The sequence below is a fragment of the Paractinoplanes abujensis genome (assembly GCF_014204895.1).
GTDB classification, from domain to species: Bacteria; Actinomycetota; Actinomycetes; order Mycobacteriales; family Micromonosporaceae; genus Actinoplanes; species Actinoplanes abujensis.
The window spans coordinates 1093191-1551879 of sequence record NZ_JACHMF010000001.1 but is presented as its reverse complement, the minus strand read 5'-3'; the positions used below and the strand labels follow the sequence as shown (position 1 = coordinate 1551879).

Genomic DNA, 458689 nt, shown 5'->3' with positions numbered 1-458689 from the left:
CTCGTCGCCCGTACGGGCCTGGGCAAGAACCCGGTCTGGCTGCTGCTCATGATCAATGTCGTGTGCTGGACCGTCACGCTGCTTTTCCCGCTGCGCGAATCGATCATCTGGCTCGCCGTCGGCCTGTACGCATACATGCTCGTGGTCCCCTACGCCGAGGCCGCCGAGCAGACGATCCTGCAGCGAGTGGTCCCGTACGAGCGTCAGGGCCGGGTCTTCGGTTTCGCCCAGAGCGTCGAGCAGGCCGCGTCACCGCTCACCGCGTTCCTGATCTCGCCGGTGGCCCAGTTCGTGTTCATCCCGTTCATGACCGACGGGGCCGGCGCACGGCTCATCGGCTCCTGGTTCGGCACCGGCGCCGCCCGCGGCCTGGCCCTGGTCTTCATGATCACCGGGGTGCTGGGGCTCATCGCCACCGCCGTCGCCCTGCGCAGCCGCCCCTACCGCCGGCTGAGCCACCGCTACACCACCGCCGAAGCGGCCCCCACACCCTCGTGAACACCGGTGCAGCCGCGCCGCGGATCGTCGTGGTGACGACTCGGTTGCCCGGGCCCGGCCACGCTGGTCCGTGAGCACGGGGATGCCGTGTTCGCGGCACACCGCACGGTCCCGCTCGGCGGAGGACCGGGCGGCGTCCGCGTCGCCCGGGTCGTAGGTGGCGTGGCCCAGGCCGGTCAGGGTCCGGGCCTGCCGACCACGTTGCCGGGCGCACCCCTGACGATCAGAACGCGGGGAGCACCGAACCCTGGTACTTGTCCTCGATGAACTTTTTGACCTCGGGCGAGTGCAGCAGCTTCTCCAGCTTGACGACCCGCTCGTCGCCCTCCTCGCCCGTGCGGACCACCACCAGGTTCGCGTACGGGTTGTTCTCGCCCTTCTCCAGGGCCAGCGAGTCGGTGGCGGGCTTGAGCCCGGTCTCGATCGCGTAGTTGCCGTTGATCACCGAGACCGCCGTGTCCTCCAGGCTGCGGGGCAGCTGGGCCGCCTCCAGCGCCTTGAACGTCAGGTTCTTCGGGTTGCCGGTGATGTCCTTCTCGGTGGCCTTGACGCCGACGCCGTCCTTCAGCGTGAGCAGCCCGTTGGCGGCGAGCAGGTTGAGCGCGCGGCCCGAGTTGGACGGGTCGTTCGGGATGCCGACGACACCCCCGGCCGGTACGTCGTTCAGGCTCTTGACCGTCTTGGAGTACACGCCGAGCGGCTCGATGTGCACCGGCTTGAGCGCGGTGAACTTGTAGCCCTTGGACGCGACCTCCTCCTCCAGGTAGGGGATGTGCTGGAAGTAGTTGGCGTCGAGCTGCTTCTCCTGCAGGGCCACGTTGGGCTGGATGTAGTCGTTGAACTCGACGATCTCCAGCTTCAGGCCCTCCTTGGCGGCCAGGTTGTCGGCGACGTACTTGAGGATTTCACCGTGCGGCACGGGGCTGACCCCGACCTTCAGCGTGTCGCTGGAGGATGCGGCCTCGCTGTCATTGCCTCCGCACGCCGCGAGTCCCAGCAGGAGAGCGGCGGACGTGACGACTGCGGCGAGTGAGCGGCGCATGGTCGACCTTTCTTATTTGTGGGAGAGCCGGCGGACGAGGACGTCGCCCGCCATCTGGATCAGTTGCACGAAGACCACGAGGACCACGACGGTGGCCACCATGACCTCGGTCTCGAACCGCTGGTAGCCGTACCGGATGGCCAGATCGCCGAGGCCCCCGCCGCCGACCACCCCGGCCATGGCCGAATAGCCGACCAGCGCGATCACGGTGATGGTCAGGCCCGCCACCAGGCCGGGCCGGGCCTCGCGGAGCAGCACCTTGCCGACGATCTGGGTGCGGGTGGCGCCCATGGCGGTGGCCGCGGCGACCACGTCGGGCGGCACCTCGCGCAGGGCCGCCTCGACGATGCGGGCGAAGAACGGGATGGCCCCGATGGTCAGCGGGACGATCGCGGCGTCGGTGCCGATCGTCGTGCCGACCACGGCCCGGGTGAACGGGATGACCGCGACCAGCAGGATGATGAACGGCAGCGAGCGGGCCACGTTGACGACGAAGCCGAGCACCGACGAGACGACCGGGGCGGCCAGCAGGCCGCCGGGCGCGGTCAGCACCAGCAGCACGCCGAGCAGCAGTCCGCCGATCGCGGTGAGCACGGTGGAGACGCCGACCATCCAGGCCGTCTCCTGCAGGCCGACGATCAGCAGGTCGGACAGTTCGGACCAGGTCACGACGACGCCTCCGCGACTGCGACGACCGCGCCCCGCGAGCGCAGGTGGTGGATGACCGCGGCCCCGTCGCCGGGCACCGCGAGGCGCCACCGGCCGGCCCGGCCCGCGGCCAGGGTCTCGACGGAGCCGCTGAGCACGTGCACGTCGACATCGAGGGTGCGGGCGACCTCGGTGAGCAACGGGATGTCGGCGTCCGCACCGCTGACCGACACGTCGACCACGGTCCGGCCGGGAAGCTCGGTGAACGGATCGAGCGGGAACAGGTCGCGGGCGAGCTCGGAGTCGGGCCGGTGCAGCAGGTCGGTGACCGCGCCGGACTCGACGAACACCCCGTCGCGCATCACGGCGGCCGACTGGCAGATCCGCTTGACCACTGTCATCTCGTGGGTGATGAGCAGAATCGTGAGGCCCAGGCGGCGGTTGAGGTCGAGCAGCAGGCGCAGGATCGACTCGGTCGTCTCGGGGTCGAGCGCCGAGGTGGCCTCGTCGGAGAGCAGCACTTTGGGCCGGGCGGCGAGCGCGCGGGCGATGCCGACGCGCTGCTTCTGACCGCCGGAGAGCTGGCTCGGGTACGCGTCGGCGCGCTCGCTGAGCCCGACGAGGTCGAGCAACTCGGCGACCCGGGTGCGGCGCTCGGCGCGGGGCACGCCCGTGACCTCCAGGGCAAAGGCCACGTTCCCGGCCACCGTACGGGAGGACAGCAGCGCGAAATGCTGGTGGATCATGCCGATGCCGTGCCGGGCCTGGCGCAGCCCCCGCCGGTTGAGCGCGGTCAGCTCGACCCCGCCCACCGAGACCGTGCCGGCGTCGGGGCGCTCCAGCATGTTGACGCAGCGCAGCAGCGTGCTCTTGCCCGCGCCGCTGCGGCCCAGCACGCCGTAGACGTCGCCCTCGCCGACGGTGAGATCGACACCGTCGACCGCGACGACCTCCCGGTCGCGCCGCCCCTTGGCCCGGTACGTCTTCCGGAGCCCCTTGATCTCAATCACACCGCACCTTGACAGTCGACGATCTCGAAAACCCACAAAGCCCATAGGTTTAAAGACATCGACACGCTAGCCTGTGGCGGCGCTCAGCTCCAACCGCTGTAACGACCGTCACCGCGAACGGCCCTGACCGGCGGCGCTCCGGCAAGGTTAGCCAGTACGGCCCGGATCCGGTCGTGATCCGCCTCACCGCGTTGTGGCCTGGGAAAACTCGGATTGTTGAGCGGTTCAGCAAAGCGCCCGGACGGCCGACAGGGCTATCGGAGGCATCGAACGGATGCCGGCCCGTACGGGAGCCCAGATGACCGATCTCCTCGCCGAACCCCGCTTCGCGAGCGCGTTCCACACCCTGGTGACGGCCGACACCACCGGCCTGGTCATCGAGGCCGCCGACGGCACGCTGATCACCGCCACGTCCGGCCCGCCGGCCGAGTGGGCCGCCGGGTTCGCCCGCGATGCCCCGGTGCTGGCCGAACTGCGCCGGGCCGCCGACGAGCACGTCGTCGTGGAGTTCACTTCCCCCGACGCCGAGGGCAACACCGCCCAGTGGCGGGCCACCGCCCGTACGCAGGGAAGAGGTCTTCTGGTCGTCGCCCTGCGGGACGTCACCGCCGAGCGCCGGGCCTCGGCCGAGGCGGTCGGCTGGATCGACGCCATCGACCGCGCGCAGGCCGTCATCGAGTTCGACCTGCAGGGCACGATCCTGGCCGCCAACGAGAACTTCCTGCGCGCCCTGGGTTATCAGGAGCACGAAGTCGTCGGGCACCACCACCGGATGTTCGTCGACGCCGAGTTCGCCGGCTCGGCCGAGTACCGCGCGTTCTGGGCCAAGCTGGCCCGCGGCGAGTACGAGGGCGGCGAGTACCGCCGGCTCGGCAAGGGCGGCCGCGAGGTGTGGATCCAGGCTACCTACAACCCGATCCTCGACCTCGACGGCAGGCCGGTGAAGGTGGTCAAGTTCGCCACCGACATCACCGCGGCCAAGCTGCGCAACGCCGAGTTCGAGAGCAAGGTGGCCGCGGTGGACCGCTCGCAGGCCGTGATCGAGTTCGACCTGCGCGGCAACGTGCTCACCGCCAACGACAACTTCCTGGCCGCGATGGGTTACGAGCGCGACGAGGTGATCGGCAAACACCACCGGATGTTCTGCGCCCCCGCGTACACGGCCACCGAGGACTACCGGGAGTTCTGGCGCGACCTGAGCCGCGGCGAGTTCCAGTCGGGCGAGTACAAGCGACTCAGCAAGACCGGCGCCGAGGTGTGGATCCAGGCCACCTACAACCCCGTGCTCGACATGGACGGCAAGCCCGTCAAGGTGGTCAAGTTCGCCCACGACATCACCCCGCAGAAGCAGCGCAACCTCGACTTCGAGGGCAAGCTCGCCGCCATCGACCGCTCCCAGGCCGTCGTGGAGTTCACCGTCAAGGGCGAGCTGCTGTCGGCCAACCGTACGTTCCTGGAGCTCATGGGTTACCGGCTCGACCAGGTGCTGGGCAGGCACCACCGGATGTTCGTCGAACCCGAGCACGCCCAGTCGGCGGAGTACGTGAGCTTCTGGGAACGGCTCGGTGCCGGCGAGTTCCAGAGCGGCGAGTACAAACGGGTCGGCGCGCTCGGACGTGAGCTCTGGATCCAGGCCACGTACAACCCGATCCTCGACGCCGACGGCCGGGTCGTGAAGGTCGTCAAGTTCGCCACCGACATCACCGCACCCAAGCTGCACAGCGCCGAGTTCGAGTCGAAGGTCAACGCGGTCGACCGCTCGCAGGCCGTCATCGAGTTCGACCTCGACGGCATCGTGCTGCACGCCAACGAGAACTTCCTGCGTATCTCGGGCTACTCCCTGCGCGAGGTGGTGGGCCAGCACCACAGCATGTTCTGCCCGCCGGAGTACGTCGTCAGCCCCGAGTACCGCGACTTCTGGCTCAACCTCAACAAAGGCGAGTTCTCCTCCGGCCGCTACCAGCGCCTCGGCAAGTATCAGCGGGAGATGTGGATCCAGGCCACGTACAACCCGCTCTTCGACCTCAACGGCAAGCCGTTCAAGGTGATCAAGTACGCCAACGAGATCACCGCCCAGGTCCGGATGGAACAGCTCGTCCAGGCCAAGACGACGGAGATGACCGGCACCGTGAGCGCCCTGGCCGGGGCCACCACCGAGATCGCCCGCACCAGCGGGCAGGCCCTCGAACTGGCCCGCCGCACCGCCGGCGACGCCGAGCAGGGCGCGGCCGAACTGCACCGCTCGATCGAGGCCATCAAGCTCATCCAAGCCTCCACCCGCGAGATCGGCGACATCGTGTCGGTGATGGGCGAGATCGCCGGCCAGACCAACCTGCTCGCCTTCAACGCCTCCATCGAGGCGGCGCGGGCCGGCGAGCACGGCGTCGGCTTCGCGGTCGTCGCGGGTGAGGTGCGCAAGCTGGCCGAACGCTCGGGCGACGCGGCCCGCCAGATCGCCAAGCTGATCAGCGAGTCGGCCCTGCGCGTCGACGAGGGCGCCGACGTGTCCGACCGGGCCGGCGGCGCGCTCGCCCGGATCCAGGACAGCGCCCGGCAGACCGACGCCGCGATCAGCCGCATCGCCGCCTCCACCACCGCCCAGCAGGACGCCTCGCACGAGGTCACCGCGCTGCTGGGCCAGCTCGCGGGCGCCTGCCCGCCGTGATCGCACGCACCACGTACGGGCTCCTGCGCCTGGGCGGCGCGGCCGTGGCGCTGCCGCTGACCGTACTGCGTGAGGTGATCCCGTGCCCGCGCGAACTGGCGCCCATCCCGGCCCACGCCCGGGGGCTGCGCGGCGCCGTCAACCTGCGCGACGTGGTCATCCCGGTGCTCGACCTGGCCGAGCACCTCGAAGGGGAGGAACGCGAGCGGGCGGCCCCGGTCATCGTGATCATCAGTTCCGGCGGGCGGATGCTGGGGGTGGTGGCCGACCGGATCGACGGCATCGCCACCGTGCCGGACGACCAGCGGCACGACACCCGCGACGCCGGGAACGACCTGGTCCTCTCGCACACCTTCGGGCATCCGGAGACGCAGGCGGTGATCAGCATCCTGGACGCCGACGCGATCCTGAGCCTGCCCGGGGTGCCCTCGGTGCTCGACCCGGCCGAGGTGAGCAGCCACGACACCGGCCCGCCGCCCGGCGCGGGCATCCCGATGATGCTCGTGCGCTGCGGCGACTTCCGGCTCGCGGTCAGCCTGACCGACGTTCACACGGTGCTGCCCCGGCTGGAGGTCACCGACTCGCCGCTCACGGGCGGGCTGTGCCGCGGCGTGACGGCGTACATGAACGACTGGGTGCCCGTCGTCGACCTCGCCCAGAGCCTGGGGCTGGGCCCGGCCGACGGGGCCCAGGGACTGCTCTGGAGCTATCCCGGCGGGCTCGTCGCGCTGCAGGTCTCCGAGGTCGTCGAGATCGTGACGCTGGATCCGGGGCAGATCCACCCGCTGCCCGCGCTCGGCGTGCCCAACGCGCACCGGTTCGGCGGGGCCACCCTGATCCCCGGCCACGGGCAGCACCTCGTGGTGGACCCGGCCGCCCTGTCCGGCGACGAGACGCTGAGCGCGCTCGGCCGGCTCAACACCGCGCGGGCCGAGACCGTCGCCGACCGGCCCGAGGGCGGGCACACCGCCGTCGAGCGGTTTCTGACCTACCGGGCCGGCGGGGAGGTGGCCACCCCGCTGACCCAGATCGCCGAGATCCTGGCCTACCCGCCCGACGTGTCGCCGCTGACCGGCGGGGGCGACGGCCTGCTCGGGCTCTTCACCCACCGGAGCAGCGTGGTCTCGCTGTTCTGCCTCAACCGGCTGGTCGGCCGCGCGCCCGCGATCGACCCGGCCACGAGCCGGGTGCTGCTCGTGGAGCACGAGGGCAACCACGTCGGCTACGTCGTGGACGGGCTGGGCGCGATCGAGGACTCGGTGTGGCAGCAGGACGACCCCGGCCCCACCGCGCCCGGGCGGCTCGACGAGAGCCCGCTGGTGCAGATCGGCGCCGACCCCGACGGCCGGCTGCTCCCCCGCGTCGACCTGGCGGCCTGGGCGACGGCCCTGGCCTCAGGGCCCGATGACCGGTGACTGGCCGACGCCCTCGGAGCCGCCCTCCAGCAGCGCCGTCAGGAAACGCATCTTCCCCGTGCCGAAGGCGGCGGCCAGCGCGAACCCCACCGAGGCGTCCCGCACGTCGGCTGCGGCCCCGTCCTCCCACCACACCTTGACCTCGGCGTCGTCCTTGCGGCGGAACTCGCCGATCCGGCGCCCGCCGCGGAACAGCCGGCTGTCGTCCTCACTGGACGGCTTGAGCTCGTAGACCACGCCCGCGACGGTCGCGGTGACCCGGTACGAGCCGCGGGTGAGCCCGCCCGGCCCGGGAGTCAGCGCCGCCGTCGCGCCGTCGACGGTCATGATCAGGTCGGCGGCCGACCGGGTGCCGATCGGCACCCAGCCCGCCGCCTCCGCCCCGGCCCGGCGCTCGACAATGGTCACGCTGGAACTCTCGCCGTCGCGCGCCACGACAGTGACCCGCCCGTCCGCCGCTTCGACAGTCGTCTCGAACACGACTCGACTGTGGCACAGCGGATCACCCCGCGGCTCAGCCCAGGCCCACGGCCCGCCGAACGCGATGGCGAGCACGTCATCAGGGACGGGCGGGCAGCTCCCCCAAGAGGGCCTTTCCGAGCGGCGTCAAGGTGTGCACGACCGCCTTGCCGGCCCGGCTGGTCTGGATCAGCTGGGCTTCCCGCAGCACAGCGGTGTGCTGGCTGACCGACGCCGCGCTCACCCCGACCCGGCGGGCCAGCTCCGAGGTGGTGCGCCCGTCGCCCAGCGACTCCAGCAAGGCCGTACGGGTGCGGCCGATCAGGGCGGCCAGCGACGCGCCGTCGGCCGGACGCAGCCCCGGCCGCAGCGTCAGGTCGTGCTCGATCGGATAGACCAGCACCGGCGGCAGCGTCGTGTCGCGCAGCGTGTCCGGTGTGCCCCAGGACAGGTACGACGGCACCAGCAGCAGGCCCCGGCCGTCGAGCTGCAACGTCTGGTCGAACGGCGTGTCCACCTCGAGCACCGGCGGCTCCCAGCGCATCATCGGGCGGAAACTGTCGAGCAGGCCCTCGGCGCCCTGGTCGAGCAGCACCCGCGCCCGCCGTGACCGCTCGGCCTCGACGTGGGCCCGCGCCTCGCCCCAGAACGGGGAGATCGCGCTCTCGTACTGCGACCGCAGCGCGCCGGCCAGCCGTTCCAGGATCTCGGTGTCGCCCGCGGCCAGCTGACCCATCCACGACGGCTTGGGGCCGGCGTGCCGGACCAGTTCCTCCAGCTCGTCGCGGAGGCGGGTGGCGGGCGTCGACTTGATCGCCTCGATGGCCGCCTGCAGACCGGCCGAGCCCTCGGCCGGCGTGAGGAAATCGGGGTAGTACGCGCCGCGCACCAGCGGCAGGAGCAGCTCGAGGTCGTCGCGGCGGCTCGCCTTGATCGCGTGCCCGCGCCAGCGGCCGTAGATCAGCTCGGGACCGGGGCGGCGCAGGCGCCACACGCTGAAGATGGTCTCCCACATCGGATCGGGTTCGCCCGCGATCCGCACCCGGCCGACGTCCTCCGGCGTGAAGTGGATGCGCAACACGTCGGCCCCCAAGTTGCCATCTAGCAAGCATTCACGGCGGGGAGTCTATCCGGCGGGCGCGAGGCCGGAACCATCAGATTACGACAAAGAGCCGTACGGCCTGATTTGCCGTACGGATGGGCGGGCGTCGCCACGAGCAGCGTCCACGATTCGAGCGGTCCGGATATGCACCCCCGATAACGGCATATCCGACAAGGACCGGCTCCCGTCGACCCGGCTCGTGGCCGACCCGGCGCAAAGACAATCCCCGTCGGGCGGGGGCCGCGACAAGACGTTTAATCTGACGCTGAAATGATGGTCGCGGGTTCACCCGAACGGCGGAGGCGCGGATCGCCGATCGGCCCGAGAAGGACAAAAAATCCAATTCCGGAAATGTACGACGCCACGGGGCCGGACCCATTCCCGAGGGGCCCACGCCGTAGCCGCCCAAGAAGCGCCGGGAAGTGCAACTCACCATCCCCGCGGCGTCAGGCCATCAGGTCCCGTAAGCAGTCGACGGCTCCGCCCCGGCCGGCCGCCCCAGCTGGCAGCCGGCGGCTCGGCTTCAATTGGCCGCCGACAGCTGAGCTTCAATTGGCCGCCGACGGCTCAGCGGCCCGCTCGGCCGGTCGCCGGCGCGCCACCCAGCGCTCGAAGATCAGCGACGTGAACGGCGGGATCGAGGCGGCCAGCCCGACCAGCGTGCGCAGCAGCGACCACCGCTCGGTCCGCGCCACCCACAGCGCGGCCACGATGTAGGCCACGAACAGCGCCCCGTGCAGCCGGCCGAACAGCCACACCCCCATGTCGGTGACCTCGGCGACGCGCTTGAGATACATGCCGACGAGCAGGCCCGCCCAGGAGAACGCCTCGGCCACGGCCGTGATGCGGAAGATGCGATACGGCTGCACGACGGTGACGCCCCCTGAGTGATCCGTTTCAGACGAGGCATCCGATCGTACAAAAGGCCTGAACTGCGCGGACGTGCACGGGCCGCCGGGGTGACCAGTGGCTCACCCCGGCGGCGCGCGTCGTCCCTAGCGGAACGCCGACTGACGCACCTCGACCAGCCGCCCGCCGTGCTTGACGCCGAAGATCCCGGCGATGCTGCCCGACGTGGAGTAGAGCCTGCCCCCGGCGAACTCGATCCCGGTCGGTGTCGCGACCGCGGCGTGCGTGACCCGATGACCGTCGATGCGGGTCAGCCGGCCCACCTGGGACGGGTCGAAACCGGCGGGCGGCGGGCCGGCGGGCGCCCCGAACAGCACCTCGGAGGCGAAGAGCGTGCCCCGCGGGCCGACCGCGACACCGGTGAGCGAGGTGAACCCGCCGTACTTGCGAAGAACCTTGCCCGTACGCCCGTCGAGCTTGTAGATCACCGACGCGCCCGGCTTCTCGGCGCCGAGCGTCGACACGTACACGTGCCGCCCGTGCACCGCGACCCCCGTCGGCACCGAGTCGCACCCCTTCGTGCCCGGATTGGCCTGCGCGCCCGGGGCCAGGCACTCCTTGGTCCGCGGGTTCGGCGGCACGAAGAACGTCGACACCCTGCCGGTCCACGGATCGACCCGCAGCACGTCGTTGCCCCCGCCGTCGGCCACCAGCAGACCCCACCGGGTGGCGGTCAGGCTGAACGGATTGGACAGCGCGTCGTACGGCTTTCCGTTCTTGTCGAACTGCCGCTGACCGTCCGGATTGCGCTTCAACTCGTATTTCAGCAGATTGGCCAGAACGCGAACGTTCTTACCATTCCGATCCGCCACCAGCACCGAGGCCGGCGGGTATTTCGAGGGCGGCGCCGGCGGCCCGTCCGGGTTGGGCCCGCCGAGCACGGCAAAAATCTTTCCGCCGTACGCGGCGACGCCCGCCACACCCGGCACTTTCGCGATCAGTGCGGTGCGGGCACCCGTACGGAGATTGACCGCCGTGACTTCGCCGCTCTCCGACTCCGCGACCAGCGCGACGTGCGGCGAGAGCACGTCGAGGCCCAGCGGCCCGTCGAGCTGCGTCGTGATCGTCCTGATCGGCACCTGGCCGGAGTGGCCGCCACCGGCGTACGCCGGAGCACTCGCGACCACCATGAACGCGCCCGTCCCCACGGCCGCGGCCGTTCTCAGCGCATGCATGAATGTCATCCTGTCCCCCTCGACAGATGCGCTAGATCGAAATCGCCGATGCGTTATCAGCAAACTCAACCTAGGAACGCGACAGACGCCGGGCAACCATCCGTTCGGCCGAGCCCGGAAGAAATCGGCTTCACCGATTCGGGGACTATTGATCTGACTTTATTGCTGATCTCTTCCACTATTCATTGCCGACCGCTCCCGGTCGCCGCCGGGACTCATTCTGATCGCTTCGGAGTTCTTTTGCTGATCGCTTCCGGCTTCTTTGCTGATCACTTCCGGTCGGATGTGCCAGATTTCGGCATCCGCACCTGCGGGCTGTCCCGCGGTTCTACAGTCGACCCATGGAGTTGCGCTGGTGGTCGATCGAGGTGCTGGACGGGCCCCACGGCACTGCGCGCGCTTGGCGCGAGTCGCTCGGCAACAACCTGGTCGAGGCGGCCGTCACCAACGGTGCGTATCGCTGGGAGTGGACGGTCCATCAGTGGGGCGTGCTCTTCGAGATCGCCTTCCACACCGACGAGGCCTGGTCGGCCTACCGGGCCCTGCCCGTGGTCACGGCGGCGCTCGACGCGGTGCCCGACACGGCGCACGGCCTCTACGTCTATCCCGGCCGCGGCGGCAGTGGAGGCCGCAGCGAGCCGCGCCACACCCGCCCGATCTCCACCGGCGGCGCCGCCGAGATGCCCCGGCCCGAGATCCGCGAACTGCTGACCCTGCGCGACGGCCGCCGCCCCGCGTTCACCCTGGGCATCCAGCACCTCGTCTAGGCCGGCGCGAGCTCCCCTGGTTGAATGCCCGGCATGCCGGTCGACGCGCGCGAACTCGAGGTGTTCGAGGCCGCCCGGGGCCGTCTCGAAGCCATCGCCTACCGCCTGCTGGGCTCGGCCAACGACGCCGAAGACATGGTGCAGGAGACGTTCCTGCGCTGGCAGGCGGCCGACCGGGAAATGATCGAGACGCCCGCGGCCTGGCTGACCAAGGTGCCGACCAACCTCTGCCTCAACCGGCTCGGCTCGGCCCGGGCCCGCCGCGAGACCTACGTGGGTCAATGGCTGCCCGAGCCGGTGCTGGCCGGGGACGACATGCTCGGCCCGTCCGAAACCGCCGAGCAGCGGGAATCGGTCACGATCGCGATGCTCACGCTGATGGAACGGCTCGCGGCCAACGAACGGGTCGTGTTCGTGCTGCGCGAGGCGTTCGGCTACTCGCACGCCGAGATCGCCGGCCTGCTCGACCTCTCCGAGACCAACTGCCAGCAGATCTATCGGCGGGCCAAGCAGCACCTGGCGGCCCCCGACCGGCGCCGGGCCCCGGTCGACGCGCCCGCGGCCCGCAAGGTCGTCGAGGAGTTCCTGGCCGCGACACTCAGCGGCCGCACCGACGATCTGGTGCGCTTGCTGAGCGACGACGCGATCAGCTTCGGCGACGGTGGCGGCGTCGTGTTCTCGCTGCCGGAGCCGGTCACCGGGAAGGTGCGGGTGGCCCGTTTCCTGCGCGGGCTGTTCACATCCGGCGAGGCCCGGTGGGAACAGATCGGCGGCCGGCCGCAACTGTTCGCCGCGGTCGCCAACGGCGCGCCCGCGCTGGTCGTGACGGTGGGCGAGCGGCTGGCCGGCGTCATCACGCTCGACGTGACCACCGACGGCATCGCGGCCGTGCACGCCATGGTCAATCCGGCCAAGCTGAACCGCGCACGCCAGGAATGGGCGGCCACCGAACACGGGGAGCCGCTCACCGTCCCTTGGTGATCCAGGTCACGCACCAGGCTGTCAGGTTTTCCTTCGCTGTCCGGTTCAGGAAGCACACGAGCCGGACAGGAAGTGAGCGAAACCATGAAGCACCAGATCGTCGTCCTCGGCGCCGGATACGCCGGCGCCAACGCGGCCGGCCGCCTGGCCCGGCGGCTGCACCCCGCCGACACCGAGATCACCCTGGTCAACGCCGACGCCGAATTCGTCGAGCGGATCCGCCTGCACCAGGTCGCGGCAGGCCAGGACCTGAAACCCCGCCCCTTGACCGCAGTCTTCGCCGGCACCGGCGTACGGGTGCGGATCGGCCGGGTCACCGCCATCGACATCGAAGCCCGCACCGTCGACCTCGACAGCGGCGTACTCCCCTACGACACGCTGGTCTACGCACTCGGCAGCACAACGTCCACGAGCGGCGCCCTCAGCGCCCCCGCTCTGCCCGGCGTCGCGGGCGCGAGCGTCGCGGGCGCGGGCGTCGCGGGCGTCGCGGGCGTCGCGGGCGTCGCGGGCGTCGCCGAGCATGCTTACGACGTGGGCGGTGCCGGGTCGGCGCGGCGGCTGCGCAGCCGGCTGCGCAGCCTTGCCGCGGGCGGCACCGTGCTGCTGGTCGGTGGCGGCTTGACCAGCATCGAGGCCGCCGCCGAGATCGCCGAGGCGCGGCCCGATCTCGGGGTCACGCTGGCCGTACGCGGCACCCTGGGCGGCTGGCTGAGCGAGAAGGCCCAGCGGCACCTCCGCGCGACCTTCAACCGGCTCGGCGTCGCCTTGGAGGAGCAGACCGAGATCGCGGCCGTCGAGGCGGACCGCGCAGTCACCTCCGGCGGCCGCACGATCCCGGCCGACGTGACGGTCTGGGCCGCGGGCTTCACCGTGCACCCGCTCGCCGCCGCAACCGGGCTGGAGGTCACGCCGACCGGGCAGATCGTCGTCGACGACACCATGCGGTCGGTCTCGCACCCCGACGTCTACGCGATCGGCGACGCCGCCTACGCCCACGGCGCGAGCGGTTCCCCGTTGCGCATGTCGTGCGCCTCGGGCATCCCGTCGGCCTACCACGCGGCCGATGTCATCGCCGCCCGCCTGACCGGCCGGGACGTCCCGTCCAACCGGATCCGCTACAACGCGCAATGCATCAGCCTGGGCCGCCACGACGGCATCGTGCAGTGGGTGACCCCGGACGACCGGCCCAAGCCGTCAGCGATCGTCGGCGCCCCGGCCGCGCGCGTGAAGGAGTTGATCTGCCGGGGCGCGGCCTGGAGCATGACCCACCCGACAACCCTGCTCCCGTCCCGCCGGCGCCACGTGCTGACGCCCGACCCGCCCGTCCCGGCCCAGGCCTGACAGCCGCCCGCGCTTCAGGGAACGGCCCACAAAGACGGCGACGCTAGGAAACGGCCGACAAGGACGGCGACACTCGGAAACGGCCGACAAGGACGGCGACACTCGGAAACGGCTGACAAGGACGGCGACGCTCGGGAACGGCCCACGAAGACGGGGGAAACTTGGCTTTCAGGCCTGGCGACCGGCGTACTCCCGGAAACGTTCCACGGCGCCGCCCGTGACGGCCTTGCCGTGGCCGAAGACGGCGTGGTCGAACTCGTACGTGGCCAGTTTGGCCAGGCTGCGGCCCTGTTCGGCGGGGTCGGCGGAGACCTGGGTCGGGCCCAGCGTGACCTGGCCGTCGCGGGTGCCGGAGGCCGTGTCGCCCGCGAAGAGGATGCCGCCGGAGCGGTCGAGCACGTAGGACACGTGGCCTCGGGTGTGGCCGGGTGTGTGCAGGGCCGTGAAACCGGGGAGCGGCTCCGACTCCTCGCCCGTGAGGAGCTGGTCGAGTTTGGTCGGCTCGGCCCGCCCGATCAGCCGGGTGGCCAGTTTGGCCAGGCCTTGGGGTTCGGGGCCGGTGATCCCGCCGGTGATGACGGGGGCGTCGGCGGCGTGCGCGAACACCCGTGCGCCGGAGCGGCGGCGCACGTCGGCGACGTTGCCGACGTGGTCGAAGTGGTGGTGGGTGAGCAGGACGGCGGTCACGTCCCCGATCTGTTTGCGCAGGCCGTGCAGCGCGCGGTCGATCCGTTTGGCATTGCGCGGCAGGCCGGTGTCGACCAGCACCACCCCGTCGTCGGTCACGACCAGGTGCATGTTGACAAAACCGAGGCTCAACTCGAAGACGCCGTCCACCACTTCTCGCACGGGAGCCATTCTGCTGCATGGAGCGGGCGAAGTTTTCACCAGAAGGCCACGGTGGCCGGTTTTGTCCGGTTAACGTGGCATCCCATGGACCGTAGGGCGTTTCTGGCCACCGGCGGGGCGGCCGCCGTCGCCGCAGTAACCGGCTCGGCCGCCGCCGCAGCAGTTACCGGCTCGGCCGCCGCCGCACGGGCCGGCTCCGCCGCAGGGGCCGACCTCTCCGGCGCGGCCGCAGGTGCTGCAGGCTCCGAGGCCACCGCACAGGCCGCCGCCCGGTGGCCGATCTTCGAGTGGGCCCGGCCGACCGGCTTCTTCTTCCCCGGCGGGCTCGTCCTGCCCCCGCCGCCCCTGGCCGTCTACGAGGACGGCACCGCTTACGCCGACGCCACCGCGAGCCTGCCGCTGCACCACCGTGCGGCCGAGTCCTTGCGCGCTCACGCCGTGGCCGTCCTGCGTAGCCGCCGCTTCCCGGCCCTGCCGCCGCCCGGCCCGGGCTTTGTCACGCGGCCGGATCGCTTGCGTGTGCGCGACGACGACGGCACAGTCCTGGCCGCCGAACTGACCGGCCGCGACCCGGCTGTCCGCGAGCTGGCCGCCCACGTGCAGGAGCTGCGCCGCACGGTGCTCGGTGGTGAACCGTGGCGACCCAACGCCGTCCTGCTGGCCGCGGCCCGCCTCGATGTCGAGCCGGTCGGCGCGCGTCCGTGGCCGTCCGGGATCCCCGTGCCGGCCGATCGTGAGCTCCGGCTGCGGGGCGCGCGGGCTCAGGCCGTACGGGAAAAACTGGAAATCGGGTCGCGTGCCTATCGAGTGTCACCGATGCATCATGTAGCCGCGACCTGGCGCCACCTGCTCCCACACGAATAGGCGCAGCTCACCAGCGGCCGTTGAGCCGGAAGAATCAGCCGGAGAGTAGGCGCGAAGCGACGCCGGGTGCGGTACTGTCCGTCTCCGGCGCTCGCTATGATCGCGTTCGTCGAACGTAGAGGATCCACACTGGACGCTGGGGTCCACCGAGGTGAGGATGTTCGCGTGACAGAGGACGATCTTGCCGGGCATCGTGGGGGCCGGGCACGTCGAAGCGGAGTCGTGCCCGTCGGCCCTGGCCGTCGCGGCGGCTCCGGTAATGCCCCGTGCTGCGCCGCCGGCCGCAAGTCGTAGCGGACTGGCCAGCTCTTTGATAAGCAGATCATCGTGACCGGGCGTGGGGACATCGGCGGGTCGACCGTGCGTCGGCTCCAGCTGGGCGCCCGCCTGCGCGAATTGCGCCTCGCCGCCGGGGTGAGCCGTGAGGCCGCCGGCTATCGCATCCGTGCCTCCGAATCCAAGATCAGCCGGATGGAGCTGGGCCGCGTCGGCTTCAAGGCGCGCGACGTGACCGACCTGCTGCTGCTCTACGGCGTCGAGAGCCCCGAGGAGCACGAGCGCCTGCTCGAGCTGACCAAGGCGGCCAACTCGCCCAGCTGGTGGCACACGTACGGCGACGTGCTGGAGAACTGGTTCCACAGCTACCTCGACCTCGAGCAGGCCGCCGAGTTGATCCGCACGTACGAGATCCAGTTCGTGCCGGGCCTGCTGCAGACCGAGGCGTACGCCAGCGCCGTCATCCGGCTGGCCCACACCAACCCGGGCGAGACCGAGGTCGAGCGGCTGGCCAAGCTGCGCATGACCCGCAAGGAGACCCTGGAGCGGCCCGACGCGCCGACGTTCTGGGCGGTGCTCGACGAGGCAGTGCTGCGGCGGCTCATCGGCGGCACCGAGGTGCTGCGCGAACAGATCGTGGCGCTGCTGGAGGCCTGCGAGAATCCGAACATCCGGCTCCAGGTGATCCCGTTCGACTCCGGCGGGCACGCGGCGGCCGGGGGCGCGTTCAGCATTCTGCGCTTCCCGCACGAGGAGCTGGACGACGTCGTCTACATCGAGCATCTCACCAGCGCGCTCTACCTCGACAAACGCGAGGATGTGGACGACTACGCGGCGGCCTTCGGGCGGCTCATCATCGAGGCCGCGCCACCCGCCCGCACCCCCGACATATTGAAGAGCGTCATCGCCGACCTGGACGCTTCCTGAAGATCCACAATGGGCGCTTGCGCAACGGATGGCGGGCCGATAGAAACTTCCCCATGACGGACCACGAGGCCCCCGCCGAGTTGCAGCCCGACGTGCCCCACGCGGCGCGCATGTGGAACTACTGGATGGGTGGCAAGGACAACTTCGCCGCCGACCGTGCCGCCGGCGACGCCGTGGCCCAGGTCTATCCCGAGATCGTGGTGATGGCGCGCCAGTCGCGCAAGTTCCTGATCCGGGTCGTCCGCGCGCTGACCGCCGAGCTGGGCGTGCGTCAGTTCCTCGACATCGGCACGGGCCTGCCGACGATGCAGAACACGCACGAGGTGGCTCAGAGCATCGCCCCGGACGCCAAGATCGTCTACGTCGACAACGACCCGATGGTGCTGGCTTACGCGCGGGCGCTGCTGGTCGGCACGACGGCCGAGGGCACGACGACCTACGTCCACGCCGACTACCACGACCCCGAGAAGATCCTGGTCGGGGCGGAGGAGGCGCTCGACTTCAGCCAGCCGATCGCGGTCATGTTCATGGGCGTGATGGGCTACGAGCCCGACCTGGCCGTGATCCGCTCGATCGTCGACACCGTCATGGCTCGCGTCCCCTCCGGCAGCTATCTGGTCTTCTGGGACGGCACCGACACGTCCCCGGCGGTCGTCGAGGGCGCGGAGCGACTGGCCCAGGCCGGCGGCGTGCCGTACATCCTGCGCAGCCCCGACGAGCTGGCCACCGTCTTCGAGGGCCTCGACCTGGTCGAGCCCGGCCTCACCCAGATCAGCGAGTGGCGTCCCGACGGCGACGGCATCGAGCCCATCGAGGCCTACGGCGCGGTCGGCCGCAAGCCCTGACCTGCGGTTCGTCGCCGGGTGAGGCCCGCTGCCGCGCCCGGCGACGATCTCCCCCGTTGATGCCACGAACCCGCCGGCCCCGGCTCGCGAGCCGCTGGGTCGGGAAAGCTTCTCCTCAGCAAGGCACCCCCCACCTGAGGAGATTCTCGTGCGTAACGTTTCCCGGCTCGTGCCCGCCGCCGCCGTCCTGTCCGGGCTGCTGCTGACCTCGGCCTGCGCCAACGGCGACGACACGAACGCGGCCGCGCCCGGCGCCTCCTCCCCCGCCACCGCCGCACCCAGCGCGTCGGCCGATTCCGGTTCCTCGCCCGCCCCGTCCGCCTCGCCCGAGGGTGAGCCGGCCGCCACCCGCACCGCGACCAAGCCGCCCACCAAGGGCAGCGGCGGCTCCGGTTCCGGCTCCGGCTCGGGCGGCGTCTTCAGCGGCACCCGTCAGGTCCTGCTGCTCCCCAAGAACAGCGAGTCGACCCTGGGCGTGGTGCAGCAGGGCAAGATCGGGCTCTCCGAGAAGTTCGGCCCCAACGACCTGTTCGTCATCAAGCCCCTCACGCCGGGCGGCGACAGGTACTGGATCCAGACGGCCAAGCTGCGCAACGGCTCGGAGCCCTTCTGCCTGTCGGCCAAGCTCGGCTCCGGCGGCAAGCCCGCCGCGGTCACCACCACGTCGTGCGACGCCGCCCGGACCGATCAGGCGTTCCGCTTCCGCAAGGTCGGCGAGTCCAACGGCAAGCCCACGTACACCATCTACACCGGCCGCGACACGTTCATCATCCGCGACGAGACCGGCGAGATCGCGGGCACCGGCACGGGCGTGGCCGCGGTCCAGATCGGCGAGGGCACCCCGGACATCGACACCCCGTTCGTGATCGCCGACAAGGGCAAGGCCACGATGCCCGCGCTCGACTGACCTTCCCCGTACGCGGAGCCGCCGCCCCGAGAGAAGTGGGTCAGGCGGCTTCGTGGCGGAGCACCAGGGTCGCGAAGCCGAGGAGGCCGCGATACCCGCGGAGCCAGTGAGCGCGCCGCGTGCGCGCGAGGTGCTGAAGCTCGGCGGCGTCGGGATGCCCGGGGTTGTCTAGGGCCCACTCCGAGACGGAGCCGGTCCATGACCACTCGTAGTCGTCCCACTCGGCCGGGTCGCTGACGTGGGCGTAGACCGGATGCCAGCCCGCCGCGCCCGCCGCGTCGATCAGGCCCGGCAGGTCGGTCAGGTCCGTGGGCTTGACGTCGAGGGCGGCCAGCGCCTCCGTGGTCGGCGGGGCTTCCCAGAACCGTTCGCCGACGATCAGGATGCCGTGCGCGTTCGCGTGCCGGCCCGCGACGTCGAGGGTCTGCGCGAAGCCGCCGAGGACGGTTGTGGAGCCCACGCACAGCACGAGGTCGTAGTCGCCGTCGGGGACGTACGTGCGGGCGTCGCGTTCGTGCAGGGTCAGGCGGTCGGCCAGTTCCCGCATCCCCGCGGCCGCTTCGGCCCGTTCCAGCGCGTACGGGTTGGTGTCGACGGCGTCGGCGTGGCCGTCGGGGCAGTGGGCCAGCGCCTGCATCGCCCACGCGGCCTGTCCGCAGCCCAGGTCGAGAATGCGGGCGGCCGGTCCGCGGCCGGCCCGGCGCAGGAGCTTGTTGACGTTGACCCCGGCGACCGGCGCGGCGACGGGGTGATGCGTGTGGGCGATCGAGTCGACACGATGAGGATCCACGTGGTCCAGTCAACACGACAACTATATTTACGAACGGTCGGTCGTTTTGTAGTGTCGGGGCATGAACCAGGACGGCAGGCTGATGCGGGGCGAGCGGACGCGGGTCGCCGTGCTCGATCGGGCCCTGCGGCTGGCGACCGAGGCCGGGCTGGACGGGTTGTCGCTCAGCCAGGTCGCCGAGGCGCTCGGCGTGAGCAAGTCCGGCCTGTTCGCGCACTGGCGGTCCAAGGAGGCGTTGCAGCTCGCGGTGATCGAGCACGCCCGCGCCCAGTGGACCGACGAGGTGATCCGCCCCGCCCTTCAGGAGCCGCGCGGTGTGCGCCGCCTGTGGGCCCTGCACGATCGGCGCCTCGATTTCTACCGGGCGGCGATCCTGCCCGGCCGCTGCTTCTTCGCCAACGCGCACTTCGAGTTCAACGCCCGGCCCGGAGCGGTGCACGACCGGCTGGCCGCGGAGCTCCGGGAGTGGATGGGGTTCCTGACCGGTCTGGCCGCCGATGCCGTGGCCACGGGCGAGCTGCGGGCGGACACCGACCCGGGCGACCTCGCGTACGAGACCGAGGCGCTGGGGGTCTGCGCCGTGATGCAGGCGCCCGTCCTGGGGCCCGAGGCCACCTTTCGCCACGCCCGCCGCGCGCTGCTCGACCGGCTGCGCGCCGCCGCCACCGACCCTGCGATCCTCAAGGAGCCGACATGACCACCACCGCAGTCCACAGCCACGGCGCCGTCGTCCGGCAGCCGGTGCACTTCGACGACCTGGACGCCATGGGCATCCTGCACAACTCGCGCTACGCCGTGCTCGTGGAGCGGGCGATCGTCATCTGGTGGACGGAACGCGGTGTGTCGTTCTCGGGCGGCCGCCCCACCACGCCCGACGCGTTCAACGTGGTCCGCGACTATCAGATCACGTTCCACCGCCCGGTCCGCGGCACCGGCGAGGTCGAGATCCGCTTCTGGCTCGACCGGATGGGCACGACCAGCGCCGACTACGCCTTCCAGGTCACCTCGGCCGACGGCGCGACGGTGCACGCCGAGGGCCGCCGGGTCAACATCCGCCTCGACCCGGCCACGATGCGCCCGGCCCCCTGGACCGACCACGGCCGCGCTGTCGCGGCCGCGCTGCTGCGGGCCTGACCCGTCACAGTCCGGCGCGGGCGGCGGCCAGACCCTTCCAGTTCTCCGCATCGCTGTCGATGCCGGTCAGATCGTTGGTGGCGAGGCGGCGCGCGAAGTAGTCGGCCTGCACCGCCATGCGGAAGCGGAACATCACCGGCAACGCCCGCTCCACCTCGGCCCGGGGCACGACTCCTTGGTCCAGGTACGACTCGACCAGGGCGGCGGCGTGACCCGGCCCTCCGACGTACATGACGGCCGAGGCCAGGTCGTAGAGCAGCGGGCCGGCCAGGGCCACGCTCCAGTCGATCACCCCGCACACCCCGCGCTCCACGCGGAACGCCTCCGGAGCCGGGTCGGTGTGCAGCAGGCCCCACGTCAGCGTGGTGGGATCGAGCCGGTCCCACGCGGTGACGGCGGCACTCACGGCCGGTCGCACCCACGGCTCGACGTCCAGGTGCCCGGCCCGCGGGTCGACCCAGTGGAAACGCTCCGCGCCGGGAACCGACACGTCACGCAGCGCCCGGTGCACCCGGCCCAAGGTCGCGCCGATGACCCGCTGGTCGTCCGGTTCGGCGCCGGGAACCCAGGTCAGCAGCCCCACCGGGACACCGTCGACGTCAGCGACCAGGTCACCGAGGCGGGTCGGCCGCGGCGCCCCGGCCGGGATTCCCGCCGTTTCGAGCGCGGTCGCGACGGCGAGGCCACCGCGGAACGACTCGCGGGCGGCCGGGACTACGGCCTTGGCCACCCACCGCTGCTCACCGTCGGTCACGAACCAGGTCGCGGAGTTCATCCCGCCGTCGTGCACCTCGACCGCCGGATCCGTCAGGTCCCACCGCTCCCTCAGGGCCGCCCGGAGCCGCTCAACGCCGATCACGACCGCAGTCAAGCAGGCGGGCGCCGCTCCCGGCTACCGACTTACCGCGGTGCGGCCGCTCAGCCAGGCCGAGGCGATCTCGCCCGCCGGCAGCGGCCGGGCGAACAGGTAGCCCTGGCCGAAGCGGTAGCCGAGGCTCTCCAGCAGGGCCCGCTGCTCGACGGTCTCGATGCCCTCGGCCACCGACGCCAGTTCGAGCGAGGCGGCCATCTGGCTGACCGCGTTGGCCACCGCGGCCTGGCGCCCGACGGTCGTGATCGACTCGACGAACGAGCGGTCCAGCTTGAGCGAGGTGACCGGGGTCGTCAGCAGCAGGCCCAGCGACGAGGCGGCGGTCCCGAAGTCGTCGAGCGACAGGCGCACGCCGTGCCCACGCAGGTCGAACAGCACCTCGGTCGACTCCTCGTCGTCGAACACGGCCGTCTCGGTCACCTCGATGTTCAGGCGCGACGGGGGCAGGCCGGTCTCGGACAGCACCTGGTCCACCTCGGCCACGAAGCCGGGCTCGCGCAGCTGCCGGCCGGCCACGTTGACGCCGACGACCAGCTGCTGGGCGGCGGGCAGGGTGCGCCGCCACTCCGCGGCCTGGCGGCAGGCCTCGCGCAGCGCCCAGCGGCCGATGGCGACGATCTGGCCGGTCCGCTCGGCGACCGGGATGAACTCGCCCGGCGTGATCAGCCCGCGCGTCGGGTGGTTCCAGCGGATGAGCGACTCGACCCCGGTCAGCATGCCGTCGTCGAGGCGCACGATGGGCTGGTAGAGCAGCGTGAACTCGCCACGCTCGACGGCCTGGGCCATCTCCCGGCTGAGCAATGCCTCGGCGCTGATCCGCGCGCCCATCGCGTCGGTGTACTCGACCCACATGCTCTTGCCGCGCCGCTTCGCCTCGTACATGGCGATGTCGGCGTTGCTGAGCAGCACCGACGGGTCGTCCTCGGGGCCCGAGCGGGCCACGCCGACGCTGGCCCGGGTGACCAGCACGTGCTGACCGACGTCCATGGGTTCGGAGAGCCGGCGCTGGATGTCGTCGGCGACCCGGCCCGCCACCACGGCGTCGGCTTGGGGCAGCAGGATCGCGAACTCGTCGCCGCCGAGCCGGGCCACCACGTCGCCCGTACGGACGGCTTCGCGCAGTCGCTCGGAGACGCTCACCAGCAGCGCGTCGCCCGCGGCGTGACCCAGCGTGTCGTTGACCGTCTTGAAGTCGTCCAGGTCGATCAGCAGCACCGCCACCCCGTCCGGCTCGGACAGCCGGTCAGCCAGCAGGGAGGCGAAGCGGGTGCGGTTGGCCAGCCCGGTCAGCCCGTCGGTGGCGGCCTGCACGCGCAGCTGCGCCTCGTGACCGCGCACCTCGTCCAGCGCCACGTCGAGCCGGTCGATGAGGTGCATGTTGTCGTGGAAGGCGACGAGCTGGCGCCCGGCGACCAGGCAGCTGATCACCACCACGCCGATGGCCGCGCCCCACAGCTGGGAGGAGGCGTGCTCGGGCAGCATCGCGAAGAAGATCACGAACGTCAGCCCGATCATCCCGTACGGGAGAAGGCTGTAGGGACGGCGCTTGACGGTGCCGGCCCGGTGGCCGCTGCGCACCACGATCGCCTGGATCCACGGCCCGGCCGCGATCAGCAGCGACGGCGCGAGCCGGATCGTGAAGACGTACGGGTGGCCGGTCTCCTGGAAGTCACCGGGCAGGAACGTGCTGATGCCCTGGATGCTGGCCGCGGCCACCATGGGCCAGGCGGCGATCCGGGCCATCGGCGGCACCTTGATCAGCGCGACCTTGGTGGCGGCGAACGCGGCCACGATGACCAGCGCCGCGGTCAGACCGGCGGTGACGCGGTCGTTGTGCGCGCTGCCGAGCGGGTTGACCGCGAAACACCAGGCGGTGACGCCGCCACCGACGATGACGGTGGTCGCGTCGAGCCAGAAGATTGACTTCTCGCGCCGGGTCGACAGGCCCTGCGGGAAGATCAGGCAGGCGATGACGTTGCTGCTCATGCCGAGCGTGAAGAACGCTGTCTGCACGAGGCCGCCGTTCATCGACGGAATGCCGGGCGTGACCATACTGAGGATCGTCTGGAAGGAGTCACCGACGGTGAAGCACACGCCGGCGAACGTCAGCATCGACCAGAACCGGCGGAACCGCTCGGGTGCGATCGCCCGCAACCGCCAGGAGCCGAGGGCCAGCGCCGCGTCCAGGGGCACCTGGAACGCCCAGTACGCCTGAACCTGGCGCACGGGGTCGCCGTCCAGGACGAAGAAGAGCGCACAACCGAGCACGGTGAGGCCCGTGAGAACCCGCAGCGCGGTGTCACGCCACAACAGGAGCGCCGCAGTCTCCACCCTGACCTCCCGTCTTCACCGGGGTGAAGATCGGACGATCGGCGGCGGACTGGAGGATTACCGGGGCGCGGCCTTCGGCATGAACCGTTTCTCGCCGGCGTCGGCCATCGAGTGCAGCATGCCCGCGGTCACCGGGATCAGCCGGGCCAGGCCGGGCTGCCCGTTGCGGCGGGCCAACTCGGGGCCGAGGCGCGCCATGAGCCGGGTGAGCGCGGGCAGCGGCCGCACGAACAGGGTGATCTCGCGGATCAGGCCGTCGTCGCCGAGGCGCAGCCGCTGGGCCTCGAACAGGCGCGTGTCACCGAGGCGGCCCTCGTAGAAGAGCGCCACCGTCCGGCCCTCGGCGACCTGATCGGTGTAGACGACCTCGTCGATGACCTCCAGCGCCACCTCGAGCAGCGTGCGCACCCGGGCCCGCCCGTCGAACGTGAACTGCTCGGTGATCGGCGAGATGAGCCGGACGTCCTCGCTCAACGCGGCGACGGCGGCCGCGGCGTCCCGGGCCTCACCCGCGGCCCGCCAGGCGGCTACTGCTGAGTGATCCATGGGTCCAGGGTGGCATCGCGACGCCACTCCGAACGGTCGCAAGTTGCGGTACAGTCCAGAAACTTACGGGCCGGTGTCGGGGGGAACAATCATGACCATCGCCAGAACGGCGCTGCGGCAGATCAGCAACCCGGTGCTGCCCGGGTTCCACCCCGACCCGTCGATCCTGCGGGTGGGCACCGACTACTACATCGCCACCTCGACGTTCGAGTGGTATCCGGGCGTACGGGTGCATCACTCGGCCAACCTGGTCGACTGGACGCCGCTGGGTGGCGCGCTCGGCGAGAAGCGGCTGCTCGACCTGACCGGCACCGGCGACTCCAACGGCGTGTGGGCGCCCAACCTGTCGTACGCGCACGGCGAATACCACCTGCTCTACTCCGACGTGGCGACGTTCACCGGCGGGTTCTGGGATCCGCAGAACTACCTCGTGACCGGGCCGACACCGACCGGGCCGTGGTCCGATCCGGTGGTGCTGCACGGCCGCGGCTTCGACGCCTCGCTGTTCCACGACGACGACGGCACGACGTGGATGCTGTCGATGGTGGCCGACTGGCGACCCGGCCGGAACCGTTTCGCGGGCATCTCGATCCAGCAGTACGACCGGCAGGCCCGCAAGCTGGTCGGCCCCGAGCACATGATCTTCAACGGCACCGCGGCGGCCGTGACCGAGGCGCCCAACCTGTATCGCAAGGACGGCTGGTACTACCTGGTCACCGCCGAGGGCGGCACCAGCTGGGCGCATCAGGTGACCGTCGCCCGCTCGAGCCACCTGCTCGGCCCCTACCGGGCCGACCCGGCCGGCCCGCTGCTCACCTCGGCCGGTGACCCGACGCTGGAGCTGCAGAAGGCCGGGCACGGCAGCCTCGTCGAGACGCCCGGCGGTCAGTGGTATCTCGCGCACCTGGTCGGCCGGCCGTACTCCGAGCTGGGCCGGTGCGTGCTCGGCCGCGAGTCGGCCCTGCAGGAGGTGACCTGGACCGACGACGGCTGGCCGCGGATCGCCGGCGGTGTGCCCGCCACGTCGGTGGCCGCGCCGCGCGAGGCCGACGTGCCCGAGGTGCGGCCGGTGTCGTCGGAGCAGAGCGAGGACGACCCCTTCGACGGCCCCACGCTGGGCGTCAACTGGTCGACGCTGCGCCGCCCGGCCACGCCCGACTGGGTGTCGCTGACCGAACGCCCGTCACACCTGCGCCTCTACGGCGGCTTCTCCCCGATGGGCCGCCACAAGCCCAGCCTGGTCGCGCGCCGGGTGGTCGCGGCCGACTGCGCGTTCGAGGCGACGATGGAGTTCGAGCCGCGCAACTACCGCCAGCTCGCCGGCATCACGGCCTACTACAACACCCGCAACTGGTACTACCTGCACGTCACGGCCGACGACGACGGCACCCCGGTGATCGACCTGCTTGCCTGCGACAGCGGCCAGGTGACGATCGTGCCCGGCGTGCGCGCGCCGATCGGCTCCCCCGGCCCGATCCGGCTGCGGGTGCACTTCGAGGGCCCGACCCTGACCTTCGCGTACGCCCTGCCCGGCGGCCACTGGCAGTCAGCCGGCCCGGCCCTCGACGCCACCACGCTCTCCGACGAATACGCCGCCCGGGCCGTCAACGGCGAACCCGCCGCGTGGGGCTTCACCGGCGCGTTCGTCGGCCTGTGGGCGCAGGACCTGGGCCGCGAGGGGGCTTACGCCGACTTCGACCGGGCCTCGTACCAGGTGGCCCTCAGAGACTCCTGAAGCCCACGCGCGCATACAACCCCGCACGGACCGACCGGACGAAGACCACCTCAGCGCCGCGCGCGCCCGCCACCTCGACGAGCGCCGCGGTCACCACCTGGGCACAACCCCTTCCCCGGTACGCCGCCAGGGTCGCGATGCCGGTCAGCTCGGTCACACCGTCGTGCACGGGCAGCATCATGCCGGCCGAGACCGCGCGCCCCTCGACCCGCAAGGTGACCGCCGCCGCGCCGCGCAGCTGGGCCCGAAAACCCTCCGCCTGCCCCTCGGTGACGGCCGGCGCCGCGGGGTCGAAGCCACGCTCGTTGACGTCGAGGTTCTCGCGAATGACCGCGACGCCGGACGTCTCACCGACCAGAATCAGCTCCCCGCCCGGGGGCAACCCCACGGGCCGCGCCGCCGCGACTTCGAGCACCCGCACCTCGCCCTCGGCAACCCCCGCATGCTGAAGCAGATAGCCCTGAACTCGCCGCCGCAGATCCTCCACATCGCCCATCTTCCGACCGGGGTCAACCTCTTATTGCACACCTTCCAGCCTCGAACTCACCCTCTCCCGGCTCGCCACCGATGAAGGTGTGGTTGCCGAGCTCTTGCGGATCAGTGGCAGGAAGGCCTCAATCACAGTGACCGGGCCCATGACGTTCGTCGCCGCAGCGCGGACCGAGGCGGGGTCGGTCACATCCTGGCGAGGTTGCTGACGGAGGAGCCCGGCGTCGACGCAGGCCGCCCTGTCGCCATTCGGCACCTATTCGGTCAACGGTTGCAAATAGCCGGTCAGGGCGCGTTTCAGTTCGGTGATCAAAGCTGCGCGTTCGTCGCCTTCGGCGATCACGATAGGGCCCATCAGGGCGGCCACGATCTGGACGGCGACCATTGCCGCGCGGTCGGCGTCCGCATCGGGCAGGTGCGGGGAGCGGGCCCGGATGATCGCGGCGACGCGGCCCGTCACGGCGGACTGCAGCGGGCGGCTCCCGGCGGCCAGCGCGGCCGGCATCGCGGTGTTGCCGAGGAGGGCTTTCGCGCCCGGGTGGGTGACGTTGAAGGCGACCAGCGGGTCGACCACGCGCGAGATCAGATCGGGCAGGGGCATTCCCATGACGTCGGCCTCGCCGAACGCGGCCGCGTGGGCCGCGCGCAGCTCGTCGACCAGCCGCTGCGACAGGGCCTCGGCGATGGCCTCCTTGTTCGGGAAGTACTGGTACAGCGAACCGGGTGACATGCCGGCCCGGGCGGCGATCGCGTTCGTCGAGGTTTTCTCGTAGCCGAGTTCGGCGAACAGGGCCAGCGTCGCGTCCAGGATGTCGGTGATGCGGCGCTCGCCGCGGGCCTGCCGGCGCACAGACGGCACTGCCCCACCCCCTTGACGAATACGAGCGATGACTCGTAATCTCCGGAACACGAACAGTCGCTCGTATTTCCGTGACTCGGAGAGGCTAACATGCCGATCTTCCGGCACCGTCGCTTGATTCTCGTTCTCGGACTGCTGATCACCCTCGCCTGCGCCGCCGTGGCCGCGGGCGCTCTGAACTCCTTCGTGCTGAGCCGCTGGGAGGCTCCGGGCACCGAGTCCGTACGGGCTCAGGAGGTGCTGGCTCGCGACTTCGCCACCGGTAACGCCAACCTGGTCCTGCTGGTCGAGTCTTCGTCCACTGTGGACGGTCCGGAAGTGCGGGCGGCGGCCGGGCGGGTGGAGGCCCGGCTGGCCGGCGAGGAGCGCGTGGCCGACGTCTGGTCGTACTGGTCGCGCGGCGGCGACCCGACGATGCGCAGCCCGGACGGGCACTTCGCGGTCATCCTCGCGCACGTCGAGGGTGACGCCACCACCGCGCGGGCCTGGATCCGCGGGCACGTCCTGCCCTCGTACACGGCGGACCGGGGCCCGATCGCCGTGCGTGTCGGGGGCGGCGAGGCCGTGTCGAGTCAGGTGAGCGAACGCGCAGCTTCGGACTTCTTGCGGGCGGAGGCGTTGATCGTGCCGCTCATGCTCGCACTCCTGATCTTTCTGTACCGGCGGGTGCGGCTGGCGTTGCTGACGCTCGGGGTCGGCTTGTTCTCGGTGTTCACCACGCTCGCCCTGTTGCGCGTGGTTGCGCGCTTCACCGAGGTGTCGACGTTCGCCGCCAACATCACGCTCGTCATGGGCGTAGGCCTGGGCATCGACTACGGGTTGTTCATGATTGCGCGCTTCCGCGAGGAGCTGACCCGCGGTGCCACCGCCGGCGAGGCCACCGCGATCACCGTACGCACGGCGGGCCGCACGGTCGTGTTCAGCGGGCTCACGGTCGCGGCCTCGCTGTCCGCGCTGTTCGTCTTCCCGTTCCCGTTCCTGCGCTCGTTCGCCTACGCGGGCGTGCTCGTCGTCGTCATGGCCGTGCTCGGCGCACTGACCGTGTTGCCGGCCGCGCTGGGAGTGCTCGGTCCGCGCACCTTGCGCCGCAATCCGCCACCGGTGAACCACCACGGCTTCTGGTATCGGCTCGGTACGCGCGTGATGCGCCGTCCCGTTCTGTTCGCCGCGGCCGGGCTGGTGCTCGTCGGGGTGCTCGGCGCGCCCGCCCTGGGCCTGCGGATCGGCCTGCCCGACGACCGGGTGCTGCCGCCCACGGCGTCCACCCGGCAGACGTCCGACCTGTTACGAGCCACCATCCCGTACGAGCCCAGCGATGCTCTGCAAGTCATCGTGCCGGCCGGGGACTCGGCGCCGCTCGCCACCGCGCTCTCCCGGGTTCCGGGCATCGCCCAAGTCAACGCGCCGACCGGGGTTTACGCCGCGGGGGCCCGGCAGCAGCCGTTCGCCGATCCGGCCGCCCTGATCAGCCCTTCCACCGTACGGCTGGAAGCAGTCCCCACCCGGGCTGCGCTCGCCGGCACCGACGTTCCCGAACTGGTCGAGCACGTGCGGGCGCTGGCCCCGGAGGCGATCGTGGGCGGCTTCCCGGCCGAACTGAGCGATTTCCGCGCCGCGCTGACGAGCCGGATCCCGATCGTGGCGGCCATGATCCTGGCCATTTCGTTCGCCGTCCTGTTCGCGATGGCGCGCAGTCTGCTCATCCCGCTCAAGGCGACGGTGCTCAACCTGCTCAGCCTGACCGTGATGTTCGGGGTGCTGGTGACGGTCTTCCAGAACGGCGCGTTCGCGAACGTGCTCGGCTTCACCCCGATCGGCACGCTCGATCCAGCGTTCCCGATCCTGATGTTCTGCGTCGCCTACGGGTTGTCCATGGACTACGAGGTGTTCCTGCTCTCGCGGATCAAGGAGCGCTACGACCGTACGGGCGACAACACCCGCTCGGTGCTCGAAGGACTGCAGCGCAGTGCCCCACTGGTCACCGCGGCCGCCGCGATCCTGGCCGTCTCGTTCTCCCTCTACGCGACCGGCGAGGTCATGTATCTGCAGATGATCGGGGTGGGCACCGCGGTGGCGATCGTCGTGGACGCCAAGATCATCCGCGGGGTGCTCGTTCCGTCGCTCATGCGCCTGGCCGGACGCGCGAACTGGTGGGCGCCGTCGTTCAGGTGGCAATCGTGATCGGCTTCAGCAGGTGCGCCCCTGGAGCGCTCGGTACGGCCACCGCACGGACGTTCCGCTCGTCCAGCCACGCCATGTCGACGATCACCTGGCCCGCTGCGCCGTCGGCCGTGGCCGCCGGTCGATCGGCCAGGATCGTGCCGTCCTCGGTGCTGAGCACGGCCACCCGTACGGCGCCCTTCTTCTGGTAGGCCACCGCGACACGCCCGGTCGACGGCGACAGCCGCAGACCGATCACCTTCCGGCAGCCCAGGCCGGTCACCGGCAGCTCCCGCAGCGCCGACAAGGACCGCAGGTCGAGCAGCAGCGGACGGCACGAGCGCGGCGACTCGGCCGTGACCAGCCTGTCCCCCACCACGTCGGAACCGTCGAGGGCGGGCAGCGTGCGGCTCGGGGGATCGCTCATCGACTGGATGACCAGCCGTTCGAGCCCGCCGGCCAGATCGTGCTCGACGAGGCCGGGTGGGCGCCACAGATACGCTGTGGTGCCGGTCGCCGCGACCAGGGCGACCGGCTCATGGTCCTGCTGGATGTCGCGCTGCACCAGGTCGCCGCCGGGCTGTTCGACCGAGAGCAGCATCTCGCGGCCGGCGACCGGTCCGAGCGAGACCATGCGCCCGTCGGGCAGCAGGATCGCCTTCGACGTGTCGTCAGTCCCGCTGACGGGATGCGGGACGATTTTTCCCTCCGGGGTCAGCTCGCCGACGGCCAGGTCGCCGCGGAGCTGGATCGGGTCGGTCTGCTGGGCCGTGGTGAACGCGCCGGAGGCCATGGTGAGGATGAGGCGCTGAGCCGGTCCGGTCGGGGTGACCGCGACGGCAGGCTGGATGTCGGGCCGCTGCTGCCGCACGGCCAGCCCGCCGCCGACGAGCCCGGCCGCCACGGCGACAGCGGTGAAGGCAACGGCGGCCCGTCGCCGGGTGCGACGGCGGCGGGCCCGGCGGTAGATGTCCGGCAGCTCCCCCGCGTACGGGAGCCTGTTTTTCCCCGCGGAGCGCACCGCGACCTCGACGCTTGACGGAATTCGGTCCATGCTCACTCCTCGGTGCTCAGCTCGGTGCGCAGGGCGGCCAGCCCGCGGGAGAGGCGGCTCTTGACCGTTCCCTCGCTCAGCCCGAGGGCTTCGGCCGTCTCGGCGGTGGACAGATCGAGCAGAATGCGGCACGTGATGACCGCTCGTTGCGGCAACGGCAGCGCGGCCAGGGCCAGCAACGTGCCGTCGGGGGTCGCGTCGGCCACCGGATGGTCCAGCCCGTCGATCGGTGGCGTCTCCCGGCGCAGCTTGCGCCAGAACGAGGTGGCCCAGTTCAGGCCGACCCGGAAGACCCAACCGGCCGGGTTGTCGAGCGTCGCCACCGTCGACCACTTCGCGTAGGCGCGGGCCATGGCCTCGTCGACGGCCTCCTGCGCCAGCTCGTCGCGGCGCAGAGTGACCGCGAGCGCGCGATATATCCGGTCGACGTGCGCCCGGTAGAACGCCTCGAACTCGCGGGTCTGGTCGGCCGCGCGGGGCTCTGCCGGGGACATAGTCGGAACCACCATGCCCGATACACGCACTCGCACCGTGCGAGGTTCCCAGAGATTCCGGCTTTCTCCCAGGCCGGGGTGGGCCCCGGCAATGCAGGACGGCCTTCACGACGCCAATCCGCCCGTGCCGGCGGATCCTCCTCCGGGAGATCTCCGGGCGCGCCTCTTGCTAATGGGAATCGTTTCCAACAAGATGAGGACATGACCGATTCACGTCCTCGGGTGACCGTTCTGGCCGGGTTCTCGTCGGCGGCCACGGCCGCAGCCGCGCGGGTGCTCCTGCTGGCCGATCCGGCGCTGGTGCTTCTGAGCCACGACCTTTCCGGCGTACGGGACGGGGTCGTCCGGCGCAGTGTGCGCGATGCTGCGCGAGTGCTCGAGAACGCGCAGACCCGGCTCGTGCACGGCTGCGTTTCCTGCACACTTCGCGAGGATGTGCTGCCCGCCCTCGTACGGCTGGCTCGGGACCGCCCGGGTCGCGACATCGTGCTGGCCCTGCCCGCCGTGGTGGAGCCGGAGGCACTGGCCGCGGCGTGTGCGGCGTCGCCCGCGGTGAGCGAAGCTGTCCGTTTCGATTCGTTCGTGACCGTCGTCGAGGCGGCGTCGGTGCTCGACGACCTGTCCAGTGCTGAGCGGTTGCGCGACCGTGGACTGCACTCGTCCGGCAATGATCGCCGCCGGGTGGCCGACGTGGTCAGCCGGCAGATCGAGTTCGCCGACACATTGCTGGTCTGGGACCGCCCCGGCAACGACCCGTTCACGACCGGGCGGGTCGACTCGCTGTTGCACCGGCTCGCGCCGTGGGCCGTGCACGTCCGGGTCGGCTCGACCCCGTCGATCAACGTCACGGCGCTGTCGGCCTCGCTGCGGCAGCGCGACCGGCACGATCCGGGCGTGCCGGGCATCCTGACCCGCGCGATGTGCGGCTTCCCGATCGGCATCCACGACCCCGACGGCGAGTACGGCGTGAACGCGATGCTGTTCCGCAGCCACCGCCCGTTCCACCCCGCCCGCCTGCACGAGGCCTTGGCCTCGATCGCCGGCGAGGCCCTGCGCGGTCGCGGCCAGACCTGGATCGCCAGCCAGCCCGACACCGTGATCGGCTGGGAGTCCGCCGGCGGCGGCATCGTGCTCGGCGGCCTGGGACGCTGGCTGGCCGCCCTGCCGGAGGACCGCTGGCCCGAGGCGAACGGCCTGCGCCGCCTGGCCGCCGACGTCGGCTGGGACCCGTACTACGGCGACCGCCAGACGGTCCTCTCGCTGGTGGGCCTGAACATGGACGTCGACCGAACGAGCCGCCGCCTGACCGCCTGTTTGCTGGACGACACCGAACTCTCCGCGGGCGAAGATGCCTGGCGCACCCTTCCGGACCCGTTCGCCGGCCTGCTCACCCCGGCCACAGCCGAGACCGACTGAGCACGACCCGCACTCGCGGGCTGCGCGGACCGTTTCGCCGTACGGGATCAGGAATCGGACCAGCGATCGTCGGCGGCACGGGGCGTGCCGGCCCCGGCTGCCCGCAAAGCTCGGTAGGCGTCGGTGACCGCGGTAGGGACGTCCACGTGCGCGATGAAGTGGCGGCCGCGAGGTCCGTAGCCGTTCTCGTCGTCGGCGAGGCGGGGGATCTCGCCCATGAGCAGGGACACGTAGCGGTCCGGCGACCACATGCCGATCGGCGGGTTCGCGAAGGCCGGCTCGCCGTCGACGAGATCGATGTGGGTGCGGTGGGCGGCGTAGTTGACGATCCGCACGTCGGGGGCGTGCAGCCGGAAACCGGCGTCCATGCGTCGCTGCATCGAGGCGTCCTGCACGATCAGGATGCGCCGGTGCGGGAGGCGGGCCGCCGCGAGCTGGGTCAAGGTGTTGCGGACGTTGCTGCCGCAGTTGGTCGATTCGTGTTCCAGCAGGTCGACGGCGATGCCGTGGCGGTCGCGCAGGTATTGGTCGAACAGGGACGCTTCCGATCGGGCGTCGACGTCCGGCCCGGCAAGTGCGCGGCGCAGGACGTCGGTGGAGTGGCCCTGGCCACCCACGATCATGTAGTGGCGGGCCAGACCGGCGGTGGCGATGCGGGCGAAGACGTCGGCGCCGGCGAGGATGCTTCCGCCGTACAGGACGGCGACGTCCACGGGGCCGCCCGCCGCGGACTCGACGGCTTCGCGCGTCAGATCGTCCACGTCGCGCATCGCGCAGAAGTCGACCAGCGTGTTGACGTGGGCCGCGGCCACGGAGTCGATCATGCGGTCAAGGGTATAGGCATCGATCGATTGCGATGGCGTGCGGCGGGGATTACGGTGTGGTGACCGCAGCTGCGCGCCGGCCGTACCGGGCCGGGCGTGACAGCGGTGAACGGCGCGATGCGCTGCACCGGCGGGGGCAAAACTCCTGGTAGAACCGGTGAGACCGCATAGTGGGCGCGCTGACGTTACGTCACGTCCCCCACTTTGAGGTAGGTCATGAAGAGGAAACTCACCGTCCTCGCCAGCGCTCTGCTCGCCGCCGCCGCATCTGTTCTGTTCTTCACCGGGCCCGCGTACGCGGCTACGGGGCTGCACATCGTCGGCCGTAACATCGTCGAAGCGAACGGGTCGACGTTCGTCATGCGCGGCGTCAACCACGCGCACACCTGGTACACGAACCGGACGGGCTCGTTCGCCGACATCAAGGCGGCCGGGGCCAACACCGTACGGGTGGTGCTCAGCGGTGGGCGCTGGACGGCGAACACGGCGGCCGACGTCACGAACGTCATCGCGCTGTGCAAACAGAACAAGCTGATCTGCGTCCTGGAGAACCACGACACGACCGGGTACGGCGAGGACGGCGCCGCGTACACGCTCGACCAGGCGGCCAACTACTGGATCGGCCTGAAAAGTGTGCTGGTCGGCCAGGAGGACTACGTCGTCGTCAACATCGGCAACGAGCCGATCGGCAACACCGACCCGGGCCAGTGGACGGCGGCGACGGTGGCCGCGATTAAGAAGATGCGCACGAACGGTTTCGAGCACCTGCTGATGGTCGACGCGCCCAACTGGGGCCAGGACTGGACGTACGTGATGCGCGACAACGGCCAGACCATCCTCGATGCGGACTCGAGGAAGAACACGGTGCTGTCGATTCACATGTACGCGGTGTTCAACACGGCCAGTTCGATCGTGAACTACCTGAACACGTTCGAGAGCAAGGGCTGGCCGCTGGTCATCGGCGAATTCGGGTGGCAGTTCGCGTCGGGAGAGGTGGACGACGCGACGATCCTGTCCGAGGCGGTCAAGCGCAACCTGGGCTATCTGGGCTGGTCGTGGTCGGGCAACACCGACCCGGTCCTCGACATGACGACCAACTTCGACGCCACTCAGCTCACCACGTGGGGTCAGCGGATCGTGAACGGCCCGAACGGCCTCAAAGCCACGGCCAAGCAGGCCACGATCTTCGGTGGTACGCCGACGTCACCGCCCCCGGGCCCGACGGACTCGCCGACACCCACGCCGACACCGTCACCGACCACACCGCCCCCGCCGACCGGCGCCTGCTCGGCGACGTACGCGGTGACCGGACAGTGGGGTGGCGGTTTCCAAGCGGACGTCAAGGTGACCGCGGGCACCAGCGCGATCAAGGGCTGGACGGTCAGTTGGACGTACGGGAACGGGCAAACCGTGTCGCAGGCGTGGAACGCCACCGTGACCAGCAGCGGGACGGCCGTGACGGCGCGCCACGTCAGCTACAACGGCAACCTGGCCGCCGGTGGGTCGACCCAGTTCGGCTTCCTCGGCTCGTGGAACGGAACGAACAGCGTGCCCACGCTGACCTGCACGGCAAGCTGAGCAACGGGTGAAAGGGCGGGTCCCGTACGGGGCCCGCCCCTTCGTCGCCCTTTCGCCGTCAGGTGATGCCGGGCGGCTACTGTCACGCCATGCCGTTCACTCCCGGACAGATCGTGCTGCGCAGGTATTGGCGGGACGGGCGGAACACGTTCGTCAAGCCGATGATCGTGGTCGCCGACGACGACGCGGGGCTGCTGCTGTGGATGGCGGCCGGCAGCGAGATCGCCTTGATGCGCGACGCCGACGGGCGGACCCTGCACGACGTCGCGCTCGACGAGATGCGCGCACCGGCCCTCGAGCGCGACCGGTTCCGCGACAACGACATCCTGGTGCTGATGCCGCCCGGCGCGGCGTACTCGGTGTGGTGGTTCTTCCGCGCCGGCACGTTCCACGGCTGGTACGTCAACCTCGAATCGCCCATCACCAGGCGCGCCGACGGCGTCGACACCACCGATCACGTGCTCGACGTGGTGATCGACCCCGACCGCGGCTGGACGTGGAAGGACGACGACGAGTTCGCCGCCCGCATCGGCCACCCCCAGTACTTCGACAGCGCGGCCGCAGCCGAGATCCGAGCCACCGGCGAGCACCTGATCGAGCTGGCCGAGGCGGGCGCGTTCCCGTTCGACGGCACCCACACCCGCTTCCACCCCGACCCGGCGTGGGGGCCACTCACTCTTCCCGCACCACCGTCCGCCAGTCCATCTCGGTGAGCCGCCGGTCCTCGTCGATCACCACGTGTCCCCAAGCCGCCGACCGGTTTCACGCCTCCGTCGCCCCCGGGCACACCCGCTCACCGTCGTAGCGCCGCGCCCGGCCCACCGTGAGGCCCCGCAACCGGGACGGGGCCGCCCGGCGCACCAGGCCGGCTCCGGCCGACAACCACGCATCCGCATCCACACGATCCCCCGCAGGCGGCAAGGCACCTTGCGCAGACGGCGGCGCCGAGCGCACAAGCGGCGGCATTGAGCGCGCGGTCGACGCAACTACGCAGACCGCGCAACGAGTGCCGCGACCGCCAGCGCTGACGCTGAATGCCCGAGAGACGGCACAGACCGCCCAGATCACCGGGACAAGCGGCGCAGACCGAGAGAGCGACGGCGTTAAGTGCGCAAGAAGCGGCGTTGGGCGCGCAGTCGCCACCGAACACTGCGCCGACAATGACGCGGACCGCGCGGGCGATGGCGCGGACTGAGCGAAGGCGGCGCAGCATGCGCGGGGGCGGCGTTGAGCGCGCAGACGATGGCCAGCACTGCGCGGGCTGAGCGAACAAAGACGCAGACCGCGTGGGCGATGGCGCGGACTGAGCAAAGGGGGCGCAGCGTGCGCGAAGGGTGGCGCGGACTGGGCGGGTGGCGGGGATGGTGTGCAGGCCGTTTGGTGCAGGGTGACGACGGCAGCGTCAGGCCACCGGGTGAGCGTTCGTGGGCGTGGGGAATGGACGGGCCACCTCGGCGCGCCGGTCGGTGAACCGTGGTGCCGCACGCCGCGGCGGCCGACGTGTGGGGACGTGCCGTCGTAGGACTGCGACACAAGGCGGGGCGCTGTGCGGGGATTCCTGGTGGGCTGGTTGGTCTTCGGCCGGCATGGGGCAGCGATCGGGCTCGGCCGCCCCTAGTAGCCGATGCGGAACGTGGCGTCCTGCTTGTCGGTTGTGGCGGAGCTGCTCGTGATCGGGTCGATGCGCAGGGCGTAGCCGGAGTGGCGCAGGTAGCGGTCGGGGAAGTTGTGCGAGCGGAAGGACGTCCACGAGGTGTCGGCGAGACCGGCGGTCTGGTGGAACGTGGCGTCGGCGCGGAAGGTGGCCGTGCCGTCGTTCGCGGCGAGCACCATCGCGTAGTTGGAGTGGCGCAGGTAGCGGTCGGGATAGTTGACCGAGCGGAACGACACGCCCGCCGAGTCGGCCAGGCCGGGCACCAGGGTCCAGAGCTGATCCTGGTACGGGTCGAAGGGGTACACGTCGATGCGGGCGGCGCCGTTGGCGTGGCGCACATAACGGTCCGGGAAGTTGTACGACTTGATCCGGCGCCACGACGGGGTTCCGTACGCCGAAAGCAGACCGGAAAGCTCGGACGCGGTGATCGGCGTGATGCCCAGATGCTTGGAGTTGAGCGGCTGGGTGTAGGAGCGGTCGTTCAGCAGCGACCAGGAACCGCCGGCCACGTCGGTGGTCTGCCAGCAGAAGAAGCGGCCGTTCGGGCTCCACGTGTCGCCCCACATGTGCCACAGGTTGGCGGTGTTGGATTTGACGATCTGCGGGGCCTCGACGCCGCGGCCGGGGCCGATCGCGCCGGTGTAGACGCTGAAGCTGCCGGGGTTGAACGATGATGAGCGGGTGCCCAGCAGCGTGCTGTTCGTGTTGTTCTTGTAGTACATGTAGTTCACTCCGCTGACGGTGACGAAGTTGCCGTCGATCGCGTCGTAGCCGGGGTCGAAGAACACCTGACCGGTGGTCGCGGTGACGAAGTCGCTCGTGTAGCTGACCATCAGGACGTTGTGGCCGCCGACGACCGCCGAGTAGACGACGGCGTACTGCCCGCGCGCGGGGTCCCAGACGGCCTCGGGCGCCCACGCGTGGGTGGCCAGCGAGTGCACCTTGAGCAGCCGGTAGTTGCGGAACGAGCGCAGGTCGGCCGAGTCCCAGACGTGCAGGTACTGACTTTGGTACGCCCAGTCGGTGCCGTTCAGGTCGGTCGCGATCACGACGAACGTGCCGTCCTGTCTGCGCAGGATGAACGGGTCGCGCAGGCCGCCGCTGCCTTGGGTGGGGTCGGCGACGGGGTTGTTCTGGTTGAGCGGCGTCCAGTTGAGGCCGTCCGAGCTGACCGCCAGGTGCACGTTGTAGCTTGCGGCGGCCATGGTGGGCGACTCGGTGAAGTAGGCCATCGCGTAGCCGGTGTAGGTGGCGGCCTGCGCGGCGCCGGGCCGCAGGAGCGCTCCGACGCCGGCGGCTCCGGCCGCGGTGAACAGGGTGCGACGCTTCATCGACATCTCCGTGGGGGCGACGGGGGTTACTTGGGGATGGCCGTGCCGTGGCGGCAGCCGGAGCAGCTCACGGGGCTCAGGCCGGTCCACGTGGTGAGGTCGGTGCTGGTGGCCGTGTAGATGCCGCCACCGGTGCTGTAGCGGTCCACGTAGATGCGCCAGCTGCCGTCGTCGAGCCGGACCAGCGAGGGTCCCTCGTAGCCGGACGACCACAGGCGGCCGCGGTTGATCCAGCCCGTGGTCAGGCCGGCCGTGGTCGTCCAGTGCTCGATGTATTTGCTGGTCTCGTCCTTGGTGAACGCGTGCCAGGTGCTGCCGGACTTCACGACGTACGTGTCGATGTGGTTGGTTCCGAGACCCCACATCTGCGCCGGCCCGCTCCAGGATGTGAGGGCGGTGTTCTGGGCGGTGTAGACGTACGGGCGGAAGCAGTTGGCACACGTGGTGGCGGCGACGCTGGTAATGATGCGGACCGTGCCACCTTCGACGGAGAACTCGGGCGCCCACGTGAAGCGGGTGTTCGCGATGCCCGACGGGATGCTGGCGACGTTCGTCCAGGTGGTCAGGTTCGTGCTGCTGGCGACGTTGAAGTAGGTGGAGTTGGTCGTCCAGGACTGCACGGTGTAGGCGATGTAGTAACGCCCGTTGTGTTTCAGGATGCTCGGATCGCGCAGGACTCCGGTCGGGCCGTGGAAGTTGGTGTCGGCCAGCACGCTGTAGCTGGTGCCCCCGTTGGTCGACTGGTAGAGCCAGAGCTCCTCGTCGGCCTGGGCGTCGCCCTTGAAGGTGGCGTAGACGAGGGTCGTGGCCGCGCTGGCCGGGGTGGGCACGACCAGGACGGCAGCCGCGCCGAGGAGGGCGGCCAGCCAGCGGGTGAGCCGTTGCCGAGTCTTCATCGCTCTCCTCGCGTTTGTTATCGTTAACACACCAAGCCGAAGATCACTGCCTGCAATTTAGGTCCGAAAATCTCGCAAGACAGCGAAGTTGCTGAATGATTTCGTTAACGTTGCCAAGCTGTCAAGGCGTGACGAGAAAGGGGCACGCCGTGACGACGTGCCCCTTGCGGAGAAGACTGGTCAGACCATCGAAGGCTGTTCACCGTCGGGGGCCGGGTCCGTAGGATGATCGGGTCCGGGCTCCGGCTCGGGCGGCGGCGGCTCGTCGCTGAGTTGCTCGCGGATGTAGCGGTAGACCACCGAGATCAGGGCGGCCACCGGCACGGCCAGCAGGCTGCCGATGATGCCGGCCAGCCCGCCGCCCAGGGTCACGGCCAGCAGGACCACCGCGGCGTGCAGGCCCAGGCCCCGGCTCTGCACCATGGGCTGGAAGACGTTGCCCTCCAGCTGCTGCACGGCCACGATGATGGCCAGCACGATCAGCGCGTCCACCCAGCCCTGGGTGACCAGCGCGATCAGCACGGCCACGAAGCCCGCGAAGAGCGCGCCCACGATCGGGATGAACGCGGTGATGAAGGTCAGCACGGCCAGCGGCAGCACGAGCGGCACGCCGACGATCCACAGGCCGAGGCCGATGAAGACCGCGTCGAGCAGGCCGACGAACGCCTGCGAGCGGACGAACGCGCCGAGCGTGTCCCAGCTGCGGCTCATCACCGTGGGGACGTCGGTCGCGAGCCGGCCGGGGAGCTGGCGGCCCAGCCACGGCAGGAAGCGCGGGCCGTCCTTGAGGAAGAAGAACATCAGGAACAGCGCCAGGACCGTGGTCACCACGCCGCTGACCACGGTGTTGAGCCCGGTCAGGGTGTAGTTGACGATGCTGCTGGCGCGGCTCTGCAGCTCCGCCACAACCGTGTCGAACGTCTGGCTGATGTCGTCGTCGCCGAAGTTGAGCGGCGGGCCGGACGCCCATTCGCGCACCTGCTGGATGCCGTTGACCACGCCGTCGGCGAGCTCGCCGGACTGGTTGGCCACCGGCACGATGATGACGACCAGCACGCCCGCCATGATCACCAGGAACAGCACGGTGACGACGCCGGCGGCCAGGGCGGGCTTCCAGTTCCAGCGGTTGCGCAGGAAGCGAGCGATGGGCCAGGTCAACGTGGTGATCAGCAGCGCGATCACCAGCGGCCAGATCACCGACCAGGCCCGGCCCATCACCCACAGCAGCACGTACGCCATGAGCAGCACGACCAACGTCTGCGCCGACAACACGGCCGTGGTGCGTAACGCGGACTTGGTCTTGTCCGCATTCAGAGAGGCAGGCATGCCGATCACCTTAGAGAGGACAGCCCCGGCGCGCTTGACGCCGCGCCCGCATCGACGCCCGGGAAGCTCACGCGGGCGAGCACCGAGAACAATAGGTCCATGCCGTACGGGGTCCTGGGTCCGACGCTGGCCGGCCGGTCCGCGGCGACCGGCGGTGCGCGGCAGCGTGCGCTTCTTGCGCGTTTACTGCTCGATGCCGGCCGGACCGTGCCGCTGCCCCGGCTCATCGACGACGTCTACGGCGACGAACCCCCGGCCGGCGCGGTCAACGCGGTGCAGTCGGGCGTCTCCCGGCTCCGGCGTGACATTCCCATCTCGTACGACGGTTCGGGTTACCGGCTCGACGTCGAGCGGGACGAGGTCGACGTGCACCGCTTCGCCCGGCTGGCCGCGGCGGGGCGCGACGCGCTGCGCCGCTCCGACTTCGCCGCGGCGAGCCCGCTGCTGACCGAGGCGCTCGCGTTGTGGCGGGGTGAGGCCCTGGCCGACGTACGCTCGGCGCCCTTCGCGGCCGGGGCGGCCGACCGGCTCGAGGAGTGCCGGCGGCAGGCCGTGGAGGACAGGGCCGACGCCGGCCTGGGCCTGCGACCGTCCGACGACGCCGTCGACGAGTTGCGCACTTTGCTGGCCGCGGCGCCGTTGCGTGAACGGGCCTGGGCGTTGCTCATGCGCGCCCTGGTCGCCGGTGGACGGCCGGCCGAGGCGCTCGCCGTCTTCGAGGAGGCGCGCCGCACCCTGGCCGACGAACTCGGGGCCGACCCGTCGCCCGAGCTGGCCGCCGTGCACACCGCGGTGCTGCGCGGCGCTCCCCTGGCCGGCAATCGCCTGCCCGCCCCGCTGACCAGCTTCGTGGGCCGCGACGAGGACATGTCCGAAGTTGCGCAGTTGTTGCGCACCGCCCGTCTGGTGACGCTGCTCGGGCCCGGCGGCGCGGGCAAGACCCGGTTGTCGCTCGAGGTGGCCGCCCGGCGGACCGGCGCCGTTCTCGTCGAGCTGGCGGGCACCGGCCCGGCCGACGTGCCGCGGGCCGTGGCCGACGCGCTCGGCCTGCGCGAGACCGCCCTGCTCGACCGGCGCAGCGACGGGCCCGACGCCGTCGAGCGTCTGCTGGCCGCGCTGGCCACCCGCGACGTGCTGCTCGTGCTGGACAACTGCGAGCATGTCGTCGCGGCGGCGGCCGCCCTGGCCGGCCGGTTGCTCGTGGGGTGTCCGGACCTGCGTGTTCTGGCCACCAGCCGCGAGCCCCTCGGCGTCACCGGCGAGGTGCGCCGGCTCGTCCCGGGGTTGCCGGCCGATTCCGCCGTACGGCTGTTCGCCGACCGTGCGGCCGAGGTGACGCCCGGGTTCACGCTGGACGCGAGCACCGAGCCGGCCGTGCGCGACATCGTGCGTACGTTGGACGGTTTGCCTCTGGCCGTGGAGCTGGCCGCCGCCCGGTTGCCCGTCCTGGGCGTCGAGGAGCTGGCCCGGCGGGTCGGCGACCGCTTCCGGGTGCTCTCGCGGGGCAGCAGCACGGCCGCGGAACGGCATCGCACACTGCGCGCCGTCGTCGCCTGGAGCTGGGACCTGCTGACCGAGCAGGAACGAACACTGGCCGCGCGGTTCACGGTGTTCCGCGGCGGCGCCGGGCTCGACGCGATCGAGCAGGTGTGCGGGCCGGCAGACGGCACCCTCGACGTGCTCGACGGCCTGGTCAGCAAGTCGCTGATCGAACGCGACGGTTCGCGCTACCGCATGCTGTCCACCATCCGCGCGTTCTGTGCGGAACAGTTGCGCGAACCCGGCACCGTCGTGCAGACCCACGCCGCGTACTTCCGTTCGTTCGCGCAACAAGCCGATGCCCGTTTGCGCACTCCCGACCAGTTGGCGTGGCTCGACCGGCTCGACGCCGACCGCGACAACCTGCACGCCGCGGTCCGCCACGGGCCCGCAAGCGACGGCCTGCGGCTGGTGGCGGCGCTGTCGTTCTACTGGTGGCTGCGCGGCGCCCGCGGCGAGGCGTCGGTCCTGGCCCGCGAGCTGCTCGGCCGGGTCGGGCCGGTCGCGCCGGACGGGCTGGCCGAGGAGTACGTGCTGTGCACGCTCAACGCGGGGCTGACCGGTCCGCCCGTCCCCGGCCTGCATCCCGCCCTGTTCCTTTCGGGCCTGGACCGTCCGCCGGCCCAGCCTTTCCTGCTCTATCTGTCGGCAGTCGCCGCCGGCCCGCCCGCGAACCTGCAGGGCAACCTGCTCGACGTGCAGGACGCGCTGACGGCCCGGCTCCGCGGATCGCCGTGGAGCGAGGCCCTGGCCGCGATCGGCGGCGGCTGGCTGGCCCTGTTCGACGGGCACCCCGAACGGTCCACGCCCGAGTTCGAGAAGGCCCTGGCCGGTTTCCGGGCGCTCGGCGAACGGTGGGGCATGATGCTCGCCCAGTCCGGGATCGCCGAGATGGCCGTGATCCGCGGTGACCACGCCGCCGCCCGCGCGCCCATGGACGAGGCGCTGCGCCTGGCGGCCGAGCTGCGCTCCTCGGTCGACCTGGCCGACCTGCTGCGCTCCCGCGGCGACGCGCGCATGCTGACCGGCGACGACGAAGGCGCGGCGGCCGACTTCGCCCGCGCGATGAGCCTGGCCGCCGAGTGCGGCGCGACCGAGCTGGTGGCGGCGGCCCGGGTGGCCGAGGGGCGGCTGGCCCTGCGCCGCGGCGACGCGTCCCGGGCCCGCGACCTCTGCCTGACCGCGCTGGCCGAATGCCCGTCGGGCTGGTACTCGGCCGACGGCACCCGCTTGACCATCTTGCTCGCGCTGGGCCGTGCCGCCGAGGCGCTGGGCGACCCCGCGGAGGCGGCCGGCTGGTATCGCAAGGTGGCCGCGGACGCCGGCGGCCCCGACGGGGCGAACGCTGTGGCCGAGGCCACGAAAGCCCTGGCGGCGCTCGACATGGGCTAGAACTGAATCATGAAACTGCCGGACACCCTGCCCCGCTTCATCGAGGCCCGCGGCGTGCGGCACAACACGCTGCGCGACCTCGATGTCGACATTCCCCTGTGGCACACGGTGGTGATCGCGGGCGTGTCCGGCTCGGGCAAGACGTCGCTGGCCATGGGCACCCTGTACGCCGAGGGCCTGCACCGGTTCCTGGAGGGCCTGAGCACGTACAGCAGAAGGCGGCTGACCCAGGCCCAGCGGCCCGACGCCGACCGCATCGACCACCTCCCGCCGGCCCTCGCGCTGCGGCAGCGTCCGCCCGTGCCGGGGCCGCGCAGCACCGTGGGCACGATGAGCGAGGTGCTCAACGTGCTGCGGCTGACCATGTCGCGGCTGGGCACGCACCGCTGCCCCAACGGCCACGACGTGCCGCCGTCGATCGAGACGCAGGCGATGGAGATCTCGTGCCCGACGTGCGGGGTGCGCTTCGAGGCGCCGGGGGCCGAATCGTTCGCCTTCAACTCGTACGGGGCGTGCCCGCGCTGCGACGGCATCGGCACGGTGCACGAAGTCGATCAGGCGACGCTCGTACCGGACCCGGGCAAGACGATCGCCGAGGGGGCGGTGCTGCCCTGGAACGTGGGTGGGCGGCGGCTGAGCATGTACGCGGCGGGTGAGCTCGGGGTGCGGCTCGACGTGCCGTACGGGGAACTCTCCCGGCGGGAACGCGAACTCGTCATGAGTGGCGAGCCGGTGAAACAGCTGGTTGTCGTGTCGGGCAAGAACGGACGGCCGGTGCAGCTCAACGTCACGTACGACAATGCTGTCACCGCCGCCCTCAAATCCGATAAGTCACGGTTCTTGAGCACACAAGTGTGCCCTCTCTGTGAGGGCTCCCGGTTGAATGCCGCCGCATTGGCGTCGCGGCTCGACGGGCGGAATCTGGCGTCGATCAGCTCCCTCGGTTTGGCGGACTTGGCGGACTTCGCCGGCGGGCTGGCCGCGCTCATGCCGTCATCCCTGAGCCGGCTCACGGCCGGGCTGGTCGGCGAACTGACCGGCGCCGTCCAGCCGCTGCTCGACCTCGGCCTCGGCTACCTGGCGCTGGACCGGGCGGGCGGCACCCTGTCGACCGGCGAACGGCAGCGGATCGAACTGACATCGACCGTACGCTCCAACACCACAGGCATGCTGTACGTGCTCGACGAGCCCTCCGTCGGGCTGCACCCGAGCAACGTCGAAGGACTGCGCAAGACGATCGGCGCGCTCGCCGCCAACGGGAACTCCGTGGTCATCGTCGAACACGACCTGGACGTGATCCGCACCGCCGACTGGATCATCGAGATGGGCCCCGGCGCGGGCCGGCTGGGCGGGACGGTCGTCGCCACCGGCACACCGGCCGCCATCATGAGCTCGCGGGCATCGATCATCGGGCCGTACCTGGCCGGACGAGCGTCGGTCGGGCGCGAATTGCGCGCTCTGCCGGACTCGCGCGTCACGCTCACCGTCAAGAACCTCTACAACCTGCGCGACGTCACCGCCCGCTTCCCGATCGGCCGGCTCACCGGCGTGGCCGGCCCGTCCGGAGCGGGCAAGACCGCGCTCGTGCTCGACAGCCTGGTCCCCGCGGCCCGGGCCCGGCTGGCCGGCGCGGTGCTGCCCGCCCACGTGCAGTCGCTCGACCTGGGCCCGCTGCGTCAAGTGGTGGAGATCGACGCCACCCCGATCGGCCTCAACGCGCGCTCCACACCGTCGACGTACTCCGGCGCCTTCGACGCCATCCGTGCGCACTTCGCCGCCCACTCCCGCCTCGGCGCCGGCCACTTCTCGTTCAACACCAAAGACGGGCAATGCCCCACCTGCACAGGGCTCGGCTCGATCGACCTCGACGTGCAATACCTGCCCGACATCAACGTCGAATGCCCCACCTGCCACGGGGCGCGATACAACGAGCAGACCCTGGCCGTACGGGTCGACGACCTGACCATCGCCGACGTGCTCGGCCTGACCGTCCGCGAGGCCCTCGACCGCTACGCCACCGTGCCCGCGATCGCCCGGCCGCTGCGCCCCATCGTCGACGTCGGGCTCGACTACCTGCGCCTCGGCGAACCCACACCCGCGCTGTCCGGCGGCGAATCGCAGCGGCTACGCATCGCGGCCCGGTTGCGCAGCAGCCAGCGGGACGTGCTCTACGTGCTGGACGAGCCGTCGACGGGGTTGCACCCGGTCGACATCGGCACCCTGGTGCGCGTCTTCGACCGTTTGCTGGACGACGGCGCCACCATCGTGGTGATCGACCACGACCTGGACGTGCTGGCCGCATCAGACCACGTCATCGACATGGGCCCGACGGGCGGGCCCGAAGGCGGACGCATCGTGGCCGAAGGGAGACCGGCCGCCGTCGCCACCGATCCGAACAGCGTCACCGGCCCGTATCTGGCTGCCCACCTACCCCCAGTGGATCGAGCCTGACTACACGGCCCACCCTCCCTTGGGGGTCCCCCGCCACTGCCGATTCTACCGATCGCGAGCGATCTTCACGGGACCCCCTGTGGACAACCCGGAATTGTGGACAACTCTTCGGGGCGCCGCAAACTCGGTACCGTGGCGGCCATCCAGCGGAAGGAGCGACCGGTGATCACAGAGCACGAGGCGGCGGTGGATGCGTTGCTGCGCAAGCCTTTCCCCGAGACCGCGTACGGGCGGCGGGCCGCATTCGGAGGCGCCGACCACCACGTCGTCCGATTGTCGGCGAGCCCCGAGTTCTGGGAGGACCGCAGCGAAGACGTCGTCGGGCCGGCCCGCGAGGCCATCGAAGGCGAACACGACCTGCTCGCCCAGGCACTGAGCGCGCGGTGGGGTCCGGCGGAGTCTGTTTCCCTGCTGCCGCCGGCCCATGACGACGCGGTGACCGAGTTCTTCGGCAACTGGACGGGCGAGATGCTCGCCTGGTCGTGTCCCGAGTTCGGGCGGTGGGTGGGGTTGGCGGTCGTGCAAGCGGATCCGGAGCTGCCGTTCGAGCTGTTCGTGGCGGTGAGCAACGGGCCGCACCCGCCCGGCGACGCAGCTCCGCGGGCCGAAGGCCAGCCGACAGGTGCGGCCGGTCCCTGACGGCAGCGACGCACCGCGGCGGTCGGATGGGTGCTGACGGCGGTTAACCACAGCGGTCAGCGGCTCGTGCGCAGGTCGTCAGTGGGCGGCGGCAGGCTCGGCCCTATGACAGACACCGCCATCGTGGCCGAGGGGCTGCGCAAGACGTACAAGGGCGTGGCCGCGCTCGACGGGTTCCGGCTGGAGGTGCCGGCCGGGACGGTGTGCGGGCTGCTCGGGCCCAACGGCGCGGGCAAGACCACCGCTGTGCGGATCCTGGCCACGCTGCTGCGCTTCGACGAGGGGAGGGTCATGGTGGCCGGGGCCGACGTGGCCCGGCAACCGGAACTGGTACGTGATCGGATCGCCCTGACGGGACAGTACTCGGCACTGGACGGGTCGCTCACCGGGCGGCAGAACCTGGTGCTCTTCGGCCGGCTGCAGCACCTGGGCCGCCGGGCCGCGAAGGCGCGGGCCGAGGAGTTGCTCGAGCAGTTCGACCTGACCGGGGCGGCCAACCGGTCGGCGACCGAATACTCCGGCGGCATGCAGCGACGGCTTGACCTCGCGGCCAGCCTGATCCGGGCGCCGCAGGTGCTGTTCCTCGACGAGCCGACCACCGGGCTCGACCCGCGCAGCCGAAACCAGGTCTGGGACACCGTTCGCAAGCTGGTCGCGGAGGGCACGACCGTGCTGCTGACCACGCAATACCTGGACGAGGCGGACCGGCTGGCCGACCGCATCTCGGTGGTCGACACCGGGCGGGTCGTGGCCGAGGGAACGCCTGACGAGCTCAAGGCCGAGATCGGCGCGGACCGGCTGGAGGTCGTGATCCGCGACCCGGGGCGGATGGCCGACACGGCCGCGCTGCTGAGCCGGGTCGCGGGGGCGCAGGCCGACGCCGACCCGGACACGCGGCGGCTGCGGGTGGCGGTCACCGACCGGGTGGACGCGCTGGTGGAGTCGGCCCGGGCGTTGCGCGACGCCGGGATCGTGGTCGACGACCTGGGCCTCCGGCGCCCGACGCTCGACGAAGCCTTCCTACGCCTGACCGGACACCCGACCGCCGGCAACACCCACCCCGGCGCCGACATTAGCCGCCCGCCCAGCCGGCCCATCGCCGACGAGCACGAGGAGAGCCGATGACCACCGCACTTGCCGACGGGTGGGTGATGACCGGTCGCTACCTGCGGCACGTCGTCCGGGAACCCGAGCAGATCATCATCTACTTCTCGCTGCCCATCATGTTCACGCTCGTCTTCGGCTACGTGTTCGGCAGCGGCATGGCTGTGGGCGGCGACGACTACCGCGAGTTCCTGCTCCCGGGGGTGTTCGTGATGACCCAGCTGTACGGGCTGGGGGCCACCGCGACGGCCATCTCGCTCGACATCAACCGCGGCGTGGTCGACCGGTTCCGGTCGATGCCCACGGCCCGGTCCGCGCTCATGGTCGGCCGGAGCACCGCTGATCTCGTACGGGCCCTCATCGAGATGGCCGTGCTGCTCGTCTGCGGGGTGCTGGTCGGGTGGCAGGCGAACCGGGGCGTCTGGCCCGCGCTCGCCGCGATCGGGCTGATCCTGCTGTTGCGGCTGGCCCTGACCTGGGTCGGCATGTTTCTCGGCAGCGTCGTGCCCAACCCGGACACGGTCAGCCTGATCGTCTTCCCGCTGGCGTTCCCGCTGACCGCGCTGTCCAACGTCTTCGTGGCGCCGGAGCAGATGCCGGCCTGGCTGGGCGGGGTCTCGCAGTGGAACCCGATCTCGGCCACCGTGGCCGCGGCCCGCGAGCTGTTCGGCAACCCGGGGCTGGGCAGTGACGCCTGGCCCGCCGAGAACGCGGTCCTGCTCGCCGTGGTGTGGCCGCTCGCGCTCATCACGGTCTTCGCCCCGCTCGCGATCCGCCGCTACCGGCTGCTCGGCCGGTAACTACCAAGCGGAGCGCCGCCGGTCTACGGGGGCCGGCGGCGCTCCGGTGGGAGTGGTCAGCGGTTGCGAATTATTCGGGTGGGCGTCTCATGTCCCAGGCGTCTGTGATCAGTTCCTCCAGGCGCGACACGGTTACTTCCGGGAGCCGGCACATCACCAGCGGTAGGCCGTCGTAGGACGGGACCGTGAAGAACAGGTCGGGTTCGCCCAGGATGAGGGCCTGCTTCTCGGCCTCGTCGCCGACGTAGAGAACTGCCACGTCACTCCGGACGACGCGGGGCTTACCCGGCTCACGCTGCGGATATGACCAGACGAAGCCCTTGTTGCCGACCCGGAAGTCGAAGCCCTCGCTGTCGATCTCGACCGTGCCGGGCAGGGCGAGGGCCACTCGGCGTACGTCGTCGGCGTCGGCCACCGCAAGATCCCTTCTGTGCCAGTCTCGTCGGCGGGTGAGGCGACTGATGCTATGACACAGGGGGCGCGACTCCAGGAACTGTGCGTACTATGCGGCGGCACAGTGATAACAGCAGGGAAGCCGAGGAGCACGATGCCGCTAACGCCAGCCGACGTTCACAACGTGGCTTTCAAGAAGCCGGCGATCGGCAAGCGCGGGTACGACGAGGAGGACGTCGACGCCTTCCTCGACGAGGTCGAGCAGGAGCTGATCCGCCTCCTCGAGGAGAACCGCGCCCTTCAGGACCAGGCGCAGCGCCCCGGTCCGGCCGGGCCGTCCGCGTCGGGGCCCAACAACCGCGCGCTCGAGGCCGAGCTCAACGACCTCACCGCCCAGCTGGGCCGGCTGCAGGAGGCCCGGGCCCGGGCCGAGCAGAACGCGCGCAGCATCCAGACGCAGCTCGAACGGGCCCGCCGCGAGACGCCGTCGACCCCGCCGCCGTCGGCCGGTGACGCCGCCGACTCGCCGGTGCTGATGATGGCCCGCCGTACGGCCGACGACCACATGCGCGACGCCCGTGCCGAGGCCGAGACGTTGATAGAGAACGCCCGGTCCGAGTCGGACAAGGTCACCAGCGACGCGCAGCTGACCGCCAGCACGATCGAGAGCGACGCCCGGCGCAAGCACACCGAGGCCATGAACGGCCTGGTCGACAAGCGCAACGCGGCCCTCGACGAGATCGACAAGCTGGGCCGTCTGGCGCAGACCTACCAGCAGGCCCTGGGCGACCACGTTCAGCGCCAGCTGCAGGAACTGGACAGCGCTTCGGGGCGTGACCTGGACTGACGCGCCACGCCGACGACGGCGGCCACCACCTCCGGCCAGGTATGTTCTACGGCCATGAGGACGGTGAGCCGCCGCCTTGCGCTCTGGCGGTCTGATCTCGAGGGCGGCGTGTGCGCGGCCCCGGAAGAGGCCGCGCCCGCAAAGCCGGAAGTGGCCGCGCCCCGGGAGCAAGACCCCGGGACCGTACGGGTGGCGATCGAGCACCGCGGCCACCGCGAGGAGTTCGACAGCACCCTGCGGCAGGACGTCGAGTGGCAGTTCGCCGGCCTGACCTGGCCCGCGGACATTGCGCCGGGCACGTTCGTCACCGTCGAGTGGCATGAGAAGAAGCGTGAGGCGACCGTCCGCACCGCGCCGCTCGAGGAGCCGCTACGCGTCGACGGGGTCGAGTACTGGCACGAGTACGACCCCAAGGTCGTCACCCGCGACTCCCGCCCCGACAAGTCGAACCGGGGCGCCGTGCTGCACACCGTGCGGAAGCTGGGCCGGGTCTTCGACGACGGCAGCGCTGTCCTCACCGAGGAGCTGCTGGCCAAACGCTGCGGCCTGGGCCGCGGTCAGAAGGGCGCGTTCCTGCTCAAGAACGCGATCGACCAGCTGATCCGCGAGGGTTTCCTGACCCGGGTCGTCGGCAGCGTCGACTCGGCCGGCCACCCGTCCTATCCCCCGGCCGACGGCCAGGCCACGGCCGACATGGTGTTCTACGCCCCGATGGTCGAGCCGATCCCCACCGAGTCGCACCGCGGTGAGCACTGGGTGACCGGTTTCATCCGCAAGTTGCCGCGCGGCGCTCAGCCCACCCAGAAGCAGCTCGACCTCTACCACCAGGCCCGCCAGTTCCAGGACATCGGCCCGCTCAAGCCCGGCTACACCTTCGTGCAGCGCCACCACCGCAACAGCTGAGGGGGCGGTGGGCGGCAGCTCCGCCGAAGGCCTCGGTGTGCGGCGGCTTGCCCTGGTCGAGCGTGAGGGTGCGGGCCAGTTCGTCCCGCCGACGTACATCAGGTGGGTCCCCGCGTCCACGCTATCGGCGGTCATCACACGGTGATAGGTACGAAGTGAGGTTGCGCCGGGCGCGCCGGGGCGTCGTACCGTACTTCGACAGCCTTCGATCCGGCTCCGCACCCCGGGGCGCCGGTCCGAACGACCCCCCGAAAGGAGTCGGCGTGCGCATCCGCATCGTCGTCGCTTCTCTTGCCACCGCCCTGACCGGAGCCCTCGCGATCCCCTCGGCCGCTCTGGCCGCCGTCGAGGACCCGAGCACCACCATCATCGGCGGCGGGACGGTCTCGTCCGCGCCGTGGGCCGCGGCCGTCCTCAGCAACGGCAGCTTCACGTGCTCCGGCACGATCATCTCGGCCAACTACGTGCTGACCGCGCGGCACTGCATCTCGGGCACGATGTCGGTGCGGGTGGGCAGCGTGAACCGCACGTCGGGCGGCACCACGCGCGCGGTGAGCAGCACGTCGACCCGTTACGACCTGGCCCTGATGCGGCTCGCGTCGCCGATCACCACGTCGTACATGCCGCTGTCGGGCGCGTACCCGCCGGTCGGTTCGACCAACAACATCTACGGCTGGGGCATGACCTGCTACAGCGGCTGCAGCGCGTCGACGACGCTGAAGACGGCCACCGTACAGGTCACCTCGACCAACCAGACCGACGCGTACGGCGGCCGCGCGATCGGCAGCACCCGGATCAACGGCAACGCGTGGCGCGGCGACTCCGGCGGCCCGCAGGTCTACAACGGCGCGCAGGTCGGCGTGGCGTCCACGGCGGACGGCACCGCCCGCCAGTACTACGGCAGTGTCGCCTACAACCGTGCCTGGATCACCTCAGTGGCGGGCGTCTGACGATCAGGTAGCCCTGCGGCACCAGTTCCGTCCCCTCGGGCGGCCGGCCACCTTGGAACACCAGGGTGAAGCCGGCCGCCTCGAGCCGTGTCAGCATCTCGGCGGCCGAGAGCCAGTACGCGTCGAACTCGACCCCCACGGACCGCCCGGCCCGGCGCCGCGTGCCGTCACCGTCCTTGAAGGCGCACGCCAGGTAGCCACCGGGTTTGACCACGCGGCCCAGTTCGCCGAACGCGCTGTCGCGGGCTTCGGGCGGCAGGAAGATCAGCGAATACCAGCAGACGACACCGGCCAGGGAGGCGTCCGCGAACGGCAGGGCGCGCACGTCGCCCACCTCGTACGGGAAACCGGGGTTGTCGCGGCGGGCCACCTCGATCATGCCGGGCGCGAGGTCGACCCCGCGCGGCGCGACACCGCGACCGGCCAGGTAGGGCAGCAGCCGGCCGGTCCCGCAGCCGACGTCGGCCACCTCCCGGCCCAGGCCCGCGGCCAGGGTCAGTTCGCAGAACAGGTCGAGAAGGGCCCGCTCGATCGGCATGCCGTCGAGCAGACCGGCCAGCCGCTCGGCGTAGAACTCGGCCAGTTCGTCGTGCGCGTCCCGCAACTCGTCCATCGCGGAACCCTATTACCGCCGAGACCTCCAGCCAATTCTCAGGAATGGCCGCGAAGCCATTCCGCATAGCCGCCCGCGAATGGCGTCCAGGATGAGCGCGGAAACCAAAAGCCGCCGAAATCGGGCACCGACCAGGCGGTTGTTCGATCTCTGTCGAAGAATGGACGGGACCGCTCGACGCGATCGGATCGCTACCCAGCGTACGGAAATCCGGGCCTCTGTATCCGAAACGTTGTCGTGGGGTCACCCCTTGTCCAGCGGGGTTGACTAATAGATCTCGAACATATATCTGTTTCCACGGTGTTGAGCCCGGCGCGGGCGGTCTCCGTACTCGGAGGTACCGAACGCCCGTGTCACGAGGGAGCTTTCACGTATGCCGCCACAGACCGCCATGCAGGGCGATCGGGTAGCCCGTCCGGGCCGCAGCAACACCTACGGCGGGGGCGGCACCTACGGCGGCGGGGGCGGCCCCTCCGGTTCCCCGGCAGCCAAGGGCAAAAAGAAGTCCAAGCGCCACAAATCGCCGCTGTGGGCGAAACTGCTGACCACGTTCGGCGTGATCCTGGCCCTGGTCGGGGTGGGCGGCATCGTGGTCGTGAAGTACTTCCTCAATCAGCTGACGTCGAACATTCAGACGACGTCGAGCGTGCTCGACTCCAACGGCCTGGGCAACAAGACCGTGCCGGTCGGCAAGCTGCCCGACGGCGCGATGAACCTGCTGATGCTCGGCCTCGACACGCGCACCGGGTGGGGCGAGGGTGAGTCCCGCTCGGACACGATCCTGATCCTGCACATCACCGCCTCGCACGACCAGGCGTACATGATCTCGATCCCGCGCGACACGGTGGCCAAGATCCCGGCCGACGAGTCGATGGGTGTCCGCGAGCAGACCACCAAGATCAACGCGGCCTACCTCTTCGGCTCGCAGAACGGGCGCGGCTGGCAGGGCGGCGCCAAGCTGGCCACCAAGGCCATCCACGAGCTGACCGGCATCGAGTTCGACGGTGTCATGGTCATCGACTTCAACGGCTTCAAGGGCATCCTCGAGGCGATGGGCGGCGTGCACCTCTGCGTCGACAAGCGGATGTGGTCGAGCCACTACGTGGTCAACAACGGCAAGGTCGAGTACGCGCACGGCAAGGACCCGACATCGCCGCCGCGCAACGCCCTCTGGTTCGAGAAGGGCTGCCGCAACATGCAGCCGTGGGAGGCGCTGGAGTTCTCGCGCCTGCGGCACTCGACGAACGGCGACTACGACCGTCAACGCCACCAGCAGCAGCTGCTGCGCGCGATGGCCAAGAAGGCCAGCAGCTCGGGCGTGATGGGCAACCCGACCAAGGTCTCCAAGATCCTGGCCGCGGCCGGCAAGTCGCTCAAGATGGACACGCACGGCGTGCCCGTCGACAGCTTCATCTTCGGCCTCAAGGGCCTGGCCGCCGGTGACCTGATCCCGATCAAGACCAACGGCGGCACGTTCGCGCCCGGCCAGGGCGGCGGCGAGGGCATCTCCGACGACACGCGCAAGCTGTTCGAGGCGACCTCGGCCGACCGGCTGCCCGAGTTCCTGGGCCGGCACCCCGAGATGCTGATCAACGACGCGACCGCCGCCTCCTGATCACCGCACTCCACGCGGGGACCCGCTGGACCGGGCCGCCCGGCTCCAGCGGCACCCCGTAGACCTCGCTGCGGCCCTGGTCGACGATCTCCCACTCGCCGGCCGGGAAGACGGCTTCGGTCTCCGCGGCCCCGAACCGCCGCGGCGCCCGCACCCCGGCCCGGATCAGTCTGTCCACCAGCGGCGGCAGCCGGGTCGGCCGGGCCCCCTGGTCGAGCAGGTAGTCGAGCGGGTCGCCCGCGTGGTCGGTCTCGCTGAGGAAGAGCGTGCCCCGCTCCCCCAGCAGCGCCGCGACGTTTCCGGCCAGCGCGTGGCGGGCGTCGTCGTCGAGCACGTGCAGCACGCCCCGGATGTGCACGTTGGCGTCACCGAGCTCGCCGTGCAGCCGCTCGCCGAGCCCCGGGGCGCCGACGTCGGCCACCCGGAACGTGACCCGGTCATCGCCGGCCGGGGTGGCGCGGGCGATCGCGGCGGCCGACCCGTCGACACCGATGACGCGCGGGGCGAAGTCGCTCAACTCGTACGTGCGGCGCCCCGATCCGCAGCCGAGGTCGACCATGGGCAGGCCGGGCGCGGCGTGCTGCTTCAGCGCGGCGGCCAGGCGCTCGTGCTCGGCCGGCTCGTCGGCTTCCCACAACACGTCGCCGCCGGGACCCGTACGGGAGACGGATGTCCAATAGCGATCCCACGCGCGGGCCTGGTCGCGGGGTGCGCCGAGTGCGGTGAGGGTCAGGCGGGGGATCAGCAGATACTTGCGCCACGTCACCGCGTCATCGTGCCGGTCGCGGCGCCGGGAGGCGAGCGATCAGCGAAAACCGTACTTGGTCAACTTGTGGGCAAGTGATTCCGTCGTCGCGCAGGGCGATCACTGACGATTACGCAAAGAGATGACACCGTAACATATCGAGAGTACGGTCCCGTCCCATGATTCGGCGGAGTGGCCTGGCCACGGTCGGTACAGCGCTAACCCTCACAGCGCTCAGCCTTACGGCGTGCAGTTCGGACAGTGACAACGAGATGGTGTTCGGCGGCGACCCGGTGACGCAGTGTGTGCGCCTGCCCGAGGGCGCGTCCATGGTGGTCGGTGAGGTGGTGCAGGCGCCGGCCGGCGCCGATCTCGTCGTCCAGAAGATCGGCCTGGCCGACGCCAAGAACGTCGACATCGAGAAGGCCTTCATCGTCCCCCTCAGCAGCGGCCGGCGCCCGATCTCGACCGCCAACTACCCCCCGGCGGCCAACTCGACATGGGCCGCCCGGATGCCCGCCGAGAACGCGACCATCCGGGCCGGCGAGCAGGCCAACCTGCTGCTCGTGGTGAGCCGCAAGACCGCCCTCGACGGGTCAGCCACCGGCATGCGGATCGACTGGCTCGGCGGTTCCAAGACCAACACGACCACGTACGAGTTCCGGGCCGCCTGCGGCGGCGCGTAGGCGGCAGCCTCAGCGCAGCGCGGGCAGGACCTTGGCCCCGAACGTCTCGATGAACGGGGTCAGGTCCTGTCCGACGTGGTGCAGGTAGATGCGGTCGAAACCGAGCGCCGCGTAGCCCCGCAGCTTCTCGATGTGCTCCTCGAGGTCGGCCGAGATGTTCACGACCTTGCCCACCTGCTCGACTGTCACGTCCTCGGACACGACGTCGAAGTGCTCGACGGTCTCGAGGTCCCAGCAGACCGGCGGGGCGAAGATGTTGCTGCGCCACTGGTCGTGCGCGATCGCCTCGGCCTCGTGCTGCGTCGGCGCCCAGCTCAGGTGCACCTGCAGGCAGACCGGGCCGCGCCCGCCGGCGCCGCGGTACTGCTCGATCATCGCGCGCAGGTGGTCCTCGGGTGCGTTGACCGTGACCAGCCCGTCGGCCCAGCGCGCGCACCACGCGGCGGTCTTCGTGCTCACCGCGGCGCCGATCAGCGGGGGCGCCGTCTCGGGCCGGGTCCACAACCGGGCCCGGTCGACCTTCACCAGCCCGTCCCGGGTGACCTCCTCCCCCGCCAGCAGACCGCGAATCACCTCGACGCTCTCCAGCAGACGAGCTTCCCGTACGTCCTTGCGCGGCCACGGCTCACCGGTGATGTGCTCGTTGCTGTATTCGCCGCTGCCCAGGGCGGCCCAGAACCGGCCCGGATACATCGCCCCGAGGGTCCCGATGGCCTGCGCGATGATCGCCGGGTGATAGCGCTGCCCGGGCGCGTTGACGACCCCGAAGGACAGGTTGGTCGCCTGCAGCGCGGCCCCCAGCCAGGACCAGGCGAACGCCGATTCCCCCTGGCGGCTGCTCCACGGCGAGAAGTGATCGGAGCACATCGCCGCGTCGAAGCCGGCGCGTTCCGCGGCCACCATGGCGGCCAGCAACTCGGCGGGCGGGATCTGCTCGTGCGAGGCGTGAATGCCGTACTCCGTCATGCCGGGACCTTTACCCCGGATCCCCGCGGGAAAAGCCTGGAAAGTTCCTGAGAGCCCTCGGGACGGACTCGAATCGGATACGAAGCGCGCAACCGGTGGCGATCATCGGCGGGACCGGACCAGCATCGGGTATGCGGTTCACCCGAAGGCTCCTTTTCACGGCCGGCTCCGGAGTTCTCGGCGTGGCGATCCTCAACGCCTGTTCCTCGGCGGAGGACACACCGCCGGAAAACGCGGCCTCTGCCCCCGCTCCGTCGAGCGCCGGCACCGGCGGCTGGCAGCGGGTCAACCTCAACTTCGTCTCGGCCTACCTGCTGGTGCGCGGCACCGAAGCGGCTGTCGTCGACCTCGGCACGGGCGGCTCGGCCGACGCCATCGGGCAGGGGCTGACCGCGGCCGGCAGCAGCTTCGCGGCCGTCCGGCACGTGATCCTGACCCACAAGCACGAGGACCACGCGGGCGGCCTGGCCGGCGTGTCCGCCGAGACGCCCAACGCCAAGATCTACGTCGGTCAGGCCGATCTGGCCGAGGTCGTCGCGGAGAAGCAACTGACCGCCATCAAGGACGGCGACGAGGTGTTCGGCCTGCGGATCATCGGCACGCCGGGCCACACCGCCGGGCACATCTCCGTCTTCGACCCGTCGACCGGCACGCTGGTCGCGGGCGACGCCCTCAACACCAACAGCGGGCTGGCCGGCTCCGACCCGCAGTACACCGAGAACGAGACCGAGGCCGCCGCGTCGGTGAAGAAACTGGCCGGTCTCGACATCAAGGCGATCCTGCCCGGCCACGGCGACCCGATCACCTCGGGCGCCGCCGACGCCCTGCGCAAGCTGGCCGGCTCCCTCTGAGTTCACCTGCCGGTTGCCGGACCGCCGCCGAATGAACCTAGAGTCGGCCCGGTGACGACCTTGACCGAAGAGCGGGTTTCCGACGTCCGCCGCCGCGTGACCAACGCGGAGCAGAACGCGGCCACCCGCCACGGCGGCTTCGCCGACGCCATCCACTTCTCGTTCGACCGCCTGCGGGCCGGGCTGGAGCAGGCCCACACCACCTGCGGCCGGGTCGACAACACAGACTGGGCCTCCTATGTGACCAGTCTCGACCGCGGGCTCGACGAGCTCGACCGCGAGCTGGCCCACGCCGCCGACGCGCCCACGGCCCAGGGCCGGTTGCTGGTGCACGCGTCCAAGCTCGAGCTGGCCGGCTGGCGGCTGCGGTTCAGCCTGCCGGGCGCGGGCGACGCGGAGGGCGTACGGGACAGGCTCTCCGCGGCCGAGTCCGAGGTCGACGCGTACGCCTCCGGCTCGTCCTCACCCGAGGCCGTCCGGAGCCACCTCGATGCGCTGCGCGCGCCCTGAATCCGGCGGGACCTCCGGGCAGACATTCAAATTTCCCTTTACGCCCGACCCCGGAGCGCGATTGATCGTGTACTTTTCGCGGGCGGCCATCGCGCCGCGTAGCCCGAGGAGCACACCATGCGCCGGATCCTGGCCGCCACCGCCGTCGTCCTGCTGATCAGCACGGCGGCCTGCACCGACAAGGACGACGAGGCGGCCGGGGCCGGCGCGACCACGAAGGTCACCGTCGGGGTGATCCCGATCATCGACGTGGCGCCCATATATCTGGGCAAGCACAAGGGTTTCTTCGCCCGGCGCGGCATCGACCTGAAGCTCTCGCCCGAGCAGGGCGGCGCCCCCATCGTCGAGGGCGTGCTCGGCGGCAAATACCAGTTCGGCTTCAGCAACGTGACCTCGTTGCTGGCCGCCCAGTCGGGTGGGGCGCCGCTCAAGGCCGTGGCGGCGGGCGTCTCCTCCAACGGCCGGCCCGGCCGCGACTTCTCGGCCATCGTGGTCGGCGACAACAGCCCGATTCGCTCGGCCCGTGAGCTCGGCGGCAAGAGCATCGCGGTCAACACACTGAAGAACCTGGGCGACACGACCGTCCGGCAGTCGGTGCGCCGGGCGGGCGGCAAGGCCGACAACCTGCGGTTCACGGCGATGCCGTTCCCCGACATGCCGGGGGCGCTGCAGAGCGGCAAGGTGGACGCGGCCTGGGTCGTCGAGCCCACGCTGAGCGCCGTGCTCACCCAGGGCGGGCGGGTGCTGGCGTCGAACTTCGTGGACACCGCGCCCGACCTGACCGTGGCCCTCTACTTCACCAGCCAGGGCACCGTCACGGCGAAGTCCAAGCTGGTCGCCGACTTCACCGAGGCGATCCGGGAGTCGCTGCGCTACGCCGCGGCGCACCCCGGGGAGGTGCGCGACATCGTGGGCACCTACACCCAGATCAACGACACCGTGCGGATCGCGATGATCCTGCCCACGTGGCCCGAGGACATCAACCGCAATTCGATCGCGCGGGTGGCGGCCCTGGGCGAGCGGGACGGCATCTTCAAGAAGGCCCCGGCGATCGAGCAGTTGCTGCCCTGACGGGTGCGCTCAGTTCCCCAGCCGGGGTGACTCGCCGAACGCGTCGCGGTAGGCCGCCGCGAACCGGCCGGGGTGGTGAAAGCCCCAGCGCTCGGCGACCGTGGTCACCGTGGCACCGTCGCCGGGGCGGGCCGCCCGCAGGTCGGCGCGGGCCCGTTCGAGCCGGACCCGGCGCAGGTAGCCCAGCGGCGTGAGCGTGGAGTGGCGGCGGAAGGCGGCCTGTAGCGCCCGCGGGCCGACCTGAGCCGCCTCGGCGATCTCCATGAGGGTCAGCGGGCGTTCCGCGTTGCCGTCCATGAACTCGGCGGCCCGGCGCACGACCACCGGATCGGCGCGGCCGGCCGACGGCACCCGGGCCACGGTCATGGTGGTGTTCGGGAACACCCGCAGCATCGCGGTCGCGGCCAGCCGCATCAGCTGCGCCGCCAGCAGCGGCGGGATCGTCCGGGCGGGGTCGTGCAGGTGGTCGGCCAGGAAGTCGACGGTGGCCGACCAGTTGGCCCGTTTGCTCGCGGTCAGCGGGCGGGCGGACAGGAAGTGCAGTTCGCCGCCGGGCAGCCCGGTCAGCTCCTCGGCGATGCCGGCCACGTAGGCGGGCGGGAGACGGACGAGGGTCTTGTCCGGGTCGACGTTGTCGAGGTGCAGGATCCGGCCGATCGGATAGACGAAGCCGTCACCGGAGCCCATCGCGATCGCCTCGGCGCCCATCCGGAGCACACCGTGCCCGCCGCTCCAGACACCCGCGATCAGCGACGAGGACGGCTCCACAGCCGAGCCGTAGCGCACGCCGGAGAAGGTGACCCGATCGGTGCCCCAGTCCGGCAGGGCGGCCGAGAGCACCTCGAAGGCCACGGCTCCGGGGTCGGGGACGCGGATGCGGGCCCGGTGCGCGGCGATCCGCATCATCGCCGCCACGGCCGCGTCCTGGTCGGTCGTCCTTACCTCGCTGCGCACCGGACAGTCCGGCATCGCTATCCCCTCCCGGGTTCGATCCCCGGTAATAACGTTTCACCGGTCGTCCGATCTTCAAACGATTGCCCTGGTCGACGAGATGCACGATCATCGAGAGTTTCGGCTGAGCGGGCGGCGTCGGTGCGGCATGATGACCTCGTGCGGTGGTGGCTGCTCGGCGGGGCCGGGATGGTGGCCGTGGGGCTGCTCGTGCTGATCGGCGTGCGGGTGTTCGACGACGCCGGGGACGACGGGCCTCGACCCGATCAGGCCCGGCCCGGCCCGATCTTGCTCGTTCCCGGGTACGGGGGCAACCGCACGGCCCTGACCGAACTGGCCGGGCGGCTGACCGCCGAGGGGCGTACGGCCAAGGTCCTGACCCTGCCCGGTGACGGCACCGGAGCGCTGGAGGACCAGGCCGATCTGCTCGACGCCGAGGTCACCGACGCGCTCACGGCGGGAGCGTCCAGCGTCGACGTGGTCGGCTACTCGGCGGGCGGGGTCGTCACCCGGCTCTGGGTCTCCGAGCACCGCGGCGCCGAGAAGGCCCGTCGGGTGGTGTCGCTGGGCTCGCCCCTGCACGGCACGAAGCTGGCCGGGCTGGGCGCGTCCTTCGCCCGCGCCCAGTGCCCGCAGGCCTGTCAGGAGCTGGTGCCGGGCAGCGACCTGCTCGACAGCATCGACGAACGGCTGCCCGCGGGGCTGCCCTGGCTGTCGATCTGGACCACGAACGACGAGACCGTGCAGCCACCCGACTCGGCCGAGCTGGACGGCGCGATCAACCTGCCGCTGCAGTCGCTCTGCCCGGCCGCCCGCACGACCCACAGCGGGCTGCCGACCGACCCGTACGTGACCGCGCTGGTCATCGACGCCCTCGGCGCGGAGCCGCTGACCGAGCCGGCGAGCTGCCCGGCGGGGCGGTAGAGCCCCGCACGACCAGACGGGTCGGCACCACGGCACCCGGCGCGGCCGCGCCCGCGAGCAGCGAGAGCACCATTTTCCCGGCCGCCACCCCCTGCTCCCGTACGGGCTGGGCCACCGTCGTCAGGTCGGCCAGCTCGGCCATCGGGTGGTCGTCGATGCCCACCACCGAGATGTCCTCCGGGATCCGCAGCCCGGTGCGCCGCAGCGTGCGCATCGCACCCAGCGCCACCTCGTCGGAGTGGGCGTAGACGGCCGTCGGCGGCTCGCGCAGGCTGAGCAGCTGGGCCATGGCGTCGGCGCCGCTGAGACCGCCCCACGGCACGGTGACCACCAGGCCCGGCTCGACGGGCAGGCCGGCCTCGATCAGCGCCTCGTGGTAGGCCCGGGCCCGGCCGGGGCCGGCCGGCCAGCCGGGCTCGATCGGGTCGATCGCGGCGATCATGCCGATCCGCCGGTGGCCCAGGAAGAGCAGATGGTCGACGGCCTGGCGACCGGCGGCCGCGTCGTCGATCGAAACCGACGGGTAGTGCTCGACCTGGCCGCCGGCCGCGACGATGTGCACGCCCATCGACTCCAGCCGGTCGCGCTCGCCGCCGGCGATCGGCATGCCCAGCACCACCACGGCGTCGACCTTGCGCCGGGCGGGCAGCCGCTGGAAGAAGTCGCGCCGGTCGGCCGCGTCGCCGACGTGGTAGAGCAGCACGTCCAGGTCGGCGTCGCGCAGCACCGACTCGAGACCCTCCAGCAGCGTCGCGAAGAACCAGCGGGAGATGTGCGGCACGACCACCGCGACGCGGTCGGTGGCCCCGCCGGCCAGCCGCGAGGCCTCGGGAGAGATCACGTAGGACAGCTGCTCGGCGGCGGCCAGCACCCGGGCCCGGGTCTCCTCGGCGACGTGCGGGTGGTTGCTCAGCGCGCGGGAGGCGGTCGCCATCGACACGCCGGCGCGGCGCGCGACATCGGCCATGTTGACCCTCGTGTGGGGCGGCACAGAGATGAGCGTAGCAACGTCTGGAAGCGTTTCCGAACACGCAGAGCGTGCACATTGTGACTGTTGACATGAGACGCAGATCACAAACAGGGTTAAGTCTGCAAGCGGTTCCAAAGGAGGCGCCGTGTTCCGAAAGACATGTGTAGCCAGCTCCGCCCTCGTGCTGCTCGCCGCCGGCCTGTCCGGGTGCGGTGGCGGCGACGGCGGATCGACGACCCTGACCTACTACATCGCCGATGCCGCCCAGGAGGACGTGGCCACCCGCTGCGCGTCCGAGTCCGGCGGCGCCTACTCGTTCAACATCCAGCGGCTGCCCAACACCGCCGCCGGCGGCCGGGAGCAACTGCTGCGCCGGCTGGCCGCCGAGGACCGCTCGATGGACATCGTGAGCGTCGACCCGCCGTTCATGGCCGAGTTCGCCAACGCCGAGTTCCTGCGCCCGTTCACCGGCAGCGAGCGGCAAGAGTTCTCCGAGGGCGTGCTCGAGGGTCCGCTGCTGCAGTCCACGTTCCGCGACACGCTCTACTCGGCGCCGCTCTACGGCAACACCCAGCTGCTCTGGTATCGCAAGTCGGTGCTGGCCAAGGCGGGTGTCGACCCGTCCCGGGGCCCGGTCACCTGGGACCAGCTGATCAAGGGTGCGACCCGGGCCGGGGTCACCCTGGCCGCGCAGGGCCGGCGCAACGAGAGCCTGATGGTCTGGGTCAACGCGCTGGTGTCGTCCAGCGGCGGCTCGATCCTGCAGTCCGGCTCCGAGAACCTGCCGGCCAACGAGGTCAAGGGCGGGCTCGACACCCCGGCCGGGGCCGCGGCCGCCCGGATCATGCACGACCTCGCGGTCTCCCCCGCCGCGCCGGCCGGGTTCAGCACCGCCGGTGAGGAGGACTCGCGGGCCGCGTTCCAGGCCGGCAACGGCGGCTACATGGTCAACTGGCCGTACGTGTGGGCCGCCTTCGACTCGGCGATCGAGGAGGGCACGCTCCCGGCGAACTTCAAGGACGACGTCGGCTGGGCCGCCTACCCGCGGGTCGAGGCGGGCACCGAGAGCGCGGCGCCGTCGGGCGGGCTGGGCCTGTCGGTCAGCTCGTTCAGCCGCAAGCAGGACCTGGCGGTGGAGGCCATCCGCTGCCTCGTCTCGGCGCAGAGCCAGAAAGAGTTCATGATCAAGGCGGGTAACCCGGCCGCCCTGGGCGCGATCTTCGACGACCCCGAGATCCGCCAGAAGTTCCCGATGGCCGACGAGATCCGCACCGGCCTCGACGCGGCCACGCCCCGCCCGGTCAGCCCCTATTACGGCGACGTCACCGGCTCGATCCAGACCGCGTTCCACCCGCCGGACGCGCTGTCGCCCGGCTCCACCCCGCGGGAGGCCAACCAGCTTCTCCAGGACGTCCTGTCCAACAAGAGACTGATCTAGGGAGCGGCCATGAGCACAACCACCTCCGCCGCGCCTCCTCGGCCCCCGAAGGAGACCCGCGCGGCCCGCCGAGTCCGGCTGACCGACCGTACGCGCAAGGAACGCAACCTCGGGTGGATGCTGGCCGGCCCGGCGTTCATCGCGATGGTCGCGGTCACCGGCTACCCGATCCTCAACGCGATCTGGCTGTCGCTGTTCGACTTCCGCCTCACCGACCCGTCCGGCCGCGAGTTCGTCTTCCTGGGCAACTACCTGACGATCCTGAGCGACGGGCTGTTCTGGCAGCAGTTCGGCATCACGTCGCTGATCACGATCGTCACCGTGTCGGTCGAGCTGGTGCTGGGGTTCGGCCTGGCCATGGTGATGCACCGGGCGCTGTATCTGCGCACCGCGTTGCGTACGGCGATCCTCATCCCGTACGGGATCATCACCGTCGTCTCCGCGTACGCCTGGGCCTACGCGTTCAGCAACACGTACGGCTTCGTCAACGGGCTCTTCGGGCTCGGTGAGTACGACTGGTTCGGCGGCACCTGGTCGGCCCTGTTCACGGTGTGCGTGGCCGAGATCTGGAAGACCACGCCGTTCATGTCGCTGCTGCTGCTGGCCGGCCTGGCCCAGATCCCCGACGACTACCTGGAGGCGGCCAAGGTCGACGGGGCCACCGCCTGGCAGCGCGTCAAACGGGTCATCCTGCCCAACATGAAGGCCGCGATCATGGTGGCGCTGCTGTTCCGCACGCTCGACGCGTTCCGGATCTTCGACAGCATCTTCATCATGACGGCCGGCGCCCAGGGCACCGAGACGCTGTCGTTCCTGGCCTACCGCCAGACGATCAGCCGCGTCATGGTCGGGCTGGGCTCGGCCGTCAGCGTCATCCTGGCCGTCCTCGTGGTGCTGATCGCGGTGATGTTCGTCAAGGTCTTCAAGACCGACCTGTCCCAGCAGAGAGGGGACAAGAAGTGAAGGTCAGCCGCAGGACCCAGGCGTTCTGGATCGCCGGCGCGATCCTGATCATCGCGTACGCGATCATCCCGGTGCTCTGGATCATCTCGCTCTCGTTCAAGGAGGGCGACGACATCACCAACAAGTCGTTCCTGCCGAGCACGTGGAGCTGGGAGAACTACCGGACGGTCTTCGCCTCCGACCTGTTCACCACGGCGCTGCGCAACTCGGTCGGCATGTCGCTGATCGCCACCACGATCTCGGTCGTCCTGGCCACTCTGGCCGCGTACGCGATCTCACGGCTGGACTTCCCGGGCAAGCGGCTGGTGCTCGGGGTGGCCCTGGCCATCACGGTCTTCCCGGTCATCGCGATCGCCACCCCGCTGTTCGACCTGTGGCGCACCATCGGGCTCTACGACACCTGGCTGGGCCTGATCATTCCGTACCTGTCGTACTCGCTGCCGCTGTCGGTCTACGTGCTGGCCGCGTTCTTCCGCGAGATCCCGTGGGAGATGGAACAGGCCGCGCAGGTCGACGGGGCCACGGCTTGGCAGGCGTTCCGCCGGGTGATCGTCCCGCTGGCCGCCCCGGGCGTCTTCACCGCGGCCATCCTGACGTTCTTCGCGGTGTGGAACGACTTCGTCTTCGGCATCACGCTGACCTCCAGCGAGGCGGCCCGCCCGGTGCCCGCCGCGCTCGCCTTCTTCCAGGGCGCCTCGCAGTTCTCGCAGCCGACCGCCCCGATCGCGGCCGCCGCCGTGGTCGTCACGATCCCGGTGGTCGTCCTCGTGCTGCTCTTCCAACGCAAGATCGTCGCCGGGCTCACCAACGGCGCCGTCAAAGGCTGAAGGGGATATCGAGATGGCCGCCATTGAGATGCGCAACATCGTCAAGGAGTACGGCGACGGTTTCAAGGCCGTCAACGACATCAGCCTGAGCATCGCCGACGGCGAGTTCATGATCCTCGTGGGGCCTTCCGGCTGCGGCAAGTCCACGCTGCTCCGCATGATCGTCGGGCTGGAGGACATCACCTCGGGCGACATGGTGATCGGCGACGACCGGGTCAACGAGAAAGCTCCGCGCGACCGCAACCTGTCCATGGTGTTCCAGAACTACGCGCTCTACCCGCACCTGACCGTGTTCGAGAACATCGCCTTCCCGCTGCGGCTCAACAAGAAGATCGGTGAGGACGAGATCCGGCGGCGGGTCAACGAGGCGGCCGACATGCTCGAGCTGCACGAGCACCTCGACCGCAAACCGGCCAACCTGTCGGGCGGGCAGCGGCAGCGGGTCGCGATGGGCCGCGCGATCGTCCGCCAGGTCAACGCGTTCCTGTTCGACGAGCCGCTGTCCAACCTGGACGCCAAGCTGCGCGGGCAGATGCGGACGGAGATATCCCGGATGCAACGGCGGCTGGGCACCACAACCGTCTACGTCACCCACGACCAGACCGAGGCGATGACGCTGGGCGACCGGGTGGCCGTGCTGCGCCGCGGCTTCCTGCAGCAGGTCGCCTCGCCCCGCGAGCTCTACGAGCAGCCGGTCAACATGTTCGTGGCCGGCTTCATCGGGTCGCCGCCCATGAACTTCCTGCCCGCCGTGGTCAGCGGCCGGCGGCTCGAACTGCCGTTCCTCGAGACCGACCTGCCCGCCATCGCGGCCGGCAAGGTCACCGACGGGCAGCTGCTGATCGCCGGCATCCGGCCCGAGCACTTCGAGGACGCCCGCCTGCTCGACCCGGCCAAGCGCGACCGCGGGGTGACGTTCCGGGCCAGGGTCGACGTCACCGAGTGGCTGGGCGACTCGCAGTACGCGTACATCCCGTTCGAGGCCAACGAGGAGGTCACCAAGCAACTGGCCGACCTGGCGGCCGAACTCGACAGTGAGGCCTTGCGGACCCAGCTGATCATCTCGATCGACGCGATGAGCCGGCTGCGCGAGAACCACGACGGCGAGTTCTGGGCCGACACCAGCCGGATGCACCTGTTCGACCCGCGGACGGGCGAGAACCTGACCCGTGACGAGGCGGCCGCGGCCGACCTGGCGAGCTACGAGGAGGAGGAGCTCCGCGGACGGACCACCCCATGAGCTGGTGGCGCCACGCGGTGTTCTACCAGGTCTACGTGTGGAGCTTCGCCGACTCCGACGGCGACGGGATCGGCGACCTCCCCGGTGTCCGGTCCCGCCTGCCCTACCTGCGCGACCTCGGGGTCGACGCGGTCTGGCTCAACCCGTTCTACCCGTCCCCGCAGGCCGACAACGGCTACGACGTGGCCGACTACCGCGACGTCGACCCCCGGTTCGGCACGCTGGCCGACGCGGACGCGCTGATCCGCGACGCCCACGACCTCGGCCTGCGGATCATCATCGACCTGGTGCCCAACCACACCTCGTCCGAGCATCCGTGGTTCCGGGCCGCGCTGGCCGACGGGCCGGGCAGCGCGGCCCGCAGGCGCTACCTGTTCCGCGACGGCCGCGGCCCCGGCGGCGCGCAGCCGCCCAACAACTGGACCAGCAACTTCGGCGGGCGAGCCTGGACCCGGGTGCCGGACGGCCAGTGGTATCTGCACCTGTTCGCGCCGGCCCAGCCCGACCTGGACTGGACGTCGGCCGAGGTGCGCGACGAGTTCCACTCGATCCTGCGGTTCTGGCTCGACCGCGGGGTCGACGGCTTCCGCATCGACGTGGCGCACGGGCTGGCCAAGGACCCGCAGATGCCCGACCTGGGTGCGGACCCGACCCGTACGGGCGCCTGCCACCCGCACTGGGACGTCGACGAGGTGCACGACGTCTACCGGGGCTGGCGGCAGGTGCTCGACACCTACCCCGGCGACCGCATGTTCGTCGGCGAAGTGGTGGTGCAGAGCGTCGAACGGCTCGCCCTCTACCTGCGCCCCGACGAGCTGCACACGGCGTTCAACTTCGCCCTGCTGATGGCCCCGTGGCAGGCGGCCGCCCTGCGCCGGGCGATCGGCGACAGCATCGCCGCGCTGGCCGCGGTGGGCGCCCCGCCCACGTGGGTGCTGTCCAATCACGACGAGACCCGGCACGTCACCCGCTACGGCGGCGGCACCCTGGGCGTCCGCCGAGCCCGCGCGGCCGCCCTGCTCATGCTCGCCCTGCCCGGTGGGGCCTACCTCTACCAGGGCGAGGAGCTGGGCCTGCCCGAGGTGGAGCTGCCCGACCGTGTGCGCCGCGACCCCGTCTTCTACCGTACGGGCGGCGCCCAGCGCGGCCGCGACGGCTGCCGCGTGCCCCTGCCCTGGTCGGGCAACGTCCCGTCGTTCGGCTTCGGCCCCGGCCGCGAGGCGTGGCTGCCCCAGCCGGCCACGTGGCGCGCCCTCACGGCCGAGCGCCAGGCCGCCGACCCGTCCTCGATGCTGCAGCTCTACCGGGCCGCGCTGACCCTGCGCCGCCCCATCGACCCCGCCGCCCCGCTGACCTGGCTCCCCACCGGCCCCGACGTGCTGGCCTTCCGCCGTGGCCCCGGTTTCGTCTGCGTGGCCAACCTGGGCGACGCCCCGGCCCCCCTGCCCGCGGGCGCCTCGGTGATGCTCGCCAGCGGCCCGATCGACGCCGGCACCCTTCCCGCGGACACCACCGCGTGGCTGGGCTGACTGCTACGCGCTGTGACCAGTGGGCGACTTCGTTCCTCCGGCCTAGCAGACCCCGGCGTGGGGCGCGACCCCGAAACGCCGCCCGGACGGACCATCCGCATCGACGATCAGGCGGAAGATCCTAGCCGCGGCGGGGCATCTCACGAGACGGGAGAGGCAGGAGTTGAAAGTGATTCTTCATTGAGTAGTCTGCGTGCCGTCGTCTTGTGATGAGGAGCGCGCACAACCATGGTTTCCAACCTTCTTGACCTTTCCGCGAACCCGGCCACGAAGGAGGCCATCGTCAAGGACGCCCAGGCGCTGGTCGAGTCGGAACTCGCCAACAAGTCGGGCATCTCGGCCGGTGCCGTGAAGCTGGCCTACAAGGCCGTCACCTCGTTCGCCCCCGGCTACTACGTCGAGACCCTCAACATCCTGGTCCCGTCGATGCTCGAGGCGCTGCAGCCGTTCTGGGCCGACTTCCAGGTCGCCGGTGGCGGCACGTTCGGTGACTACCTGGTCAAGCGCCAGGACGAGGTCACCCCGGCCCTGCTGAAGGTCACCGACGACATGGCCCACGCCTCGGAGAAGGCCGTCGTCGTCAAGGCCTACAACACCGTTCGCGGTGGCGCGTCGAAGCACATCGAGGCCGCCCTGCCGGCTCTCGGTGGCCTGGTGGAGAAGTACGCCGCCTGATCGCTCGTGCGAAAGGGCCGCCCGGATCGGGCGGCCCTTTTTCACAGCCGCAGGGTGACCGTCGTGCCCTCCCCCACCGCCGACCGCACGTCGACCCGGCCACCGTGGGCGCGGACGATGGCCTGCACGATGGCCAGGCCCAGCCCCGACCCGCCGTAGTCGCGGCTGCGGCTGGACTCGGCCCGCCAGAACCGGTCGAACAGCCGCGGCAGGTCGTCCGGCGCGATGCCCGTGCCGTTGTCGCTGACGTCGATGCGGGCGCCCCGGTCGTCGCGGGCCAGGGTCAGGCCGACCCGGGTGCCCGGCGGGTTGTGCCGCACGGCGTTGCCGACCAGGTTGCGCAGCACCTGCTGCAGGCGGGCGGCGTCGCCCAGCGCGGGCAGACCGTCCGGCGGCGCGGTCAGCGTGATGCCGAGACCGGTGTGGACGACCCGGGCGTCCTCGACCACGCCGGCGGCCAGCGCGGCCAGGTCGAGCGGCCGGCGGTCGAGGGGCCGTCCCGCGTCCAGCCGGGCCAGCAGGCCCAGCTCGTCGACCAGCAGCCGGATCCGGCCCACCTCGTCCTCGATCCGGGTCACCACTTGTTCGACGTCGTCACCGAGCCCGCCCTGGCGGTAGAGCTCGAGCCAGCCCGAGATCGTGGCCACCGGGGTCCGCAGCTCGTGCGAGGCGTCGGCGGCGAACGTGCGGGCCCGGTCCTCGGCGCGGTCCTGGGCGTCGAAGGCCCGGTTGACCGCCGCCGCCAGCACGGCCGTCTCGGCGCGGTGGTCGGCCACGGGCAGCCGCTCACCGCGGGAACCCCGGGCGAGGGCGTCCGCGGACGCGGCCATCTCGGTCAGCGGGCGCAGGCCGACCCGCAGCACCAGCACGGCCAGCGCGGTGAAGACGAGCGCCGCGACCAGGCCGACGAGGGCCAGGCCGCGGACGAACCCGGCGGTGGCCGTCCCGTCGATGTTCGGGTCGTTGACCAGGATGAGCTGGGCCACGTCGTCGGTGGGCCGGTCCGCGTAGACCATCCGCATGCCCGGGGTGGCGACCCGGACGGCCGCCACGTCGTCGCCGGTCTCCAGGATCTGCCCCGGCCCGGCCCGCCCGGCCAGCCGGGCCAGTTCGTACTCCCGGCCCACGCTGGACCCGATCGCGAACAGGATGGTCCCGCCCGCGTCCTGGCCCATGATGCCCAGCGGCGGGCCGAGCATCGTCGCGAACTGCTCGGCGTTGATGGTCTGCGGGCCCGAGCCGACCAGCGCGGTGATGCGCCGCTCGTCGTCGCGCAGCTTGTCCACGGACCGCTCGACGACGTAGTCGTGGACCAGCCAGGCGGTGATGACGCCGCTGGCGGAGAGGGCCACGGCGAACAACGCGAGGAAGCCGGCCAGCAGCCGGGCCCGGATGCTCACCGGCCCGGGGCCCGCAGGGTGTAACCGACCCCGCGGACCGTCTGGATCAGCGGCTCGTGCCCGTCGTCGACCTTGCGGCGCAGGTTGGCGATGAACCGTTCGACGACCACCGAGTCGCCGCCGAAGTCGTACTGCCAGACCGCCTCGAGGATCTGCGCCTTCGACAGCACCTGCCCCGGGCGGGTGATGAGCAGGTGCAGCAGCTTGAACTCGGTGGGGGACAACGCCACCGGCCGGTCCGCGCGCCGGACCTCGTGGCGTTGCGGGTCCAGCGACAGATCGCGGAACGTGAGGGCCGCGCCGGCCGGCACCGCCGCGCCCCGGGCCCGGCGCAGCAGGGCCTCGATCCGGGCCCCCACCTCCACGACGCTGAACGGCTTGACCATGTAGTCGTCCCCGCCCAGCTGCAGGCCGCGGACCCGGTCCTCGACGGCGTCGCGGGCGGTCAGGAACAGCACCGGCACCGCGACGGACCGCGCCCTCAGCATCGTCACGACGTCGAACCCGGTGCCCCCGGGCAGCATCACGTCGAGCACGATGACGTCGGGCGGCGACGCCAGCACCCGGTCGAGCGCCTGCGGGATGTCGGCGGCCACGTCGACCTCGTAGCCGGCGAACCGCAGGGCCGAGGTGAGCAGGCCCCGCAGGCCGGGGTCGTCGTCGACTACGAGGACGCGGTCCATCATTTCTCTCCTGCCTAGCCGACCAGCTCGGGGACGCGCACGGGGGTCTCGGGCTCTCGCATGTCGTGGCCCTCGACATCGACCTCGGGGACCACCCGGTCCAGCCAGCGCGGCAGCCGCCAGGCCCGGTCACCGAGCAGCTGGAGCACGGCGGGCACCAGGGTCAGACGTACGAGGAAGGCATCGACCAGCACCCCGAAGGCCAGCGCGAAAGCGATCGGCATGACGTTGGGGTCGTGCGAGAACAGGAAGCTCACGAAGACGGTGATCATGATGACCGCGGCGGCCACCACCACCCGCCCGGCGTTGCGGCTGCCGGCCCGGATCGCCTCGCGGGCGTCGCCGTGCCGGCTGTAGTGCTCCCGCATGGCCGACACCAGGAAGACCTCGTAGTCCATGGCCAGGCCGAACAGGACGGCCATCACGATGATCGGGGCGAAGCTGGGCACCGGGCCGACCAGCGGCACGCCCAGCAGGTCGGCCAGCCAGCCCCACTGGAAGACGGCCACCATCGCGCCGAACGCCGCACCCACCGAGAGCAGGAAGCCCGCGGTGGCCTTGAGCGGCACCGTCCAGGAGCGGAAGGCGACCAGCAGGAGCAGCAGCGAGAGCCCGACCACGACGACGCCGAAGGGGAGCAGGGCGCCGTTGAGCTTGTCCACGGCGTCCAGGCCGACCACCGTCAGGCCGGTCACCGCGACGGACTCCCCCAGCGGTTCCAGCGCCGTACGCAGCTCGCCCACCAGCTCCATGGTGGCGCTGTCGCGGGGACCCGTGGCAGGGATGACGGCGACCAGCGCGGCCTGCTTGTCGGCGGCGAGGATCGGACCGTTGACGGCGGCGACACCGGGCATCCCCTCGACGGTGCCGATGACCCGCTCGGCCGTGGCGTTCGGGTTCGCCCCGTCGACCAGCACCACCAGCGTGCCGTTGGCGCCGGGGCCGAAGGCGTCGGCGATCAGGTCGTACGCCTGCCGGGGCTCGGAGCCCGGGGCCGCGGACCCGTTGTCGTTGAGGGCCAGCTGCAGTTGCGTGGCCGGGACGGCCAGCACGGCCAGGCCCAGCACCATCGCCACGACCACCTTGCGGGGGTGCCGGATGACGAGGTCGACCCAGCGGGTGGCCAGGCCGGTCGAACGGGTCACGCGAGTCCTCGCCCGGGGCCGCAGCCTCTCCCCGGCCAGGGACAGCACCGCGGGCAGCGCGGTCAGGGCGAGCACGACGGCCACGGTGACCGCACCCGCCGCGGACAGGCCCATCGAGGTCAGCATGGGCACACCGGCCAGCGTCAGCCCGGCCAGCGCGATGATCACGGTCAGGCCGGCGAACAGCACCGAACTGCCCGCCGTGGCGGTGGCCAGCGCGACCGACTCCCGCACCCCCAGGCCCCGGGCCAGCTGGGCCCGGTGCCGCGAGACGACCAGCAGGGCGTAATCGATGCCGACGGCCAGGCCCAGCATCAGGGCCAGGGTCAGCGCGTTCTGCGACACGTCGAACAGCCTCGTCGCCAGCAGGATCCCGCCGGCCGTGCCACCCACGCCGAGCGCCGCCGTGAGCATCGGGATGCCGGCCGCCAGGATCGAGCCGAACGTGACCAGCATGACGAGCAGGGCCACGCCGATGCCGATGGTCTCGGGCACACCGAACGGCTCGAGCTCCTCCTCGAAGGCGTCCCCGCCGAACAGCACCCGGCCGCCGTAGCCGGCACCGGTGGCCCGGACGGCCTCCTGCAGCTCGGGGTCGACCTCGGTGCCCGGAGGCAGGTCGAAGCCGACGGTGGCGACCGCTATGCGGCCGTCTTCGGAGACCTGGTCGAGCGGGTCACCGACCTCGGCGACGTGCTCGACCGTCCGCATCCGCTCGAGTACGGCGGTCATCTGCTTGACGACGGCGTCGTCGTCGATCCGGGCGCCGTTCGGGGCGACGAACACGACGTCGCCCTCGACGCCGCTCGCGCCGGGGAAGTGCCGGTCGACCTTCTCCAGCGCGACCTGCCCCGGGGAGCCGGGGATGGCGTGGCCCGGGGAGAACGAGCCGGCGTAGCCGAAGGCCAGGACGAGGGTGCCGGCCAGGACGGCCAGGGCGGTGGCTAGGAAGAGGAGCCGGCGACGGGCCGCGAGGGCGCCGAGCCGATACAGGAGCTTGGCCACGGGACTGCCTTTCATGACGGGTGGTGAGTCCCGTACAGCCTCGAATCGTGGGTTGACGGCCGGCCCGCTCCGAACTTGACGACTCCTTGACGATCTGGACAGTGTGAGTATTGGGCGGCGCGGACTAGGCTGTCAACGCCATGGCCACCAAGCGCGACACCTATCACCACGGCGACCTGCGGGCGGCGCTCATCGACGCCGGGATCACGCTGGCCCGCACCGGTGGACCGCAGGCGGTAGTGCTGCGTGAGGTGACCCGGATCGTCGGCGTCGCGCCCAACTCGGCCTACGGGCACTTCGCGACGTTGACCGCGTTGAAGTCGGCGGTGGCCGAGCGGGCCCGCGTCGACATGGCCGTCGCGATGGGTGCTGAGCTCGAGGCGGCCGAACCCCTGGCCTACTTGCGCGCGGTCGGGCGGGCCTACGTGCGCTACGCCCTGACCGAGCCCGGCCTGTTCCGCACCGCGATGGGCGGCGACCCCACCGGCCTGCGCAGCCCCGCGGAGTTCACCGCCGCGGAGGAACAACTCAAGCCGCGCCACCATCTGGTCGCCGCGTTGGCGGGCCTGGTCGAGGCGGGCCATCTGCCGCCGGACAAGACCGGGAAAGCCGCGCTGGCCTGCTGGGCCACCGTCCACGGCCTGTCGATCATGCTGCTCGACCTGCTGCCGCAGATGGGCCCGGCCGAGCAGGACGCCGCCGTCGACGACGCGCTCGACGTCCTGCTGGCCGGACTGGCGTCACTTTAGAGGGTGATCGTCCGGTCGATCCCGATCTCGTCGAGGAACCGCTGGTCGTGGCTGACCACCACAAAGGCGCCCCGGTACGCGATGAGGGCCGACTCCAGCTGGGCCACGCTGTCCAGATCGAGGTTGTTGGTCGGCTCGTCCAGCAGCAGCAGCTGCGGCGCCGGCTCGGCGAACAACACGCAGGCCAGCGTGGCCCGCAGACGCTCGCCGCCGGACAGGACCCGTACGGGCAGATGGGCCCTCGACCCCCGGAACAGGAATCGGGCCAGCAGGTTCATCCGCTCGGCGTCGGGCAGTGAGGGCGCGAAACGGGCCAGGCTTTCGGCCACGGTCGCGTCGTCGTCGAGCAGATCGAGCCGCTGCGACAGCAGGGCCACCCGCTGCGCACCCTGGACGATCAGCCGCATCAGGCTCGACTTGCCGGCGCCGTTCGGGCCCAGCAGCGCGATCCGCTCCGGCCCCCGGATGATCAGCTCGTCCAGCAACGGCCGATCCAGGTAGGGCACCCGCAGATCGCGCCCCGAGAACACGGTGCGTCCGGCCGGCACGACGGTCTGCGGCAGCTCGATGACGATCCGGTCGTCCTGCTTGGCGGCCCAGCTGGCCTCGTCGTAGCGGGCCTGCGCGCCGGCCACCCGCGACGCGTGCACCTCGCCGCCACGGGCCGCCGACACCTGCGCGTTGTTCTTGAGGTTGCCGGCGTGGATCCGGGACAGCCCGGCGCTGCCCAGGTTGCGCGAGGCGGTCGACAGCCGCCGGGCCGACCGTTCGCGGGCCTGCTGCGCCTCCCGCTTCTGCCGCTTGAGGTCCTGCTCGGCGTGGCGCACCTGCCGGTCGGCCACCTCCCGCTCGGCTGTCACCGCCTCCGCGTACGCGGTGAAGTTGCCCCCGAACCAGCGGATCTCACCGTCGTCGAGGGCCGCGATCCGGTCCATCTCGTCCAGCAGCGCACGGTCGTGGCTGACCACGATCAGACAACCTCCGTACGCCTTCAGCACCGCGGTCAGCCTGTCCCGGGCGCCGGCGTCGAGGTTGTTCGTGGGCTCGTCGAGCAGCAGCACGTCGGGCCGTTTGAGCAGCTCAGCGGCGAGCCCGAGGGAGACGACCTGGCCGCCGCTGAGCGTGCCGAGCCGGCGGCCGAGCCCCACGTCGCCCAGCCCGAGCCGGTCGAGCTCGGCCCGGCTGCGTTCCTCGACGTCCCAGTCGGAGCCGACCACAGCGAAATGCTCCTCGGCCGGGTCGCCGGACTCGATGGCGTGCAGCGCGGCCACGATGCGGTCGACGCCGAGCACCTCGGCCACGGTCTGGTCGCTCGCGAACGGCAGATGCTGCGGCAGATAACCGAGCGGGCCGCCCAGCGTGATCGTCCCGCCGGTCGGGGTGAGATCGCCCCCGATCAGGCGCAACAGGGTGGTCTTGCCCGTGCCGTTGGCGGCCACCAGGCCGTTGCGCCCGGGCGGGAACGAGGCGGTCAGGTGGTCGAAGACCGGGGTGTCGTCCGGCCAGGAAAAGGACACGTCGGTGCACACGACAGAAGACATGATTCAACTTCCGCAGGAGGGGTGTCGGCAGACGGATCTCGGGGCTCTCACCCGGAGATGTCGTCGTCTCCCAACACGGCACTCTCCTCGTTCGCGGACGCTGCGGTTCCGGCGAGCTTAACGCGCGGCCACCCGGTACGCATGGAAATTTATGTCGCGGCGGTGCCGGAACCCCATCGCCACATAGAGCCGGATCGCGTTGTCATTGGTGCCCGCCGCGTGCAGGAAAGGCCGCTCGCCCCGCTCCCGGATGCCCGCCGCGACGGCCCGCACGAGCCGGTTGGCCAGCCCCTGTCCGCGGTAGGCGGGGTCGGTGCAGACGGCGCTGATCTCGGCCCAGCCCGGCGGGCGCACCCGCTCCCCGGCCATCGCCACCAGCTTGCCGTCGCGGCGCAGCCCCCGATAGCCGCCCAGCTCGCAGGTGCGCGGACCGAACGGGCCGGGCTGGGTGCGGGCCACCAGGTCCAGCATCTCGGGCACGTCGGCCGCGCTCAGGACGACCGCCTCGGGGTCGGGGGCGGCCACCAGATCCTCGCCCGTGAGCTGCACACCGCGGCCGCCGCCGACCCGTTCCCACCCGGCGCCCGGACCGTCGTCGGGCGCGGCGGGCATCAGAACGGTGACGCCCGGGCCGACCAGCTCGGCGAGGTCGGCCCAGGCGGCGGGATCGGCCGCATCAGCGAGAGCCACGAACGGGGACACCTCGGGCTGATAACGCGCGGCCTGCCCCCGGACGAGGGAAACGGTCTTCTGCACGCCGGTCAGCGCGGTCCACACGGGATTGTCCAGCACCGCACGATCCACGGTCGTCATGGGGCCCCTTCCGCCGCCGACTCTCTTTCCTACCGCCCCCACCGGCCGGACGGGCACCCGAAGCAGCGGAGTGTGAGCGGAGGCATACGACCCGCGCCGCAGCGCCTTCACTCGGACTGGTCACGACGATGCGCTCTCGTGGCCCGGCACGTAATGCCTTCGGGACAGCGCAGGGCGGCCGCGCGTACTCAGTGACCAGAGCACGCTCGACGTGGCCGGTGCCGGCCGGCGGGCGAAGTGGGCGGCCGCGCCGGTGAACTGCTGGAGGACGAGGTTGCCGCGGGGGGCACGGGGCCGAACAGGGCCTCCCCCGCGGCGTCGGCGGCCGTGGAGCTGGTGACCCTGAACCCGTACGGGCCGCTTCACCGACGGGCTGTCACCGCCTCAGTGGTGATCGCCCAGCAGACCGGTGAGCACCCGTGACACCGTCTCCTCGAAGTCGGGCGCGGGCACCGCCGACTCGCCGGCCAATGCGGCCGTCAGGTGGGGGTGCCGGCCGTCCGCGATCGCGTGGGCCAGGTAGGCGCCCTGTCTCTGCCGCGCCCCGGAGCCACCGTTGTGCTCGCTCAGGGCCAGGGCGGCGGTGAGCGTGTTCATCACAGCGAACGTCTCCAGTTTGCGGCCCACGCCGGCCGGGTGACCGGCCAGCACGGCCAGCACGTGTTCGAGCAGGTCGGTGCCGTGCGGGCCGAGCGCCGAGCGGGTCAGCACCAAGCCGGGCAGCCAGGTGTGCCGCCGCATCAGCTCGCGGGCCTGCCGGCACACCTCCAGCAGGCCGGGCAGCCAGGGGCCACCCGGTGGGGGCAGGTCGTAGCCCGCGGCCACCTCGTCGATCATCAGGTCGAGCAGGTCGTCGCGGCTGTCGACATAGCGGTAGAGCGAGGCCGGCCCGGTGCCGAGCTCGGCGGCCACCCGGCGCATCGACACCGCGGTCAGACCTTCCCGGTCGGCCAGCGCGATCGCGGCCGTGGTCACGTCGGCCCGGGTCCGCTCGGCGGGCCGGCCCACCCCCGCGCGCCGCTCCCTCAGCCAAACCGGTACCGCCTCCATGGCCGACATCCTATCTTTTCGTGTACGGTGTTCGCGAACATTGTTCTCGAAGGGTGGGGCGACCATGACCAGGACTCCGTACACGGCCCGCAACGGCGACGTGCGACTGGCGGCCGACGACCTCGGCGGCGCCGGTGGTGACCCGCTCCTGCTGCTGATGGGGTTGGGCGTGTCCCGCTTCTACTGGCCCGACGGCCTGGTCACGGCGCTCATCGAGGCCGGGTTCAGCGTGGCCTCGTTCGACGGCCGCGACTCCGGTGGCTCCACCCACTTCGACGACGCCCCGGTCACCGACCCGGTGCGCGGGCTGCTGCGCGGGCGGCCGCTGGCCTACACCGCCGAGGACATGGCCGACGACACCGTGGCCGTGCTCGACGCGCTCGGCTGGCAGCGCGCCCACCTCTTCGGCATCTCCCAAGGCGGCCTGGTCGCGCAGCGCACCGCCCTGCGCCATCCGGGCCGCGTGCACAGCTTGACCTCGTTCGCAGCCGTGCCCAGCGATGCCCGGGGCGCCGCCGTGCTGCTGCGCTACGTGCGCCTGCCGTTCCTGGTCCGGCTGGCCCGCATGCGTCACCCCGCCGGGCGCGACGGTGACGTGGCAGCCGGTCTCGACCTGTTGCGGGCGGTCGCGTCGCCGGGCTATCCGTTCGACGAGGCCGACGCCCGCCTGCGGGTGGAGCGCGAACTCGACGCCGGGCTGCCCAGCGGCGTGCGCGACAGCCGGGCCCAAGCACGGCAGACCAGCGCCACCTGGCACGGACCGCGCCTGCGCGACCTTCGCGTGCCCACCCTGGTGCTGCACGGCGAGCGGGACCCGCTGGCCCGTCCGGCCGCGGGCCGCCGCATCGCCGCGTCGGTGCCGGGAGCCCGGTACGTCGAACTGCCCGGTGTGGGCCACGATCTGCCCCGCGCGATCTGGCCGGCCGTGGCCACGGAGATCCGGGCCGTCGCTCAGGGGTGATCGCCGGGGACCAGCCCGGTGCGTACGGCGTGCAGAGCAGCCTGGGTGCGGTCGGCCAGGCCGAGCTTCATCAAGATGCTGGACACGTGGGTCTTGACCGTCTTCTCGGCCACGACCAGGGCCCGCGCGATCTCGCGGTTGGAGCGGCCCTCGGCGATCAGGGCCAGCACGTCGCGTTCGCGGGCGGTCAGGACCGGTGTGCCGGGCGGGGCGCCCAGCAGCGTGGCGGCCACGTCGGCTTCGAGCAGCAGGTGACCGGCGTGGACCGAGCGGACGGCGGCGACCAGTGCGTTGGGGTCGACGTCCTTGGAGAGGTAGCCGCGGGCGCCGGCCTTCATCGCGGGCACCAAACGGTCGCTGAAACTGGTGACGACCAGGACCTTGACCGGCGAACCGCGGTGGCGCAGCTCCTGCAGCACCGCCACCCCGTCCATGCCGGGCAGCACCATGTCGAGCAGCACCACATCGGGTTCGGTCGCGTCGGCCAGCGCGAGCGCGGCCGGGCCGTCCGCCGCCTCCCCGGCCACGGTGATGTCCCCGGCCAGTTCGAGGAAAGTGCGCAGCCCCCGCCGTACGGCGGGATGGTCGTCGACGATCAGCACGCGGATGTCAGGCACCGGGCACCTCCAGCCGGACGACGGTGCCGCCGCCCGGCGACGACGTGATCGTGGCCTTGCCGCGCACCTGGCAGGCCCGGTCCCGCATCGAGCGCAGCCCGAGGCTGCGGCCCGCCTTGAGGGTGGCGTCGACGTCGAAGCCCGTCCCGTCGTCGGCCACCTCCAGCACCGTGCCGGCCAGGCGCACCTCGATCCGGTGGGCGCCGGAGTGGCGTACGGCGTTGTGCAGCGCCTCCTGAGCCACACGCAGCATCACCGCCTGCTGAGCCGGGGGCAGCACCGCGGGCTCGCCGGAGTGGAACACCAGCGTGGGACCGGACGCGCGGTCCAGGATCTGTACCTGTTTGCGCAGCACGTCGGGCAGGCCGTCCTCCGCCAGCCGGGCCGGCCGCAGTTCCAGCACCGCCGCGTGCAGCTCCTCGGCGGCCTCGCGGGCCAGCGCCGACACCTCGGCCAGCCGGGCCCGGGCCGCCGCCGGGTCCCGGTCGATCAGCAGGTCGGCCGCCTGCGCGGTCAGCCGCAGCCCGAACAGCCGCTGGGCCACCGCGTCGTGCAGGTCGTGGGCGATGCGGGCCCGTTCCTCGGCGATCGTGAGCTCGCGGTTGCGCGCGTACAGGCGGGCGTGGGTCAGGGCGATCGCGGCGTGCGCGGCCAGGACCCGAACGAGCTCGGTGTCCTCGTCGGTGAAACCGCCGGGCTTGTTGGCCAGGTAGAGCGCGCCCAGGATCTCGTCGCCGCTCATGATCGGCACGCCGAGGAACGCCCGCAGCACCGGATGGGCCGCCGGCCACCAGTCGAAGCGCGGATCGGCCCGGATGTCGTCGAGCCGCTGGACCTCGGGTTCGCGCAGCATCACCGCCAGGAAACCGTGCTGCCGGGGCAGCGGGCCGATCGCCTCCTGCTGCTCCTCGGGAACGCCGGACACGACGAACTGGGCGAACGACCCGTCCTCGTCGGGCACGCCCAGCGCCGAGTATTCGGCCGCGGCCAGCTCGCGGGCGGTGTCGACGATCGTCTGCAGCACCTCGGGGACGGTGAGCTGGTTGCTCACCGCCAGCACGGCCGCCGACAGCCGGCGCGCGGTGTGCAGCGGTTCCACGCGCCCACCCTAGCCATCGGGCGCCGAACCGGCCTGGGGCAATGGTCCTAGGACCAAGGTCGCGCCGGGAAGGCGACCCTGGCCCGAGGCCGGGAACGGGTGCCGGCGAGCAGGGTCGAGGCATGACACAGACAGCAGTGATCACCGGAGCCTCCCAGGGGCTGGGCGCCGCGCTGGCCCACGCGTTGTCCGGCGCCGGGTGGAATCTCGTTCTCGACGCCCGTACGGGCAAAGATCTTGACCTGGTGGCGGCTTCGTTGCCCGGCGTCGTGGCGATCACGGGCGACGTCGTCGACGACGACCATCGGGCCGAGCTGGCCGCGGCCGCGGACAAGCTGGGCGGGGCCGACCTGCTGATCAACAACGCGTCCACGCTGGGCGGCAGTCCCCCGCCGGCGCTGGGCGACTTCCCGCTGCCCGCGCTGCTCGACACGTTCGAGGTCAACGTGCTGGCCCCGATCGCGCTGACCCAGCTCGTGCTCCCGCAGCTGCGGCAGTCGGGCCGCGGCGCCGTGCTCAACCTCAGCTCCGACGCGGCCGTGGAGGCGTACGAGGGCTGGGGCGGTTACGGCGCCGCGAAGGCCGCGCTGGACCACGCGAGCCGGGTGCTGGCCAAGGAGGAACCGGATGTGCGGGTCTGGTCGGTGGACCCGGGCGACCTGCGCACGCGGCTGCAGCAGCTGGCCTTTCCGGGCGAGGACATCTCCGACCGGCCGCTGCCCTCCTCGGTGGTGCCCTTCTTCCTGAAGCTGATCGACGAGCGTCCCGCCTCGGGAAGGTACGTGGCCCGGTGACCGTGACTTTCTCCTTGCCGCCGGCCCTCGAGGCGCGCGCGCCGGCGGAACCCCGGGACGGTGTGCGCCTGATGGTGAGCCGGGGCACGTCGGTGAGCCACCACCGGTTCCCGGAGCTGCCGAGCCTGCTCGAACCGGGTGACCTGTTGGTGGTCAACAACTCGGGCACGCTGCCGGCCGCCCTGCAAACCTCTGACGGCGTACGGGTTCACGTCTCGACCTCGCTGCCCGACGGCACCTGGCTGATCGAACCGCGCGACACCGGCATCGCCCGGCCCGGCCTGCGCCTGCCGGTGCCCGAGGGCTCGCTGACGCTGCTGCGCCCGTTCACGTCGCGGCTGTGGGTGACCGCGGCCGACGTGCCCGGCGATCGGGTGTCCTACCTGACACGGCACGGTCGAGCGATCCGTTACAGCTACACCGATCGCGACTGGCCGATCGAGACCTACCAGAACGCGTACGCCACCGTGCCCGGCAGCGCCGAGATGCCCAGCGCGGGGAGGCCGTTCACTCCGGCGGTCCTCTCCGCGCTGGCCGGGCGGGGCGTGCTGGTCGCGCCGATCACCCTGCACACCGGCGTGGCGTCGGCCGAGGCGGACGAGCCGCCCTATCCCGAGTGGTTCCGCGTGCCCGCGCCCACGGCCCGGCTGATCCCCCACGTACGGGCCTCGGGCGGGCGGGTCATCGCGGTGGGCACAACGGTGGTGCGCGCCCTGGAGACCGGGACCGCCGAAGGGTGGACCGACCTCGTCATCACCCCCGAGCACCCGATCCGGACGGTGGACGGGCTGATCACCGGCCTGCACGAGCCGCGGGCCTCCCACCTGATGATGCTCACCGCCGTCGCCGGCGAGGAGGCCCTGCGCGCGAGCTACACCGCGGCCCTGCGCGAACGCTACCTCTGGCACGAATTCGGCGACGTCCATTTGCTGCTGCGCTGAGGCCGTATTCGCGAATCTCTTTCGAGGGAATGGTTTTTGCGGGGCCGCTACATTAGCGGCTCCACAAATACCTTTTCGCCGCCGAGGTGGCCCCTTGTCGAATACAAATAGTCCTCATTCCGCTTGGCGCCGGGCGCTGACCGCCTCGAGTGTGGCGGTGGCAGTTCTGCTGGCCGGGGCGGCCGCCTGCGCCGCGGAGGAGGACCCGAAAGAGACAGTCGATTCGCTGCGGGAGAAGTCGCCCACCCTGCAGGCGGTCGCGCGGCGGGCCCGGATCCGGATCGGGGTGCGCGAGGACATCCCGTACGTGTCCTATCTCGAATCCGGGCGCCGCACCGGATTCGAGATCGAGATCGCCCGGGCGCTGGCCGATGAGCTCGGGTACACCGAAGACAAGATCGAATGGGTGAAGGTGGAGACGCTGCCCGCCCGCCTGTCCGTGCTTCAGCAGGACAACGCGGACATGGTCGTGGCCAGTCTGTCGATGACGGCGAAACGCGAGGAACTGGTCGACTTCGCCGGCCCGTACCAGCTGGTTCCGCAGCAGGTCCTGGTACGCCGCGACCGGACGAAGACCCTGGCCACCATCGCCGACCTGCGCCGCAAGGACGTCCGCGTGTGCACCACCACCGGTTCCACGTCGGAGAAGGTGCTGGGCGACAAGAAGATCGAGGCGCAGCCGGTCGACACGAACAAGGCGTGCATGGACGGGCTGCGGGACGGCACCTACGACGCGTTCAGCACCGACCTGCCGATCCTGGCCGGAATGGCGCAGGCGGATCGGGTGGAAAGTGGCGAGGACCTGTTCGAGTTGCTGGACCTGGCCATCGCCGACGAGGACGAGAAGATCGGCGTGGCCGTGCCCGACGGGGACAGTGCCATGCGCAAAGTGATCGCCTGGTATCTGCACCGGTGGGAGGCCGACGAGACGAACAGCCGCTGGCAACGGGCCTACGACAAGACCATCGGCCCCTACCTCGGCGCCCGGTACGGTTCCCAGCCACACCTGGACAACCCGCCGGACCTGGCCGACTACGACTCCAAAGCCCCCCGGTGAACACGCGCGCGGGGCATCTGGCCCGCCGCGAACACCGTGAGGCGTTCTGGACCGTGGTGCTGGGTGTGCCGGCCACCCTGTCCGTCCTACGGCTGTGGGTCGAGTCCGGCGGCGACTTGCAGACCTTGCTGCTGCTGGTGGCCAACGTGGGCGCCCTCAACCTCGGGGCCGCCCTGTTCGCGACCGTCGCTCCGCTGATCACCGGGGTGCTGATCGCCGTCTTCGCCGTGGGCGGCGCGCTCCGGGTGACCGCCGACTCGGCCCCGGACGACAGCCGGGTGCGCCGGTTCCCACCCGTGATCGCCCGGGCCACCGAGGCCACCCCACCCTGGTTCATCGGCGCCATGTTCGCGCTGGCCCTGCTGACCTGGCCCATCTACGCGCTGCCGCTGCTGCTGCCGGCGGCCGTGGCCACCGCCCAGCGGCCACCGTGGCGGCTGCACGACCGGTGGATCGTCGGCGCCGGGCTGTGCCTGGCCGCGCCGGCCGGCTACGCCTGGCTCGTCGGCCCAGCCGTGCGGCAGGCCTGGGCCGGCGGCGAACCGCTCATCGCCGCCCTCCTCACGCTGCCCCCGCTGGTGGCGTTCGGCGTCTGCGGGCCACTGCCCGCCCGCGTCGCCCGCCTCTTCGCCGTGCTGGCGTCCGCGGCCGTCGCGGCGCTCGCCGCCCTGGCCGTCCAGTCGGCCGTTCGGACACCCGTCCTGCCGTTGGTGGTGACGCAGGTCCAGACCGGCCGGGAAACGGAATACCTGCGCGGTCACATCGTCAGCGTCGACGATGTCCACCTGGTGCTGCTGCGGGAACGCGGCGGCGTCCGCTACATCCCGATCAAGAACGTCACGTCCACGGTGCTCTGCGGCACCCCGCAGGAGATCCCCGCCTTCGCCACCCGGGTACGTGACTACCACGTCGAGGATTCCCTGCTCAGGGCCGTGGGCCGGCACACCCGGCCCCGCGCGGTGATCGACCCGCTGTGCCGGATGGCGCCATTGGACCGCATCTCCTGACGGGCCTTGAGCTACGGTGCTCCGGTGCACGAGTCTGCGGCCCGGCGGGCCACCCGCGCAGCCTTGTCGGTCGCCTCCGCGGCCGGCCTGACCGTCCACGACGCCACCACGCTGCACAACTCCAACAAACTCACCCTGCGCCTGCAGCCCTGCGACGTCCTGGCCCGTGTGGCCCCCGCCGCGGACCAGTCCGCCCAGCTCGAAGTGGACATCGCCCGGCGGTTGTCGGAGGCCGGGAGCCCGGTCGCCGCGCTGATCACACCCGAGGTCCTCGTACGGGACGACTTCGTGATCACCCTGTGGACCTACTACGAGCAGGCGTCCGCCCCCGCGATCCCACCCGCCGGCTACGCCGGGGCGCTCGACCGTCTGCACGCCGGAATGCGCCAGGTCGACCTGCCCACCCCGCACTTCACCGACCGGGTCGCGGCAGCCCGGACCCTCGTGGCCGACCCCACCCGCACCCCGAGGCTGCCCGACGCCGACCGGGCTTTCCTCGCCGCGACGTTGGACCGCCTGAGCCGAGCGGTCAGCGGCCGGCCCGAACAGCTCCTGCACGGCGAACCCCACCCCGGCAACGTCCTGGCCACCCCGGCCGGCCCAGTGTTCATCGACTTCGAGACGTGCTGCCGCGGTCCGATCGAGTTCGACCTGGCCCACGCCCCCGGCGAGGTCGCCCGGCACTACCCCGGCGTCGACCACGACCTGCTCCGGACCTGCCGGTCCCTGATGCTGGCATTGATCACCACGTGGCGCTGGGACCGCAACGACCAGTTCCCCGACGGCCACCGGCTCGGCGTCGCCTGGCTGGACGACCTCCGCCGGACGGTCTGACCACGACGCCCGGCCAGGTCGGGCTGCGTGAGCGGCGAACACCACTTCGTCGGCTGATCAGCAGGAACGCCCGCCCCGTGGTGCGGGGCGGGCGTTGCTGTCAGTGCCTTACCACCAGCGCAGGAAGTTGTCCTGGGTCTGGGCGTTGAACGTGTCCGCCCGGAAGAGCTTGGCGATCGCCGTGCGGGGGTCCTTCAACTCCAGCACGTCGACGCCCTTGGTGATGTCGTTCGAGTAGATGTAGCCGTTGTACCAGTACGCCGACCAGGAGCCGCCGCCGGTGAGGGTCTCCAGGGAGAGCGGGCCGCGCTCCCAGTAGGCGATCTCCTTGGGGCGGCGCGAGTCGGTGAAGTCCCACACCGAGACGCCGCCCAGATACCAGGCCTGGACCATGATGTCGCGGCCCGGCACCGGGATGAGCGAGCCGTTGTGGGCGACGCACACCTCGGTGTCCGCGTTGTAGCGCGGAATCTTGTAGTAGCTGCGGAACTCGAGCTTCTTCTTGCCCTTCTTGGTGACGATGTCGTAGATGGCGTCGGCGCCGCGGTTGGGGCCGATCTCCTCGTTGCAGGTGGCCGCGCCGCCGCCGCCGAGCTCGTCGGTGAAGACGATCTTGGTGCCGCTGTTGTTGAACGTGGCCGAGTGCCAGAAGGCGAAGTTGACCTCGTCGCGCACCGTCGTGATGACGGTGGGCTTCGCGCGGTTCTTGATGTCGAACAGCACGCCGTCACCCATGCAGGCGCCCGCGGCCAGGTCCTTCTCGGCGTACACGGTGATGTCGTGGCAGCCCGTGGTGGCGGAGCCGGACTCGCTGCCCGGGAAGCCGCCGTCGGGGAACACGACCGGGGTCGCGACCACTGCCGCGGCGGCCGGGTTGTGCAGCGGCACCTTGACGACCGAGATCTTGTCGTGCGGCAGCGCGCAGTTGGGCTGGTCGGAGCCGGCCAGGTTGTACGACGACACGTACAGGTAGACGTTCTTGTCGCCGCGTTTGCCGGGCACCAGCGTCTGCGTGTGCGAGCCGCAGTCCGTCTTGACCGACTTGACGTACTTCGGCGTCAGCGGGTTGCTGATGTCGAAGACCTTGATGCCTTCCCACCGCTCACCCGGCACCGCGGTCGTCGACGCCTCGTTGACGCACGTGTCGTTGGTGCGCTGCGAGTCGGTGCCGAGGAACAGCAGGTTGCCGGTGACGGAGATGTCGTTCTGCGAGCCCGGGCACAGCACCTGCGCCGCGACCTTGGGCTCCTTGGGCTTGCTGACGTCGTACACGTAGAAGCCGTTGTAGTTGCCGCCGTACGCGTACTTGCCCTGGAACGCCCAGTCCGTGTTGGTGCCCGTGAGCGGGCCGGACTTGTCCAGGTGGGCCACCTGCTTGAGGTTCGGGCTGCTGACGATCTCGTCGACGCCCGGAATGGTGCCCGGATCGGCGGGTGCCTGCGCGGCGCTGCTGGCCGGGGCCGTCATCAGTCCGACGGCCAGGGCGGCCGCGCTGACGGCGGCCAGGCGCTTCAGCATCCGCCCTCGTGGGGCAGTGTGCTTCATGGGGCTCCCTTCCCTTGGCGCATCCCCCGTGGTCTGAAGGTGAGCGCGCAACGATGCGTATTCATCTTGGTCGTTACAGTAGTGGCCGGAGCGCGTTCCGGGAACATACCGAATGATCTATATAGGAGGTGCCGGTGAGCCGGGTGAGGATATCGACGCTCGTGGCGGCCCTGGTGATCGTGGCGGGAGCGGTGACCGTGGCGGTCGCGGCCCGCATGGGGTCCGGCGACTCCGCGGCGGCGCCCCGGCCCAGCGTGAGCGCGCCCCCGGCGCAGCGTGTGGTGCTTCCGGGCGGCCCCGGCGACGAGGCCGTCGTCAGCGACACCGACAAGGTCAAGGCGCCCGACGGGTCCACCTTCAACGGCATCGACACCGCCTTCGTGCAGATGATGATCGTGCACCACGAGCAGGCCGTCACGATGGCGAAGCTGGCCCCCGGACGCGCCGGTAACGACAAACTGACCGCGCTGGCCGACCGGATCGCCGCCGCCCAGCCCTTCGAGATCACCTTTCTGCGGTCGTGGCTCAAGGAGCGCGGGCTGCCCGAGAACGACCCGAGCCACAACCACGCCACGATGCCGGGCATGCAGACCGACGCCGACATGGCCGCGCTGACCGCCGCCACCGGGGCCGCGTTCGACACCCGGTTCGCCGCGATGATGACCGCCCACCACGAGGGCGCCCTGCAGATGGCGGGCGACGTGATCAAGGGCGGCAGCGACGAGAAGCTGCGCGAGGTGGCCAACGAGATGGCCGTCGAACAGGGCAGCGAGATCCGGCGCCTGCGGCAAGTGACTGCCGGGTAACGTGTCGGCATGCGTACGGCTCTGACCGAACTGCTCGGCGTCGAGCACCCCATCGTCGGCTTCAACCGATCGCCGGCGGTCGTCGCCGCGGTGACCAACGCGGGCGGGTTCGGCGTGCTGGCCGCCTCCGTCTACGGCGCCGAGGAGCTCGACGCCCAGCTGACCTGGATCGAGGAGCAGGTCGGCGGCAAGCCGTACGGCGTGGATCTGCTCGTTCCCGAGAAGTTCGTGCCCGGCGACCCGGCCGACCTGGTGTCCAGCATGCGGGCCCAGATTCCCGAGGAGCACCTGGCGTTCGTGCGCGGGCTGCTCGAGAAGTACGACATCCCGCCTGCCCCGACCGTCGACCACCAGCACGTCGCCGCGTCGCTGACCACGCCGGGCGCGGTCGCGCTGCTCGACGTCGCGTTCAAGCACCGCATCTCGCTGATCGCCAGCGCGCTCGGCGCCCCGCCGCCCGAGCTGGTGGCGCGGGCCAAGGCCCAGGGCATCGTCACGGCCGCGCTGGTCGGGCAGGGCCGGCACGCGGAACGGCAGATCGCGGCCGGCGTCGACGTGCTGGTCGCGCAGGGCACCGAGGCCGGCGGGCACACCGGCACGATCGCCACGATGGTGCTCACGCCCGAGATCGTCGACATCGCCGGGGACCGTCCGGTGCTGGCGGCCGGGGGCATCGCGGACGGCCGGCAGATGGCGGCCGCCCTCGCGCTGGGTGCGGCCGGGGTGTGGTGCGGTTCGGTCTGGCTGTCCAGCTCCGAGGACGTCGCGGTCGCCGCCATCAAGAACAAGTTCCTCACCGCGAGCAGTGCCGACACGGTGCGCTCCCCGACCCGTACGGGGAAACCGGCCCGGCAGTTGCGGACCGCCTGGCACGACGAGTGGGACGCGGCGGGCAGCCCGGAACCGTTGCCGTTGCCCCTGCAGCCGATGCTCGTCGACGACGCCTGGCAGCGGATCGACGCCGCCGCCGAGGCCGGGCACGAGGGCGCGCTCGAGCTGGAGTCGTTCTTCGTCGGGCAGGTCGTCGGGTCGTTCCGCGACATCCGGCCCGCGGGCGAGATCACCCGGCGGATGGCGGCCGAGTGCGAGCAGCGCATCCGTTCGCTGGCCGGACGTCTTTCATGACCCCCTCCCCCCGCACGCCGGTGCTGGTCGGGGTGGGTGAGGTCAGCGAGCGCCTCGGCGAGCCGGGGTATCGCCGGCGCTCACCGGTCGACCTGGCCGCCGACGCCGCCCGCGAGGCGCTGCACGACGCCGGCGTCGACGCGTCCGCCGTGGACACCGTGGCCGGGGTGCCGCAGTTCGAGATCTCCCTGCCCTGGGCCACTCCCGTGCTCGGCGCGTCGGACAACTTCCCGCGCTCGGTGGCCGCCCGGATCGGAGCCGGACCGCGGCGCGCCGTGCTCGAGATCGGCGGCGGTCAGGCCCCGCAACGACTTGTCAACGAGTTCGCGGCCACGATCGCCGCCGGCCACGCCGACGTGGTGCTGCTGTTCGGGGCCGAAGCCATTTCGACAGTCGGCTTCTACGCGTCGCGCGACGACCGGCCCGACTTCACCGAAAGCCCCGGCGGGTCGTTGGAGGCGCGCGGCTCGGGGCTGGACGGCATCGTGTCGATGCATCACGTCGCGCACGGCCTTTCCGACACGCCGTCGCAGTATTCGCTCATCGACAACGCGCGGCGGGCCCGGCTGGCAATGTCGCGGGCCGAATACGCGGCGGCCATCGGCGGGCTGTTCGAGCCGTTCACGGCGGTGGCGGCGGCCCATCCCCACGCGGCCGCGCCGGTCTTCCGCGACGCGGCCGAACTGATGACGCCGACCGGCACCAACCGGCCGATCGCCGACCCCTACACGCGTTATGTGGTGGCGCGGGAAAAGGTGAACCAGGGTGCCGCGGTCGTGCTGATGTCGGCCGAGGCCGCGCGGCGCCACGGCGTACGGGAAGAGCAGTGGATTCATCTCGCCGGGCACGCCGACCTGGACGAGCGCACGATGGTCGAGCGGCCCGACTACGGCAATTCGCCCGCCGCGGTCCGGGCCGCGCAGCACGCGCTGGAAACGGCCGGGATCACCGGGCCGGAACTGTCCACGCTCGACCTTTACAGCTGTTATGCCGCGCCGGTGTTCATCGTGGCCGAGGCGCTGGGCGTGGGCCCCGACGATCCGCGCGGGCTGACCGCCACCGGTGGGCTGCCGTTCTTCGGCGGACCGGGCAACAACTACTCGATGCACGCGATCGCCGCCGTGGTGCGCCAATTGCGCGCGGCGCCCGGCACGTACGGTTTCGTCGGGGCCAACGGCGGCATCATGAGCAAACACTCGACGGGCGTCTACACAACGATCCCGTCCCCGTTCAAGCCGTCGGAAAGCGCGCGGATCCAGGCCGAGCTGGACGCCGTTCCCGCGCCGGAGGAAGCGCTCACCGCCGACGGCGCGGGCGTGGTGGAGACGTACGCGGTCAAACATCGGCGCGGCGGCGAACGGGAGGGAATCGTGCTCGGCCGCCTCGACGACGGCCGCCGTTTCGTGGCTCGCGCCGACACCATCCTCGACCTGCTCACCACGGGAGAACCGATCGGCGAACGGGTCACCGTGCGCTCCACGCCGACCGGAAACGTCATAGCCTGAACTCAGCACATTCCCGAGGCGTCCTTCGGACGCCGTGCGCCACGGGACGCCGGCCCCACATGACGCAAAGGCCTTGACCTCTGCTTCGGGCTTCAGGGGTGGCCGGCGTAGCGGGCCTGGTCGCCCAGGTGTTCTTCGATGCGGAGGAGCTGGTTGTACTTGGCGGTGCGGTCGGAGCGGGACAGTGAGCCCGTCTTGATCTGGCCGCAGCCGAGCCCGACGGCCAGGTCGGCGATCGTGGTGTCCTCGGTTTCGCCGGAACGGTGCGACATGACGACGCGGTAGCCCGCCTTGTGGGCGGTGTCGACGGTGCGCAGCGTCTCGGTCAGGGTGCCGATCTGGTTGACCTTGACAAGGATCGCGTTGGCGTAGCCGCCCTCGATGCCGTCGAGCAGGCGGTCGGCGTCGGTGCAGAAGACGTCGTCGCCGACCAGCTGCAGGCCGGCGCCGGCGGTGGCGGTGAGCTTCTTCCAGCCGGTGATGTCGTTCTCGGCCATCGGGTCCTCGATCGACGAGATGGGGTAGCGCCGGGTCAGGTCGAGCAGGTAGGCGATGTGCTCGTCGACGGTTCGGTCAACCCCTTCCCCACCGTACGAGTAAAGGTCGTCCCGGAAGAACTCGGAGCTGGCCGGGTCGAGGCAGATCGTGATGTCCGGGCCGGGACGGTAGCCGGTGTCCTCGATGGCCCGCACGACGAATTCCAAGGCCTGGTCGGCAGTGGCGAAGCCCGGGGCGAACCCGCCCTCGTCGCCGACGTTGACGCTGTGCCCGGCGGCGGCCAGCGAGCGCCGCAGCGTGTGGAAGACCTCCGAGCCCATCCGTACGGCCTCGGAGAAGCTCGCCGCCCCGACCGGCGCGATCATGAACTCCTGGAAGTCGAGCGGGTTGTCGGCGTGGGCGCCCCCGTTGACGATGTTCATCATGGGCAGCGGCAGCAGCCGCGCGCCGACCCCACCGACGTACCGGAACAGGGGTTGATCGTGCGCCGCGGCGGCGGCCTTGACCGTGGCCAGCGAGACCCCCAGCAGCGCGTTGGCGCCGAGGCGGCCCTTCTCCTTGGTGCCGTCGAGCGCGATCATCGTCTCGTCCACCCGGGCCTGGTCCTCGGCGTCGAGCCCGATCACCGCCCGTGCGATCTCGCCGTTGACCGCGGCCACGGCCTTGCTCACGCCTTTGCCGTGGAAGCGGGCCGGGTCACCGTCGCGCAGCTCGACCGCCTCGGCGGCGCCGGTGGACGCCCCCGACGGCACGGCGGCCCGGCCGAGCGAACCGTCGGCCAGTGTCACGTCGACCTCGACGCTCGGGTTGCCCCGGCTGTCGAGGATCTGCCGCCCGGTCACTCGGCTGATGGCCGTCATGTCGCACTCCCTGTTGTCGGCGTTGCTGACCGGGCCAGACTGGCACAGCACAGGCGCCACGAGGGGCTGCTGCGGCGGCGACAAGGAACACCTTGACCCGTTCCCCGCGGTGCGGGTTTAGGGTGATGAGTTTTCGCGGCCGCGCCCGTCATACCTACGACTGGACACGACGAGGATCGAGGTTGGCGTAATGACGGCGGATACTCAGCTGGACTTCGAGCGACACCGGCGGGAGCTGCATGTGCACTGCTACCGCATGCTGGGCTCGTTCGAGGACGCCGAGGACACCGTGCAGGAGACGTTCCTGCGGGCCTGGCGCGGACGAGAGACGTTCGCCGGCAGGTCGACAGTCCGGGCCTGGCTGTACCGGATCGCCACCAACGCCTGCCTGGATCGGCTGGCCCGCACCCGGCCCGGACCGGCGACCGGCGGTGAGGTGCGGTGGTTGCAGCCCTACCCGGACCGGCTGCTCGACGAGCTGCCCGCGGGCGACGCGGACGGGCCGGAGGCGCTGGCGGTCGCGCGGGAGACGATCGAACTGGCGTATCTCGTGGCGGTTCAGCATCTCGCGCCGCGCCCGCGGGCTGTGCTGATCCTGCGGGACGTGCTCGGCTGGACCGCGAAGGACGTCGCCGAGCTGCTCGGCGACTCCGTCAACTCGGTGAACAGCGCGTTGCAGCGGGCCCGGGCCGGCATGCGGGAGCACTTGCCGGCCCAGCGGCAGGACTGGAGGGGCGGCGAGGAGGACGCGGTGACGCGGGAGCTGGTGCGGCGCTTCACCGAGGCCAGCGTGGCCACGGACGTTCCCGCGCTCGCGGCGATGCTGCGCGACGACGTCCGGTTCTCGATGCCGCCGACGCCGGGGGTGTTCGTCGGCCGGGAAGCCGTGGTCCGGGACTGGACGGAGAGCGGTTTCGCGGAGATGGCGGGGCTGCGGGGGCTTCCGGCCGCGGTGAACCGGCAGCCGGCCGTCGCCTTCTACCAGTGGGGCAAGCCGCTGACCCTGGACGTGCTGCGGATCAGCGGCGGGGCGATCGGTGAGATCGTCACCTTCCCGGCCGACCGGTTCGCGGGACTCGGGCTGCCGGAGCGGCTGGTGACGGCATGAGGCGGGTCATCGTGGCCGTGGTCGGCGCCGTGACGGCCACCGCTGCGGGTGCCGCGCTGGCCGGCGCGGCCGGGATCGACTTCGAGGTGGTCGACGGCGAGGCCATCCCGGTGGCGGGGTTCGCCGTGGTGACCGCGGTCTGCTGTCTCGCCGGCGTGGTGATGGCGGTGGCTTTCCGGCGCTGGAGCACCCGGCCGAGGGAGCGGTTCGTGTGGACGGCGGCCGGGCTGACCGCGGTCTCGCTGGTTCTGCCGCTCATCTCCGGGGCGGAAGCGCGGACCGTTGCTGCGTTGATCGGTTTGCACCTGATCCCGGCGGCCGTGATGATTCCGGCGCTCGCGCGGAGCCTGCCACCCCGGGACCGGTCCGAGGTGGCCTGACACGTGCTCGTTGCACAACCCGGGCCGCCCGGCACCCGGGCTGTTCGTCCGCAGCGCCGGGCGACGTCAGCGGTTACCGTCACGGACATGACCGATCATGAGTTGTTGCAGGACAAGCCGCATCGCCACGTGGTCCGCGTCGGCGACACCGTACGGCGGCCGCTGCAGCCGTGGTCGTCCAGTGTCCACGAGCTGCTGCTGCATCTGGAGCAGATCGGTTTTCCGTACGCGCCGCGGTTCAAAGGCATCGACGACGAGGGGCGTGAGGTCGTCACGTTCCTCGACGGCGAGTCCGGGCCCGCCGGGTGGGCCAAGGTGGTCGACGAGCGCGGCCTGGTCAACATGGCGCGCCTGCTGCGGGAGTATCACGACGCCGTACGCGGGTTCCACCCGACGGCTGAGGCGGGGTGGGCCGGATTCGAGGGTGACGGTGAGATCGTGCTGCACGGCGATTTCGGGCCGTGGAATCTCGTCTGGCACGGGGTGCAGCCGGTGGGAATCCTCGACTGGGACTACGCGTGGCCGGGCCGGCCGGTGCACGACGTGGCGTACGCCTTGGAATACGTGGCGCCGTTCCGCGACGACGCCATGTGCCGGCAGTGGCTGGCCTATCCGGAGCCGCCGGACCGGCGCCGCCGCCTGGAGGTGTTCGCCACCGCGTACGGGATCGGGGCCGAGGGTCTGGTCGACGAGGTGATCGCCCAGCAGGTCGCGGTGCAGGAGCGGACCCGGCGGCTGGCCGAGCAGGGCCTGCAGCCACAGGCCGAGTGGCTGGCGACCGGCTTCCTCGACACGACGGCCGACCGGATCCGCTGGAGCCGCGAGAACCGCCACCGGCTGGAGTGATCCTCCGAGGCGGAAGCCGGCGCGCCGGTCGCCCACCTCCACCCGGTACGCGCCGGAGGCCGTCTTCCACCCACCGACCAGTACTGCACGGCAACGAGCACAGAACACACCAGCTCAGCGAAAGGCGGATCGGGATGCGTGCGGTCGTGGCCAACCTGTCCGTGCCGCGGTACCTGCTGACCGCGGCTCACCCTCGGCTCGGGCGGATGCTCTCGCTGCAAGACGACTGGCCCGAGCCCGAGCTGCCCGCCGCGCCCGGCTGGGTGCGTCTGCGACCCGAGCTGGCCGGCGTCTGCGGCAGCGACGTCGGGGTCGCGCAGGCCAAGTCGTCGCTGGTGCTGAGCGCCTTCTACACCGCCCGGCACCAGATCCTCGGGCACGAGATCGTCGCGGTCACCGAGACCGGCGAGCGGGTGGTGGTCGACCCCATCGTGTCCTGCCGGCACCGCGGGTTCCCGCCGTGCCGATCGTGCCAAGACGGTTTCCCGTACGTCTGTGAGCGCTTCGACCAGCCCGGAGTCGCCGGCTGCCGCGCCCCTTCACTCGGTTTCGACGCCACGCTGGGCGGCGGCTGGGGCGAGGTCCTGGTCGCCCACGAGTCCCAGTTGCACCCCGTCGGCGACCTGCCCTCACGCCGGGCGGTGCTGGCCGAGCCGGCCTCGATCGCGCTGCACGCCGCCCTGCACTGGCCGCGCCGCGGCGACCGCGCGGTGGTCATCGGCCCGGGCACCATCGGCCGCCTCGTCATCGCCGCGCTGCGCCGCCTGCATGCGGGGCTCGACATCACCGCCGTCGGACCGGGCCGCACGGGCGCCGACCGCACACTCGCACCCGGCCCGGGGGTGGTCGAGACCCTGGCCGGGCTGCACGGCGGCCGCGTGATCCGGCCCCGCCTGTCCCAGCCCCTGCTCGAACAGGGGGTGGACGTCGTCTTCGACTGCGTCGGCCTGTCCTCCACCATCGACCTCGGCCTGCACCTGCTGCGCCCGAGCGGGATGCTCGTGCTCGTCGGCGGGGCCGGAAAACAGCCGGTCGACTGGTCACTGGTCTGGAACCGCCAGCTCACCGTGCAGGGCAGCGTCAACTTCGGTCCCGAACCCGCCCTCGGCGGCCGTCACACCATGGCGCAGGTCGTGGAGTGGCTGCACGACCCCGCCTACCCGGTCGACGACCTGGTCACGCACACGTTCGGCCTGCCCGAGTGGCGTACGGCCCTCGACACGGCCGCGGCCGGCCCGCGGGCGTCCGCCGTCAAAGTCACCCTGCGTCCCGACCCCGACTTGCCGCTGATCGACTAGGAAGCAAGACAGAAGGTGACTGCTGCACTAGCGTGTGTCCCGAGGTGAGCGTGTGAGTCTGGAAAAAGTGGTCTTCGGCTTCTTCGTGCTGCTGGCCGCGACTCTCAACCTGGGGTTCTTCATCGGGGACATCTCCGACCCGGCCCTGCACAACGAGTACGAGTTGTTCGCCGCCGTGGTGGTCAACCTGATCGCCACCGTCCTCAAGTTCGGCGACCGCACCCAGATCGGCGCGGTGCACCTGGCCACCAGCCTCGTCGCCGACCTGCAGCTGATCGCGGCCACCATCACCTGGGTCTACGCCACCCAGATCTCCGACGCGGGCATGACCCCGGAGAACACGGCCAGCGTGGTGTCGCTCTCGGGCGGCGCGCTGCTGGCCAACCTCGTCTCGGTCGCCCTGCTGGTGATCGAGACGACCACGTTCCGCCGCCGTTAGGCCGCACCATGAAAAACCACGGACCCTACCGCCGGACGAGCATCGCCCGCCCCACCGAGAGCTCGTCCACCGTCTTCCTGGTCCTGCGCCGGATGCGCGCGCCGCTGATCGTGCTCATCCTGATCTTCGCGATCAGCGTCTTCGGCCTGACCCTGATCCCCGGGCAGGACGCCGACGGCAACCCGGTGCGGATGGGCTTCTTCGACGCGTTCTACTTCATGAGCTACACGGCCACGACCATCGGGTACGGCGAGATCCCGCACCCGTTCACCGGTGCCCAGCGCCTCTGGGTCACGCTGACCATCTACCTGACGGTGATCGGCTGGGCCTACGCGATCGGGTCGCTGCTGGCCACGCTGCGCGACCGGGCCTTCCGCCAGGCGCTGGCCCTGCGCCGCTTCACCGGCACGATCCGGCGCATGCGCGAGCCGTTCCTGCTGATCGTCGGGTACGGCCAGACGGGACAGATGCTCGGGCACGCCCTCGACGCGCTGGGCCGGCGGATCGTCGTGGTCGACAACGTGGCCGAGCACGTCGACACCCTCGACATCGACCCGTACGTGGCCGACGTGCCGGGCCTGGTCGCCGACGCCGCGAACCCGCACACGCTGGGCGTGGCCGGGCTCGAGCACCCGTTCTGCGAGGGTGTCGTCGCGCTGACCGACAACGACGAGGTCAACCTGGTCGTGGCGATGACGGCCGCGCTCATCCGCCCGGGGCTGCCGGTCATCGCCCGTACGGTGTCGCCCGCGATCGAGCACCGGATGCACGCGTTCGGCTCGCCCACAGTGGTCAACCCCTTCGACCGGTACGGCGATCACCTGCGCCTGGCCCTGCACGCCCCCTCGTCGTACACGCTGCTGTCGTGGCTCGTGCGCGGCGAAGGCGCCGAGATGCCCGCCCCGGGCCGCCCGCCCGCGACGGGACGCTGGGTGGTGTGCGGTTTCGGGCGGTTCGGGCACAAGCTGACCGAGGACCTGCGCGCCGATGACCTCGAGGTGACCGTCATCGACCTCAACCCGGAAGCCGAGCCGGGGCTGACCGTGATCGAAGGCGACGCGTCGGAGCCGTCGGTGCTGGCCCAGGCCGGCCTGGCGACCGCGGCCGGTTTCGTGGCCGGCACCGACAACGACGCCACGAACCTGTCGCTCGTCGCGGCGGCCCGCAAGGAGAACCCCGCGCTGTTCATCGGCGCCCGGCAGAACCGCCCGCCCAGCGCGCCGCTGTTCGCCGCGATGGAGATCGACTGGCTGCTGGTGCCGAGCGAGATGGCCGCCCGTGAGATCTACGCGCGGCTCAGCACGCCGCTGCTCTGGCGTTTCCTGCGGGAGATGCCCGAACTGGGTGAGGAGTGGGCGGGCGACACGCTCGAACGGATGCAGGCGTACTGCGGCATGAAGCTGGGCCCGGTGTGGAAGGTCAACCTGACCGCGGCGGAGGCGCCCGGGCTGCGGCCGTGGCTGGGCGCCGGCATCGCGCTGGGCGACCTGCTGCGCTCGCCGGGCGACCGGGAGCGCCGGCTGGACGCCGTGCCGCTGATGCTGCTGCGCGAGGGCGAGACGACCCTGCGCCCCGACGACGACGTGACGGTGACGACCGGTGACCAGCTCCTCCTGGTCGGTCGTGGACACACACCACGGGCCCTGCTGGACACGCTGACGAACCGGGTCGTGGCCGAATACGTCCTGACCGGACGGCATGTCCCGGCGGGCTGGGTCGCCCAGCGGGTGACCGGGCGGATCCCCGCCTCCTCGGACTGACCAGCGTCTTCCCTCGCCTTCCCTTCCGGTCCCCCTTTCCCTTCCTTCTCTTCCGGTCTCCTTCCCCTCCGTTGCCGGACTGACTGGCTCCTTCGTCCGGCCTTCCCTGGATGATCGGACGAACTTGCACGTGCAAGGCCGCTTGCACGTGCAGATGCTCTTGTGCAGCTGCAATGGACAGCGCAGGATGGACGCCAGCGTTCCCGATTCCCCCCGCCCTGGAGAAGGGCTCGAACCGGCGAGGTGAGATGACCATCGACGACAGACCCGCGGGCACCGTCTGGACCTTCGCCGAGGAGGACTACCGCTACGGCGTCGGCCCGCTGCGCATCCGCCTCAACCGGGTGCTGGCCGGCTCCCCGCTGCAGCACGACGGCGACCTGTGGTTCGAAGTGGAGGGGATCGAGGTGACCGACCAGGGCCACGTGATCGGGCCGCGCCGCGCCACCATCCGCGCCTCCCGCCTGCCCACGATCCGCCGCGCCTGAATCGGCCCGCCGCGCCGCCGTCCGCGACGCGTCTGCGCCGGGTCAGTTGTCGAGGACGATGTCCGGGAAGTGTTTGCGGATCACGTCAGCCGCCCCGCGGATCTCCTCGGCGGCATCCCGCTGGTGGCGCACGCCGAGCCCGGTGCCGCCACGAGCGGCCAGGTCGTCGTACACGCGGGCCTGCTCCTCAAGGATGCTCAGCGCGGTCCACAACCCCTGCTCGATCTTGTCCTGCTGGGCCGCCACCAGGCTCTGCGGTGACCAGATGTGCCCGATGTGGCAGGTGTAGTGCACCGCCGCTCCGGACTCGACGATGTTCATCCCGCCGGTACAGTCGGGGCAGCTCAGCGCGGCCGGCCGGCCCGGCTGGCGGCGCTCGGTGATCTCCAGTTTGTGCTCGGCCATGTCGGTCTCCGCGATCAGGTCCGCATTCGGGGTCGGCCCCGCCGCTGCGACGGGTTCGCCGATCAGGGTCTGAATGCCGTGGCTGATCTCGGCGGCGGTCAACGCCACGGCGTGGGGAACGGCGGCCAGCGCCGCCTGCGGCATGCCCGGGCAGATCGCGCTGCCGGGGTCCTGCACGATGCAGGCGCCACCCGCGGCGTCGATCGTGGCCAGCCCGACCGCGCCGTCGTCCAGGTTGCCGGAGAGAACGGCCGCCACCGTACGGGTTCCGCGCCACCGCGCCGCACTGCGGAACAACGCGTCGATCGAGGGCCGCGCCCGGTTCTGCTTCGGGGCGCTACTGAGGATCATGTGCCCGTCCCGCACGAGCAGATGCCGGCCCGGCACGGCGACCCACACGTGTCTCTGCCGCAGCGCCGCGCCGTCCTCGGCCACCGACACCGGCAGGGGCCCGCAGCGGTCGAGGATCGCTGCCAGGTTGCTCGAACCTTGCGCAGGCATGTGCAGCACGACCAACACAGCGGCGGGCAGATCGGCCGGCAGCCCGGCGATCACCGTGGTCAGCGCCTCGACCCCACCAGCCGAGCCGCCGAGCACCACAAGATCACGTCGCGGGCCCGCCTTGCCACTCATCGCAGTGATATCCCCGATCGGCGCCGCCTTAAACGTCGTCCGGATTCGTCCGGCTTTCGCCCGCACACGGCCGCCCGGACCGACGCTGTTTCCACAACGCCGACAGATCGGGACGCACACACAGCCTCGCCCCAACGCTCACCTTCGGGCGCTCGACTGACCCCGGGCGTTGGCTCGCCTGCGTTCAGATGCTCGACTACGGCGTTCTACCTGCCGGCCCGAGGCCGTGATCAGGCGGCGACCGCGGCCGGGCGGCGCAGGCGGCGGGCCAGGATCGGGACCACGCCGAGGCAGGTCGCGCCGACCGCGGTGAGGATCAGGCCGAGCCCGCCGGTGGCGTCGGCGCCCGCGGTGAGCAGGCCGACGCCGGCGAAGGCGCCCACCCACAGGGCCGTGCCCAGCCCCGACCACAGCACGAACCGCCCGAACGGCATGCGCACCACCCCGGCCACGATCGGGACGACCGCGTGCACGACGGCGACGAAACGGACGGCCACGAGCGCCGGCGCGCCCCGGTCACGCAGGTAGGTCTCGGCCCGGTCGAAGCGCTCGGCCCCGATCCGCCGGCCCAGGCGGGTGCCGCGCAGCCGCGGGCCGAACGCGCGGCCCACCGCATACCCGGCCATCTGCCCGGCCAGCGCCCCGGCCGTGCCCACGGCGAGCACGGCGACGAAGCCCGCCGGGCCGTCGGGCAGCGAGCCGGCCAGCATGACCACGGACTCGCCGGGCACGAGCAGACCGGCCAGGAACGTCATCTCGACGGCGGCGGACAGGAACGTGAAAACCAGCACCGTCCAGCGGTCGAGCGTGGACAGCCAGTCGACGAAGACGGTGGCGGCGTTCATCAATTCGGCGAGCACGGGTTCAGCCTGCCGGTCCCCGGCCGGGCGGGCCATCCGGGCCCGACCCCGAGAACACCCCTAGATTGCTCAGGGGGCTTGCCCCGGGAAAACCCCTGCGGCCGGGAAGTGACCGCCGTCGCCGTCACGAGCTCACGACCGAGCCCGGGCCTGGTCACCGTCAGCCGGTGACCGTCACCGGTGCGGGCTGGTGCGGCGCCTCCTCGGTGACCGCGGCCGCGGGCTGTTCGGACGGGATCGCGGCGATGCCGGCCAGGATCAGGGCGCCGCCGAGCATCTGCAGCACGGTCAGTGCCTCGTCCACGACCAGCCAGGCGAAGATCGACGCGAAGACCACCTCGAGCAGGCCCAGGAACGACGCCAGGCGTGAGCCCAGGCGCGACGATCCGGCGATCCCGGTGGCGTACGCGATGGCGGTGCCCGCGATCGCGACGACGCCGAGCGGAACCCACCACGGGACGGTGGCACCGAGCAGCGGAACCGTGCCACCGGTGGTCTCGAACGGGATCGCGCCGGTCAGCCCGACCAGAGCCAGCAGAACACCGCCGAGCAGCAGGCCCGAACCGGCCAGCGCCACGGGCGGGAGGCCGTCCGCGGGGCGGGCCGCGACGACGAAGTAGACCGCGCACCCGATCGCGGCGGCGAACGCGAGCATCAGCCCCAGCGGATCGACGGCCTGCAACGCGCCCGGGCCGATGACCAGCACGAGGCCGCCGATGGCGAGCACCGAGCCGAGCAGGACGGTCGGGCGGGGCATGCGGCGGGTGGTGGCCCAGGCCCACAGCACGAGCAGCAGCGGCGCCAGGTATTCGATCAGCAGGGCCGTCGAGACCGGGATGCGGGAGATCGCGGCGAAGTAGGTGAGCTGGGTGAACGCGACCGCGATGGCGCCCATGCCGAGGACCCGCCAGCGGGCCCGCCACAGGGCCGACCAGCGACCGCGCAGCGCGAACAGCACGAACGGGAGCAGGACGAGGCTGCCGGCCAGGGCGCGTACGGTGACGGCGGCGGCCGGGGACCAGCCGGCCTCGAGCAGCGGTTTGATGAACGCGCCGGACGTGGCGAACGAGACCGCCGACACGATCATCGCGATCAGGCCGATGTGCTTCTGCGTGAGCTGCACGGTTGCCGCCTCTCGGGGTGGTGTCGCCGCTTGCTGTTGTCATGGGCTAAATTGCTTATGACCCTGACGCTAGGCCGCTCCCGGTGAGGAGTCAAATTGCTTTTTGCCCCTGACACCGAAGAATCACTGAACTTCGTGGTGGCGTTGGGCAACACGTCGCCCGGAAGTTCCCGCAGCGGTGATGACGAGTTGTCGACGACCGAACAGCTGGCCACCCTGCTGACCAAGTGGATCTACACGGGCCGCATCGACCACGACGAGGCCGAGCTGCGTGAGGTCCGTGACACCCGTACGCTGCTCCGGTCGATCTGGGTGTTGGAACGCGACGAGGCCGTCGAGGTCGTCAACGGCATGCTGCGCGACGCCAACGCCCTGCCGTTCCTGACCCGCCACGACCAGCTCGACTGGCACATGCACGCCACCTCGCCCGACGCGCCGCTGGCGGAACGGATCCGGGCCGAGACCGGGCTGGCCTTCACCGACGTCATCCGCATGAACGAGATGAGCCGCCTGCGCATCTGCGAGGCCGACCACTGCGACGGACTGGTGCTCGACCTGTCCCGCAACGGCTCCAAGCGCTTCTGCACCGTCCGCTGCGGCAACCGGATGAACATGATCGCCTTCCGGGAACGCAAGGCGGGGACGTAACGGCTAGGGTCGCCTCATGATGCTGCGGGAGCTGATCGGCCAAGTTCTGCGTCGCACGCGCAAGGCGCAGAACCGCACGCTGCGCGAGGTGGCCGACGCGGTCGGCATGTCGATAGGCCACCTCTCCGAAGTCGAGCGCGGCCGCAAGGAGCCCTCGTCCGAGTTGCTGGCCGCCATCTGCCGCGCGCTGGGCCTCACCATGGCCGATCTGCTGATCGCCGTCCTGCGCGACCTGGCGCCGCGGTCGCCCCGCCTGGCCCGCCTCGACCTGGCCCACCTCGACCCGATCCACCTCGACCTGGCCCGGCTCGACCTGGCCCGGCTCGACCTGGCCCGGCTCGACCTGGCCCGGCTCGACCTGGCCCGGCTCGACCTGGCCCGGCTCGACCTGGCCCGGCCGGCGCCCGGCACGCCGCGGGCTGCCCGCCGCACGGATTTCCGGCTGGCCGCCTGACCCGCAGCGCGCCGGCCGCGCTACAGCTTCTGCGCGACGCCCGCGTAACCGTCGACGACGATTTTCGTGTCGTCGGCCGGGCGCCATTCGGGGATGGGGACGACGCCGGGCTCGACCAGCTCGAGGCCGTCGAAGAACGTGGTGAAATCGGCGACCGAGCGCAGGTGGTAGGGAACGGCGCCGCTCTCGTTGTATTGGCGGTGCGACTCGATGACGCGCTCGCTCGTGGCCGTGCCGTCGGACATGGTGAGGTAACTGCCGGGCGGAAGCTCGGCGACCAGGGCGCGCACAATGGCGCGGGCCTCGGCCGGATTCTCGACGTGGCCCATGACGCCCAGCATCATCAGCGCGACGGGCCGGTCGAAATCGAGGGTGCGCCTGGCGTCGGCGATGACGGCGCCGGCATCCTTCAAATCTTTGTCGACATAGGTCGTGACGCCCTCGGCACTGCTGGTCAGCAAGGCGCGGGCGTGGCTGAGCACGAGCGGGTCATTGTCGACGTAGACGATTTTGGCGTCGGGGGCGATGCGCTGGGCTACCTGGTGGGTGTTGTCGGCCGTGGGCAGTCCGGTGCCGACGTCGAGGAACTGGCGAATGCCACGCTCGGCGGCGAGGAAGGTGACCGCGCGGCCGAGGAAAGCGCGGGTCTGGCGGGCCGCGTCGACGATTTCCGGGAAGACCGCCTTGACCTGATCGCCGACCGCGCGATCGGGACCGAAATTGTCCTTCCCGCCGAGCCAGTAGTTCCACACCCGGGCGCTGTGGGGCACGTCGGCGTTCAGCTTGGCCGCCAGATCATCGGTCACCGCGTCAGTGTCCCGGTTGGATGGTCGGTGGTGCAACCCGCGGCCGGACCAGCCCGGAGTCGTATGCGGCGATCACCAGCTGGGCCCGGTCGCGCGCCCGCAGCTTGGCCAGCAGATGGGTGAGGTGGGTCTTCACCGTCTTGACCGAGATGACCAGGGCTCCCGCGATCTCGTCGTTGGACAACCCGGCGCCGACGAGCGTAAGCACATCGATCTCACGCACAGTCAGGGCGCGCAGCGAGAGCCGCTCGCGGGTGATGTCGGCCGCGGACAGGAAGTGGTCGATCAGCCGGGTCAGGATGGAGGGCGCGAACAGCGACTCGCCCCGGTGGGTGCGGCGGACGGCGTCGAGCAGCTCCTCGGGGTGCGCGTCCTTGAGCAGAAAACCGGAGGCGCCCGCACGCAACGCCTCGTGCACGTACTCGTCCAGCTCGAACATGCTCAGGACCAGCACCCTCGTACGGTCGAGGGCGGGGTCGCGGCAGATCCGGCGGGTGGCCTCGAGGCCGTCGACGCGGGGCATCCGGACGTCCATGAGGATCACGTCGGGCCGGGTCTCGTGCGCGCGCTGCTCGGCCTGCGCGCCGTCGGCGGCCTGCCCCACCACCTCGAGGTCGGGCTCCTTGTCGATGATCATGGCCAGGCTGTGGCGCAGCAGCGGCTGGTCGTCGGCGAGCAGCACCCGTACCGGGGTCACGCCGCGACCTCGTCCGGGATGCGCGCGGTGAGCTCGAAGCCGTCGTTCTCGGGGCGGGCGGCCAGCGTGCCGCCGAGCGCCGTGATGCGTTCGCGCAGGCCGGCCAGTCCGAGCCCGGCGCCCGGGGTGTGGCGCCAGCCCGGGACCGGCCCGGCGTCCACAACCGAGATCACCACGGTCTCCTCGTCACGACCAACCACTACCCGTACGTCGGTGGGGCCCGCGTGACGGACCGTGTTGTTCAAGGCTTCCCGTACGGTCTGGCAGATCGTCAGCTGCACTCCCGGTGACACAGCGCCGAGATCGCTCACGGTGAGTTCCGTACGGAGGCCGGCTTTTCCGGCGGCTCGGACGATCTCCGGCAAGGCGCTCAGGTCGGCGACCGGACTCTTCGGTGCATCGTCCGCGTTGTCACGCAGGACGTTGAGCATGCGGCGCAGCTCGGCCGTGGCGCTCCGGCTCACCTGTTCGATATCGGTCAGCGCGCTCTGCACCTCGGCCGGCTTCTCCAGATGGCGGGTGGAGGCAGCCCGTACGGTGATCAGACCGAGCCCGTGCGAGACGACGTCGTGCAGATCGCGGGCGATCTTGAGGCGTTCCTCGACCACGGCCCACTCGGTCAGCCGCCGCTCGTAGGCGCGGCGGTCGGCCCGCCACCGGCGCACCGCCCAGACCGCGGCGGCCACCGCTCCCCCGGCGAACACCAACGGCACGACCGTCGCCGCCGTGCCCTCGGCACCACCGGTGATCATCGCCATGAAGGCCACCGCGACCACCGCGACCAGCACCGGAACGGCCTTGGAACGCCACTCGGGACGACCGCTCGCACTCATGCCGCGACTGTAGTTCTCCAACCAGGGTCCTAGACGAGGCGGAGCAAAGATGGACCCGTGGTTCGACGATTCGGCGCACCGGATCCGGTTGACTCCTCGCATGATTTCGATCGACGCCGTCAGCCGCCCCGGCATCCTGCACGACGTGTCCTTCGAGGCCAGACCGGGTCGGGTGACCGGTTTCCTCGGCCCCAACGGGGCGGGCAAGACCTCCACGGTGCGCATCCTGCTCGGCCTCGATCGCCCGTCCCGCGGCACCGCGCTGATCCGCAACCAGCCGTACGCGTCGTGGCCGCGCCCTCTCACCGTGGTCGGCGCCCTGCTCGACGGCAGCGGCGCCCACCGGGCCCGCTCGGCCCGGGCCCACCTGCGCTGGTTGGCCACGAGCAACGGCCTGTCCCGCAAACGGGTCGACGAGGTGCTGGCGATCGTCGGGCTGGCCGACGAGGCGGGCAAGCGGGCCGGCCGGTTCTCGCTGGGCATGAGCCGGCGGCTGGGGCTGGCGGCCGCGCTGCTGGGCGACCCGCCGGTGCTGGTGCTGGACGAGCCGATCAACGGTCTCGACCCGGCCGGCATCCGCTGGATGCGCACGTTCCTGCGGCAGTGCGCCACCGAGGGCCGCACGGTGCTGCTCTCCAGCCACCTGATGAACGAGCTCGCCTCCACAGCCGACGACGTGGTGGTGATCGACCGGGGCCGGGTGGTCGCCCGGGGCACGGTGGCCCAGGTCAGTGCCGGCCACGACACTCTGGAGGACGCGTTCCTGGCCCTGACCGCGGCGCCCACCGAGGCGGCGTGGTGAGCCGTCACCTGATCACCGCCGAGCTGCGCAAGCTGCTGGGGCTGCCGACCGCGTGGGCCGGGCTGGTGTTCGGTCTGATCGCCGCGCCCGCGCTGGTGTTCGTCAACGCTCCCGCCCTGCGCCGTGAGGCCGAGGCCGGGCGGCTGCTCAACGCGGCCGACGTGGGCTACCAAAATCTGGGGATCGGCCTGCTCGGCGCGCTTATCCTGGGCGTGGTCGTGGTGAGCAGCGAATACACCCCCACCGGGGACGACTCCCCGGGCGTCCGCCAGCTGACGTCGACCCTGCTGGCCATGCCCGTCCGCCATCACCTGCTGGCCGCCAAGGGCGCGGCGCTGACGCTGGTGGTCGCCGTCCAGGGCGCGGTGACCGCGCTGCTGACGGTGTGGCTGACCGGTGTGGTCATGGCCGGATACGCGCCGCCGTTCTCGGCCGTCCGGGTCGGGGCCGCGGTCCTGTACTGGGTGCTGCTGGGACTGCTGGCGTACGCGATCACTCTGATCTTCCGCAACGGCATCATCACGTTGACGGTCTTCATCGTGAACAGCTCGGTCGTCTCCGTTTCCTACCTGCTGACCAAGCTGACCCCCGCCGCCGCCTACCTGCCCGACATCGTGGGCGCCCACATGTTCCTGCGCTCGCACGCCGCCGACGTCACCATCGCACCGCTCACAGCAGGCCTGACGATGACGGCGTGGGTCGCCGCGCTGCTGGCCCTGGCCACCTGTCTGTTCCACAGGCGGCCCGCATGACCCCTGCCTCCGCTGGGCGTGGATCCTTCCGGCGCGGCTCAGCTGGGCGTGCATCTTTCCGGCGCGCCTCCGCTGGACGTGCATCTCTCCTGCGCGCCTCCCATATGCGCGCTTCCGACGCCCGCGCCTCCGACGCCCGCGCCTCCGTTGTGCATGCCTCCGTAGTACGCGCCCCCGTTGTGCGCGCCTCCGTTGTGCGCGCCGAGCTCGACAAGCTGATCACGCTGCCGGCGCTGCGGTGGGTGGCGCTGCTGACGTGGGCCGCGACTGCTGTGCTGGCCCTCGCTGCCCACCGGGCCGCGCCGGCCGACGACCCGGTGCTCACGGCATTGCGGTGGACGCAAGCCGGTTTCCTCATCCTGGGGGTGCTGGCCGCGACACAGGAATACGAGCCGGGCGGCCAGATCCGGGCCACGCTGCTGGCGTCACCACGACGCTACCGCCTGGCCGCGGCGAAGGCCGGAGCCGTGGTGGCCGGCGCGGTGGCCCTGGCCTTCCCGATCGTGCTGGCCTCCCCGATCGCGTCGGCCTCGACCGCGTCGACCCTGGTCGCCGCGTCTCTGAGCGTGGTGGCTTACCTTGCCGGCCTGACTCTCATCGGCGCCGCGGCCGGCATGCTCCTTCGCAATGCGCCGGCCGCGACCACCACGGTGCTGACCACGTATCTGATCGTGTGCCCGTTGGCGCGGGCCGCCGTGCCCGGCTCAGCGTCATGGTTGCCCGATACCGCCTTGCTGGAGCCGTCGCTCGGAGCCGCCGCGGCCACGCTCTGGCCTGCGATCACCGCAGCCGCCGCGGCCGCAATCTTCCGGCGGCGCGATGCCTAGCCACCGCGGTCCCGGTCGCCTTGACCCAGCCGTTGGGCTCGATCACCTTGACCCAGACGCTGGGTTTGGTTGCCTTGACCCAGCGTTGGGCTCGGTTGCCTTGACTCGGCCCCTGAGGCCGGTCCGCCTTGGTCCGTCCGGGGCCCGGCCGCCTTGACTCAGCCGCTGGGTTTGCTTGCCTTGACGACGTAGTAGGCGGGCAGCGCTCCGGCGGCCGGGCCGAGGCCGGCGTAGAGGGCGGGCTCGGGCGCTTCGCGGAATTCGTCCAGGTGGAGTCCGGCGCGGATCAGGGCCATCACGACGTCACTTACCGGCCATACGAACGTCGAGAACCCGGGCGCGTCGGGTTCGCCGCGGGCGCCTTGCGGGAGCTTGGCGTCGTCATGGTCGGTGCTGGGCCGGTCGCGACCGAAGTAGTCGCCCACCACGGCCAGGCGGCCCTGTTCCCGTACGGACAGCACTTCCCAGGCGGGATGATGGTCGCACAGCAGCACCGAGCCGCCCGGGCGCAGCCGCGCGGCCACTGTGGTTGCGAAAGCGGCCAGATCGGGCACCCAGCAGATCGCGCCCCAGCTCAGATAGATCAGGTCCAGATCGGTCAGGTCCCCGGGCGGGTCAAGCATGTCGGCCCGGCGGAAGTCGGCGTCGATGCCGGCCGCGGCGGCCCGTTCCCGCGCGTCGGCGATCGCAACGTCGGAGATGTCGACGCCGGTGGCCCGGGCCCCGAGGTTGGCCCAGGAGAGCACCTCGTCGCCGTACGAGCAGGCCAAGTGCACGACGCGCCGGCCCGAGACGTCTCCGGCCAGTCGCTGCTCGAAGTCTTCCAGCACGACCCCGCCCGCGCGGAGCCGCTCGATGGGGACGCCTTCACGACGGGGCGCGATGAGATTCCAGCTCGCCCGGTTCGCTTCGGCGACGAATCCTTCCACGGCGATCACCGTAGACCTTCGCCGGGACCAGACCCACCTGTGCCGAGCCGCCGTGCGAGAGTCTTCGGGTGAGTGTCGACGACGAGATCGCCCGGTTCGACTGGACGCAGGTCCGGACGTATCTCGGGTACGCCGAAATGGTGCCGCGGGCTCTCCGCGGGCTCATCGCTGCGGAGGACGACCACGAGGCCACCCACTTCGGTGCCTGGATCGAACGCATCCTCCTGTCGGAGGCCGGCCCCTGCGAGGGCTGCGCCCCGGTCGCGACCGTTCTCGTCGCCACTCTGCCCGAGATGACACCGCCCGGCCACACCGCCGCCCTCGACGTCCTGTCACTCATCGCCGCCGCCGAGATCACCGGCCCCGCCCACGAACAGATCGGCACGGTCGACATCATCGAGATCCGCCACGCCGTGGCGGCCGGCTTCCAGCACTACCTGGAGGTGCTGCAGGCCGGCTCCTCGCCCACGGCCGACCTCCACTCGTGCGTCGACCTGCTGGACGTCCTGGCGTTCTACGACCGCAGCCTGGCCCCGGCCGCCATCGCCACGCTCCAGGCAGTCCGGACAAGCGGCCACGCCACCGACCTGACCGTAGCGATCGACAACACCCTGGCCGACCTGACCGGCTCCTGACGGCCCTCGCCCGCACCCACCACGACCCACCACCCCACCCGCAAGTCACCCACGACCCACCAACCGCGGTCCGCCTACCGCCCCACCGCCAACCCGGCCCCGCACGCGAGCCACCACCCGCCGCACGCCGCTCCGCCGCCGGCGAGCCCCCACCTCCCGCCCACTGTCCGACCGCCGCCAGCGAGCCCTCACCTCCCGCCCGCTGTCCGACCGCCGCCAGCGAGCCCTCACCTCCCGCCCGCTGTCCGACCGCCGCCAGCGACCCGCCTTGCCGCCCGTCGTGTGCCGCCCGCACCACGACTGCCCCCGCCACCAGCCGTTGGCCGCCGCCCGTCGCGGGCCGCCCCACCACCTGCCGAAGGCCACCCGCGAGCCACGACCGCCGCTCGCTGAGCGCCGCAGGCCGCCGCGACTGCTGCTCGCCGCCTCCCGCTGGCCGCCCGCGACTGCCGTCCGTCACCCACCGCCCGCGATCGCCGACGCCGTGGGCCAGGAGCAGGAAGAGTTTGCGGATAGAGGATCCGGGTTCGTCAGCCACTGCCGCTCGCGACCTACCACCCGCTGAATGCGACCGGCGCGGTTCCGAACCGCCGCGTGGGAGCCGCGCTGCCGGAGGGGGTTGGGCTCAGGGGTCCGGAAAGCGGAAGGAGCTGGGTTCGCGAGCGCATCGCCGCACGCGACCGCAACTCGCCGTCGGCGACCAGCCGCGCGGTCCGCGAACCGCCGGCCACCCAACACCGCGCGCCACCCCGGCCGCCTTGCGGAACGTGGCCGGCATCGGGCCCCGCAGCGTGCCGTCGATCCGGCAAATGCCGCTTCCTAACCGCCGCCAGCGAATGCCGCTCGCTAACCGCCGTCCGCGAATGCCGCCCGCCGCCCGCGAGCCGCCGCTGCGGGGTCAGGAGCGGGGGCGGTGGTGGTAGCGGATCGTGGATCGGGACTTGTTGACGACTGCCGTCGCGACCTGCCACCCGCCGCACGCGGACCGAGAACCGCCGCGCACGGACCGAGAACCGCCGCGCGGGAGCCACGCTGCCGGGAACGGGGAGCAGAACGCAAGAGTCGTGAAGAGCTGGGTTCGTGGGTAGCCCGCCGCAGGCGACCGCAATTCGCTCTCCGTGAGCCGCCGCGCGCCGATCGTGAACGGCCGCCGCTGCTGGGAGACGGGGGCAGGGAACGACTCGAAGTGCTGAGCGCATGCCGCACGCGGTCGGCGAAGGGCCGTCTGAGCAGCGGGGGTAGGCAGTGGTGGCAGTCGAGAGCGGGGGCCGTGAGCCGTCGCCGGCCGGACTTGGGAGCAGAAGCGGGCCACAGACTTCGGGCTGTGGGCGAACGCCGCACGCGGATCGCCGCGCGGAGTCGGCGAACGCCGCGTGCGGCTGGCGCTGCTGGCGGCCGGGAGGGGGAAGCGGGGACCGCCGCAGGTGGGGGGTGCCGCCGGCTGACTCAGGCGATCCACTCCTTGGCCAGCAGCTCGAACGAGCGGACACGATCGGCATGGTCGTGGGTGATGGTGGTGACGAGCAGTTCGTCGGCCCCGGTGACCCTGCGCAACGTCTCGAGCTGCTCGGCCACGGTCCGCGGCGAGCCCACGAAATGCGTGTCGAGGCGGTCGGCGACCAGGTCGCGATCCTCGTCGCTCCATGCGTGGGCCAGCGCCTCGTCGACGCTCGGGTACGGGATGGCGCCGGTGCCGTTGCGGATGCTGCGCACCCACAGCCCGTACGGGATGGCCAGGTGCTTCGCCGTGTCGTCGTCCTCGGCCACGACGACGTCGGCGCTGACCAGCACGTGCGGGGCGGACAGCGTCTTCGACGGGCGGAACGCGGCGCGGTAGGCCTCGACCGCCTCCAGCACCTTGGCCGGCGCGACGTGGTAGTTCGCGGCGAACGGCAGGCCGCGCGCACCGGCGACCCGGGCACTCTCGCCACCGCTGCTGCCCAGGATCCACAGCTCCAGGTCAGCCCCTTCACCCGGTACGGCGTGGGCCTCGTTGCCGAGGTCGTCGGTGTAGGGCCCCGCGATCAGCGTCTGCAGGTCCTCGACGACCTGGTCCAGGCCGGGCGGCTCGGCGCCGGGCTGTTTGAGCAGTTTGCCGAAGAGCGCCGCGCGCGCCGACGTGGCCAGCGGCGTGAAGTCGAAGTGCTTGGGGATGAGCAGCCCGTCGACGACCCGGGCCGCAGCCGGCTCGGTGGGGGTGGCCGGAGCGGCCGGGGTGGCGAAGCGGCGCTGGGCGGAGCGGCCCAGCCCCAGGTCGAAGCGCCCCGGATACAGCGCGTCGAGCAGCCCGAACTGTTCCAGCACGGCCAGCGGCGTGAGGTAGCCGGTCTGCACCGCCCCCGACCCCAGCCGGATGCGTTCGGTGACGGCGGCGATCTGGCCGAGCAGCAGGGCCGGCTGCGAGCTGGCCACCCCCGCGGTCAGGTGGTGCTCGGCCACCCAGTAGCGGTGGTAGCCGAACTGTTCGGCCCGGCGGGCCAGGTCGAGCGTACGGCGCAGGGCGTCCCCGACGGTGCCGCCGGAGACCAGGGGCGCGAGGTCGAGGATCGAAAGCGGCACGGTCATGAGGGTCCTCCAGCTGCGAACGGGCGGCTCGGGATGTCGCGGCGCAGCACCGGGGCCACTTCGGACTGGAACAGTTCCAGCGAGGCGCGATGCTGCTTGTCGGTGAGCCCGTCGCCGTCGGCGTGCAGGTGCATCACCTCGTGGCCGAATTCGGCGTGGTAGCGGTGCACCTTGTCGATGATCTGCTGCGGGCTGCCGACCAGGATGGAGCTGCGTTCGATCGCGTCCTCCAGGGTGGGGAAGACGGGTTCGACGCCGACCGACCGGAACAGGGCCAGCCGGGCGTCGTACAGGGGCCGGTAGGTCTCTGTCGCCTCCTGCGAGGTCGGGGCGGCGTAGAACCCGGCGCTGCCCGCACCGACCAGCGCCTCGGCCGGGTCGTGGCCGTAGTGCGCCCACCGTTCCCGGTAGTAGCGGATGAGTTCGGCGTACGGCTCGATCGGGTTGCTGACGTTGGCCGAGAACAGCGGGTCGCCGTAGCGGGCGGCCAGGTCGACCGATTCGCGGCTGGTGGCGCTGCCGTGCCAGACCCGGATGGGCTGTTGCAGCGGGCGGGGCCAGGTCTCGGCGTCGGTCAGCGAGGGGCGGAAGCGGCCCTCCCAGGTCACCTTGGGCTCACGCCACAGGCGACGGAAGAGCTCGTAGCTCTCCCGGTTGCGGTCCCACTGATCGTCCGCGGTGACGTGGAAGAGCTTGGCCTGGGCGGCGCCGTTGCCCTTGCCGATGATCAGTTCGAGGCGGCCGCCGGAGAGGTTGTCGAGGGTGGAGTAGTCCTCGAACGCGCGCACCGGGTCGAGCAGGCTGAGCGTGGTGACCGCCGTGAACAGCCGGATCTTGTGGGTGACGGCGGCGATGTGGCTGAGCACGACCGGCGGCGACGACGAGAAGAAGGGGCGTTCGTGCCGCTCGCCCACGCCGAAGCCGTCGTACCCGAGTTCCTCGGCCAGGACGGCGTTGGCCACCACTTCGCGCAGCCGTTCGTGCGCGGGGCGCTGCGCGTTCTTCTCGGCGATCAACGTGATGAGCAGGAACTTCATCGCGACACCTCCAGGGCCGGCACCGCGTCGATGAGCGCGCGGGTGTATTCGTGCTGCGGGTTGTGGAAGACGTCGCCCACCGGTCCCTGCTCGACCACCACGCCGTCGCGCATGACGAGCACCCGGTCGGCCAGGTGGTGCACCACGGCGAGGTCGTGCGAGATGAACAGCAGCGCGGTGCCGTCGGTTTCCCGGATCTCGGCCAGCAGGTCAAGAACTTGCGCCTGTACGGACACGTCGAGCGCGGACACCGGTTCGTCACAGATGATCAGACTGGGCCGGGGAGCCAGCGCCCGCGCGATGGCCACGCGCTGGCGCTGGCCGCCGGAGAGCTGGCGCGGATACCGATCGAGGACGTCGGCTCCGAGCCCGACCCGTTCCAGCAGATGAGCGACAGCGGCGTCGGCGATCGGCGCCGGCAGCGCTTCGGCGACGATGCGGCCCACGGTCCAGCGGGGGTCGAAGGCGGAGAGCGGATCCTGCGAGATGAGCTGGAGGCGGCGGCGCCGCGGACGACGCCGCCGCTCGGTGAGCCCGGTCCATGGCGCGCCCTCGAACACCACGGAACCGGACGTGGGTGGGGTCAGCCCGAACAGCAACTGGGCGACGGTGGTTTTGCCGGAGCCGGACTCCCCGACCAGGCCGACGATCTCCCCGCGGTGGACGGTGAGGTTCACGTCTTCGACGACCGTGTGCGACCCGTAGCCCTTGCGCAGTCCCACCGCTTCGATGACAGCCGCGGACCGGGGCGCGGCCGGAGCAACGGGCGGCGGCGTGGGAGCGGCGGCGTGGGCGGAGAGGCGGCGGCCGCGGGAGGCCGCGGAGGGGACCGCGGCCAGGAGTTGCTGGGTGTAGGGGTGGGTGGGGGCGGAGAGCAGGGTCGCGGTGTCGCCCGACTCGACGATGCGGCCGTCGCGCATCACCAGCACCCGGTCGGCCAGGCGGGACACCACTGCCAGGTCGTGGCTGATCAGCAGGAGGGTCTCACCGGCGGCGTGACGTTCGGCCAGCAGGCCGAGGATCTGCGACTGGACTGTCACGTCGAGGGCCGTGGTGGGTTCGTCGGCGATCAGCAGGGGTGGCCCGGCGGCCAGGGCCGAGGCGATCAGGGCGCGCTGGCGCAGGCCGCCGGAGAGCTGGTGCGGGTGCTGGCGGGCGCGGCGGCCGGGCTCGGGCACGTGGACGGACTCGAGCAGCGTCCGGACGCGTTGTTCCCGGTCGCGCCGGTCGCCGACGTCGTGCACGCGCAGCACTTCGCCGATCTCGGCGCCCACGGTGCGCAGCGGGTCGAGCGAGACGAGGGCGTCCTGCAGCACCAGCCCGGCGAAGCCGCCGCGCAGGGTGCGCCAGTCGAACGGTCTCAGACGGCCGTCGATCTCGAACCGGGAGCTGCGGACCTGCGCGTTCGCCCCGGCCAGGCCGACGAGCGTACGGGCGGTGACGCTTTTGCCCGACCCCGATTCCCCCACGATGGCCACGCACTCGCCCCGGTGGATGTCGAGGTCGATTCCGCGTACGGCGTGCACGTCGCCCCGGCGGTGCGGGAACGTCACGTGCAACTCGCGGACGGAGACGAGCGGCGTACGGGTCATGGCTGCCTTCCCTCGAAGCGGCGCTGCAGGTGACGACCGACGACGGTCAGCGAGATGACCAGGAGCGTGACCACCACTCCGGGCAGGACCGTGGTCCACCACGCGACGCTCAGATAGCCGCGGCCCTCGGAGAGCATCGCGCCCCATTCGGGTGAGGGCGGTTGCGGGCCCATGCCCAGGAAGCTCAGCCCGGCCGCGGCCAGGATCGCCTCACCGAGGCCGATCACGGCCAGGATCGGGACGGGGCCGAGCACGTTGGGCAGTACGTGGCGCAGCACCAGGCGGATGCGGGAGGGGCCGAAAGCCACGGCGTGGGTGACGTACGCGGCTTGGCGCACCACGAACGTCTGGCTGCGGACGACCCGGGCGTAGTGCGGCAGCGTGGCGATGCCGATGGCGACGACCAGGCCGACCGTGCCGGGGCCGGCCACGGCCACGAACAGCAGGGCCAGCAGCAGCAGCGGAAACGCCGAGAGGGCGTCGAACGAGCGGCTCAGGGCCTCGTCGGCGTACTTGTGGGAGAGGCCGGCCAGCAGACCCAGCAGCAGGCCCGCGGTGACGGCGATGAGGGTGGCCACGACGCCGATCAGCAGGGAGTGCCGGGCGCCGTGCACGACCCGGTCGAAGACGTCACGGCCGAGCTGGTCGGTGCCGAACCAGTGGGCCGCGCTGGGCGCTTCCAGCACGTGCAGGGGGTCGGCGGCCAGGGGGTCACCGGCCAGCAGGCCGGGCAGCACGGCGGCCACGAGGGCCAGCACCAGGAATCCGGCCGCGGCGGCAACCCCGGCCCCGGACGGACGACGCAGGCGCACGGACAACGGACGATCGAGGACGAGGGCCATGTCTACGCTCCCGTCGGAGGAGAGGAGGAGGCGGAGGAGGCCGGGACGGAGCCCGCGGGGACCGCGGCGGCGGGGCGCAGGCGCGGGTCGATGAGCAGGTAGGACAGGTCGGCCAGGGTGTTGATGACCACGTAGACGAAGGCCGAGAACACCACCACGGCCAGCACGACGGGCATGTCGGCGCTGTTCACCGCCTGCAGCGTGACCTGACCCAGCCCGGGCCGCCCGAAGACGGTCTCGATGATCACCGCACCGCCCAGCAGGGTCCCGAAGAGCCAGCCCGTGAGGGTGACCGCGGGCAGCAGGGCGTGGCGCAGCGCGTGCCGCACCAGCACGGCCCGCTCCCCCAGCCCGCGGGCCCGGGCCGTCACCACGAACGGTTCGTCCAGGGCCCGGTCGATGCCGTCCCGCAGCACCTGGGTGAGCACCCCGGCCACCGGCAGCGCCAGGGTCATCGCGGGCAGCACGAGCGACGCGACGCCCTGGCCGCCGCTGACCGGGAACCAGCCCAGGTTGAACGAGAAGACGCTCAGCAGCACGATCCCGATCAGGAACGGCGGGGTCGACACCACGACCAGCTCGGCGGTCGAGCTGACCCGCCGGGCCCAGGGGCGGCGGGTGGTCACGGCCAGGGTCAGGGCCAGCAGCGCGCCCAGCCCGGCCGCCGCCACGGCCAGGGTCAGGGTGGGACCGATCTGGTCGGCGATCACGTCGCGGACGGGCCTCTGCAGCAGGTAGGACCGGCCCAGGTCACCCTGCGCGGCCCGCCACAGGTAGTCCAGGTACTGCACGACGGCGGGGCGGTCGAGGCCCCACTCCTCGATGATCTGGGCGCGGATCAGCGGGGTGTCGGCTCCGTCGCCGATGATGCTGTCCACGGTGGAGCCGGGCGCCGCGAGCAGCGCCAGGTAGGCGGCGGTCGCGGCGGCCCAGAGGACCACGAGCCCGGTGGCGATCCGCCGGAGCACGATCACTTGCTCAGCCAGAGGTTGTAGGCGCTGGCCGGCACGCCCGCGGTCGGCTCGAAGCCCAGCCCGCCGACCTTCTTGGACGCCGCGATCTGGTCGGCCGGCGCGTACAGCGGCTGGATCAGCGCGTCGTCCGCGATGACTTTCTGCTGCAACGTTTGGTAGATCTCGGCGCGGGCTGCGGGGTCACTCGAAGCCTGGCCGTCAGCCAGCAACGTGTCGACCTTCTTGTCCGCGATACCGAGGCGGTTGATCGCGCCGGCCGACGAGAGCAGCAGGTTGAGAGCCGCCCCGGCGTCGGTGTCGGCCCGGGAGTTGTCGAACACCTCGTACTCCCCCTTCTCCAGCGCCGCCGTGGCGGTCCCCTGGTCGACCACCGACACGTGCAGGTCGATCCCGGCGCTCTGCTTGACCGCGGCCTGCACGGCCTGGGCCAGGATGTCGCGGCGGTCCCGGACGAACGGCGCCGACTGCACCAGCCGTACGGTCAAGCGCTTGCCGTCCTTGACCCGGAAACCGTCGGCGTCACGCTGCGTCCAACCGGCCGCGTCCAGGGTCGCGTTGGCCCGCTCCGGGTTGTTGCCGTACGTGCCCTCGAGCGACTTGTCGTAGAGCGGGCTGGTCGGTCCGATCACGCTCCAGGCCCGGGTCGCGGTGCCGCGGTAGACGCCGTTGAGCACCGTGTCCACGTCGAGCGCGTCGCGGAACGCCTGCCGCACACGGATGTCGTCGAACGGCGCGTGGGTGACGTTGAAGTAGTACGAGTACGCCGACCCCGAGTTGAGCCCTTTGCTCAGCGTGAGCGACGGGTTTCCGGTGATCTGCGCCTGGTCGGTGGCCGGCACCCCTTCGATCACCTGCACCTGACCCGAGGTCAGCGCGCCCACCCGTACGGAGGACTCCTTGAGGAAGCGGTAGGTGACCTCGTCGAGGTAGGCCGCCCGGTCCCGGTACGACGGGTTGCGCTTGTAGTGCAGTTCCTGACCCGGCGTGTACCGGTCGAGGATGAACGGCCCGGTTCCCGCCAGATCCGGGCCGCCCGCCTTGAGGTTGGCCGCCTCCTTGAGCGACTTGGGCGACACGACCGCGCCCTGGGGGGACGAGAGGAAGTCCAGGATGAGCACGTCGGGGCTGCTCAGTGTGTATTTGACGGTGGCCGGGTCGACCACGTCGACGGATTTGAGGTTCTTCAGCTGTACGGCGGCGACCTGCGGGGCGTAGCCGTCGGAGCGCAGCAGGTCGACGTTGGCCTTGACGGCGGCCGCGTCGAACGGGGTGCCGTCGCTGAAGGTCACCCCCGTACGCAGTTTGACCGTGTAGGTCAGCCCGTCCGGCGACACCTCGTAGCCGCTGGCCAGCCAGGGTACGTAGCCGCCCTTGTCGTCGTGGGTGAGCAGGGCCTCGAAGGTGTTCCAGACCAGCAGGCGGGCTTTGGCCTGCGCGTACTGGTGCGGGTTCAGAGTGATCGGTTCGGTCTCGACGCCCCAGGTCAGGGAGCCGCCGGAGACCGGTTCGCCGGCGGCGGCGGAGTCGGTGCCGGCGCTGCCGGAGCAACCCGCGACGAGCACGGTTGCCACGGCGGCGATCAGCAGGGAACGGCGACGCATCTCCACCTCCAGGTGTTGCGGACTCCCTTTTTCCTATAGCCGAACTAGGATATAAGCAAGGGGTCAATGACTTTCGTCCCAGATAGCGACCCGGCCGGGCACTCGTTCACAATGTCGTTAAACATATACACCCGATAGGTATTGAGGGTTTTAGGAGACGGACCTACCGTCATCGACGTGAGCCTTCTGTCGCGCACCACCGCCCCGCCGCCCGGCGTGACCGACCCCCCGAGCGACAACCTGGTCGTCGTCCCGGCCCGGCACCCCTGGCGCTGGATCGCGGCCGCCGCCGTCCTGATCGTCGTCGCCCAGTTCCTGCACGGCCTGGTCACCAACCCCGGCTGGGACTGGGCCACCTTCTTCGGCTACTTCTTCGAGAAGTCGGTGATGGACGCCCTGCTCATCACGCTGGAGCTGACGTTCGCGGGCGCCGTGCTGGGCTTCGCCGGCGGCATCGTGCTGGCCCCGATGCGGATGTCCAAGAACCCGGTGCTGGCCTGGGTCAGCTGGACGTTCATCTGGGTCTTCCGCTCCGTGCCGCTGATCGTCCAGCTGCTCTTCTGGGCCAACCTCGGCTACCTGTACGACCGGTTGCAGATCGGTGTGCCGTTCGGCCCCGGCTTCCTCCACTTCGAGACGTCCACTCTGGTCAGCGCGTTCGGGGCGGCGCTGCTGGGGCTGGCCCTGCACGAGGCCGCCTACGCCGCCGAGATCGTCCGGGCCGGCATCCTGTCGGTCGACTCCCGGCAGCTGGAGGCCGCGGCCGCCCTGGGCATCCCGCGGCTGCGCCAGTTCCGCCGCATCCTGCTCCCCCAGGCCATGCGCGCGATCCTGCCCAACGCGGCCAACGAGCTGGTCAACCTGCTCAAGAGCACCTCGGTGGTCTACGTGCTGGCCATCGGGGAGCTGTTCTACCAGGTGCAGGTCATCTACGGCCGCAACGGGCGGGTCGTGCCGCTGCTGCTGGTGGCCACGGTCTGGTACGTGATCCTGACCGCCGCCCTGTCGATCCTGCAGCACTACGTCGAGCGCCGTTACTCCCGGGGGTACGTCCGATGATCGAGCTCAGCGGTGTGCACAAGTCGTTCGGCACCCTCGAAGTGCTGCACGACGTCACCCTGACCGTGCCCGCGGGCAGCGTGACGGTGATCCTGGGGCCGTCCGGCTCGGGCAAGTCGACCCTGCTGCGCTGCATCAACCACCTGGAGAAGGTGGACCGCGGCCGGGTCCGGGTCGACGGCGAGCTGATCGGCTACCGCCGGGCCGGCAACAAGCTGTACGAGCTGAGCGAGCGCCACATCCTCAAGCAGCGCGCCCGGATCGGGTTCGTCTTCCAGACCTTCAACCTGTTCCCGCACCTGACCGCGCTGGAGAACGTGATCGAGGCGCCCGGCAAGCAGGCCCGCGAGCGAGGGCTCGAACTGCTCGACCGGGTCGGTCTGGCCGACAAGGCCCACGCCTACCCCCGCCAGCTCTCCGGCGGCCAGCAGCAGCGGGTGGCCATCGCCCGCGCGCTGGCCCTGGAGCCCAAGCTCGTCCTGTTCGACGAGCCCACCTCGGCCCTCGACCCCGAGCTGGTCGGTGAGGTGCTCGACGTCATGCGCGACCTGGCCCGGGCCGGCACCACCATGATCGTCGTCACCCACGAGATCGGCTTCGCCCGCGAGGTGGCCGACACCATCGTCTTCCTCGACGAGGGCCGCCTGCTCGAGCAGGGCCCGCCGGCCGAGGTCCTCGACCACCCCCGGCACGAACGCACCCGCGCGTTCCTGTCAAAAGTTCTCGTCTGAAGGAGCACCTCTCCATGCGTACGAAATCCGCTCTGCTCTTGGTGGCCGCGCTGGCGGGACTCGCCGCCTGCGCCGCGCCCGACGAGACGCCCACCGCCTCCGGCAACGACGTGCAGCAGGCGGCCGCCGTGACCATCAACGACGGTCCCGACCAGCAGCGCATCGTCCCCGCGAAGGTCGACGCGGCCGCGGCCCTGCTGCCCGAGGCGATCAAGCAGAAGGGCACGCTGACGATCGGCGTGGGCGCGGCCGGCGCCGGCTTCGCCCCGCTCGCCTTCACCGCCACCGACAACAAGACGCTGATCGGCAGCGAGCCCGACATCGCGGTGGCCGTGGCCGGCGTCCTCGGCCTCAAGCCCGACCTGCAGAACACCAGCTGGGAGAACCTGTTCATCGGCCTCGACAGCGGCAAGTTCGACGTCGGCGCCTCGAACATCACGGTCACCGAGGAGCGCAAGCAGAAGTACGACTTCGCCACCTACCGCAAGGACGAGCTGGCGTTCGAGGCCAAGAAGGGCAGCGGCCTCACGGTGACCGGGCCCAAGGACGTGGCGGGCAAGCGGGTCGCGGTCGGCTCGGGCACCAACCAGGAGAAGATCCTCGTGGAGTGGAGCGAGGAGGCCGTCAAGCAGGGCCTGCCCAAGGTCGACATCAAGTACTACCAGACCAACCAGGCCACCTACCTGGCCCTGGGCTCCGGCGCGATCGACCTGTACCTGGGCCCGAACCCGACGTCGGCCTACCACGTGGCCAAGGCGGGCGAGAGCGAGATCGTCGGCACGTACTCGGGCGCCGGCTCCACGCTGCAGGGCAAGATCGCGCTGACCACCAAGAAGGGCAGCGGCCTGGTCGAGGCGTACAAGGCGGCCCTGGACGAGCTGGTCAAGTCGGGCGACTACCAGAAGATCCTGAACCGCTGGAACCTGGCCGACGAGGCGGTCGACGCGCCCGAGATCAACCCGCCCGGCCTGCCGATCGAGGGGAAATGAGCATGCCGAACCTGCATCTCGCGGTGGCGCTGGACGGCGCGGGCTGGGCCCCGGACGCCTGGCGTGAGCCCGACGCGCGGCCCGCGGAGCTGTTCACCGCCCGCTACTGGATCGACCTGATCGCCGAGGCCGAGGCGGGCAAGCTCGACTTCGTCACCATCGAGGACGCGCTGGGCGTGCAGAGCGACGACCCGGCGCAGGTGCAGGGGCGGCTCGACGCGGTGCTGATCGCCTCGCGGGTGGCCCCGCTGACCCGCCACATCGGCCTGGTCCCGACGGCCACGGTCACCCACACCGAGCCGTTCCACATCTCCAAGGCGATCGCCACCCTCGACTACGTGAGCCGGGGCCGCGCCGGGTGGCGGGTGCAGCTCTCCCCCAAAGCCGGCGAGGCCGCGCACTTCGGGCGGCGTCAGGTCAGCATCGACACACAAGCATCCATACAGGATCTGTTCGACGAGGCGGCCGACTACGTGGAGGTCGTGCGGCGGCTCTGGGACAGCTGGGAGGACGACGCCGAGATCCGCGACGCCGCCACCGGCCGGTTCATCGACCGCGACAAGCTGCACTACATCAACTTCGAGGGCCGGTTCTTCAGCGTCAAGGGCCCGTCGATCACGCCGCGCCCGCCGCAGGGACAGCCGGTCGTCACCGCGCTGGCCCACAACGACATCCCGTACCGGTTCGCCGAGAAGTCGGCCGACGTCGTCTACGTCACGCCGAAGGATGCCGCGGACGCACGGCACATCGTGGACCAGGTGAAGGTCCGGCACGTCTTCGCCGACCTGGTGGTGTTCCTGGAGCCGGTGCGCAGCGCCGCGGTTCTGAGCGACGCCAGGGTCTTCACCGGCACCCCCGCTCAGCTGGCCGACCTGCTGCTCGCATGGCAGGAGGCCGGGATCACCGGGTTCCGCCTGCGCCCCGGCCGCCTTCCGTCCGACCTGCGCGGCATCACTCGGGGCCTGGTGCCCGAGCTGCAGCGACGAGGCGTCTTCCGTACGCAGTACGAGCCAGGCACCCTGCGCGACCGCCTGGGTCTGCCCCGACCGGCCAACCGCTACGCCGCCGAAGGAGCAAGCGTTGCCTAAGCAGATCCATCTCGCCGCGCACTTCCCCGGCGTCAACAACACCACCGTGTGGAGCGATCCCGCGGCCGGCAGCCACATCGAGTTCGACTCGTTCGTCAAGCTCGCGCAGACCGCCGAGCGGGCGAGGTTCGACTTCTTCTTCCTGGCCGAGGGTCTGCGCCTGCGCGAGCAGGGCGGCCAGATCTACGACCTGGACGTGGTGGGCCGCCCCGACACCTTCACCGTCCTGGCCGCGCTGGCCGCGGTCACCGAGCACCTCGGCCTGGCCGGCACGATCAACTCCACCTTCAACGAGCCGTACGAGGTGGCCCGCCAGTTCGCGTCGCTCGACCACCTCTCCGGCGGCCGGGCCGCGTGGAACGTCGTCACCAGCTGGGACGCGTTCACCGGGGAGAACTTCCGGCGCGGCGGCTTCCTGGCCGAGTCCGACCGCTACAGCCGGGCCACCCAGGCCCTCGAGACCGCCAAGGAGCTGTACGACTCCTGGCCCGCCGACGCGATCGCCGCCGACAAGGCGAGCGGCGTCTTCCTGCGCCACCCGGACGCGGGCACGTTCCGCCACACCGACCAGCACTTCGACATCTCGGGCCGGTTCAACGTGCCCCGCAGCCCGCAGGGCGGCCCGGTCATCCTGCAGGCCGGCGACTCGGACGCGGGCCGCGAGTTCGCCGCGGCCACCGCCGACGCCATTTTCAGCCGGCACGGCACCCTGGAGGACGGCCAGAAGTTCTACACCGACGTCAAGGACCGCCTCGCCAAGTACGGCCGCGAGCGCGATTCGCTCAAGGTGCTGCCCGCGGCGACGTTCGTGCTCGGCGACACGGACAACGACGCGCAGGAGAAGGCGCGGGTCGTGCGGCGGCAGCAGGTCAGCGGGGCGACCGCGATCAAGTTCCTGGAGCAGCTGTGGAACCGCGACCTCTCCGCGTACGACCCGGAGGGGCCGCTGCCCGAGATCGACCCCGATGTGTCGGACGATCACATCGCACGGGGCCGGGCCAGCGTACGGATGCACCGCGACCCCATCGCCACGGCCAACGAGTGGCGGCAGAAGGCGGAGGCCGAGAAGCTGTCGATCCGCGACCTGATCATCGAGGTGACCGGCCGCCAGACGTTCATCGGCTCGGCCACCACGATCGCCGAGAGCATCAACCATCTCGTGCAGTCCGACGCCTCCGACGGGTTCATCCTGGTGCCCCACGTGACGCCGGGCGGCCTCGACGAGTTCGCCGGCACCGTCGTCCCGCTGCTGCAGGAGAAGGGCGTCTTCCGTACGGAGTACGAGGGCTCGACGCTGCGGGAGAACCTCGGGCTGGCGCCCCGATGACCACAGTCCAGGCCGGCCTCGACGACCCGGTGGTCGCCTCGTTGCGGGGCGAGCACTCACAATTCGCGCAGACGTACGGGCGCGCGGTCCGCTATGACCCCCAGGTCGCGCCGTTCCACGCCGTCGACGATCCCGGCGACCCGCGCGCCTGGGCCGACCTGACCGAGCTGACCGGTCCGGGCGCCGAGGTGGCGGTGGCCGGGCCGGTCCCGGCGAACCATCCCGGCTGGGTGATCGCGGGCGAGGTGGCGGGGGTCCAGTTCGTCGACGAATCCCTGTCCGCGGCACCCTTCGCGGAGGCCCGGCCGCTGCACGCCGGTGACGTGCCCGAGATCCTGGCCCTGATCGAGCTCACCCAGCCCGGCCCGTTCCGGCAGCGCACGATCGAACTGGGCACCTACCTCGGCGTACGGCGGAACGGGAAGCTGATCGCGATAGCCGGCGAGCGGCTGCACCCGCCCGGCTGGACCGAGATCAGCGCGGTCTGCACCCACCCGGCGTTCCGCGGGCAGGGTCTGGCCACGAGCCTCGTGCAGGCCGTCGCGTACGGGATCCGGCAGCGTGGCGAGACCCCGTTCCTGCACACGTCGGCCGCGAACGCGAACGCGATCCGCCTCTACGAGTCGATCGGTTTCCGACTGCGGAAGCGGACCACGTTCGCGGTCTACAAGAACACGGCGTGACAGCTAGACGCGGGACAAAGCCCGGTCGCTGACGATGCACTGCATGCCGAACTGCCGGGCCCGGCGGACTGCGAAGTCCGTCAGGCCCGGGTCGTCGGCGTAGTCCAGCGCGTACAGGTCGAGCTGCAACCGCAGCAGTTGCTCGGCGATCTGCGCGTGAAACTCGAGGGTGTCGGGCGGCCAGGCCGCGTAGCCCTCCTCGGTCCAGCGGGCCGAGAACGACTCGAAGACCACCCCATCGACCAGTTCGGCCAGCCGCGGCAGCATCCCGAAGCCCCGGTTGGCCAGGATGTACGCCGAGCCCGCCTCGGCCCGCAGCGCGGCCACCAGCGTCAGCAGGTGCGGCACGTCCTCGGGGAAGGTCAGCTCGACGTTGAGCGTGTCGAGGAACAACCCGTCGAACCCGGCCGCCAGCGCGTCGCGGGCCTGGCCGACCACGTGCGAGACCCAGTCCGGGTGCCCGACGTGCACGAACTTGCCGCCCCAGTCGGGGTTGACCTCGGTGCGCTGCCACTCGGCGGGCGGCCCGGTGTCCTCCGACAGGGTCAGATACGCCAGCACGTGCACGCCCTTGCCCTTGAGGTAGGCGATCTCCTCGGGCTTGTAGAAGTCGGGCTGCAGCACCACGCGTGGATACTCGGCCAGGTCGATCAGCTTGCCGTTGCCGTAGTAGAAGCAGATCGGCGCGCGTTCGTCGGTCATGACGGTCTCCCGTGCTCGGCGTACCACGCGAACGTCGTACGGACGCCTTCTTCCAGCGTGACCGTGGGCTCGAAGGCGGTCAGCTCACGCAGCTTGCTCAGGTCGGGGCAGCGCCGGCGCACCGATCCGGGCGGCGCGCCGGCGGTCTCGATCGCCGGGCTGACCCCGGCCACCCGCAGCACCAGCTTGGCCAGGTCGCCGATGTTGGTCTCCTCGCGGTCGTTGCCGATGTGCACGATCTGACCGGCCGCCGCGGGCGTGGCCATGAGCCGGACCATGGCCTCGACCGCGTCGTCGACGTGGCAGAACGCGCGGAACTGGTCGGCCCCGGGCACCCGGAACGGGTCCTCGCCGCCACGCGCCCGCAGCGACATCTCCGGGATGACGTGGTCGGCGCCCATCCGCGGCCCGTACACGTTGTGGAACCGCCCGACGACGGCGTCGAAACCGCGGGCGCGGGCGGTGTGCAGGAACGCGGCCTCACCGAGCAGTTTGCTGACCGCGTACGCGAACCGGGGCGCGGTGATGTCCGAGATCATCGTCGGGATCGCCTCGGGCGTGGGCACCGGCACGATGCCGGCGTCCACCCCGCCCGCGTAGACCTCGCTGGTCGAGGCGAAGAACACCCGCTCCCCCGGCTGCAGCCAGTCGAGCAGGTGCATGGCCACGAGCGTGTTGACGCGGACGACGCGGGCCGGGTCCTTCTCCACGTTGCGCACACCCACGACGGCAGCGAGCAGGTAGATCTGGTCCCAGTCGTGCTCCAGCCCCGCGTAGAAGGCCGGGTCGGTCAGGTCGCCCGAGACGATCGTCGCCCCCAGCTCCTGCAAGTCGCTGTCGGAGCGGCCGCGGGAGAAGTCGTCGACGATCGTCACGTCGTGGCCGTCGGCGACCAGACGCCGGGCCAGGTGGGCGCCGATGAAGCCGGCGCCGCCGAGCAGCAGGGCCCTCATGCCGCCACCAGTCCCAGGCCGGCGTAACGGATGCCCGCCGCACGGACGGCGTCCGCGTCGAGGATGCGCCACGAGTCGAAGATGAGGGCCGGCCGCGCGTCGCCCAGCATGGCGTTCACGTCGACCGCCCGGTAGTCGGGGTGGTCGTTGATGACCAGCACGGCGTCGCTGTCGGTGAACGCCTTGTCCAGGCTGACCGGGTCGCCGCCGTACTGCCGCACCACCTCGGCCGTGACCATCGGGTCGTGCCCGGTGACGGTGATGCCGGCCGCCGAGAAGATCGGCATCATGGTGGCGATCGGGGTGCCGCGCATGTCGTCGGTGGGCGGCCAGCCCTTGTAGGCCCAGCCCAGCACGGCCAGCCGCAGCCCCCGCGTCTCGCCGCGGATCTCGCGCAGCAGCCGCACCACGATCTCCGCCACGTGCTTGGGCAGATATTCGTTGAGCGCGCGGGCCTGCCCGACCAGGAACGGCGTGTAGTCGCCGGCGCTGTCCAGCATGATGTACGGGTCCTTGGAGAGGCAGCCGCCGCCGACGTAACCCGGCTTGGACAGGTCGGGCCGCGGGTAGTCGACGTTGGCCGCCTTGATCACCTCGAGCGGGTCGAGGCCGTGCTGCTCGGCGATCAGCGCGATCTCGTTGCCGAACGAGTAGATCAGGTCGGTGTGGCAGTTGTTCGACAGCTTGACCAGCTCGGCGGTCTCCAGGTCGGACACCGGCACGACGGTGTTGGCCAGGCCGCCGAAGAACTCCAGACCGGCCTGCAATGAAGCGTCGTCCAGGCCGCCGACGACCTGCGGCAGCTCGACCAGCTCGCGCAGCGCCTGACCCTGGATCGTGCGCTCGGGCGCCATCACCAGCTTGACGTCGTCTCCCCACGCGGCCCGCAGCTCGGGCAGCACCACCTTGCGGCTGGTGCCCACCGGCACGGTGCTGCGCACGACCACCAGCGTGCCCGGTGCGCAGGTGGCGGCCACGCTGCGGGCGGCGGCGGCCAGGTTGGCCAGGTTGGGCCGGCGGGTCTGCTCGTCCACCGGCGTCGACACGCTGATCACGGCCACGTCGACGGTGTTGTTCGGCAACGATTCACCCACGTGAATGCCCGAATTGATCCGAGAGGCGAAGATGTCCTCGACACCGGGCTCGAAGATGTGCGAGCGCCCCTGCGAGAGGGTGTCGAGCACGTGATGCGACACGTCGGCGCCGTGCACGGTGTAGCCCTTGTCGGCCAGCGCGGCGGTCAGTGTCAGACCGACGTAGCCGAGGCCGACGACTCCGATCGTCTGGGGCATGCGGTTTTCTCCTTACGGGCAGGGTTGTGCGGGTCGGTCCAGCTCCAGCACCGTGACGGTGCCGGTGAAGCGTTCGGCGGCGTAGTACTCGCAGGCCGCGCGCACGTCGTCCGCCTTCGTGGCGTAGTCGACGCTGAGCACGAACTTGCCCGCGTCGCGCAGGGCCCGGGTGTCGGCCAGGTTCTCGGCGCACCAGTCCTCGGTGCAGCGCTCGTCGGTGGCTTTGAAGAACAGCTCCTCCATGCCGATGCCGTCGATCGCCGCGGTGTACCCGGGCTGGTGCCGCAGTTCCGGCGAGTTCTGCGGCACGATCAGGAAACCGGGGACCCTGCCCTTCCCGTACGCGCTGATCCGCGCGACGAGCCGGGCCATGTCGGCGGCCAGCCGGTCGCGGTCACGCCCGGGCACGGCGTCGAGCGCGATCTCCTCGTACGCCAAGGGGGTGTCGAGGTAGACACCGTCGAACCCGGCCCGCACCGCCTGGTCGACGCGGGGTTTGACGACCAGCTCCCACCAGCGGTCGTCGTAGTAGCGCACGAAGAACTCGCCCGGCCAGTCCGCCCACTCGTTGCCGATCAGATCCTTGGGCAGGGTCTTGTACTCCGGCCGGAAGTCCTCGATGCTCCCGATCTCGAAGTAGGCCAGCACGCGTTTGCCGGTCGCGCGGACGGCGTCGATCTCGTCCGCCGTGAAGAAGTCGCTGTGCGCGTCGCGGGCGAGGTCGACGACCACGGTCCGATACGGCCCGGCGGCGAGCTCGTCGAGGCGGTCGTCCCGGTAGTTCTGCAGCTGATAGGCCCAGGAGTCGCTGGTCGCAGGCGTGGGCGGGGAGGTGCAGGCGGCGACGGTCAGCGCCGCCAGCAGAACCGCCACCGCCCTTCTCACGCGTCTTCCCAGATGCTCTTGATCGAGGCGCTCAGGTTGTGAGCGGGCGCCCAGCCGAGGTCCTTGGCGGCCCGGGTGATGTCGGCTTGAATCCAGGTCACGGCGGCCGAGCGTTGCGGCCCGGCCCCCTGCTCCTTGATCTCGCCGGTGAACCCGGCCTCGCGGGCCAGCATCTCAACGGCCTCCCGTACGGTCACCGCCCGCCCGCTGCCCGCGTTGTAGACCGGGTGCGGCACGTCGTCGGCGACCACGACGGCCCGGATCAGCGAGGCCACGTCGCGCACGTCCACGAAGTCCCGGTACGCGCCGAGCGGCCCCAGCGACAGCTCGGTGTGCCCGGCCCGCAGCTGCGCGGCCACCCGGCCCAGCACGTTCTCGGCAGGCTGGCCCGCGCCGATCGGGTTGAACACGCGCAACGACACGGTGTTGCTCGCCAGCGCGAACAGCCTGGTCCCGGCGGCGTGGCTGACCCCGTACGCGCCGACCGGTTCGAGCCGGTCGTCCTCGGCCACGGCGTGCCCCTCGGGAACGGCGCCGTACTCCCCCGCCGAGCCCAGCCGCACGAGCCGCGCGTCCGGGGCCGACTCCAGCAGCTTGGCCGCCACCATCGCGTTGGCCCGCATCAGCTCGCCCGGCGTGCCGGTGAGCGCGCCGACGCAGCAGACCACCGCGTCCGGCCGTTCGACCCGGACCAGCGCCCGGAGGTCGTCGAGCTCGCCGTTGATCAGGTCGTACCGGTCGCGGCCGGGGCAGATCAGGTCGCCCGCGTCCGCCAGAGCGTGGCGGACGTGCCGGCCGATGAACCCGGACGAGCCGAGGAGCAGGATCCTCATACGGGCTCCCCGGCACGGTCGCGCAGCAGCTTGGGGCGCAGCTCCTCGAAGCTGCGGTTGGCCTCGTCGTAGTCCTCGGGCCGCCCGATGTCGAGCCAGAACCCGGTGAACGGATAGGTGGCCGGGTTGTCGCGCCGGGCCAGCAGGTCGAGCACCAGCTCGTCGAAGCCGAACGACCGCCCGGCCGGGTAGGGGGCCAGGGTGCGCCGGCTCATCCCGTACACGCCCATGCTGACCTGGTAGCGCAGGCTGGGCTTCTCCCGGAACCCGGTGATGCGCGACGCCTCGACGTCGAGCACCCCGAACTCGACCTTGTGGGTGCGCTCGGCGATCGCCACGGTCAGCCCGGCCCCGCTCAGGGTGTGCTGGTTGAGCAGGTCGGCGTAGTCGAGGTCGGTCAGCACGTCGCCGTTCATCACCAGGAAGTGCTCGGGCAGCGTGTCCTTGAGCCCGAAGAGCGGGCCCACGGTGGACAGCGGCCGATCCTCCTCGATGTAGTCGACGCGCAGCCCCCAGCGGGTCCCGTCGCCCACGAACGCCTTGATGAGCGGGCCGAGATGGTTGATCGCGAGCGTCACGGAGGTGAAGCCGCACCCGGCGAGCTGGTCCAGGACGATCTCGAGGATCGCGTGCTTGTCGCCGATGGGCATCAGTGGCTTGGGCAGCGTGGTGGTGTACGGCCGCAGCCGCACCCCCTTGCCGCCGGCGAGAATCACCGCGTGCATGCAGATCTCCCTCCGGTTGACCTACCGGTAGTGGCGTACCTGGCGGACGGACGGAGCCAGGCCGAGCAGGAACAGCGCCAGCAGCCCGAGCACACTGCCGGCGAACAACACCGTGTCGATCAGTGGGGTGACCGCACGGCCGAGCAGGGCGACAGCGCCCAGGTGCACCGCCAGCGCGGCGATCAGCGACGCGCACAGCCGGCCGAAGCGCTCGAATCCGGCCAGCAGGAACGCGACGTAGTAGGCGCCGGCCAGCAGCACGTGCGCGGCGACCATGACCATGACGGCCGGATCGGTCGTGCGCAGGACGGCCACCAGCGCCACGCCGAGCACGGCCGGGACGGCCAGGCAGAGCAGGATCTCGAGGCCGATCGCGCGGGCCAGGCCGATCTCGAAGTCGGCGGGGCGGCGGCTGCGCCGGGTCAGGCCCACGGCCTGCGCGCGGAACCGTTCGGCCCGCCACTCGACGAAGCCCATGGACAGGATGAGCGGGGCCACCGCGACGGCGATGTCGAGGCGGTCGGACAGATAGGGCAAGGCGGCGTGCAACAGCAGCAGAGCCGAGAGCAGCCCGTACGCGGTGACGCCGCCCAGCGCGCGCCGGGGCAACCGGGCCGGCCGCTCGCCCGCGGCGCCCTTCCCGACCGTGCACCGCAGGGCGGCCGCGAACGCGACCAGGACCCCGGCCCCGGCGGCGATCAGGGCGGCGTCGCGGGCCCGCTCGTCGAGCAGGTAGGCCACGCCGGCCACGACCGCGGGGGCCATCACGATCGCCTGCCACAGCTCTCGGCGGTAGAACATCAGGACCGTGCCCGCCAGCTGGTAGCTCAGCTGCCCGGCGGCCAGCAGCACCAGGCCCCAGCGGCCGATGCCCGCCCCGGCCAGCGCGCCCAGCAGCGGGGCGGCCAGGACCGAGAAGCGCAGCAGGCGGGCCGCGCGGTGCGGACGGTTGGCCCCGAGCAGCTTGTAGGCGGCGAAGGCGACAGTGCCCGCGTAGGCCCACCCGGCCACCCCGGCCACGGTGAGCACGAGGACGGCGTGGCGCTGGCCCAGCACCGCCAGCACGGCCGGGAACACCGCGCTGGGCAGGGCGTACAGGGGGCCGTGGAGCAGCAGCCGGATCGTCTGGCGGCGGCCGTGACCGGTGGCGACCGGGGCCGGCGGGTCGTCGGCGGGCGGGCCGAGGCGGCGGAACACCTCGGCCGCCAGCGCGAACACGTCGGGGAAGCCGTACTCGACCCGGGCGATGCGGTCGGTGACCCCGTCCGCCTCGAGCGCGGCGGCCACCTGAAGCGCTTCGACGGCGCGGGCCAGTGCGGGCCGCATACGGTCGACCAGCATGTCGAGCGGGTCGGTGGAGATGCGCGGCAGAACGACCGGGTGGGTCTGCGGGGCGGTGGCTTCCGCCTGTTTGTCCTCGACGGTCATCGCATGCCCAGCCAGGCGGGGGCGGCCGGGCGCAGCCGGGGAGCCGGGATCGCGCCCTCCAGCGGACGGGCCAGACGCTCGTAGACGTCGCGGTACATCTGCAGCGACTGGGCCAGCGTGAAGTGCTCCAGCACGCGCCGGCGGGCCGCGTACCCCAGGTTGAAGCGCAGGTCGTCGTTCTCCAGCAGCTCGATGCAGGCCTCGGCCACGGCCGTGTGGTCGCGCGGGGCCACCACCCGGCCGGTGTCGGCGACCGCCTCGGCCACGCCGCCCACGTTTGTGCACACGCAGGGCCGCCCGCAGGCCATGGCCTCCACCACCGTGTACGGGAAACCCTCCGAGATGCTGGTCAGCGCGACGATGCTGCCCGCGTGGTAAGCGTCCACGGCCCGTTCGATGCGGCCCTCCAGCACGGCCGAGTCCTGCAGCCCGAGCTCCTCGATCAGCCGCTCGCACGACTCGTGGTACGTACGGTTGACCGCCGGTGTGCCGCCGAAGATGCGCAACCGCGCGGCCGGGATCTTGTCGCGCACGATCGCGAACGCCCGGATCAGGGTGTGCAGGTCCTTGAGCGGGTCGATGCGGCCCATGAACGAGATGGTCGGCACGGCAGGCTCGCTGGTGGCGGCGGGGAACTCGGCCGGCTCGACGCCGTTGTACATGGTCCACATGCGCTCGGGGTCGGCCCCGTTGTGCAGCTGCCAGCGCCGGTTGTAGGACGAGTGCGGCGCGAGCACGTCGGTGATCAGGTAGGCCGCCCCGGCCAGCGAGCGGAAGAAGCTCAAGGCCATCACCCGTACGGCGTGGGGCGCGTCGTCGTGCAGGTAGGACATGTAGCGCTCGCGCAGGTAGATGCCGTGCTCGCTCATCACCAGCGGGGTGCCGTAACGCCACTTGGCCACCATCGCGACCAGCATCGACAGCCCGTTCATGGAGCAGTGCACGATGTCGGCCTGCACCGCGGGGGCGCTCAGCGGCCGCAGCATGTGCTCCAGCAGCCAGGTCGCCTGGACGGCGTCGGCGACCGTGGGGGCCGGGGCGGTCTGCTCGACGCGCAGGTCTTGCCACGCGTCGAGCATCATGGTGACCGCCTCGTTGCTGACGAGCGCCTCGCCGAGGTTGCCGCCCGACTCGGCGTACTCGTACAGGCCGCGCAGGGCCAGCAGGAAGACGGCGCGGCCCCGTTCGGGCTGCAGCGTGTCCACCGGCGTGATCAGCGCACGCAGGAACATCTCGTACGGGCCCGTGAAGGCCGTACCGGGGCTGCCTTGGGCCTTCTCGTTGCGGCCGCCCCACAGTGGCACGGAGTGCACCCGGTCCAAGTTCGCCGGTGCGGCGAAGACCGACTGCTCGGAGCCGTCGACGGTGAGCGCGACGACCTCCCAGCGGTAGTCGGGCATTCCCTTGATGAGCTGCTCGCACCAGATGCTGACGCCGCCCATCGCATAGGGATAAGTCCCCTCGGACACGAGTGCTATCCGCATTGTTCGGTTACGCCCTCGGCTGGGCGGTGACGGTCACCGCGGTGCCGGCCGTGAGCGCCAGCGGGGCGGTGACATCGGAGCCGTACGTGGTCGAGGTGGCCGCCTGCACGCCGCTGACCTGAACGGTTCCGGCCGCCGGCGAGGTCACCGTGACCGTGCCCGCCGACCGGTCGTAGACCGCGTCGACCCCGGCCGCCAGCTGCCCGAAATGCTGGGTGCGGACGCTGGCGTAGGCGCCGATCTGGGCCCAGTCCTGGTTGAGCAGCGGCACCGAGTAGATCGCCCGGTACTTGCTCACCACCGCCTCGACCCAGTCGGTGGCCAGCGTGCGGCCGTTGCCGTAGTCGCGGACGTTGGCGATGTGCAGGGTGTGCGTGTTGATGCCGCCCGCGGCCACGTGCTGCAGCGCGATACCGGTCTCGTAGTCCAGGATCTGCTCGTACGTGCGGTTCGTCGGCCAGTACGGGAACTTGCCGTTGGGTCCGTAGAAGGAGTTGTAGAACGCGGTCTCCTCCTCCGGCGTCGTGCAGAAGTAGGCGAAGTTCGTCGGCCAGTCCGGCACGACCTCGACCGCGGCGTCGAGCGGGTGCACGATCGAGGCGTTGAAGTGCGCCGGCTTGTGGCTGGCGAACGACATGTTGCCGTGCAGGTATCTGATGTCGAGGGCCTTGGCCGCCTGCAGCAGGTTCGGGTTCGAGCCCGCCAGGCCGTGGTCGACCGGCACGCCGGTGTCGTCGTCCGGGTCCACGGTGTAGACGCCCAGCCCGGAGTATTCGGGGGTCTTGAGCACCCCGGCCGACTCGGTCAGGCCGATGCCCGCGCCCGCCGTGCGGTTCTGCCGGATCTCGTTGTACGTGGTGGCGTAGCTCGTGTGGTTGAGCTCCGGGTGGTTGAACGTGTGGTTCAGCCACCGGAAGTCGTTCGCGAGGCACTTGGTCGTCGCGGTGAGCTCGTTGACGCCGCCGCCGGGGCTGCACTGGTTGCCTGCGAACGGGTCGATGTCGGCGCCGTTGAAGGCCAGGTTGAACTTGAAGCCCAGGTTGAGCGCGTCCTGCCGCTGATCCAGGTTGACCATGTCGTGCGCCGAGACCTTGAACCCGGGGTCGTACTCGATGTGGCCGTCCGGGTAGAAGTGGTCGGCGGTGTTGAACCAGTCGTCGACGTCCACGTTGAGGTGGTGCCGCTGCTCACCCAGGAACAGGCCCTTGGTGGCCCAGCGGACGAGGCCGTAGACCAGCACGTCGGACTGCAGCAGGTACTGGTTGAGGGTGAACGTCAGCGCCAGCCGCTCACGGCCGTCGGCCGACGTGGAGCGGACACCCAGCACGTTGGTGCCGTCGGTGGCCACGGCCTCGGCCGCGCAGCCCGGGGCGATGCTGGTCTTGTAGACGTACGACTGCACGACCGGGATCGTGGCGTCGGCCTTGAGGTAGTCGAACACCCCGGCGCCGGCGCTGGTCAGGCTCACGTTGAGCGGGGTGTCGCCGACCGCGGTCTCACCGGCCGAGCGCAGGCAGTAGTCCTCGGGCCAGGAGCCGTAGCTGGTGTAGAGCGCGGCCTGACGGACACCGAAGTTCCGCTCGTACGCCCAGAGGGTGTTCCACTCGTTGGCGTCGAGCCCGTTGAGGTAGTTGGCGCCGTCGGCGTACACGAGCATCGTGTTGGTCAGCAGGATCGCGTTGTACTTGCCGGTGCCGTCGGCCCGCAGCAGGGTGTCGACCGACAGCGGGGTGGTGGCGCTGTAGAGCACGTCGTACGAGGCGCCGAGGCGGTCCAGCGTCGTCTTCCACGTCGGGACACCGAAGTCGTCGGTGGTGGTGGCGATGACCAGCGCGCGCAGGGCGACCTTGTCGTTGAGGCCGGCCGCTTGGGCCTGACCTTTACGGAGGGCCGGTTTCTGGAACTGCTTGCCGGCGGCCTGGCTGACGGCCACCTTGCCGGTGCGCTCGGGCAGGGGCTCGGGCGGGGCGACCCGGGGCGGGGCGACCTGGCCGTAGCCCGGGATCTGGGGTGGCGTCAGGGGTTTGACGGGTTTCGCGTTCGCGGGTGCCGCCGCCACCATGGTCCCTGCGAAGAGGGCGGCGACTACAGCGCGTACCGCACGGCGGTAGGCGGGCATGCGGGCAGCGACCATCGAGGAACCTCCACGGTGGACGGGAGTGGGGTGGGGCGGAGCGTGCCGACGGCGAGTCTAAGCAAGATTTAAGGATTGCCGGGGCTCGATCGGGCTGTCCGCCGCACGACCATTCCGGACCGTTGACGACCATCGGCAGCAGTGATATCCGGACCGTTGTCCGACCGCGCTCAAAAATCGTGACGACCGTGTTTTCTCGCGCTGACAAGCCATTTCCCCGCGTCCGGGTAATGGCTCGTCAACAATCGGCGTCGACGCGCCGCGGCCCCCTCCCGCGCGGGATTGTCGGGCAAGATGCGCCTATGTCTGTTCCACCCGTGTTGCCGGGATGCACTTCGGCGGCACAAACGGTCCGGTTTGGACGGTCGACGATGGACGCAGCGTGGCCACCCGTCGACGCACCGCCCATGTCCCTGATTGATACGTATCACTAGGAAACGATGTTTCCCTGCACCGCCGGCCCGCCCACCGTAAATGCCCGCGACACGTCCGCGAAATGTCAGACAACGGGCTGCAAATTACCCTCCAGTAATTGCATTCCCGCCGATTCATGACAGATGTCATGGATGCGTCGTGCAGCCTGCACCGAAACCGGTGAACCGCCGCACTGCCTCCACCCCGCCCGCTCCGAAACCCTTGTCGCCATGACGATCGCCGCTCTCGCCCTGGCCGCCGCCCTGCTGCCCGGCCCACCCACCCCCTCGAGCCTTCCCCAGCCGGCGCCGTCCCCTCGCGGGCCGGACTCCTCCGCCTCTGCTTCGACCGCCTCGCCCACCGCCACGGCCTGGCCCACCGTCGCCGCTGCCTCGCCATCGTTCGCCCCTGCGGCCGACATCCAGCTCACCCTGCCCGCGCCCACGGGACGGCACCCCGTCGGCACGGCCTCCCTGCACCTGGTCGACTCGTCGCGACCGGACCCGTGGGTGCCCGCCGAGAAGCGGCGCGAACTGATGGCCCAGATCTGGTACCCGGCCGCCACCGTGCGCGGCTGCCCCCGCGCCGACTGGGTCTCACCGCAGATCGCGGCCCGCATGGCCCCGCCCGGCTCCGGCGCGATCCTGCCGGTGACGCACGGCCACATCGGCGCCCCGGCCGCCCCGGGACGCCGCCCGGTCGTGCTCTGGTCGCCCGGCCTCGGCATGGAACGCACCTCCAGCACCGCCCTGGTCGAGGAACTCGCCTCCCACGGCTTCGTCGTCGTCACCGTCGACCACACTCACGACGCCAACTTCGTCGAGTTCCCCGACGGCCGCCTGGCCACCCTCGCCGTCCCCGTCCCGGCCACGCCGGCCGAGGAGCAGGCCGTCGTGACCAAAGCCCTCGCCGTACGGGTCGCCGACACCCGCTTCGTGCTCAACCAGCTCACGTCCGGTCGCCTGCTCCGGTCCCTCCCACGCGGCCTCGCCGCCACCCTCGACCTGAACCGTGTCGGCATGGCCGGGCACTCCCTGGGCGGCGCCACCGCGGCCGAAGTCATGCGGGTCGACCACCGCGTGCGGGCCGGAGCCAACCTGGACGGCACGTTCTTCGGCCGGCCCCTCACCACCGGCCTCAACCGGCCGTTCCTGATGCTGGGCGCGGGCGTCGACGACTCCTGGACCACCATGTGGGGCAAGCTGCGCGGCCCCCGCTACTGGCTGCAGCTCGACCACACCGCGCATCTCTCGTACACCGATCTGCAAACCCTGCTGCCGCAGCTGGGCACGCCGGCCCCGGACCGTGAACCCCTGATCGGTAGCATCGACGGCGAGCGGTCCATCGCTGTGCAGAGGCCGTACGTGGTGGCCTTCTTCGACCGGCACCTGCGCCACGGCGACGGCCGTCTGCTCGCCGGCCCGTCGTCCCGCTACCCAGAGATGCACTTCCACCCGGATTTCTGAGGCGGGACCCATGCGCAGCCAGACGGACCGGTTCGAGCTCTACATCAAAGTCACCCTCTACAGCAATGTGCTGCTGGTCCCCCTGATCGCCGGCGGCGCCGTCCTCTCCAGCCCTCACATCGGCCTCGAGGTGCTGCCGGTCGCCGCCACGACCGCCGTCCACGTCCTGCTGTGCGTCCTGCTGATACGCGCGGGTATCGCCGCCTACCCCACCGCGCTCCCCCTGCTCCGCCCCGCCGCCGCTTCGTCTCCCGCCCCCGGCCGCCGTCTGGTCCGGCTCATCGCGGCCGGTGCCGTGTCGGCCGTGGTCACCTGCGCGGCCGCCGTCGCCTACCCGGACGCCGCCCCCGGTGACCCCGACCCCACCGCCGCCGTCCTTCTCATGAACATCACCCTGTACGCGGTCGCCCTGGCCACCGTGCTGCGGGCGACGATCGTGGTGTGTGCGGCCGGCCTGCCCGGCTGCACCACCCTGGCCGTGGTGGCCGGCCCCGGTTCCGCCATCGCGCTGGCCGCGGTGCTGCTCGTGCTGGCCCCCGCCGCCCGGGTCACGTTGTGGACGCTGGGCCTGGTCCGCGAGCTCGACGAGGCCCGCCGCGTGCAGGCCGGGCTGGCCGTGACCGAGGAACGCCTGCGCATCTCGCGCGACCTGCACGACGTCCTCGGGCGTACGCTCTCGGTCGTGGCTCTCAAAGCCGAACTCTCGGCCCGCCTGGCTCAGCGGGGCCGCGCCGAAGCCGCCGACGAGATGCTCGAGGTCCGTCGCATCGCCCAGGACGCCCTGGTCGACCTGCGCGCAGTGGTCGGCTCCTACCGCACAGCCGACCTGCCCACCGAACTGGCGGGCGCCCGCTCCCTGCTCGAATCGGCCGGCATCACCTGTCACCTGACCGGCGACGCCGCCACCCTGCCCGCCCCGGCCCAGGCCGCCCTGGGCTGGGTGGTCCGCGAGGGCACCACGAACGTCCTGCGCCACAGCGAAGCCACCACCTGCCGCATCACCCTGACCACCGCACCCGGCACAGCCACCCTGACGATGTCCGACGACGGCGTTCCCTCCGCCCCGGACAGCCACGACGCCTCCTGCGCTCCGGGGCCGGCGCGGCTCGGCAACGGCCTGACCGGTCTCCGCGAACGCATCGCCGCCCTGAACGGCACCATGACCGCCGCCCACACGCCGCCCGCCGGCTTCACGCTGACGGTCCACCTCCCCCTCCCCACACCAGCCTCGTGATCCGCGTGCTGCTCGCCGACGACGAGCACCTCATCCGCGGGGCCATGGCCGCGCTCCTGGCCCTGGAGGACGACCTCACCGTCTGCGCCCAGGCCGCCACCGGCGCCGAAACTCTCGCCATGGCCCGCGCCCTGCACCCCGACGTGGCGGTCATCGACCTGCAACTGCCCGACATGGACGGCGTCGCCGTGGCCGAGACCCTGCACCGCGACCTGCCCGCCTGCCGCACGATGATCGTGACCAGCCACGGCCTGCCCGGCCATCTGCGCCGGGCCCTGGCCGCGGGCGTCCGCGGTTTCCTCCCCAAGACCGCCGCCGCCGAAGTGCTCGCCACCGTGATCCGCACCGTCGCGGCGGGTGGCCGCTACGTCGACCCGCAACTGGCCGCCGAAGCCATCAGCGCCGGCGACAGCCCCCTGACCACCCGCGAAACCGACGTGCTGAGGCTCGCCGCCACCGGCGCCCCCATCGACGAGATAGCGCGCCGCGCGTCCCTGAGCCCCGGCACGGTCCGCAACTACCTGTCGTCGGCCGCCGGCAAACTGGGCGCCGCCAACCGCCACGAGGCCGCCCGCCTGGCCCGCGAACAGGGCTGGATCTGACGCTACGCCCGGGTCTCGGAGGCGTCGTCCGGGAGCGGCGGGTCGAACGTCACCGTCAGCCAGCTCTCGTACGCTGTCGACGTGGAGACCGGCCGGGGCGCGTCGACGGGCTCGTCGGGCCCGGTCCAGACCTTCACGGCCCGAAAGGCGAAGCCGTCCTGCTGCGCCGCCTCGGCGGTGAAGCTCACGCGCTGCCCCGGCGTCAGCATGCGGAACCCGTCCATGGCCAGAACGGAGAAGTGCACCCAGCATCCGCCGGGCACGTCGGGGCCGTCGATGACACCCCACCCCTCGTCGACGTCGAACATGCGCACTGAGCCAACGCTGGTCATGCGCTCAGTCTGCCCGGCCGCGCAAGCCCCGGGGTACGCCGGCCCGCGGTCTCGTCAGCGGGGCCGGCAGCGGTAGGCGACGCCGGCACTCGAACTGAGCGGCGCCGGTTCGACGATGGTGACAGTGGCGGTCTCGGAGGTCGAGCCGGCACCGCTGAACGTCCACCGCAGGGTCAGCGTGGCGACGCGCTGATCCCGGCCGACCCGCTCGGTGAGCACAGCGCCCGGAGGCGCGTCGGAGCGCAACCACTGATAGCGGATCACACCGCCACGCCCGTTGGTGCGCACAGTGGCCACCACGTCGACGGTGACGTCACAGCGGCTCCCGGCCGGGTGCGGCACAGCTACGGTGACGCTCTCCACCTCGATCGGGCTGAGCCGCTGCCACACGTGAAGCCCGGCCACCACGATCAGCGCGAGCGTCACCAGTCCGGACAGCACCGACACCAGCCGCCGCCATCGCGGCCGTGGCCGCACAGGGGCCGGCCAGCCAGGTGCCCTCGCGGGGGCCGCCGGCACGCCGGGCCCGAAGCGCACCTCACCCCCGGCCCGGATCGCCGGCGCGGGCACACCGCCGTCGGCACCGGCCGGGTGCCCGACCGGACCCGCCCCGGACGAACGCACGGTCGAACTCGGCCCGGCCAGGCGCATCGTCGATTCCGACGACGGCGGGTACGGCGGCGACGACGGCACGGTCGGGCTTGGGGCGGACCGCGGCGTGGTGAGGTCCGGCGACGGGGGCACGGGCGGCGGGCCGGGCCGGCCCTGCGGCCGCAGGATGGCGGTCGCCTCGGGGTCGTCGCCGAAATGCACTGTCGGGGCGGGCCGGTTGATGGTTGCCCACGGGTCGGCCGGTGGCACGGCACGGGGGTCGACGGGCTCCTCCGGCCGGGTCACGATCGTCCGCTCCGGGCCGGCCCGCGCCGATGTGCAGCCATCACGACGTGCTCCTAACCGGGAGTGCAGGTGTTGTCGACGGTCACCACGGCCGGTGACGGGGACCGGCCCGTGTTGCCGGCGGCGTCGACGGCCACGACCGAGATCGTCATTCGGGTGGCCGCCCGGGGCATCGGCAGCGGACCGAGCGTCCCCTGGAAGACGCCACGCCCGGCCGGCTTCATGGCGACGGTCGAGGTGCTGCCGCCCAGGGTGTAGCTGAAGCTGACGTTCAGCTCGCTCCCGTCGTCGGTCACCCCGGCCGAGATCGTGCTGGTGCGCACGCCGTACTGGCATCTCTCACCCTCGAGCACCCGCTGGCTGGAGCTGACCGCGCCGACCACCGGCGCGCTGGTGTCGGCCCGCGGCGACGGGGCCGTGCCGGCCGGTGGGGCCCCGGACGTGGGCGGCGGGGTGGCACCGGGCGTGGCCGGAGGCGCGGGCGCACCCGTGGTGGCGGCCGGCGGGGACGGCGTGGGCGTGGCACTGCCGGATGACACGACCGCGGACGGCGAGGCGGCCGGGATGGCCGGGACCGGCGCCGAGGTCGTGCTCGCGCCGGCGGGCCCGCCCGCCACGGCCGGTTCGGCGAGGACCGAGTTGGCCCGGGTCTCGGCGGTGCCGGGCGCATCGGCGGCCGCGAAGCGATACCCGGCCCCACCGATCAGCAGGGCCGCCACCGCCGCGCACCCGGCCAGCGCCAACCCCTTGCGCCCGCGCGGACCGCCGGCCCGTGGCGCGGAACCGCCGACCGTCGTCGACGCGACACTCGTGGCACCCCCGGTGCGGTCGGGGCAGGGCCACAGCAAGGCCAGCAGCGCGGCCCGGCGGCCCAGTTCCCGCACCCCGCGTTCCTCCCAGTCCGGTCCGTACGCCGCGCCCGCCACCCGTTCCAGCCGCTCCAGGAAGGCCAGGGCGTGCTGCGGCCGCTCGCCGGGCTGCTTGGCCAGGCCGTGCCGCAGCAGGTCGTGCACTGCGACCGGCGCCGGGTCGGTCGGGATGGGCGCGTGGGCGTGCTGCTCGTACAGGACGAAAAGGCTCGGACCGTCGTACGGGGGCCGGCCCGTGAGGCACTCGAAGAAGGTGGCCGTGGCGGCGTAGATGTCGCAGGCGGGCGTGGGTGGCACGCCCGTCCACTGCTCAGGGGCCATGTAGCGCGGCGTGCCGGAGACGACGGTGTCGGCGCCCTGCCCGACCGGCGCGGCGATGCCGAAGTCGGCCAGTTTGCTCCGGCCCTCCCCGGTGACCAGCACATTTTCCGGCTTGTAGTCGCGGTGCACCACGCCGTGGGTGTGCGCCGCGGCCAGCCCGGCCAGGGAGCCCTTGAGCACGCACAGCGCCGACTCGGGCGTGGCCGGGCCGTGCTCGCGCAGCATCTGCCGCAGCGACACCCCGTTGACCAGCTCCATCACGATCGCCGCGCCGCCGGGCGACTCGACGTACTCGTAGAGCCGGGAGACGTTCGGGTCGTCGATCTCGCCGAGCAGCTCCGCCTCGCGCCGGAAGGCGGCCCGGAACGACGCGTCGTCCCCGAGGACGGGCGTCAGGTATTTGATCGCCACCGGGGTGCCGGTCGCGTCGTGGGTGGCCAGCACGACACTGCCCGACGCACCCGCGCCGAGCGGCCGCACAGGCGTGTAGCCGGAGAGCTGCCAGCCGCTCGTTGGAGGCACCCGGCCATTGTGGCCACGCATCGACAACTGAGGATCCGCGCAACGGGCTGCTTTCACCGACCGGACGGGCGACCCCTGACGGTCATACCGCCGGCCGGGCGCCCCCGGTCTCGGGTCTCGGCTCCGAGCGATGAGTTTCGCGGACCTGCCCGGTCCTAGGGGCATGACGACGAGCTTCCGCCCCGGCGACCCGGGCTACGACACCTATCGCAAGGCGCTCAACCCCGCCCTCGACCCCCGCCCGGCGCGGATCGTGCGGGCCGGACGGGCTCACGACGTACGGGAAGCTGTTTCGGCGGCTCGCACAGCGGGCCTGCCGCTGGCCGTACAGGCGACCGGGCACGGCACGCACGTGGCCCACGACGGCGCGCTGCTGCTGCACACGGGCGCGATGACCTCGGTTCTCATCGACCCCGGCCGCCGGGTGGCCCGGGTCGCGCCCGGCGCCCGCTGGCGTGACGTGCTCGCGGCGTCCGCCCCGTTCGGGCTCGCGCCGCTCTCCGGCTCGTCGCCCGACGTGGGCGTCACCGGCTACACGCTGGGTGGCGGGCTCGGCTGGCTGGCCCGCGCGCACGGCCTGGCCGCCGACAGCGTGCTGAGCGCCCGCATCGTCACGGCCGACGGCGAGCTGCGCACGGCCGGCCCCGACCTGCTGTGGGCGCTGCGCGGCGGAGGCGGCTCGTTCGGCGTGGTCACCTCGCTCGAATTCCGCCTGCACCCGGTGGCCGACGTCTTCGCGGGCACGGTCACGTTCCCACGCGAGCGGGCCGCCGACACGCTCGCCTTCTATCGCAAGTGGATCGACCGCATCCCCGACACTCTGAGCACCGCCATCGTCCTGGGCAACGACAACACCATGACGATCAAGGCCCTGTACGCAGGTGACGCCCCCACCGGGGCCCGCCTCCTGGCGCCGCTGTGGCGCACCGCCGGCACCGCAGTGTCCGACACGATGACGGTCGTGCCGTACGCGCAGGCCGCGATGGGCGGCACCTCCGCGCGCACGTTCGATCAGGTGCCCCACCTCGGCGACGACCTGATCACGGCCCTGACCGGAGAACCCGGCTGCACAGTGGAGATCCGCCACTGGGGCGGCCGCATCGCCCGCGACACCGGGGCGGCCGCCCACCGCGACGCACCCCTGTCGGTCATCCTCGACCGGGTGCCGACCCCGGCCACCCGCGCCGCCCTGGCCCGCACCGGCCGCGGCACAAGCTTCCTCAACTTCCTGAGCGACCCCACCCGTACGGCGTCCGCCTTCACCGCCGCCAACTGGACCCGCCTGCGCGAGATCAAGGCCGCCTACGACCCCGACAACTTCTTCCACGCCGGCCTGAACGTCCCACCTGCCCCGGCCGAACTGGCACTCGCCTCTTGAACGGCCGCCGTACCTGGCCCGAGCCCGCAGCCCGGCGGCCGGGGCGTCGCACGTCGTCCGCCCCGGCCCGACCCCGCAATCCGCTGTCGGCTCAGGGTGCCGCCCGTCGTTGTGGGCATCCTAGGATCCTGTCCCGCTTCTGATCTCTTTCGCTTTGCCCCGCTTCTGATCTCTTCCGCTTTGCCCTGCCGCTGATCTCTTCCGCTTTGCCCTCCCGCTGTTCTCTTCGGCTTTGCCCTCCCGCTGATCTCTTCGGCTTTGCCCTGCCGCCGATCTCTTCCGTTTCGCCCTGCCGCTGACCTCCTCCGCTTTACCTGCCGCTCACCTCCTCCGCTTTGACCTGCCGCTGACCTCCTCCGCCTTGACCCGCCGCTCGGTCACCTCCGCTTTGGCCCACCGCTGATCTCTGGCTATGCCGCGCGCTTGCTTTCATCCGCTCCCGCCCTGCACGCACGAGAACGGCTTGTCGATGAGAACTCCGGCCGGGCAGGCCCGATGAAGAACTAGCCGGCGCGGGGTTGGTACCGGCCGAGATCGCCAGCGCTGGGCTGGTGGACGGCCGAGATCGCCGACGCGGGGTTGGTACCAGCCGAGATCGCCAGCGCTGGGCTGGTGGACGGCCGGGATCGCCGGCGCGAGCCGGGCCGGCGACCGGGACGATCAGCGCGGGGGGAACCCACGCGGGGCTGAGCTGTATAGAGCTACAGACGCAGGGCCGGTCGGCGCGGACTGATCGAACCGGTACACGGCTGACCGCCGCGGGTTGGCCGGCGTAGGGCCGATCGACGCGGGGCCGGTCGGCTACTGAGGTGGCTAGCCCAAGATTGGGCGGTAGAAAGTTGGCCGGCGCGGAGTTGGCCGGAGGCTGGGATGGCCGTTGCAGGGCTGACCGACGCGAGCTTGACCGGGCGCGAGGCCGGTAGGCGACCGAGTGGCCGCCCCAGATCTGGGCCAGTGGAGGGCCGACCAACCCGAGGCCGGTCGGTGCGGGGCTGACCGACGCGAGCTTGACCGGGCGCGAGGCCGCTAGGCGACCGAGTGGCCGGCCCAGATCTGGGCCAGTGGAGGGCTGATCAACCCGAGGCCGGTCGGTGCGGGGCTGACCGGCGGCCCGGGTAGGCCACCGCAGGTCCGGCCGGCGCTCGGCTCGCGGGCAACCAAGTTCGGAGGCAGCAGTTGGGCTCACGGCCGGACCGGCTGGCTCGCCCGCTTGCGGGCCGGCAGACGGGCTGACCGGCTCACCGGCTGACGGGCTGACGGACTGGCGGCACGGGGCGGGCACAGGCCGCGGGCGGGCACAGGCCGCGGGCGGGCACAGGGCCCGTGCCCGGCCCCACTTGCCGCCTCCTCGGCCGCCCCCTACGGTGAACGTACCGGTTCGTACATTAGGAGGCGGCGGCCATGGCGCGTACGAGTATCGCGACCGTTTGTCTCTCCGGGACGCTCGAGGATCGGCTTGAAGCAGCCGCCGCCGCGGGCTTCGATGCTGTCGAGATCTTTGAGAACGACCTGATCGCCGCGTCCGATTCCCCCGAGCAGATTCGCCGCCGGGTGGCTGACCTGGGGCTCACCATCGACCTCTATCAGCCGTTCCGGGACGCCGAGGCCGCTCCCCCGGCCCGCTTCGCCGCCGTGCAGCGCCGGCTGATGGCCAAACTCGATCTGATGGCCCGGCTCGGCACCGACACGATCCTCGTCTGCTCGTCGGTGGCCCCGGACACGATCGACGACGACGCTTTGGCCGCCGATCAGCTGCGCCACCTGGCCGTTCTGGCCGCGGAGCGGGGCATGCGCATCGCGTACGAGGCCTTGGCCTGGGGACGTCACGTGTCCACCTGGGAGCATTCGTGGGAGATCGTCCGCCGCGCCGACCATCCTGCTCTGGGCCTCTGCCTCGACTCCTTCCATGTGCTGTCGAGAGCCGAGAGGCACACCGACGCGTACGAGGAACTCGCCTCTCTCCCCGGTGATCGCATCTTTTTCCTGCAGCTGGCCGACGCCCCGCGCCTCGACATGGATGTGCTGCAGTGGAGCCGCCACCACCGCTTGTTCCCGTTGCAGGGCCGTCTCGACCTGGCCGGTTTCACCCGCGCGGTGCTGGCCACGGGTTATGCGGGGCCGCTCTCGCTGGAGGTGTTCAACGACGTTTTCCGGCAGGCCGATCCGCACCGTACGGCGGTGGACGCTCGCCGCTCCCTCACCGCGCTGGCCGGCGAGCTCACCCCCGCGCCCCGCCTCAACGGCATAGCGTTCGCCGAGCTGGGTGTCGACGCCGACGCCGGCCCGGAGCTCGAGGCCCAGTTGCGGACGCTCGGTTTCGCGCACACCGGCCAGCACCGCTCGAAGCCCGTGCAGTTGTGGGAGCAGAGCCGGGCCCGCATCTTGCTGAACGCGGGCGCCCCCACCGCGATCCGCGCTTTCGCCCTGGAGAGCGACGATCCCGCCGCGAGTGCCCGGCGCGCGTCGGAGCTGCTGGCCCGGCCGCTTCCCCGCCGGCGCCGCGACAGCGAGGCCGACCTCACGGCCGTGGCCGCCCCCGACGGCACCGAGGTCTTCTTCGTCCGGGGTCCGGCGTGGCTCGACGATTTTCTGCCTACCGGCGAACTTCCGACGGAAACAAGGATTTTCGCGATCGACCATTTGTCGCTGGCCCAGCCGTTCGACCGCTACGACGAGGCTGCCCTCTTCTACCGCAGCGTGCTCGGCATGTCCGACGACGAGGCGGGCGAGTTCGCGGCGCCGTTCGGGTTGATGCGCACGCTGGCCATCCGCAACGACGACCGCAGCGTGCGGCTCTCGCTCAGCGTCCCCCTGCTGCGGCGCGGCGACTGGGCCCCGGCCGTCCCCCATCCGCAGCACATCACGCTGCTGACGGGCGACATCACGCAGATCACGGGCACGGTGCCGGTTCCGGCCAACTACGTCGACGACCTGGCCGCGCGGGGCGTCCAGGCCACTACTCTTTACGACGAGGACGCCCACGGCTCGTATCGGCAACTGTTCACCCCGATCGTCGGCCGGCGAGTGTTTTTCGAGGTGGTCCAGCGGGTCGGCGGTTACCGGGGCTACGGCTTCGCCAACGATCCCGTACGGATGGCGGCCCAGCGTCACGAGCGGATCGCGTCGGCCGCCGGCGGCTGAGCGGGACGGGCGACCGCCCAGCGTCACGAGCGGATCGCGTCGGCCAGCGGCGGCTGAGCGACCTCGATCGGCTCGGGTGTTCTCGGGGTCAGCTTCAAGACTGCGATCGCGTACGCGGTGAGGACCACGACGTCGACGGCGGCCATCTGCCACGGCATGTCGGCGGCCGTCTCGGTGATGGTCAGCTGCCCGTAGGCGGCGGCCACCCCGGCACTGACCAGGTTGTTCATGACGTGCAGGGCGATCGCCGCCTCGAGCCCGCCGGTGCGTACCGTGAGCCAGCCCGTGACCGCGCCGAACAGGAACAGGTCGGCGAAGCCCCACGGCGTGCCCCAGCCGTGCGCGGCCGCGAACACCAGCGCCTGGAACGCGATCGGCACCCAGGGACTGCGGAACCACACGCCGGTCGCCTGCAGCAGCCAGCCCCGGGTGAAGTACTCCTCGGCGGCGGCCTGCGGCGGCACCACGAGCAGCAGCAGGAGCATCGAGACGGCGAACGGCCCCCACCCGGCGAGCTGGTCGTCCAGGCCGAGGTCGCCGGCCCCGCCGGTCAGCATCGACAGCCCGACAGCGCCCGCGATCAGCACCACGACGGCGACCAGCGCGACCGGCAGCAAGGTGAGCAGGAAGCGCCACCGCAGGCGGCCGGTGACCGACGACAGCGTGCCGGCCGGGCGGCGCTGGATCCAGCGGGCCGCCAGCAGGCTCAGCGGCAGCAGCACGGCGATCGTCAGGAACGCCATCGCCAGGTCGGCGTGTTCGCCGAAGCTGGGCAGGCCGTCGGCGTTCTCGGGACGACCGGCGATCAGGGCGGCCACGGTGACGACCAGGTAGCCCGCCATCATGACGAACGCGGTCGCGCCCAGGATGAACAGGGTGCCGAGGACGGGCCGCCACCAGCGGTGGTCGGTGGTCCGGGCGAGGCGGTGATACGGCGTGGTCGGCATGGGAAAAGTTTGCCGATTTCCGGTCGCCGGCGAATCGGGCCGCGGACGGAGAGCGACCCCTGCCCCAGGGCATAGATAAGCTGTCGACCATCATGGCCCGCTGGAAGGTTTGGCTGCTGCCCGCGCTCGCCGCGGTGGCTCAGCTCGCGTACTGGCCGGGTCTGGCTTTTTCCGTACGGGCGGTGACCGGCATCGCCGTCGTCGCAGTGGTCACGGCCGGGCTGTGTCTGCGCCGGTGGCGCCCGGTGGTGGCGGCCGCGGTCGTGACCGGCGGCCTCGGGCTCGGCGCCTGGGCCCTGCCCCAGCAGGTGTATTTCTCCCCCGGCGACGCCCTGCTGCTGATCTCCGCGGCGGAGTCGATCGCCCTGTTCAACGTGGCGCTGCGCTGCTCGCGCCGCACGACCGTGCTGGTCGTGCTGGGCATGCTGGCCGTACAGGTCGCGCTGCTGGTCGGTGACGAGCCGCTCGACCTGCTGCTCGCCCCGCCCCTGTACGCATTGGTGGCCGCGCTCGGGCGGGTGCGGCGGCGCTGGCACGAGGACCGTTCCGCGGCGGCTCACCGGCTGGCCGAGGCCGAGGAGGCCCGGCGCGACGCGGCCGCCGCCGAGCAGCGCCGGTTGGCCCGGGAGCTGCACGACGTCACCGCCCACCACCTCACGTCGATCGTGGTCAACGCGACGGCGGCCCAGTTCGTCGGCCGGCCCGAGTTGACGGCCGAGGCTTTGACGTTCGCGGCCCGCACCGGGCGCGAGACGCTGGTCGCCCTGCACCAGCTCGTCTCGGTGCTGCCGGCCCCGCCCGGGACGACGACACTGGCCGACCTGACCGACGACTTCCGGCAGCTGGGCCAGGTGGTGCGGCTGACCCGGACCGGGTCGCCGCCGCCCGCGCAGGCCGAGGCGTTGCACGGCATCGCGCGGGAGGCCCTCACCAACACGCTGCGATATGCGCCCGGGGCGACTGTCGAGGTTTCCCAGACGTACGACGGGACCGGCGCGACGCTGGTGGTGGCCGACGACGGTCCCGGGGTCGCCTCGGACGCGGCGAAGGGGCTGGGGGGCGGCCGCGGGCTGAGCGGCATGCGTGATCGCGCGGCCGCGTTCGGCGGGACGGTCACGGCCGGTCCGCGCGAGTCCGGCGGCTGGGAGGTGCGGGCCACGCTGCCGGCCGGGGCGGCGCCCGCGCGGCTGCGTGTCTGGTTGCGGTCCCAGGTCGTCCTGGATGCGGGTTTGCTGCTGCTGGCTCTGGTGCTGCCGCTGACCGGGGTGGTCCTGCTGGTGGAGGAGGACGGGGTGGCCCCCGCGGCGGCCGTGCTGACGCTGCTCGCGGTGGTCGCGCACGCGGTGCCGTTGCTGTGGCGGCGCACCCGGCCGTGGACGGCGCTGATCGCGGTCGCGCTGACCGGCTGGCTGGCCCCGCTGCTGGTGGTGACCGCGGTGCTGCCGCCCGCCGAGGCGTGGATCTTCCTGTTCAGCACCGGGGCCGATCTGGCCGCCGTGTACGCCGTGGCCGCGTACGGGAAGAAACCGGCATCGACCTGGATCGGGCTGGTCGGCGCGCTGTTCTCGGCCGCGCTCGTGCTGGCCGCGCTGCTGGTCACCGACGACGAGGTGGGCGTCGGCAAAGTGGCTTTCTTCCTGTTCACGGCGGTTTTCGGCTGGTTCGCGCTGGCGCTGCCGTACGCGGGAAGCTGGATCGCCGGGTACGCCACGCGGCGGCGGCGCGAGCGGAGGCTGGCCGTCGAGGAGAGCGCGGTGGCGGTGGTGTCGGCCGAGGCGCTGCTGCGCGCCCGCGACGAACGGGCCCGGGTGGCGGCCGGCCTGCACGCGACGGTGCTGACCGCCGCGGCCCGGGTCCCGCAGGCGGCCGAGCAGAATGACCTCGACGGTGTGATCGTGGCGGCCCGGGAATCCCTGGCGGCGATGCGCGGCCTGCTCGACGGCCTGCGCCCGGCTCAGGAGGTGTCATCATCACCATCCGTGTGATGGTCGTCGACGACCAGGCGATGGTCCGCGCGGGCGTGTGCGCGATCGTCGGTTCGCAGGCCGACCTGACGGTGGTGGCCGAGGCCGCCGACGGCGCGAGCGCGCTGACCGTGGCGGCCGAGGCCCGGCCCGACGTGGTGCTGATGGACGTGCGCATGCCCGGCATGGACGGCCTGACCGCGACCGCGCAGCTCACGGCGGCCGACCCGGCCCCGCGCGTGATCGTCCTGACCACGTTCCACCAGGACGCGTACGTCTTCCAGGCGCTCAAGGCGGGCGCGTCCGGATTCCTGCTCAAGGATTCCGACCCGGCCACGCTGGTCGCCGCGATCCGCACGGTGGCCGCGGGCGAGGCCATGCTCAGCCCCGCGGTGACGAAACGCCTGATCGACGCGTTCGCCACCGGCTCGGTGTCGCCCGCCCCCGACGACGATCCGCGGCTGGCCGCGCTGACCCCACGCGAACGCGACGTGCTGACCGAGCTGGCCAAGGGCCTGTCCAACGCCGAGGTGGGCGCGGCCCTGGGCATCGGCGCGGGCACGGTCAAGGCGCACGTCAACGCGCTGCTGCCCAAGCTGGGGGCCCGCGACCGGGTGCAGGCCACCATCGTCGCGTACGACCTGGGCCTGGCCCGCCCCCGCCTGTAACAGCACGGCCGTCCCGCGCGCTCTTGAAGCATGACGACACTTCATGTGCGAGGTGAGGTCGACCTGACGAACCGGGACGCCTTCGAGGCGGCGATCGCGAGCCGGGTCGACACCGGCCACGACCTCGCGATCGACCTGAGCAAGCTGACCTTCATCGACGCCGGTGGCCTGCGCGCCCTGGCCCGGGCCGCCGCCCGGCTGGAGGGCCAGGGCCGGCTGTTGCGGCTCAGCGGCCCGTCCCGGCACCTGCGCCGGCTGCTCGTGCTGGTCGGCTTGGCCCACCTGATGGTGTGACGGGCCAACTATCATGGCGGCATGGCGATTCGCGCCGGTCGATTCGCGTCTGCCCGGGGACCGGCCCTGCGCTCGCTGCTCTCGGCGGCGCTGGTCGTCGCGAGCATGTTCCCGTTCGCCGTCGCGCCGGTGACCGGGCGCGGCTCGGCCCTGGACCGGCTGGCCGGGCCCGCGACGCCCGCCGAGCTGCAGGTGATGACGTACAACCTGCGCTTCGGCGGTTTCGCCGCACCCAACTCGTGGACCGAGCGGCGGCCGGTGATGCGCACCCTGCTCACCACCGAGCGGCCCGACCTGATCGGCACCCAGGAGGGGCTGGCCGCCCAGCTCGACGACATCCGCACCGACCTGGGCCGCGGCTACGACTACATCGGCACCGGGCGTCTGGGCGGCCGGGCCGGCGAGTTCATGGCGATCTTCTATCGCACGCAGCGGCTGACCCCGCAGGCGTCGGGCGACTTCTGGCTCTCCGGCACCCCCGAGGTCCCGGGCTCGGAGACCTGGGGCGGCTTCGCGGTGCGCATGGTCACCTGGGTGCGCTTCCTCGACCGTACGACGGGAAAGCTCTTCTACGCCGTCAACACCCACCTCGACAACGCGAGCGAGCACGCCCGGCGGCAGTCCGCGCGGCTGATCCACGAGCGGCTGCAGGCTTTGGCACCACCGCTGCCGATCGTGCTGACGGGCGATTTCAACACCCCGGCGCAACCCGACAGCTTCGTGTACGGCCGGCTGGTCGGGCGGGCCGGTTACCAGGACACCTGGGACGCGGCCACCGAGCGCGGCACCGCGTACGGGACGTTTCACGGTTATCAGCCGCTCGTGCCGGACGGGCCGCGGATCGACTGGGTGCTGGTCACACCCGGGGTCACCGTGTCGGCCGCGCTGACCAACACCTTTCACAGCGGCCGGCAGTTCCCCAGCGACCACCTGCCCGTGCAAGTGCGGCTCAGGCTGCCCTGAGGCGGCCCGTACCGCATACCCCGTCCTCATCGCGTGGGCTTTGGCCGGTCGCGGCACGGAATTGTCGTACCCGGGTCGTAGGTTGTCGGCATGACGTTGACCGAATCCGGCTTCGCCGCCGCCGTCGCGCAGGCCCAGGCCGCCGCCAAGTCGTATTACGACACCGGCGACGTGCTGATGACCGACGCCGACTACGACGCCCTGCTCGACAGCATCGCCGAGGCGAAGAAGGCGCACCCCGGCTGGGACGACCGCGGCATCACCACGCAGGTCGCGGCCGGCGTGTCGGAGGGCGGCGACGTGCGGCACCCGGTGCCGATGATGTCCTTGGAGAAAATCAACGGCGAGGACGGCGTACGGGCTTTCGTGGCGAGCCTGGGCGGTGAGCCCTGCCTCGTCGAGGTCAAGCTGGACGGCCTGGCCATCCGGGTGGAATACGTGTCGGGCAAGCTCACCCTGGCCGCGCTGCGCGGCGACGGCAGCACGGGGGAGAACGTCACGGCCCAGGTGCTGCGCGGGGTCGCCGGTCTGCCCGCGCGGCTGGCCACGCCGTGGACGGGTGAGGTGCGCGGCGAGGTCTACATGACGGTGGCCGACTTCGAGGCGGCCGGGGCCAACCGGGTCGCCGCCGGGGGCAAGCCGTTCATCAACTCGCGAGGCGCGGTGGCCGGGTCGATCCGCACTGTCGACCGGGCCTACGACGCGCCGATGACCTTCTCGGCGTACGACATCTCCGGCACCTTCGCCTCCCACCGGGAGCGCATGGCCCACGCCGCCGAGCTCGGATTTCCCGTGGCGGGGCGGCTGGCCACGGGCGAGATCCAGGTCTGCGACGACGCCGAGGCCGCGCTGGCCGCCGTCGCGCGCGTCGGCGAGCTGCGGCGCGATCTCGACTTCCCGATCGACGGCGCGGTGCTCACGGCCGACCTCGAATCGACGCGCCGGCGGCTCGGTTCCGGCAGCCGCACCCCGCACTGGGCGGCCGCGTTCAAATATCCGGCCGACACCGGTTCGACGGTGCTGCGCGACATCGAGGTGCGGGTCGGGCGCACCGGGCGCATCTCGTTGCGGGCCGTGCTCGACCCGGTCTTCGTCGACGGCACCACGATCACCTACGCCACGCTGCACAACCCCAAGTTCGTGGAGGATCAGGGCCTGGCGATCGGCCAGACCGTCGCCGTGTGGCGCGCCGGTGACGTCATTCCGCGGGTCACCGCGCCCATCGGTGAGCAGCCGCACGGTCTCACCCCGTGGACGCCGCCCGAGACCTGCCCCCAGTGCGGCGAGCCGTGGGACAAGTCGAGCCTGCTGTGGCGCTGCCACACCGCGTCGTGCAGCGCCGTCAACGCGTTGGAGTACTGGTGCAGCCGCGAGGCCCTCGACGTCGAGGGTGCGGGCGAGGCGCTCTGCGTGGCCCTCGTCAACACCGGGCTGGCCACCGACGTCGCCGACCTCTACTCGCTGACCGAGGAACAGCTGGCCGAGCTGCCGGTCGGCAACACCAAGGCGGGCGGCGTGGTGCTGCTCGGCAAGCTCAACGCGGCCAAGGTCGTCGCCTCGCTCGAACGCAGCAAGAGCCAGCCGTTCAACCGCGTGATCACCGGGCTCGGCATCCGCATGACCGGCCGCAGCGTCGGCCGCTGGCTGGCCGCCCGCTTCAAGACCATGGAGGCGTTGCGCGCGGCCACGGTGGAGGAGATCGCCGAGATCGACAAGATGGGCCTGATCAAGGCGCAGCACGTGGTCGACGGCCTGGCCGCGATGTCCGGCGTGATCGACCGCCTGGCCGCGGCCGGCGTCACGATGAGCGTCCCCGAGACCGAGGGCGAAAAGCCGTTCGAGGGCCGTACGTACGTGGTGAGCGGCAGCGTCCCCGGCTACACCCGCACCACCGTGAGCGAACGCATCGAACAGCTGGGCGGCCGGGCCAGCGGCAGCGTCTCCGCCACCACCACGGCCCTGATCACTTCCGAGACCACCACGGCCAAGGCCACCAAGGCGGCCAAACTCGGCATCCCCATCATCGACCCCGCCGAGTTCGCCGAAATGCTGACCGGCTGATCGCCCGCTGACATGCCATCATGACGGCCGCGTCCCGCCAACCCGGGCGCGCCGCTCAGGACCGTAGCAGCGTGTCCTCGATCTCAACCGTGGGCAGGACCCGGACGCGCGCCCAGCCCGACCAGCCCGTCGAGCCGTAATCGACAATGACCTCCCCGGTGGACCCTGTCGCGGTCACAGTCAGCTTGGTCGCCGTCTCGCGGAACAGGTCGGTCACAACCCGGCCGCGCGCACATACTCGTCACCCGACACCTCCTCCGGGCTGGGCAACACACCGAGACGAGCCAACCAGTCCTCGTCGGCCGCTACTTCGAGTTCAGGCATCGCCATATCTTTCACCGGGACGTCAAGAAGGGCGCAGCGCCAGCGTCACTCCGTCGGAGGAGCGGACAGCCGACCGGGTGCCGAGCGGCGCCCGGAGGTTGACGTCGACCCAGGCCATCTCGTCGACGGTGCCCAGCCCCGCACACATCATGCCGTCGCGTTCGCGGCTGACCACGGTGCCGATGGTGACGGTGGTCGTAGTTTCGACGGCCTCGACAGTGAATTGGCCGTCGCAGAAGCCCTCTTCGATCCAGCGGAAACCCACCATCAGCACCAGCGGATCACCGCCGCTGCCCAGCAGCCTTACGACCTGGGGCTCGATTCGGGTTTCGGTGGTGAGAAGCCGCGGACCGGCGACGACGACCAGCGCGGCCGCGACCACGCCGGTCACCACCGCCCACGGGATCCACTTACGCACACCCCCAGACTAATCGGAGCACCGGTTGCCAGGCAGCGGCGGCGGCAGGCCGTCCGCAGCACACTCGCTTACCTCGATCGCCTTGAATGCGCTTCCTGAGCGCCCTTGCGACGGTCGACGGCGTCGCGCTGACGCATCAGGGACAGCGTGCCGGGATCTCCGGGCCAGCCGGAGACGATTGCGTTCACCGCGGCTGTCCGTACGTCCTCGTCGTTGTCGCTGGTGGCGCACTCGTGCAGCAGGGGCAGCGTACCGGGATGCTCAGCCCATCCGACGGCAATCGCATAAACCGCAGCATCCCGGACGATCGGCTGATCGTCACTAGTGGCGCGCTCACGCAGCAGCGGCAGGGTGCCGGGATCCTCGGGCCAACGGGAAGCAATCGCAGTTAGAGCAGCAATCCGTATGTCCTCGTTCACGTTGCCGGTAGCGCACTCACGCAGCAGGGGCAGCGTGCCGGGATCCTCAGACCAACCGGAAGCAATCGCACGGACAGCGGCCCGCCGGACGTACTCATTGGCGTCATCGGTAGCGCGCTCACGCAACAGAAACAGCGTGCCAGGATCCTTAGCCCATCCGACGGCAACCGCATGCATCGCGGCCTGCCGAACGTACTCATGAGTGTCGGAACTGGCTCGCTCACGCAGCAGGGGCAACGTGCCGGGATCCTCAGACCAACCGGAGGCAAGCAGACGGACAGCAGTTCCCCGGACGTACTCGTTGCCATCATCGATCGACCGTTCGCGCAGCAGCCGCAGCGTGCCCGGATCCTCGGGCCAACCAGAGGCAAGCGCGTCGACAGCGGCCATCCGAACGTCCTCGTGGTTGTCGGTGGTGGCGCACTCATGCAGTAGGGGCAATGTCCCGGGATGCACGCGCCAGCCGGAGGCAAGCGCGCGGATGGCTGCGTCCCGGACGTACGCGTGATGATCGCTGGTGGCACGCTCCCGCAGCAGAAACAACGTGCCGGGATCGTCAGCCCGCCCGGAGACGATTGCCTGCGTCGCGGCTCGCCGGACATATGCGTTGGCGTCGCCGGTGGCATAGTCGTGCAGCAGGGGCAGCGTGCCGGCATCCTCAGGCCAGCCCGAGGCGATCGCACGCAGCGCAGCCTGCCGAACGTACTCGTGCTCGTCGGTGGTGGCGCACTCACGCAGCAGGGGCAACGTGCCGGCATCCTCAGGCCAGCCCGAGGCGATCGCACGCAGCGCAGCCTGCCGAACGTACTCGTGCTCGTCGGTGGTGGCGCACTCACGCAGCAGGGGCAACGTGCCGGCATCCTCAGGCCAGCCCGAGGCGATCGCACGGACCGCGGCCGTTCGTGCATACGCGTCAGTGTCGCCGGTAGCGCGCGCCCGCAGCAGGGGCAACGTGCCGGGGTCCTCGGGCCAGCCCGAGGCAACCGCGCGGACTGCAGCTTGCCGAACGTACTCGTCGGCGTCGTCCGTAATGCGCTCACGTAGCCAGAGCAGAGTTTCGGGATCTCCAGGCCAACCGGAGGCGATCGCTTCGACAGCGGTTCTTCGGATCGCCTCGTGGTGGTGGTCGGTCGCGACGGTAAACAAGTATTGCCGCAAGTCACTGCTCGGATCGAGGGCGAGGGCTATCTGGTTGGCGATCGAAGCCATCTGCCGGGAGTCCATGCGGAGGTCAGACAAGTGGATCTGGCCGCGGAGGCGGTACCAGGCCAGGTAGTAGTCCCGGCCGGGCCAGCGTGGACCGAGAGTCGTGATGACCGGCACGACGATCTGCTTGAACGCCGTAAGAAGGGCGAGGTCGTACGGCCGGCTACGCAAGCTTTCGAGCAGGTGCGTCAGGGCGCCGGCAATGGCCCGGTGTCGTGGGCCCAGCGCTACCGGTTTGCGCAGTTCGCCCAGGCACCGCATGGCCAACAGAATGTGCTGGGGCAGTTTGTCGCGCAGTCGCCAGTAAGGGTCGGCGGCAAGCAAACGGTCGATGATACGTCCGGCGAAGTGTTCTCGTATGCCGGTGAGCAGCAGCAGAACCTCGTGCCAGGCGGGGTCTGACCATCGGGCGCCGAAGACCCCTTGGAGGAGATCACTCTCGCTCAATTCACGGTTACCGAAACGTACGTCGATATCTTCCGCGGCCAGATATTCCAGAAAGGTGCGGTGGACGAATCCGTAAACCTGGCTGCCGAAGCGGCTGAGGATGAAATTGCGGTGCTGGAACTGTTCGAGCATGGCGCGGGCGGCTACCTTGGCCGGGCCAGGTGGTAACGCGTGGTCGACTTGGAAATACGTCTCGAACATGCGGAACAGGTCCGTACCGACGATGTGATTACCGGCCAGGCCGGCGCGGCCGTCCTGCATCCGGCGGGCGATCAGCCGAAGCAGATCGAGTTTGTCCTCACGGTCCAACTCCGGCAGGGCTGGGTCGGTGGCGGCGAGGTGCTTGCTGACTTCCCAGTGTTCGACCAGCACGGTAACCGCGTGGCGATAGACGTTGTGCCGGTCGCGGGGCAGCGTCTGACGACGGCCGATGACCGCTAGAATGGTCAGCAAAAGCGGGTTCCCCGCCAACTCCTGGACGGAGCGGGAGCTGGCGATCGCAGTGAGCAGTCGTTCACGCAGCCGAGCCGCCTCGGGGGGATTGCCAGGGCACGCTATGCGATACCAGCGTTGCGTGAACAGGTCGATCTGCTTCTGGCCGAGGTCCTGCAGCATGTGATGGCTGAACCCTGCCGCATCGAATGGACCGCGCTGATAGCCGACGTGCCTGGAGGTGACCACAACTCGGGCGCCAGGGTAGTGGGTGGCAAAGCCGGTGATCTGGTGTGCGATGACCTCGCGGTCACCACGGTCGAACAATTCATCCAGCCCGTCGAAGATGACGAGCACCCGGCCGGGCTCGTGAAGCCGGCGTTCGAGCAGAGTGCGGGGCAGCCCCAGCCTGTCGTCGGTGTGGTGCTGCCGGTCGAGGAAGTCCACAAAGCTAAGGCCGCGCCAGGTGGGGTCGGCGTAACGGCGCAGCTCGATCAGCACCGGAAGCAGCCCGACCAGCCCGGCCGGTAAGACATCACCCCCGCGCTGGGCGAGAACTACAGCCAAATAGCGAGCAAGCGTCGACTTACCCGCTCCCGGGTCGCCCAGCAGCACCATCTTCTGGCCGTCCGGCTCGGCAAGCACCTCCAGGACCGGCCGGGCCGGACGCGCCTCGTACGAGTGCCGCAACTTAGCCAGGGTGTGATGGTCGAGATCTCCCGGTAGATCTCGGTCGTCCAGTACCCCGGAGTCAGCCAGCCGTTGCCACAGCTCCCGGGGCAAGTCGACCGGTGGCGGGTCTGTCCGGACCGTTTGCGGAACGAACACCTCCCGCACTCCCACAGCGATCTGCTCCTGCTGATTATGCAGCGGGAGCAAAGAGTCAATGTCCAGATGTCCGTAGCGGTCGCGCAAGCGAGCCTGATAAGCCTCAATTACCCCGGCGGAGCCGTCGTCACTTCGTCCCGGATACGCCTGCCCAACGCAACCGCCACTGTCGTATGTCGACATCATCAGGCAGCAGTCCGAGCCCTCGGTTCTTGTCCGCATATCGCAAGCAACCATCGATAAATGCCGCCACAGTCTGCCACTTGAGGTTCCCTCGTGCGGTCGGCGACACTACGGCGATCAAGGTGGACCGTCCGACGTCGTGCCCGGCCGCGTCGGCGTGCTGTTTCAGCGCACCCTGAGTCGGCTTACCCGCTCGCTCGTGAAGGCCTCTCAGTTCGTCACGCATATCCACCCCGCCGGCCTCGGACACTACTCGACTGTCCAGAGTCCGCACTGTCTCACGCCAGACGCGCCAGACACCCACCAGCGAGATCGTGGACTCCGTCGAGTAATCACCACAAGGAGTCACCAAATGCACGAGACCATTCACTACCTCTGGCAACTTCTACCCGAGCTTACCGTCGCCGCTCGCTTCGTCACGGCCTTGATCACCCTCGGGCTCACTACCTCGACCGGCATCCGCCGCCTCCGCCGGGAGAGCCGCCCCCGCCTCACCGGCGAAGCACCCATTGCACTCGGAAATCACAACAAGGAGAAAATCACCCGTACCGGCACTCCATCAAACCGATGACTGCCGCCGAATCTGCAGGCCTCCAGAGTTGATGCGTCGAGCCCGCCACAGAACACGCAAGGAGGTGCGCCCGGGGCGGGGCTCGTCGGAAATCACAGCGCACACACCGCGTGCGCCTCGGTCACGTCGGGCGACTCCCATTTGCCGAGCAGGCGGTTGATCACCGGCTCGGGCACGACGGCGTCGCGGTCGGTGTTCTGACGGCGCAGCGTCTCCGGCGGGACCTCCAGGGCCACGATCTCGACGCGGGCGTGGTAGGCCGCGCCCAAGGCGATGCACAGGTCGCGGTGCTGGCGGGAGATGTTGGTGGCGTTCCAGACGAAGTCGCGGCGGGCGCGCAGGTGTTCCCGGGCCTCCTCGTGGGCGGCGGCGGCGACTGCGCGCTGGCCGTCGGTGGGTTTGATGCCGAGGCGGGTGCGGATGGCGTCCAGGCTGATCACGGGGCGGTCGCCGGCGTGGGCGGCCACCCACGTGTCCTTGCCCGCGCCGGGCAGGCCGGACAGCACGGTCATGGTGAGCCGGGTGTCGTCGTACGCGGCGTAGCGGGGGTCGCGTCCCGGCGTACGGAAGTATTGGAATCTGGCATGGTCGGACGCGAAGGGCCACGGCTGGTCGAGCACGCCCAGGTCGGCGCAGTAGACGCGGAACAGGTCGATGTTTTCCAGCACCTCGTCGCGGTCGCCGCAGATCCGGCCGGTGATGTCGGCGTCGGCCAGCAGCGCCAGGTCACGGTTGCGGGCGAGCAGGCTGACCCGCAGCACGATCTGTTCGAGGTCGGGGCGTTCCAGCGCCCAGAACGGCACCTGGTGATGCCGGACCAGCGCGGCCACGTGCTCACGCCAGGGTCGCGGGGCGTTCATCTCCCACAGGATCCGCCGGACGGCCAGGTCGCCTCGACGGGAGTGGCCGTGCGCGGTGATGCGGCCGGACTCGTCCGTACGGGTGCAGCCGGGTTTGGCCACGTCGTGCAGCAGCACCGCGGCGAACAGGCGCACCCGCTCGCCCGGCGGCAGTTCGCGCCAGGCGGGCATCGCGGCCAGCGCCTCGGCGGCCATCCGGGTGTGCGTGGCGACGTCACCCTCGGCGTGGTGCACCGCGTCCTGCGGCACGCCGCGCAGGCGCCGGATCCAGTCGAACGCGTCCTCGATCCGTGTCCACGGCACCGTCCACGTCGGACCGGCCGGGCACAGCCCGGCGAAGATGGTCCAGTCAGAGCGCATACATCACCGCCGGGTCGGCCAGGCCGTTGGGCACGATCGGCCGGTCCGCCCAGTGCGAGCCGGAGTCGAGGACAGCCTGCGAGAAGCCGGCCCGCACCCACTTGTAGCGGGCAACCACCCGGCCGTCCGCCTCGTCCTTGACGTAAAGGCCTTCCATCTCCTCACCGGAGTCGGTTTCGGCCGCCGTACGGCCGGGGTCGGCGCCCGCCTTGGCCGCCGCCGCGCGCAGCGACTCGCGCCACCCCGAGGTCCGTACGGTGGAGGGCGCGACCAGCCCGGTCAGCTCGGCCGGCCGGGCGAACGTTCCCGTACGCAGCACCGGGACGCTCACCACGGGCGTGCCCGCGAGCATCGCGTGCCGCGTCGGCGTGTCGAGGAACGCGCCGGTCTCGCGGTCGAGGATGTCGAACTCGCAGAAGTAGTGCGGCAATGCGTCGTAGAAGACCGTGTGCTTGGCGTACAACCATTCGCCGTAGAGCACGAACCGGCCGGTCAGGATCGGGCGCAAGATCGGTGCGACCAGGTTGGCCCACGACTTGAACGGCGCGAACTGCCGCTCGCGGGGGCCGCCGCCCAGGTAGTGTCCCCGCGACTGCAGGCGCAGCTCGCCGCCGGCGGTGAAGCTGATGGCCGAGTTCGCGCCGTCCAGTTTCTCCTCGACGACCAGGTGCCGCCCGGCCAGCTCGGCGAACGGCGTCTGCGTCAGATCCTCGTCACCCGGCTGCAGACGCGACCCGGCCAGATGCGGCGTCCGGGGATACTTGCTGATCACTCCACTTTTGTACCGGCCGGAGGCGGCCGGAACCATCGAATTTCAAGCCTCCAGGACCAGGACGGCCATGTCGAGCAGGTGCCGGAAATAGGCCGCTTCCTCTCCGGTCAGCTCGGGGATCACCGTGTCGAGCTGCCGTTCGCGGGTGGCGAGAGCGTTCCGCCGCCGGTCGTCGAGGCAGCCGCGATTGTCCAGCCAGAAGCTGACATGGCCGGCGACGTCGGCGTCGAGCATCGCCAGTTCCACACCGGCCACGTCGACGGATCGCAGCCGGCCGGGGAACGGCAAGCTCACATGGTCCCGCCACATCCGCGCCACGGCCTCGGTCCGCTCGTCGTCCAGGTTCATCCGGCACTTCCCGATGGATGGGGGCGCGTCCCCGGCCGGGGACAGGCGGGAGCTGTCGACAGGCTGTCCAGATTACCGCCGCCCTCGGCCCCGCGCGGTGCCCGTCCGGGCTGTCAGTCCTGCACGGCCGGGCGGATGGTCAGCGAGCCGATCTCCACGTCGGCCGGCTGCTCGATCGCGAAGCAGATCGCGCGGGCGACCGCCTCCGGGTCGAGCCCGAAGTCGCGCATCCCCGCCTGGATCCGCTCCCGCGCACCGGCTTCCATGCCGTCGGCGAGTTCGGTGCGCACGAAGCCGGGCGAGATCTCGGTGGTGCGGACGACGCCGTCGGTCGACTCGGCGCGCAGACCCTCCATGATCGTGCGGGCCGCGTTCTTGGTGGCCGCGTAGACGGCCATGGTCGGCGTGATCTTGAGGCCCGCGGTCGAGACGGTCGTGACGACGTGGCCGTGGCCCTGCTCGCGGAAGACCGGGAGCACCGCGGCCAGCCCGTGCAGCAGCCCGCGGACGTTGACGTCGATCATCGTGGCCCAGTCGTCCACGCCGAGTTCGTCGAGGCGGCCGAGCCGGGCGACGCCGGCGTTGTTGACGAACACGTCGACCCCGCCGTACGTGTCGATCGCGGTGCGGACGAGGCGGCGTACGTCGTCAGCCTGCGTCACGTCGGTGGCCACGGCGAGGGCCCGCCCGCCGGCCGCGGTGATCTCGTCGGCCAGGGCGTCGATGTGCTCGCGGCGCCGGGCGGCCAGCACCACCGCGGCGCCCCGCTCGGCGAGCAGCTCGGCCGTCGCGTGCCCGATGCCGCTGCTGGCGCCGGTGATGATGACGGTTCGCATCGGAACCTCCCAGGAGATAAGTTGACAGGTGTCCGGTTAAGCATGCCGCCGATCCGGACACGTGTCCACTTTTATCGAGGGAGGTCCGTCACATGCCCGAGCGCCGCACACGCGCGGACGCCGTCAGCAACCGTGCGCGCATCGTGCAGGTCGCGCGGGAGCTTCTGGCCTCGTCGTCGGAGCTGCCGATGAACGCGGTGGCCAAGGCCGCGGGCGTCGGCCAGGGCACCCTGTACCGCAACTTCGCGACCCGGGAGGCGCTGCTGGCCGAGGTCTACCGGGCCGACGTCGACCGGCTGGTCGCCTCCGCGCCGGAACTGCTGGCGGAGCACGACGCGGCCACGGCGTTCCGGTTGTGGCTGGACAACGTGGCCGACTACGCGCGGGTCAAGCGCGGGGTCCTGGCCGCTTTGGAGGGCGGCGAACTCGCGGCCGGGCACCACGACCCGATCGCCGAGGCGATCGACCGCCTGCTCGCCGCGGGCCGCGCCGAGGGCACTCTCCGCGCCGATGTGGGCGCCTCGGACGTGCTCCTGCTGCTGGGATTCCTCTCGCGTCCGGAGGCGGCCGACCGGGCCCACCACGTGCTGGATCTGATTTTCACCGGTCTGCGCGTGCGGTGACCGGTTTTAGCCGTCGCCCGACCGGGGAAGAAGATCGCGGACCGTTTCATCCGATTCGAGGAGATGTGATGAGTGCTGTGACTGACCCGGCCACCGTCAGCGAGTGCCTTCGCGCGGGAGCCGGCTTCTCGCAGGGCGACCTCAACTGGATCGCCGAGCAGTTCGGCACGCTCGACGCCCGGCTGGCCGCCTTCCACGCCGACTCGACCGAGCTCGAGGTCTCGGTCAAGGACCGCGAGGCGCGCGGGCAGAAAGTCACGCTGGAGTGCTGGATCGCCGGCCGGCAGAAGATCGTCACCACATCGACCGAGGAGGACCTGCGCGCCGCGCTCAACGACGTCCGCGACGACCTGCGCCGCAAGCTCAACGACGCGAAGACCAAGCAGGAGCCGCGCCACAACCGCCACCTCCGCGAGGCCGGTGACGTGGAGACCGACGGCGAACTCGTCGAGTAAGCACCCGCTTCGTCCGGGACGGGCGCTGCCCTCGTCGTGGGCAGCGCCCGTCCCGGCGGCGTCAGCGGGGGCAGAACTGCCGGCGGTAGACCTCGATCTCCGACGGGGTGGCCTGGTCGCTCGCCAGGCGGGTGGTCATCTCGATGACGGGCGTGCGCAGCGTCGAGCCCTGCTGTTCCAGGTCTTTCAGGACCGTCCAGTTCTTGCTGGCCAGCAGCGTTTCGCGCACCGCTTCGAGCAGGGCGGCGTTGCCGCGCGCCTTGGCCTGCTCCCAGTCGGTGATGAAGCCGCACGCGGCCTGCTTCGCCAGGGCGGTGTCGAAGTCGAACAGGGTGCCGTCGACCGGGAGGTCGTCCAGCTGGGAATCTTCCCAGCTCTGCGGCCGGCCCAGGCCACCGTGGGCGAAGAGGCGATACGCCCGGTCCCCCATTTCGCCCCGCCGCGAGACGGTGCCCGTCGCCGCGGCGATCCAGGCCTCGACACCGACCGTCTTGACCCCCGCGAGGAACGTGCGGAACCTCGCCTTGGTGAAGCCGGGGCCGCTGTCGAAGGAGACCATGATCTTGCCGCCCGGCTGCGGCTCGGTCATCACCCGGAACTGCCCGCCCTCGGTGATCATCCAGCCGGTGTAGTCGCCGAGTTTCACCTTCTCGGCGCCCTTCTGCTTGTCGTGGCGCCGGGAGTTGTACTCGGCCGCGGGGTACCACGATGAATTGATCATGCGGTCGCCCTTCTCCCACGCCATCTCGCCGCCGTCGTCGGCGAACGGCTCGAGGTGGATGATCTTCCAGCCGGGCTCACCGATGACCAGGCGCGAGCCCTGTTCGGCGGCCTTCTTCACCTTCTGCGGCTCGAGCAGTGAATCCGACGCGGGCGGCGGCCCGGCCCGGGACGGCGAGGCGGCGGACGGGGTCGGCGCGGCCGGCAGCGTGGGCGCGGCCGACGTCCGGTTGAGCACGACCACCACTCCCACCGCGGCGATGATCACCGCGGCCGCCACGCCCACCACGGCCAGCCGGGAGAAGGGCTGACGCCGCGGCTCGGCCATGATCTGCGTGAGCAGTTCCTGGTCGGCCGCGATGAACGGCCCGGGCCGGTACGGGTCCGCCTCGCGCAGCATCTGGTCGTACTTGTCGCCGCTCATCGCTGCTCCTCCTGGCCGCGCGCGGCCACCACCGTGTCGGACGGGTCCACCAGTTCGCGGAACCGGGCGCGGGCCCGGGACAGCCGCGCCCGGGCGACCGTCGGGGTGATGCCGAGGACCACCGCGGCCTCGCGCGGCTCCAGGCCCTCCCAGAACGTCAGCATGAGCATTTCGCGGTCCGGCTCGGTCATCCGCGTGAGGATGGCGCGGACCGACAGCCGTTCCGGCACCTGCTGGCCGGGGTCGACGGCGGCGGTCTCACGCAACCGCTGCCGCAGGCGTTCACCGAGCCGTTCCCGCCGGACCCCGCCGCGGTGGTGGTTGGCCAGCACCCGGCGGGCGACGCCGTACAGCCAAAGCGTCGCCTCGTCGGAGTCCGGAAGCCGCCCCCCGCGCCGCCACGCGATCAGGAAGGTCTCGGAGACCACGTCCGCCGCGTCGGCCGGCTGCTCGACCCGCCGCAGCGCGTACGCCAGCAGCGGCTCGAACGAGTCCTGGTAGACCCGGCGGAAGTGATCCTCGTTCTCGATGCCCACGTGACTTCCTATGTCCGGCTGCGGCGGCATCGTGACAGGCGCGTTGCAAAAATCCCCCGGCCGTTTTCACAGGTGCGACATATCGGGCGGCCTAGTGACATCGATGTCCATAGATGTCACTCTGAGTTGCGCTCGGGTAAGCGCTTACCCGGCCACCAGGGCGCCACGCGCCTCCACCGACACGTGGCGCCGCACCCCCACGTACGGAGGAACCATGTCCGCAACAACACGACGCAGGACGATCGTGTCCGCCGTCTCGGCCGGCGTCCTCATGGTCGGCGGCGTGCTCACCGCCGGCCAGCTCGAGGCCTCGGCCGCGGAGAACAGCCCGGTCGGCTACGCGAGCCTCAACGGCGGCACCACCGGCGGCTCGGCGAGCACCGTCGTCACCGTCACCAGCGCGTCCGCGCTCAAGGCAGCGCTCAGCGCGAGCACGTCCCAGACCGTACGGGTCAGTGGTCTGATCTCGATCTCCGGCATGTACGACGTCGCGTCGAACAAGACGGTCATCGGCGTCGGGTCGGGCTCGGGCATCACCGGCGGCGGGCTCAACCTGTCCGGCGTCCGCAACGTGATCATCCGCAACCTCGTGTTCCGCAACGCCGGTGACGACTCGATCAACGTGCAGTCCAACACCACCAACGTCTGGATCGACCACAACGACCTGGCCAGCGGTTACGACGGCCTGATCGACATCAAGCGCGGGTCGGACTTCATCACGGTCTCGTGGAACCGGCTGCACAACCACGACAAGTCGATGCTGCTGGGCCACAGCGACGACAACGGTTCGCAGGACATCGGCCACCTGCGCGTGACCTATGTGCACAACTGGTTCGAGGGCACCAACCAGCGGCACCCGCGCGTGCGCTTCGCCAACCCGGTGCACGTGCTCAACAACTACTACAGCAACATCGGCTCGTACGGGGTGGCGTCCACCGAGAACGCGGGCGTGTTCGTCGAGCGCAACTACTTCGAGAACGTGGCCAACCCGACGGTCACCCAGACCGGCGACTCCGACCCGGGCAACCTCAAGGTCCTCAACAACTACAAGGTCAATTCCGGTACGGAGCAGGTCCGCAACGGCGCCTCGGTCGCGGCCATCCCTTACTCCTACACCCCGGAAGCCAACAACACGGTCAAGGCCACGGTCACGGCCGGCGCCGGAACCGGCAAGATCTAGTTCCCGGCAGGGCTTCCCGCCCGCCCGTGGGAGGGCGGGAAGTCGGCCTTGCGAATCACCCCGTGCACGCCGACCGTGCGATCCACCACCTGCGACACCTCGAAGTTGGCGGCCGCCGAGAGATACGCGTAAGCCACCGCCCGCTCCATCCCGAGGTGAGCCTCCAGGAAGTCGAGCGCGTTGACGACGGCCCGCCGCATCGCCACGTCCAGATCGTTGCCCTGACCGCCGCGCGAGCCGTCCGGGTCGGACAGCCCGATCGGGATCCATGCCTCGGCGGTCTCGGCGAACGGATAGCCGAAGGCAACCGCGGGCGCGCCCCGCCGGCCCGGCTTGATCACCGTCAGCCGGTACGTGGCCCGCAGCGAGCCCTCCATCGCGGTCAGCGCCACCTCGCCGTTACCCATCGCCATGTGCGGGTCGCCCGCGTAGAACAGCGCCCCCTCGGCGAAGACGGGCAGGTAGAACGTCGAACCGACGCCGAGCAGATTGATGTCGATGTTGCCGCCGCCCAGGGTGGGCGGGATGGAGTTGAGCAGCGGGTCGGTCAGCGTGGTGGCCGAGGCGAAAGCCACACCCATCATGCCCATGAACGGCGACAACGGGAACTCGGCGGGTGCGAGCACCCCGCTGAGCCGCCCGCGCCTCGACCGTACGGGCGTGAAGATCGAGACATTGCCGTAGCGCAGCGGATCCCCCGTCGTGCGGCCGTCAGTGGCAACCGGCGGCATGATTTCGTCCTCGGTGATGCCGGCCGGAACCGCGTTGCCCGCCAGCCGGGGCAGCGCACCCTTGCCGTGCCGGCTCGACACGACCCCGTACGGGACCCGGGGCAGCGCCGACAGCACCTCGATCTTCAGCACGTCGCCCGGCTCGGCCCCGGCCACATGGATCGGCCCGGTCACGACGTGCGGGCCGTCGACGTCGAACGAGCGCGGTGTCCGGTCGTACGTGCGGGCGATGTCGATCGCATCGGTCAGCACCTCGCCGCGCGGCACCCCGTGCTTCGCGAACCAGGCGACCGGATCGCGTCCCTGGTCCTCCAGGATGCCCTCGTGCGAGACGGTGTCGACGGTGACCGTCTCGCCCGACCGCATCCGCAGCACCGGTTCGCTGCCCACCGCCGGCACGTACCCCCAGCGCACCTCGTCGGGCCGCGACCGCAGATAGTGCCGGCCGTGGATCGGGCCGCGGCCCGGCTGCAGAACGCCGGCCGAGGCCACCGCCGCGGCGGCCGGTGCGGCGGCGGCCATTCCGCCCACACCGACGGCCGCTGCCGCGCGCAGAAATGTCCGTCTTCCCAGAGCTGCGAGTACGTCCATGAAGGAGTTCTAGGCAGCGCCGGTGTCAGTGGAGTCGCGGCGGCGTGTCGGCGGCGTTACGTCGATCACTTGCGCACCGCGTCGATGTCGCCGGCGAACAGGCCGGTCGGGTCGGCGTCGTGGCGGATGCGTTCGACCCGGACGCGGGTGTAGTCGTCCAGCGTGCGCTGAGGCAGGTCGAAGTGCTCGACGAAGGTGGGTGCCGTGTAGCCCGTCAGGAACGGTGCGAGGGCCGCGCGCACCGCCCGCAACTGCCCCGCCGGCCCGGCCGCGTAGTAGAGCAGCGGCGCAGCGAGACTGTCGAGCGCGCCGCCGCTCACGGCCGGGGTGGCCAACGCCCCGCCCAGCTGACGCAGCTCCAGGGTGAGCAGGCCCGGTCCGGCCGCCACCAGCTCGGCCCAGATGTCCGCGTCGAGCTCGCGGACGAGGGCGGAGTCCGACCGCACGGCCCGCGGCTCCGGGCCGGCCGGCACCAGCGTTTCCGGTGGGACCGCGGCCCACGTGCCGGCCACCGGCGGGACGAGCGCGGACAGCATCTCGTCCGCGATCCGCCGTGCGGCTGCCCGGTCCGTTGCGGCCGGGGCGACCACGGCGCCGTCCAGAGCCAGGACACGCCGGCCCGACGGCACCGGCAGCAGGCGGAGGCGGGTGGTGATCTCCCGCGGGGCCGTCCGGGACCAGGCCTGCCAGAGCGGGGCCACCCGGGGCGTGTCGGCCGGGTCCCACAGCGACGTCCCGGTGACGACGCTGTGCATCGGCACCAGCTCGATCTCGGCCGCCACGACGACGCCGAACCCGCCGCCCCCGCCGCGCAGCGCCCACAGCAGATCCGGGCGGTGCGTGGCGCTCGCCTCGACCACCGAACCGTCGGCCAGCACCAGGGTCAACGAGCGGACCGTGTTGGCGGCGAGCCCGAAACGGCGTCCGTAGAAGCTGAGCCCGCCGCCGAGCAGGTAGCCGATCACCCCGGCGGTGGCCGACGAGCCGTGCACAGCGGTCAGCCCGTACGGGATCGTCTCGGGCAGGACGTCGCTCCACGTCCGGCCGGCCGGCACCCACGCCGTACGGGCCTCGGGGTCGACCCGGATCGGGGCGTCGAGCAGCGGGCGCAGCAGCAGGGACCCGGTCAGCGGGGCGGTCCGGCCCATTGCCAGGCCGGTGGTGGTCAGCCGCAACGGCCGTCCGGCCCGGCGCGCGGCGGCCACGGCCCGCACGACCTCGCCGACCGACCGCGCGGTGAACACCCCGGCCGGGCCCGCCGTCGCCGCGAGCGGAAAGGCGGCGTACTCGGGCGTCCCGGGCGGATGGAACGGTTCTGTCACCGGATCAGCCTGGCCGGGACCGGAACCCGGGAGAAGGACGCGTTTATCCAGGGACAAGTAGTCCCGGTCAGGGCCCGCTCAGCGTCTCCAGCTTGGCGTGGCTCTCGGTGCCCGGCTTCGCGGAGTAGACCAGCAGTTCCTGGCCGTGGTCGGGGTCGATCAGCCGCTGGGCGTACAGCTCCAGCTCGCCCAGCACCGGATGCCGGTAGCGCTTGAGCTCCAGATGGTGGGTGACGTCGACCTCGTGCCGCCGCCAGACCTCGGCGAACGCGGGGCTCACGGCCAGCAGCGCCGTGACGATCTCGCCGGCCCGGCCCCCGGGGTCGGCCGTGTAGGCGGCACGGATCTCCGAGGTGAAGACCCGGCCCCGCACCTCGTGGTCCTCGGGCGGGAAGAGCGCACGCTGCTCCGGGTCGGTGAACCAGCGGTAGACCAGATAGCGCGACCAGCCGGTGAACCGCATGTAGTCACCGAGCAGGGCCACCCCGGGCGCGGTCTGCAACAGGGCCTCGCCGAACCGCGACAACACGATCGCCGGCGTGTCGGCCAGCCGCTCGGCGACCCGGCGCATGGTGTCGCTCACCTTGTCCTCGCCCGCCTCGCGCCGCGGTGCCGAGTGACCGCCCAGGGCGAACAGATGGTCCCGTTCGCTCAGGTTGAGCTGCAGGGCCCGCGCCAGCGCGGCCAGCATCGGCTCCGACGGCACCGGACCGCGCTGCTGCTCGATGCGCCCGTAGTAGTCGGCCGACATGCCGGCCAGCGCCGCGACCTCCTCGCGCCGCAACCCACCCGTACGCCGTCGTGGCCCGCGCGGCAACCCGACGTCCTCCGGTTGCAGCGCTTCCCGGCGGGCCCGCAGGAAGTCCGCCAGCAGTGCCCGGTCCATGTCTCGCCCAGCTCCCCTGTCCGACCGGCCGCGAAGATCAACCATAACCTTGGGACATCGACGGTTGCGCGCGCCTTGTAACCTCTGCCCGGCCGGGTCGCACAACGATCTCCCGGCCGGCGGGCAAAGACCGACAAAGGGGTACAGGTGGACTCACGCAGAGTGACCGGAGTGGGGACGGCGGCCATGCTCGCCGCGGTGCTCTGCGGATGCGACGCGGGCGGCGAATCCGTCGCGACGCCCGGCCTCGAGGCCCGCGGCACGGTTCTCACCACAGTCAAACCGACCCGGCAGGACCTGAGCAACCAGATCAGCCTGTCCGGCTCCGTCACCATCAACCCGGTCTTCGGCATCGTCGCCCCGACCGACGGCGAGCTGCGCTTCCTCGACAAGACACCGAGCAAGGTCCCCGCCGTACGGCCGAAATGGGTGGCCACCGTGTGGGACGACGACGGCGCCCCGCGGCGGATCAACATCCCGCGGGGCTCGATCCTGGCCGGCCGGCTCATGGACGACCGGTCCGACGTCACGGCCGGCATGCCGATCATCTCGGCCAAGCACTCCGGTTACGGCATCGTCGCCGAGATCGACAGCGCCCAGGCCTACCGGATCTCCGGCGCCATCACCGACGTGCGGGCCCAGATCAAGAACGGACCGGGCCCCTTCCCCTGTACGGCGCTGGGCACGATCGCGGCCCTGCCGGCCGGCTCGATCCCCGAACCGCCGCCACCCACCACCGCGCCGACCACCGGCCCGTCCGGCGCGCCCCCGGTCGCGCAGCCGGAACAGCCGGCCGACACGGGCGGCGGCAACGATGGCTCCGAGGCCACCGGCATGCGGCTGGTCTGCACCCCGCCCGCCGGCGTCAAGCTGATCAACGGGGCCACGGTGACGCTGCAGGTGATCACCGAGCGGGCCGCCAAGGTGATGGTGCTGCCCGTCGAGGCCGTAGCCGGCGTACAGGGCAAGGGCAAGGTCGACATCGTCGGTGCCGACCAGCAGCGCAAGACGGTCGACGTGGTGCTCGGCCTGACCGACGGCAAGGTCGTGCAGATCAAGTCGGGCCTGAAGGGCAACGAAACCATCGCCGTGCCCGGCCCCGACCTGCCCGCCGCCCCCGACGGCGGCAAGGGTCCCAACGGATGACCGCCCTGATCGAACTCGACGGCATCACCAAGGTGCTCAAAGGTCAGGAACAGCCGCGCACCATCCTCGACGGCGTCGGCCTGACCGTCCACGCCGGGCAGAGCGTGGCCATCGTGGGCCGCTCCGGTTCCGGCAAGAGCACCCTGCTCAGCGTCATCGGCCTGTTCGACCGGCCCGACTCGGGCAGCTACCAGCTGGCCGGGCAGCAGATCGCCAGACTGCCCGAACGGCGCGCGGCCAAGCTGCGCAGCTCCCACTTCGGGTTCGTGTTCCAGCGGTTCTTCCTGCTCAAACACCTGACCGCGGCCCAGAACGTGGCCATGGCGCTGGTCAACGGCCAGGGCTGGCTGCCCCGCCGGCAACGCCGGACCCTGGTCATGGAGGCGCTCGACCAGGTCGGCATCGCACACCTGGCCAAGAGCCGGCCGGCCAAGATGTCGGGTGGCGAGCAGCAGCGGGTGGCGATCGCGCGGGCCCTCGTCCGGGATCCCCAGGTGTTGCTGGCCGACGAGCCCACCGGCGCCCTCGACACCGAGACCGGCACGCTGGTCATCGACGCCCTGCTGGCCGCGACCGAGCGGGGCTGCGGGCTGATCCTGGTCACCCACGACCGCGACCACGCGGCGCGCATGGGCCGCATCCACGACCTCGTCGACGGCGTGCTGACCGAGCGGGTGACGGCCCGATGAGGCGCCTCTCCGGCCGGTTCCGGTCCTCGCTGATCATCGGTATCCAGGGCATCCGGGCCCGCAAACTGCGCACCCTGCTCTCCATGATCAGCCTGTTTTTGGGCGTGCTGGCGGTCGTGGTCGTGCAGGCCGGCGCGAGCATCGCCGAACGCGCGCTGCTGGCCGACCTCGAGATCCAGCAGGGCTACGACGGCACCCGCGTGATGGACATGGCCATCCAGCCGGAAGCCACCGAGATCCTCGCGGACAGCGTGCGCGGACGCGAGGACGCGGTGGCCATGCTGGGCGTCAGCGGCATCGTCGGCGAACCCGGCGTGCTCCCGGTCAACCCGGGCGGCGCGCCGCTCGACCAGGACTGGGGCCCGGCCATGATCTGCAACGACCAGGGCTGCGAACCCGCACCCGGCGTCAAGGGGCAGGCCGTCGAGGTGCGCCTGACCGCGCTCTCCGGCGACGTCCGCAAATTCCGTCCCTACCGCACGATCTCCGGGCAGTGGCTCGACTTCACCCGGATGCCGTCGATGTCGCCCAAACTCGTGCTCAACCAGCCCGCCGCCGACGCGTTCCAGCAATACCACGTGCCGGCCGAGATGCGGGTCGGCGGCGCCGCGGCCAACGTCACGCCCCAGTTCGTCGGCGTGGTCGACGACGGCGACGTGCAACCCCGGGCCTACGTACGCCTGGACGAGCTCACGACCTGGCTGCCGCCCTCGCGGATGGCCGACCCCAGCACCGGCGGCGAGATGCGTCTGCTGATGACCCAGGGATCCCCCGTCGAACCGGTCGTCTCGGCCAAACTCAAAGCGCTCGGCGTCGAGCCGTACGTGCAGACCATCGAAACCCGCAAGGAGCAGGAGAAACAACTCACCCTGATGCGGCTGGTGTTCTTCTCGATGGCTGGGCTGGTGCTGCTGATCGGCGTGGCCGGCATCCTCAACGTCGGCCTGGCCACCGTGGGCGAACGGGTCGAGGAATTCGCCCTGCGCCGCGCGGTCGGCACCCCTCGCACGCTGCTGGCCGGAATCGTGCTGGCCGAGACGTTACTGACCGGGTTGCTCACGGCCGCGGCGGCGATCGGGGTCAGCGCGGCCGGCCTCAAAGTGGTGACGATGCTGGTCGGCGACTCCCAGCCGATCCTGCGCGACGTCCAGTTCCCCTGGGAGGCCGGGGTGGCCGGCATCGTCGCGGGCATCATCGCCGGCGTACTGGGCGGCTTCGTGCCCGCCCTGCGCGCGGCCGGCATCCCCATCGCCACAGTGATGCGCGCCTGACCTGTCCGGCATGGACGTCCACGCGTACCTGGCGCGCATCGACCTGACCCGGCCGCTCACCCCCGACGCGGCCGGGTCGCGCGAGTCGCACCGGACCGTACCTTTCAAGAACCTCAGCGAACGCCTGCTCCGGGCGTGGCTCACCGCGCGTTTGTCGGCCCAGTTTTGCCTGCGCCCGCTGTTCGAGTGACGCTCGGACGGTGGGTCCCCGCCCAGAGGAACCCCATGTCAGCGCGCTGCTGACCTCTTCATCGTCACGCGGGCTCCCTCCGCTGCGGCTGTCCACTCCCCGGCGGCCCTTCGCTCCCGCGCCGCCGCATCCGCAGCCTGTCACCTGCAGGCAAAACCGTTTGTCCACACTAGACTAAGACGATGACGGATCTCGATACCGGCGTCCCCCATTCCGCCCGGGTCTGGAACTACTGGCTCGGCGGCACCGACAACTTCCCCGCCGACCGCTCGGTGGGCGACGAGTTCGCCAAGCTCTACCCCGACATCGTCGTCGTGGCCCGCAGCTCCCGCGCGTTCCTCAAAAGAGCAGTCACCCACTTGGCCGCCGACGAGGGCGTACGCCAGTTCCTGGACGTCGGCACCGGCATACCCTCGGCCGAACACACCCACCAGGTCGCCCACGCGGTGGCCCCCGACGCCCAGGTCGTCTACGTCGACAACGACCCCCTGGTGCTGGCCCACGCCCACACGGTGCTGACCGGCGAGGCCGTCTACATCGACGCCGACCTGCGCGACCCCGACACCGTCATCGCCTCGTCCGGCCTCGACCTGTCCCGCCCGGTGGCCCTGATCCTGATGAACGTCCTCGGCCACATCCCCGACCTGCACGAGGCCGCCGCGATCGCGCACACCCTGATGGCCGCCCTTCCGTCGGGCAGTTACCTGATAACGGCCGACGGCACCAACGTCCTCGACGGCGCCGCCTTCACCGAGGCCATCGACGTGTGGAACGCCAACGCGCCGCTCTCCTACCACCTGCGCCACCCGGACGAGCTGGCCCGTTTCACGGCCGGCCTGGAGGTCCTGGAGCCGGGCCTGGTGCCCTGCGCCCGCTGGCGGCCCGCTCCGGACGCCCGAGCGGACGAGTTGCGGGAAACCGACGAGTACGGGGCTGTCGCCCGCAAGCCCTGACTCGCACGCGGGACGCTCACCTCACCCCGCCCGCACCACGGCGCCCCTCACCGTGCCCGCCACGTCGCCGCTCACCGCACTCGGCACGTCGCCATTCACCGCGCCCGCAACGTGGCACTTCACCTCCCCCGGCGACGTGGCACTTCACCTCCCCCGCGACGTAGCACTTCACCCAGCCCGGCACGCGCCCCCTACACCGCCACAACGTCGTCACCGCGCCCGCAACGTGGCGCTTCACCCAGCCCGGCACATCCCCAACACGACCCAACGTCGTCACCGCCCGCAACGTGGCACTTCACGCAACCGCCACGTCGCCCCCACACGACCCACAACGTCGCCCTTCACGCAACCGCCACGTCGCCCTTCACCACGCCCAACGTCCCCTTCACCCAGCCCGCCACGCCGCCCCCTCAACGCGCCCGCACCACGTCGCTCCTCACCGCCTGCCACGTCGCCCGGAGCGTCCTAGGAGGCAGGCTGTGGGGGTTGGGATCGTCTTGTGCGCGCCGCCTGCTTCGATTGCGGGCGGCAGCGTCGGCGCCAAGGGACGAACAGAGGCCCGTCGTTCCGGGCGGCCTGGTCGGCGGAACGACCCCGCTGTCCTTCTTCGCGGTGCGGAACCGGGGCGGCGCGGCTACCGCCAGCCGTTCGAAGACGCAGGGCGGGCCGCCGAGCCGATGACCCAGCCCCCGGACGGGTCGTCGAAGCGGCGATCCGTCCGGGGGCGGCGGTCAGCGGGCCGTGGTGTACGCGGCCGACCCGATCAGTTCGAGGGAGACCTGCAGTCGCTCGAGGCTGATGTTCTTGGCGATCGTGTCCTCGGGGCTGTGGTACGGCGGCTCGAGCAAAGCCGGCGATTCCTCGCCGCGCCAGGAGAAGTTGGCTGAGGCGATTCCAACCTCCTGGAAGGACTGGTGGTCCGAGGAACCGCGCAGCGTGACCGGGCTGATCCGGGACGAGTAGCCCAGCCGGGCGGCGGCCGCGGCGACCTCGTTGGTGGCCCGGTTGGCCAGCCCGTCGAACGACAGCAGCCAGTAGCGGGTGGCCGGGTCCCAGCTCGTGGCGACCATGTCGTTCTGGTAGACGGCGAGGATGCGGTCGCGTTCGGCCTGCGGCAACTGGGCCACGTAGTAGCGGGAACCGATCAGGCCCTGCTCCTCCGAACCCCACAGGGCGAAGCGGAGCTGCGCGTTGGTCGGCAGTTTGCGCAGCACGCGGGCCAGTTCGAGGGTGAGCACGGTGCCGGAGCCGTCGTCGTTGGCGCCGGGAGCGCCGATCACCGTGTCGTAGTGGGCGCTGACCATGACGACCGGGCCCGTGGCGGAGCGGCGAGGCTGGTTGGCCAGGACGTTGTGCGAGGTCAGGCCCCGGTGCGCCGTCGTCGAGAGGGTGAGCGAGAGTTTGCGGGCGGCCAGCAGCGCGCGCAGGCGGTGCTTCTGGGCCTGGGCGACGCCGACGACCGGGATCGGCGCGGGGGTCGTGGCCAGGCCGGGCAGCTGCGGGCTGAAGGCGGAGGCGCGGCGCGGCTCGACCAGGTCGGCCGGCAGGAAGATGACGGCGGCGGCTTTGCGGGCGACGGCCAGGTTGACCACTGCCTCGCGCGTGCCGGCGACGTAGTCGATCAGGAGGATCTTTCCCCGTACGTCGGCCGGGTAGTCAGCCTCCCCGCCGAGTTTGGCGTCGAGCACGTCACCGCGGACCTTGGTGTCCAGGGCGGCGTGGGGCGACGCGCCGCACTGCCAGTTGAGGTCGGTGGGCAGGCCGCGGGGCGAGCCGAGCTGGGCCAGGAACTTGTCGGCGACCGGGAACGGCTGCAGTTCGACGTCGTAGCCGAGCCTGTCGAGCACGCCCGCGAGGTAGCCGGCGGCGACCCGCTCGGACCGGGTGCCGCCAATGCGCGGGCCGATGCCGATCGACAGCACTTTGAGGTGCTCGAGGGCGCGTTCCGCGGACACCCGCTTCGCCACGTCGATGTCGTGGCCGGTCAGGGTGGGCGGCAGCGCGGCGCCGGGGCGCCGGCCGGTGGCGGCCCAGGCCGGCGCGGGCAGGGCGACGGTGGCCGCCCCTCCCAGCGCCACGGTCAGCATGCGCCTGCGGCTCACCGATGAGCGGCGCGGTTGCGTGTCCAAGGTTCCTCCTCGTCGATCCGGCTGGTGATCCGGCGAGGACGGACAGCCCTGGTCAGGCCGACGATCCCCGTTGACAAGCAACCTAGGGGTGAAATCGCGGATCTTCAATATTGACATGCGTGAAGGCAGACGGGACCCCGCGGGATTCATCGTGCCCGGGCGGGCCGGCGCGCGCATCCGGATGAGCGGATTCAACCCCGGAAGACCGCGGCATGCTCGCGCGCGAACTGAGCGAAGGTGCGCGGTTCGTGCCCGGTCCGCCGCAAGACGTCAGCGGTCGTGCCGGCCATGCTGCCCGCGCGCTGCGAGCGGAAGATGGCCACGATCGCGTTCGGCCAGGACAGGCGGCAGCCCGTCGTCGATCAGAGCCGCCCGCGCTTGATCGTCATGGACGTTCACCCTGGGTCCGACGCCCGGCTCGTCGCGCAGGGCGGATGCGCATTCGTGAAAGGTCCGGACGGCTCGCGCACGATCACCCGTCGCGTGGTGGAGGCGGATCAACTGCCGGTACGGCTCCTCGGCCAGCCGATCGAGTGCGCGATATTGCTCGGCGTAGCGGATCGCGTCGCCGTCGAGCAGCGGCACCAGCCGCGCGAGCAGGGCCACCATGCGGCGGCGGCACTCGTCGCGCGCCTGCAGCACCCAGTCGTCGTACCGGCCCTCCAGCAGATCACCGCGATAGAGGTCGGCTGCGGCGCACAACTCTTGCACGGTTTCACCGCTGCTGAGCGCGGCCACGTCCACCTTCACGCCGTCCAAAGTGCGCAGATGTGTGTCCAGCCCCGGCACCGAGGCGCGCAAAATGTGCAACAAATGGCCGTAGGTTCGTGCGCGCCTGCCGTTCGTTCGAGCCGGGCCACAAGGCGGAAGCCAACTGCGTCTTCCCGTACGGGCTCCCGCCGCGCACGCCAGGTCGGCGAGCACGGCCTGAGCCCGTACGGACATGAGCGGCACCGGCGCGCAGCTCGAAGGCACCGAGCAGACGCAGCTCCAGCATCCGCCATCCTCACGCGACGGCGGGCGGCGGGCGGCGGCGCCACAACCCGACGTCACGCCGGAGCCGAGTGCGACACAAGGCCTGAGACGTGTGCGCCCGGCGGGAGGGCCGCACCCGGCGCGTTCGCCCGAGGCAGCCGCACCGAGCCTGCTCACCTGAGGCAGCCGTACGGAGCGCGATCGCCCGAGGCAGCAGCACCACGCGTGCTCACCCGAGGCAGCCCCACGGAGCGCGATCGCCCGAGGCAGCTACACCAAGCGTGCTCACCCCAGGCAGCCGCACGGAGCGCGTTCACCCGGGGCGGCCGCTCCGAGCCTGCTCGCCCGAGGCGGCCGCATCGGGCTCAGCGCGACATCAGGTCGGAGACGTGAGCGCCCAGGGCCGGGCCGCGTCCGGCCCGGCGTGACGTCAAGCCAAGGACGTGTGGGCCGGTGGCGGCGTGTCCGGACCCGGTTTGGGCTCCTCCGGAGTGGAATCGCCGTCGGGCACCTCGGTTCCCGGCGGCTCACGGTCGGGTGTCGGCTCGCCGTCGGGGTGATGCACCAGATAGCGCACGGCGGTGTTGACGACGGCCAGCAGCGGTACGGCGATCAGGCCGCCGACGATGCCCGCCAGCACCACGCCCGAGGCGATGGCCAGGATGACGGCCAGCGGGTGCAACGCCACGGCCCGGCCCATGATGAGCGGCTGCAGCACGTGACCTTCGAGCTGCTGCACGGCGATCACGACGCCGAGCAGGATCAGCGCCTTCACCGGGCCCACCGTGACCAGCGCGACCAGCACGGCGACGGCGCCGCTGACTGTCGCACCGACCACCGGGATGAACGCACCCAGGAAGACCAGCGCGGCCAGCGGCAGCGCGAGCGGCACACCCAGCGCGAACAGGCCGATCCCGATGCCGATGGCGTCGACGAACGCGACCAGGACGGTGGCGTGCACGTACGACACCAGGGTGTGCCACGAGTAGTGGCCGGCCCGGGCGGTCGGCACCCGCGCGCCCTGCGGCAGCAGGCGGCACAGGAAACGCCAGATCTGGTCGCCGTCGCGCAGGAAGAAGAAGAGCGTGAACAGCGTCAGGAAGAACCCGGTGCCGACCTCGCCCACGGTGGTCGCGGTGGTCAGCGCGCCCGAGGTGAGCGCGCCCCGGTTCTCGGTGAGCGCGCGCTGAGCCTGGTCGATGTAGTCGTTGATCTGCTGCTGCGAGATGTGCAGCGGCCCGCGGGCCAGCCAGTCCTGCACCTCGCGCACGCCGTCGCCGACTTGCGTGCTCAACGCGCCGACCTGCGAGATGAACGTGTTGATGATCAGGCCGAGCCCACCGAACACGATGATCAGCGCGGCCAGCAGCACCAGCGCCGACGACAGGGACCGGCCCATGCCGCGCTTGCGCAGCCAGGCCCCGACGGGCTGGAACATCGCCGCCAGCAGCACGGCGACCAGCACCGGGATGACCACGACGGTGAGGTGGGAGATGACCCGCAGCAGGACCCAGCCGACGGCGCAGAACAGCAGGATCCGCCAGGACCACGCGCCCGCCACCCGCACCGGCCGCGGCAGCCCCTCCTCGTCGCGAGGCGAGGCGTCGACCATCACCACCGGGGTGGCGCCTTCGGCGACGGCGTCGCCCGGGAACGGTGGTATCCCCGATCCGCCCTTTCGTGCCTGTTCGAGCCGGGCCTGAGCCCGTGCGCGCATTTCGTCAATCCAGGCCATGGCGACCCTCTTCCGCATCCGATTCGACGGGAGGCGATACCCGGCCCCGGGTACGCGGAAACGTGCGCTTCATCGCCTTTACCGCCAGGTGTACGAATTCAGCCGCCGACAACGGGCCAGGTGCCCCGGATACCCCGTCCGAACAGGCTCAACCGCGTCTTTTTTCTTTGTTTTTCCGGCCGCCGGAAAGGGCCGCCGGAATAGCTGGAACCGGCCGTGTGCCACACATTCCTGTGTTGAGCTGTGCGGGACCTTGGACGAAGACCCGGAGGGAATTGAGATGCGCAAGAAATTGTCCGCCGGCGTGTGCCTGGCAGCCGGCGTCGCGCTGGCGTTCGGACCCGCGACGTCGGCGCTCGCCGCCGAGCCGGACGCGCCCACCGCCATGACCTCGTACGTGCCCGGCCCGGGTGGGGAGCCGCGGATCGTCGTGGTCATCCTGGGCGACATCAAGCTGCCCGACCTGATGGGCCTGCCCGGCCTGCCGGCCGGTTGGCCCGCCCCGGGCGGACCGCTGGGTCAGCCCTGGCCCGGCGGCCCCAACGGCCAGCCCGCGGGTCAGCCCACGCCCGAGCCGGCGGCCACCGCCACCCCGACTCCGGCGGCCACCGCCACCCCGGAGCCCGCCGCCACCGCCACCCCGGAACCCACCGCCACCGCCACCCCGGAACCCACCGCCACCGCCACCCCGGAACCCACCGCCACCGCGGAGCCGGGCGCGACCGCGACACCCGAGCCGGCCACCACGGAGCCGACGACCGAGCCGACCACTACGGAGCCGGCCGCCACCACTGAGCCGGGCTCGACCGAGCCGACCGACACCACGGAGCCGGCGGCCACGGAGCCCGCGACCGCCGACACCCCCGCCATCGGCGACGACGTGACCGGCGTCGACCTGACCGGCACCGACACCACGCAGAACGGCACCGCCGGCACGGAGTTCACTCCCTGACCGGCCGCCCCGCACAAGCGATCAAAACGGTGAGATCAGCACCGGGGACGGGGAGCGGGCCGGCGCCGTGAAGCGCCGGCCCTCTCGCATGTCACCGCTCAGCCGGCGGGCGTGCCCGTCACGACCAGGTCGCGCAGGCGGCCCCGGTTGTCGAACGAGCCGAACCCGACCCGCCCCGACGTGAAGGTCGTGTCGCGGGCGGTCATCAGCGGATCGCTCCGGCCGTCCACGTAGACGGCGATCTCACCGGTCGCGGGCAGGTGCTTCACCCGTACGTCATGGAACTTCTCGTCCACGATCGCCGGGTTGGCCCCGCGGGAGCGGCCGTTCCACTGGTAGTCGATCCGCTCACGGTCGGCGTTGTTGACCTTGAAGATGCCGTTGTGCGGGAGGATCGTGTTGTCCGTCGACAGGTGCGCGTAGTAGAACTGCGTGTCCGACTGGTAGCCGAAGACGATGATCACGTCACGGTTGGTCAGCGTGACCGGCTCGTCCAGCCGCACCTCGGCCCTGATGTCGACCGACGTCCACACCGGCCCCGCGTTCAGCACGGCGTACTCGAAGGGCCGCCGCGGGCCGGGCCGTTCGCTGCCGGCCTCGGCCAGGATGACCTGCCCGTTGGTGAACTGCCACTTCGCCGGCGTGACGGGCGCCCAGTTGGCGGCGCTCGGCGCGGGGGCGATCCGGGTGTGCCCGGCGGAGGCGGCGGCGAACGTACGGGTTCCGGTCACCTTCCAGATCTTGCCATTGGCCTTGGCCAGGATGTAGAGCTCACCCCGGGCGTCGGTGCCGAAGCGCAGGTCGACCCGGTTGGGGTCGCCGGGCGCGCCGGGTGCCGAGAGGTCCTGCATCCGTACGGGTGTGCCGGCCGGGGTGAACAGGTTGAGCCGGTGGATCGTGGCCGGGGCGCGGCCGCGGCGCATCTCCGAGGCCTCGGTGTAGAGCACCCGCCCGTCGACGAGGTCGCCGAAGACGTATTTGCCGCGCAGGGCGGGCACGTCCCGGCCGCGGTAGACGAAGCCGCCGGCCACCGCCACGCCGACGTCGGAGGTGCAGTTCCAGCCGGGCGCCGGGTTGTGGTCGTACGCCGCGACGGGGTAGGTGTAGCCGCTGTCGTCGGCGGGCAGCGGGAACAGCCGGTCGCAGGCCGTGGCCGGGGTCTTGTCGAAGACGAACGCACCTTCGCGCTCGCTCCAGCCCATGTTGTCGCCGGCGCGCACCTCGTAGATGGCCTCGATGGCGTGCTCGCCGATGTGGCCCAGGTAGAGCCGGCCGGTCGCGCGGTCCCAGCTGAACCGGTGCGGGTCCCGATACCCGTACGAGTAGATCTCCCCGGCCGCACCGGGCACGCCGACGAAGGGGTTGGACGGCGGGATCCCGTACTTGCCGTTCGGCGCATTACGAAGAGCCGGGTCGATGCGCAGCAGCTTGCCGTGCGGGAGGGCCAGGTTCTGCGGGTCGCCGTTGTTCACGCCGAGCCCCCCGTCGCCCACGGCCAGGTAGAGCTGCCCGTAGTCGGCGCTGCCCTTGCGCGCGGTCGGGTTGAAATTGATCTCCTGGATGCCGTGGATCTGCCCGCCGAAGCCGATCCGCAGCAGCTCCCGGTGCGTGCCGGCGAAGGTGTCGGCGGCCGGGTCGGTGGCCTTCCACTCGTTGATGACGCCGTGGTACAGCACGGTGGCCTGGGCGTAATCGGGCACCGCCGTCGTCGCCGCCGCCTGTTCGGTGTGGATCGTGTAGAACAGGCCGTTGCGCTTGAAGTCGGGGTGGAACGCCACGTAGCCGAAGCCCTGCCCGAGCCCGCGGCCCGAGAAGAACTGCGGTGCGAAAGTGGCCGCCACGTCGAGGTAGACGCTGGGCACGCCGTTCTTGACGAGGTAAAGGTTGCCGTTGAGGTCGGGCACCGCGCGGCGGCCGGATCCGTCGGGCAGCTCCATGATGGTGTTGATCCGGGCCACCCGGTTGAGCCGCTGGTCGATCAGCGGCGGGTTGGTCTCGCTCTCGGGGAACTGGGCGTATTCGGTCAGCACCAGGCCGAGCTTCGAGGTGACCGGCTCGGTCGGGATCGGGTCGTGAACGGGACCCGGATCGGCGGCGTAGGCGGGCGCACCCACCAATGTGGACACCAGTGCCAGAGCGAGAAGAATGCGGCGCATGGCGGGCTCCTAATAGAGGCGGAACTGGTTCGCGACTTCGCGCGCCGTGAGCGAGCGGTCGAGGAACATCAGCGCGTCCATCCGGCAGTCGCACGGATTGCGTTCGAGCGTGTTCTGCGGGAAGCTCCCGCCGATCTTGATGCCGCGCGGGTCGGTCGCGCTGGTGACGTGCGGACCGGGCCCGTTGATCAGCCAGGGGTCGTCGGTGCGGGTGTAGAAGCCGGGCACCGGCTTGCCGTTGCGGTAGAGCGCCATCGTGCCCCGGGCGAAGTCGAACGTGGCGGTCAGGTGCACCCACTTGTCCTTGGGCAGCAGCGTCTTCCAGTCCTCGCCGGCCGCGAAGGTCTGCGAGTTCCCGCCGTCGATCCGCCGGCCGAGCGCGACCAGTTTGAGCTCACCGTTGACGTCGATGAGTTCCAACAGCGCCCGGACGCCGTGACCGTCGGAATCTCCGGTGAGCACGCCCGCGAGTCCGATCGCGTTGAAGCCGGTGGCCGGGCCGTCCATGGAGCGCTTGAACCAGCCCATGACGGTGGCGCCTTCGACGGCGCTGAACGGCCGGAGCGTACGGACTCCGCTCGCCGAATAGATGCCCGCTTTCCAGTCGTCGTTGCCGGTGACGCCCGGATTCACCTGCTTGGTCTGCAGAACGCGCCCACCGGAGGGATAGGCACGGTCGGCGACCCGCATGGCGGCCCCGCCGTTGACCAGTTCGATCTCGGTGCTGGATCGGCCCTGGTCCTGTTCGAGCGCGGGGTCGCCGCGCAGCGGATGGTCGAAGTCGTAGTAGGCGACCAGGTTCGGCCGCAGGGACGGATGGACGTCACGCGGACCGTTCTCGCCGGCCGACGCAGGGGCCGCGGTGGCCGCGAGGACAGCCGCGGCGACCACGACAACTCGTCCGGTTCTTCGCATGGAACACCTCTCATCGCACAGGTGACAGGTGACGGGCCGCCTCAGACAGCGGGCGGCTTCTCGGCGGGACGGCCGCCGAGGTAGAGCTCTCCGAGCTGCGGGTCGGCCAGCAGCTCGTGGGCCGGCCCGGAGATGTGCACGCGCCCGAGATCGAGCACGCACCCGAGGTCGGCGGTCTCCAGCGCGCGCCGGGCGTTCTGCTCCACCAGCAGCACGGCTGTCCCGGCGTCGCGCATCCGCACGACCTGTTCGAAGATGGTGCTGGTGGCCTTGGGGTCGAGCCCCATGGACGGCTCGTCGAGCAGCACGACCTTGGGGTCGACCATGAGCGAGCGCGCGAATTCCACCTGCTTCTGCTGCCCGCCCGAGAGCAGCCCGGCGAGCGAGTTCCACCGCTCCCCCACCACCGGGAAGAGGTCCTTGACGAATTTCGCGCGTTTCGCTTTCTCCGTACGGTCGCGGACCGTGTAGCCGCCGAGCAGCACGTTCTCCTCGACCGTCATCTCACGGAACACGCTGTGGCCCTGCAGCACCAGCGCGACCCCTGCCGCGAGCATCTTCTGCGGGCCGGCGCCGGTCAGGTCCTTGCCGCCGACAATCACCTGGCCCGAGCGGGGCCCCAGCAGGCCGGAGGCGACCTTGAGCACGGTGGACTTGCCGGCGCCGTTGGGGCCGACCAGGCAGACGACGCTGCCCGCGGGGACGGCGACGCTGAAGCCGCGCAGCACGGGCGCGGCCCGTCCGTAGCCGGCCTGGACGTCGACCAGTTCGATCTCAGACACCAAGGTAGGCCCCCAGCACTCGTTCGTCGGCGCGGATCTCGGCCGGCGGTCCCGCGGCGATCGGGCGGCCCCGGTCGAACACCACGATGTGATCGCTGATGCTCATCACGAGGTCCATGTTGTGTTCGACGATCACGAACGTGCGGCCCTCGGCGTTCAGTTCCCGGACGAGCGTGCCGATCCGGTCCAGCAGGGCCGGGTTGACGCCGCCCGCGGGCTCGTCGAGCAGGATCGTCGTGGGCTCGGCCATCAGCACGCCCGCCAGTTCGAGCAGTTTCTGCTGGCCCCACGACATGGTGCGCGCTTCCGCCTCGGCGAGGTGCTCGATGCCGAGCCGGGTCAGCCAGTGGTGCGCGCGGTCGATCTCGGCACGCCGGTGCGAACTGCGCAGCCCGTGCAGGACGCCACCCGGACGGACCGCCGCGAGCACGTTCTCGATCGCGGTCATGCGCGGGAAGGTGCGGCAGAGCTGGAACGTACGCCCGACGCCGGCCCGCGCGATGACGTGCGGCGCCCGCCCGGTGAGGTCCCGATCGCCGAGGACGACGGAACCGAGATCCGGCTTGATCATGCCGGTCACACAGTTGAAGAACGTCGTCTTGCCACTGCCGTTCGGCCCGATCAGCGCGTTCACTTCGCCCGGCCGGAACTCGACGTCGGCCCCGTCGATCGCGACGACTCCCCCGAACGCCTTACGCAGTCCCACAGTTCTGAGCGTCACGATTTTGCCGCCTCTCGCTCGCGGCGCTGCTCGGCCAGGTCGGCCGCGGTCACCTCACGGATCGAACTGTCCTCGCGATTGCGCAGCCGCTTGACCAGCGCGGTCAGCGACGGGATGACGCCGTCCGGCATGAACATGACGACCAGGCCGAGCAGCAGGCCCGTGGTGACCAGGTGCAGCGGAGTGTTGCCGAACTCGACCTTGAAGTATTCGAGCGCGACGCCGACGATGATCGCCCCCAGCACCGGCCCGTACAGGTTGCGCACCCCGCCGAGCAGCGCCATGAGCACGATGTACGAACCCGTGAGCACGCTGAACTGGAACACCGGGTCGAGGTCGCCGAACCAGAGCGCGTACAGGCCACCGGCCAGCGCGGTGAACGCCGCGGAGACGACGAACACGGTCAGCTTGTAGGCGAACGTGGGCGTCCCGAGCGCTTCGGCCTTGTCCTCGTCCTCGCGGACGGCTTTCAGCCCCATACCGAACCGGGACCGGTCGAGCAGCCACCACGTGCCCAGCGCGAGCAGCAGCAGTCCCCCGTACAGGAAGAAGAACGCGCGGTGATGATCGGGCCGCAACATGCCCGGGAACGGCCGCGGCACGACCAGGCCGCGCGAGCCGCCGGTCACCGAGGACCAGCTCTGGAAGACCAGCAGCAGGATCAGGACCAGCGCGATCGACACGATGACGAACGACGCCCCCCGTACGCGCAAGGCGGCGAAGCCGATGGGAACGGCCAGCGCGGCCACGAGCAGCGCGGCCACGGCGAGCGCGACGAAGCTGGGCAGGCCGGCCTTGACGATGAGCAGACCTGTCGCGTAACCACCGAGCCCGGCCAGGGCGCCGTGCCCGAGCGAGATGTAGCCGGTGAAGCCGCCGACGAAGTTCCACGCCGTGGCCAGCACCGCCCAGTTCAGCACGATCACACCGGACGACAGGACGTACGGGTTGGGCGCGAGGCTGGGGAAGAGCGCGATCGCCACGACGAGGACGAGGGCCGGAAGACCGTACGAGAGAAGGCTTTTAGAACCGTTGCGCAAGACGGCCTCCGAAGAATCCTTGCGGCCGGACGGCCAGCGTGGCGAAGAGCGCCACGTAGAACACGGTCTGGGCCCAGGTGGCGCCCATCGGGATCTGCAGCAGGCTCTGGGCCAGGCCGAGCAGCAGCGCGGCGGCCGCGGCCCCGGGCACGCTGCCCAGGCCGCCGACCACAATGATCGCCATCAGCGGGCCGATCCAGTGCCAGTGCAGGGACGGGTAGATGGTGGTGTCGAGTGACAGCGCGGTGCCGCCGACCGCCGCGGTGGCCAGCCCCAGCCCGAAGCCGAACCCGGCCGTTCGCTCGGTGTCGATGCCGACCAGCCGGGCCGCGTCCCGGTGCTGGATCGTGGCCCGCAGGGCCCAGCCGAACTGGGTGCGCTTCATCAGCGTGTACAGCGCCGCCAGCGAGACCGCGGCGAGGCCGAACGCGATCAGCTTGACCACCGCGACCCGGGCCCCGAAGAGCTCGAAGCTCGCGGTGCCGTAGCCGAGCTGGATGCGCCGCTGGGTGCCGGTGAAGGCGTACCCGAGCAACCCTTCGATCATCAGCGCGATCGCGAACGTGATCAGCACCGACATCATCGTGAGGGTGGCCGGGCGCAGCCGCGACAGCAGTCCCCGTTGCAGCAGCACTCCCGCGCCGAAGAACAGGGGCACGGTCACCACCAAGGACAGCAGCGGGTCGATGCCCAGCCGGTCGTTCGTCCACCAGGCCAGGTAGGCGGCCAGGATGAGGAACGCCGAGTGGGCGATCATGACCACCCGCATGATGCCGAAGTAGAGGGTCAGCCCCGCGGCGAGCAGGGCGTACAGCCCGCCGAGGAGCAGACCGAGGATGATGCTCTGGAACAGCAGCCCACCGGACGGCATCAGACGATCACCAGGCCGGCTTCGGGTAGACCAGGTCGGCCTCCTTGGCGTCGGCCGGGAGGACGATCTTGATGTCGTCGCCGACCCACTGCTGGATCATGTGGGCGCCCTGCGGCTTGCCGGTGGCGTCCCACTTGAGCGGGCCGACCACGGTGTCGACCGTGTTGCTGTGCAGCCAGTCGATCAGCTTCTGCTGGCAGTCGCCCTGCTCGGCGCACCCGGCCGCCTCGACCGCGGCCGCGACGACCTGACCGGTGGTGTAGCCGTTGGCCTGGTCCTCCTCGGGCGCCCGGCCGAACTGGGCCGTGAACTTCTCGACGAACTCCTTGTTGCTCTCGTACGGCGCGTCCTGGCTGTAACCGGTGGGCGACAGGATGCCCTCGGTCTTGTTGCCGATCGCCTTGGCGAACTCGGGGTTCGTCGGGGCGGTGGAGAACGCGGCCAGCTTGGGCTGATAGTTGAGCTGCTGCAGGGCCACGATCAGGTTGACGCCGTCCTGGTACTGCGAGCCGCCGACCACCATGTCCGGCTTGGCCGCGGCGATCTTGGCCGCGATGCTGCCGAAGTCGGTGGTGTTGGGCGGGTAGACCTCGTCCACCACGGTTTTGACGCCGCCCGCCTCAAGCTTCTTCTTGAGCCCGTACGCCGTGCCCTGCGCGAAGGGGTCGTCCATGGCCGCGTAGGCGACCGTCTCGGGCTTCTCGCCCGCGGGCAGGGCCAGCAGGTATTCGGCCAGGTGGTTGTAGTGGTCGTCGGCGACCGCGGGGGCCGCGTAGAACAGGTTCTTGAAGCCCTGGTTGAACACCTCGGCGGCGGCGCCGGCGGGCTCGACGAAGAGCATGCCGTACTCCTGCGCGACCCGGGCCGAGGGCACCACCAGGCGGGTCGAGAACGGCCCGACGACCAGGTCGACCTGGTCGCTGCCGATGAGTTGCTCGTAGTCGGCGACGACCCGGTCCGCGTTGGACTGGTCGTCCAGGATCTTCAGCTCGATCTTGCGGCCGCCGAGGAGGCCGCCCTTGTCGTTCGTTATCTTGGCCCAGGCCTCGTACCCCTCCTGGACACCCTTCCCGGGCTCGGAGAAGTCGCCGGTCAGCGGTAGGGAGATGCCCACGACGATCGGGTCGTCGCTGCCACCCCCACCGCCGTCGTCGCCCCCGCCACAGGCGGCGAGGCCGAGTGTGAGGGCGGCGCTGAGCACCAGGGCCCCAGTGGTACGTCTCGCGGGTGAACGCATCCGCACAGCTCCTTTGCCGGGACGTAAGCGCTTGCGAAAGCGCTTACGTAGCCTAAAGTGATCGATGGGTCACATGCAACACCCCGGAAACTTTGTTGCAGTCCAGTGCTCCCACCGCCCCGCCGACCCGGCCCGTCTCCGGCTCATGGAGAGTTGACGCATGCCCAAGCCCGGTGTGAGGCTCCGCCTCGTCGACATCGCCGAACGCGCCGGCGTCTCGCTGGCCACGGCCTCGCGCGCGCTGGCCGGTCGCGACGGTGTGAGCGAGGAGGTCGCGGCCCGCATCCGGCAGATCTCGGAAGAGATGGGCTACGTGGCCAACCCGTATGCCCGCACCCTGGCCGGCGGGGCCAGCTCCACTGTGGGACTGGTCGTGCACCAGGTCGACGACCCGTACTTCTCCGAGATCGCGGGCGGGGTCATCCGGGTCGCCGACGAGCAGGGCCTGCTCGTGCAGATCTGCCACTCCGGTCGCGACCCCGAACACGAACTGCGCCAGATCCGTCACCTGATCAACCAGCGGGTCCGGATCATCATCGTGGCCGGCTCCGGTTTCGCCGACACCCGGCACGAGGCGGCCGCTCGCGACGAGTTGTCGGCCTACGTACGGGGCGGCGGGCGGGTCGCCGTGATCGGCCGCCACTCGCTCGGCGTCGACGCGGTGCTGCCCGACAACGAAGCCGGCGGCGAAGCCCTCACCCGGCACCTGCTCGAACTGGGCCACCGCCGGATAGCCATCGCCTCCGGCACAGCCGACCTCAACACGGTCGTCGACCGGCTGGCCGGCGTGACCGCGGCGATCACCAAGGCGGGCCTGTCGATGGCCGACCTGCCCGTCGTGCACACCGACTTCACCCGCGACGGCGGCGTGGCCGCCACCGAACAGATCCTGCGCGACCACCCGGCCACCACGGCGATCATCGCCCTCAACGACGCCATGGCCATGGGCGTCCTGTCCACCCTGCGCGCCCACGGCGTACCGGTGCCCGAGCGCATGTCGGTGGTCGGCTTCGACGACGTCTCGGTAGCGGCCGACCTGGCCCCCAGCCTGACCACGATCCGCCTGCCGATGACCGACATGGGCAAGATGGCCCTGGCGCTGGCCCTGCGCCCCCCGGCAGCCCGTCCACGCCGCCGCTCCACCGGCCACACGCTGATAGTCCGCGACTCCACCGGACCCGCCCCGGCCTGATCCGGCTGTTCGCGCGAATCGCCGTTCGGGGCAGCCCGCGGCACCTCGCGTGGAGTCGGTCGTTTAGCCCTGGCCCCCGCGGGCATCCGCTGGCCCCTGGAGGCCAACGGGGACAATTTTCCGGATCTGTTCCAGTTTGCGGGCATTTTCTCCGGGTAGCCGTGCCACGGCAGCAACGAACCTCAGGAGGAGCGCCGACCGATGAGTGCTAGTAAGCCCGCCAAGAAGGTCAAGGACGTCGTGGAGGCGGCCGCCGCGAAGGTGTCGGAGGCGCTGGGCGACCGCATTCCGGGCTCGCCGGGCAGCGGGACACCCACCGTCGACGAGCCGACCTCGCCGCAGGGTCCGCCGCCGCCCAAGAGCGAGCAGGACGCCCCCGAGACGGTCACGCCGACCGGCGCCCCCACCGGCGCCCCCAAGGTCAGCAAGTCGCAGCAGGGCGAATTCCTGACCACCTCGCAGGGGGCCCGGCTGCGCGACACCGACCACTCGCTCAAGGCCGGCCCGCGCGGACCGGTCCTGCTGCAGGATCACCACTTCCGCGAGAAGATCACGCACTTCGACCACGAGCGCATCCCGGAGCGGGTCGTGCACGCCCGCGGCGCCGGGGCGCACGGCACGTTCACCGGCTACGGCACCGCCTCCGAGCTGACCAAGGCCGGGTTCCTGGCCAAGGGCAAGGAGACTCAGGTCTTCGTCCGTTTCTCGACCGTGCTCGGCTCGCGCGGCTCGGCCGACACCGTGCGCGACACCCGCGGTTTCGCCACGAAGTTCTACACCGACGAGGGCACGTTCGACCTGGTCGGCAACAACATCCCGGTCTTCTTCATCCAGGACGCCATCAAGTTCCCGGACATCGTCCACGCGGCCAAGTGGCACCCGGACCGCGAGATCCCGCAGGCGCAGAGCGCGCACGACACGTTCTGGGATTTCGTCTCGCTGCACACCGAGGCCCAGCACCACACCATGTGGAACATGTCCGACCGCGGCATCCCGCGCTCGTACCGGCACATGGAGGGCTTCGGCGTCCACACGTTCCGGCTGGTCAACGAGGCCGGCGAGACCGTGCTGGCCAAGTTCCACTGGAAGCCCAAGCTGGGCGTGCACTCCCTGGACTGGGAGGAGGCCCAGATCGCCGGTGGCGTCGACCCCGACTTCCACCGCCGCGACCTGTACGACTCGATCGAGGCCGGCGCGTTCCCCGAGTGGGAGCTGGGCCTGCAGGTCTTCCCGGACACCGAGGAGGAGACGTTCGCGGGCATCGACCTGCTGGACGCGACCAAGATCGTGCCGGAGGAGCTGGCGCCCGTGCAGCCCGTCGGCAAGCTGGTGCTGACCGGCGTACCGACCAACTTCCACGCCGAGGTCGAGCAGGTCGCCTTCCACCTGGGCCACCTCCCGCCGGGCATCGACGTGACCAACGACCCGCTGCTGCAGGGCCGCCTTTTCTCGTACGTGGACACGCAGCTCAGCCGGCTGGGCGGCCCCAACTTCATGCAGATCCCGATCAACCGCCCGCACGCGCCGGTCAACGACATGCTGCGCGACGGCCTGCACCAGCACGCGGTGCACGGCGGTGTGGCCCCGTACCGGCCGAACTCGCTCGACGGCGGCAACCCGTTCACCACCGACACCGGTTTCCTGGACGTCCCCGTACGGGTGGCCGAGTCGACCAAGGTGCGCGCGAACCCGGTGTCGTTCGACGACCACTACACCCAGGTGCGCCAGTTCTGGCAGAGCATGACCCCGGTCGAGAAGGAGCACATCGTCCGGGCGTACACGTTCGAGCTGGCCAAGTGCTACGAGCAGGCGATCAAGGAGCGTCAGGTGCAGTGCCTGGCCAACATCGACCCGGTGCTGTGCGAGCAGGTCGCGACCGGTCTGGGCCTGCCCGCGCCGGAGCCGACGGTCCCGTTCGAAACGGTCGAGCCGAGCCCGGCGCTGTCGCAGATCGGCGGCGAGTGGCCCGCGGACGGCCGGCTGATCGGCATCGTGGTGGACCCGGCGGCCGGGCTGGACGGGGTGGCCGCGGTCCGCACGGCGATCTTCAACGCGGGCATGGTGCCGCTGGTGATCGCCCCGCACGGCGGTGAGGTCGCCGGCGTGACCGTGCAGCGCACCTTCGCCACCGCCCGCTCGATCGAGTTCGACGCGATCCTGCTGGCCGGCGCCCCGGCCCCCGCGCCCGACGCGATCCCGGCCCGCGACGCCAAGGCCGGCGCCGGCGCCCCGGTCACGATCGACCCGCGGGTGCTGCTGCTGGTCGAGGAGGCCTGGCGGCACGCCAAGGCGATCGCGGCCTGGGGTGGCGGCGTGGACGTGCTGGCCGCGGCCGGCATCGCCGGCACCCCCGGTGTGATCAGCGCCGACTCCGGTTCGGCGGCGCTTACCGAGCTGCAGCCGCTGCTGGCTCAGCACCGCGTGTGGCCGCGCTTCCCGGCGACGATCTAGTCCGCTGCGGCGGGAGACCACGGCCCACGCCTGGTCTCCCGCTCCAGTGCCCGGCCCAGCTCCAGCTGGAAGCGGTCCATCTCCCACTCCTGCGCGCCCAGGCGGCGCACGTGCGGGGTCATCATCTGGCAGTCGACGAACCGGAAGTCCCAGGCATGCAACTGGTCGAGCAACTCGATCAGTGCCACCTTGGAGGCGTCCGAGGCCCGGCGGAACATCGACTCGCCGAAGAAGGCCGCGCCCAGCGACACCCCGTAGAGGCCACCGACCAGCTCGTCACCGTCCCACGCCTCGACCGAGTGCGCGAACCCGAGTTCGTGCAGCCGGATGTAGCCCTGCACCATGGCCGGTGTGATCCACGTGCCGTCGTCGGCGCGCGGCACCACCGAACAGGCCTCGATCACCTCGGGGAACGCACGGTCGAAGGTCAGCGTGTACGGCCTGCGGCGCACCACCCGGCGCACACTGCGGCCCACCGTGATCTGCCCGGGCACCAGCACCGTGCGCGGGCTGGGGCAGAACCACGGCAGCACCTTGGAGCCGGTCGTGGGCCAGGGGAAGATTCCGTTCGCGTAGGCCACCAGCAGCCGCTCGGGCCCGAGGTCGCCTCCGACCGCGAGCAGGCCGTCGGAGCGCGCCTTGGACACCGGCGGAAACCCGAAGGCCCGCAGCGCGCCCCTCAGCTCGAGACCGAGGTTCGCGCCACGCCCCATGCCGAGACCTTAGCGCCCCCGGCCCCGGCCACGGTGATCCGGTCAGGCGGCGTCGGCCCGGGACAGAGTCGAGATCGCCCCCGGCAGCGACGGACCCCGCGCCGGAACGGTGTCGGCCCGCGCCGGATCCACCCGCCACAACGACCCGTCGGCGGCCGCCGTAACCGTGGACACCATCGACACGTACGCGGAATTGATCTGGAACTCGACCTGGTCGGCGGGGAGGTCGGACAGCTCGGCCAGCAGTGAGGCACTGCCCAGGATCCCGTACGCGTTGCGCGCGATGCCCTCGTAGTCACCGCCCGGGTACCGCGTGACGTCGGCGCCGGCCCGCTCCGTCATCGCGTCGTAGGTGAACACCGCGACCCGCCGCGCGGCGTCCAGCGGCTTGCCCTGCACCAGCGGGCTGGTCGGCCACAGGATGGACGCGGTCGTCTCCCGCCCGTCGGGCTGCCGGTAACGCCCCTGCATGTGATAGTCGACGACCACCCGCGGGTGGGTCTTGTGCCAGTAGCGCAGCACGGCCCGCGACTCCGGCACCGGGTTGTCCTCGATCGGCGTCAGCGGATTGTGGAACCGGTTGATGTCGTAGCCCACGCCCGGCTCGGAGTACTCCCCCGCCGCGCCCGGGTCGTGGTTGTAGCGCTGGTTACGCACGGCCCCGTCCGGGTTGGCCTGCACCACGACGTCGACCGTCACCCGGCTGCGCAGCCACTTGTGCCAGGCGCTGTTGCCCACCCCCAGTTCCCGCAGGGCCCGTACGGCGGCCGGTGTCCCCAGCGGCTCGTCACCGTGCTGCTGCGTCACGAAGAGCAGCCGCGTCCGGCCGTGGCCCACGCTGGCCAGCCGCAGCGGCCGTCCCTCGTTGCTGCGCCCGATGATCCCGAGCCGCACCCGCCCGTCACTGACCCGCGCGAGCGTGGCGAGCGCGCGGCCCACCTCCTGCGGGCTGGGCCGGGCGGACACGAGCGGACCGGCTTGGGCCGCGGCCGGCACCCCGATCAGGCCGGCGGTGAACAACACGGCGGTGGCGGCGGCGAGCTTCCATCTCACGGCGGGACCCCCTGATCGAAAGACATCGATGTCTATCGAGGCACTCTAACCCCCGCCGCAGCCCGAAGGGCGGCCGCGGTGACCCGAGCGTCATAACCCCGGCCGACACCCTCGAAGATCAGCGTGTCCCCCTCGATGTGCCGCGTCCGCAACGGCAGAATCTCCTGATAGGCGGGCGACGCATACCAGTCGCGGGCCGCCTCGAGGTCAGGAAACTCGAGAATCACGAGGGTGCCCGGCCACTCCCCCTCCAGGACCTCCACCTCGGGCCCGTGCACGACGAACCTTCCCCCGTACGGGTCCATGGTGTCCTGGATGCGCTCGATGTACTCGAACACGTCGCCGTGGCTGGACGTGGTGCGCAGATGCGCCATCGCATAAGCAGTCATCTCCCGATCGTGGGGTGAACGCTCGCCCGGGTCGATTACCTCCGAGGTAATCAGGCGCACCGGTCCGTCCGCTGGGCCGCCGGGCCGACCAGGTCAGGTGAGCGTTTCGCGGGCCTGGGTCAGGGCGCGGCGGGTCAGGCGTTCCAGGTTGCGCCGGTGACGCGGCCAGTCGGCGGCGGGGTGGTGGCGCAGGGTGGCGTCCTCGGTGGCGGCCGCCTCGGCCGCCGCCTTGACGTCGGCGTCGCAGAAGCCGGTGCCGACCAGCAGTTGCTCGGCGGTGCGGGCGCGGACCGGGCACGGGCCCGCGTTGACCAAGCCGATCAGGGCCCCGGTGACGCGTCCGTCGAGCACGGTCACGGCGGCCATGGCGGCGGACTCGGCATAGCGGGCGTCGCCCGGCCGCTGCTCGGCGAACCCGGCGCCGGTGCCCGCGGGCAGCACAGGCAGGCTCACCTCGACCAGCAGTTCCTCGGGGCGTCGTACGGTCTCGAAGGGGCCCGTGTAGAAATGCTCGGCGAGCACGCTGCGCCGCCCGTCCGGGCCGGCCAGCTCGAATCGCGCACCGAGGATCGTCGCCACAGCCGGCCATTCGGCGGCCGGGTGGGCGTAGGTCAGGCTGCCCAGCACGGTGCCGCGGGCCCGGACGGGCGGGTGTCCGATGTAGCCCACGACTGTGCGCAGCAGCAGGCCGAGCCCGCCGCCGACCCGGTCCGACTCGAACGTGCGGTGCCGGACGAGCGGGCCGATCCGCAGCGTGCCGTCCACCTGGGTCAGCCGGTCGAACTCCTTGACCTGGTTGATGTCGACCAGGCGGCGGGGCCGGACCCGGCCGTCGACCATGTCGGGGACGAGGCTCTGACCGCCCGCGAGCACCGAGGTGGTTCCGTCGGCGAGGGCCACGAGCACCTCCCCGGGTTCACGAGCGGCAATGTATTCCACGCGCCCGTGTTTACCCCGAGCCTCGAAGGCCAGGCGTCCCCCGATCGGATGATCGGTCAGGCGTTTCGCAGCGGGCGCATCACCGGGGCCACCCGGGCCAGTTCGTCCAGCATGGTGGTGGCGGCGGCCGTGGTGACGTCGTTCGGCTGGAACTGGCCGTCGTGCACGAGACTGTGCACGAACGGGATGTTCACCGCGGCCGGCACGAGGAAAAGACGCAGCGCGTACGCGGCACCGGTCAGCGCCATGGCCGAGCGCGTGCCCGCTGAGACGCCGCCGTAGCTGACGACGCTGGCCGGCTTGTAGTTCCACTCGTGGTGCAGGTAGTCCAGGGCGTTCTTGAAGGCCGCACCCAGGCCGTAGTTGTATTCCGGGATCACGAAGACGATGGCGTCGGCCGCGTCGACCTTCTCGCTCCAGCGCTTCGTGTGGTCGTTCTGGTAGTTGCGCATCCGGGGGTGGTGAGGCTCGTCGAACAGGGGCAGATCTTCCTCGGCGAGGTCGGCCACGGAGACCTGGAAGCCGCCGTGCGCCTTGGCCGCGTCGACGAACCACTCGGCGACCGTGGGCCCGATCCGGCCCGGGCGGGTGCTGCCGATGACGACCAGCAGGTTGAGCTCACTCATGTTGTTCCCTCGGAGACGAAGTATTTGCTCGCGCAAACAATAACGCTCCACCGACCGCAACGATCCCCGGGAGTCAGAAGCATCACAGGATTATGTTCTGCGACGAGCGCGCCAACCGCACGACGCGCGATGCTCGATCGACGCCGGCAGCCGTACCCTTCGAGGCTCCCGCCCAGACGGTGGATCATTAGTGGATGGGCGAACCCCAGCTTCTGTCGGCGTGGGCCGGCCACTGGACGGGCGACGGCACCGGAGTCACCGTGATCCTGCCGCCGCCCGGCACCGTCGGTTCGGGCGAGGTGCGCGGCGGTGCGCCGGCCTCGCGGGAGTTCGAGTTGCTTGATCCCGTACGGCTGGTCGACCGCGTCGATGCCGTGGTGCTCTCCGGCGGCTCCGCGTTCGGACTGGCCGCCGGCGACGGTGTGATGCGGCTGCTGCGCGAACGTGGGCTCGGCCTGCCCACCCCGGCCGGCCTCGTGCCGATCGTCGTGGGCCTGTCCCTGTTCGACGCGGCCGTGGCCGACCCCCCGCCGTACGCCGAAGCCGGGCGCGCGGCCGCCGAATCGGCCCTGGCGGGTGCGCCGTTCGCGGCGGGCCGGGTGGGCGCGGGCACGGGCGCGGCGACCGGGAAGTGGCGAGGCGAACTCGTCCCGAGCGGTCTCGGCGTGGCCCGCGGACGGGCCGGCCCGGCATCGATCGCGGCGGTGATCGCGGTGAACGCCTGGGGCGACGTGGTCCGCGCCGGCGAGAACCCACCGGCCGACATCACCCCCGCGCCGCCGCCGTTCCCGTCGGCCAACACCACCATCGGGGTGGTGCTGACCGACGCCAAGCTGGGCAAGAAGGACTGCCACCTGCTCGCCCGGAGCGCCCACACCGGGTTCGCGCGCGCCCTCGACCCGGTTCACACCAGCTACGACGGCGACGCGGTGGTGGCCCTGGCCACGGGCGAGCTGGACGCCGAGGTCGACGTCGAGCACCTGCGCCAGGTCACCGCCCACGTGGTGGCCGAAGCCATCCGGGCCGGTTCCCCCACCCCTGCTCCATGAGGCCGCCGGGCGGTGAACGGCCGCACAGTTCGATGATCTCGTCGGCCGGCCCGCCGCCCACGGGCTCACCGCCAGACGGCGGGCGAACAATATCCGCAGTCAGGCTGCGGTACAGGCCCACCTGCGCGTCCGATGTGCTCGCGGGCCGGGGTGGGCGCAGGCCCTCCCCGTCCAGGAGGGCGCGAACGGCCGCGGCGGGTTGCTTGCCGTGCAGGTCCCGATAGAGCCGGCCGCCGGAGAAGCCGGGACGCGACGGTGTCGACGCAGGCCAGGGCCTATTTGCCCAAGCTGCCGGGCCGTCCGGCGCGACCACCAGCGGGCTGCTCCCGGCGTTGCGAGAGGCGGCCAGCCGATACGACTCGTCGGTGCGGCCGGTGAACAGCGGCGGGCCCGGCGGGAGCTGCGCGGGCACGAGCGGGGACTCGCGAACGCGCTGCGCAGATCCTGACCGGGTCCGACGCCCGGCTCGTCGGCGAAGCGGCCGTGCAGGGCCCGGCCGGGGGCCGGCGCCCCGGGCTGAGGCCCGGCGGCGGCCAAGGTCTTCACCAGGCTGCGTGGCCCTACCGCAGCACGAAGGACCGGTCGCCCAAGGGGCGGGTTCGAGCAGGCAGCCGGGCGCCGCCGCGCGAGACGCCGGAGCGGCCGGCATCGATCGGGTCTTGACGGCCGCGTCCATGACCGGGGCGGCCGCGCACGGCCTGACCGCTGGGCCGCTCGATCGGCTCGGCCCCGAGCGCCTCGTGCCACCAGGACCAACTGGCGAGGTGGACTTCCCGGACGCCTGGTGCCGGTGCCGTGGCGCTTCGGCCGGCAGGGAACACCGGCGGCGGCTCAGAAGATCGGGGACGGCCACTCATCCGCCGTTGGCCGGCCCACGCCATGCGGCCGCTCCCGCCCCCGGTGACCTCGAGACGGCCGGGAAGGCGGTCAGCGGATACGGCGCAGGGTGCGGCGGCCGGTCAGGACGGCCACGCCGGCCAGCAGGAGCAGAGCCGCCGTGGCGGTGAAGGCGACGGTCAGGGGCCGGGGCCAGCCGGCCAGGGGGATGGCCGGTGGGGTGAGGCCGGCCAGGGGCAAGGCCCAGCCGGTCAGCCACCAGCCCAGCATCGAGACACCCACCCCGGCCAGCAAGGCGACGACTATCAGCACGGGATAGGTCCACAGGGTGGCCTGGCGCAGGGCCTGGCGGGTCAGGCCCTGCGTGCGCAACGCCGACATGTCTTCGACGCGGCGGTCGCGGTCGACGGAGGCGGCCAGGGTCAGGGCGCCCGCGGCCAGGGCGGTGGCCAGGGCCGCGACGATGACGTAGAACCACAGGGCGATGGCGGGGCCCTGGGTGTCGAGGCGGGCGCGGATCTGGGCCGCGCGGGTGTCGGCGGTGATCGTCAGGCCGTGGGCGGCCAGTTGGGCGGCGACGTCGGCGGGGGCCTTGTCGTTGAGCCAGACCAGGCCGCCGCCCACTGCGGCGCCGTCGGTGGCGACGTGGTCGGCGTTGTCGAGGTCGGTCAGCACGGCCGGGGAGCCGGCACCGGGCACGGCCGGCAGTTTCGTCGTCACGGTGACCGGCACCGGGCGGGCGTCCAGGCCTGTGACCGTGGGCAGGGCGACGATTCCGGAAGTGGCCACCGGGAGCGGGAAGGGGGCCGTGGCGGGCAGCACGAACAGGCCCGCGGGCAGGCCGTTGAGCGAGGTCACCTCGATGTGCAGGCCGTCGGGGCCGGCGGGGCCGAGCCGGCCGCCTTCGGTGGTGCGCCAGCGGGCCGGGTCGGTGAGCACGCCGGACGGCACGCCGTCGCCGGGATCGCCGCCGCTGAGCCCGTGCACGGTGATCTGGCCGGCCACGTCGAGGGTGTTCTGGCCGCCGTAGACGCGCAGCGAGTTCAGCGTGCAGCCCTGGGCGCAGGCGGGCACGGTCTGCCCGTACGTGTCGCGGCCGGGCCGCAGGACGCCGAGCTCGATGATCTCGTCGTTGCCCCCGGTGCGGGGTGACAGCACCACGCTGACCCCGACCGCCTTTCCGTCCGGGAAACCCGTTGCCGTGATGTCGAACGCGACCTTCGCGCCGTGCACCTCGACCCGTGGGCCGCCCGCGCCGCGCAGGGCCGCCGCGACCTCGCCGGCCGCGGGGGCGCCGGCCGGCCACGCCGCCACCGCCGCCAGCCGGGAGGTGTCGACGGCCACCGCCGCCGGGGCGCCCCCGTCTTCGGGCATCCTCATCGCGGCCATCGCGAACGTGCCCGCCGGGTCGACGGCGCGCACCGCGGCCAGCAGGTTCTGCCGGCCGGTGGGGCCGACTTCGAGCACCCGGGCCGCGCCGGTGCCGATCACCGACTCGGCGGCCCGGCCCCGGGCCGCCACGTCAACCGCCGCGGCGGCGTAGCCGACGACGGCGACCGCTGCTGTGATCAGCGCGAAGAGCCGGACCGCGCCGGGCCGGCGGGAGATCTGCAGGCCGGCCAGGGCCACGCCGAGCCGGCCGCGCCGCAGCGCCCGGCGGCCCAGCAGCGTGGCCAGCGGCACCAGCAGCCGCGCGGCGACCAGCGAACCGGCCACCAGCACGAGGGCGGCCGCTGCGGTGCCGACGCCGCGTAGTTCCGTGCTGAGCTGCAGCACCGCGACTGCGGCCAGGAGCACGACGACGGCCTCGACGGCGATCGCGCGGGCACTGTTCGGCACGGCGGGCGCGCGGCGCAGCAGCTCGGCCACCGGGGTGGCGATCTGCCGGCGCTCGGCCAGCACGGCCGTGAGCAGGGCGGCGCCCGCGGCCAAGGGGGCCCAGCGCAGCGAGCCGAGGCCGGGGTCGGCCCCGACGCCGGGGAAGCGGTAGGCGCTGAACGCGTTGACCAGCAGTTGCCCGGCCAGGCAGCCCAGGACGGCACCGAGCAGAACCGACACCACGTTCTCGCCGGTCGCCAGCCACCAGCGCTGCCCCCAGCGGGCGCCGCGCAGGGCGACCACGGCCAGTTCGGGCCGCCGCCCCTCGGTGCCGTAGCCCACGGCCAGGAAGATCGTGAGGCAGGCCAGCAGGACGAGCGCGACGGCCAGCACGGGCACGATGCGGTGGCCCGCCTCGCGTCCGGAGTCGATCCGGTCGAGCAGCGCGGGCAGCTCGCTGCGGAGCTCGATGCCGGCGCCCAGGGAGGTCGCGCCGGCTTGGACGGCGGACAAGCCCTCCCGTACGGCGGGAAGGTTGTCGACCTCGAGCGCACCGGGGCGGGGGAACGCGTCGAGACCGGCCTCGACGGCGCCCTTGTCCATGGTCTGCACCGTGGCCGACGTGACGAAGACGGGCTGGTTGGCCCCCGGGGGCAGGCCGGACGGGGGCGCGAAATAGTTGTGCTCGCCCCAGAAGATGTTCTGCTGGTCGGGCACCGTGTAGAGCCCGGCGATCAGGAAGCGTTTCGGATCGCCGTCGGGCGCGAAGAACGACGGTTGCCCGCGCGGCGCGATCCGTTTCGCGGCCCTCAACTCGACGGAGTCGCCCGGGGCCAGTTTCAGCCGCGCGCCGGTCGCCTCGGGCAGGATCACGTCGGCCTCGCCGATCAGGCACCGGCCGGCGGTGATGACCACGTGATCGCACACGCCCTGGCGGTAGGCGAACCGGGTCGGGTAGGCGACCGAGGGTTCGATGCCGATGGACGGATAGTCCACCGAGTACACGTAGTCGTAGCCCGGCATGCCGAGCACCGCCGAGCCGCTCTGTTCCAGGTCGGGGCCGGCCGGGTCGGCTTCGGGCTTGGCCTGGCGCTGGTCGAGCTGGAAGGCGCGCACGGCGATGGTCAGCTCGTCCGGGTCCGCCGTCTCGACCTGGCCCGCGGCCACGGCCCGGTCGGCCGCGCGCAGGTAGGCCGGGGCGGCGACCGCGGCCGCGACGCCGAGCATGGCCAGCAACGCCACCACGGCGGCCTGCCCGCGGCGGGCCCAGACCATGGTCAGCACCAGGGCGATCATGAGAGCTCCGCCCGCAGCCGGCGGACCGACAGCCAGGCCGTCGCGCCCAGGACGATCAGGCCGGCCACGGCCGCCGCGGCCAGCGCGGCCGGGCCGAGCGCGTCCGGCGGCGGGACGACCCGCCAGCCGTCCGGGAAGCCGGGCACGGTGACGGCGGCGATCGGACGCGCGGCCAGTGCCGCCGTCAGCCCGCCGAGCAGCCCGGCCAGGGCCAGCGAGCCCGCCCCCGCGTACGTCGTGCCGAGCGCGACACGCCGGGTCAGGCCCTGCGCCCGCAGCGCGCGCAGGTTCTCGAGCTGTGCCTCCCGGTCCACGGCGGCGGCCAGCGCGAGCAGACCCGCCGCGACCAGCGCGGCCACGACCGCCGTGAACAGTCCGAACGGCGCGGTGACGACCGAGGCGTCCGCGGCCAGGTCGCGAGCCCGGGCGCCGGCCGTGCGATCGGCCAGCACGGGCAGGCCGATGGCGTCGACCACGGACTCGGGGGCGTCGGCGGTGAGCCAGACCTGCAGCGTGCCGCCCTGGTCGCTGTCGCCGGCCACACGCCGGGCCGCGTCCAGGTCGGTCAGCACACCCTGCGGACCGAGCACCGGCAGCACGGTCGCGGCGGCGGCGACCCGGACCGGGGTGGCCGGATCGCCGAACCGGCCCACCGCCGAGTCCTCGAAGACCCAGCTGCTCGGGGGCGGTCCGGCCATGACGAGCGGCAGCGGCAGCGGCGCATCGGCCGCCGCGACCTTGATCGAGCCGGCCGGAACGGTCTGCAGGGTGAGGCCGCCGCCGGCCGCGGTGATGTGCACGGCCGGGGTGCTGAAATCGCCGCGCCAGTTCCGCACGTCGGCCAGCTGGGCGGCGGTGAGCACGGTGGCCCGCGGGTTCTGCTGGTCGAGCAGGCGGATGGTGACCGAGCCGTCGTCCGAGCCTTCGGGCGTGTAGAGCTCCCAGCCGACGAGCCGGCACCCGGGGGCCGTGGCGCAGCGCGGCACCGCGGCCGAGGCCGTGCCCGCTCCGGCGCGGATGCCCCTGAACTCGACCCGTACCGGCTCGCCGGTGCCCTCGTGCTGCAGGGTCGCGCCGAGCAGGGTCGTGGTGGTGCGGCGGCTGGTCACGGCCACGGTGAGCCGGTCGCCGGTGATCAGGGGCAGCGCCGTGGGAACGGGAGTGGTGGTCAGCGCCGTGACCGGGCCGTACTCGGGACGCCAGGTGGCCACGGCGCCCAGGCGGGCGCTGTCCACGGCCAGCACGGGCGGAGTGCCCGTGGTGTCGACGACGGCGGCCATGGCGTACCGGCCCTCGGGGTCGGCGCGGCGCACGGCGTACAGCAGCTCTGTCCGGGTGGCGGCGGAGACCGTGAGCACCCGGGGCGCGCCCAGCTCGACGCGGGCGCGGTCGGCCTGCTCGGTGCGCAGGCCCGCGAACGTGCCCAGCGTCAGCGCCATCATCGCGACCGAGACCACGATCAGGGCGAACACGCGGTCGGTGCCGGGCTGGCGGGACACCCGGACGGCGGTGAGCCCGAGCCGGATCCGGCCCGCCCGCAGCGCCGCCGCGCCCACCCGGTCGGCCAGCGACCGCAGCAACCGGGCCAGCAGCAACCCCACGGCCAGCGCGACCAGCGCGGGCGCGACGAGGCCGAGACCGCTGCCGCTCGTACGGGCCTGGTAGACGGCCCCCGCGGCCAGCGCGACCAGGGCCAGGTCGACCACGCCGGAACGCCAGTCCCGCCGCGCCGACGGCACCCGCCGCAACAGCGCCGCGACGGGGGCCCGTTGCTGCAGCGCGTCCACCGCCAGCAGCACGAGCAGGGCGATCCCCAGGGTGACGACCACCAGGCCGAACGAGAGCAGCAGGGCCGCCCACAGCTCGACGGTCACCGGGAGCGCGCCCGCCAGGGGCCAGGCGAGAAGGAAGCCGGCCACCCACCCGGCCAGCCCACCCGCGGCCAGCGGCAGCAGATGCTGGCCCAGCGCGAGGCGCAGAATGCCGCGGGAGGTGCTGCCGCGCAGCTTGAGCAGCCCGGCGTCCTCGCGGCGCTCGCGGCCCGTGTAGCGGCCCGCCAGCGCGATCGCGAACCAGCCGAGCAGGGCCAGCTGCCCCATCCCGACGGCGACTCCCCCGGCCACCTCCAGCCGCTCCTCGCGGACCCGGTCGACCAGCTTGCCGGTCGGCGCGGACAGTTGCAGCCGGGCCGCCGCGAAGCTCGGCGCGGCCTCGTTGACCAGACCGTTCAGGTCGTACGCGCCGTCGCCGCGCAGCAGGGGCAGCGGCACGTCGAGATCCCACACGTACGTCTGGCGCACCAGCAACGGGTCACGGAACGAGTCGAGCGACGTGAACAGCGGGTCGAGGGAGCCCTGGGCCCGGAAGAGCTTGCTGCTCCAGTACGCGCTGCCCGGCTCGGCGTGCTCGTAGACGCCGGTCACCCGGTACGCGATCGGGATCGACCGCGAGGTGGCCGCGCGCACCCGGAACGTGTCGCCGGTCCTGAGCTTGAGCCGGCGCGCGGTGTCGGCGCTGATCACGGCCTCGTTCGCGGTGGCCGGGCACGCGCCGGTCAGCCGCACGTGCTCGCAGAACCCGTCCCGGTACGCGACCGGCAGCCCGGTCGACGCCCCGCCCCGGCCCGGGTAGACGTACGTCGCCTCGGCCACCACGCCGAGCACCGGCGTTCCCGACGGCACGGGCAGCAGACCCCGTACGGTCGTGGCGAACGTGTCGAGGGCGCCGCGCGGGTCGTCGCTGCTCTCCCCGGCCTGCCGCACCTCGATGATCCGCTCCGCGACCGGCGACCGGGTGGCCTCCGCCCCCGCCGATTGCGAGGCGACGCTCAGCCCGTACCACGCAGCGCAGCTCGCCCCGGTCGCCAGCAGCGCGGCGAGCAGGGCCAACAGCGATGCCGGCCCGGAACGCCGGCGGACGGCGCCCAGAGCTATGTAGTACATCCGATCCTGCTTCCCCCGTGCTGCGCGATCTCCCGACACTCTGGACCTGTGGGCGAAGTTTGCCAAGCGTCGATTAGGTTGAGGCCATGAGCGTACGTTTCGGGGTGTTCGTGCCGCAGGGCTGGAAGATGGACCTGGTCGAGATCGCCGACCCGGTCGAGCAGTACGAGGCGATGACCGAGGTGGCCCGGGTCGCCGACGCCGGCCCGTGGGACGCGATCTGGCTCTACGACCACTTCCACACGGTGCCCGAACCCACGCTGAACAGCGTCTTCGAGTGCTGGACGGCCACGTCGACACTGGCCCGCGACACCAGCCGGGTCCGCATCGGTCAGATGGTCGGCTGCAACGGCTACCGCCAGCCTTCCCTGTACGCCAAGATCGCGTCCACGGTCGACGTGGCGTCGCACGGCCGGCTGATCGCCGGGCTGGGCGCCGGCTGGTACGAGCACGAGTGGAAGGCCTACGGCTACGAGTGGAAGGACGTGCCGCAGCGGATGAGCGAGTTCCGTGAGGCCGTCGAGATCGTGCACAAGATGTGGACCGAGGACCGGCCCGCGTTCCGGGGCAAGCACTACTCGATCGACGAGCCGATCAACCAGCCGCGGCGCAAGCCCGACTTCTGGCTCGGCGGGGGCGGCGAGAAGGTGACGCTGAAGCTGGTCGCGCAGTACGCCGACGGCTGCAACGTGGGCGGCGGCGACCCCGAGGTCGTGCGGCACAAGCTGGGCGTGCTCCGCGAGCACTGCGACCGCCTGGGCCGCGACTACGCCGCGATCACCAAGTCGACGACCATCGAGCTGGACCTGACCGAGTCCACGGCCGACACGATCGCCCGGGTCGAGCGGGTGGCCGAGGCGGGCGCGGACTATGTGATCTTCTACGTCCCGCGGGTCGCCTACGACCACGCCCCGCTGCTGCGCCTGGCCGAGGAGCTGGTCCCGCAGTTCCGCTAGGCCGGCGCCGAACCGGTTCGCAGCCGGCGGCTCAGCTCGCCCGAGCTGACCTGCAGCGCCCAGCCCTTCGACGTCGCCGTGAGCTTGGCCTTCGTGACCTTGCTCTTGGCGTCGTCGGGGCACGGCTGACCGGGCGCGGGGCCCACGGTGGTGCCCGAGATGCCGAAGCGGGGGCCGGTCACCCAGAAGCCGGTCACCGTGGCCGCGTACCCCTGGGCGCCGCGGGCCCGTTTGCCGGTGATCGCCGCGTCGAACAGCTCGTAGCGGCCGAACTCGCGGTGGTGCACCAGCGCGAACGTCCGTTTGCCGCAGGTCACCGTGTAGGTGTCGTCGGTCCAGAAGTCGTGGTTGAAGACGATCCCGGCCGCCTTGGCGTTGAGCGTCGCCTCGGTCCAGCCGAAGGCCTTGAGCAGGTCGGTCTTCGCGACGTAGCCCTTCTTGGTCTCCGGGTCGTACGTCACCGCCGCGTTCGCGGGCCCGCCCGTCGCGAGTCCGGCGGCCACGACCGCCCCAGCGATGACGACCCGCACCAGCGCCCGCATGTTCCTGTCCCCCTCATGTGATGTCGGAACTCTTAACGATCATTGCCGCCGGACGACCCTGTTCGTCGCGAAACGCTTATCCCGCGGTGCTCCCGGGTAGTGGAGTGACATGTGGGGTATCCCGGCTTGGGCCTGGGGCGCCGGTTTGGCCGTCGGCTGCGCGATCGGCCTGCTCATGTTCGACGGGGCGATCGTGGGGCTGATCTTCGGGATCTCGATCGGGACGGCATTCGCGATCTCTTTCGGCGCCGCCACCAAGAAGTCAGTCGGCGGCGACGGGCAGGGTGACGGCGAAGACGCTCCCGCCGGCGGGGACGGGAGCGGCCGACACTGAGCCCCCGTGGGCGTCGACGATGGCCTTGGTGATGGCCAGGCCGAGCCCGGTGCCCTTGGTGCCGTTGCGCACGGCGTTGCTGGCCCGGAAGAAGCGGTCGAACAGGCGGTCGTACTCGTCGGGGGGCACCCCGATGCCGGTGTCGGCGACCTCGATGACCGCGTCGCCCTCCTCGCCCGCGGTCAGGTGCGCGGTGACCGCGACCGTGCCGCCGCCGGGCGTGTACTTGACCGCGTTGGTCACCAGGTTGTCGAGGACCTGCCGCAGCCGTACGGGGTCGGCGTGCACGGGCAGGTGGCGCGGCACCTCCATCGTCAGCGTCAGACCTTTGGCGGCGGCCGCGGGCTGCTGCGCCTGCACCGCCTCGCGCACCAGCCGGGCCGCGGAGATCGGCTGCGGGTCGATGTGCAGCTGGCCCGCCTCGAGCCGGGCCAGGTCGAGCAGGTCGTCCACGAGGTGCTGCATGTGCGCCGAGCGCCGGTCGATCACCTCGGCCAGGTGCCGCTGCTCGTCGCTGAGGTGGGGGTCGTCGAGCAGGGTCTCGCTGTAGCTGCGGATCGCCCCGAGCGGGTTGCGCAGCTCGTGGCTGACCATGCCGACCATCTCCTCGCGGTTGGCGGCCAGCCGGGCCTGGGTGGCGGCCAGGCTCAGGGCCAGCTCCTCGGCCCGGCGGCGTTCCATGTGCCGGCCCAGGTGCGCGCACACGCCGTCGAGCAGGTCGAGGATCTCCGGGTCGGGTTCCAGCGGCACGGCCGTGAAGAACAGCAGCACGCCGAGAATCCTCTGGTCCGACCGCACGGGCACGCCGATCGCACTGTGCAGCCCGGCCGCCCGCACCTGGGCCGCTTTGAGCACCGTCCGGGGGTCGTCGAGCACCTCGGGGATCCACAGCTCGCCGCCGCTCTCCCAGACCCGCCCGGCGATCCCGACGCCGCGCCGCACCAGCGGGGGCCGGTCCTTGACGCCGTGGCCGGGCGCGGCCCAGTTGCCGACCCGCACGATCGTGCCGGACAGGTCGTCGGCCTGCCAGAACTCGCCCAGGGCCCAGCCCAGCCCGGCGCCGACCGCGGCCACCGTACGGTCGGCGGCCTCGCCCGCGCTGTGCGAGTCGGCCAGCCCGCGCGCGACGGCCAGCCGCAGCTCGCGGAACGTCTCCAGGCGGCGCTGCTCGGTGATGTCGTGCATGGCCACCACGGCGCCCAGCCGGCGGCCGTCCGGGGTCTCCAGCGGGCGCGCGTTGGCGTGGAAACGGCGAGCCGGCCCGCCCGGCGGCGCGATCACCATCTCGGCCCCGTCCACCCGCTCCCCCGCGTGCGCCTTGATCAGCGGGATCTCGTCGGTGCGCAACGGCGTGCGCCCGTCCGGCCCGTACATGTCGTAGGCGCGGGACCAGTCCTCGGCGGGCAGGTCCTCGCTCACCCCGCGCCGGTGGATGTCGCGCAGCGCCTGGTTGAACAGGGTCAGCCGGCCGTCCTCGTCGCACGCGCCGACCCCGGTGTCCAGGCTGTCCAGCAGGGCCTGCAGGAATGCCCGCTCGTGTTCGAGCTGACGGCGCTCGGCCTGCCGGTCGGTGATGTCGTGCAGGAACGCGTGGAAGCCGCCGTGGATCTGCATCAGGCTCATCTCGACGCCGAACTCGGCGCCGGCGCGGTTGCGGGCGACCAGCTCGAAGCGCCGGCCCATGATCGTGGAGGAGCCGCCGCTGTGCATCCGGGCCAGGCCCGCCGCGTGGGCCGCCGCGAACCGCTCCGGGATGATGAGGTCGGCCACCGGGCGCCCCACGGCCTGGCTCCCGGGGTATCCGAACAGCTGCTCGGCGGCGGAGTTCCAGCCGGTCACCACCCCGTACGCGTCGATCGCCACGTGCGCGTCGGGGGCGTTGGCCAGCATCCCGCGCAGCCGGTCCGCGGTCAGCGCCAGTGCGCGTTCCCGGGCCCGCAAGGCGATCTCGGTCTCGGCCGCGCCCGCCAGGTCCTCGATCAGCAGCAGCTCGCGGGGTTCCCAGTCGCGGGGCCGGTCGTCCAGCACGCCGAACGCGCCCAGCGGGTAACCGTCGGGACTGCGGATCGGGAAGCCCGCGTACGCGACGACGCCGTCCTCCAGCGCCGGATGCCCGCTGACCCGGTCGTCGGCGCGGGCGTCACTGATCATCAGGGGCGCGTCGGTGTCCACCACGATCGGGCAGAAGGTGCGCTCGGGCGGCGGACCCGAATGCCCCACGACGCGGCGCCGCTCCGAACCGACCAGCGACACCAGCGCCCGCGGCGCGCGCAGCTGATGGGCGGCGGCCCGGGCCAGACGGTCGAGCGAGGGATAGGTGCGGCCGTCGAGCATGCCGGTGCCGCGCAGCCGCTGCAGCCGGGCGGCGTCGGTCAGCCGGCCGTCCGCACCGGTCGCGCCCGCTGTCGGCCCCACTTTCTCCGGTTCGGCCGGGTGCCGCCGGAGCTGAGGCCGAACTCTTGCCTGCTACGGAATCAGTGGCAGGATGGCAGCCAAACAGTGAGATCCTGCGTCTGGAGACCGCGTGACCGCGAAGACCGTGCTGCACAACTTCATCGGTGGCGAGTCGGCCGCGCCCGCCGACGGCCGCTACGAGGACCTGATCGACCCGGCCACCGGCGAGGTGTTCGCGTCGGCCCCGGTGTCCGGCGAGGCCGACGTCGACAAGGCGATGGGCGCCGCCTCGGCCGCGTTCGAGAAGTGGCGCAACACCACCCCCAGCGAGCGGCAGCAGGCCCTGCTCAAGTTCGCCGACGCCATCGAGGCGCGGGCCGGCGAGCTGGTCAAGGCGGAGTCGCAGAACACGGGCAAGCCGCTGGGCCTGACCGCGAGCGAGGAGCTGCCCCCGGCGGTCGACCAGATCCGGTTCTTCGCGGGCGCCGCCCGGCTGCTCGAGGGCCGTTCGGCCGGGCAATACCTGCAGGGCTTCGAGAGCTACGTGCGGCGCGAGCCGGTCGGCGTGTGCGCGCAGGTCACGCCGTGGAACTACCCGCTGATGATGGCTGTGTGGAAGCTCGCGCCGGCGATCGCGGCCGGCAACACGGTCGTGCTCAAGCCGTCCGACACCACCCCCGTCACCACGGTCATGCTGGCCGAGATCGCCGCCGAGTTCCTGCCGCCGGGCGTGCTCAACGTCGTCGTCGGCGACCGCGACACCGGCCGCGCGCTGGTCACCCACAAGACGCCGCAGATGGTGTCGATCACCGGCTCGGTCCGGGCGGGCATGGAGGTCGCGTCGGCCGCCTCCGCCGACCTCAAGCGCACCCACCTGGAGCTGGGCGGCAAGGCCCCGGTCGTGGTCTTCGACGACGCCGACATCGCGGCCGCGGCCGAGGCGATCGCCGTGGGCGGCTACTTCAACGCCGGCCAGGACTGCACCGCGGCCACCCGCGTGCTGGCCTCGCCCCGGGTCTACAGCGACTTCGTGGCCGCGCTGGCCGAGCAGGCCAAGAACACCAAGACCGGCGCCGCCGACGACGAGGACGTGCTGTTCGGCCCGCTCAACAACAGCCGCCAGTTCGAGCGGGTCTCCGGTTTCGTCGACCGGCTGCCCGACCACGCGGCGCTCGACGCGGGCGGTGTGCGGGTGGGTGACCGCGGCTTCTACTACGCGCCCACGGTCGTCTCCGGTCTCAAGCAGACGGACGAGGCGGTGCAGGACGAGATCTTCGGGCCGGTCATCACGGTCCAGCAGTTCAGCGACGAGGACGAGGCGGTGGCCTGGGCCAACGGCGTCGAGTACGGCCTGGCCTCGTCGGTCTGGACCAAGGACCACGCCCGCGCGATGCGGATGACCCAGCGCCTCGACTTCGGCTGCGTGTGGGTCAACTGCCACATCCCGCTGGTGGCCGAGATGCCGCACGGCGGCTTCAAGCACTCCGGCCACGGCAAGGACCTCTCCGTGTACGGCCTGGAGGACTACACCCGCATCAAGCACGTGATGCACGCTCTGTAGACAGGCGTGGGGCCGCTGGCGGGCGGCCCCGCTTCCCCTATCGCTCCTGCAGGTCCCAGGGCGAGCCGTACTCGACCAGCTTGTCCAAAAAGGGCACGGGGTCGAAGGCCTCCGGGCCCAGGACGCCCACGCCGGTCCACGTGCCGTCGGCGAGCAGTTCGAGGGCGACGACCGGGTTGACCGCGGTCTGCCACACGACGGCCTGGGCGCCGTACTCGCGCATCGACCACTCGTTGTCGACCAGGTGATACAGGTACACCTCGCGCGGCCGGCCGTCCTTGCCGGTGCCCGTCACCCACGTACCGGCGCAGGTCTTGCCCGTCATCCGGTCGCCCAGCGAGGCCGGGTCGGGCAGCGCGGCCGCGACGACGTCCCGCGGGGAGACGTCGACACCCTTGACCCGTACCGGATCCGTCTTGTCCAGACCCAGCTTGCGCAGCGTCTTGAGCACATCGATGAACTCGGTGCCCAGCCCGTACTTGAAGGTGACCTTGCGGGCCTCGACCCAGCGCGGGATCAGCAGCACCTCCTCGTGCTCGACGTGCACGCACTCGACCGGCCCGATGCCGCCGGGGAAGTCGAACACTTCGGGCTCGGCGAACGGCTCGGTCGTGTACCAGCCGCGGTCGCGCTCGTAGATGACCGGCGGGTTCAGGCACTCCTCGATGGTCGTCCACACCGAGAACGACGGTGCGAAGTCGTAACCCTCGACGACCAGGTTCGCCCCGTCCCGCACACCGATCTCGTCGATCTCGGTGAACAGGTGCTCGGCGGCGTACTTCGCGAAGATGTCCGACAGGCCGGGCTCCACTCCGATGCCGACCAGCGCCAACCGGTTCGCGGCCGCCCATGATCCGGCCGCCGCGAACTGGTCGTCACCCAGTTTCACCCCGGTTTGCTCGTACGGGGAAACGGGGTGCGGTTTCGACAGCGACATCGCCATGTCGAGGTAGTGCGCCCCGGCGGCCGCGGCACCGTCGAAGACCGGCATGACGAAGCGCGGGTCGACGGCGTTGAAGACGTGGGTGATCTCGTGTTCGCGGCAGAGTGCGGCGACCGCTTCCGCACTGGACGCGTCGATCTTCGCGGGGACGAATCGGGCGTCGTTCGTCAAGCCGGCCGCCTTCTCAGCGCGGCCGAGATCGTAGTCGGCCACGACGAACAGGTCGAAGAAGTCGCGGCGGGCCGCGATCAGCGCGGCGGCGGATCCGACACCGCCCGCTCCGACGGCGAGGATGCGCATGGGGGTGGACCTTTCGTTCCGAGGGGTTCCGGCACTGAAACCGTGCGCCACGAGCCTTGACGCCACTGAAAAACTTGTCAAGAGCGATCAACTCTGCGATAAACGCAGGTGATGGCAGACAGTGAGGGGGACGTTCCGGTGCGGATTCCATCGACGGCCGCAAACCGGACGAGTGATTCGATTGCCGTCGACCTGCCCGGCGGGAAGAATCGCGGCGTGACGGCGGACGTGGCACTCGACGACATCAACAAGCAGATCATCGAGCACCTGCAGCGCGACGGGCGGATGTCCTACGCGACACTGGCGAAGACGATCGGCCTCTCCGAGGCGGCGGTCCGGCAGCGGGTGCAGCGCCTGCTCGACGGCGACCTGATGCAGATCGTGGCGGTGACCGACCCGCTCACGCTCGGCTTCGCGCGGCAGGCGATGGTCGGCCTCAAGGTGAACGGCGACCTGCGCGCCATCGCCGACGAGATCGCCGCGATCCCCGAAGTCGACTACGTGGTGATCTGCGCCGGCGGCTTCGACCTGCTGGTCGAGCTGGTCTGCACCGACGACGAGCACCTGCTCGACCTGCTCAACGAGAAGGTCCGGTCGGTCCAGGGCGTCATCGCCTGCGAGACCTTCATGTATCTCAAGCTGGCCAAACAGACGTACGCGTGGGGAACTCGATGATCCCGTCCTTCTGGCTGAGCACGCTCGACCCGATCGTGCCGCGGCCGCCGCTGCCGGGCGACCGGTCGTACGACGTGGCGATCGCCGGGGGCGGCTACACCGGACTGTGGACGGCCTACTACCTGTCGCAGCTCGCGCCCTCACTGTCGATCGCGGTGCTGGAGGCGTCGTACTGCGGGTTCGGCGCGTCGGGCCGCAACGGCGGGTGGGCCTCGGGGCTGTTCCCGGTGAGCGAGGCCAAACTCGCGCGCCGGTACGGCGCCGATCGAGCGCGGGCGATGCATGCCGCACTGGCGGACGCCGTCGACGAGGTCGGACGGGTGGGCATCGACTGCGACTACGCCAAAGGCGGGACGATCTCGCTGGCCCGGTCCCCCGCGCAGCTGCGGCGGGCTCGGCGCTCCCCCGGCTTCCTGTCCCGCTCCGCCGCGGCCGCCATCTGCAACGCTACCGACGTGCTGGGCGGGGTCTACAGCCCGGACTGCGCCGCCTTGCATCCGGCGCGGCTCGTGCGCGGCCTTCTTGATGCGGTATTGCAGCGCGGCGTCGCGGTCTATGAGGGCACACGCGTGTTGTCACTGTCGCGCGGCTCGGTGGTGACCGACCACGGCACTGTCACGGCGGGGACGGTGGTGCGGGCGCTCGAGGGCTACACGGCCCAGCTGTCCGGGCATCGGCGCGCGCTGGCCCCGGTCTACTCGCTGATGATCGCGACCGAGCCGCTGCCCGCTTCCGACTGGGAGCGGATCGGCCTGGCCCGGCGCGAGACCTTCACCGACGAACGGCACATGATCATCTACGGCCAGCGGACGGCGGACGACCGGCTCGCGTTCGGTGGCCGCGGCGCGCCCTACCACTTCGGGTCGCGCATCGAACCCTCGTACGACCAGGTGCCGGCGGTCTTCGACAGCCTGCGGGAGACCCTGGCCGACATGTTCCGGATCCGGCCCGGGATCGCGTACCGGTGGGGCGGCCCGCTGGGCATCCCGCGCGACTGGATGCCCAGCGTCGGACTGCGCGACGGCGTGGCCTGGGCCGGTGGCTACGTCGGGGACGGCGTGGCCGCGGCCAACCTGGCCGGGCGCACCCTGGCCGACCTGATCGCCGGGCACGAGACCGAACGGACCGGGCTGCCCTGGGTGGGCCACCGCTCCCGGCGCTGGGAACCCGAGCCGATCCGCTGGCTGGGCATCAACGCGGGACTGCGGGCGACCACCCTGCGCGACGCCTGGGAGAAACATCCGGCCCCGGCGCGCTGACGCGCCGGCACAGTCACTTCCGTTTCCGGGCCGAAACGGCGCGATGTGGATAGCCGAGGCGGCCCGGATCACCTCGCGCGCGCTGCAGGCCGCGTTCCGCCGCCACCTTGACACCACGCCGATGGCCTACCTGCGCCGGCCCGCCTCGACCGCGCCCACCACAACCTGCTGGCCGCCGACCCCACCGAGGGCGCCACGGTCACGGCCGCCGCTGGGGCTACCTCGACCCGAGCCGCTTCGCCGCCGACTACCGGGCCACCTACGCCACTCGCCAGGGGTGTCCCTGCGGCACCGATCGGGCTCACGCAAGCGTCGCGGTGAGGTTGACCAGGTTGCCGTCGGGGTCGTGGACGTGGGCGACCCACTGACCCCACGGCATGTCGCCGGTCGGGCCGAGCACCCGGCCGCCGCTCGCCTCGACCCGGGGCAGCAACCACGCGGGAGGCCCGGACTCATCGGTGTCAAGCCGGCTCGACCGGCAACCACAGGTCGGTGACCGCGGTGCTGAAATCGGCCGGCCGCTCGACGAAGGCGACGATCGACGGCCCCGGACGCAGCCGCCACGGGTTGGACGGTAACCACTCACCCGCGGTCGCCGCCCACGTGGCCTGCAGCGCCGCCGGGTAGGCGCCGCTGCTGCGGAACACCGCCCACCGGCCCGCCGGGACGTCGATGGTGTCGAGCCCGGCCGGGGCGGTGGTGTCACCGGTGACGGCCACGCCGTGCAGGTAGGTCAGCTCGCTGCCCTCGGCCGCGTCGGGGGCGGTGTCGTCGGTGACGGCCAGCAGGCCCGCCGGGTCGGTGTTGCCCAGCGCCTTGAGGCGGGCGTGCGCCTCGGCGGGCAGCGACGCGATGTGCTGCTGGATGTGCGGGTTCACGCCCTCGTGAATGAGCGGGACGCGTACGGCGTGCCCGATCAGGCGAAGCGCGGGACGATCGGCGATCCGGGTGTCCATGGGGGTGCCTCCTTCGACGGTCAGGCGAAACCTGAGCTGCGGTTGGGTGCGAAGGGGACCACCGTCGCGGCGGACCTCACCGGGACTCGCGCCGTGCACCGCCCGGAACGCCCGGCCGAACGCCTCGGCCGAGCCGTAGCCGTGCCGCACCGCGATGGTGAGCAGGTCCTCGGCCCCCCGCACGACGTCGGCCGCGGCCGTCGTCATGCGGCGCCGGCGTACGTACTCCGACAACGACATCCCGGCCAGCGACGAGAACATGCGCCGCAGGTGGTATTCGGTGGTGCCGAGGCTGCGGGCGGCCGCGGCCACGTCGAGCTCACCGGCCTCGATCAGCTCGGTCAGGTGGTTGAGGGCCGCGATCACGATGGCCTCCCTTCGCGATCAACCCTGCTGCACCGCGGCCGCCGGGCGCCCGACAATCCGGGCCGGATCCGATCAGAACAGGGTGGTCGGTTGCGGCTCGGGCAGCGGCACGAGGCCGGGCACGAGCGCGGCCACCTCGGCGTGCAGGCGGCGGGCCAGGGCCGGGGCCTCGACGTTGTCGGGCGTGTGCACGAAGACGGTGGGCGAGCGGCCCTCCCGCAACCAGCGCGCGATCACCGGGAGCCAGCGTTGCCAGCCCTCGACCGTACGGGTGGGGTCGTCGCGGCCCAAGTAGCGCACCACGGGAAAGTCGGTGAGGGCGTGGGGGCGTACGGGCAGGCGGGGTTTCCTGGACCACGCGTCACGCTCGCCGTCGCTGGTGGGCGGGCTCGCGAACATGACGCTCGTGTCGAAGGGCACCAGCTCGGCCCCGGCCGCGGTCAGGACCTGGTGGAGCGGGCGGGGGTCGTCGGCGAAGGCGGGGTGGCGCACCTCGACGGCGTAGCGGTAGGCGGTCGGCTGACGGCGGAGGAAATCGTCCAGCGTGGGCAGGTCGGACGGGCCGAAGCTCGCCGGCAGCTGCACCCACAGGGCGTGGATCCGGGGGCCCAGCGGCTCGATCGCCTCGAGGAAGATCCGGCGGGCCTCGTCCCCGCTGGTGCGGAGCCGCTCCTCGTGGGTGACCTTGCGGGGAAACTTGAGGACGAACCGGAAATCCTCGGGGGTCTGATCGGCCCAGCCGGCGACGGTCTCGCGGGACGGCGTGGCGTAGAAGGTCGTGTTGCCTTCGACGGCGTTGCACCATTCCGCGTACGACCGCAGCTTCTCGGCGCCCGACACCGGCCACGCCTTGTGTGTCCACTGCGCACATCCCACATGCAGCCGCGGTTGGTTCACCCGGAGAACTTACCGAACCCGGTAGCGGCTCATTCTGATCAGGGGCAGGGCCAGTGCGGCCAGGGTGACGCCGAGCGCGCCGACGGCCAGCATGGCGCCGCGCAGTCCGGTGGCGGACGACCAGTAGCCGACGTAGACCGGGCCGAGCAGGAAGCCCAGGTACGACACGACGGTGACGATCGCGGTGGCACGGCCACGGGCGGACTCGTCGACGTTGCGCGAAACGATGCTGAACAGGGTCGGGGACAACGTGGCGGTGCCGGCGGCGGCCAGCACCAGGCCGGCCAGCGCGACCGGGATCGACGGGGCGGCGGCCAGGACGGCGGCACCCGCGGCGGCCACGACCGCGCCGGCGATCACGACCGTACGGGCGTGGGCCGGGCTCAGCGCGCTGATGGTGAAGCGGGTGGCCGCGGCGACGGCGGCGAACGCGGCGGGGGCGATGGCGCTCAGTCCGGCCGCGGCCGACAGCACGTCCTCCAGGAAGACCGCGCTCCAGCTCTGGTGCGCGTTTTCGCTCGCGTAACCCAGGGCGCCGAGCGCGCCGAGGAGCAGCAGCGGGGCCAACGGCGGACGAGGGGAAGGGTTGTCGCTCCGGCCGGGCGCGACGGCTCCGGACGGGAGGCGGACGTGCACGAGGGCGCCGGCCGCCACGCAGAGCAGCAGCACCGCGGCGAACGGGACCCAGACGGGGACGCCGAGGGCGTAGGCGGCGCCGGTGCCGAGGCTGGCCCCGACGACGCCGACGGAGAAGACGCCGCCGCCCCGGGTGATGACGGGGCGGCCGGTGAGCTGCTCGGCCCGGCCCGCGACCGAGTTGGCCGCGACGTCGGCCGCGCCGCTGGTCATGCCGACGAGGACCAGCCCGGCGGCCAGGCTGACCAGGCCGTGACCGGTGGCGGCGGCGATCACGCCGGCCCCGCCCAGCGCGGCCAGCAGGTAGGCCGCGCAGCGCAGGCCCCAGCGGTCGAGGGCGCGGCCGGTCAGCAGCATCGCGGGCAGGGCGCCGGCGCTGACGAACAGCAGGGCCGTGCCGAGCTGGGCGTCGTCGAGGGCGGCCTGCTCCCGGATGCGGGGGATGGCCGCGCCCCAGGTGCCCCAGAAGGCGCCGAACGCCGCGAAGACCGCGTAGGCCGCTGTTTTCAGCATTGTGTAACGCTACACAGATAGAATCCGGGGATGCAACAGCGGCGCCGGGTGACCATGACGGACGTGGCCCGTGCGGCCGGGGTGTCGCCGATGACCGTTTCGTACACGTACAACCGGCCGCAGCGGGTGTCCGCCGAGACCCGGGAGGCCGTGCTCGCGGCGGCGGCCCGGCTCGGCTACGGCGGGCCCGACCCGAGCGCGCGCTCCCTGCGCTACGGAGCGACGCGCACGCTGGGGGTGGTGCTGGGCGAGCACCTGACGTACGCGTTCGACAACCCGCAAGCCGTCGAGTTCCTGGCCGGGATCGCCGAGGTGTGCGCCGACCGGGGGTACGGCATGCTGATCGTGCCGACCGGGGCCGGGCCCGACGATCCCGATCGGGTGGCCGCGGCGGCCGTCGACGGCTACGTCGTGTGGACCACCACCGACGACGATCCGGTGCTGACGGCGGCGCGCGGCTCGGGGCGGCCGGTGATCGTGCACGGCGGGTCGTTCACCATCGACAACCGGGCGGCGGCCCGCGCGGTGGGGCTGGTGGTCTTCGCCGGCGCGGGGCGGCCCGCGGTGCTGAGCTTCCCGGTCGACCGGGCGCGGGACACGTTCGTCACGGCCGGCCTTTCCGCGGCCGCCTACCCGGTGACGCGCGACCGGCTGGACGGCTACCGGGACGCCGTCGTGGAACTCGGTCTGGATTGGAACTCGGTGCCGGTCGGGGTGTGCCGCACCAACGACGAGGCCGAGGCGCGGCGGGTGATGGAGTTGCTGCTGTCGGCGGCGCCGGACATCGACGCGGTGGCCGCCATGAACGACCCGATGGCCCACGCGGCCCGGCTGGCCCTGCCGTCGGCGCGGGTCGCCGGGTGGGACGACTCGGCGCTGGCCACGACGGCGGGGTTGACGACTGTCGCGCAGTCGTTGCGCTCCCAGGGGGCGGCTTGCGCGGCAGCGGCCCTGGGCGAAGCGGCGTCCTCCCAGCGCGACGCCTGGCGAGTCATCGAACGCGACTCGACCACATGACGCGGCCCGGCGCGCCCGACTCAGGGTTGCGCCCCGGGGTTGCGGCCGCCCGGCACCGCCGGACCGCGCCACGCCCGGCTCAGGATTACGACCGGCTCAGGGCTCGGCCCGCGGCTGCCACCACCACCGAGGCGAAGACCCAGCCGCTGACTATCAGGGCCACCGCCACGACCTTGTCCGCGCCGAGCGGGTCCCACGCCTTCTCGTGGCCCAGGTCGATCAGCGGCACCAGCAGGTCGAGCGAATACAGGAACGGGTCCCACCCCGGATGCTCGTCGGCCTTCACCGGGCACAGGCCCGCCGCCCCCGCGCAGGACGCCGCCGTGGCGAACCAGCCCGTGCCGGCCAGCAGCAGGACGGCGAAGATGGCCGCGGCCCGGCCGGGCTGATACCCGTACCCGATGGAAAGGTCTTGCACCCGCCCCCAGAGCCGGCCCGGCAGACCACCGGCGCGCGACTCGCGGCGCAGCTTCTCGCGCAACACCCGGCGCGCCTGCCGTTCCCGGCCCGCGGCGCGATAGGCCAGGGCCAACTGCTCGTACGGCTGAGGTTCCACCGACGGCGTGGCCCGCCGCAGCACCTCCAGCCGTTGCGCGACCGGGACGTCCCGCCGCAGCTGCCGATACGCGAAGTCGGTCAGCACCGGTCGCGCGGGCCAGGCCGTCGCCGCGTCGGCCAGCACCTCGACGGTGGCGTGCCGCAGGTCGACGTGGCCGGGCGGGGTCGCGCACTCCAGCAGCAGCTCGAAGGCGACCAGCCCGTCCGCCTTGAGCGACACACCCCCGTCCTCGCCGAGCTCGGTGTCACGCAGCACGACCGTGCCGCCCACCCGCGTGCCGCGCATGGTGACCAGGCCGGCGAAGCGGGCGCCGGCCAGCACGCAGTCACCCCGGATGTCGGCCCGGCTGGCTTGCAGGCTCCCCGCCACCAGCCCCGACGCGTGGAAGCCGGCCCGCAGCTCGGCGCCCTGCAGGTTGACGGTCCCAGCTACGCGGGCGTCGGCCAGCACGACGGACCCGGCCACGGTCAGGCCCCACGCACCCAGCTCGGCCAGCTCGGCCCGGGGCAGTTCGAGTGGACCGTCCACGGTGGCGGCGGGCAGGTTGAGCGCCGTGAACAGTCCTTCGGTGGCGTACAGGCCCCGCGCGGTCAGGCTGGGCGCGTGCACCAGTTCGCCGGCCGCGCCCGTCAGCACGAGCATGCCGTCGATCCGGGCCAGCCCCAGCAGCAGCGCACCCTTCCAGGTCAGCCCGGCCGCGGTGAGGTCGCCGCCGATCCGGGCGCCGCGGGCGTCGACGGCCAGGTACTCGGGCGGGACCGCGTCACCCGGGGCTGCGTCGAGGGGCTGATACCCGTGCGGGGTCACCTGCACGCCGGCGAGATCGAGCGTGCCCGCGCCGGCGTCACGCAGGCGGCACGTCCCCGAGAACACCGAGCCGGTCAAGGTCAGATCGCGCGCCACCTGCAACCGGTCGGCGCGCAGGCCCGGCAGGTGGCAGCCGGTGAGCCGCAGCGCCGGGACGGTCAGCCCGTCCAGAACCGGGACCTCGGTGAACGTGCAGTTGTCGAACGTGACCGGGTGCTCGAGCACGAGGTCGGCCAGGTCGAGCACACCCTCGATCGTCTCGTTGTGCAGGCGTACGGGGGCTGTGGCTCTCACCAGAAGGTCGACGTTCACACGATCATTGTGGAGGATGCACGCTTCGTGATAGACCGACATCACTGTAATGAGGTCGTAAGGAAGCCGAAACAGAGGAGTCCCCATGGCCACGCCGATCAGTCGTCGCACCGTCCTCGCCGCGGGCGCGGGCGCCGCCGCCGGTCTCGCCCTGCCCGTCGCGGCCCACGCGGGTGCCGCGGTCCGGGTCCGGTTCACCCTCGACGCCCAGGTGCTCGACGGCGGCGAACAGGTCACCTCGGTCACCCTGCACACGTCCCGGCTCGGCCGCGTCGACCCGGCCGGCCTGACCCCGGGCACGTTCACCGTGCACGCCAAAGCCACGAGCCCGATCCCCATCGCCCCCGGCGACCAGATCTTCAGCGAGTACGACCTGGACCGCGCGGTCACCGCGGCCCGCGTGGACCGGCACGGCGACATCGTGCTCGACCTGGCGTACGCGGAAGGGCAGACGGGCGGCGGCACGCTCGGCTACATCGCGAGCAGAGGTCGCAACGTACGGCTGAACCTGGACTACACGATCACCCAGAACACCCCGCTGACGCTGCGCGGCGGCCGCCCGCTCACCATCACCGGCTTCCGCCAGGGCCGGCTGGCCAACCCGGAGGTCGACGCGTTCGGCTACGGCATCGCGCGCTCCGGCATGAAATACCGGCTCTACTCCCCGTCGCGGGCCCGGGGCCGGCGGCCACTGGTGGTGTGGCTGCACGGCGGCGGTGAAGGCGCGTCGCTGCCCGACAACTACTACGACAACGAAACCCAGCTGCGGGCCAACCGCGGCGCGCTCGGCTTCGCCACCCGGGAAGCCCAACGCATTTTCGACGGCGCCTACGTGGTGGCCCCGCAGAGCCAGTCCTTCTGGATGGAGGACGGCCCCCGCTTCGCGCCCCAGATCCGCGACATCATCCGGGACGTCGTACGGCGCCACCACGTCGACCCGTCGCGCATCTACGTCGTCGGCTGCAGCAACGGCGGCTACATGTCGATGGAGATGACAGTCGCGTACCCGGAACTGTTCGCGGCGTCCGTGCCCATCTGCGGCGTCGTGCAGTCCCTGCAGCCCGGCGGCGGCCGCCTGATCACCGACGCCGAACTGGCCGCCATCACCACGCCGACCTGGCTGGTGACCTCGCGCGACGACACGACGGTGCCGCCCGAGCCCAACACGATCCACGCCCACGACCTGATCGGAGGATCTTTGCTGACCCTGTACGACACCGTCGTGTGGAACGGCTACCAGTTCCCCGGCCACTGGTCGTGGATCTACGTGGCGCGCAACGACCCGGCGCGCAACGGGCAGCACATCTGGCAGTGGATGGCCGAGCAGGTGCGCTGACCTGCCCGGCGAGCCCTGGCGGGAGGCGCGATCGCCGGTGTTCGTTGTGGGCAGCGGTCGGGGTGGGTGGTGGGGCAGGTCAGGCGGTCCTCCCCTCCCCCGGCATGACCCCGGCCCCTGTCGACTCATTGATGAACGCGGCCGAGAAACTGCGTAAAAGGGCGGTGTCCGGGGAACAGCGGGCGCGTGACAACAGATGACCGGCCCGCGCCGCTGATCCGGCCGCCCAAGCTGCGCACCGAGCCGCAGCGGGGGGCCTCGCGCCTGGAGCTCTTCTTCGACCTGGCGTACGTGCTGGTGGTCGATCAGCTGGCCCAGTCCTTCGCGGGCAACCTCAGCCTGGGTGGCGCCTCGATCTTCGCCGCGCTGCTGGTGGTGACGTGGTGGTCGTGGGTGACCACCACGCTGTACGCCAACCGGTTCGACACCAACGACGTCGTCTACCGGCTGGCCAAGCTGGGCGCGGCGGGCGCGGTGATCGGCATGGCGGCGGCCGCCCAGGGCGCGACCAGCAGCGAGGGCACCCAGTTCGCGTTGTGCTTCCTGGCCACCCGGGTCATCCTGCTGCTCCTGTACGCCCGGGCCTGGCGTCACGTGCCCGACGCACGCCACACGATCGCCATCTACATCGCCGGGGCCGCCGCGTCGTCGGTGCTGTGGGCGGTCTCGCTCCCCCTGCACGGCACGGCCCGCTACGTGCTGTGGGCGGCCAGCATCCTGGTCGAGGCGGTCGCGCCGCTGGTGGCCACGCGACTCGGCGACAAGACCCCGCTGCACCTGGAGCACCTGCCCGAGCGGTTCGCCCTGTTCGTGATCCTGGTGCTGGGCGAGTCGGTGCGGTCGGTGGCCGTGGGGGTGCACGAGCAGCACTGGGAGGCCGCGTCGGTGGTGTCGGCACTGGTCGCCTTCGCCGCGGTGGCCGGCCTGTGGTGGATCTATTTCGACCTGGGCGGCGCGGCCGGCAAGAAGGAGCTGGTCGAGGACGGTGAGGACGTGGAGAACGGGGTGGCCGACGCCTACATCTACGGCCATCTGCCGCTGATCGTCGGCTTGGCCATCGCGGCTGTCGGGATCGAGCAGTTCATCGTGCATCCCGCGGGCGCGCTCGACCCGTCCGGCCGCTGGGCTCTGCACGGCGGCGTCGCCCTCTACCTGGCCGGCTTGGCCGTGGTCATGTGGGGCACGTCGGGCCGCTGGCACGCCGCCTGGCCCTGGCCGACCGCGGTCATCCCGTTCGTGGCCGCGCTCGGCTTATACGAGTCGCTGGAACCGATCCTGGCCGTCGTCGCCGTCACGATTATGCTGGTCGCCACCGTGCTGGCGGGCATGTGGCAGCAGCGCCGGGGCGCGTTGCGAACAACTGAGGCGTAACGGGGAACATGGATGGCCCTCCGCGGCAAGTAGAGGTATGAGATCGCCGACGACGGCGGCCGCGGGGGCCGATGATCTGGCCGGGATGTTCGGCCGGCATGCCCGCGAGCTGCTGCGATATTGCACGAGACGGGTCGGGCCGCAGCTCGCCGAGGACGTGGTGGCCGAGACGTTCCTGGTGGCGCACGAGCGGCGGCACCGGTTCGATCCGGCGCGGGGTGAGCTGCTGCCCTGGTTGTACGGCATCGCCACGCGGCTGCTGCGCCGGCACGTACGGGAAGAGGTCCGGGCCCTCCGGCAGGTCGCGCTCGTTCCGGACGCGGGACACGACGAGGCCGCCGCGCACCGGGTCGACGCGCAGCGTGAGGTGGCGCGTTTGCCGGCGGTGCTGGCGAAACTGCCGCGCCGGCAGCGGGACGTGTTGATGCTGTACGCCGTGGCCGAGCTGGAGTACGCGGAGATCGCGGCCGCGTTGGAGATTCCGCTCGGTTCGGTGCAGTCGTCCCTGCACCGTGCGCGGGCCAAGGTCAAGGCGGCGTTGAGCGAGGAGGACAACCGATGAGCCGTACGGATCCCGACCTGATCGCCGTCCGCGAGCTGCCGCCCGGCGTGGCCGAACCGTCCGACGAGGCCGTCGCGCGGGTGTGGCACAAGATCGCCGCCCGGCCCGCGCCGCGCCGCTCCACCCGCCGCCTCTGGGTGCCGATCACCGCCGCCGCGGCCGTCATGGCCCTGGTCGGCGCCGGATTCTTCCTCTTGCGACCCCGTACGGTGTCGCAGCCGGCCTTCACCTCCGACCGCGAGACGGTGACCCGGGTGATCGGCGAGTTGCGCGACCGGGCGGTGACGGCGGAGCCGCTCGCGTTCCGCAAGGGACAGGTGACCTGGTGGACCGAACGGACCGTGCAGCGGGAGCGGGACGGGCTGATCTACGTGCGGACCTGCGAGAACTGGTACGACGTCAACACCCGCTTCACCGCCTTCGAGCTGTGTGACGACGGGAAGCCGGACCCGGAACGGCTGGCCGAGGTCCGGGCCCGGGAACAAGCCGGCCGGGTGACGAAGGGCATCCCCGCCGGGACCGGCCTGAGGGACTTGGTCGGCGGGCCCACCGACCCGGCGGCGATCCGCGCCGCTCTCGTCACCGACCGCAAGGGCAACGTGCTCGAGTCCGACGACCTGAAAGTCTGGAAGGGGCTCGTTTTGGCCTTCTACACCGACGTCTACACCCCGGCCGACCGGGTGCGCGGACTGTTCCGGACGATGGCGGCCCTGCCGGTCAGTGTCGGCGAGACGACCGTGGACGGCCGTCGCCTGGTGGTCGTGCGCAACCGCGAGCACCAGGTCTCGACCGACCTCCTGTTCGATCCGGGGACCGGGCGCTACGCCGGGGCGCAGGCGGTGCGCGCCGTGCCGGCCGGTGAGAAGCCGTCAGTGGAACCGGCGCCGGGCCGGACCAAGGCCTCGCCCTACCCGACGCGAAGCGATGGGCTGGTGCCCGGTGTGGGGCGGCGCCTGGCCGGCAATCCCCTCGACGCCGTCGTGTACTCCCAGGAGCTCATGCTCACCCAGGCCGTGGTGGACGACATCGGCGATCGGCCGTGACGTGGCCGGGCCGCCCCGGGGGATCTTCCCCGTGGCGGCCCGGCGCCCCTTCGTCAAAGCAGGTTGGCGGCCTCCGTCAGCACCGAGCGCAGGATCTGCTCGATCTCGGCGAACTGCTGCTCGCCCGCGATCAGCGGCGGCGCGAGCTGGATCACCGGGTCGCCCCGGTCGTCGGCGCGGCAGTAGAGCCCGGCCGCGAACAGCGCGGAGGACAGGAAGCCGCGCAGCAGCCGCTCCGACTCCTCCTCGTTGAACGTCTCCTTGGTGGCCTTGTCCTTGACCAGTTCCAGGCCGAAGAAGTAGCCGTCACCGCGCACGTCGCCGACGATCGGCAGGTCGCTGAGCCTGTCCAGGTAGGACCGGAACAGCTCGCTGTTGTCGCGGACGTGCTGGTTGAGGTTCTCGCGTTCCATGATGTCGAGGTTCGCCAGGGCCACCGCCGAGCCGACCGGGTGACCGCCGTACGTGATGCCGTGCGCGAACCAGTTGGTGCCCTCGAGGAACGGTTCGGCCAGCCGCTCCGACGCGATCATCGCCCCCAGCGGCACGTAACCACTGGTCAGGCCCTTGGCCACCGTGATGATGTCGGGCGTGTAGCCGTACCGCTGACCGCCGAAGTACTCGCCGAGGCGACCGAAGCCGCTGATCACGTCGTCGGAAACCATCAGCACGTCGTAGCGGTCGCAGATCTCGCGGACCCGCTGGAAGTAGCCGGGCGGGGGCGGGAAGCAGCCGCCCGCGTTCTGCACCGGCTCCAGGAACACCGCGGCCACCGTGTCAGGGCCCTCGAACTCGATGGCCTCGGCGATCCGGTCGGCCGCCCACACGCCGAACTCCTCGAGCGACATGTTCTCGTCGGGCCGGCGGTAGTAGTTGGTGTTGGGCACCCGGAACGTCGACGGCACCAGCGGCTCGAAGTCCTGCTTGAGCGCGGGGATGCCGGTGATCGACAGGGCGCCCATCGAGGTGCCGTGGTAGGCGATGTTGCGGGAGAGCACCTTGGTCTTGGTCGGCTTGCCGGTGCGCTTGAAGTACGAGCGGGCCAGCTTCCACGCCGATTCGACGGCCTCGGAGCCGCCGGTGGTGAAGAAGACCCGGTTGAGGTCGCCCGGCGTCAGGTCGGCCAGCCGCGCGGCCAGTTCGACGGCCTTGGGGTGCGCGTACGACCAGATCGGGAAGTAGGCCAGTTCACCGGCCTGCTTGGCGGCGGCCTCGGCCAGTTCCTGACGGCCGTGCCCGGTCTGCACCACGAACAGCGCGGACAGGCCGTCCAGGTAGCGGCGGCCGGCGGAGTCCCAGATGTAGCAGCCGTCGCCGCGCACGATCATCGGGACTTCGGCCTTCTGGTAGGACGACAGCCGGGTGAAGTGCATCCACAGGTGGTCGCGGGCGGCGCCGGACAGCTTTTCGTAGTCGGGTGACTGGAGGTCGCTCAACGGGGGGCTCCTGGTTTTCTTTAAAGGACGGAGAAGGCTTGGTCGAGCAGCGTGAGTCCGCGATCGAGCTCCTCGTCGGAGATGATCAGCGGCGGCAGCAGCCGGATCACGTTGCCGTAGGTGCCACAGGTGAGCAGCAGCAGGCCCAGCTCGTGCGCGGCCTTGGCGACCGCGGCGGTGGCTGCGGCGTCCGGCGCCGGGCCTGCCGGGCCGTCCTCGCCGGGTATCACGACCTCGAGGGCGAGCATCGCGCCGCGGCCGCGCACCTCGGCGATCGCCGGGTGCTTGGCCGCGAGGGCCTCCAGCCGGGGCCGCGCGATCGTCTCGATGCGACGGGCGGCGGCGGCCAGGTCGAGCTCACGCATGGTCTCGATGGAGGCCAGCGCGGCGGCGCAGGCGATCGGATTTCCCCCGTACGTGCCCCCGAGCCCACCCGGGTGCACGGCGTCCATGATCTCGGCCCGTCCGGTGACCGCAGCCAGCGGCAGTCCCCCGGCGATGCCCTTGGCGGTGGTGATCAGATCCGGCTCGACACCCTCGTGCGAAGAGGCGAACCATTCCCCCGTACGGCAGAAGCCCGTCTGGATCTCGTCGGCGATGAACACGGCGCCGGCCGCCTTGCTCCACGCCGCGACAGCCGGCAGAAACCCTTCGGCGGGCACGATGAAACCGCCCTCACCCTGCACGGGTTCGATCAGCACGGCGGCCACGTTGCTCGCGCCGACCGTCTTCTCGATCTGGCCGATCGCGTACGCCGCCGCCTGCGCCCCGCTGCGGCCGTCGCGCAGCGGGTAGGACATCGGCACGCGGTAGATCTCGCCCGCGAACGGGCCGAAGCCCTGCTTGTACGGCATGACCTTCGCGGTCAGCGCCATCGTCAGGTTGGTGCGGCCGTGGTAAGCGTGGTCGAACACGACGACGGCCTGCCGCCCGGTGGCGTGCCGGGCGATCTTCACGGCGTTCTCGACGGCCTCGGCGCCCGAGTTGAACAGCGCCGAGCGCTTCTCGTAGTCACCCGGTGTGAGCGCCGCCAGCTCCTCGCAGACCGCCACGTACTGCTCGTACGGCGCGATCATGAAGCAGGTGTGGGTGAAACGCTCGACCTGAGCCTGGACCGCCGCGACGACCTTGGGCGCGGCGTTGCCGACGTTCGTGACGGCGATGCCCGCGGCGAAGTCGATCCACTCGCGCCCGTCCACATCGGTCATCGTGCCGCCGGCGGCGCTGCTCACGTAGGACGGGACCATGCTGCTGACCCCGCGGGCGACGACCGCGGCCCGGCGCTTGTGCAACTCGGCCGACGTGGGCATGACTCAACTCCTTCAGGCTTGTGGACCCGATCATTTCACCGATTCCGTCGCATGCAAGAGCCCCGACAACTATTTCCGTGTTACATCTGCGGGTACGCTCCGGTTCGTGATCCCCTTCTTCGTCGCCGGGAAGCCGGCCACCAGCGCCGACGCCCTCACCGTGCGTCACCCGTACGACACGCAGGTGGTGGGCGAGACCGCGAACGCCACCGCCGACCAGGTCGAGGAGGCCGTCGCCGCCGCGGTCGCGGCCACCGGCCCGGCCGCCGCCCTGACCGCCGCCGAGCGGGCCGGCGCGCTGGACGAGATCAGCCGGCAGCTCGGCCGGCGCGCGGCCGAGGTCGCGGCCCTGATCACCGCCGAGAACGGCAAACCGATCAAGTGGGCCCGGGCCGAGGTGGCGCGGGCCGTGTCCACGTTCCGCTGGGCCGCCGAGGAGGCCCGCCGCTTCTCCGGCGAGCTGCAGCGGCTGGACACCGACCCCGCCGCGGCCGGGCGCATCGCCCTGGTCCGCCGGGTGCCGCGCGGCCCGGTGCTGGGCATCGCGCCGTTCAACTTCCCGCTCAACCTGGTCGCCCACAAGGTCGCGCCCGCTCTCGCCGTCGGCGCCCCGATCGTGCTCAAGCCGGCGCCCGCCACGCCCCTGACGGCCCTGCTGCTGGGCGAGATCATGGCCGGGCTCGACCTGCCGTACGGGATGTTCTCGATCCTGCCGGTGCCCAACGAGCGGATGGCCGCCCTGGTCGCCGACCCGCGCCTGCCCGTGGTGTCGTTCACCGGCAGCGGCCCGGTCGGCGCGCTCATCCAGGACGCCGTGCCCCGCAAACACGTGACACTGGAACTGGGCGGCAACGCGGCCGCGCTGGTCTGCCGGGACTGGGACGACCTGGGTTTCGCGGCCCAGCGGATCGCCACGTTCGGCAACTACCAGGCCGGGCAGAGCTGCATCGCCGTGCAGCGGGTGCTGGTGCACCGGGACCACCTGGAGGCGTTCACCCCCCTGCTTCTCGAGGCCGTGTCGGCGCTGCGTACGGGGGATCCGCGCGACGAGGCCACCGACGTCGGCCCGGTCGTCAACGAGGCGGCCGCCGAGCGCATCGAGCAGTGGATCGCCGAGGCCGTGACCGCCGGGGCCCGTGTGCTGACCGGCGGCACCCGTGAAGGCACGACGATCGCCCCCACAGTGCTGACCGACGTCCCCGCCGACGCCAAGGTCACCGCGGACGAGGTCTTCGGCCCCGTGCTCGTGCTGACCCCCGTCGACTCCGACGACGCCGGCTTCGACGCCATCAACGACAGCGCCTTCGGTCTGCAGGCGGGCGTCTTCACCCGGCGCCTCGACCTGGTCTTCGAGGCCTCCCGCCGCCTGCGCGTCGGGGGCGTCGTCATCGGCGACGTCCCCAGCTTCCGAGCCGACCAGATGCCGTACGGCGGGGTCAAGGCCAGCGGCTCCGGCCGCGAGGGCGTGGCCAGCGCCATGGACGACTACACCGAGCCCCGCGTCACGGTCCTGACCGGCGTCGCCCTCTGACCCCGCTCACACCTTCAGAAGCTCGACGTCGTATCGGCTCAGCGCAGCGTCGCGGGTGGCCAGGGTCAGACCGTCGACGCGGGCCTGGGCGATCAGCAGGCGGTCGAACGGGTCGCGGTGATGCGGCGGCAGCCGCCCCGCCGCGATCGTATGGGGGTGGGTGACCGGCAACTCCCGGAAACCGAGGTCGCGGACGCGCTCGGCGAGGTCGGGCGGGCCGCCGAGCTTGCCCGCGGCCTGCTTGATCGAGATCTCCCACAGGGAGACCGGGGACAGGAAGATGTCGGGGTCGTGACGCAGCCGATCGAGCAGATCCTCGCCCAGCGCCGGGTCGCCGGTGATGGCCCAGAGCGCGACGTGAGTGTCGAGCAGCAGGCCCATCAGCCGATCCCGAAATCGTCGGCGATCGCCGCGTTGGTGGCGGGCGAATCCCAGTCGCCGGCGAGGTCGACCTGCCCGGCCAGCGAGCCGAGGCCCACCCGATCGACCCGGCGCACCAGCGGCACCACCTTGGCCACGGGAACGCCGGCCCGGTCGATGAAGATCTCCTCGCCCCGCTCCACGCGCTCGATGATCCGGGACAGATGAGTCTTGGCCTCGTGCATGTTGAAGTGGACTCCCTCGGTCTCGAGGTGAACCTCGACCTTGGGCACGTTGAACTCAGCCGGCACAGCGTCACCTCCGCGGTTAGCTAAGAGGTTAGTCCACCCCGGCCCAAGGTCACCAATCGTCAGGAGTCGAAGCCCAGGCCGACCTTGTCGAGGGTGCGCAGCCACAGGTTGCGGCGGCCCGCGTTGCGGTCGGCCTGGGCTATCGACCAGCGGGTGAGCTGGATGACGCCCGATCGCACCGGCTCCGGCGGGAACGGGACCGGCTTGCTGCGCACCATTTTCAGCGACGTGCGTTCGGTGCGTTCGCCGGTGAGCAGGTCCAGCATGACGTTCGCGCCGAAGCGGGTGGCGCCCACGCCCAGGCCGGTGTAGCCGGCCGCGTACGCCACCCGGCCGCCGTGGGCCGTGCCGAAGAAGCTGCTGAAGCGGCTGCACGTGTCGATCACGCCGCCCCACTTGTGGGTGAAGCGCAGACCTTCGAGCTGCGGGAACGTGGTGAAGAAATGCTCGGCCAAAAGCGCGAAGGTGGCCTCACGCTGGTCGTGCGACGGGTCGATCCGGCCGCCGTTGTAGTAGACCGCGTCGTAGCCGCCCCAGAGGATGCGGTTGTCGGCGCTCAGCCGGTAATAGTGGAACTGGTTGGCCGCGTCGCCGACGCCCTGCCGGTGCCGCCAGCCGATCGCGGCCAGCTGCGACGGCGAGAGCGGCTCGGTCATCAGCGCGTAGTCGTAGACCGGAACCACGAAGTGGCCCAGCCGGCGCAGCAGCCGGCCGTGGGCGCCGGTGGCCAGCGCGACCCGGGCGGCGTCGAGGCGGCCGCGCCACGTGTGCAGCCGCATTCCGGCGCCGTGCCGGGTGATGCGGTCCACGGGTGACTGCTCGTAGAAGCGCACGCCCAGCGACAAGCAGGCCGCGCGCAGGCCCCACACGAGCCGGGCGGGGTCGATCATCGCGCAGCCGTCGCGGTCCCAGACCCCACCCACGTACGTCGGGGAGTCGACCTCGGCCCGCACCTGCTCACGGTCGAGCAGGCCGAAGCCGGGCCGCAGTTCCGCGCGCATCCCGGCCAGCTGCCAGTCCTCGGTGGCCACGCTGAGCTCCCCCGTACGGGAGAAGTCGCAGTCGATACCGTAGCGCGCGACGGTCGCCTCGATCTCGTCCAGGTTCTGCCGGCCCAGCTTCTCGAGCTCGTCGATCTCGTCCGGGAAACGCCCGGCGCCGTTGGCGTAGCCGTGGGTCAGCGACGCCGAGCAGAACCCGCCGTTGCGGCCCGAGGCGGCCCAGCCCGCGGTGCCCGCCTCGATCACCACGACGTCGCGGCCGGGGTCGCGTTCCTTGGCCATCAGGGCCGTCCACAGTCCGCTGTAGCCGGCCCCGACCACCGCCAGATCCGCGGTGCCGAGCCCGTCGAGCGGGTCGGCGGGAGCCGGAGCCCCCGCCTGGGTGAGCCAGAACGGCTCAGTCAGTGCGTCCTTCAAGGCGGAAGGCACGAGTTATCAATCCCGCTTACCCTTGCTCGACGATCGGATGTTGGCGAGCAGCGCGAAGAACACGCCGACCGCGAAGATGAGCGTGCCCATGACGTTGACCTGCGGCGGGATGCCGACGCGGGTGGCGCCCCAGATCCACAGCGGGAACGTCTTGGTGGTGCCCGCCGTGAAGGCGGTGACGATGAAGTCGTCGATGGACAGAGCGAACGCCAGCAGCACACCGGAGAAGACCGCGGGCAGGATGATCGGGAAGGTGACCTTCCAGAACGTGGTCCACGGGCTCGCGCCGAGGTCGGCCGCGGCCTCCTCGATCGAGCGGTCCAAAGTCATCACCCGGGCCCGCACGACGACGGCGACGAACGAGATCGAGAACATCACGTGCGCGATCGTGATCGTCACCGGGCCCAGGCCGGCGCCCGCCGAGACGAACAGGCTGAGCAGCGACGCCCCCATGATCAGCTCGGGCGAGGACATCGTGGCGAACATGATCAGGTTGAGCGAGCCGGAGCCGCGGAAGCGGTAGCGGCCCAGCGCGTAGCCGATGCCCGTGCCCAGCGCCCCGGAGAGCAGGCTGGCCACGATCGCGATGAGGATCGACGTGATCAGGGCGCCGGTCAGGTCCGAGTACTCGAACAGCCGCCCGTACCACTTGAACGTGAAGCCGACCCAGGTCTGGTTGTAGCGGCCCGGGGTGTCGTTGAAGCCGAACGCGATCATCACGATGATCGGCAGGATCAGCCACGCGATGATCAGCCAGGTCCACGCGTGCAGCAGGCCGGGCCCGGTGATCCGGCGCTTCGGCTTGATCCGCGCGGCCTCCTCGACCTGCGTGGACTGCCGGTGGCGGTCGAGCGTCGGTGCGGTCATCGGGCGGCCACCTTCATGACGTCCTCGGTGCCGAGGATGCGGGCGTACGTGAAAACGCCGATCAGCAGCACGAGCATCAGCACGAAGGAGAGCGCCGAGGCGGTCGGGTAGTCGGAGTTCTCGAGGAACTGGGTCTGGATGACCTGCCCGATCATCGTGGTGTCGGCGCTGCCCAGCACCTCCGAGTTGACGTAGTCGGAGCTGGCCGGCACGAACGTCATCAGCACGCCGGCGAAGACACCGGGCAGGGCGAGCGGGAAGACCACTTTGCGGAACGCGGTGGCCGGGTTGGCGTACAGGTCCCGCGCCGCCTCGACCACGCGCGGGTCGATGCGTTCCAGCGCCACGTAGATCGGCAGCACCATGAACGGCAGGAAGTTGTAGACCAGCCCGGCGATCACCGCGAACGGCGTGCCGAGGATGTGGAACGACTGGTCGATCAGCCCGGCACTGCGCAGCGGGGACAGCAGCGGACCCTCGTCGGTCAGGATCTGCCGCCACGAGATGGTGCGCAGCACGAACGAGACGAAGAACGGCAGCAGGACCAGGAACAGGTACGTCGGTTTGCGCCGTCCGCCGTAGAAGGCGATCCAGTACGCCATCGGGAAGGCCAGCGCGATCAGCACGACGGTGGCGATGGCGCCGTAGAGGAGCGACCGGATGATCTGCGTGTCGTACGCGGAGATGGCCTCCGTGTACGTCTGCCAGTGCCCGGTGAAGCGGTAGCCGTGGACGATGTCGCCCTCCTGGAGGGAGAGCGACAACATCGCGACCATCGGCACCGCGAAGAAGACCAGCAACCACAGCCCGCCCGGCAGAACCAGCAGGTAGGGCGCGATCTTGTTTTTGACGCGGTTCATGTCATCCCAGCACGATAGGTTCGAAGGTCTTCTGGAACTTCTGCTGCTCGCTCGTGGCCTCGAACGCTACGTAGTAGTGCAGCTTGTCGTACTCCGCCTTGGTCGGGAAGACCAGCTTGGAGTCCGCGACGTCGAGCAGGGCGTCCTTGTCCTCACCGGTCGCCTTGCCGGCGTGGGCGCGGATGGCCGGCTGCGCGGCGGGCACCGGGCAGACGTAGTTGATGTACTCGGCGAGCGTTGCGGCGGTCTCGACCTCGTAGAAGAAGTCCATCAGCATGAGCGCGTCGACCGGGTTCTCGGCGGTGACCGGGATGGTCATGTTGTCGGTCCAGATCGTGCCGCCCTCCTCGGGGATCACGAACCGGAAGTCGGTGCCGTCGGAGATGTTCTTCTGGAAGATGTCGCCCGACCAGGCCTGGGTGAGCCAGACCTCGCCGTTGCCGAGCGCGTCGATGTAGCCCTGGTCGTAGTAGTTGCGGACGATGCCCGCGTCCTTCTGCTTCCGCAGGTGGTCGGCGGCCTTCTGCCAGTCGGCGGCGGTGGACGTGGCCGGGTCGAGGTTCAGCGACAGCAGGCCGAAGTTGCCGAGTTCCTGGATGTCGGAGAACATGCCGACCTTGCCCTTGAACTTCGGGTCCCACAGGTCGGCCAGCTTGGTGATCTCGCGGCCGGTCTTGTTGATGTCGTAGGCGATGCCGGTCATGCCCGAGGCCCACGGAACCGAGTAGGCGTTGCCCGGGTCGAAGGCTTCCTTCTTGTACGCGGCGCCGGCGTTCTTGGCGTAGTTCGGCAGCTTCGCGTGGTCGAGCGGGGCCAGGAAGCCCGAGTCGCGGAACTGCGTGAACTGGAAGCTGTTCGTGATGACCATCAGGTCGTACCCGATGGACTGGCCCGCCGACAGCTGCGGCTGCACCTTGGCGAACCAGGGGCCCATCTCCTGGATGACCTCGTCGTACTTGACCGTGATGCCGGTCTGCTGGGTGAACTTCTTGAGCTCGGGCTGCTTGGGGTCCATGTAGAGCGGCCAGCCCGCGAACTTCATCGAACCGTTCTTGACCTTGCCGTTCCAGAACTTGGCCACGGCGTCGGGCTCGGCGCTGGCCGGCGCCTGCGTGCCCTGTCCTTGGACGCCGCAGGCGGCGAGGGCGCCGCCCAGGGCGGCCAGTCCGGAGAGCCGAAGCGCGTCCCGACGGCCGAAGCGACGCTGGGTCAGACCACGGAGGAGGGAGGGGTCGGAGAAATTCGACGCGGACATTCAGACTCCGATCAGATATGAGTGCTGGGGGGCCCAGGTGAGGTAGACACGATCACCGCGGACAGCAAGATCCTCGGCGTTCGATGCATTTTGATCGAAGACAGTAAAGTCCGCGCCGGCCGCGGTGGCTACGGTGTAATTCGTTGAGGTTCCGTGATAAACGACCTCGGTCACTGTGCCGGAGAGCACACTGCCACCGGTGGCGGTGACCGGCGGCACCCCCCGGTGCAAGTCGATCTTTTCCGGACGGATCGACACCTCCAGCTTGTCCCCCGTGCGCGCCGACGGCCCCACCGGCACGACCACCCTGTCCTGCGTCGTGTAGCTGAGCAGGGCCAACCCGCCCTCGACCCGCTCCACGTGGCCGTCGACGATGTTCGACGTGCCGATGAAGCCGGCCACGAACCGGGTCGCCGGCCGCTCGTAGATCTCGCGCGGAGAGCCCAGCTGCTCGATCACGCCCGCGTTCATGACGGCGATCCGGTCCGACATCGTCAGCGCCTCCCCCTGGTCGTGGGTGACGTAGACGAAGGTGATGCCGACCTCGCGCTGGATGCGCTTGAGCTCGATCTGCATCTGCTGGCGCAGCTTGAGGTCGAGGGCGCCCAGCGGCTCGTCCAGCAGCAACGCCCGCGGCCGGTTGACCAGCGCCCGGGCCAGCGCGACGCGCTGCTGCTGACCGCCCGACATCTCCTTGGGCGAGCGCTTCTCCATGCCGGTCAGCGACACGATCTCGAGGATCTCGCCGACCCGGCGGCCGATCTCGCTCTTGCCCACCTTCCGGCGCTCCAGGCCGAAGGCGACGTTCTGGTACGTGTTCAGGTGCGGGAACAGCGCGTACGACTGGAACACCATGTTGACGTCACGCTTGTTGGCCGCGACTCCCGTGACGTCCTTGCCGTCGAGCAGCACCTGACCCGCGGTGGGTTCCTCGAAACCGGCGATCATGCGCATCGTCGTGGTCTTGCCGCAGCCCGACGGGCCCAGCAGCGAGAAGAACTCGCCCTGGCTGATCGCCAGGTCGGTCCGCTTGACGGCGGGCACCGTCTCGCCGTGCGACAGGTAGTTCTTGTTCACGCCGACGAACTCGATCGCCGGCGTGTCACCGGCCGCCGGCCGGGTGCGTACGGCGCTGTGCTGGGGGGTGCTCATGGCGTTCCTCTGTCTAATGTGGGGGCGGTCAGCCGAGGTAGCTCATCACATGCTTGATCCGGGTGTACTCCTCGAATCCGTACATCGAAAGATCTTTGCCGTAGCCGGAGTGGCCGAAGCCCCCATGCGGCATCTCCGACACGAACGGCAGGTGAGTGTTGATCCAGACGGCGCCGAAGTCCAGCCGCCGCGAGACCCGCATGGCACGGCCGTGGTTCTGCGTCCAGACGCTGGCGCTGAGCCCGAAGCGCACATCGTTGGCCCACCGCACCGCGGCGTCCTCGTCGTCGAACGACTGCACCGTGATGACCGGGCCGAACACCTCGTCCTGAATCATCTCGTCGCGCTGCTGCAACCCGGCCACGACCGTCGGCTCGAGGAAGTAGCCACGCTCGCCGATCCGCTTGCCGCCGGCCACGATGCTCGCGTGGCCGGGCGCGCGGTCGAGGAAGCCCTGCACCCGGGCCAGCTGGGCGGCGTTGTTGACCGGGCCGAAGAACGCCTCGGTGTCGTCGGGCCCGCCGACGCGGGTGTTGCGGGCCGCCTCGGCCAGCGCGGCAGTGAAGTCGGAGGCGACCCGGCCGTGCACGAGCACCCGGGTGGCCGCGGTGCAGTCCTGCCCGGCGTTGAAGTAGCCGGCTTCGGCCACGGCCCGGGCGGTGGCGGCGATGTCGGCGTCGTCGAACACGATGACCGGCGCCTTGCCGCCCAGCTCGAGGTGGGCCCGCTTGAGGTCGGCGGCCGCCGCGACCGCGACCTCCATGCCGGCCCGGGTCGAGCCGGTGATCGAGACGAGCTGCGGGGCCGGGTGCGCGACCACGGCCCGGCCGGTGTCGCGGTCGCCGCAGACCACGTTGAGCACGCCCGGCGGCAGGAACTCGGCGGCGATCTCGGCCAGCAGCAGCGTGCTGACCGGGGTGGTGTCCGACGGCTTGAGCACGACGGCGTTGCCCGCCGCGATCGCCGGCGCGAACTTCCACACCGCCATGACCATCGGATAGTTCCACGGGGTGATCTGCGCGCACACGCCGATCGGCTCGCGCCGCACGTAGGACGTGTGGTCGCGCAGATACTCCCCCGCGGACTTGCCTTCCAGGATCCGCGCCGCGCCGGCGAAGAAGCGCAGCTCGTCGAGCAGCGGACCCATCTCCTCGGCCCGGGTCGCCTCGACCGGCTTGCCCGTGTTCCGGCACTCGGCCGCGATGATCTCGTCGGCCCGTGCCTCGATCGCGTCGGCGATCCGCAGCATCGCGCGCTGCCGTTCCGCCGGGGTCGCGTCGCGCCAGGCCTCGAAGCCCTTGTCCGCCGCCGCCATCGCCACGTCGACGTCCCGCTCGGAGGAGACCGGTGCCAGCGCGTACGCCTCCCCGGTGCTCGGGTCGATCACCTGCGAGGTGACACCATCTGCGGTCTCGGTGTATTCGCCACCGACGAAGTTACGCAGAACGGGCAGCGCGACGCTCACGGAATAGGACCTCCGATTGAGGGCTTGTGACAGCTCCCACAGAAACGACTGCGAGACCTTGACACACGCGAAGGACGGAAGACAAGGGAATCCGAAACTAATTTCCAAACTTGAAACGGAATCGGCGCTCAACGCCAGTCGCAGCTACGCAATCCCGCGTCAACCCGCGTAATACTTGTCGGCCACCGACAGGGCATCGTCGAGGATCGACAGACCCTCGCGCACCTCGTCGGCGGTGACCGTGCACGGCGGCGCGACGTGCACCCGATTGAAGTGCGTGAACGGCCACAGCCCGCGCTCCTTGCACGCCGCGGCCAGCTCGTTCATCGGCCCGGCGGCCGCGCCCGCGGCGTTGAACGGCACAAGCGGCTCACGGGTGGCCCGGTCGCGCACCAGCTCGATCGCCCAGAACACCCCCAGCCCGCGGACCTCCCCCACGCTCGGGTGCTTGGCGGCCAGGGCGGCCAGCCCCGGCGCGATCACGTCGTCGCCGATCGCCCGCGCGTGCTCGACGATCCCCTCCTCCTTGAAGATCTCAATCGAGGCGACGGCCGACGCGCAAGCCAGCGGATGGCCCGAATACGTCAGCCCACCGGGGAACGGCCGCTCCCGGAACGTCTCGGCGATCTCGTCCGAGATGACGACCCCGCCCAGCGGCAGATAACCCGAGTTGACCCCCTTGGCGAAGGTGATCAGATCGGGGGTGACGCCCCAGCGGTCGACGGCGAACCACTCGCCGCAGCGACCGAAGCCGGCCATCACCTCGTCCGCGATGAACACGATCCCGAATTCGTCGCAGATCTCCCGGACGCCGCGCAGATAGCCCGGCGGCGGCACGAGGATGCCGTTGGTGCCGACCACCGTCTCCAGCAGCACGGCGGCGATCGTGCCCGCGCCCTCGAAGACGATCGTGTCGCGCAGATGCTTCAGCGCCCGCTCGGTCTCCTGCTCCGCACTGTCGGAGAAGAAGGGCGACCGGTACGGGTACGGACCCCAGAAGTGCACCAGCCCCACCGCCGTGCCCTCGTTGGCCCAGCGGCGCGGGTCGCCGGTGGCCGCGATCGCCGTCGTCGTCCCGCCGTGATAGCTCCGGTACGTCGACAGCACCTTCGGCCGGCCCGTGTGACCGCGGGCCAGCCGGATCGCGTTCTCGTTGGCCTCGGCGCCGCCGTTGGTGAAGAACACCCTGTTGAGAGTGCCCGGCGCCAGCTCGCTGATGAGGCGGGCCGCCTCGCCGCGCTTGTCGTTGGCGAACGCCGGTTGGATCGTGCACAGCTTGGCCGCCTGCTCCTGGATCGCCGCCACCAGCCGCGGATGCTGGTGTCCGATGTTGACGTTGACCAGCTGCGACGAGAAGTCGAGAAACCGGTGGCCGTCGTAGTCCCAGAAGTACGAGCCGAGAGCGCCTTCGACGGGCAGCGGATCGATCAGGCCCTGGGCCGACCAGGAGTGGAACACATGAGCGCGGTCGTCCCCGCGTACGGTCTGCGCGGTCATCGGTTCGTGGGGAAGCCGAGGTCGATCGCCGACGTTCCCGGGTCGGGCCAGCGCGACGTGACGACCTTCGAGCGGGTGAAGAAGTGGATGCCGTCCGGTCCGTACATGTGGGTGTCGCCGAACAGCGAGGCCTTCCAGCCGCCGAACGAGTAGTAGGCCACCGGCACCGGGATCGGCACGTTGACACCGACCATGCCCGCGTTCACGTCGAACTGGAACTGCCGGGCCGCGCCGCCGTCCCGGGTGAAGATGGCGGTGCCGTTGCCGTACTCGTTGTCGTTGATGAGAGCGACCGCTTCCGCGTACGTCCCGGCCCGCACCACGGCCAGCACCGGCCCGAAGATCTCGTCGGTGTAGACCTCCATGTCCGGCTGCACGTTGTCGAGCAGCGTGACCCCGAGGAAGTAACCGTCGCCGGGCACCTCGGCCTCGCGACCGTCGGCCACCACCGTTGCGCCCGCCTCGGCGCCCTTGGCGATGTAACCGGCCACCTTCTCCTTGTGCTGGGCGCTGATCAGCGGACCCATCTGCGACTCGGGATCCGTGCCGTCGCCGATACGCAGCTTGGGCAGCCGGGCCGCGATCGCGTCGACCAGCGGGTCGGCCACGTCGCCCACGGCCACCACGACCGAGACGGCCATGCACCGCTCACCGGCCGAGCCGTACGCGGCGTTGACCGCGGCGTCGGCGGCCGCGTCGAGCTCCGCGTCGGGCAGCACGACCATGTGGTTCTTGGCGCCGCCGAGGGCCTGCACCCGTTTGCCGTGCGCGGTGCCGGTCTCGTAGATGTACTTGGCCACCGGCGTCGAGCCGACGAAGCTGACCGCGGCGATCGCCGGGTGGGTCAGGATCGCGTCGACCGCCTCCTTGTCGCCGTGGACCACGGTGAAGACGCCCTCGGGCAGGCCCGCCTCGCGCCACAGCCGGGCCAGGAACAGCGACGACGACGGGTCCTTCTCGCTCGGCTTGAGCACGAAAGCGTTGCCGGCCGCGATCGCCGTGGTGCACATCCACAGCGGCACCATGGCCGGGAAGTTGAACGGCGTGATGCCGGCGACCACCCCGAGCGGCTGCTTGATCGAGTAGACGTCGACCCCGGTCGCCGCCTGCTCCGAGAACGACCCCTTCATCAGGTGCGGGATGCCCGTGGCGAACTCCGCGTTCTCCAGCCCGCGGGCCACCTCACCGGCCGCGTCGGAAAGCACCTTGCCGTGCTCGCTGGTGATGATCGCGGCCAGCTCGCCGCTCCTGGCCGCCAGCAGTTCGCGGAATGTGAACAGGACCGCGGACCGTTTCGACAGCGAGGCCGATCGCCATTCCTTCGCGGCCTGCGCGGCCACCGCGACGGCGTCGGCGACCTCGGCGGCGGACGCTAGGTCGACCTCGGCGGTCTGCTCGCCGGTGGCGGGGTTGAAGACGGGGCCGACCCGGCCCGACGTGCCGGGGCGCTCGGCGCCGCCGATCCAGTGCGCGATGCGATTCATGGTCGGAGATTACGTAACACCTATGGACCGAACAATGCTCAGAACGTACTGTCACAAAGTACGTCCGCCTCCCCACCTCCGCCCTTGATCGGACTGAAGGCTTGCTTTCGTCCCTGCACCTGGAAGAAATCTCCGCACGTGGTCTGGCCGACGCCGTGGGGCGCGCGGTCGGTGACGGCGTCCTGCTGCCCGGCAGCAAGCTTCCCCCCGTACGGGCGGTGGCTCTTGAACTGCGGATGTCGCCCACCACGGTCAGCGCAGCCTGGCAGCTGCTGCGCCGGGCCGGAACCATCCAGACCGACGGACGTCGCGGCACGATCGTCGCCACGTCCCGGGCCGACGGGCCGGGCCGCTACCGGGCTGCCCTGCGCGGGCGCTCCGGCTTCGCGCTCGACCTGTCCACCGGCGTACCCGACCCGCGCCTGCTGCCGTCGCTGCCCGCGCTGGCCGGCCTCTCCCCCGCACCGACCAGCTACCTCGACGAACCGGTGCTGCCCGAGCTGGCCGCCCTGCTGCGCGAGCGTTGGCCGTACGGCTTCGAGAGGCTCGCCGTCTTCGACGGTGCGATGGACGCTATCGACCACGTCGCGTCGTCGCTGCTGCGCCTGGGCGACCGCGTGGTGGTCGAGAACCCGTGCTTCCCGCCACTGCTCGACCTGCTGGACTCCCTCGGCGTCCAGGCAATCCCGGCCGCCACCGACGCCGAAGGCCTGCTCCCGGAATCCCTGTCGGCGGCCCTGACCCAGCGCCCGGCGGCAGTCTTCCTCCAGCCACGGGCCCTCAACCCCACCGGCGCCTCCTGGTCACCCAGCCGGGCCTCCGCACTCGCCGCAGTCCTCGCCGAAACCCCGCACGTGCACATCGTGGAAGACGACTCAGCCGGCGACGTGTCCTCGGCCGCCCTGCACTCGCTGGGCTCCCACCTGCCGCGGCAGACGGTCCACGTGCACAGCTTCTCCAAGTCCCACGGCCCCGACCTGCGCCTGGCCGCGGTGTCGGCGCCCGCCGCGGTGCTCGACCCCGTCCTCGAACGCCGCCTGCTCGGCCAGGGCTGGACCAGCAGGCTCCTGCAACACCTGCTGCTGACCCTGCTCACCGACCCGCAGTCGGTGGCCGCGGTGACGGCCGCCCGCACCGAATACGCCCGCCGCCGCCACCTGACCGTCACCGCCCTGGCCACCCACGGCATCCACCTGCCCCCCGGCGACGGCATCAACCTGTGGCTCCCCGTAGCCGACGAAGCCGCCGCCCTCATCTCCCTGGCCAGCAACGGCCTGGCGGCAGCCGCGGGCCGAGCCTTCACCGCCGGGCCGGGCACCCCCCACCTCCGCGTGACCGTCGGCCTGATCACCACCGACCACGAAGCCGTGGCGGCCCACCTGGCCGACGCCGCCCGCTCCCACGCCCTGTCGGTGACCCGCTGACATCCGCCCACCGGCAAACGCATCCACTCCCGCACCACGCTCGGACGGCACCGCCCACACCGCTCGTTTCGGACAGCACCCGCCCACACCGCTCGTTCGGACAGCACCCGCCGGCACAGCGCCTAAGGCATCCTAGGAGGCTAGCCTGAATGCTTCCGCCAACTGCTTCCGCCAACTGCTTCCGCCAACTGCTTCCGCCAACTGCTTCCGCGAACTGCTTCCGGGAACTGCTTTCGCGAACTGCTCGCGCGGCTGGCCGCCTTTGTCGCGCTTCGCGGCGGCTGGCCGTTCGGCGCGATTTCCGCCCGATTCGTCCTGTTCTGACTAGCGCGCAGCGGACGCCCTGCCGCCGACGGGAGGGGTCGAACAACGGCGTCCTAGGAGGCTAGCCAGAAGATGTGCCGCCCCGGCGGCCGATCGCTTTGGGCATCAGGACACGGCAGCGGGTCTCGTCTTCGAACAGCATCAGGACACGGCAGCAGGCCCCGTCCCGAACCGCATCAGGACACAGCAGGCCCCGTCCCGGACCGCATCAGGACACAGCAGGCCTCGTCCCGAACGGCACCAAGACACGGCAGCAGGCCCGTCTCGAACCGCACCAAGACACGGCAGCAGGCCCGTCTCGAACCGCACCAAGACACGGCAGCAGGCCCGTCTCGAACCGCACCAAGACACGCAGCAGGCCCGTCTCGGACGCCATCAGGACGCGGCGGCCGGGCTCGTCTCGGACGGCATCGGACCTTCATCGACCGGCTCCTGCCCGTCTGCGCCGCCCGGCTCTTCTCGGGACGTAGCGAGCCAGCAGTTCGGTGACGGGCGGAGCGGCGTTGCGGATCGCGTCGGCCCCGGCCGGGTGATCCCCGTGTGTTGCCACCGGTGCGGGCGAGAAGGAGCGCGAGGCTTGACCGGCGCGGGGCGAATGCGGACAGGAGATCGCGCCCGACGACCAGCAGTAGCCCCGTTGACGGCTTGAGTTGAGCCGTGCCGGGTCAGGCGGCGCTGCGGTTGGTGAGAGGGCGGCGGCGCAGCTGGGGGTCGCGCTGGGACGGGGGCTGATAAGCCTGATCAAGGCGGGTCACGTCGGTGCCGGGTGGGACGATCTCGTCGATGCGGTCGAGGAGCTCTTCCGACAGGGCCACGCCGACACCTTCGAGCAGGTTGTCGAGCTGGTCGAGCGTACGGGCGCCGAGCAATGCCGTGGTGACGCCGGGGTGCGCGATGGTGAAGGCCATGGCCAGGTGGGTCAGCGGCAGGCCGGCCTCCCGGGCGAGCGGGAGGAGCTGCTCGACGACGTCGATGCGGCGCTCGTCGCTGAGGTGCTGGAAGAAGCGGGCCCGGCTCAGGTCGTTGCGCTGCTCCCGGCGGACCCGGCCGGTCAGCATGCCCTGCGCGAGCGGCCCCCACACCAGCGTGCCGAGGCCGTGGCGTTGTGCGGTCGGGAGCACGTCGTTCTCGTTGGCGCGGTTGAGGATCGAGTACGGCAGCTGTTCGGTGTGGAGGCGGGCCAGTCCGCGGCGTTCCGAGACCCACTGGGCGTCGACGATGCCGGTGGCGGGTGTGTTGGAGGAACCGATCGCCCGCACTTTGCCCGTACGGATGAGGTCGGTCAGCGCGGAGAGCGTCTCCTCCAGGTCGGTCTCGGGGTCGAGCACATGCAGCTGGTAGAGGTCGATGTGGTCGGTCTGCAGGCGGCGCAGGGAGTTCTCGACCGCGGTCATGATCCAGCGCCGGGAGCCGCCCTGCTGGTTGGGGTCGGCGCCGGCCGGGCGGCCGAACTTCGTGGCGAGCACGACGGTGTCCCGCCGGCCCTTCAGAGCGCGGCCCACGACCTCCTCCGAGTCGCCGTACGCGTCCGAGGTGTCGATCAGGTTGAGTCCGGCGTCGAGCGCCTTGTGGATCACACGGATCGAGTCGCCGGGGTCGGGGTTGCCGACCTGGGTGGCGAACATGAGCGCGCCGAGCCCGTACGGACTGACTTTGATCCCGGTCCGGCCCAGGGTGCGGTAGTGCATCTGTGTCTCCTCACGATAGAGTCGCCAAAGCGGAAAGGCTTTCCGGAACTATACGGAAAGGCTTTCCGGATCTGCAAGAAGGACCAGCGAGGAGGAGTAGGCGTGACGGAGAGCACTGCGGCCCCGCGCCGGAAGCGGACCGACGCCCGGCGCAACGTCGAGGCGTTGCTCGACGCGGCGAAGACGGTCTTCGGCACGTCAGGCGTGGACGCCCCCGCGAAGGAGATCACCGACCTGGCCGGCGTCGGGGTGGGCACGCTGTACCGGCATTTTCCGCAACGCTCCGACCTGATCAAGGCGGTGATCGAGCGCGAGATCGACGCCTGCGCCGAGGCCGCTCCCGCACTCGCCGCCGAGTACGAACCCGGGGAGGCCCTGGCCCGATGGCTCGATCGGCTGGCGACGTTCGTCGCGACGAAACGCGGCTTCGCGTCGGCGCTGCATTCCGGCGACCCCGCATACGAGGGCCTCTCCGGCTTCTTCATGGCCAAGCTGGGACCGGCGCTCGGGTCCCTGCTCGACAGGGCGGTCGCGGCGGGTGCGATCCGGGCCGGCGTGAGCCCTCAAGACCTGCTGTACGCGGTCGCGAAGCTCTGCGCGCCCCGGCCCGACGAGGCGCCCGGCTACGGCCGGCGCATGACCGCCCTCCTGGTCGACGGACTGCGGTCGGCCTGATCGACGTCAGCCGGCCGGGCGGAAGCTGTCGAAGATCAATTGCAGGTCGTCCTTGCGGTCGGCCCATTCGGCGTCGCGGGTCTGCCAGTAGAAGCCGTACGCCTGCTTCGGCCCGGTGATCACCCCGCGGTTGTTGACGTGCTGACGCACGCCGTTGCGGGTGAACGTGAACTCCCAGTCGGCCGCCTTGGTGAAGTAGTCGACCTCGTCGATGCCGATCTCGCGGTACGAGGGGAAGTCGCCCCGGCCCACCCGGTAATCGGCCTTACCCCGCCAGTCCGCGACCGGGTCGGGGGCCGGCTTCTTGGTCTGGTCGATGCCCAGCACCCGGGCGTCGCCTCGGAAGTAGACGATGCCGCGCTCGACCGAGCGGGTCCAGCCCTCGGGGACGTAAACCGCGAACCCCGTACGGTCCCGGTAGTCGCGCCAGCCGTCCGGCAGAGCGGGCAGTTCCGACGACCCCGGCGAATCCGGCGGCGCGGCGGTCGTGGCCGCGGTGCTGGGTGGGATGGAGCGGCTGGTTGTGGTGACCGCGGCGGACGGCGTGGCCGAGGGCTGCGCCGGGGCGGAGGCGGAGGCGGCCGGGGCGGACGCGGCAGGGGCACCGGAGCCCTGCGGGGTGCCGTCGCCGTCGGGGCGGGTCACGACCCAGACGACGGCCGCCAGCAGCGCAAGGACAGCCACCGAGGCGAGCCCGATCCAGCGCCGCCCGGACCGGGCCGGCCGATCCGCGGGCACGGGGGCGGGGGCTGGGGCGTCCCCGGCGGCGTAACGCGGAGCGGACCGCTGCGCGGGAACAGCGGGAGCAGCCGCCGCACGCGAACCGTCCGCAGGCGTGCCACCGCCGGCACCATCGGCAGCGGACCGCTGCGCGGGAACAGCGGGAGCAGCCGCCGCACGCGAACCGTCCGCAGGCGTACCACCGCCGGCACCATCGGCAGCGGACCGCTGCGCGGGAACGGCCGCCGCAGCCGGAACAGCCGCGTCCGCAGGTGAGACATCGGCACCCTCGGGTGCGACGTCAGCGCCGGCGCGCGAGGCAGCATCGTCCGCGGACGAGTCGTCGATGCCCGTGGACCCGACCCCGCCGCCCGCAGTTGAGTCGTCGTTGCTCGTGGACGCGTCCCGGCCGGCCAAAGACGAGTCGTCGGCGGCTGAAGGTGACACCCGGGCGTCGGCGGCGGAGTCGGCGACCGGGGGTGACACCCGGGCGTCGGCGGCGGAGTCGGCGGCTGGGGGCAGGACAGCGGCGGCCGCGGACGCGGACGGCAGCGTCAGGTCCGCCGTGGTGACGGCATCCCGTGCGGGAACCAGGGCGTGACCATACGCCCCCGCCAGTGCCGCTCGCAGCCCGTGTTCGACGGCGGCCGCGTCGAGGCGCTCGGCCGGGTCCTTGCGCAGCAGGCCGAGGAGCAGCGGTTCCAGCGCGCCCGCCCGCCGGGGCGGATCGGGTTCGTCGGCGGCCAGGGCGGTCAGCGTGGCCAGCGCGTTGCCCCGGCGGAACGGCGAGCGCCCCTCCACGGCCGCGTACAGGGTGGCCCCGAGCGACCACAGGTCGGCCCCCATCCCGGCCGTGCCGTACTTGGCGCGCTCGGGTGACATGTATTCGGGCGAACCCAGCAGCATGTCGGAGCTGCTGATCAGGCTGTCGCCCTCGATGGTGGCGATGCCGAAGTCGGTGAGCAGCACGCGGCCGTCGTCGGCGAGCAGGACGTTGGCCGGTTTCACGTCGCGGTGGTCGACCCCGGCGGCGTGCGCGGCGCGCAGGGCGGCCAGCAGGTCGAGGCCGATGCGGGCGGCCCGGCGCGGGTCGATCGGCCCGTCGGCGCGCAGCACGTCCTGCAGCGAGCGCGACGGCACGTACTCCATGACGATCCAGGTGCGACCGTCCACCTCGAAGACGTCGAAGATCTGCACCACGTTCGGGTGGCCGAGCCGGGCCGCGGCGCGGGCTTCCCGGAGCGTACGGCGTTGGACTTGGCCGACCTCGTCCGGCAGCAGGATCTCCTTGACCGCGACGTCGCGTTCCAGCACCTCGTCGCGGGCCTTCCACACCTTCCCCATTCCGCCCTCGCCCAGGGTCTCGCCCAGGCGGTATCGACCGGCGATGAGAGGCATGAGACACGCCTTACCCCGGGGCCGCCAATATCAGACGTGTGCACGTGCCCTTATCAGCCGCGGAATGTGCAATACTTCCGGAACTCCGGAACGAAAGTTTCGGGGCGAGGGCAGGGTGAACGAGGAGAGTCGTATGGCCGCGGGCGGAAGACGAGTCACTATCGCGACCATCGCCGAGGCGGCCGGGGTTTCCGTGCCCACGGTGTCGCGAGTGCTCAACGGGCGGACGGACGTGTCGCCGGAGACCCGCGACCGCATCGAGCACCTGCTCCGCGAGCACGACTACCGCCCTCGAAACTCTCGCCAGCCGCTGCGCGCGGGCCTGATCGACCTCGTCTTCCACGATCTGGACAGCCCGTGGGCGGTCGAGTTGATCCGCGGCGTCGAGGAGGTCACCCACGCGGCCGGCATCGGCACCGTCATCTCGGCCGTGCACCGGCGCACCGCGTCGACCCGGCAGTGGCTGCAGAATCTGCGCTCCCGCCAGTCCGACGGCGTGGTGCTGGTGATCTCGGACGGGGCCGGCCCGGTCTACACCGAGCTGCACCGGCTCAACGTGCCGATGGTGATCATCGACCCGGCCGGTGGGGCGGCGGCCGACGTGCCGACGATCGGCGCGACGAACTGGTCGGGCGGCCGCAGCGCCACCGAGCATCTGATCTCGCTCGGTCACACCCGCATCGGGCTGGTCGAGGGCCCGCGCAGCCTGCTCTGCAGCCGGGCCCGGCTGGACGGTTACCGGGCTGCGCTGGAGTCGGCCGGCCTGCGGGTCGACCGTAGGCTGGTCGAGCCGGGCGATTTCAGCCACGAGGGCGGCTTCGCGGCGGCTCAGCGGCTGCTCGACCGCGACGACCGGCCGACCGCGATCTTCGCCTCGAGCGATCAGATGGCGCTGGGTGTCTACGAGGCGGCCCGGCTGCGCGGCATCCGGGTGCCCGACGACCTGAGCGTGGTGGGTTTCGACGACCTGCCCGAGGCGCGCTGGTCGTCACCGCCGCTGACCACCGTACGGCAGCCGCTGGCCGACATGGGCGGGCTCGCCGCGCGGACGGTCCTGCGACTGTCGCGGGGCGAGCCCATCGAAACCCCCCGGGTGGAGCTGGCGACCGAACTGGTCGTTCGCGAGTCCACCCGGAGGCTCTGACCTCTACTTGCTGAAGCCCGCCGTCAGACCACTCAGGAGCTGGCGGCGCCCCACGGCGTACAGGATCACGATCGGCAGCGTGGTCAACGTGACCGAGGCGGCGATCGCGGGGACGTTGACGCCGAACTGGCCCGAGAAGTCGGCCAGGGCGAGCGGGATCGTCCGGTTGTCGGGGCTCTGGGTGAGCACGAGCGGCAGCAGGAAGCCGTTCCAGATGCCGAGCGCGTTGTAGATCGTGACCGTGACCAGCGCGGGGCGGGTCAGCGGGAACGCCAGGCGCCACAGGGTGCCCCACTCGCTGGCCCCGTCCATTCGCATCGACTCGAAGAGTTCCTTCGGGACGTCGCGGATGAAGTTCGACAGCACGAGCACGGACAGGGGGATGGCGAACGCGATCGACGGCATGATGATCGCGGCCAGGGTGTCGTACATCTGGAGCCGGATGATGATCAGGTAGACCGGGATGATCACCGCCTGCAGCGGGATCGCCAGGCCCATCACGAACACGCCGTTCATGAGGCGCAGCACGCGGCTACCGGCGCCACGGACGATCGCGTACGCCGCCATGAAGCTGATCAGCACGGCGGGGACGATCGCGCCGGCCGTGACGATCACACTGTTGATGAAGTACCGCGCGACGTCGGACTCGATGACCGTCTTGTAGTTGGCGAACGAGAAGTCGCTGGGCGGGGCCAGGGGGTTGGTGATGAAGTACGTGTCCTGGGTCTTGAAGCTCGTGATGATGATCCAGTAGATCGGTAGCATCACGATGAACAGCCAGATCCAGCTCAGCCCGCCGCCGATCCAGTTGAACTGCAGGATCTTGGACCGCTTGCGGGTGCCGCCGGGGGTGCCGGAGACGGTCGGCGCCGACGGCCGATGGTCGGTCACGGTGGCCAACTCAGGCTCCTTCCAGCTGGCTCTCGTCGCCCCGGCCGCCGAGCCGCCGCAGCAGCAACGACAACCCGAGGCCGACCAGGACCAGGATCACGGCGATGGCACTGGCCGGACCCATGAGGTTGGCCTGGAAACCCTGTTTGTACATGAGCAGCGCGAGCGCCCGGGTGGAGTCACCGGGGCCGCCGCCGGTCAGCACGTAGATGAGGTCGAAGAAGGTCAGCGACCCCACGACCATCAACGTCGACGAGGTGATGATCGTGTATTTGAGCTGGGGCAGCGTGATCGACAGGAACTGCCGCACACGGCCGGCCCCGTCGATCTGCGACGCCTCGTACATGCTGGTCGGGATCTGCCGGACCGCACCCTGGTAGATCAGCGTGTGGAACGGGATGAACTGCCAGGACACGATGAAGATCAGCACGCCCATGGCCAGCGTCGAGCTGCCGAGCCAGTCCTGGTTGAGCCACTCCACGCCCAGGCCGCTGCCGAGGCCGAAGCTCGGGTCGAGCAGCGCCTTGTACGTGATGGCGATGGCGGCCGAGCTGAGCAGCAGAGGGATGAAGAAGAGCACGGCCAGGAACTCACGGTAACGCTTGCTGGTGGCCAGGAAGACACCGAGCAGAATGGACATCGGAGTCTGCACGGCCCACGACAACGCCATGATCAGGAACGTGACCCAGAGCGCGTTCGGCAGGCCCGGGTCCTTGAGCGTCGCCGTCCAGCTGTCCAAGCCGGACGGCACGATCTCGCCGATGCCGTTCCAGGTAGTGAAGCTGAGCGCGACCACACCCAGCAGCGGCACGATGCCGAACAACGTGAACCACACAAAGGCCGGCAGCGCCATCCAGAGGACGGAACCGCTCCGCCCGCCGCTGGACCTGGTGGGCTCCTTCGTCCGTACGACGGGCGGAGCGATCGCGGTCACTTGCCGATGACTCCGTTCATGGCGTCGACCCACTGCTGCGGGCTGACCTGCAGCTGGAACAGCTTGGCGATGTTGTCGAGCAGGGTCTCGGCCGCGGTCGGGCTGAGCGCCTGGTCCCACGACTGCGCGAAGGTCTTGGCGCCGTTGGCGATGCCGGCCATGTCCTTGAGGAACTGGGCGTCAGCGCCGGTGAACAGGCTCTCGCTGCCCTTCAGCACGGGCACGCCGCCGGACTTGACCCAGGCCTCCTTCTCCGCGTCGTCGACCAGCGTGGTGGAGAAGAACTTCTTCGCCGTCTCCTTCGCCTCGGCCGAGGCCTTGGACGAGATCGACAGGTACTGACCGGGGTTGCCGACCGTGTTGCTCGGGTCGCCCTGGCCGCCCTCGACCGCCGGGAAGTTCATCCAGCCCAGGCCGCCGTCCTTGACGAAGTTGCCACCCTGGGCGGTCTGGATGCCGTACGACCAGGAGCCGTGCAGCATCATGGCGGCCTTGCCCGTGTAGAGCAGCGCCTGGTCGGCGTTGGAGTCGGCCGCCGTGGACGAGAAGCCCTTCTGGAAGCCGTTCGCCTTCACCAGGTCCTGGATCTTGGTGAGCATGTCGAGCACGGCCGGGTCGCTCCACGCGCCCTTCTCGCCGGCGAACACGCGGTCGAAGACCTCGGAGCCCGCCGTACGGTCGAGGAGGAACTCCAGCCACATCATGTTGGTCCAGCGAGACTGGCCGGCCAGCGAGAACGGCGCGACCTTGGCCGCGTTGAACTTCGGCACCAGGGCCATGATCTCGCCCCACGACTGCGGGGGCTTTACGCCGACGCGGTCGAAGACCTTCTTGTTGTAGAAGAGCACGATCGGCTGCACGGTCTCGATCGGCATCGCGTAGATCTTGCCGTTGACCGTGGCCGCGCCGAACGACGACGGCAGGATCTTGTCCTTGACCGCGGCGTTCTGGCCGAACCAGTCGGTCAGGTCCTCGACCTGGTTGGCGTTGACGTACTCCTTGAGGCCGCCGCCGCCCCAGCCCCAGATCATCGTCGGGGCCTGGTTCGCGCCCAGGGCCGTCTTGATCTTCTGCTTGTACGCGTCGTTCTGGTAGTAGAACTCTTCGATCTTGGAGCCCGAGTTCGCGTCGTTGAAGCGCTTGATCGAGGCCTTGCGAACCGGCTCGCCGGGCGGGCCGCTGAGCGACCAGTAGCTGGCGCCGCCGCCGCTGCCACCGCCGCTGGTGCTTCCGCCACCACTGTTTTCGGGGCCGGAGCTGCCGCAGGCGGCGAGCGCCGCGGCGCCGGCCGCACCCGCGGCGAGGCCGAGGAAGTTCCGCCGGGACATCGGGTTATAGGTCACGCTGATCTCCGTACTCGAGTGCCGCCGTCGGTGGCAGCGAGAGAATCGCCGTGGTAGTGGTCGTCCGCGTCACAGAGGCTGCAACTTTCGCTCGACAACCGCAAATTAACACGAGGTTTCGTTAACGTAGGGTTTCGGCTTGATCATGTCAAGGGTCTTGCTGTGGTCGCGCTCCCATGAGGAGAGTGGACGCGATCCCGACCAGCCCGCAGAGCCTGCTTAAGATCACCCGGCACCGAAAACTTGCGCTGTACAAACACTGAAAGTTTCGGAACCGTAACCCAGGAACTACCCAGGAACCACTGAGGAGTCGCGTCGTGACGACAGAACCGGCACACAAGCCATGGCAGGACCCGGCGCTACCCGTCGCCGAACGCGTCGACGCGCTGCTCGCCGCGATGACTCCCGAGGAGAAGCTCGGCCAGCTGGGCAGCCGCTGGGTCGGCAACGACATGCAGGACGACGAGCAGACCGACCCCGACGAGACCCTCAACGTCGCTCCTATGCAGGACGTTTTCGCGGCTTCTGGCACGATACCCCTGGAAGAGGCCAGCCGGGACGGGCTCGGGCACCTGACCCGCGTCTACGGAAGCTACCCCCTCACTGCCGTCCAAGGCGCCGCCGAGGTCGTTCGTCAGCAGCACATCGTCCTGGCCAACTCGCGCTTGAGGATTCCCGCCATCGTGCACGAGGAGTGCCTGACCGGGTTCACCACCTTCGGCGCCACGGTCTATCCGGCCGCGATCGCCTGGGGCGCCACCTTCGACCCCGACCTGGTCGAGCGGATGGCCGCCGCGATCGGCCGTGACATGGCCGCCGTGGGCGTGCACCAGGGCCTGTCCCCTGTGCTCGACGTGGTGCGCGACTACCGCTGGGGCCGGGTCGAGGAGACCATCGGCGAGGACCCGTACCTGGTGGCGCTGCTGGGCGCGGGCTACGTCCGGGGTCTGCAGAGCTCCGGCGTGATCGCGACGCTCAAGCACTTCGCCGGGTACTCGGCGTCGCGCGGCGCCCGCAACCACGGCCCGGTGCCGATGGGCCGGCGCGAGCTGCTCGACGTCATCCTGCCGACGTTCGAGACCGCGATCCGCGAGGCCGGGGCCGGGTCGGTGATGAACTCCTACTCGGACATCGACGGCCTGCCCGCGGTGGCCGACCCGTGGCTGTTCACCGAGCTGCTGCGCGACCGCTGGGGCTTCACCGGCACGGTCGTCTCCGACTACTGGGCGGTGCCGTTCCTGGCCAGCACCCACCACGTGGCCGAGGACATGGACGACGCCGGCCTGCAGTCGCTGACCGCGGGCATCGACGTCGAACTGCCCGACACGCTGGGCTTCGGCCCCGGCCTGATCGGCAAGGCGAGCGAGGAGCTGATCGACCGGGCCGCCCGCCGCGTGTTGACCCAGAAGGTCGAGCTGGGCCTGCTGGACGCCGGCTGGACGCCCGAGAAATCCGTCGCGGCCGCCGAAAGCACCGAGCTCGACTCCGCGGCGAACCGCGCGCTGGCCCGCGAGATGGCCGAACGCTCGATCGTGCTGCTCGACGCGGGCACGGCCCTGCCGCTGGCCGCGGGCCTCGGCACGGTGGCCGTCGTCGGGCCGGCCGCGGCCGACCCCCGTACGTTCATGGGTTGCTACGCCTTCCCCAACCACGTGCTGCCGCGGTATCCGGACGCCGGGCTCGGCATCGACGTGCCAACCACCGTCGACGCGCTGAAGTCTGCCCTTTCCGGCACCGAGGTCGTGCACGAACAGGGCTGCGCGGTGATCGGCGACGACCGGAGCGGTTTCGCGGCTGCGGTCGAGGCGGCCCGCGGTGCCGACGTGACCGTGGCGATGGTGGGCGACCTGGCCGGCCTGTTCGGGCACGGCACCTCGGGCGAGGGCTGCGACGCCGAGGACCTCACACTGCCCGGCGTGCAGGCCGAGCTGATCGAGGAACTGCTGGCCACGGGCAAGCCGGTCGTCGTGGTCGTGGTCTCCGGACGCCCGTACGCGCTCGGGAAGTTCGCCTCCCGCGCGGCCGGGCTGGTGCAGGCGTTCATGCCGGGCGAGGAGGGCGCGGCCGCGATCGCGGGCGTGCTGACCGGCCGCGTCAACCCGGGCGGCAAGCTGCCCGTGCAGATCCCGCGGCACCCGGGCGGCCAGCCCAGCACCTACCTGCTGCCCTCGCTGGGCGCCGAGAACACGGGCGTGAGCAACCTGGACCCGGCGCCGCTGTACGCCTTCGGGCACGGCCGCTCCTACACCACCTTCGAGGTGGACGACCTGCGGATCAGTGCGGCCGAGGTGCCGACCGACGGCGAGTTCATGGTGACCGTACGGGTGCGCAACACCGGCTCGCGCGCCGGTGACGAGGTCGTGCAGCTGTACCTGAAGGACCTGGTGGCCCAGGTGACCCGGCCGGTGAAGCAGCTGACCGGGTTCGTGCGGGTGCCACTGGAGGCGGGCGAGGCCAAGGACGTGACCTTCACGGTGCACGCCGACCGGACGGCCTTCACCGGGCGCGACCTCTCCCGGATCGTCGAACCCGGCGACCTGGACGTGCTGGTCGGCACGTCCGCGGCCGACCTGCCGCTCACGGGCCGGGTGCGGCTGACCGGCTCACTGCGCGTGGTCGGCGACCGGGATCGCAAACTGGTCACCCCGGTCACCGTGGAAAAGATCTAGGCGGGCCAGTTCGGTGCGCGACCGCACGCCGAGCCGGGCGAACACGTTGCGCAGGTGATGATCGATCGTGCGGGGGCTCAGGTGCAGCTGCTGGGCCACCTCACGGTTGGTCGCCCCCTCGGCCACCAGCTCCGCGATCCGCTCCTGCTGGGCGGTGAGCGGGGCGCGGCCCACCGGGCCGATCCGCTCCCCCGCCGCCCGCAGCTCCCGGGCGGCCAGCCCGGCCCAGGGACCGGCGTCGAAACGGCGGAACGTCTCCACGGCCCGGCGCAGATGCTCGCGCGCCTCGGCCGGGCGGCGCCGGCGGCGCAGGTGCCGGCCGTAGAGCAACTGGGTGTGGGCCCGCGCGTACCCGCCGTCGGCGTCGCGTTCGTGCCAGCCCAGCGCCTCGCGGAACCAGTCGTCGGCGGCCGCGATGTCGGTCAGCGCCCGGCAGCGGCCGCGCAGCGCCAGCCAGCCGGGCCGTCCGGTCCGCCCGGCCCACCGGTCGAAGACGTCGTTGCCGGCGCCGGTGGTCTCGACCAGGTGCGGGGCCACGGCCACCCGCAAGACCATCGATCCCGTACGGGCCACCCGCACCAGCCGCTGAGCCGCGCGAGCCGGTTCCCCCTCGACCAGGTCGAGCAGCGCCTCCGACCAGTCCTCCAGCGGCGACCCCGCGGCATGCTCGCGGGCCGTCGCGGCGTCACCCCGGAACGCGGCCAGCAACCCGAGCAGGGCCAGGTGGGCGTCGGCCAGGTCGCTGTGGCGGGCGGTCGCGGCCCCGTCCAGCGCGTGCTCGTGCGCCGCGTCGTGGCGGCCCGCGGCCAGTTCCGCGTACGCGGCCACCTCGAGCGCCCGCGGCACCAGCGACGCGTCCCCGATCTCGCGGGCCAGCGTCACGGCCCGCCCGGCCAGCCGCGCGGCCCGGTCGTCGTCGCCGACCACGATGCCCGCGTCGGCCGCCCGGATCAGCGCGGTCGCGTCGCCGCTGCGTTCCCCCAGCCGCACGACCTCGCGCAGATGCCCGAAACCACCCTCCTCGTCGCCGGTGAGCAGATCCGCCACCCCCAGCACCTGCTGCACCGCCAGCTCCGTGCCCGGGCGGCCGTCGCGGCACCGGTCGGCGGCCTGTCTCGCCAGTGGAGGAAACAAACCCGGTTCCCCCGTACGGCCGCAAGCCTCACCTGCCACCACCAGCGCGTCGAGGGCGGCCGCGGGGTCGGTCGACATCGTCTCCGCGGCCACGCCGAGCAGCGTGTCGCGCGACTCGGCGGGCGCGCCCCGCGCGTGCAGCTCGGCGATCAAGGCCCGCGCCCGGGCCCGGACGACGGCCTGCCCGGTTGCGTGACCCGCCCGCCGCAGCAGGGGCGCGGCGTCGCGCGGACGGCCCGCGGCCAGGGCGCTGCGGGCGGCGGCCAGCGCGGCCTCGGCTGTCGTCCGCGGATCGGAGCTCAGGCCGGCCGCGTAGCGACGGGCGCGGAAGGCTTCGGGGGACGGCGCGTCCTGGGCCGCTTCGAGCAGGTCGCGCGCCAGGTCGTCGTCGGCGCCGGTGGTCACCGCGGCCCGATGCAGCAGGGCTCCCAGGCGGTGACCACGCTCCGCCAGGGCAGCGGCCAGGCTCGCGTGGGCTTCGTGGCGCAGGGCGATCGGGGCGTCGCCGTAGACGACCGTCCGCAGCACTTCCGGCGTGAACCGGACGCCGCTCGGCGACACCTCGATGAGGCCCGCTCGCTCGGCGGGTTCGAGGTCGGCCAGGCGCGCACCGTCGCCCATCGTCGCGCGCTCAGGTGGGCGCACGTCGTCGCCGGGATGCGCGGGGTCGCTCGACTGCGCGGGCTTGCTCAGGTGCGCGGGCTCGCTTGAGTGCGCGGGCTCGCTCGGATGGGCATCGACGCGCAGGTTCGCGGCCCTCACGAGGTCGGCCGGCGTGGCGTCCGGGTCGGTGGCGGCCAGGAGCAACAGGCGGCGGGTGACCGCCGGCAGAACGGACATCAGGGCGTTGCCGTGCCGGCGGAGGGTGCTGCCCGGTGGCAGAGCGCAGGGTGGGGCAGCGAAGCCGCGCCGCTGGGCCGGGGTCAGCGCGCCGGCCAGGTCGGTCAGGGCGCCGGGATGGCCCGCGGCCAGGTCGGTCAGGGCGGCCGCGACCTCGGGGGCGAGATCGGGCGCGCAGCGGCGCAGCAGAGCCCGGCTCGCGGTTTCGTCCAACGGCGTCAACCGGATCAGCGGCAGGCCGGTCGCCAGGGCCAGGCCCCGGTCGTCGGCGGTCACGGTGGCCAGCACGGCGACGGGCAGGCTGTGCAGGCGACGAGCGACCAGGCGGAACTGCTGCCACGACTGCGGGTCGAGGCGGTCGGCGTCGTCGATCAGCAGGAGCAGCGGGCCCCGGCGGGCAGCCCGGCGGAGCAGGGCCAGCACACTCACTCCGAGCGTCAGCGGGCCGGGCGCGGGCGGGCGTCCGGCGATCACGTCGTCCAGCGGCTCCCGCTGCCGGGCCGGCAGATCTCCGACGAGCCCGGCCAGGGGTTCGAGCAGACGCTGGAGCCCGGACAGCGCGAGTCCCGACTCGTCGGCGTGCCCCTCGACGAGAAGCGTCAGCGGGCTCGGGCCGGCCGCGCGCAACAGCGTCGTGCGGCCCTCGCCCGGGCCGCCCGCCAGCACCAGCGCGCCGCCACGCCCGTTCTTCGCGGCCGTGAGCAGCTCGCCGATCGCCGACAGCGGTGCCTGCCGGCCGTACGGGAAGGAATTTTGCACTTGACGTGCACTAACCATGTCGCGAGTCTGTCGCCGCAGGCCACGGCGGGGAAGGCATCGACCCGGACTTTTCGGCAGATGAAATTTCCAGCCTGTTACAAGGCCGGTGGTTCTACCGATGCGGACCGCGCGGAGCCGCACAAACACTGACCGCCATCAATCCCCCACCCCCGGGAGCGTGTCAGGTGCAGCAACTTCGCAAACCACGCCGATTCGTCCTCGCGCTGGCCGCGGCCGCGGCACTGGCCGTCGGGCTGGGCGCGGCGCCCGCCCAGGCCGCCGCCAACCCGTACGAGCGGGGCCCGGCCCCCACCACCGCCGCGCTCGACGCGAGCCGCGGACCCTACAGCGTGGCCACCGAGAACGTGTCCTCGCTGGTCACCGGTTTCGGGGGCGGCACGATCTACTACCCGACGACCACCAGCGACGGCACCTTCGGAGCGGTCGCCATCTCCCCCGGCTTCACCGCCCGCTGGTCGAGCCTGTCGTGGCTGGGCCCGCGCATCGCGTCGCACGGCTTCGTGGTGATCGGCATCGAGACCAACACCATCTACGACCAGCCCGGCTCGCGCGGCGACCAGCTGCTGGCCGCGCTCGACTACCTGACCCGGTCGAGCTCGGTGCGATCGCGCATCGACACCACCCGGCTGGCCGTGGCCGGTCACTCGATGGGTGGCGGCGGGAGCCTCGAGGCCGCCCGCACCCGCCCGTCGCTGCAGGCGGCGGTGCCGCTGGCCCCGTGGAACACGACCAAGACCTGGTCCACGCTGCGGGTGCCGACCCTGATCATCGGCGGCGAGAGCGACACCGTCGCACCCGTCGCGTCGCATTCGATCCCGTTCTACAACAGCATCCCGTCGGCCTCGGAGAAGGCGTACCTGGAGCTCAACAACGCCTCGCACTTCTTCCCGCAGACCGTCAACACGTTCACCGCCCGCCTCGCGGTGGCCTGGCTGAAGCGCTTCGTCGACAACGACACCCGCTACGACCAGTTCATCTGCCCGGGCCCGGCGAGCACCTCCATCTCGGACTACCGCAACACCTGTCCCCTCGTCTGACCCGGCGCGACCGGCCGGCGGATCCCCGCCGGCCGGCCTCGTGCGGCTATCCTGCCGCGGATGAGCGTCAAACGTGGTCGGCCGCCGGGCATGATGGACGTCGCCCGGCTGGCGGGGGTGTCCCATCAGACGGTGTCGCGCGTGCTCAACGAGCACCCCAACGTCAGCGAGCAGACCCGCCTCAAGGTCCAGGCCGCGATCGCCGAGCTCGGCTACCGGCCCGACCGGGCCGCCCGCGCCCTGGTCACCGGCACCTCCAAGGTGATCGGCGTCGTCGCGCAGAATTCCTCCCTGTACGGGCCGGCCTCGATGCTGACCGCGTTCGAGGAGGCGGCGCAGGCCACCGGGTTCGCGGTCAACGTGGGCAGCGTGCGCAACCTCGACGAGCGGTCGATCGCCGACGCCGTCGAACGCCACCTCGACCAGCGGGTGGCCGGCCTGGTCGTGATCGCGCCCGTCGCCGGCGCCGGCCCCGCCCTGGCCGCCCTGCCCGGCGACGTGCCGCTGGTGACCATCGACGGCGACCCCGAGCGTTCGTCCACGCTGGTCACGGTCGACCAGGTGGCCGGGGCCAGAGCGGCCACCGAGCATCTGCTGGGCCAGGGTCACCGGTCGGTCTGGCACATCTCGGGCCCGGCCGACTGGTTCGACGCGGCCGGGCGCATCCAGGGCTGGGAGGCCGCCCTGCGCGACGCCGGGCGCGAGATCCCGCCGCTGCTCACCGGCGACTGGAGCGCCGCCTCGGGCTACCGCAACGGCCAGCTGCTGGCCCGCCTGCCCGAGGCGACGGCGGTGTTCGCGGCCAACGACCACATCGCGCTGGGGCTGCTGCGGGCGCTCAACGAGCACGGCCGCCGGGTGCCGGCCGACGTCAGCATCGTGGGCTTCGACGACGTACCGGAAGCGGGTTTCTACAACCCCCCGCTGACCACGATCAAACCCGACTTCGACGCGGTCGCCCAGGCCTCGCTGGAGTTGCTGCTGGCCCAGATCGCCTCGGGCACCACCGATGCCGTACGGCGGGTCATCAAGCCCGCCCTCGTGGTCCGGGAAAGCGTCGCACCCCCGGCGTAGTCTCTCTCGCGTGCCACTCCTGCTCGTTCTCGACGGCAACAGCCTGCTGCACCGCGCCTACCACGCCGGTGCGGGTGACGGCTGGCTCGACGACGACGGCAACCCGATCTGGGCGTTGCGCGGCCTCTTCGGTTACCTGGCCCGCGCCGCGGCCCACCTGCGGCCCGACGCCGTGATGGTCGGCTTCGACTGCCCGGACGAGTCGGCCCGCCGCACCGACTATCCGGCCTACAAGGCGCACCGCCCCGACAAGGCAGCCGACCTGACCGCGCAACTGCTGGCCGCCCCCGCCCTGCTGCGCGACGCCGGGGTGTGCACGGTGGTGCCCCGGGCCTACGAGGCCGACGACGTGCTGGCCAGCGCCTCCGCCGCGGCCCGCGACCGCGGCTGGCAGTCGGTGCTCATGACCAGCGACCGCGACGCGTTCGCCCTGATCGACGAGGCCACCCAGGTGCTCCGCGTCCGCAACGGCGGCTTCGACGAGGCCACGCTGATCGACGCCGCGACCCTGCCCTCCCTCTACGGCGTGCACCCATGGCAGTATCGCGACTTCGCCGCACTGCGAGGCGACCCGTCGGACAACCTCCACGGCGTACGGCGGTTCGGCGCCACCACGGCGGCCAAGCTGCTCACCGCCTTCGGCACGCTGGAGGCCGCCTGGGAAGCCGGGGTCGCCCTGGTCCGCGAGGCCGTCGGGGCCCACGCCGCCACCTGCTTCACCGACCCCGGCGCTCGCGAGATCGTCGACCGCAACCGCCAGCTGATGAGCATGCGCCACGACCTGGCCCTCCCCGACCTGGCCCAGGCCCGGCTGCCGCTCAACCGTTTCGTCATGCGCCAGGCATTGCGGGCCCGTGGCATCAATCTGGGGCCTTCGTTGTGGGCGCTGAACGGCGGCGAACCCCCGACCGCACCCGACGCCGACCCGACGCCTGAATTCCGGCCTTGGGTGTTCCGGGGCAGCCTGGCCGCGCGGCGGGAGCCTACGCCGGGGCAGATCGCCCTGTTCTAGCCGGCCGCCCCCGCTGTCCGCCTCTGCATCTCCTGCTCCAGGCTGCCCCTTGTCTCCGTTTACTTCTGATCCCGCCCCGCCTCGCTCCTTCCTCGGCACCGCCGGCCTTCCTCCAGCCCACCTCTGTCCTCCCGGCCCGCCTGCTCGTGCCCCCACGGCTCCGCCCGGCCTCGCTACGCCTGCCCTGCGCCCGCCTTCCCCGCCTTCCGCCCTGGCGTACTCGGCCCGCCCTGCCCTGCCTGCCTTACGCCTGCCCTCACCCGCCCTGGCCTGTCCGCCCTACGCTGCCCATCTGCCGCGCCCCTTCCAGGCCTGCCCTTCATCCCGCGCCCGCTTCGCCCGGCCCGCGCTGCCTGCCTCCTGTCCTGGCCTGGCTTGCGCTGGCGCCCCTGCCCTGCCCGCCCCGCCCTGCCCGTCCCCTGCCCGTCCCCTGCCCGTCCCCTGCCCGTCCCCTGCCCTGCCCGCCCTGCTCGTCCCGGCCCTGCCGTCCTGCTCGTCCCGGCCCTGCCGGCCTGCTCGTCCCTGCCCTGCCCGGCCTGCTCTACCTCCATTTGCTCTGCCGCTTGCTCTTGCCGGCACCTGCTCTGCCCAGCGCCTGCCCGGCGCCCTGCGCCTCCCTGCGGTCTGCCCGGCCCGTCTCTGCCTCTTCGTCCTGCAATCCTCGGCCCGCGCCATGCCGGCCCTGCGCAGTCCTCCTCAACACCGCCCTTCCCACGACGCTCCCTTCCCGCTCCGCCCCTACCGCGCCGCCCCGAGGCCTTTCCGCGCTGCCCCGCCGCCCCTCCGCGCTGCACCGCCGCCCCCTCCGCGCTGCACCGCCGCCCCTCCGCGCTGCACCGCCGCCCCTCCAGCGCCTGCCGTCGCTGTCGTGCCGGGTCTGCGCCTGCCATTCCTCCTGTGCTCGCCCTGCGCGCCCAATGCACCTCTATCCCTTGTTCGTCGCTCTGCTCGGCCAGGCCGTTGCTCACCCCGGCCGTACTCGGCTTCCTGCCCCGCCCGCCTATTGCCGTTGGCGACAGTCCGTCGTAATCTTTGCGACGTCCTGTCGTATAAAGAAGGGAACCCCCATGACCGTGCTGAACGATCGCACCGAGCTCATCGAACTGATGAGCCACTACGCCGACATCGCTGACCTCAAGGACTTCGACGAACGGCCTGGTCGCGTCTTCACCGAACAGCTCGCTCTGGACTTCGAGTCGGTTGCCGGGATACCGCCGGCGACCGTGCCGCTCGGCGACTACGTCGGGATCCTGCGGGCCAGCTTTGCGCCCTGGCAGGCGACCTATCACGCCATCACCGGCCACGCGATCGAAGTCGACGGCGACCGGGCGGCGATCCACGCCCATGTCCGGGCCGAACATTGGCTGGCCGACGGCCGTCGCTGGCTGGTGGTCGGCTTCTACGACAACGAAGCGGTCCGTACGCCGAAGGGGTGGCGCCTGAGCCGCGTCAAGCTCACCGCGTCCCACCAGGAGAACGCTCAGCTGGCTGCCGTCGCCACGGGTTCGGCACCCGAGGACTCGACGACGACCGCGCAGCCCGCTAGTGAAGTCTGAGGGCGCCGATAGCGGCGGCGCGTGGATACAGGCCACACACACCGGTCACGGCCGGAGCAGGCGGGACCAAGCGGGCACTGCCGGAAGCTGGGCAGGCGCGGCACAGCGAGCGTGGGCGCGGTGCGGCGGGCGAGTGACGAAGCGGTGGGCAACGCATAGGTGAGCGCGGCGCAGCAAGCACGAGCACGGCACATCACGCACCAGCACGGGGCGGTGGGCACGAGTGCGGCGCGGGGAACGGGCACGGCGCAGCGGGCACAAGCGGGGCGCGAGGGGCCGGGTGCGGCGCCGGCGGGGGGATGGCGTGCGGGAGGATGGCCGGGTGCCGCGGATTCGGGGAGCCAGCATCGAGGAACACCACGAGTTGGTGTGGGCGGGCCTGGCTGAGGCCTTGCGGCAGTTGCTGCTCGAGCGGGACTACGACTCGATCACCATGGGGCACATCGCGGCCCGGGCGGGGCTGGCCCGCAACACGCTCTACAACTACGCGCCTGACAAGAGTGCGCTGGTGTTGCTGCTGACCGAGCGGGCCAGCCGGCCGGCGGTGGCGCGGGTGGCCGCGATCGCGGCGCGGTCCGGGGAGTCGGCGGCCGGGCGGTTGCGGGGGATCGTCGAGGCGTTTCTGGAGGCGTCCACCGATCAGGCGTTGCAGCCGATGTTCCGGCCGGGCGCGGGGTCGCTCGTCGCCGACGTGCCGAAGGGGCCGGGCAATCCGTTCAACGCGATAGTGGCCGAAGTGGAGAACGTCGTCCGGGACGGGGTTGCTCGGGGGGAGTTCCGGGCGGTCGGGGACGTGCCGCTCACCGTGGAGCTGCTGTCGGGGGTCGTCCGGGCGGGGGCGGAGCGGATCGGTCGTGAGCCGGCTGTTTTCGCGGCGACGGTGAGTGTCACGCAGGAGGTCGTCCTGGCTGCCCTCCGGCCGTAGGGGCCGCGACCAGCATCACGTCGGCGGGCCTGGTGGACAGCGCGGCCCGGATGGCTTTCACGTTGATGTCGCCGCTGCCGGTCACGGTGACGTGGGCGGACATGCCGAGGTCGAGGAACGGTCTTTCGCCGTAGCGTTCGATGCGGGAGACGGTCAGGTTGTCGTAGATCGGGCCGTCGAACGAGATCAGTTGTACGGGGTCGCCGACTCGGAGTTCACCGCGAATGCATCGGCCCGAGCAGGTCAGCGAACCGTAGGACATGTGGGTGAACTCGATGAGCTGGAACTGGACGTCGCCGGTCAACCGGGCCTCCTGAGATCGCGGGCGCCTCTATTTACGCACAGGGCCCGAACCATCCGTATCCAGTGATGCGCAGAACTACCAGTTGCCAATTCGCGTCCAGTTGCCAAGACTTTGCAACAGCCGGTTCGACGCGAGCCGCGACAGGGAGGCGTCATGGAGACGACGGCGATGCACATCGCCAACGGGATCGTGGACGGGCCGGTGTCGGCGGTGTTCGCGGTGCTGGCGGTGGTCGCGCTGGCTTTCTGCGTACGGAAGGCCAGGAACGATCTCGACGAGCGGCTGGCGCCGATGGCGGGGCTGGTGGCGGCGTTCATCTTCGCCGTGCAGATGCTGAACTTCCAGGTGCTGCCGGGGGTGTCGGGGCATCTGCTGGGCGGCACCCTGGCCGTGATCCTGGTCGGGCCGTGGGTGGGCGCGCTGTGCGTGTCGACGGTGCTGATCGTGCAGTGCCTGCTGTTCGCCGACGGCGGTCTGACCGCGCTCGGCCTCAACGTCACGAACATGGCGCTGCTCGGCACGGCGGCCGGTTATCTGCTGGTCGCGGGGCTGCTGCGGGTGCTGCCGAGGAACGCCCGAGGGCTGGCGATCACCGCGTTCGTGGCGTCGGTCGTCAGTGTGGTCGTGGCGTCGCAGGGCTTCGTGCTCGAGTACGCGCTGGGCGGCACGACCGAGCTGTCGCTGCCGTGGGTGTCGGGCACGATGGCCGTCTCGCACACCCTGATCGGCATCGGTGAGGGCCTGATCGCGGCGACCACCGTCGCCACCGTGGCCAAGGTCCGGCCCGATCTCGTCTACGCGCTGCGGCGCTTCCGCCGGGCGCCGATCGCCGCCGAGATGGGAGTGAAGGCATGACCAAGAAGCTGGGCTGGTTCCTGGCCGGCGGGCTGCTGGTGGCCGTGCTGCTGGCCGGTGTGGTGAGCAACTTCGCCTCGTCGAGCCCCGACGGGCTGGACGCGACGGCCCGCGAAGGGTGCACGTTCAACGCCGAGGGCGAGATCACCGGCGGGCACTGCATCGCGCAGGAGGAGAGCGAGCATCAGCTGGGCAACTCGCCGCTGGCCGACTACGGGATCCGGGGTGTCGGCAACAGCTTCGTGTCGACGCTGCTGGCGGGCACGGCCGGGGTGCTGATCACGTTCGGGGTCGGCGCGGGCCTGTTCTGGGTGGCCCGCCGCCGGCAGAAGACGGACGCCTGAGGTGGGTGCCGGGCACGCGCACCCGCTGCATCTCGACCGGGTGAGCCCGGTGCACCGCCTGGCGCCCGAGGTGAAGATCGCCGCCGTCCTGCTCTTCACGATCATCGTGGTCGTCACTCCCCGTACGGAGTTCTGGGCGTTCGCGGGTTACGCCTTGTTGCTGGTGGTAGTGGCCGCAGTCGCGCGCGTGCCGGCCGTGTGGCTGGCGAAGCGGGCCACCATCGAGCTGCCGTTCGTGCTGCTGGCGATCGCGCTGCCGTTCGCCGGGCAGGGCGAACGCGTCGACTGGCTGGGGATGTCGCTGTCGATCGACGGGCTGCACGGGGCGTGGAACATCTTCGCCAAGGGCACCCTCGGCGTGGTGGCGTCGCTGCTGCTGGCGGCCACGACGACGATGCGTGACCTGATCCTGGGGCTGGACCGGCTGCGCTGCCCGGCCGTGTTCACCCAGATCGCCACGTTCATGCTGCGCTATCTGGACGTGCTGGCCGACGACGCCCGGCGGATGCGGATCGCCCGGCTGGCCCGGGGTTACGACCCGCGGTTCCTGTGGCAGGTCAAGGCGTTCGCGGTGAGCGTGGGGTCGCTGTTCCTGCGGGCGTACGAGCGGGGTGAGCGCGTCTACCTGGCCATGGTGTCGCGGGGGTACGCGGGACGGCTTCCCCGTACGGCGGAGGAACGCACACCGATGTCGCAGTGGGTGACGGCGGCCGCGTTACCCGTGGCCACCGCGGGGATCGCCCTGATCGCCGGGCTAGGCTGACCGGAATGACCGCTCTCCGTGTCGAGGGGCTGCACTTCGCCTACCCCGACGGCACCCCCGCGCTGCACGGCGTCGACCTCACGCTGGCCCCCGGCGAGCGGGTCGCGCTGCTCGGCCCCAACGGCGCCGGCAAGACCACGCTGGTGCTGCATCTCAACGGCATCCTGCACGGCGGAGCGGGCACCATCGACGTGGCCGGCGCCCGCGTCGACCCGTCCGACCGGGCCGGGCTGGCCGAGGTCCGCCGCCGCGTCGGCCTCGTCTTCCAGGACCCGGACGACCAGCTCTTCATGCCCACGGTGGCCGAGGACGTCGCTTTCGGGCCGCAGAATCTGGGCGTACGCGGCCCCGAGCTGAAGGAGCGCGTCGACGAGGCACTGGCCGCGGTCGGCATGAGCGAGCACCGCGACCAGGTGCCGCATCACCTGTCGTTCGGCCAGCGCCGCCGGGTGGCCGTGGCCACCGTGCTGGCCATGCGGCCCGAGATCCTCGTGCTCGACGAGCCGTCGTCCAACCTCGACCCGGCCAGCCGCCGCGAACTGGCCGAGATCCTCGAGCCGCTCCCCGTCACCGTGCTCATGGTGACCCACGACCTCCCGTACGCCTTGCAGCTGTGCCCGCGCGCGGTCATCCTCGACGCGGGCCGGATCGTCGCCGACGGCCCCACGGCCGACATCCTCACCGACGAGCCGCTGCTGCACGCGCACCGGCTGGAACTGCCGTTCGGCTTCAACCCGGCGGCGGTCGCCCGGCCGTGACCGACCTGCCCACCGACGACGAGATCCGCGCCCTGCACGAACGCTTCGCCCCGGCCCCGGCGGCGTTCGAGCTCGTCTGGACCCATTGCCTGATCGTGCGCGACCTGGCCGCGAGCTTCCCGGCCCCCGGCGCCGACCCCGATCTCGTACGGGCCGGGGCCCTGCTCCACGACATCGGCGTGTATCGCCTGCAGCCGGGCGAGGCCTACATCCGCCACGGCGTGCTGGGCCACGAGCTGCTGCGCTCCCTCGGCCTGCCCGAGCCGCTGGCCCGCATCTGCTCCCACCACACGGGCGTCGGCCTCACCCGCGAGGACGTGCTGACACAGGGCCTGCCGCTGCCCCCCGAGGACTACCTCGACGAGAGCCCGTCCGAGACGGTGGTCATGTACGCCGACAAGTTCCACAGCAAGACGACCCCGCCCCGCTTCTGGACAGCCGAGTCGTACGCGGCCTCGATCGCCCGCTTCGGCCCGCAGAAGGCCACCCGCTTCGCCGACCTGGTCACCCGGTACGGCGAACCCGACGTACGCGCGCTGGCCGACCGCTACGGCCACGAAGTCCACTGACCCGCTGCGGCGGCCGAAACCTGGTGGACCCGCGACGATCCGGGGCGCGATCATGAGCGGGTGACGGACGTTCCCTACCGGCAGATCCGGGCGGTCTTCGATGCGGAGACCGTGGTGGTTTATCAGGCCTACTCCCCGGCCATCGCGGGGCCTGCGGTGGCGGCCGGGCGGTTCGTGCCGCCGTTCAAGCGGGGGCGGATGACGTGGGTCAAGCCGTCGTTCCTGTGGATGATGTATCGCTGCGGCTGGGCCACCAAGCCGGGGCAGGAGCAGGTGCTGGCCGTGTCGATCCGGCGCGCCGGGTTCGAGTGGGCGCTGGACAACTCGTGTTCCAGCCATTATGACCGGGACGTGTACGCGGACCGGCAGGCTTGGCAGCGCGCCGTCAAGACCAGCCCGGCCCGGGTGCAGTGGGATCCGGAGCGGTCGTTGCGGCTGCAGCCGTTGCCCTACCGATCGTTGCAGCTCGGGCTGTCGGGGGTCGCGTCGGACAAGTACGCCGACGAGTGGGTCACCGGGATCACCGACGTGACGGGGCTGGCCCGCGGCATCAAGGGGCGGCTCGACGCGGGGGACGAGGCGGGGGCGCGGGAACTGCTGCCCGCGGAACAGCCGTACCCGTTCAGCGTACGGGCTTGAAGTCGTCGTCGATCAGACCGAGCCGGTGGGCCATGACCGCGGCCTGGACGCGGTTGCGCAGGCCCAGTTTCTCGGTGACCGCGGCGACGTGCGACTTCACCGTGGTCACCCCGAGGTGCAGGTCCGCACCGATCTCGGCGTTGGAGCGACCCGCGCCGACCAGGGCCAGCACCTCGCGTTCGCGCGGGGTCAGGGTGTCGAGTTCGCCCGGTTCGGCCTCCTCGCGGTGGGCGCTCAGGGCCCGCGCGACCACGCGGGACAGCACCGCGGGGGCCAGCAAGGGCTCGCCGCGGGCGGCCCGGCGTACGGCTTCGATCATGTCTTCGGGTGCGCCGTCCTTGAGCAGGTAGCCCACGGCGCCGGCGCGCAGCGCCCCGTACACCTCGGCGTCCTCGCCGAACGTGGTGAGCATGACCACGCGGGTGGTGGGGGCGGCGGCCAGGATGCGCCGGGTGGCTTCGATGCCGTCGACGCGGGGCATGCGCAGGTCCATCAGGATCACGTCGGGGCGCAGGCGGTCGGCCAGCCGTACCGCCTCGTGCCCGTCCGCGGCCTCGCCCACCACGTCCTCGCCCGCCGTGCGCAGCAGGAGCGTGACCCCGGCCCGGACGAGCTCCTGGTCGTCCACCACGAGGACGCGGATCATGGCAGCTCCACGGTGACGGCGACGCGCCAGCCGCCGTCGCGGGGGCCGGCCTCGAAGGTGCCGCCCAGGATTTCGACGCGCTCCCGCATACCGGCGAGGCCATGCCCGGACGAGGGCAGCGCGTTGTCTGACTTGTCCGGCATGGTGTTGGTGACCTCGATCTGGATCTCGCGGGCGTCCTTGTGCAGGGCGACCACGACCGACGACCCCGGAGCGTGCTTCAAAGCGTTGGTCAGAGCCTCCTGGACGACCCGGGCCGCCGTCACCCGGAGCGCCAGCGGCACCAGGGCCAGCCGCACGTCGACGTCGGCTCGCACATCCAGGCCGTTGGAGCGGCTGCGCTCGACCGCGTCGGTGATCATCTGCTCGGGATCGATCAACGGGTCGGCGCCGCCCGGGTCGCGCAGCACGTGCAGCATGCCCCGCAGGTCGACGAGCGCCTGCCCCGCGCTGGTGTGGATGGCGTCGAGCGCGGTCGCCGACTCCTCGAGCCGTTCCGCCGCCGGTGCGCTGCCGTTCCGGGCCGCGTAGCGCGCCGACCCGGCCCGCATCGCGATCGCCGACACGTGATGGGCCACCAGGTCGTGCAGGTCGTTGGAGATGCGGGCGCGCTCGCCCATCCGGGCCGCCTCCCGCTCGGCGACCGCGCGCTCGCGTTCCTGTGCGGCGACCTTGCGCAGCCCGGCCAGCCAGCAGCCGAACGCGACCGGCGCGCCGACCGCGGCCGCGATCGAGCACAGGCGCAGCACCCCGTTCACGCCCGAGAGCAGGCCGAGGTCGTGGCGCCCGACGGTGAACACGACGGACCCGTACAGCGCCGCCCAGCCCACGGTGGTGACCCATCCGCTGTGCCGGTAGGCGACCGCGCCGAGCGCGAGGCCCGCGGCCAGCGGTGCGACGTGACTCTCGTACGGGAGCACGATGTCGGTCGCGACGATGAGCACGACCTCGAGGCCGAGCAGCAGCAGGGGCAGCCGCCGGATCAGCACGAGCGCGACGACCGAGGCCTCGACGAGGACCCACTGCGCGACCGGCTGGCCGGACGGCGCGCCGAGCACGACAGTGACCGCGCCGACCAGGGCGCCGGCCACCCCGATGCCTACGTCGATCAGCGCCTTCACACAGGTCACGATACGTCCGCCGGAGCAGGCGGGCTCCCCTGCCACCGGCCGCCCGGCCTCCTCCTTGTGGCCGCCGGTCCGCCTGGCCGCACGAGATCATCGGGCCGGTGGCGCCCCTAGCGTCACCGGCATGAGTTTCCTCGTGGAGTTCGCACGCAGCCCCTTGGAGGTCGGCGCGGTGGCGCCCAGCGGCCGCACACTCGCCGAGGTGATGATCGCGCCGGTGCCCCGGACCGGTGACCCCACGGTGGTCGAACTGGGACCGGGCACGGGCTCGTTCACCGCCGCGATCCAGCGGCGCCTGGCCGGTCGCGGGCGGCACGTCGCCGTCGAGATCAACCCCCGCTTCGCCGCCCAGCTGTCCCGGGCCCATCCCGGCGTCGAGGTCGTGCAGGCCGACGCCCGCAAGTTGCCGAACCTGCTCGCCTCCCCCGCCGACGTCGTGGTCAGCGGTCTGCCCTGGGCCGCCTTCTCCCCCGCCCTGCAGGGCGACGTGCTCACGGCCGTGACCGGCTCACTGGCCCCGGACGGGGCTTTCACGACCTTCGCGTACGTGCATGCGCGCTGGGCGCCGCCCGCACGCCGGCTGCTGCGCTCGTTGCGCTCCCGCTTCGACGAGGTCGTGATCGGCCGTACGGTCTGGGCCAACCTGCCACCCGCCCTCGTCTACCACTGCCGCCGCCCGCTGGTTTAACTCCGTACGTGGGAATCGAGCCACTCGTGGAGCGGAGCCCCGGCCCGCAGGAACTCGACGACGCGGGTCTTCGCCTTGGCCGTGCCCAGCCAGGCCGCGGGCTCCCACTCCCGCCACGTGGTCAGACCCTTGTGCCGCAGCAGACCGACGCGGGGGTGGTCCTTGGCGTAGCCCCGCGGCGCCGTCTTCAAGGACCCGTGCCCGTGTACGCCGACGCCGCCGCCCTCGATCGACGCGATGACCCCGGTCAGCGCCTCGCCCGCCTTGTCGTCCAGTAGGTCTTCGAGTTGTCGGCGGCGAGGCCCTCGTAGAACTCGAGGGCCTCGCTGGGCCAGCCGTGGAACGTCACGCCCGCAACCTACCGGGGCCGGGGCCACTGCTGGTTGCCCCCACGGTTGCCGTTTCGCGTGGTTGGATCCCCCATGTGAGAACCCGCCACGCCAACGCGGCCGCTTCCCTCGGGCTGTTCGCCGTCCTGGCGGTCTTCGCGGCCCTGACCCTCGTCCTGTCGGCGCCCCTGATGTCGAACGCCTGCATCGGCGACTCGGGCCAGATGGCCTGCCCCGTCGACGGGCCCGGCTGGACCCGCCCCGTGCCCGCCGCGGCCACCCTTCTGGGCCTGCTGAGCGGCCTCATCGGCGTCGCCGCCGGACGCCCGCTCCGCAAGCCCGCCCTGATCGCCGGTTTGACCCTGGTCGCCGCGGGCCTGGCTATGAACGTCGTGATCGGGTGAGGCCCGGCGCCGTCCTCCGCTGGGCCCACGACGAAAGACCCGCCCGTGTCCTGGCCGGCGGCTCACCTGGCTCCCGAACGAGCGCGACCCGCCTGCGTTCACCTTCGGCGGCGACCTCGCCGCCGCCGACATCTCCCTCCGGGCATTCGGCCCCACCGGCGGCGTCCGGAAGCCCGTACGGGTCACCGCCGACGGGACCCACCTGACCGCGGCCGGACTGATGCGCAAAGCGGCCGACCTGCGGATGCCCACGGCACCATCGTGGACGGAGCCGGCATCTACCGCGAAGGCCTCCACCGCGGCCGCCCGTCCTGCTACCTGTGGGGCGCCACCAGCAAGGTCGGCCCCACCCCGGCCCGCCGTAAACCCGGGCAGGCTACGTGGTGATCAGGGCCGGATGTTCTCCAGGTCCTTGAGCAGGCTCGGGTGGGACGGCAGCCAGCCCAGTTCGGATCGGGTGCGACTGCTGGTGGCCGGCTGGTCGGTGGCGAAGATCGGGGCCAGCGGGCCGAACGTGTCGTCCGGGACCGACCGCACGGGCACGCCGAGCCGGCGGCCGATCACTGTGGCGATGTCGCGTACGGTGTCACCCTCGTCGTCGACCGCATGCCACGCCGTGCCCGCGGGCGCCTGCTCCAGGGCCAACCGGAAGAGCACCGCGGCGTCGAGGGCGTGCACCGCGGGCCAGCGCATGAGGCCGTCGCCCGGGTAGCCGGAGACGCCGGTGCGGCGGGCGATGCCGGTCAGCAGCCCGGCGAAGCCGCCCTGGCCTTCGTTGTGCACCGTGCGCGGGAGCCGGACGGCGGAGCTGCGCACGCCCCGGGAGGCCAGGGCGAGCACGCCCATGACGGCACGGCCGCGGCCGCCGACGGGGCCGTCGGTGGGCACGGGGTCGGTCTCGTCCGAGGCGCGGCCGGGCACCCAGGGCGTGCCCGAGACCGTCACGTACGGGCGGTCGCTGCCCACGAGCGCCTCGCCCATCGCGGCCTGGGCGGCGCCCTCTTCGGCCACGGATCGGGCGACGGCCTCGGCGCTGCTGAAGTCGTTGCCGAAGGCCAGGTGGACGACGCCGTCGGCGCGGGCCACGCCGGCGCGCAGGACGTCCAGGTCGGTCAGGCCGCCCGGCAGCGGCTCGGCGCCGGCGGCTTCCACGGCCCGCGCGGACGCGTCGGAGCGGGCCAGGGCGAGCACGGTGTGGCCGTGGCCGAGCAGTTCGGCGACGACTGCGGTGCCGATCAGGCCGGTGCCGCCGGTGATGAAGACGCGCATGGAACTCTCCCGCCAGTGATGGGACTCTTGTCCCATCACGCTACCACAGTGATGAGACAAAGGTCCCGTCACTATGATGGGGGCATGGCTCGTTGGGAACCGGGGGCGCGGGAGCGGCTCGTCGTCGCCGCGGTGGACCTGTTCGCCGAGCAGGGTTATGACGCCACGACGGTCGCGCAGATCGCCGAGCGGGCCGGCGTCACCAAGAGCACGTTCTTCCGGCACTTCCCCGACAAGCGGGAGCTGCTGGTGGCCGGGCAGGAGACGCTGCGCACCCTGCTGGCCGAGGGCGTCGCCGAGGCGCCCGCGACGGCCGGCCCGATGGAGGCGGTCGCAGCCGGGCTCGAGCGCGCGTCGAGCGCCATGGGCCCGATGAACCGCGAGCTCGGGCCCCGGTTGAAGGCCGCCGTCGCCACCAGCACGGTGCTGCAGGAGCGCGACGCCCTCAAGACCGTCAGCCTGGCCGCGGCCCTCACCGGCGCGCTGGTCGCCCGGGGCGTGCCCGACCCGGTCGCGGCCCTCGCGGGTGAGCTGGGAGTGCTCGCCTTCAAGCGGGGTTACGCCCAGTGGTCGGAGGCCGAGGGCGAGAGCGACCTGGCGCCCTACACGCTGGCCGCCCTGCAGGAGCTGCGCGCGGCCACCGTCAGCCTGGGCTGATCCGGTAACCCACGCCCGCGTCGTCGTCGCGATCCTCTACGTCCTGCCGGGCGTGGTCCGCTCGGTGCCCGACCCCGATTGGGCGCTGCGCCTGCGCCTGCGCCGCACCGTCCCGTCCTCCGCCGACCTCGACGACCCCGTACGGGGCCTGGCCGTGACGGGGGCCTGGACGGCGGGCGCGCTGCTGCTCGGCACCCTCGCCGTCCTCCGCCGCGATCATGGGACCTAGGGTGGGAGACGTGTTCGCGGGGCTGGACGACATCGACTGGGAATCGCTGGAGCACGCCTACGGCTCGGCCGAGGACGTCCCCGGCTGGGTGCGCGGCCTGGTCGACCCCGATCCCGCGGTCCGCGAGGAGTCCCTCGACGCCCTGTACGGCGCGGTCCACCATCAGGGCGACGTCTACGACTCGACGGTCGCCGCGGTGCCGTTCCTGACCGAGGCCTTGACCACGCCGGGCGCGCCCGGCCGGGACGGGATCGCCCAGCTGCTCACCAGCGTGGCCGATCTGGCCGGATGGCCGGACGAGGCCGACCTGCCCGACGAGCGCAGGGTCGCGATGCGCGGGCTGGCCGCGCGGGCCCACGCACTCGCCGTGGCGGCCGCGCCGGCCTTGTCCGCGCTGGCCGACGACCCCGATCCGGGGGTGCGCGGCGCCGCGCCCAAGCTTCTGGCCGCGCTGGGCGTGGACGGGCTCGATTCTCTGCTGATCGGCCTGCTCGGCACCGAGGACGACCCGGCGGCCCGGATGGCCCTGTTCGACGCGCTGGGCAGCATGGAGCTGGGCGACGACGCCGTCGCCCGGTTGCTCGGCCTGGTCGGCTCCGCGCCCGCGTCGACCGGGTTGGCCGCCCTGATCGCCGTGGCTCGCAGCGCACCGGAGCGCGCACCCTTGGCGGGCGCGGCCGGCCTGATCGAGCGGGCCTACGCCGAGGACGGGGCCGCGGTGGAGCCCGAGGGATTCCACACCGACACGGTGATCGGCTCGTTGCGGGTCATGCGGGAGCGGATGGAGCAGGGCCGCCGGGCGCCGCACTGCTCGCGCATGGTCGAGGACCTGACCGATGCCCTGGGCCCGCGCGTGGCCGACCGGATCGCGATCGTCACCCCGCTGCTCGCCTCGCCCCACGACGACCTGGCCGGGGACGCGTTGTGGGCGGTGAACAAGCTGATCGAGGGCTGGCGCGGCGACTACCGCCAGGCGGTCTCCGAGGTCGCCGGTTTTCTCGAGCGGTCGCCGCAACTGGCCGAGCGGGCGGCGGGCATGCTGCCCCGGTGGGGTCCGGTCGCCGCGCCGGCCGCGGAGGCGGTCGCCCGGCGCGTGGCTGATCTCGACGCTCAGCCGTGGCGGGACGGCCTGCCGCGGTGGGTCATCCCGTACGGCACCGACCTGCCCGGATTGCACCCGCACGTGGGGACGCTGGGCGAGCTCGGCGACGAACGGGTCCTGCCGCTGCTGCTGACCGCGCTGCGCCTGCCCCGGCGCCCGAGGAACCTCGGAGCCCTGCTGGCCCGGTTCCCCGGTCACGCCGACCGGATCATGGCGGCCGTCCCGGACCCGGATTGGTCCTCTCTCTACGCGGCCTTGCGGGTCTTCGGCCCCGCCGCCGCCCCGGCCGTCCCCGGCTTGCTGGCCGCGCCGCTGCAGGACTGGTCGGCGGTGACCCTGGGCCGGATCGGCCCGGCCGCGACGGAGGCGCTGCCCGCTCTGCGGCTGGCGGCCCGGGGCGACGACGCCCGGCTGGCCGTCGCGGCGGCCGGCGCCCTGTGGCGCATCGACCGGTCGCCCGAAGCCTTGGCCGTGCTGACCGCCCACCTGGACGGCCCGGCCGCGACCGCCGCGTTCGCGGAGGTCGCCGCGATGGGCCCGGCCGCCGCCGCGGCCGCGCCGCTGATCGCGACCTACGTGGACGTGCCGGACCAGCACTGGTGGACGCCGGTCGCCGCCGTGCTGGCCCTGTGGCACCTGACCGGGGAGGCCGGCCGGGTGGCGCCGGTGCTGACCGCCGCCTGGCACGGAAACCGGCGTCTCCGGGTCGCGATCGCCGAGGCCGCCACCGGCCCGCTGGCCGACGCGCTGGGACCGCTGTTGCGCGCCGAGGCATCCGCTGTCCGCCGCTTCAACGCCTCACCCGGCTCGTGGTCGAGCAACCAGGTGGCCGAGGACGAGCGACTGCTGGCGCTGTGCCGCGCCTAAGCCCACCGTTCGACGCTGCGGTGCCGGCCCAGGCCGACCGCGTCGAACTCGTCGTCGTGGCCCTGCGCGGTGGCGCCGAGCCGGCGCAGCGCCTGCGAGATCGGTGATCCCTCGGCCGGCAGCGGGTCGTCCTCGTCCTTGAACAGCGGGCCGAGGACCACGTCGCCGCGGTGCCACACCGTCGCGTACTGCAGGCCCATGCCTCCGAAGTAGTCGGCCTCCACATACGCCACCGGGTCATCGGCCGACCATGCGGCCAGGGACGCGTCGAAGCCCAGCGGGAAGAACGCGCCGAACCGCTCGTCGGTCCGGTCGGCGGCGGCCCGGGCCGGAGTCATCGGCACCAGCGCCAGCCCCTGCCCGAGCGGCACGGCGACACCGGGCCCGTAGTGTTCCAGCGCGCGGGCGGGAGCGACGACAGCTCGCAAGTCGTAAGCCACCCGCGCACCTTAGGGCATCAGCCGTCCTCGGTGGCATGCGCATCGACCGCCGCCAGTTGCTGGTAGGCGCGGAACAGCTGGTGCTGGACGCGGATCTTCTGCTCGCCGATGGCCCGGCCCCCGGACAGTCCCCGCAGCCGGTCGCGGGCGATGCAGTCCTCCACGTCGACGGCGGTGAAGTCCCACACCACCAGCTCGGCGTCGCACCGTTCGGCCACTTCGCGCACGGCGTCGAGGTAGTGCGGCAGCAGGAACGGGTCGTCGCACACGACGTCGATCCCCGACCGCAGCAGCGCCTCGATCGCCGCGTTCACGACGAGCTGTTCCCGTTCGGCGTACCGGGAGCTGTAGGCCACGCCGTCGCTGGCCAGCACGTGCGGGTGCAGCATGGCCGCGATCTCGTCGCTGCCCACCCGGGCCCGATGTTCCGGGTCCTCGGCCACCCAGCTCAGGGCCTCGGTCGTCTTGCCCGAAGCCGGCAGACCCCGCGTAACGATCAACGTCCGTCGCACCTCTTGGCACCGCCCCGCACTGACTGCCGGACCGGGCCGGTCTCGAATAACAAGGTCCACGAGACCGATGCTGACCGCCAGGGGCAACCTGGATCTAGATAGCAGTCACGAACCGCCGGAAAGGAAAAACCTACTCACCCGGCTTCTTGAACTCCACGGGCTCGGTGCCGTCGAGGTAATCGGCCAGCGTGCGGTAGGTGACGGGGTTGACGATGTCGTGCCGCATGCGGTCGGTGTGGTTGGCCCAGTCCGGGTTGACCATGTAACCGGCCACGACCAGGCTGGCCGAGCCGACCACCAGGGACGCCGTACGGTCGCTGTCGGTGGTGCCGGTCTTGCCGAAGATCGGGTGTTTGATCGTGCGGTAGGCGTTCGGCTCGGTGCTGCCGGCGCAGTTGCCGAGCTGGGCCCGGTCGCCGACCGGGCAGCGGGCCGCGTCGATCGTCTTGCGGGCCACGTCGGCGCTGGTGGCGCGTTTGCAGTCGGGCTGCCCGGTCTTGAGCTTCTTGCCGTTCGAGGCGGTGATCTGCTTGATCGGGGTGGGCGCGCAGTACATGCCGTCGCCGGCCAGGGTGGCGTACGCGTTGGCGATGTCGAGCGGCGTCGACGTGGTCACGCCGAGCGTGAACGCGCCGAACTCGTGCGCGGCCGCCTCGGTCTTCATCAGGTCTCGGTCGCTTGACGAGCGGTAGACCATGCCGAACCGCTTGGACACGTCGATGACCTTCTCGGCCCCGACCTGTTCCTGCAGCGGCACGAAATACGTGTTGACCGACTTGCCGAACCCGGTCCACATGTTGAACGTGCCCTTGGTGTTGGGCGACGAGTTCGACGGGCAGTAGAACGACGTGCCCGGGCAGGCCGCCGGCGAGTTGAACGCGACCGGGTAGCTCGACTTGTACGTCGAGTCGGACGTGATCGGGTGGTCCAGCTCGTAGCCGTTCTCCAGCGCGGCCACCATCGTGAACATCTTGAACACGGAGCCGGCCTGGTAGCCGTCGATGTCGCCGCCGCCGGTGATGATCGGGTTGGTGGTGTTCGGGTAGGAGGCGCGGGCCCCGTTCTTGCGCATGGCCGGGTTCGAGCTCAGCGGGTTGGTGCCGTCGTCGAGCTTGAACTTGCGGTTGGTGGCCAGCGCCTTGACGTGCCCGGTGCCCGGCTCGATCCCGGCGATCACGACGGCGTTCTTGTTGTTGTCCTTGATCTTGCGGTTGATCTCGTGGCGGGCCGAGTTCTGCGCCTTGACGTCGAGCGAGGTGACGACCGTGTAGCCACCGCTCTTGAGCTGGCGCTCCCGGTCGTACGCGTTGTCACCGAAGTCCTTCTGCCCCAGCCACCAGCGGTAGAAGTAGTCGCAGAAGAAGCCCCAGCTGTTGGTCTGCACCGACGTGCACCCGTTGCCGGGCCGGTTCGTCGTGCGGGCGAGTTTGGTCTTCTTCGCCGCCTCGCCCTCGGCCTTGGTGATCTGGCCCAGCCCGACCATGTTGTCGATGATGTAGTTGCGCCGGTCGAGCGCCTGCGGGTAGCCGGTCTTGGTGGTCGGGTCGAACGCGGTGGGCGCCTTGACCATGCCGGCCAGCAGCGCCGACTCGGCGATCGTGAGGTTCTTGGGCGACTTCTTGAAGTACACCTGGGCACCCGCGTAGATCCCGTACGCCCCGTTGCCGAACGGCGCCAGGTTGAGGTAGCGGGTCAGGATCTCCTTCTTGTTGAGATCCTTCTCGATCTGCAGCGCGTACTTCATCTCGGCGATCTTGCGCTCGGGGCTGTCCTTCGTCGCGTCGATGGCCTCCTGGGCCGTCTTCGCGCCGTAGGCCTGGGCCATCCGCACGTACTGCATCGTCAGCGTGGAGGCGCCCTGCTGCGAACCGCCCTGGCTGTTGTTGACGAACGCGCGGGCGATGCCCTTCACGTCGACGCCGTTGTGCTCGTAGAACTTGTGGTCCTCGGCGGCGACGATCGCGTTCTGCATGTTGACCGAGATCTGGCTGTTCGGCACGTCGCTGCGGAACTCGTCATACAGCACCGCCACCTGGGTCTTGCCGTCGGACGCGAAGACGCGGGTGACCTGCGGGGCCGCCTGTTCGACGATCGTGCTGGGCAGCGACGCGAACTCCTCGGCGCCCGCCTTGGCCACCAGCCCGCCCAGCGCCACGGCCGGGAACGAGGCGGCGGAAACCACCACGGCGGTCAGGAAGCCGCAAATGAGCAGCAACCCGGCTTTTCCGAGTAGAGATCGGTCCTTGCTCGCCACGGGTCGCCCGACCCCTTCCTCGACGCCGACAAGACGCCGAGGAAGGTACCCGATCAGGTCGAGTGTTAACTGGGAGGGCCGGTCCGGCTCACCGCAGCCACGGCGACGGCACCGCCTCGGCGATCGCTCGATACCCGGCGGGGTTCAGGTGCAGGTGGTCGCCGGTGTCGTAGCCTGCGCGGAGCTGCCGGGGCAGGGCCGGATCGCGGACGGCGGCATCGAAGTCCGCCACCCCGTCGAAGATCCGGTTGTGACGGATCGCACTGTTCACGGCCGTACGGGTGGCCTCGCGGTAACCGTCCGGATCGTCATATCCGGTATTGCCCCCGAACGGTGTGATCGTGGCCCCGTAGACCCTGATGTCCACCGCATGCGCCCGCGTCACGATCTGCTCGTACGCGGAGATCAGCTCCTCCAGCAGCGCCTTCTGCGCATCGACGGTGGCCGGGGCCGTGCCGATGTCGTTGACCCCCTCGAAGATCAACATCCGGTCCACGCCGCTGGTGGCCAGCACGTCGCGGTCGAGCCGGGCCAGCACGTTGGGCCCGAGCCCGTCGTTGAGCACCCGGTTGCCGCCCGCGGCCTGGTTGAGCAACGCCACCCGGGCCCCGCGGACCTGATCGGGCCACCGGTCGTTCCCGTCGGTGGTCGAGCCGCGCCCGTCGGTCAGCGAGTCCCCGACGATCGCCATCGCGGGCACGTCCGCCTCGACCTCGACGCCGCTGATCAGGTACCAGTGCGCGACCCCCACGGCCCCCGGCAGGTCGACCGCGGTGTGCTGGTCACCCGCGATCAAGTACGACGTCGTCCGCGATCCCGGGTGCGAGGTGAGGCTGAGCGTGGCCTGCCCCGACGCCAGGTACACCGTGATGGTCAGGTTCGCCCCGCGGCCCACGGGCAGCGCCACCGGGTCGGAGACGACCTGCGCGCCGACCGGCACCGTGGCCGACGCCCGCCCGCCGAAGGTGAGCGGGCGGCTCGACCCCGGCACGATCGCCGGCACCCCGGCCCGCCCGTCGACGGGCCGGGCCACCGCGGCCGCGGTGATCGGCAGCGCGGCGCCGCCGAACGCGTTCGAGAAGCGGAAGCGGACCTTGGAGCCGCCGGCCGTCACGTGCACGGTCTGCCGCAGCGTGGTGTCGACCAGCACCGACGACGTCCCGGTGAAGGGGGCCGGGGGCAGGTTGGCCGGCTCGGTCAGCTGCGGCATCGCCGTCCAGGTGTGAATCCACCTTTTCTTGTCGGGCCGCAGCGTCCATGCCGCCGGCACGGCCGCGGTGACACCGAGCAACGCCCGCCGCTTCATCGGACCCTCCGGCTCTCCGGGGGGCCGAAGTAGCTGTACTTCTCGCCCCCGGTGTCGACGACCAGCCGCTGCACGATCACCGTGGGGTCGACCGCGTGGAACGTCAGCGTGTGCGTCCCCGGCGCCGCGATCACGTGCGTGGTGGTGGTCCGGTTGATGTTGTCGGACGTGTTGCGCGCCCACTGCCGGTTCATCGTGGTGTCGTTGGCCCCGGTCGCCGTCGTGATGTTGACGACCTGCGGGGCCTGGCCGTCGACGGAGACCGCGTACTTGAGGCCGTCGCCGGGCCGCGTGTTGTTGCGCGGCGACAGGTAGGCGGTCACCTTCACCGGCCCGCTGCTGGTCAGCGTCATCGTGTAGTCGAGCTTCGCGCCCTCGCCGAGCGGCGTGAGCCCGTTGCCGGTCTTGCCGATCCCGGGCAGCAGCCGCCACTTCCCGGCCCTGCCGGTGTAGTGGTCGGCCTCCATCGCCACGTACCCGTCGGCCTCGAGGAAGCCCTTGGCGGGCAGCGCGGGGTTGTTGACCGGCGCCTGCACGACGACCGTCGACCCGGCGCCCTCGATCGTGATCGGCACGCTGGTCACGCCGCGCGGGGCCCGCTTCCAGTCGACGGTGACGACCGGCCGCACCTGGTCGGTGACCACCCCGCGGGACGGCGCCACGTGCACCCACGACGCGCCCGTGGTGATCCGGTACCCGTACGGGGTCGTGCCCTTGTTGTAGATGTCGAGAGCCGGCGGCCGTTGCGAGGACCACGGGTTCGACTCGGGCAGCTTCAGCGATCCGACCCCGAGCGCGGGCGCGGCCGGCACGGTGATCCGCTTGAGGTGCGGGTAGATCGCGTCGGGCAGCGCGACGTTGTTCAGTTCGGGCTGCTGCCAGGGCGCGTTGGGGCCGTAGCGCTCGACGTCGCCGTACCCGATCTTGGGTTGCAGCTGCCAGTTCTTCCACTTCCCGCCGGCCAGGGTGGTGTTGTAGTAGTCGCTCATCGCCTGGTCCTCGGCGAACAGCCGCTCGGCGGTATCGGCCAGCTTGTTGGTGGCCGCCCGGCCCTGGGCCGCGTAAGCGATGTTGGTGAACTGCGCGCGCCGCAACTCGTACACGATCGCCGTGTCTTTGATCTGGTAGTAGACGAGCTGGTAGAACGCGTCCTGCCAGGCTTGCGGCACCCGCTCGCGCAAGGCTGTGGCGTGGCGGGCCAGCTCGATCCATTCCTCGGTCACCCGGTCCAGCTCGCCGTAGTCGGTAAGGCTGAACGGCGTGGCCTGATCGTCGTAGACGACCTCACCGGCCGCGTTGAGCGTGATCCGCCGGTTGAGCAGTTCCGGCTTGCGGCGCGACTGCAGGAACCCGTACGTGTCGAGCAGTTGCGCGACGGCCGGCGCGAACCGGTCACCGAAGTTCTGCGCCGCGAACTGCTCGGTCCACTCCCCCAGCCGCGTCACCGGCCACGCATCGGGATTCCAGGCGTAGTCGAGGAAGAACTGCGTGGGCAGCTCCTCGTTCTTCAGATCGCCCACGTTGACCATCCAGAGCCGATCAACCCCTTTCCCGTACGCCAGGTTGAGCTGCTCCCAGGTATTGGTGAGGTTGATCGTGTCGGCCCACTTGTAGTTGCGGCCGTCGCCCACGTAGTCGAAGTGGTAATACATGCCGTAGCCACCACTGCGGGCGGGCAGCGACGCGTCCGGGAGCTTGCGCAGGTTGCCCCAGTTGTCGTCGCAGAACACGACCGTCACGTCGTCCGGCGGCCGATACCCGTTGTCCCAGTAGCGCTGCACCTCCTTGTAAAGGGTCTGCACCTGGGGCCGGTCGATCAGCCCGGTGTCGCGCAGGATCTCGCGCTGGCTGTCGATGATCGAGGACATCAGGTCGATCCCGTCGCCGTCGGGCAGCGAGACGTCGCCGTTGCCGCGCATGCCGAGCGTGATGACGCCCTCGATGTTCTGGTCGCGCATCCGCTCGGCCCCGTCCCGCCAGTACGCCTTGATCGCGTCGGCGTTGCGGCGGAAGCTCCACTCCCCCGTGCCGGTGGGATGCCGGTTCCACTCCTCGATGCCGCGCATCATCGGGGCCTCGTGCGAGGTGCCCATGACGACGCCGTACAGGCCGGCGGTGGCGTGGTTGAGCGGGTCGTCCTCGGCGAACGCGCGCCCCCACACGGCCGGCCACAAGTAGTTGGCCTTGAGCCGCAGCATGGTCTCGAAGACCTTGGCGTAGTAGTCCGCGTTCAGCCCGCCCGGATAGCCGGGGGCCTTGCCCGGCCCGAAGTAGCCGGGGGCCCAGGTGCCGGTGGCCGGGTTCTCGTCGTTGATGAAGAACCCGCGGTACTTGACCTTGGGCGTGCCCTGCGTGTGCCGGCCGGGCAACACGTACAGCTGGGCCTTCTTCGCGATCGGCACGTCGTCCCAGAAGTACCAGGGCGAGACACCGATGTTCTTCGACAGGTCGTACGCGCCGTAGATGCTGCCCCGCTGGTCGCTGCCGGCGATCACGAAAGCCCGCCGCACGCCGGGCAGAGGGTCGGTGACGACCTGCTCGACGGTGGTTTCCCACTTCCCCCGTACGCCGGTCACGTCGAGCTTGCCGCGGGCGATGATGCGGTCGATCAGCGGGCTCTTGCCGATCGTGCCCACGATGATCGGGTCGCGCCCGGCCGGGATCGCGTCGTGGCCGACCACGGGTTCGACGCCGGTGACCTTCTTGAGGTCGCTCTGCAGGTCGCCGACGACCCTGATCACGCCCGCGTAGTCGTCCTTGCTGACGACGAGCGGGGCCGCCACCAGGGGGAACCGGCCCGGTCCGGGTTCCTGGGAGACGTACGAGGAAGCGGTCCTGGTCTTCGACCCCGATGTCGCGGCTTTGCTTTCCGGCGCGGATGCAGCGGCTCCGGAGGGAACGGGCGCGATGATCACCAGGGCGGCCGCGGTGATCGCGGCGATCGTGGCCCTCGTGACACTGGCGGCGCTCACTTGAACACCCTCAGCGGCACGGCGGCGGCCATGGCGGCCATGCCGTCGTCGTTGGGATGCAGGTGATCACCACTGTCGTACGCGGGGTTGAGGCGTTGCGGGTCGGCCGGGTCGCCCATCGCGCGGTCGAAGTCGATCACGCCGTCGTACTCGCCGCCCGAGCGGATCCAGCGGTTGAGCACCTCGCGCTTGCGCTCGTTGGCCTCGGTGTAGAAGCCGAGCGTGTCGCCTTTGAACGGCAGGATCGTGCCGCCCAGGGCGACGATCCCGGCCGCGTGCGCGCGGGCGATGAGCTGCCGGTGCCCACCGATCAGGTCGTCCGCGCTGACCACTTCGGACGCCGGTGCGACGGTGCCCGGGTGACCCAGGTCGTTCACGCCGAGCAGCACGATCAGGTATTCCGCGCCGGGCTGGGCGATCACGTCGCGGTCGAACCGGCGCAGCGCGCTGTGCCCGAAGTAGGCCGCGAACGACTCGGCGTCGCTGCCCGGCGCCGGGTTGGGGTCGTGCAGCAGGCGGTTGCCCGAGATGCCGACGTTGGCTATCCCGCGGCGCAGCCCGGCCGCGCGCAGCCGGGCGCCGAGCAGGTCGGGCCAGCGGTGGTTCAGGTTGTTCTGCGTGTTGGCGCCGTTGGTGATCGAGTCGCCCAGCGTGACGATCGCCGCGCCCCGGTCACGCACGGCGACGCCGGACAGGAAGAGGTACTGCCCGATCGTGGCGACCGGGGTCACCGTCCGGGCGGCGGTGACGTCGCCGTCGGCGATCACGTTGTCCTGGAACGCGAACGCGGCCAGCGTCGTCGCGGGCGTGCGGGCGGGCAGGTAGAGGCTGATCGCCAGGTCGCTGCCGGGCGGCACCCGCAGCCGGACGGGGTCGCTGAGCAGCGGCGAACCGGCTGGGATGGTCACCTCGGCCCGGTTGCCGAAGGTGACCCGGCGGTCGGAGCCGGGCACGATCGCCGAGCTCGCCCCGTCGCCTTGGCGCAGCGCGACCCGGACCGCGCCCAGGCGCAGCGGGCCCTGACCGAACTCGTTGGTGATCCGGATCCGGAGCTCGTCGCCACCGGCGCTGCAGTGCACGACGTGCCGGACGGTCTGGTTGGCCAGCACGGTGGGGGCGCTGGGCGGGTTGGGCGGGACGGTGGTGGGGGCGGCGGCCCAGGTGGCGATCCACCCGGGGACGGTCCAGTCGTCGTCGCCTTGCTGGGCGGACGCGGCGGCGGGAGCGGAAAGGCCGGTGGCGGCGGTGACCGCCGCGCCGGAGGTGAGGGCGAGTAATTCGCGACGGGTGGGCATCAGAACCTCCGCGGTGGATCGGAAGTTTCGGTAACACATCAGCCGAACACTCGTAACGTAGAGGCGACCATCTATGTCGTCAATATCGGCACCACTGGATCATGGGGTTTCTGGTGTCATTTCAGTTGTCGAAACTTTCAGCTCTCGCCTCGGAAAGTGCCGGACTATCTTGTCGGTAGCGTCAAGTTGGGAGTACGTTCTTGACCATGCAGTCAAGTACCGAGACGGACGTCGTCGCCGTCGTGGAGGAGCCGGCCGAGGCCGAGCCCGCCCCCGCCCCCCTGATCCTGCTGGAGCCGCTCGAGGGCGACTCCGGCGTCTGCGCCGCCGACGGGTGGTGCGACTGATGAGCGCCAGCGTCTTCGGCCCGGCCGCCGAGCCGATCGTCGTCGACGTCTGGTCCGACGTCGTCTGCCCGTTCTGCTACCTCGGCAACGCCGTGCTCAAGGAAGCCGTCGAGCAGTTCCCGCACGGCTCCTCGGTGCAGGTCCGCTACCATAGCTTCCAGCTCAACCCGGAGTTCCCGGCCGGTCAGGCCGTCCTGGCCGACGAATACCTGGAGCAGCGGTTCGGCGCGGGTAACCCGCAGCTCGCGGCCTCGCACGCCAACCTGGCCGCCCGCGGCGCCGAGGCCGGCCTCGACTACCAGTTCGAGCGCACCATGATGGTCAACACCCTGGACGCGCACCGGATGATCCACCTGGCCAAGGAGCGCGGCCAGGAACTGCCGATGGTCGAACGCCTCTTCCGGGCCGAGTTCACCGAAGGCCTCGACCTGGGCGACCACGAGGTGCTGGCCGGCCTGGCCGTCGAGCTGGGCCTCGACCGCGACGACGCCCTCGAGGCGCTCAAGACCAAGGCGTACGAGAAGGACATCCGGGCCGACCTCGCCCAGGCCCGCCGGCTCGGCATCAGCGGCGTGCCGTTCTTCGTCTTCGACAACAAGCGGGCCGTCTCGGGCGCCCAGCCCGTCGAGATGTTCCGCAAGGCACTGGACGTGACGTGGCAGGACCGGGCAGCCTCCGGAGCATGAGAGCAGACGCGCGGCGCAACGTCGAGGGCATCCGCCGGGCCGCCCTCGACGTGTTCCGCGCCGGCGGCCTGACCACCCCGCTGGACGAGGTGGCCCGGGCCGCCGGCGTCAGCAAGGGCACGATCTACCACCGCTTCGGCAGCCGTACGGGCCTGATCGACGCGGTGGTCGACGAGCTGGTGGCCGCCCGCATCCACGCCGTCATCGACGCCGTCGACGCCCTCGACGGCCCGCTGCTCCGCTTCGAGCAGTACCTGCTGCGCACGTGGCTGCTGCAGTACGACGAGCCCGCCGCCAACGACGTGCTGATGCGCACCCTCCCCGACTCCGAACCCCTGACGTGCCTGTTCGAGCGGGCCTGCCACTTCGGCACCCAGCTGCTGACCGACGCCCAGACCGCCGGCGTGGTCCGCGCCGACATCACCCCCGCCGACCTGACGTACCTGATCCTCGAACGCGGCGTCATAGTCCGCTCCTGCAGCCGGCAAACCCGCGCCGACTACCACCGCCGCCTCGACTTCATCCTCCGCGGCCTCCGCACCCATCGATGAGCCCTGTCGTAGTCGCATGTCAGGGTGCCTCATGACAAGTAGGGTGGTGGGTCGAACCGCAGGTGAAACCGCGTCAGCTGCTCGCATCGAGCGGGCTCCCATGGCACGCTTGGGGCAACAGCAGCCGGGAGATGGGGCAATTCCGATGAGCTTGGTAACGCAGGCACACCCGGACCCGTGGAGCGAGGACGAGTACTTCGCGCTCGGCGAGACCCCCAACCAGATCGAACTGGTTGATGGGAGCTTGGTAGTGAGTCCCGCGTTCGCTGCCGAGTTTGATGTGGCCCCACTTCTGAGTCGTAGTCGCCGGAAGTGAGCCGGCGGCGGCGCCAGGGAGCGCCGCCGCCGGGGTTTCACTCAGTGGGTCAGGTTGTCGAGCAGGCGAGGTTGTTCACCGACGCGGGTGGTGTGCCGTTGCCCAGCAGGCCGAAGGTGACGTACTTGCCGGCTCCGACCGTGCCGTTGTAGCTCACGTTCTTGACCGATACCAGTGAGCCACTGCTGCTGGCCGTGCCGTTCCAGGCCTGGGTCAGGGTCTGTGAGCCCGGCCAGGTCCAGGACACCGTCCAGTTGTTGATCGCCGCGGTGTCGGCGTGCACCATCACCTCGGCCTGGAAGCCGCCGTTCCACGTGCTCGAGATGTTGAACATCGCGTAGCAGTTGGAGTTGCCCGGCGGTGGGGTCGTGGGCGGCGGCGTCGTCGGGGGCGGAGTGGTCGGCGGCGGGGTGGTCGGCGGCGGCGTCGTGGGCGGCGGCGTGGTCGGCGGAGGCGTGGAGCCGCCGCCGATTCCGGTGACCTCGCCGTTGCCGCCGTCGAACGTGACGTCGGAGCAGCCGTAGAACGTCTCGTTGCTGTCGGAGCGCTGCCACACCGAGTAGATGATGTGGCGGCCGCTCTTGTTCGACGGCAGCGTCGCGTTCCAGTAGTAGTGGCCGTCGTCGGTGCCGGGGCCGCCGTTGGAGGGCGGGTTGGTCACCGAGTCGAACGGCGCCGACTCCAGGTCGCTCCAGGCCAGGGCCCGGGTCGGGCTCCAGCTGTCCTTGGTGATGTAGAGACGGAACGTGCCGGGGTGCTTGGCCCAGTTGTTGTACTGGATGCCGATCTGCCGGCCGGCCGTCAGGTGCGTGACCGGGAAGTCGTTACGGGGCAGGTTGAAACCCGTGAAGTTGTACGGGCCACCGGTGCCGCCCGAGCAGAGCTGGCCGTCGGGGATGAACCCGGCCATCCGGCCCGCGCCGTCCGAGCGGAGCACCGCGAACCAGTTGTAGAGCGAGGTCGTCCCGCTCTGCGCGACCGCGGCCGCGCAGGCCGCGTTCTTGGGTTCGATCGCGCCCGTGCTGGGGTTGCGGCCGTCCTTGTAGCAGAGCCAGGTACGGCTGCCCGGCACCATGATCGCGCCGTGTGCCTGAGCGGCGACCGGCGACACGACCGCGCCGACACCCGCGGCGAGCAACCCCGCCATGGCGTACATCAACAGCTTTTTTCGCATCGAGAACCTCCTAACCGTTGGGGAAGAGCCGGGCGAAGTCGGCGTAGCCGGTGGCCACATCGACCTGGGCCCAGAAACGGTGGTAGTTGAACGTCGGCGCCGGTCCACCCTTGAGGTACGCGTCGAGCTTCGGGTAGTCCGGGTCGTTCTTGTAGAAGGACCGGATGTCCAGGAAGGACACTCCCGGCTTGATGACGTCGCCGTTCGGCATCTTGCCGGTCCAGCCCGGCGGGATGTAGATGCCCTGGCCGGTGGACGCGTTGTAGGTGTCGTCCATCCGGTTGTAGTCGGCGCGGGTCTCGGTGACCGACACGCCCTTGGCATCCTTCTTCGTCCAGATCGCGTCGAGCAGGTTCTTCGCCGCGGTCTTGGCCGCCGCGTTGCCCGACTTGGCCGCGTAGTAGGTCAGCAGCTTGGCGAACGAGCCCGCCACGCCGAGGTCCTGACCCTTGCTCGTCACGGTGACGTGCAGGTTGGTGTTGGCCGCGGGCGACGACGGGTTCCACGTGGCCGGGGCACCCGTCCACTCCATGTCCGACGGGATCGAGAAGTCGGTGGCCGTGATGTCGCTGTTGGCCAGCGCCCACGGAACCCACTTGTCGAGCACCGACTTGGCCTTGGCGTCGTTGGTCAGGTAGTAGTACTCGGCCAACCGCTCCAGCGACCAGGTCTGCATGCCGAACCAGCGGTTCGACGGCGGGTCCTCGTAGACCGGGGCCTCCACGTACGCGAGGCCGTAGAACGTCGGCGTGCCGGCCGGGCGGGCCTGGTAGCTGCCGTTCCAGCTGTTCGTCGCGCCGCCGGCGATCGCGCCCTCGGACGACTGCAGCCACTGGTAGAACTCGAGCTGCCGGTTGAGGCTGGCCTGCCAGTCGGCCTTGGCCGTGGGCGACTTCGGGGCGAAGGCGCTCACGTTGGAGAGCACGTACGCGGCCATGGGGTTCTGGTAGCCGAAGTGGCTGGTGCTCGAGCCGATCCGCCACGCCCAGCCGGCGTTGGTGTCGGTCGCGCCACCCCAGGCGTAGTACCAGGACATCAAGTTGTTGGAGGAGTTCTTGCCGTTGCCCGCCGCGCACGAGGTCGACGCGCAGCCCGGCTGCTTGAAGTACTTGTCGTAGAAGGAGTAGCGCAGGTAGTCGCCCATCTTGGCCGCGTTGGTCACGGCCGACGCCAGCTGCGACTGCTTGCCCTGCTCGGTGGCCCAGGTGTACGCCCAGTACGCCGCCTGCACCGCGCGCGAGTCCGCGTCCGGCGCGTTGGTGTACTTCCACTGCTTGGCGTAGCTGGAGTCCTTGGTGAACAGGTCGAGGAAGCCGTTGGGGCCACCGTGCTTGAACGTGTCGCAGCTGGGCTGGGGCACGGTCTCGAACGTCGACTCCTGCGGGCCGCGCTGGAAGGTGTTGATGAGGACGTTCTTCGTGGTGCCGTCACCGCACCGGCCGAAACCGTAGACGTTGTCCACGTCCATCAGCCAGTGCATGCCGTAGATGTCGGAGGTGCCGTACGCGCTCTTCAGCTCCGAGGCCAGCGGGTCGTTACCCACCGAGACGCTCGGGTCGAGCTGCGACGGGTACTGCGACGGCAGCGGGTATTCCGCCGCGTAGGTCGCCGGCTTGGACGCGTCGTACTTGTCGTTGGTGGGCTGGTCGGCGTGCGACGGGATGATGTACTTCTCCATCGTCGCCCAGGCGCTGTTGAACGGCGCCCAGTCACCCGAGGTGTGCCCGTACTCCGCCTCCAGCCACAGCCAGTAGCTGAACGCCTCGGAGGTGGTCTCGTGGCCGTGGTCGGGCGCCTCGTCGATCAGGGTCTCGATCGAGTGGTACGGCACACCGTCCGGGCTGAAGTAGCCGTTGGCCGGGTTCTTGATGTCGTTGTACATCTGGGTGAACCGGGTGTCCGGCGCTCCCACCCGGACGACCTGGGCGTTGACCGAGGCCGCGGTGTGCCCGGTCGCGGTGGCGCCGAAGGTGGCCGTCGCGCCGACCGCCGCCGCACTGGTCGCCGTGATCGTGACGGTCTGGCCGGTGCTCCAGTTCGACGGGGTGAAGGTGAGCGAAGCCGGGGCGGCCGAGACCGCGGTGGAGCCGGCGCTGCGGGCGACCGCGACCGTCACGTTGGCCGTGGGCGCTTTCGACAGCGACACCTTGAAGGTGCCGGTGCCACCGGTCGGAACCGTCACGAAGGTGGAGTCCGTGACGATCGACGGGGTGGTGGCGGCGTCGACGAAGACCGGCACGTCGGCGGTGTTGCTCTTGTTGCCCGCCGCGTCGTACGCGATCGCCTGCAGGTGGTAGGCCGCGGCCTGGGCCGGGACACCGGTCCAGGTGTACGTGTAGGGCGCGGCCGTGTCGGTGTTGAGCAGCAGGCCGTCGTGGTAGAACTCGACCTTGGCCACGGTCCCGCCGGGCGTGGCCGTGATCGGGATCGAGGCCGGTGCCGTGTAGCGGATATTGGCGGCCGGGCTGGTGATCTCGACCGTGGGCGCGTTGACGGCGCCGTTGCAGCGGGTGCCGTTGAGCGAGAACGCGGTCGGCACCGGGTTGGCCGAGCCGAACGTGCCGTTGAATCCGGTGCTCACCGTCCCGTTGGTGCCCAGGTTGCCGTTCCAGGCCGCGTTGTTGACGGTGACGTTCTGCCCGCTCTGCGAGTAGACGCCGCTCCAGCCCTGGGTCACCTTCTGCGATGCGTCGGGGAAGGCGTATTCCAGCTTCCAGGAGCTGACCGGGTCGCCGGTGTTGGTGATGGCGATGTCGCCGGTGAACCCGCCGCTCCACTGGCTCTGCACCTTGTAGACCACGGTGCAGCCGGGAGCGGCGAGCGCCGGGGCGCCGGCCACGAGTGCCGCGCCGGCGCCGAGGACGGCGGCGCCGGTGACGGCCAGCACGCGTCTGGCCCTTGATCTGACTTGCACGGGGGAAGTCCTTCCTGTGGGGAGGCGCCCTACGCCGGAGCGCAGGTGACCGGGGAGGGGACGGGGTTGGTGCTGCCGCTGAGGCTTCCGAGGAAGCCGAAGGTGGTGCTCGCGCCCGCGGCCAGGGCGCCGTTCCAGGAGGCGTTGCGCACGCTGACCGCGGTGCCGGTCTGCGTGTGGGCGCCGCCCCACAGCTGGGTCACGCTCTGGCCGGCGGTGAAGGTCCAGCCGACGGACCAGGCGGAGGTCGGATTCGTCCCGGTGTTGGTGACTGTCACCTCGCCCTGGAAGCCGCCGCTCCAGGTGCCGGTGATCTTGTACGAGGCCGTGCAGCCACCAGGAGGAGCCGGTGGAGTCGTCGGCGGCGTGGTGGGAGGCGTCGTGGGCGGGGCGGTGGGAGGCGTCGTGGGCGGGGTGGTGGGAGGCGTCGTCGGCGGGGTGGCCGGGGTGCCGCCGGTCCGATCCGCGTACAGGATGCCCCGGCCGTTGGTGCCCAGGTAGACGCGCCCGTAGATCCGGGGGTCGCCGGCCAGGGCGTCGCCCGCGTTGCCGTACTGGTGCTGGTCGTCGTTGATGCGGACCCACGACGTACCGGTGTCGTCGGACCGGAACACCCCGGTGACGCCGCCCACCGTGCCGACCAGGAAGACGGCGGGGTGGGTGGCTTCCGGCGCCGCCTTGCCGAACGCGACGTTGATGCCCGACGCGACCGACGCGACCTTGGTGAACGTGGCCCCGGCGTCGGTCGAGCGCAGCAGCCCGCTCTCCCCCGCGAACCAGACGTGCCCGGCCGCGCCCGGCACCGCCTTGAAGTGCAGCCGGCCGGTGCTGGGCAGGGTGGCCGCCGACGCGGTGAACGAGACGCCGCCGTCCTTGCTCGTGTAGAACTTGCCCGCCGCGTACGCGTAGAAGGTCCTGGGGTCGACGCGGTCGCTCTCGACGATCGCCCCCGCCGGCACGCCGCTCGAGGCCGTCCACGAGCTGCCGCGGGTGGTCGAGTAGTGCACGCCCGCCCCGGCCGGCGACCAGACCATCGAGCCCGCGTCGGCGCCGACCGCGATCGTGCCGCCGCCGGTGACCCCGCCCGGTTCCTGCCCCTGGTACCAGTTCTTGCCGCCGTCGCTCGAGATGCCGATGTGCGGGGCCGCGTCCGCGTTGCCGACCCGGGCGAACACCAGCGGGTTGAGCTCGGCGAAGTCCAGCGATGTGTTGCTGCCCAGCGCGGGCGTGTCGTGGAAGCTCGGCTGCACCGCGTCGAGCGCGGCGTGGTGGAAACCGCCGATGTCACCCAGCGCGCTGACCAGCGGGGCGCCCGAGGGCGGGCTGGCCAGGTCGAGGACCGCCGTCTCCTCGAGCCCCCGGGCGTACGGCTTGATGGTGAACGTCGTGTTCTTGTCCCAGTTGGTCAGCTGGGTCGTGCCGTAGACGGTGGCGCCGGTGCCGTACAGCATGCGGTCGGAGTTGAACGGGTCGATCTCCAGCGACTCGTTCATCCAGCCCAGCTTCGGGGTCGACTCGGGCGGCTGCGGGTTGGTGTTGAAGTCCAGCCACGGGTTGGCCGAGATGTCCATGGTGTAGCGCTTGGACACCGACGGATAGCTGGTGAAGTCCCAGATCCGGGTCCAGGTGGCGCCGTTGTCGGTGCTGCGGAAGAAGATCGCGTCGGGCCACCAGGAGATCTGCGTGGCCACCATCAGCGTGCCGGGTTTCTGCCGGTCGACGGTCAGGCCCGAGTAGCCGTAGTACGGCGATTGGGCGGCCGGGGTGGGCGAGATGTCGGTCCAGACCCCGGTGGTCGTGTCGAGCCGCTGCACCTGGCCCGCGCCGCCGTCGTACGGGCCGCCGGTGTCACTGGTCGCGATGAAGAGATAATTTCCCTGTACGACGCCCTTGTGCGCGATGTAGCCGGTGGGCTGGCCCGGCACCCGTTCCCAGGTCGCGCCGTTGTCCAGCGAGCGGTAGACCGGGTTCTCCTTGTCCGCCACGCCGACGTAGATCTGGTTCGCCGCGCCGAAGGTGACCCAGGTCAGGCCCTGGTTCTGGTTCAGATAGCCGTTCGGGTCGCCCGGGTCCTGCACGTAGTTGCCGACGTTGGGGAAGTTCGCGACCTTGCCCCAGGTGACGCCGTAGTCGGTGCTGCGCCAGAGCCCGTTGCCGCCCTCCGCGGCGAAATAGACGTTCCGGTTGTTGCGCGGGTCGACGGCGAGCCGCTCGCCCATGCCCCGGCCCGGCATGTTCCCGCCGTTCTTGAACGGCAGCGCGGTGGCCTGCCAGGTGGCGCCCTTGTCGGACGACCGCAGGATCGCGCCGTTGTTCGGGTCCCAGCTGTTGGTGTACATGCCGACGGCCGCGTAGACCCGGTTGGTGTCGACCGGGTCGGGCGCGATGCTCAGCACGCCGTTGTAGCCCCAGTTGTCCTGCCCGACCCAGTCGAGCAGCGGCGTCCAGCTCTGAGCGCTCTCGTTCCACCGGTAGGCGCCGCCGATGTCGGTGCGGGCGTAGATCAGGTTGCGTTCGCCGGGGTTGAACACGATGCCGGGCACGAAGCCGCCGCCGTCGATCCGCACGTTCTTCCAGACGTACGGGTCGGCGGCCTCCGCGGCGGCCCTCAGCGGCTGGGCCAGCACCAGGGCGGACGCGCTGAGCAGGGCGGCGGTGACGACCGCGGCGACGGTGGACCTTCGCATCCGTAACCTTCCATCGACGAACCTCAACATGGGAGCGCTCCCAGAAGGGTCGTGTGCGCGTCACACCGCTGTCAAGCCCTGGAAACCAGGAGTTGACAATCGTGCATATCTTGGGGAATCTCCCTTGCGCGGCCGCGCCCGCATGATCGCGGCCCGCCGGGGAACCCAGGGGCGGACGGGCGCCCGACCACCGGATCGTGGGTGATTTCACCGGCCCCGGCAATGCATCAACGGTATTGAACGATTTAAATTGCGAGAATCGCCGGCGAACAACGCGGCAACTCTAAGGAATGAACCCATAACCGTACGTCAGGGATTTGCACGTCGTTTTTCTACGCTGTGTATCATCTGGCCGGGATAACGGGAGGGGCGGCAGTTACCCGAGGCCGCCCGCGGTGGAGGAGCGTTTGATGAGGGTTTGTGTTGTCGGCACCGGCTATGTCGGGCTGACCACCGGTGTGAGCCTGGCCTTCCTGGGACACCAGGTGACCTGCATCGACCTCGACCAGGAAAAGGTCGACATGCTGCGCGCGGGCAAGTGCCCGATCTACGAGCCCGGCATGGAGGAACTGCTCGCCGAGGCCGCGCCCAACCTCACGTTCACCACCAGCTACGCCGAGGGCGTGCCGGGCGCCGACGTGGTCTTCGTGGCGGTGCAGACCCCGTCCGCGGCCGACGGCAGCCCCGATCTGCGCTACCTGCGTTCGGCGGCCGAGAGCGTCGCCCAAAATCTCGACCACGAGTTCACCGTGGTGGTCAACAAGTCGACCGTTCCGATCGGCTCCGGCAACTGGGTCGACGCGATTCTGCGCGATTCGTTCGCCCAGCGCGCCGACCGGCCCGAGGTGTGCGAATTCTCGGTCGCGTCGAATCCGGAGTTCCTGCGCGAGGGCAACGCGATCCACGACACGCTGTTCCCCGATCGCATCGTCATCGGGTCGGACAATCCGCGCGCCCTCGAGGTGCTCAACCACCTCTACCGCCCGCTGATCAACCAGACCTTCACGCCGCCCGCGTTCCAGCCCCGGCCCGACGACACCACTGCCGTCCCGCTGGTCTCGACGGACCTGGCCAGCGCCGAGCTGATCAAGTACGCGGCCAACGCGTTCCTGGCCCTGAAGATCAGCTACGTGAACGAGATCGGCCAGCTGGCCGGCAAGGTCGGCGCCGACATCACCGAGGTGGCCCGGGGCATCGGCCTCGACCAGCGGATCGGCTCGCGGTTCCTCGAGCCCGGCGTGGGCTGGGGCGGCTCCTGCTTCGGCAAGGACACCAAGGCCCTGATCGCGACCGCGTCGGAATACAACTACGACATGCCGATCGTGAAGGCGGCCCGCGACGTCAACCAGCGCCAGCGCGAGATCGCGGTCGAGCGGCTGCAGTCCGAGCTGCGCATCCTCAAGGGCCGCAAGATCGGCCTGCTCGGCGTGGCGTTCAAGCCCAACACCGACGACCTGCGCGACTCGCCCGCACTCGACATCGCGGGCCTGCTGATCGCCCGGGGCGCCCGGGTCAAGCTGCACGACCCGATCGCCGGTGACCGCTTCCGCCGGGAGTACCCCGAGATGGCGCCGCACCTGAGCGACACGCTGGACGGCGTCTTCGACGACTGCGACGCCGTGGTCCTGGTGACCAAGTGGGCGCAGTACATCGAGCTCGACTGGGGCAAGTTCGTCGGCCTCATGCGGACGCCGATCGTGCTGGACGGCCGCAACGTGCTCGACGCCGACCGGATGGCCCGGCTGGGCTTCAAGTACCTCTCGATGGCCGACTGACGTCCCACCCGCCCCGCTACTACCACCGGCCGCAAGGTCGGTATCGACCGTTCAGGCCACCCCGCCCTCGGATATTCGCCGATATCCCGGGCGGGGTGGCCTGTCTTTGGCTAGGGTCCAGTCGAGGCGCTTTTTGCGCCCTGACCAGGGGCGTTACCTTAACCGGTTAAGCCGTCCGGAGCAGCGACATCGTATCGTTACCGAGCCGATCAAGCGGAAATCATTGCGCAATGTGCCGGTTACCTCTTGACTGTGATCCAAGTAGCGCTTCGGACGGCGACGTCTCCGGACGTCGGAAGCGCGATTTGACATAGGGAGCGGTATGTTCGGTCAACCTACGAGCCCGCGGTTCCGGGCCGCGCTCGCCGGCACGCTGAGCGCAGGGCTGGTCTTCGGCCTCGCGGCGTGCGGTGGCGGCGATTCCGACAGCGGCAGCGACACGGACGCCTCGGCGGCGGCCATCGACTGTGCGCCATACACCAAGTTCGGTGACATCAAGGGCAAGACGGTCACGATCTACACGGGCATCGTGACCCCCGAGGACACTCCGCACATCGAGTCCTACAAGCCCTTCGAGCAGTGCACCGGCGCCACCATCAAGTACGAGGGTGACAAGTCCTTCGAGACCCAGGTGCTCGTGCGGGCCCGGGCCGGCAACCCGCCGGACCTGGCCATCGTGCCCCAGCCGGGCCTGGTCAAGCAGCTGGTCTCGACCGGCAAGGCCGTGGCCGCCCCGCAGGAGGTCTCGGACAACGTCGACAAGTTCTGGGACAAGGCCTGGAAGGGCTACACCACGATCGACGGCAAGTTCTACGGCGCCCCGCTCGGCGCGAGCGTGAAGTCCCTGGTCTGGTACTCCCCCTCGGAGTTCAAGGACAAGGGCTACACCGTGCCGACGACGCTCGACGAGCTCAAGGCGCTCAGCGACAAGATCGTCGCGGACGGCGGCAAGCCGTGGTGCGCCGGTATCGCCAGTGGCGACGCCACCGGCTGGCCGGTCACCGACTGGGTCGAGGACATGGTTCTGCGCACCAGCTCGCCCGAGACGTACGACAAGTGGGTCAGCCACGAGATCCCGTTCAACGCGCCCGAGATCTCCACGGCGTTCGACGCGGTCGGTGGCTACCTGAAGAACGACGCGTACGTCAACGGTGGCCTCGGTGACGTCAAGAGCATCGCGACCACGACGTTCCAGGACGCCGGGCTGAAGATCCTCGAGGGCCAGTGCTCGCTGCACCGGCAGGCCAGCTTCTACGCGGCCAACTTCGAGAAGGGCACCAAGGTGGCCGAGGACGGCGACGTCTTCGCGTTCTACCTGCCCGGCAAGGACGCCAACACCAAGCCGGTGCTCGGCGCCGGTGAGTTCGTGGTGGCCTTCGCCGACCGCCCCGAGGTCAAGGCGTTCCAGACCTACCTGTCCTCGGACGTCTGGGCCAACACCAAGGCCAAGCTCTCCTCGGGCTGGGTGACCGCGAACAAGGGTCTCGACCAGGCCAACCTGACGAACCCGATCGACAAGCTCGCGGGCGGCATCCTCCTCGACCCGAACGCGACCTTCCGCTTCGACGGCTCCGACATGATGCCGGCCGCCGTGGGTTCGGACGCGTTCTGGAAGCAGTCGACCGCGTGGATCACCGGTCAGGACACCAAGACCACGGTGGACAACATCGAAAAGGCTTGGCCCAAGTAATCACATAGCAGTTTCCGGGGCCGGTCGGGGAATGTCCCTGACCGGCCCCGAACCTCTCTTCACTCCAGCGCAGAAGGAGGTCCGGGTCGCGTGTTCAACACCGCCTCCACCACCCCCGAAAAAATCCTGCAAATGCTCGCGGCCCTGCTGTTGTTCGCCGCGGTCATGGGCGTCATTCTTTTCATCGCCGGCCGGTTCGGCGGCAAGCGCGGCGACAAGGTCGTCGCGTACCTCTACCTCCTGCCGGCCGTGCTCATGCTCGCGGTCGGCCTCGTCTATCCGGGCCTCCGCACCATCTACCAGTCGTTCTTCGACGCCGCGGGCAGCTCCTTCATCGGCTTCGACAACTACGGCACGATCTTCAGCGACAAGGACCAGCTCACCGTGCTGCGGAACACGGTGTTCTGGGTCGTGGTGACGCCGTTCGTGGCCACCGCGATCGGCCTGGTCTACGCCATCCTGGTCGACAAGTCGCGGTTCGAGTCGTTCGCCAAGGCACTGATCTTCCTGCCCATGTCGATCTCGTTCGTCGCGGCCGGCGTGATCTGGAAGTTCGTCTACGAGTACCGCCCGGACCAGGGCAACGTGAAGCAGATCGGCCTGGTCAACCAGCTGATCGTCTGGCTCGGCGGCAAACCGGTCCAGCTGCTCATCGAGACGCCGCTCAACACGTTCCTGCTCATCATCGTGATGATCTGGATCCAGGCCGGCTTCGCGATGACGATCCTGTCCGCGGCCATCAAGGCCATCCCGGACGACATCATCGAGGCCGCCCGGCTCGACGGCGTCAACGCGTGGAGCATGTTCCGCAAGATCACGCTGCCCAGCGTGCAGCCCACCGTCGTGGTCGTGCTGACCACCATCGGCATCGGCACGCTGAAGGTCTTCGACATCGTCCGCACCATGACCGGCGGCAACTTCGAGACCAGCGTCATCGCCAACGAGTTCTACCGGCAGACCTTCAACGCCGACAACCAGGGCCTCGGTGCCGCGCTCGCGGTGCTGTTGTTCGTCCTGGTCATCCCGATCGTCATCTACAACGTCCGCTCGCTGCGTCGTTCGGAGGCATCATGAGCACCAGCACTCCGCTGACGACCACGCCGCCCCTGGTGGCGGACAAGCCGAGCGCGTCGTCGGTCGCCAAGAAGCGGCTCAGCTCGCCCTGGGCCTCCATCGCGGCCATCGTGATCGCGGTTCTGTGGACGCTGCCGACCTTCGGCCTGCTGGTGTCCTCGTTCCGCCCCGAACGCGCGATCAAGACGACCGGCTGGTGGACGTTCTTCAGCGACCCCACCACCACGTTCGAGAACTACAGCAAGGTCTTCGGCGAGGAGGGCGGCGTCAACCTGGCCGCGTTCTTCGTCAACTCGCTGATCATCTGCATCCCGTCGGTGCTGATCCCCATGTCGATCGCGGCCCTGTCGGCGTACGCGTTCGCCTGGATCAAGTTCCCCGGCCGCAACGTCCTGTTCCTGGTCATCTTCGCTCTGCAGATCGTCCCGCTCCAGGTCACGCTGATCCCGCTGCTCAAGATCTTCGTGAGCGTCGACATCACCGGCACGTTCTGGACGTTGTGGCTGTCGCACGCGACGTTCGCCCTGCCGCTGGCGATCTACCTGCTGCACAACTTCATGCGGGAGATCCCCGCCGGCCTGATCGAGGCCGCCCGCGTCGACGGCGCCGGCCACGTCTCGATCTTCTTCAAGGTGATGCTGCCGCTGCTCACCCCCGCACTGGCAGCCTTCGGCATCTTCCAGTTCCTCTGGGTCTGGAACGACCTGCTGGTCGCCCTGGTCTTCGCCGGCGGCGGTGACGAGGTCGCCCCGATCACCCTGCAGCTGGCCAACCTGAGCGGCACCCGGGGCACCGCCTGGCACTTGCTGTCGGCCGGCGCCTTCGTCTCCATCATCGTCCCCGTGACGGTGTTCCTGCTGCTCCAGCGCTACTTCGTGCGCGGCCTGCTGGCCGGCAGCGTCAAGGGCTGAGCCCGCTCTCACCCCAGGGGCCGCGTCCACGTCCGGACGCGGCCCCTGCCTTTGCGCCCACTGCCCCCACCCCGCCCACCCAGGGGGCCGGCCAGAAACTACACCCCGGCGCGCCGCGCATCGGAGTTGTCCACAGTTCAGGGTTGTCCACAGGGGCCGCGGTGGATCCTCACGCCAGCTGCTTCAATGCGCGCATGACTTCACCGGCGCCGTCCTCCACCGCCAGCTTTGCGGCCAGCTCCCGGGCGTTGTTCCGATATCGCGGGTCGCCCACCGCGGCCGTCAGGGCACCCGCCAAGCGGCCCGCGGTCAGGCGGCGGAACGGTATGGCCCCGGGCGCCACGCCCAGCCGCACCAGTCGGCGTGCCCAGAACGGTTGGTCGACCATGACCGGCACCGGCACCGCGGGGACGCCCGCGCGCAACCCGGCCGCGGTCGTGCCGGCGCCCGCATGATGGACCACCACCGCCGTACGGGGGAAGAGCCACTCGTGCGGCACCTCGCTGACGGTGAGCACGTCGTCGGCCGAGGCGTCGAGGCCGGCCCAGCCCGCGCCCAGCACAGCTCGCACACCGGCCTCCCGTACGGCCTCGACGACCAGGGCGGACAGAGCCCGGCTGTCCCGCGCGGGCATGCTGCCGAACCCGACGTAGACCGGCGGCGGCCCGGACGCCAGGAAATCGGCCAGCGCCGGCGGCGGCGTGTAGGAGGGCGTGGGGGCGGGCCACCAGTAGCCGACCGTGGTGCACGACGACGGCCAGTCCGCGGGCTGTGGCACCACGTGCGGGCTGTAGCCGTAGCAGATGGGCCAGTCGTCCAGATGGCGCAGCCACGTGCGGTGGCCGACCGGTGGCAGCCCGAGCTCGGCCCGCAACGCGCGGACGGGGTCGCGGTAGGGCAGCTGCCCCAGCTCGAGGACGGCCCGCGCCGCCCGGCGGTTGCCCCACGGGCCCAGCGACCGGGTTGTCACCGTGGCCGGCGGGAACTCGCGCGTGGGCGTCATGGGCTGCAGATAGACGCCCAGGCTGGGCAGGCGCAGGCCCTCGGCCACGTGACCGCCGATCCAGCCGGCCGGGGTCAGCAGCAGCACGTCGGCCGAGCGGGCGGCGTCGGCCATCGCCCGGCCCAGGGGCAACGCCTGCGCGGCCACCGAGCGGTTGACGGCCACGATGCCGCCCTTCTGGCTCAGCTCCTCGTAAGTGTCGAGCGGCAGCGCGGCGTACCGCAGGCCGTGCTCCACCACCGTCTCCTCGAAAAGCAGGTGCGTGGCCACGGTGACCTCGTGCCCGGCCTGTTCGAGCCGCAGCCCCAGGCCCACGTAGGGCACGACGTCACCGCGACTGCCCACGGCCAGCACAGTGATCCGCATCGGTCAGCCCGCCGCCCTGGTCATCTGCCGGGCCCCGATCACCAGCATGATCAGGGCAGGCACATAGGTCAGGCCGACCGACGCCGCGCCGATCAGCACGAACCCGGCCAGCAGCCCCGTGCAGCCCCAGACCACGATCCGCTGCGGGCCGAGCAGCACGGGCAGCGCGGTCAGCACCACCGGCACGGCCAGCACCACGGCGACGCCCGCACCTTCCGGGGAGACCAGGCTGATGAACCAGACGATGCTCGCGGCCAGGCAGTAGACGGCCGCGCCCCCGAACCAGAATCGTCCCACTCGTTCATTGACGCACATGCTCTCTGTCAACACGCTGAGGCACCCGCACCGCGACGACGACCGCCACAACCATCAAAAGCGTTCCCACCCCGTACGCGCTCCCGACCCCGACGGCCAGGTCGGCCTCCGCGGCGGAGCGAGCCCCGGGGTCGAGCGCGAGCATGGCGGCCACTCCCCCGCCACCGGTCGGGCCGTCGAGCGCAACGCCGAGCACGGTGGCCACCACGGCGACTCCCGCTGCGGCGGCCAGTTGCTGCGTCAGGGCCAGCAACGTGGTCGCTGCGGGCAGCTCATTCGCGGGCAGATCACGCACGGCGGCGGTCATCGTGGGCAGGATCGTGGCCCCGGAGGCGACGCCGAGCAGGGTGGCCGCCGCGACGATCAGCCCGTACGGGGAATTGGTCGTCGTCGCCGCGACGAGCCCCACCATGGCCACCAGCCCGAGCGTGACCCCGGTGAGCGCGACCCGGCGCGGCGCGACCCGGTCGACGAGGCGCGTGGCCACCTGCACGGTGACGCCCACCCCGATCGCCGCGGGCACGCCGAGGGCGCCGGCCAGCGCGGCCGGGTCACCCCGTACGCCCTGCACGAACAGCGGCAGCACGGTGAGCGCGCCGAAATAGGCCGCTCCGAAGGCGGTCAGCACACCCACGCCCGTCGCGAACAGGCGGCCCTTGAACAGCCGCACATCCACGAGCGGAGCGGCGACCCGCACGGCCCGCACGACGAACACGACGACGAGCAGCAGCCCCGCGGCGAGGAACGCGGCCCCGGAGGCGTGCGGGATCAGGGTGCAGCCGAGCACGATCCCGGTCCCACCGACCGGGAGCAGGGCCAGACCGGCCCAGTCGATCCGGCGTACGGGAAACCCGGGTGTGGCCTCTCGGGGCAGGAACCGCGCGCACAACAGCATGGCGAGCGCGCCGACCGGCAGGTTGATCAGGAACACCCAGCGCCACGAGGCCGCGTCGACGAGCCAGCCCGACAGCGGCGGCCCCAGCACCGGACCCACGATCAGCGGCAGGCCGAGCATCGCCATGAGCCGGCCCCGCCGGTCGGGTGCGACGGCGCGCATGCCGATGGCCTGACCGACCGGATTGAGCAGGCCGCCGCCGACCCCCTGCAACGCACGGAAGACGGCGAGCGTCACGGCGTTGCCGGCCAGTCCTGCCGCGACCGAGAACACGGTGAAGACGCCCAGCGCCACGAGGTAGACGCGGCGGGCGCCGAACCGTTCGGAAGCCCAGCCCGCCAACGGGATCACGGCGACGATGCCGAGCAGGTAGGCGGTGGTCACCCACTGGACGGCGGCCAGCGTGGAGTCGAGCCCGGCCACCATGGCGGGCACGGCGACGACGGTCACGGTGGTGTCGACGACGACGAGCAGCCCACCCAGGGCCAGCACCAGCCCCAGACGCATCATGTCCCGTACGGGCGGTCGCGCCGGGCCACCCGCAACGTCTCCGACCACCAGTCGAGCTCGCCCAACGCCATGTCGAACGCCTTGGTCACCGGTTCCGGGGCGGCGTAACCGGTGGGGCCCAGGTCGTACCAGGGGGTGTGCAACCCGACCACGCGCCGCGTCGTGACCATGTGCAGCTCGGCGAAGACCCCGCGCAGGTGCTCGGTGGCGAGCAGGCCACCCTGCACCCCGTACGACAGGACCGTGGCCGGCTTGAACATCCACTCGCGGTAGTGCCAGTCGATCGCCCGCTTGAGGCTGCCCGGGTAGGAGTGGTTGTACTCGGGGGTGACGAACACGTAGCCGTCGGCCCGGTCGAGGCGTTCGCTGATCGGGGTCGGGGCGCCGCCGCCGGGCTGCAGGTGCTCGTCGTCGGGGAGCACGCAGTCGGCCAGGTCGATCAGGTCGTGCGAGCCGAACTGGGCCGCCACCCGCGATCCGGCCCAGTCGGCCAGGACGCGACCCATCCGCTCCCCGCGCATGCTGGCGGCCAGGACGACGATGTGCGATGTCGAAGTCATGCGCCTTACGCTGAACCCTCAACATATGTTCAAGTCAAGCCATGAGCACGACCACGTTCACCCACCCGGTCAGCGAGGTGGCCACCGCGGCCGGTGTGGCCCCGTCGGCGGTCCGGTTCTACGAGCAGCACGGCATCATCACCGCCATCCGTACGGCGGGAGACCAGCGCCGCTTCGACGAGAGCGCGGCCTGCCGCATCCGCGTGGCCAAGGTCGCGCAGCGCGTGGGGCTCACGGTCCGCGAGATCGCCGAGATCTTCGCCGGCCTGCCCACCGACCCGCGGCCCGAGGATTGGGGACGGGTGGCCGAGTCGCTGATCGCCGAGGCCGAGTCCCGCACCGCGGCCCTCAAGTCGTACCTGACCGATATGCGGGGCGGCGGACGGCTTTGCGAGATCGACGTCTGACCCGTGCCCTAACCCCTGACGCGGTCACAGGCCGTCGGGAAGAGCGCGCCTAGTCGCGCAGGTTCGTCGGGTCCAGGGTGGTTTCCTCGTGGCGGACGTAGCGGTTGTACAGGAACGTGATCAGCCACAGGACGATGCCGATGACGATCAGGATGCCGGCGATCCGGTAGTCGGCCGCCGCTCGGCCCGAGAGCGGGCTGGCCAGGTAGGCGCAGGCGATCGCGCCGATCACGGGAATCGCCGTCGGTGCCTTGAAGTGCTTGTGCTCCACCCGGTCGCGCCGCAGGACCAGCACCGCGACGTTGACGACGGTGAAGACGCACAGCAGCAGCAGCGATGTCGTGCCGCCCAGAGCGGTCAGGTCGGCGAACCAGATCAGACCGAAAGCGATCACCGTCGTGAAGACGATGCCGACCCACGGCGTACGGCGGGTGGGGTGGACCTTGCCCAGCACGCGCGGCAGCACCCGCTCGTTGGACATGCCGTAGAGCAGTCGCGAAGCCATCAGCATGTTGATCAGGGCCGAGTTGGCCACCGCGAACATCGTGATGAAGGCGAAAATCCACAGCGGGAACGCCGACGCCCCCGCCTCGACGACCTTGAGCAACGGCGCATCGCCCTCGCCCAGTTCCGACGGCGGCACCAGGGCCACCGACGAGATCGACACGAGCACGTAGATGACACCGGTGATGCAGAGCCCGGTCAGCATCACCTTGGGGAAGATGCGTACGGGATCCTTGGTCTCCTCGGCCATGTTCACCGAGTCCTCGAAGCCGACCATCGCGAAGAACGCCAGGGCCGTGGCCGCGGTGACCGAGAAGAACGCGGATTCACCCTCGGCGGCCTGGAAGTCGGTCAGGCGGGACAGGTCGCCGTTGCCGCCGCCCAGGGCCCACGCGCCGATGCAGATGACGATGAGCAGGCCGGTCAGTTCGACGCAGGTGAGCAGCACGTTGAGTTTGACGCTCTCGCCCACGCCGCGGAAATTGATCAGGCCGACCAGCAGCATGAAGCCGAGCGCGATGGCGGTCAGCGCGAAGCCGTCGCCCAGTGACAGGTCGAAGGCCTCGACGAAGTTGGACGCAAACGCCTTGGAGGCGCTGGACGCCGACGTCAGGCCGGAGCACATGACGGCGAAGGCGACGATGAACGTCAGGAAGTGGATGCCGAACGCTTTGTGCGTGTACAGCGCCGCGCCCGCCGCCCTCGGGTATTTGGTGACCAGTTCCAGGTAGCTGAACGCGGTCAGCAGGGCGACCAGGAACGCGATCAGGAACGGCAGCCACACGGCCCCGCCGACCTCGTTGGCCACCCGGCCGGTGAGCGCGTAGACACCGGTGCCCAGGATGTCGCCCACCACGAAGAGCAGCAGCAGGCCCGGGCCCATGACCCGCTTGAGTTCGGGTTCGCGTCGTGTCTCGTTCACTACCGCGTCGTCCGCCATAACCCCAAAGGCTGGTACAGATCATGGCATCTGTCGAGTCGGAACTATCGACGAGTCGCGATCACCCGCTAACGTCTAGTGATGCGCATCGTCGTAGCTGCGAAACCCGAAGCCGATCAACCCTGGCTGGCCGACGCGGTGATCGGCTTGGCCAAACAGACCGGAGCGGCCGTCTCGGTGGTCGCGGCCGACGGCGTCGAGTTGGAACGGCTGGCGTCGGTGCCGCGTACGGTGTTCTCCGATTCGGCCTACGCGGCGGCCACGTCGATCGCGCGGCGCCTGGCCGAGGCCGGGGTCGAGGCGACGGTGTCGGTGCTGCCGGGGCGGCCGGTGCCGGCCATCCTCGACTTCACGAAGCAGCACAACGCCGACCTCATCGTGGCCGGTTCGAGCACCCGGCCGAGGGTGGCCGAGCGGCTGCTCGGGAGCGTGCCGCTCGACCTGATCAAACAGTCGGCGAAACCGGTCCTGGTGATCACCCATCCGGGGCATCCGGCCTGAAGCACGACGCAGCTCACGTCGTCGGGCCCGGAGCCGATCCTCGCGGGCCCGGCGCCCGTGTCGTTGCCCTCGAACCGGTCGCACGGCGAGATGTCGCCGCCGTTCATCGTGACCCCGTCGATGGCGAGCCGGTCCCCGAGGTTGGAATCGATGCCGGCCAGCGTATCGCCGGGAGAGTGGTTCAGCCCGCGAGCACCTCGGTGATCTGGCGCGTCGTCGCGGCGGCCACCCGCGGCACCGTGCCGGCGTACGAGCAGTAGGCGTTCAGACCCGCCGCGAGCGCCCAGCCCCGGCCGCGCGCCCAGGTCGCGTCGTCGACGCCCAGCCGTTCGCGGAACACCGGACGCGTGCGCTCCGACATCAGCGTGAACGGCATCATCAGGTCGCGCGCCGGGTCGCCGCGACCCAGCCCGCCGAAGTCGATGACGGTCGTGACCCGACCCCCGTCGCCGAGCAGGTTGCCCTGGTGGAAGTCGCCGTGGAACCAGACCGGCGGCCGGTCCCAGGCGGGCGCGTCCAGGGCGGCCTCCCACACCGCGGTCAGCGCGCCGGCGTCGAACTTCCCAGCCACCTGCGCGATCGCGGCGCGGGTGTCGTCATCGCGCGCCGCCAGCCGCTCGCCGGTCACGAGGGCCGAGCCGGTGACCGGCGCCGTCTGCAGGGCGGTCAGGAAGTCGGCCAGCACCACGGCGTTGCCCACGGAATCGTCAGCCGGACCGCCGGGCAGCCAGCGCGAGACGGCCCAGTGCCACGGATAACCCTCGGCCGGCTCCCCCACCGCCACCGGCACCGGAATCGCGAGCGGCAGGTGCGGCGCGAGCCGGGGCAGCCACTCGAACTCCAGCCGCGCCTGGTTCACCGCACCTTCGTGACGCGGGAGGCGGACGGAAAGCTCCTCACCCAGACGGTGAATCACGTGATCGGAACCGCCCGGGTCGACCGGCGTCAACGGCAACCCGGCCCATTGCGGAAACTGTCCGTTCACGAGCCGCCGCACCAAAGCCGTGTCGATCCGCACCCCGGTTTTCTACCGCCGCCCGCGCAACGTGTCGAGGGACTTTCCCCGTACGCGTCGTCGGCTCCCGCAACCGCACCCGGGCGGCGCGGGGCCCGCCCCCGCGAGCCCGGCGGACCTCAAGACCCGTGCCGCGAGCTCCGGCCGTGGTGGGTGGCCGGTCTCAAGGCGAACGCCACGGGGCGATTTCAAGGTCGGAGCACGGCGGGACCGCCCACGTTGTGGATCATGCGTTGCAGGACGGCGACCGTCGTGGCGTAGTCGGCGTCGTCGATGCCCTCGTGGATCGCGGCGCGGATGGCCGGCGTGAACTTCTTGAGCTCGGTCAGCGCCTGTTCGCCGGCGTCGGTGATCCACAGCCGATCGTCCTCGTCGCGGCGGAGCCAACCGCGTTCCACCAGGGGTCCCGCGGCTTCGGCGAGGTTGTCCTCGCGCCGCAGGTAGGTGGACATGGCCGCCTCCAGCTCGGCCAGGGTCATGCCGTGGCCGTCGGGCGAGATGTCGTGCGGGGACAGATGGCGCAGCAGCCAGAACTGCGGCTGGGTGTAACCGTGGGCGGCTTGCCGTTCGCGGATGAAGGCGATGACGGCCTCGTACGCGACACCGGTCCAATAGGCGACTGGCTGATCCGCGAGATTCTTCATCCCGGCACCGTAGAAAGTGAACTGCGGTTGAAGTCAACTCGCCGGGATGGTGCAGTCTTCTCCTCTGGATAGTTGAAAGCAACACCAAATCCGGAAATTAGCCGGTCGGTGGGCACAGAAGGGACCGATCGCCGTCGATGGCGGTGGATCGTCCGGTCACTTATCCATAACGACGGATATGCGTAAGGTGACGAAGACGTTTAGGTAGACCACGCTCGGATATCGAGAGTCATCAGAGAGTCACACAGGCATGGGTGAAGGGATCGACCCGGTGGTCAACGCAGTGATTTACGTTCGCCCGGAGAACTACAGCGCGAGCGCCGCCCGGTGCCTGGACTACTGCTCCAACCACCGGTACAACGTGGTCGGCATCATCCCCGGCGACTGGCCGGCGGCCATGCGGATGCTCGAACTAGGCTCGGCCTCGGTCGTCGTCGTGTCGTCGGTGGAGCAGATCGAACCCCGGCCGGGCGTCGAGATCGCCCCCAAGCCGTCGTCGCGCCGCAAAGCCGGCGCCCGCTCGGCCGCGAACTCGGCCCGCAACCGCTGGACCGACACCACCCCGCAGACCAGCACGGAACCGGCGGCGGCACGGCACTACCGCTACTGACATCAGGTGGATGAGCGAACCGGTCGGTGACCTTCATCCGGGACTCAGCTCGCCCGGCGCCGCGGCTCGGCCGTGGTCCGACGTGGACGGCAAGCTGACCCGCCCGAAGACCTTCTGGCTTTCCACGGCGCACGCCGACGGACGGCCGCATGTGACTCCCCTGCCCGCCGCGTGGACGGCGGGCAGTTCGCATTTCTGCACCGGACCGTCGGAGCAGAAGGCCAAGAACCTCGAGGCCAACCCGTACGTGGTGCTGACGACCGGCAGTACGCGCGCTTCCGCTTCGCCGAGGGGCAACCGTGAGGGCGGGTCGTGGTCGTCAGCGGCGTCAGCCTCGACGACGTGACGCAGGCGGCTCGATGGCCTGGAACTGCCCGGCGGGCGGGATAGGGTCCTCGCCATGACGTTCTCGATCGTGGCTCGTTCGGCCGACGGCAAGGCCATGGGTGTCGCCGTGGCCAGCAAATTCCTCGGGGTCGGAGCGGCGGTGCCGGCCGCGCTGGCCGACGTCGGGGCGGTGGCGACGCAGTCCTACGCCAACCTGGCCTACCGGCCGCAGGCCCTCGCGCTGCTCGGCACCGGGGTCGCGGCCACCGAGACGGTCAAGGCGCTGATCGCGGGCGACGCCGGGCCGATCGAGCACCGCCAAGTCGGCGTGGTCGGTCCCGAAGGGCCGGGCGCGACCTTCACCGGCGACCAGTGCCACGACTGGGCGGGCGGCGTGGCCGGCGACGGCTACGCGATCCAGGGCAACATGCTGGCCGGGCCCGCCGTGGTGGGCGACATGGAGAAGGCGTGGCTGGCTGCGGCCGATCAGCACAGACTGGCCTACCGGTTGCTGGCCGCGCTGCGGGCCGGCGACCGGGCGGGCGGCGATCGGCGGGGCCGGCAAAGTGCGGCGCTGCACGTGGTGGCCAAGGGTCTCGGCTACGGCGGCACCAGCGACGTGTGGGTCGACCTGCGCGTCGACGACCACACCGACCCGGTCGGCGAGCTCGGGCGGCTGCTCGGGATGCACAGCCTGTACTTCGAGTTCCCCGACCCGGCGACCCTGCTCCCGCTGACCGGCGCACTGGCCGACGAGGTCGCCGCCCGGCTGGCCGAGGCCGGGCACGCCGGGCCCGACCTGGACGAGTCGCTCGCGTCCTGGGCGGGCGTCGAGAACCTCGAGATGCGCATCGTTCCCGGCAAGATCGACCCGCTGGTGCTGGACCAGCTCCGGGCCGCCTGAGGTCAGGCGGCGGGCCGGCTCACCCACGGTGCGCACAGCTCGGCCAGACGGGCCGTGAGCGCCTCGGATGAGCTCGGTGCGGTCAGGTCCCGTACGTGATCGGGGTCCACCGGCGGCACGGCGACGTGCGCGATCATCGGGTGGTGCGGCCGATGGTCGATCTCGCCCGCCGCGAAAAGGACGTCGCCCAGCTTCTCGCCCGGCCGCAGCCCGGTGAAGACGACGTCGACGGGACGACCGGCCAGGGCGATCATCTGGCGGGCCAGCTCGGCGATCAGCACGGGCTCGCCGAGCTGCAGCACCAGGGCCTCACCGGGCGAGCCGAGCGCAGCCGCCTGCAAGGTCAAAGTCACGGCCTCCTGAGTGGTCATCAGGAAGCGGGTGGCGTCACGGTCGGTGACGGTGACCGGGCCACCGTCGGCGATCTGGGCGGAGAACTTGGCGATCACGGAGCCGCGGCGGCCGAGCACATTGCCGAAGCGGACGCTGACGCCGCCGTAGTGCGCGGTGAGCCGTTCGGTGATCCGCTTGGTGTAGCCGAGCACGCTGACCGGGTCGGCGGCCTTGTCGGCGGAGACGTTGACGAAAAGCCCGGCGCCGGCGGCCGCTTCGAGCACGTTGAGGGTGCCGAGCACGTTGGTCTTGACCGCCTCGCCGGGGTGACGTTCGAGCAGCGGCTGGTGCTTCAGGGCAGCCGCGTGAAAAACCACTTCCGGTTCCCCCGTACGGAAGACGTCGCGCACGCGGGCCGCGTCGCGCACGTCGGCCAGCTGCACCGACGGGTCGTGCAGCTCGGCCCGCGGGTCCACGCTCAGCTGCACCGCCTGCAACGCGGCCTCGTCATGGTCCAGCATGATCAGGGCGGCCGGGTCGTAGCGGTGGATCTGCCGGCACAGTTCCGAACCGATCTCACCCCCGGCCCCGGTGACGAGCACCCGCCGCCCGGTCAGCAGCCCGCCGATCGCGGCCCGATCAGTGCCGATCCGATGCCGCCCGATCAGGTCGGTGATCCGCACATCACGCACGTCGGCCGCGCCGAGTTCATGATCCAGCGCCTCGCTGGCCTCAGGCACCACCAGCAGACGCGCACCGGCGGCCACACTGCGTTCGCGCAGCTCGCGGATCAGCCCGGCCTCCGCATTGCTCACCGCGAAAATGACCGCCTCGGCTCCGGTGTCGGCCACGACCCGGTCCAGGTCCCGCCGGGTGCCGAGCACCGAGATACCGGCAAGCCGTTCGCGCCGCTTGGCCGGATCGTCGTCCAGAATGCCGACCGGCTCGAACGGGCTGTCCGGGTCGAAAACCATGCTGTGCAGCAGCACACTGGCAGCACCACCGGCCCCGAAAACGAGCGCCCGCACCCGCCCCCGGTCCCGCCGGCGGGCCCACCGCTCATAGCCGACGGCCAGCGTGTAGAGCAGCCGCTCCCCCCGCGTGTCTCTCTGCTGCCGCACTCTTTCAGGGTAATTAGCGCAAAACCCCCGCGCACAACAACCAGCGAACCAACTACACCCACCCACCACCTACCGCCGCCATCACTCGCCACCTCCTTCGCTCGCCGCCCACCGCCGTCCATCACCCGCCACCACCTTCGCTCGCCGCCCGCCGCCACCCATCGCTCGCCGCCCACCGCCGCCGATGCTCGCCGCACGCCGTCCGCCGCCACCTTCGCTCACCAGCCGCCTCTCAACGCCGCCCATCACCCACTGCCAGCCTCGCTCACCACCCGCCCCTCAACGCCGCCCATCACCCACTGCCACCCTCGCTCACCACCCGCCCCTCAACGCCGCCCATCACCCGGTGCCACCCTCTCTCACCACCCGCCCCTCAACGCCGCCCATCACCCACTGCCAGCCTCGCTCACCACCCGCCCCTCAACGCCGCCCATCACCCGGTGCCACCCTCGCTCACCAGCCGCCGCCCGCTGCCGCCCATCGCCCCCACCGCACGGCGCCACTCATCGCCTGCCGCCCACCGGCCATCACCCGCGTGGACAACGGCCGCTCACGCCGCGTGCTTCCTGCTGCCGCACTCTCCCGGATATCCGGGGCCGATCCCGGGCACACGTCGCTCACTTGCAAGCGACCGGCCGCGCAGAGGGGGCAGGCGGATTGGCGGTGCAGAAACTGGCGCGCGGAGGATGGCGCGCGGAGAAGGCCACATCGCAGGGGGCCGCGGCGCAGGGTGCTGTGCCGGGCGCGGGGTGCGAGTGCCGGGCACGGGCCGCGAATGCCCAGCACGGACCGCGAATGCCCAGCACGGACCGCGAATGCCGGGCGCGGGGCGCGGAGGGTGCCTCCGCCGGTGCAGGCGTGCGAGGCGTGGAATGCCAGGCGCGGTGCGCGGGTGCCGGCGTGCGAGGCGCGGGATGCCAGGCGCGGGGCGCGGGTACAGGTGTGCGAGGCGCGGGATGCCAGTCGCGGGGCGCGGGTGAGGCGTGCGAGGCGCGGGGCGCACGACTAAGAGCTGCCCGGACAAGGACCCGCGCAGGAGGTGCCGCGCGAGCGAGGGGGACGCGCGCGAGGGGCGGCCCGTCGAAGGGGCGAGAGCAAGCGGTGTAGCGCGGACGATGGGCGCAAGAGGCGCCGCCCCGGAGGACGGACGCGTCCATGAGGCCCCGCGCGACCGAGGGCAAGCACGGGGTGCGCGCAGGAGGCGCGCGCCGGAGTACGGGCGTGTGCCGGAGGCGCGCGCCGGAGCGCCCGAGAAGGCCCGCGTAATGCGCACCCAAGAGGCGGCGCGCGGAGGCGGGACGCGCGCGAGAGGCGTCACCCGGTGTGGGTCCTCACGAAAAGGACGCCTGCAAGCGCAGAAAAAGGCGGAGCCCGGCCGGCTCAGGTGGCTCGTAGGAGGGGGAGCCAGATGAGGTCGACCGTTTCGGTTATCCACTCGGTGGACACCGGGCGCATCGTCATGAGCATTTCGTTGCGGAACAGGTCGAACGGCAGGTCGATGATGCGGGGTGAGCGGGTCACGTCCGGGATTTCTCCCCGTTCCACGGCTCGCCCCACGATTCTGGCGAAGCCTGTCGGCTGGCCGGGCGGGCGCAGCGAGTCGCGCAGGTCGCGGAAGTTCGTGCCGGTGGCCCGGAAGTATTCGACCAGCTGGGCGCTGATCAGGGTCATCAGGCCGGTGCGGCCCTGGTCGACGTTGCGCAGGAAGCCGATGGCGTCGGCGCGCAGCGAACCGGTGTCGGGGACTTCGATCGGTCGGGAGGCCCAGTGCCGGCGCAGGGTGGCCACGAGCAGGTCGTCGCGGTGGGGCCAGCGGCGGTAGAGCACGGGGCGGCTGGTGCCGGCGCGGGCCGCGATCGCCTCGAACGTGAAGCCGTTGTAGCCGGAGTCGATGAGGACCGCCCAGGCGGCGTCGAGGATGGCGTCCTCCAGGTCGGCGCCGCGGCGGCGGGTATTAAGACTCACTTGCGTATCTTAGCCCGGCGGCCTACCGTCGACGTCGTTAGATACATCCGCGTATCTTAAGGCGGCCGGCATGGCTATCGAACGGCAAACCCTCCGTACGTCGCTCGCGGTGCTCACCGGCGGCGTGGCGGTCATCCTCGACTCCACGATCGTCAGCGTCGCGCTGCACGAGCTGGCGGCCGATCTCGGCGCCGGCGTCGGCACGATCCAGTGGGTCAGCACGGCCTACCTGCTCGCGCTGGGCGTGGTCATCCCGACCGTCGGCTGGCTGCAGGGGCGGCTCGGGGCGAAGCGGCTGTGGCTGGCCGCGCTCACCCTGTTCCTGCTGGGCTCGGTGTTGTGCTCGTTCGCCTGGGACGCGCCCAGCCTGATCGCCTTCCGGGTGGTGCAGGGTCTGGGCGGCGGCGTGATGATGCCGCTGATGACCACGATGATCGTGCAGGCTGCGAGCGCCGCCGATCGCACGCGGTTGATGACCGTCGTCGCGCTGCCGACCGCGATCGCGCCCGTCCTGGGCCCGGTGGCCGGCGGCCTGATCCTCGGCGCGGGCGACTGGCGCTGGCTGTTCCTCGTCAACGTGCCGATCTGCCTGGCCGGGCTGGTGCTGGCCGCGCGCTGGATCCCCGCCGGCGAGCCGGGCCGCCGGGTGCGCCTCGACGTCGTGGGGTTGCTGCTGATGTCCCCGGCTCTGGTCGCCCTGCTCTGGGGCCTGTCCAACGTCGGTGGCGGCAACGACCGTACGGACGTGCTTCTCCCCCTGATCGGCGGCGCGCTGTTGCTGGCCGCCTTCGTGCTGTGGGCCCTGCGCCGCCGCGACGACGCGCTGGTCGATCTGGGGGTGCTGCGGTCGCGCCCGACCTGGGCCGCGTCCACGCTGATGTTCCTTTCCGGCGCTTCCCTGTACGGCGCCATGCTCCTGCTCCCCCTGTACTGGCAGCAGGTGCGGGGCGAGGACGCGCTCGGCGCGGGCCTGCTGCTCATTCCGCAGGGCCTGGGTTCGCTGCTCAGCCGCACGGCCGCGGCCCGCCTGGTCGACCGGGTCGGCGCCCGCGGCGTGTCGATCCTCGGTTTCGTGCTGGTCGGCCTGGCCACGGTCCCGTTCGCGTACGCCGGCGAGCACACCGCGACCTGGCCGCTGCTGGCCGCCCTGTTCGCGCGCGGCCTGGGCCTCGGCATGGTCATCATTCCGCTCATGACCGTCGCGTTCACCGGCCTCGAGCACGCCCGGATCCCGCACGCCAGCATCGTCACCCGCGTCGCCCAGCAGGTCGGTGGGTCGGCCGGCGTGGCGCTGCTCGCGGTCGTCCTTTCGACCGCCTCAGCCCGTACGGGGAATCCGGTTCACGCTTTTGACCTCGCGTTCTGGTGGACGGTCGGCTTCACCGGGCTGGCCGTCCTGGTGTCGTTCGTGCTGCCCGGCCAGGCGGCGCAGGACGTACCGGCCGTGGCGAGCGAACCGGTCGTAAGCTCGGCCCGATGAGCGACACCAAGATCGATGTGCTGGTCGTGCGCTGGTACGAGCGGCGCAACACCACGATCGTGCGGCGCTGGCTGGACGCGGCCCGTGAGCATCTGCCCGAGGCGGTCCCGGTGCGGTTCGGCGACACGGAGCCGCTGCGGGGCCGCGGTGGCGCCGAGGAGCTGCAGGCGGCCTGGGCGAGGGCAGCCCCGCTGCTGTTCGCGACCGGCAAGAAGCCGGTCCTCGGGATCTCGATGGCGGGTGGCGGCACGGACTGGCCGGTCAAGTACGGCCCGACCGTGGTGCACTCGTTGACCGTCGCGACCGGTCCGGACGACGTACGGGTGAAGGCTTTTGCCCGGGCCGTGGCGAGCGATGACACGTTCTACACGTCGGCCTCGACCGCGGGTGGGATGACGCTGGACCGCAACACGCTGTGGGGTCCGGCCGAGCGTCGCGAGGAGCCTTATCTCGCGCCGCAGGGCGACTGGCTCGGGCTGCCGCCGACGCCGCCCGCGTGGTGCCTGTTCGGGCCCGACTACGCGAAGCTGGCCACGTACGGGGAAGGCTCCTGGGTCAGCGAACGTCTGCGGGCGCGACTGGACGAGACCGAACCTTCGCGGCGCCAGGCCCGCAAGATGCCGCGCGGCCTGCGGCGGTCGGCCTGGCAGCTGATCACCGGCCGGTGACGGCACGCACCCCGGCGAGCAGCGCTTCCGGGGCGCGGCCAAGCCCGGAGGCAGCCCCCGCGGCCGGCCGAAACACGACCGAAACGGAGGGTTTCTCAGGTCGGAGAGTCGTGCTGGGATGAGACGGCAGTCACATCGCCGCCGTGAAGGGGAACCGCCGCATGCTCAACCTCTCGATCCTGCTCGAGGACAGCGCCCGCACCCATCCCGACCGGGCGGCTGTCGTCCTCGGTGACCGGCGCCTGACCTACGCCCAGGTCGACGCGGCCGCCAACCAGGTGGCGAACCTGCTCGTCGAACGGGGCATCCGGCCCGGCGACAAGGTGGCGCTCTCCTGCCCCAACCTGCCGTACTTCCCGGTCGTCTACTACGGCATCCTCAAGGCCGGCGCGGTCGTCGTGCCGCTGAACGTGCTGCTCAAGGGTCGTGAGATCGCCTATCACCTGAAGGATTCCGAGGCCAAGGCCTACCTGTGCTTCCAGGGCACTCCCGAGCTGCCGATGGGCACCGAGGGCCACGCCGGCTTCCAGCAGACCGAGGGCTGCGAGACGTTCTTCCTGATCACCGCCGACCCGGCCGCGCCGTCGCCGATCGAGGGGACCGAGACCCTCGGGCCGGCGCTCGCGGGCCAGTCGCCGGTCTTCGAGGCCGTGCTGCTGCCCGAGACCGACCCGGCCGTCATCCTCTACACCAGCGGCACGACCGGACAGGCCAAGGGGGCCGAACTCAGCCACTCCAACCTGCTGCTCAACGCGCTCACCTGCAACCGGTTGTTCGGCGGCACGCCGGGCACCGACACGCACCTGCTCGTGCTGCCGCTGTTCCACTCGTTCGGCAGCACGGTGAACATGAACGCGGGCTTCGCCACCGCCGCGACGCTGGTGCTGCTCCCCCGCTTCGACGCGAAGGCCGCCGTGCAGTTGCTGCAGAGCGAGAACGTCACGTTCTTCGCGGGCGTGCCGACCATGTGGTGGGGGCTGCTCAACGCGCTCGGTGAGGGCGTCGACGTCGAGCGCATCGCGGCCACCATGCGCGTCGCGGTCTCCGGCGGCTCCAGCCTGCCCGTCGAGATCATCAAGGCGGTCAAGGAGCGCTTCGGGGTGACCATCCTCGAGGGGTACGGGCTGAGCGAGACCTCACCGGTGGCCACGTTCAGCAAGCCCGGCGCCGACCCGCGCCCGGGTTCGATCGGCGTGCCCATCTGGGGTGTCGAGGTCAAGCTCATCGACGCCGAGTGGAACACGATCGAGGGTGCCGACGAGATCGGCGAGATCGCCATCCGCGGCCACAACACATTGCGCGGCTACTACAACCGCCCGGAGGCGACCGCCGAGGTGGTGCGGGACGGCTGGTTCCGCAGTGGCGACCTGGGCCGGCGTGACAAGGACGGCTACTACTACATCGTCGACCGGGCCAAAGACATGATCATCCGGGGTGGCTTCAACGTCTACCCGCGCGAGATCGAGGAAGTGCTGATCACCCACGAGGCCGTCTCGCTGGCCGCGGTGATCGGCGTGCCCCACCCGAGCCACGGTGAGGAGGTCAAGGCGTTCGTGATCCTCAATCCGGGCGCCACGGTCACCGAGGAGGAGCTCGTCGAGTGGGGCAAGGAACAGATGGCGGCGTACAAATATCCGCGCGTCGTCTCGATCGTTGAGTCGCTGCCGATGACCGCGACGGGCAAGCTGCTCAAGCGGGAACTCAGCTGATCTTCGGACAATTGCGTCCCCCGGCCGCCCCGGCTGCCGGGGGCTTGCATTGATGCCTCACAGTGAAGGCCGCACAACAGCGGGGAGAAGAGCTTGACGACTGCGCTGGCGGCACGGCCCGCACCGATCACCGAACGCAAGGCCGGCCTCGTGCGCCGGGTCAGCGGCCTGCGGCACACCTCCCCCGGCCGATTGCAACTGCTGATCGCCGTCCTGGTCGGGTTCGGGCTGCTCAGTGGCCTGCTCGCGGGCGTCGCAGGCGCGTCGGCGCGGGCCGGCACGAGCGACCTGGGCGACCGGGCGCAGCCGCTGCTGGTCGAGTCCGAGGCGATCTACGCGGCGCTGGCCGACGCCGACACCACTGCCGCGCAGGCGTTCCTGGCCGGCGGGCTGGAGCCGAGTGCGCTGACCCGCCGCTACGACGCCGATCTGGAGCGGGCCACCACCGCGCTCACGTCGGCGGCCCGCCGCACCCCCGAGGACGGCCGGGCCGCCGAGGCCGTCCGCAACCTGTCGGCGGGCGTCGCGCAGTACTCGGCGCTGGTCGCCACGGCCCGCGCGAACAACCGGCAGGGCCTGCCGATCGGCTCGTCGTACCTGTCCGAGGCGTCCCGGCTCAACCGCGACACGCTGCAGCCGCAGGCCCGCGAGTTGTTCCAGGGCGCGCAGGACGAGGTCGAGGACGGCTACTCCGCGGCCGGCGCGCTGGGCTGGGTCGCGCTGCTGATGCTGTCGCTGCTGATCCTGCTGATCACGCTGATCGTCACCCAGCGCTACCTGAGCCGCCGCACGCAACGCACGTTCAACGTGCCGCTGCTGGCCGCGACCGGGCTGACGCTGGTCTTCACGATCGGCGCGATCGGGATCCTGGCCGTGCAGCAGGCCCGTCTCGACCGGGCGGCCAATCAGGGTTCGGGACCCATGGCGTCGATCGCGCAGAGCCGCCTGCTGACCTTGCAGGCGCGCGGCGACGAGGCGCTCACGCTGGCCGCGCGGGCCGGTTCCGGGCCGTACGAGCAGGACTTCACCAGCGTCGAGGCGCGGCTCAACCAGCGGGGCGGGCCGATGGTCAACCAGTACGACGAGCTCGACCCCCAGCTGGGCCGGACCATGCAACGAGCGTCGAGTCAGTTCCAGAAGTACGCCGCGATCCACAAGGACGTGCGCGCTCTCGACGACAACGGCGAGTACGACAAGGCGGTCGCGCTGGCGATCGGCCCGCAGACCACCAAGGTCTTCGAGGACCTGCGCGGCGACCTCGACTCGGCGCTGGAGAACCGCAAGGCGTTCTTCACCAGTGAGATCGACCGTGCGGGCAGCGGGCTGACCCTGCTCGCCGTGCTGGGGCCCCTGCTGGCCGTGGCGATCTGCATCTTCGCGTTCGCCGGCCTGCGCGCGCGACTGGAGGAGTACCGCTGATGCGCATCCGAGCCGTCCTCGCCGTCACCGCGCTCGCCGCCACCACCGCCCTGGCCGCCTGCTCGGGCGACACCAGCCCGCTCGACACGACCACCTCGATGCCGCAGCAGAACGCCGTCACCGCGGCCCCGCCGGCCGAGCGCGCGCCCGCGCCCGCCTGCAACCCGCGGGCCAGCCTGCGGCCCGGCTCGAGCGCCCTGCCGGCGCCGGGCGACATGCCCGCCGGCAGTTACATGGAGACGATCCAGAAGCGCGGCCGGCTCGTGCTCGGCACCAGCCAGGACACGCTGCTGTTCAGCTCGCGCAACCCCTTCACGGGGCAGATCGAGGGCTTCGACGTCGACATGGGCCGCCAGATCGCCGAGGCCATCTTCGGCGACCCCACGAAGATCCAGATCAAAGTCATCGGGTACGACAAGCGGGTCAGTTCCGCGGCCGACGGCAGTGTGGATATCGTCGCGGACACCATGACGGCCAACTGCGACCGCTGGCGGGACGTGAACTTCTCCAGCATCTATTACGAAGCCGGGCAGAAGGTGCTCGTGTCGAAGAACTCGACGGCGAAGAGCATCGACGACCTCGGCGGCAAGAAGGTGTGCTCGGCGGCGGGCTCCACCTCGTTCGAGAACATCGGCAAGCGGCCGACGAAACCGGTGGCCGTGGCCAAACCGGCGTTCGGCGACTGCCTGGTCGCGTTCCAGCGCAACGAGGTCGACGGCATCTCGACCGACGACACGATCCTGGCCGGCATGGCCGCGCAGGACCCGTACGCGAAGGTCATCGGCAAGCGTTTCACCGAGGAGCCGTACGCGATCGCCATGTCGAAGGCGCACCCGGAGTTCACCCGGTTCGTCAACGCCGTGCTCGAACGCAACCGGGCCGACGGCACCTGGAAGAAGACGTACGAGCGGTGGCTGGGCGACTTCGGTGCGGCCCCGCCCCCGCCGACCGCCGTGTACGACAAATGACCGCGCAGGCAGAGGCCGAACTGCTGCGGCTCGAGACCGCGGTGACGGCGATCGCGGCCAACCTGGTCGACCTCGACGACAACCCGGCCCGCAAGGAGCTGGACAAGTCGAAGCTGACCGGGAGGACGGCCGTGGCGTGGGCCGACGCCACCGCCGCGCTGACCGAGCTGTGGGACGGCTACCGGCTGCTCACCGAGGTGATCACGCGCGGTCAGGCGTTCCGCGACATCAAGCGGCCCAACGACGACGACCGGGCACGGTTCCGGCACGACGTGCTGGGCGAGTCGATCACCCTGTCGGTCAAGGTCGTGCCGCTGGCCCAGCGCGGGCTGCTCGGCCCCGGTCAGGTGCACAACACCTGCACGCCGGGTCAGCTGCTGTCGGCCATGGAGGCCGCGTTCGCCACGGCGGTCGGCGTGGCCACCGAGGCCGGCGCGGCGTGGGACAGGCTGCTTCCGGCCGCGGCCGAGGCGGCCAGTGCCCTCGAGACCGTGCGGCGGCTGACCCGTGCGGCGGGGGGCAGCACGGCCACGATCGACGAGGCCGACCGGCGGCTGGGGCAGTTCACGGCCACCCTGGCCGGCGATCCCCTGGGCGTCGAGGAGCGCGACCTGGCCGCCGTACGCACCCTGATCCAGCGGGCGGACGCCGAGCGCACGTCGGCCGGCGAGCTGCGCGAGGCCCTGACCCAGCGGCTCGCCGACGCTCACCGCCTGGTGGCCGAGCTGGCGGCGGCGACCGAGGAGGCGCACGTCGCCGCTGAGAAGGCCGCCGACCGGTTCCCACCCCACGAGATCGTCGCCGTGCCCGCGGGCGACCTGCGGCCCGACCTGGCCGCGATCGACGCGCTGGCCGCGGCCGGGCACTGGCCGCTGATCAGCGCGCGGCTCTCGGAGTGGACCCGCCGCGCCCGCGAGCGGCTCACCACGCTGCGCGACGGCGCGGCCCACAACAACGGCCTGCTGGCCGCCCGCAACGAGCTGCGCGGCCGCCTCGACGCCTACCAGGCCAAGGCGCTGCGCCGCGGGCTGGCCGAGCACGCCGAGCTGTCCCCGCTGGCCACGGCAGCTCGCGAGGCGCTCTACGTCGCGCCCTGCGACCTCGCCGTCGCCCGGCGGGCCGTCAACGCCTACCAGGATGCGCTCACCGCCACGATCGCGAAGGACGGCCGATGAAGTGCGAACGTAACTGCCCGGGGACGATCGAGGACGGGTACTGCGACACCTGCGGCCTCGCGCCCCGCACCGCAGCGGCGCCGAGTGTGCCCAAACCGCGCGAGGCCACGGTGGCGACCGGGCCCTCATCCCGTACGGGCGCTCTCTCCACCCGCACGTCGGGCTCGGCTCGCACCGGCAGCTCACGGACGGGCTCGTCGCGGCGGCGCTTCGGGGGCGGCCTGGTCGACATCGCGCCGATCACGCAGGCCGACCCGGCGACCGTGGTCAAGTCCGACGCCGAGGTGCCGGAGTCGAAGCGGTACTGCGCGAAGTGCGGCAACCCCGTCGGCCGTACGCGAGGCGACCGCGAGGGGCGTACGTCGGGCTTCTGCGCCTCCTGCGGCGAGCCGTTCAACTTCACGCCCAAGCTGGGCAAGGGCGACCTGATCGGCGGGCAGTACGAGGTGGTCGGCGCGCTCGCGCACGGCGGCCTGGGCTGGATCTACCTGGCCGTCGACAAGAACGTCTCGGACCGCTGGGTGGTGCTCAAGGGCCTGCTCAACTCGGGCGACGAGGACGCGCTGGCGGCGGCCGTGGCCGAGCGGCGGTTCCTGGCCGAGGTCGAGCACCCCAACATCGTCAAGATCTACAACTTCGTCGAGCACGACGGCGCCGGTTACATCGTCATGGAGTACGTCGGCGGCAAGTCGCTCAAGGACATCCTGAAGGATCGGCGTACCGCGGCCGGCAACACCTCCGACCCGCTGCCGGTCGACCAGGCCCTGGCGTACGTCCTGGAGATCATGCCGGCCTTCGGCTATCTGCACGACCGGGGCCTGATCTACTGCGACTTCAAGCCGGACAACGTGATCCAGGTGGCCGACCAGCTCAAACTGATCGACCTGGGCGGGGTCGTGCACATCGACGACCACGACGCGGCGCTCTACGGCACGGTGGGCTATCAGGCCCCCGAGATGGCCACGCTGGGCCCGTCCATCGCCTCCGACCTGTTCACCATCGGCCGGACGCTGGCCGTGCTCACCACCGACTTCCGCGGCTACCAGAGCACGTTCGCCGACAGCCTGCCCGACCGCGGCGAGTTCGAGGTGTATCAGCGGTTCGAGTCGTTCTACCGGCTGCTGCACCGGGCCACCCGCAAGGACCCGGCCGAGCGGTTCGTCGACGCGGCCGAGATGGCCGAGCAGATGCTGGGTGTGCTGCGGCAGGTGCTGGCGGCCGGCGGCACGGCCCACCCGGCGCCGTCCCGGCTGTTCACCGGCGAGCTGCGCACCGACCTGCGCTCGGAGACGCCGCGCTGGCAGGACCTGCCGACCCCGCTGATCGACCTGACCGACCCCGCGGCCGCGTTCCTGGCCTCGGTGACCGTCACCGAACCGTCCGAAGTGCTCACGCTGCTGACCTCGGCCCCGGTCGACAGCATCGAGACCCGGCTGCGCGCACTGCGGGCCCGCATCGACCTGGCCGCCCGCACCAGCGAGTTCGGCGAGGCCCGGGAGGCGTGCGACCGGCTGCTGGCCACCGAGGGCGGCGACTGGCGGGTGGCGTGGTACGACGGGCTGCTGCGGCTGGCCGCGGGCGACTACCCGGCGGCCGAGCAGCGGTTCGACGCGGTCTACTCGGCGCTGCCGGGCGAACTGGCGCCGCAGCTCGCGCTGGGCCTGACGCTGGAACTGGCCGGGAACCCCCAGGCGGCCGGCTACTACGACGTGGTGAGCCGGACCGACCCGTCGTACACGGCGGCCGCAGCCGGGCTGGCCCGCTGCCGCCTGCGCGCGGGCGACCGCAGCGGGGCCGTCGAGGCGTACAACCGGGTCCCCGGCACGTCCTCGGCCTATCGCAGCTCGCAGGTCGGGGCGGTGCGCGCGCTGGTGCAGGCGCACCCGTCGGCGGCGCCCGACGTGGACGCGTTGTCGGCCGCCGCGGCGCTGATCGAACGGCTCGAGGTGGAGGCCGCCCAGCTGGCCCAGCTGCGAGCCGAACTGCTCGAACAGGCACTGCGCAACGTCACGGGCGGGACGACGCTGCCGGCGGCGGTGCTCGGGTCCACCCGCAGCGGGAACATCCGCGAGCGCGACATCCGGTTCGCGCTGGAGGAGGCGTACCGGGAAATGGCCCGGGCCGCCCACGGGACCGAGAAGATCCGCCTGGTCGACCTGGCCAACGCGTCACGGCCGCGGACGAGGACATGACCCCTCCCCTTCCCCACGGACCGCGCCCCAGGGCCCATACTTGGGCCCCCGGCACCAGCCTGAACTGCGACAGCGAGGCACGATGACCATGACCGACTGCGCCTCGTGCGCCGACGAGCGTGCCGCCGGAGCGGCCTTCTGCGAGGCCTGCGGGCGGTCGCTGACCCCCGAGCCGCCCTGTCCGAACTGCGGGACCCCGGGTGGTGTGGGCGAGGACGGGTACTGCGAGCATTGCGGGATGCTGGCCGGGCGGGAACGCGATCACCTCGAAACTGACTGCGGCGATGTGGCGGCGGCGGTGACCGACCGCGGGTTGCGCCACCATCGCAACGAGGACGCGATGTGGCTGGCCACGCGCGGCACCGACGTCGACGTGGTGGTCAGCGACGGCGTGTCCTCGTCGTTCGATCCCGATGTGGCCTCGCTGACCGCGGTCACCTCGGCCGGGGAAGGCCTGCGGGACGGCCTCGACCTGGCCACGGCCATCGGGGCGGCGCAGATCGCGGTGGCCAAGCTGGCCGCCGAGGGCGACCCGCGGCGGCAGGCCTCCAACCCGGCCTGCACGATCGTCGCGGCGACGGTGCGCGGGGACGCGGTCACCGTCGGGTGGATCGGCGACAGCCGGGCGTACTGGGTGCCCGAGGAGGGTGTGGCCGAGCAGCTCACCGAGGACGACTCGTGGGCGACCCACGTGATCTCGCTGGGCGCCGACCCGGAGCAGGCGATGCGCGACCCCAAGGCGCACGCGATCACGGCGTGGCTCGGGGCCGACGCGGGCTCGATCACCCCGCGGACGGCGGAGTTCGTGGTCGGCGACCCCGGGCATCTCGTGCTGTGCAGCGACGGGTTGTGGAACTACCTGACCGACCCGGCCGCCTTCGCCGCCGCGGTGCGCGAGGGGTTGCGCGAACAGGGCACGCTGATCACTGCGGCCCGGTGGCTCGCCGACTACGCGATCACCGCCGGGGGCGCCGACAACATCACCGTGGCCCTGGTACCGATCACGCCAGTTGGGGGAGAACAGGGATGACCTATACCGCCGAGGCCTTCCAGAACGAGTACCTCGCCCTGGGGGCGACCGAGGTCAACGCGATCGTCACCGTCACGTCGTCCGGCAGCGCGACCGGCACCCGCACGTCCGGGGCGACCGAGATCATCATCGTCGACGCGTCGGGCTCGATGCAGGCCGAGGGGCGCATCGCCGCCGCCCGTCAGGCCGCCAAGGCCGCGGTCGCCTGCATCGACGACGGCGTGCACTTCGCGCTGATCGCCGGGGTCGGCACGGCGCAGCAGCTCTTCCCGGCGCCCGGTCAGCTGGCGGTGGCCTCGGCGCAGACGCGGGCCGAGGCGACCTGGGCGATCGACCGGCTGCACGCCAGCGGCGGCACCGCGATGGGCGCGTGGCTGCTGCTCGCGGCGCAGCTGTTCGCGCAGCGGCCGGGCGACATCGCGCACGCCATCATGCTCACCGACGGCGACAACGGCGAGCGGCAGGGCTACCTGGAGAGCGTGCTCGAGTCGATCGGCGGCAAGTTCGCGGTCGATTGCCGCGGCGTCGGCACCAACTGGAAGGTCTCCGAGCTCCGCAAGATCGCCGACGCGATGCTGGGCACCGTCGACATCGTGGCCCGGCCCGACGGCCTCACGGCGGCCTTCGAGCAGATGATGACCGCCGCCATGGGCAAGACCTCGGCCGACGTGCAGCTCAAGGTGTGGACGCCGGTGAACGCCACGGTCCGCTTCGTGAAGCAGGTCGAGCCGCAGGTGGCCGACCTGACCGGCAAGCGGGTGGCCGACGGGGCGCGGGCCGGGCGTTACCCGCTGGGCTCGTGGGGCGCCGAGAGCCGCGACTACCACATCTGCATCGACGTGCCCGCCGGTGCGGCCGGCGACGAGATGCTGGCGGCCCGGGTGTCAGTCGTCGAGGGTGACACGGTGCACGCCCAGTCCCTCGTCCGGGCGGTCTGGACCGACGACGTCGCACTGTCCACAAAGATCAACCGGCAGGTCGCGCACTACACCGGGCAGGCCGAGCTGGCCGAGACGATCCAGGCCGGCATCGAGGCCCGCAAGGCCGGCGACGACCACACCGCGACGATCAAGTTCGGCCGGGCGGCGCAGCTGGCCCACGAGAGCGGCAACCAGGCCACCTCCGAGCTGCTGGCCACGGTGGTCGAGATCGAGGACGCGGCGACCGGCACGGTGCGGCTGCGGCGCAAGGTGGCCGCGGCCGACGAGATGGCGCTGGACACCCGCTCCACGAAGACCGTGCGGGTGGGGCGCGGCCAGTGACGACGTACGCCTGCCCCAAGGGTCACGTGTCGGAGGAGAGCGACTTCTGCGACACGTGCGGAGCCAAGATCACCCCCGGTGCCCCGGCGGCTCCCGTGGTCACGCCGGCGCCTCCGGCGACTACGGCTGAGCCCTGCCCCAACTGCGGCACACCCCGCGCCGGGTCGAGCCGCTTCTGCGAGGACTGCGGCTACGACCACAGCACGGGCCGGGTGCCCACGCTGGTCGCCCCGGCCACGCCCGGCTCCCCGGCCGAGCTGGCGGGCTGGACGGTCACGATCGCGCCCGACCGGTCCTACTTCGAGGACAACGCGATCGACGGCATCGAGTTCCCCGCCGACGGCAAGACCCGTACGGTCCCCCTGCCCCCGCCGCAGGTGCGGATCGGGCGCAAGAGCACCTCGAAGGGCACCCACCCCGAGATCGACCTGTCCGACGACGACCCCGGCGTCTCACACTCGCACGCGCTGCTGACCCTGAGCGTCGACGGGGTGTGGCTGGTCTCCGACGTCGGCTCGACCAACGGCACGTACGTCAACGACGACCAGGCACCGCTGACAGCCGGCCAGTCCCGCGCCCTGACCGACGGCGACCGCGTGCACGTCGGCGCGTGGACCACCCTGACCTTGCACGCCCCGAGCCAGGCCTAGTCCGGCGGCTCGGGGACCGGTGCGCCGGCCTCGTCCTCGCCGCGGTTGGCCCGGGTTGCGTTGACGCCCTTGTTGCTGCTCCCGGTGGCGGGCGTGGCAGAGCCGGGCGGGTTGTCGGTGGGGAACGGGTCAGTCTCCGGGGCGCCGGTGATGTGCTGATCCGTGCTCGGCCCCGCGTTCGAGGTGTCACTCATCTGAGTCCACTACCCATTCTGCGGTCGTTTGCACGTCGAACGAGCCGTCCACGGTGAGGACCCGGTAGCCCCGGTCGCGCGCCTCGGCGGCCACCCTCGCGGCGAACCGCTCGTCGCGCTCCATCCAGCGGTCGAACGCCGACGGGGGCAGGCCCCTCGTCAGGTCGCGGGCCCACCGGCGGCGGGCGTAGTGGTGGCGTTGAAAAGCGGGGGTGGGTACGAGCCAGACCGCGTCGGCCGGCGGCACGGGCAAGCCGGCGAGCAGAGACGGAAGCAGCGCGGCGCCCTCCACCACGGCGGCGGGCGGGAGGTCGGCCAGGATCAGCGGGAACTGCTCACGACAGGCCCGGACGACGTCCTCCACCTGCACGTCGACGGGCTGGGCGAGGCGCTCACCGATCGGCATCGTGGTCACCTTGCGCATCGCCGGGCCGGCCACAGCCGCATGACGGTCGAAGGCGTCGTCGCACGAATAGAGCGGCCACCCCACGCTCTCGGCGACGAGGGCAGCCACCGTGCTCTTGCCCGCGCAGGGCGAGCCGCCGATCCAGACGCGGGTCCCGTTCATCACCCGGGATTATGCGGCAGACTCGGGTCATGCTGATCGGGGTGTGTCAGACGCCCGAGATTCTCGGTGATGTGGCAGCCGCGCGCGACCTCGTGCACGATGTGGCTCGGCAGGCCGCGGGCGTCGATCTGCTGGTCTTCCCGGAGTGTTTCCTGCAGGGCTACCAGCCGACCCCGGAACACGTCCGCCGGCACGCGATGCGCTGCGCCGACGTGCGCCTCGACGTGCCGGGGACCGTGGTGCTGGGCATGATCGAGCGCGACGGGGATCGTTTCTACAACAGCGCCGCGGTCTTCGCCGGCGGGTGCTACCTGGGGGCGTACCGGAAGACGTTTCTGACCCGGGGTGAGCGCGTTTTCACGGCGGGCGGCGCTTATCCGGTGTTCCGGGCGGGCGGCACGACCTTCGGCGTCAACATCTGCTTCGACGGCCGGTATCCGCACGCCGCCGCCGCGATCGCGCGTCAAGGAGCGACCCTGCTCGCCTTTCCGGCGCAGAACATGATGCGCCGCGAGAAGGCGTACGAGTGGCAGGAAAAGCACAACGCCCTGCGCCGCAGACGCGTCGCCGAAACGGGGCTGTGGCTGGCCTCGGCCGACGTGACCGGGGAACGCGGCACCACGCATCTCGGGCTCGGGCCGACGTGCGTGATGAACCCGGCCGGCCAGATCGTGGCCGAGGTGCCGCCGGGAACCGTCGGGGTGGCGACAGCCGAAATCCACTGACCGTTCACGTGCGGTGTGCTTGGGGAGTGAAGCGGGTGACACACCAGCGATTCGCGCCGGCCGGCCCGCCGATCGGAGGCAGGATGGGCTACGTGGAGACGGATCTTCAGCTCGCCCAGCGCGCCGCGATGACCGGGGCCGCCGTGGCGCTGCCGCACTTCGAGGCCCTCGCCGAGCTGCCCCGCGAGGTCAAAGCGGACGGCTCGGTCGTGACCGCCGCCGACCGGGCCGTCGAGTCGGCGATCCGGGACGTGCTGACCGCGGCCCGTCCGTCCGACGCGATCCTGGGCGAGGAGGAGGGCCAGACCGGCTCGGCCGGGCGCCGCTGGATCATCGACCCGATCGACGGGACGGCGCTGTTCGTGGCGGGCGACGACCGCTGGCTGGTGCTGATCGCGCTCGAGGAGGACGGCGTGGTCACGACCGCGGTGGCCGCGCATCCGGCGCAGGGCAGCGTGTGGTGGGCGACCCGCGGCGGCGGCGCGTTCGAGGGGCGGATCGTCGGCGGCCGGGTCGTCGCCGAGACACCGGTGCACGTCTCGGCGGGGGCCGACACGGTGGCGGGCTGCCGGCTCGGCGTGGTCCCCGAGGACTGGGGGCGCGAACTGGTGGCGCCGCTCAAGGAGGTCACGCCGGCCCTGCCGTGGCCGATCCACCCGGCCCTGATGATCGCGCGCGGCGACCTCGACCTGGCCGTGCAGACCGGCGGCCAGATCTGGGACTTCGCGTCGACCTCGCTGATCGTCCGCGAGGCCGGGGGCGGCTACAGCGGCGTCAACGGGCGGCTGGAGCCGGGGCCGGGAGCCTCCGTCTACGCCCGCAGCGACGCTCTGCGGCTCGCCGCATTGGAGATCGTCAGCGGGGCGGCGCTGTCCTCACCCTGATCAACACAGCGCTCGCCGCCGACGGGTCGTTTTTCTCACCGTGATCAACACAGTGGACTTGCCGTCAGCGGGTCGTACGTCTCGCCATGATCAACGCAGTGGACTTGCCGTCAGCGGGTCGTACTTCTCGCCATGATCAACGCAATGGACTTGCCGTCAGCGAGCCCCTTTCTTCGCCATGATCAACACGGCGTGCTGGCGGATACGGAACGAGCCGTCGGCGGCGATCCGAGCGTTGATGAACTCGCGCGCAACGGCCTCCTCGGCCGGGGTCAGCGGCGCGCGGCCCTGACTGGCCACGTAACGCAGCACGGGCTCCGGGCCCAGCACCGCCAGCTCGGACGGATAGCGCTCGGTCGTGACCTCGGTGAAGAGCCTTCCCACGTACGCCGTGGCAGTGCTCGCCGTGATGTCGTTGTGCCCCGGTCGCAGGCTCAGATCGGGCCGCCCGACCGCGGGCCCCAGTTCGCCGATCTCGGCCAGGTGGTCGTCGTCGTTGAGGCCCGTCACCAGCCGCCCGCCCGGCCGCAGCACCCGGGCGAACTCGCGCAGGGCCGCCTCGGGGTCGTCGAGGTGGTAGAGCATGTGGTTGGCGAGCAGCAGGTCGGCGCTCGCGTCGGGGAACGGCAGCCGGGTGGCGTCGCCGCGCAGCACCGTCGCGCCGGGCACCTGCCGCAGCCGCTCGCACATGGCCGGGGAGAAATCCACGAGCGTGAGGCGCATCGGGTGGGCCCGGGGGTCGACGCGGCTCCACAGCGCACCCGTGCCGGCGCCGACCTCCAGCACGTCGCCGCGCAGAGGCAGGCGCTCGGCCAGCCACGAATACCAGTCCTGGGGGTTGGTGCGGTAGTCGTAGAGGGCGATCCGGGACGTGAGGTTCTCGGTCGTCGTCTCGTACTGCTCCCTCGCGCGGGCACCCGGCGTCGTCATGCCAGCACCCTATTCGCGTACGTCCAATAAGGTGCAGACCGTGGAGATCGCCCGTACGTTCGCCGACGAGGCCGACGCCCGCGCGCCCGGAGCGCTGACCGGCCTGTTCCTGCACGGCTCGCTGTGCTGGGGGGAGTTCTTCCCCGGCAGCGACGTCGATTTCGTCGGCGTGTGGGCTGAACCCCCCGACCACGCTGTGCTGGCCGAGGCGCACGCGGCCACGAAGGAGCGGCACCCCGAGATGGTGTTCGACGGATTCCACTGCACGCCGGCCGACCTGGCCGTCCCGGCGCTGACCGTGGGGCGGCGGCCCGCCTTCTTCCAGGGCGTGTTCGACTCCGCCGGCACGATCGACATCAACCCGGTGACGTGGCACGAGCTGGCCGAACGGGCGGTGGTCGTGCGCGGGCCGCTGCCGCCGGTGCACACCGACCGGGCCGAGTTGCGCGCCTTCACCCGCGGCAACCTCGACACGTACTGGCGGTCCACGCTGAAACAGGTCGAGGAGGCCGGTGCCGAGGCGTTCGGCATCCACGATCCGTCGATCGCCTGGGTCGTGCTCGGGGTGGCCCGGTTGCACCACCTGCTGGCGCTGGACGAGCTGACGTCGAAAAGCGGCGCGGGCCGTTACATCGTGTCGCACCTGGACCCGCGCTGGCACCGCATCGGACGCGAGGCGTTGCGCATCCGCGAACGGCCCGGCGACCCTGCGCTCTACGACGATCCAACCGCCCGCGGCCAGGATGCATCCGACTTCCTTCGCTGGGCGGTGACCTCGTGATCCCTACCCCGGCCCTGCCGGACGGGCAGCGTTCCGCCGTTCGCCGCCTGCTGGACGACGCCTTCGACGGTGACTTCTCCGACGACGACTGGGAGCACGCGCTCGGCGGCCTGCATTTCCTGGCCGTACGGGAGGACACGATCGTCGCGCACGCGGCTGTGGTCCAGCGCAGCTTCTTCCACGCCGATCGGGCCTGGCGCTGCGGCTACGTCGAAGCCGTGGCCGTGCACCCCGCGTGGCGGCGGCAGGGGCTGGCGGGCGAGGTGATGGCCGCGGCCGAGCAGGCCATCGACCGGGCGTACGACTTCGGGGCGCTGTCGGCCTCGGACGCCGGGCGCGCCCTCTACGAGTCGCGGGGCTGGCTGCCCTGGCGCGGGCGGACGGCCGTGCTCTCCCCCGCCGGCCTGTCGTTGACGCCCGACGACGACGACAGCACGTTCGTCCGCGGCGGCCCCCTCGACCTCGACGGGCTGCTCGCCTGCGACTGGCGCAACGGCGACGTCTGGTGACTCAACCGAACCGCTCGCGCAGCAGCCGGATGTCGTGGTGGTCCTTGTCCCGTGGTGGATAGCCGGTGTGCCACCGCAACGACCACTCCACGGCCTCACACCGTACGGGAATTCCGCCGACACTCCCCTGCCCGGCCAGCGCCGCGGCCGGGAACGACTCGCCGTGCAGGGCCGACCCGTAGTGGAGGCGGCCGTCGGGGCGCACCTCGTACAGGTGCAGGTCGAGCCGGCGGCGCGCACCGTCGTGCAGCACGAAGTTCCACGGCCGGTCGCCGGGCCACGGGTGGATCCGGTCGATCCCGAGGCGGGTCAGACCCTCGAAGGCTTCGTGCAACTGGTCCGCCGGGAGCCAGATGTCGAGGTCGTCGTGCTTGCGGGTCTGCTCGCCGAGCAACGCGTCGACAGCCCAGCCGCCGCTGAGGCACACGTCTGCCCCGGGCCCCTGCACCACTTCGACCACGTCCAGGACACGCATCTCGTACGCCGTATCCGCCACTGCGCTCCCCACCTCTCTGCACTAGCGTGACTGCCGTGCCGGAGATCAGCGAGCATCTGGTCCGTGTCCTGCTGCGGGAGCAGCACCCCGACCTGGCCGATCTGCCTGTCCGTGAGGTGGCGGGCGGCTGGGGCAACCAGATGTGGCGCCTCGGTGACGACCTGGCCGTCCGGATGCAGCGGATGGACACCAGCGGAGATCCGCAGCTCAAGGAGCGGCGCTGGCTACCCCGGCTGGCTGGACGTCTGCCGCTGCCCGTTCCGGCGCCGGTGCGCAACGGCACGCCCTCCGAGCGCTTTCCGAAAATGTGGACCGTCATGACCTGGGTGCACGGCACGCCCTTGGACCACACGACGATCACCCGCGGGGACCACGCAGCGGACACGCTGGCCGCGTTCCTCACCGCGCTGCATGTGGAGGCGCCCGCCGAGGCTCCGGGCGCTTCCGACTTCGGCACCCACCCCAGGGACTCCGGGGACGGATTCGAGCATTTCCTGAACGCCGTGGACCTGGAAGCCTTCGGCTTCGCCGCGGACGACATCCGGGCCGTGTGGGACGACGCGGCGGCGACTCCGCAATGGCCGGGACCCCGGGTGTGGGTACACGGCGACCTGCATCCCGCGAACGTGGTCGTGGCCGACGGCACGCTGGCGGGCGTGGTGGACTTCGGGGCGCTGTTCGCCGGCGATCCGGCGTGGGACCTCGGGGCCGCGTGGTTGCTGCTGCCCGACGGGGGCGCCGCCCGGTTCTTCGACCGTTACCCCCGGGTGGACGGGGCCACGTTCCGCCGGGCACGCGGGCTGGCCGCCATGAAATGCCTGTTCCTGATGCTGATGGGCCAGAACGGGGACCGCGGCCGGCCCGGTGGCAAGCCGCACTGGGGTCCGGCCGGACGGACGGCTCTGGCTCGTGTCCTGAAGGGCGTTTGACACGTCAGTGCGCGGTGTGGCCCAGCCGGTGCCGGAGCCAGCCCGGTGCGCGGCGGGGTGAGAGGCGGTCCAACACCCGATAGCCCCGGTCATCGGGGTCGCGTAACCTGGGCAAAACTCCCGCACCGGCGGTGACGATGAGTGACCCGCGCTTCCACCTTCCCCTAGCCCCCGGCGAACAGGCGGGCTTCGTCGCGCTCGCCGGCAGCCTCGACGGGAGCGCGCGGGACCGGGTGCGGGCGGCCCTCGGCGCCGCCCTGGCCTGGGCCGGGGCGCGCCGCCGGCCCGAGGTCGTGGTGGATGTGCGGGCGGTGCGGCTGGTCGACGCGGGCACGATCCGGCTGCTGCTCGACGCGCATCAGGCCGCGGCCGACGCCGGCCGGGCCTTGCGGCTGGTCGGCCCGCGGGCCGCGGTGAGCCGGGCCATCGAGGCAGCCGGAGCCGGTCCCCGGCTTCTGCCCGGCACGAGTGAGAGCCACGAGGACGGTGATCCGCGCCTGACTGTGCCGGACGGCGCCGACGACCTGGCCCGGGCCACCGCCGAGCGCCGGCGCACCGAGATCGATCAGGCCCGCATCCGCGCCCGCATCCAGCAGCAGGCCGTCGACGGCGAGGTCCGCGCGACCCGGCGCACCCTGCTGGCCGATCTGCGGGAGCGGCTGCGGGCCGACCCGCGGGCCCTGGTCGACGACCGTTTCCTGGCCCTGGCCGACGCCGACACCGTGCACACCGCGATCCTGATGGCCGCCACCATCGTCGGCTCGGCCGACGCGTGCGAACTACGTCTCGACGACGCGGCGGCGACCGTACGGCTGCGCAGCTTCGCCGAGGACGAGTTCGCCACGTCGCGGTCGTATCCGCTGCGCGACGACGAGGGCCGGTTGCTCGGGGTGCTCACGATGCGGTATCGCACGGGCGAGCCCCGGGCGGGCCGGCCCAAGATCGTCGTGGAGTGCGCGGAGGTGGCCCTGGCCGTCACAGGCCGGCCTGATAGGCCAGCACCCCCCGGTTGACCGCGGTGATCGCCTTGCGGGCGGTGGCCCGCAGCTCCTCCGACGCCGCCGAGGCCTCGCGGAGCTGGGCCAGCAGGTCGAGCACCTGTCGCGCCCAGCGCACGAAGTCGCCCGCCGGCATGTCCGCGTCGTAGTTGTGGCCGCTGGCCAGCACGCGGGCCAGCGGCTCGCCGCGGGCCCAGCGATACATCGGCCAGACGAACCCCGGGTCGGGTTCGCGCGTCAGCGTCAGCCCGTGTTCGGACTCGTCGGCCGCGATGTCACCCCACAGCTTGGCGCAGGCGTCGACGGCCTCGGTGATCGCACCCTTGGGCACCGAAGCCCGGTCGTCGCCCTCGCGGCGCGACTCGTAGAGCACCATCGACACCGCCGCGGCCAGTTCCTCCGGGTCGAGCGAATCCCACACGCCGTGCCGCAGGCACTCGGCGATCAGCAGGTCGGCCTCCGACCAGATGCGGCCCAGCATGCGGCCCGTCTCGGTGACGTCGCCGCCGGCGGAAAGGTAGCCCCGCTCGGCCAGCACCGCGCACACCTGGTCGAACGTGCGGGCCAGTGAGCCCGTGCGCCCGGCCACCTTGTCGCGCAGCGCGTCGGTGTCGCGGGCCAGCCGGTGCCGCCGCTCGGCCCAGCGGGCGTGTTCCTCCCGGTCGGGGCAGGCGTGGCACGGGTGCTGCCGCATCTGCACCTTGAGCAGGGCGATCTCGGCGTCCTCGCCGGAGTTGCCGCCGCCCCGGTTACGACGTCGGCCGCCGCCGCTCTGCCGGTCGTGACCGGTCGCGCTGACCTGGGCCGCCAGGTCGCGGCGGGCGGCGGGTGAGCGCGGATTGAAATGCTTGGGGACACGCAGGCGGTCGAGCACCTCGGCCTCGCCCGCGAAGTCGGCCGGACTGACCCGACCGGCCCACCTGTCCTGAGTGAGCACCATCGGGCGGGGCTCGCCGAAACCGCCGTTGGGCGCCTCGAGCACAACGGCCAGCCCGGCCCGGCGGCCCTGGGCCACCCGGATCACGTCGCCCACGCGCAGCTTCTCGAGCGACTCCACGATGGCCGCGCGGCGGTGCGAGGCGCCCTGGCGGGCCAGCGCACGTTCCCGGTCGGCGATCGCGACCCGGATGGCGAAGTATTCGTCGAAGTCGCCGTGGTGGCACGCGGCGTCCTGCCCGTACGTCTGCATGGTGTCGACGTTGCGCTGCACCTGGCGGGCCAGGCCCACCACGGAACGGTCGGCCTGGAACTGGGCGAACGACGACTCGAGCAGGTCGCGGGCCTTGTCGGCGCCGACCGAGCCGACCAGGTTGACCGCCATGTTGTACGACGGGCGGAACGACGAGCGCAGCGGATACGTCCGGGTGGAGGCCAGGCCGGCGACGTGCCGCGGGTCGACCTCGGGGCTCCACAGCACGACCGCGTGGCCCTCGACGTCGATGCCGCGGCGCCCGGCCCGCCCGGTGAGCTGCGTGTACTCCCCCGGGGTGAGGTCGACGTGGGCCTCGCCGTTGAACTTGACCAGCCGCTCCAGCACGACGCAGCGGGCGGGCATGTTGATGCCCAGCGCGAGGGTCTCGGTGGCGAAGACCGCCTTGACCAGGCCCTGCACGAAGCACTCCTCGACCGCCTCCTTGAAGGCGGGCAGCATGCCGGCGTGGTGGGCGGCGACGCCCCGCTCGAGGCCGTCGAGCCACTCCCAGTAGCCCAGCACGGAGAGGTCTTCGCGCGGGATCGAAGCGACCCGGGCCTCGGCGATGCGGCGGATCTCGGCCCGCTCGTCGGCGTTGGTCAGGCGCAGCCCGGCGGCCAGGCACTGCTGCACGGCGGCGTCGCAGCCGGCCCGGCTGAAGATGAACAGGATCGCCGGGAGCAGATCGGCGCGTTCGAGCCGGTCGACCACCTCGGCCCGCGGCGGCGGCTGCCAGCGCTTGCCGCGACCGCCACGACCGGGACCGTACGACCGGTCGGTCATCTCGAGCCGGCGCAGCATCTCGCGGGAGTAGCGCAGCAACTCGGGGTGCACGTCGTGTTTCTTGGCGGCGTCGGCGTCGTGGAACAGGTCGAACATGCGCCGGCCGACCAGCATGTGCTGCCAGAGCGGGACGGGCCGGTGCTCGCTGACGATCACCTCGGTCTTGCCCCGCACGGTGACCAGCCAGTCGGCGAACTCCTCGTAGTTGCTGACCGTGGCCGAGAGCGAGACCAGCGTGACCGAGGCGGGCAGGTGGATGATCACTTCTTCCCAGACCGCGCCGCGGAACCGGTCGGCCAGGTAGTGCACCTCGTCCATCACCACGTACGCCAGGTTCTTCAGCGCGGACGAGCCCGAGTAGAGCATGTTGCGCAGCACCTCGGTGGTCATCACGACCACGGGCGCGTCGCCGTTGATGGCGTTGTCGCCGGTCAGCAGGCCGACCTTGTCGGAGCCGTAGCGCTCGACGAGGTCGTGATACTTCTGGTTGGACAGCGCCTTGATCGGCGTCGTGTAGAAGCACTTGCGCTCACCCGCGCGCAACGCCAGGTGCACCGCGAACTCACCGACCACGGTCTTGCCGGCGCCGGTGGGCGCGCACACCAGCACGCCGCTGCCCCGTTCGAGCGACTCGCAGGCGGACCGCTGGAAGTCGTCCAGGTCGAAGCCGACGTCGAGCATGAAATCCGAGAGCGCGGGAAACTCGGCCACCCGGGCCGCCCGCCTCACCGATTGCGCATACCGTTCGGCGGGACTCGTCATGAACACCAGGCTAGTTCGTCGGTGTGACAAGAAGCAGCACGGGCGGTTGCGTCCCGCCCCGTGAGGCGTGGTGGGTATGGTGCTCCCGTGCCGGATGTCGCATCGACCGATCACCCTCCCCATCGGCCGCGCCGTGAGGTCGACGCCGTGCTGTTCGACTTCCACGGCACGTTGGCCCAGGTGGAGGACCCTGTGACGTGGGTCGTGGCCGCCGCCCGGGCGTGCGGTCGCGAGCTCGACCGGGGCCAGGCGACAGTGCTGGCCGACAGATTGGTCACAGCCGGGCGGGCCGGGGGTCCGCTGCCCCACCGGGTGCCGCCTCACCTGGCCGAGCACTGGGCCGACCGCGACCTGTACGCGCAGAGCCACCGCGCGGCGTACACGGGCCTGGCCGCGACCGTCTCGACGGACGTGGAGGGGCTGGCCGACGCCCTCTACGAGCGGCTGCTGGCGCCCGACGGCTGGCTGCCGTACGCCGACACCGAGTCCACGCTGCGCACGCTGCACGAGGCCGGGATCAAGGTGGCGGTCGTCAGCAACGTCGGCTTCGACATCCGCCCCCTGTTCGACGCGTGGGGCCTGAGTCCCCTGATCGACGCGTTCGCGCTGAGCTACGAGGTCGGGCGCACCAAGCCCGACCCGGCGATCTTCCTGCGGGCCTGCGGGATGGTGCGCGCCGACCCCGAGCGCACGCTCATGGTGGGTGACACGCCCGCCGACGCGGGGGCCGTGGCCGCCGGGTGCGCCGCGCTGGTGCTGCCCGCAGCCGAGCCGGGCCGCCCCAACGGTCTGGAGGCGACCCTGGCCCTGGCCGGGTGCTCAGGGGCGTGACGTCTCCTGCTCGACGGTGTCGGCAGCGGCGGCGGAGCGCAGCGACGGGGTCGGGTTGTCGGCGGTCTGGTGCAGGCCGGGCACGCGATCCTCGATCACGAACGTGGCCCGGGTGTGCACGGGTGCACCCGGCGTGGTCACGTACTCCACGACACGGAAGTCCGCGGTGAGGCTGTCCCGCGTGATCCGCGTACGGACATAGCCTCTCTGGTTGTTGTAGAAGCGCAGGTGCGGGTTCCAGGCGGCCCACGGGTGCTGCCCGGTGGGCACGTCGGCGCCGTCGCCGGTGGACGTGATCGAGGAGCAGACCAGCTCGGTGCCGACGGTCCTGGAGGTCGGATCGGCGTAGTCCAGCTTCAGCTCGTCGGCCCAGTGGGCGTGCACGTCACCGGTGAGCACGACCGGGTTGCGTACGCCCGCGTCGACCCACCCGCGCGTGATCCGCTCGCGCGACGCGGCGTAGCCGTCCCACGAGTCCATGCTGGTCACGACCTGCGGGCCCGCGTTGTTGTCACGCTGGCCGAAGAAGACCTGCTGGCCCAGGACGTCCCAGCGGGCCGACGAGCGGCGGAACCCGTCGAGCAGCCACGTCTCCTGCCGCTCACCGGTGATCGAGCGGGCCGGGTCGTACGCGTCGGCGCAGTCCTTGTAGCCGTCGCCGCAGGCCTGGTCGTCGCGGAACTGCCTGGTGTCGAGCAGGTGGAACGTGGCCAGCCGGCCCCAGTGCAGCCGCCGGTAGAGCTGCATGTCGAGGCCGCGCGGGATCGAGGTGCGGCGCAGCGGCATGTTCTCGTAGTAGGCCTGGAACGCGGCCGCACGCCGGGCCGGGAAGGCCGGGTCGGGCTGCTCGGGCACCTCGTCGGCCCAGTTGTTCTCGACCTCGTGGTCGTCGAACACCACGGCCCAGGGCGCGACGGCGTGCGCGGCCTGCAGGTCGGGGTCGGTCTTGTACTGCGCGTGCCGCTGCCGGTAGTTGGCCAGGGTGACGGTCTCCGGGCCGGCGTGGTCGCGCGGGTTTCCGCCGGGGATCGTGTAGACGCCGGCCTGGTATTCGTACTGGTAGTCGCCCAGGTGCAGCACGATGTCGGGCTCGTCGGCGGCCAGGTGACGGTAGGCGGTGAAGTAGCCGTGCTCGTACTGCGAGCAGGACGCGAACGCCATGGCCAGGGTGCCGCCGGTCGCCCACAGCGGCGGCGCGGTGCGGGTGCGCCCGGCCGGGGACACATACCCCTCGGCCCGGAAGCGATAGAAGTATTCACGGCCCGGCAGCAGATGACCGAGTTCCACGTGTACGGCGTGGGCCGACTCCGGGCGGGCCGCGGCCACACCGCGGCGCACGATCGTGCGGAAACGCTCGTCGGCGGCGAGTTCCCACTGCACGGGCACGACGCGGTCGGGCATGCCGCCGAGACCGTCCTCGGCCAAGGGGGTGGGGGCCAGGCGGGTCCAGAGCACGAAGCCGTCGGGTTCCGGGTCGCCCGAGGCGACGCCGAGCGTGAACGGGTCGGAGCGCAGCGGACCCCGGTACGGTGCTGCCGTGGCGGCCAGCGGCCAGGTGGTGGCGGCGCCGGCCACGCCTGCTGCGGCCGAGCTGAGCAGGAGGGTGCGTCGGGTGAGGACCATGCCCGCAGCCTCGCGAGCATAGATGGACTTAGATTGATGAGGGCCTTACGCGAGGGCTAAGCGTACGCGTCGAGGCTGACACCCTGACGCTGACCAGGGACGGGCCTGGGGGCCGCCTCGGCCCGGGGCTCGGGCTGCGGCTGGGGCGCTTCGGCCAGGGCCGGCTTCACCTCGGGCGCAGCCGCGGCTTCGGCCATGCTCCTGAGATTCGACCGGGCGGTGTCGTAGGCGGAGGTGACCAGGGAGCTGAGCGAGTTGATCTGCATGACCTCCTCGATCGGCCGGCCCCGCCGGATCTGATGAACAATTCACCGGAGCAACCGAACCGCACCCGGGGCGCAGGTCAAGTCGAGGTCAAGAGGACCGAGGCGCTCCCCGTCCGCGTAGGCGACGATGCCGTCGGACCTGAGACGCACGTGCCGGGCGCGAAACACGGTGACCCTGGGGTCGCTGACATGAGTGCCCCGCCGCAGGCGCGGTTTGAGCCGCGCCAGAGCCGCCCGCCCGAACGGCGCCGCGACCACGACGTCGAGCAGCCCGTCGGTGGGGTCGGCGTCGGGCAGGATCCGCATGCCCCCGCCGTAGCTGGCGCAGTTGCCCACGGCCACGAGCATGCCCGCGAAGCTGTGGTCCACGCCGTCCAGTTCCATCCCGTACGCCCGCGGTTTGAGCCGGGCCAGCTCCAGCAGAATGGCCAGGTCGTACCGCCGGGGCCCCCGCGGCCAGCGCATCAAGTTGGCCCGCTCGTTGACCAGCGCATCAAAACCCCCGGCCAGCACCGCCCCGAACCATCGCACGTCCCGCTCACCTCCCCCCATCTCCACACGCCCACCTACTGCACGCCCAGCCGCCCCACTCCCTACGTCCGCGCGCCCGGCCTCCGCGCTCTCCGCTCCCCCGCGCCCAACCTCACCCTTTTCTGTTCCGCCCGATTTATCGGCATAAGGAGGTGAGGCGTCGGTGGTCAGGGCGGCGGAGTGCGAATCGTGGGTAGAGGAGCCGTGGCCCCGGAGGTCGGAGGGAGAGCTGAGTTCACTGGAGGAGAATGCGCTGGGAGCGCCGGCCGAGGAAGGACCAGGCACGCCGGCGGGGGAAGGACCAGGCGCGCTGGTGACGGAAGAGCCGGGGATCCCGGTGCGGGAGGCCGCGAACTCGACGCGGGCCAAGTCGCAGGGCACGTACCGGCCCTCGCGCAGGGCCGCCGCGATCACGTCGGCCGCGGCCAGGGGGTCGGCCGGCACGCCGACGCCGGCCGCGAAGTCGTTGCCGGTGCCGGCGGGGACGACGCCGAAGAGTACGGGCCGGTCGGCCACTGCCTGTAACGCCCGGTGGATCGTGCCGTCGCCGCCCACCGCGACCAGTGCCGTGACCCCGGAGGCGACAGCCGCCCGGCACGCCGCTTCGGCTTCTTCGCCGCTGTGGGCTTCCAGCAGTCGTGCGCCCGGGCCGAGCCGGTGCAGCACCTGGGAAAGCAGATCGCGGTGCCGGCCGCGCCCCGCTGTGGGGTTGGCCAGCACCGCGATCTCAAAGCTCGTCACAGCGGGGCAGCATAGCGGCCCGGGCAGTGACCTACGTCATGTCGTCGAAGCGTCCGTCCAGCGGGCGGGGTTTCGCGACGGGGGTGGGCGCCTCGACCGGGGCCGGGGCCTCGATCGGGTCGGACGCGCCGACCGGCACCCGCTCGTCCTCGAGCGGCGAGATCGTGTCGTCGTCGAGCCCCGCGTACAGCTCCTGGCCGCGGCCCTTGCGCCTGTCGTTGAGCGCCGCCACACCGGTCGCGATCAGGTAGAGCACGACCATGCAGAGCGCCAGCAGCGTCATGCCGAACGGGCCGGGGTCGGGGGTGGCGATCGCGGCGAACGCGAACGACAGGAACACCACGATCCGCCACCAGCCCAGCAGCTTCTTCGCCGACACGACGCCGGTGAAGTTGAGCATGAGCAGGATCAGCGGGAACTCGAAGGCCACGCCGAAGATCAGGATCATGTTGGTCACGAACCCGATGTACGACGAGACTTCTAGTTTGGTCGCCTCCCCCAGGACGCCGGCCTCCATGATGAAGGCCAGGCTGTGGCCGACCACGAAGTAGGCCAGGATGCCGCCGCCGACGAACAGCGGGGCGGCGATCGCGACGAACACGTACGCCCATTTGCGCTCGTGGCGGTGCAGGCCGGGCGCGACGAAGGCCCACAGCTGGTAGAGCCAGACGGGCGAACCGACGATGATGCCGACCCACAGCGCGATCTTGAGGCGCAGGATCAGGGTGTCGGTGACGTTGAGGACGACCCAGTCGCAGTACGTCGAACCGTCGGCGCGGGTGGCGATCGAGGAGGGCAGCCGGCAGTACGGCTGTTCCAGCAGCCCGAACACCCACTGGGAGAGGATGAAGCCGACGATCAGGCCGACGACCAGGCCGAGCGACGCGACGAAGAGCCGGTTACGCAGCTCGCGGACGTGGTCGATCAGCGTCATCGAGCCGTCGGAGGCCTGCTGGAACTTGCTGGGCCCCTGACGGCGAAGGGCTAGCTTCATGACCGGCTAGCAGCTCAGCGGTCGTTGGTGCGCTGCTGCACCGGGTCGACGTACGGCTGCTGCTGGTAGCCCTGGGGCGGCGGGGCCTGCTGGTAGCCCTGCGGCGGCGGGGCCTGCTGGTAGCCCGGCTGGCCCGGCTGCTGCACCTCACCCTGGATGGGCTGGCGCGAGTACTGCGGCTCGGCCTTCTCGGCGACGTCGTTGTTGTCGTCCACCAGGCCCTTGGTCTCGGCCTTGATGATCCGCAGCGACCGGCCCAGCGACCGCGCGGCGTCCGGAAGCCGCTTCGCGCCGAAAAGCAGCACGAGGACGACCACGAAAACAATGATGTGCCATGGCTTGAGGGCGCCCATGGGTGAACTCCAGTCGGTCGGATCAGGTGTGCGGGGTCCATCGTACGTGTCAAATCTGGTGATGCGGCCCACGGACCCTCGCGGGTTTGCCACCATCCCCCGAATCCTTGGACAACGGGGAAGGAACGCCGCAGGTTACCCCTTCTTGGGTCCGGGCGACAGGGCCGCGACGTGGTCCTGGGCGATCTCGGCCCGCTGCTGCACCGCCAGCACCGTTTCCTGCAGCTCAGCCGCGGCGGCCTGCAGTTTCGCCGCGTCGGCCTGGCGCTTCTGCAGCCGCAGGCCCGCGCGGCGCAGCCCGTCGAGCTTGCCGAGCAGCCGCACCCCGACGGCCAGCAGGATGATCAGGGCGATCACGACCACGGCGATCCAGATCCACATCAGCACCGGGCCACCCTACCGGCCGGGGCTGCTGTACTGGTCGAGCGCCGCCGTGGCTTGTTCGCGGATGCGGGTGAGCAGCTCGGGCGGGCCGACCACGGTCACGTCGGGCCCGAGGCCGAGCAGCAGCCGCTGCGCCCAGCCCAGGTCGGTGACCCGCATGGTCACGATCCACTCGTCGCCGCCGGAGCGGCGGACCTCCTCCACCGGGTAGTACTCGGTGATCCAGCGGCTGTGCCGGCCGACCCGCAGCGTGACCAGTTCCAGGTCGGGCGTGGGCCGGAAGACGCCTTCGGTGAGGTCGTGCGGTTCGGCGCCGGCGGGCGGCCGGGACGGCTCGTCGAGCTCGGTGAAGTCGTCGATCCGGTCGATCCGGAACAGGCGGGTGGCTTCGGCCCGGCGGCACCAGGCCTCCAGGTAGGCCTTGCCGCCCACCATCAGCACCCGCATGGGGTCGACGACCCGGTCGGTCGTCTCGTCGCGGGCCGCCGTGTAGTAGGTCATCCGCAGCGCGTGGCGGCTCTCGACCGCGGCCCGCACCTGGTCGACGCGCGGGGAGTTGGCCGGCAGCCGCACGGCGACCGGGGCGTCGGCCAGGTCCCCCGCCGCGTTCTCGATCTTGGCCAGGGCGCGCTCGATGACGTCGCGGTGGCCCGTGCCGGGGGTCTCGGCGAGCATCCGCAGCGCCACGACCAGGGCCAGCGCCTCGTCCTGGGTCAGCCGCAGCGGACGGTCGATGCCGGCGTCGTGGCTGATGGTGACCCGGTCACCGTCGAGCGCCATGTCGATCAGGTCGCCGGGACCGTAGCCAGGCAGGCCGCAGACCCAGAGCAGCTCGAGGTCCTCGCGCAGCTGACGTTCGCTGACGCCGAGGTCGGCCGCCGCCTCGGCGACCAGGATGCCCGGCCGGGCCAGCAGGTACGGCACGAGGTTGAGCAGCCGTCCGAGCCGGTCGGCGGACTGCCGGGGCCCGGTCACGCTGTACCTCCCGGGGCAGGCACTCCTGGCCTTGCGGACACTTCGTTGACTCCGGTGCGGTCGTTCATGCCGCGACCTCGTGGCGGGCGACGACCTCTTTCAGGAGCTGAATGACGGCGTCGCGGACCTCGGGCGGCCCATCGGCGCGCACGTCCGGCCCGTAGCCGACGATCGTGGAGGCGAGCCGCTCCGCGTCGGCGTACGGGATGGTCAGACAGTCGCCGTCCGGACCCGGCACCGACTCGGTGGCCCAGCGGCGCAGCCCCGCGGCCCGCCCCGGCCGCACGGTGACGGTGGCCCGGCCGGTCTGCGGCACCGGCCCCGACCAGCGGGCGACGTGGCTGATCAGGTCCTCGTTCTCGGGCGGGGTGAACGCGCCCGGCCGGCCCAGCGCCTTGACCGTGCCGACGATGCGGGAGAGCCGGAAGCAGCGGGTCGCACCGCGGTCCCGGTCGTGGCCCACCACGTACCACCGGCCCTGCCAGCAGACGACACCCCACGGCTCGACCTTGCGCACGGCCGGGTCGTCGACCTCGGGCACGCGATAGCTGAACGTCACCGCCCGGCGCTCGCGGGCGGCACTGGTCAGCGGCCCGAAGGCGGGGTCGACGGTGACCACCGGCTCGACCCCGAGGGTGGCCTGCGGGTCGACCTCGACCCCGGCCGCGCGCAGCTTGGCCAGGCCCGACGACGCGGCGGCGGCCAGGCCGGCGTGCTGCCAGAGGCGGGCCGCGATGCCCACCGCGGCGGCCTCGTCGGGCTCGAGGATGATCGCGGGCAGCGCGTACTCGCGGTGCGCGATGCGGTAGCCCGGTTCCTGATCGAAGACGCTGGCCGTGCCGGTCTCGAGCGGGACCCCGAGGTCGCGCAGCTCGGCCTTGTCGCGCTCGAACTTGCGCTGGAACGCTTCGTGGTCGCGCGGGTCCTCCGGATCGTGCTCGTAACCGGGGACGGTCGCGGCGATCTGCGCGGCGGTCAGGAACCGCCGCGTGGAAAGCAGGCAGATAACCAAGTTCACCAGGCGCTCGGTGCGGGTCCGCGACACGGTTGGCAACGCTAGCAGGGTGGACGCGACAGTGACGTACGCGCTACACCCGGGCGGTTTCCCGGGGCCCCGAGTGTGGAATGCATGGCCGGGTGACCACCCCGCAGACCCCTGAAGACCAGCTCCCGGTCGGTCTGGCCGCCGCCGAGCCGCTCGATCCGACCGATTCGTCACAACAGTCCGAACAACCAGAGAACGAGAGTGTCGGCACCGTCATCATCGCGGGCCTGGCCAACCTGGCCATCGCGGTCGCGAAGCTGGTGGCCGGCCTGTTCTCCGGCTCGGCGGCCATGGTGTCGGAGTCGGCGCACTCGCTGGCCGACACCATCACCGAGGTCTTCCTGTTCGTCGCGCTGCGCCGCGGCGTGCGCCCGGCCGACGAGGAACACCCGTTCGGGTACGGCAAGGAGAGCTTCGTCTGGGCCTTCATCGCGGCCGTGTTCACCTTCGTGGGCGGGGCCGGGTTCTCGATCTACCACGGCATCGAGACGATCGTGCACGGCGAGGAGATGGGCGCCTTCCTGTGGTCGTACGTCGTGCTGGCTGTCTCGTTCGCAGCCGAGGGCACGTCGTTCCTGAAGGCCCGGCGTCAGGTCACGGGCGCGTCGCGGCGCTGGGGCATCACGCCGTCGCGGTTCCTGCGGCTGACCCCCGACACCACGGTCAAGGCGGTCTACTTCGAGGACTCGGCCGCCCTGATCGGCCTGGTCCTGGCCGGGGCCGGGCTGGCGCTGACCGAGCTGACCGGCAACACGGCGTGGGACGGCATCGCCTCGATCGCCATCGGCCTGCTGCTGTTCGTGGTGGCCGCGATCCTCGCCCGCACCAACGCGTCGCTGCTGGTGGGCCGGGCGGTGCCGCGCCGGATGCACAACCAGATCGCGGCCGACCTGGCTTCGATCCCGGTCGTCGACGCCGTGCCGACGCTGCTGACCATGCAGCTCGGCCCGGGTGACGTGCTGGTCGCGGCAAAGGTCGACTTCCGCGACTCGGTGAGCGGCGGCGAGATCGAGGCCGCCTCCGACGACGCCGAGCGCCGCCTGCGGGCCCGTTTCCCCGCGATCCGCTACGTCTTCCTCGACCCGACGCGCGGCACGGCGGGCCGCAACCACGTCGACGGCGGGGTCGACATATAGGGTTGGCGGCCATGGTGCGGTGGCGGTCGGGGACGGTCCGGGCGGTTCGGCGGCAGTGGCGCGGCGCCGTCGAGCTCGACGTGGTCACCGGCGACGGGCCGCTGCGGTCGCTGGCCTACCCCGAGCTGGTGGGCGAGCCCGAGCCCGGCGACCGTGTGCTGCTCAACGTGGGCGCGCTGGTCATGGGCCTCGGCACGGGCGGGTACGCGCTCGTCGTCGCGCTGCCCGACCGGCTGCCCGCCGACCCGGCCGACGACGGCACGACGCGCGACTCGGGTCATCTGGTCAAGGCTCGCTACACGCCGTTGCAGGTCATCCGGCTCGGCGTCGACGAGGAGGCCTCCCCGCACCGCGCGGTCATGGCCGCGGCCGAGTCGCTCGACGGCATGCCCGTGGTCACCGCCGACCTGCACTCCGCGTTGCCGGCCGTCCTCGCGGGCATTCACGCCGACAAGCCGGCGGCCAAGGTCGCGTACGTGATGACCGACGGCGGGGCGCTGCCCGCGTGGTTCTCGCGCACCCTCGACGGCCTGCGCCCCCACCTGGCCGGCACTGTCACGACCGGCCAGGCGTACGGGGGCGACCTGGAGGCGAGCACCGTGCACACCGGGCTGCTGGCCGCCCGCCACGTGCTGCGGGCCGACATCACGGTTGTCGCCCAGGGGCCGGGCAATCTGGGCACCGGCACGACCTGGGGTTTCTCCGGTGTGGCGCTGGGCGAGGCGGTGAACGCGATCGGGATCCTGGGCGGGCGGCCGGTCGGGTCGCTGCGCATCTCCACCGGCGACGGCCGGCCCCGGCACCGCGGCGTCTCGCATCACAGCCTCACCGCGTACGGGAAAGTGGCTCTGGTCCCGGCCGACCTGCCGGTGCCGGACGGCCTGGCCCCCGACCTGGCCGCGGAGATCGACGCCGCCCTGGCTCCGCTGGCCGGAAGGCACCGGCTGCCCCGCGTCGGTGCCGACGGACTCGACGCGGCATTGCGGTCGAGCCCGGTGCCGCTGTCGACCATGGGCCGCAAGCTCGACGAGGACTACGCCTACTTCGTCACGGCCGCGGCGGCGGGGCGGTTCGCGGCCTCGCTGACCTGACTGCGCCCGTCCGACTTGGCGCGGTAGAGCGCGGTGTCCGCCCGCTGGATCAGCTCGTCGGAGGTCTCGGCGCCGTCCCACACCGCGAGGCCGGCCGAGAAGGTCTGGCCCAGCGGGGTGGCCGCCAGCGCCCGTTCGAGCACCTCACGGGCCTCGTCCGCGTCGGCGCCGGGCAGCAGCACGACGAACTCCTCACCGCCGTAGCGGGCCAGCGTGTCGATCGTGCGCAGCTTGCCGTGCCAGGCCGCCGCGGCCGACTTGAGCAGCCGGTCGCCCGCCGGATGCCCGTACGTGTCGTTGAACTGCTTGAAATGGTCGAGGTCGAGCAGCGCCACGCACACCGGGCGGCCCTCGCGGCGGGCGTGCTCGAGGGCCCGGGGCAGCTCGTCGTTCCAGGCCCGCCGGTTGGGCAGCCCGGTCAGGTCGTCGCGCCGGGCCAGCTCCCGCACCTGCAGGGCCTGCCGCTCGACCTCACGCACCAGCTGCGCCATCCGCGTCACGACCAGCAGGAACAGGGCAGCCGAGCCGATCACGATGGCCATGCCGTCGTGCACCTCGCCGTGCAGCACCTCCACTGCCAGCAGGGCCGGCGCGATCAGCGACGCCCCGGTCAGCAGCAGCAGGTGCATCCGGCCCAGCCGCGCGACCTCCGCTCCGGCCGAGGAGGCCAGCGACCGCGCGTCGGCGTGCAGGGCACCCACCCCGAACAGCGTGAACGCGACCAGGAAGATCGACTCGATGGCCCGGTTGAGCCAGAGGATGTCCTCGACGGGGTAGCCCTGGTCGATCAGGTTGCCCATCACGACCCAGACCGTGTCACCGATCAGGAACGCCGCCAGTGACCCGGTGACCCACCAGAACGGCGCACCACGCCGGCCGCCGCCGCGCAGCAGACGGGCCATCATGGCCAGCATGACCAGGTCACCGATCGGATAGGCGACCTGGGTGGCCTCGCCCAGCATGGTGATGTGGCCGCCCTCGGCCGACGGCGCGATCACGTAGACCCAGGCCAGCAACCCGAAACCGGTCGTGATGGTGGTCGCGTCGACCATGGCGGTCCAGTTGCGGCCGCGGCCGGCCTCACGCCGCCGGATCAGGACGGCCAGGCCGAACGCGCAGAACGGGTAGAGCAGCAGGAAGAACGGGTCGGCCGGGGTCGGCAGGTCGACCAGGTGCAGCACCACGTCGCTGAAGACGGAGACACCGATGCCGGTGACGTTGGCGGCGATCCCGGCCGCGAAGCACCACCAGGGCAGCCGCTCGCGGCGGGGCAGCCGGCGCGCGCCGACCAGGATCGCGGCCGCGCCGGCGTACCCGATGCCCATCTGCCAGCCCGCGGTCCACCAGGCGCTATCGGGCAACAGCTGGTAAACGGCAATGGCCAGGGCGGCGACCACCGCGAACACCTTCGACATTCCATCAAGGAGACCGCCACCCGGTTGTTTCCGAGGTCCCCGCGGGTTGCGAACCGGTTGCTAACCCCGCTTGCGCACGAGCGTCACCCCGTCCCGTACGGGAAGCATGACCGACTCGACGCGGTCGTCGCCCACGATCTGGTCGTTGAGGTCGCGCACGGCCCGGTCGCTGTCGTTGCCGGGGTCGAGCACCCGGCCGTCGCGCAGCACGTTGTCGACCACGATCAGGCCGCCCGGGCGCATCCGCGGCACGAGCTCGGCGTAGTAGGCCGGGTAGCCGGTCTTGTCCGCGTCGACGAACGCGAAGTCGATCACCGGATCGGCGTCGAGCTTCCTGATCGACTCGAGGGCGGGGCCGAGGGTGAGCTCGATCCGGTCGTCGACACCGGCCCGGGCCCAGTAGCGGCGGGCCACGCTGGTGAACTCCTCCGACACGTCGAAGGCGAGCAGCCGGCCGTCCTTGGGCAGGCCGCGCGCGATGCAGATCGACGAGTAGCCGGTGAAAACGCCGATCTCGACCGCCCGCCGGGCGCCGGTGAGCCGTACGAGCATGGTCAGCAGTTCGCCCTCGTCGTGCGAGATCTGCATGCCGGCCTGGCCGGGCAGGGCGGTGCGGGTCTCCGCGGCCAGGTCACGTAGCACGTCGTCGGCCGGGGTGCAGTGCTCGAGCAGGTAGTCACTGATCGCCGGGGCAATGATGTCGGTCATGCCGACCACCGTCACACCTGTGCGGCTCGCAAGCAATACATAAGAGGCTTATGCTTCTGGGGTGCGATCCACTCTTCTCCAGCAACCCAAGGCGGTCTTCGCGGTCGCCTTCGCCTGCGTCGTCAGCTTCATGGGCATCGGCCTGGTCGACCCGATCCTGCCCGCCCTCTCCGAACAGCTGAACGCCACGCCGAGTCAGGTCAGCCTGCTGTTCACGAGCTACCTGGTGGTCACCGCGGTGGCCATGCTCGGCGTCAACTGGGTGTCCAGCCGCATCGGCCCCAAACGCACCCTGATCACCGGCCTGGCCGTGATCGTCGTGTTCAGCGCGCTGGCCGGCCTGTCCGGCTCGATCGGCGGCATCGTCGGCTTCCGGGCCGGCTGGGGCCTCGGCAACGCCATGTTCATCGCCACCTCCCTGGCCGTCATCGTGGCGTCCGCCTCCGGCGGCTTCGCCGGCGCGATCGTGCTCTACGAGGCCGCACTGGGCCTGGGCATCGCGGCCGGCCCGCTGATCGGCGGCCTGCTCGGCGACATCAGCTGGCGCGGCCCCTTCTTCGGCGTCGCCGCCCTGATGGCCGTCGCGCTGATCGCCACCGTCACGCTGCTCGACAAGACACCCCCGCCACCCCGCAAGATCAGCCTGGCCGAGCCCCTGCTCGCGCTGCGGCATCGCCCGCTGCTCACCATGTGCATCGCCGCCCTGTTCTACAACTGGGGCTTCTTCACCATGCTGGGCTACGCGCCCTACCCGATGGAACTGTCGGCCATCCAGCTCGGCTTCGTGTTCTTCGGCTGGGGACTGCTCGTCGCCGTCTTCTCCATCACCGGCGCTCCCCTGCTGCAGGCCCGCTTCGGCACTGCACCCGCCCTCTACGGCGCGCTCGGCACGTTCGCCGTCCTGCTGCTGCTCATCGGCCTGTTCACCGACGTGCGCTGGGCCCTGATCACCTGCGTCGTCCTCAGCGGCATCACCGTCGGCATCAACAACACCCTGACCACCCAGGCCGTCATGCTGGTGTCACCGGTCGACCGCCCGATCGCCTCAGCCACGTACGGCTTCGTCCGCTTCATCGGCGGCGGCCTGGCCCCGTTCGTGGCGGGCAAGATGGTCGACCACTGGAACATCCACGTCCCGTTCCTGGCCGGCGCCGTGGCCGTGCTGCTGGGTGTGCTCGTGCTGGCCTCCGGCCACCGCATGCTGACCGCGGCCGACGCCCGGCTCGCCACGCACACCGAGCCCGAAGTGGCCGGCGAAATAGCCGACGAGTTCGGCGGCGCGCCCGACGCCATCGACGCCGAACTGCAAAGCCAGCGCCCCTAGTACGACGACTCCCAGCCGAGTCCCCGCCCTCCCAGGGGGCTCCCACCCACGGCGGTCAGTCTGCCCGATCGGGCCGATCAACGCGCGGTCCCCTGTGGACAACCCTGGATTGTGGATAACCGGGCCGGGGCCGCGCCCGCCGGTATGGTTCGGGGCGTGCCGACCACCGCCGCCTCCCCTCGCATCGCCGCCGCCGTCGACGCTCTGCCGCTCGAGCCTCACTTCCGCGTGCTCGAGATCGGCTGCGGGCCCGGCGTGGCGGCCCGGCTGGTCGCCGCCCGCCTGACCACCGGTCACATCCTGGCCACCGATCGCTCCGGCTACGCGATCGCCACGTGCGCGGCGGGCTCGCGGGCCGAGATCGCCTCCGGGCGGATGAACGTGCGGCAGGTTGCCGCCGAGGATTTCGTGCTGGCCGGCTTCGAGAAACCCTTCGACCTGGTCTTCGCGCTCAGGGTCGGTGCGCTGGACGGCCGCCACCCCGCCCTGGGCCGGCGCATCCTGGCCCGGCTGGCCGCCGCCACCACCCCCGGCGCCCGGCTGTTCGTCGACGACGGGCGGGAGCTGCCCATCGACCGCTGACCACAAGGGCCGCGGCGGAAGGACCGCCCCCGCTGTTGAATGGCCCGCATGTTCAATCATGAGCCTGAGGGCTACGACTGCCCGTTCTGCCGCCTGGTCGCGGGCGAGGACGATCCGGCCGGGGTCAACCTGCAGGCCGACATCGTGCGGCGCAACACGCTGGCCACGGCGTTCGTGTCGCCGTCGTGGTGGCCGCACAACCCGGGCAACGTGCTGGTCGTGGCCGACGCCCACCACGAGAATCTGTACGACCTGCCCTCCGCGTGCGGGCACGCGGTGCACGACCTGGTCCGGGAGGTGGCGGTGGCGATGCGGCACACGTACGGCTGCGACGGCATCTCGGTGCGCCAGCACAACGAACCCGCCGGGCACCAGACCGCCTGGCACTACCATGTGCACGTCTTCCCGCGCTATCCCGGCGACAACCTCTACGCGCTGCCGTCCCGGCCCGGCTTCGTACCCGCCGCCGAACGGTTGCCGTACGCGCTCAAGCTGCGCGCCCACTTCGGCGGGAGGTGAAAGCGGGCGATCGCCGCCAGCAGGTCCCCCCGGGGTGTCAGCACGATGATCCCGGCCGGGCCGTCCAGGTCGGCCACGAACGCGGGCTGGCCGTTGGCGTCCGCACGGGTCAGCGTCAACCCCCGCCCCGCCGCGTGCCGGAAACTGCGGGCCAGGAATTCCCGCACGGCCTCCCGCCCGTGATATTCGTGCGGCGCGGGCGGCATGCTCAGCCAGACGTCGTCGGTGAGCAGCGCGACCACCGCCTCCACGTCGCCGCGGGTGAACGCGTCGGCGAAGCGGCTGACCACCTCGTCCTCCGGGGAGCCGGCCGGTCGGCTGGGCGTGGCGGCCCGCGCCCGCTGCAAGGCGCCTTTGACCGCGGTCTCGGTCGTGCCCAGCAGCTCAGCGGTCTCCGCACCCGAATAGCCGAGCACGTCGCGCAGGATCAGCGTCGCCGCCTGCCGGGGCGGCATCCGCTGCAGGGCCGCCACGAACGCCAGCCCCACCGACTCCTTGAGCTCCAGCCGCGCCTCCGGTCCGGGCGCGCTCGCGGGCAGACCGTCGAGCAGGGCGTCCGGGTAGGGCTGCAGCCACGTGACCTCACCCCGACGGGTCGGCGCGGGCGGCGGGAACGGGGGCACCGGCTCCCGCGGGCGGCGGCGCCCGTCGCGCAGCGCGTTGAGGCACCGGTTGGTGGCGATGCGATACAGCCAGGTGCGCAGCGAGGCCCGCCGCTCGAAACCGGGCAGGCCCTGCCACGCGGCGACCAGCGTGTCCTGCAGCAGATCCTCGGCGTCGGCCAGCGACCCCAGCATGCGGTAGCAGTGCAGCAGCAGCTCCCGCTCGTGCGGCTGCGTCAGCTCACGGAACGCCTCGGCGTCGCCCCGCTGCGCCCGGTCGAGCGCGCTCGCCTCCACCCGCGGGATTGTGTCACGCGGCCGTTCCGATCCGGTCCCCCACGGTGTCCACCCGAGCGAGACCCGCACCGAAGGAGAAACCGTGAGCATCGCCCTGAAGACCGCCCTGGCCTACCACGAGGCCTGGGCCGGCCACGACCTCGACCTCGCCCTGACCTACATCGCCGCCGACGTCGTGTGCGACGCCCCGGCCGGCCGCATCGAGGGCGCGGCCGCCTACCGGGCTTTCATGGCCGGGTTCGTCGCCATGCTGAAGTCGACGACGGTGCTCGGCGCGTTCGGCGACGACACCACCGCCCTGATCATGTACGACACTGCGACAGCGCTCGTGCCCTCGGCGCCGGGCGCGGAACTGGTGACGGTCGCGAACGGCAGAATCACGCGCAGCCACTTCCTCTTCGACCGCCTCCCGTTCGAGCAGGCCCGCCGCGCCGCGGGCTGACACCCGGTTTCCGGGCGCAACCACTCACGCACGTCGCCGTGGCGCGAGGAGCGCTTTGGACGCGCCAGCGGCCAGCTCATCGCGTCGCGGTCCCCGCGGGAGCGACGGTCCGTCACCCACCACCCCGCCAGGACATGCGTCTTTGACGTCATGACGTGACGACGAGAAGAAGCCAGCCCACCAGGACGACGGCCAGAATCGCCGCCAGCACCCACGTCGGCACGCGATGACCGCCGTTGCGGTTGCGCCGGATCTCGGCCCGGATGCGTTCGCGGCGACGCTCGGCGCGGCCGGATGGCTGGTCGGGTCTGTTCATGACCCGACCAGCCTAAAGCCCGCTCACATGCTGGCGATGAGCCGCTCCACCCGCTCGTCGTAGGCGCGGAACGGGTCCTTGCACAGCACCGTCCGCTGGGCCTGGTCGTTCAGCTTCAGGTGCACCCAGTCGACGGTGAAGTCGCGGCGCTTCTCCTGGGCGTGGCGGATGAACTCGCCGCGCAGCCGGGCCCGGGTGGTCTGCGGGGGCGTCTCCTTGGCCTCGAAGATGTCGAGGTCGTTGGAGATGCGGTCGACCTGCTTGCGCTTCTCCATGAGCGCGTAGAGGCCGCGGCCCCGGCGCACGTCGTGGTAGGCCAGGTCGAGCTGCGCGACCCGCGGGTGCGACATCGGGATCTCGTGCTTGGCTTGGTAACGCTCGATCAGCTTGTACTTCGAGACCCAGTCGATCTCGCGCGACACCGGGTCGAGGTCGCCGCTCTCGATCGCGTTGAGCACGCGGCCCCACAGTTCGACGACGCGCTTGGCGGTCTGGTCGCCGCCGCGGCGCTCGACGAACTCGGTGGCCTTCGCGAGGTATTCCTGCTGGATCTCGAGCGCGCTGACCTCCTTGTTGTTGGCCAGGCGGATCTTGCGGCGGCCGGTGATGTCGTGGCTGACCTCGCGGATGGCCCGGATCGGGTTCTCCAGCGACAGGTCCCGCATGACGACACCGGCCTCGATCATGCGCAGGACGATGTCGGCGCTGCCCACCTTGAGCAGCGTCGTCACCTCGTTCATGTTCGAGTCGCCGACGATCACGTGCAGGCGGCGGTAACGCTCGGCGTCCGCGTGCGGCTCGTCGCGCGTGTTGATGATCGGGCGGGACCGCGTCGTCGCGCTGGAGACGCCCTCCCAGATGTGCTCGGCCCGCTGCGACAGGCAGAACACCGCCCCGCGCGGCGTCTGCAGCACCTTGCCGGCGCCGCAGATCAGCTGACGGGTGACGAGGAACGGGATCAGGACGTCGGCGAGCCGGCCGAACTCGCCGTGCCGGGACACCAGGTAGTTCTCGTGGCACCCGTACGAGTTGCCGGCCGAGTCGGTGTTGTTCTTGAACAGGTAGATCTCGCCTGCGATGCCCTCGTCGTGCAGCCGTTTCTCGGCGTCGACGAGCAGGCCTTCCAGGATCCGTTCCCCGGCCCGGTCGTGAGCGACCAGATCGGTGACCGAGTCGCATTCGGGCGTCGCATACTCGGGGTGGGAACCGACGTCGAGGTAGAGGCGGGCGCCGTTACGGAGAAAGACGTTGCTGCTGCGTCCCCAGGACACCACTCGGCGGAACAGGTAGCGGGCCACCTCGTCCGGCGACAGCCGCCGCTGCCCCCGGTAAGTACACGTGACTCCGTACTCGGTCTCGAGGCCGAAAATTCGCCGTTCCATGACGAAACACTAGCCGCATAAGCCACCCATTGGCAGAGTCGTTACTGATGAACGTTCTTGTCACCGGCGGCGCCGGCTTCGTGGGTTCGCACTTTGTGCGGGCCGTTCCGGCCGACCGTCTGCCGGGGCTCGAGGGCGTTCACGTCACGGTGCTCGACAAGCTGGCCCCGGCCGGCAGTGTCGACAACTCGGCGGGGTCGCCTACGACAAGCGGCTCGCCTTCGTGCCCGGCGACACCTACCACGTCGCAGGCAGCCTCGAGATCACCACCCGCGCCCTGATCACGCTGCCGCTCGAAAAGCTGGACCTGAGCTGGGACAGGGCACACCGACGAAAGCAGCACACGACGAAGCGAGGGCGATGGTGCGCGCACTGTCCACCCCGTCAGTGTCGGCGCCCCACCCCTATAACGCACCCGTTCCCCGCTCACAGGAACGCGCCCCGTTCCTCCGGACGCGACCAGCCGCACGCCCTCAGGAACGCAGCCCGTTCCCGGGACGCGGCCGGCGCCGCGCCCCGGGGTCAGAACTCAGGAACCGTCGCCGTTGACACCGTCAGCCGGCTCGGCCGGATCGGCGCTCTCCGGAGAATTCGGCTCCTCCTCCGAGGCGGCCGACACCGTGGGCTTGTCGGTGGCGGGCGGCGGCGGGGCCGCGTCCACGTCACCCAGCTCCTTCTCCGGCACGTCCTTCTCGCCCTCCAGCAGCGTCGTCAGGGCCGCGCCCTGGATGCGCCGGAACGCCCGGCCCTTGCGCCGCCGGTCGAGCACCGCCACCTCGAGCTGCTTCGCGTCGAGCGTACGGGCCTGGCCGTTCTCGCCGCCCACACTGCCCAGCGCCTCGGCCGCCAGATGCAGCGCCGTGGGCAGGTCGGCCGCGCCGTCGTGACGCTCCCGCAGCACCGTCGAGATCGCCTCGGCCTGCCCGCCCATCGCCATGAACCCCGGCTCGTCCATCACCGAACCGTCGTACGTGATCCGGTACAGCTCATCGGTCTCGGGCGACGCGCCCACCTGGGCGATGCAAATCTCCACCTCGTACGGCTTCTGGGTCTCGGTGAAGATCGCGCCCAAGGTCTGCGTGTACGCGTTCGCCAGGAACCGGCCCGTCACATCGCGCCGGTCATAGCTGTAACCGTTCACGTCGGCCATCCGGATGCCGGCCCGGCGCAACGACTCGAACTCGTTGTACCGCCCGACCGCCGCGAACCCGATCTTGTCGTAGATCTCGCTGATCTTGCGCAGCGTCGTGATGTTCTCGGCGACCAGCAGAATGCCGCCCTCGTACGTGAGCACCACGGCGGAACGGCCGCGGGCGATGCCCTTACGGGCGTACTCCGAGCGGTCCCGCTGGACCTGCTCGGGTGATGCGTAGAACTGCATGGCCACGGGTGGCTACTCCCTCTCGTCCCTGGTGAATTCGGCTGCCAACAACAACCGGACTCAGCCGCCCGGATTTTCCATGCGCCCGGCCACGACCTGCTCGGCCACCGCGGTGATCTCGGCATCGGTCAGCCGGTGCACACCGCTGGCGGTCGCCGTCATCACAACCGGGAAGATCTTGCGGGTCAGGTCGGGGCCACCCGTCGCGGTGTCGTCGTCCGCCGCGTCGTACAGCGCCTCCACCGCGAACCGGATCGCCTCGTCGGTGCTCAGCCCCACCCGGTACTTCTTCTTCAACGCCGACTTGGCGAACAGCGAACCCGAGCCGATCGCGTCGTACCCGGTCTCCTCGTACAGCCCGCCCGCCACGTCGAAGCTGAAGATCCGCCCGATCTTGGACGGGTCGGTCGGCGACAAGTCGAAACCGGCGAACAGCGGAACCACGGCCAGGCCCTGCATCGCCGCGCCGAGGTTGCCCCGCACCATGCCGGCCAGCCGGTTCGCCTTACCGTCGAGCGAGAGCATCGTGCCCTCGATCTTCTCGTAGTGCTCCAGCTCCACCTGGAACAGCCGCATCAGCTCGATACCGATACCGGCCGTGCCCGCGATGCCGATCAGCGAATAGGAGTCGGCCGGGTGCACCTTCTCGATGTCGCGGCTGGCGATGAGATTGCCCATCGTCGCCCGCCGGTCGCCACCCATCACGACACCGTCAGCGGTGGCGATCGCCACGATCGTCGTCGCGTGCGGGGCGATGTCGGCCGACAACCCCGGCGGCAGGGGGCGGCGGCCCGGAAGCAGCTCAGGAGACACGTGGGTCAGGAACTGCGTGAAGGACGACGTTCCCGCGTTGACGAAGAAATCCGGTAGACGCCCGGACGGATCAAAGTCCTTTGGCACGTGGTCCCCTTCAGGTATTCGATCGCGCCGGTCAGGTAGTCGAGGTTGTCCCTGAACTGACCCAGACCGCCGTTGCAGTTGAAGCACAATATCCCGCGCACCTCGCCGGTGCGATGATCGTGGTCAACGTGTTGAGGGTCGGGCGCATGGCAGATCGCACACACCCCGAACTGCCGCCACAACATCTCATCGAAGTCAGCCTGCCCGATGCCATAGCGGTGGCGCAGGTGATACTCACGGGTGCCGCCGTACAGCCTGTTCTTTGATTCGACGCCGCGGGCCGTGTGGCAGGTCAGGCAATACGAGTGGTAGCCGGTCTTCTTGGCGGCGGTCCGGGCGAACTCAATCAGCCGCTTGATCGTGTCGCAGTCCGGGCACCACTTCGACCCGGGAGGCACCGGCTCCGCCGACCGCTTCTGCGGCTTGATCCCACGCTTACGTCTGCTCGCTTCGGATCGTTCAGCCGCGCATTCACGGCAGTAGAAAGCCAAACCGTCCGGACGCCGAACGTTGCTGTGAAACTCGGTCACAGGCAACGTCCGGCGACACTGAGGGCAGTGCATCGTATCCGATTCCCCTAAATCGGACATTTACACCTATTCCCCCCCTTTTTGGACGTATCCCCTCACGAATTCCTCGGCGTTCTCCTCGAGAACCGAGTCGATTTCGTCCAGGAGGTCGTCCACGTCCTCGGTGATTTCGGCGTGCCGCTCGGCTACCTCAGGGTTGGCTTCAGTGGTGGTCTCGTCGACTTGCTCGTCCTGCCGGCCCTTGCCCGACTGCGACTGCCCGCCGGTGTCCCGAGTTGCCATCGGTTTCCCCCTTCTGCGCCACCCGAAGCCAGCGACTACGGGTTGAGAAAAATCTACCTCGGCCCTGTGACAAAACGCCCCGCCGGTCCGGGTGTTTCTCAGCGGCTGGTGATCACTTCGAGAAGGTCCTTCGCGCTCTCGCACTTGTCGAACAGCGCGCCCACGTGCTTCTTGGTGCCGCGCTCGGGTTCCATCATCGGCACCCGCACGAGAGACTCGCGCCCGACGTCGAAGATGACCGAGTCCCAGCTGGCCGCGACCACTTCGGACGCGTACTGCGCGAGGCAGCGCCCCCGGAAGTAGGCCCGGGTGTCCTCGGGCGGCTCCGACATGGCGAGCTGCGTGTCCGCCGGGTCGAGCAGCGTCTTCATCGAGCCGCGCGCGACGAGCCGGTGGTAGAGCCCCTTCTCGGGCCGCACGTCGGCGTACTGCAGGTCGACGAGCTGGAGTTTGGGCGAGGACCAGCCGAGGTTCTCCCGTTCGCGGTAGCCCTCGAGCAGCCGCAGTTTGGCCACCCAGTCGAGGGTGTCGGCGCAGTCCATGGGGTCGCGGCCGAGTTTGTCGAGGATGTCTTCCCAGCGGTCGAGCACGTCGCGGGTCTGCTCGTCGGCGTCGTCGCCTTCGCGTTCGTCGACGAAGGCGCGGGCCCGCTCGTAGTAGGCCCATTGCAGGTCGAGCGCGGTGAGTTTGCGGCCGTCGCGCAGCCGGATGAGGTGTTGCAGCGTGGGGTCATGGCTGACTGCTTTGAGTTCGCTGACGGGGTCGGCGATGCCCAGGTCGCCGCTGAACACCTTCTCCTCGATCATGTTGAGCACCAGTGAGGTGGTGCCCATCTTGAGGTAGGTGGCGATCTCGGAGAGGTTGGCGTCGCCGATGATGACGTGGAGCCGGCGGTATTTGTCGGCGTCGGCGTGGGGTTCGTCGCGGGTGTTGATGATCGGCCGCTTGAGGGTGGTCTCGAGCCCGACTTCGACCTCGAAGAAGTCGGCGCGGGAGCTGATCTGGAAGCCGGCGCCGGAGCCGTCCTGGCCGAGGCCGACGCGGCCGACGCCGGTGAAGATCTGCCGGGTGACGAAGAACGGCGTGAGGTGGGCGACGATGTCGGCGAACGGGGTCTGCCGTTTCATCAGGTAGTTCTCGTGGGACCCGTAGGAGGCGCCCTTGTTGTCGGTGTTGTTCTTGTAGAGCTGGATGCGGTGGGTGCCGGGGATGGTGGCGGCGCGCCGGGAGGCTTCAGCCATAACGCGTTCGCCGGCCTTGTCCCATTTGACGATGTCGAGCGGGTTGGTGCATTCGGGGGTGCTGTATTCGGGGTGGGCGTGGTCGACGTAGAGCCGGGCCCCGTTGGTCAGTATCACGTTGGCCAGGCCGAGGTCTTCGTCGGCGAGGGCGTCGGCCGGGTCGTAGGCGGCGCCGCTGTAGGTGAATCCGCGTGCGTCGCGCAGCGGGGATTCTTCTTCGTAGTCCCACCGGGCGCGGCCGTTGCGGTTGAGTTCGGGCCGGGCTCCGTATGCGTTGACCACCTGGGACGATGTCACCATCGGGTTGGCGCCGGGCTGGCCGGGAACGGAGATGCCGTACTCGACCTCGGTGCCCATAATCCGTCGAACGCTCATGCGACCATCCCGCCCGCCACGCTGCCCCTGCTGCTCATGTATCGAGCCTAGACGCTCTCGCGCGTGTTCTCGCCCCGCCCCGTGCCGGGCGCGGCACGCTGGGTTGCCGGTTCGGGTGGTGACGGCTGACGGTTGTCGATCTTGCGGGTGATCCGGCGGCCGAGTTCCTGCCCCCGGCGTTCCACGATGCGGTACGACAGCCAGGCGAGGGTGAGGACCGTCGCGAGGTAGGCGAGCCCGGTAATCACGCGTACGGGGAGGCTTTGCGTCCCGAGATCCGGGACGATTCGCGGCATAAGGAAGAGCACGACGACGTGCAGCAGGTACAGCGAGTAGCTGATGCGGCCGAGCCATGTGAGCGTTTTCGGCATCGGGCGGTGCCGGAATACGTACGCGATAAGGAAAATCGTCGCAACCGCGAACATGTTGGCGAGCCAGTTGCGCTGTGTCCATTGCGCACCGACGACGCTCGTGGCGACCACGGCGAGGGCGACCGGGCCGGCCACGTGCCCGATCTGCCGGTGGTGCCAGCGGTAGACCACTGTGCCCGCGAACATGACGGCGAGAAGCAGCAGGGCCTGGTGCGACGACTTCACGGTGCTGGCCGCCGTGGGGTGCCCGTTGAGCGCCGGCACGAGCACGAAGGCGATCCCGGCCAGGCCCGCTGCTTTCCTGTGCCGGGCGAAGAGCAGAACGAGGGTCGTGGCCAGGCCCAGCAGCAGAACGGCGGCGAGCAGACGAGGGTGTCCTCCGAGCAGCGCGTCCGGGAGCGGCACGATCCACGCCGTCAGGGCGAGCACCGCCGCGTACCACGCGCTGTGCCGGTGGACGCCCCACGCGAAGAGCCCGGTCACGACGAGGTAGAAGACCATCTCGTACGACAGCGTCCAGAACACCCGCACGACACCGCGCACGCCGACCAGGTCGGGCATCATCGTCAGGTGCGCGAGCACGCCGGCGCCGGTCTCGGCGCGCAGCGACGCCTGCCAGTGCAGCAGCCCGGCCGCGGCGAGCAGCGCGAACAGGGCGATCGTGATCAGGTAGGCGGGGTAGATCCGGAACAGCCGCCCGATCCAGAACCGGCGCAGCGAGCCGTGCCGTTCCAGTGACATCGGGATGACGTACCCGCTGACCAGGAAAAACAGCAGCACCGCGGTTTTGCCGAGGTCGATGTGCCGCATGATCGCGAGGTGGGCCTCGGCGCCGATCAGTTGCGGGCTGAGGTGGAACAGCACGACGGTGATCGCGGCCAGCCCCCGCAAGGCATCGAGCCAGTCCAAGCGTCTCATGGGTGGTGCAACGACAGCGCGGGCCGGGGGAAACCCCCGGCCCGCGTCGGAAAGCGTCGTTACAGGTACTGACCGGTGTTGCTGGCCGTCTCGATGGAGCGGCCGGCTTCGGCGCCCTTGCCGCCGGAGACGAGCGTGCGGATGTAGACGATCCGCTCGCCCTTCTTGCCGGAGATCCGGGCCCAGTCGTCGGGGTTGGTCGTGTTGGGCAGGTCCTCGTTCTCGCGGAACTCGTCGACGCAGGAGTCGAGCAGGTGCTGCAGGCGCAGCCCCTTCTTGCCGCTGGTGAGGAACTCCTTGATGGCCATCTTCTTGCCGCGGTCCACGATGTTCTGGATCATGGCGCCGGAGTTGAAGTCCTTGAAGTACAGGACTTCCTTGTCACCGTTGGCGTAGGTGACCTCCAGGAACCGGTTCTCCTCCGATTCCGTGTACATCCGCATGACCACGGCGTCGATCATCGCCGCCACGGTGACGTCGGCGTTGTTGCCGTGCTCGGCCAGGTCGTCGTGGCTGAGCGGCAGGCCGGGCAGGATGTACTTGCCGAAGATGTCCTTGGCCGCCTCGGCGTCCGGACGCTCGATCTTGATCTTCACGTCGAGCCGGCCGGGGCGCAGGATGGCCGGGTCGATCATGTCCTCACGGTTCGAGGCGCCGATCACGATCACGTTCTCCAGGCCCTCGACGCCGTCGATCTCGCTGAGGAGCTGGGGCACGATCGTGTTCTCCACGTCGCTGGAGACACCGGAGCCACGGGTACGGAAGATCGAGTCCATCTCGTCGAAGAACACGATGACCGGCGTGCCCTCGCCGGCCTTCTCCCGGGCCCGCTGAAAGACCAGGCGGATGTGCCGCTCGGTCTCACCCACGTACTTGTTGAGCAGCTCGGGACCCTTGATGTTGAGGAAGTAGCTGGTGTGCTTCTCCTCGCCGCGCCGCTCGGCGATCTTCTTCGCCAGCGAGTTGGCGACCGCCTTGGCGATCAGGGTCTTGCCGCAGCCGGGCGGGCCGTAGAGCAGGATGCCCTTCGGCGGGCGCAGCTGGTGCTCCCGGAACAGGTCGGCGTGCAGGAACGGCAGCTCCACGGCGTCGCGGATCTGCTCGATCTGGGAGTGCAGGCCACCGATGTCGGTGTAGTCGACGTCGGGCACCTCCTCCAGCACGAGCTCCTCGACCTCGCTCTTGGGGATCCGCTCGTAGGCGTAGGCCGACCGCGGCTCGATCATGAGCGAGTCACCCGCGCGGAGCTTGTCGATCTCCAGCGAGTCGGCCAGCGAGACGATCCGCTCCTCGTCGGCGTGCGAGACGACCAGAGCCCGGTCGCCGCGCTTGCCGTCGGGGCCCGCGAGGACCTCCTTGAGCGTGACCACCTCACCGGTGCGCTCGAAGCCGAACGCGTCGACCACGTTCAGCGCATCGTTGAGCAGCACCTCCTGCCCGCGCTGGAGCTCCTCGACCTCGAGGGACGGGGAGACCGCCACGCGGAGCTTGCGGCCGCCGGTGAAGACATCCACCGTGCCGTCCTCGTGGGCCGACAGGAAAACGCCGTAACCGCTGGGCGGCTGGGCGAGCCGGTCAATCTCTTCCTTGAGAGTGACGATCTGGGCGCGGGCTTCCTTCAAGGTCGCCACGAGCCGGTCGTTGTTCTCGGTCAGTCGGGCCAGCTGCGCCTGCGTTGCCGCGAGCCGTTCCTCGAGCTGCCGGACGTGTCGTGGGCTTTCGGTCAACTTCCGCCGAACAAGGGCGAGTTCCTCTTGCAGGAACGCAACCTGGCTGGAGAGATCGTTGGCCTCTTTCTCCCAACGTGCGGCGCGTGAATCCGCCTCGTCGCTACGTGCCACGTCCCACCTCCCCGGGGGCTCGAACGTCTTGGGATAACACTAGCCGCTGCGGGCCGGATTTCGACCCATGCAACACCCTCGTCACCGAGTCTTGATCCATTCGGCCGGTGCCCGCAAGGTCTTTGTCTCCCCGTTCCGGTACCGGCGGCCGGGTTGCCTCGCGCCCGCGCCGGGTTTACGGCAATCCGGGCGTCTACCTGCTGCGCAGCCACGCGGAGCGAGCCTGTTGCGCCCGTACGGGGAAAGGCTTCCGGGGCCGCGCAAACCCGTCGATGGCCCGGGTGGGAACGGGAAAAAAGTCACAAGGCCGAAACGAACGTTTAGGGGGTGCGGACGACCCCTAGAGTGTCGGACGCCCCACCAGGGACGCGACGACGCGGGAGAACTCCTCCAGGCGGGCGATCTGGCCGGGCCCGCCGTCGTCGAGGGTCTTGCCGAAGCGCAGCGCGTCGTGCCGGATGGTGGCGCGTGATTCACCTTCATCCATGCCGGGCGGCGGCACGGCGTCGTCGACCGAGCTGAGCAGCAGGTAGACGTCGATGCTGTCGACCCGGGCCTGACCGTTGGAGGTGCGGGTGAGCCGGCGCCGGCAGCCCACCTCGGTGACCGTGGACAGCGGCACCACACGCAGCGACGAGGTCATCGAGCCGACCGGGCCGTCACCGGGCGCCACGTCCTCGCCGTGCCACAGCACGAGGCGGCTGCCGTCGCAGATGACGACCTCCTGCCAGACGCCGTTGACCTCGTTGACGAAGCGCTCGAGGGTGAAGCTGAGCACCGAGGCGCCGCGCAGCACCCCGAACAGCGCGTCCAGCGCCACCTCGGGGTCCCGCAGGTAGGCGCGGGCGGCCGAGTCGAGATCCTGGTAGGGCGACCAGTCCGGGAAGACCGCCGGCATCTCGTTGCTGCCGCCGAACGGCGGAGAACTCATCGCGCCCACCCGATCCTCCCCGAGCCGTGCCACTGCCGAAAAGGAAGCTACCCGACCGCGCCGCGCCGCGTCACATCTCCGGCGAGGGACCCTGGTCGCGCGGTGTTTCGTCGATCTCTGCGGCGGGCTCGGCCGCGGCGGGCTCGGCCGCGGTGGGCTCAGCCGCGGCGGCCAGCGCGGCCTGGGCGGCCCGGCGCAGCGCGTACGCCTCGGCGCCCTTGCTCGGCTTGCGGCGGCGCGGCGGCGCGGTGACCCCGGGCGCGAGCTTGCGCGCCGAGACCAGGAACGCCGTGTGCGCGATCATGCGGTGGTCGGGGCGGACGGCCAGGCCCTCGGCGTGCCAGTCGCGCACCAGCGACTCCCAGGCCCGCGGCTCGGTCCAGCCACCGCGCTCGCGCAAGGCCTCCACGAGCTCGGAGAGCTGCGGGGTGGTGGCCACGTACCCGATGAACACCCCACCCGGCACGAGCGCCTTCTCGACCATGTCGAGGGCCTCCCACGGGGTCAGCATGTCGAGGACGATCCGGTCGAAACCGGTCTCCGGGTTGCTCGCCACGTCACCGGAGTGCAGGTGCCACGCCGGGTGCGGGCCGCCGAAGAACGACTCGACATTCTTGCGCGCGATCGCGGCGAAGTCGTCCCTCAGCTCGTACGAGTGGAGCTCTCCGCTCGTGCCCACCGCGCGCAGCAGCGAGCAGGTCAGCGCGCCCGAGCCGACCCCGGCCTCGAGCACCTTGGCCCCCGGGAAGATGTCACCCATGGCGACGATCTGCGCCGCGTCCTTGGGGTAGATGACCTGGGCGCCGCGCGGCATCGACAGCACGTAGTCGCTCAGCAGCGGCCGCAGGGCCAGGTAGGCCGTGCTGCCGGAGGAGGTGACGACGCTGCCGTCGGGCAGGCCGATCAGGGCGTCGTGCTCCAGCGCACCTCGGTGGGTGTGGAACGACTTGCCAGGTTCCAGCACGATCGTGTGCATCCGGCCCTTGGGGTCGGTGAGCTGGACGCGGTCACCCGCCCGGAACGGCCCGCGGTGGGCGGGCTGCGAGTCGTCGACGACGGTGGCAGGCGAAATGGTCACTACTTCTCTTTCTGCTTCACGGGGCGTTCGGGGCGGCGGGGCTCGAGCACCTGGGCGACGTCACCCACCCGCAGCACTCCCACCACATCCTCGCCCGAGGTGACCACGTATTGCGCGGCGGGGTGAGCCTGCAGCGCGCGCACCACCTGCTCACCGCTGAGCCCGAGCGGCAGCGCGGGCACCGCGTCACGCGAGCGGGCCACGCTGTCGACGGCCACCCACGGGCGCCGGTCGACCGGCACGCGCTCGGCGGCGACCGGGTCGACCAGTGCGGTGAGATTACCGGCCGAGTCCGACACGGCCAGCACCACGCCGGGCCGCGGGTCCTCCGAGCGGCGCCGCTGAGCCTCACCCAGCGGGGTGCCCGCGGGCACGGTGAGCAGCGGACGGGCCAGCTGGTTGAGGTCGACCAGGGGGAACCGGCGGGTCATCCGGGCCAGCCGGATCGACTGGCCCGCCCCCTGCCACAAGGTGAACACGACGAGCAGCACGAACAGCAGCCCGAGCAGCGTGATCGTGCCCAGCCGGTAGAACCAGAACGCGGTCATGCCGGTGCCGAAGGCGATCAGCCGGCCCGCCCAGCCGGCCAGCTCGGTGGCGCGGTTGCGGTCCTTGAAGATCGCCCACAGGCCGGCTCGCAGCGCCCGCCCGCCGTCGAGCGGCAACCCCGGCAACACGTTGAAGATCGCCACCAGGATGTTGCTGGCGGCCAGCTGGAACGCGATCTGCCCGGCCATCGTGCGGTCGGGCAGCGCCACGAAGGCCGCCGTGGCCAGACCGCCCAGCACCAGCGAGACCGCCGGGCCGGCCAGGCTGACCAGGGCGTCGACGCGCGGGGTGGGGGCGTCCCGGTCCATCTCGGTCCAGCCGCCGAGCAACTCCAGCGTGATGCCCCGGATGCCGATCCGGAAGCGGCGGGCGGTCAGCGCGTGGCCCAGCTCGTGCAGCAGCACCGAGCCGAGCAGGCAGACCACGAAGCCGAAACCCACCACGTAAGCCAGGGGGCCCGGCAAATCGAGCCGGCCGCGCACGTAGTTGCCGTAGACGAGGGTGACCAGGGCGGCCAGCAGCACCATGGACCCGTTGACGAAGATCGGGATGCCCAGCACGTGGCCCACGGGCCGCCCGGCGCGTCGTGCCTGCCGCCGCTGCCGCGCCCCGTTGCTGCCTGCCGTGCTGTCGTCCACGGCGTCGATGCTACGGAAGCGACCTGAGAGCCCCTCTCAGCGTTTTTGTCATACCTCTGCCCTAGCCTTCTCAGCATGACGGTCACCCCCGCCTCACCCGCCGAGGTCCAGGCGCCGCACGCCGGCCCCTCGTTGTCACCGTCGCGGGCGGCCGACTTCAAGACGTGCCCGCTGCTGTTCCGCTTCCGCACGATCGACCGGCTGCCCGAGCAGCCCTCCGCCGACCAGGTGCGGGGCACTCTGGTGCACGCCGTGCTGGAGTCGCTGTTCGACCTGCCCGCGGCCGAGCGCACGCCGGCGGCCGCGGCCGCCCTGGTGGCGCCGTCGTGGGAGCGCCTGCTGGAGCGGGAGCCCTCGCTGGCCGAGATCTTCGCGGTGGCCACGAGTTCTGAAATTCCCGGCCAGACCGTTATAGATCTCTCGTCGGCCGTTCTGGATCCGGTGGCCGCCGACGCCGGGGTCGCGCTTCCGCTGGGCGGGGCCACTGCGCCTGACGCCGCCGTCACTTCCGGGGCTGCCTCGCCGCACGGCGCTGTCGCCGATCCCGGCGCCGGGGCCGCTTCGCCGCGCCTCGCTGATCCGGCGGCTGTGGCCGCTGAGGCCGATGCCACGGGGGATCTCGACGCGGCCACGGCCGACGAGCCGGCCCGCCTGGCCGCCTTCCTGGCCGGCGCCCGGGCCCTGCTCCCCGGCTATTTCGCGGTGGAGGATCCGACCCGCCTCGAGCCCGCCGAACGCGAAACCCTGATCTCCACCCTGGTCGACGACGAGCTGCTGATCCGCGGCTACATCGACCGGCTCGACGTGGCCCCCGGCGGCGACCTGCGCGTGGTCGACTACAAGACCGGTGGCGCCCCGCGTGAGGCTTTCGAGGGCCGCGCCCTGTTCCAGCTGAAGTTCTACGCGCTGGTGCTGTGGCGCACCCGCGGCGTCGTCCCCCGGGTGCTGCGCCTGCTCTACCTGAAGGACGCCGAGGTCTGCGACTACAGCCCCGACGCCGAGGAGCTGGAACGTTTCGAGCGCACCCTGGTCGCCCTGTCCGAGGCGATCGAGCGGGCCAAACGCGACCAGTTCTTCCCGCCCAAGCCGAGCCGCCTGTGCGGCTGGTGCAGCCACCAGGCCCTGTGCCCGGCCAAGGGCGGCACCCCACCGCCCTACCCGTCCGCCCCCGTGGTCCCGCTGCAGGTCGGTCCGGCCGACGACGACCGCCTGGCCTGACCACGTAGGGTGCCGCCATGCACTCGCCGCCCTCGCGCGCTCACGGCGACCCGGTACGCAACCGGCGGCCGCTGCGCGTGCTGCTCGCCGACGCCGCGCCGATGCAGCGGTCCGGGCTGCGCGCCATCTTGACCGCAGCCCCCGCCGCCGGTGACGGTCCGGTGGAGATCGTGGTGGCGGGTGAGACCGGCGACGGCGGCGAGACGGTCGACCTGGCCCGCCGCCTGCTACCCGACGTGCTGATCGCGGACTTCGCGCTGCCCCGCGTCGACGGCCTGGGTGTCGCGCGCGCCGTGGCCGCGACCGGCCTGCCCGTACGGGTTCTGCTGCTCACCGAACAGGGCACCGACGAGGACGTGCTGGCCGCGATCAGCGCCGGCGCCGCGGGTTTCGTGCTCAAGAACGCTCCGGCCGAGGAGTTGGTGGCCGCTGTGCGGGCGGTGGCGGCGGGCGGCGCGGTCATCGCTCCCCCGGTGCTGGCCCGCATCCTCGTGCGGGTGGCGGAAGCCCTGCCCGCACCGGAGACGACTGCCGCGGGCAAGCTGGACACACTCACCGAACGCGAGCGTGAGGTGCTGATCCATGTGGCCCGCGGCCATTCGAATGCCGAGATCGCCGCCGCGCTGCAGGTGAGCGAGACGACGATCAAGACTCATGTGGGCCACGTGCTGACCAAGTTGCGGCTGCGTGACCGCACCCAGGCCGTGGTCCTGGCCTACGAGACGGGCCTGGTCAAACCGGGCGTCTGACCAGCCCGCGGCGCGGATCAAGCGTCACACCGGACGCCGGCCGGCCCGCGGCACCGGTCAAGCGTCACACCGGACGCCGGCCGGCCCGCGGCACCGGTCAAGTGTCGCACCGGGCGCCTGGTCAGTTCGCGCGGCGCGGGTCGGGTGTCGGCCCGCGGCTCACCGGCCACTCCGGCGGGGTGAACCGGCCCGCTCGCTTGCGGCGGCCCCCGTGCAGGCGGCGGCGGGCGGCGTTCTCGATCTCGTAGTGGTTGTCGGGCAGCATCAGAGGGTCTTCCCTTCGGTGGTGGCGCGGTGGATGTGGATGTCGCCGCTGGCCGTGCGGATCCGCAGTTCGATGGTGGCGCCGGAGGGTGCGTCCCCTTGCGGCGTGAGGTCGCTGGTCGTCCGGCCGGAGGCGGTGTCGAGGTCGAGCCAGATGCCGGCGCCGGCGGCGATGCCGACCTGCACGTCGCCCGAGGCGGTCTTGATCTCGTTCTGGCCGGTGGTGAGCCGCCCGACGACGACGTCGCCGGAGGCGGTGGAGGCCCGCAGGGCTCCCCCGATCGACCCGACGCGCACGTCACCGCTGGCCGACTTCACTTTGGCGTCACCGGTGACGTCATGCAGCCGCACGTCGCCGGAGGCCGTGTCCAGCTTGACCAGGCCGCCGGCCCGGCCCACGCCGAGGTCGCCGCTGGCCGAGTCGAGCGACACGTTGCCGGTGGCTTCGGCGAGTTCCACGTCGGCCGAGGCGACGTCGAGTTTGACGTCGGACCAGATGCCGGCGGCCTGGATGTCGGCGGAGGCGCTCTTGCCGTGCAGCCCGCTGCCGGTCGGCACCCGGGCCGTGATGGCGAGTTTGGCCGAGCGGCGCCAGATCCGGTTGTCGTTGGGGACCTCGATGACCAGGGTGTCGCCGTCGAGGACGACGCGGGTCTTGTCGGCGGCTTCGCGGGAGCTGTCCCGGTCGTCCATGGCGTCGACCGTGACCTGCACGGTGTCGCGTTGTTCGGCGTGCAGGGTCACGACGCCGGAGTTGGCGCGCAGGGTGACCGTGACCGGGGCGGGGTGCTCGAACTCGAACATGAGGGGTCTCCAAGCGGTGCGAAGGGCATGCGGAAACGCTCGTCCCTCACCCGAGGGAAGAGTCAAGAGGGGATGGGTCAGGCCTGGAAGAAGCCGGTGACCCGTTTCGGGTTGCGGCCGGCGGCCGGGGGCGCCGGCGCGTGGACGGCCTGGGTGACCGCGCGCACGAGCCACGCGTTGACCGAGATGCCCTCGGCCGCGGCGGTCTGTTCGACGTGGGCCTTGAGCGACTCGGGCATCCGCAGGGTGAGCCGGCTCAGGTCGCCGCTGTCGGGCGGCGGCGGGGGCGTGGGCGGCGCCGGGGGTGTCGGGGGCACCGGCGGTTCGGGCGTCTGGTGGGTGACCACCAGGTCGGCGTCGCGGCCGCGCAGCCGCACCTCCACGCTCGACTCGGGCAGCCGCGTGGTGATTTCGGCTGCGGCGTCGGAGAGTGCCTCCAGCAGCGCCAGCCGGGCCGACGCCTCGAGCGAGTGGCCGAGCAGTTCGGCCGCGCGGATGGTCTCCGGCCCGGCCGGCGCCGCGGCGGCCGCGAGGTCGGCGCGGAGGGTCTCGAGGTACGGCGTCAGGTCCATGACTCCACTATGACGTCACAAGTGACGTCAGTCAAGCGTCACCGTGACATCTCAGGGTCGACCCTGAGAGTCCCCTGGGTGTTCCCCGTATCGAAATCTCCGCGTCCCTCTACGCCCGTGGTCGGACGCCCGGGGCCGCGCGCGACGGAACACTGAGCCGCAACGGGCCGGCCGACGGGGGCGGCCCGCACGACCCAGGGGGCTGGCACAGATGATCGGGACGAGGGCGCAGGAGCCGGTCGCGGCGCGCGCCGACGACGTGTGGAAGGTGTACGGCTCCGAGGAGGCGCGCGTGGTCGCCCTGCGCGGGGTGAGCGCGAGCTTCGCGCGCGGCAAGTTCACGGCCATCATGGGGCCGTCCGGCAGCGGCAAGTCGACGCTCATGCACTGCCTCGCCGGTCTCGACACGGTCACCCGCGGCTCGGTGCACATCGGCGGCACCGAGGTCACCGGCCTGAACGACAGGGCGCTGACCCGGCTGCGCCGCGACCGGGTCGGCTTCATCTTCCAGCAGTTCAACCTGCTGCCCACGCTGACCGCGGCCGAGAACATCCGGCTGCCGCTGGACATCGCGGGCCGCAAACCCGACCCGCAGTGGTGGGACACGGTGATCGGCACCGTCGGCCTCGGCGACCGCCTCGATCACCGGCCCAACCAGCTCTCCGGCGGCCAGCAGCAGCGGGTGGCGTGCGCGCGGGCGCTGATGAGCCGGCCCGACGTCATCTTCGCCGACGAACCGACGGGCAACCTCGACTCCAAGGCGGGCGCCGAGATCCTGTCGTTCCTGCGCAGCAGCGTGCTGGAGCACGGGCAGACGATCGTCATGGTCACCCACGACCCGGTCGCGGCGAGCTACACCGACCGGGTGGTGTTCCTGGCCGACGGCGCGATCGTGGCCGAGCTCGACAACCCCACCCCCGAGACGGTGCTGGAGGCCATGAAGGCCGGGGAGGTGCTCGTCTGATGCTGCGCGCGACGCTGAAGAGCCTGCTCAGCCGCAAACTGCGGCTGGTGCTCTCGGGGCTGGCGGTCGTGCTCGGCGTCATGTTCGTGGCGGGCGCGTTCGTCACGACCGACACGTTGGGGCGCACGTTCGACAAGCTGTTCGCCGAGGGCTATTCGCAGATCGACGTGGCGGTCACGGCCGAACCCAAGGTGGCGGTGTCCGAGATGGAGGGTGAGCAGGTTCTCACCCCGCTGCCGGCCGCGCTGGTCGGCCAGGTGGCCGCGGTGCCCGGGGTCGCGAAGGCGACCGGGGTGGTCTCCGACGACGGCGCCCGGGTCATCGGCACCGACGGCAAGGTGGTCACCAGCTACGGCCCGCCGCGGATCGGCATGAACTGGGTCGGCCCCGACGACCTGATGCAGCTGCGCCAGGGCCGCGGCCCCGAGCAGGACGACGAGATCGCCGTCAACGAGGCCGTGGCCAAGGCGGCCGGCATCAAGGTCGGCGACCGGGTGGGCGTGCTCACCCAGCTCCCCAAGCAAACGTTCAAGCTGGTCGGCGTGTGGGGTTACACCAACGACCGGGACAGCATCGGCGGCGTGCAGGAGGTCGCCTTCACCACCGCGCAGGCCCAGCGCTCGATGCTGGGCCAGAAGGACGCGTTCACGCAGATCACTGTGGCGGTGGACAAGGACTCGGCGCCGGAAGCCGTACGGGATCAGATCGCGGCCCGGCTGGGCGCGGGTTACGACGTCAAGACCGGTGAGCAGCTCGCCGAGGACAGCGCCGCGCAGTTCAAGGAGGCCCTCGGCTTCTTCAACAACATCCTGCTCGGCTTCGCCGGGGTGGCCCTGTTCGTCGGCACGTTCCTGATCCTCAACACGTTCTCGATCATCGTGGCCCAGCGGACGCGGGAGTTGGCGCTGATGCGCGCGCTCGGCGCGGGCCGCCGCCAGGTGATCAGCTCGGTGCTGGTCGAGGCGCTGGTCATCGGGCTCATCGCGGCCGTGCTGGGCCTGGCCGCGGGCATCGGCGTGGGCTGGCTGCTGGTCACGCTGTTCGGCTCGTTCAGCGGCGGGCTCGACCCGGCCACGGTCGGGGTGCCGATGGCCGCGATCCTGAGTTCACTGATCGTCGGTGTCGTGGTCACGGTCGTGGCCGCGGTGCTGCCCGCCGTACGGGCCTCGCGGGTCTCCCCGATCGCCGCGATGCAGGACGTCGCCACCCCCGACCGCCCGCTGACCCGGGTGACCGTGACGGGGGCCGTCATCGGCGCGGTGGGCGCCGCCCTGCTCGGCGTCGGTCTCTACGGCAACAACTCGCTCTGGCTGATCCTGGGCGGCGTGCTGATCACGTTCGTCGGGGTCGCCCTCCTCACGCCGCTGATCTCCAAGCCGGTCGTCGCGCTGCTGGGCCGGTTGTTCTCGTGGTCGGTGCCGGGGCGGCTGGGCCGGCTCAACTCGGGCCGCAACCCGCGTCGTACGGCGATCACGGCGGCAGCCCTGATGGTCGGCATCGCCCTGGTCACCGGGGTCACGGTGGTGATCGGCTCGGTCAAGCAGAGCGTGGCCGCGACGGCCGAGGACACGGTCAAGGCCGAGATCGTGATCGGCGGCGACCAGAACGGGCCGCGCCCGCCGGTGTTCGACGACGCCGTGCTGGCGGAAACCGCGAAGGTGCCCGGCGTCCGGGCGGTGGCCGGCACCTGGAACGAGCAGGTGCTGATCGACGGCGAGCGCGAATACGTCACCGCCACCGACGATCTGGCCCGGCTGGCCGAGGCGTTCGGGTCGCCGGCGCTGCCCGCGCTGAAGCCCGGCCAGATCGCGGTGAGCACCAAGCAGGCCACCGAGCACGGCTGGACCACCGGCAGCGTGGTCAAGGTGCAGATGCCGCGGGGCGCGGAGCACAGCTACACGATCGTCACCACGTACGACGAGGAACGGGTCCCGGGCAGCATCATGCTGCCGGCCGCGGCGACCAAGGAGTTCGGCATCACCCAGCCCTCCTTCGGGTTCGTGCGGCTGGCCGACGGGGTCACCGTCGACCAGGTGCTGCCGCAGATCAAGGCGCTGGTGGCCGACAGCCCCGAGGTCAACGCGACCGACCGCAGCAGCTTCATCAACCAGCAGCTCGGCACGTTCGACACGGTGATCCTGATGGTGCAGGTGCTGCTCGGCCTGGCGATCCTCATCGCGGTCCTCGGCGTGATCAACACGCTGGCGTTGTCGGTGCTGGAGCGTACGAGGGAATTGGGTCTGCTGCGTGCGGTCGGCCTCGGCCGGGCCCAGACCATGCGCATGGTCACTGTCGAAGCGGTGGTGATCTCGGTGTTCGGCGCGCTGCTGGGCGTCGTGGTCGGCTCCGGGCTGGGCGCCGCGGTGGTGCAGGCGCTGGAGGGTGAGGGCATCACCGATCTGGTCCTGCCGTACGGGCAGATGGGTCTCTACCTGGGGCTGGCCGCGATCGTCGGGGTGCTGGCGGCGGTGCTGCCCTCGATCAAGGCGGCCAGGCTCAACGTCCTGGCCGCCATCGCCCACGACTGATCGCGGGGGTCAGCCCTCGGGCTGCAGCAGCCCCCGGTGCACGAGCAGGTCGGCCAGGTAGGCGGGGTCCACCCCCACCAGCGAGGTGCGCAGGTGGACCCCGTCGGTCGGCGGCAGCTCCAGCTCGGCCGGCACGGCCAGCACGGTCGCCCCCGAGGCGAGCGCGCTGGCCACGCCGGTCGGCGAGTCCTCGATCGCGACGCAGTCCTCGACGGCCACGCCGAGCAGGGCCGCGGCCGTGCGGTAGGGCTCGGGGTCGGGTTTGGGCAGGGCCACCTCGTCGCCGCAGACCACGACGTCGAAGTTGTCCCGGCCCAACGTCTCCAGCGCGACCTCGACCAGCTTGCGGCCCGTCGAGGTGACCAGCGCGGTCCGCAGCCCGGCGAACCGGACCGCATGCAGCAGCTCCAACGCCCCCGGCCGCCACACCAGGCCCGCGCCGAACAGTTCGAGCACCCGATCGGTGAGCCACTCGACGTCGGGCGCCTCGGGCCGGTCGGGCTGGCCCAGGTCGTCGCGCAGGATCTGCATGCTGGCGGCCATGCTGCTGCCGATCATCGCCTGCCGGGCCGCCGGGGACAGCGTGCCGCCCGCGCGCGCGGCCAGCTCGTGCAGGGCGATCTCCCAGACCTTCTCGCTGTCGACCAGCGTGCCGTCCATGTCGAAGAGCACCGCGGCGGGTTGTCGCGCGTTCAGGATGAGCCTCCATGATCGTGATGTGCTTGCCCGGTCCATTCTCCCCCGTACGGCTGGTTCCCGGCGCGTACCTTCGCTCACATGGACCCGGAAGTCGTCACCCTCAGCACACCCCGGCCGGTGCGGCGCTCGCTGCTCGTGCAGCGCTGGGCCGACCTGGCGTTCCTGCACTGGACGGCCGACCCCGCGCTGGTCGCGCCGCTGCTACCGGCCGGCACCGGGCCCGACACCCTCGACGGCGTCACCTACGTGGGGCTGATCGGCTTCCGGATGCAGGGCGTCGGTTTCCTGCGCGGCCCCGGGGTGCCCTACTTCGGCACGTTCGCCGAGACCAACGTGCGGCTCTACAGCGTCGACGCCGCGGGCCGGCGGGGTGTGGTGTTCCGCTCGCTGGAGGCCGAACGCCTCATCCCCGTGCTGGTCGCGCGGGCCGCGCTCAACCTGCCGTACATGTGGTCGCGGATGCGCCTGACCCGCGACGGCGACGTGCTGACGTACACGACCCGCCGCCGCTGGCCCGGCCCGCGCGGCGCGGCCAGCGCGATGACCGTGCGCGTGGGCGCCCCGATCACCCACCCGAGCCCGGTCGAGCAGTTCGTCACCGCCCGCTGGGGCCTGCACACCAGCGTCGGCGGCCGCACGGTCCACCTGGCCAACGACCACCCGGTGTGGCCGCTGCACCGGGCCGAGCTGCTGTCGCTGTCGGACACGCTGATCGCGGCGGCCGGTCTGCCCCAGCCGGTCGGGCCGCCGGTGAGCGTGCTCTATTCCCCCGGAGTCCCGGTCACCTTCGGAACGACGGCCTAGCCTGGGAAAATGAGCGTCACGCAGCTGATCTACCGGAGCCGGAAGAACAGCCTGCCGCCCAACGGCATCTTCGCGATCCAGGACCAGGCCCGCCACAACAACGCGGCCCGCGACCTCACCGGCGTGCTGCTGTTCAACCGCGACCACTACCTGCAGTGCCTGGAGGGCGAGGCCGAACAGGTCACCCGCACGTTCCGCACGATCAGCGACGACCCCCGGCACCGCGAGGTCGCCCTGATCGCGGTGGACGACGTGACCGAACGCTGCTTCCCCGACTGGTCGATGGGCCTGATCGACAGCACCTCCCCCGAGCTGCGGGTGGCGCTGCGCGACGTGCTGCCGGGCTACGAGTTCAGCCCGGACACCCTCGACGCCGCGACCGCCACCGCCCTCATGCAACGCATGCGCACGCTGAGCCGCACCCGTTGAGCGCGCTCAGCGGGTCACGACGACCGCCTTGCCGCTGATGCGGTTGTGCTCGATGTCGCGGTGGGCGTCGCGGACACGGTCGAACGGGTAGACCGCCACCGGGCCGAGGCTCAGCGTGCCGGCGGCGATGCGGTCGAGGGCGTCCTGCAGCACCGCCGCGGGCAGCGAACCGGCGTCGCCGCTGTAGGACGTGAGGCGGACCCCGGTCGGCAGGTAGGCGATCGGGTAGAAGTCGGGGACGGTCCACTGGTTGGACAGCATCCCGGCGAAGCAGACCGTGCCGTGCACCCGCGTCGCGGCCAGCGTGTCGGGCAGCGTGGGCGTGCCGACCAGTTCGAGCGCCGCGTCGACGCCGTCGCCGGTGATCTCGCGCACCCGGGCCGCCACCGCGCCGTCGTCCAGGACGGGGTGGTCGATGCCGTGCGCGGCCAGCTCGTCGAGCCGTTCCGGTTGCCGGGTGGTCGCCAGCACTGTCGCGCCGAGGTCGCGGGCGAGCGCGGCCGTGGCGTAGCCGAGGGCCGACGTGCCGCCCCGGATCAGCAGCGTCTGCCCGGCCCGCAGGTCGAGGCCGACAGTCAGGGACCCGTACGCGGTCTGCAAGGTCTCGGGAACGCTGCCGAGCGTTGCCCAGGGCAGCTCGGAACGGAACGGGATGACCTGCGCCCGCGGCACCGTGGTGAACTCGGCATATCCGCCGTCGAAGGTCCGGCCCATGCCCCCCATCAGCGCGGCCACCTGCTGCCCGGGTTCGAGGTCGCTGCCCGGCGCCGCGTCGACCACCCCGACCGCCTCGATGCCGGGCACGATCGGCAGTCGCGCCCCTTCCGCGTAGCCCAGGCGCAGGTGCAGCTCGGAGCGGTTGAGGCCGAACGCCTCGACCCGGATCCGCACCTGCCCGGGGCCGGCGTCCGGCAGGGGCAGCTCACGCGTTTCGAGGTTCTCGACGGGACCGGGCTCGGACAGAACGATTGCTCTCATGCCCACCCTAACAACCTTCCATGGAATCTAATTCCACGGAATCGTTTTGCTAGGCTGACCGGCATGACCGACGACCGGCGCATCCGCTGGCTGAACGATCTCGTCCGGGTCGAGATCATGCTGTGGGAGCACGTCGACGCCCGCCTCAAGCAGGCGCACGGGCTGTCGCTGGCCGCGTTCGAGACGCTCTACACGCTGGACCGGTCGGGTCAGGAGACGTTGCGCGTCGGTGACCTGGCCCGCGAGCTGCGGATCACCGTCGGCGGGGCCAGCAAACTGGCGGAACGGGTGCGGGCGGCGGGGCTGATCGAACGGCGGCCCGACCCCGGCGACCGGCGGGCCAGCCTGATCGCGCTGACGGCCGCCGGCCGTACGCTGCTCGGGGAGGCGAGCCGCACGTACGACGCGGCGGTGGCCGAACGGCTCGAAGGTGTGCTCAGCGAGGACGAGCAACGGCAGGTGCACACCCTGGTGTCCCGTTTGCTCAACGCCCGTACAGCAATTGCACAGCTGGACGACGCACAGTAGAGGGACCTTTCACCCCGCACCTGGAGGCATTTGTGGTCCTCGCCCTCGTGGACTTTCTGCTGCTGCTCGTGCAGCTGTTGCTCGTGGCGCGGGCCCTGCTCGACTGGAGCACGGTCCTGGCCGGCCCGGCCGCTCCCGGCGGTTTCCGCTCGCGGCTGATGTCGGGCGTCTACACCGTGACCGAGCCCATCCTGGCCCCCGTCCGGCGCGTCGTGCCGCCGCTGCGCCTCGGCGGCGCCGCCATCGACCTGGCCTTCCTCATCGTCTTCTTCGCCATCGTGATCCTCCGCGCCTTCATCTGACCGTTCCCCCGCGACCGGCCGGCCTCACACCGCGAGGCCGCCGGTCGCGCGCACGTTCTGGCCGGTGACCCAGCGGCCCTCCGCCGAGACGAGGAACGCGACGACCGCGGCCACGTCGGCGGGCCGGCCGAGGCGACCCAGGGCGGTCCTCCCGGCCGCCGCCGCCAGCGCCTCGGGCGGGTTGGCGGCGCGCAGCGTGCCGGTGTCGGTGGCCCCCGGCGAGACCGTGTTGACTGTTATGCCACGCGCGCCGAGTTCCTTCGACGCGACCACCGTGAGCTGTTCCAGCGCGGCCTTGCTGGCGCAGTACAGGGCCAGCCGCGCCGCCGGCAGCAGCGTGTTGAGCGTGCTGATGTTGACGATCCGGCCGCCGTCACGCAGCAGGGGCGCCGCGCGCTGCATGGCGTACAGCGGGAACTTGGTGTTGACGGTGAACACCCGGTCGAAGTCGGCGGGCGTCAGCTCGGCGATCGGAGCGGCCGTCACCAGCCCCGCGTTGTTCACCAGGATGTCCAGACCCGCCCGTACGGGCTCGAACATGGCGTCGAGTCCGTCGAGGCTCTCCTGGTCCGCGCGCACGGCAGTCGTCCCCGGGTTCCCCCGTACGACTTCGTCCGCGGCCACCTCGTCCTGCCGGTACGTGAACACGACCGTTGCGCCGCGCGCCGCGAGGTGCTCCACGATTGCCCGCCCGATCCCCTTCGACCCGCCCGTGACCAGCGCGGTCTTCCCCTCCAGCGTCATGCCGGGACACTAGGTCTCAGCGCCCCCGGCCGTCTTGGACGTTTGCGACGACGACCGGCGGGGTGCTCACGAACCGGGCCAGCTCGGTCGGGGTCAGCCCGGCCATCGCCCGCGTCTCCCGGGCCAGGTGCGGATGATCGGCGAAGCCGCTGTCGGCCGCGGCCTGCGACGGACCGGCCCCGCCGCTGAGCCGGTCGACGACCCGCTGGAACCGCGCGATCCGGGCCACCGTCGCCGGGGACAGGCCCAGATGCTGCCGGAACCCGCGCTCCAGACGGCGCCGGGTCACGTTCAGCTCGGCCGCCAGCGACGCCACGTCCGGCCGGTCGGGCCGGTGCAGCCGCTGCCACGCCGTCAGCACGGCCCGGTCCGGGGTCGCCGTCCGGCGGCGCCGCAGACCGATCAGCATCCGCTCGACCAGGTCGAACCGCTGCCCCCAGCCCGGCTCGGCCGCCAACCGGCCCGGCACCTCGGTCGCGACCGGCCCGAGCAGCGCGTCCACCGGCACGGCGCCGTCACCCAGCTCCCCCATCGGCACGCCGAGCAGCGCGGCCGTCCCGAGCGGGGTCAGCCCGATGCTGACCCCGTGCCCCCAGGTCGTCTCGCCGCGGCTGGTGGCTTCGCGCCGTCCCCCGAGGACCAGCCCCGACCGCGAGCTGAAGTCGACGACCACGGTCGGATAGGCCAGCGGCAGCAGCAGATGCGCGATGGGTCGGCCGTGACCCGAGCGGAAACCCGAATAACCCAGCACGTACGGGCGCAGCTCGGCACACGCCGCCCGCACGGCGACCTCGCACGGGTCGGCGGAGACGACCGCCGGCACGGAGTGGATCTGGGCCCCCACACGTCCCAGCGTTCGCCCGTACGCGGCCGCCGGTCAAGCCATCACGTAGCGGTTCTTGCCGGCCGCCTTGGCCGCGTACATGGCCGCGTCGGCCTCGCGCAGCAGATCCGCGGCGAACGTTCCGCGCCGGTGCACGGCGATGCCGACGCTGGTGGACACGTGCGCGGGCACCCCGGCGATGTCGATCGGCTCCCGGACGTCGGCGACGATCCGCTCGGCCGCCGTGTACGCGTCGGCCACGTCGACGATCTCCTCCAGCAGGATCGCGAACTCGTCACCGCCGAACCGGGCCACCGTGTCGCCCTGCCGGATTCCCGACCGCAGCCGGTCCGCCACCACCTGCAGCACCGTGTCACCCGCATGATGGCCGCGGGCGTCGTTGATCTGCTTGAAGCCGTCCAGGTCGATGAAGAGGACGGCCACGGCGCCCGCCCCGTCGGCCTCCAGGGCCTGCTCCAGTCTCTCGTAGAACAGCTGCCGGTTGGCCAGCCCGGTCAGCGAGTCGTGGAACGCCAGCTGATGCAGCTGCGCCTCGACCTCCTCGCGCCGCACGATGTCCTCCCGCAGCGCCGCGGTGGCCACCTCGACCTGCCGGAACGCGCGGTTGCGGCTGCTGATCAGCACCCCGGTCATGACGGCCAGCATGACCGTCAGGGCCAGACCGGCCCCGCCCGAGAGCACGCTCATGCCCCGGTCGGTGGCGGTCAGCAGCCGGGTGGTCGGCCACATCGTGACCTGCCAGCGGCGCTGCCCCGCCCGTACGGAACGCTCGCGCAGCAGTTTGTCGTCGGCGACCCGCGTGCCCGGCCGCACCGAGGCGATCAGCCGGTTGTCGGCCGCGGCGTCGGTCAGGCTGGCCTGCACCGCACCCTGCCCCCGGTCGATCAGCGTCTGCGACAGGAAGTTCTGACCCCGTACGCCCATCACGACCCAGCCCTCGAACCGGTCCGGCTCGGCCGAGCCCATCCCGCTCATCACGGGCACGGCCAGCACGATCGAGGTCTGCCGGCGCTCGGCGGGCACCGAACGGTCGGACAGCAGCTGGTAGGCCGGGCTGATCACCATGGCGCTGATCTGCCGGGACAGCGTCATGGCCTTGGTCGCCTCGGGGCTCGCGGCCAGGTCGGTGCCGGGCACGGCGGTGCCGTTGTCGAAGACCCGGTTGAAGATCACGAAGTAGTGCTGGGCGCCGCCGACCGGTTTCAGCTCCAGCGCCGGGGCGCCCCGCGTACGCCAATGCCGCTGCACGGGCGCCACCTGGGCGCTGGTCGCGGGGACCACGAACGCGACCGCGCTGGCCCCGGGCAGGCGGGCCGCGTTGAGCCCGGCGCTCGACCGGCTGAAGTCGTCGTTGTCCAGGTCGGCCTGCGCGCCGACCGAGGAGGCCAGGTCGGACAGGGTTTCGCCGTACCGGCTGACCCGGTCGTCGATCGCCGCGGTGACGTCGTCGGCGTAGCGGTCCATGAGCTGCGAGGCGTAGACGTCCTCGCTGCGCCGCTGGGCGTCGAAGATCGCCACCGAGACCACGGTGCCGGTCACCAGCACGGCGAACACGAGCGCGAACCCGCTCCACCGCCCGCCTTCGCGCACTCTGTACTGTTCGGCACGCGTACGGGAACCCTGAGCGGCTATCCCGCCGGGGTCACCTCGTAAACGCTCCGGGCCAGCACGGCGGCACACCGCAGGTTGCGGTAGCGGCCGCGATGGTCGAGCCCGTAGCCCACGATCAGCCCCGGGCCGACGTCGAAACCCACGTACGTCGGGGTGTCGGCGAACCGGGCGGTCTCGGGCTTGCGCAGCAGCGCGCACACCGCGATCGAGGCCGGGCCGCGCTGGGCCAGGTTCGCGATCAGCCACGACATCGTCAGCCCGGTGTCGATCACACCGTCCACGATCACGACGTCGCGGCCCGTGATGTCGATGTCGAGATCCTTGAGCAACCGTACGGAACCCGACGCGCGGTTGTGGGTGGTGTACGACTTGACCGCCATCCAGCCGATCTCGAGCTGCCCCGGATAGGCGCGAGCCAGGTCGACCGTGAAGGTGGCCGCCCCGCCCAGCACACCCACGAACACCGGCGTACGGGCTCCGGCGGTCTCGTGCAGTTCACCCGCCAGCTCCTCGACGCGGGCCAGAATCTGCTCCTCGGCCAAGATCACCGCTTCGAGATCGTCCGCCACGTGTTCGGCGTCCACAGAGGTCCCCCCATCGGGTAGATCACCGGCAAATTAACTGCGTGTGACCGAAAAGTTCCTCGATTTCCGACACGCCCCAACCGCCCTTCCCGGCTTGTTCAACTTCTAGTAAGGTCCGCGCGGTTGATCGTTCATGTTTCCGGCAGCACCAGGAGTAGTCGCATGGCGCAGCGGTATCCCCTCGAAGTGATCCGCGACCGCACGTACAAACAGCGAGACGCGTGGTGGACCGTCGGCCTCGTCGACCCGCTCGCCTCCCGTCTCGTCTGGCTGGTCCAGCCGTGGCGCGCCGTCACCCCGAACCGCCTGACCACCTTGGCCTTCCTGATCGGCATCGTGTCCGCGTACTGCTTCTGGCAGGCCGACTACGGCTGGTTGCTGGCCGGCGCACTGCTCTTCCACCTCAGCTTCGTCCTGGACTGCATGGACGGCAAGATCGCCCGGCTGAACGGCACCGGATCGGCCTTCGGCTCCTGGCTCGACTACGTGCTCGACCGCCTGCGCGTGGCCATCTGCGGGGTCGGCCTCTTCGGCGGCCAGTACGCGGCCACCGACAACATGGCCTACCTGTGGCTCGGCGGGATCGTCATCTTCCTCGACATGTTCCGCTACTTGAACGCGCTGCAGATGGGCAAGGTCCGCGCCGACCTCAACCAGGACGCCGTGGTGATGACCGACGAGGACGCCGTGGCCGGCCCCGTCACCGCCCCCACGGCCACCGGCAACGAGTCCGCCGTGTGGCGCCTGCGCAACTTCCTGGTCCGCCACCGCATCCGGCCCCACCTGTTCAGCGGCATCGAGTTCATGATGTTCGTGTTCATCGTCGGCCCGGTCGCCGGGCAGATCCTGCTCGTGGGCGCCGCGTCCTCGGTGCTGATGGTCGCCTTCGAACTGCTGCTGATCTACCGCCTGTACGCCTACGCCAAGCGCAAGCAGGCGACCCAGCCCCCCGTCGAGACCCCCGCCGACCCCGTGCCCGCGACGGTCTAGCACATTCCGCCGGCCCACCCGCGGTTGTCCACAATCCCCGTTCGTCCACAGCCACCACGTCGCACGCCCGCCAAGATCGCCCCGACCCCGTAAAATCGGCGAGGGTGGAGGTCCCCCGGTTGGGGCGGGTCACAGGGGTGGGGTGATCTTGCTGGTGCGGCCGCGGGCGGACGCTTCTCAACAGTGATGGGGCCTCTTGCCGCTGTCAGAGGACGCGGTCCATGACGGTGACGTCGGCCAGCGGGATGAAGCCGCTGCCGACGTAGAGTTCCGACGCCCGCACGTTGGCCGTCTCGGTCTGCAGTGACAACCGGTGGGCGCCACTGGCGGCAGCCTCGTCGGCCACCGCCTCGATCAGGGCCCGGGCCACGCCACGGCGGCGGGCGGAGGGGCGTACGTAAAGGTCCCGGATCAGCCAGACCGTGCGCAGGGTGAGCGCGGCCGGCACGACGGCGACCGTGCAGATGCCCTCGGCGCCCTCGCCGTCAGGGGTGATGCCACCAGCGACGGCCAGGTAAACGCGGGCCCGGGCGGCGTCGATCTGGTCGCGGAGCCAGCTCGCGGCGGCCTCGGGGGCCGGGTTGGCCCCGAAGTGCTGACGGTATTCGTCGAGGAGGCGCGCGGCGGCCTCCCACGTCGCGGGGTCGTCGTCCCCCAGCCGCGTCACGGTCACCTCCCCATAATCACCTCTATCCTGCGCCAAAGCGGGCATAATTCCATCGTGGCGCACATCGACGAGGTGCTCGGACCGGATGACGACACGGTCACCTTCCTGCAGTCCCGGGCGATGGTCTACGTCACGATGCTCTGGGTGATCGCCGCCGTCTGGGCGACCACACTGGTTCTGTTCGTGCTGTTGCGGCTCGCGCTGGGCGACACCCCCTCCGCCGACGACGTGGTCCTCTACGTCGAGCTGGCCCTGACCGTGCCGGTCGCGCTGGCCGCCGTGATCCTGCTGGCCGCCTGGAACCGGCTGGGCTGGCTGCACAGCTCGATGCGTGGGCTCGACTTCGCCGCCACCGGCCGCCGGCCCGTGCACATCCCGTGGGCCGGCATCGAGGAGGTCGCGCTGCGCTACCGCGGACCGTTCACCGAGCTCATGATCACACCCGTGGACGCCGACTTCGTGGAGCCGGGCGGCGGGCCCGGCCGGGCCCCGCGCACACGTCGCCGCGACGGCGGGCGGGCTATCTACCTCGTCGACGTGGGCCTGATGTCCCCGGCCCCGTCCGTGCTGCTGGCCGAACTGCATCGGCGCCTGCCGGCCAAGGTCTAACCAGCGCTCCTTGTTCCGTACGTCTTGCGGCTTTTGCGGTTTACTACCGGCGGTGATGCCCGGCGGGCGCGGCGCGGCCGCCGAGTGGTGTGCGCGGGGTGAACGTAGGCTGTCAGCATGACTGAGTTCGACGGCCTCCCGCTGCTCCGATCGCCCGTGGCCATCGCCGCCTTCGAGGGCTGGAACGACGCAGCGGACGCATCGACCGCGGCCGTGGAACACCTCGAGCAGGTGTGGCAGGCCCGCGAGATCACCACCATCGACCCGGAGGACTTCTACGACTTCCAGGTCAGCCGGCCGACGATCACGATGGCCGAGGGTGAGACCCGCAAAATCGAATGGCCGACCACGCGGTTCACGGTGGCCAGCCCGCCCGGCGCCGAGCGCGACGTGGTGCTGATCCGCGGCATCGAGCCGAGCATGCGCTGGCGCACCTTCTGCGAGCAGGTCCTGGAGTTGTGTCACAGCCTCGAGGTCGAGCGCATCGTGTTGCTGGGTGCCCTGCTGGCCGACGTGCCGTACACCCGGCCCCTGCCGATCAGCGGCTCCGCCTCCGACCGTGACGCCGGTGAGAAGTACAACGTGGTCCCCACCCGCTACGACGGACCGACCGGCATCGTCGGCGTGCTGCACGAGGCGGCCGGGCGGGCCGAACTCGACGCGCTGTCGTTCTGGGTGCACGTGCCGCACTACGCGAACAACCCGCCCTGCCCCAAAGCGACGCTGGCCCTGCTCAGCCGCCTCGAGGACGTGCTCGACCTGCCGGTGCCGCTGGCCGACCTGGCCGAGGAGGCCGACGAGTGGGAAAAGCGCGTCCGGGCCGCCGCCGAGCAGGACGCCGAGCTGGGTGAATACGTACGGGAGCTGGAGGAACGCGTCGGTGACGAAGGCATCCAGCCGCTGACCGGGGACGAGATCGCCAGCGAGTTCGAGAAGTACCTGCGGCGCCGGGGCGGGTCGGCCGGTCCGACCGCCGGCTCCTGGTAGCGATCGCCATCTCGGAGCCCGGCCCGCTCGTCTGACGCGTGGCCGGGCTCTTTGGTTGTCCCCCATCGTCACACGGCTCGGTCGTGACCGCCGCCGACCGGGCCGTCGAGTCGGCGGTCCGGAACGTGCTGACCTCGGCCCGTCCGTCCGACGCGATCCCATCCGCCTTGACCTCCCGGGGCAGCTCGGCGAGGCCTCGAATTGCGGCGGCGCCCCCGCAACCGATAGGGCATCCTAGGAACCTAGGTGCATTGAATCGGCGAATGTAGGGTGGCGGGTTGGCGTGTCGCCGCTGGCGTGTCCTCGTCGTTGGGTCATCCTAGGAACCTAGGTGTGTAAATGGTGATCGGCGGGCCGCAGGCGCCTTGGCGAACCGCAGGGGCCTTGGCGGGGGCGAGCCTTGGCCGGGCGAACCTTGGCCGGGCGAACCTTGGCCGGGCGAACCTTGGCCGGGCGAACCTTGGCCGGGCGAACCTTGGCCGGGCGAACCTTGGCCGGGCGAACCTTGGCCGGGCGAACCTTGGCGGGGCGAGCCTTGGGGGGCAGGCGGGGCAGGCGGGAACGGCGGCGCGGGACGAGTGGTGCGGTGACAGCAGAAGCCTGGGCGACGCACGGCACGGAGAGACCGGACACGGGCAGTGCGTCAGACACTGGCACGAACGATCGACGAGCCGCTAGCGCAGGCGCGATCGACAGGCAGGACGAAGGCATCGGCAAGGAGGCCGGCAATGACGATCAACCCCGGAGCCGCGGAGTTCCCGCACCGCCAAATTGCCACCCAGCTGCGTGAACGTATCCGGCGCGGTGACTGGCAGCCCGGTGAGCGCCTCCCCTCGATCCCCGCGATGGCTGAGATGTTCGGGGTCGCCAAGCAAACCGTCCAGCGCACCGTCGATCAGTTGCGGGTCGAGGGCATCCTGATCACCAAGCCCGGTTCCGGCACGTACGTCCGGGGCACCCGCCGCCGCCTGAATCGGTTGTCGCGGGGGCGTTACGGCGCGCACCGGGGCTACCACGCCGATCTTGCCGCCCGCTATCGGCAGCAGCTGGTTTCCGTCCGTCGTGAGCCCGCCCCGCCGGAGGTGGCCGACGCGTTCGGGGTTCGTGACGGCACGGAGATGCTGGCCCGGCGGCATCTGGTGAAGACCGACGACGCCACGGTGGAGATCGGCGCCTCGTGGTTCCGGGTGACCGATGTGAGCGGCACGTCGCTGGAGCGGGCCGAGGCGTTCGGCCGGCCGCTCTATCAGGAGGCCGAGGAGGTGCTGGGCAAGCGTTACGCCTCGGCCACCGACACGGTCACCGCCCGGCAGCCGAGCCGCGACGAGGCCGAGGTGTTGCAGATCCGCCCGGACACCCCGGTGCTGCACCTGCTGCATGTGGCGTTCGACGAGTCGCGCAAGCCGATCGAGGTGGCCCAGGCGACGTGGCCGGGCCCGATGACGACGCTGACCGAGGAATACAAGATCCCGGCCCCGGCACCGCAGACCCCGGACACCGATCCGGGGTTGGCCCTGGCGTAGGGAAGCAGAGATGCAAAGACCCGAGGGGCCGGCGGCTCCCTCGGGTCGTTCCGGGCTGGGGACAGCCCTTTCGCGTTACGACACTCAGAAGATGTCGATGCCGATCCGGTTGCCGTTGAAGAAGCCGTTGTTCACGGTGTAGCTGTAGCGGTCGCCGTCCCAGAAGTCGTAGCCGCCACCGTGACGGTGGTGGTGGCGACGGTGGTGGTGGCTGTAGCCGTAGTAGTCGTCCTCGTCGCACCAGTAGTGCGAGGACTTCGACGCGCCGCTGTCGTGGGAGACGGCAGCCTGGGCGGGACCCGCGAGGGCGAGGCTCGCACCGGAGGCCAGGAGCAGACCGGCGAGGTACATGACCGGACGACGCATGATGGTTCCTTTCGGACGAAAGTAGGACGACCGAAAGTCTCGTCCTTTCGTCCGGGAAATGTGCCGGTTTTGCAGCAAGTACGACCAATTCGGTCGTAAACTCGAAAACCCGTCCGTAACGCGGCACGGACCATTAGGGTCGCCCGTGGCAGAAGTCCGCTCAGAAGTCTGCTCAGAGGCGGATTCCGAGCAGGGCGTCGACCGTACGGGCCATCAGCGCGGGCGCCTGATCGTCCTCTCCCACATTCGTGAGGGCGGCCTCGGCCCACGCGTCCACCACAGCCAGCGCCGCCGGCGAGTCCAGGTCGTTGTGCAGAGCCTCCCGTACGGCGGAGAGCAGCCCGTCCCCCGACGGACCGGCCGGGGCGGCGGCGGCCGAACGCCAGCGTGCGAGCCGCTCCTCCCCCGTCTTGAGCACGTCGTCGGTCCACTCGCGGTCGCTGCGGTAGTGGCCCGAGAGCAGTCCCAGCCGCACGGCCATCGGGTCGACCCCGTCGGCGCGCAGCCGCGACACGAAGACCAGGTTGCCCTTGGACTTCGACATCTTCTCGCCCTCGAGCCCGATCATGCCCGCGTGCACGTAGTGCGCGGCGAACGGCGCCTGCCCGGTCAGCGTCTCGGCGTGCGCGGCCGAGCATTCGTGGTGCGGGTAGAGCAGGTCGCTGCCCCCGCCCTGCACGTCGATCGTGTCGCCCAGCCGGCCCAGGGCGATCGTCGTGCACTCGATGTGCCAGCCGGGGCGGCCGGGGCCGAGGTCGCCGCCCTCCCACGCGGGCTCGCCGTCGCGGGCGCCGCGCCACAGCAGCGGGTCGAGCGGGTCGCGCTTGCCCTCGCGGTCGGGGTCTCCGCCCCGCTCGGCCGAGAGCACCCGCATCTCGTCGCGGGACAGGTTGGACTCGTAGCCGAAGCGGGGGGCCGCGGCAATCGAGTAGTAGACGTCGCCGGTGCCGTCGGCGAGCGTGTACGCCGCGCCGGAGGCCAGCAGCTCGAGCACGTGCTCGACGATCGCCGGGATGGACTCGACCGCGCCCACGTAATGCGCCGGCGGGATGATCCGCAACGCCTCCATGTCCTCGCGGAACAGGGCCGTCTCGCGCATGCCGAGGACGATCCAGTCCTCCCCGTCGCGCTCGGCCCGTTCGAGCAGCGGGTCGTCGATGTCGGTCACGTTCTGCACGTAGTTGACGTCGTGGCCGGCGTCGCGCCAGAGCCGGTTGACCAGATCGAACGTGATCATGGTGGCGGCGTGCCCGAGGTGGGTCGCGTCGTACGGCGTGATGCCGCAGACGTACATCGTGGCGGTGGAACCGGGGGCTGTGGCGGCGACCTCGCGGCGGGCCGAGTCGTAAAGGCGCGGCGACGGCGCCTCGCCCGGCAGGGTCGGCACGTCGTGCCCGGTCCAGGTATCCATGGTCAGGAGCCTAGCCAGGGCACCTGAGACACGCCCGAGAGCGTGGCTAAAACGACAGTCAGACCGGCGGCCAGGGAATGGCGGGCCAGTCCTCGGGCGGGTTCGGGAAGCGGCCGCCCCGCAGCAGGCGCCGGGTCCGTTTGCGCACGTGCTGCACCTCGGTGATCGTGAGGTGTTCCTCAAGGGCGGCGCCGAGCGGGCCGTCGAGCCGGCTGAGCAGGCCGTTGAGCACGTCGGAGGCCTCCGGGATCAGCTGCTGACCGGTCCAGCCCCAGAGCACCGTACGCAGTTTGTTCTCCACGTGGAAGCTGACGCCGTGGTCGACCCCGTGGATCGAACCCGTCGCCGGGTAGAGCACGTGGCCGCCCTTGCGGTCGGCGTTGTTGATGACCGCGTCGAAGACGGCCAGCCGGGCCAGCCGGGGGTCGTCGGCGTGGGCCAGCGCGTACGCGTCGCCGTCCTCGTCGCGGGCGTTGGCCACCGGCAGCCACCCCTCGGGCACGTCCCACGCCGGGACGAAGCCGATCAGCGACTCGGCCGTCTCCGGCTCGTCGATCCAGAGCTGCAGGGCGCCCGAGCCGAGCGGGCCGTCCCGCAGGATCGTGGGCGGCACCAGATCCCACCCGGTGGCCTGGGAGACCAGGTAGGCCGAGACCTCGCGGCCGGCCAGCGTGCCGTCCGGGAAGTCCCACAGCGGGCGTTCACCCTGCACCGGCTTGTAGACGCAGCGGCGGGTCAGCCCGTCGAGGGTGATCTCGGCCCGCAGCGTGGTGTTGGAGGCGTCGACCAGCCTGCCCTCGATCTCGAGCCGGCCCCGTTGCAGCAGGACGAGGGCGTCGGCCTCGGCCAGCGCGGCGGCGGGCTCGGTGGTCACCGGTGGTAGCCGTTGTGCCGGGGGCAGAGGTGACCGGCCGGGTCGAGCGGCTGGCCGCAGAGCGGGCAGGGCGGCCGGCCGGCGGCCACCACACGGCGCGCGCGGTCGATGAACGCGCGGGTCGCCTCGGGGGTCAGCCGCACCCGGAGGCGGTCGAGGTCGTCGTCGGGCTCGTCGTCCTCGTCGTCGTCCTCGTCGGTGACGGTGGGCTCGTCGTCGCCCAGCTCGATCTCGACCTCGGTCTCGCCGGCCTCGATCGCCTCGATGACCACGGTGCTCGTGTCGACGTCGAAGGCCAGGCCCAGCGTGCCGACCCGGAACTCCTCGTCGACGGGGGTGTCGAGCGGCTCGTTGTCGTGCGTGGCCAGCACCGGCAGCTCGGGCAGGGAGACGCCGAAGCGCTTGTTGGCCTCGGTCAGCAGCTCCTCGAGCTTCTCGGCGAGCAGCGACACCTGGACCTTCTCCAGCGCGACGCTGACGACCCGGCCGCCGCCACGCGCCTGGAGGAAGAACGTCCGGTCGCCGGGCTCGCCCACCGTCCCGGCGACGAACCGCTCCGGCGGCTCGAACGAGTGCACCTGGTGGGTCATGCCGACAACCCTATCCACGACCGGACCACCCCGCGCATCCCGATCGGCCCGGGTTCGCCGAGGGCGCAACACCCATCCACATGCGGTGACTCACCAGTCACAGAGGGAAGTCAGGCCCCGGCTCCGGCACCCCCGCCGACGGCCGCGTCGGAGCGGGCGCCGTCCTGCGACGGGGGCGGGATCAGCGACGCCAGGTCGGACGTGTCGTTCAGCCGTACGAGGAAGGGCCGGGTCGGCGTGTAGCGGATCACGCTGATCGAGGCCGGGTCGGCCACGATGCGCTGGAACTGGTCGAGGTGCAGACCCATCGCGTCGGCCACGATGGCCTTGATCACATCGCCGTGGCTGCAGGCCAGCCAGAGCGCGTCGGGGCCGTGCGACTCCGTGATCCGCGCGTCCCAGCGGCGGATCGTGGCCACCGCGCGGGCCGACATGGCCGCCATGGCCTCGCCGCCGGGGAAGACCGCCGCGCTCGGGTGCTGCTGCACGACCGGCCACAACGGCTCCTTGGCCAGTTCCTTGAGCGGCCGGCCCTCCCAGTCGCCGTAACCGCACTCGGTCAGGCCCTCGTCGATCACCGGCTCGGCCGCGGGCAGGGCCAGCTCGACGGTCGTGCGGCAACGGATCAGCGGGCTGGTCACCACGGCGGTCAGCGGCAGCGGGCGCAACCGCTCGCCGGCCCGCGTGGCCTGGGCACGCCCGGTGTCGTCGAGCTCCACGGGGCGACGGCCGGCCAGCTCGCCGGTGGCGTTGGCCGTGGTGCGCCCGTGCCGGAGCAGCAGAACGGTGGCCACTACTCGGCCACGCCGGACTCGTCGAACGCCTCGGCAACGATCCGCAGCGAGTCGAGGCCGCTCTTCAGGTCGCCGACGTACGGGCTGATCGAGAGCGTGCCCACGCCCGCCGCGGCGTACTGCTTGATCCGTTCCTTGATCTGGATCTTGTTGCCCAGCAGCGAGGTGCGCTCGATGAACTCCTGCGGCACGGCCTCGGCCGCCTCCGCCTTCTGACCACTGAGGTAGAGATCCTGCACCTTGGCCGCGGCGTCGGCGTAACCCATGCGTACGGCGAGCTGGTTGTAGAAGTTCTGTTCGCGGCTGCCCATGCCGCCGACGTAGAGCGACGCGTAGGGCCGGATGACGTCGGCGCACCAGGCCACGTTGTCGCCCACCACGACCGGCACGCTGGGTGCCACGTCGAAGCCGGTCAGCCCGAGGCCCTTCTTGGCCCGGCCCCGCTCGATGTGCTGCAGATACTCCCCCGCCGCGTCGGGCGCGAAGAAGATCGCCAGCCACCCGTCGGCGATCTCACCGGCGAGCTCCAGATTCTTGGGGCCGACGGCGGCCAGGTAGATCGGGACGGCCTCGCGGGGCGGACGGAAACCGAGCCGCAACGCCTTGCCGGGACCGCCGGGCAGGGGCAACGTGTGGTGCTCGCCCTGATAGGACACGGGTTGCCGGGCGATCGCCATCTTGACGATCTCCACGTACTCCCTCGTACGGGAAAGGGGTTTGGCGAAACGGACGCCGTGCCACCCCTCGGAGACCTGCGGGCCGGAGACGCCCAGGCCCAGCCGGAACCGGCCGCCGGACAGCGTGTCGATCGTGGCCGCGGTCATGGCCGTCATCGCGGGCGTGCGGGCGGGGATCTGCATGACCGCCGCGCCCAGGTCGATCTGCTGCGTCTGGCCGGCGATCCAGGCCAGCATGCTGACCGTGTCGGACCCGTACGCCTCGGCCGACCACACCACCGCGTAGCCGAGCCGGTCGGCCTCCTGCGCCATCGCCAAGTGATCGGCGGGCGTGGTCCACGCCGCCTGATAACCCAGGTTGAGTCCGAGCCGCACGATCTGCCTCCCACTGACGACGACGTCCCCCGAAGCCTACTGACCTCCGCCAGGTGATCTCGGTCAGGTAACCGACGGGGTTGACGTGGGCAGCGGCATTTCGCTATTGACAGACTCTGAATAAGGTTCACTCATGCTGCAACGACCGCTAGGCCGAAGCGGGCTGGCGGTCTCCCGGCTCGCTCTGGGCACCATGACCTGGGGCCGCGACACCGACCCGGACGACGCGGCGGCGCAGCTCAAGCTCTTCCTCGAGGCCGGTGGCACGCTCCTCGACACGGCCGACGTGTACGGCGACGGCGACGCGGAGTCGGTGATCGGCTCACTGCTCGACCATCTCGTGCCGCGCGACGAGGTGGTGATCGCCACCAAGGCCGGTCTGACCCCGCACGGTTACCGCCGCCGCGACGGCTCCCGCGGCAACCTGCTGCGCTCGCTCGACGCGTCGCTGCGGCGGCTCGGTACCGACTACGTCGACCTGTGGCAGGTGCACGGCAACGACCCGCAGACCCCGCTGGAGGAGACCCTGGCCGCCCTCGACCACGCCGTGAACAGCGGCCGCGTGCGTTACGTGGGCGTCTCGAACTTCGCGGCCTGGCAGGCGGCACGCGCCGCGACCTGGCAGTCGGCCTACCCGGGCCGGGCCCCGATCGTGGCCGCCCAGATGGAGTATTCGCTGCTCGAACGGGGCATCGAGCGCGAGTTGATGCCCGCCTCGCAGGCCCTGGGCTTCGGGGTGCTGGCCTGGTCGCCGCTGGGCCGGGGCGTGCTCACCGGCAAATACCGCAACGGCCGCCCGCTCGACTCGCGGGCCGCCACCGAGCATCTGGCCCCGTTCGTGCAGACCTACCTGGAGCCGCGCAGCTCCAGCATCGTGCAAGCGGTCGTCACCGCCTCGGCCGGGCTGGGCGTGACCCCGGTCGAGGTCGCGCTGGCCTGGATCCGCGACCGCCCCGGCGTGGCCGCCCCGATCCTGGGGGCCCGCACGGCCGGGCAGCTGCAGGGCGCGCTGCTCAGCGAGGAGCTGGTGCTGCCGATCGAGATCGCGCACGCGCTGGACGACGTGTCGGCGATCGACGTCGGCTATCCCGAGCGCGAAGGGGTCGGCTACCCGGACGGCGAGGACTGAGCTGTTCCGGCCCGGACGGCCGGGCGGACGGGCACCGTTCTGTGATCGTCACCGCAGCGGCCGCGCACCCGGCGTCAATGCTTGTCGGGTGCCTCGAAGCGGTGCACTCTAGCTTGCATGGACTACGAATACGCGCCGCTGCGGTTGCCCTCGAATGTCGATCGGTTGACCGCGGCGGCGAGACTCGCCATTCAGGCGGAGTTCTCGGGGTGGGAGCTAGCCCGGGTGCAGCTCTTCGCCGACGGCAGCCGCAAGGTGATGCTCCGCCGGCGCATCCAGCCCAGCCCGCAGCCGGGGCTGAGCTACTGAAGAAGGCCCGTCCAGGTGGACGGGCCTTCTTCGGTCACAGATGAAGAGACTCAGTGCTGGTGACCGGCGTGGTCGTGATCGTGCTCGTCCTCGTCGGGCAGGAACGGGTGCTCGTCGAGCCGGCCCACCAGCAGGTCGCCCTCCTTGGGCGCGAACGGGCCGTCGCCGTCGGAGTCCTCGAACTCGTCGAGGTCGAGCGGCGTGGCGATCTCGCTGACGGTGAGCAGGCCGTCGAGCGGCTCCAGTTCGGGCACGTCGAGCGAGGAGAGCGACCCGTCGCCCGCCTGCAGCAGCTCGAGCACGGCCTCGCCGACGCTCTCGACCGGGCCCGCGTCCTCGTCCTCCGGCACCGACTGGCGGCGGGCGTCCTCGGCCCGGCGCAGCAGGGCCGACACGCTGGGCACCCGGTAGTCGCGGCGCTGGCGCACCGAGAGCACCTGCGGGTAGGGGTCGGCGCCGTCACCGGCCGCGAAGCCGTCGACGCCCAGGCCGAAGCGCTGGTCGGCCTCGTTGGGGTCGATCGACTCGACGTCCCACGGCGTGACTTCCCCGTACGCGTCGAGCAGCTTCTCGTCGTACGCGAAAGAGGCGTTGTTCAAGTCGACGTAGGCCTGCCACACGCCGTCGTCGTCGACACGGCCCTCGGCCGCCTTGACCGCCGCGAGATGCGCCCGGGAGGCCTCGATCACTCGCTCGAGGGCGGCGTCGAGTTCCGCGTTCTGGTCGGTCATCGGTTTGGGTCCTTCCGCAGGTCAGCTGTTCCGGAGCAGACGGTCGAGCACACGCACGCCGAACTTTAGTCCCTCCACCGGGACGCGCTCGTCGATGCCGTGGAACAACGAGGCGAAGTTCAGGTCGGCCGGAAGCCGCAGCGGGGCGAACCCGAAGCAACGGATGCCGAGCGTCGAGAAGGCCTTCGCGTCGGTGCCCCCGGACATCAGGTACGGCACAGTACGCGCACCCGGATCCTCGGCGCGCAGCGCGGCCCCCATCGCGTCGACGAGCTCGCCACCGAACTCGGTCTCCACAGCCGGCTGCTGGTGCACGTGCTCGATCTCGACGTCGGGCCCGATCAGCTCCTTGAGCTCGGCCAGGAACCGGTCGGCCTCACCCGGAAGAGTGCGGCAGTCGATGGTCGCCGAGGCCCGGCCCGGGATCACGTTGTCCTTGTAGCCGGCTTCGAGACGGGTGGGGTTGGCGGTGTTGCGGATCGTGGCGCCGATCAGGTTGGCGATCGGGCCCAGCTTGGCGATCGCCACTTCCGGGTTCTCCGGGTCGATGTCGATCTGCAGCGCGTCCCCCACCTGCTCGAGGAACGCCCGTACGGTCGGGGTGACCACGGTCGGGAAGCGGTGCCGGCCGACCCGCGCGACGGCCTCGGCCAGGGTGGTGACCGCGTTGTCGTCGTGGATGAAGGAGCCGTGCCCGGGGCGGCCGGTGGCGTGCACGCGCAGCCAGTCCAGGCCCTTCTCGGCGGTTTGCACGAGGTAGAGGCGCAGGTCGTCGTTCACCGTGTAGGAGTAGCCACCGACCTCACCGATCGCCTCGGTGCAGCCGTCGAACTTGTCGCGGTGGTTCTCCACCAGCCACTGCGAGCCGTACTGCATGCCGGCCTCTTCGTCGGCCGTGTAGGCGAGCACGATGTCGCGCGGGGGCACGTAACCCGTGCGGGACCAGTCGCGGACCACGGCGAGCATCATCGCGTCGAAGTCCTTCATGTCGATCGCGCCGCGGCCCCAGAGGTAGCCGTCCTTCTCCTCGCCCGAGAAGGGGTCGACCGACCATTCGCTCGCGTCGGCCGGCACGACGTCGAGGTGGCCGTGCACGAGCAGGGCCCCGCGGCTGCGGTCGGCGCCGGGGATGCGGGCGACCAGGTTGGCCCGGGTGGGGGCCGACTCGTGCAGCTCGACCTCGATGCCGGCGTCGCTCAGCTTCTCCGCGACGTATTCCGCCGCGACGCGTTCACCCACGGTGGTCCGCGGGTCGCCGGTGTTGGTGGTGTCGATGCGCAGCAGGTCGCGGCAGATGCCCACGACCTCGTCGGCGGGGGTGGTCTCCATCTGCCCTTCTTACCAGGGGTTTGTGACAGCTACCGCCCGGGGTAAAGGCCGACCCGTGTCTTCCTTGAATCTTCCCCCGCTGCCGCCCGTGGGTGGCGAGACCACCGGGCGCAATGTCGTTGACGTGGTCACCGAGGAGCACCGCGAGCTGCTCGAGCTGTGTGACCGGCTCACCGCCGACCCCGAGGACAAACGCCTGGCCGGGGTCGTGATCGCCGAGCTGTCACGGCATCTGAGCGCCGAGGAGCAATACCTTTACCCCGCCGTACGCCGGACGGTGCCGGGCGGCGAGGAGCTGGCCGCGCGCGAGCTGGCCGAGGACCGCCAGCTGTTGGTCACTTTGCAACAACTGCAGAAGAGCCGCTCCCCCGAGACGATCAAAAACGTTTCCGATGCCGTACGGCGGCACGTGGACGCCGACGCCGAGGAGTTGCTGCCCGTTCTTGTGCAGATGGTGCCGATCGAGGATCTGATCCGGGTCGGCAACCGGTTCGAGACCGCCGAGGAGGCCGCGCCGACCCGTCCCCACCCGGGCACACCTTCGACGCCGCCCTGGAACAAGGTCGTCGACCCGGCCGTCGCCGTCGTGGACAAACTGCGCGATGCTGTCACCGGCCGCACGACGTACGCCAAGGATTTGTAGGTAAATCACCGGATTCGTTAACCGATTTGTCACATGTGGGGGATCTTTCATCCGTCTATAGGTCTAGCCTTCGATGTCTTGTTGGTCCTAACGTCACGTTATGAACCTGGAGCTGCGGCATCTCAAGGTGGTCTGCGCCATCGCGGAGACAGGCAGCGTGACCAAGGCGGCCTCGCAACTGGGGCTGGCCCAGCCGGCCCTGACCGCGCAGCTGCAGCGCATCGAACGCACCCTGGGCGGCCCGCTGTTCGAGCGGGACCGTCGCGGCGCCCGGCCCACGGCGCTCGGCGAGCTGGTGCTCGCCCGGGCCCGGGTGCTGCTGCCGGCCATGAAAGGCCTGCAGGACGAGGCGGCCCGATTGGCCGGCGCGAGCGGCCTCGACACGATGAGCCGCTATCGGATCGGAGCCCTGGGCGGCCCGATCATCGGCGGCATGGTGTCCCGGCTCGCCCAGGCCCAGCCCGACGCCCAGATCACCACGCACGCCTCCTACTACACGGACGACCTGGCCAACATGGTGCTGGCCGGCAAGCTCGACTACGCCCAGGTCGGGGTGTGCGGCGACGCCTTCCCGTCGGCCGACTACGGGCTGGTGTGGCAGACGATCGCCATCGACGGCATCTGCGCGCTGATGCCCGAGGACCATCCGGGCAGCAAGAACGCCGATGTCGACCTGGCCGAGCTGGCCTCGGAGTCGTGGGTGGCGGCCACCGGTGACGGCTGCTTCGGCGACTGTTTCGCGGCCGCCTGCGCCCGGGCCGGTTTCACCCCGCGACGCATGCTCGAGAGCGACGTCCGCGGATGCATCGACATGGTCGAGTCGGGCTTGGCGCTCGCGCTCTGCCAGGGCACGTTCCGCCCACCGGCCGGGCTGACGTCGCGGCCGCTGCGCGGGGCCCCGCTGCGGTGGCGGCTCGTGCTGGGCTGGCATCCGGATTCGCAGGCCGCCAACAGCTCGGGCAAGCTGATGGAGATGGCCCAGGAGGCGTATCAGGAGGTCGTGGAGCGCAACCCCGACTTCGTCGACTGGATGGCCGACTACCCGCAGCTCGGTGTGGTCGGCAGCCTCGCGGCCGCCGCTGAGAAGTGAGGAAGGGCCCGGCGTGATGCCGGGCCCTTCCTCGTGGTGATCAGACCTTGGCGGGCGAGTCGGCCGTCAGGGTCAGCGCCCCGTCGGCCACGTCCACCTTGACCGTCTGACCGGGGGCCAGGTCGGCCGCCAGCAGCATGGTCGACAGCCGGTTGTCCAGCTCGCGCTGGATCACCCGGCGCAGCGGGCGGGCGCCGAACTCGGGCTGGAAGCCCTTCTCGGCCAGCCAGTCGACCGCCGCGGTGGTGATCTTCAGGGTGACGTCTTGGTTGTGCAGCCGGCGCCGCGTCTCGCCCAGCATCAGCTCGGTGATCTGCCGCACCTGCTCCTGCTCCAGCTGCCGGAAGATGATGATCTCATCGATCCGGTTGATGAACTCGGGCCGCAGCTGCTCCTTGAGCCGCCGGTCGAGCCGGTCACGCAGCTCCTCGTCGGGCGAGGCGCCGCCGGCCGCCCCGAACCCGACGCTGCGGCGGGTGCCGCTGATCAGGTCGGAGCCCAGGTTGCTGGTCATGATCAGCACGGTGTTCTTGAAGCTCACCGTGCGGCCCTGGCTGTCGGTCAGGCGCCCGTCGTCGAGCACCTGCAGCAGGATGTTGAACACGTCCGGGTGGGCCTTCTCGATCTCGTCCAGCAGGACCACGCTGTACGGGCGGCGGCGCACCGCCTCGGTCAGCTGCCCCGCCTCGTCGTAGCCGACGTAGCCGGGAGGCGCCCCGACCAGCCGCGACACGGTGTGGCGCTCCTGGAACTCGCTCATGTCGAGCCGGATCATCCGGTCCGAGTCGCCGAACAGCGCATCGGCCAGCGAACGGGCCAGCTCGGTCTTGCCGACACCGGTCGGGCCGAGGAACAGGAAGCTGCCCACCGGCCGGTCCGGGTCGCCCAGCCCGGCCCGCGAACGGCGGACCGCCTCGGCCACCGCCACGACCGCGTCGTCCTGGCCGATCACACGCTCGTGCAGGTGCCCCTCGAGGCGCAGCAGGCGCTCCCGCTCCTCCTCGGTGAGCTGCGCGACCGGGATGCCGGTGGCCCGCGACACGACCTCGGCGATGTCGGCCTCGGTGACCTGCGGAATCTTCGAGGAACCCTCGTCGCCCGACTCCAGCCCCTGCTTCAAGGCGTTGATCTCGTCGCGCAGGGCCAGGGCCTTCTCGTAGTTCTCCGCCGCCACGGCCTGGTCGCGGTCGCGGGACAGCTCGTCGAGGCGGCGCTCCCGCTCCCGTACGCCCGCGTCCGGGGTCTTGACCCGCAGCCGCACGCGCGCACCGGCCTGGTCGATCAGGTCGATCGCCTTGTCGGGCAGGAACCGGTCGGTGATGTAACGGTCGGACAGCTCCGCCGCGGCGTCGAGCGCCTCGTCGGTGATCCGCACCTGGTGGTGCGCCTCGTAGTTGTCGCGCAGCCCGCGCAGGATCGCCACGGTGTCCTCCACCGACGGCTCACCCACCAGCACCGGCTGGAACCGCCGGGCCAGAGCCGCGTCCTTCTCGATGTGCTTGCGGTACTCGTCGAGCGTGGTCGCGCCGACCACTCGCAGCTGCCCGCGGGCCAGGGCCGGCTTGAGCATGTTGCTCGCGTCCATGCCGCCCCCGTCGCCGCCACCACCGGCGCCGACCAGGGTGTGGATCTCGTCGAGGAAGACGATCAGGTTGTCGCCCTCGCTCTGGATCTCGTCGATGACCTTGCGCAGGCGCTCCTCGAAGTCACCGCGGTAGCGCGTGCCCGCGACCAGGCCGGCCAGGTCGAGCTGGATGACCCGCTTGTTCTCCAGGGTCAGCGGCACGTCGCCGTCCACGATCCGCTGAGCCAGGCCCTCGACGATCGCGGTCTTGCCGACGCCTGCCTCACCGATCAGCACCGGGTTGTTCTTGGTGCGCCGGGAGAGGATCTCGACGGCCTGCTCGATCTCGTCGGCGCGGCCGATCACCGGGTCGATCTCGCCCCGGCGGGCCATCTCGGTCAGGTCCACACCGAACTGCTCGATCGTGGGGGTGTTGGGGTTGCTCGGGGTGCCGCCCCGGCCCGGGCTCGGCTTGGGCTCGACGTTGCCCTGCTGCTGCAGGGCCTGCGCGTCGAGCTTGCCGGCGAGCAGCCGGCCCGCCGCCGAGTCGGGGTTGAGGCCCAGCGCCATCAGGATGTGCTCGGGACCCACGTAGGAGGAGCCGAGCGCCCGCGAGATCTGCAGGCTGTCCAGCAGCGCGCGCTTCGCGGCGGGGGTCAGCGCGACCTGGGCCGGCAGCTCCTCGCGCACACCGGCCGGACGGCCCAGCGCGGACAACAGCGACTCGGGGTCGGCGCCCGCACGGCGCACGGTCTGCTTCATCGATTCCTGCTGCAGGACCGCCCACAGCAGGTGGTCGGTGTCCAGGTCGGCGACCGGACGGTCCGGATCGGCGAGCTCGGCCGCGCGGCGGGCGGAGGCGGAGAGCACCTCACGCGCGTCGCCGCTCATGTACTTGGTGATATCGATGCGCGCCGAACGGCGCGGGTCCGCCGCACCGAAGAAACGCGCGAAGAAGTCGTCCCACTGGCCGGGACCAGTCGGTCCGATCGGTCCGATGCTCATACGTCTTCTCTCTTCTTTACGTGTCCGTCGTGCCGGCGGGCATACCCACCGCGCACGCCCCGTATCAGCGCTGTGCCCCGCCCAACCATTCCCCGTTCTCGAAGAAAGTTGACTCGGGTAGGCTCAACTTCATGACCGTACCTCTCGTGATCGTCGACGGGGCCAACGTCGTCGGTTCCGTACCCGATGGGTGGTGGCGCGACCGCGCCGGTGCGGCCGTCCGGCTGCGCGATGCGCTCGTCCCGGTGCTGGCGGCCGGGCTGCCCGGCCTGCCCGGCCCGGTGGCGGTGGCGCTGGTCGTGGAGGGTCAGGCGCGCGACATCCCCGCCTCCGAGCAGGGCGTCGACGTGGTGCGGGCGAGCGGCTCGGGCGACGACACCATCGCCGATCTCGTCCGGGCCGAGGCCGGCCCGCGGCGCGTCGTGGTGATCACCGCCGACCGCGGCCTGCGCGACCGCGTCACGGCGCACGGGGCCGAAGTGCGGGGTCCCTCCAGCGTCCCGCGCCGCTAAGCTGTGAGCGTGATCGCAGGATTCTGGGCCCCCGCTCCGGACTGGATCACGCCCTCGCTGCCCCTCTACGGCAACGACCACGAGCGCCGCGACTTCGCGCCCTCGGCATCGGGCCGCACGATGCCGCTCTGGACGCCCCCGCCGCTCTGGCCCCCGTGGGCCCTCCAGCACGGCTGACAACTCCTGGTGAGGCCCAGCGCCTCCGCGCGAGCCAATACCCTGCCCCGCGCGATCCTGCCGCCGGCCCGATCCTGCCCATGCGCGCGATCTTGCTGTTGGCGCCAGCCCGAACCCCGCCACCAGGGGCAGCGGGCCCGGCGCCACGCCCTCGCAGTGATCGGGAACGGGTTGTCCACAGGGCCCGGGTTCGCCGTTTGTCGCACAGTCGGAAAACGGAGTCCGCTCATGTCCACGCCACCCGCCGAGCGCATCGGCGCCCGCGCAGTCCTGCGCCGCCCGTACGTCCCCCTGGTCCTCACCGCCAGTCAGGTCGGCCGCCTCCCCCTGGCCGCCTCACCCTTGGCCCTGCTGCTGTTCGCCCGCGATTCGCTCAGCCTGGCCGTCGCGGGCGCGCTGGTCGCCGTCTTCACCGCGGGCATGGCCGTCGGCGCCCCCGTGCTGGCCCGCGCCGTAGACCGCCGGCGTCAGCCACCCGTCCTGTACGGCTCGGCCGCCCTCTCCACGGCCGGCTACCTGATCGCCGCTTCCGCGCCCGGCCGCCCGCTCGTGATCGCCGCCGGGGCCGCGCTGGCCGGGCTGGGCACCCCGCCGATGGAGGCGTGCCTGCGCGCCCTCTGGCCCGCGCTGGTCCCGCCGAACACGGTCCACGCCGCGTACGCGCTCGACATCGCCGTGCAGGAGGTCATCTTCGTGGCCGGGCCGCTCGTCACCCTCGGGGCCGTGGCCGTCGGCGGGACCGCCGCGGGCCTGTACGCCGCGGCCCTGCTCCAACTGATCGGCGTGGTCGCTTTCGTGCGCGCCCCGGCCGTACGGGAATGGCGGGGAACTCCGGCTCGGCGCCACTGGGCGGGCCCGTTGCGGTCGGGACGGCTGGCCACCATGGTCGGCGGGGTGGCGTTCGTGGGCGCGGCGGTGGGCAGCATCCCGGTCGTGCTCACCGGCTACGCCGAGGCCGCGGGCGACCGGTCGCTGAGCGGCTGGCTGCTGGCCGCGCAGGCCGGGGGCGCCTTGGTGGGCGGCCTGATCTACACGCGCGTCACGCCCGGCGGGCCCCGGCGCCTGCCCGTGCTGACCGCAATCTTCACCGTCGGCTATCTGCCGTTGCTCATCGCCCCGGGCACGGCGGCTATGACCGTGCTGCTGATCCTGAGCGGGCTGATGCTGCCGCCCGTGCTGACCGCCGTGTTCCTGGCCGCGGACCGGCTGGCCCCGGCGGGCACGGCAGTGGAGGCGTTCGCCTGGATCATGACGGCGTTCAGCGTGGGCAGCGCGCTGGGGGCGGCGGTGGCGGGGCCGCTGACCGATATGGGCGTGCGGGCGGGGTTCGCCTTCGCCCCGGCGGTGGCCGTGCCGGCGATCGTCGCGATGCTCGCGGTGGCGCACCAAAGATCACCAGGGGGTGGTGAGATCCACGCCCGGGGGTGAATGTGAGGGCTCGCAAGGCGGGCGTACTCTTCCCGCAGGTGCCGCCGGACTGTCACTCTCAGGATTCATTCCTGTTCATTCAGGGTCGGGTTCGCAGCTCCGGATCCCAGCCCTGGAGTGGCTGTCCAACAGGGACGCTCCGAGGGGCGGCCCCCATCGGCGGCCAGGGACAGGGCAGTAGTCTGGGTTCGACAGTCGGGTTCCGTACAGCAGGAGGCTCCACGGGTGGCCAGTGTCGCCGAGGTCAAAGCGGCTGTCGATGCTGCGTTGCAGCAGGTAACCGAGGGCCAGCAGGCGATACAGGCGGCCCGCGAGAAGCTCGGTGAGGCCCAGCAGAGCCTGGCCGCCGCGCTCGACGGCAGCGGCAACGACGCCGTGGGCGCCGCGCACGCCCAGCTGTCACAGGCCGATCAGTCCCTCGAGGAGTGCCTGGGCGCCACGCTGGTCGCGGTCGAGCAGGCCCAGCAGTACACGGCGACCCTCTGACGAGATGTCTCTGATCCAGGACCTCGGCGCCCGGCTCCGCGCGACCTCGGACGAGCTGCCCACCGGTCAGATCACGGTCGCGCTGGAGAAGCTGCGCAGCGCCACGGAGCTGTTGACGTGGGTGCGGGAGACGTCGCAGGACCCGATGGGGGTGCCGCAGCTGGGCAACGCGACCGAGCACGCCGAGCAGGCCGCGGCCGCGCTGCGTCTCGCGCAGGATTCGATCGCGCGCTACCTCGCGAGCATCGGCCTCGCAGGCGAGGGCGCCGCGCCACCCGACCGGGACTGGAAGGCCGGCCTCGAGCAGAAGCCCGACCGGCAGCCGGAGGAGGCCCGGGAGCAGACCGAGCAGCTGGGCCCCTGGTGGCAGAAGAGAGTCACTCAACTGACCGGCGAGCCCGCGCCCGATGAACCGGACAAGCCTGAGGGCACGGACACGGCCGAGCTGCTGCGCCGAGTGGCGAACGGGGTACGGGCCGGCGACCGCGCCCGCCTCGGGCGCGACCTGCACGGAGTCAACGCCTCGACCGGGCTCGCCCTGTCCGCGGTCAGCTCCCCCGTACTGCACCGCCTGGCCGGCGATCTACTCGGCCACGAGCCCCGCCCCGAGGATGTGCCCAAGCTGCGCTCGGCCGCCGAGGGCCGGGTCAAGTCGCTGCTGCCGGGCACCTCCCCGGCCGTCCTGGAGACGCTGATCGAACGCATCTGCCGGGTGCCTGCGAGCGGGCAGCCGAAGGCCCCCAACCACCCGGCCGACAGCGCGGTCACGGCCGGCGTGCTGACCGGCGTGCTGCTGGCCCGCCTGGGCCGCGACGCCGGCTCGCTGGACCCGTCTGCCCCCGATCCCGTGCCGCGGCCCACTCCCGACACCGGTCGGGGCACCCATGTCTGACTCGACCGCGCAGCAGGTGATGGACATCCGGGCCGGGCTGTCGCACGCGCTCGGCGCCGCCGCGAACGCCCTCGAGGCCGCCCGCTACGAATACGGCCGGGCCGTCGAACGCCGCCGCCGGGTGGTCGAGGCGGCCCAGGCCCGGCGGGCCAAGCTGGCCGGGGCGCTGGAGACCCGGATGGCCGAGATCGACCATCAGCACAAGACCGACCTGGCCGCCTACGCGGGCGCGGCCGCCGCGGCCGCCGACCGGGCCGCCCCCGGCGCCGCCGGTGACCCGTGGGACGACTGGCAGGCGACCCCGCTCGACCGGGCCGCCGAGCTGCGCGTCGGCCGGCTGCTGCTGCCGCACCCGGAGGACGTGCCGGCGCTCGTCCCCCTGCTCGACCGCGGCCACGTCGTGGTGCGCGGCGACCGCACGCTGGGCGACGAGGTGGTGGCCGGGCTGCTGCTGCGCGCGCTGGGCACCGCGCCGCCGGGGGCGGTGCAGCTGATCGGCTACGACCCCGAGCATCTGGGCGGCGGGCTGGCCCGGTTTGCCCCGCTGGCACCGGCCAACGTGCTCACCTTCGTCGGGCCGGGCGGGCTGGGCGCGCTGCTCGACGACCTGACCGATCAGGTGCGCCGGATCAACGAGACGGTGCTGGCCGGCGAATACACGTCGCTGCGCGAGTTGAACGCGGCCACCCACCGGCGGCCCGAGCCGTGGCGGATCGCCGTGCTGCTCGGTGCGGGCGAGCTCAGCCGGGCCGAGCAGGCTCAGCTGCAGCGCCTGCTGCGCACGGGGGCGGCCTGCGGCGTGCACCTGGTCATCCAGGGCATGCCGGTGGCGGCCACCGACGGCGTCGAGTTCATCACCGCGCAGCCGGGCGACCGCGCCCGGATGAGCAGCGCGGGCGCTCTGCCCGTACGGCTGGATCCCGGCCCGCCGCAGGCGGTGGTGGCGGCGACGTGCCGCCGGATCGCCGAGGCAGTCGCGGCCGGCCCCGCACCGGTAGCCCTGGACAGCCTGTTGCCCCAGGTGGAGTGGCAGGAGAGCGCGGCCACCGGGCTGACCGCGCCGCTCGGTGACAGCCCGCAGGGCATGCCCGTGCCGGTGACCCTGTCCGACTATCCGCCGCACGCCCTGATCGCCGGCCCGTCGGGCACCGGCAAGACCAACCTGATCTACGCCTGGATGGGCGCCCTGGCCGCCCGCTACTCCCCCGCCGAGCTGGCCTTCTATCTGCTCGACTTCAAGGAGGGCGTGTCGTTCGCGCGGTTCGCCCCGGGCCGGCGCGACCAGACCTGGCTGCCGCACGTGCGCCTGGTCGGGGTCAACGTCAACACCGACCGCGAGTTCGGGCTGGCCCTGCTGCGGTTCCTGGGCGACGAGCTGCGCCGGCGGGCCGACGCGGCGAAACGGCACGAGGTCACCAACCTGGCCGAGCTGCGGGCCGAGGATCCGCAGGGTTCGTGGCCGCGGATCGTGGCCGTGATCGACGAGTTCCAGGTGCTGCTGTCCGGGCGCGACGCGGTCGAGAAGGAGGCCGTCGACCTGCTCGAAGACCTGGCCCGCCGCGGCCGCTCGCAGGGCATTCACCTGATCCTGGCCAGCCAGGACGTGTCCGGCATCGAGGCGCTGTGGGGCCGGCCGGCGCTGGTCGCGCAGTTCTCGCTGCGCATCGCGCTGCCCCGGGCCCGGCGGGTGCTGGCCGAGCAGAACACCGCGGCCGAGTCGCTGCCCCGCTACCACGCGGTGGTCAACGCCGACTCGGGCGCGGTCGAGGCCAACCGGGTCGTGCGGGTGCCCGCCGCGGGCGACCGGGAACGGTGGAACGCGCTGCAGCACCGGCTGTGGCGGCGCCGCCCGGCCGACCTGGGCCCGCCGCGGCTGTTCGACGGTGACGTGGTGCCCCGGCTGGCCGACAGCCCCGACTTCCGGCGGCTGGGCCCGGCTGAGGCCAACCCGGCGCCGGTGGTGCTGCTGGGCGAGACGATCGACGTCGAGGCCCGATCCGCCCGTACGGTGTTGCGGCGCGCACCCGGACGCAACCTGGCCGTGCTCGGCACCCGCCTGGAGGAGGCGTGCGCGGTGCTGGCCACGGCCGCCCTGTCGCTGGCCGCGCAGTTCCCGAAGGAGAGCGCCCGCTTCTCGATCCTGTGCCTCGACCCGGACGCCCGCCCGGCGGCCAAGGCGCTGTGCGAGACGCTGCCCGACTGCGGGTGGTACGAGCAGGAGAACGCCGACTGGATCCTGGAGGAGGCGGCGGCCGAGGCAGCGGCGTCCTGGCCCGCCGACCGGCACCACTTCCTGTTCATCTACGCGGCCGACGCGCTGCCCGGCGGCAAGGGCGCGGCCGAGCAGCTGCGCACGATCCTGCGGCAGGGCCCGGAGCGGCGCATCCACGTGGCGGGCTGGTGGCGCGGGGCGGGCCTGCTGCGTGACGCGCTGGGCGGCCCCGGCTCACGTACCGACGCGATCGGCGCCTGGGTCGCGCTCGACGTGCACGGCAGCGAGCTCGCGCCGTTCTACCCGGGCACCGGCGCCCCCGCCTGGTACCCCCGGCCTTGGCGCGCCCTGCATTTCGACCGCTCGGTGCACCGCGGCGCGGAGGTCATCATCCCGTACGGTGTGGCATGACCGACTGCACCGAGCTTCACGCAGCCGGACGCGCGGACGGCCTCGCCCGTGAGGGCCAGGAGGGCATGCCCAGGAGGCCCAGCATGACCGACTGCACCGAGCTTCACGCAGCCGGACGCGCGGACGGCCTCGCCCGTGAGGGCCAGGAGGGCATGCCCAGGGGGCTCAGCATGACCGACTGCACCGAGCTTCACGCAGCCGGACGCGCGGACGGCCTCGCCCGTGAGGGCCAGGAGGGCATGCCCAGGAGGCCCAGCATGACCGACCGCACCGAGCCTCACGCAGCCGCACATCCGGACGGCCTCGCCCGTGAGGGCCAGGAGGGCATGCCCAGGAGGCTCAGATCGTGACGCACGCGCAGGGGGGACTGCAGCCGGCCGACTTCGAGACCGCCGACTACCGCAGCGTGCTGCGCCGGTTGACCACGCTCGACGAGGAGGCGGCCGTGCTGCGGGCCGAGGCCGAGCAGTGGCACGAGGGCCGGCTGGCCGCGGCCGACGAGGCCGTGCAGGGCGCCGAGCAGGCCGTCGCGGAGGCCAAGCAAGCCGTGTCGTTCGCGCAGCGCCGCCTGGAGGAGGTCGACGCGCGGGCCGCGGGCTTGTGGTCGGAATACGTGCACAAGGTGGGGCCGGTGGCGGAGCGCTACGGGCGTACGGTGCCCCCGGCCGCCATCCCCCGGCAGCGCAGCGATCGGGAGGCCGGCGACTACCTCGACGAGGTGGCCACGAAGGTGAAGTACTCGGCCCCGGCCCGCCCGATCAACAGCGGCGTCAAGATGCTGTTCGCGGTGTTCGGGTTCCTGGGCGGAGTGGCCGGCGCGATCGGCAACCACGTGCTGCGCGAGAACGGCGGCGGCGCGACGGACGGCACGTGGAAGGACGCGTTGCCCGTGGTGGCGCTGCTCGTGCTGCTGGCCTGCCCGGTGCTGGCAGTGGTCGGGGCCAAGCGGGTGGCCGACCGCCGCGGGGCCGGACTGGACGCCGCGACGGTGGCCACTGTGCTGATCACCGGCCTGGTCACGGCCGGTGTGCTGGTGGCCCTGCTGCGCACCACCTAGGCGGGCACGACCAGGGCCTCGTGGAGCAGCCGCCGGGCCAGCACCAGCTTGTCGGCGTCGTCCTCCAAGGGCAGATCCCCCACCCGTACGGGGTCGGGGCCGAACGCTGCCCGCAGAGCCGGCGCGCAGTAGGCCGGGAACCGCATCGTGCGCCCGACCAGGCGCAGCACCACGTGCTCGGGCCCGTCGCCGGCGAGCTGCCAGCGCAGCCCTTCGCGCATCCGCACCCGGTCGTCGGCGCCGAGCCCGGCTGCGAAGTCCAGCTGGGCCAGCGGGCTGACCGGTTCGGGCCGGGCCGAGGGCCAGTCCCGGGCCCGCAGCCGCGCGGCCACCTCGGCCGGTTCGACACCGGTGAGCCAGTCCCGCAGCGCTTCGACGGTCTCGGTCAGTTCAGGCTCGATCGCGTCGGGGTCGGCGACATCCACCCCGTACGGCAGGGTGGCCCGCAAACGCCCGTCCGCGGCGGCCAGCGCCAGCAGCTCCTCGACCACGGCGTAGCGGGTGAGGGCCCGTACGCCGATGGTCAGGTGCAGCGACCGGTGACCGAGCGCCTCGGCCGAGTGCAGCCAGCCGCGCGGCAGGTAGAGCGCGTCACCCGGGGAGAGCACGATGTCCATCGCGGGTTCGCCCTGCGCGGTCGCGGCCACCTCGTCGGCGTGCCCGCCCCAGGCCTGCTTCTCCAGCGGGTCGGCCAGCACCGGCTCGTGCAGCCGCCAGCGCTTGGTCCCGTCGACCTGCAGCACGAACACGTCGTGCGTGTCGTAGTGGGTGCTGAAACCCTGGCTGCCGGGCGGGGTCAGATAGGCGTTGACCTGCAGCGGCCGGCGCAGCTCGGCGCCCAGGCGGCGGCTGTAGTCGATCAGCGGCGGCCACAGGCGGTGCAGGCCCTGGAGGACAAGGGTGGCGCCCTCCGCGTAGATCCGCATCACCTGGTCGTCGACGACCTGATCACCGATCTCGGCGCCCGCCCCGCCGCCGCCGGTGAAGCGGCCGGCCGGCAGCACCTTGCCCTGCTGGGCGACGCGCAGGAAGGGAGTGCGCAGCCCGCGCCGGCTGAGGAGTTCATCGACCGCGGCCGGGGAGAGCAGGTCGGCGAAGCCGTCCGGCCCGGCCAGCTCACCGGCCCGGGAGAGCAGCGGGGCCCGCCCCCAGTACGCGGCGGCGAACTTGCCCGGCTCGACGGCCACGGCGCGCGACAGCGCCGGGCGGGAGCCGCCCGGCGCGTCGTTCGTGGTTCCGGGCATTGTCAGTTCGCGGAGCCGTCGGCGCCGCCGTCGTGACCGCCGGGGTTGGCGCCACCGTCGGCCGGGCCCTCGCCGTCGGCGCTGCCGTCCGCGCCGCCGTCGTGACCGTCCGGGTTCGCGCCGCCGTCGGCCGGACCCTCGCCCGCCGACCCGTCCGCGCCGCCGTCGTGACCGCCCGGGTTCGCGCCACCGTCGGCCGGACCCTCGCCCGCGCCGGTGCCCGAGGCCGAAGTGATGTCGTCGTCGTTCAGTGCCATGGGAACTCCTTGTTCGGTGGACGTGACAGCACCGGCGAGGTACCCCGTGATCATCAGGTCTAACCGGCCTGTGACCGGGGTATCCGGCCCGGATGCTGTGGATCGGAACCTCCGGCTGGCAGTACCGGGACTGGAAGGGCCGGCTCTATCCGCCGAAGCTGCCGCAGCGGCTGTGGCTGGAGCACTTCGCCGGGCACTTCCCCACCGTCGAGGTCAACAACGCGTTCTACCGGCTGCCCGAGCGGTCGACGTTCGAGCAGTGGCGTCAGCGCACCCCGGATGGGTTCTGCGTCGCGGTGAAGATGAGCCGCTACCTGACCCACATCAAGCGGCTGCGCGAGCCGGCCGAGCCGGTGTCCCGGTTCTTCGAGCGGGCGAGTGCGCTGGGCGACAAGCTCGGCCCGGTACTGCTGCAGCTGCCGCCCACGATGAAGGCCGACCTGGACGCGCTGGACGAGACGCTGTCGCTGATCCCGGCCGGGACGCGGGTGGCGGTCGAGCCGCGGCACGACACGTGGTGGACCGACGACTGCCGCCGGCTGCTGGAAGGGCACAACGCGGCGCTGTGCTGGGCCGACCGGAAGGGCCGCCCGATCACTCCGCTGTGGACGACCGCCGATTTCGGCTATCTGCGCCTGCACGAGGGGCGGGCCGAACCGTGGCCGCGCTACGGGCGGGGCGCGCTCGCGTCGTGGCTGGAGCGGCTTCCCCCCGTACGGGACAATTTCGTGTATTTCAACAACGATCCCGGCGGGGCGGCCGTGACCGATGCCGACACGATGTCCGCTATGGCGGTGAGGCGGGGCCTTAAGGTGATGACGTGCGCTTCCTCGAACTGAACGGCCGGGCCCCGGACACCGCCGACACGCTCCGCATGGCCACGCTCAACTACGGCCACTTCACCTCGATGCAGGTGCGGGCGGGGGGCGTACGGGGTCTGGCCCTGCATTTCGCCCGGCTGGCCGACGGCAACGAGGAGTTCTTCGGGTGGCGGCCCGGCCTCGACGACGAGCACCGGCTGCGTGAGCTCATCCTGCATGCGCTGGACGGCGCGACGGACGCCTCGGTCCGCGTCTCCTACGTGCCCGGGGCCGACCTCGTCGGGCCGCCCGACGTGGTGGTGGCGGTGGGCGACCCGGGGAGCGACGAGCCGCAGCCGCCGATCCGGGTGCGCATCGACCCGGCGTACCGGCGCGACTGGCCCGAGCACAAGCACGCGGCCACGATGGCCCAGTGGCGGGCGCAGCGGCTGGCCGTGGCGGCCGGGTTCGACGACGCGCTCTCGGTCGGCCCGGACGGGCTGGTGCGCGAGGGCACGACGTGGAACGTGGCGTTCCTCAAGGGCGACGAGGTGGTGTGGCCGCAGGCGCCGATGCTCAAGGGCGTCACGATGGTGCTGCTGCAGATCGCCATGACGATGCAGGGGGTGCCGTGGACGATCCGCCCGGTGCCGGCGTCGGAGCTGCCCGACTTCACCGGGGCCGTCGCCGTCAACTCGCGCACCGTGCGGCAGGAGATCGCCTCGATCGACGACCTGAAGTACCCGGCCGGCGACAAACTGGCCGCGATCATGACCGAGACGTGGGCCTCAGTCCCCTTCGACGCCATCTAGCAGCTCGATCAGCTCGGTGGCGTTGCGCTGGGCGTAGTCCGAGTAGCAGTTGTTCATGAAGACCTGGGTCGTGTCGGCCTCGGCGGCCAGCGATCTCAGGCGCGGCGCCCACGCGGCCAGTTCCTGGCGCGAGTACTCGTAGCCGAATTTCTCGTGGATGTCCTTGCTGGTCCATTTGTCGCTGTGGCCGTGGAAGCGCACCACGGCCAGGCCCGCGGTGGCGGCCAGCACCGGCGGCACCGAACTCTTGTGCCCCTGAGGCATGTCGACGCCGACGAAGGCCAGCTTGTGGGCGCGCAGAAAGTCGAGGGTCTCGTTCTGGTTGGCGCCGTCGAACCAGCTGGCGTTGCGGAACTCGAACACCGGCCGGATCGGCCGGCAGCGGGCGGCGACCTCGAGAAGGTATTCCTTGTTGGACTTGCGGATGCCGAACCACGGCGGGAACTGGAAGAGCACCGCGCCCAGCTTGCCCGCCTCGGCCAGCGGGTCGAGGGCCGACAGGAACCGGGACCAGACTTCCTCGTATGCCTGAGCCGGCAGATCACCGGGGTAGATGTTCTTCTTGTCCGTCTCGGGCCGCAGGTCCTTGTAGATCGCCGACACCTTGGTCGGATGACCGGTCAGCAGGCTGAACGCCTTGATATTGAAGGTGAAGCCGTCGGGGGTGCGCTGCGCCCAGAGCCGGCTCGTCTGCTCGGCCGGCGGTCCGTAATACGTCGAGTCGACCTCGACCACCGGGAACTGGCCGGCGTAGTAGGCCAGTCGCTTCTCGGGGGTGTCGGCGCTCGCCGGATACCACCCCGAGGCCAGCAGCGTCCGGTCGGTCCACGAGGCGGTGCCGATCTGGATCGTGCCCATGCGCTCACGGTAACCCCGGATACAGCGGGTCCGCCGCGACAGGGCGGCGGACCCGGATGCATCGTCCCGCGGCTAGCCGGCCCGGCGCTCGCGGTTCTGCTTGCAGTGCACGCACGTGGTGGCCGAGGGGAAGATCTCGAGCCGCTCCCAGGGGATCGGGTTCGAGCAGCCCTCACAGTTGCCGTAGGTGCCCTCCTCGAGCCGCTGCATCGCGTGCTCGGCCTGGGTGCGCCGGTCGCTCAGGGTCCGCAGCAGTGACGAGGCGGCGTCGCGCTCGGCGGTCTTGGAACCGCTGTCGGCCTGGTCGTCCCCGGCGGAGTCGCCCATCTCGGCCAGCCGGAGCTTCTGGTTCTCGGCGAGAGCCTCCTCGTACTCGGCGCTCAGGTCGTCGAACCGGCCCCGCAGGACCGTGCGGATCTGGTCGATCTCCTCCGCCGTCCGGCCCTTGGCGGCGCCCTTGCCCGTGATTACCGCTCCATTGACGAGCATGTGCTCCCCCTGCCTTCCTCTGCCCCTGCCGGCGGTCCCCCGAGGCTCGACCCCATCGCACCGTGGAGCCGGGCTGATACCCGCCGCCGAAGATCCCAAACGGGGCCTCCGCTAAAAAAGTAACCGGAGCATAACTGTCGGTGTTCGGATCCGCCACAGACTCGCGTCATGAACGTTCGAGGACCATTGCGGGATGCCGTGGATCATCGACGCGGACGACGACGTCGGCGAACGAGGCCGGGGAAACCTCGTCCGCGTACCGCTGGAACGCGGGCAGGGTCCAGGCGATGTCGCCGGGGGTGCGCCGGGCCAGCGCCGGAGCCGACATCTCCAGGTGCACGGTGACGTCGAAGGTCAGGCCGCCGCCGAGCAGCAGAGGACCGCTGACCAGCAGGATCGCGCCGGGCGCGAGCGTCCGGTAGGGCTCGCGGGCGGACCGGTCGGTGTGCGCGTCCCAGAGCCGGGTGAGTACGCGCCCGGAGCCGCCCGGGCCGGCCGGGCCGAGCACCTCGCGGGCCAGCCCGGCCTCGTCGAACCAGCCCAGGTAGTACGAGTCGGAGTTGTCCCGGCCGAACTCCAGCCGCAGTGAGGCAGGTCGCAGGAAGTCGGCGGTATCGATCCGTACGGTGGGACGGCCGCGGGCCCGCAACGGGTCGACCAGGGCGTCGGCCAACGCATCGGGGCGGGCCGCCGGGGCGCCGTCGAGGGCGACCCGGAGGTAACTGTCGGGTTCCCGACATATCAACAGATCGGCAAGTTCTTCGACCAGAACCTCGGCCGAAATCGGACGGACGCGCACGCCGTCGAAGGCTACCCGCGCCCTACTCGTTCGGCTTGATCAAGACGTGGGCGTCGTCGCTGAGCCGGTAACCCACCCCGTAGACCGTGGTGATCAGCGGTACGGCGCCGCCGAGCTTGAGGCGCAGCCGCCGCACGTGCACGTCGACCGTGCGCTCGCCGGTGTGGTCGTAGCCCCAGACGCCGGTCAGCAGCTGGGCGCGGGTGAAGACCCGGCGCGGCCGCTCGGCCAGGAACAGCAGCAGGTCGAACTCGAGGCGGGTCAGCGGCAGCGGCTCGCCGTCGACGACGACCTGCCGGGTGCCGGTGAGCAGGCGCACCTCGGGCCCCGCGGCCGGCTCGGGCTCGGGCTCGGGGGCGGGCGCGACGGCCGGCTCGAGCTGCACGGTGCCCTGGCTGACCTCGACGAGCTCGCGGACGGCCTCGATGAGCTTGTGGGCCTGCGGAGAGATGGTGTCACCGGTCAGCGGGATGGCGACCGTGACGGTCAGGGCGGGTTCCGACGGCCGGCGGACGGCGGTGGAACCGCGGCCCGGTCCGGTGGCATGGCGGGCGAGCCGTGGTGAAAGCGCACTGGCCGGCATTTAGTTGATCCCCCTGAAATACGTCTTGGCAACCGAATACGACCGATCACCCTCCGTAAAGCCGCGGACGATATTTCCGCCAGCGCCGTTGGCCGGTCAACCCGCCAACCACACTGTGGGAAAATCGTTCCACGTCCGCCTTGACTGCGGAAAATGCATTTCCCCAACAGATTCTGTCAGACTGATTAAGCATTGCCGAACGCGCATCTGGCTGGGGTAACTCGGCACACCACCTGGACCGCCTGTGTTTGCGCTGGCCAAAGCGTGCGCGGATGCCCATCGCGCGCGGCCCGTTCGGGCATATCTCTGAGACGCAACACACACCGATCACGATGCATTCTTCGTACTCGGTGCAATAAGAAACCCGGACGTCCCGCGAGGGGAACGCCCGGGTTCTTCTTCGTGCAATTAGTTGTTGCCGCCCGAGATGAGACGCCGGCCCACGGCCGCGATGAGCCGGTCGAGCTCCGAGCCGAACGGGTTGTCGTGCACCAGATACGTCCAGGTGGCGCTCGGCCGCACGATCTTGGCGCGGTCGGGCTCCCAGCCCTCGCTGAGGTCGACCTCCTCGAAGGCCTCGATGGTGCGCGCCTCCACGTCGAGCAGCAGCTTCTGGAAGGCCGGGACGGCCGCCCGGTGGAACTCGTCGAGCGGGTCGAGCTTGCCCAGCGCGCGCAGGTGCACACCCTCGCGCACCTCGCTCAGCTCGGCCAGGTGGTCGACCCAGAGCCGGTCCAGATGATAGAGCGCGATGGCCCGGGCGGCGTCGGACAGGACGTCCTCGTCGGTCTCCTTGGCCTTCTCGGGCGAACGCTCGAGCAGCATGATCGCGGCCACCTCGGAGGTGAGCAGGCGTTCGCGCCGCTCGGCCAGGGCCACCCGCTGCTGCTCGATGACGACGCTGTAACGCCAGGTGTTGCGATGGATCTCGTGGTTGACGCCCTCGGCGACCCGCTGGGCGTGCTCGACCGCGTACTCCACCTGCTCGTCGTGGACGACACCGTCCATGTCCATCCGCGGCGAGGCGGGCAGGATGTCGCCGGCGTGCCGGGTGACCAGCTCGTCCTCGAGGCTGACGAAGAAGACCGAGCCACCCGGGTCGCCCTGCCGGCCGGCCCGGCCGCGCAGCTGATCGTCGACGCGACGGCTGTCGTGCCGGCCGGCCCCGATCACATAGAGGCCGCCCAGCTCGACGACCTCGTCGCGGTCGGCCTCGTCGCTGCCGCCGAGCCGGATGTCGACGCCGCGGCCGGCCATCTGGGTCGAGACGGTGACCGCGCCCTTGGCGCCCGCCTCGGCGATGATCCCCGCTTCCTCGGCGTCGTTCTTGGCGTTGAGCACGTTCGACGGCACCCCGACCGCGGCCAGCTGCTTGGCCAGCAGCTCGGACGCCTTCACATCGAGCGTGCCGACCAGCACCGGGCGGCCCTTCTCGTGGGCCAGCTTGATCTCCTCGACCAGCGCCTCGTCGCGCGTCTCGTGCGCGGAGTAGATACGGTCGGGCTCGTCCTCGCGGATGTTGGGGGCGTTGGACGGGATGACCGCGACCTCGAGCTTGAAATACTCCCGGAGCTGCTCGCCGACGTGCACGGCGGTGGCGGTCATGCCGCAGACCGTCTTGTAGAGCGCGATGTAGGCCTGCACGGTGATCGTGTTGAGCACCTCGCCCTCGGCGGTCGCGCTCAGGCCCTCCTTCGCCTCGACCGCGGCCTGCAGACCGTCGGGCCAGCGACGGCGCTGGGCCACGCGGCCGCGCATCTCGTCGATCAGCTCGACGGAGCCGTTGCGCACGATGTAGTCGATGTCGCGGCGCAACAGGGCATGCGCGTGCAGCGCCACGTTGACCGCGGAGAGCTGCTGGACCTGGTCGTCGGCGTAGAGGTCGACGCCGCCGAGCTGCTCCTCGATCTTCTTGAGGCCGGCGTCGGTGAACGCCACGCTGCGGCCGTCCTCGGCCACCTCGTAGTCCTTGCCCGCCCGCAGCTCGCGCACCAGGCCCGCCGCCTCGTGCACCGGGTCGCTCTCGGTGGAGATGCTGCCGGCCAGCACCATCGGCACGCGGGCCTCGTCGATCAGGATCGAGTCGGCCTCGTCGACGATGCCCGTGGCCAGCTCGCGCTGCACCCGGTCCTCCACGTCGGTGACGAGCTGGTCGCGCAGGTAGTCGAAGCCGGCCTCGCTGACCGACACGTAGGTCACGTCGGCCAGGTAGGCCTCGCGGCGTTCCTCGTGGGTCGACGCCTCGGTGACCCAGCCGACGGTCAGGCCGAGCAGCTTGTAGATCGGCGCCATCCACTCGGCGTCGCGACGGGCCAGATAGTCGTTGACGGTGAGCACGTGCACCGGGCCGTGGCCCAGACGGACGTGTCCGTACGCCGCGATGGTGGCGGTCAGCGTCTTGCCCTCACCGGTGGCCATCTCGGCGACCTTGCCGGAGAGCAGCGCCATCACACCGAGCAGCTGCACGTCGTACGGCCGCTGCTCGATCGCCCGGAACGCGGCCTCACGGCCGATCGCGCACAGCTCGGTGAAATCGGTGGCCTCGCGGGCGGCGGCGGTGAGCGCCTCGTCGTCGAGCTCCCGCAACGCCTCTTCACGAGCGTCGATGGCCGGCAGGCGCTTCGAGAACGGTGCGAGGTCGACCGTTGTGCCCGGACGCTGCAGGAACTTGCGAAACCGGCTCTTCAGCCGCTGCGACACACCCATGGCGGGCTACGGTACTTCATTTTCCTGGAAGCTTGGTGACGACCGTCCGTTTGTAAACACCCCGTTCTGGGCACCTTGTCTCGGCAGGTCCGTCGTTCCAGGGGAGGCAGGGTGCCGAGTCAGCTCGTGTGCCGGCCGGAACGGGGGTTCCCGGTCGCCGCGCTGCGCGTCAGCGGCACCCTCGATCAGGTCACCGGCGACTCGCTTCAGCAGGCGGTCCGGCTGCGGCTGGCCGACCAGCCGACAGTGTTGCTGCTCGATGTGTCCGGTCTGCGGATCGGCGACCCGGTCGGCCTGTCCGCGCTGAGCGCGATCGTGTGCCAGGCCGCCGAATGGCCCGACGTGCCGGTCGTGCTGTGCGGAGCCGGGCCGCGGACCATGGCGCTGATCTCGGACGTGCCCGACTGCGCCGGCCTCGGGTTCGCCGGCGACTTCGCGGGCGCGCTGGCCGCGGCCCGTGCCGCGACCGTGCCGCCGCGCATCCGGGTCCGCATGCGACCCGTGCCCGAAGCCTGCCGGCAGGTGCGGCACCTGGTGGCCCAGGCCTGCGCGGCGTGGCAACGGACCGGTGTCACGCCGGCCGCCACCCTGATCGCGACCGAACTCGTGGCCAACGTCGTGCGGCACGCGCGCACCAGCATGGAGTTCACCCTGCGGCCGCTCAGCGGTGACCGGCTCGGCATGACCGTGCGCGACCGCAGCCGCCGGATGCCCAAGCCGACCGACGCCGGGCTGTCCGACCCCGGCGGGCGCGGGCTGCGGCTCGTACGGGATCTCACCGATGCCTGGGGTGTGCTGCCGGTGACCGACGGAAAGGTCGTGTGGACCCGGATGCGCGCCGGCACGATCTGACACACGCGCGCGGGGCTGTGCGCGTACCCGCGACGTGACGTGCGGTAGCGTCTGCCTGTGCAACCCGCCGACCCTCACTTCGAAGCGCTGCTCGTCTATCTGAAAGAGTCGCGCGGCTTCGACTTCACGGGCTACAAGAGATCCAGCCTGATCCGGCGGGTCGACCGGCGGATGAGTCAGGTCGGCGCGGCCGACTACCAGGAGTACGTGGACTACCTGCAGGTCCATCCGGACGAGTTCACCACGCTGTTCAACACCATCCTGATCAACGTCACCGCCTTCTTCCGCGACCCCGACGCCTGGGACTACCTGGCCAAGGACGTGCTGGGCCCGATGCTGGCGGCCAAACCGGCCGACGCGCCGATCCGGATCTGGTGCGCCGGTTGCGCCTCGGGCGAGGAGGCGTACACGCTGGCGATGGTGCTGGCCGAGCTGATCGGGCTGGAGGCGTTCAAGGACCGGGTCAAGATCTACGCTACTGACGTCGACGAGGAGCAGCTCAACGACGCGCGCCAGGCGACGTACGGGGATCGCGAGATGGAGGCCGTGCCGCCCGAACTGGCCGAGCGCTACTTCGAGCCGGTCAACGGCCGGCAGGCGTTCCGCAAGGACATGCGCCGCTCGGTCATCTTCGGCCGCAACGACCTGGTGCAGGACGCCCCGATCTCCCGCATCGACCTGCTGACCTGCCGCAACACCCTGATGTACTTCAACGCCGAGACCCAGGCCAAGATCCTCGGCCGGTTCCACTTCGCGCTGCGCGACGAGGGCGTGCTGTTCCTCGGCAAAGCCGAGATGCTGCTCAGCCACGCCAGCCTGTTCACCCCGATCGACCTCAAGCGCCGCGTGTTCCGCCGGGTGCCGCGCCTCTACGCCCGGCCCGGCATCGCCTTCGCCGAGCCGCCGGCCAACAGCGGCGCCCCGGTCACCGGCCTCGACGAGCTGCGCAACGAGGCGTTCGCGGCCAACCCGCTGGCCCAGCTCACGCTGACCGCCGACGGCCACGTGGCGCTCTCCAACCGGCAGCTGGAGAAGCTGTTCGGGGTGTCCTCCCGCGACATCGGCCGTCCGTTCCGCGACCTCGACCTGTCCTACCGGCCCGTCGAGCTGCGGCGTTACATCGAACAGGCCCAGCTCGAACGGCGCACGCTGCGCATCCCCGACGTCGACTACCAGCGCGGCGGCGAGCAGATCAACCTCGAGGTGCAGATCAGCCCGCTGGCCGGCATGGACGGCAGCCTGCTCGGGGTCAACCTGATCTTCCACGACGTGACCGCCTCCCGGCGCCTCAAGGACGAGCTGGAGCACGCCAACCAGCAGCTCGAGGCGGCGTACGAGGAACTGCAGTCGACCAACGAGGAACTGGAGACCACCAACGAGGAACTGCAGTCGACGGTCGAGGAGCTGGAGACCACCAACGAGGAGCTCCAGTCGACCAACGAGGAACTGGAGACGATGAACGAGGAGCTCCAGTCCACCAACGACGAGCTGCAGAGCATCAACGACCAGCTGCGCATCTCGAGCACTCAGCTCGACGAGGCCAACGACTTCCTCGAGACGGTGCTGACCAGTATGGAGGCCGGCGTCGCGGTGGTCGACCCCGACCTGCGCATCCGGATGTGGAACCGCCGCGCCGAGGACCTGTGGGGCCTGCGGTCGAGCGAAGTGATCGGCCAGCACTTCCTCAACCTCGACATCGGGCTGCCCATCGAGCGGCTGCGGCCGATCCTGCGGTCCGCCCTGGGCAACGAGGCCAGCGGCGGGGAACTGCAGGTCGACGCAGTGAACCGGCGTGGCCGCACGATCTCGGTGCGGGTGGCCTGCACTCCGCTGCGCCGCCGCGAGGGCGGCACCCAACCCGAGGGTGCCATCATTGTGATGGAGACAGGAGCGGTCGATCCCGGCTGACTCGGTTTAGGGCCGGCCAAGCGGGGGTAACCGGCCTTACTTGTCGGACTCTCGAAGGGCTGGGAGATGGCGATCACGTACGAGGCCGCATTCGACGGCCGGTACCTGATCGCGACCGTGTCCGGATCCCTCGACCTCGGCGAGGTTTCGCGGCTGCACACGAACATGCTCAAATCGCTTGCCGAGCAACCCGATGCCCTGCTGCTCGACCTGGCCGGGCTGATCGTGACCGACGCGCTGGCACTCGCTGTGTTCACCGCGGCCAGCCGGCAGGCCGCTCGATGGCCCAGCATCCCGATCGTGTTGTGCGCACCCCCGTCGGCCACCCGGAAACTGCTCGAGGGGTACGCCTTCCGCCGGCTCAGCGTGGTCAGCAGCCTCGACGCGGCCCGCGAGCGGCTGGCCGGCGACCCCGCGGCGGCGGTGCCCGCCATCACCGACGAACTGCTGCCGATCAGCGGCGCCGCCCGGCACGCCCGCGACCTGGCCACCGACGCCTGCCTGCGCTGGGACCTGCCGCATCTGGTCGGCCCAGCCGGGCTCATCGCCAACGAGCTGGTCAGCAACGTCGTCGACCACGCGCACACGATGATGACGTTGCGGTTGACACTGCACCCGCGCTACCTGCACGTCGCCGTCCGGGACGGGTCGCCCGACGAGGTGGGGCCGCCAGTCGGGCCGCCACCCGAGTTCGGCCGGGGCCGCGGCCTGATCATGGTCGACGCGACAGCGCACACGTGGGGCTGCGTGCCCACAGCTGACGGCAAGGTGGTCTGGGCCTCGCTGCGGCGGGCCGTCTAGGCTTTACGCCCTTACGCGGTCATCAGGCGGGCCAGGCCGGTCACCTTGAGGATGCCCGCCACATACGGGCGGGCGCCGGTCAAGGTCAGCGGCACCTCGGCCACCGCAGCCGCCGACGCGGCGTCGACCAGCACGGCGACTCCGGCCGCGTCGAGCAGCGGCACCCCGGACAAGTCGATCACCACCCGCTCCTTGCCGCCCAGGGCGATCGCGTGCCGCAGCCCGATCCGCAGCCGCTCGGCGGTGTCGCGGTCGACCTCACCGCGCACCCGGGCGACGACCGTGTCACCCTCGCGCACCGCCTCGACCTGCACCGGGTGATGCTCGGCGCGGTCGTCGGCGCCCTCCCAGCGCGGCGGGACGTCGCTCAGCATCGCCTCGCGCAGCCAGGACAGGGCCCGGGTCAGCAGCCGCGACACGTGCATCTGAGAAATGCCCAGCTCCGCGGCGATGTCGGCCTGAGTGCGGTTGCCGTAGAACCGCAACGCCAGCATCCGCCGCTCCCGCGCCGGCAGCCGCAACAGCAGATCGGCCACAGTGACCCGGTCGTCGACCAGATCGAGGTCGGCGTCGGGGGAACCGAGCAGATCACCGAACTCCGCGCCGTCGTCACCGGCGCCCCCGATCGGGGCGTTCAACGAGGCCGGCGAATACCCGGCGGCCGACTCCTGAGCCTCCCGCACGGCCTCCGGCGTCAACCCGAGCCGCCCGGCGATCTCCGCCGCGGTCGGCGTGCGCGACAACATGCTGGTCAGGACGATGGTGGCGTGCCCCACCTCAAGGCTGAGATCCTGCACGCGGCGCGGCACGTGCACGCCCCACGTCTTGTCGCGGAAATGCCGCTTGATCTCACCCGAGATGGTGATGACCGCGTACGCCGTGAAGGAACCCCGAGCCGGGTCGTAGCGATCGATCGCCTTGACCAGACCGAGCCGCGCCACCTGCTCGATGTCCTCCGAGGACTCGCCGCGGCCCCGGTAACGCCGGGCCAGACGACCCGCGAACGGCAGACACAACCGGGTCAGGGCGTCACGCAGAGCAGCCCGCTCGGAGTCGGAGGCGGCTCGGCCACGCTCGGAGAACGCGACAGCGGCGGCGTCCAGATCTTCCAGGCCGCCCTCGGTGGCCGGAGCGGCCGCCCGGACCAGCTCCTCCACAGAGGACAGGGCCGGGCGTTCGTCGGACATCGAAGCTCCCCTCACCAACCCGGGCCGACGTCACTGACGTCGAGGTCTTGGGGACGACCGGACGGTGCCCGCATCGTCCATCAAGACCGTACTGCCCGAGGCGACCGCCGCTCAAACAACCCCCGCCGGGATTCACCGCTCCGGCTGATGCGGCGAACCCGGCTGGTCACGATCGTGGAGCGGCTTGTTGAGCTGACCCATGTTGGGAGCCTCCAACTTGGGTCGCGCCGGACGCGGACCCGAACCCGGGCTTTCGTGGTGGGCGGAAGCCGGGCCGGGCGACATGCCGGCAGAGGGCGGACGGTTGACCTGCCCCATGTTGGGCGCTTCCAGCGGCGTCCTCATCGCGGCACGGGGGGCGCCGTTCTGCTCGGGGCCGGCCGCACCGAAACGGGGCGAGCTGTTGCCCAAGCCGGGCAGACCGCTCGGGCCGGAGCCCTGAGGCGCGGCACCCTGATTTTGGATGCCCCCGGTCCGCCCGGACCCGGCCTGCTCACCGCCGGTCTGCGCTCCGCCGGTCTGCGGCCCACCGGCTTGCGGCCCACCCGCTTGCGACCCACCGATCTGCGCTCCCCCGATCTGCGGCCCACCCGCTTGCGACCCACCGGTCTGCGCTCCCCCGATCTGCGGCACACCGGCTTGCGGCCCACCCGCTTGCGACCCACCGGCTTGCGGCCCGCTGGTCTGCGGCCCGCCGGTCTGCGGGCCCCCCAGTGCGTCGGCGGGTTGGCCCGGCATGCTCGGCGCCGGTCGGCCCGGCAGCCCGGACGGCTCCTGACCGGACGGGACGGCGGGGGCAGCCGGACCGGCCGGCGGCCGACCCGAATAGCTCGGGGCCTGCCCGAGACCGGACGGCTCCTGACCGGACGGCAAACTGGACGGTCCGCTGCTCGCGGGCTGATGCCCGGCCGGCGGCCTGAGACCGGCCAAACCGGACGGTTCGTCACCGGCGGGCGGCGTCATGCTCCCGGCCCCCGGGCCGCCCGCGAGCCCGTTCCCCGCCTGCGGTGCATGCCCGGCTCCGGTGGGCTGGGCCAGATTGCCGGCGTGAGGCATGTATCCGTTTTGTCCGCCAGCCTGCGGTCCGGCGCCGGCCTGCAGCCCGCCGCCGGGTTGCGGCCCGCCGCCGGGTTGCGGCCCGCCGCCGGATTGCGGCCCGGTGCCGACATGCGGCCCGGTCCCGGCCTGCAGCTCGGTGCCGGGTTGCGGCGCCGCCCCGGTTTGCGGGCCGGTCATGGCTTGCGGCCCCGTCCCGGCATGCGAGCCGGCCATGGCTTGCGGAGCCATCCCCGTTTGCGACCCCGTTCCGACCTGCGACACACCCCCCGCCTCCGACACCCCTCCGACCTGCGACGCGCCTCCAGCCTGCGACACGCCTCCAGCCTGCGACGCGCCTCCAGCCTGCGACACGCCGAGGCCCGACGGGCCCTGGCCCGGCTGCGAGGCGAACGGCCCCGCCGGCTCGTGACCAGCGTTACGGCCGAGGCCCGGCTGCGGACCGGCCGATGGCGATTGCCCCCCGGACTGACCCAAGGCGGGCCCCAGACCACCGAAGTGGCCGCCCGCAGGCGACTGACCGTTCGAGAGCCCCTGACCGCCGAGCGCCCCGGCCACAGGCGACTGACCGGCCGAGAGCCCCTGACCCCCGAGCGCCCCGGCCACAGGCGACTGACCGGCCGAGAGCCCCTGACCGCCGAGCGCCCCGACCGCAGGCGCCTGACCGGCCGAGAGCCCCTGACCCCCGAGCGCTCCGGCCACAGGCGACTGAGCCCCGGAGTGACCGAACGAGGATCCCTGACCACCGGACTGGCCAGCCGCGGGCGACTGACCGGCCGTCGGGCCGAGACTGCCGAGTTGGCTACCCGGCAGTGGCCCGCCCGCTGAGTTGCCTGTCGACGGCAACTGGCTCCCCGGCTGGCCGCCCAACGGCGACTGACTCCCGGGCTGGCCGGGCGACAGCGACTGGCCTCCGGATTGGCCGGCCGACGGCGACTGGCCGAACGGTGTCGGAGGCAGCGGCGGGTTGACCGCGGACGGGGGCTGCGGGGGCTGGTTGATGGCGGGCGGGGCCTGCGGCGGCTGGTTGAGTGCGGTCGGCTGGTGCGGCGCGGGGTTCACGGCCGAAGGCCCGGCGGAAGGCCCGGCGGAAGGCCGGGCACCCGCGGGCGACACCGGCACGCCGTTGACACCGTTGATCCCGTTCGTCCCGTTGGCGCGCGCCACGGGACGGGCCGGGGTGAACTTGGGCGCGTCCAGCGGCCGGTTCTGGTGCCAGTCCGGCGGCAGGGGCGGCGCCGGCGGCTTGGTGACTGCGGGCGGCTCCGCGCGGGGAGGACTCGGCTCGCCTCGAAGGTCGCCCGGGTCGGCGCCGCCCAGTTCCCCACCGGGCCCGGAGGAAACGCCGGTGGCACCGCCCGGGCTCAAGGCTCCGTGCGGGCCGGCCTTCGGCCCGGGTCGCAGGCTCGATGGCTCACCCGGGCCCGATTCCGAATCCCCGGCCGGGGCGATCGCGGCCGGCCCGGTCTCGTTCAGGCCCGCAGGCCCGCCCGGAAAACCCGAAGGCTCGCCCAGGCCCAGCCGCGAAACCTGAGCCTGGCCAAGACCGGACGCATCTGCCTGATCAAGCCCCGACGGCCCACCCTGACCCAAGCCCGACGGCCCCGCCGTATTTGAGTCCGAAAGCCCAGCCTCACCCGGTCCCGACGACCGAGCCGGCCCCGCACCCGACGACCCAGCCGGACTCACACCACCGTGCCCGGCCTGATCCAAACCGGACACCCCGGCCGAGCCTAATCCTGACGGCCCAGCAGCCTTCAAACCCGGCACCGCAGATGAGCTTGAACCCGGTTGGCCAGCCGTGCCCAAACCGGACGACCCCGCCGAGCCCAATCCCGAGGACCTAGCCGCCCCCAGACCCGACAACCCAGCCGAGCTGAGTCCGGACGGCCCAGCCGCCCCCGGACCCGACAACCCGGCCGAGTTCGGAGCAGACGGCCCGGCCAGGTCCGAACCCGACAACCCAACCGAGCTCAGACCGGACGACCCAGCCGCATCCAAACCCGGCAACCCAGCCGAGCTCAGACCGGACGGCCCACCTGGGTCCGAACCCGACAGCCCAGCCGACGTCAAACCCGACGGCTCAGCCGGACCCGAGCCCGCCGGCCCGGCCGGATCGGAGCCCGAGGACTCCGCATTCGGCCCCGGCGACGCAGGGCCCGACGATGCACCCCGGCCCGCGTTCGACGGCCCGGCCGGGTTCGGACCTGACGGCTCGCCGGGGCGCGGGCCGGGCTCGTCGGCCGGAATGTTGTTGCCGTTGAAGCTGAAGTCCAGCCGCGGGCCGCTCGGCTCGTCGTCGGGGAGCCGGGCCGGCGGCGGGGCGGCCGACGCCGGCTCGGTCCCGAACGACAGGTCCACCGGGCCGCCGCCGGACAGCGAGTTCCGGTACGCCGCGCCCGTGGCGGGGTTCTCGCCGTCGGCCCGGCGTGACTCGTCCTCGGCCGCGATGTCGATGGGCGACCCGAAAGCCAGGGGCGACCCGTGTCCGGCCGGCTGCGACGCGGAGGTCCCGAAAGCAGTGGCGGTCAGTGGATCGGTGGACCCGAACGCCGTCGGCGACTGCGGCACCGCGGCGTCAGCGGCACCGAAGGCCGCCGGCGCGGTGAAGCCGGACGGCGGGGGTCCGGCCGGGGCCGACACCGGGCCGCCGCTGAAGTCGAAGCCGGAGCCCGGTTCCCCGTACGGCTCCCCCAGTCCTCGGCGCGAGGCCGCGATCAGGCCGGATTCCTCGGCCAGCCCGGCCGCTTCGACGACTTCGGCGGCGGCGCGGCCGGCCGCGCAGGGCAGGGGTTCGCCGCAGCTGGGGCACACGGTCACGCCGTCCTCGGGGCCGCGGCCCCGGGCGTGGGCCAGAAGCATCTCCCGGGCGGTTCGGGCCAGCACGCTGTCCGGATCCACGAACGCCTTGCTCGGTGCCACCTCGACCGCCCCCTCAGTTCGCCGTGCGACCGCCGCGCGGGACCCGAAACAAGTTCACCGCCGATTGGTGCCTATTCGCGCGCTTTTCAGCTTTTCGGCGACAGGGGTGGCTAACGAGCAACCTGCACCGACCCCCTATCCCGTACGGGCTGGTGAATCTGGGGTTAACGGGGACGTGCCGTGCGGTGAGGATCGGCACGGAGGGGAAGAACCGGCAAACCCGTCTCCGCAGGCCGGGCGCCCGCTTACCGTTCTCACATATTCACTCACGGTGCGTAGGACATGACTCTCCGTACGATGTGAGAACCCCTCATGGAGGTGATTCGCATGGATGACGTCGACCTGCACCGCGAGCAGATCCTCCGGCACGTCGGCCCTGTCATCACCGGGCGGTTCGCCGGTTACCAGACCTCGTACACGCGCGAGGTCCGCATCGGGCAACCGCTGGTCATGGCCGTCTTCCTGGCCGCCGGTGTGCTTCAGCTGATCGCCGCGATGCTGCGCATGAAGCCCGGCCGGCGCAGCTTCAAGGAGCTCAAGAAGGGTCCCGAGTTCCTCGTGACGCCGGTGCGGGTGCGCGACGACCTGGGCCAGACCTACGAGGTCGAGATGCACGGGCAGTTACCCCAGTCGGCCCTGCACCGCGGCGACCTCGTGCAGCTCAGGACCGTACCGCAGAAGGACGTCACGCTGCCGGTGCGGCTGGTCAGCCTGGTCAACCTGACGACCATGCAGCCGCTCACCCCGCGCATCCCGACCATGTGGTCGCACCTCGGCCCGGCCCTGCTCCTGCAGGCCGCGCTCGGCGTGGCCATCGTGATCGCGCTGGCCGGCGCGGTGATGCGTTAGAGCTTGTCCAGCGGCACGGCGTTGGCCAAGGCCAGCATGCCGCCGTCGTTGGGGTGCAGGTGGTCGCCGCCGTCGAACTGCGGGTTGAGGCGCAGCGGGTCGGCCGGGTCGCGCAGCGCCTGGTCGAAATCGGCCATCGCGTCGAAGGCACCGCCGCCACCACCGCGAATCCAGGTGTTGACCCGCAGCCGCACCTGGTCGAGGGCGGGGGTGTAGGCCGGGTAGCCCTTCCACGGGGTGATCGTGCAGACGATCACGCGCAGACCCTGGGCCCGGGCCCGGGTGGCCAGGTGGGTCAGCCCGGCCGTGATCTGTTTGGCGTCGGTCTGGCGGGGCGGCTGCATGATGTCGTTGATGCCGGCGAACACGATCAGCGTGCGCGCCCCGGCCCGTTCGAGCACGTCCTCGGCGAACCGGGCCTGCGCCGACCGGCCGGCCACCGAGTTGACCCGGTATCGCGGGTACTGGGCGTCGAGCAGGATCCGGTTGCCCGCGAGCCCCGCGTTGGCCACGCCGTAGGCCGGGGCCCCGTTCGCGGCCAGCCGGGCGGCCAGCAGGTCGGGCCAGCGGTGGTTGAGCCCGGCCGTGGACCGCGCGCCGTCGGTGATCGAGTCGCCCAGGGTCACGATGGTGCCGGGCGCGCCGGTCACTTCGACGGCGGTGACGTAGAACCAGGCCGTGGCGCCCCGCGTGAAGGCAGTACTGGCCAGATCGCCGGCGCGGTCCAGCGTGTCGGGGCTGACGAAGGAGAGCTGCTTGGCGTCGGCGTGGTAGGTGGAGGCGGCCGGTTTGACCGGGGTCCAGACCGAGACCAGCAGGTCGGCGTCGGCCGGGATGTCGAGGGCCAGGGAGTCGCTCAGGACGTCGCCGCCGGGCGGCACGGTGGCGTCGCCCCGGCCGCCGAAGGTCACGTCGCGTAGCGTGCCCTGCACCGCCGTACCGTCGGAGGGGTTGTTGGTGCCGTCGCGGCGGCCGCCCGAGTGGGCCGAGAGCGCGACGGTGACGTGGCCGAACCGGACCGGCGCGGCACCGAAGCGGTTGCTCAGCCGGATGCGGACGTGGGGGCCGCCGATCGTGGTGTGCACGATGTTGCGAACCGTGTGACCCAACGGGCGCTGGAAGTTCGCCGCCGCGGGCGCGGCCGCCCACGCGGTCGACCACTCGGGGCCGGACGCCACGGGGGCGGTGCCCGCGAACGCCGGCGCGGCCTGCGCGGAGGCTTGCGGCGACGGCGTGGACGATCGCAGCGGGCCGAGCGCCATCCACGTCACCGTCAGGACCGTGGACAGGACCGCAGCCACCACGACGCCGATCAGCAAGCGCCGCATGTTCAAGATCTTGCCCTCCCCAGGGTGCCGATCCGGATGAAATCCGGTACGGCAGGGTACCGCTGCGATCGTGTTCGCCGGCGTCACCCTGGCCTATATCGACAGACTTGAGAGACACACCACGTGCGATCTCAGGCTTTGGGGTCGTCTGGCGCGACACGCCGGGCTGTGCGAGTTTGAGAACCAGATCTGAGAGGTGGTGTGCCGTGGGCGAGGACGTCGAGCAGGCCAACTTCACCCGCGAGGACCGCGCCAGGTATCGGCACAAGATCCGCCGGAGCCTGGACGTGTTCGCGGCGATGTTGCGCGAGTCGCGGTTCGACTTCGAACGGCCGCTGACCGGCATGGAGATCGAGCTCAACTTGGTCGACGAGAACTGCGATCCGGCGATGCGCAACGCGGAGGTGCTGGGCGCGATCGCCGATCCCGATTTTCAGACCGAGCTGGGACAGTTCAACATCGAGATCAATGTGCCGCCACGGCGGCTGGCCGGCGACGAGAACGCCGACCTCGAGCGCACCCTGCGGGCCAGTCTCAACAACGCCGAAAAGCATTCCCGTACGGTCGGCGCGCACACGGTCATGATCGGCATCCTGCCCACGTTGCGGCGCGAGCACATGACCGACGAGGCGCTCTCGGCCAACCCGCGCTACAAGCTGCTCAATGAGCAGATCTTCGCGGCCCGGGGCGAGGACCTCGACATCCGCATCGACGGCGTGGACCGGCTGGCTGTCACGACCGACACGATCGCACCCGAGTCGGCCTGCACCAGCACCCAGTTCCACCTCCAGGTCAGCCCGGCCCAGTTCGCCGCGTACTGGAACGCGGCCCAAGTGATCGCGGGCGTGCAGGTGGCCCTGGGGGCGAACTCGCCGCTGCTGTTCGGCCGCGAGTTGTGGCGCGAGACCCGGATCCCGCTGTTCGAGCAGGCCACCGACACCCGCTCGGAGGAGATCAGGGCGCAGGGCGTACGGCCTCGGGTGTGGTTCGGGGAACGCTGGATCACGAGCGTCTTCGACCTGTTCGAGGAGAACGTTCGCTATTTCCCCGCACTGTTGCCGATCTGCGACGACGCCGACCCGGCCGAACTGCTCGAGCGGGGTGAGATCCCGCAGCTGAGCGAGCTGCGGCTGCACAACGGCACGGTGTATCGCTGGAACCGGCCGATCTATGACGTCGTCAAGGGCCGGCCGCACCTGCGGGTGGAGAACCGGGTGCTGCCGGCCGGGCCGACCGTGGTGGACACGATGGCCAACGCGGCGTTCTACTACGGGCTCATCCGTACGCTGGCCGAAGCGGAGCGTCCGTTGTGGACGCAGATGAGTTTCAGCGCGGCCGAGGAGAACTTCCACGCCGGCGCCCGGCACGGCATCGACGCCACGGTGTTCTGGCCCGGCATGGGGTTCATTCAGGTCACCGAGCTGGTGCTGCGGCGGCTGCTGCCGATGGCCCATCAGGGGCTCGAACGGTGGGGCGTCTCGCAGGGCGAACGGGACCGCCTGCTCGGCATCATCGAGCAGCGCTGCCTGACCCATCGCAACGGCGCCGACTGGCAGGTGAAGACCCTGCACGCGCTGGAGGCCGACGGCCTGGACCGGCAGGCCGCGCTGCACGAGATGCTGCGGCGCTACCTGCCGTTGATGCACGAGAACCGGCCCGTGCACGAATGGCCGTACCCGAGCTGACGGGCACGGCCGTTCGTGGCGTGACGACTATGCGGGTGGCCGGCGCCGCCGGCGGCGGAGGATCCCGGGCCGCTCGTGCCGCGGCGTGTGGTCCGGGATCCGTACGGGAATCCGGACCGGCCCGGCGCCCGCGGGCCGGCTCTCCCGCATCGCCAGCAGCAGGGTGGCGCCGGCGACGATCAGCATGAGCGAGACCAGGGCGGTGCCGGCGATCTGGGCGCCGGTGGTGGGCAGCTTGCCACCGCCGGGCTTCTTGCCGTCGTCGCCGTCACCGTTGCCGCCGTCACCGTTGCCGCCGTCGGTGCCACCACTCGCGGCCTTGGCGGTCAGCTTGAGCATGACGGACACCGTGTTGTCCTGCGCGTTGCCGTCGGCGCTGGTCGTGCTGATCGTGACCTGCATGGCCTGGGTGCCCGACTTCTTGCTGTTCGACCCGTCGATGGTCAGCAGCAGGCTGTTGCCGTCGAGGCCGGCCGCGTCGGGTGCCGTGCAGACGACCGCGTTGGAAGCGGCGTTCCCCCCGGCCGCGACGCATTCGGCCGCGATGGCCTGGGCCTCGTCCGCGGCCTGGACGACGCCCTCGGAGACCGTGGTGTCCTCGAGCTCGATCGCGGCCGCCCGCACCACCACGCCGGGCGGCGGCACGATGGTGAACTGCACGTTGTCGGCGGTGTCGGTGCCCTCGTTGGTGTACGGGATCCGCACGACGACGCCGGTGGCGTCCGGGCCCACGGTCACGGCCGGCTCGTTGTACGTGACGGCCAGGTTGACCTTGTAGCGGCCCAGCGTGAACTCCGGGATCGACACGTCGGCGTCGCCGCCGCACTCCCCGTCGGGCGTCGGATCGGTGCCGAGCACCCCGTCGATGCAGCCGCCGGTGAGCGTCTCGCCGCCGTTGAGGTCGCCACCGACCACGATGGGCACCTGGATCAGCCGGGACTCACCGGCCTTCAGCGTGACCGTGCAGACGATCGTCCGGACGTCGGTCCCGGCCGCACAACCGGCCGGCAGCGTGCCCGCGGTGGAGTTGGCGGGCAGTTTGATGGTCGTCGAGTACTCGGCCGCATCGTCCGGCCCGGCGTTGGTGAACGTGATCGGCAGCGTCGTGGTCTGGCCCGGCAGCGGCGCGGTGTTCGACGGGCTGCCGAACGTGACCCCGACCGAGTACGACTTGCGGGAGGCGCTGACCAGCAGCCCGCTCGCGGTCAGCTTGTCGTCGGCGTCCTTGGGGTCGGCCAGCGTGATGCCGGTGGCCGTCCAGGCCGCGGTGGCCGCCGCCGTGGCCGCCACGTCGACGCCGATCGAGAGCGTCTTGGGCTGCCCGGCCACCAGGTCGACGCCGGTGCAGGTGATCGCGGACGCGTCCACCGTGCAGGCGGCGCCGTCGACCGTGGCCGTCCTGACGGTGAAGGTGTCGGGCAGCGAGCCCAGCGGCACCGTCAGGGTGAGGCCGGTGTGCGCGGTGGTCGCCGAGAACCGGACGGTCGCGGCGCCGGACGCGCCGGCCGCGACGACCGCGCTGTCCAGCGACAGCGTGCCGGTCCGGCTGATCGACGGGTTGGCCGGCGTGTTGTCGACCGACACGGTCAGGTCGGGCCCGCAGGTCCTGGTGCCGTCGGCCGTCGTGCAGGCACCGGTCAGCGTGTCGCCGTTCTTGACGGAGCTCGAGACCACCAGCGGCACGGTGTACGTCCTGGACCGGTTGGCGTCCAAGTCGTAGGTGCAGGTCGCGGTCGAGCCGGAGATCACGCAGTCCTGGGCCGCGGTGCCGGTGAGCGGGCCGAACGTGGTGTTGGCGGGCGCCGTCACGGTCACCGTCTTGCGGACCGCGTCGGACGGCCCGGCGTTGGTGGCCACCACCGACATCGAGGTCGTCTCGCCGGGCTTGACCGTGGCGCCGGCGTTGGTCGTACGGAACGTCACCGCCGCGACGCGGGCGCCGCTGGTGGCGATGTCGGCGGCCCCGGTGGCCGAGTCCGACCCGGCCGTCACCGTGACGCCGGTGGCCCGCCAGGCCACGCCGGGCGCGACGGTGGCCGCGACGCGGGTCGTGATCGTGACGGCGGTCGTGGTGCCGGTGCTCAGGGCGACGCCCGTGCAGCGGACCTCGGTCGTGCTGACCGTGCAGAAGGCGCTGCCCGGTCCGGTCGCGCCGGTGACCGTGAAGCCGGTCGGCAGGCTGCTCAGCGGCACGACGACCGTGGCCCCGGTGATCGGGCCGGCCGAGGTGACCCGCACCTGACCCGTCGCCGTGCTGCCCGGCGTGACCGTGCCCGGCGTGCCCGAGATGACCAGCTGACCGGCCGGCTGACCGAGCTGGATGGCCGGGACCGCGACGTCCGAGCCGCCGCCGCAGCTGTTGTCGAGGTTGACGTCGGCGCAGCCGCCGGTGACCGGGCTGGCCGGGTCCGCGGTCGGCGACACCAGCAGCGGGAGCGGGAACTGCACCTTCGCGCTGCCGCCGACGGTGACGGTGCAGTCGGCCACGGTGCCGGCCACGTTGCGGGTGCACAGGCTCGCGGTCGTGCCGGTCGGCGGCTGGAACGTCGTGCCGGACGGCGCGCGGAACATGTAGTGCACGTCCTTGGCCACCGAGGTGCCCTGGTTGGTCACGGTCACCTGGACCGCACCGGAGTCACCGGGCCGCAGCGACTGGGCGGCCGGAACGGTGAACGACACGACCGGCTTGGCGTCGGCCGCACCGACCAGTGTGGAGGTGACCGCCTTGGCCGCGGTCACCCCGGCCTCGACGAGGGTCAGCGTGGGCTTCCAGGGCGGCTGGCCGGGCGTGGCGCCCGCCGCGACGTCGGCGCCCAGCGTGATCGTGGTGGTGCCGCCGGACGCCACGCTGACGCCGGTGCAGGTGATCGCGCCCGCCACCGCGGCCGCGCAGGTGCCGCTGGTCGACTGGGCCGGCGCGACCGTGACCCCGGACGGCAGACCGCTGACCGGGATCGTCACGGTGACGCCGGAGGCGGCCCGGGTCGCCGACAGGGTGACGGTCACGTTGCCGTGCCGGCCGGGCACGATGGCCGGGCTGTCGGCCGTGGCGGTGACCGCCTGATCCAGGGTGGCCCGCACGGCGATGCCGGGCAGCGGGTAGTCCGCCGGGGCGGCGGCGCAGGCGCCGTCCCGGTTCAGGTCGATGCACCCACCGCCGATCGTGGCGTTCGGGCTGGCGTTGGCCGGGATGCGCACCGGCACCGTCCACTGGGCCGCGGCCGCGCTCACGGGCAGGTCGGTGCGGCAGTCGAGCTGAGTGGTGCCGACCGGCGTGCAGTCGGTGGCGGCCCGGCCGGTCAGCGGCCCGAAGATGGTGCCGGTCGGCGCGAGGAGCCGGGCCACCAGGCCGGAGGCGTCGGACGGGCCGGCGTTGGCGGCGGTCGCGGTGATGGTCGCCGTGGAGCCCGGTGCGACCGGAGCGGCCGGCGCGGTCAGGTCGAAGGAGAGGCCGGTGATCGGGGCCCCCGTACGCACGAGGGTGCCGGTCACCTGGGCGGTCTCCCCGCTCGCGCTGGTCAGCGTCACCGGGTTGGGCGCCCAGACCGTGCCGGCGGTCATCGAGGCCGCGGCCCGGACCGTGACGGTGACCAGGTTCGTCGTGCTCGTCGTCGCGTCGACGCCGGTGCAGGTGATCGCGCCGACCCAGGTGCAAGTGGCCGCCGAGCCGGCCGGCCCCGTCACCGAGACCACGGTCAGGCCCTGCGGCAGCGTGGTGAGCGGGACGGTGGCGCTGATGCCGGTCAGGGGCCGGTCGGGCGCGACGGTCAGGGTGGCCGTGCCCGAGGTGCCCGGCACGACGGTCAGCGGGTTGATGCCCAGCTGGACCTGCTTGGCGAACGGCTTGGCCAGGGTGATGTCCGGGATGGTGCGGTCGCCGGCGCCGCCCGTGCAGGACCCGTCCCCGTTGGCGTCGACGCAGCCGCCGGTCAGCGGGTTGTCCGTGTCCGCGTTGGCGGGCACGTTGATCCCCAGGGTGAAGCTCTTGGACTCCACGCCCAGCGCAGCCCCGCAGGACACCTCGGTCGGCGAGTCGAGCGTGCAGAGGGTGGCGGCCGCGCCGGTCAGGGCGGCGAACGTGGTGCCGGTCGGCGCCGTGAACCGGGCCCGCGCGTTCGGGTTGGCCGACGGGCCCGGGTTGGTCAGCGTCACGTCCATGTCGCCCGTGGTGCCCGGCTTGAGCGTGCCCGCGTCCGGCACGACCAGGGCGACGGTCAGGGAGCTGACCGGGGTGCCGATCTTGGCCACGGTCGGGTGCAGCGTCAGGGTCTCGGTGCCCTGGGTCACGGTGAGCGGTTGCGACCAGCCGGCGCCCGCCGAGACCGGCGAGGACGGGCCGGTCCGCAGGGCGACGGTCAGCGCGGCCGTGGCACCGGCCGCGATCGTGGTGGCCGGGCAGGTGACGGCGCTCGCGGTGACCTGGCAGTCGATGGTGCCCAGGACGGCGCCGGTCACGGTGGTGCCGGCGGGCAGGCCGGCCGGGTCGAGACCGATCACCAGACCCGTACGGGTCTCGGACGCGGCCAGGGTCATCGTCGCGCTGCCGGTGTTGCCGGGGACGATCGTCGGCGGGGTGCCGCTCAGGGCCAGCACCGCCGACAGCGCCTTGCGCATCGCGATCGCCGGGAGCCGCTCGGCGGTGGCGCAGGTTCCGTCGTCGTCGAGGTCGATGCAGCCGCCGGTGAGGCTGGGGGCCGTGGTGCCCGCGGGCACGGTGACCGGCAGCGTCCAGGTGACGGCCAGCGACGAGGCCGGGGTGACCGAGACGTCGACGCCGCACGAGAGGGTCGTCGGGTTGACGGCGGTGCAGGCGGTGGCGGCCGCGCCGGTCAGCGTGCCGAAGGTGGTGCCGGTCGGCGCGGTGATCGTCACCGGTGCCGTGAGCGCCGCCGGGTTGCCCCCGTTGGTGATCACCGCGGTGAACTCCGCCGTGGTCCCGGGCAGCACCGTGTCGGCGGGCGGGCCGGTCAGCTGGGCCGCCAGGGTGTAGGCCGGGGCGCCCGCGCCGGCCAGCACACGGCGCGTGCTGACGGTGTTGGCGGCGGTGCCGTCGGAGACCGACACGGTGGCCGCGTAGGCCGTGGTCACCGGGGTGCCGGCCGCGACGTCGACGGTGATCGGGATCGTGGTGGTCCCGCTGCCCGTGACTGAGACGTTCGTACAGGTGATGTCCGAGCCGCTGATGGTGCAGGTGACGGGCGGGGTGAGCGTCACGCCGCTGCCCACGGGCGGGAGCGGCACGGTCACCGTGAGGCCGTTCAGCGCGGTGTTGCCGGAGTTGCTGACCAGGATGTCCGTGGTGCCGCTGGCCGCGCCCGGCGCGACGGTGGCCGGTGTCGTCGTCACCGTGACCCGCTGGGTGAACGGGACGGTCAGCGCGAACGAGCCGAACGCCTGGTCAGCCGGGTCGGAGGTGCAGTAGCCGTCGGCGTTGCCGTCCACGCACCCGCCGGTGACCGGCTTCGACGGGTCGGCGCTGGGGTCGATCACGATCGGCAGGGTCAGGGTACTGGTGGCGCCCCCGGCCAGATTGGTGTCGCAGCTGATCCGGGTGGGGCTGACCAGGGTGCAGCCCGCGGCCAGGGGGCCGGTCGGCGTGCCGAAGGTGGTGCCGTCGGGCGCGATGTAGGCGATCTTGGCACTGGTCGCGTTGGACGGGCCGGGGTTGTTCAGCGAGATACCGATCGACGCCGCACCGCCGGGCTCGATCGACCCGCTCGGCATCGTCACTGTCGGATTCAGCGCGAACGTGCCCGCGCCGGTCGTGGCGAGCGCCCGGTTCGCGGTGACGCTCTCGCCGCCCGAGGCCAGCCGGATGCCGGTGGCGGTCCAGGTCGTCCCGGCGGGCATGGAGGCCGCCGCGCTGACGGGCAGGCTGACCTCGAAGGGGGTTCCGCTGCTGATGGTGGGGACGGAGCACACCACGGTGTCGGGGCTGGCGCCGCTCTTGGCGCAGCCGCCCGGGGACGGCGTGCCCACGGTCAGGCCGGCGGGCAGGCCGGCCAGCGGCACGGTCAGGGTCACGGTGCTCAGGTCGTCGCCCGGGTTGAGGGCGGTCGCCCGCACCTTCACGGTCGCGGAGGCGCCCGGGGTGACGGTGGCCGGCGTGGCGCTGATCGCGGCCCGGCGGTCGAACGGCACCTTCAGCGTGATGGCCGGGATCACCTTGTCGTTGGCGGCGCACGCCGCGGTGCCGTCGAGGTCGACGCAGCCGCCGCTGATCGTGGCGAACGGGTCGGCGGAGGCCGGTACGACGACCGGGAAGATCAGGTTGCCGGTGTCCGCGTTGGCGGCCAGGTTGACCGTGCAGGACGCCACCGTGGCCGGGCCCACGATGCAGACGCTGGCCGTGTTCGGCGGCAGCGCGGCGAACGTGGTGCCGGTGGGCGCCCGCACGACGAACGTGGCCGGCGTGGCGTTGGACGGACCGCCGTTGGACACCTTGACCGTGATGTCGGCGTTGCCGCCCGCGCTGACCGTGCCGTCGGCCGGCACGGTGGCGTCGGCCGTGACGGCGGCTTGCGGCTGGCCCACCACGGCCAGGTCGCCGCTGGCGGTCGCCGTGTCAGTGCCCTTGGCCACCGTGATGCCGGCCGCGGTCCAGGTGCCGGGGAGCGTCGACGGCAACGACGCGGTGTTCAGTGTGACGCTGACGGTCTGACCCGCGGTCGGCAGGTTCACCGGCGAGCAGACGATCACCGAGGCGTTGACCGTGCAGGTGCCGCCGGGCACGGTGGCCGAGCTCGCGGTGACGCCGGCGGGCAGGTCGGTGGTCGGGATGGTGACGGTCAGCCCGCTCTCCGTCGTCGTCGACTTGATGGTGAGCTGAGCGGTGTCGTTCTGGCCGGGCGTCAGGGCGGCCGGTGTGGTGGTCACGGTGAGCCGGCGCTGCAGCGGCGTGCCGACGGTGATGCTCGCGATCGCCTTGTCGGCGGTGGCCGAGCAACCGGGCTGGCCGTCGAGGTCGACACAGCCGCCGGTCAGGGTCGAGCCCGGAGCGGCCGTGGCGTCGACGCGCAGCGGGAAGCTGAGACCCACCGCCGGGGCGCCCGCGGCCAGATCCACCGAGCAGGTGGCGGTGCGCGAGTCCGAGCTCAGGGTGCAGGTCGTGGCGGTGGCCCCGTTGAGCGGGTTGAAGTGGGCGCCGAGCGGGGCGGTCACGGTGACCGGGGCGCCCTTGGCGTCCGAGAAGCCGGTGTTGCTCACCGCGACGTCGAGGTTGCCGGTGCCGCCCGGCAGCAGGGTGCCCGGCGGCAGGGTGATCGCCGCGGTGAGCACCGGCTGGGCCGCGCCGACCCGGGCCAGCTCCTGGTTCGAGGTGATCGAATCGGGGCCCGACTCGACCTTGATGCCGCTCGCGGTCCAGGCGGTGCCGGCTGTGGAGGACGACGTCGCGGCCACGGTGAGCCCGATGTCCGCCGTGGTGCCCTTGGTGATGGCGAGACCGGTGCAGGTCACCGCGGTGGCGTTGCGGGTGCAGCCGGCGGGCGTCTGGCCCGTGACGGTCAGGCCGGCCGGCAGCGCGGCGAGCGGGATCGTGACTTTGACCCCGGAGAGGTCGTTGTGCGGGGCGGCGACGCGCAGGGTGGCGGTCGCGGTGGAGCCGGGAGTGACGTCGGCGCGGTCGGCGGTGACGGTGGCCTGCACCGAGAACGGCACCTTGAGCTGGAACGACGGGATCGAGGTGTCGGACGCCGCGCAGCCCGGGGTGCCGTCGAGGTCGACGCAGCCGCCGGTGACGGTCTTGTCGGGGTCGGTGTTGGCCCCCACCTGCAGGGGCAGGGTCAGCGTGGGTGTGACGGCGTTCGCGGCCAGCGTGGTCGTACAGGTCACCACCGTGCTGCTGGCCAGGGTGCACATGGGCGTGGCCGGGGCGCTCAGGGTGCCGAAGGTCGTGCCGGCCGGGGCGCGCACGCTGAACGTGGCGTTGGTGGCGTCGGACGGGCCGTTGTTCTTCACCGCCACCTGCATCGACGTGGTGCCGCCGGGCTCGACGGTGCCGTCGGTGGGCACGATCAGAGCCGGCGCGACCAGGGTGTAGTCGCCGGTGCCGGTGCCGGCCAGCGAGCCGGAACGGGTGACCTGCTCGTCGCCGGTGGCGATGACGATGCCGGACGGGGTCCAGGCCTGCGGCGGGATCACGCCGGAGGCCACGGTGATCGGCACCGAGATGTCCTTGGCCTGGCCGGCCGTCAAGGTCACGCCGGTGCAGGTGATGGCGCCGGCACCGGTCGTACAGGTGCCGGCGCCGCCTGCGACCGTCGCCTGCCCGGCGCTGAAGCCCGTGGGCAGGCCGGTGGTCGGAATCGTGACGGTGACGCCGGTCTCGGCCTGGGTAGAGGTCAGGGTCAGCTTGCCGGTGCCGGAGGTGCCGGGGGTGATGGTGGCGGCGTCGGTGCCGGTGGTCAGCCGGGACGACAGCGGCGTGCGCAGGTTGATCGCCGGCAGAGCCTTGTCGGTCGGGCCGTCGCAGGCGCTGTCGTTGTCGAGGCTGACGCAGCCACCGGTGATCGGGGTGGCCGGAGCGGCCGCGGCCGACACGACCAGCGGCAGGGTGAGGCCCACGGCCGGGTCGCCGGCGCCCATGCTGATCCGGCACTGGAGCGTGGTCGAGGTCAGGTTGGTGCACAGGTTCGAGGTCGGCGCGGTCAGCGTGCCGAACGTGGTGTTCGGCGGGGCCACCACGACGAAGTCGGAATTACGGGCGTCGGACGGGCCCTGGTTGTAGACGTTGACCGCCATCGAGGTGGTCTGGCCGGGGTTGACCGTGTTGCCGGCCGGGCCGGTGGCCGTGATGCCCAGGGCCGACCGCGGGGTGACGTTGATGATCGTGCCGGTCGCGGTGCCGGTCGCGGTGCCCGACGCGTCGGTGAAGGCCGCGCTGATCTCGGAGCCCGCCGCGGCGGCCCAGTTGGCGGTCACGTCGGCGGCCAGGGTGAGCGGTATCGAGAGGGTCACTGCGTTGGCGCTGCCGGACGGGATGTTCACACCCGTGCACCGGACGACGGTGGTCGTCGTGCAGGTGCCGGTGCCGTTGCTGGTGGTCACGGTGCCGACGGTGTAGCCGGCGGGCGGGGCGGGCAGGGTGATGGTGGTCGGATTGGCTGCGATTCCGCCGCTGTTGGCCACCCGTACGGTCGCCGTGGCCGTGCCGCCGCCCGGGATGCCGTTGGCCGGGGTGATGCTGACCCCGCCGGCCAGGTTGACGTCCGGGTCGCCGACCGTGAGGAACTTGCCCTGGCCGCCGATCGGGGTGCCGTTGAGGTTGGCCGTCATGCCCTGCAGGGTCCAGACCGTGCCCGGCACCGCGGCCAGGGTGGCCGCGGTGGCGACATTGATGGTCGCCGTGCCGCCGGCCGGGACGCTGACCCCGGAGCAGGTGATGGCCGAGGTGGTGACGCTGCAGGGGGTCGAGCCGACCTTGGCCGAGGTGACCGTGACCCCGGCCGGCGCGTTGCCGATCGGCACGGTCACCGTGGTGGTCGCGGTGGACGGGCCCTGGTTGGCGACGGTGATCGCGGTTGTGGCGGTCTTGCCCGCCGTCAGCACGGACGGGGTGCCGACCGTGATCGAGCCGCCGGTGCTGGCCGCGGGCTGCGCGGCGACCAGCGAGCCCGACCCGGAGGCGGGAATGACCGTCGACGATCCGGTGACCGGCGTGCTGACCGCGGTGATGGTGCCCGCGGTGGGCGACCAGTCAGCGGCGTTCGTCGCTGTCGCGCCCAGGGTGACGGGCAGGTTCACCGTCACCGTGCCGCCGCCCGGGACAGTCACGTTGGTGCATGTCACGACGCCGTTCGCCCCGACCGAGCAGGAGCCCGTCCCGTTACTGCCCGTGACGGTCGGCGTTCCCACGGTGTAGCCGGCCGGCGGGGCCGGGATCGTGATCGTGGTGTTCGGCGCGGCGATGTCGCCGGTGTTCTGCACGGTCACCTGCGGGGTCGCCGTGTTGCCGGGAACCAGGTTCACCGGCTTGGTCGCCACCGAGCCCAGCTTCACGATGCCGGAGCAGACCGACTCGGCGATCACCACGTCGCCGTTGGCGATCATGTTGAGCGGACCCTGGCCCTTGAGCAGCTTCAGGTCGACGGCCCGGATCGTGTAGTCGAGCCGGCCGCTGCTGCTGTTCCAGTCCGCGGTGCGGTGGTCGATCCACCCGGTGGCGATGCCCGACAGGAGGTTGCCCAGGTCGAGGTTGACGTCCGGATTGACCGTGGCGCCGAGGACCTTGAGGCTGGCGATGTCGGTCTGCCCGGTGATCCCGGTCGACGTCATCTGGCACTGGGTCTTGATGGCGCCGAGATTGAGGGCGTCGGCCGGGCCGGCCACGCCGAGCAGGTTGAGCCCGGCCACGTCGGCCTGGGCCCGCCCGCCGCCGGTGGCCGGCTGGGCCGTCGCCGTGATCGCCCCGACCTTGATGATGTTGACGCCCGGAAGCAGGTCGACGCCGAGATCCGTCTTGGTGGCGGTGCTGCCTCCGGTCGTCCAGCTCTGCTGAGCCGGCAGCCCCAAGGTGATCGACGGCACACCGAGGATGCCGAGCAGGCCGATGTTCACCCGGGCGCCCTGCGCCGAGGTGGTGATCGGCCCCGCCGCCGCCCGCGCGGAGGAGGGATTCCACAGCACGGTCAGCGCGAGCGCGAGCACGATCACCGCGGCGAAACGCTTGACCGGAATAGACCGAAGGCTGAGCACGAGTCGATTTTCATCGTGCCCCGGTGCAAATGTCCTTCGTTTTCGCCACCTTTCGACAAACCCTCCGATGCATTCTCGGCGGATTTATTCGCCTCATTTTTCACACTTATCTCAACGGCCACTTCCGTGACGCCGGAACCGGCCGTCCGTCCGTCCGGCCCGCCGCGTCCTCAATGGAACGCGCGGGCAGGCCGCCGCGTGCGCGCGGGCACACCGCAGGCAGAGCGGAAAACGCCTCCACGCCTTACACCGCAACGTTTTCGGTTGCTTTCCGCCATCGATAGATGGCGAACGATGTGGAGTGCCCATGCAGATTTCACTCTCCTCCGAGGCGCTAAGAACGACCTTCCGGAGCACGATTTCGGCGGTTTCTCAGAGGGTGAAGCATGTCGATACCGTAAATCGTCGGACATTAACCACGGCCACGGCCCTGCTGATGGGGATGACAGCGGCCGCAGGAGCCCCCGCCCACGACTACACCGTCACCAAGCCGCCCGGTTTCAGCCCGGCCGGATCGCCGGCCAAGCTGATGGGGCGCACGTCGAACTCGCTCAATGTCAGCGAGGACGCGGCCATCGACAGCGCACCCTCTCCTTCAGTGTGTCTTCGATCGGGACTTCGCCCCGACCGGCGCGGCTCGACCCTGAACCCGGGCGCGCTGACGGACTCCGGCGGCGAGGGACATCTGACCGGCACGGATGGGCCCCGCAAGGGCGCCGGCGGGCGGGTCGTCGTCGAAACGACTACGGAAAGTGATGTCCGCGTGCGGGTCGGCCGCCGCGAGGGCTCGCACGCCTCCTTGTCCCGGCATGAACCTCACAGCTTCGCCAGGAAAGACGCCAGCGCCTCGTCGAACACGGCGGGCTGCTCGAGGTTGGGCAGATGCCCGGCACCGTCGACGATGACCAGGGCGGAATCCGGGATCAGGGCGTGCATCTCCTCCGCGTCGGCCACGGGGGTGAACTCGTCGTCCCGCCCCACCACGACCAGGGTCGGGACAGTGACAGTGGTGAGCAGCTCGCGGTAGTCGTCGCGCTCGGCCCGGCCTCGCAGGGCGGCTGCCGCGCCCGCAGGCGGGGCGCCGGTCATCATCGTCGTGACGTGGCCGGCCACGGCCGGCAGGGCCTCGACGTTGTAGGCCGCCAGCATCTTGGCCAGGTTCTCCCGGGCATACCACCCGCTGCCCTCGGCCTCGAAGCGGTCCGCCGCCGCCCGGCGAGCCTCGCGGCCCTCGGCCGTGTCGGTCCGGGGGAAGGTGTCGGCCAGGATCAGCCCGGTGATCCGCTCCGGGAACCGGCGGTAGCACTCCATGACGATCTGCCCGCCCATCGACAGCCCGCCCAGCACGAAGTCGCCGATCCCGAGATGGTCGGCCAGCCCCGCCACGTCCGCGGCGAAAACGGACAGCGGCGTCTTGCCCGGCACCACCGTCGATGCGCCGTAGCCACGCAGGTCGGCAGTGATCACGCGCCACTCCGACCCGGCCAGCGCCGCAACCTGCGGCCGCCACATCGAGCGATCGAAAGGATGCCCGTGCACCAGCACCAGCGGCCGCCCGGCCCCACTGTCGTCGTAGTCGATCGTGATCCCGTTGACGCTCGCTGCGCTCATGCGATCGACGCTAATGCGCCGCCGGGAAGGGCAGAACGGCCAATCCCGGGGTCGCGGCTGTCGCCACGGGCCACCTGACGCTCGCCGCACCCACGCCATCGACGCTAACGCGCCGCCCGGGAGGGCCTGACAGCTGCGAGATCGCGGCTGTCGCCACGGGCCACCTGACGCTCGCCGCGCCCACGCCATCGACGCTAACGCCCCGCCCGGGAGGGCCTGACAGCTGCCGGGGTGGCGGCTATCGCCACGGTCACTGCTGGGGAGACCTGTTTGGGGAGGACGAGCAGGCCGTCCGGGCCGGTTGCGCACAGGGCGGCGGCCTCGGCGACGCTCGGGGTGCCGACCGCAGCTGCCACCGCGCTGCTGGGGGTCGGGACCCGACGGGTGGACAGCTCGGCGGCGGTGAAGAGGACGAGCCGCCAGCCGTGCCGGGACGCCAGCGCTCGCACCGGGGCATCGGCGCCCCGGCGATCGAGCGTGGCCAGCACCGTGACGTCGGACGGGGTCAGGCCCGCCGCGACCAGGGCTGCGCCGACGGCGGCGCGCAGGTCGTCCGCGGTCGCCGAGCCGCGAGCGCCGACGCCGACCGCCGCCGTCACGCGCCTACACGAGCGGCCGACCGGGCACCCACCCGCGCCGCGCCACGGCCGGCCGGACGCGCGACGCCGCGAAGACCCGAGCAGGCAGCACCGCCCGCACCTGAGCTGGCCACGCCGCGGACACCCGAGCGGGCAGCACCGCGCGCACCTGAGCCGGCAACGCTGCGGACACCCGAGCCGGCAGCGCCGCGGGCGGCCGAGCAAGCACCGCCGCGGGCGGCGGCTGTCATAGGTCCGCGACCAGGCGGGAGGCGAAGCCGGGGTTTCCGGCCCAGTGCAGATGGAGGTAGGAGGCGTGCAGCGTCGCAGTGGCGAAGCCCTCGGGGTCGGCGCCGCGCCAGGCCCAAGCCGCGCCGCCGGCCGGGGAGAGCAGCAGGCCCGAGCGGGGGTGGACGGTGGTGCGGTGGAACTCGTGGCCCGTGACGCGAGTGCCTGCCGGGGCCAGTGGGCTGTCGGTGAGGGCGACCGCGTCGCGGTAGCCCAGGGTCAGCGACGGGGTCATGGCGGCTTCCGCGTCGATCACGCCGCACATGGGGGCGCCGTCGAGGGTGTGGCAGAGCCAGAGCAGGCCCGCGCATTCGGCGACTATCTTGCCTCCGTCCGCGGCCAGGTCGGTCACAGCGCGGCGCAGGGGCTTGTTGGCGGAGAGCTCCGCGGCGTACACCTCGGGGAAACCGCCGCCGACCACGAGCGCTCGGGTGCCGTCGGGCAGGGCCTCGTCGTGCAGCGGGTCGACGGTGACGACCTCCGCGCCCGCGCCTTGCAGCAGTTCGGCCGTCTCGGCGTACGCGAAGGAGAACGCGGGACCGCCGGCCAGCGCCACCACCGGCCGGCCGGTGACCGGTGAAGGGGCCTGCGGGGACCACGGCGCCGCGTCCAGCGGCGGGGCCGAGCGGGCGATCGCCATCACCTCAGCCAAGTCGACGGAGGCCTCGATCAGCGAGGCCAGCGCGTCCACCGACTCCCGGGCCTCGGCCCGGCGTTCGGCCGCCGGCACCAGGCCCAGGTGCCGCGACGGCGCGGCCACGGCATCGGCCCGGCGCATCGCCCCCAGCACGGGGGTGCCGACCTCCTCGCAGGCCTCGCGCAGGATCGCCTCGTGCCGTTCGGAGCCGACCCGGTTGAGGATCACGCCGGCCATACGCACGTTGCCGAAGCTGCGGAAACCGTGCACCAGCGCGGCGATCGAACGGCCCTGGGCGGCCGCGTCGACGACCAGGATCACCGGGGCGTCGAGCAGCTGGGCGACCTGAGCCGTCGAACCGGTCTCACCGGCGCCGGTGCGTCCGTCGTACAGGCCCATCACGCCCTCGACGATGGCGAGCGACGTGCCCGCCGAGCCGTGCGCGAACAGCGGACCGATCAGTTCCTCGCCGACCAGCACGGGGTCGAGGTTGCGGCCGGGCCGGCCCGCGGCCAGCGCGTGGTAGCCGGGGTCGATGTAGTCGGGCCCGACCTTGAACGGCGACACCGCCAGCCCGCGGCGCGCGAACGCCGCCAGCAGCCCGGTCGCCACCGTCGTCTTGCCGTGTCCCGAGGCGGGCGCGCCGATCACGACGCGCGGGATGGTCACCATTCGATGCCCTGCTGCCCCTTGCGGCCCGCGTCCATCGGATGTTTCACCTTCGTCATCTCGGTCACCAGGTCGGCCGCCTCGAGCAGGGCCGGCGCCGCGTCCCGGCCGGTGATCACCACGTGCTGGGTGCCGGGCCGGTCGGTCAGCGTGGCCACCACGTCGTCGACGTCGACCCAGCCCCACTTCATCGGATAGGTGAACTCGTCGAGCACCAGGAACTTGTACGTCTCGGCGGCCAGGTCCCGTTTGATCTGCGCCCAGCCTTCGGCGGCCTCGGCGGCGTGGTCGCGTTCGGTGCCCGCGCGCTGGATCCACGACCACCCTTCGCCCATTTTGTGCCAGGTCACGGGGGCTCCCCCGGCCTGGCCGAGCGCCTTGAGGGCGGATTCCTCGCCGACACGCCACTTCTCCGACTTGACGAACTGGAACACGCCGATCGGCCAGCCCGCGCTCCACGCCCGCAACGCCATGCCGAAGGCGGCCGTCGACTTGCCCTTGCCGTGTCCGGTGTGGACGGCCAGCACGGCCTGCCGCCGCCGCTGCCGGGTCGTCAGGCCGTCGTCCGGCACGGTCGTGACTTTGCCCTGCGGCATCAGGCGGCCCGTCCCGTCTCGAGGCTCTCCAGCGGCATCACGTCGGCGCCGAGCGCGGTGGCCAGCCGGGCGACCAGGCCGAGCCGGATCGGTCCCGACTCGCAGTCGACCACCACCGTCGACACACCGGCCAGCGCAGGAGCCACCCGTACGGGGTCGGGCCCGCTGGTCGCCCGCCCGTCGGTGACCACGATGAGCAGCGGACGCCGGCGCGGATCGCGGCGCCGTTCCGTGGCGATGGTCGCGGCCGCCCTTTTCAGGCCTTCGGCCAGCGGTGTACGCCCCCCGGTGCGCAGACCGGCCAGCCGGAGCACCCCCACTTCGTGGCTGGACGTGGGCGGCAGCACCTGCTCGGCGTCGCGCCCCCGAAACGTGATCATCCCGATCCGGTCGCGCCGCTGATACGCGTCCCGCAGCAACGACAACACGGCCGTCTTGACCAGAGTCATCCGCTTCCGCGCGGCCATCGACCCCGACGCGTCCACGACGAACAGCACCAGGTTCGATTCGCGTCCCACGTGGACGGCTTCGCGCAGATCCCGCGGAGCGACCAGCCGCTCCCGGACCTCCGGGCCGAACCCCGCACCCCGATTCACGCCCTCCCGGAACTCCGGGGCCGATTCCGCACCGCGCCGCAAGCCGTCCCGTGTCTCCGGGGCTGTTCCCGCACCGCGATGCGATGTGTCCGGCCGAGCCGGGGCCGACGTCGCCCCGCGGTGCAAGGCGGCGCGCAACGTCGCCGGCAGGTGCGGCGCTCCGGCCAGTCGGCCGCGGGGCACCCGCGACCCCACCACTCGCCCGCGCCGCGACAACGACGGTGAACGGCGCCCCGCGTGTCCGCCCTCGCCGCGCCGGGCGATCTGCAGCGTCTTGGTGCGGTAGGCCGCGCCGGGCGCGGCAGCAGCAGCACCCGGGCCGCCAGTTGCCCCGTCCCGAGACGGCCCCGCCTCGTCGCGTGCGCCCGCTTCGTCCCGGGTTGGCGCGGGCTCTTCGCCCGACGCCCCGTCTCCCCTACCGCCCAATTTTTCGGAAATGTCGGGCGAGAACGAGGAGTCGCGTGAGCCCGGATCCGCTCCACCGCGCGAAGGGCCGCCGCGGGGAGGGCCGCTCGGAGGGCCGCCGTCGGGCCCGGAATCGTCAGGCCCGGAACCGTCAGCTCCGCCCCCGTCAGGGTCGTCCTCCGGCCCCCGCTCCCCGGCCTGCGCCTCGGCTTGCGTCTGCTCGGCCTCCAGCTGCGCGTCCGCCTCGTTCAGGGCGTCCTCGAGCTTCTGCTCGTCGGTGCCCGGCGGGTCCAGCGGATCTTTCCGGCGCCGGTGCGGCAGCGCGAGCCGGGCGGCATCGCGGACGTCCGGCGGTGTCACCCGGTCCCGGCCGTGCCAGGCGGCCAGGGCCACCGCGCACCGCGCCACCACGATGTCCGCGCGCATGCCGTCGACCCCGTACGCGAGGCTGATCCGGGCGATCCGATCGAGCTCGCCGTCCGGCAGCACCACCCGCGGCAGCATCTCCCGCGCGGCCACGATCCGCGCCGCCAGCGCGACCTCGTCCTCCGCGAACCGCGCGGCGAACGTGTCCGGCGCGGCCTCGTACGCCAGCCGCCGCCGCACCACCTCGGCCCGGTCGCGGGCGTCGCGCGGCGCCGCCACGTTGACCACCAGGCCGAACCGGTCGACCAGCTGGGGCCGCGGCTCGCCCTCTTCCGGGTTCATCGTGCCGACCAGCAGGAACCGGGCCGCGTGTTTGACCGACACGCCGTCCCGCTCGACGTGGGCCCGGCCCATCGCCGCCGCGTCCAGCAGCAGGTCGACCAGGTGGTCGGGGAGCAGGTTGACCTCGTCGACGTAGAGCACCCCACGGTGCGCCGCCGCCAGCAGTCCGGGCTCGTACGCCTTGACCCCGTCGGCCAGGGCCCGCTGAATGTCGAGCGTGCCCACGACCCGGTCCTCGGTCGCCCCGACCGGCAGTTCCACCAGTGCGGCGGGCCGGTCGAGTCCGGGCGAGCCGGTGGCGTGCGGCCCGTCCGGGCAGAGCGGGTCGGGCGCGGCCGGGTCGCAGGCGAACCGGCAGCCGCGCACCACGGTCACGTCGGGCAGCAGCGCGGCCAGGGCCCGTACGACGGTGCTTTTGGCGGTGCCCTTCTCGCCGCGCACGAGCACTCCGCCCACGGCGGGCGAGACGGCGGTCAGCAGCAGGGCGAGGCGCAGGTCGGGCAGGCCGACCACGGCCGAGAACGGGTACGGCGTCACGTGGATCTCCTTCTGCGCGGGTGTCCACGCCCGCGCGGCGAATGGCACGAGCGGCCGGAGTTCCTGGCTTCCGGATCGCTGCTCGACGCCTGCCCGGCCGTGCGGGCCGTGGCGTTCGCGCGGGTCGCTCCCCGGTCACAGTGGCGGGACCGCCCCGGATTCGCACCGGGTTCCTCCGCTTCCGCTCGCCCGCCACTCTTTCTCACCGGCGAGCGCGGCGTCAACGCGGGGTGACCATCGCCGCGTTCAAAGGCGAGCGCGGGGTGACCATCGCCGCGTTCAAAGGCGAGCGCGGGGTGACCGTCGCCGCGTTCAAAGACGACCGGGCCGTCAACGCGGCGTGGGCTGCACCGCGTCGTCGACGGCCTTCTCCGTGGTCGGCAGGGGCTGCGGGGCGAGCCGGTCGAGTTCCTTCACCACGTCCTGCACGGCCAGCGCCGATGTCTCCACCAGCGGCCGCAGCCGGGCGTAGAGCTCGGCGTTCACCGGGTCGGGTTCGGTCCGCGCGCCCAGCGGCACCAGTTCGGCCGCGGCGTCGAGGTCGGGCAGTTCACCGATGGCGTGCCAGGCCAGCAGGCAGGCCCCGAGCGCAGTGCCCTCGGGCGTGTCGGCGACCGACACCGGCAGGTCGAGCGTGGCCGCGAGCACCCCGACCCAGAGTTCCGACGCGACCGCCCCGCCGGTGGCCCGTACGGAGGAGAGCGCAATGCCCTCGGCCGTGAACGAGTCCTTGACCAGGGCCAGCTGCTGGCACACACCCTCGACGGCCGAGCGCACCAGGTGGGCCCGCCCGTGTTCGCGGCGCAGACCCAGGTAGGCGCCGCGCAGGCCAGGCCGCCACCAGGGCGCGCGTTCGCCCAGCAGGTAGGGCAGGCAGAGCAGGCCGTCGCTGCCCGCCCCCACGCCTTGGGCCTCGATCAGCAGCGCGGCGTCGCGCTCGTCGGCGTCCTCCCCTTCGGCGCCGGGCCGCTCGAAACCGCCCGCGAAGCTCTGCCCGGCCCAGCGCACGACCGAACCCGCGTTGTTGACCGCGCCGCCGATCACCCACCGGTCCTCGGTCAGCGCGTAACAGAACAGCCGGCCCGCCTTGTCGGCCGTGGGCCGGTCGACCACCGTCCGCAGGGCGCCGCTCGTGCCCAGCGAGATCGCCGCGACACCGGCCGGGGTGGCGCCCACGCCCAGGTTGGCCAGTGGCCCGTCGGCCGCCCCGATGATCAGCGGCGTCCCCGGGTCGAGACCGGCGGCCCGGGCCACGTCGGGCCGCAGCCGCAGCGTCGTGGTGGTCGGCAGCACCTCGGCCAGCTGCTCGGCCCGCACGCCGGCCAGGTCGAGGGCTTCCGGATCCCAGCGCCGCTCGTGAATGTCGTACAGCCCGGTGCCGCTGGCGAGCGACAGGTCCACCGCGTACGGGGCGTCGGCCAGCCCGGCCAGCACGAGCTCCTTGACGCCACCCCAGCGCGGCGTGCGCTGCAGGGTCTCGGGGTCGTTGTCGCGCCACCAGGCCAGCTTGGTCAGCGGGGACATGGGGTGGACCGGCGTGCCCGTACGGGCTTGCAGCCGTTTGCCCCGGCCCTCGGCCACGATCCGCTCGCTCTGCTCCCCGGCCCGCCCGTCGGCCCACGTGACCAGCGCGCCGAGCGGGCTGCCGGCGGCGTCCATCGGCACCACCGCGTGCAGGAACGCGCTGAGCCCGACGGCCGCGACCCGGTCCCCGTTCTCCCGGCAGGCGGCGGCCACGTCGATCAGCGCCTTGACCGCGGCGTTGCGCAGCGCGAGCGGGTCGAGTTCGGCGCGGCCGGAGCCGGGCACACTCAACGGGTAGTGGACGCTGGTCTGCGCACGCAAGCTGCCGTCCGGCGCGGCGGCGATGCCCTTCGTCGCGGTGGTCCCGGTGTCGATCCCGATCACAACGTCCATGACCCAAACCTATCGGTCAGCGCAGGACGAAGCTCGCCGAGCGGCCGGCGCGCGACGTCACCTCCAGCTCGGTCGCGGCCGCGGGGATCAGGGCGGCGTCCCCGGCGACGGGCAGGGCGCTCCCGTCCCGTACGCGGTAACGCAGCTGGCAGTCGGGGGCGGCCACGACCCAGCCGATGCCGGAGGGCAGCCGCAGGTAGAGGACCGGCACGACTTTGCCGCCACCGTCGTCGAGCCGGGCCGTCAGCCCCGCGGCGGAGTCGCCCAGATAGCGCGCCTCGGGGATGTCGGCGGGCGGGGCGGCCAGGCAGAACGCGCGGGCCCGGCCGTTGAGCGCCAGCGTCTGCACCACGAGCTGGCGGCCGTCCAGGATCATGCCGCGCAGGTACCACTCGGTCGGGCCGGTCCAGACCCCCACCCCGTACGGGTCCAGGTAGCCTTCACGCTCCGACACATCCCACACGGCCCGGTCGGGCGCGGTGGCCGGCGCCCCGGGCATCACCCGCTCGACCTTCTGCGGATACGGCACCACCGGTGACGGGGCCGTGGTCGCGCTGGACGGGGCGACCGGCACCGGCTCGTCGCCGACCCGCAGCGCGTACCGCTGGGACCGGACCCGCCGCTGGAAGACCAGGTCGCCGTGCAACGTGACGAACCGCCGGGTGACCCGTCCGGCCGCGTCGATCGTGTAGTTCTCCGAGAGGTGCACGGCCTGGTCCCCGGTGACGATGATCAGCTGATCACGCCGGACGCCGGTGGCCAGCGCGACCGGCGCCACGGTGCCCCGGGCGACGAGCCGGGTGCCGCCGAGCCCTCGCAACTGCCCGTCGACGGTCTCGACGAAGCCCTGCAGATCGAGCCCGGAGCCCTCCGACGGCTGGCTGAGCAAACCCACCGGCCCGGCCGCGGTCGTGCCGGCCCACCGCACGGTGATCTCGCCGGTGGCGTGCGGCATCGCCGCCTGCCAGGCCGCGCGCATCCGTTCCAGCAGCGCCGCATCCCCGGCCAGGTCACCCCGGGTCACCCTGCGCGGCTCGGTCCGGTTGCCGCTCAGGGCCGGCGCCGCACCCGCCGCGGCCACCACCGCCAGGGCCCCGCCCAGCACGGTCCGGCGCCGGACGACCCGCCGGCGACCCCGCGTACGCACCCGGTCGAGCAGGTCGGGCGCCGGGCTGAGGTGGTCGGTGGCCCGGGCCAGCACGTCCCGGACGTCGGTGTCGGTCATCGCTCTCCCCCATCGGTGACCAGGGACGGCCCGAGCACCTGCTTGAGCCGGTCGAGCCCGCGCGACGCGTTGCTCTTGACCGTGCCCTCACTGCAGCCCAGCGCCTCCGCGACCTCGTGCACCGGCAGATCGTCCAGGTAGCGCAGCACGACGGCGGCCCGCTGCCGGGGCGGCAGGTCACGCAGCGCCCCGAGCACCACTTCCCGGATCGCCACGACGTCCCCGTGGTCGCGGCCCGCCCGTTCGTGCTCGGCGCCCAGCGGCGTCTCCGGCCGCCGGGCCCGCCACCGCCAGCGGTTCGTCGCCCGGTTGACCAGGGCCTTGCGCGCGTACGCCTCCGGGGCGCCCTCGATCCGCCGCCAGCGCACGTACATCTGCTCGAGCACTTCCTGCAGCAGATCCTCGGCGGCGTGCCGGTCCCCGGTCAGCAGGTACGCGACCCGCAGCAGCCCCGTCGATCGGCTGCGCACGAAGTCGTCGAACCCCGCTCCCGCCATCCCCGTCGTCTCCCCTGGTCGCCTTCATCCTCTCAGGACAACCAGGACCCGTCGGGGGTTGCTTCTCAGGCAGAAGAAGTTTCCCGTACGCCTCCCGCAGCTCGGCGAAGCCGGATCCGGAACTGGCATGCACAGCCACATCGGGCGGGTCGCCGCCCCCTCAGGCTTCAGGAGCAGCCGGGCCCAGCCGCCTTGCCGCCGACGATCCGGTAGGCCGAGATGTCGCCGTCCAGATACCCCTTGAGTTCGGTGATCGACTTCGGGGCGTCCCCGCTGACGCCGGCGAAGGCCACGATCGCGGAGTTCACCGCGCGGCAGGTGGCCTTGTCGGCGGCGGCTCGCGCCTTCTCCTCCGCCCCTCGCACGTCGTACTGAGAGTAAGAAAAGCCAGCAATACTGAGAGTGACAGCAGCGGTCACGGGAATATGTAAGAGGCGCACAGATGCACCTTAAGCAACATTACTCAGAGTATTACCCTGGCCGAACGGACGAGTAAAGCAGCCGCGCGTATCACTCCGGGTAGAAGTTCTAAAGCCCGGCGAGCGGGACGTTCGCCTGCAGGAACGCCAGAATCTGGGCGGACACCCGGCCGTACTGAGGGCCACCGGGGCGGAGGAACTCTCCGTGACGGCCGCCGCGGACGATCACGAACTGTTTCGACGGGGGTGCCAGCCGGTAGGCCTCCCGCCCGGCCCGCAGCGGCACGACCCGGTCGCGATCGCCGTGCAGGAACAGCAGGGGCGCCGGTGGCCCGCCGAAGGTCGCCGGGCGGCGCCCGCTGATCGTCACCCCGGCCCGCAGGTAGGCCGGATGCCCCGGCCCGAACAGCCCCAGCGTGGTGGTGCCCCCGGCCGAGAACCCGACGGCGCCCACCCGGTTCACGTCGAGGCGCCCGGCCAGCGGGTCGCCCGCCGCACGGTCCAGCGCCCGCACGGCCTCGATCACGTACGCCGCGTCCAGATGCTGCTGAGGAATGTCGCGCCGGTCGACACGGACCAGGCCGTTCGTGTGCGGGTAGGCCGGCGCGGCCACCACGTAGCCCGCCTCGGCCCAGCCCGCGGCCAGCGGCGCGAACTGCCGCGGCAGCCCGCCCAGGCCGTGGCTGAACAGGATGATCGGGTGCCGGCCGGTGAGGTGCCCGCGATACCAGAGCGTGGTCGGCAGGGGGCGGTCGGAGCCGCGCGCGAGGGCGAGTGTCCGGGTCACCACGGCCTCCTGCGCCGACGCCGGCGGGACCGGACCGAAACCGTCCAGCAGCAGGGCCAGCAGAACCAGCACCACCGCGAGTCTGCGCACGTCGTGAGCGTAGGAACGTCACGCAAGACAGGCGATCGCCGTTGTGGGTGACGATGAGACGACGAACATTGCTGGCGGTCGGCGCAACCGTCGGGGCGGCCGCCGGACTGGTGGGATATCGCAGCCGATCGGACGGATCCGAGCCGGTCATCCCGTACGCCCCGGTGGGTGACGAGCGGCTCGACAAGCGTGAGTCACGCGCGCGCGGGCGGATCGTCGACTTCTACACGGCGGTGCCGGCGGGTCACGGATCCGGCCGGGGCCTGCCCGTCTGCCTGGTGCTGCACGGCGCCTCCAAGACGGCCGCCGATTTTCCCGCGCTCGGCCTGGGCCGTTTCCTGACCGATGCGGTACGCCGGGGCAAGGCCCCGTTCGTGCTGGCCGGCGCGACCGGCGACCGTCTGCAGTGGCGTCCCCACGCCGGCGACGACCCGCAGCGGATGGTGCACGAGGAGATCCCCCGCTGGTGTGCGCAGCGTGGCTTCGACACGTCGCGGATCGCGCTGCTGGGCTGGTCGATGGGTGGCTACGGCTCGCTGCTGCTGGCCGAGGCGGACCCAGGTTTCGCGCGGGCGGTGGTCGCGCTGTCCCCCGCCGTACGGGAAGGGGATGAGATCTTCACCGCGGCCCCGCGGCTCCGGGGCACGAAGGTGGGTCTGTGGTGCGGTCGTCAGGACGGGTTGCTCGACGACGTGCGCGCGCTCGCGAAGGCCCTGCCCGAGCCGCCCGCCGCGGGATCGTTCGCCGACGGCCGGCACAACTTCGGCTACTGGTCGCGTTGCCTGCCCGCCGGGATGGACTTCGTGAGTGAAGCTTTACGGCGCTGAGTCACGTTCCGTACGGTAATGACACAGAGCAACGGTCCCATCACGCTGGAGGATCCCATGCGTCGTGCCGCCGCCGTCCTCGCCCTCGTCCTCGCCGGTCTCTGGATCGCCACGCCGGCGCAGGCCTTCGCCCACAACGCCGTGCACAACGCGGCGATGCACGCCCTGCTCGACGCCCTCACCCTGGTCCTGGTCTCCGCGCCGGTGTGGACGGCCCTGCTGTGGAGCGGCGGCAACCGGTGGTGGCTGGCCGGCCTCGTCGCCGTCGTGCAGATCCCGGTCGCGATCATCGGCTTCGCGCCGATCGCCCACCCGTACCTGCACCTGTCGCTGTTCGTGATCGCCCTTGCCCTGACCGCCGTCTCGCTGCGCGTGGTCCGCCGGCACGCCCGTGCGACGACAGCACCGGTCAAGGCCTGATCCACGTCCCCGACGGTGCCCGCACGGCCAGGCCCACCACGGCCTGGCCGTCGCGCACCAGTTCGACGTCGGGGCAGCCGTCGGCCGGCTCGTGCCATCCGCCACCGGGATCGCGGACGGCGTTGTGCCGGCAGTGCTCCTCGTCCACGTAACCCCACGCCATCAGCAGGTCGCGACCGCCGATCGAGTAGCGTCCGACGGTCGCGATCCGGTCACCCTCGGCGCGGCGGAAGTAGTCGGCGCGCAGACCGGGCACGGGCTCACCCTCGAACGGGGCGTCGAACACCGTCCGGTGCGGCGTGAATTCGCTCAGGTCCGGAAGCACCCGCACATCCCAGCACACTCCGCGCACCGGACCGGTCATTTCACAACGGACCGGCACGGTTGAGTGATCTGGTTTTAACCTGCCTGTCAAGTGTGATGCCGGACAATGAGCAGGTGGTGACCGAGACGATGATGCCGGTCAACGGCATCGAGCTGTGCGTGGAGACGTTCGGCGAGCCCGGCGACCCGGCGTTGCTGCTCATCGCGGGGGCGACCGGCTCGATGGACTGGTGGGACGACGAGTTCTGCCGCCGCCTGGCCGCGGGCGGGCGCTACGTGATCCGCTACGACCATCGCGACACCGGCCGGTCGACGTCGTTCCCGGCCGGCGCGCCGCCCTACTCCGATGTGGACCTTTCGCACGACGCGCTGGGCGTGCTCGACGCGCTCGGCGTGCATCGGGCCCACCTGGTCGGCCTGTCCATGGGGGGCGTGCTCGCACAGCGCATCGCCGTCGAGCGCCCGCACCGGGTGCTGTCGCTCACGTTGATCGCCACCAGCGCGTCCCTTTCCCCGTACGGGGTCCGGCCGTCCGACGCCGAGCCGCAGTGGACGGACCGCCGCTCCGCAGTCGAAGGCATCGTGGCCGCCGCCCGCCGCCTGGGTGGCCCGTTCACCGCCGACGACCCGCACCTGCGCCGCCTGGCCGAGCGCGTCTTCGACCGTACGCACAACATGGCCGCGGCTCAGACGAACCATTTCCGCTGCGCCGGCGGCCCGCCCGTGGGCGATCGCCTGCACGAGCTCACCGCGCCCACGCTGATCCTGCACGGCACGCTGGACCCGCTGGTCCCGGCGCCGCACGCGCAGAAGCTGTGCGACCAGATCCCCGGCTCCCGGCTGGTGTGGCTCGAGGGGGTCGGCCACGAGTTCCCGCCCGCGGCCGTCTGGGCCCAGGTGATCGACGAGATCATCGACCAGGCCGGCCGCCGCACCCAGCCGGCCTGACCGAGGGCCGCTACCCGCGGCGCGGGCCGGTCCCCGCACGCCACCGGCCCGCCCGAGGGCCGCTACCGGTGGCGCAGGGCGGTCAGACCGGCCCGGCCGCGGCTGCTACTTGCGGCGCAGGGCGGTCAGACCGGCCCGGCCGCGGCTCCTACTTGCGGCGCAGGGCGGTCAGACCGGCCCGGCCGCGGCTGCTACTTGCGGCGCAGGGCGTCGAGCATGCGCAGGCCGGCGAAGAGTGAGCCGCCGACCGCCAGCATGTAGACGAACAGCAGGGCCGCCGCCGAACCCGAACCCGCCACCGCGAAGAAGAACGCCGCGGCGAGGGCGGCGGTGCCCGACCCGATCGTGATGAACCAGCCGGTCGCCTTCTCGGCGGGCGTCCACTGCGGGGAAGCACTGGCCATCAGCATCCCCACGAACGGCCCGACCCCCGGCAGCACGAACGCGCCCGCCGTCATCAACCCGACCGCCGTGTACTCGGCGGCCCCACCCCGCACCGCTCCCCCACCGGTGGCGGCCGGCGGGGGAGGCGGCGGGATCAGGGCGGGCAACTTCAGGTGCGGCGGCACGTGACCGCGCCGAGCCGCCGCCACCAGCGCCTCCGGCGGCCCTAACCGGCGCAGGATCTCGGCCGGGTCGTCGATCGGCGACGACGGCGAGGTGCGGCGCATGGCGATGTAGTCGGCCACCGTCGTCATCAGCTCGTCACGCAACTCGGGCGCGAGGTCATCGCTCTGCGCCCACAGCGCGGCGAGATAATCCAGGACGATCACGTCCGTGTGCTCGAGCGGTGCCGTCGTCATCGTTCTTCCCCCTGCCAAGTCGGTAGGACCAGCATCGACGGGCCGGAAGAAGATGACATCTGCCCGCGGACCAGATCCGGCCCGGCCGCTACGACTTTCGGCCGACCCCCGCGGGACACTGGAAGCATGCGCCTGGTTTCCCTGCTGCCCTCGGCCACCGAGATCGTCTACGCGCTCGACCTGGGCGACCAGCTCGTCGGCGTGACCTTCGAGTGCGACGAACCCCCATCGGCCCGCCAGGAGAAGACGGTGGTGGTCGGCGGCAAGGACACCCGCGGCATGACCCCCGGCGAGATCGACGCGTACGTCCGGGGCCGCCTCGCGGACGGCGGTGACCTTTACACCCTGCACGCCGACGCGCTGGCCGGCCTCGACCCCGACCTGATCCTGACGCAGGACCTGTGCCGGGTGTGCGCGCTGCCGTCGGGCCACGTCACCGACGCCCTCGACCATCTGGGCTGCCGCGCCGACGTGGTCTCCCTGGACCCGTACAGCCTGGACGAGGTGCTGCAGACGATCGCCGAGGTGGGCGCGGCGGCCGGCGTGCCGGACCGGGCATCGGCGCTGATCACCGCCCTGCGCGACCGCCTGGCCCGCGTCGCCGCCGCCGTCGCCGGGCGGCCCCGGCCCCGCGTGGCGATCGTGGAGTGGGTCGACCCTCCGTTCACCGCGGGCCACTGGGTGCCCGACCTGGTGACCGCGGCAGGCGGCGAACCGGTGGCCGCCCACGCGGGCAAACGTTCCGTCGAGACCACGTACGCGGAACTGATCGCCGCTGCCCCCGACATCGTCCTGGTCACGCCGTGCGGTTTCCACCTGGGCGGCGCGATCGAACAGGCCCGGCAGGTGGCCCCCCACTTCCCCGACGCCCAGGTGTGGGCGCTCGACGCCGACGGCCTCATCGTCCGCCCCGGCCCCCGCCTGGTCGACGGCGTGGAAGCGATAGCCGCCATCCTGCACCCCGACGTGTTCGACGCCCACGAGGCCACATCGAGGGTGCACCTCCCGGAGTGAAAGAAGGTGCGGCCGGCAGGGCTGGGACCGGGGAAGCCAGCCACGCCAGAGCCGCAACCATCGGAAGAAACCCTGCTCCGAAACCGAAATACCCCGATAGTCCGGCCTGCCCGTTGCAGCTAGCTCGGGCGGACGACGACCTGGAGACCCACCGGCGAAAGCAATGCCCTTAAGGTGACCCTCTATATCCGGTGAGCGAACGAGAGGCACCACGGGCGACCCACAATGGGGTCTCCGCGTGGTCGCTTACATTCGCCCACCGGATTCAAGGAGTCGCCCTCAGGTTTGTTTCTCCCGCTCAGAGGGTTGACGAAGGTGCTTCGGCCACGGTGGGACTCTGGTCGCGGTGACCACTCCGAGCCGTCGTCCACCCGAGCTAGCTGCAACTCCTCACTCGGTGGTCGCGGTTAGATCCGGAATTTGGGCCGCTACGCGGGATTCAACTTGTTTACGGTCACGGCCCAATGGGGCGAAGGCCGCATGGGAGTTTCGGTAAGAAGGCTTTTAAGAGCGGCACCGATGACCCGGTTGAGTTGAAGCTGAGCCGCCGGGCGAAAGCCGCCGGCTTGACGAAAACACCGGGCCAATATGGCGCCCGCCGCGGGGAAGCTGTTCGCGGCGGGCGCGGAGTAGTTCCGGCTCAGTGGACCAGTGCGGGCCTCCGCTGCGGCGCGCCCCACCGTTCCCGGGCCGCGGCGCGGATGCGGGACGCCCGGTACAGCCACAGCGAGTCCCGGCCGAAGGACCAGGTCAGCGAGCCCAACGCCACCGTGAGCGCGGCCAGGGTCAGGACTGTGGGCAGCAGGTCGGCGGTGACCAGGGCCAGCACGATGCCCTGCAGCGCGGCGACGACTTTGCGGGAGAAGCGGGGCGGCAGGGCGGCGTTGAGCCAGGGGGCGAAGAACGCCGCGGCCACGAACGCGTACCTGAAGGCTCCGATCGCGACCCACCACCACCCGAAGCGGTCGCCTGCGTAGACGCTGAGCACCAGGATCAGGAAGGCGTCGATTTCCATGTCGAAGCGGGCGCCCAGCGCCGTGGTGTTGCCGGTGCGGCGGGCCACCTGGCCGTCGACGCCGTCGAGGGCCAGGGCGACGCCGGCGATGGTGACCAGGGCCGCCGTGTTGACCGGCTGCACGAATGAGGTGACCACCATCGCGGTCACGCCGCCGACCAGGATGGCGCGGGCCAGGGTGACGGCGTTGGCCGGGCCGATCTGGGTCATGCCGGCGCGGTCGAGGCCCGCGCCGAGTAGGCCGCACAGGGCCAGCCCGTAGGCCGCGCCGGCGATCAGGCCGGTCGGGGTGAGGCCCAGGGTGCTGCCCAGCAGGGCCAGCAGGGCGAGTTGGGCGGCCAGTCCGACCACCGGGGCACGCGAGGAGCCGGTGCCGGCGGGTGCGGTTACTGATGTCACCGTGGCCTCCATTTGCAAGATCGGCCGCCGCGTATGGTTGCCGTCGTCAGCGCTTAACACGCGTCTCGACGGCGTTCGGTTCAGCGGGCGGAGGGAAGAACCCATGACGAGTGACGCGTACGCGTTCTGGATCGCCGCGCCGGGGCGGGGTGAGATCCGCCCGGTGAGGGTGGGCGCGCCGGGCGACGACGAGGTGCTTGTCCGTACGCTGCACACCGGTGTGAGCAGGGGAACCGAGACGCTCGTGTTCGCCGGGCGGGTGCCCGAGAGTCAGTGGCCGGTGATGCGCGCCCCCTTCCAGGAGGGCGATTTCCCCGCCCCCGTCAAATACGGCTATCTCAACGTCGGTGTCGTCGAACAGGGCCCGGATGAGCTGGTCGGTCGCACCGTCTTCAGTCTTTTTACCCACCAGACCCGATTTGTCGCACCTGTCACGATGGTTTCTGTCGTGCCCGAGGGTGTGCCCGCGCACAGGGCTGTTCTCGCGGGCACGGTGGAGACCGCGGTCAACGCCCTGTGGGACGCCCGGCCGCTGGTCGGGGACCGGATCGCGGTGGTCGGCGGGGGCATGGTGGGTGGTTGTGCGGCGGCGATCCTCGCGCGCTTCCCCGGCGTACGGCTGCAGCTCGTCGACGTCGACGAGAGCCGCGCGGAACTGGCCGCGCGGCTGGGCGCCGGCTTCGCCACCCCGGATCGGGCACTGGGCGACTGCGACCTGGTGATCCACGCCAGTGCGACCCCGGCCGGGCTGACCCGGTCGCTGGAGCTGGCGCGCGCCGAGGGCACGGTCGTCGAGCTCAGCTGGTACGGCGATCAACAGGTCAGCGTGCCGCTGGGCGAGTTCTTCCACTCGCGGCGGCTGACCATCCGGGGCAGCCAGGTCGGTGGGATCGTGCCGGGCCGCGGCCGCACGTACGCCGAGCGGCTGGCGCTCTCGCTGGAGCTGCTCCGGGACGAGCGGTTCGACGCTTTCGTCACCGGGCACTCCGATTTCGCCGAGCTGCCCGAGGTGCTGCCCCGCCTCGCGGACGGTAGCCTTCCGGCCCTCTGCCACGTGATCGACTACCCCGAGGAGTAGCCCTTGTTCAGCGTCACCGTCCGCGACCACATCATGATCGCGCACAGCTTCACCGGCGAGGTCTACGGACCGGCGCAGAAGCTGCACGGCGCGACCTTCGTGGTCGACGCCACCTTCCGCCGGCCCGAGCTGGACGACGACAACATCGTCGTGGACATCGGCGCCGCCGGCGAGCAGCTCAAGGCGATCTGCGGCGGGCTCAGCTACCGCAACCTCGACGACGAGCCCGACTTCCTGGGCATCAACACGTCGACCGAGTTCCTGGCCAAGCTGATCGCCGACCGGCTGGCCGCCAAGGTGGCCGCGGGTGACCTGGGCGCGGGTGCGGCCGGCCTGACGGGCATCACGGTGACGCTGCACGAGTCGCACATCGCCTGGGCCTCGTACGAGCGCGACCTGTGACCTTGTGGGCGGTGCTGCCGGGCGGCGTCGACGACCCGGCGGCGCCCAGCGGCGGCAACCGTTACGACCGTGCGGTGCTGTCGCTGCTGCCCGACGTGCACGAGATCGCAATCGTCGGTGACTGGCCGGCCCCCGGCACCGCCGCCCGCAAGGCCCTGCAGACCGCCCTCACCGACATCCCGGACATGTCCGACGTGCTGATCGACGGCCTGGTCGGCTGCGGTGTGCCCGAGATTCTCGAACCGCATGCGGCCCGGCTTCGCCTGATCATGCTCGTGCACCTGCCCCTGAGCGACGAGACAGGGCTCGATCCGGCCACGGCGGACGAACTGCGCGCCCGGGAGAAGCGGGCGGTGCACCTGGCCACGACAGTGGTCGCGACCAGCCAGTCCGCTGCCGACCGGGTCAGAACCATGCATGACCTCGTACGGGTGGAGGTTGCCCGGCCCGGCGTCGACCCGGCGCCGCCGGCCGAGCCCGACCCGACCGGCCGCCGGCTGCTCTGCGTGGCCGCGGTGACCCCCCGCAAGGGTCAGGACCTGCTGGTCGGCGCGCTGCAGAACGACCTGGCCGGGCTCGACTGGCAGTGCACGCTGGCCGGGGCGTTGATCAAACCGGTCCCGTACGAGGACTCGCGGCTGCGCTTCGTGGGCGCGTTGCACGGGGCCGCGCTCGACGCGGCGTACGGGGAAGCGGATCTTCTGGTCCTCCCGTCACGGGCCGAGACGTACGGGATGGTGGTCACCGAGGCGCTCGCCCGTGGGGTTCCGGTGCTGGCCACAGCCGTCGGCGGCGTGCCCGAGGCGCTCGGCACGGCCCCGGACGGCACCCGCCCCGGCCTGCTGATCCCACCTGACGACCGGCCCGCCCTGACCGCCGCGCTGCGGTCCTGGCTCACCGACGGTGCGCTGCGGTATCGCCTGCGCGCCGCCGCCCGGGCCCGCCGGGAGACCCTCCCGACCTGGTCCGCAACCGCCTCCGCACTGTCCGCCATCTGTGAAGGAGACCCCCGATGACCGGTGAGTTCAGTGAGTCCTGGCTCGGTCTGCGCGAACCCGCCGACGCCGAGGCCCGCGCGGCCGACCTGGTGGCGCTGTTGCCGGCCGACATCCACGTCATCCGCGACCTGGGTTGCGGCACCGGCTCGATGGCCCGCTGGCTCGCGCCGCGCCTGCCCAAGCCGCAGCACTGGATCCTGACCGACCTCGACCCCAAGCTGCTGCACTACGCGACGGCCCACGTACGGATCCCGGACGTCAGCGTCGAGGGCGCGCTCAGCAACGTGACCTCCCTCACCCCCGAGCAGCTCGACGGCACCGACCTGGTCACCTGTTCGGCACTGCTCGACCTGTTGACCGAAGGCGAGATCGACGCGCTGGTGGCGACGCTGGCCGCGGCCCGGGTGCCGGCCCTGTTCACCCTCTCGGTGGCCGGGGACGTGCGCCTAGACCCGGCCGACCCGCTGGATGCCACGATCGCCGAGGCGTTCGACGAGCACCAGCGGCGGGTCACCGGTGAGCGCCGCCTGCTCGGCCCGGACGCTCCGGCGTACGCGGGGAAGGCCTTCGAGCGGGCCGGTGCGACGGTGGTCACCCGCCCGAGCCCGTGGCGGCTGGGGAACGGGCACCCGGAACTGACCGCCGAGTGGCTCCGGGGCTGGGTCGGCGCGGCCTCCGAGCAGCAGCCTTCGCTCGATCTGGACGGCTATCTGAAGGGCCGGCTGGCGTCGTTGCCGAGCGCGTCGGTCGGACATGTCGATCTTTTGGCGACCTTTGACTGAACCCTTTGTGCCCGCCCCGGCGTACTAGGGGAAGACGGGCGCGACGAAGGGAACGGCGACGTGGGGCGTATCTGGGCTTGGGCACGGATTCTGGGCGGGGCCGGGATCCTGGTCTTCCTGCTGTGGAAGCTCGGCACCGGCGCCTTCGTCGACGGCCTGCGGGTGATCGACGGCCCGGCGCTCACGCTGGCCTTCGCGATCGGCGTCGCCACCACGGTTTTCAGCGCCTGGCGCTGGTGCCTGGTGGCGCGCGGCCTGGGCCTGCGGCTTTCCTTCCGTACGGCGGTGGCCGACTACTACAAGGCGCTGTTCCTCAACGCCGCGCTGCCGGGCGGGGTGCTCGGCGACGTGGACCGCGCGGTGCAGCACGGGCGCGACGAGGGTGACGTGGCCAAGAGCGTGCGGGCCGTCGTGCTCGAGCGCACGGCCGGGCAGCTCGTGCTGATCGCCGTCGGCGTGACCGTGCTGCTCACCGTCCCCTCCCCCGTCCTGTCCGTCCTGCAGCAGCACGGTTTTGTCCTGGTCGTCGTCCTCGGCTCGCTGCTGCTGGCCGGTGTGGTGCTGGCTGTGGCCTTCCGCCGCCTCCGGCAGGGTGGTTCGCGAGTCGCCTCGGCCGTGCGCACCGGGGCCGCCGAGATCCGTACGGGGCTGCTGGCCCGCCGCAACTGGCCGATCGTGACCCTGGCCTCGGTCGTCGTGCTCGTCGGTCACCTGGCCACCTTCGTGGTGGCGGCCCGCGCGGCCGGCTCGACAGCGTCGCTGACCCGGCTGGCCCCGCTGATGCTGCTGGCCCTGCTGGCCATGTCGCTGCCGCTCAACATCGGCGGCTGGGGGCCCCGCGAGGCCGTCACGGCGTGGGCGTTCGGCGCGGCCGGCCTGAGCGCCACCCAGGGCCTGACCACCGCGGTCGTCTACGGGCTGTTCGCCTTCGTCGCCGCCCTGCCCGGCGCCGTGGTCATCCTGACCCGGGCCGCCGTCAAGCTGCGCGGGGTGGCCGCGGTGCGGGTGGCCGCCCCGATCTCCCCGGTGCCCTACGGTGTCGCCGCGGCCCCGGTCTCCCCCGAAATGGTGCTCGGGCGCGAACTGGCGCGAGCCGGCGCCTAACTTTTATGGTCGCTCTGGAAAAAGCGGTCGGTCAGTGCGTATCGCAGCAGCACGACGTCCTCGATCTGCCGCACCTCGGCCAGCGTGGCGCGCCGGCCCGGCCCCCACGGGAAGTCGCCGTCGCTGACGAAGCGCGGCGCCCGCGAGTCCCCCACGAAGAACGGCGCGACGACCAGTTGCAGCTCGTCGGCCAGGCCCGCGGTCAGGAACTGGGTGTGCATCGTGCCGCCGCCCTCGACCATCAGCCGGCGCACGCCCCGCGCGGCCAGGTCGGCGGTCACCCGGTGCAGGTCGACCGGGTCGCCGCCGTCGACCACCGTGGCCACCGCGCCCAGCCGCTCCTTGGCCGACGCGCACGTGCCGCTCGCGCAATAGACCAGTTTGTCCACATCGCCCACGGTGAAGAACTGCGCCGCCGGGTCGATGTCACACCTGCCCGTTACGGTGACCTTCAGCGGATGGGGCGCCTGGCCACGGGCGACCCTGGCCGCGCGCCGCTCGGCCGAACGCACCAGCAGGCGAGGGTTGTCCTGCCGGATCGTGGCGGCGCCGACCAGGATGGCGTCGCAACCGGCACGAACGGCGTCGACCCGGTCGAAATCGGCCTGGTTGGACAGCAACAGCCGGTCACGAGTCGCATCGTCCAAGTAACCGTCGATGGACATGCCACAACTCAGCAACGTGTAAGGACGCTCAACCACCGATGACGCCTCCGTTAGAGCGACGATCGTCACCCAGGCCGAACAGTTGCGTCCAAGATAATCCGCGACACGATTACAGGCACGTTCGCGGTCTGTTGCGGGGTGGTGACTCCGGTGGGCGGGCACAGCGGATCAGCGGGGAACAACGAGGAGGACCGATGTTAGAAGCCACGGTGCGGCAGCAGGTGACCGTCCCGCTGCGGTTCGGTGACGGGTATGCGACCACCGCGCAGGTGATGACGTTCGACGGGCTCGTCGACGGCAAGGAGCACCTGGCCCTCGGACTGGGCGACTGGCAGCGGGCGTTGAAGAAGTCCGCCGCCGGCGGGCGGGCCCCCCTGGTGCGGCCGCACAGCGAATGCCTCACCGGCGACGTGTTCGGCAGCCAGCGCTGCGACTGCGGCCCGCAGCTGCGCGAGGCCGTCGAGCGGATCGCCGAGCAGGGCGGTTTCCTGCTCTACCTGCGGCAGGAGGGCCGCGGCATCGGCCTCTACGCCAAGCTCGACGCGTACGCGCTGCAGGATTCCGGGCTCGACACGTACGAGGCGAACGTGGCGCTCGGCCGCGGCGAGGACGAACGGGACTACTCGGCGGCCGCGCAGATGCTGCTGGCCCTCGGGGCCGACCGGATCCGCCTGCTCAGCAACAACCCGGACAAGGCGATCCAGCTGGAGAAGAGCGGCATCGACGTGACCCAGCGCGTGCCGACCGGGGTGCACATGTCCGCGGCGAACGTGCGCTACCTGGCCACGAAGGCCTCGCACACCGCTCACACCATCGAGCTACCCCTCGCCGAGTGACGCACCGACCCCTCCGTCCGGCAGGATGAAGACATGGCCGACGACCCTTCGCTGCTGCTCACCGCGGTCGACCAGGTGCCCTTCATCCTGGCCGTCTGCGAGGGGCCCGAGCTGCGGGTGCTCACGCTCAGCGCGGCCACCCGAGCGGTGATCCCGGGCCGCGAGTTCCGCGGGCGCCCCATCCGGGAGGTGCTCAGTGACCTGGTCGGTCAGCAGTTCGTGGACGCCTACCACGACGTCTACCGCACCGGCGAGCCGATCAACGGGCGGGAGTGGCGGGTGCATCTGACGGCGCCGGACGGTTCGGTGCACGAGATGTACGCCAACTTCAGCATCACGCCGTGGACGGACGGCGACCAGCGGCGCGGCGTGATCGGCGTCGGCTTCGACGTCACCGAGATGGTGCGGCAACGCCAGGAGGCCGCCGAGCAGACGGCCGACCTCCAGCAACGCTACGAGCAGAGCCGCACGGTGGTGACGGCCCTGCAGCGCGAGCTGCTGCCGCCCGGCCTGCCGGTGCTGCCCGGGGCGCAGGTCGCGGCCAGCTATCTGCTCGCCGAGGCCGACACCGCGGCCGGCGGTGACTGGTTCGACGCGGTCGCGCAGCGCGACGGCCGGGTCGCGCTGATCGTCGGGGACGTGGTCGGTCACGGGGTGCGCGCGTCAGGGGTGATGGGCCAGCTGCGGGCGGTGCTGCAGGACAGGCTGGAGGACGGCGCGGGCATCGTCGACGCTCTGGCCGCCGCCGACCGTTTCGCGGCCCGCGTGCCGGCCGCCCACGCGACCACGGTGGCGCTGGTCGCCCTCGACCCGCTCACCGGCGAACTCACGTACTGCACGGCCGGGCACCCCGCGCCCCTGGTCGTCACGCCCGGCGGCGCGACACGCTTCCTGGCCCCGACCGGCGGCTCACCCCTGGGGACGGGCGGCGACTTCGGTGTACGGGCGGACCGCCTCGCCCTCGGTGAGCTGCTCCTGCTCTACACCGACGGCATCCTCGAACGCCCCGGCCGCGACCACGCCACCAGCTCGGCCGAACTGGCCCACGTGGCCGCGGACAGCGCCGCCGGCCGGGCCCTGCACGACCCGTCGGCCACCCCCGCCGAGCGTGTCTGCACCCAGGCCGTCGAGCTCCTGGTGCGCACGACCGGCCACACCGACGACATCACCCTGCTGGCCGTGCAACGCGTGCCGGTCGCGGCGGATCTGGATTTGTCGCTGCCCGCCTCCCCCGCCGAGCTGCGCGGGGTCCGGCAAGCGCTGGGCCGCTGGCTGGCCGAGATCGGCACCACCGCCGAGGACGCCTTCGCCCTGCAGCACGCGCTGGGCGAACTGCTGGCCAACGCGGTCGAACACGCCGGCACGACCACCGGTTCGACGGTGACGGTGCACGCCACCCTCACCCCCACCGGCGTGGTGCAGGCCTCGGTCCGCGACCAGGGCACCTGGCAGGAACCGCGGCCCCGGGCCGATCGCGGCCGCGGCCTGGCCCTGGCCGCCCAGCTGACGGCGTCGCTGAAGGTCGACCACGACAGCAGCGGGACGTTCGCGCGCCTCACCAAGCCCCTCAACCGGCCCGCCCGCCTGCTCGACACCCCCGCCGGGGCGGCGCCGGTCCCGCCCGCCCACTCCCCGGAGTTCCGCATCACCGAACTGCCCGGCGGCGACGAGACCCGGGTCCGCATCGAAGGCCCGATCGACGTCAGCACGGCCGCCCTGACCCGCCAGGAACTGCTGAGGCGCAGCCGGGGCGGAACGATGCCGATGACGGTGGACTTGTCGGCGGTCACCCACCTGTCCAGCGCGGGGGTGTCGGCGCTGCACCACGTGGCGGGGCAGCACGCCATCCAGGAGGCGCCGCTGGTGCTGGACGCCGCCCCCGGCACTCCCGCCCAGCTCATCCTGGCGCTGGTCACACTGCTGCCGCCGGAAACCCTCAGTCCTCGCCCGTGACGGCGCGGTCGCGGAGGCTGTTCTCGAAGAGCTCCAGGCGCTGCCGGTCGAAACGGCCTGGTTCCGCCGCGTAGACGGCCCGGCCGGTCGGGCTCCGCAACGTCTCCGGTGACACCGCATCCCCGCCGTACGGCACGAACTTTCTTGCCTCCGCAACCGCCGCGGCCGCGGTCAGCAGGTCGTCGCGGGCTCGCTGCCGCTCCACGGCGGCGGCGCCGGCGGCGATGAAGTCGGCTACCCACAGCCACTCGCCGGCGTCCAGCAACTCGGACGGGCGTTCACCGCCGAAACTCGGCTCGCTGCGGCTGGAGACAACCTCCTCCTCCGGAAGCCGGAACGTGAACTCGCGCGGGTGGCCGCACTCCGGGCACACGCCCGCGTACCGGCCGCACGGCTCGCCGTCCACCACGACGACCGTGCAGGCCCGCTCGAACTGCTCCGTCCCGCAGACCTCACACGGGTGCAGATCCATGAAGAGGTGCGCTTCGGCGGCGGACCGGGCGAGACCGAACACGCGGGCCGCCGGCGGGCGGGGCGGTTCCTCCTCGGTCCGGAACGTGAACTCCCGCAGCCGGGCACACTTGCGGCAGGAGAAGTCGAACCGGACGGCCGAGAGCCCGCCGAGCATGATTTTGTCGCCGGCCCGGTTCTCGATCTCGGTCCTTGTGGAGCCGCACACACACCGCCGCTTCTTCACGTAGGCGAGCACGTCGTCGAAGGTGCGGGCGTAGGGGAACGTCATCGGCCTACCTCTTCGCGGGGACTGACGGGTAGCCCAAGCCTCCACGATCGGGTGAACCCCTACCAGATCCCAGCCCCGGCAACCCCGTTATCCACAGCGAAGACTTGTCCACAGGGCCTTGGCCCCCGGACCGGGATTCTCTGTACTGTCGCGGGGTGACTTCGGTAGACCAGGTTTCCGCGCACGGCTCGGCCGCCATCGACGTCCTCAACAGGGTGTTCGGCTACCCGTCGTTCCGCGGTCAGCAGCACGAGATCATCGAGCACGTGGCCGGTGGCGGCGACGCGCTCGTGCTGATGCCGACCGGTGGTGGCAAGTCGCTGTGCTATCAGATCCCGGCTCTCGTGCGTCCCGGCACCGGCGTGGTCATCTCCCCCTTGATCGCACTCATGCAGGATCAGGTCGACGCGCTGCGCACGGTCGGGGTCAAGGCGGGCTTCCTCAACTCCACGCAGGATTACGACGAGCGGCGCATGGTGGAGGCCGAGTTCGTCAACGGCGACCTGGACCTGCTCTACGTGGCGCCCGAGGGGCTGGGCGTGCCCGCCACCCAGCGGCTGCTCGACCGGGGCAAGATCTCGCTGTTCGCGATCGACGAGGCGCACTGTGTGTCGCAGTGGGGTCACGACTTCCGGCCCGACTATCTGGGCCTGTCGATGCTGCACGAGCGCTGGCCCGACGTGCCGCGCATCGCGCTGACCGCCACCGCCACGACGGCCACCCGTGACGAGATCGCGACCCGGCTGCAGCTCACCGACGCGCGGCATTTCACGGCCAGCTTCGACCGGCCCAACATCCAATACCGAATCGTGCCGAAGAACGAGCCCCGCAAGCAGCTGCTCGATCTGCTGCGCACCGAGCACGCGGGTGAGTCGGGCATCGTCTACTGCTTGTCGCGCGCGTCGGTCGAGCGGACGGCTGAGTTCCTGGTGCAGAACGGGGTGGCCGCGCTGCCCTATCACGCCGGTCTGGACAATCGGGTGCGAGCAGCCAACCAGTCCCGTTTCCTGCGGGAGGACGGGCTGGTCATGGTGGCCACGATCGCTTTCGGCATGGGCATCGACAAGCCCGACGTCCGGTTCGTCGCGCATCTCGACCTGCCCAAGTCGGTCGAGGGCTACTACCAGGAGACCGGCCGGGCCGGGCGTGACGGGTTGCCGTCGACGGCCTGGCTGGCGTACGGGCTGCAGGATGTGGTGCAGCAACGCAAGATGATCGACAGTTCGGACGGCGATCTGGCCTACCGGCGTAACGCCGCCCAGCATCTCGACGCGATGCTGGCGCTGTGCGAGACGGTGACGTGCCGCCGGTGGCAGCTGCTGAACTATTTCGGGCAGACCGCCACTGTGGACAACTGCGGCAACTGTGACACGTGCCTGGTGCCGCCGGAGTCGTGGGACGGCACTGTCCCGGCGCAGAAGTTGCTGTCCACGGTGCTGCGGCTGCAGCGGGAACGCGGGCAGAAGTTCGGAGCGGGTCAGTCGATCGACATTCTGCTGGGCAAGGAGACCGACAAGGTCCAGCGATTCCGGCACAACGAGCTGTCGGTGTTCGGCATCGGCAGCGACCTGCGCGAAACCGAGTGGCGTGGGGTGGTGCGCAAGCTGCTGGCCGCCGGTCTGCTGGCCGTCGAGGGCGAATACAGCACGCTGGTGCTGACCGAGGCCAGCGCCGCGGTGCTGCGCGGCGAGACCAAGGTGATGATGCGGCGGGAGGCGCCGGCCAAGGTGCGCGCCCCGAAGCAGCGGGCGACGGCGGCCCCGGCGGCCGACCTCTCCCCCGCCGACGCGTCGACCTTCGAGCGGCTGCGTGCGTGGCGGGCGTCGGTCGCCAAGGAGCAGGGCATGCCGGCGTACGTGATCTTCCACGACGCCACGTTGCGGGCGATCGCCGCGCTCAACCCGAAGTCGCTGGGCGAGCTGGGCACGGTCAGCGGCGTCGGGCAGAACAAGCTGACCAAGTTCGGCCAGGCTGTGCTGGACACTCTGCACGAATCGGGCGGCGGGGCGGCCCCGGCGCCGCGGAAGGCCGTTTCATCACGCTTCGGCGACGAGCCCGATCCGGGGCCGGCCTTCACGTTCGACGAGGAGCCGCCCGACTACGACTACGACAGCGAGCCCCCGCCGCCCGACTACCCGTGACCGTCAGCAGCCGGCCCCGCAAAGCAGCCGGGAGCGCGGACCGCACGGCGGTGGCGGGCCGCACGGCTGGAGCACCCGCCCGGCGGGAGCGGCCCGCACTGCGGGAGCAGGCCGCACGGCGGTGGCCGGCCGCGCGACGAGGGCCGGCTGCGCCGCGAGGCGGGGCGGTTGACCGCTTGGCCGGAAAAGTTGGCTGGGGGGCTGTTTCGGGGCTGGCGCGGGGGCCGTACCGTGCCTGCGGTACACGCTGTAGTGATCGATTTGAGGGGGACGCATCGTGGGGGCACGTCTTGTCGTGACGGGCACCGTTCTGGTGGCTTTGGCCGGGCTGGGGTCGCTCTCCGCCTGCTCGGGGTCGGATGACGAAGCGCCGAAGAAGGCGGCCGTCGAGGACACGGCCGGCAGCCTGCCCAAGGGAGACGAGGCGACCTACCTCAAGGCGATGCGCGCGCTCGACGCCGGGCTGGTCGCGGATGAGAAGACGGCGATCGACAACGGCTACAACCTGTGCATGGATGCCAAGAACGGCATGACCACCGCCGATCAGATCAACGACGCGATCAACCTCTTCCAGACCGACATCAAGAAGGCCCAGCGCATCCTGGCCATCTCGACGACCAACCTGTGCAAGGCCCCGCCCTCGGCGGGCAGCTGAGCTCGGCCGGGCCGGGCGGCCGTGGGGCCGCCCGGCCCGCGACACCTGCTGCGGCGCGACCACGTCGATCGTCCACGGGGTCCCGTACTTGTCGATGAGCGGGCCGTGGACGTCGCCCCACATCTGCTTCTCGAACGGCAGTTGCACGGTGCCGCCGTCGGCCGGCTTGTCCCACACCTTCGAGGCCTTCGCCGGGGTCGCCGCTGAGGCTGACCGGCGAAAGAACGCCGCCCGGGTGAGCAGCACCCGGACGGCGACACAGCAAACGGTCAGCGGTGGTCGGAACCGGCCGATTCGACCGCGGCCCGTCCCGCTTCGAGCCGGGCGATCGGCACCCGGAACGGCGAGCAGGACACGTAGTCGAGCCCGACCTCGTGGAAGAAGTGCACCGACTCCGGGTCACCGCCGTGCTCACCGCACACGCCCAGCTTGAGGCCGGGACGCTGGGCCCGGCCCTCCTCGGCGGCGATCCGCACAAGCCGGCCCACGCCGTCGCGGTCGATCGACTCGAACGGTGAGATGCCGAAGATGCCCAGTTCCAGGTAGCGCCAGAAGAACGCGCCCTCGACGTCGTCGCGGGAGAAACCCCACGCCATCTGGGTCAGGTCGTTGGTGCCGAACGAGAAGAACTCGGCCGCCTCGGCGATCTGCCCGGCGGTCAGGGCGGCCCGCGGCACCTCGATCATCGTGCCGATCAGCACTTCGACGCCCGAGTCGCCGACCACTTCGGCGATGATCCGCTCGGCCTCGTGGCGGACGGTCTCCAGCTCTTGCACCGCCCCGACCAGCGGCACCATGATCTCGGGGCGGGGCCGGCCACCCTCGGCGGCCAGCGCCACCGCGGCCTCGGCGATCGCCCGCACCTGCATGGCGAACAGGCCCGGAATGACCAGTCCCAGCCGTACGCCGCGCAGGCCCAGCATCGGGTTGGACTCGTGCATGCGCCGCACCGCCGCCAGCATCCGCTCGTCCCGCTCGGTCTGTTCGTCCGAGGAGCCCCGCTCCTTGGCCACCGCCACCTGCACGGCCAGTTCCTCGAGGGAGGGCAGGAACTCGTGCAGCGGCGGGTCGATCAGCCGCACGGTGACCGGCAACCCGTTCATCTCGCGGAAGATCTCGAGGAAGTCGGCTCGTTGCAACGGCCGCAGGGCGGCCAGGGCGTCGTCGCGTTCGGCTTTGCTGTGCGCCAGGATGAGGCGTTCGACCAGTTCGCGGCGGTCGCCGAGGAACATGTGCTCGGTGCGGCAGAGCCCGATGCCCTGGGCCCCGAAACGGCGCGCGCGGGCGGCGTCGGGGCCGGTGTCGGCGTTGGTGCGCACCTTGAGCCGGGAACGGTCGTCGGCGTGGCTCATGATCTGGTGCACGGCCGCCACGAGCGGGTCGTTGGCCTGGGCCGGGTCCAGATCGCCCTCGAAGTACTGCACGACCTCGGACGGGCGGACGGGCACCTCGCCGAGGTAGACGCGGCCGGTGGTGCCGTCGATCGAGATCACGTCGCCCTCGTGCACGACCTGGCCGTCGACCGTGAACTGGTCGCGGCCGACTTCGACCTGGTCGGCCCCGCAGACGCAGGTCTTGCCCATGCCGCGGGCGACGACCGCGGCGTGCGAGGTCTTGCCGCCGCGCGAGGTCAGGATGCCCTGCGCGGCGATCATGCCGGGCAGGTCGTCCGGGTTGGTCTCCCGCCGGACGAGGATCACCTGTTGACCCTCGGCGGCGCGGGCGACGGCATCGGCCGACGTGAAGACGACGGCGCCGAAGGCGGCGCCCGGTGACGCGCCCACGCCCCGGGTCAGGGAGACCGGGTCGGCCGCGAGGTCGAAACGGGGGAACATCAGCTGCGCGAGCTGGGCCCCGGAGACCCGGGTGACCGCCTCGTCGAGGTCGATCATGCCCTCGTCGACCAGCTGGGCGGCGATAGTGAAGGCGGCCGCCGCGGTGCGCTTGCCGACGCGGGTCTGCAGCATCCACAGTTTGCCGCGTTCGATGGTGAACTCGATGTCGCACAGGTCGTGGTAGTGCCCCTCGAGCGTGGCCATGATCTGCAGCAGCTGGTCGTACGACTTCTTGTCGAGCCTTTCCAGGTCGGCCAGCGGCAGCGTGTTGCGGATGCCCGCCACGACGTCCTCGCCCTGCGCGTTCTGCAGGTAGTCGCCGTAGATGCCGCTCTCGCCGGTGGCCGGGTCACGGGTGAAGGCGACGCCGGTGCCGGAGTCCGGGCCCAGGTTGCCGAAGACCATCGCGACGACGTTGACGGCGGTGCCGAGGTCGGCCGGGATGCGTTCCTGGCGCCGGTAGAGAACGGCCCGGTCGGCGTTCCACGATTGGAACACCGCTTCGACAGCCAATTCGAGCTGATGGCGCGGTTCCTGCGGGAAATCGTGCCCGACGTGCTTGACGAAGACCTTTTTGTACGCGCCGACGAGCTCTTTGAGATCGGTCGCGTCGAGCTGCACGTCGTCCTGAACGCCCTTGGCCACCTTCGCCTCGTGCAGGGCGTTCTCAAATTCCTCGCCGGGCACGTCGCAAACGGTCTTGCCGAACATCTGGATCAGCCGGCGGTACGAATCCCACGCGAAACGGTCGTTGCCCCCGGCCTGCCGGGAGAGGCCTTCGACCGACTCGTCGTTGAGCCCCACGTTGAGGACGGTCTCCATCATGCCGGGCATCGAGAACTTCGCGCCCGAGCGGACGGAGACCAGCAGCGGATCAGCCGGATCGCCGAGTTTGCGGCCCATCGTCGCCTCGAGCGCGGCCAGATGGCGGTCGATCTCCTCGTCGAGCCCGTCGACGTGCGCGCCCTCACTCAGGAAACGGCGGCAGGCCTCGGTCGTGATCGTGAAGCCCGCCGGAACCGGCAGGCCGAGATTGGTCATCTCCGCGAGGTTGGCGCCCTTGCCCCCGAGAAGGTCTTTGAGATCCTTGTTTCCCTCGGCGAAGTCGTAGACGAACTTTGTCATCGCCAGCACCTCCGGTTTTGAATCCTCGGCCGAACTGGTTTCTGCCCCAAGGTTCGTAAGGCTATGCAGATTCTGGCCGAATAGTTAACAGGTAGGTGGGGTTTTCCACAGGCGTACGACACCCCCTGTTCGGTAAGCGCTTTCTCCGCGCAGTTCCGCGCAGCGAAACGGACGGGTACCGTGTCCGCGGTGGAGGGTTTGCGGCGGCGGGTCGAGGCGAGACTGCGCGAAATCCGCGTGCCCGACCCCTTCGACCTCGACGAGTTCTGCGCCGAGGTGTCGTCCCGCCGCGGCCGTCCGCTGATCCGTCAGCCGGTGCCCGGGCTGAGCGCCGAGGCGCCCTGCGGCTTGTGGATCGGCACCGAGCGGGCCGATCACGTGTTCTTCGACCCGGGCACGTCCCGGCTGCACGCCGAGCACATCGTGCTGCACGAGCTCTCGCACATCCTGTGCGGACACTCCGGTTCCGACGCCGCGCTGGGCACCCTGTTCCCCGATCTGGAGCCGGCGACGGTGCGACGGGCGCTGGCCCGCGCGCGCTACACCGACGAGCAGGAGCGCGAGGCCGAGATGATGGCCTCGCTGATCCGCGGCCGCTCCGCCCGTCCGTCGCAGACCGCGCTCGGCCGCACGACGGATGCGCTGGGCCTGACGTAATGCTGCTGTCCGCCGCCCTGCTGACACTGCTGTGGGGCCTGGCGGTGACGCGACTGCCCGGCATCTGGCGAGACCGGCCGCAACGCGCGCTCGCCGCCGCCGTGATCGCCCTCGCGGTCTCGCGCACCGCGGCCTATCCGCGGGTCGCCGACGATCTGGAGCAGCTGCGGGCGGGCGCCGTCCAGCACCTGTCGGCGATGGTCGCGGCCTACTTCCTGCTCCGGTTCCTGCTGCTGGTGACCAGCCGGGGGCCGCGGTGGCACGCGGCGTCGGGCGCCGTGGTGCTGGTCCTGCTGCTGATCGCGGCCGGGGCCGTCTTCACCGGTCCCGGACTGCTCACCGGCGAGCTGACGCCGGCCACGGTGGCCTACTGGGTGGCGCTCGACCTCTACGTGGGGGTCGCGCTGGCAGCGGCCGCCCGGTTCTTCTGGGCCATCGCGGCCGAGGTGCCCGTGCGGTGGTCGCGGACGGCGCTGCGCGCGCTCGCGGCCGGGGCCGGGCTGCTGGCGCTCGACGCGTTCTTCCGGGCGGTGGTGATGGTGCTGCTGGGCGCGGGCGCCGCGGTCGACCTGGCCGCGCTCGACCCGCCCGCCGAGTTCGTGCAGGCGGCGAGCGCGCTGCTGATGGTGACCGGTGGAGCCGTCACCGCGTTCCCGCGGGCGCGGGCGGCCGTGGCCGCGTACCGGTCGCTGGTGGCGCTGCGGCCCCTGTGGAAGGCCATGCGCGACACGTTCCCCGAGATCATCCTCTTCTCCCCGCGCCGGGCGATCGTCGAGCTGGCCGGCGTCGACGACGTGCACCTGCGGCTCTACCGCCGGGTCATCGAGATCCGCGACGGCATGCTGGCGCTGCGCGGCTATCTGCCGTGCGACACCGCCGACGGCGGGCCCGAGGCGGAGGCGGCGCGGATCGCCGGGGCGCTGCGGCGGCGGGCCGAGGGCGCCGAGCCGTCGGATCAGGTGAGCGGCTGGGCCGAGGTCGGGCCCGACATGGCCGACGAGGTGGCGTGGCTGAGCCGCGTCAGCCGCGCCTACCGCCGGCAGCCGGTCAGCTGTCGTCGCGGCGCTCCGACTCCCAGACCTTCCGGATCAGCTCGTTGATCAGATCGCGGCCGCGGGGCGAGATGTCCGCCGCCCGCATCGCGATCTCGGTGACCCCGGCCGCGCGGATGGTCTGCATCAACTCAAGTTGATCGTCGATGCGGCGGGTCTGGTCGTCGTCTATGAAATAGGCCACCGGCACACCGAAGTAGGTGGCCAGCGCGGTCAGGTGCGCGACCGTCGGGTTGTCGCGGCGGCCCGTCCTCAACTGCCAGATGTAGGTGTGCGAGATCGCCACGCCCTGGCCGGAGCGAACCGCCTCGGCCACGGCCATGTAGCTGGGTTCCGGCTGGTGCTGCTTGAACAGCCGGTCCAGCTTCGCGGCGATGGAGAAGGCGCCCACCCACGCCCTCCTCCTCCGACGCGACGCCCATGAGCAGGAGCGCGAACCGCGCTCGTGCACATCCCCCGATGTAGGACGCCATAAACTGTGGTTGATGAACCGAGTGCAGCCTAGAACACGACACTCCTGCGCTCAACCCCCAGCTTGTATGGTCACGTTGTGGCGGACATTGTGGAAAGTCGCGAGGTTTCGGCACTCCTGTCGGAGCTCACCACTCCGGCGGGGCGAGCGGATCCGTACGGCCACTACACGCGTCTCCGCGAGCTCGGCGCCTTCGTCCGCGCCGACGACGGCACCCTGATCGTGACCCGGTTCGCCGAGTGCGCGGCCGTCGCCCGCGACCACAAGCTGGGCAAGATGCCGGTCGAACTGCTGGCCCACGCCGGCCTGGCCGACTGGGCCGATCACCCCGCGCTGTACGGCTACTTCACGAGCCTGCTGGGCATCAACCCGCCCGACCACACCCGGCTGCGGCGGCTGGTCAGCTCGAGCTTCACGGCCCGGCGGGTGCAGGCGCTGCGCCCGGCCACCGAGCGGATGATCGACGAGCTGATCGACGAGATGGACGGCGCGGCCGACTTCGTCGCGGCGTTCGCGTTCCCGCTGCCGTGCAACGTGATCAGCGAGCTGCTGGGCATCCCGCCCGCCGACCGGGCCCAGTTCCAGCATCTCGTGCAGGACTGGTCGGCGGTGCTCGACGACATCACGCCCGAGGTGCTCTCCAAGGCCAACCCGGCGGCCAAGGCCGTACGGGAATATCTCGCCGCACTGGCCGCCGAGCGGCGCCGCCGGCCGCGGGAGGACCTGATGAGCGCGCTCGTCGGGCACGAGGAAGCCGGTGACCGGCTGACCGAGGACGAGCTGCTGACGATGGCCGGGCTGCTGTTCGCGGCGGGCTTCGAGACCACCACCAACCTGCTCGCCAACGGCCTGGTGGCGCTGCTGGAGCATCCGGAGCAGCGGCCCGACCTGGTCGCCGACCCGGCCTCGGCGGTGCAGGAGCTGCTGCGCTACGACTCGCCGGTGCAGAACATCGACCGTACGGCGCTGGAACCGACGACGGTGGCCGGCGTGACCTTCGAGCCGGGCGACCGGATCGTGGCCTACACCGGCTCGGCCAACCGGGACGCGCGGCGCTTTCCCGACCCGGACCGGCTCGACCTGCGGCGGGGTGACAACACGTCGCTGTCGTTCGGCGGGGGCATGCATTACTGCCTGGGGGCGCCGATGGCCAAGCTGGAGGCGGAGATCGCTTTTCCGCGGCTTTTCGAGCGGCGGCCGGGGCTCGGACTGGCCGCTGGGGCGCAGCGGCGGGACAGCCTGACCATCAGGGGTTTCGACGTGCTGCCGGTGGTCACCCAATAAAGACGCCGCTGCGAATTCCACGGGGGAAGAACTCGCAACGGCGCACTCGGAACATTAGACGACACAGGGCCTTCGTGTCTATCCCGTCCGGGTCACGAGACTCGCTGGACGACGCTGC

At 71.4% G+C, this 458689-nt stretch carries 415 protein-coding genes, 1 pseudogene and 1 riboswitch (2 of these 417 only partly in view); of the genes and pseudogenes, 201 read left to right on the top strand and 215 right to left on the bottom strand.

All coding sequences use genetic code 11. From position 1 onward, the window contains the following. A protein-coding gene (locus BKA14_RS06485) for an MFS transporter (RefSeq protein WP_184950006.1) crosses the window boundary here: on the top strand, window positions 1–498 show its final stretch. Its footprint begins 846 nt before the window's first position; only the last 498 of its 1344 coding nucleotides appear in the window; its start codon lies off the left edge, out of view; it ends in the stop codon at window positions 496–498. A gap of 223 nt (window positions 499–721) precedes the next feature. Here BKA14_RS06485 and BKA14_RS06480 read toward each other — a convergent pair whose 3' ends face one another. From BKA14_RS06480 to BKA14_RS06470, 3 genes are read right to left on the bottom strand one after another with little or no spacing between them, the layout of a single operon-like run. Continuing rightward, window positions 722–1540 (bottom strand): MetQ/NlpA family ABC transporter substrate-binding protein, encoded by an 819-nt coding sequence (locus tag BKA14_RS06480; RefSeq protein WP_184950005.1) that lies wholly within the window; start codon window positions 1538–1540, stop codon window positions 722–724. 12 nt (window positions 1541–1552) lie between these two features. Beyond that, complete coding sequence (locus BKA14_RS06475) at window positions 1553–2209, bottom strand: methionine ABC transporter permease (protein WP_184950004.1); 657 nt, start codon at window positions 2207–2209, stop codon at window positions 1553–1555. Next, window positions 2206–3198: a methionine ABC transporter ATP-binding protein gene (locus BKA14_RS06470; RefSeq protein WP_239092441.1), complete on the bottom strand. Its 993-nt coding sequence runs from the start codon at window positions 3196–3198 to the stop codon at window positions 2206–2208. The genes BKA14_RS06475 and BKA14_RS06470 overlap by 4 nt, the downstream gene beginning before the upstream one ends. 298 nt (window positions 3199–3496) lie before the next feature. Here BKA14_RS06470 and BKA14_RS43630 point away from each other — a divergent pair, with 298 nt between their 5' ends. Beyond that, window positions 3497–5863, top strand: a complete 2367-nt coding sequence (locus BKA14_RS43630; RefSeq protein WP_184950002.1) for a methyl-accepting chemotaxis protein — start codon at window positions 3497–3499, stop codon at window positions 5861–5863. Beyond that, window positions 5860–7278, top strand: coding sequence for a chemotaxis protein CheW (locus tag BKA14_RS06460; protein ID WP_184950001.1), 1419 nt, complete (start codon window positions 5860–5862; stop codon window positions 7276–7278). The genes BKA14_RS43630 and BKA14_RS06460 overlap by 4 nt, the downstream gene beginning before the upstream one ends. Here BKA14_RS06460 and BKA14_RS06455 read toward each other — a convergent pair. The 4 genes from BKA14_RS06455 to BKA14_RS06440 all read right to left on the bottom strand — a co-directional run bounded on the left by BKA14_RS06455 (window position 7258) and on the right by BKA14_RS06440 (window position 10923). Beyond that, window positions 7258–7758: a hypothetical protein gene (locus BKA14_RS06455; RefSeq protein ID WP_239092442.1), complete on the bottom strand. Its 501-nt coding sequence runs from the start codon at window positions 7756–7758 to the stop codon at window positions 7258–7260. The genes BKA14_RS06460 and BKA14_RS06455 overlap by 21 nt on opposite strands. Window positions 7759–7837: 79 nt before the next feature. Next, window positions 7838–8830 carry an ArsR/SmtB family transcription factor gene (locus BKA14_RS06450; protein WP_239092443.1) on the bottom strand — a complete coding sequence of 331 codons (993 nt, stop codon included), beginning with the start codon at window positions 8828–8830 and terminating at the stop codon, window positions 7838–7840. 557 nt (window positions 8831–9387) lie between these two features. Then, window positions 9388–9708 carry a DUF3817 domain-containing protein gene (locus BKA14_RS06445; RefSeq protein WP_184950000.1) on the bottom strand — a complete coding sequence of 107 codons (321 nt, stop codon included), beginning with the start codon at window positions 9706–9708 and terminating at the stop codon, window positions 9388–9390. 126 nt (window positions 9709–9834) lie between these two features. Then, window positions 9835–10923 carry a ScyD/ScyE family protein gene (locus BKA14_RS06440; protein WP_184949999.1) on the bottom strand — a complete coding sequence of 363 codons (1089 nt, stop codon included), beginning with the start codon at window positions 10921–10923 and terminating at the stop codon, window positions 9835–9837. 341 nt (window positions 10924–11264) lie between these two features. Here BKA14_RS06440 and BKA14_RS06435 point away from each other — a divergent pair, with 341 nt between their 5' ends. The 3 genes from BKA14_RS06435 to BKA14_RS06425 all read left to right on the top strand — a co-directional run bounded on the left by BKA14_RS06435 (window position 11265) and on the right by BKA14_RS06425 (window position 14012). Then, window positions 11265–11690, top strand: coding sequence for a hypothetical protein (locus tag BKA14_RS06435; RefSeq protein ID WP_184949998.1), 426 nt, complete (start codon window positions 11265–11267; stop codon window positions 11688–11690). Between the two features lie 33 nt (window positions 11691–11723). Continuing rightward, window positions 11724–12671: an RNA polymerase sigma factor SigJ gene (gene sigJ, locus BKA14_RS06430; RefSeq protein ID WP_184949997.1), complete on the top strand. Its 948-nt coding sequence runs from the start codon at window positions 11724–11726 to the stop codon at window positions 12669–12671. Window positions 12672–12755: 84 nt separating this feature from the next. After that, the gene (locus BKA14_RS06425; RefSeq protein WP_184949996.1) at window positions 12756–14012 is read left to right on the top strand and encodes an NAD(P)/FAD-dependent oxidoreductase; all 1257 of its coding nucleotides are present in this window, start codon (window positions 12756–12758) and stop codon (window positions 14010–14012) included. A gap of 168 nt (window positions 14013–14180) precedes the next feature. Here the strand turns inward: BKA14_RS06425 and BKA14_RS06420 are convergent, their stop codons facing one another. Next, window positions 14181–14861, bottom strand: coding sequence for an MBL fold metallo-hydrolase (locus BKA14_RS06420; RefSeq protein WP_239092444.1), 681 nt, complete (start codon window positions 14859–14861; stop codon window positions 14181–14183). 84 nt (window positions 14862–14945) lie between these two features. On the opposite strand from BKA14_RS06420, the gene BKA14_RS06415 reads away from it, so the two are divergent. The 4 genes from BKA14_RS06415 to BKA14_RS06400 all read left to right on the top strand — a co-directional run bounded on the left by BKA14_RS06415 (window position 14946) and on the right by BKA14_RS06400 (window position 18680). Then, window positions 14946–15725: a hypothetical protein gene (locus BKA14_RS06415; protein ID WP_184949994.1), complete on the top strand. Its 780-nt coding sequence runs from the start codon at window positions 14946–14948 to the stop codon at window positions 15723–15725. 327 nt (window positions 15726–16052) lie between these two features. Beyond that, the gene (locus BKA14_RS06410) at window positions 16053–16928 is read left to right on the top strand and encodes a Sco1979 family transcriptional regulator (RefSeq protein ID WP_239092445.1); all 876 of its coding nucleotides are present in this window, start codon (window positions 16053–16055) and stop codon (window positions 16926–16928) included. A gap of 53 nt (window positions 16929–16981) precedes the next feature. Next, entirely contained in the window at window positions 16982–17773 is a 792-nt protein-coding gene (locus BKA14_RS06405; protein WP_184949993.1) for an SAM-dependent methyltransferase, read from the top strand. A 148-nt stretch (window positions 17774–17921) separates the two neighbouring features. Beyond that, window positions 17922–18680: a hypothetical protein gene (locus tag BKA14_RS06400; protein WP_184949992.1), complete on the top strand. Its 759-nt coding sequence runs from the start codon at window positions 17922–17924 to the stop codon at window positions 18678–18680. Between the two features lie 40 nt (window positions 18681–18720). On the opposite strand, the gene BKA14_RS06395 is transcribed toward BKA14_RS06400, so the two are convergent. Then, window positions 18721–19470 (bottom strand): SAM-dependent methyltransferase, encoded by a 750-nt coding sequence (locus tag BKA14_RS06395; protein ID WP_184949991.1) that lies wholly within the window; start codon window positions 19468–19470, stop codon window positions 18721–18723. 61 nt (window positions 19471–19531) lie between these two features. Here BKA14_RS06395 and BKA14_RS06390 point away from each other — a divergent pair, with 61 nt between their 5' ends. Both BKA14_RS06390 and BKA14_RS06385 read left to right on the top strand, forming a co-directional pair. After that, entirely contained in the window at window positions 19532–20167 is a 636-nt protein-coding gene (locus BKA14_RS06390) for a TetR/AcrR family transcriptional regulator (RefSeq protein WP_184949990.1), read from the top strand. Further along, complete coding sequence (locus BKA14_RS06385) at window positions 20164–20604, top strand: acyl-CoA thioesterase (protein ID WP_184949989.1); 441 nt, start codon at window positions 20164–20166, stop codon at window positions 20602–20604. Before BKA14_RS06390 ends, BKA14_RS06385 begins: the two co-directional genes overlap by 4 nt. 4 nt (window positions 20605–20608) lie before the next feature. On the opposite strand, the gene BKA14_RS06380 is transcribed toward BKA14_RS06385, so the two are convergent. Genes BKA14_RS06380 through BKA14_RS06370 form a run of 3 tightly spaced genes read right to left on the bottom strand, consistent with a single transcriptional unit; the run spans window position 20609 to window position 24352 of the window. After that, on the bottom strand, window positions 20609–21463 hold the full coding sequence (locus tag BKA14_RS06380) for a phosphotransferase enzyme family protein (protein WP_184949988.1): 855 nt from the start codon (window positions 21461–21463) through the stop codon (window positions 20609–20611). 33 nt (window positions 21464–21496) lie between these two features. After that, window positions 21497–23806: a putative bifunctional diguanylate cyclase/phosphodiesterase gene (locus BKA14_RS44930; protein ID WP_184949987.1), complete on the bottom strand. Its 2310-nt coding sequence runs from the start codon at window positions 23804–23806 to the stop codon at window positions 21497–21499. Window positions 23807–23863: 57 nt separating this feature from the next. Then, entirely contained in the window at window positions 23864–24352 is a 489-nt protein-coding gene (locus tag BKA14_RS06370; protein ID WP_184949986.1) for a nuclear transport factor 2 family protein, read from the bottom strand. 91 nt (window positions 24353–24443) lie between these two features. On the opposite strand from BKA14_RS06370, the gene BKA14_RS06365 reads away from it, so the two are divergent. Then, a complete protein-coding gene (locus BKA14_RS06365) occupies window positions 24444–26087 on the top strand; it encodes a glycoside hydrolase family 43 protein (protein WP_184949985.1) in 1644 nt (547 codons plus the stop codon). Here the strand turns inward: BKA14_RS06365 and BKA14_RS06360 are convergent. Beyond that, window positions 26074–26574 (bottom strand): GNAT family N-acetyltransferase, encoded by a 501-nt coding sequence (locus BKA14_RS06360; RefSeq protein ID WP_184949984.1) that lies wholly within the window; start codon window positions 26572–26574, stop codon window positions 26074–26076. The genes BKA14_RS06365 and BKA14_RS06360 overlap by 14 nt on opposite strands. A gap of 258 nt (window positions 26575–26832) precedes the next feature. Further along, on the bottom strand, window positions 26833–27435 hold the full coding sequence (locus BKA14_RS06355; protein WP_203721978.1) for a TetR/AcrR family transcriptional regulator: 603 nt from the start codon (window positions 27433–27435) through the stop codon (window positions 26833–26835). A gap of 114 nt (window positions 27436–27549) precedes the next feature. On the opposite strand from BKA14_RS06355, the gene BKA14_RS06350 reads away from it, so the two are divergent. Continuing rightward, on the top strand, window positions 27550–29616 hold the full coding sequence (locus BKA14_RS06350) for an MMPL family transporter (protein WP_221477232.1): 2067 nt from the start codon (window positions 27550–27552) through the stop codon (window positions 29614–29616). Here the strand turns inward: BKA14_RS06350 and BKA14_RS06345 are convergent. Further along, window positions 29600–30649 (bottom strand): hypothetical protein, encoded by a 1050-nt coding sequence (locus BKA14_RS06345; RefSeq protein WP_184949982.1) that lies wholly within the window; start codon window positions 30647–30649, stop codon window positions 29600–29602. The two genes, BKA14_RS06350 and BKA14_RS06345, sit on opposite strands and share 17 nt — an antisense overlap. A 2-nt stretch (window positions 30650–30651) precedes the next feature. After that, window positions 30652–31143, bottom strand: a complete 492-nt coding sequence (locus BKA14_RS06340) for an RNA polymerase sigma factor (protein WP_239092446.1) — start codon at window positions 31141–31143, stop codon at window positions 30652–30654. Between the two features lie 201 nt (window positions 31144–31344). Here BKA14_RS06340 and BKA14_RS06335 point away from each other — a divergent pair, with 201 nt between their 5' ends. Then, the gene (locus BKA14_RS06335; protein WP_184949980.1) at window positions 31345–32559 is read left to right on the top strand and encodes a GTP-binding protein; all 1215 of its coding nucleotides are present in this window, start codon (window positions 31345–31347) and stop codon (window positions 32557–32559) included. A 47-nt stretch (window positions 32560–32606) separates the two neighbouring features. On the opposite strand, the gene BKA14_RS06330 is transcribed toward BKA14_RS06335, so the two are convergent. Then, window positions 32607–33383, bottom strand: coding sequence for an ElyC/SanA/YdcF family protein (locus BKA14_RS06330; protein WP_184949979.1), 777 nt, complete (start codon window positions 33381–33383; stop codon window positions 32607–32609). A gap of 216 nt (window positions 33384–33599) precedes the next feature. Here BKA14_RS06330 and BKA14_RS06325 point away from each other — a divergent pair, with 216 nt between their 5' ends. Then, the gene (locus tag BKA14_RS06325) at window positions 33600–34961 is read left to right on the top strand and encodes a cellulase family glycosylhydrolase (RefSeq protein ID WP_184949978.1); all 1362 of its coding nucleotides are present in this window, start codon (window positions 33600–33602) and stop codon (window positions 34959–34961) included. Window positions 34962–35050: 89 nt separating this feature from the next. Beyond that, complete coding sequence (locus BKA14_RS06320; RefSeq protein ID WP_184949977.1) at window positions 35051–35674, top strand: ribonuclease FAU-1 family protein; 624 nt, start codon at window positions 35051–35053, stop codon at window positions 35672–35674. 901 nt (window positions 35675–36575) lie between these two features. On the opposite strand, the gene BKA14_RS06315 is transcribed toward BKA14_RS06320, so the two are convergent. The 3 genes from BKA14_RS06315 to BKA14_RS06305 form a co-directional block, all read right to left on the bottom strand. Continuing rightward, window positions 36576–37946, bottom strand: coding sequence for a glycoside hydrolase family 43 protein (locus BKA14_RS06315; protein WP_184949976.1), 1371 nt, complete (start codon window positions 37944–37946; stop codon window positions 36576–36578). Window positions 37947–37972: 26 nt separating this feature from the next. Then, window positions 37973–38842: a family 43 glycosylhydrolase gene (locus BKA14_RS06310; RefSeq protein ID WP_184949975.1), complete on the bottom strand. Its 870-nt coding sequence runs from the start codon at window positions 38840–38842 to the stop codon at window positions 37973–37975. Window positions 38843–39022: 180 nt separating this feature from the next. After that, the gene (locus BKA14_RS06305) at window positions 39023–40168 is read right to left on the bottom strand and encodes an AI-2E family transporter (protein ID WP_184949974.1); all 1146 of its coding nucleotides are present in this window, start codon (window positions 40166–40168) and stop codon (window positions 39023–39025) included. A gap of 99 nt (window positions 40169–40267) precedes the next feature. On the opposite strand from BKA14_RS06305, the gene BKA14_RS06300 reads away from it, so the two are divergent. The 5 genes from BKA14_RS06300 (at window position 40268) to BKA14_RS06280 (ending at window position 48093) form a co-directional block, all read left to right on the top strand. Next, the gene (locus tag BKA14_RS06300; protein WP_184949973.1) at window positions 40268–43099 is read left to right on the top strand and encodes an ATP-binding protein; all 2832 of its coding nucleotides are present in this window, start codon (window positions 40268–40270) and stop codon (window positions 43097–43099) included. A 9-nt stretch (window positions 43100–43108) separates the two neighbouring features. Then, on the top strand, window positions 43109–45550 hold the full coding sequence (locus BKA14_RS06295; protein WP_184949972.1) for an excinuclease ABC subunit UvrA: 2442 nt from the start codon (window positions 43109–43111) through the stop codon (window positions 45548–45550). A gap of 162 nt (window positions 45551–45712) precedes the next feature. Then, window positions 45713–46189, top strand: coding sequence for a hypothetical protein (locus tag BKA14_RS06290; protein ID WP_184949971.1), 477 nt, complete (start codon window positions 45713–45715; stop codon window positions 46187–46189). A gap of 105 nt (window positions 46190–46294) precedes the next feature. Next, complete coding sequence (locus tag BKA14_RS06285; protein WP_184949970.1) at window positions 46295–47314, top strand: ATP-binding cassette domain-containing protein; 1020 nt, start codon at window positions 46295–46297, stop codon at window positions 47312–47314. Further along, the gene (locus BKA14_RS06280; RefSeq protein WP_203721979.1) at window positions 47311–48093 is read left to right on the top strand and encodes an ABC transporter permease; all 783 of its coding nucleotides are present in this window, start codon (window positions 47311–47313) and stop codon (window positions 48091–48093) included. The genes BKA14_RS06285 and BKA14_RS06280 overlap by 4 nt, the downstream gene beginning before the upstream one ends. Window positions 48094–48163: 70 nt before the next feature. Here BKA14_RS06280 and BKA14_RS06275 read toward each other — a convergent pair whose 3' ends face one another. Beyond that, window positions 48164–48508: an MmcQ/YjbR family DNA-binding protein gene (locus BKA14_RS06275; RefSeq protein WP_184949969.1), complete on the bottom strand. Its 345-nt coding sequence runs from the start codon at window positions 48506–48508 to the stop codon at window positions 48164–48166. Between the two features lie 132 nt (window positions 48509–48640). Between BKA14_RS06275 and BKA14_RS06270 the strand changes: the two genes are divergently transcribed. The 3 genes from BKA14_RS06270 (at window position 48641) to BKA14_RS06260 (ending at window position 51186) form a co-directional block, all read left to right on the top strand. Further along, entirely contained in the window at window positions 48641–49333 is a 693-nt protein-coding gene (locus BKA14_RS06270; RefSeq protein ID WP_184949968.1) for a DivIVA domain-containing protein, read from the top strand. 54 nt (window positions 49334–49387) lie between these two features. Next, window positions 49388–50236 (top strand): hypothetical protein, encoded by an 849-nt coding sequence (locus BKA14_RS06265; RefSeq protein ID WP_184949967.1) that lies wholly within the window; start codon window positions 49388–49390, stop codon window positions 50234–50236. A gap of 263 nt (window positions 50237–50499) precedes the next feature. Beyond that, complete coding sequence (locus tag BKA14_RS06260) at window positions 50500–51186, top strand: S1 family peptidase (RefSeq protein ID WP_184949966.1); 687 nt, start codon at window positions 50500–50502, stop codon at window positions 51184–51186. Here the strand turns inward: BKA14_RS06260 and BKA14_RS06255 are convergent. Further along, window positions 51164–51799 carry a class I SAM-dependent DNA methyltransferase gene (locus BKA14_RS06255; protein ID WP_184949965.1) on the bottom strand — a complete coding sequence of 212 codons (636 nt, stop codon included), beginning with the start codon at window positions 51797–51799 and terminating at the stop codon, window positions 51164–51166. The two genes, BKA14_RS06260 and BKA14_RS06255, sit on opposite strands and share 23 nt — an antisense overlap. A gap of 373 nt (window positions 51800–52172) precedes the next feature. On the opposite strand from BKA14_RS06255, the gene BKA14_RS06250 reads away from it, so the two are divergent. Continuing rightward, window positions 52173–53414, top strand: a complete 1242-nt coding sequence (locus BKA14_RS06250) for an LCP family protein (RefSeq protein ID WP_184949964.1) — start codon at window positions 52173–52175, stop codon at window positions 53412–53414. Here BKA14_RS06250 and BKA14_RS06245 read toward each other — a convergent pair. Then, window positions 53389–54180: a class I SAM-dependent methyltransferase gene (locus BKA14_RS06245; RefSeq protein ID WP_184949963.1), complete on the bottom strand. Its 792-nt coding sequence runs from the start codon at window positions 54178–54180 to the stop codon at window positions 53389–53391. The genes BKA14_RS06250 and BKA14_RS06245 overlap by 26 nt on opposite strands. A 158-nt stretch (window positions 54181–54338) precedes the next feature. On the opposite strand from BKA14_RS06245, the gene BKA14_RS06240 reads away from it, so the two are divergent. Beyond that, complete coding sequence (locus tag BKA14_RS06240) at window positions 54339–54845, top strand: hypothetical protein (protein WP_184949962.1); 507 nt, start codon at window positions 54339–54341, stop codon at window positions 54843–54845. 9 nt (window positions 54846–54854) lie between these two features. On the opposite strand, the gene BKA14_RS06235 is transcribed toward BKA14_RS06240, so the two are convergent. Beyond that, on the bottom strand, window positions 54855–55811 hold the full coding sequence (locus tag BKA14_RS06235; protein ID WP_184949961.1) for a TIGR03885 family FMN-dependent LLM class oxidoreductase: 957 nt from the start codon (window positions 55809–55811) through the stop codon (window positions 54855–54857). A 182-nt stretch (window positions 55812–55993) separates the two neighbouring features. On the opposite strand from BKA14_RS06235, the gene BKA14_RS06230 reads away from it, so the two are divergent. The 3 genes from BKA14_RS06230 to BKA14_RS06220 all read left to right on the top strand — a co-directional run bounded on the left by BKA14_RS06230 (window position 55994) and on the right by BKA14_RS06220 (window position 58243). Beyond that, window positions 55994–56662 carry an MBL fold metallo-hydrolase gene (locus BKA14_RS06230; protein ID WP_239092448.1) on the top strand — a complete coding sequence of 223 codons (669 nt, stop codon included), beginning with the start codon at window positions 55994–55996 and terminating at the stop codon, window positions 56660–56662. 51 nt (window positions 56663–56713) lie between these two features. Next, a complete protein-coding gene (locus BKA14_RS06225; RefSeq protein WP_184949959.1) occupies window positions 56714–57172 on the top strand; it encodes a hypothetical protein in 459 nt (152 codons plus the stop codon). 117 nt (window positions 57173–57289) lie between these two features. Next, complete coding sequence (locus BKA14_RS06220; protein WP_184949958.1) at window positions 57290–58243, top strand: ABC transporter substrate-binding protein; 954 nt, start codon at window positions 57290–57292, stop codon at window positions 58241–58243. 9 nt (window positions 58244–58252) lie between these two features. Here BKA14_RS06220 and BKA14_RS06215 read toward each other — a convergent pair whose 3' ends face one another. After that, the gene (locus tag BKA14_RS06215) at window positions 58253–59212 is read right to left on the bottom strand and encodes a helix-turn-helix transcriptional regulator (RefSeq protein WP_184949957.1); all 960 of its coding nucleotides are present in this window, start codon (window positions 59210–59212) and stop codon (window positions 58253–58255) included. A gap of 141 nt (window positions 59213–59353) precedes the next feature. On the opposite strand from BKA14_RS06215, the gene BKA14_RS06210 reads away from it, so the two are divergent. Beyond that, window positions 59354–60118, top strand: coding sequence for an esterase/lipase family protein (locus BKA14_RS06210; protein WP_239092449.1), 765 nt, complete (start codon window positions 59354–59356; stop codon window positions 60116–60118). Here the strand turns inward: BKA14_RS06210 and BKA14_RS06205 are convergent. Then, a complete protein-coding gene (locus BKA14_RS06205) occupies window positions 60057–61085 on the bottom strand; it encodes a LacI family DNA-binding transcriptional regulator (RefSeq protein ID WP_184949956.1) in 1029 nt (342 codons plus the stop codon). The two genes, BKA14_RS06210 and BKA14_RS06205, sit on opposite strands and share 62 nt — an antisense overlap. A gap of 148 nt (window positions 61086–61233) precedes the next feature. On the opposite strand from BKA14_RS06205, the gene BKA14_RS06200 reads away from it, so the two are divergent. The 6 genes from BKA14_RS06200 to BKA14_RS06175 all read left to right on the top strand — a co-directional run bounded on the left by BKA14_RS06200 (window position 61234) and on the right by BKA14_RS06175 (window position 67760). Further along, window positions 61234–62526, top strand: a complete 1293-nt coding sequence (locus tag BKA14_RS06200) for an extracellular solute-binding protein (protein ID WP_184949955.1) — start codon at window positions 61234–61236, stop codon at window positions 62524–62526. Window positions 62527–62535: 9 nt separating this feature from the next. Beyond that, on the top strand, window positions 62536–63489 hold the full coding sequence (locus tag BKA14_RS06195) for a carbohydrate ABC transporter permease (protein WP_184949954.1): 954 nt from the start codon (window positions 62536–62538) through the stop codon (window positions 63487–63489). Then, window positions 63486–64316, top strand: coding sequence for a carbohydrate ABC transporter permease (locus BKA14_RS06190; protein ID WP_239092450.1), 831 nt, complete (start codon window positions 63486–63488; stop codon window positions 64314–64316). The genes BKA14_RS06195 and BKA14_RS06190 overlap by 4 nt, the downstream gene beginning before the upstream one ends. Before the next feature lie 13 nt (window positions 64317–64329). After that, complete coding sequence (locus BKA14_RS06185; RefSeq protein ID WP_184949953.1) at window positions 64330–65556, top strand: ABC transporter ATP-binding protein; 1227 nt, start codon at window positions 64330–64332, stop codon at window positions 65554–65556. Next, a complete protein-coding gene (locus BKA14_RS06180; RefSeq protein WP_184949952.1) occupies window positions 65553–67085 on the top strand; it encodes a glycoside hydrolase family 13 protein in 1533 nt (510 codons plus the stop codon). The genes BKA14_RS06185 and BKA14_RS06180 overlap by 4 nt, the downstream gene beginning before the upstream one ends. A 228-nt stretch (window positions 67086–67313) precedes the next feature. Continuing rightward, on the top strand, window positions 67314–67760 hold the full coding sequence (locus BKA14_RS06175; RefSeq protein WP_184949951.1) for a DUF6918 family protein: 447 nt from the start codon (window positions 67314–67316) through the stop codon (window positions 67758–67760). Between the two features lie 41 nt (window positions 67761–67801). On the opposite strand, the gene BKA14_RS43110 is transcribed toward BKA14_RS06175, so the two are convergent. From BKA14_RS43110 to BKA14_RS06160, 3 genes are read right to left on the bottom strand one after another with little or no spacing between them, the layout of a single operon-like run. Continuing rightward, entirely contained in the window at window positions 67802–69160 is a 1359-nt protein-coding gene (locus BKA14_RS43110) for a sensor histidine kinase (RefSeq protein ID WP_203721981.1), read from the bottom strand. Further along, complete coding sequence (locus tag BKA14_RS06165; protein ID WP_184949950.1) at window positions 69157–69846, bottom strand: response regulator transcription factor; 690 nt, start codon at window positions 69844–69846, stop codon at window positions 69157–69159. Before BKA14_RS06165 ends, BKA14_RS43110 begins: the two co-directional genes overlap by 4 nt. An 11-nt stretch (window positions 69847–69857) precedes the next feature. Continuing rightward, window positions 69858–71993, bottom strand: a complete 2136-nt coding sequence (locus BKA14_RS06160; protein ID WP_203721983.1) for an MMPL family transporter — start codon at window positions 71991–71993, stop codon at window positions 69858–69860. 140 nt (window positions 71994–72133) lie between these two features. On the opposite strand from BKA14_RS06160, the gene BKA14_RS06155 reads away from it, so the two are divergent. Continuing rightward, a complete protein-coding gene (locus BKA14_RS06155) occupies window positions 72134–72742 on the top strand; it encodes a TetR/AcrR family transcriptional regulator (RefSeq protein ID WP_184949948.1) in 609 nt (202 codons plus the stop codon). Here BKA14_RS06155 and BKA14_RS06150 read toward each other — a convergent pair. The 3 genes from BKA14_RS06150 to BKA14_RS06140 form a co-directional block, all read right to left on the bottom strand. Further along, the gene (locus BKA14_RS06150) at window positions 72739–74283 is read right to left on the bottom strand and encodes an ABC-F family ATP-binding cassette domain-containing protein (RefSeq protein ID WP_184949947.1); all 1545 of its coding nucleotides are present in this window, start codon (window positions 74281–74283) and stop codon (window positions 72739–72741) included. The two genes, BKA14_RS06155 and BKA14_RS06150, sit on opposite strands and share 4 nt — an antisense overlap. Before the next feature lie 117 nt (window positions 74284–74400). Further along, complete coding sequence (locus tag BKA14_RS06145; protein WP_184949946.1) at window positions 74401–75096, bottom strand: GNAT family N-acetyltransferase; 696 nt, start codon at window positions 75094–75096, stop codon at window positions 74401–74403. A 384-nt stretch (window positions 75097–75480) separates the two neighbouring features. Next, window positions 75481–76146: a TetR/AcrR family transcriptional regulator gene (locus BKA14_RS06140; RefSeq protein ID WP_184949945.1), complete on the bottom strand. Its 666-nt coding sequence runs from the start codon at window positions 76144–76146 to the stop codon at window positions 75481–75483. A gap of 64 nt (window positions 76147–76210) precedes the next feature. Here BKA14_RS06140 and BKA14_RS06135 point away from each other — a divergent pair, with 64 nt between their 5' ends. Beyond that, complete coding sequence (locus BKA14_RS06135; RefSeq protein ID WP_184949944.1) at window positions 76211–77107, top strand: alpha/beta fold hydrolase; 897 nt, start codon at window positions 76211–76213, stop codon at window positions 77105–77107. Here the strand turns inward: BKA14_RS06135 and BKA14_RS06130 are convergent. Together BKA14_RS06130 and BKA14_RS06125 are read right to left on the bottom strand one after the other, a co-directional pair. Then, complete coding sequence (locus tag BKA14_RS06130; protein WP_239092451.1) at window positions 77098–77724, bottom strand: response regulator; 627 nt, start codon at window positions 77722–77724, stop codon at window positions 77098–77100. The genes BKA14_RS06135 and BKA14_RS06130 overlap by 10 nt on opposite strands. After that, window positions 77717–78823 carry a GAF domain-containing sensor histidine kinase gene (locus BKA14_RS06125; RefSeq protein ID WP_203721985.1) on the bottom strand — a complete coding sequence of 369 codons (1107 nt, stop codon included), beginning with the start codon at window positions 78821–78823 and terminating at the stop codon, window positions 77717–77719. The genes BKA14_RS06130 and BKA14_RS06125 overlap by 8 nt, the downstream gene beginning before the upstream one ends. Before the next feature lie 122 nt (window positions 78824–78945). Here BKA14_RS06125 and BKA14_RS06120 point away from each other — a divergent pair, with 122 nt between their 5' ends. The 5 genes from BKA14_RS06120 to BKA14_RS06100 all read left to right on the top strand — a co-directional run bounded on the left by BKA14_RS06120 (window position 78946) and on the right by BKA14_RS06100 (window position 83456). Beyond that, window positions 78946–79617, top strand: coding sequence for an SDR family NAD(P)-dependent oxidoreductase (locus tag BKA14_RS06120; protein WP_184949943.1), 672 nt, complete (start codon window positions 78946–78948; stop codon window positions 79615–79617). Next, entirely contained in the window at window positions 79614–80558 is a 945-nt protein-coding gene (locus BKA14_RS06115) for an S-adenosylmethionine:tRNA ribosyltransferase-isomerase (protein ID WP_184949942.1), read from the top strand. Before BKA14_RS06120 ends, BKA14_RS06115 begins: the two co-directional genes overlap by 4 nt. 157 nt (window positions 80559–80715) lie before the next feature. Continuing rightward, a complete protein-coding gene (locus tag BKA14_RS06110) occupies window positions 80716–81615 on the top strand; it encodes a transporter substrate-binding domain-containing protein (protein ID WP_184949941.1) in 900 nt (299 codons plus the stop codon). Next, complete coding sequence (locus BKA14_RS06105) at window positions 81612–82622, top strand: hypothetical protein (RefSeq protein ID WP_184949940.1); 1011 nt, start codon at window positions 81612–81614, stop codon at window positions 82620–82622. The genes BKA14_RS06110 and BKA14_RS06105 overlap by 4 nt, the downstream gene beginning before the upstream one ends. Before the next feature lie 24 nt (window positions 82623–82646). Beyond that, window positions 82647–83456 (top strand): phosphotransferase family protein, encoded by an 810-nt coding sequence (locus BKA14_RS06100; protein WP_184949939.1) that lies wholly within the window; start codon window positions 82647–82649, stop codon window positions 83454–83456. 108 nt (window positions 83457–83564) lie between these two features. On the opposite strand, the gene BKA14_RS06095 is transcribed toward BKA14_RS06100, so the two are convergent. Further along, complete coding sequence (locus tag BKA14_RS06095; RefSeq protein WP_184949938.1) at window positions 83565–85001, bottom strand: LVIVD repeat-containing protein; 1437 nt, start codon at window positions 84999–85001, stop codon at window positions 83565–83567. A 143-nt stretch (window positions 85002–85144) separates the two neighbouring features. On the opposite strand from BKA14_RS06095, the gene BKA14_RS06090 reads away from it, so the two are divergent. From BKA14_RS06090 to BKA14_RS06080, 3 genes are read left to right on the top strand one after another with little or no spacing between them, the layout of a single operon-like run. Continuing rightward, window positions 85145–85807 (top strand): DUF305 domain-containing protein, encoded by a 663-nt coding sequence (locus BKA14_RS06090; protein ID WP_311776101.1) that lies wholly within the window; start codon window positions 85145–85147, stop codon window positions 85805–85807. 9 nt (window positions 85808–85816) lie between these two features. Beyond that, entirely contained in the window at window positions 85817–86932 is a 1116-nt protein-coding gene (locus BKA14_RS06085) for an NAD(P)H-dependent flavin oxidoreductase (RefSeq protein ID WP_184949937.1), read from the top strand. Continuing rightward, on the top strand, window positions 86929–88437 hold the full coding sequence (locus BKA14_RS06080; RefSeq protein WP_184949936.1) for a TLP1 C-terminal extension domain-containing protein: 1509 nt from the start codon (window positions 86929–86931) through the stop codon (window positions 88435–88437). Before BKA14_RS06085 ends, BKA14_RS06080 begins: the two co-directional genes overlap by 4 nt. Before the next feature lie 92 nt (window positions 88438–88529). On the opposite strand, the gene eno is transcribed toward BKA14_RS06080, so the two are convergent. Further along, a complete protein-coding gene (eno, locus tag BKA14_RS06075) occupies window positions 88530–89795 on the bottom strand; it encodes a phosphopyruvate hydratase (RefSeq protein ID WP_184949935.1) in 1266 nt (421 codons plus the stop codon). A 190-nt stretch (window positions 89796–89985) separates the two neighbouring features. Between eno and BKA14_RS06070 the strand changes: the two genes are divergently transcribed. The 7 genes from BKA14_RS06070 to BKA14_RS06040 all read left to right on the top strand — a co-directional run bounded on the left by BKA14_RS06070 (window position 89986) and on the right by BKA14_RS06040 (window position 96114). Then, complete coding sequence (locus BKA14_RS06070) at window positions 89986–90903, top strand: RNA polymerase subunit sigma-70 (RefSeq protein WP_184949934.1); 918 nt, start codon at window positions 89986–89988, stop codon at window positions 90901–90903. Next, the gene (locus BKA14_RS06065; protein WP_184949933.1) at window positions 90900–91283 is read left to right on the top strand and encodes a DUF6069 family protein; all 384 of its coding nucleotides are present in this window, start codon (window positions 90900–90902) and stop codon (window positions 91281–91283) included. The genes BKA14_RS06070 and BKA14_RS06065 overlap by 4 nt, the downstream gene beginning before the upstream one ends. 87 nt (window positions 91284–91370) lie before the next feature. Beyond that, entirely contained in the window at window positions 91371–92129 is a 759-nt protein-coding gene (locus tag BKA14_RS06060) for an aminoglycoside phosphotransferase family protein (protein ID WP_184949932.1), read from the top strand. Between the two features lie 134 nt (window positions 92130–92263). Beyond that, window positions 92264–93427: a zinc-dependent alcohol dehydrogenase gene (locus BKA14_RS06055; RefSeq protein WP_184949931.1), complete on the top strand. Its 1164-nt coding sequence runs from the start codon at window positions 92264–92266 to the stop codon at window positions 93425–93427. A 52-nt stretch (window positions 93428–93479) separates the two neighbouring features. Further along, window positions 93480–93866, top strand: coding sequence for a DUF6394 family protein (locus BKA14_RS06050; RefSeq protein WP_184949930.1), 387 nt, complete (start codon window positions 93480–93482; stop codon window positions 93864–93866). 8 nt (window positions 93867–93874) lie between these two features. Next, window positions 93875–95626, top strand: a complete 1752-nt coding sequence (locus tag BKA14_RS06045; RefSeq protein ID WP_184949929.1) for a potassium channel family protein — start codon at window positions 93875–93877, stop codon at window positions 95624–95626. 248 nt (window positions 95627–95874) lie between these two features. Continuing rightward, complete coding sequence (locus BKA14_RS06040) at window positions 95875–96114, top strand: hypothetical protein (RefSeq protein ID WP_184949928.1); 240 nt, start codon at window positions 95875–95877, stop codon at window positions 96112–96114. Between the two features lie 42 nt (window positions 96115–96156). Here BKA14_RS06040 and BKA14_RS06035 read toward each other — a convergent pair whose 3' ends face one another. From BKA14_RS06035 to BKA14_RS06025, 3 genes are all read right to left on the bottom strand, one after another. Beyond that, window positions 96157–97152, bottom strand: a complete 996-nt coding sequence (locus tag BKA14_RS06035) for a chemotaxis protein CheB (protein ID WP_184949927.1) — start codon at window positions 97150–97152, stop codon at window positions 96157–96159. Between the two features lie 230 nt (window positions 97153–97382). After that, window positions 97383–98012 carry a DedA family protein gene (locus BKA14_RS06030; protein WP_184949926.1) on the bottom strand — a complete coding sequence of 210 codons (630 nt, stop codon included), beginning with the start codon at window positions 98010–98012 and terminating at the stop codon, window positions 97383–97385. Window positions 98013–98172: 160 nt separating this feature from the next. Next, entirely contained in the window at window positions 98173–99135 is a 963-nt protein-coding gene (locus tag BKA14_RS06025; RefSeq protein WP_203721987.1) for an EamA family transporter, read from the bottom strand. 96 nt (window positions 99136–99231) lie between these two features. Here BKA14_RS06025 and BKA14_RS06020 point away from each other — a divergent pair, with 96 nt between their 5' ends. Next, entirely contained in the window at window positions 99232–99783 is a 552-nt protein-coding gene (locus BKA14_RS06020) for a CGNR zinc finger domain-containing protein (protein ID WP_184949925.1), read from the top strand. Between the two features lie 16 nt (window positions 99784–99799). Next, a pseudogene (locus tag BKA14_RS43105) lies at window positions 99800–100018 on the top strand (helix-turn-helix domain-containing protein); the annotation flags it as partial. 239 nt (window positions 100019–100257) lie between these two features. Here BKA14_RS43105 and BKA14_RS06010 read toward each other — a convergent pair. Genes BKA14_RS06010 through BKA14_RS06000 form a run of 3 tightly spaced genes read right to left on the bottom strand, consistent with a single transcriptional unit; the run spans window position 100258 to window position 102573 of the window. Next, complete coding sequence (locus BKA14_RS06010) at window positions 100258–101043, bottom strand: SAM-dependent methyltransferase (RefSeq protein ID WP_239092457.1); 786 nt, start codon at window positions 101041–101043, stop codon at window positions 100258–100260. A 4-nt stretch (window positions 101044–101047) separates the two neighbouring features. Next, the gene (locus BKA14_RS06005) at window positions 101048–101740 is read right to left on the bottom strand and encodes a response regulator (protein ID WP_184949922.1); all 693 of its coding nucleotides are present in this window, start codon (window positions 101738–101740) and stop codon (window positions 101048–101050) included. Continuing rightward, entirely contained in the window at window positions 101737–102573 is an 837-nt protein-coding gene (locus tag BKA14_RS06000) for a sensor histidine kinase (protein WP_184949921.1), read from the bottom strand. The genes BKA14_RS06005 and BKA14_RS06000 overlap by 4 nt, the downstream gene beginning before the upstream one ends. A gap of 100 nt (window positions 102574–102673) precedes the next feature. Here BKA14_RS06000 and BKA14_RS05995 point away from each other — a divergent pair, with 100 nt between their 5' ends. The 3 genes from BKA14_RS05995 to BKA14_RS05985 all read left to right on the top strand — a co-directional run bounded on the left by BKA14_RS05995 (window position 102674) and on the right by BKA14_RS05985 (window position 104954). Next, window positions 102674–103375 (top strand): ABC transporter ATP-binding protein, encoded by a 702-nt coding sequence (locus tag BKA14_RS05995; RefSeq protein WP_184949920.1) that lies wholly within the window; start codon window positions 102674–102676, stop codon window positions 103373–103375. Further along, window positions 103369–104127 (top strand): ABC transporter permease, encoded by a 759-nt coding sequence (locus BKA14_RS05990; RefSeq protein WP_184949919.1) that lies wholly within the window; start codon window positions 103369–103371, stop codon window positions 104125–104127. Before BKA14_RS05995 ends, BKA14_RS05990 begins: the two co-directional genes overlap by 7 nt. 179 nt (window positions 104128–104306) lie before the next feature. Next, window positions 104307–104954, top strand: coding sequence for a hypothetical protein (locus BKA14_RS05985; RefSeq protein WP_184949918.1), 648 nt, complete (start codon window positions 104307–104309; stop codon window positions 104952–104954). A 158-nt stretch (window positions 104955–105112) separates the two neighbouring features. Here BKA14_RS05985 and BKA14_RS05980 read toward each other — a convergent pair whose 3' ends face one another. Continuing rightward, a complete protein-coding gene (locus BKA14_RS05980) occupies window positions 105113–105883 on the bottom strand; it encodes a class I SAM-dependent methyltransferase (protein ID WP_184949917.1) in 771 nt (256 codons plus the stop codon). Window positions 105884–105951: 68 nt separating this feature from the next. Between BKA14_RS05980 and BKA14_RS05975 the strand changes: the two genes are divergently transcribed. Next, entirely contained in the window at window positions 105952–106518 is a 567-nt protein-coding gene (locus BKA14_RS05975) for a hypothetical protein (RefSeq protein ID WP_184949916.1), read from the top strand. A 1446-nt stretch (window positions 106519–107964) separates the two neighbouring features. Here the strand turns inward: BKA14_RS05975 and BKA14_RS05970 are convergent. The 6 genes from BKA14_RS05970 to BKA14_RS05945 are packed head-to-tail and all read right to left on the bottom strand — an operon-like array spanning window position 107965 to window position 115129. Further along, window positions 107965–109083, bottom strand: a complete 1119-nt coding sequence (locus tag BKA14_RS05970) for an LLM class flavin-dependent oxidoreductase (protein WP_184949915.1) — start codon at window positions 109081–109083, stop codon at window positions 107965–107967. Then, on the bottom strand, window positions 109080–110120 hold the full coding sequence (locus tag BKA14_RS05965) for an LLM class flavin-dependent oxidoreductase (protein WP_184949914.1): 1041 nt from the start codon (window positions 110118–110120) through the stop codon (window positions 109080–109082). The genes BKA14_RS05970 and BKA14_RS05965 overlap by 4 nt, the downstream gene beginning before the upstream one ends. Continuing rightward, the gene (locus tag BKA14_RS05960; RefSeq protein ID WP_184949913.1) at window positions 110117–111712 is read right to left on the bottom strand and encodes a dipeptide ABC transporter ATP-binding protein; all 1596 of its coding nucleotides are present in this window, start codon (window positions 111710–111712) and stop codon (window positions 110117–110119) included. Before BKA14_RS05960 ends, BKA14_RS05965 begins: the two co-directional genes overlap by 4 nt. Continuing rightward, window positions 111709–112554 (bottom strand): ABC transporter permease, encoded by an 846-nt coding sequence (locus tag BKA14_RS05955; RefSeq protein ID WP_184949912.1) that lies wholly within the window; start codon window positions 112552–112554, stop codon window positions 111709–111711. Before BKA14_RS05955 ends, BKA14_RS05960 begins: the two co-directional genes overlap by 4 nt. Before the next feature lie 2 nt (window positions 112555–112556). Further along, the gene (locus BKA14_RS05950) at window positions 112557–113528 is read right to left on the bottom strand and encodes an ABC transporter permease (RefSeq protein WP_239092458.1); all 972 of its coding nucleotides are present in this window, start codon (window positions 113526–113528) and stop codon (window positions 112557–112559) included. Then, window positions 113525–115129 (bottom strand): ABC transporter substrate-binding protein, encoded by a 1605-nt coding sequence (locus BKA14_RS05945; protein ID WP_184949911.1) that lies wholly within the window; start codon window positions 115127–115129, stop codon window positions 113525–113527. Before BKA14_RS05945 ends, BKA14_RS05950 begins: the two co-directional genes overlap by 4 nt. 177 nt (window positions 115130–115306) lie before the next feature. On the opposite strand from BKA14_RS05945, the gene BKA14_RS05940 reads away from it, so the two are divergent. From BKA14_RS05940 to BKA14_RS05915, 6 genes are read left to right on the top strand one after another with little or no spacing between them, the layout of a single operon-like run. Continuing rightward, window positions 115307–116188, top strand: a complete 882-nt coding sequence (locus BKA14_RS05940; protein ID WP_184949910.1) for an amino acid ABC transporter permease — start codon at window positions 115307–115309, stop codon at window positions 116186–116188. Next, window positions 116185–116919, top strand: coding sequence for an amino acid ABC transporter ATP-binding protein (locus BKA14_RS05935; RefSeq protein WP_184949909.1), 735 nt, complete (start codon window positions 116185–116187; stop codon window positions 116917–116919). The genes BKA14_RS05940 and BKA14_RS05935 overlap by 4 nt, the downstream gene beginning before the upstream one ends. A 14-nt stretch (window positions 116920–116933) precedes the next feature. Further along, on the top strand, window positions 116934–117908 hold the full coding sequence (locus tag BKA14_RS05930; RefSeq protein ID WP_184949908.1) for an ABC transporter substrate-binding protein: 975 nt from the start codon (window positions 116934–116936) through the stop codon (window positions 117906–117908). Continuing rightward, a complete protein-coding gene (locus tag BKA14_RS05925; protein ID WP_184949907.1) occupies window positions 117905–118996 on the top strand; it encodes an LLM class flavin-dependent oxidoreductase in 1092 nt (363 codons plus the stop codon). The genes BKA14_RS05930 and BKA14_RS05925 overlap by 4 nt, the downstream gene beginning before the upstream one ends. Then, complete coding sequence (locus BKA14_RS05920) at window positions 118989–120323, top strand: NtaA/DmoA family FMN-dependent monooxygenase (protein WP_184949906.1); 1335 nt, start codon at window positions 118989–118991, stop codon at window positions 120321–120323. The genes BKA14_RS05925 and BKA14_RS05920 overlap by 8 nt, the downstream gene beginning before the upstream one ends. Beyond that, window positions 120320–121006 (top strand): GNAT family N-acetyltransferase, encoded by a 687-nt coding sequence (locus tag BKA14_RS05915; RefSeq protein ID WP_184949905.1) that lies wholly within the window; start codon window positions 120320–120322, stop codon window positions 121004–121006. Before BKA14_RS05920 ends, BKA14_RS05915 begins: the two co-directional genes overlap by 4 nt. 3 nt (window positions 121007–121009) lie before the next feature. On the opposite strand, the gene BKA14_RS05910 is transcribed toward BKA14_RS05915, so the two are convergent. From BKA14_RS05910 to BKA14_RS05870, 9 genes are read right to left on the bottom strand one after another with little or no spacing between them, the layout of a single operon-like run. Then, window positions 121010–121708, bottom strand: a complete 699-nt coding sequence (locus BKA14_RS05910; protein WP_184949904.1) for an endo alpha-1,4 polygalactosaminidase — start codon at window positions 121706–121708, stop codon at window positions 121010–121012. Further along, window positions 121705–122661, bottom strand: a complete 957-nt coding sequence (locus BKA14_RS05905; RefSeq protein WP_184949903.1) for an NAD-dependent epimerase/dehydratase family protein — start codon at window positions 122659–122661, stop codon at window positions 121705–121707. The genes BKA14_RS05910 and BKA14_RS05905 overlap by 4 nt, the downstream gene beginning before the upstream one ends. Next, window positions 122658–123953 (bottom strand): nucleotide sugar dehydrogenase, encoded by a 1296-nt coding sequence (locus BKA14_RS05900; protein ID WP_184949902.1) that lies wholly within the window; start codon window positions 123951–123953, stop codon window positions 122658–122660. Before BKA14_RS05900 ends, BKA14_RS05905 begins: the two co-directional genes overlap by 4 nt. A 12-nt stretch (window positions 123954–123965) precedes the next feature. Next, complete coding sequence (locus tag BKA14_RS05895; RefSeq protein ID WP_311776100.1) at window positions 123966–124826, bottom strand: glycoside hydrolase family 191 protein; 861 nt, start codon at window positions 124824–124826, stop codon at window positions 123966–123968. Between the two features lie 8 nt (window positions 124827–124834). Next, window positions 124835–125671, bottom strand: coding sequence for an NAD-dependent epimerase/dehydratase family protein (locus BKA14_RS05890; RefSeq protein WP_184949900.1), 837 nt, complete (start codon window positions 125669–125671; stop codon window positions 124835–124837). After that, the gene (locus BKA14_RS05885; protein WP_184949899.1) at window positions 125668–126396 is read right to left on the bottom strand and encodes a sugar phosphate nucleotidyltransferase; all 729 of its coding nucleotides are present in this window, start codon (window positions 126394–126396) and stop codon (window positions 125668–125670) included. The genes BKA14_RS05890 and BKA14_RS05885 overlap by 4 nt, the downstream gene beginning before the upstream one ends. A 21-nt stretch (window positions 126397–126417) precedes the next feature. Then, window positions 126418–127824 (bottom strand): hypothetical protein, encoded by a 1407-nt coding sequence (locus BKA14_RS05880; RefSeq protein ID WP_184949898.1) that lies wholly within the window; start codon window positions 127822–127824, stop codon window positions 126418–126420. Then, window positions 127821–129308 (bottom strand): GT4 family glycosyltransferase PelF, encoded by a 1488-nt coding sequence (gene pelF / locus BKA14_RS05875; RefSeq protein WP_184949897.1) that lies wholly within the window; start codon window positions 129306–129308, stop codon window positions 127821–127823. Before pelF ends, BKA14_RS05880 begins: the two co-directional genes overlap by 4 nt. A 7-nt stretch (window positions 129309–129315) precedes the next feature. Further along, entirely contained in the window at window positions 129316–131442 is a 2127-nt protein-coding gene (locus BKA14_RS05870; protein WP_239092460.1) for an Agd3-related carbohydrate-binding protein, read from the bottom strand. 644 nt (window positions 131443–132086) lie between these two features. Between BKA14_RS05870 and BKA14_RS05865 the strand changes: the two genes are divergently transcribed. Genes BKA14_RS05865 through BKA14_RS05855 form a run of 3 tightly spaced genes read left to right on the top strand, consistent with a single transcriptional unit; the run spans window position 132087 to window position 135158 of the window. Beyond that, on the top strand, window positions 132087–133322 hold the full coding sequence (locus BKA14_RS05865) for an alpha/beta hydrolase family protein (protein ID WP_184949896.1): 1236 nt from the start codon (window positions 132087–132089) through the stop codon (window positions 133320–133322). A 10-nt stretch (window positions 133323–133332) separates the two neighbouring features. Then, the gene (locus BKA14_RS05860) at window positions 133333–134556 is read left to right on the top strand and encodes a sensor histidine kinase (RefSeq protein WP_184949895.1); all 1224 of its coding nucleotides are present in this window, start codon (window positions 133333–133335) and stop codon (window positions 134554–134556) included. Next, window positions 134553–135158: a response regulator transcription factor gene (locus BKA14_RS05855; RefSeq protein WP_203721997.1), complete on the top strand. Its 606-nt coding sequence runs from the start codon at window positions 134553–134555 to the stop codon at window positions 135156–135158. Before BKA14_RS05860 ends, BKA14_RS05855 begins: the two co-directional genes overlap by 4 nt. A 2-nt stretch (window positions 135159–135160) precedes the next feature. On the opposite strand, the gene BKA14_RS05850 is transcribed toward BKA14_RS05855, so the two are convergent. The 3 genes from BKA14_RS05850 to BKA14_RS05840 are packed head-to-tail and all read right to left on the bottom strand — an operon-like array spanning window position 135161 to window position 138099. After that, window positions 135161–135490, bottom strand: a complete 330-nt coding sequence (locus BKA14_RS05850) for a cold-shock protein (RefSeq protein ID WP_184949894.1) — start codon at window positions 135488–135490, stop codon at window positions 135161–135163. A gap of 54 nt (window positions 135491–135544) precedes the next feature. Further along, window positions 135545–136387, bottom strand: coding sequence for a hypothetical protein (locus BKA14_RS05845; RefSeq protein WP_239092461.1), 843 nt, complete (start codon window positions 136385–136387; stop codon window positions 135545–135547). 53 nt (window positions 136388–136440) lie between these two features. Continuing rightward, window positions 136441–138099, bottom strand: coding sequence for a serine/threonine-protein kinase (locus BKA14_RS05840; RefSeq protein ID WP_239092462.1), 1659 nt, complete (start codon window positions 138097–138099; stop codon window positions 136441–136443). A 130-nt stretch (window positions 138100–138229) separates the two neighbouring features. Between BKA14_RS05840 and BKA14_RS05835 the strand changes: the two genes are divergently transcribed. Continuing rightward, the gene (locus tag BKA14_RS05835; RefSeq protein WP_184949892.1) at window positions 138230–139477 is read left to right on the top strand and encodes an FAD-binding oxidoreductase; all 1248 of its coding nucleotides are present in this window, start codon (window positions 138230–138232) and stop codon (window positions 139475–139477) included. A 1401-nt stretch (window positions 139478–140878) separates the two neighbouring features. Next, window positions 140879–142618 (top strand): sugar phosphate isomerase/epimerase and 4-hydroxyphenylpyruvate domain-containing protein, encoded by a 1740-nt coding sequence (locus tag BKA14_RS05830; protein ID WP_184949891.1) that lies wholly within the window; start codon window positions 140879–140881, stop codon window positions 142616–142618. Window positions 142619–142641: 23 nt separating this feature from the next. Here the strand turns inward: BKA14_RS05830 and BKA14_RS05825 are convergent, their stop codons facing one another. After that, window positions 142642–143565, bottom strand: coding sequence for a CPBP family intramembrane glutamic endopeptidase (locus BKA14_RS05825; protein ID WP_184949890.1), 924 nt, complete (start codon window positions 143563–143565; stop codon window positions 142642–142644). Window positions 143566–143657: 92 nt separating this feature from the next. On the opposite strand from BKA14_RS05825, the gene BKA14_RS05820 reads away from it, so the two are divergent. The 5 genes from BKA14_RS05820 (at window position 143658) to ligA (ending at window position 149515) form a co-directional block, all read left to right on the top strand. After that, the gene (locus tag BKA14_RS05820; RefSeq protein WP_184949889.1) at window positions 143658–145550 is read left to right on the top strand and encodes a sensor histidine kinase; all 1893 of its coding nucleotides are present in this window, start codon (window positions 143658–143660) and stop codon (window positions 145548–145550) included. Further along, entirely contained in the window at window positions 145550–146197 is a 648-nt protein-coding gene (locus tag BKA14_RS05815) for a response regulator (protein ID WP_221477231.1), read from the top strand. Before BKA14_RS05820 ends, BKA14_RS05815 begins: the two co-directional genes overlap by 1 nt. A 30-nt stretch (window positions 146198–146227) precedes the next feature. Then, complete coding sequence (locus tag BKA14_RS05810; RefSeq protein ID WP_184949888.1) at window positions 146228–146491, top strand: STAS domain-containing protein; 264 nt, start codon at window positions 146228–146230, stop codon at window positions 146489–146491. Window positions 146492–146512: 21 nt separating this feature from the next. After that, window positions 146513–147454 (top strand): endonuclease/exonuclease/phosphatase family protein, encoded by a 942-nt coding sequence (locus BKA14_RS05805; protein ID WP_184949887.1) that lies wholly within the window; start codon window positions 146513–146515, stop codon window positions 147452–147454. A 90-nt stretch (window positions 147455–147544) separates the two neighbouring features. Further along, on the top strand, window positions 147545–149515 hold the full coding sequence (gene ligA / locus BKA14_RS05800; RefSeq protein ID WP_239092463.1) for an NAD-dependent DNA ligase LigA: 1971 nt from the start codon (window positions 147545–147547) through the stop codon (window positions 149513–149515). 55 nt (window positions 149516–149570) lie between these two features. Here the strand turns inward: ligA and BKA14_RS05795 are convergent, their stop codons facing one another. The 3 genes from BKA14_RS05795 to BKA14_RS05785 form a co-directional block, all read right to left on the bottom strand. Beyond that, window positions 149571–149732 (bottom strand): hypothetical protein, encoded by a 162-nt coding sequence (locus BKA14_RS05795; protein WP_184949886.1) that lies wholly within the window; start codon window positions 149730–149732, stop codon window positions 149571–149573. Window positions 149733–149861: 129 nt separating this feature from the next. Further along, window positions 149862–150257, bottom strand: coding sequence for a hypothetical protein (locus BKA14_RS05790; protein ID WP_184949885.1), 396 nt, complete (start codon window positions 150255–150257; stop codon window positions 149862–149864). Window positions 150258–150325: 68 nt separating this feature from the next. Continuing rightward, window positions 150326–153676 (bottom strand): HEAT repeat domain-containing protein, encoded by a 3351-nt coding sequence (locus BKA14_RS05785; protein WP_184949884.1) that lies wholly within the window; start codon window positions 153674–153676, stop codon window positions 150326–150328. A 448-nt stretch (window positions 153677–154124) separates the two neighbouring features. Here BKA14_RS05785 and BKA14_RS05780 point away from each other — a divergent pair, with 448 nt between their 5' ends. Then, window positions 154125–154343: a hypothetical protein gene (locus tag BKA14_RS05780; RefSeq protein ID WP_184949883.1), complete on the top strand. Its 219-nt coding sequence runs from the start codon at window positions 154125–154127 to the stop codon at window positions 154341–154343. Window positions 154344–154435: 92 nt separating this feature from the next. Here the strand turns inward: BKA14_RS05780 and BKA14_RS05775 are convergent, their stop codons facing one another. From BKA14_RS05775 to BKA14_RS05760, 4 genes are all read right to left on the bottom strand, one after another. Next, window positions 154436–155563, bottom strand: a complete 1128-nt coding sequence (locus BKA14_RS05775) for an AAA family ATPase (RefSeq protein WP_184949882.1) — start codon at window positions 155561–155563, stop codon at window positions 154436–154438. Next, on the bottom strand, window positions 155553–156335 hold the full coding sequence (locus BKA14_RS05770; protein ID WP_184949881.1) for an RNA ligase family protein: 783 nt from the start codon (window positions 156333–156335) through the stop codon (window positions 155553–155555). The genes BKA14_RS05775 and BKA14_RS05770 overlap by 11 nt, the downstream gene beginning before the upstream one ends. Window positions 156336–156377: 42 nt before the next feature. Then, window positions 156378–156683, bottom strand: a complete 306-nt coding sequence (locus tag BKA14_RS05765; protein ID WP_184949880.1) for a hypothetical protein — start codon at window positions 156681–156683, stop codon at window positions 156378–156380. 113 nt (window positions 156684–156796) lie between these two features. After that, window positions 156797–157519, bottom strand: a complete 723-nt coding sequence (locus BKA14_RS05760) for an SDR family oxidoreductase (RefSeq protein ID WP_184949879.1) — start codon at window positions 157517–157519, stop codon at window positions 156797–156799. Window positions 157520–157611: 92 nt separating this feature from the next. Between BKA14_RS05760 and BKA14_RS05755 the strand changes: the two genes are divergently transcribed. Together BKA14_RS05755 and BKA14_RS05750 are read left to right on the top strand one after the other, a co-directional pair. After that, a complete protein-coding gene (locus BKA14_RS05755; protein WP_184949878.1) occupies window positions 157612–158142 on the top strand; it encodes a TetR/AcrR family transcriptional regulator in 531 nt (176 codons plus the stop codon). A 68-nt stretch (window positions 158143–158210) separates the two neighbouring features. After that, complete coding sequence (locus tag BKA14_RS05750) at window positions 158211–158597, top strand: HPF/RaiA family ribosome-associated protein (RefSeq protein WP_184949877.1); 387 nt, start codon at window positions 158211–158213, stop codon at window positions 158595–158597. Between the two features lie 61 nt (window positions 158598–158658). On the opposite strand, the gene BKA14_RS05745 is transcribed toward BKA14_RS05750, so the two are convergent. Both BKA14_RS05745 and BKA14_RS05740 read right to left on the bottom strand, forming a co-directional pair. Beyond that, entirely contained in the window at window positions 158659–159741 is a 1083-nt protein-coding gene (locus BKA14_RS05745) for a hypothetical protein (protein ID WP_184949876.1), read from the bottom strand. Next, window positions 159738–160277, bottom strand: a complete 540-nt coding sequence (locus tag BKA14_RS05740; RefSeq protein ID WP_239092464.1) for an RNA polymerase sigma factor — start codon at window positions 160275–160277, stop codon at window positions 159738–159740. The genes BKA14_RS05745 and BKA14_RS05740 overlap by 4 nt, the downstream gene beginning before the upstream one ends. 214 nt (window positions 160278–160491) lie before the next feature. Here BKA14_RS05740 and BKA14_RS05735 point away from each other — a divergent pair, with 214 nt between their 5' ends. Continuing rightward, a complete protein-coding gene (locus BKA14_RS05735; protein WP_184949874.1) occupies window positions 160492–161457 on the top strand; it encodes a pectate lyase family protein in 966 nt (321 codons plus the stop codon). Here the strand turns inward: BKA14_RS05735 and BKA14_RS05730 are convergent. From BKA14_RS05730 to BKA14_RS05720, 3 genes are all read right to left on the bottom strand, one after another. Beyond that, on the bottom strand, window positions 161454–162779 hold the full coding sequence (locus BKA14_RS05730) for an acetamidase/formamidase family protein (protein WP_184949873.1): 1326 nt from the start codon (window positions 162777–162779) through the stop codon (window positions 161454–161456). The genes BKA14_RS05735 and BKA14_RS05730 overlap by 4 nt on opposite strands. Window positions 162780–162844: 65 nt before the next feature. Next, window positions 162845–164101, bottom strand: a complete 1257-nt coding sequence (locus tag BKA14_RS05725; RefSeq protein ID WP_184949872.1) for an FAD-binding protein — start codon at window positions 164099–164101, stop codon at window positions 162845–162847. Between the two features lie 67 nt (window positions 164102–164168). Next, window positions 164169–164987 (bottom strand): helix-turn-helix transcriptional regulator, encoded by an 819-nt coding sequence (locus tag BKA14_RS05720; protein WP_184949871.1) that lies wholly within the window; start codon window positions 164985–164987, stop codon window positions 164169–164171. Window positions 164988–165134: 147 nt separating this feature from the next. On the opposite strand from BKA14_RS05720, the gene BKA14_RS05715 reads away from it, so the two are divergent. The 5 genes from BKA14_RS05715 to BKA14_RS05695 all read left to right on the top strand — a co-directional run bounded on the left by BKA14_RS05715 (window position 165135) and on the right by BKA14_RS05695 (window position 169236). Then, window positions 165135–166133: an efflux RND transporter periplasmic adaptor subunit gene (locus BKA14_RS05715; RefSeq protein WP_203722003.1), complete on the top strand. Its 999-nt coding sequence runs from the start codon at window positions 165135–165137 to the stop codon at window positions 166131–166133. Further along, complete coding sequence (locus tag BKA14_RS05710; RefSeq protein WP_184949870.1) at window positions 166130–166822, top strand: ABC transporter ATP-binding protein; 693 nt, start codon at window positions 166130–166132, stop codon at window positions 166820–166822. The genes BKA14_RS05715 and BKA14_RS05710 overlap by 4 nt, the downstream gene beginning before the upstream one ends. Then, a complete protein-coding gene (locus tag BKA14_RS05705) occupies window positions 166819–168093 on the top strand; it encodes an ABC transporter permease (protein WP_184949869.1) in 1275 nt (424 codons plus the stop codon). Before BKA14_RS05710 ends, BKA14_RS05705 begins: the two co-directional genes overlap by 4 nt. A gap of 10 nt (window positions 168094–168103) precedes the next feature. Beyond that, window positions 168104–168283 (top strand): hypothetical protein, encoded by a 180-nt coding sequence (locus tag BKA14_RS05700; RefSeq protein ID WP_184949868.1) that lies wholly within the window; start codon window positions 168104–168106, stop codon window positions 168281–168283. A gap of 182 nt (window positions 168284–168465) precedes the next feature. Further along, window positions 168466–169236: an SAM-dependent methyltransferase gene (locus tag BKA14_RS05695; protein WP_184949867.1), complete on the top strand. Its 771-nt coding sequence runs from the start codon at window positions 168466–168468 to the stop codon at window positions 169234–169236. 731 nt (window positions 169237–169967) lie between these two features. Here BKA14_RS05695 and BKA14_RS05690 read toward each other — a convergent pair. The 3 genes from BKA14_RS05690 to BKA14_RS05680 form a co-directional block, all read right to left on the bottom strand. Then, window positions 169968–171365, bottom strand: a complete 1398-nt coding sequence (locus tag BKA14_RS05690) for a M28 family peptidase (RefSeq protein ID WP_239092465.1) — start codon at window positions 171363–171365, stop codon at window positions 169968–169970. Window positions 171366–171635: 270 nt separating this feature from the next. Then, window positions 171636–172115, bottom strand: a complete 480-nt coding sequence (locus BKA14_RS05685) for an AfsR/SARP family transcriptional regulator (RefSeq protein WP_184949866.1) — start codon at window positions 172113–172115, stop codon at window positions 171636–171638. A 655-nt stretch (window positions 172116–172770) separates the two neighbouring features. Next, entirely contained in the window at window positions 172771–174075 is a 1305-nt protein-coding gene (locus BKA14_RS05680; protein ID WP_184949865.1) for an AI-2E family transporter, read from the bottom strand. A 280-nt stretch (window positions 174076–174355) separates the two neighbouring features. Between BKA14_RS05680 and BKA14_RS05675 the strand changes: the two genes are divergently transcribed. Continuing rightward, complete coding sequence (locus BKA14_RS05675) at window positions 174356–175027, top strand: hypothetical protein (RefSeq protein WP_184949864.1); 672 nt, start codon at window positions 174356–174358, stop codon at window positions 175025–175027. Between the two features lie 98 nt (window positions 175028–175125). Here the strand turns inward: BKA14_RS05675 and BKA14_RS05670 are convergent, their stop codons facing one another. Genes BKA14_RS05670 through BKA14_RS05640 form a run of 7 tightly spaced genes read right to left on the bottom strand, consistent with a single transcriptional unit; the run spans window position 175126 to window position 182749 of the window. Then, on the bottom strand, window positions 175126–177183 hold the full coding sequence (locus BKA14_RS05670) for a PQQ-dependent sugar dehydrogenase (protein ID WP_184949863.1): 2058 nt from the start codon (window positions 177181–177183) through the stop codon (window positions 175126–175128). 9 nt (window positions 177184–177192) lie between these two features. After that, window positions 177193–178098 (bottom strand): LamG-like jellyroll fold domain-containing protein, encoded by a 906-nt coding sequence (locus tag BKA14_RS05665; protein ID WP_184949862.1) that lies wholly within the window; start codon window positions 178096–178098, stop codon window positions 177193–177195. 41 nt (window positions 178099–178139) lie between these two features. Next, window positions 178140–178880 (bottom strand): ABC transporter ATP-binding protein, encoded by a 741-nt coding sequence (locus BKA14_RS05660; RefSeq protein ID WP_239092466.1) that lies wholly within the window; start codon window positions 178878–178880, stop codon window positions 178140–178142. Next, window positions 178873–179586 carry an ABC transporter ATP-binding protein gene (locus BKA14_RS05655; RefSeq protein ID WP_239092467.1) on the bottom strand — a complete coding sequence of 238 codons (714 nt, stop codon included), beginning with the start codon at window positions 179584–179586 and terminating at the stop codon, window positions 178873–178875. The genes BKA14_RS05660 and BKA14_RS05655 overlap by 8 nt, the downstream gene beginning before the upstream one ends. A gap of 11 nt (window positions 179587–179597) precedes the next feature. Continuing rightward, window positions 179598–180641, bottom strand: a complete 1044-nt coding sequence (locus BKA14_RS05650) for a branched-chain amino acid ABC transporter permease (protein WP_184949860.1) — start codon at window positions 180639–180641, stop codon at window positions 179598–179600. After that, a complete protein-coding gene (locus BKA14_RS05645) occupies window positions 180625–181512 on the bottom strand; it encodes a branched-chain amino acid ABC transporter permease (RefSeq protein WP_184949859.1) in 888 nt (295 codons plus the stop codon). The genes BKA14_RS05650 and BKA14_RS05645 overlap by 17 nt, the downstream gene beginning before the upstream one ends. A gap of 7 nt (window positions 181513–181519) precedes the next feature. Next, window positions 181520–182749 carry an amino acid ABC transporter substrate-binding protein gene (locus BKA14_RS05640; protein WP_184949858.1) on the bottom strand — a complete coding sequence of 410 codons (1230 nt, stop codon included), beginning with the start codon at window positions 182747–182749 and terminating at the stop codon, window positions 181520–181522. Window positions 182750–182909: 160 nt separating this feature from the next. Between BKA14_RS05640 and BKA14_RS05635 the strand changes: the two genes are divergently transcribed. Together BKA14_RS05635 and BKA14_RS05630 are read left to right on the top strand one after the other, a co-directional pair. Then, on the top strand, window positions 182910–183941 hold the full coding sequence (locus tag BKA14_RS05635; protein ID WP_184949857.1) for a LacI family DNA-binding transcriptional regulator: 1032 nt from the start codon (window positions 182910–182912) through the stop codon (window positions 183939–183941). A 201-nt stretch (window positions 183942–184142) separates the two neighbouring features. Next, window positions 184143–186392: a catalase gene (locus tag BKA14_RS05630; protein WP_184949856.1), complete on the top strand. Its 2250-nt coding sequence runs from the start codon at window positions 184143–184145 to the stop codon at window positions 186390–186392. On the opposite strand, the gene aat is transcribed toward BKA14_RS05630, so the two are convergent. From aat to BKA14_RS05605, 5 genes are all read right to left on the bottom strand, one after another. Then, window positions 186389–187105 carry a leucyl/phenylalanyl-tRNA--protein transferase gene (gene aat, locus BKA14_RS05625; RefSeq protein WP_184949855.1) on the bottom strand — a complete coding sequence of 239 codons (717 nt, stop codon included), beginning with the start codon at window positions 187103–187105 and terminating at the stop codon, window positions 186389–186391. The two genes, BKA14_RS05630 and aat, sit on opposite strands and share 4 nt — an antisense overlap. Window positions 187106–187147: 42 nt before the next feature. After that, a complete protein-coding gene (locus tag BKA14_RS05620; RefSeq protein WP_203722006.1) occupies window positions 187148–188158 on the bottom strand; it encodes a M14 family zinc carboxypeptidase in 1011 nt (336 codons plus the stop codon). A gap of 32 nt (window positions 188159–188190) precedes the next feature. Then, window positions 188191–188547 (bottom strand): DUF1330 domain-containing protein, encoded by a 357-nt coding sequence (locus BKA14_RS05615; RefSeq protein WP_184949854.1) that lies wholly within the window; start codon window positions 188545–188547, stop codon window positions 188191–188193. 93 nt (window positions 188548–188640) lie between these two features. Beyond that, on the bottom strand, window positions 188641–189486 hold the full coding sequence (locus BKA14_RS05610) for an FAD binding domain-containing protein (RefSeq protein ID WP_184949853.1): 846 nt from the start codon (window positions 189484–189486) through the stop codon (window positions 188641–188643). Between the two features lie 56 nt (window positions 189487–189542). Continuing rightward, window positions 189543–190112 carry an NADPH-dependent FMN reductase gene (locus BKA14_RS05605; RefSeq protein WP_184949852.1) on the bottom strand — a complete coding sequence of 190 codons (570 nt, stop codon included), beginning with the start codon at window positions 190110–190112 and terminating at the stop codon, window positions 189543–189545. A 194-nt stretch (window positions 190113–190306) separates the two neighbouring features. Here BKA14_RS05605 and BKA14_RS05600 point away from each other — a divergent pair, with 194 nt between their 5' ends. Next, on the top strand, window positions 190307–191161 hold the full coding sequence (locus BKA14_RS05600; protein ID WP_184949851.1) for a P1 family peptidase: 855 nt from the start codon (window positions 190307–190309) through the stop codon (window positions 191159–191161). A gap of 927 nt (window positions 191162–192088) precedes the next feature. On the opposite strand, the gene BKA14_RS44925 is transcribed toward BKA14_RS05600, so the two are convergent. After that, window positions 192089–195112: an FtsX-like permease family protein gene (locus tag BKA14_RS44925; RefSeq protein WP_184949850.1), complete on the bottom strand. Its 3024-nt coding sequence runs from the start codon at window positions 195110–195112 to the stop codon at window positions 192089–192091. Continuing rightward, a complete protein-coding gene (locus BKA14_RS05590; RefSeq protein ID WP_184949849.1) occupies window positions 195109–198054 on the bottom strand; it encodes an FtsX-like permease family protein in 2946 nt (981 codons plus the stop codon). Before BKA14_RS05590 ends, BKA14_RS44925 begins: the two co-directional genes overlap by 4 nt. A gap of 86 nt (window positions 198055–198140) precedes the next feature. On the opposite strand from BKA14_RS05590, the gene BKA14_RS05585 reads away from it, so the two are divergent. Continuing rightward, window positions 198141–199010: an LLM class F420-dependent oxidoreductase gene (locus BKA14_RS05585; protein WP_184949848.1), complete on the top strand. Its 870-nt coding sequence runs from the start codon at window positions 198141–198143 to the stop codon at window positions 199008–199010. Here the strand turns inward: BKA14_RS05585 and BKA14_RS05580 are convergent. Both BKA14_RS05580 and BKA14_RS05575 read right to left on the bottom strand, forming a co-directional pair. Beyond that, window positions 199007–199552, bottom strand: coding sequence for a hypothetical protein (locus BKA14_RS05580; RefSeq protein WP_184949847.1), 546 nt, complete (start codon window positions 199550–199552; stop codon window positions 199007–199009). The two genes, BKA14_RS05585 and BKA14_RS05580, sit on opposite strands and share 4 nt — an antisense overlap. 262 nt (window positions 199553–199814) lie before the next feature. After that, window positions 199815–202301 (bottom strand): ATP-binding protein, encoded by a 2487-nt coding sequence (locus BKA14_RS05575; protein WP_184949846.1) that lies wholly within the window; start codon window positions 202299–202301, stop codon window positions 199815–199817. 109 nt (window positions 202302–202410) lie between these two features. Between BKA14_RS05575 and BKA14_RS05570 the strand changes: the two genes are divergently transcribed. Further along, on the top strand, window positions 202411–203841 hold the full coding sequence (locus tag BKA14_RS05570; protein ID WP_184949845.1) for a gamma-aminobutyraldehyde dehydrogenase: 1431 nt from the start codon (window positions 202411–202413) through the stop codon (window positions 203839–203841). 37 nt (window positions 203842–203878) lie between these two features. Here the strand turns inward: BKA14_RS05570 and BKA14_RS05565 are convergent, their stop codons facing one another. Further along, window positions 203879–205084, bottom strand: a complete 1206-nt coding sequence (locus BKA14_RS05565) for a saccharopine dehydrogenase family protein (protein WP_184949844.1) — start codon at window positions 205082–205084, stop codon at window positions 203879–203881. Between the two features lie 216 nt (window positions 205085–205300). Between BKA14_RS05565 and BKA14_RS05560 the strand changes: the two genes are divergently transcribed. Both BKA14_RS05560 and BKA14_RS05555 read left to right on the top strand, forming a co-directional pair. Next, window positions 205301–205759, top strand: coding sequence for an Lrp/AsnC family transcriptional regulator (locus tag BKA14_RS05560; RefSeq protein WP_203722008.1), 459 nt, complete (start codon window positions 205301–205303; stop codon window positions 205757–205759). Further along, a complete protein-coding gene (locus BKA14_RS05555) occupies window positions 205756–207018 on the top strand; it encodes an NAD(P)/FAD-dependent oxidoreductase (protein ID WP_184956579.1) in 1263 nt (420 codons plus the stop codon). The genes BKA14_RS05560 and BKA14_RS05555 overlap by 4 nt, the downstream gene beginning before the upstream one ends. A 301-nt stretch (window positions 207019–207319) precedes the next feature. Here the strand turns inward: BKA14_RS05555 and BKA14_RS43605 are convergent, their stop codons facing one another. The 4 genes from BKA14_RS43605 to BKA14_RS05535 all read right to left on the bottom strand — a co-directional run bounded on the left by BKA14_RS43605 (window position 207320) and on the right by BKA14_RS05535 (window position 210386). After that, window positions 207320–207451, bottom strand: a complete 132-nt coding sequence (locus BKA14_RS43605) for a VOC family protein (protein ID WP_260416410.1) — start codon at window positions 207449–207451, stop codon at window positions 207320–207322. A gap of 28 nt (window positions 207452–207479) precedes the next feature. After that, on the bottom strand, window positions 207480–208340 hold the full coding sequence (locus BKA14_RS05545; RefSeq protein ID WP_184949843.1) for an AraC family transcriptional regulator: 861 nt from the start codon (window positions 208338–208340) through the stop codon (window positions 207480–207482). 72 nt (window positions 208341–208412) lie between these two features. Next, window positions 208413–209237, bottom strand: a complete 825-nt coding sequence (locus tag BKA14_RS05540) for a DUF72 domain-containing protein (RefSeq protein WP_184949842.1) — start codon at window positions 209235–209237, stop codon at window positions 208413–208415. 9 nt (window positions 209238–209246) lie between these two features. Next, on the bottom strand, window positions 209247–210386 hold the full coding sequence (locus BKA14_RS05535) for an MFS transporter (protein ID WP_184949841.1): 1140 nt from the start codon (window positions 210384–210386) through the stop codon (window positions 209247–209249). Window positions 210387–210416: 30 nt separating this feature from the next. Between BKA14_RS05535 and BKA14_RS05530 the strand changes: the two genes are divergently transcribed. Then, window positions 210417–211403 (top strand): LacI family DNA-binding transcriptional regulator, encoded by a 987-nt coding sequence (locus BKA14_RS05530; RefSeq protein ID WP_203722010.1) that lies wholly within the window; start codon window positions 210417–210419, stop codon window positions 211401–211403. A gap of 85 nt (window positions 211404–211488) precedes the next feature. On the opposite strand, the gene BKA14_RS05525 is transcribed toward BKA14_RS05530, so the two are convergent. Beyond that, complete coding sequence (locus tag BKA14_RS05525) at window positions 211489–213081, bottom strand: hypothetical protein (RefSeq protein ID WP_184949840.1); 1593 nt, start codon at window positions 213079–213081, stop codon at window positions 211489–211491. Window positions 213082–213166: 85 nt separating this feature from the next. On the opposite strand from BKA14_RS05525, the gene BKA14_RS05520 reads away from it, so the two are divergent. From BKA14_RS05520 to BKA14_RS05505, 4 genes are all read left to right on the top strand, one after another. Continuing rightward, window positions 213167–214417 carry a prolyl oligopeptidase family serine peptidase gene (locus BKA14_RS05520; RefSeq protein WP_184949839.1) on the top strand — a complete coding sequence of 417 codons (1251 nt, stop codon included), beginning with the start codon at window positions 213167–213169 and terminating at the stop codon, window positions 214415–214417. A 186-nt stretch (window positions 214418–214603) separates the two neighbouring features. Further along, a complete protein-coding gene (locus BKA14_RS05515; RefSeq protein WP_184949838.1) occupies window positions 214604–215788 on the top strand; it encodes a low temperature requirement protein A in 1185 nt (394 codons plus the stop codon). A gap of 37 nt (window positions 215789–215825) precedes the next feature. After that, window positions 215826–216350, top strand: a complete 525-nt coding sequence (locus tag BKA14_RS05510) for an RNA polymerase sigma factor (protein WP_184949837.1) — start codon at window positions 215826–215828, stop codon at window positions 216348–216350. Further along, window positions 216347–217393, top strand: a complete 1047-nt coding sequence (locus BKA14_RS05505; protein ID WP_184949836.1) for a hypothetical protein — start codon at window positions 216347–216349, stop codon at window positions 217391–217393. Before BKA14_RS05510 ends, BKA14_RS05505 begins: the two co-directional genes overlap by 4 nt. A 53-nt stretch (window positions 217394–217446) precedes the next feature. Here BKA14_RS05505 and BKA14_RS05500 read toward each other — a convergent pair whose 3' ends face one another. Together BKA14_RS05500 and gabT are read right to left on the bottom strand one after the other, a co-directional pair. Continuing rightward, entirely contained in the window at window positions 217447–218829 is a 1383-nt protein-coding gene (locus BKA14_RS05500) for an aspartate aminotransferase family protein (protein WP_184949835.1), read from the bottom strand. Between the two features lie 20 nt (window positions 218830–218849). Beyond that, on the bottom strand, window positions 218850–220139 hold the full coding sequence (gene gabT, locus BKA14_RS05495; protein ID WP_184949834.1) for a 4-aminobutyrate--2-oxoglutarate transaminase: 1290 nt from the start codon (window positions 220137–220139) through the stop codon (window positions 218850–218852). 106 nt (window positions 220140–220245) lie between these two features. Between gabT and BKA14_RS05490 the strand changes: the two genes are divergently transcribed. Beyond that, on the top strand, window positions 220246–221670 hold the full coding sequence (locus BKA14_RS05490) for an aldehyde dehydrogenase family protein (protein WP_239092468.1): 1425 nt from the start codon (window positions 220246–220248) through the stop codon (window positions 221668–221670). A 6-nt stretch (window positions 221671–221676) separates the two neighbouring features. On the opposite strand, the gene BKA14_RS05485 is transcribed toward BKA14_RS05490, so the two are convergent. The 10 genes from BKA14_RS05485 to BKA14_RS05440 all read right to left on the bottom strand — a co-directional run bounded on the left by BKA14_RS05485 (window position 221677) and on the right by BKA14_RS05440 (window position 232351). Next, entirely contained in the window at window positions 221677–222051 is a 375-nt protein-coding gene (locus BKA14_RS05485) for a type II toxin-antitoxin system VapC family toxin (protein ID WP_184949832.1), read from the bottom strand. Continuing rightward, window positions 222051–222275, bottom strand: a complete 225-nt coding sequence (locus BKA14_RS05480; protein WP_184956576.1) for a type II toxin-antitoxin system Phd/YefM family antitoxin — start codon at window positions 222273–222275, stop codon at window positions 222051–222053. The genes BKA14_RS05485 and BKA14_RS05480 overlap by 1 nt, the downstream gene beginning before the upstream one ends. 125 nt (window positions 222276–222400) lie before the next feature. Next, entirely contained in the window at window positions 222401–223771 is a 1371-nt protein-coding gene (locus tag BKA14_RS05475; protein ID WP_184949831.1) for an NAD(P)/FAD-dependent oxidoreductase, read from the bottom strand. A gap of 6 nt (window positions 223772–223777) precedes the next feature. Continuing rightward, window positions 223778–224638: an ABC transporter permease gene (locus BKA14_RS05470; RefSeq protein ID WP_184949830.1), complete on the bottom strand. Its 861-nt coding sequence runs from the start codon at window positions 224636–224638 to the stop codon at window positions 223778–223780. Continuing rightward, window positions 224635–225498, bottom strand: coding sequence for an ABC transporter permease (locus BKA14_RS05465; protein WP_184949829.1), 864 nt, complete (start codon window positions 225496–225498; stop codon window positions 224635–224637). Before BKA14_RS05465 ends, BKA14_RS05470 begins: the two co-directional genes overlap by 4 nt. A 1-nt stretch (window position 225499) precedes the next feature. After that, a complete protein-coding gene (locus BKA14_RS05460) occupies window positions 225500–226753 on the bottom strand; it encodes a polyamine ABC transporter substrate-binding protein (RefSeq protein WP_184949828.1) in 1254 nt (417 codons plus the stop codon). Further along, a complete protein-coding gene (locus BKA14_RS05455) occupies window positions 226754–227905 on the bottom strand; it encodes an ABC transporter ATP-binding protein (protein ID WP_184949827.1) in 1152 nt (383 codons plus the stop codon). It lies immediately after the preceding gene. A 28-nt stretch (window positions 227906–227933) separates the two neighbouring features. Beyond that, complete coding sequence (locus BKA14_RS05450) at window positions 227934–229370, bottom strand: gamma-aminobutyraldehyde dehydrogenase (protein WP_239092469.1); 1437 nt, start codon at window positions 229368–229370, stop codon at window positions 227934–227936. Window positions 229371–229529: 159 nt separating this feature from the next. After that, a complete protein-coding gene (locus BKA14_RS05445) occupies window positions 229530–230867 on the bottom strand; it encodes an aspartate aminotransferase family protein (RefSeq protein ID WP_184949826.1) in 1338 nt (445 codons plus the stop codon). Continuing rightward, complete coding sequence (locus tag BKA14_RS05440; protein WP_184949825.1) at window positions 230864–232351, bottom strand: CoA-acylating methylmalonate-semialdehyde dehydrogenase; 1488 nt, start codon at window positions 232349–232351, stop codon at window positions 230864–230866. The genes BKA14_RS05445 and BKA14_RS05440 overlap by 4 nt, the downstream gene beginning before the upstream one ends. Window positions 232352–232452: 101 nt before the next feature. Between BKA14_RS05440 and BKA14_RS05435 the strand changes: the two genes are divergently transcribed. Beyond that, window positions 232453–233775, top strand: a complete 1323-nt coding sequence (locus tag BKA14_RS05435; RefSeq protein ID WP_184949824.1) for an aminotransferase class I/II-fold pyridoxal phosphate-dependent enzyme — start codon at window positions 232453–232455, stop codon at window positions 233773–233775. Between the two features lie 989 nt (window positions 233776–234764). Here BKA14_RS05435 and BKA14_RS05430 read toward each other — a convergent pair. Then, the gene (locus BKA14_RS05430; protein WP_184949823.1) at window positions 234765–235787 is read right to left on the bottom strand and encodes an aldo/keto reductase; all 1023 of its coding nucleotides are present in this window, start codon (window positions 235785–235787) and stop codon (window positions 234765–234767) included. Window positions 235788–235889: 102 nt separating this feature from the next. On the opposite strand from BKA14_RS05430, the gene BKA14_RS05425 reads away from it, so the two are divergent. Next, window positions 235890–236462, top strand: a complete 573-nt coding sequence (locus tag BKA14_RS05425; protein ID WP_184949822.1) for a TetR/AcrR family transcriptional regulator — start codon at window positions 235890–235892, stop codon at window positions 236460–236462. A 6-nt stretch (window positions 236463–236468) separates the two neighbouring features. On the opposite strand, the gene BKA14_RS44920 is transcribed toward BKA14_RS05425, so the two are convergent. After that, the gene (locus BKA14_RS44920; RefSeq protein WP_311776099.1) at window positions 236469–238580 is read right to left on the bottom strand and encodes a serine/threonine-protein kinase; all 2112 of its coding nucleotides are present in this window, start codon (window positions 238578–238580) and stop codon (window positions 236469–236471) included. Window positions 238581–238713: 133 nt separating this feature from the next. Here BKA14_RS44920 and BKA14_RS05415 point away from each other — a divergent pair, with 133 nt between their 5' ends. Continuing rightward, a complete protein-coding gene (locus BKA14_RS05415; RefSeq protein ID WP_184949821.1) occupies window positions 238714–239724 on the top strand; it encodes a LacI family DNA-binding transcriptional regulator in 1011 nt (336 codons plus the stop codon). Between the two features lie 3 nt (window positions 239725–239727). On the opposite strand, the gene BKA14_RS05410 is transcribed toward BKA14_RS05415, so the two are convergent. The 3 genes from BKA14_RS05410 to BKA14_RS05400 are packed head-to-tail and all read right to left on the bottom strand — an operon-like array spanning window position 239728 to window position 242892. Beyond that, a complete protein-coding gene (locus tag BKA14_RS05410) occupies window positions 239728–240615 on the bottom strand; it encodes a carbohydrate ABC transporter permease (RefSeq protein ID WP_239092480.1) in 888 nt (295 codons plus the stop codon). A gap of 10 nt (window positions 240616–240625) precedes the next feature. Continuing rightward, window positions 240626–241549, bottom strand: coding sequence for a carbohydrate ABC transporter permease (locus BKA14_RS05405; RefSeq protein WP_239092472.1), 924 nt, complete (start codon window positions 241547–241549; stop codon window positions 240626–240628). Beyond that, a complete protein-coding gene (locus BKA14_RS05400; RefSeq protein WP_203722016.1) occupies window positions 241546–242892 on the bottom strand; it encodes an extracellular solute-binding protein in 1347 nt (448 codons plus the stop codon). Before BKA14_RS05400 ends, BKA14_RS05405 begins: the two co-directional genes overlap by 4 nt. Window positions 242893–243209: 317 nt before the next feature. On the opposite strand from BKA14_RS05400, the gene BKA14_RS05395 reads away from it, so the two are divergent. Then, the gene (locus BKA14_RS05395; protein WP_203722018.1) at window positions 243210–245561 is read left to right on the top strand and encodes a glycoside hydrolase family 3 N-terminal domain-containing protein; all 2352 of its coding nucleotides are present in this window, start codon (window positions 243210–243212) and stop codon (window positions 245559–245561) included. Here the strand turns inward: BKA14_RS05395 and BKA14_RS05390 are convergent. Beyond that, the gene (locus BKA14_RS05390; RefSeq protein ID WP_184949820.1) at window positions 245496–248312 is read right to left on the bottom strand and encodes a LuxR family transcriptional regulator; all 2817 of its coding nucleotides are present in this window, start codon (window positions 248310–248312) and stop codon (window positions 245496–245498) included. The genes BKA14_RS05395 and BKA14_RS05390 overlap by 66 nt on opposite strands. Window positions 248313–248479: 167 nt before the next feature. Between BKA14_RS05390 and BKA14_RS05385 the strand changes: the two genes are divergently transcribed. The 5 genes from BKA14_RS05385 to BKA14_RS05365 all read left to right on the top strand — a co-directional run bounded on the left by BKA14_RS05385 (window position 248480) and on the right by BKA14_RS05365 (window position 253919). After that, window positions 248480–249352 (top strand): alpha/beta hydrolase family protein, encoded by an 873-nt coding sequence (locus BKA14_RS05385; protein ID WP_184949819.1) that lies wholly within the window; start codon window positions 248480–248482, stop codon window positions 249350–249352. Between the two features lie 60 nt (window positions 249353–249412). After that, window positions 249413–250426, top strand: coding sequence for a LacI family DNA-binding transcriptional regulator (locus tag BKA14_RS05380; protein WP_438861870.1), 1014 nt, complete (start codon window positions 249413–249415; stop codon window positions 250424–250426). 10 nt (window positions 250427–250436) lie between these two features. Continuing rightward, window positions 250437–251438, top strand: a complete 1002-nt coding sequence (locus BKA14_RS05375; protein ID WP_239092473.1) for a 5'-3' exonuclease — start codon at window positions 250437–250439, stop codon at window positions 251436–251438. Between the two features lie 1067 nt (window positions 251439–252505). Further along, entirely contained in the window at window positions 252506–252994 is a 489-nt protein-coding gene (locus tag BKA14_RS05370; RefSeq protein ID WP_184949817.1) for a nuclear transport factor 2 family protein, read from the top strand. 322 nt (window positions 252995–253316) lie between these two features. Continuing rightward, a complete protein-coding gene (locus BKA14_RS05365; protein ID WP_184949816.1) occupies window positions 253317–253919 on the top strand; it encodes a TetR/AcrR family transcriptional regulator in 603 nt (200 codons plus the stop codon). On the opposite strand, the gene BKA14_RS05360 is transcribed toward BKA14_RS05365, so the two are convergent. After that, complete coding sequence (locus BKA14_RS05360; protein ID WP_184949815.1) at window positions 253882–254223, bottom strand: hypothetical protein; 342 nt, start codon at window positions 254221–254223, stop codon at window positions 253882–253884. The genes BKA14_RS05365 and BKA14_RS05360 overlap by 38 nt on opposite strands. A 153-nt stretch (window positions 254224–254376) precedes the next feature. Here BKA14_RS05360 and BKA14_RS05355 point away from each other — a divergent pair, with 153 nt between their 5' ends. The 6 genes from BKA14_RS05355 to BKA14_RS05330 are packed head-to-tail and all read left to right on the top strand — an operon-like array spanning window position 254377 to window position 258151. Then, window positions 254377–255078 (top strand): energy-coupling factor ABC transporter permease, encoded by a 702-nt coding sequence (locus BKA14_RS05355; protein ID WP_184949814.1) that lies wholly within the window; start codon window positions 254377–254379, stop codon window positions 255076–255078. Continuing rightward, entirely contained in the window at window positions 255075–255422 is a 348-nt protein-coding gene (locus BKA14_RS05350) for a PDGLE domain-containing protein (protein WP_184949813.1), read from the top strand. Before BKA14_RS05355 ends, BKA14_RS05350 begins: the two co-directional genes overlap by 4 nt. A gap of 1 nt (window position 255423) precedes the next feature. Further along, window positions 255424–256185 (top strand): cobalt ECF transporter T component CbiQ, encoded by a 762-nt coding sequence (gene cbiQ / locus BKA14_RS05345; protein WP_184949812.1) that lies wholly within the window; start codon window positions 255424–255426, stop codon window positions 256183–256185. Window positions 256186–256190: 5 nt separating this feature from the next. After that, a complete protein-coding gene (locus BKA14_RS05340) occupies window positions 256191–256943 on the top strand; it encodes an energy-coupling factor ABC transporter ATP-binding protein (protein ID WP_184949811.1) in 753 nt (250 codons plus the stop codon). Continuing rightward, on the top strand, window positions 256940–257512 hold the full coding sequence (locus BKA14_RS05335; protein ID WP_184949810.1) for an HD domain-containing protein: 573 nt from the start codon (window positions 256940–256942) through the stop codon (window positions 257510–257512). The genes BKA14_RS05340 and BKA14_RS05335 overlap by 4 nt, the downstream gene beginning before the upstream one ends. 60 nt (window positions 257513–257572) lie before the next feature. Beyond that, a complete protein-coding gene (locus BKA14_RS05330; RefSeq protein WP_184949809.1) occupies window positions 257573–258151 on the top strand; it encodes a DUF4291 domain-containing protein in 579 nt (192 codons plus the stop codon). Here the strand turns inward: BKA14_RS05330 and BKA14_RS05325 are convergent. Beyond that, the gene (locus BKA14_RS05325; RefSeq protein WP_184949808.1) at window positions 258135–258797 is read right to left on the bottom strand and encodes a response regulator; all 663 of its coding nucleotides are present in this window, start codon (window positions 258795–258797) and stop codon (window positions 258135–258137) included. The genes BKA14_RS05330 and BKA14_RS05325 overlap by 17 nt on opposite strands. Next, window positions 258794–259918: a sensor histidine kinase gene (locus BKA14_RS05320; protein WP_184949807.1), complete on the bottom strand. Its 1125-nt coding sequence runs from the start codon at window positions 259916–259918 to the stop codon at window positions 258794–258796. The genes BKA14_RS05325 and BKA14_RS05320 overlap by 4 nt, the downstream gene beginning before the upstream one ends. A 130-nt stretch (window positions 259919–260048) precedes the next feature. Between BKA14_RS05320 and BKA14_RS05315 the strand changes: the two genes are divergently transcribed. Then, the gene (locus tag BKA14_RS05315) at window positions 260049–260612 is read left to right on the top strand and encodes a class I SAM-dependent methyltransferase (RefSeq protein ID WP_184949806.1); all 564 of its coding nucleotides are present in this window, start codon (window positions 260049–260051) and stop codon (window positions 260610–260612) included. On the opposite strand, the gene BKA14_RS43595 is transcribed toward BKA14_RS05315, so the two are convergent. Continuing rightward, entirely contained in the window at window positions 260609–260803 is a 195-nt protein-coding gene (locus tag BKA14_RS43595; RefSeq protein ID WP_239092474.1) for a DUF2461 family protein, read from the bottom strand. The two genes, BKA14_RS05315 and BKA14_RS43595, sit on opposite strands and share 4 nt — an antisense overlap. Window positions 260804–261036: 233 nt before the next feature. Here BKA14_RS43595 and BKA14_RS05305 point away from each other — a divergent pair, with 233 nt between their 5' ends. Next, window positions 261037–261345 carry a hypothetical protein gene (locus BKA14_RS05305; RefSeq protein ID WP_184949805.1) on the top strand — a complete coding sequence of 103 codons (309 nt, stop codon included), beginning with the start codon at window positions 261037–261039 and terminating at the stop codon, window positions 261343–261345. 387 nt (window positions 261346–261732) lie between these two features. Here BKA14_RS05305 and BKA14_RS05300 read toward each other — a convergent pair whose 3' ends face one another. Beyond that, window positions 261733–262614, bottom strand: a complete 882-nt coding sequence (locus BKA14_RS05300) for an SDR family oxidoreductase (RefSeq protein ID WP_184949804.1) — start codon at window positions 262612–262614, stop codon at window positions 261733–261735. An 84-nt stretch (window positions 262615–262698) separates the two neighbouring features. Between BKA14_RS05300 and BKA14_RS05295 the strand changes: the two genes are divergently transcribed. From BKA14_RS05295 to BKA14_RS05285, 3 genes are all read left to right on the top strand, one after another. Beyond that, entirely contained in the window at window positions 262699–263271 is a 573-nt protein-coding gene (locus BKA14_RS05295) for a TetR/AcrR family transcriptional regulator (protein ID WP_184949803.1), read from the top strand. Window positions 263272–263335: 64 nt separating this feature from the next. Beyond that, complete coding sequence (locus tag BKA14_RS05290) at window positions 263336–263500, top strand: hypothetical protein (RefSeq protein ID WP_184949802.1); 165 nt, start codon at window positions 263336–263338, stop codon at window positions 263498–263500. Window positions 263501–263510: 10 nt separating this feature from the next. Then, entirely contained in the window at window positions 263511–265469 is a 1959-nt protein-coding gene (locus BKA14_RS05285; protein ID WP_184949801.1) for a hypothetical protein, read from the top strand. Here the strand turns inward: BKA14_RS05285 and BKA14_RS05280 are convergent. The 6 genes from BKA14_RS05280 to BKA14_RS05255 all read right to left on the bottom strand — a co-directional run bounded on the left by BKA14_RS05280 (window position 265466) and on the right by BKA14_RS05255 (window position 274248). Next, window positions 265466–265909 carry a hypothetical protein gene (locus BKA14_RS05280; protein ID WP_184949800.1) on the bottom strand — a complete coding sequence of 148 codons (444 nt, stop codon included), beginning with the start codon at window positions 265907–265909 and terminating at the stop codon, window positions 265466–265468. The two genes, BKA14_RS05285 and BKA14_RS05280, sit on opposite strands and share 4 nt — an antisense overlap. Before the next feature lie 17 nt (window positions 265910–265926). Next, the gene (locus tag BKA14_RS05275) at window positions 265927–266421 is read right to left on the bottom strand and encodes an AAA family ATPase (protein ID WP_184949799.1); all 495 of its coding nucleotides are present in this window, start codon (window positions 266419–266421) and stop codon (window positions 265927–265929) included. A gap of 130 nt (window positions 266422–266551) precedes the next feature. Then, window positions 266552–268675 carry a transglycosylase domain-containing protein gene (locus BKA14_RS05270; RefSeq protein ID WP_239092475.1) on the bottom strand — a complete coding sequence of 708 codons (2124 nt, stop codon included), beginning with the start codon at window positions 268673–268675 and terminating at the stop codon, window positions 266552–266554. Window positions 268676–268763: 88 nt separating this feature from the next. Continuing rightward, window positions 268764–269981, bottom strand: a complete 1218-nt coding sequence (locus tag BKA14_RS05265; RefSeq protein ID WP_184949798.1) for an SGNH/GDSL hydrolase family protein — start codon at window positions 269979–269981, stop codon at window positions 268764–268766. After that, window positions 269978–272953 (bottom strand): glycosyl hydrolase 115 family protein, encoded by a 2976-nt coding sequence (locus tag BKA14_RS05260; RefSeq protein WP_239092476.1) that lies wholly within the window; start codon window positions 272951–272953, stop codon window positions 269978–269980. The genes BKA14_RS05265 and BKA14_RS05260 overlap by 4 nt, the downstream gene beginning before the upstream one ends. Beyond that, a complete protein-coding gene (locus BKA14_RS05255) occupies window positions 272950–274248 on the bottom strand; it encodes an SGNH/GDSL hydrolase family protein (protein WP_184949797.1) in 1299 nt (432 codons plus the stop codon). Before BKA14_RS05255 ends, BKA14_RS05260 begins: the two co-directional genes overlap by 4 nt. 206 nt (window positions 274249–274454) lie before the next feature. Between BKA14_RS05255 and BKA14_RS05250 the strand changes: the two genes are divergently transcribed. Genes BKA14_RS05250 through BKA14_RS05240 form a run of 3 tightly spaced genes read left to right on the top strand, consistent with a single transcriptional unit; the run spans window position 274455 to window position 275832 of the window. Continuing rightward, window positions 274455–274595, top strand: coding sequence for a hypothetical protein (locus BKA14_RS05250; RefSeq protein ID WP_184949796.1), 141 nt, complete (start codon window positions 274455–274457; stop codon window positions 274593–274595). Continuing rightward, window positions 274595–275281: a DsbA family oxidoreductase gene (locus BKA14_RS05245; protein ID WP_184949795.1), complete on the top strand. Its 687-nt coding sequence runs from the start codon at window positions 274595–274597 to the stop codon at window positions 275279–275281. The genes BKA14_RS05250 and BKA14_RS05245 overlap by 1 nt, the downstream gene beginning before the upstream one ends. Next, a complete protein-coding gene (locus BKA14_RS05240; protein WP_184949794.1) occupies window positions 275278–275832 on the top strand; it encodes a TetR/AcrR family transcriptional regulator in 555 nt (184 codons plus the stop codon). Before BKA14_RS05245 ends, BKA14_RS05240 begins: the two co-directional genes overlap by 4 nt. 365 nt (window positions 275833–276197) lie before the next feature. Here BKA14_RS05240 and BKA14_RS05235 read toward each other — a convergent pair whose 3' ends face one another. The 3 genes from BKA14_RS05235 to BKA14_RS05225 are packed head-to-tail and all read right to left on the bottom strand — an operon-like array spanning window position 276198 to window position 282923. After that, on the bottom strand, window positions 276198–277322 hold the full coding sequence (locus tag BKA14_RS05235) for a lytic polysaccharide monooxygenase auxiliary activity family 9 protein (RefSeq protein ID WP_184949793.1): 1125 nt from the start codon (window positions 277320–277322) through the stop codon (window positions 276198–276200). Between the two features lie 10 nt (window positions 277323–277332). Further along, window positions 277333–280206 carry a glycoside hydrolase family 48 protein gene (locus tag BKA14_RS05230; protein ID WP_221477565.1) on the bottom strand — a complete coding sequence of 958 codons (2874 nt, stop codon included), beginning with the start codon at window positions 280204–280206 and terminating at the stop codon, window positions 277333–277335. 59 nt (window positions 280207–280265) lie between these two features. Beyond that, the gene (locus tag BKA14_RS05225; RefSeq protein ID WP_184949791.1) at window positions 280266–282923 is read right to left on the bottom strand and encodes a cellulose binding domain-containing protein; all 2658 of its coding nucleotides are present in this window, start codon (window positions 282921–282923) and stop codon (window positions 280266–280268) included. 410 nt (window positions 282924–283333) lie between these two features. On the opposite strand from BKA14_RS05225, the gene BKA14_RS05220 reads away from it, so the two are divergent. The 4 genes from BKA14_RS05220 (at window position 283334) to BKA14_RS05205 (ending at window position 288373) form a co-directional block, all read left to right on the top strand. Beyond that, a complete protein-coding gene (locus BKA14_RS05220; RefSeq protein WP_184949790.1) occupies window positions 283334–284698 on the top strand; it encodes a UDP-glucose dehydrogenase family protein in 1365 nt (454 codons plus the stop codon). A 322-nt stretch (window positions 284699–285020) separates the two neighbouring features. After that, complete coding sequence (locus BKA14_RS05215) at window positions 285021–286388, top strand: ABC transporter substrate-binding protein (protein ID WP_184949789.1); 1368 nt, start codon at window positions 285021–285023, stop codon at window positions 286386–286388. Window positions 286389–286520: 132 nt separating this feature from the next. Then, window positions 286521–287462: a carbohydrate ABC transporter permease gene (locus tag BKA14_RS05210; protein ID WP_184956567.1), complete on the top strand. Its 942-nt coding sequence runs from the start codon at window positions 286521–286523 to the stop codon at window positions 287460–287462. Next, the gene (locus tag BKA14_RS05205; protein WP_184949788.1) at window positions 287459–288373 is read left to right on the top strand and encodes a carbohydrate ABC transporter permease; all 915 of its coding nucleotides are present in this window, start codon (window positions 287459–287461) and stop codon (window positions 288371–288373) included. The genes BKA14_RS05210 and BKA14_RS05205 overlap by 4 nt, the downstream gene beginning before the upstream one ends. A 169-nt stretch (window positions 288374–288542) precedes the next feature. Here BKA14_RS05205 and BKA14_RS05200 read toward each other — a convergent pair whose 3' ends face one another. The 4 genes from BKA14_RS05200 to BKA14_RS05185 are packed head-to-tail and all read right to left on the bottom strand — an operon-like array spanning window position 288543 to window position 292022. Beyond that, window positions 288543–289742, bottom strand: coding sequence for a glycosyltransferase (locus BKA14_RS05200; RefSeq protein WP_184949787.1), 1200 nt, complete (start codon window positions 289740–289742; stop codon window positions 288543–288545). Between the two features lie 3 nt (window positions 289743–289745). Next, entirely contained in the window at window positions 289746–290039 is a 294-nt protein-coding gene (locus BKA14_RS05195) for a hypothetical protein (RefSeq protein ID WP_184949786.1), read from the bottom strand. Between the two features lie 4 nt (window positions 290040–290043). Continuing rightward, window positions 290044–291510, bottom strand: coding sequence for a DHA2 family efflux MFS transporter permease subunit (locus tag BKA14_RS05190; protein ID WP_184949785.1), 1467 nt, complete (start codon window positions 291508–291510; stop codon window positions 290044–290046). Beyond that, window positions 291459–292022 (bottom strand): NADPH-dependent FMN reductase, encoded by a 564-nt coding sequence (locus BKA14_RS05185; protein ID WP_184949784.1) that lies wholly within the window; start codon window positions 292020–292022, stop codon window positions 291459–291461. The genes BKA14_RS05190 and BKA14_RS05185 overlap by 52 nt, the downstream gene beginning before the upstream one ends. 41 nt (window positions 292023–292063) lie before the next feature. Between BKA14_RS05185 and BKA14_RS05180 the strand changes: the two genes are divergently transcribed. Continuing rightward, on the top strand, window positions 292064–292429 hold the full coding sequence (locus BKA14_RS05180; RefSeq protein WP_184949783.1) for a MerR family DNA-binding transcriptional regulator: 366 nt from the start codon (window positions 292064–292066) through the stop codon (window positions 292427–292429). A 49-nt stretch (window positions 292430–292478) separates the two neighbouring features. On the opposite strand, the gene BKA14_RS05175 is transcribed toward BKA14_RS05180, so the two are convergent. After that, window positions 292479–293855: an APC family permease gene (locus BKA14_RS05175; RefSeq protein ID WP_239092477.1), complete on the bottom strand. Its 1377-nt coding sequence runs from the start codon at window positions 293853–293855 to the stop codon at window positions 292479–292481. A gap of 99 nt (window positions 293856–293954) precedes the next feature. On the opposite strand from BKA14_RS05175, the gene BKA14_RS05170 reads away from it, so the two are divergent. Next, window positions 293955–294374, top strand: coding sequence for a universal stress protein (locus tag BKA14_RS05170; protein ID WP_184949781.1), 420 nt, complete (start codon window positions 293955–293957; stop codon window positions 294372–294374). Between the two features lie 181 nt (window positions 294375–294555). Here BKA14_RS05170 and BKA14_RS05165 read toward each other — a convergent pair whose 3' ends face one another. Both BKA14_RS05165 and BKA14_RS05160 read right to left on the bottom strand, forming a co-directional pair. After that, window positions 294556–295392 carry an aminoglycoside phosphotransferase family protein gene (locus BKA14_RS05165; RefSeq protein ID WP_239092478.1) on the bottom strand — a complete coding sequence of 279 codons (837 nt, stop codon included), beginning with the start codon at window positions 295390–295392 and terminating at the stop codon, window positions 294556–294558. A 185-nt stretch (window positions 295393–295577) separates the two neighbouring features. Further along, on the bottom strand, window positions 295578–296033 hold the full coding sequence (locus tag BKA14_RS05160; RefSeq protein ID WP_184949780.1) for a MarR family winged helix-turn-helix transcriptional regulator: 456 nt from the start codon (window positions 296031–296033) through the stop codon (window positions 295578–295580). Window positions 296034–296283: 250 nt separating this feature from the next. Between BKA14_RS05160 and BKA14_RS05155 the strand changes: the two genes are divergently transcribed. Genes BKA14_RS05155 through BKA14_RS05145 form a run of 3 tightly spaced genes read left to right on the top strand, consistent with a single transcriptional unit; the run spans window position 296284 to window position 297874 of the window. Then, window positions 296284–296643, top strand: a complete 360-nt coding sequence (locus BKA14_RS05155) for a hypothetical protein (protein WP_184949779.1) — start codon at window positions 296284–296286, stop codon at window positions 296641–296643. Between the two features lie 10 nt (window positions 296644–296653). Beyond that, window positions 296654–296989 carry a pyridoxamine 5'-phosphate oxidase family protein gene (locus BKA14_RS05150; RefSeq protein WP_184949778.1) on the top strand — a complete coding sequence of 112 codons (336 nt, stop codon included), beginning with the start codon at window positions 296654–296656 and terminating at the stop codon, window positions 296987–296989. A 54-nt stretch (window positions 296990–297043) separates the two neighbouring features. Next, window positions 297044–297874: a DUF1028 domain-containing protein gene (locus BKA14_RS05145; RefSeq protein ID WP_184949777.1), complete on the top strand. Its 831-nt coding sequence runs from the start codon at window positions 297044–297046 to the stop codon at window positions 297872–297874. 2 nt (window positions 297875–297876) lie between these two features. On the opposite strand, the gene BKA14_RS05140 is transcribed toward BKA14_RS05145, so the two are convergent. After that, window positions 297877–299328 carry a polysaccharide biosynthesis protein gene (locus BKA14_RS05140; protein WP_239092479.1) on the bottom strand — a complete coding sequence of 484 codons (1452 nt, stop codon included), beginning with the start codon at window positions 299326–299328 and terminating at the stop codon, window positions 297877–297879. A 1380-nt stretch (window positions 299329–300708) separates the two neighbouring features. Beyond that, entirely contained in the window at window positions 300709–301293 is a 585-nt protein-coding gene (locus BKA14_RS05135; RefSeq protein WP_184949776.1) for a TetR/AcrR family transcriptional regulator, read from the bottom strand. Between the two features lie 70 nt (window positions 301294–301363). Here BKA14_RS05135 and BKA14_RS05130 point away from each other — a divergent pair, with 70 nt between their 5' ends. The 10 genes from BKA14_RS05130 to BKA14_RS44915 all read left to right on the top strand — a co-directional run bounded on the left by BKA14_RS05130 (window position 301364) and on the right by BKA14_RS44915 (window position 313846). Further along, window positions 301364–302773, top strand: a complete 1410-nt coding sequence (locus BKA14_RS05130) for an MDR family MFS transporter (RefSeq protein ID WP_184949775.1) — start codon at window positions 301364–301366, stop codon at window positions 302771–302773. Further along, complete coding sequence (locus BKA14_RS05125) at window positions 302770–303441, top strand: hypothetical protein (protein WP_184949774.1); 672 nt, start codon at window positions 302770–302772, stop codon at window positions 303439–303441. The genes BKA14_RS05130 and BKA14_RS05125 overlap by 4 nt, the downstream gene beginning before the upstream one ends. Window positions 303442–303602: 161 nt before the next feature. After that, a complete protein-coding gene (locus tag BKA14_RS05120; RefSeq protein WP_184956565.1) occupies window positions 303603–305150 on the top strand; it encodes a long-chain-fatty-acid--CoA ligase in 1548 nt (515 codons plus the stop codon). Between the two features lie 93 nt (window positions 305151–305243). Continuing rightward, entirely contained in the window at window positions 305244–306569 is a 1326-nt protein-coding gene (locus BKA14_RS05115; RefSeq protein WP_184949773.1) for a GlnX family signal transduction membrane protein, read from the top strand. Further along, window positions 306569–307537, top strand: a complete 969-nt coding sequence (locus tag BKA14_RS05110) for a glutamate ABC transporter substrate-binding protein (RefSeq protein WP_184949772.1) — start codon at window positions 306569–306571, stop codon at window positions 307535–307537. The genes BKA14_RS05115 and BKA14_RS05110 overlap by 1 nt, the downstream gene beginning before the upstream one ends. Continuing rightward, complete coding sequence (locus BKA14_RS05105) at window positions 307534–308712, top strand: hypothetical protein (protein ID WP_184949771.1); 1179 nt, start codon at window positions 307534–307536, stop codon at window positions 308710–308712. The genes BKA14_RS05110 and BKA14_RS05105 overlap by 4 nt, the downstream gene beginning before the upstream one ends. Next, window positions 308709–310904: a serine/threonine-protein kinase gene (locus tag BKA14_RS05100; protein WP_184949770.1), complete on the top strand. Its 2196-nt coding sequence runs from the start codon at window positions 308709–308711 to the stop codon at window positions 310902–310904. Before BKA14_RS05105 ends, BKA14_RS05100 begins: the two co-directional genes overlap by 4 nt. Before the next feature lie 82 nt (window positions 310905–310986). Next, entirely contained in the window at window positions 310987–311934 is a 948-nt protein-coding gene (locus BKA14_RS05095) for a protein phosphatase 2C domain-containing protein (RefSeq protein WP_184949769.1), read from the top strand. Continuing rightward, complete coding sequence (locus tag BKA14_RS05090) at window positions 311931–313196, top strand: vWA domain-containing protein (RefSeq protein ID WP_184949768.1); 1266 nt, start codon at window positions 311931–311933, stop codon at window positions 313194–313196. The genes BKA14_RS05095 and BKA14_RS05090 overlap by 4 nt, the downstream gene beginning before the upstream one ends. After that, window positions 313193–313846 carry a double zinc ribbon and FHA domain-containing protein gene (locus tag BKA14_RS44915; RefSeq protein WP_184949767.1) on the top strand — a complete coding sequence of 218 codons (654 nt, stop codon included), beginning with the start codon at window positions 313193–313195 and terminating at the stop codon, window positions 313844–313846. Before BKA14_RS05090 ends, BKA14_RS44915 begins: the two co-directional genes overlap by 4 nt. On the opposite strand, the gene BKA14_RS05080 is transcribed toward BKA14_RS44915, so the two are convergent. Both BKA14_RS05080 and BKA14_RS05075 read right to left on the bottom strand, forming a co-directional pair. Continuing rightward, a complete protein-coding gene (locus tag BKA14_RS05080) occupies window positions 313843–314040 on the bottom strand; it encodes a hypothetical protein (RefSeq protein WP_184949766.1) in 198 nt (65 codons plus the stop codon). The genes BKA14_RS44915 and BKA14_RS05080 overlap by 4 nt on opposite strands. Beyond that, complete coding sequence (locus BKA14_RS05075) at window positions 314033–314608, bottom strand: hypothetical protein (protein WP_184949765.1); 576 nt, start codon at window positions 314606–314608, stop codon at window positions 314033–314035. Before BKA14_RS05075 ends, BKA14_RS05080 begins: the two co-directional genes overlap by 8 nt. A 29-nt stretch (window positions 314609–314637) precedes the next feature. Here BKA14_RS05075 and BKA14_RS05070 point away from each other — a divergent pair, with 29 nt between their 5' ends. After that, window positions 314638–315333: a carbon-nitrogen hydrolase family protein gene (locus BKA14_RS05070; protein WP_184949764.1), complete on the top strand. Its 696-nt coding sequence runs from the start codon at window positions 314638–314640 to the stop codon at window positions 315331–315333. Window positions 315334–315416: 83 nt separating this feature from the next. Next, the gene (locus BKA14_RS05065) at window positions 315417–316217 is read left to right on the top strand and encodes an inositol monophosphatase family protein (RefSeq protein WP_184949763.1); all 801 of its coding nucleotides are present in this window, start codon (window positions 315417–315419) and stop codon (window positions 316215–316217) included. Window positions 316218–316373: 156 nt separating this feature from the next. Here BKA14_RS05065 and BKA14_RS05060 read toward each other — a convergent pair whose 3' ends face one another. Beyond that, window positions 316374–317147: a class I SAM-dependent methyltransferase gene (locus tag BKA14_RS05060; RefSeq protein ID WP_184949762.1), complete on the bottom strand. Its 774-nt coding sequence runs from the start codon at window positions 317145–317147 to the stop codon at window positions 316374–316376. Between the two features lie 40 nt (window positions 317148–317187). Here BKA14_RS05060 and BKA14_RS05055 point away from each other — a divergent pair, with 40 nt between their 5' ends. Together BKA14_RS05055 and BKA14_RS05050 are read left to right on the top strand one after the other, a co-directional pair. Beyond that, window positions 317188–317928, top strand: coding sequence for a DNA polymerase subunit beta (locus BKA14_RS05055; RefSeq protein WP_184949761.1), 741 nt, complete (start codon window positions 317188–317190; stop codon window positions 317926–317928). After that, complete coding sequence (locus BKA14_RS05050; RefSeq protein ID WP_438861939.1) at window positions 317895–318437, top strand: GNAT family N-acetyltransferase; 543 nt, start codon at window positions 317895–317897, stop codon at window positions 318435–318437. The genes BKA14_RS05055 and BKA14_RS05050 overlap by 34 nt, the downstream gene beginning before the upstream one ends. A gap of 1 nt (window position 318438) precedes the next feature. Here the strand turns inward: BKA14_RS05050 and BKA14_RS05045 are convergent, their stop codons facing one another. Continuing rightward, window positions 318439–318912, bottom strand: a complete 474-nt coding sequence (locus tag BKA14_RS05045; RefSeq protein WP_184949760.1) for a nucleotidyltransferase domain-containing protein — start codon at window positions 318910–318912, stop codon at window positions 318439–318441. Window positions 318913–318968: 56 nt separating this feature from the next. Between BKA14_RS05045 and BKA14_RS05040 the strand changes: the two genes are divergently transcribed. Together BKA14_RS05040 and BKA14_RS05035 are read left to right on the top strand one after the other, a co-directional pair. Next, the gene (locus tag BKA14_RS05040; protein WP_308441149.1) at window positions 318969–319862 is read left to right on the top strand and encodes an aminoglycoside phosphotransferase family protein; all 894 of its coding nucleotides are present in this window, start codon (window positions 318969–318971) and stop codon (window positions 319860–319862) included. Between the two features lie 137 nt (window positions 319863–319999). Continuing rightward, window positions 320000–320875: an STAS domain-containing protein gene (locus tag BKA14_RS05035; protein WP_184949758.1), complete on the top strand. Its 876-nt coding sequence runs from the start codon at window positions 320000–320002 to the stop codon at window positions 320873–320875. Here BKA14_RS05035 and BKA14_RS05030 read toward each other — a convergent pair. Beyond that, window positions 320838–323597: a DEAD/DEAH box helicase gene (locus tag BKA14_RS05030; RefSeq protein WP_184949757.1), complete on the bottom strand. Its 2760-nt coding sequence runs from the start codon at window positions 323595–323597 to the stop codon at window positions 320838–320840. The two genes, BKA14_RS05035 and BKA14_RS05030, sit on opposite strands and share 38 nt — an antisense overlap. An 87-nt stretch (window positions 323598–323684) precedes the next feature. Between BKA14_RS05030 and BKA14_RS05025 the strand changes: the two genes are divergently transcribed. Beyond that, a complete protein-coding gene (locus tag BKA14_RS05025; RefSeq protein ID WP_239092485.1) occupies window positions 323685–324428 on the top strand; it encodes an HAD family hydrolase in 744 nt (247 codons plus the stop codon). Here the strand turns inward: BKA14_RS05025 and BKA14_RS05020 are convergent. From BKA14_RS05020 to BKA14_RS04980, 8 genes are all read right to left on the bottom strand, one after another. Beyond that, a complete protein-coding gene (locus BKA14_RS05020; protein WP_184949755.1) occupies window positions 324417–326051 on the bottom strand; it encodes an alkaline phosphatase D family protein in 1635 nt (544 codons plus the stop codon). The genes BKA14_RS05025 and BKA14_RS05020 overlap by 12 nt on opposite strands. Before the next feature lie 56 nt (window positions 326052–326107). Further along, window positions 326108–326317: a hypothetical protein gene (locus tag BKA14_RS05015; protein WP_184949754.1), complete on the bottom strand. Its 210-nt coding sequence runs from the start codon at window positions 326315–326317 to the stop codon at window positions 326108–326110. A gap of 42 nt (window positions 326318–326359) precedes the next feature. Continuing rightward, window positions 326360–327589, bottom strand: coding sequence for a diacylglycerol/lipid kinase family protein (locus BKA14_RS43585; protein ID WP_239092486.1), 1230 nt, complete (start codon window positions 327587–327589; stop codon window positions 326360–326362). Window positions 327590–327620: 31 nt separating this feature from the next. Continuing rightward, window positions 327621–328583, bottom strand: a complete 963-nt coding sequence (gene tatC / locus BKA14_RS05000; RefSeq protein ID WP_184949753.1) for a twin-arginine translocase subunit TatC — start codon at window positions 328581–328583, stop codon at window positions 327621–327623. A 14-nt stretch (window positions 328584–328597) separates the two neighbouring features. Beyond that, the gene (gene tatA / locus BKA14_RS04995) at window positions 328598–328936 is read right to left on the bottom strand and encodes a Sec-independent protein translocase subunit TatA (RefSeq protein WP_184949752.1); all 339 of its coding nucleotides are present in this window, start codon (window positions 328934–328936) and stop codon (window positions 328598–328600) included. Between the two features lie 135 nt (window positions 328937–329071). Continuing rightward, window positions 329072–329317, bottom strand: a complete 246-nt coding sequence (locus BKA14_RS04990) for a hypothetical protein (protein WP_184956563.1) — start codon at window positions 329315–329317, stop codon at window positions 329072–329074. A gap of 15 nt (window positions 329318–329332) precedes the next feature. Then, window positions 329333–330295, bottom strand: a complete 963-nt coding sequence (locus BKA14_RS04985; protein ID WP_184949751.1) for a helix-turn-helix transcriptional regulator — start codon at window positions 330293–330295, stop codon at window positions 329333–329335. A 64-nt stretch (window positions 330296–330359) separates the two neighbouring features. Further along, window positions 330360–331340, bottom strand: a complete 981-nt coding sequence (locus BKA14_RS04980; protein WP_184949750.1) for a helix-turn-helix transcriptional regulator — start codon at window positions 331338–331340, stop codon at window positions 330360–330362. Between the two features lie 134 nt (window positions 331341–331474). Here BKA14_RS04980 and BKA14_RS04975 point away from each other — a divergent pair, with 134 nt between their 5' ends. Both BKA14_RS04975 and BKA14_RS04970 read left to right on the top strand, forming a co-directional pair. Then, the gene (locus tag BKA14_RS04975; RefSeq protein ID WP_438861938.1) at window positions 331475–332476 is read left to right on the top strand and encodes a cation diffusion facilitator family transporter; all 1002 of its coding nucleotides are present in this window, start codon (window positions 331475–331477) and stop codon (window positions 332474–332476) included. 11 nt (window positions 332477–332487) lie between these two features. Continuing rightward, entirely contained in the window at window positions 332488–333567 is a 1080-nt protein-coding gene (locus BKA14_RS04970) for a DUF3866 family protein (protein WP_184949748.1), read from the top strand. On the opposite strand, the gene BKA14_RS04965 is transcribed toward BKA14_RS04970, so the two are convergent. Both BKA14_RS04965 and BKA14_RS04960 read right to left on the bottom strand, forming a co-directional pair. Then, window positions 333516–334982, bottom strand: coding sequence for a GGDEF domain-containing protein (locus tag BKA14_RS04965; protein ID WP_221477229.1), 1467 nt, complete (start codon window positions 334980–334982; stop codon window positions 333516–333518). The two genes, BKA14_RS04970 and BKA14_RS04965, sit on opposite strands and share 52 nt — an antisense overlap. A 60-nt stretch (window positions 334983–335042) precedes the next feature. Next, complete coding sequence (locus BKA14_RS04960) at window positions 335043–335690, bottom strand: O-methyltransferase (protein WP_184949747.1); 648 nt, start codon at window positions 335688–335690, stop codon at window positions 335043–335045. Between the two features lie 61 nt (window positions 335691–335751). Between BKA14_RS04960 and BKA14_RS44910 the strand changes: the two genes are divergently transcribed. The 3 genes from BKA14_RS44910 to BKA14_RS04945 all read left to right on the top strand — a co-directional run bounded on the left by BKA14_RS44910 (window position 335752) and on the right by BKA14_RS04945 (window position 338115). Further along, complete coding sequence (locus BKA14_RS44910; RefSeq protein ID WP_239092487.1) at window positions 335752–337014, top strand: MFS transporter; 1263 nt, start codon at window positions 335752–335754, stop codon at window positions 337012–337014. Window positions 337015–337170: 156 nt separating this feature from the next. Further along, window positions 337171–337596 (top strand): class I SAM-dependent methyltransferase, encoded by a 426-nt coding sequence (locus BKA14_RS04950; RefSeq protein ID WP_239092488.1) that lies wholly within the window; start codon window positions 337171–337173, stop codon window positions 337594–337596. 48 nt (window positions 337597–337644) lie between these two features. Further along, window positions 337645–338115: an HIT family protein gene (locus tag BKA14_RS04945; protein ID WP_184949746.1), complete on the top strand. Its 471-nt coding sequence runs from the start codon at window positions 337645–337647 to the stop codon at window positions 338113–338115. Here the strand turns inward: BKA14_RS04945 and BKA14_RS04940 are convergent. Next, window positions 338025–339014 (bottom strand): RNA polymerase subunit sigma-70, encoded by a 990-nt coding sequence (locus BKA14_RS04940; protein ID WP_239092489.1) that lies wholly within the window; start codon window positions 339012–339014, stop codon window positions 338025–338027. The genes BKA14_RS04945 and BKA14_RS04940 overlap by 91 nt on opposite strands. Before the next feature lie 82 nt (window positions 339015–339096). On the opposite strand from BKA14_RS04940, the gene BKA14_RS04935 reads away from it, so the two are divergent. Next, on the top strand, window positions 339097–339456 hold the full coding sequence (locus tag BKA14_RS04935; RefSeq protein WP_184949744.1) for a nuclear transport factor 2 family protein: 360 nt from the start codon (window positions 339097–339099) through the stop codon (window positions 339454–339456). Between the two features lie 148 nt (window positions 339457–339604). On the opposite strand, the gene BKA14_RS04930 is transcribed toward BKA14_RS04935, so the two are convergent. The 12 genes from BKA14_RS04930 to BKA14_RS04875 form a co-directional block, all read right to left on the bottom strand. Then, window positions 339605–339772 carry a hypothetical protein gene (locus tag BKA14_RS04930; protein WP_184949743.1) on the bottom strand — a complete coding sequence of 56 codons (168 nt, stop codon included), beginning with the start codon at window positions 339770–339772 and terminating at the stop codon, window positions 339605–339607. Window positions 339773–339795: 23 nt separating this feature from the next. Next, on the bottom strand, window positions 339796–341154 hold the full coding sequence (gene pafA / locus BKA14_RS04925; RefSeq protein WP_184949742.1) for a Pup--protein ligase: 1359 nt from the start codon (window positions 341152–341154) through the stop codon (window positions 339796–339798). Window positions 341155–341683: 529 nt separating this feature from the next. After that, window positions 341684–342541 carry a proteasome subunit alpha gene (gene prcA / locus BKA14_RS04920; RefSeq protein WP_184949741.1) on the bottom strand — a complete coding sequence of 286 codons (858 nt, stop codon included), beginning with the start codon at window positions 342539–342541 and terminating at the stop codon, window positions 341684–341686. Between the two features lie 54 nt (window positions 342542–342595). After that, window positions 342596–343435: a proteasome subunit beta gene (gene prcB, locus BKA14_RS04915; protein WP_184949740.1), complete on the bottom strand. Its 840-nt coding sequence runs from the start codon at window positions 343433–343435 to the stop codon at window positions 342596–342598. Continuing rightward, window positions 343354–343965, bottom strand: a complete 612-nt coding sequence (locus tag BKA14_RS43570) for an endonuclease VII domain-containing protein (RefSeq protein ID WP_239092490.1) — start codon at window positions 343963–343965, stop codon at window positions 343354–343356. Before BKA14_RS43570 ends, prcB begins: the two co-directional genes overlap by 82 nt. A 66-nt stretch (window positions 343966–344031) precedes the next feature. Beyond that, complete coding sequence (locus BKA14_RS04905; protein WP_133877412.1) at window positions 344032–344247, bottom strand: ubiquitin-like protein Pup; 216 nt, start codon at window positions 344245–344247, stop codon at window positions 344032–344034. A gap of 98 nt (window positions 344248–344345) precedes the next feature. Continuing rightward, window positions 344346–345863: a depupylase/deamidase Dop gene (dop, locus tag BKA14_RS04900; RefSeq protein ID WP_369076711.1), complete on the bottom strand. Its 1518-nt coding sequence runs from the start codon at window positions 345861–345863 to the stop codon at window positions 344346–344348. A 47-nt stretch (window positions 345864–345910) separates the two neighbouring features. Continuing rightward, window positions 345911–347152, bottom strand: a complete 1242-nt coding sequence (locus BKA14_RS04895) for an acyltransferase family protein (RefSeq protein WP_184949738.1) — start codon at window positions 347150–347152, stop codon at window positions 345911–345913. 59 nt (window positions 347153–347211) lie between these two features. Beyond that, window positions 347212–348993 (bottom strand): proteasome ATPase, encoded by a 1782-nt coding sequence (arc, locus tag BKA14_RS04890; protein ID WP_184949737.1) that lies wholly within the window; start codon window positions 348991–348993, stop codon window positions 347212–347214. Between the two features lie 340 nt (window positions 348994–349333). Then, window positions 349334–349924: a hypothetical protein gene (locus BKA14_RS04885; RefSeq protein ID WP_166661368.1), complete on the bottom strand. Its 591-nt coding sequence runs from the start codon at window positions 349922–349924 to the stop codon at window positions 349334–349336. Between the two features lie 70 nt (window positions 349925–349994). Continuing rightward, complete coding sequence (locus tag BKA14_RS04880; protein ID WP_438861869.1) at window positions 349995–351002, bottom strand: tRNA (adenine-N1)-methyltransferase; 1008 nt, start codon at window positions 351000–351002, stop codon at window positions 349995–349997. Beyond that, entirely contained in the window at window positions 351002–352111 is a 1110-nt protein-coding gene (locus BKA14_RS04875) for a site-2 protease family protein (protein WP_184956557.1), read from the bottom strand. Before BKA14_RS04875 ends, BKA14_RS04880 begins: the two co-directional genes overlap by 1 nt. 153 nt (window positions 352112–352264) lie before the next feature. On the opposite strand from BKA14_RS04875, the gene BKA14_RS04870 reads away from it, so the two are divergent. Together BKA14_RS04870 and BKA14_RS04865 are read left to right on the top strand one after the other, a co-directional pair. Continuing rightward, window positions 352265–353407: a RecB family exonuclease gene (locus BKA14_RS04870; RefSeq protein ID WP_184949736.1), complete on the top strand. Its 1143-nt coding sequence runs from the start codon at window positions 352265–352267 to the stop codon at window positions 353405–353407. Between the two features lie 17 nt (window positions 353408–353424). Further along, window positions 353425–354156 carry a LuxR C-terminal-related transcriptional regulator gene (locus BKA14_RS04865; RefSeq protein ID WP_184949735.1) on the top strand — a complete coding sequence of 244 codons (732 nt, stop codon included), beginning with the start codon at window positions 353425–353427 and terminating at the stop codon, window positions 354154–354156. A 121-nt stretch (window positions 354157–354277) separates the two neighbouring features. On the opposite strand, the gene BKA14_RS04860 is transcribed toward BKA14_RS04865, so the two are convergent. From BKA14_RS04860 to BKA14_RS04850, 3 genes are all read right to left on the bottom strand, one after another. Further along, window positions 354278–354421, bottom strand: a complete 144-nt coding sequence (locus BKA14_RS04860; protein WP_184949734.1) for a hypothetical protein — start codon at window positions 354419–354421, stop codon at window positions 354278–354280. Then, complete coding sequence (locus BKA14_RS04855) at window positions 354421–355224, bottom strand: DUF4097 family beta strand repeat-containing protein (RefSeq protein WP_184949733.1); 804 nt, start codon at window positions 355222–355224, stop codon at window positions 354421–354423. Before BKA14_RS04855 ends, BKA14_RS04860 begins: the two co-directional genes overlap by 1 nt. 77 nt (window positions 355225–355301) lie before the next feature. Next, window positions 355302–355796, bottom strand: coding sequence for a toxin-antitoxin system HicB family antitoxin (locus BKA14_RS04850; protein ID WP_184949732.1), 495 nt, complete (start codon window positions 355794–355796; stop codon window positions 355302–355304). A 211-nt stretch (window positions 355797–356007) separates the two neighbouring features. Between BKA14_RS04850 and BKA14_RS04845 the strand changes: the two genes are divergently transcribed. Together BKA14_RS04845 and BKA14_RS04840 are read left to right on the top strand one after the other, a co-directional pair. Then, window positions 356008–356760, top strand: coding sequence for an ABC transporter ATP-binding protein (locus BKA14_RS04845; RefSeq protein WP_438861868.1), 753 nt, complete (start codon window positions 356008–356010; stop codon window positions 356758–356760). Then, window positions 356760–359288 carry an ABC transporter permease gene (locus BKA14_RS04840; RefSeq protein ID WP_184949731.1) on the top strand — a complete coding sequence of 843 codons (2529 nt, stop codon included), beginning with the start codon at window positions 356760–356762 and terminating at the stop codon, window positions 359286–359288. The genes BKA14_RS04845 and BKA14_RS04840 overlap by 1 nt, the downstream gene beginning before the upstream one ends. Before the next feature lie 9 nt (window positions 359289–359297). Here BKA14_RS04840 and BKA14_RS04835 read toward each other — a convergent pair whose 3' ends face one another. After that, complete coding sequence (locus BKA14_RS04835) at window positions 359298–360023, bottom strand: HAD family hydrolase (protein WP_260416400.1); 726 nt, start codon at window positions 360021–360023, stop codon at window positions 359298–359300. 42 nt (window positions 360024–360065) lie between these two features. On the opposite strand from BKA14_RS04835, the gene BKA14_RS04830 reads away from it, so the two are divergent. Together BKA14_RS04830 and BKA14_RS04825 are read left to right on the top strand one after the other, a co-directional pair. Next, the gene (locus BKA14_RS04830; protein ID WP_184949730.1) at window positions 360066–360791 is read left to right on the top strand and encodes a YqjF family protein; all 726 of its coding nucleotides are present in this window, start codon (window positions 360066–360068) and stop codon (window positions 360789–360791) included. Between the two features lie 9 nt (window positions 360792–360800). Further along, window positions 360801–361220 (top strand): BLUF domain-containing protein, encoded by a 420-nt coding sequence (locus BKA14_RS04825; protein ID WP_184949729.1) that lies wholly within the window; start codon window positions 360801–360803, stop codon window positions 361218–361220. A gap of 6 nt (window positions 361221–361226) precedes the next feature. Here the strand turns inward: BKA14_RS04825 and BKA14_RS04820 are convergent, their stop codons facing one another. Further along, window positions 361227–362198, bottom strand: coding sequence for a zinc-binding dehydrogenase (locus tag BKA14_RS04820; RefSeq protein WP_184949728.1), 972 nt, complete (start codon window positions 362196–362198; stop codon window positions 361227–361229). A gap of 63 nt (window positions 362199–362261) precedes the next feature. On the opposite strand from BKA14_RS04820, the gene BKA14_RS04815 reads away from it, so the two are divergent. Then, on the top strand, window positions 362262–362726 hold the full coding sequence (locus tag BKA14_RS04815) for a MarR family winged helix-turn-helix transcriptional regulator (protein ID WP_184949727.1): 465 nt from the start codon (window positions 362262–362264) through the stop codon (window positions 362724–362726). 32 nt (window positions 362727–362758) lie between these two features. Next, window positions 362759–363028, top strand: coding sequence for a YggT family protein (locus BKA14_RS04810; protein WP_184949726.1), 270 nt, complete (start codon window positions 362759–362761; stop codon window positions 363026–363028). 24 nt (window positions 363029–363052) lie between these two features. On the opposite strand, the gene BKA14_RS04805 is transcribed toward BKA14_RS04810, so the two are convergent. From BKA14_RS04805 to BKA14_RS04790, 4 genes are read right to left on the bottom strand one after another with little or no spacing between them, the layout of a single operon-like run. Next, window positions 363053–363772: an SDR family oxidoreductase gene (locus tag BKA14_RS04805; RefSeq protein WP_184949725.1), complete on the bottom strand. Its 720-nt coding sequence runs from the start codon at window positions 363770–363772 to the stop codon at window positions 363053–363055. Window positions 363773–363788: 16 nt separating this feature from the next. After that, window positions 363789–364616 (bottom strand): AraC family transcriptional regulator, encoded by an 828-nt coding sequence (locus tag BKA14_RS44905; RefSeq protein WP_184949724.1) that lies wholly within the window; start codon window positions 364614–364616, stop codon window positions 363789–363791. 33 nt (window positions 364617–364649) lie between these two features. After that, entirely contained in the window at window positions 364650–366206 is a 1557-nt protein-coding gene (locus BKA14_RS04795) for a diguanylate cyclase domain-containing protein (RefSeq protein ID WP_184949723.1), read from the bottom strand. Between the two features lie 38 nt (window positions 366207–366244). Beyond that, window positions 366245–366811 carry a phosphoribosyltransferase gene (locus tag BKA14_RS04790; RefSeq protein WP_184949722.1) on the bottom strand — a complete coding sequence of 189 codons (567 nt, stop codon included), beginning with the start codon at window positions 366809–366811 and terminating at the stop codon, window positions 366245–366247. A gap of 162 nt (window positions 366812–366973) precedes the next feature. Between BKA14_RS04790 and BKA14_RS04785 the strand changes: the two genes are divergently transcribed. Continuing rightward, window positions 366974–367801: a CDP-alcohol phosphatidyltransferase family protein gene (locus tag BKA14_RS04785; protein ID WP_184949721.1), complete on the top strand. Its 828-nt coding sequence runs from the start codon at window positions 366974–366976 to the stop codon at window positions 367799–367801. A gap of 205 nt (window positions 367802–368006) precedes the next feature. On the opposite strand, the gene BKA14_RS04780 is transcribed toward BKA14_RS04785, so the two are convergent. Continuing rightward, complete coding sequence (locus BKA14_RS04780) at window positions 368007–368474, bottom strand: GNAT family N-acetyltransferase (RefSeq protein ID WP_203722023.1); 468 nt, start codon at window positions 368472–368474, stop codon at window positions 368007–368009. 48 nt (window positions 368475–368522) lie between these two features. On the opposite strand from BKA14_RS04780, the gene BKA14_RS04775 reads away from it, so the two are divergent. The 4 genes from BKA14_RS04775 to BKA14_RS04760 all read left to right on the top strand — a co-directional run bounded on the left by BKA14_RS04775 (window position 368523) and on the right by BKA14_RS04760 (window position 371587). Then, window positions 368523–369077: a hypothetical protein gene (locus BKA14_RS04775; protein WP_184949719.1), complete on the top strand. Its 555-nt coding sequence runs from the start codon at window positions 368523–368525 to the stop codon at window positions 369075–369077. 117 nt (window positions 369078–369194) lie between these two features. Further along, on the top strand, window positions 369195–370064 hold the full coding sequence (locus tag BKA14_RS04770; protein ID WP_184949718.1) for a PAC2 family protein: 870 nt from the start codon (window positions 369195–369197) through the stop codon (window positions 370062–370064). A gap of 339 nt (window positions 370065–370403) precedes the next feature. Then, on the top strand, window positions 370404–370742 hold the full coding sequence (locus BKA14_RS45490) for a pentapeptide repeat-containing protein (protein WP_184949717.1): 339 nt from the start codon (window positions 370404–370406) through the stop codon (window positions 370740–370742). A 50-nt stretch (window positions 370743–370792) separates the two neighbouring features. Beyond that, window positions 370793–371587, top strand: coding sequence for a GntR family transcriptional regulator (locus BKA14_RS04760; protein WP_184949716.1), 795 nt, complete (start codon window positions 370793–370795; stop codon window positions 371585–371587). 84 nt (window positions 371588–371671) lie between these two features. Here the strand turns inward: BKA14_RS04760 and BKA14_RS04755 are convergent, their stop codons facing one another. From BKA14_RS04755 to BKA14_RS04730, 6 genes are all read right to left on the bottom strand, one after another. Further along, complete coding sequence (locus BKA14_RS04755; protein WP_184949715.1) at window positions 371672–371953, bottom strand: hypothetical protein; 282 nt, start codon at window positions 371951–371953, stop codon at window positions 371672–371674. 172 nt (window positions 371954–372125) lie between these two features. After that, window positions 372126–373364 carry a cysteine--1-D-myo-inosityl 2-amino-2-deoxy-alpha-D-glucopyranoside ligase gene (gene mshC, locus BKA14_RS04750; RefSeq protein ID WP_184949714.1) on the bottom strand — a complete coding sequence of 413 codons (1239 nt, stop codon included), beginning with the start codon at window positions 373362–373364 and terminating at the stop codon, window positions 372126–372128. A 58-nt stretch (window positions 373365–373422) separates the two neighbouring features. Beyond that, window positions 373423–374238 carry an SCO1664 family protein gene (locus BKA14_RS04745; protein WP_184949713.1) on the bottom strand — a complete coding sequence of 272 codons (816 nt, stop codon included), beginning with the start codon at window positions 374236–374238 and terminating at the stop codon, window positions 373423–373425. Next, the gene (locus BKA14_RS04740; RefSeq protein WP_184949712.1) at window positions 374235–374828 is read right to left on the bottom strand and encodes a DUF3090 domain-containing protein; all 594 of its coding nucleotides are present in this window, start codon (window positions 374826–374828) and stop codon (window positions 374235–374237) included. Before BKA14_RS04740 ends, BKA14_RS04745 begins: the two co-directional genes overlap by 4 nt. A 110-nt stretch (window positions 374829–374938) precedes the next feature. Next, a complete protein-coding gene (locus BKA14_RS04735; RefSeq protein ID WP_184949711.1) occupies window positions 374939–375622 on the bottom strand; it encodes a histidine phosphatase family protein in 684 nt (227 codons plus the stop codon). Continuing rightward, window positions 375622–376674, bottom strand: a complete 1053-nt coding sequence (locus BKA14_RS04730) for an LLM class F420-dependent oxidoreductase (RefSeq protein ID WP_184949710.1) — start codon at window positions 376672–376674, stop codon at window positions 375622–375624. Before BKA14_RS04730 ends, BKA14_RS04735 begins: the two co-directional genes overlap by 1 nt. Window positions 376675–376807: 133 nt before the next feature. On the opposite strand from BKA14_RS04730, the gene BKA14_RS04725 reads away from it, so the two are divergent. Both BKA14_RS04725 and BKA14_RS04720 read left to right on the top strand, forming a co-directional pair. Further along, the gene (locus tag BKA14_RS04725; RefSeq protein ID WP_184949709.1) at window positions 376808–377803 is read left to right on the top strand and encodes an aldo/keto reductase; all 996 of its coding nucleotides are present in this window, start codon (window positions 376808–376810) and stop codon (window positions 377801–377803) included. Between the two features lie 117 nt (window positions 377804–377920). Next, window positions 377921–378112 carry a DUF5703 family protein gene (locus tag BKA14_RS04720; RefSeq protein WP_184949708.1) on the top strand — a complete coding sequence of 64 codons (192 nt, stop codon included), beginning with the start codon at window positions 377921–377923 and terminating at the stop codon, window positions 378110–378112. 50 nt (window positions 378113–378162) lie between these two features. Here BKA14_RS04720 and BKA14_RS04715 read toward each other — a convergent pair whose 3' ends face one another. After that, a complete protein-coding gene (locus BKA14_RS04715; protein ID WP_184949707.1) occupies window positions 378163–378843 on the bottom strand; it encodes a hypothetical protein in 681 nt (226 codons plus the stop codon). A gap of 21 nt (window positions 378844–378864) precedes the next feature. Continuing rightward, complete coding sequence (locus BKA14_RS04710) at window positions 378865–380172, bottom strand: M20/M25/M40 family metallo-hydrolase (RefSeq protein ID WP_184949706.1); 1308 nt, start codon at window positions 380170–380172, stop codon at window positions 378865–378867. 64 nt (window positions 380173–380236) lie between these two features. Here BKA14_RS04710 and BKA14_RS04705 point away from each other — a divergent pair, with 64 nt between their 5' ends. Next, on the top strand, window positions 380237–380815 hold the full coding sequence (locus tag BKA14_RS04705) for a hemerythrin domain-containing protein (RefSeq protein ID WP_239092494.1): 579 nt from the start codon (window positions 380237–380239) through the stop codon (window positions 380813–380815). 100 nt (window positions 380816–380915) lie between these two features. Next, the gene (locus tag BKA14_RS04700; RefSeq protein ID WP_184949704.1) at window positions 380916–381905 is read left to right on the top strand and encodes a LysR family transcriptional regulator; all 990 of its coding nucleotides are present in this window, start codon (window positions 380916–380918) and stop codon (window positions 381903–381905) included. Between the two features lie 40 nt (window positions 381906–381945). Here BKA14_RS04700 and BKA14_RS04695 read toward each other — a convergent pair whose 3' ends face one another. Then, on the bottom strand, window positions 381946–384474 hold the full coding sequence (locus BKA14_RS04695; protein ID WP_184949703.1) for an ATP-dependent Clp protease ATP-binding subunit: 2529 nt from the start codon (window positions 384472–384474) through the stop codon (window positions 381946–381948). Between the two features lie 131 nt (window positions 384475–384605). Between BKA14_RS04695 and BKA14_RS04690 the strand changes: the two genes are divergently transcribed. The 7 genes from BKA14_RS04690 (at window position 384606) to BKA14_RS04660 (ending at window position 391649) form a co-directional block, all read left to right on the top strand. Next, entirely contained in the window at window positions 384606–384986 is a 381-nt protein-coding gene (locus tag BKA14_RS04690; RefSeq protein ID WP_184949702.1) for an NYN domain-containing protein, read from the top strand. A 9-nt stretch (window positions 384987–384995) separates the two neighbouring features. Next, a complete protein-coding gene (locus tag BKA14_RS04685; RefSeq protein ID WP_184949701.1) occupies window positions 384996–385163 on the top strand; it encodes a hypothetical protein in 168 nt (55 codons plus the stop codon). Window positions 385164–385391: 228 nt separating this feature from the next. Beyond that, window positions 385392–386591 carry an MFS transporter gene (locus BKA14_RS04680; protein ID WP_184949700.1) on the top strand — a complete coding sequence of 400 codons (1200 nt, stop codon included), beginning with the start codon at window positions 385392–385394 and terminating at the stop codon, window positions 386589–386591. 225 nt (window positions 386592–386816) lie between these two features. Beyond that, window positions 386817–387077 carry a hypothetical protein gene (locus BKA14_RS04675; RefSeq protein WP_184949699.1) on the top strand — a complete coding sequence of 87 codons (261 nt, stop codon included), beginning with the start codon at window positions 386817–386819 and terminating at the stop codon, window positions 387075–387077. A gap of 4 nt (window positions 387078–387081) precedes the next feature. Continuing rightward, window positions 387082–387969 (top strand): hypothetical protein, encoded by an 888-nt coding sequence (locus BKA14_RS04670; protein WP_184949698.1) that lies wholly within the window; start codon window positions 387082–387084, stop codon window positions 387967–387969. Further along, on the top strand, window positions 387962–390592 hold the full coding sequence (locus BKA14_RS04665; protein ID WP_184949697.1) for an FtsK/SpoIIIE domain-containing protein: 2631 nt from the start codon (window positions 387962–387964) through the stop codon (window positions 390590–390592). The genes BKA14_RS04670 and BKA14_RS04665 overlap by 8 nt, the downstream gene beginning before the upstream one ends. Before the next feature lie 346 nt (window positions 390593–390938). Next, entirely contained in the window at window positions 390939–391649 is a 711-nt protein-coding gene (locus BKA14_RS04660) for a hypothetical protein (RefSeq protein ID WP_239092491.1), read from the top strand. Here BKA14_RS04660 and BKA14_RS04655 read toward each other — a convergent pair. After that, the gene (locus tag BKA14_RS04655; protein WP_184949696.1) at window positions 391646–392893 is read right to left on the bottom strand and encodes a cupin domain-containing protein; all 1248 of its coding nucleotides are present in this window, start codon (window positions 392891–392893) and stop codon (window positions 391646–391648) included. The two genes, BKA14_RS04660 and BKA14_RS04655, sit on opposite strands and share 4 nt — an antisense overlap. A 2-nt stretch (window positions 392894–392895) precedes the next feature. Beyond that, the gene (locus BKA14_RS04650; RefSeq protein WP_184949695.1) at window positions 392896–393150 is read right to left on the bottom strand and encodes a BatC protein; all 255 of its coding nucleotides are present in this window, start codon (window positions 393148–393150) and stop codon (window positions 392896–392898) included. Window positions 393151–393242: 92 nt separating this feature from the next. Between BKA14_RS04650 and BKA14_RS04645 the strand changes: the two genes are divergently transcribed. Further along, window positions 393243–393989 carry a DUF72 domain-containing protein gene (locus BKA14_RS04645; RefSeq protein ID WP_184949694.1) on the top strand — a complete coding sequence of 249 codons (747 nt, stop codon included), beginning with the start codon at window positions 393243–393245 and terminating at the stop codon, window positions 393987–393989. Next, window positions 393971–394762, top strand: coding sequence for an aminotransferase class IV (locus tag BKA14_RS04640; RefSeq protein ID WP_184949693.1), 792 nt, complete (start codon window positions 393971–393973; stop codon window positions 394760–394762). The genes BKA14_RS04645 and BKA14_RS04640 overlap by 19 nt, the downstream gene beginning before the upstream one ends. Here BKA14_RS04640 and BKA14_RS04635 read toward each other — a convergent pair. The 5 genes from BKA14_RS04635 to secA2 all read right to left on the bottom strand — a co-directional run bounded on the left by BKA14_RS04635 (window position 394739) and on the right by secA2 (window position 400197). Further along, window positions 394739–395620: a DUF72 domain-containing protein gene (locus BKA14_RS04635; RefSeq protein ID WP_184949692.1), complete on the bottom strand. Its 882-nt coding sequence runs from the start codon at window positions 395618–395620 to the stop codon at window positions 394739–394741. The two genes, BKA14_RS04640 and BKA14_RS04635, sit on opposite strands and share 24 nt — an antisense overlap. Window positions 395621–395692: 72 nt before the next feature. Further along, window positions 395693–396109, bottom strand: a complete 417-nt coding sequence (locus BKA14_RS04630) for a TraR/DksA family transcriptional regulator (RefSeq protein ID WP_184949691.1) — start codon at window positions 396107–396109, stop codon at window positions 395693–395695. 166 nt (window positions 396110–396275) lie between these two features. Continuing rightward, window positions 396276–396908: a nucleoside/nucleotide kinase family protein gene (locus BKA14_RS04625; protein ID WP_184949690.1), complete on the bottom strand. Its 633-nt coding sequence runs from the start codon at window positions 396906–396908 to the stop codon at window positions 396276–396278. 22 nt (window positions 396909–396930) lie between these two features. Then, a complete protein-coding gene (locus BKA14_RS04620; RefSeq protein WP_184949689.1) occupies window positions 396931–397491 on the bottom strand; it encodes a winged helix-turn-helix domain-containing protein in 561 nt (186 codons plus the stop codon). A gap of 408 nt (window positions 397492–397899) precedes the next feature. Further along, a complete protein-coding gene (gene secA2 / locus BKA14_RS04615) occupies window positions 397900–400197 on the bottom strand; it encodes an accessory Sec system translocase SecA2 (RefSeq protein ID WP_184949688.1) in 2298 nt (765 codons plus the stop codon). Window positions 400198–400308: 111 nt separating this feature from the next. Between secA2 and BKA14_RS04610 the strand changes: the two genes are divergently transcribed. The 3 genes from BKA14_RS04610 to BKA14_RS04600 all read left to right on the top strand — a co-directional run bounded on the left by BKA14_RS04610 (window position 400309) and on the right by BKA14_RS04600 (window position 403758). Continuing rightward, a complete protein-coding gene (locus BKA14_RS04610) occupies window positions 400309–401049 on the top strand; it encodes an ATP-binding protein (RefSeq protein WP_184949687.1) in 741 nt (246 codons plus the stop codon). A 57-nt stretch (window positions 401050–401106) separates the two neighbouring features. Then, on the top strand, window positions 401107–402957 hold the full coding sequence (locus tag BKA14_RS04605; protein WP_184949686.1) for a CheR family methyltransferase: 1851 nt from the start codon (window positions 401107–401109) through the stop codon (window positions 402955–402957). Window positions 402958–403023: 66 nt separating this feature from the next. Beyond that, window positions 403024–403758, top strand: a complete 735-nt coding sequence (locus BKA14_RS04600; protein ID WP_184949685.1) for an ATP-binding protein — start codon at window positions 403024–403026, stop codon at window positions 403756–403758. 11 nt (window positions 403759–403769) lie between these two features. On the opposite strand, the gene BKA14_RS04595 is transcribed toward BKA14_RS04600, so the two are convergent. After that, the gene (locus BKA14_RS04595; protein ID WP_184949684.1) at window positions 403770–404945 is read right to left on the bottom strand and encodes a SigB/SigF/SigG family RNA polymerase sigma factor; all 1176 of its coding nucleotides are present in this window, start codon (window positions 404943–404945) and stop codon (window positions 403770–403772) included. A 4305-nt stretch (window positions 404946–409250) separates the two neighbouring features. Here BKA14_RS04595 and BKA14_RS04590 point away from each other — a divergent pair. Next, the gene (locus BKA14_RS04590) at window positions 409251–409772 is read left to right on the top strand and encodes a hypothetical protein (RefSeq protein WP_184949683.1); all 522 of its coding nucleotides are present in this window, start codon (window positions 409251–409253) and stop codon (window positions 409770–409772) included. Here the strand turns inward: BKA14_RS04590 and BKA14_RS04585 are convergent. After that, window positions 409769–411100, bottom strand: coding sequence for an SGNH/GDSL hydrolase family protein (locus BKA14_RS04585; protein WP_203722025.1), 1332 nt, complete (start codon window positions 411098–411100; stop codon window positions 409769–409771). The genes BKA14_RS04590 and BKA14_RS04585 overlap by 4 nt on opposite strands. A gap of 206 nt (window positions 411101–411306) precedes the next feature. Here BKA14_RS04585 and BKA14_RS04580 point away from each other — a divergent pair, with 206 nt between their 5' ends. Further along, window positions 411307–412785, top strand: a complete 1479-nt coding sequence (locus BKA14_RS04580) for a glutamate-cysteine ligase family protein (RefSeq protein ID WP_184949682.1) — start codon at window positions 411307–411309, stop codon at window positions 412783–412785. Between the two features lie 27 nt (window positions 412786–412812). Here BKA14_RS04580 and BKA14_RS04575 read toward each other — a convergent pair whose 3' ends face one another. From BKA14_RS04575 to BKA14_RS04525, 11 genes are all read right to left on the bottom strand, one after another. Then, on the bottom strand, window positions 412813–423480 hold the full coding sequence (locus tag BKA14_RS04575; RefSeq protein ID WP_184949681.1) for a beta strand repeat-containing protein: 10668 nt from the start codon (window positions 423478–423480) through the stop codon (window positions 412813–412815). A gap of 816 nt (window positions 423481–424296) precedes the next feature. Then, a complete protein-coding gene (locus BKA14_RS04570; RefSeq protein WP_184949680.1) occupies window positions 424297–425091 on the bottom strand; it encodes an alpha/beta fold hydrolase in 795 nt (264 codons plus the stop codon). A gap of 194 nt (window positions 425092–425285) precedes the next feature. Then, complete coding sequence (locus BKA14_RS04565; protein ID WP_184949679.1) at window positions 425286–425690, bottom strand: cobalamin biosynthesis protein; 405 nt, start codon at window positions 425688–425690, stop codon at window positions 425286–425288. 226 nt (window positions 425691–425916) lie between these two features. Then, window positions 425917–427266 carry a cobyrinic acid a,c-diamide synthase CobB gene (locus tag BKA14_RS04560; protein ID WP_184949678.1) on the bottom strand — a complete coding sequence of 450 codons (1350 nt, stop codon included), beginning with the start codon at window positions 427264–427266 and terminating at the stop codon, window positions 425917–425919. After that, window positions 427260–427859 carry a cob(I)yrinic acid a,c-diamide adenosyltransferase gene (cobO, locus tag BKA14_RS04555; protein WP_184949677.1) on the bottom strand — a complete coding sequence of 200 codons (600 nt, stop codon included), beginning with the start codon at window positions 427857–427859 and terminating at the stop codon, window positions 427260–427262. The genes BKA14_RS04560 and cobO overlap by 7 nt, the downstream gene beginning before the upstream one ends. Continuing rightward, window positions 427859–430105: a VWA domain-containing protein gene (locus BKA14_RS04550; protein WP_184949676.1), complete on the bottom strand. Its 2247-nt coding sequence runs from the start codon at window positions 430103–430105 to the stop codon at window positions 427859–427861. Before BKA14_RS04550 ends, cobO begins: the two co-directional genes overlap by 1 nt. A gap of 58 nt (window positions 430106–430163) precedes the next feature. Continuing rightward, window positions 430164–430280, bottom strand: a riboswitch (cobalamin riboswitch). A gap of 155 nt (window positions 430281–430435) precedes the next feature. Next, window positions 430436–432022, bottom strand: a complete 1587-nt coding sequence (locus tag BKA14_RS04545; protein ID WP_184949675.1) for a gluconokinase — start codon at window positions 432020–432022, stop codon at window positions 430436–430438. Window positions 432023–432038: 16 nt separating this feature from the next. After that, window positions 432039–433247 carry a hypothetical protein gene (locus BKA14_RS04540; RefSeq protein ID WP_184949674.1) on the bottom strand — a complete coding sequence of 403 codons (1209 nt, stop codon included), beginning with the start codon at window positions 433245–433247 and terminating at the stop codon, window positions 432039–432041. Continuing rightward, window positions 433244–433744, bottom strand: a complete 501-nt coding sequence (locus BKA14_RS04535; protein WP_184949673.1) for a SigE family RNA polymerase sigma factor — start codon at window positions 433742–433744, stop codon at window positions 433244–433246. The genes BKA14_RS04540 and BKA14_RS04535 overlap by 4 nt, the downstream gene beginning before the upstream one ends. 167 nt (window positions 433745–433911) lie before the next feature. Then, window positions 433912–434109, bottom strand: a complete 198-nt coding sequence (locus BKA14_RS04530) for a hypothetical protein (protein WP_221477225.1) — start codon at window positions 434107–434109, stop codon at window positions 433912–433914. 163 nt (window positions 434110–434272) lie between these two features. After that, on the bottom strand, window positions 434273–435040 hold the full coding sequence (locus tag BKA14_RS04525; protein ID WP_184949671.1) for an alpha/beta hydrolase family protein: 768 nt from the start codon (window positions 435038–435040) through the stop codon (window positions 434273–434275). A 53-nt stretch (window positions 435041–435093) separates the two neighbouring features. On the opposite strand from BKA14_RS04525, the gene BKA14_RS04520 reads away from it, so the two are divergent. Then, window positions 435094–435867: an alpha/beta hydrolase-fold protein gene (locus tag BKA14_RS04520; RefSeq protein WP_184949670.1), complete on the top strand. Its 774-nt coding sequence runs from the start codon at window positions 435094–435096 to the stop codon at window positions 435865–435867. A gap of 18 nt (window positions 435868–435885) precedes the next feature. Continuing rightward, entirely contained in the window at window positions 435886–436287 is a 402-nt protein-coding gene (locus BKA14_RS04515; RefSeq protein ID WP_239092492.1) for a hypothetical protein, read from the top strand. On the opposite strand, the gene BKA14_RS04510 is transcribed toward BKA14_RS04515, so the two are convergent. Continuing rightward, on the bottom strand, window positions 436277–436612 hold the full coding sequence (locus BKA14_RS04510; RefSeq protein WP_184949669.1) for a hypothetical protein: 336 nt from the start codon (window positions 436610–436612) through the stop codon (window positions 436277–436279). The genes BKA14_RS04515 and BKA14_RS04510 overlap by 11 nt on opposite strands. Before the next feature lie 116 nt (window positions 436613–436728). On the opposite strand from BKA14_RS04510, the gene BKA14_RS04505 reads away from it, so the two are divergent. Then, window positions 436729–437559 carry an alpha/beta fold hydrolase gene (locus BKA14_RS04505; protein WP_239092493.1) on the top strand — a complete coding sequence of 277 codons (831 nt, stop codon included), beginning with the start codon at window positions 436729–436731 and terminating at the stop codon, window positions 437557–437559. A 191-nt stretch (window positions 437560–437750) separates the two neighbouring features. Here BKA14_RS04505 and BKA14_RS04500 read toward each other — a convergent pair whose 3' ends face one another. Further along, window positions 437751–438362 carry an HAAS signaling domain-containing protein gene (locus BKA14_RS04500; protein WP_184949667.1) on the bottom strand — a complete coding sequence of 204 codons (612 nt, stop codon included), beginning with the start codon at window positions 438360–438362 and terminating at the stop codon, window positions 437751–437753. Between the two features lie 126 nt (window positions 438363–438488). On the opposite strand from BKA14_RS04500, the gene BKA14_RS04495 reads away from it, so the two are divergent. Then, window positions 438489–439376, top strand: a complete 888-nt coding sequence (locus tag BKA14_RS04495) for an ABC transporter substrate-binding protein (RefSeq protein WP_184949666.1) — start codon at window positions 438489–438491, stop codon at window positions 439374–439376. Between the two features lie 640 nt (window positions 439377–440016). Here BKA14_RS04495 and BKA14_RS04490 read toward each other — a convergent pair. Beyond that, window positions 440017–440790, bottom strand: a complete 774-nt coding sequence (locus BKA14_RS04490; protein ID WP_239092495.1) for a CDP-alcohol phosphatidyltransferase family protein — start codon at window positions 440788–440790, stop codon at window positions 440017–440019. A gap of 103 nt (window positions 440791–440893) precedes the next feature. Between BKA14_RS04490 and BKA14_RS04485 the strand changes: the two genes are divergently transcribed. Genes BKA14_RS04485 through BKA14_RS04465 form a run of 5 tightly spaced genes read left to right on the top strand, consistent with a single transcriptional unit; the run spans window position 440894 to window position 445154 of the window. Continuing rightward, complete coding sequence (locus BKA14_RS04485) at window positions 440894–441868, top strand: zinc-dependent alcohol dehydrogenase (RefSeq protein ID WP_184949664.1); 975 nt, start codon at window positions 440894–440896, stop codon at window positions 441866–441868. Window positions 441869–441871: 3 nt separating this feature from the next. Beyond that, window positions 441872–442270, top strand: coding sequence for a 6-pyruvoyl trahydropterin synthase family protein (locus BKA14_RS04480; protein ID WP_184949663.1), 399 nt, complete (start codon window positions 441872–441874; stop codon window positions 442268–442270). Continuing rightward, window positions 442267–443286 carry a glycosyltransferase family 4 protein gene (locus BKA14_RS04475; protein ID WP_184949662.1) on the top strand — a complete coding sequence of 340 codons (1020 nt, stop codon included), beginning with the start codon at window positions 442267–442269 and terminating at the stop codon, window positions 443284–443286. Before BKA14_RS04480 ends, BKA14_RS04475 begins: the two co-directional genes overlap by 4 nt. Further along, the gene (locus BKA14_RS04470) at window positions 443283–444050 is read left to right on the top strand and encodes a class I SAM-dependent methyltransferase (protein ID WP_184949661.1); all 768 of its coding nucleotides are present in this window, start codon (window positions 443283–443285) and stop codon (window positions 444048–444050) included. Before BKA14_RS04475 ends, BKA14_RS04470 begins: the two co-directional genes overlap by 4 nt. A 60-nt stretch (window positions 444051–444110) precedes the next feature. Then, window positions 444111–445154, top strand: a complete 1044-nt coding sequence (locus BKA14_RS04465; protein ID WP_239092496.1) for a lysylphosphatidylglycerol synthase transmembrane domain-containing protein — start codon at window positions 444111–444113, stop codon at window positions 445152–445154. Here the strand turns inward: BKA14_RS04465 and BKA14_RS04460 are convergent. Then, window positions 445151–445855, bottom strand: coding sequence for a RibD family protein (locus tag BKA14_RS04460; RefSeq protein ID WP_184949660.1), 705 nt, complete (start codon window positions 445853–445855; stop codon window positions 445151–445153). The genes BKA14_RS04465 and BKA14_RS04460 overlap by 4 nt on opposite strands. A 158-nt stretch (window positions 445856–446013) precedes the next feature. Between BKA14_RS04460 and BKA14_RS04455 the strand changes: the two genes are divergently transcribed. Both BKA14_RS04455 and BKA14_RS04450 read left to right on the top strand, forming a co-directional pair. After that, window positions 446014–446655: a GTP cyclohydrolase II gene (locus BKA14_RS04455; protein ID WP_184949659.1), complete on the top strand. Its 642-nt coding sequence runs from the start codon at window positions 446014–446016 to the stop codon at window positions 446653–446655. 33 nt (window positions 446656–446688) lie between these two features. Then, window positions 446689–448608, top strand: coding sequence for a SpoIIE family protein phosphatase (locus BKA14_RS04450; RefSeq protein WP_184949658.1), 1920 nt, complete (start codon window positions 446689–446691; stop codon window positions 448606–448608). Here BKA14_RS04450 and BKA14_RS43560 read toward each other — a convergent pair. Beyond that, window positions 448592–449350, bottom strand: a complete 759-nt coding sequence (locus tag BKA14_RS43560) for a DUF2225 domain-containing protein (RefSeq protein ID WP_239092497.1) — start codon at window positions 449348–449350, stop codon at window positions 448592–448594. The two genes, BKA14_RS04450 and BKA14_RS43560, sit on opposite strands and share 17 nt — an antisense overlap. Window positions 449351–449505: 155 nt before the next feature. On the opposite strand from BKA14_RS43560, the gene recQ reads away from it, so the two are divergent. Next, a complete protein-coding gene (gene recQ / locus BKA14_RS04440) occupies window positions 449506–451491 on the top strand; it encodes a DNA helicase RecQ (protein WP_184949657.1) in 1986 nt (661 codons plus the stop codon). A 277-nt stretch (window positions 451492–451768) separates the two neighbouring features. Then, complete coding sequence (locus BKA14_RS04435; protein WP_184949656.1) at window positions 451769–452146, top strand: DUF732 domain-containing protein; 378 nt, start codon at window positions 451769–451771, stop codon at window positions 452144–452146. A 269-nt stretch (window positions 452147–452415) separates the two neighbouring features. Here BKA14_RS04435 and ppdK read toward each other — a convergent pair whose 3' ends face one another. Then, the gene (gene ppdK / locus BKA14_RS04430) at window positions 452416–455106 is read right to left on the bottom strand and encodes a pyruvate, phosphate dikinase (RefSeq protein ID WP_184949655.1); all 2691 of its coding nucleotides are present in this window, start codon (window positions 455104–455106) and stop codon (window positions 452416–452418) included. 189 nt (window positions 455107–455295) lie between these two features. On the opposite strand from ppdK, the gene BKA14_RS04425 reads away from it, so the two are divergent. Both BKA14_RS04425 and BKA14_RS04420 read left to right on the top strand, forming a co-directional pair. Next, complete coding sequence (locus BKA14_RS04425; protein WP_239092498.1) at window positions 455296–455763, top strand: hypothetical protein; 468 nt, start codon at window positions 455296–455298, stop codon at window positions 455761–455763. Beyond that, complete coding sequence (locus BKA14_RS04420) at window positions 455763–456863, top strand: MAB_1171c family putative transporter (protein WP_184949654.1); 1101 nt, start codon at window positions 455763–455765, stop codon at window positions 456861–456863. Before BKA14_RS04425 ends, BKA14_RS04420 begins: the two co-directional genes overlap by 1 nt. On the opposite strand, the gene BKA14_RS04415 is transcribed toward BKA14_RS04420, so the two are convergent. After that, window positions 456811–457206 carry a helix-turn-helix domain-containing protein gene (locus tag BKA14_RS04415; RefSeq protein WP_184949653.1) on the bottom strand — a complete coding sequence of 132 codons (396 nt, stop codon included), beginning with the start codon at window positions 457204–457206 and terminating at the stop codon, window positions 456811–456813. The two genes, BKA14_RS04420 and BKA14_RS04415, sit on opposite strands and share 53 nt — an antisense overlap. Window positions 457207–457365: 159 nt before the next feature. On the opposite strand from BKA14_RS04415, the gene BKA14_RS04410 reads away from it, so the two are divergent. After that, complete coding sequence (locus BKA14_RS04410) at window positions 457366–458571, top strand: cytochrome P450 (RefSeq protein ID WP_184949652.1); 1206 nt, start codon at window positions 457366–457368, stop codon at window positions 458569–458571. A 92-nt stretch (window positions 458572–458663) separates the two neighbouring features. Here the strand turns inward: BKA14_RS04410 and BKA14_RS04405 are convergent, their stop codons facing one another. Beyond that, window positions 458664–458689, bottom strand: the end of a protein-coding gene (locus BKA14_RS04405) for a hypothetical protein (protein WP_184949651.1). The gene runs 655 nt beyond the window's last position; 26 of the gene's 681 nt are visible here — the last part of the coding sequence; the start codon falls outside the window, past its right edge; its stop codon occupies window positions 458664–458666.

Excerpts from the sequence above, each read along its gene's own strand:
- BKA14_RS05080 (WP_184949766.1), bottom strand. The coding sequence starts at position 314,040 with ATGAGTGACACCTCGAACGCGGGGCCGAGCACGGATCAGCACATCACC.
- tatC (WP_184949753.1), bottom strand. The coding sequence starts at position 328,583 with ATGAAGCTAGCCCTTCGCCGTCAGGGGCCCAGCAAGTTCCAGCAGGCC.
- BKA14_RS04855 (WP_184949733.1), bottom strand. The coding sequence starts at position 355,224 with ATGTTCGAGTTCGAGCACCCCGCCCCGGTCACGGTCACCCTGCGCGCC.
- BKA14_RS04655 (WP_184949696.1), bottom strand. The coding sequence starts at position 392,893 with ATGCCCGGAACCACGAACGACGCGCCGGGCGGCTCCCGCCCGGCGCTG.
- BKA14_RS06390 (WP_184949990.1), top strand. The coding sequence starts at position 19,532 with ATGAACCAGGACGGCAGGCTGATGCGGGGCGAGCGGACGCGGGTCGCC.
- BKA14_RS04850 (WP_184949732.1), bottom strand. The coding sequence starts at position 355,796 with ATGGACCTGACGCCGTACCTCGAGACCCTCCGCGCCGACCTCGCGGCC.
- BKA14_RS06180 (WP_184949952.1), top strand. The coding sequence starts at position 65,553 with ATGAGCTGGTGGCGCCACGCGGTGTTCTACCAGGTCTACGTGTGGAGC.
- BKA14_RS05730 (WP_184949873.1), bottom strand. The coding sequence starts at position 162,779 with ATGGACGTACTCGCAGCTCTGGGAAGACGGACATTTCTGCGCGCGGCA.
- BKA14_RS05235 (WP_184949793.1), bottom strand. The coding sequence starts at position 277,322 with ATGCGAAAAAAGCTGTTGATGTACGCCATGGCGGGGTTGCTCGCCGCG.
- BKA14_RS06315 (WP_184949976.1), bottom strand. The coding sequence starts at position 37,946 with ATGAAGCGTCGCACCCTGTTCACCGCGGCCGGAGCCGCCGGCGTCGGA.
- BKA14_RS05780 (WP_184949883.1), top strand. The coding sequence starts at position 154,125 with ATGCACGAGACCATTCACTACCTCTGGCAACTTCTACCCGAGCTTACC.
- BKA14_RS04700 (WP_184949704.1), top strand. The coding sequence starts at position 380,916 with ATGAACCTGGAGCTGCGGCATCTCAAGGTGGTCTGCGCCATCGCGGAG.
- BKA14_RS06345 (WP_184949982.1), bottom strand. The coding sequence starts at position 30,649 with ATGGACCGAATTCCGTCAAGCGTCGAGGTCGCGGTGCGCTCCGCGGGG.
- BKA14_RS05090 (WP_184949768.1), top strand. The coding sequence starts at position 311,931 with ATGACCTATACCGCCGAGGCCTTCCAGAACGAGTACCTCGCCCTGGGG.
- BKA14_RS05245 (WP_184949795.1), top strand. The coding sequence starts at position 274,595 with ATGAGCGCCAGCGTCTTCGGCCCGGCCGCCGAGCCGATCGTCGTCGAC.
- BKA14_RS05995 (WP_184949920.1), top strand. The coding sequence starts at position 102,674 with ATGATTTCGATCGACGCCGTCAGCCGCCCCGGCATCCTGCACGACGTG.
- BKA14_RS05860 (WP_184949895.1), top strand. The coding sequence starts at position 133,333 with ATGCGCAGCCAGACGGACCGGTTCGAGCTCTACATCAAAGTCACCCTC.
- BKA14_RS05555 (WP_184956579.1), top strand. The coding sequence starts at position 205,756 with ATGATCCCGTCCTTCTGGCTGAGCACGCTCGACCCGATCGTGCCGCGG.
- aat (WP_184949855.1), bottom strand. The coding sequence starts at position 187,105 with ATGGGGCGTGGCGCGAACCTCGGTCTCGAGCTGAGGGGCGCGCTGCGG.
- BKA14_RS05470 (WP_184949830.1), bottom strand. The coding sequence starts at position 224,638 with ATGACCGCACCGACGCTCGACCGCCACCGGCAGTCCACGCAGGTCGAG.
- BKA14_RS04545 (WP_184949675.1), bottom strand. The coding sequence starts at position 432,022 with ATGGACGTTGTGATCGGGATCGACACCGGGACCACCGCGACGAAGGGC.
- BKA14_RS06300 (WP_184949973.1), top strand. The coding sequence starts at position 40,268 with ATGCCGTACGGGGTCCTGGGTCCGACGCTGGCCGGCCGGTCCGCGGCG.
- BKA14_RS05455 (WP_184949827.1), bottom strand. The coding sequence starts at position 227,905 with ATGAGCACCCCCCAGCACAGCGCCGTACGCACCCGGCCGGCGGCCGGT.
- BKA14_RS06035 (WP_184949927.1), bottom strand. The coding sequence starts at position 97,152 with ATGAGTGGCAAGGCGGGCCCGCGACGTGATCTTGTGGTGCTCGGCGGC.
- BKA14_RS06385 (WP_184949989.1), top strand. The coding sequence starts at position 20,164 with ATGACCACCACCGCAGTCCACAGCCACGGCGCCGTCGTCCGGCAGCCG.
- BKA14_RS05505 (WP_184949836.1), top strand. The coding sequence starts at position 216,347 with ATGAGCCGTACGGATCCCGACCTGATCGCCGTCCGCGAGCTGCCGCCC.
- BKA14_RS04590 (WP_184949683.1), top strand. The coding sequence starts at position 409,251 with ATGGATGACGTCGACCTGCACCGCGAGCAGATCCTCCGGCACGTCGGC.
- BKA14_RS06055 (WP_184949931.1), top strand. The coding sequence starts at position 92,264 with ATGCGTGCGGTCGTGGCCAACCTGTCCGTGCCGCGGTACCTGCTGACC.
- BKA14_RS05585 (WP_184949848.1), top strand. The coding sequence starts at position 198,141 with ATGAGCGTACGTTTCGGGGTGTTCGTGCCGCAGGGCTGGAAGATGGAC.
- BKA14_RS05745 (WP_184949876.1), bottom strand. The coding sequence starts at position 159,741 with ATGAGCGGCGACAAGTACGACCAGATGCTGCGCGAGGCGGACCCGTAC.
- BKA14_RS06370 (WP_184949986.1), bottom strand. The coding sequence starts at position 24,352 with ATGGATCACTCAGCAGTAGCCGCCTGGCGGGCCGCGGGTGAGGCCCGG.
- BKA14_RS06335 (WP_184949980.1), top strand. The coding sequence starts at position 31,345 with ATGACCGATTCACGTCCTCGGGTGACCGTTCTGGCCGGGTTCTCGTCG.
- BKA14_RS04540 (WP_184949674.1), bottom strand. The coding sequence starts at position 433,247 with ATGACCGACACCGACGTCCGGGACGTGCTGGCCCGGGCCACCGACCAC.
- BKA14_RS05240 (WP_184949794.1), top strand. The coding sequence starts at position 275,278 with ATGAGAGCAGACGCGCGGCGCAACGTCGAGGGCATCCGCCGGGCCGCC.
- BKA14_RS05045 (WP_184949760.1), bottom strand. The coding sequence starts at position 318,912 with ATGCGTGTCCTGGACGTGGTCGAAGTGGTGCAGGGGCCCGGGGCAGAC.
- BKA14_RS04760 (WP_184949716.1), top strand. The coding sequence starts at position 370,793 with ATGACGATCAACCCCGGAGCCGCGGAGTTCCCGCACCGCCAAATTGCC.
- BKA14_RS04885 (WP_166661368.1), bottom strand. The coding sequence starts at position 349,924 with ATGAGTTCTCCGCCGTTCGGCGGCAGCAACGAGATGCCGGCGGTCTTC.
- BKA14_RS06135 (WP_184949944.1), top strand. The coding sequence starts at position 76,211 with ATGACCAGGACTCCGTACACGGCCCGCAACGGCGACGTGCGACTGGCG.
- BKA14_RS05125 (WP_184949774.1), top strand. The coding sequence starts at position 302,770 with ATGAGCGACACCAAGATCGATGTGCTGGTCGTGCGCTGGTACGAGCGG.
- BKA14_RS05775 (WP_184949882.1), bottom strand. The coding sequence starts at position 155,563 with ATGCGCTCTGACTGGACCATCTTCGCCGGGCTGTGCCCGGCCGGTCCG.
- BKA14_RS04570 (WP_184949680.1), bottom strand. The coding sequence starts at position 425,091 with ATGAGCGCAGCGAGCGTCAACGGGATCACGATCGACTACGACGACAGT.
- BKA14_RS04635 (WP_184949692.1), bottom strand. The coding sequence starts at position 395,620 with ATGGGCACGATCCAGATCGGCACCGCCTCGTGGACCGACCGGACGCTG.
- BKA14_RS05535 (WP_184949841.1), bottom strand. The coding sequence starts at position 210,386 with ATGCTGAAAACAGCGGCCTACGCGGTCTTCGCGGCGTTCGGCGCCTTC.
- BKA14_RS05205 (WP_184949788.1), top strand. The coding sequence starts at position 287,459 with ATGAGCACCAGCACTCCGCTGACGACCACGCCGCCCCTGGTGGCGGAC.
- BKA14_RS06240 (WP_184949962.1), top strand. The coding sequence starts at position 54,339 with ATGATTCGGCGGAGTGGCCTGGCCACGGTCGGTACAGCGCTAACCCTC.
- BKA14_RS05935 (WP_184949909.1), top strand. The coding sequence starts at position 116,185 with ATGATCGAGCTCAGCGGTGTGCACAAGTCGTTCGGCACCCTCGAAGTG.
- BKA14_RS05955 (WP_184949912.1), bottom strand. The coding sequence starts at position 112,554 with ATGGCCCTCGTCCTCGATCGTCCGTTGTCCGTGCGCCTGCGTCGTCCG.
- BKA14_RS05110 (WP_184949772.1), top strand. The coding sequence starts at position 306,569 with ATGCGCATCCGAGCCGTCCTCGCCGTCACCGCGCTCGCCGCCACCACC.
- BKA14_RS05060 (WP_184949762.1), bottom strand. The coding sequence starts at position 317,147 with ATGACGACGCCGGGTGCCCGCGCGAGGGAGCAGTACGAGACGACGACC.
- BKA14_RS04535 (WP_184949673.1), bottom strand. The coding sequence starts at position 433,744 with ATGGCGGGAGCGGGGTTCGACGACTTCGTGCGCAGCCGATCGACGGGG.
- BKA14_RS05925 (WP_184949907.1), top strand. The coding sequence starts at position 117,905 with ATGAGCATGCCGAACCTGCATCTCGCGGTGGCGCTGGACGGCGCGGGC.
- BKA14_RS05225 (WP_184949791.1), bottom strand. The coding sequence starts at position 282,923 with ATGCGAAGGTCCACCGTCGCCGCGGTCGTCACCGCCGCCCTGCTCAGC.
- ppdK (WP_184949655.1), bottom strand. The coding sequence starts at position 455,106 with ATGACAAAGTTCGTCTACGACTTCGCCGAGGGAAACAAGGATCTCAAA.
- BKA14_RS04695 (WP_184949703.1), bottom strand. The coding sequence starts at position 384,474 with ATGAGCATCGGACCGATCGGACCGACTGGTCCCGGCCAGTGGGACGAC.
- BKA14_RS05830 (WP_184949891.1), top strand. The coding sequence starts at position 140,879 with ATGGCGCGTACGAGTATCGCGACCGTTTGTCTCTCCGGGACGCTCGAG.
- BKA14_RS06250 (WP_184949964.1), top strand. The coding sequence starts at position 52,173 with ATGCCGCCACAGACCGCCATGCAGGGCGATCGGGTAGCCCGTCCGGGC.
- BKA14_RS04960 (WP_184949747.1), bottom strand. The coding sequence starts at position 335,690 with ATGACCGACATCATTGCCCCGGCGATCAGTGACTACCTGCTCGAGCAC.
- BKA14_RS05635 (WP_184949857.1), top strand. The coding sequence starts at position 182,910 with ATGCCCAAGCCCGGTGTGAGGCTCCGCCTCGTCGACATCGCCGAACGC.
- BKA14_RS05350 (WP_184949813.1), top strand. The coding sequence starts at position 255,075 with ATGACCAAGAAGCTGGGCTGGTTCCTGGCCGGCGGGCTGCTGGTGGCC.
- BKA14_RS06305 (WP_184949974.1), bottom strand. The coding sequence starts at position 40,168 with ATGCCTGCCTCTCTGAATGCGGACAAGACCAAGTCCGCGTTACGCACC.
- BKA14_RS05250 (WP_184949796.1), top strand. The coding sequence starts at position 274,455 with ATGCAGTCAAGTACCGAGACGGACGTCGTCGCCGTCGTGGAGGAGCCG.
- BKA14_RS06140 (WP_184949945.1), bottom strand. The coding sequence starts at position 76,146 with ATGGAGGCGGTACCGGTTTGGCTGAGGGAGCGGCGCGCGGGGGTGGGC.
- BKA14_RS06145 (WP_184949946.1), bottom strand. The coding sequence starts at position 75,096 with ATGACGACCGTGGATCGTGCGGTGCTGGACAATCCCGTGTGGACCGCG.
- BKA14_RS05160 (WP_184949780.1), bottom strand. The coding sequence starts at position 296,033 with ATGAAGAATCTCGCGGATCAGCCAGTCGCCTATTGGACCGGTGTCGCG.
- BKA14_RS05415 (WP_184949821.1), top strand. The coding sequence starts at position 238,714 with ATGGCCGCGGGCGGAAGACGAGTCACTATCGCGACCATCGCCGAGGCG.
- BKA14_RS06150 (WP_184949947.1), bottom strand. The coding sequence starts at position 74,283 with ATGTCTTCTGTCGTGTGCACCGACGTGTCCTTTTCCTGGCCGGACGAC.
- BKA14_RS04740 (WP_184949712.1), bottom strand. The coding sequence starts at position 374,828 with ATGACCCACCAGGTGCACTCGTTCGAGCCGCCGGAGCGGTTCGTCGCC.
- BKA14_RS05440 (WP_184949825.1), bottom strand. The coding sequence starts at position 232,351 with ATGAATCGCATCGCGCACTGGATCGGCGGCGCCGAGCGCCCCGGCACG.
- BKA14_RS05910 (WP_184949904.1), bottom strand. The coding sequence starts at position 121,708 with ATGACCGACGAACGCGCGCCGATCTGCTTCTACTACGGCAACGGCAAG.
- BKA14_RS05945 (WP_184949911.1), bottom strand. The coding sequence starts at position 115,129 with ATGCGTCGCCGTTCCCTGCTGATCGCCGCCGTGGCAACCGTGCTCGTC.
- BKA14_RS05815 (WP_221477231.1), top strand. The coding sequence starts at position 145,550 with ATGGTCGTCGACGACCAGGCGATGGTCCGCGCGGGCGTGTGCGCGATC.
- BKA14_RS05665 (WP_184949862.1), bottom strand. The coding sequence starts at position 178,098 with ATGCGAAGAACCGGACGAGTTGTCGTGGTCGCCGCGGCTGTCCTCGCG.
- BKA14_RS06320 (WP_184949977.1), top strand. The coding sequence starts at position 35,051 with ATGCCGTTCACTCCCGGACAGATCGTGCTGCGCAGGTATTGGCGGGAC.
- BKA14_RS05295 (WP_184949803.1), top strand. The coding sequence starts at position 262,699 with ATGGCTCGTTGGGAACCGGGGGCGCGGGAGCGGCTCGTCGTCGCCGCG.
- BKA14_RS05170 (WP_184949781.1), top strand. The coding sequence starts at position 293,955 with ATGCGCATCGTCGTAGCTGCGAAACCCGAAGCCGATCAACCCTGGCTG.
- BKA14_RS05605 (WP_184949852.1), bottom strand. The coding sequence starts at position 190,112 with ATGAGTGAGCTCAACCTGCTGGTCGTCATCGGCAGCACCCGCCCGGGC.
- BKA14_RS06000 (WP_184949921.1), bottom strand. The coding sequence starts at position 102,573 with ATGAGTGCGAGCGGTCGTCCCGAGTGGCGTTCCAAGGCCGTTCCGGTG.
- dop (WP_369076711.1), bottom strand. The coding sequence starts at position 345,863 with ATGAGCGTTCGACGGATTATGGGCACCGAGGTCGAGTACGGCATCTCC.
- BKA14_RS05765 (WP_184949880.1), bottom strand. The coding sequence starts at position 156,683 with ATGAACCTGGACGACGAGCGGACCGAGGCCGTGGCGCGGATGTGGCGG.
- BKA14_RS04825 (WP_184949729.1), top strand. The coding sequence starts at position 360,801 with ATGAGCGTCACGCAGCTGATCTACCGGAGCCGGAAGAACAGCCTGCCG.
- BKA14_RS04770 (WP_184949718.1), top strand. The coding sequence starts at position 369,195 with ATGACTGAGTTCGACGGCCTCCCGCTGCTCCGATCGCCCGTGGCCATC.
- BKA14_RS04500 (WP_184949667.1), bottom strand. The coding sequence starts at position 438,362 with ATGACGACGGCACCGCTCGAGCACACGGACGTGATCGTCCTGGATTAT.
- BKA14_RS04835 (WP_260416400.1), bottom strand. The coding sequence starts at position 360,023 with ATGGACCGGGCAAGCACATCACGATCATGGAGGCTCATCCTGAACGCG.
- pafA (WP_184949742.1), bottom strand. The coding sequence starts at position 341,154 with ATGGAACGGCGAATTTTCGGCCTCGAGACCGAGTACGGAGTCACGTGT.
- BKA14_RS45490 (WP_184949717.1), top strand. The coding sequence starts at position 370,404 with ATGGTGATCGGCGGGCCGCAGGCGCCTTGGCGAACCGCAGGGGCCTTG.
- BKA14_RS04520 (WP_184949670.1), top strand. The coding sequence starts at position 435,094 with ATGAGACGACGAACATTGCTGGCGGTCGGCGCAACCGTCGGGGCGGCC.
- BKA14_RS04665 (WP_184949697.1), top strand. The coding sequence starts at position 387,962 with ATGTCTGACTCGACCGCGCAGCAGGTGATGGACATCCGGGCCGGGCTG.
- BKA14_RS05970 (WP_184949915.1), bottom strand. The coding sequence starts at position 109,083 with ATGACCGTGCCGCTTTCGATCCTCGACCTCGCGCCCCTGGTCTCCGGC.
- BKA14_RS05640 (WP_184949858.1), bottom strand. The coding sequence starts at position 182,749 with ATGCGTTCACCCGCGAGACGTACCACTGGGGCCCTGGTGCTCAGCGCC.
- BKA14_RS04870 (WP_184949736.1), top strand. The coding sequence starts at position 352,265 with ATGACGGTCACCCCCGCCTCACCCGCCGAGGTCCAGGCGCCGCACGCC.
- BKA14_RS04585 (WP_203722025.1), bottom strand. The coding sequence starts at position 411,100 with ATGCGGCGCTTGCTGATCGGCGTCGTGGTGGCTGCGGTCCTGTCCACG.
- BKA14_RS04470 (WP_184949661.1), top strand. The coding sequence starts at position 443,283 with ATGACCGGTGAGTTCAGTGAGTCCTGGCTCGGTCTGCGCGAACCCGCC.
- BKA14_RS05675 (WP_184949864.1), top strand. The coding sequence starts at position 174,356 with ATGCGCAAGAAATTGTCCGCCGGCGTGTGCCTGGCAGCCGGCGTCGCG.
- BKA14_RS04820 (WP_184949728.1), bottom strand. The coding sequence starts at position 362,198 with ATGAGAGCAATCGTTCTGTCCGAGCCCGGTCCCGTCGAGAACCTCGAA.
- BKA14_RS05885 (WP_184949899.1), bottom strand. The coding sequence starts at position 126,396 with ATGCACGCGGTGATTCTCGCCGGCGGCAAGGGGGTGCGGCTGCGGCCG.
- BKA14_RS05100 (WP_184949770.1), top strand. The coding sequence starts at position 308,709 with ATGAAGTGCGAACGTAACTGCCCGGGGACGATCGAGGACGGGTACTGC.
- BKA14_RS06415 (WP_184949994.1), top strand. The coding sequence starts at position 14,946 with ATGGACCGTAGGGCGTTTCTGGCCACCGGCGGGGCGGCCGCCGTCGCC.
- BKA14_RS05565 (WP_184949844.1), bottom strand. The coding sequence starts at position 205,084 with ATGCGCATCCTCGCCGTCGGAGCGGGCGGTGTCGGATCCGCCGCCGCG.
- pelF (WP_184949897.1), bottom strand. The coding sequence starts at position 129,308 with ATGCGGATAGCACTCGTGTCCGAGGGGACTTATCCCTATGCGATGGGC.
- BKA14_RS04815 (WP_184949727.1), top strand. The coding sequence starts at position 362,262 with ATGACCGACGACCGGCGCATCCGCTGGCTGAACGATCTCGTCCGGGTC.
- BKA14_RS05015 (WP_184949754.1), bottom strand. The coding sequence starts at position 326,317 with ATGCAGATCAACTCGCTCAGCTCCCTGGTCACCTCCGCCTACGACACC.
- BKA14_RS06060 (WP_184949932.1), top strand. The coding sequence starts at position 91,371 with ATGACCGATCATGAGTTGTTGCAGGACAAGCCGCATCGCCACGTGGTC.
- ligA (WP_239092463.1), top strand. The coding sequence starts at position 147,545 with ATGACGTTGACCGAATCCGGCTTCGCCGCCGCCGTCGCGCAGGCCCAG.
- BKA14_RS05880 (WP_184949898.1), bottom strand. The coding sequence starts at position 127,824 with ATGACCGTCGAGGACAAACAGGCGGAAGCCACCGCCCCGCAGACCCAC.
- BKA14_RS05670 (WP_184949863.1), bottom strand. The coding sequence starts at position 177,183 with ATGCGCCGCATTCTTCTCGCTCTGGCACTGGTGTCCACATTGGTGGGT.
- BKA14_RS04970 (WP_184949748.1), top strand. The coding sequence starts at position 332,488 with ATGGTGCGGTGGCGGTCGGGGACGGTCCGGGCGGTTCGGCGGCAGTGG.
- BKA14_RS05705 (WP_184949869.1), top strand. The coding sequence starts at position 166,819 with ATGAGGCGCCTCTCCGGCCGGTTCCGGTCCTCGCTGATCATCGGTATC.
- BKA14_RS04930 (WP_184949743.1), bottom strand. The coding sequence starts at position 339,772 with ATGAACAGACCCGACCAGCCATCCGGCCGCGCCGAGCGTCGCCGCGAA.
- BKA14_RS05695 (WP_184949867.1), top strand. The coding sequence starts at position 168,466 with ATGACGGATCTCGATACCGGCGTCCCCCATTCCGCCCGGGTCTGGAAC.
- BKA14_RS05200 (WP_184949787.1), bottom strand. The coding sequence starts at position 289,742 with ATGCGGATCACTGTGCTGGCCGTGGGCAGTCGCGGTGACGTCGTGCCC.
- BKA14_RS04830 (WP_184949730.1), top strand. The coding sequence starts at position 360,066 with ATGGACCCGGAAGTCGTCACCCTCAGCACACCCCGGCCGGTGCGGCGC.
- BKA14_RS04560 (WP_184949678.1), bottom strand. The coding sequence starts at position 427,266 with ATGGTGACCATCCCGCGCGTCGTGATCGGCGCGCCCGCCTCGGGACAC.
- BKA14_RS44925 (WP_184949850.1), bottom strand. The coding sequence starts at position 195,112 with ATGATCGCCCTGGTGCTGACCATGGTCTGGGCCCGCCGCGGGCAGGCC.
- BKA14_RS05340 (WP_184949811.1), top strand. The coding sequence starts at position 256,191 with ATGACCGCTCTCCGTGTCGAGGGGCTGCACTTCGCCTACCCCGACGGC.
- BKA14_RS05520 (WP_184949839.1), top strand. The coding sequence starts at position 213,167 with ATGGCCACGCCGATCAGTCGTCGCACCGTCCTCGCCGCGGGCGCGGGC.
- BKA14_RS05645 (WP_184949859.1), bottom strand. The coding sequence starts at position 181,512 with ATGCCGTCCGGTGGGCTGCTGTTCCAGAGCATCATCCTCGGTCTGCTC.
- BKA14_RS05905 (WP_184949903.1), bottom strand. The coding sequence starts at position 122,661 with ATGAGGGCCCTGCTGCTCGGCGGCGCCGGCTTCATCGGCGCCCACCTG.
- BKA14_RS05130 (WP_184949775.1), top strand. The coding sequence starts at position 301,364 with ATGGCTATCGAACGGCAAACCCTCCGTACGTCGCTCGCGGTGCTCACC.
- BKA14_RS05820 (WP_184949889.1), top strand. The coding sequence starts at position 143,658 with ATGGCCCGCTGGAAGGTTTGGCTGCTGCCCGCGCTCGCCGCGGTGGCT.
- BKA14_RS06085 (WP_184949937.1), top strand. The coding sequence starts at position 85,817 with ATGCGTACGGCTCTGACCGAACTGCTCGGCGTCGAGCACCCCATCGTC.
- BKA14_RS04945 (WP_184949746.1), top strand. The coding sequence starts at position 337,645 with ATGTTCAATCATGAGCCTGAGGGCTACGACTGCCCGTTCTGCCGCCTG.
- BKA14_RS05105 (WP_184949771.1), top strand. The coding sequence starts at position 307,534 with ATGACCGCGCAGGCAGAGGCCGAACTGCTGCGGCTCGAGACCGCGGTG.
- BKA14_RS04420 (WP_184949654.1), top strand. The coding sequence starts at position 455,763 with ATGCTGCTGTCCGCCGCCCTGCTGACACTGCTGTGGGGCCTGGCGGTG.
- tatA (WP_184949752.1), bottom strand. The coding sequence starts at position 328,936 with ATGGGCGCCCTCAAGCCATGGCACATCATTGTTTTCGTGGTCGTCCTC.
- BKA14_RS06220 (WP_184949958.1), top strand. The coding sequence starts at position 57,290 with ATGCGCCGGATCCTGGCCGCCACCGCCGTCGTCCTGCTGATCAGCACG.
- BKA14_RS05445 (WP_184949826.1), bottom strand. The coding sequence starts at position 230,867 with ATGACCGCGCAGACCGTACGCGGGGACGACCGCGCTCATGTGTTCCAC.
- BKA14_RS05185 (WP_184949784.1), bottom strand. The coding sequence starts at position 292,022 with ATGACTTCGACATCGCACATCGTCGTCCTGGCCGCCAGCATGCGCGGG.
- BKA14_RS06080 (WP_184949936.1), top strand. The coding sequence starts at position 86,929 with ATGACCCCCTCCCCCCGCACGCCGGTGCTGGTCGGGGTGGGTGAGGTC.
- BKA14_RS05510 (WP_184949837.1), top strand. The coding sequence starts at position 215,826 with ATGAGATCGCCGACGACGGCGGCCGCGGGGGCCGATGATCTGGCCGGG.
- BKA14_RS06235 (WP_184949961.1), bottom strand. The coding sequence starts at position 55,811 with ATGACGGAGTACGGCATTCACGCCTCGCACGAGCAGATCCCGCCCGCC.
- BKA14_RS04905 (WP_133877412.1), bottom strand. The coding sequence starts at position 344,247 with ATGGCAACTCGGGACACCGGCGGGCAGTCGCAGTCGGGCAAGGGCCGG.
- BKA14_RS05930 (WP_184949908.1), top strand. The coding sequence starts at position 116,934 with ATGCGTACGAAATCCGCTCTGCTCTTGGTGGCCGCGCTGGCGGGACTC.
- BKA14_RS05155 (WP_184949779.1), top strand. The coding sequence starts at position 296,284 with ATGGGTGAAGGGATCGACCCGGTGGTCAACGCAGTGATTTACGTTCGC.
- BKA14_RS05825 (WP_184949890.1), bottom strand. The coding sequence starts at position 143,565 with ATGCCGACCACGCCGTATCACCGCCTCGCCCGGACCACCGACCACCGC.
- BKA14_RS06165 (WP_184949950.1), bottom strand. The coding sequence starts at position 69,846 with ATGATGGACCGCGTCCTCGTAGTCGACGACGACCCCGGCCTGCGGGGC.
- BKA14_RS06285 (WP_184949970.1), top strand. The coding sequence starts at position 46,295 with ATGACAGACACCGCCATCGTGGCCGAGGGGCTGCGCAAGACGTACAAG.
- BKA14_RS43560 (WP_239092497.1), bottom strand. The coding sequence starts at position 449,350 with ATGACGTTCCCCTACGCCCGCACCTTCGACGACGTGCTCGCCTACGTG.
- BKA14_RS06440 (WP_184949999.1), bottom strand. The coding sequence starts at position 10,923 with ATGCATGCGCTGAGAACGGCCGCGGCCGTGGGGACGGGCGCGTTCATG.
- BKA14_RS04630 (WP_184949691.1), bottom strand. The coding sequence starts at position 396,109 with ATGCTCGTCAATGGAGCGGTAATCACGGGCAAGGGCGCCGCCAAGGGC.
- BKA14_RS04595 (WP_184949684.1), bottom strand. The coding sequence starts at position 404,945 with ATGTCCGACGAACGCCCGGCCCTGTCCTCTGTGGAGGAGCTGGTCCGG.
- BKA14_RS06325 (WP_184949978.1), top strand. The coding sequence starts at position 33,600 with ATGAAGAGGAAACTCACCGTCCTCGCCAGCGCTCTGCTCGCCGCCGCC.
- BKA14_RS05220 (WP_184949790.1), top strand. The coding sequence starts at position 283,334 with ATGAGGGTTTGTGTTGTCGGCACCGGCTATGTCGGGCTGACCACCGGT.
- BKA14_RS05210 (WP_184956567.1), top strand. The coding sequence starts at position 286,521 with ATGCTCGCGGCCCTGCTGTTGTTCGCCGCGGTCATGGGCGTCATTCTT.
- cobO (WP_184949677.1), bottom strand. The coding sequence starts at position 427,859 with ATGCCGCAGGGCAAAGTCACGACCGTGCCGGACGACGGCCTGACGACC.
- BKA14_RS06215 (WP_184949957.1), bottom strand. The coding sequence starts at position 59,212 with ATGCCGGACTGTCCGGTGCGCAGCGAGGTAAGGACGACCGACCAGGAC.
- BKA14_RS04495 (WP_184949666.1), top strand. The coding sequence starts at position 438,489 with ATGCGCCTGGTTTCCCTGCTGCCCTCGGCCACCGAGATCGTCTACGCG.
- BKA14_RS05070 (WP_184949764.1), top strand. The coding sequence starts at position 314,638 with ATGCTGATCGGGGTGTGTCAGACGCCCGAGATTCTCGGTGATGTGGCA.
- BKA14_RS06340 (WP_239092446.1), bottom strand. The coding sequence starts at position 31,143 with ATGTCCCCGGCAGAGCCCCGCGCGGCCGACCAGACCCGCGAGTTCGAG.
- BKA14_RS06330 (WP_184949979.1), bottom strand. The coding sequence starts at position 33,383 with ATGATCGACTCCGTGGCCGCGGCCCACGTCAACACGCTGGTCGACTTC.
- BKA14_RS05465 (WP_184949829.1), bottom strand. The coding sequence starts at position 225,498 with ATGAACCGCGTCAAAAACAAGATCGCGCCCTACCTGCTGGTTCTGCCG.
- BKA14_RS06295 (WP_184949972.1), top strand. The coding sequence starts at position 43,109 with ATGAAACTGCCGGACACCCTGCCCCGCTTCATCGAGGCCCGCGGCGTG.
- BKA14_RS05430 (WP_184949823.1), bottom strand. The coding sequence starts at position 235,787 with ATGCACTACCGCACCCTGGGCCGGACCGGGATCAAAGTCAGTCCGTAC.
- BKA14_RS06205 (WP_184949956.1), bottom strand. The coding sequence starts at position 61,085 with ATGGCCGATGTCGCGCGCCGCGCCGGCGTGTCGATGGCGACCGCCTCC.
- BKA14_RS05480 (WP_184956576.1), bottom strand. The coding sequence starts at position 222,275 with ATGCACGAGGCCAAGACTCATCTGTCCCGGATCATCGAGCGCGTGGAG.
- BKA14_RS06265 (WP_184949967.1), top strand. The coding sequence starts at position 49,388 with ATGAGGACGGTGAGCCGCCGCCTTGCGCTCTGGCGGTCTGATCTCGAG.
- BKA14_RS05735 (WP_184949874.1), top strand. The coding sequence starts at position 160,492 with ATGTCCGCAACAACACGACGCAGGACGATCGTGTCCGCCGTCTCGGCC.
- BKA14_RS04805 (WP_184949725.1), bottom strand. The coding sequence starts at position 363,772 with ATGACGCTGGAGGGGAAGACCGCGCTGGTCACGGGCGGGTCGAAGGGG.
- BKA14_RS05215 (WP_184949789.1), top strand. The coding sequence starts at position 285,021 with ATGTTCGGTCAACCTACGAGCCCGCGGTTCCGGGCCGCGCTCGCCGGC.
- BKA14_RS05265 (WP_184949798.1), bottom strand. The coding sequence starts at position 269,981 with ATGAAGCGGCGGGCGTTGCTCGGTGTCACCGCGGCCGTGCCGGCGGCA.
- BKA14_RS04860 (WP_184949734.1), bottom strand. The coding sequence starts at position 354,421 with ATGCTGCCCGACAACCACTACGAGATCGAGAACGCCGCCCGCCGCCGC.
- BKA14_RS05075 (WP_184949765.1), bottom strand. The coding sequence starts at position 314,608 with ATGAACGGGACCCGCGTCTGGATCGGCGGCTCGCCCTGCGCGGGCAAG.
- BKA14_RS04455 (WP_184949659.1), top strand. The coding sequence starts at position 446,014 with ATGTTAGAAGCCACGGTGCGGCAGCAGGTGACCGTCCCGCTGCGGTTC.
- BKA14_RS06045 (WP_184949929.1), top strand. The coding sequence starts at position 93,875 with ATGAAAAACCACGGACCCTACCGCCGGACGAGCATCGCCCGCCCCACC.
- BKA14_RS06365 (WP_184949985.1), top strand. The coding sequence starts at position 24,444 with ATGACCATCGCCAGAACGGCGCTGCGGCAGATCAGCAACCCGGTGCTG.
- BKA14_RS06155 (WP_184949948.1), top strand. The coding sequence starts at position 72,134 with ATGGCCACCAAGCGCGACACCTATCACCACGGCGACCTGCGGGCGGCG.
- BKA14_RS04720 (WP_184949708.1), top strand. The coding sequence starts at position 377,921 with ATGGACTACGAATACGCGCCGCTGCGGTTGCCCTCGAATGTCGATCGG.
- BKA14_RS05065 (WP_184949763.1), top strand. The coding sequence starts at position 315,417 with ATGGGCTACGTGGAGACGGATCTTCAGCTCGCCCAGCGCGCCGCGATG.
- BKA14_RS06405 (WP_184949993.1), top strand. The coding sequence starts at position 16,982 with ATGACGGACCACGAGGCCCCCGCCGAGTTGCAGCCCGACGTGCCCCAC.
- BKA14_RS06070 (WP_184949934.1), top strand. The coding sequence starts at position 89,986 with ATGACGGCGGATACTCAGCTGGACTTCGAGCGACACCGGCGGGAGCTG.
- BKA14_RS04485 (WP_184949664.1), top strand. The coding sequence starts at position 440,894 with ATGACGAGTGACGCGTACGCGTTCTGGATCGCCGCGCCGGGGCGGGGT.
- BKA14_RS05355 (WP_184949814.1), top strand. The coding sequence starts at position 254,377 with ATGGAGACGACGGCGATGCACATCGCCAACGGGATCGTGGACGGGCCG.
- BKA14_RS05755 (WP_184949878.1), top strand. The coding sequence starts at position 157,612 with ATGCCCGAGCGCCGCACACGCGCGGACGCCGTCAGCAACCGTGCGCGC.
- BKA14_RS05150 (WP_184949778.1), top strand. The coding sequence starts at position 296,654 with ATGAGCGAACCGGTCGGTGACCTTCATCCGGGACTCAGCTCGCCCGGC.
- BKA14_RS04785 (WP_184949721.1), top strand. The coding sequence starts at position 366,974 with ATGGCGCAGCGGTATCCCCTCGAAGTGATCCGCGACCGCACGTACAAA.
- BKA14_RS05485 (WP_184949832.1), bottom strand. The coding sequence starts at position 222,051 with ATGGGCCTGCTGCTCGACACTCACGTCGCGCTCTGGGCCATCACCGGC.
- BKA14_RS05710 (WP_184949870.1), top strand. The coding sequence starts at position 166,130 with ATGACCGCCCTGATCGAACTCGACGGCATCACCAAGGTGCTCAAAGGT.
- BKA14_RS05325 (WP_184949808.1), bottom strand. The coding sequence starts at position 258,797 with ATGATCCGCGTCCTCGTGGTGGACGACCAGGAGCTCGTCCGGGCCGGG.
- BKA14_RS05300 (WP_184949804.1), bottom strand. The coding sequence starts at position 262,614 with ATGCGCGTCTTCATCACCGGCGGCACCGGCCTGATCGGCACCGCAGTC.
- BKA14_RS06175 (WP_184949951.1), top strand. The coding sequence starts at position 67,314 with ATGGTTTCCAACCTTCTTGACCTTTCCGCGAACCCGGCCACGAAGGAG.
- BKA14_RS05700 (WP_184949868.1), top strand. The coding sequence starts at position 168,104 with ATGGACGTCCACGCGTACCTGGCGCGCATCGACCTGACCCGGCCGCTC.
- BKA14_RS05750 (WP_184949877.1), top strand. The coding sequence starts at position 158,211 with ATGAGTGCTGTGACTGACCCGGCCACCGTCAGCGAGTGCCTTCGCGCG.
- BKA14_RS05965 (WP_184949914.1), bottom strand. The coding sequence starts at position 110,120 with ATGAAGTTCCTGCTCATCACGTTGATCGCCGAGAAGAACGCGCAGCGC.
- BKA14_RS06310 (WP_184949975.1), bottom strand. The coding sequence starts at position 38,842 with ATGAAGACTCGGCAACGGCTCACCCGCTGGCTGGCCGCCCTCCTCGGC.
- BKA14_RS05900 (WP_184949902.1), bottom strand. The coding sequence starts at position 123,953 with ATGCCCCAGACGATCGGAGTCGTCGGCCTCGGCTACGTCGGTCTGACA.
- BKA14_RS05870 (WP_239092460.1), bottom strand. The coding sequence starts at position 131,442 with ATGGTCGCTGCCCGCATGCCCGCCTACCGCCGTGCGGTACGCGCTGTA.
- BKA14_RS05835 (WP_184949892.1), top strand. The coding sequence starts at position 138,230 with ATGAGTTTCGCGGACCTGCCCGGTCCTAGGGGCATGACGACGAGCTTC.
- BKA14_RS05030 (WP_184949757.1), bottom strand. The coding sequence starts at position 323,597 with ATGACGAGTCCCGCCGAACGGTATGCGCAATCGGTGAGGCGGGCGGCC.
- BKA14_RS05390 (WP_184949820.1), bottom strand. The coding sequence starts at position 248,312 with ATGGTTAGTGCACGTCAAGTGCAAAATTCCTTCCCGTACGGCCGGCAG.
- BKA14_RS04990 (WP_184956563.1), bottom strand. The coding sequence starts at position 329,317 with ATGTGGATCTGGATCGCCGTGGTCGTGATCGCCCTGATCATCCTGCTG.
- BKA14_RS43630 (WP_184950002.1), top strand. The coding sequence starts at position 3,497 with ATGACCGATCTCCTCGCCGAACCCCGCTTCGCGAGCGCGTTCCACACC.
- BKA14_RS05020 (WP_184949755.1), bottom strand. The coding sequence starts at position 326,051 with ATGGTCCTCACCCGACGCACCCTCCTGCTCAGCTCGGCCGCAGCAGGC.
- BKA14_RS04725 (WP_184949709.1), top strand. The coding sequence starts at position 376,808 with ATGCTGCAACGACCGCTAGGCCGAAGCGGGCTGGCGGTCTCCCGGCTC.
- BKA14_RS05145 (WP_184949777.1), top strand. The coding sequence starts at position 297,044 with ATGACGTTCTCGATCGTGGCTCGTTCGGCCGACGGCAAGGCCATGGGT.
- BKA14_RS06435 (WP_184949998.1), top strand. The coding sequence starts at position 11,265 with ATGGAGTTGCGCTGGTGGTCGATCGAGGTGCTGGACGGGCCCCACGGC.
- BKA14_RS05865 (WP_184949896.1), top strand. The coding sequence starts at position 132,087 with ATGACGATCGCCGCTCTCGCCCTGGCCGCCGCCCTGCTGCCCGGCCCA.
- BKA14_RS06065 (WP_184949933.1), top strand. The coding sequence starts at position 90,900 with ATGAGGCGGGTCATCGTGGCCGTGGTCGGCGCCGTGACGGCCACCGCT.
- BKA14_RS05380 (WP_438861870.1), top strand. The coding sequence starts at position 249,413 with ATGAGCGTCAAACGTGGTCGGCCGCCGGGCATGATGGACGTCGCCCGG.
- BKA14_RS04865 (WP_184949735.1), top strand. The coding sequence starts at position 353,425 with ATGCACTCGCCGCCCTCGCGCGCTCACGGCGACCCGGTACGCAACCGG.
- secA2 (WP_184949688.1), bottom strand. The coding sequence starts at position 400,197 with ATGGGTGTGTCGCAGCGGCTGAAGAGCCGGTTTCGCAAGTTCCTGCAG.
- BKA14_RS04715 (WP_184949707.1), bottom strand. The coding sequence starts at position 378,843 with ATGACCGACCAGAACGCGGAACTCGACGCCGCCCTCGAGCGAGTGATC.
- BKA14_RS04515 (WP_239092492.1), top strand. The coding sequence starts at position 435,886 with ATGACACAGAGCAACGGTCCCATCACGCTGGAGGATCCCATGCGTCGT.
- BKA14_RS04600 (WP_184949685.1), top strand. The coding sequence starts at position 403,024 with ATGGCGATCACGTACGAGGCCGCATTCGACGGCCGGTACCTGATCGCG.
- BKA14_RS04450 (WP_184949658.1), top strand. The coding sequence starts at position 446,689 with ATGGCCGACGACCCTTCGCTGCTGCTCACCGCGGTCGACCAGGTGCCC.
- BKA14_RS04650 (WP_184949695.1), bottom strand. The coding sequence starts at position 393,150 with ATGGCACTGAACGACGACGACATCACTTCGGCCTCGGGCACCGGCGCG.
- BKA14_RS05120 (WP_184956565.1), top strand. The coding sequence starts at position 303,603 with ATGCTCAACCTCTCGATCCTGCTCGAGGACAGCGCCCGCACCCATCCC.
- BKA14_RS05720 (WP_184949871.1), bottom strand. The coding sequence starts at position 164,987 with ATGGACCGGGCACTGCTGGCGGACTTCCTGCGGGCCCGCCGGGAAGCG.
- BKA14_RS05915 (WP_184949905.1), top strand. The coding sequence starts at position 120,320 with ATGACCACAGTCCAGGCCGGCCTCGACGACCCGGTGGTCGCCTCGTTG.
- BKA14_RS04690 (WP_184949702.1), top strand. The coding sequence starts at position 384,606 with ATGACCGTACCTCTCGTGATCGTCGACGGGGCCAACGTCGTCGGTTCC.
- BKA14_RS05580 (WP_184949847.1), bottom strand. The coding sequence starts at position 199,552 with ATGCGGGCGCTGGTGCGGGTCGTCATCGCTGGGGCGGTCGTGGCCGCC.
- BKA14_RS05095 (WP_184949769.1), top strand. The coding sequence starts at position 310,987 with ATGACCATGACCGACTGCGCCTCGTGCGCCGACGAGCGTGCCGCCGGA.
- BKA14_RS06280 (WP_203721979.1), top strand. The coding sequence starts at position 47,311 with ATGACCACCGCACTTGCCGACGGGTGGGTGATGACCGGTCGCTACCTG.
- BKA14_RS05960 (WP_184949913.1), bottom strand. The coding sequence starts at position 111,712 with ATGACCCGTACGCCGCTCGTCTCCGTCCGCGAGTTGCACGTGACGTTC.
- BKA14_RS04670 (WP_184949698.1), top strand. The coding sequence starts at position 387,082 with ATGTCTCTGATCCAGGACCTCGGCGCCCGGCTCCGCGCGACCTCGGAC.
- BKA14_RS05805 (WP_184949887.1), top strand. The coding sequence starts at position 146,513 with ATGGCGATTCGCGCCGGTCGATTCGCGTCTGCCCGGGGACCGGCCCTG.
- BKA14_RS06255 (WP_184949965.1), bottom strand. The coding sequence starts at position 51,799 with ATGGACGAGTTGCGGGACGCGCACGACGAACTGGCCGAGTTCTACGCC.
- BKA14_RS04680 (WP_184949700.1), top strand. The coding sequence starts at position 385,392 with ATGTCCACGCCACCCGCCGAGCGCATCGGCGCCCGCGCAGTCCTGCGC.
- BKA14_RS06195 (WP_184949954.1), top strand. The coding sequence starts at position 62,536 with ATGAGCACAACCACCTCCGCCGCGCCTCCTCGGCCCCCGAAGGAGACC.
- BKA14_RS05850 (WP_184949894.1), bottom strand. The coding sequence starts at position 135,490 with ATGACCAGCGTTGGCTCAGTGCGCATGTTCGACGTCGACGAGGGGTGG.
- BKA14_RS04710 (WP_184949706.1), bottom strand. The coding sequence starts at position 380,172 with ATGGAGACCACCCCCGCCGACGAGGTCGTGGGCATCTGCCGCGACCTG.
- mshC (WP_184949714.1), bottom strand. The coding sequence starts at position 373,364 with ATGGATACCTGGACCGGGCACGACGTGCCGACCCTGCCGGGCGAGGCG.
- eno (WP_184949935.1), bottom strand. The coding sequence starts at position 89,795 with ATGACGGCCATCAGCCGAGTGACCGGGCGGCAGATCCTCGACAGCCGG.
- sigJ (WP_184949997.1), top strand. The coding sequence starts at position 11,724 with ATGCCGGTCGACGCGCGCGAACTCGAGGTGTTCGAGGCCGCCCGGGGC.
- BKA14_RS05460 (WP_184949828.1), bottom strand. The coding sequence starts at position 226,753 with ATGTCCGCGTCGAATTTCTCCGACCCCTCCCTCCTCCGTGGTCTGACC.
- BKA14_RS04620 (WP_184949689.1), bottom strand. The coding sequence starts at position 397,491 with ATGCCGGCCAGTGCGCTTTCACCACGGCTCGCCCGCCATGCCACCGGA.
- BKA14_RS44920 (WP_311776099.1), bottom strand. The coding sequence starts at position 238,580 with ATGCCTCTCATCGCCGGTCGATACCGCCTGGGCGAGACCCTGGGCGAG.
- BKA14_RS05035 (WP_184949758.1), top strand. The coding sequence starts at position 320,000 with ATGAGTGACCCGCGCTTCCACCTTCCCCTAGCCCCCGGCGAACAGGCG.
- BKA14_RS04755 (WP_184949715.1), bottom strand. The coding sequence starts at position 371,953 with ATGCGTCGTCCGGTCATGTACCTCGCCGGTCTGCTCCTGGCCTCCGGT.
- BKA14_RS05255 (WP_184949797.1), bottom strand. The coding sequence starts at position 274,248 with ATGCCCACCCGTCGCGAATTACTCGCCCTCACCTCCGGCGCGGCGGTC.
- BKA14_RS06040 (WP_184949928.1), top strand. The coding sequence starts at position 95,875 with ATGACCATCGACGACAGACCCGCGGGCACCGTCTGGACCTTCGCCGAG.
- BKA14_RS04840 (WP_184949731.1), top strand. The coding sequence starts at position 356,760 with ATGCTGCGCGCGACGCTGAAGAGCCTGCTCAGCCGCAAACTGCGGCTG.
- BKA14_RS05630 (WP_184949856.1), top strand. The coding sequence starts at position 184,143 with ATGAGTGCTAGTAAGCCCGCCAAGAAGGTCAAGGACGTCGTGGAGGCG.
- BKA14_RS06480 (WP_184950005.1), bottom strand. The coding sequence starts at position 1,540 with ATGCGCCGCTCACTCGCCGCAGTCGTCACGTCCGCCGCTCTCCTGCTG.
- BKA14_RS05370 (WP_184949817.1), top strand. The coding sequence starts at position 252,506 with ATGACCGTGCTGAACGATCGCACCGAGCTCATCGAACTGATGAGCCAC.
- BKA14_RS06270 (WP_184949968.1), top strand. The coding sequence starts at position 48,641 with ATGCCGCTAACGCCAGCCGACGTTCACAACGTGGCTTTCAAGAAGCCG.
- BKA14_RS04895 (WP_184949738.1), bottom strand. The coding sequence starts at position 347,152 with ATGAGACGCTTGGACTGGCTCGATGCCTTGCGGGGGCTGGCCGCGATC.
- BKA14_RS04965 (WP_221477229.1), bottom strand. The coding sequence starts at position 334,982 with ATGTCGAAGGTGTTCGCGGTGGTCGCCGCCCTGGCCATTGCCGTTTAC.
- BKA14_RS06425 (WP_184949996.1), top strand. The coding sequence starts at position 12,756 with ATGAAGCACCAGATCGTCGTCCTCGGCGCCGGATACGCCGGCGCCAAC.
- BKA14_RS05590 (WP_184949849.1), bottom strand. The coding sequence starts at position 198,054 with ATGTACTACATAGCTCTGGGCGCCGTCCGCCGGCGTTCCGGGCCGGCA.
- BKA14_RS05315 (WP_184949806.1), top strand. The coding sequence starts at position 260,049 with ATGAGTTTCCTCGTGGAGTTCGCACGCAGCCCCTTGGAGGTCGGCGCG.
- BKA14_RS05760 (WP_184949879.1), bottom strand. The coding sequence starts at position 157,519 with ATGCGAACCGTCATCATCACCGGCGCCAGCAGCGGCATCGGGCACGCG.
- BKA14_RS05180 (WP_184949783.1), top strand. The coding sequence starts at position 292,064 with ATGAGCACGACCACGTTCACCCACCCGGTCAGCGAGGTGGCCACCGCG.
- BKA14_RS05810 (WP_184949888.1), top strand. The coding sequence starts at position 146,228 with ATGACGACACTTCATGTGCGAGGTGAGGTCGACCTGACGAACCGGGAC.
- BKA14_RS04645 (WP_184949694.1), top strand. The coding sequence starts at position 393,243 with ATGCTGTGGATCGGAACCTCCGGCTGGCAGTACCGGGACTGGAAGGGC.
- BKA14_RS06120 (WP_184949943.1), top strand. The coding sequence starts at position 78,946 with ATGACACAGACAGCAGTGATCACCGGAGCCTCCCAGGGGCTGGGCGCC.
- BKA14_RS04845 (WP_438861868.1), top strand. The coding sequence starts at position 356,008 with ATGATCGGGACGAGGGCGCAGGAGCCGGTCGCGGCGCGCGCCGACGAC.
- BKA14_RS05890 (WP_184949900.1), bottom strand. The coding sequence starts at position 125,671 with ATGAGGATCCTGCTCCTCGGCTCGTCCGGGTTCATCGGCCGGCACGTC.
- BKA14_RS06185 (WP_184949953.1), top strand. The coding sequence starts at position 64,330 with ATGGCCGCCATTGAGATGCGCAACATCGTCAAGGAGTACGGCGACGGT.
- BKA14_RS05680 (WP_184949865.1), bottom strand. The coding sequence starts at position 174,075 with ATGGCCTGGATTGACGAAATGCGCGCACGGGCTCAGGCCCGGCTCGAA.
- BKA14_RS05530 (WP_203722010.1), top strand. The coding sequence starts at position 210,417 with ATGCAACAGCGGCGCCGGGTGACCATGACGGACGTGGCCCGTGCGGCC.
- BKA14_RS05600 (WP_184949851.1), top strand. The coding sequence starts at position 190,307 with ATGGGCGAACCCCAGCTTCTGTCGGCGTGGGCCGGCCACTGGACGGGC.
- BKA14_RS06095 (WP_184949938.1), bottom strand. The coding sequence starts at position 85,001 with ATGAAGCACACTGCCCCACGAGGGCGGATGCTGAAGCGCCTGGCCGCC.
- gabT (WP_184949834.1), bottom strand. The coding sequence starts at position 220,139 with ATGCCCACGTCGGCCGAGTTGCACAAGCGCCGGGCCGCGGTCGTCGCC.
- BKA14_RS05615 (WP_184949854.1), bottom strand. The coding sequence starts at position 188,547 with ATGACTGCTTATGCGATGGCGCATCTGCGCACCACGTCCAGCCACGGC.